368 protein-coding genes, 4 tRNA genes and 49 pseudogenes (1 of these 421 running past the window's edge) are annotated in these 461,373 nt (G+C 60.5%); 217 read left to right on the forward strand and 204 right to left on the reverse strand.

Annotation, left to right across the window (positions count from 1 at the left end):
• Both istB (B0G80_RS23830) and B0G80_RS23835 read right to left on the reverse strand, forming a co-directional pair.
• Window positions 1–419 carry the 5' portion of an IS21-like element helper ATPase IstB gene (gene istB, locus B0G80_RS23830; RefSeq protein WP_006397378.1) on the reverse strand. It extends 352 nt beyond the left edge of the window, so the window shows 419 of its 771 coding nt (coding positions 1–419); its start codon is at window positions 417–419; the stop codon falls past the left edge of the window.
• Window positions 416–1,252, reverse strand: a pseudogene (locus B0G80_RS23835) (Mu transposase domain-containing protein); the annotation flags it as partial. The pseudogene B0G80_RS23835 and the gene istB (B0G80_RS23830), both read right to left, overlap by 4 nt.
• Here B0G80_RS23835 and B0G80_RS48155 point away from each other — a divergent pair.
• From B0G80_RS48155 to B0G80_RS23855, 4 genes are all read left to right on the forward strand, one after another.
• Entirely contained in the window at window positions 1,144–1,596 is a 453-nt protein-coding gene (locus B0G80_RS48155) for a DUF5372 family protein (RefSeq protein WP_408968159.1), read from the forward strand. The pseudogene B0G80_RS23835 and the gene B0G80_RS48155 overlap by 109 nt on opposite strands.
• 116 nt (window positions 1,597–1,712) lie before the next feature.
• On the forward strand, window positions 1,713–2,249 hold the full coding sequence (locus B0G80_RS23845) for a helix-turn-helix domain-containing protein (RefSeq protein ID WP_258879003.1): 537 nt from the start codon (window positions 1,713–1,715) through the stop codon (window positions 2,247–2,249).
• A gap of 1 nt (window position 2,250) precedes the next feature.
• Window positions 2,251–2,538 (forward strand): hypothetical protein, encoded by a 288-nt coding sequence (locus B0G80_RS23850; protein WP_147309898.1) that lies wholly within the window; start codon window positions 2,251–2,253, stop codon window positions 2,536–2,538.
• Window positions 2,535–4,604 carry a recombinase family protein gene (locus B0G80_RS23855; protein ID WP_116120207.1) on the forward strand — a complete coding sequence of 690 codons (2,070 nt, stop codon included), beginning with the start codon at window positions 2,535–2,537 and terminating at the stop codon, window positions 4,602–4,604. The genes B0G80_RS23850 and B0G80_RS23855 overlap by 4 nt, the downstream gene beginning before the upstream one ends.
• Before the next feature lie 33 nt (window positions 4,605–4,637).
• Here B0G80_RS23855 and istA (B0G80_RS23860) read toward each other — a convergent pair.
• The 7 genes and pseudogenes from istA (B0G80_RS23860) to B0G80_RS23895 form a co-directional block, all read right to left on the reverse strand.
• Window positions 4,638–5,468 (reverse strand): annotated as a pseudogene (gene istA, locus B0G80_RS23860) (IS21 family transposase); the annotation flags it as partial.
• A 146-nt stretch (window positions 5,469–5,614) separates the two neighbouring features.
• Window positions 5,615–6,883: an IS256 family transposase gene (locus B0G80_RS23865; RefSeq protein WP_408968162.1), complete on the reverse strand. Its 1,269-nt coding sequence runs from the start codon at window positions 6,881–6,883 to the stop codon at window positions 5,615–5,617.
• Window positions 6,884–7,619: 736 nt separating this feature from the next.
• Window positions 7,620–7,898: an HU family DNA-binding protein gene (locus tag B0G80_RS23870; RefSeq protein ID WP_116120209.1), complete on the reverse strand. Its 279-nt coding sequence runs from the start codon at window positions 7,896–7,898 to the stop codon at window positions 7,620–7,622.
• 1,536 nt (window positions 7,899–9,434) lie between these two features.
• Window positions 9,435–9,896 carry an addiction module antidote protein gene (locus tag B0G80_RS48160; protein ID WP_116120211.1) on the reverse strand — a complete coding sequence of 154 codons (462 nt, stop codon included), beginning with the start codon at window positions 9,894–9,896 and terminating at the stop codon, window positions 9,435–9,437.
• A 126-nt stretch (window positions 9,897–10,022) separates the two neighbouring features.
• Window positions 10,023–10,793, reverse strand: a complete 771-nt coding sequence (locus B0G80_RS23885; protein ID WP_116120213.1) for an IS6 family transposase — start codon at window positions 10,791–10,793, stop codon at window positions 10,023–10,025.
• Window positions 10,794–11,413: 620 nt separating this feature from the next.
• Window positions 11,414–14,245 carry an ATP-binding protein gene (locus B0G80_RS23890; protein ID WP_116120215.1) on the reverse strand — a complete coding sequence of 944 codons (2,832 nt, stop codon included), beginning with the start codon at window positions 14,243–14,245 and terminating at the stop codon, window positions 11,414–11,416.
• Window positions 14,242–15,375, reverse strand: a complete 1,134-nt coding sequence (locus B0G80_RS23895; RefSeq protein WP_116120217.1) for a substrate-binding domain-containing protein — start codon at window positions 15,373–15,375, stop codon at window positions 14,242–14,244. Before B0G80_RS23895 ends, B0G80_RS23890 begins: the two co-directional genes overlap by 4 nt.
• A 428-nt stretch (window positions 15,376–15,803) precedes the next feature.
• Between B0G80_RS23895 and B0G80_RS23900 the strand changes: the two genes are divergently transcribed.
• The 3 genes and pseudogenes from B0G80_RS23900 to B0G80_RS23910 all read left to right on the forward strand — a co-directional run.
• Window positions 15,804–16,211, forward strand: a complete 408-nt coding sequence (locus B0G80_RS23900) for a DUF2384 domain-containing protein (RefSeq protein ID WP_116120219.1) — start codon at window positions 15,804–15,806, stop codon at window positions 16,209–16,211.
• Entirely contained in the window at window positions 16,208–16,729 is a 522-nt protein-coding gene (locus tag B0G80_RS23905; RefSeq protein ID WP_116120221.1) for an RES domain-containing protein, read from the forward strand. Before B0G80_RS23900 ends, B0G80_RS23905 begins: the two co-directional genes overlap by 4 nt.
• Window positions 16,730–17,187: 458 nt before the next feature.
• A pseudogene (locus tag B0G80_RS23910) lies at window positions 17,188–17,355 on the forward strand (porin); the annotation flags it as partial.
• Between the two features lie 97 nt (window positions 17,356–17,452).
• Here B0G80_RS23910 and B0G80_RS23915 read toward each other — a convergent pair.
• Entirely contained in the window at window positions 17,453–18,769 is a 1,317-nt protein-coding gene (locus B0G80_RS23915; RefSeq protein ID WP_408968166.1) for an MFS transporter, read from the reverse strand.
• A gap of 616 nt (window positions 18,770–19,385) precedes the next feature.
• Window positions 19,386–19,490, reverse strand: a pseudogene (locus tag B0G80_RS23925) (IS6 family transposase); the annotation flags it as partial.
• Here B0G80_RS23925 and B0G80_RS23930 point away from each other — a divergent pair.
• The 5 genes and pseudogenes from B0G80_RS23930 to B0G80_RS23950 all read left to right on the forward strand — a co-directional run.
• A pseudogene (locus B0G80_RS23930) lies at window positions 19,483–20,133 on the forward strand (transposase); the annotation flags it as partial. The pseudogenes B0G80_RS23925 and B0G80_RS23930 overlap by 8 nt on opposite strands.
• Window positions 20,134–20,326: 193 nt before the next feature.
• A pseudogene (locus tag B0G80_RS23935) lies at window positions 20,327–20,611 on the forward strand (IS6 family transposase); the annotation flags it as partial.
• Window positions 20,612–21,275: 664 nt separating this feature from the next.
• Window positions 21,276–22,829, forward strand: a complete 1,554-nt coding sequence (gene ltrA, locus B0G80_RS23940; RefSeq protein WP_258879005.1) for a group II intron reverse transcriptase/maturase — start codon at window positions 21,276–21,278, stop codon at window positions 22,827–22,829.
• 62 nt (window positions 22,830–22,891) lie between these two features.
• Window positions 22,892–23,335, forward strand: a pseudogene (locus B0G80_RS23945) (transposase); the annotation flags it as partial.
• A gap of 81 nt (window positions 23,336–23,416) precedes the next feature.
• Window positions 23,417–24,079 (forward strand): hypothetical protein, encoded by a 663-nt coding sequence (locus B0G80_RS23950; RefSeq protein ID WP_258879006.1) that lies wholly within the window; start codon window positions 23,417–23,419, stop codon window positions 24,077–24,079.
• Between the two features lie 945 nt (window positions 24,080–25,024).
• On the opposite strand, the gene B0G80_RS48165 is transcribed toward B0G80_RS23950, so the two are convergent.
• From B0G80_RS48165 to B0G80_RS23975, 5 genes are read right to left on the reverse strand one after another with little or no spacing between them, the layout of a single operon-like run.
• Window positions 25,025–25,432 carry a DUF3331 domain-containing protein gene (locus B0G80_RS48165; protein ID WP_116120227.1) on the reverse strand — a complete coding sequence of 136 codons (408 nt, stop codon included), beginning with the start codon at window positions 25,430–25,432 and terminating at the stop codon, window positions 25,025–25,027.
• A gap of 16 nt (window positions 25,433–25,448) precedes the next feature.
• The gene (locus B0G80_RS23960) at window positions 25,449–26,258 is read right to left on the reverse strand and encodes a carboxylesterase (protein WP_116120229.1); all 810 of its coding nucleotides are present in this window, start codon (window positions 26,256–26,258) and stop codon (window positions 25,449–25,451) included.
• Window positions 26,255–27,751, reverse strand: coding sequence for an efflux transporter outer membrane subunit (locus tag B0G80_RS23965; RefSeq protein ID WP_116123690.1), 1,497 nt, complete (start codon window positions 27,749–27,751; stop codon window positions 26,255–26,257). Before B0G80_RS23965 ends, B0G80_RS23960 begins: the two co-directional genes overlap by 4 nt.
• Before the next feature lie 46 nt (window positions 27,752–27,797).
• A complete protein-coding gene (locus B0G80_RS23970; RefSeq protein ID WP_116120231.1) occupies window positions 27,798–30,941 on the reverse strand; it encodes an efflux RND transporter permease subunit in 3,144 nt (1,047 codons plus the stop codon).
• A gap of 18 nt (window positions 30,942–30,959) precedes the next feature.
• Window positions 30,960–32,165, reverse strand: coding sequence for an efflux RND transporter periplasmic adaptor subunit (locus tag B0G80_RS23975; RefSeq protein WP_116120233.1), 1,206 nt, complete (start codon window positions 32,163–32,165; stop codon window positions 30,960–30,962).
• Window positions 32,166–32,297: 132 nt separating this feature from the next.
• On the opposite strand from B0G80_RS23975, the gene B0G80_RS23980 reads away from it, so the two are divergent.
• From B0G80_RS23980 to B0G80_RS24000, 4 genes and pseudogenes are all read left to right on the forward strand, one after another.
• Window positions 32,298–33,035, forward strand: a complete 738-nt coding sequence (locus tag B0G80_RS23980; RefSeq protein ID WP_116120235.1) for a response regulator — start codon at window positions 32,298–32,300, stop codon at window positions 33,033–33,035.
• Window positions 33,032–34,123 (forward strand): ATP-binding protein, encoded by a 1,092-nt coding sequence (locus tag B0G80_RS23985; RefSeq protein WP_116120237.1) that lies wholly within the window; start codon window positions 33,032–33,034, stop codon window positions 34,121–34,123. The genes B0G80_RS23980 and B0G80_RS23985 overlap by 4 nt, the downstream gene beginning before the upstream one ends.
• Before the next feature lie 109 nt (window positions 34,124–34,232).
• Window positions 34,233–35,257: pseudogene (locus tag B0G80_RS23990) on the forward strand (IS110 family transposase).
• Between the two features lie 1,475 nt (window positions 35,258–36,732).
• Window positions 36,733–37,308 (forward strand): hypothetical protein, encoded by a 576-nt coding sequence (locus B0G80_RS24000; protein ID WP_116120241.1) that lies wholly within the window; start codon window positions 36,733–36,735, stop codon window positions 37,306–37,308.
• Here B0G80_RS24000 and B0G80_RS46015 read toward each other — a convergent pair.
• Window positions 37,256–37,744, reverse strand: coding sequence for a hypothetical protein (locus B0G80_RS46015; RefSeq protein WP_181920045.1), 489 nt, complete (start codon window positions 37,742–37,744; stop codon window positions 37,256–37,258). The genes B0G80_RS24000 and B0G80_RS46015 overlap by 53 nt on opposite strands.
• Window positions 37,745–38,936: 1,192 nt before the next feature.
• Window positions 38,937–39,311: a cupin domain-containing protein gene (locus B0G80_RS24010; protein ID WP_116120245.1), complete on the reverse strand. Its 375-nt coding sequence runs from the start codon at window positions 39,309–39,311 to the stop codon at window positions 38,937–38,939.
• Window positions 39,312–40,859: 1,548 nt separating this feature from the next.
• Here B0G80_RS24010 and B0G80_RS24015 point away from each other — a divergent pair.
• Complete coding sequence (locus B0G80_RS24015) at window positions 40,860–42,245, forward strand: hypothetical protein (protein WP_116120247.1); 1,386 nt, start codon at window positions 40,860–40,862, stop codon at window positions 42,243–42,245.
• 161 nt (window positions 42,246–42,406) lie between these two features.
• Here B0G80_RS24015 and B0G80_RS24020 read toward each other — a convergent pair.
• The 3 genes and pseudogenes from B0G80_RS24020 to B0G80_RS24025 form a co-directional block, all read right to left on the reverse strand.
• Window positions 42,407–43,364 (reverse strand): annotated as a pseudogene (locus B0G80_RS24020) (sigma-70 family RNA polymerase sigma factor); the annotation flags it as partial.
• 63 nt (window positions 43,365–43,427) lie between these two features.
• The gene (locus tag B0G80_RS48170) at window positions 43,428–43,565 is read right to left on the reverse strand and encodes an RNA polymerase sigma factor region1.1 domain-containing protein (RefSeq protein ID WP_408968172.1); all 138 of its coding nucleotides are present in this window, start codon (window positions 43,563–43,565) and stop codon (window positions 43,428–43,430) included.
• Between the two features lie 716 nt (window positions 43,566–44,281).
• Entirely contained in the window at window positions 44,282–44,641 is a 360-nt protein-coding gene (locus tag B0G80_RS24025) for a hypothetical protein (RefSeq protein WP_147309899.1), read from the reverse strand.
• Window positions 44,642–45,034: 393 nt separating this feature from the next.
• Between B0G80_RS24025 and B0G80_RS45360 the strand changes: the two genes are divergently transcribed.
• A complete protein-coding gene (locus B0G80_RS45360; protein ID WP_147309900.1) occupies window positions 45,035–45,235 on the forward strand; it encodes a hypothetical protein in 201 nt (66 codons plus the stop codon).
• 499 nt (window positions 45,236–45,734) lie between these two features.
• Window positions 45,735–45,878 (forward strand): hypothetical protein, encoded by a 144-nt coding sequence (locus B0G80_RS46020; RefSeq protein ID WP_181920046.1) that lies wholly within the window; start codon window positions 45,735–45,737, stop codon window positions 45,876–45,878.
• Window positions 45,879–47,878: 2,000 nt separating this feature from the next.
• Here the strand turns inward: B0G80_RS46020 and B0G80_RS24030 are convergent.
• Window positions 47,879–48,856, reverse strand: a complete 978-nt coding sequence (locus B0G80_RS24030; RefSeq protein ID WP_116120251.1) for a ParB/RepB/Spo0J family partition protein — start codon at window positions 48,854–48,856, stop codon at window positions 47,879–47,881.
• Window positions 48,853–50,064, reverse strand: coding sequence for a ParA family protein (locus B0G80_RS24035; RefSeq protein WP_181920047.1), 1,212 nt, complete (start codon window positions 50,062–50,064; stop codon window positions 48,853–48,855). Before B0G80_RS24035 ends, B0G80_RS24030 begins: the two co-directional genes overlap by 4 nt.
• Before the next feature lie 1,065 nt (window positions 50,065–51,129).
• Here B0G80_RS24035 and B0G80_RS24040 point away from each other — a divergent pair.
• A complete protein-coding gene (locus tag B0G80_RS24040) occupies window positions 51,130–52,536 on the forward strand; it encodes a replication initiation protein (RefSeq protein WP_116120253.1) in 1,407 nt (468 codons plus the stop codon).
• A gap of 281 nt (window positions 52,537–52,817) precedes the next feature.
• Here B0G80_RS24040 and B0G80_RS24045 read toward each other — a convergent pair.
• From B0G80_RS24045 to B0G80_RS47845, 3 genes and pseudogenes are all read right to left on the reverse strand, one after another.
• Window positions 52,818–54,059: pseudogene (locus tag B0G80_RS24045) on the reverse strand (IS256 family transposase).
• Window positions 54,060–55,042: 983 nt separating this feature from the next.
• Window positions 55,043–55,528, reverse strand: a pseudogene (locus B0G80_RS24055) (ATP-binding protein); the annotation flags it as partial.
• Window positions 55,498–55,680, reverse strand: coding sequence for a hypothetical protein (locus B0G80_RS47845; RefSeq protein ID WP_309568776.1), 183 nt, complete (start codon window positions 55,678–55,680; stop codon window positions 55,498–55,500). The gene B0G80_RS47845 and the pseudogene B0G80_RS24055, both read right to left, overlap by 31 nt.
• A 148-nt stretch (window positions 55,681–55,828) precedes the next feature.
• Here B0G80_RS47845 and B0G80_RS46025 point away from each other — a divergent pair, with 148 nt between their 5' ends.
• Both B0G80_RS46025 and B0G80_RS24060 read left to right on the forward strand, forming a co-directional pair.
• On the forward strand, window positions 55,829–55,996 hold the full coding sequence (locus tag B0G80_RS46025) for a hypothetical protein (protein ID WP_181919892.1): 168 nt from the start codon (window positions 55,829–55,831) through the stop codon (window positions 55,994–55,996).
• On the forward strand, window positions 55,977–58,037 hold the full coding sequence (locus B0G80_RS24060; protein WP_116116778.1) for a recombinase family protein: 2,061 nt from the start codon (window positions 55,977–55,979) through the stop codon (window positions 58,035–58,037). Before B0G80_RS46025 ends, B0G80_RS24060 begins: the two co-directional genes overlap by 20 nt.
• A 16-nt stretch (window positions 58,038–58,053) precedes the next feature.
• On the opposite strand, the gene B0G80_RS24065 is transcribed toward B0G80_RS24060, so the two are convergent.
• The 4 genes from B0G80_RS24065 to B0G80_RS45365 form a co-directional block, all read right to left on the reverse strand.
• Window positions 58,054–58,410, reverse strand: coding sequence for an ATP-binding protein (locus B0G80_RS24065; RefSeq protein ID WP_309568775.1), 357 nt, complete (start codon window positions 58,408–58,410; stop codon window positions 58,054–58,056).
• Window positions 58,407–59,900, reverse strand: coding sequence for an IS21 family transposase (gene istA / locus B0G80_RS24070; RefSeq protein WP_116120046.1), 1,494 nt, complete (start codon window positions 59,898–59,900; stop codon window positions 58,407–58,409). Before istA (B0G80_RS24070) ends, B0G80_RS24065 begins: the two co-directional genes overlap by 4 nt.
• Before the next feature lie 106 nt (window positions 59,901–60,006).
• Window positions 60,007–61,308: a recombinase family protein gene (locus B0G80_RS24075; protein ID WP_116120255.1), complete on the reverse strand. Its 1,302-nt coding sequence runs from the start codon at window positions 61,306–61,308 to the stop codon at window positions 60,007–60,009.
• Window positions 61,286–61,483, reverse strand: coding sequence for a hypothetical protein (locus B0G80_RS45365; protein WP_147309901.1), 198 nt, complete (start codon window positions 61,481–61,483; stop codon window positions 61,286–61,288). Before B0G80_RS45365 ends, B0G80_RS24075 begins: the two co-directional genes overlap by 23 nt.
• 300 nt (window positions 61,484–61,783) lie before the next feature.
• Between B0G80_RS45365 and tnpB (B0G80_RS24080) the strand changes: the two genes are divergently transcribed.
• On the forward strand, window positions 61,784–62,002 hold the full coding sequence (tnpB, locus tag B0G80_RS24080) for an IS66 family insertion sequence element accessory protein TnpB (protein WP_116120257.1): 219 nt from the start codon (window positions 61,784–61,786) through the stop codon (window positions 62,000–62,002).
• 77 nt (window positions 62,003–62,079) lie between these two features.
• The gene (tnpC, locus tag B0G80_RS24085; protein ID WP_408969411.1) at window positions 62,080–63,687 is read left to right on the forward strand and encodes an IS66 family transposase; all 1,608 of its coding nucleotides are present in this window, start codon (window positions 62,080–62,082) and stop codon (window positions 63,685–63,687) included.
• A gap of 7 nt (window positions 63,688–63,694) precedes the next feature.
• Here the strand turns inward: tnpC (B0G80_RS24085) and istB (B0G80_RS24090) are convergent, their stop codons facing one another.
• Window positions 63,695–64,465, reverse strand: coding sequence for an IS21-like element helper ATPase IstB (gene istB / locus B0G80_RS24090; RefSeq protein ID WP_006397378.1), 771 nt, complete (start codon window positions 64,463–64,465; stop codon window positions 63,695–63,697).
• Window positions 64,462–65,298: pseudogene (locus B0G80_RS24095) on the reverse strand (Mu transposase domain-containing protein); the annotation flags it as partial. The pseudogene B0G80_RS24095 and the gene istB (B0G80_RS24090), both read right to left, overlap by 4 nt.
• On the opposite strand from B0G80_RS24095, the gene B0G80_RS48175 reads away from it, so the two are divergent.
• The 4 genes from B0G80_RS48175 to B0G80_RS24115 all read left to right on the forward strand — a co-directional run bounded on the left by B0G80_RS48175 (window position 65,190) and on the right by B0G80_RS24115 (window position 68,650).
• On the forward strand, window positions 65,190–65,642 hold the full coding sequence (locus B0G80_RS48175; protein WP_408968159.1) for a DUF5372 family protein: 453 nt from the start codon (window positions 65,190–65,192) through the stop codon (window positions 65,640–65,642). The pseudogene B0G80_RS24095 and the gene B0G80_RS48175 overlap by 109 nt on opposite strands.
• 116 nt (window positions 65,643–65,758) lie before the next feature.
• Window positions 65,759–66,295: a helix-turn-helix domain-containing protein gene (locus B0G80_RS24105; protein WP_258879003.1), complete on the forward strand. Its 537-nt coding sequence runs from the start codon at window positions 65,759–65,761 to the stop codon at window positions 66,293–66,295.
• Between the two features lies 1 nt (window position 66,296).
• Window positions 66,297–66,584, forward strand: coding sequence for a hypothetical protein (locus tag B0G80_RS24110; protein WP_147309898.1), 288 nt, complete (start codon window positions 66,297–66,299; stop codon window positions 66,582–66,584).
• The gene (locus B0G80_RS24115; protein ID WP_116120207.1) at window positions 66,581–68,650 is read left to right on the forward strand and encodes a recombinase family protein; all 2,070 of its coding nucleotides are present in this window, start codon (window positions 66,581–66,583) and stop codon (window positions 68,648–68,650) included. Before B0G80_RS24110 ends, B0G80_RS24115 begins: the two co-directional genes overlap by 4 nt.
• A 253-nt stretch (window positions 68,651–68,903) precedes the next feature.
• Here B0G80_RS24115 and B0G80_RS24125 read toward each other — a convergent pair whose 3' ends face one another.
• The 10 genes and pseudogenes from B0G80_RS24125 to rfbB form a co-directional block, all read right to left on the reverse strand.
• Window positions 68,904–69,908 carry a tyrosine-type recombinase/integrase gene (locus tag B0G80_RS24125; protein WP_116120259.1) on the reverse strand — a complete coding sequence of 335 codons (1,005 nt, stop codon included), beginning with the start codon at window positions 69,906–69,908 and terminating at the stop codon, window positions 68,904–68,906.
• A complete protein-coding gene (locus tag B0G80_RS24130) occupies window positions 69,905–70,897 on the reverse strand; it encodes a tyrosine-type recombinase/integrase (protein WP_116120260.1) in 993 nt (330 codons plus the stop codon). Before B0G80_RS24130 ends, B0G80_RS24125 begins: the two co-directional genes overlap by 4 nt.
• Window positions 70,894–72,075, reverse strand: coding sequence for a site-specific integrase (locus B0G80_RS24135; RefSeq protein ID WP_258879008.1), 1,182 nt, complete (start codon window positions 72,073–72,075; stop codon window positions 70,894–70,896). The genes B0G80_RS24130 and B0G80_RS24135 overlap by 4 nt, the downstream gene beginning before the upstream one ends.
• Window positions 72,076–72,308: 233 nt before the next feature.
• A pseudogene (locus B0G80_RS24140) lies at window positions 72,309–73,013 on the reverse strand (IS21 family transposase); the annotation flags it as partial.
• Window positions 73,014–73,065: 52 nt separating this feature from the next.
• Window positions 73,066–73,482 (reverse strand): hypothetical protein, encoded by a 417-nt coding sequence (locus B0G80_RS24145; protein WP_116120262.1) that lies wholly within the window; start codon window positions 73,480–73,482, stop codon window positions 73,066–73,068.
• Window positions 73,483–73,878: 396 nt separating this feature from the next.
• Window positions 73,879–74,112 carry a transposase gene (locus B0G80_RS48180; RefSeq protein WP_408969413.1) on the reverse strand — a complete coding sequence of 78 codons (234 nt, stop codon included), beginning with the start codon at window positions 74,110–74,112 and terminating at the stop codon, window positions 73,879–73,881.
• Window positions 74,091–74,463: pseudogene (locus B0G80_RS24155) on the reverse strand (DDE-type integrase/transposase/recombinase). The gene B0G80_RS48180 and the pseudogene B0G80_RS24155 overlap by 22 nt, the downstream one beginning before the upstream one ends.
• A 58-nt stretch (window positions 74,464–74,521) precedes the next feature.
• Window positions 74,522–74,641 (reverse strand): annotated as a pseudogene (locus B0G80_RS24160) (dTDP-4-dehydrorhamnose 3,5-epimerase family protein); the annotation flags it as partial.
• Entirely contained in the window at window positions 74,626–75,519 is an 894-nt protein-coding gene (gene rfbA / locus B0G80_RS24165; RefSeq protein WP_116120266.1) for a glucose-1-phosphate thymidylyltransferase RfbA, read from the reverse strand. The pseudogene B0G80_RS24160 and the gene rfbA, both read right to left, overlap by 16 nt.
• 10 nt (window positions 75,520–75,529) lie before the next feature.
• Complete coding sequence (gene rfbB / locus B0G80_RS24170; RefSeq protein ID WP_116120268.1) at window positions 75,530–76,591, reverse strand: dTDP-glucose 4,6-dehydratase; 1,062 nt, start codon at window positions 76,589–76,591, stop codon at window positions 75,530–75,532.
• A gap of 806 nt (window positions 76,592–77,397) precedes the next feature.
• Here rfbB and B0G80_RS24175 point away from each other — a divergent pair.
• Window positions 77,398–77,787 (forward strand): annotated as a pseudogene (locus tag B0G80_RS24175) (transposase); the annotation flags it as partial.
• On the opposite strand, the gene B0G80_RS46440 reads toward B0G80_RS24175, so the two are convergent.
• From B0G80_RS46440 to tnpA, 8 genes and pseudogenes are all read right to left on the reverse strand, one after another.
• A complete protein-coding gene (locus tag B0G80_RS46440; RefSeq protein WP_258879271.1) occupies window positions 77,729–78,343 on the reverse strand; it encodes a hypothetical protein in 615 nt (204 codons plus the stop codon). The pseudogene B0G80_RS24175 and the gene B0G80_RS46440 sit on opposite strands and share 59 nt — an antisense overlap.
• Window positions 78,344–78,357: 14 nt before the next feature.
• Window positions 78,358–78,534 (reverse strand): annotated as a pseudogene (locus tag B0G80_RS24185) (transposase domain-containing protein); the annotation flags it as partial.
• Between the two features lie 180 nt (window positions 78,535–78,714).
• Window positions 78,715–79,719 carry a tyrosine-type recombinase/integrase gene (locus B0G80_RS24190; RefSeq protein WP_309568779.1) on the reverse strand — a complete coding sequence of 335 codons (1,005 nt, stop codon included), beginning with the start codon at window positions 79,717–79,719 and terminating at the stop codon, window positions 78,715–78,717.
• Window positions 79,716–80,660 carry a tyrosine-type recombinase/integrase gene (locus B0G80_RS24195; protein ID WP_116120274.1) on the reverse strand — a complete coding sequence of 315 codons (945 nt, stop codon included), beginning with the start codon at window positions 80,658–80,660 and terminating at the stop codon, window positions 79,716–79,718. The genes B0G80_RS24190 and B0G80_RS24195 overlap by 4 nt, the downstream gene beginning before the upstream one ends.
• The gene (locus tag B0G80_RS24200; RefSeq protein ID WP_181920048.1) at window positions 80,657–81,916 is read right to left on the reverse strand and encodes a site-specific integrase; all 1,260 of its coding nucleotides are present in this window, start codon (window positions 81,914–81,916) and stop codon (window positions 80,657–80,659) included. The genes B0G80_RS24195 and B0G80_RS24200 overlap by 4 nt, the downstream gene beginning before the upstream one ends.
• Before the next feature lie 215 nt (window positions 81,917–82,131).
• On the reverse strand, window positions 82,132–83,217 hold the full coding sequence (tnpC, locus tag B0G80_RS47115) for an IS66 family transposase (RefSeq protein ID WP_258879009.1): 1,086 nt from the start codon (window positions 83,215–83,217) through the stop codon (window positions 82,132–82,134).
• A gap of 65 nt (window positions 83,218–83,282) precedes the next feature.
• Window positions 83,283–83,561 carry an IS66 family insertion sequence element accessory protein TnpB gene (gene tnpB, locus B0G80_RS24215; protein ID WP_147309902.1) on the reverse strand — a complete coding sequence of 93 codons (279 nt, stop codon included), beginning with the start codon at window positions 83,559–83,561 and terminating at the stop codon, window positions 83,283–83,285.
• Complete coding sequence (tnpA, locus tag B0G80_RS46035) at window positions 83,555–83,887, reverse strand: IS66 family insertion sequence element accessory protein TnpA (RefSeq protein WP_258879216.1); 333 nt, start codon at window positions 83,885–83,887, stop codon at window positions 83,555–83,557. Before tnpA ends, tnpB (B0G80_RS24215) begins: the two co-directional genes overlap by 7 nt.
• A gap of 160 nt (window positions 83,888–84,047) precedes the next feature.
• Between tnpA and B0G80_RS24220 the strand changes: the two are divergent.
• Window positions 84,048–84,664, forward strand: a pseudogene (locus B0G80_RS24220) (IS110 family transposase); the annotation flags it as partial.
• 301 nt (window positions 84,665–84,965) lie between these two features.
• Window positions 84,966–86,130 (forward strand): annotated as a pseudogene (locus tag B0G80_RS24225) (IS4 family transposase); the annotation flags it as partial.
• 43 nt (window positions 86,131–86,173) lie between these two features.
• On the opposite strand, the gene B0G80_RS24235 reads toward B0G80_RS24225, so the two are convergent.
• Window positions 86,174–87,442: an IS256 family transposase gene (locus B0G80_RS24235; protein ID WP_258879010.1), complete on the reverse strand. Its 1,269-nt coding sequence runs from the start codon at window positions 87,440–87,442 to the stop codon at window positions 86,174–86,176.
• 95 nt (window positions 87,443–87,537) lie between these two features.
• Between B0G80_RS24235 and B0G80_RS24240 the strand changes: the two are divergent.
• A pseudogene (locus B0G80_RS24240) lies at window positions 87,538–87,684 on the forward strand (IS4 family transposase); the annotation flags it as partial.
• 284 nt (window positions 87,685–87,968) lie between these two features.
• On the opposite strand, the gene B0G80_RS24245 reads toward B0G80_RS24240, so the two are convergent.
• From B0G80_RS24245 to B0G80_RS24255, 3 genes and pseudogenes are all read right to left on the reverse strand, one after another.
• On the reverse strand, window positions 87,969–88,277 hold the full coding sequence (locus B0G80_RS24245) for a hypothetical protein (RefSeq protein ID WP_116120283.1): 309 nt from the start codon (window positions 88,275–88,277) through the stop codon (window positions 87,969–87,971).
• Between the two features lie 777 nt (window positions 88,278–89,054).
• Window positions 89,055–90,035, reverse strand: a complete 981-nt coding sequence (locus tag B0G80_RS24250) for a GlxA family transcriptional regulator (protein ID WP_116120285.1) — start codon at window positions 90,033–90,035, stop codon at window positions 89,055–89,057.
• Window positions 90,036–90,303: 268 nt separating this feature from the next.
• Window positions 90,304–91,001 (reverse strand): annotated as a pseudogene (locus B0G80_RS24255) (transposase).
• Window positions 91,002–91,783: 782 nt separating this feature from the next.
• Between B0G80_RS24255 and B0G80_RS24260 the strand changes: the two are divergent.
• Window positions 91,784–91,969 (forward strand): hypothetical protein, encoded by a 186-nt coding sequence (locus B0G80_RS24260; protein ID WP_106285662.1) that lies wholly within the window; start codon window positions 91,784–91,786, stop codon window positions 91,967–91,969.
• 154 nt (window positions 91,970–92,123) lie between these two features.
• On the opposite strand, the gene B0G80_RS24265 is transcribed toward B0G80_RS24260, so the two are convergent.
• Both B0G80_RS24265 and B0G80_RS24270 read right to left on the reverse strand, forming a co-directional pair.
• A complete protein-coding gene (locus B0G80_RS24265; RefSeq protein ID WP_106285603.1) occupies window positions 92,124–92,321 on the reverse strand; it encodes a hypothetical protein in 198 nt (65 codons plus the stop codon).
• A gap of 459 nt (window positions 92,322–92,780) precedes the next feature.
• A pseudogene (locus tag B0G80_RS24270) lies at window positions 92,781–93,339 on the reverse strand (integrase core domain-containing protein); the annotation flags it as partial.
• Between the two features lie 2,276 nt (window positions 93,340–95,615).
• Between B0G80_RS24270 and B0G80_RS24280 the strand changes: the two are divergent.
• The 7 genes from B0G80_RS24280 to B0G80_RS24305 all read left to right on the forward strand — a co-directional run bounded on the left by B0G80_RS24280 (window position 95,616) and on the right by B0G80_RS24305 (window position 98,900).
• Window positions 95,616–95,689 (forward strand) — tRNA-Gly (locus B0G80_RS24280).
• Between the two features lie 2 nt (window positions 95,690–95,691).
• Window positions 95,692–95,781, forward strand: a tRNA-Ser gene (locus B0G80_RS24285).
• A gap of 1 nt (window position 95,782) precedes the next feature.
• A tRNA-Ile gene (locus B0G80_RS24290) sits at window positions 95,783–95,861 on the forward strand.
• 4 nt (window positions 95,862–95,865) lie between these two features.
• Window positions 95,866–95,959: transfer RNA gene (locus B0G80_RS24295), tRNA-Leu, on the forward strand.
• A gap of 207 nt (window positions 95,960–96,166) precedes the next feature.
• A complete protein-coding gene (locus tag B0G80_RS24300) occupies window positions 96,167–96,373 on the forward strand; it encodes a pyocin activator PrtN family protein (protein WP_116123694.1) in 207 nt (68 codons plus the stop codon).
• A 1,616-nt stretch (window positions 96,374–97,989) separates the two neighbouring features.
• The gene (locus B0G80_RS45370; RefSeq protein ID WP_147309903.1) at window positions 97,990–98,319 is read left to right on the forward strand and encodes a hypothetical protein; all 330 of its coding nucleotides are present in this window, start codon (window positions 97,990–97,992) and stop codon (window positions 98,317–98,319) included.
• Between the two features lie 308 nt (window positions 98,320–98,627).
• A complete protein-coding gene (locus tag B0G80_RS24305) occupies window positions 98,628–98,900 on the forward strand; it encodes a DUF1488 family protein (protein WP_116120289.1) in 273 nt (90 codons plus the stop codon).
• 79 nt (window positions 98,901–98,979) lie between these two features.
• Here the strand turns inward: B0G80_RS24305 and B0G80_RS24310 are convergent, their stop codons facing one another.
• On the reverse strand, window positions 98,980–100,155 hold the full coding sequence (locus tag B0G80_RS24310) for a tyrosine-type recombinase/integrase (RefSeq protein WP_116120291.1): 1,176 nt from the start codon (window positions 100,153–100,155) through the stop codon (window positions 98,980–98,982).
• Window positions 100,156–100,270: 115 nt separating this feature from the next.
• On the opposite strand from B0G80_RS24310, the gene B0G80_RS24315 reads away from it, so the two are divergent.
• The 10 genes and pseudogenes from B0G80_RS24315 to B0G80_RS45375 all read left to right on the forward strand — a co-directional run.
• Complete coding sequence (locus B0G80_RS24315) at window positions 100,271–101,335, forward strand: DNA-binding protein (protein WP_116120293.1); 1,065 nt, start codon at window positions 100,271–100,273, stop codon at window positions 101,333–101,335.
• 33 nt (window positions 101,336–101,368) lie between these two features.
• Window positions 101,369–101,722, forward strand: a complete 354-nt coding sequence (locus B0G80_RS24320) for a hypothetical protein (RefSeq protein WP_116120295.1) — start codon at window positions 101,369–101,371, stop codon at window positions 101,720–101,722.
• Window positions 101,723–101,795: 73 nt separating this feature from the next.
• On the forward strand, window positions 101,796–102,242 hold the full coding sequence (locus tag B0G80_RS24325) for an SET domain-containing protein (RefSeq protein ID WP_116120297.1): 447 nt from the start codon (window positions 101,796–101,798) through the stop codon (window positions 102,240–102,242).
• A complete protein-coding gene (locus tag B0G80_RS24330; RefSeq protein ID WP_258879011.1) occupies window positions 102,206–103,183 on the forward strand; it encodes a YhcG family protein in 978 nt (325 codons plus the stop codon). Before B0G80_RS24325 ends, B0G80_RS24330 begins: the two co-directional genes overlap by 37 nt.
• A 285-nt stretch (window positions 103,184–103,468) precedes the next feature.
• Window positions 103,469–104,341, forward strand: coding sequence for a hypothetical protein (locus tag B0G80_RS24340; RefSeq protein WP_116120300.1), 873 nt, complete (start codon window positions 103,469–103,471; stop codon window positions 104,339–104,341).
• 15 nt (window positions 104,342–104,356) lie between these two features.
• Window positions 104,357–105,574 (forward strand): hypothetical protein, encoded by a 1,218-nt coding sequence (locus B0G80_RS24345; protein ID WP_116120302.1) that lies wholly within the window; start codon window positions 104,357–104,359, stop codon window positions 105,572–105,574.
• A 188-nt stretch (window positions 105,575–105,762) separates the two neighbouring features.
• On the forward strand, window positions 105,763–106,146 hold the full coding sequence (locus B0G80_RS24350; protein ID WP_116120304.1) for a hypothetical protein: 384 nt from the start codon (window positions 105,763–105,765) through the stop codon (window positions 106,144–106,146).
• A 548-nt stretch (window positions 106,147–106,694) separates the two neighbouring features.
• Window positions 106,695–106,973: an HU family DNA-binding protein gene (locus B0G80_RS24355; RefSeq protein ID WP_116120305.1), complete on the forward strand. Its 279-nt coding sequence runs from the start codon at window positions 106,695–106,697 to the stop codon at window positions 106,971–106,973.
• Between the two features lie 419 nt (window positions 106,974–107,392).
• Window positions 107,393–108,892: a diguanylate cyclase gene (locus B0G80_RS24360; protein ID WP_408969416.1), complete on the forward strand. Its 1,500-nt coding sequence runs from the start codon at window positions 107,393–107,395 to the stop codon at window positions 108,890–108,892.
• 261 nt (window positions 108,893–109,153) lie between these two features.
• A pseudogene (locus B0G80_RS45375) lies at window positions 109,154–109,342 on the forward strand (Na/Pi cotransporter family protein); the annotation flags it as partial.
• 16 nt (window positions 109,343–109,358) lie between these two features.
• On the opposite strand, the gene B0G80_RS24365 reads toward B0G80_RS45375, so the two are convergent.
• Complete coding sequence (locus tag B0G80_RS24365; RefSeq protein ID WP_116120309.1) at window positions 109,359–110,255, reverse strand: oxidoreductase; 897 nt, start codon at window positions 110,253–110,255, stop codon at window positions 109,359–109,361.
• Between the two features lie 106 nt (window positions 110,256–110,361).
• Complete coding sequence (locus tag B0G80_RS47120; RefSeq protein WP_258879013.1) at window positions 110,362–111,201, reverse strand: hypothetical protein; 840 nt, start codon at window positions 111,199–111,201, stop codon at window positions 110,362–110,364.
• A gap of 568 nt (window positions 111,202–111,769) precedes the next feature.
• Between B0G80_RS47120 and B0G80_RS24375 the strand changes: the two genes are divergently transcribed.
• Together B0G80_RS24375 and B0G80_RS24380 are read left to right on the forward strand one after the other, a co-directional pair.
• Window positions 111,770–112,555 (forward strand): hypothetical protein, encoded by a 786-nt coding sequence (locus B0G80_RS24375; RefSeq protein ID WP_116120310.1) that lies wholly within the window; start codon window positions 111,770–111,772, stop codon window positions 112,553–112,555.
• Window positions 112,556–112,558: 3 nt separating this feature from the next.
• Entirely contained in the window at window positions 112,559–113,161 is a 603-nt protein-coding gene (locus B0G80_RS24380) for an RES family NAD+ phosphorylase (protein ID WP_116120312.1), read from the forward strand.
• Between the two features lie 1,240 nt (window positions 113,162–114,401).
• Here the strand turns inward: B0G80_RS24380 and B0G80_RS24385 are convergent.
• Window positions 114,402–114,884, reverse strand: a complete 483-nt coding sequence (locus B0G80_RS24385) for a hypothetical protein (RefSeq protein WP_116120313.1) — start codon at window positions 114,882–114,884, stop codon at window positions 114,402–114,404.
• Window positions 114,885–115,298: 414 nt separating this feature from the next.
• Window positions 115,299–116,216: a LysR family transcriptional regulator gene (locus tag B0G80_RS24390; RefSeq protein WP_116120315.1), complete on the reverse strand. Its 918-nt coding sequence runs from the start codon at window positions 116,214–116,216 to the stop codon at window positions 115,299–115,301.
• 112 nt (window positions 116,217–116,328) lie between these two features.
• Here B0G80_RS24390 and B0G80_RS24395 point away from each other — a divergent pair, with 112 nt between their 5' ends.
• Window positions 116,329–117,342, forward strand: coding sequence for an alcohol dehydrogenase catalytic domain-containing protein (locus B0G80_RS24395; protein ID WP_116120317.1), 1,014 nt, complete (start codon window positions 116,329–116,331; stop codon window positions 117,340–117,342).
• Window positions 117,343–117,911: 569 nt separating this feature from the next.
• Here B0G80_RS24395 and B0G80_RS24400 read toward each other — a convergent pair.
• The 3 genes from B0G80_RS24400 to B0G80_RS24410 form a co-directional block, all read right to left on the reverse strand.
• Window positions 117,912–118,808 carry an NmrA family NAD(P)-binding protein gene (locus tag B0G80_RS24400; RefSeq protein WP_116120319.1) on the reverse strand — a complete coding sequence of 299 codons (897 nt, stop codon included), beginning with the start codon at window positions 118,806–118,808 and terminating at the stop codon, window positions 117,912–117,914.
• Window positions 118,809–118,928: 120 nt separating this feature from the next.
• On the reverse strand, window positions 118,929–119,471 hold the full coding sequence (locus tag B0G80_RS24405) for a carbonic anhydrase (protein ID WP_116120321.1): 543 nt from the start codon (window positions 119,469–119,471) through the stop codon (window positions 118,929–118,931).
• Window positions 119,472–119,559: 88 nt separating this feature from the next.
• Complete coding sequence (locus tag B0G80_RS24410) at window positions 119,560–120,546, reverse strand: nitrilase-related carbon-nitrogen hydrolase (protein ID WP_116120323.1); 987 nt, start codon at window positions 120,544–120,546, stop codon at window positions 119,560–119,562.
• A gap of 219 nt (window positions 120,547–120,765) precedes the next feature.
• Here B0G80_RS24410 and B0G80_RS24415 point away from each other — a divergent pair, with 219 nt between their 5' ends.
• The gene (locus B0G80_RS24415) at window positions 120,766–121,722 is read left to right on the forward strand and encodes a GlxA family transcriptional regulator (RefSeq protein WP_116123696.1); all 957 of its coding nucleotides are present in this window, start codon (window positions 120,766–120,768) and stop codon (window positions 121,720–121,722) included.
• 514 nt (window positions 121,723–122,236) lie between these two features.
• Here B0G80_RS24415 and B0G80_RS24420 read toward each other — a convergent pair.
• Together B0G80_RS24420 and B0G80_RS24425 are read right to left on the reverse strand one after the other, a co-directional pair.
• On the reverse strand, window positions 122,237–123,100 hold the full coding sequence (locus B0G80_RS24420) for a class I SAM-dependent methyltransferase (protein WP_116120325.1): 864 nt from the start codon (window positions 123,098–123,100) through the stop codon (window positions 122,237–122,239).
• A 95-nt stretch (window positions 123,101–123,195) separates the two neighbouring features.
• Window positions 123,196–124,083 carry an NAD(P)/FAD-dependent oxidoreductase gene (locus B0G80_RS24425; protein ID WP_116120327.1) on the reverse strand — a complete coding sequence of 296 codons (888 nt, stop codon included), beginning with the start codon at window positions 124,081–124,083 and terminating at the stop codon, window positions 123,196–123,198.
• A 285-nt stretch (window positions 124,084–124,368) separates the two neighbouring features.
• On the opposite strand from B0G80_RS24425, the gene B0G80_RS24430 reads away from it, so the two are divergent.
• From B0G80_RS24430 to B0G80_RS24445, 4 genes and pseudogenes are all read left to right on the forward strand, one after another.
• Window positions 124,369–125,001, forward strand: a complete 633-nt coding sequence (locus tag B0G80_RS24430) for a TetR/AcrR family transcriptional regulator (protein ID WP_116120329.1) — start codon at window positions 124,369–124,371, stop codon at window positions 124,999–125,001.
• Window positions 124,989–125,110 (forward strand): annotated as a pseudogene (locus tag B0G80_RS24435) (IS5/IS1182 family transposase); the annotation flags it as partial. The gene B0G80_RS24430 and the pseudogene B0G80_RS24435, both read left to right, overlap by 13 nt.
• Before the next feature lie 651 nt (window positions 125,111–125,761).
• The gene (locus B0G80_RS24440) at window positions 125,762–126,637 is read left to right on the forward strand and encodes a site-specific integrase (RefSeq protein ID WP_116120094.1); all 876 of its coding nucleotides are present in this window, start codon (window positions 125,762–125,764) and stop codon (window positions 126,635–126,637) included.
• A 23-nt stretch (window positions 126,638–126,660) separates the two neighbouring features.
• Window positions 126,661–127,830, forward strand: coding sequence for an IS91 family transposase (locus B0G80_RS24445; protein ID WP_116120096.1), 1,170 nt, complete (start codon window positions 126,661–126,663; stop codon window positions 127,828–127,830).
• A gap of 649 nt (window positions 127,831–128,479) precedes the next feature.
• Here the strand turns inward: B0G80_RS24445 and B0G80_RS47125 are convergent.
• Window positions 128,480–129,376: a hypothetical protein gene (locus tag B0G80_RS47125; RefSeq protein ID WP_258879014.1), complete on the reverse strand. Its 897-nt coding sequence runs from the start codon at window positions 129,374–129,376 to the stop codon at window positions 128,480–128,482.
• A gap of 540 nt (window positions 129,377–129,916) precedes the next feature.
• Here B0G80_RS47125 and B0G80_RS24460 point away from each other — a divergent pair.
• A complete protein-coding gene (locus B0G80_RS24460; RefSeq protein ID WP_116120334.1) occupies window positions 129,917–130,195 on the forward strand; it encodes a hypothetical protein in 279 nt (92 codons plus the stop codon).
• Between the two features lie 150 nt (window positions 130,196–130,345).
• Here the strand turns inward: B0G80_RS24460 and dmeF are convergent, their stop codons facing one another.
• Together dmeF and B0G80_RS24470 are read right to left on the reverse strand one after the other, a co-directional pair.
• A complete protein-coding gene (dmeF, locus tag B0G80_RS24465) occupies window positions 130,346–131,593 on the reverse strand; it encodes a CDF family Co(II)/Ni(II) efflux transporter DmeF (protein WP_116120336.1) in 1,248 nt (415 codons plus the stop codon).
• Between the two features lie 6 nt (window positions 131,594–131,599).
• A complete protein-coding gene (locus B0G80_RS24470; protein WP_106314954.1) occupies window positions 131,600–131,875 on the reverse strand; it encodes a metal/formaldehyde-sensitive transcriptional repressor in 276 nt (91 codons plus the stop codon).
• Between the two features lie 207 nt (window positions 131,876–132,082).
• Between B0G80_RS24470 and B0G80_RS24475 the strand changes: the two genes are divergently transcribed.
• The 3 genes from B0G80_RS24475 (at window position 132,083) to B0G80_RS24485 (ending at window position 136,421) form a co-directional block, all read left to right on the forward strand.
• Entirely contained in the window at window positions 132,083–134,473 is a 2,391-nt protein-coding gene (locus tag B0G80_RS24475) for a PIG-L family deacetylase (RefSeq protein WP_116120338.1), read from the forward strand.
• Window positions 134,474–134,703: 230 nt separating this feature from the next.
• Window positions 134,704–135,261 (forward strand): DUF1007 family protein, encoded by a 558-nt coding sequence (locus B0G80_RS24480; protein WP_106314951.1) that lies wholly within the window; start codon window positions 134,704–134,706, stop codon window positions 135,259–135,261.
• Between the two features lie 236 nt (window positions 135,262–135,497).
• Window positions 135,498–136,421, forward strand: coding sequence for a nickel/cobalt transporter (locus tag B0G80_RS24485; RefSeq protein ID WP_220377488.1), 924 nt, complete (start codon window positions 135,498–135,500; stop codon window positions 136,419–136,421).
• 62 nt (window positions 136,422–136,483) lie between these two features.
• Here the strand turns inward: B0G80_RS24485 and B0G80_RS24490 are convergent, their stop codons facing one another.
• The 3 genes from B0G80_RS24490 to zigA all read right to left on the reverse strand — a co-directional run bounded on the left by B0G80_RS24490 (window position 136,484) and on the right by zigA (window position 140,005).
• Window positions 136,484–137,494 carry a GTP-binding protein gene (locus tag B0G80_RS24490; protein ID WP_116120342.1) on the reverse strand — a complete coding sequence of 337 codons (1,011 nt, stop codon included), beginning with the start codon at window positions 137,492–137,494 and terminating at the stop codon, window positions 136,484–136,486.
• A gap of 220 nt (window positions 137,495–137,714) precedes the next feature.
• Window positions 137,715–138,599 (reverse strand): metal ABC transporter solute-binding protein, encoded by an 885-nt coding sequence (locus B0G80_RS24495; RefSeq protein ID WP_106314947.1) that lies wholly within the window; start codon window positions 138,597–138,599, stop codon window positions 137,715–137,717.
• A gap of 167 nt (window positions 138,600–138,766) precedes the next feature.
• On the reverse strand, window positions 138,767–140,005 hold the full coding sequence (zigA, locus tag B0G80_RS24500) for a zinc metallochaperone GTPase ZigA (protein WP_116120343.1): 1,239 nt from the start codon (window positions 140,003–140,005) through the stop codon (window positions 138,767–138,769).
• Window positions 140,006–140,090: 85 nt separating this feature from the next.
• Here zigA and B0G80_RS24505 point away from each other — a divergent pair, with 85 nt between their 5' ends.
• The 5 genes from B0G80_RS24505 to B0G80_RS24525 all read left to right on the forward strand — a co-directional run bounded on the left by B0G80_RS24505 (window position 140,091) and on the right by B0G80_RS24525 (window position 144,903).
• On the forward strand, window positions 140,091–140,549 hold the full coding sequence (locus B0G80_RS24505; RefSeq protein ID WP_258879217.1) for a Fur family transcriptional regulator: 459 nt from the start codon (window positions 140,091–140,093) through the stop codon (window positions 140,547–140,549).
• 195 nt (window positions 140,550–140,744) lie between these two features.
• Window positions 140,745–143,093 carry a TonB-dependent receptor gene (locus tag B0G80_RS24510; protein WP_116120348.1) on the forward strand — a complete coding sequence of 783 codons (2,349 nt, stop codon included), beginning with the start codon at window positions 140,745–140,747 and terminating at the stop codon, window positions 143,091–143,093.
• Between the two features lie 22 nt (window positions 143,094–143,115).
• Complete coding sequence (locus tag B0G80_RS24515) at window positions 143,116–143,760, forward strand: MotA/TolQ/ExbB proton channel family protein (protein WP_116120350.1); 645 nt, start codon at window positions 143,116–143,118, stop codon at window positions 143,758–143,760.
• The gene (locus B0G80_RS24520) at window positions 143,757–144,155 is read left to right on the forward strand and encodes a biopolymer transporter ExbD (RefSeq protein WP_116120352.1); all 399 of its coding nucleotides are present in this window, start codon (window positions 143,757–143,759) and stop codon (window positions 144,153–144,155) included. Before B0G80_RS24515 ends, B0G80_RS24520 begins: the two co-directional genes overlap by 4 nt.
• Window positions 144,136–144,903, forward strand: coding sequence for an energy transducer TonB (locus B0G80_RS24525; protein ID WP_258879015.1), 768 nt, complete (start codon window positions 144,136–144,138; stop codon window positions 144,901–144,903). The genes B0G80_RS24520 and B0G80_RS24525 overlap by 20 nt, the downstream gene beginning before the upstream one ends.
• A gap of 592 nt (window positions 144,904–145,495) precedes the next feature.
• Here the strand turns inward: B0G80_RS24525 and B0G80_RS24530 are convergent.
• From B0G80_RS24530 to B0G80_RS24540, 3 genes and pseudogenes are all read right to left on the reverse strand, one after another.
• Window positions 145,496–145,777, reverse strand: coding sequence for a DUF1488 domain-containing protein (locus B0G80_RS24530; protein WP_258879218.1), 282 nt, complete (start codon window positions 145,775–145,777; stop codon window positions 145,496–145,498).
• 158 nt (window positions 145,778–145,935) lie between these two features.
• Window positions 145,936–147,633 (reverse strand): phage integrase family protein, encoded by a 1,698-nt coding sequence (locus tag B0G80_RS24535; protein WP_408969418.1) that lies wholly within the window; start codon window positions 147,631–147,633, stop codon window positions 145,936–145,938.
• Window positions 147,634–148,071: 438 nt separating this feature from the next.
• Window positions 148,072–148,929 (reverse strand): annotated as a pseudogene (locus tag B0G80_RS24540) (MBL fold metallo-hydrolase).
• Between the two features lie 992 nt (window positions 148,930–149,921).
• Between B0G80_RS24540 and B0G80_RS24550 the strand changes: the two are divergent.
• The 7 genes and pseudogenes from B0G80_RS24550 (at window position 149,922) to B0G80_RS24585 (ending at window position 161,984) form a co-directional block, all read left to right on the forward strand.
• Window positions 149,922–152,264 carry a bifunctional diguanylate cyclase/phosphodiesterase gene (locus B0G80_RS24550; RefSeq protein ID WP_116120358.1) on the forward strand — a complete coding sequence of 781 codons (2,343 nt, stop codon included), beginning with the start codon at window positions 149,922–149,924 and terminating at the stop codon, window positions 152,262–152,264.
• Window positions 152,265–152,623: 359 nt separating this feature from the next.
• Window positions 152,624–152,912: pseudogene (locus B0G80_RS24560) on the forward strand (DDE-type integrase/transposase/recombinase); the annotation flags it as partial.
• 1,063 nt (window positions 152,913–153,975) lie between these two features.
• Window positions 153,976–156,258: an alpha-amylase family glycosyl hydrolase gene (locus B0G80_RS24565; protein WP_220377489.1), complete on the forward strand. Its 2,283-nt coding sequence runs from the start codon at window positions 153,976–153,978 to the stop codon at window positions 156,256–156,258.
• A 236-nt stretch (window positions 156,259–156,494) separates the two neighbouring features.
• Window positions 156,495–159,026, forward strand: a complete 2,532-nt coding sequence (locus B0G80_RS24570; RefSeq protein WP_116120360.1) for a S9 family peptidase — start codon at window positions 156,495–156,497, stop codon at window positions 159,024–159,026.
• A 14-nt stretch (window positions 159,027–159,040) separates the two neighbouring features.
• Window positions 159,041–159,439: a hypothetical protein gene (locus tag B0G80_RS24575; protein WP_147309906.1), complete on the forward strand. Its 399-nt coding sequence runs from the start codon at window positions 159,041–159,043 to the stop codon at window positions 159,437–159,439.
• A 291-nt stretch (window positions 159,440–159,730) separates the two neighbouring features.
• Window positions 159,731–159,958: a hypothetical protein gene (locus B0G80_RS24580; protein WP_116120364.1), complete on the forward strand. Its 228-nt coding sequence runs from the start codon at window positions 159,731–159,733 to the stop codon at window positions 159,956–159,958.
• 1 nt (window position 159,959) lies between these two features.
• A complete protein-coding gene (locus B0G80_RS24585) occupies window positions 159,960–161,984 on the forward strand; it encodes a YcaO-like family protein (RefSeq protein ID WP_181920054.1) in 2,025 nt (674 codons plus the stop codon).
• Between the two features lie 47 nt (window positions 161,985–162,031).
• Here the strand turns inward: B0G80_RS24585 and B0G80_RS24590 are convergent, their stop codons facing one another.
• Window positions 162,032–162,862 carry a hypothetical protein gene (locus B0G80_RS24590; RefSeq protein WP_147309907.1) on the reverse strand — a complete coding sequence of 277 codons (831 nt, stop codon included), beginning with the start codon at window positions 162,860–162,862 and terminating at the stop codon, window positions 162,032–162,034.
• A gap of 695 nt (window positions 162,863–163,557) precedes the next feature.
• Between B0G80_RS24590 and B0G80_RS46040 the strand changes: the two genes are divergently transcribed.
• Complete coding sequence (locus B0G80_RS46040) at window positions 163,558–164,097, forward strand: hypothetical protein (protein WP_181920056.1); 540 nt, start codon at window positions 163,558–163,560, stop codon at window positions 164,095–164,097.
• 259 nt (window positions 164,098–164,356) lie between these two features.
• Here the strand turns inward: B0G80_RS46040 and B0G80_RS48185 are convergent, their stop codons facing one another.
• Window positions 164,357–164,695 carry an integrase core domain-containing protein gene (locus B0G80_RS48185; protein ID WP_181920057.1) on the reverse strand — a complete coding sequence of 113 codons (339 nt, stop codon included), beginning with the start codon at window positions 164,693–164,695 and terminating at the stop codon, window positions 164,357–164,359.
• 125 nt (window positions 164,696–164,820) lie between these two features.
• On the opposite strand from B0G80_RS48185, the gene B0G80_RS24610 reads away from it, so the two are divergent.
• Window positions 164,821–166,197 carry an IS30 family transposase gene (locus B0G80_RS24610; RefSeq protein ID WP_116120371.1) on the forward strand — a complete coding sequence of 459 codons (1,377 nt, stop codon included), beginning with the start codon at window positions 164,821–164,823 and terminating at the stop codon, window positions 166,195–166,197.
• A gap of 194 nt (window positions 166,198–166,391) precedes the next feature.
• Here the strand turns inward: B0G80_RS24610 and B0G80_RS24615 are convergent, their stop codons facing one another.
• Window positions 166,392–166,598: a DUF6494 family protein gene (locus B0G80_RS24615; protein WP_116120373.1), complete on the reverse strand. Its 207-nt coding sequence runs from the start codon at window positions 166,596–166,598 to the stop codon at window positions 166,392–166,394.
• Window positions 166,599–167,930: 1,332 nt separating this feature from the next.
• Window positions 167,931–168,365, reverse strand: a complete 435-nt coding sequence (locus tag B0G80_RS24625) for a phosphate-starvation-inducible protein PsiE (RefSeq protein ID WP_116123699.1) — start codon at window positions 168,363–168,365, stop codon at window positions 167,931–167,933.
• A 266-nt stretch (window positions 168,366–168,631) separates the two neighbouring features.
• Between B0G80_RS24625 and B0G80_RS47140 the strand changes: the two genes are divergently transcribed.
• On the forward strand, window positions 168,632–168,844 hold the full coding sequence (locus tag B0G80_RS47140) for a lytic transglycosylase domain-containing protein (RefSeq protein WP_258879016.1): 213 nt from the start codon (window positions 168,632–168,634) through the stop codon (window positions 168,842–168,844).
• Between the two features lie 21 nt (window positions 168,845–168,865).
• A complete protein-coding gene (locus B0G80_RS47145) occupies window positions 168,866–169,033 on the forward strand; it encodes a hypothetical protein (protein WP_258879017.1) in 168 nt (55 codons plus the stop codon).
• A gap of 121 nt (window positions 169,034–169,154) precedes the next feature.
• Here B0G80_RS47145 and B0G80_RS24635 read toward each other — a convergent pair whose 3' ends face one another.
• The 4 genes from B0G80_RS24635 to B0G80_RS24650 form a co-directional block, all read right to left on the reverse strand.
• The gene (locus B0G80_RS24635; protein WP_116123700.1) at window positions 169,155–170,183 is read right to left on the reverse strand and encodes an alpha/beta hydrolase; all 1,029 of its coding nucleotides are present in this window, start codon (window positions 170,181–170,183) and stop codon (window positions 169,155–169,157) included.
• A 50-nt stretch (window positions 170,184–170,233) separates the two neighbouring features.
• On the reverse strand, window positions 170,234–170,659 hold the full coding sequence (locus B0G80_RS24640) for an organic hydroperoxide resistance protein (RefSeq protein ID WP_116120377.1): 426 nt from the start codon (window positions 170,657–170,659) through the stop codon (window positions 170,234–170,236).
• Window positions 170,660–170,950: 291 nt separating this feature from the next.
• Complete coding sequence (locus B0G80_RS24645; protein ID WP_116120379.1) at window positions 170,951–171,526, reverse strand: TetR/AcrR family transcriptional regulator; 576 nt, start codon at window positions 171,524–171,526, stop codon at window positions 170,951–170,953.
• Window positions 171,527–171,683: 157 nt separating this feature from the next.
• Entirely contained in the window at window positions 171,684–172,904 is a 1,221-nt protein-coding gene (locus B0G80_RS24650) for a cyclopropane-fatty-acyl-phospholipid synthase family protein (protein WP_116120381.1), read from the reverse strand.
• A 472-nt stretch (window positions 172,905–173,376) separates the two neighbouring features.
• On the opposite strand from B0G80_RS24650, the gene B0G80_RS24655 reads away from it, so the two are divergent.
• The gene (locus tag B0G80_RS24655) at window positions 173,377–174,567 is read left to right on the forward strand and encodes a D-alanyl-D-alanine carboxypeptidase family protein (protein ID WP_116120383.1); all 1,191 of its coding nucleotides are present in this window, start codon (window positions 173,377–173,379) and stop codon (window positions 174,565–174,567) included.
• A gap of 102 nt (window positions 174,568–174,669) precedes the next feature.
• Here B0G80_RS24655 and moaD read toward each other — a convergent pair whose 3' ends face one another.
• The 7 genes and pseudogenes from moaD to B0G80_RS24685 form a co-directional block, all read right to left on the reverse strand.
• A complete protein-coding gene (gene moaD, locus B0G80_RS24660; protein WP_116120385.1) occupies window positions 174,670–174,927 on the reverse strand; it encodes a molybdopterin converting factor subunit 1 in 258 nt (85 codons plus the stop codon).
• Window positions 174,924–175,217: a molybdenum cofactor biosynthesis protein MoaE gene (locus B0G80_RS48190; protein ID WP_116120387.1), complete on the reverse strand. Its 294-nt coding sequence runs from the start codon at window positions 175,215–175,217 to the stop codon at window positions 174,924–174,926. The genes moaD and B0G80_RS48190 overlap by 4 nt, the downstream gene beginning before the upstream one ends.
• A gap of 92 nt (window positions 175,218–175,309) precedes the next feature.
• Window positions 175,310–175,603: a hypothetical protein gene (locus tag B0G80_RS24670; protein ID WP_258879018.1), complete on the reverse strand. Its 294-nt coding sequence runs from the start codon at window positions 175,601–175,603 to the stop codon at window positions 175,310–175,312.
• Window positions 175,604–175,622: 19 nt separating this feature from the next.
• Window positions 175,623–175,727, reverse strand: a pseudogene (locus tag B0G80_RS48195) (hypothetical protein); the annotation flags it as partial.
• A gap of 345 nt (window positions 175,728–176,072) precedes the next feature.
• A complete protein-coding gene (locus B0G80_RS24675; protein WP_116120391.1) occupies window positions 176,073–177,059 on the reverse strand; it encodes a cytochrome d ubiquinol oxidase subunit II in 987 nt (328 codons plus the stop codon).
• A gap of 45 nt (window positions 177,060–177,104) precedes the next feature.
• On the reverse strand, window positions 177,105–178,499 hold the full coding sequence (locus B0G80_RS24680; RefSeq protein WP_116123701.1) for a cytochrome ubiquinol oxidase subunit I: 1,395 nt from the start codon (window positions 178,497–178,499) through the stop codon (window positions 177,105–177,107).
• Window positions 178,500–178,557: 58 nt separating this feature from the next.
• Complete coding sequence (locus B0G80_RS24685) at window positions 178,558–180,885, reverse strand: FdhF/YdeP family oxidoreductase (protein ID WP_116120393.1); 2,328 nt, start codon at window positions 180,883–180,885, stop codon at window positions 178,558–178,560.
• A gap of 197 nt (window positions 180,886–181,082) precedes the next feature.
• Between B0G80_RS24685 and B0G80_RS24690 the strand changes: the two genes are divergently transcribed.
• Window positions 181,083–182,507, forward strand: coding sequence for a PLP-dependent aminotransferase family protein (locus B0G80_RS24690; RefSeq protein WP_116120395.1), 1,425 nt, complete (start codon window positions 181,083–181,085; stop codon window positions 182,505–182,507).
• A gap of 196 nt (window positions 182,508–182,703) precedes the next feature.
• On the opposite strand, the gene B0G80_RS24695 is transcribed toward B0G80_RS24690, so the two are convergent.
• The 7 genes from B0G80_RS24695 to B0G80_RS24730 form a co-directional block, all read right to left on the reverse strand.
• Entirely contained in the window at window positions 182,704–183,624 is a 921-nt protein-coding gene (locus B0G80_RS24695) for a bestrophin family protein (RefSeq protein WP_116120397.1), read from the reverse strand.
• Window positions 183,625–183,908: 284 nt separating this feature from the next.
• A complete protein-coding gene (locus B0G80_RS24700; RefSeq protein ID WP_116120398.1) occupies window positions 183,909–184,874 on the reverse strand; it encodes a sterol desaturase family protein in 966 nt (321 codons plus the stop codon).
• Window positions 184,875–184,882: 8 nt separating this feature from the next.
• A complete protein-coding gene (locus B0G80_RS24705) occupies window positions 184,883–185,899 on the reverse strand; it encodes a YncE family protein (RefSeq protein WP_116123702.1) in 1,017 nt (338 codons plus the stop codon).
• 74 nt (window positions 185,900–185,973) lie between these two features.
• Window positions 185,974–186,081: a rubredoxin gene (locus tag B0G80_RS24710; protein WP_116123703.1), complete on the reverse strand. Its 108-nt coding sequence runs from the start codon at window positions 186,079–186,081 to the stop codon at window positions 185,974–185,976.
• A gap of 27 nt (window positions 186,082–186,108) precedes the next feature.
• Entirely contained in the window at window positions 186,109–186,318 is a 210-nt protein-coding gene (locus B0G80_RS24715) for a hypothetical protein (RefSeq protein WP_116120400.1), read from the reverse strand.
• A 729-nt stretch (window positions 186,319–187,047) separates the two neighbouring features.
• Window positions 187,048–187,974, reverse strand: a complete 927-nt coding sequence (locus B0G80_RS24725; RefSeq protein WP_116120402.1) for a LysR family transcriptional regulator — start codon at window positions 187,972–187,974, stop codon at window positions 187,048–187,050.
• Between the two features lie 267 nt (window positions 187,975–188,241).
• Window positions 188,242–190,350 carry an FUSC family protein gene (locus tag B0G80_RS24730; protein WP_116120404.1) on the reverse strand — a complete coding sequence of 703 codons (2,109 nt, stop codon included), beginning with the start codon at window positions 190,348–190,350 and terminating at the stop codon, window positions 188,242–188,244.
• 321 nt (window positions 190,351–190,671) lie between these two features.
• On the opposite strand from B0G80_RS24730, the gene B0G80_RS24735 reads away from it, so the two are divergent.
• Window positions 190,672–191,616, forward strand: coding sequence for a cupin (locus B0G80_RS24735; protein ID WP_116120406.1), 945 nt, complete (start codon window positions 190,672–190,674; stop codon window positions 191,614–191,616).
• A gap of 401 nt (window positions 191,617–192,017) precedes the next feature.
• Here B0G80_RS24735 and B0G80_RS24740 read toward each other — a convergent pair whose 3' ends face one another.
• The 4 genes from B0G80_RS24740 to B0G80_RS24755 form a co-directional block, all read right to left on the reverse strand.
• Complete coding sequence (locus B0G80_RS24740) at window positions 192,018–193,664, reverse strand: penicillin-binding protein 2 (protein WP_258879019.1); 1,647 nt, start codon at window positions 193,662–193,664, stop codon at window positions 192,018–192,020.
• 297 nt (window positions 193,665–193,961) lie between these two features.
• Entirely contained in the window at window positions 193,962–194,771 is an 810-nt protein-coding gene (locus B0G80_RS24745; RefSeq protein WP_166679020.1) for a YoaK family protein, read from the reverse strand.
• Between the two features lie 395 nt (window positions 194,772–195,166).
• Complete coding sequence (locus B0G80_RS24750) at window positions 195,167–195,901, reverse strand: FadR/GntR family transcriptional regulator (RefSeq protein ID WP_116120410.1); 735 nt, start codon at window positions 195,899–195,901, stop codon at window positions 195,167–195,169.
• Window positions 195,902–195,992: 91 nt separating this feature from the next.
• Window positions 195,993–196,406, reverse strand: a complete 414-nt coding sequence (locus B0G80_RS24755) for a helix-turn-helix domain-containing protein (RefSeq protein ID WP_116120412.1) — start codon at window positions 196,404–196,406, stop codon at window positions 195,993–195,995.
• 566 nt (window positions 196,407–196,972) lie between these two features.
• On the opposite strand from B0G80_RS24755, the gene glcD reads away from it, so the two are divergent.
• The 10 genes and pseudogenes from glcD to B0G80_RS24810 all read left to right on the forward strand — a co-directional run bounded on the left by glcD (window position 196,973) and on the right by B0G80_RS24810 (window position 210,413).
• A complete protein-coding gene (gene glcD, locus B0G80_RS24760) occupies window positions 196,973–198,472 on the forward strand; it encodes a glycolate oxidase subunit GlcD (protein ID WP_116120413.1) in 1,500 nt (499 codons plus the stop codon).
• Window positions 198,472–199,536, forward strand: coding sequence for a glycolate oxidase subunit GlcE (gene glcE / locus B0G80_RS24765; protein WP_116120415.1), 1,065 nt, complete (start codon window positions 198,472–198,474; stop codon window positions 199,534–199,536). Before glcD ends, glcE begins: the two co-directional genes overlap by 1 nt.
• 23 nt (window positions 199,537–199,559) lie before the next feature.
• Window positions 199,560–200,786 carry a glycolate oxidase subunit GlcF gene (gene glcF / locus B0G80_RS24770; RefSeq protein WP_116120417.1) on the forward strand — a complete coding sequence of 409 codons (1,227 nt, stop codon included), beginning with the start codon at window positions 199,560–199,562 and terminating at the stop codon, window positions 200,784–200,786.
• A 323-nt stretch (window positions 200,787–201,109) separates the two neighbouring features.
• Window positions 201,110–202,750: an L-lactate permease gene (locus B0G80_RS24775; protein ID WP_116120419.1), complete on the forward strand. Its 1,641-nt coding sequence runs from the start codon at window positions 201,110–201,112 to the stop codon at window positions 202,748–202,750.
• Between the two features lie 576 nt (window positions 202,751–203,326).
• Window positions 203,327–203,471: pseudogene (locus B0G80_RS24780) on the forward strand (2-hydroxy-3-oxopropionate reductase); the annotation flags it as partial.
• A 98-nt stretch (window positions 203,472–203,569) separates the two neighbouring features.
• Window positions 203,570–204,862: a glycerate kinase gene (locus tag B0G80_RS24785; RefSeq protein ID WP_116120421.1), complete on the forward strand. Its 1,293-nt coding sequence runs from the start codon at window positions 203,570–203,572 to the stop codon at window positions 204,860–204,862.
• Between the two features lies 1 nt (window position 204,863).
• Window positions 204,864–206,288: a pyruvate kinase gene (pyk, locus tag B0G80_RS24790; protein WP_116120423.1), complete on the forward strand. Its 1,425-nt coding sequence runs from the start codon at window positions 204,864–204,866 to the stop codon at window positions 206,286–206,288.
• Between the two features lie 132 nt (window positions 206,289–206,420).
• The gene (gene eno, locus B0G80_RS24795) at window positions 206,421–207,704 is read left to right on the forward strand and encodes a phosphopyruvate hydratase (protein WP_116120425.1); all 1,284 of its coding nucleotides are present in this window, start codon (window positions 206,421–206,423) and stop codon (window positions 207,702–207,704) included.
• Window positions 207,705–208,170: 466 nt separating this feature from the next.
• Entirely contained in the window at window positions 208,171–208,848 is a 678-nt protein-coding gene (locus tag B0G80_RS24805) for a heavy metal response regulator transcription factor (RefSeq protein ID WP_116120429.1), read from the forward strand.
• Window positions 208,848–210,413 carry a heavy metal sensor histidine kinase gene (locus B0G80_RS24810; RefSeq protein WP_116120431.1) on the forward strand — a complete coding sequence of 522 codons (1,566 nt, stop codon included), beginning with the start codon at window positions 208,848–208,850 and terminating at the stop codon, window positions 210,411–210,413. Before B0G80_RS24805 ends, B0G80_RS24810 begins: the two co-directional genes overlap by 1 nt.
• On the opposite strand, the gene B0G80_RS24815 is transcribed toward B0G80_RS24810, so the two are convergent.
• The 3 genes from B0G80_RS24815 to B0G80_RS24825 form a co-directional block, all read right to left on the reverse strand.
• Window positions 210,394–211,902: an efflux transporter outer membrane subunit gene (locus B0G80_RS24815; RefSeq protein ID WP_116120432.1), complete on the reverse strand. Its 1,509-nt coding sequence runs from the start codon at window positions 211,900–211,902 to the stop codon at window positions 210,394–210,396. The genes B0G80_RS24810 and B0G80_RS24815 overlap by 20 nt on opposite strands.
• A 27-nt stretch (window positions 211,903–211,929) precedes the next feature.
• Entirely contained in the window at window positions 211,930–213,087 is a 1,158-nt protein-coding gene (locus tag B0G80_RS24820; protein ID WP_408968211.1) for an efflux RND transporter periplasmic adaptor subunit, read from the reverse strand.
• 217 nt (window positions 213,088–213,304) lie between these two features.
• Window positions 213,305–216,538, reverse strand: a complete 3,234-nt coding sequence (locus B0G80_RS24825; RefSeq protein WP_116120436.1) for an efflux RND transporter permease subunit — start codon at window positions 216,536–216,538, stop codon at window positions 213,305–213,307.
• 288 nt (window positions 216,539–216,826) lie between these two features.
• Between B0G80_RS24825 and B0G80_RS24830 the strand changes: the two genes are divergently transcribed.
• A complete protein-coding gene (locus B0G80_RS24830) occupies window positions 216,827–217,117 on the forward strand; it encodes a DUF4148 domain-containing protein (protein ID WP_116120437.1) in 291 nt (96 codons plus the stop codon).
• A gap of 1,133 nt (window positions 217,118–218,250) precedes the next feature.
• Here the strand turns inward: B0G80_RS24830 and B0G80_RS24840 are convergent.
• The 13 genes and pseudogenes from B0G80_RS24840 to B0G80_RS46045 all read right to left on the reverse strand — a co-directional run.
• Window positions 218,251–219,258: pseudogene (locus B0G80_RS24840) on the reverse strand (IS91 family transposase); the annotation flags it as partial.
• A gap of 93 nt (window positions 219,259–219,351) precedes the next feature.
• Window positions 219,352–220,341 carry a tyrosine-type recombinase/integrase gene (locus B0G80_RS24845; RefSeq protein ID WP_116120080.1) on the reverse strand — a complete coding sequence of 330 codons (990 nt, stop codon included), beginning with the start codon at window positions 220,339–220,341 and terminating at the stop codon, window positions 219,352–219,354.
• Window positions 220,338–221,246, reverse strand: coding sequence for a tyrosine-type recombinase/integrase (locus tag B0G80_RS24850; RefSeq protein ID WP_116120079.1), 909 nt, complete (start codon window positions 221,244–221,246; stop codon window positions 220,338–220,340). The genes B0G80_RS24845 and B0G80_RS24850 overlap by 4 nt, the downstream gene beginning before the upstream one ends.
• Window positions 221,243–222,490: a tyrosine-type recombinase/integrase gene (locus B0G80_RS24855; protein WP_220377483.1), complete on the reverse strand. Its 1,248-nt coding sequence runs from the start codon at window positions 222,488–222,490 to the stop codon at window positions 221,243–221,245. Before B0G80_RS24855 ends, B0G80_RS24850 begins: the two co-directional genes overlap by 4 nt.
• Before the next feature lie 170 nt (window positions 222,491–222,660).
• A pseudogene (locus B0G80_RS24860) lies at window positions 222,661–222,840 on the reverse strand (transposase zinc-binding domain-containing protein); the annotation flags it as partial.
• A 15-nt stretch (window positions 222,841–222,855) separates the two neighbouring features.
• Complete coding sequence (locus B0G80_RS24865; protein WP_116120439.1) at window positions 222,856–223,731, reverse strand: site-specific integrase; 876 nt, start codon at window positions 223,729–223,731, stop codon at window positions 222,856–222,858.
• A 372-nt stretch (window positions 223,732–224,103) separates the two neighbouring features.
• Window positions 224,104–225,549 carry an IS1182 family transposase gene (locus B0G80_RS24870; protein ID WP_116120441.1) on the reverse strand — a complete coding sequence of 482 codons (1,446 nt, stop codon included), beginning with the start codon at window positions 225,547–225,549 and terminating at the stop codon, window positions 224,104–224,106.
• Between the two features lie 467 nt (window positions 225,550–226,016).
• On the reverse strand, window positions 226,017–226,967 hold the full coding sequence (locus B0G80_RS24875) for an aldo/keto reductase (RefSeq protein ID WP_116120443.1): 951 nt from the start codon (window positions 226,965–226,967) through the stop codon (window positions 226,017–226,019).
• 52 nt (window positions 226,968–227,019) lie between these two features.
• A complete protein-coding gene (locus B0G80_RS24880; protein ID WP_116120445.1) occupies window positions 227,020–228,075 on the reverse strand; it encodes an alpha/beta hydrolase in 1,056 nt (351 codons plus the stop codon).
• A gap of 22 nt (window positions 228,076–228,097) precedes the next feature.
• Entirely contained in the window at window positions 228,098–228,292 is a 195-nt protein-coding gene (locus B0G80_RS24885; protein ID WP_258879020.1) for a hypothetical protein, read from the reverse strand.
• 874 nt (window positions 228,293–229,166) lie between these two features.
• Window positions 229,167–229,504, reverse strand: a pseudogene (locus B0G80_RS24890) (ATP-grasp fold amidoligase family protein); the annotation flags it as partial.
• A pseudogene (locus B0G80_RS24895) lies at window positions 229,505–230,790 on the reverse strand (IS3 family transposase).
• Between the two features lie 154 nt (window positions 230,791–230,944).
• Window positions 230,945–231,085: a hypothetical protein gene (locus tag B0G80_RS46045; protein WP_164853881.1), complete on the reverse strand. Its 141-nt coding sequence runs from the start codon at window positions 231,083–231,085 to the stop codon at window positions 230,945–230,947.
• Window positions 231,086–232,019: 934 nt separating this feature from the next.
• On the opposite strand from B0G80_RS46045, the gene B0G80_RS24900 reads away from it, so the two are divergent.
• The 4 genes and pseudogenes from B0G80_RS24900 (at window position 232,020) to B0G80_RS24920 (ending at window position 237,362) form a co-directional block, all read left to right on the forward strand.
• A complete protein-coding gene (locus B0G80_RS24900; protein WP_408968216.1) occupies window positions 232,020–233,288 on the forward strand; it encodes an IS256 family transposase in 1,269 nt (422 codons plus the stop codon).
• A 419-nt stretch (window positions 233,289–233,707) separates the two neighbouring features.
• On the forward strand, window positions 233,708–233,935 hold the full coding sequence (locus tag B0G80_RS24905) for a hypothetical protein (RefSeq protein ID WP_116120447.1): 228 nt from the start codon (window positions 233,708–233,710) through the stop codon (window positions 233,933–233,935).
• Window positions 233,936–234,026: 91 nt separating this feature from the next.
• Window positions 234,027–235,490, forward strand: a pseudogene (locus tag B0G80_RS24910) (carbohydrate porin).
• Window positions 235,491–236,231: 741 nt separating this feature from the next.
• Window positions 236,232–237,362 carry a VIT1/CCC1 transporter family protein gene (locus B0G80_RS24920; protein ID WP_116120451.1) on the forward strand — a complete coding sequence of 377 codons (1,131 nt, stop codon included), beginning with the start codon at window positions 236,232–236,234 and terminating at the stop codon, window positions 237,360–237,362.
• A gap of 332 nt (window positions 237,363–237,694) precedes the next feature.
• Here the strand turns inward: B0G80_RS24920 and B0G80_RS47155 are convergent, their stop codons facing one another.
• On the reverse strand, window positions 237,695–238,495 hold the full coding sequence (locus B0G80_RS47155; RefSeq protein WP_309568782.1) for an ATP-binding protein: 801 nt from the start codon (window positions 238,493–238,495) through the stop codon (window positions 237,695–237,697).
• 16 nt (window positions 238,496–238,511) lie between these two features.
• Window positions 238,512–239,516, reverse strand: coding sequence for a GAF domain-containing sensor histidine kinase (locus B0G80_RS47160; protein ID WP_258879022.1), 1,005 nt, complete (start codon window positions 239,514–239,516; stop codon window positions 238,512–238,514).
• A gap of 1,426 nt (window positions 239,517–240,942) precedes the next feature.
• Between B0G80_RS47160 and B0G80_RS46050 the strand changes: the two genes are divergently transcribed.
• The 4 genes and pseudogenes from B0G80_RS46050 (at window position 240,943) to B0G80_RS24960 (ending at window position 244,344) form a co-directional block, all read left to right on the forward strand.
• Window positions 240,943–241,095, forward strand: coding sequence for a hypothetical protein (locus B0G80_RS46050; RefSeq protein ID WP_164862532.1), 153 nt, complete (start codon window positions 240,943–240,945; stop codon window positions 241,093–241,095).
• A gap of 183 nt (window positions 241,096–241,278) precedes the next feature.
• Window positions 241,279–241,964: pseudogene (locus B0G80_RS24945) on the forward strand (aldo/keto reductase).
• Window positions 241,965–243,157: 1,193 nt separating this feature from the next.
• Entirely contained in the window at window positions 243,158–243,547 is a 390-nt protein-coding gene (locus B0G80_RS24955; protein WP_116120457.1) for a PleD family two-component system response regulator, read from the forward strand.
• 212 nt (window positions 243,548–243,759) lie between these two features.
• Window positions 243,760–244,344 carry a transposase gene (locus tag B0G80_RS24960; protein WP_258879023.1) on the forward strand — a complete coding sequence of 195 codons (585 nt, stop codon included), beginning with the start codon at window positions 243,760–243,762 and terminating at the stop codon, window positions 244,342–244,344.
• A 159-nt stretch (window positions 244,345–244,503) separates the two neighbouring features.
• Here the strand turns inward: B0G80_RS24960 and B0G80_RS47175 are convergent.
• Window positions 244,504–244,773 (reverse strand): annotated as a pseudogene (locus tag B0G80_RS47175) (IS110 family transposase); the annotation flags it as partial.
• Between the two features lie 321 nt (window positions 244,774–245,094).
• On the opposite strand from B0G80_RS47175, the gene B0G80_RS24970 reads away from it, so the two are divergent.
• Window positions 245,095–246,507, forward strand: a complete 1,413-nt coding sequence (locus B0G80_RS24970) for a sensor histidine kinase (protein ID WP_181920060.1) — start codon at window positions 245,095–245,097, stop codon at window positions 246,505–246,507.
• Window positions 246,508–246,646: 139 nt separating this feature from the next.
• Here the strand turns inward: B0G80_RS24970 and B0G80_RS47180 are convergent, their stop codons facing one another.
• Window positions 246,647–246,784, reverse strand: coding sequence for a DUF3331 domain-containing protein (locus B0G80_RS47180; RefSeq protein WP_258879024.1), 138 nt, complete (start codon window positions 246,782–246,784; stop codon window positions 246,647–246,649).
• Window positions 246,785–247,598: 814 nt separating this feature from the next.
• On the opposite strand from B0G80_RS47180, the gene B0G80_RS24985 reads away from it, so the two are divergent.
• Complete coding sequence (locus tag B0G80_RS24985; RefSeq protein ID WP_116120462.1) at window positions 247,599–248,270, forward strand: response regulator transcription factor; 672 nt, start codon at window positions 247,599–247,601, stop codon at window positions 248,268–248,270.
• Between the two features lie 59 nt (window positions 248,271–248,329).
• On the opposite strand, the gene B0G80_RS24990 is transcribed toward B0G80_RS24985, so the two are convergent.
• Window positions 248,330–248,770: a response regulator transcription factor gene (locus B0G80_RS24990; protein WP_258879025.1), complete on the reverse strand. Its 441-nt coding sequence runs from the start codon at window positions 248,768–248,770 to the stop codon at window positions 248,330–248,332.
• Window positions 248,771–249,144: 374 nt separating this feature from the next.
• Here B0G80_RS24990 and B0G80_RS24995 point away from each other — a divergent pair.
• Window positions 249,145–250,459: pseudogene (locus B0G80_RS24995) on the forward strand (IS5 family transposase).
• Window positions 250,460–250,835: 376 nt separating this feature from the next.
• A complete protein-coding gene (locus tag B0G80_RS45380; protein ID WP_147309908.1) occupies window positions 250,836–251,351 on the forward strand; it encodes a hypothetical protein in 516 nt (171 codons plus the stop codon).
• Window positions 251,352–251,796: 445 nt separating this feature from the next.
• On the opposite strand, the gene B0G80_RS25005 is transcribed toward B0G80_RS45380, so the two are convergent.
• On the reverse strand, window positions 251,797–252,168 hold the full coding sequence (locus tag B0G80_RS25005) for a hypothetical protein (protein WP_147309909.1): 372 nt from the start codon (window positions 252,166–252,168) through the stop codon (window positions 251,797–251,799).
• A 718-nt stretch (window positions 252,169–252,886) separates the two neighbouring features.
• On the opposite strand from B0G80_RS25005, the gene B0G80_RS25010 reads away from it, so the two are divergent.
• From B0G80_RS25010 to B0G80_RS25050, 9 genes are all read left to right on the forward strand, one after another.
• On the forward strand, window positions 252,887–253,231 hold the full coding sequence (locus B0G80_RS25010) for a hypothetical protein (RefSeq protein ID WP_116120468.1): 345 nt from the start codon (window positions 252,887–252,889) through the stop codon (window positions 253,229–253,231).
• A 477-nt stretch (window positions 253,232–253,708) separates the two neighbouring features.
• Window positions 253,709–255,010: an ATP-binding protein gene (locus B0G80_RS25015; protein WP_116120470.1), complete on the forward strand. Its 1,302-nt coding sequence runs from the start codon at window positions 253,709–253,711 to the stop codon at window positions 255,008–255,010.
• Between the two features lie 192 nt (window positions 255,011–255,202).
• Entirely contained in the window at window positions 255,203–256,270 is a 1,068-nt protein-coding gene (locus B0G80_RS25020) for an efflux RND transporter periplasmic adaptor subunit (protein ID WP_258879026.1), read from the forward strand.
• A gap of 12 nt (window positions 256,271–256,282) precedes the next feature.
• Window positions 256,283–259,357, forward strand: a complete 3,075-nt coding sequence (locus B0G80_RS25025) for an efflux RND transporter permease subunit (RefSeq protein ID WP_116120474.1) — start codon at window positions 256,283–256,285, stop codon at window positions 259,355–259,357.
• Window positions 259,354–262,506 (forward strand): efflux RND transporter permease subunit, encoded by a 3,153-nt coding sequence (locus tag B0G80_RS25030; protein ID WP_116120476.1) that lies wholly within the window; start codon window positions 259,354–259,356, stop codon window positions 262,504–262,506. Before B0G80_RS25025 ends, B0G80_RS25030 begins: the two co-directional genes overlap by 4 nt.
• Window positions 262,503–263,936, forward strand: coding sequence for an efflux transporter outer membrane subunit (locus B0G80_RS25035; protein WP_116119845.1), 1,434 nt, complete (start codon window positions 262,503–262,505; stop codon window positions 263,934–263,936). The genes B0G80_RS25030 and B0G80_RS25035 overlap by 4 nt, the downstream gene beginning before the upstream one ends.
• A gap of 408 nt (window positions 263,937–264,344) precedes the next feature.
• Window positions 264,345–265,145 (forward strand): MipA/OmpV family protein, encoded by an 801-nt coding sequence (locus B0G80_RS25040; RefSeq protein ID WP_181920062.1) that lies wholly within the window; start codon window positions 264,345–264,347, stop codon window positions 265,143–265,145.
• 39 nt (window positions 265,146–265,184) lie between these two features.
• Window positions 265,185–265,739 carry a glycine zipper domain-containing protein gene (locus B0G80_RS25045; RefSeq protein ID WP_258879027.1) on the forward strand — a complete coding sequence of 185 codons (555 nt, stop codon included), beginning with the start codon at window positions 265,185–265,187 and terminating at the stop codon, window positions 265,737–265,739.
• Window positions 265,740–265,857: 118 nt separating this feature from the next.
• The gene (locus B0G80_RS25050; RefSeq protein ID WP_116120486.1) at window positions 265,858–266,109 is read left to right on the forward strand and encodes an EF-hand domain-containing protein; all 252 of its coding nucleotides are present in this window, start codon (window positions 265,858–265,860) and stop codon (window positions 266,107–266,109) included.
• Between the two features lie 762 nt (window positions 266,110–266,871).
• Here B0G80_RS25050 and B0G80_RS25055 read toward each other — a convergent pair.
• Window positions 266,872–267,618 carry a response regulator gene (locus B0G80_RS25055; RefSeq protein WP_116120488.1) on the reverse strand — a complete coding sequence of 249 codons (747 nt, stop codon included), beginning with the start codon at window positions 267,616–267,618 and terminating at the stop codon, window positions 266,872–266,874.
• Between the two features lie 562 nt (window positions 267,619–268,180).
• On the opposite strand from B0G80_RS25055, the gene B0G80_RS25060 reads away from it, so the two are divergent.
• From B0G80_RS25060 to B0G80_RS25075, 4 genes and pseudogenes are all read left to right on the forward strand, one after another.
• The gene (locus B0G80_RS25060; protein WP_116120490.1) at window positions 268,181–268,927 is read left to right on the forward strand and encodes a response regulator; all 747 of its coding nucleotides are present in this window, start codon (window positions 268,181–268,183) and stop codon (window positions 268,925–268,927) included.
• 446 nt (window positions 268,928–269,373) lie between these two features.
• A complete protein-coding gene (locus tag B0G80_RS25065; protein ID WP_116123705.1) occupies window positions 269,374–270,324 on the forward strand; it encodes an oxidoreductase in 951 nt (316 codons plus the stop codon).
• A gap of 96 nt (window positions 270,325–270,420) precedes the next feature.
• Window positions 270,421–270,645 (forward strand): annotated as a pseudogene (locus B0G80_RS25070) (acetamidase); the annotation flags it as partial.
• An 81-nt stretch (window positions 270,646–270,726) separates the two neighbouring features.
• Window positions 270,727–271,028 (forward strand): annotated as a pseudogene (locus B0G80_RS25075) (RidA family protein).
• Between the two features lie 47 nt (window positions 271,029–271,075).
• Here B0G80_RS25075 and B0G80_RS25080 read toward each other — a convergent pair.
• Window positions 271,076–271,840 (reverse strand): DeoR/GlpR family DNA-binding transcription regulator, encoded by a 765-nt coding sequence (locus tag B0G80_RS25080; protein ID WP_116120492.1) that lies wholly within the window; start codon window positions 271,838–271,840, stop codon window positions 271,076–271,078.
• 201 nt (window positions 271,841–272,041) lie between these two features.
• Between B0G80_RS25080 and B0G80_RS25085 the strand changes: the two genes are divergently transcribed.
• The 6 genes from B0G80_RS25085 (at window position 272,042) to B0G80_RS25110 (ending at window position 277,746) form a co-directional block, all read left to right on the forward strand.
• On the forward strand, window positions 272,042–273,382 hold the full coding sequence (locus B0G80_RS25085) for a four-carbon acid sugar kinase family protein (RefSeq protein ID WP_116120494.1): 1,341 nt from the start codon (window positions 272,042–272,044) through the stop codon (window positions 273,380–273,382).
• Window positions 273,379–274,380: a 4-hydroxythreonine-4-phosphate dehydrogenase PdxA gene (pdxA, locus tag B0G80_RS25090; protein ID WP_116120496.1), complete on the forward strand. Its 1,002-nt coding sequence runs from the start codon at window positions 273,379–273,381 to the stop codon at window positions 274,378–274,380. Before B0G80_RS25085 ends, pdxA begins: the two co-directional genes overlap by 4 nt.
• A gap of 21 nt (window positions 274,381–274,401) precedes the next feature.
• Window positions 274,402–274,995: a TetR/AcrR family transcriptional regulator gene (locus B0G80_RS25095; protein ID WP_116123706.1), complete on the forward strand. Its 594-nt coding sequence runs from the start codon at window positions 274,402–274,404 to the stop codon at window positions 274,993–274,995.
• A 109-nt stretch (window positions 274,996–275,104) separates the two neighbouring features.
• A complete protein-coding gene (yqhD, locus tag B0G80_RS25100) occupies window positions 275,105–276,259 on the forward strand; it encodes an alcohol dehydrogenase (RefSeq protein ID WP_116120498.1) in 1,155 nt (384 codons plus the stop codon).
• A 41-nt stretch (window positions 276,260–276,300) separates the two neighbouring features.
• Entirely contained in the window at window positions 276,301–277,206 is a 906-nt protein-coding gene (locus B0G80_RS25105) for an NAD(P)-dependent oxidoreductase (RefSeq protein WP_116120500.1), read from the forward strand.
• Between the two features lie 261 nt (window positions 277,207–277,467).
• The gene (locus B0G80_RS25110; RefSeq protein WP_258879219.1) at window positions 277,468–277,746 is read left to right on the forward strand and encodes an NAD(P)H-dependent oxidoreductase; all 279 of its coding nucleotides are present in this window, start codon (window positions 277,468–277,470) and stop codon (window positions 277,744–277,746) included.
• 665 nt (window positions 277,747–278,411) lie between these two features.
• Here B0G80_RS25110 and B0G80_RS25115 read toward each other — a convergent pair.
• From B0G80_RS25115 to B0G80_RS25135, 5 genes and pseudogenes are all read right to left on the reverse strand, one after another.
• Window positions 278,412–278,870, reverse strand: a pseudogene (locus tag B0G80_RS25115) (mechanosensitive ion channel family protein); the annotation flags it as partial.
• 60 nt (window positions 278,871–278,930) lie between these two features.
• Window positions 278,931–279,317: a nuclear transport factor 2 family protein gene (locus B0G80_RS25120; protein WP_116120504.1), complete on the reverse strand. Its 387-nt coding sequence runs from the start codon at window positions 279,315–279,317 to the stop codon at window positions 278,931–278,933.
• Between the two features lie 76 nt (window positions 279,318–279,393).
• Window positions 279,394–280,740 carry an MFS transporter gene (locus tag B0G80_RS25125; protein ID WP_116120506.1) on the reverse strand — a complete coding sequence of 449 codons (1,347 nt, stop codon included), beginning with the start codon at window positions 280,738–280,740 and terminating at the stop codon, window positions 279,394–279,396.
• 89 nt (window positions 280,741–280,829) lie between these two features.
• Window positions 280,830–282,362 carry a bifunctional 3-(3-hydroxy-phenyl)propionate/3-hydroxycinnamic acid hydroxylase gene (locus B0G80_RS25130; protein WP_116120508.1) on the reverse strand — a complete coding sequence of 511 codons (1,533 nt, stop codon included), beginning with the start codon at window positions 282,360–282,362 and terminating at the stop codon, window positions 280,830–280,832.
• A gap of 56 nt (window positions 282,363–282,418) precedes the next feature.
• Entirely contained in the window at window positions 282,419–283,270 is an 852-nt protein-coding gene (locus tag B0G80_RS25135; protein WP_116120510.1) for a fumarylacetoacetate hydrolase family protein, read from the reverse strand.
• Between the two features lie 147 nt (window positions 283,271–283,417).
• On the opposite strand from B0G80_RS25135, the gene B0G80_RS25140 reads away from it, so the two are divergent.
• On the forward strand, window positions 283,418–283,984 hold the full coding sequence (locus B0G80_RS25140) for a VOC family protein (protein ID WP_116120512.1): 567 nt from the start codon (window positions 283,418–283,420) through the stop codon (window positions 283,982–283,984).
• A gap of 116 nt (window positions 283,985–284,100) precedes the next feature.
• Window positions 284,101–284,913, forward strand: a complete 813-nt coding sequence (locus B0G80_RS25145) for an IclR family transcriptional regulator (protein ID WP_116120514.1) — start codon at window positions 284,101–284,103, stop codon at window positions 284,911–284,913.
• A 347-nt stretch (window positions 284,914–285,260) separates the two neighbouring features.
• Here B0G80_RS25145 and B0G80_RS25150 read toward each other — a convergent pair.
• Both B0G80_RS25150 and B0G80_RS25155 read right to left on the reverse strand, forming a co-directional pair.
• A pseudogene (locus B0G80_RS25150) lies at window positions 285,261–286,282 on the reverse strand (IS30 family transposase).
• A 175-nt stretch (window positions 286,283–286,457) separates the two neighbouring features.
• Window positions 286,458–287,007, reverse strand: a pseudogene (locus B0G80_RS25155) (efflux RND transporter permease subunit); the annotation flags it as partial.
• Between the two features lie 191 nt (window positions 287,008–287,198).
• On the opposite strand from B0G80_RS25155, the gene B0G80_RS25160 reads away from it, so the two are divergent.
• Window positions 287,199–287,402: a hypothetical protein gene (locus tag B0G80_RS25160; RefSeq protein WP_116120516.1), complete on the forward strand. Its 204-nt coding sequence runs from the start codon at window positions 287,199–287,201 to the stop codon at window positions 287,400–287,402.
• On the opposite strand, the gene B0G80_RS25165 is transcribed toward B0G80_RS25160, so the two are convergent.
• On the reverse strand, window positions 287,382–287,837 hold the full coding sequence (locus B0G80_RS25165) for a helix-turn-helix domain-containing protein (protein ID WP_116120518.1): 456 nt from the start codon (window positions 287,835–287,837) through the stop codon (window positions 287,382–287,384). The two genes, B0G80_RS25160 and B0G80_RS25165, sit on opposite strands and share 21 nt — an antisense overlap.
• A 145-nt stretch (window positions 287,838–287,982) precedes the next feature.
• On the opposite strand from B0G80_RS25165, the gene B0G80_RS25170 reads away from it, so the two are divergent.
• The 4 genes from B0G80_RS25170 (at window position 287,983) to B0G80_RS25185 (ending at window position 292,098) form a co-directional block, all read left to right on the forward strand.
• Window positions 287,983–288,981 (forward strand): aldo/keto reductase, encoded by a 999-nt coding sequence (locus B0G80_RS25170; RefSeq protein WP_116120520.1) that lies wholly within the window; start codon window positions 287,983–287,985, stop codon window positions 288,979–288,981.
• A gap of 16 nt (window positions 288,982–288,997) precedes the next feature.
• Complete coding sequence (locus B0G80_RS25175) at window positions 288,998–289,309, forward strand: high-potential iron-sulfur protein (RefSeq protein ID WP_116120522.1); 312 nt, start codon at window positions 288,998–289,000, stop codon at window positions 289,307–289,309.
• Window positions 289,310–289,381: 72 nt separating this feature from the next.
• Window positions 289,382–289,834 carry a (2Fe-2S)-binding protein gene (locus B0G80_RS25180; RefSeq protein WP_116120524.1) on the forward strand — a complete coding sequence of 151 codons (453 nt, stop codon included), beginning with the start codon at window positions 289,382–289,384 and terminating at the stop codon, window positions 289,832–289,834.
• Entirely contained in the window at window positions 289,834–292,098 is a 2,265-nt protein-coding gene (locus B0G80_RS25185; protein WP_116120526.1) for a xanthine dehydrogenase family protein molybdopterin-binding subunit, read from the forward strand. The genes B0G80_RS25180 and B0G80_RS25185 overlap by 1 nt, the downstream gene beginning before the upstream one ends.
• Before the next feature lie 165 nt (window positions 292,099–292,263).
• On the opposite strand, the gene B0G80_RS25190 is transcribed toward B0G80_RS25185, so the two are convergent.
• From B0G80_RS25190 to B0G80_RS25210, 5 genes are all read right to left on the reverse strand, one after another.
• Window positions 292,264–293,430, reverse strand: a complete 1,167-nt coding sequence (locus B0G80_RS25190) for an EAL domain-containing protein (protein ID WP_116120528.1) — start codon at window positions 293,428–293,430, stop codon at window positions 292,264–292,266.
• Between the two features lie 98 nt (window positions 293,431–293,528).
• Window positions 293,529–294,143, reverse strand: coding sequence for an ankyrin repeat domain-containing protein (locus tag B0G80_RS25195; RefSeq protein WP_408968231.1), 615 nt, complete (start codon window positions 294,141–294,143; stop codon window positions 293,529–293,531).
• Between the two features lie 77 nt (window positions 294,144–294,220).
• Entirely contained in the window at window positions 294,221–295,675 is a 1,455-nt protein-coding gene (locus tag B0G80_RS25200) for a catalase (protein ID WP_181920199.1), read from the reverse strand.
• 777 nt (window positions 295,676–296,452) lie between these two features.
• Window positions 296,453–297,952, reverse strand: a complete 1,500-nt coding sequence (locus tag B0G80_RS25205; RefSeq protein ID WP_408969422.1) for an MFS transporter — start codon at window positions 297,950–297,952, stop codon at window positions 296,453–296,455.
• Window positions 297,953–298,149: 197 nt separating this feature from the next.
• Window positions 298,150–299,562 carry an MFS transporter gene (locus B0G80_RS25210; RefSeq protein WP_116120531.1) on the reverse strand — a complete coding sequence of 471 codons (1,413 nt, stop codon included), beginning with the start codon at window positions 299,560–299,562 and terminating at the stop codon, window positions 298,150–298,152.
• Window positions 299,563–300,154: 592 nt separating this feature from the next.
• Between B0G80_RS25210 and B0G80_RS25215 the strand changes: the two genes are divergently transcribed.
• The 14 genes from B0G80_RS25215 to B0G80_RS25280 all read left to right on the forward strand — a co-directional run bounded on the left by B0G80_RS25215 (window position 300,155) and on the right by B0G80_RS25280 (window position 313,774).
• Entirely contained in the window at window positions 300,155–301,027 is an 873-nt protein-coding gene (locus B0G80_RS25215; protein ID WP_116120533.1) for a xanthine dehydrogenase family protein subunit M, read from the forward strand.
• A gap of 7 nt (window positions 301,028–301,034) precedes the next feature.
• The gene (locus B0G80_RS25220) at window positions 301,035–301,523 is read left to right on the forward strand and encodes a (2Fe-2S)-binding protein (RefSeq protein WP_116120535.1); all 489 of its coding nucleotides are present in this window, start codon (window positions 301,035–301,037) and stop codon (window positions 301,521–301,523) included.
• Window positions 301,516–303,870 carry a xanthine dehydrogenase family protein molybdopterin-binding subunit gene (locus B0G80_RS25225; RefSeq protein ID WP_116120537.1) on the forward strand — a complete coding sequence of 785 codons (2,355 nt, stop codon included), beginning with the start codon at window positions 301,516–301,518 and terminating at the stop codon, window positions 303,868–303,870. The genes B0G80_RS25220 and B0G80_RS25225 overlap by 8 nt, the downstream gene beginning before the upstream one ends.
• A 14-nt stretch (window positions 303,871–303,884) precedes the next feature.
• On the forward strand, window positions 303,885–304,766 hold the full coding sequence (locus tag B0G80_RS25230) for an NAD(P)-dependent oxidoreductase (RefSeq protein WP_116120538.1): 882 nt from the start codon (window positions 303,885–303,887) through the stop codon (window positions 304,764–304,766).
• Window positions 304,767–304,775: 9 nt separating this feature from the next.
• Window positions 304,776–305,225 (forward strand): CoxG family protein, encoded by a 450-nt coding sequence (locus tag B0G80_RS25235; protein WP_116120539.1) that lies wholly within the window; start codon window positions 304,776–304,778, stop codon window positions 305,223–305,225.
• A 44-nt stretch (window positions 305,226–305,269) separates the two neighbouring features.
• The gene (locus B0G80_RS25240; protein ID WP_116120541.1) at window positions 305,270–305,581 is read left to right on the forward strand and encodes an NIPSNAP family protein; all 312 of its coding nucleotides are present in this window, start codon (window positions 305,270–305,272) and stop codon (window positions 305,579–305,581) included.
• A 152-nt stretch (window positions 305,582–305,733) separates the two neighbouring features.
• Window positions 305,734–306,588: an SDR family NAD(P)-dependent oxidoreductase gene (locus B0G80_RS25245; protein WP_116120543.1), complete on the forward strand. Its 855-nt coding sequence runs from the start codon at window positions 305,734–305,736 to the stop codon at window positions 306,586–306,588.
• Between the two features lie 37 nt (window positions 306,589–306,625).
• Window positions 306,626–307,576, forward strand: a complete 951-nt coding sequence (locus B0G80_RS25250) for an SMP-30/gluconolactonase/LRE family protein (RefSeq protein ID WP_116120544.1) — start codon at window positions 306,626–306,628, stop codon at window positions 307,574–307,576.
• A 481-nt stretch (window positions 307,577–308,057) separates the two neighbouring features.
• Window positions 308,058–309,191, forward strand: coding sequence for an alpha-D-ribose 1-methylphosphonate 5-triphosphate diphosphatase (locus B0G80_RS25255; RefSeq protein ID WP_116120545.1), 1,134 nt, complete (start codon window positions 308,058–308,060; stop codon window positions 309,189–309,191).
• Window positions 309,192–309,256: 65 nt separating this feature from the next.
• Entirely contained in the window at window positions 309,257–310,156 is a 900-nt protein-coding gene (locus B0G80_RS25260; RefSeq protein ID WP_116120547.1) for a phosphate/phosphite/phosphonate ABC transporter substrate-binding protein, read from the forward strand.
• A 41-nt stretch (window positions 310,157–310,197) separates the two neighbouring features.
• Window positions 310,198–311,013 (forward strand): phosphonate ABC transporter ATP-binding protein, encoded by an 816-nt coding sequence (locus B0G80_RS25265; protein WP_258879028.1) that lies wholly within the window; start codon window positions 310,198–310,200, stop codon window positions 311,011–311,013.
• A complete protein-coding gene (phnE, locus tag B0G80_RS25270) occupies window positions 311,010–311,810 on the forward strand; it encodes a phosphonate ABC transporter, permease protein PhnE (RefSeq protein ID WP_116120551.1) in 801 nt (266 codons plus the stop codon). Before B0G80_RS25265 ends, phnE begins: the two co-directional genes overlap by 4 nt.
• Before the next feature lie 114 nt (window positions 311,811–311,924).
• Window positions 311,925–312,590, forward strand: coding sequence for an acetyltransferase (locus tag B0G80_RS25275; RefSeq protein ID WP_116120553.1), 666 nt, complete (start codon window positions 311,925–311,927; stop codon window positions 312,588–312,590).
• A gap of 167 nt (window positions 312,591–312,757) precedes the next feature.
• Window positions 312,758–313,774, forward strand: a complete 1,017-nt coding sequence (locus B0G80_RS25280) for an aldo/keto reductase (protein WP_116120555.1) — start codon at window positions 312,758–312,760, stop codon at window positions 313,772–313,774.
• Window positions 313,775–314,157: 383 nt separating this feature from the next.
• Here B0G80_RS25280 and B0G80_RS25285 read toward each other — a convergent pair whose 3' ends face one another.
• The 4 genes from B0G80_RS25285 to B0G80_RS25300 all read right to left on the reverse strand — a co-directional run bounded on the left by B0G80_RS25285 (window position 314,158) and on the right by B0G80_RS25300 (window position 321,015).
• Window positions 314,158–315,627 (reverse strand): efflux transporter outer membrane subunit, encoded by a 1,470-nt coding sequence (locus B0G80_RS25285; protein ID WP_116120556.1) that lies wholly within the window; start codon window positions 315,625–315,627, stop codon window positions 314,158–314,160.
• Window positions 315,620–316,807: an efflux RND transporter periplasmic adaptor subunit gene (locus tag B0G80_RS25290; RefSeq protein WP_116120558.1), complete on the reverse strand. Its 1,188-nt coding sequence runs from the start codon at window positions 316,805–316,807 to the stop codon at window positions 315,620–315,622. The genes B0G80_RS25285 and B0G80_RS25290 overlap by 8 nt, the downstream gene beginning before the upstream one ends.
• Entirely contained in the window at window positions 316,797–319,988 is a 3,192-nt protein-coding gene (locus B0G80_RS25295; RefSeq protein WP_116120560.1) for an efflux RND transporter permease subunit, read from the reverse strand. Before B0G80_RS25295 ends, B0G80_RS25290 begins: the two co-directional genes overlap by 11 nt.
• Window positions 319,989–320,694: 706 nt before the next feature.
• Window positions 320,695–321,015 carry a DUF4148 domain-containing protein gene (locus B0G80_RS25300; protein ID WP_116120562.1) on the reverse strand — a complete coding sequence of 107 codons (321 nt, stop codon included), beginning with the start codon at window positions 321,013–321,015 and terminating at the stop codon, window positions 320,695–320,697.
• A gap of 372 nt (window positions 321,016–321,387) precedes the next feature.
• Between B0G80_RS25300 and B0G80_RS25305 the strand changes: the two genes are divergently transcribed.
• Both B0G80_RS25305 and B0G80_RS25310 read left to right on the forward strand, forming a co-directional pair.
• A complete protein-coding gene (locus tag B0G80_RS25305) occupies window positions 321,388–321,696 on the forward strand; it encodes a putative quinol monooxygenase (protein WP_116120563.1) in 309 nt (102 codons plus the stop codon).
• Between the two features lie 278 nt (window positions 321,697–321,974).
• Window positions 321,975–322,667 (forward strand): TetR/AcrR family transcriptional regulator, encoded by a 693-nt coding sequence (locus B0G80_RS25310; protein WP_116120565.1) that lies wholly within the window; start codon window positions 321,975–321,977, stop codon window positions 322,665–322,667.
• 203 nt (window positions 322,668–322,870) lie between these two features.
• On the opposite strand, the gene B0G80_RS47185 is transcribed toward B0G80_RS25310, so the two are convergent.
• Entirely contained in the window at window positions 322,871–323,284 is a 414-nt protein-coding gene (locus B0G80_RS47185; RefSeq protein ID WP_258879272.1) for a hypothetical protein, read from the reverse strand.
• Between B0G80_RS47185 and B0G80_RS25315 the strand changes: the two genes are divergently transcribed.
• The 9 genes and pseudogenes from B0G80_RS25315 to B0G80_RS25355 all read left to right on the forward strand — a co-directional run bounded on the left by B0G80_RS25315 (window position 323,171) and on the right by B0G80_RS25355 (window position 333,930).
• A complete protein-coding gene (locus B0G80_RS25315; RefSeq protein ID WP_258879222.1) occupies window positions 323,171–324,754 on the forward strand; it encodes a methyl-accepting chemotaxis protein in 1,584 nt (527 codons plus the stop codon). The genes B0G80_RS47185 and B0G80_RS25315 overlap by 114 nt on opposite strands.
• 87 nt (window positions 324,755–324,841) lie before the next feature.
• On the forward strand, window positions 324,842–325,849 hold the full coding sequence (ltaE, locus tag B0G80_RS25320) for a low-specificity L-threonine aldolase (protein WP_116120569.1): 1,008 nt from the start codon (window positions 324,842–324,844) through the stop codon (window positions 325,847–325,849).
• Window positions 325,850–325,947: 98 nt separating this feature from the next.
• Window positions 325,948–326,694, forward strand: a complete 747-nt coding sequence (locus B0G80_RS25325) for a GntR family transcriptional regulator (protein ID WP_243856382.1) — start codon at window positions 325,948–325,950, stop codon at window positions 326,692–326,694.
• A gap of 123 nt (window positions 326,695–326,817) precedes the next feature.
• Window positions 326,818–328,426: pseudogene (locus B0G80_RS25330) on the forward strand (gamma-glutamyltransferase family protein).
• Window positions 328,427–328,536: 110 nt separating this feature from the next.
• Window positions 328,537–329,826, forward strand: a complete 1,290-nt coding sequence (oxlT, locus tag B0G80_RS25335) for an oxalate/formate MFS antiporter (RefSeq protein ID WP_116120574.1) — start codon at window positions 328,537–328,539, stop codon at window positions 329,824–329,826.
• A 54-nt stretch (window positions 329,827–329,880) separates the two neighbouring features.
• Entirely contained in the window at window positions 329,881–330,657 is a 777-nt protein-coding gene (locus B0G80_RS25340; protein WP_116120576.1) for an ABC transporter ATP-binding protein, read from the forward strand.
• Window positions 330,654–331,508, forward strand: a complete 855-nt coding sequence (locus tag B0G80_RS25345; RefSeq protein WP_116120578.1) for an ABC transporter permease — start codon at window positions 330,654–330,656, stop codon at window positions 331,506–331,508. The genes B0G80_RS25340 and B0G80_RS25345 overlap by 4 nt, the downstream gene beginning before the upstream one ends.
• 95 nt (window positions 331,509–331,603) lie before the next feature.
• Window positions 331,604–332,578 (forward strand): ABC transporter substrate-binding protein, encoded by a 975-nt coding sequence (locus tag B0G80_RS25350; RefSeq protein ID WP_116120580.1) that lies wholly within the window; start codon window positions 331,604–331,606, stop codon window positions 332,576–332,578.
• A gap of 20 nt (window positions 332,579–332,598) precedes the next feature.
• The gene (locus B0G80_RS25355) at window positions 332,599–333,930 is read left to right on the forward strand and encodes an amidase (protein WP_116120582.1); all 1,332 of its coding nucleotides are present in this window, start codon (window positions 332,599–332,601) and stop codon (window positions 333,928–333,930) included.
• Between the two features lie 171 nt (window positions 333,931–334,101).
• Here B0G80_RS25355 and B0G80_RS25360 read toward each other — a convergent pair whose 3' ends face one another.
• A complete protein-coding gene (locus B0G80_RS25360) occupies window positions 334,102–334,836 on the reverse strand; it encodes an IS6 family transposase (protein WP_116120584.1) in 735 nt (244 codons plus the stop codon).
• 491 nt (window positions 334,837–335,327) lie between these two features.
• On the opposite strand from B0G80_RS25360, the pseudogene B0G80_RS25365 reads away from it, so the two are divergent.
• The 3 genes and pseudogenes from B0G80_RS25365 to B0G80_RS25375 all read left to right on the forward strand — a co-directional run bounded on the left by B0G80_RS25365 (window position 335,328) and on the right by B0G80_RS25375 (window position 338,383).
• A pseudogene (locus tag B0G80_RS25365) lies at window positions 335,328–336,072 on the forward strand (response regulator).
• An 88-nt stretch (window positions 336,073–336,160) separates the two neighbouring features.
• Window positions 336,161–337,114: pseudogene (locus B0G80_RS25370) on the forward strand (IS5 family transposase).
• A gap of 696 nt (window positions 337,115–337,810) precedes the next feature.
• Complete coding sequence (locus B0G80_RS25375; protein ID WP_116120586.1) at window positions 337,811–338,383, forward strand: helix-turn-helix domain-containing protein; 573 nt, start codon at window positions 337,811–337,813, stop codon at window positions 338,381–338,383.
• A gap of 214 nt (window positions 338,384–338,597) precedes the next feature.
• On the opposite strand, the pseudogene B0G80_RS25380 reads toward B0G80_RS25375, so the two are convergent.
• Window positions 338,598–339,333, reverse strand: a pseudogene (locus tag B0G80_RS25380) (IS6 family transposase).
• Between the two features lie 60 nt (window positions 339,334–339,393).
• On the opposite strand from B0G80_RS25380, the pseudogene B0G80_RS47190 reads away from it, so the two are divergent.
• The 9 genes and pseudogenes from B0G80_RS47190 to B0G80_RS25425 all read left to right on the forward strand — a co-directional run.
• Window positions 339,394–339,595: pseudogene (locus tag B0G80_RS47190) on the forward strand (LrgB family protein); the annotation flags it as partial.
• Between the two features lie 802 nt (window positions 339,596–340,397).
• Complete coding sequence (locus B0G80_RS25390; protein WP_116120588.1) at window positions 340,398–341,363, forward strand: ornithine cyclodeaminase family protein; 966 nt, start codon at window positions 340,398–340,400, stop codon at window positions 341,361–341,363.
• 223 nt (window positions 341,364–341,586) lie between these two features.
• Complete coding sequence (locus B0G80_RS25395) at window positions 341,587–342,549, forward strand: LysR family transcriptional regulator (protein WP_116120590.1); 963 nt, start codon at window positions 341,587–341,589, stop codon at window positions 342,547–342,549.
• A 176-nt stretch (window positions 342,550–342,725) separates the two neighbouring features.
• The gene (locus B0G80_RS25400) at window positions 342,726–344,270 is read left to right on the forward strand and encodes an APC family permease (protein ID WP_116120592.1); all 1,545 of its coding nucleotides are present in this window, start codon (window positions 342,726–342,728) and stop codon (window positions 344,268–344,270) included.
• 57 nt (window positions 344,271–344,327) lie between these two features.
• Window positions 344,328–345,092, forward strand: coding sequence for an SDR family NAD(P)-dependent oxidoreductase (locus B0G80_RS25405; protein WP_116120594.1), 765 nt, complete (start codon window positions 344,328–344,330; stop codon window positions 345,090–345,092).
• Window positions 345,093–345,164: 72 nt separating this feature from the next.
• Window positions 345,165–346,595, forward strand: coding sequence for an aldehyde dehydrogenase family protein (locus tag B0G80_RS25410; RefSeq protein ID WP_116120596.1), 1,431 nt, complete (start codon window positions 345,165–345,167; stop codon window positions 346,593–346,595).
• Window positions 346,596–346,757: 162 nt separating this feature from the next.
• Complete coding sequence (locus B0G80_RS25415; RefSeq protein WP_116123709.1) at window positions 346,758–347,843, forward strand: DSD1 family PLP-dependent enzyme; 1,086 nt, start codon at window positions 346,758–346,760, stop codon at window positions 347,841–347,843.
• Window positions 347,844–347,896: 53 nt separating this feature from the next.
• Entirely contained in the window at window positions 347,897–349,075 is a 1,179-nt protein-coding gene (locus B0G80_RS25420; RefSeq protein WP_116120598.1) for a porin, read from the forward strand.
• Between the two features lie 396 nt (window positions 349,076–349,471).
• Window positions 349,472–350,408: pseudogene (locus B0G80_RS25425) on the forward strand (IS1595 family transposase); the annotation flags it as partial.
• A gap of 500 nt (window positions 350,409–350,908) precedes the next feature.
• Here B0G80_RS25425 and B0G80_RS25430 read toward each other — a convergent pair.
• The 7 genes from B0G80_RS25430 to B0G80_RS25460 form a co-directional block, all read right to left on the reverse strand.
• The gene (locus B0G80_RS25430; protein WP_116120600.1) at window positions 350,909–352,138 is read right to left on the reverse strand and encodes a tyrosine-type recombinase/integrase; all 1,230 of its coding nucleotides are present in this window, start codon (window positions 352,136–352,138) and stop codon (window positions 350,909–350,911) included.
• Window positions 352,083–353,171, reverse strand: a complete 1,089-nt coding sequence (locus tag B0G80_RS25435) for a fatty acid desaturase (protein WP_116120602.1) — start codon at window positions 353,169–353,171, stop codon at window positions 352,083–352,085. The genes B0G80_RS25430 and B0G80_RS25435 overlap by 56 nt, the downstream gene beginning before the upstream one ends.
• Before the next feature lie 150 nt (window positions 353,172–353,321).
• A complete protein-coding gene (locus tag B0G80_RS25440; protein ID WP_258879030.1) occupies window positions 353,322–354,098 on the reverse strand; it encodes a CDP-diacylglycerol diphosphatase in 777 nt (258 codons plus the stop codon).
• Between the two features lie 61 nt (window positions 354,099–354,159).
• Window positions 354,160–355,614, reverse strand: a complete 1,455-nt coding sequence (gene iaaH / locus B0G80_RS25445; protein WP_116120605.1) for an indoleacetamide hydrolase — start codon at window positions 355,612–355,614, stop codon at window positions 354,160–354,162.
• Window positions 355,595–356,548: a ferritin-like domain-containing protein gene (locus B0G80_RS25450; protein WP_116120607.1), complete on the reverse strand. Its 954-nt coding sequence runs from the start codon at window positions 356,546–356,548 to the stop codon at window positions 355,595–355,597. Before B0G80_RS25450 ends, iaaH begins: the two co-directional genes overlap by 20 nt.
• A gap of 131 nt (window positions 356,549–356,679) precedes the next feature.
• Complete coding sequence (locus B0G80_RS25455; RefSeq protein WP_106277508.1) at window positions 356,680–356,895, reverse strand: transcriptional regulator; 216 nt, start codon at window positions 356,893–356,895, stop codon at window positions 356,680–356,682.
• A 321-nt stretch (window positions 356,896–357,216) separates the two neighbouring features.
• Window positions 357,217–357,879 carry an NADPH-dependent FMN reductase gene (locus B0G80_RS25460; RefSeq protein WP_116120609.1) on the reverse strand — a complete coding sequence of 221 codons (663 nt, stop codon included), beginning with the start codon at window positions 357,877–357,879 and terminating at the stop codon, window positions 357,217–357,219.
• 460 nt (window positions 357,880–358,339) lie between these two features.
• On the opposite strand from B0G80_RS25460, the gene B0G80_RS25465 reads away from it, so the two are divergent.
• The 3 genes from B0G80_RS25465 to B0G80_RS25480 all read left to right on the forward strand — a co-directional run bounded on the left by B0G80_RS25465 (window position 358,340) and on the right by B0G80_RS25480 (window position 360,301).
• Window positions 358,340–359,017 (forward strand): J domain-containing protein, encoded by a 678-nt coding sequence (locus B0G80_RS25465; RefSeq protein ID WP_116120611.1) that lies wholly within the window; start codon window positions 358,340–358,342, stop codon window positions 359,015–359,017.
• Window positions 359,018–359,354: 337 nt separating this feature from the next.
• The gene (locus B0G80_RS25475; protein ID WP_116120612.1) at window positions 359,355–359,555 is read left to right on the forward strand and encodes a hypothetical protein; all 201 of its coding nucleotides are present in this window, start codon (window positions 359,355–359,357) and stop codon (window positions 359,553–359,555) included.
• A gap of 224 nt (window positions 359,556–359,779) precedes the next feature.
• Window positions 359,780–360,301, forward strand: a complete 522-nt coding sequence (locus B0G80_RS25480; RefSeq protein ID WP_106277516.1) for a low molecular weight phosphatase family protein — start codon at window positions 359,780–359,782, stop codon at window positions 360,299–360,301.
• A gap of 212 nt (window positions 360,302–360,513) precedes the next feature.
• Here the strand turns inward: B0G80_RS25480 and B0G80_RS25485 are convergent, their stop codons facing one another.
• Both B0G80_RS25485 and B0G80_RS46450 read right to left on the reverse strand, forming a co-directional pair.
• Window positions 360,514–360,840, reverse strand: coding sequence for an H-NS family nucleoid-associated regulatory protein (locus B0G80_RS25485; RefSeq protein ID WP_106277518.1), 327 nt, complete (start codon window positions 360,838–360,840; stop codon window positions 360,514–360,516).
• 150 nt (window positions 360,841–360,990) lie between these two features.
• Window positions 360,991–361,176, reverse strand: a complete 186-nt coding sequence (locus tag B0G80_RS46450) for a hypothetical protein (RefSeq protein WP_147309910.1) — start codon at window positions 361,174–361,176, stop codon at window positions 360,991–360,993.
• A gap of 436 nt (window positions 361,177–361,612) precedes the next feature.
• Here B0G80_RS46450 and B0G80_RS25490 point away from each other — a divergent pair, with 436 nt between their 5' ends.
• Window positions 361,613–361,927 (forward strand): hypothetical protein, encoded by a 315-nt coding sequence (locus B0G80_RS25490; protein WP_116120614.1) that lies wholly within the window; start codon window positions 361,613–361,615, stop codon window positions 361,925–361,927.
• A gap of 60 nt (window positions 361,928–361,987) precedes the next feature.
• On the opposite strand, the gene B0G80_RS25495 is transcribed toward B0G80_RS25490, so the two are convergent.
• On the reverse strand, window positions 361,988–362,260 hold the full coding sequence (locus B0G80_RS25495; RefSeq protein WP_116120616.1) for a hypothetical protein: 273 nt from the start codon (window positions 362,258–362,260) through the stop codon (window positions 361,988–361,990).
• A 380-nt stretch (window positions 362,261–362,640) separates the two neighbouring features.
• Between B0G80_RS25495 and B0G80_RS25500 the strand changes: the two genes are divergently transcribed.
• From B0G80_RS25500 to lhpH, 5 genes are all read left to right on the forward strand, one after another.
• Complete coding sequence (locus tag B0G80_RS25500) at window positions 362,641–363,888, forward strand: MFS transporter (protein ID WP_116120618.1); 1,248 nt, start codon at window positions 362,641–362,643, stop codon at window positions 363,886–363,888.
• Window positions 363,889–364,011: 123 nt separating this feature from the next.
• Entirely contained in the window at window positions 364,012–364,326 is a 315-nt protein-coding gene (locus tag B0G80_RS25505) for a lysozyme inhibitor LprI family protein (RefSeq protein WP_258879031.1), read from the forward strand.
• Between the two features lie 191 nt (window positions 364,327–364,517).
• The gene (locus B0G80_RS25510) at window positions 364,518–365,228 is read left to right on the forward strand and encodes a 1-acyl-sn-glycerol-3-phosphate acyltransferase (protein WP_116120622.1); all 711 of its coding nucleotides are present in this window, start codon (window positions 364,518–364,520) and stop codon (window positions 365,226–365,228) included.
• A 125-nt stretch (window positions 365,229–365,353) separates the two neighbouring features.
• Window positions 365,354–366,475: a branched-chain amino acid ABC transporter substrate-binding protein gene (locus tag B0G80_RS25515; protein WP_116120623.1), complete on the forward strand. Its 1,122-nt coding sequence runs from the start codon at window positions 365,354–365,356 to the stop codon at window positions 366,473–366,475.
• A 38-nt stretch (window positions 366,476–366,513) separates the two neighbouring features.
• The gene (gene lhpH, locus B0G80_RS25520; protein ID WP_116120624.1) at window positions 366,514–367,521 is read left to right on the forward strand and encodes a trans-3-hydroxy-L-proline dehydratase; all 1,008 of its coding nucleotides are present in this window, start codon (window positions 366,514–366,516) and stop codon (window positions 367,519–367,521) included.
• Window positions 367,522–367,539: 18 nt separating this feature from the next.
• Here lhpH and B0G80_RS25525 read toward each other — a convergent pair whose 3' ends face one another.
• Together B0G80_RS25525 and B0G80_RS25530 are read right to left on the reverse strand one after the other, a co-directional pair.
• Window positions 367,540–368,238 (reverse strand): SDR family NAD(P)-dependent oxidoreductase, encoded by a 699-nt coding sequence (locus B0G80_RS25525; RefSeq protein WP_116120626.1) that lies wholly within the window; start codon window positions 368,236–368,238, stop codon window positions 367,540–367,542.
• Between the two features lie 116 nt (window positions 368,239–368,354).
• Entirely contained in the window at window positions 368,355–368,564 is a 210-nt protein-coding gene (locus B0G80_RS25530; protein ID WP_106277534.1) for a hypothetical protein, read from the reverse strand.
• A 405-nt stretch (window positions 368,565–368,969) separates the two neighbouring features.
• Between B0G80_RS25530 and B0G80_RS25535 the strand changes: the two genes are divergently transcribed.
• From B0G80_RS25535 to B0G80_RS25550, 4 genes are all read left to right on the forward strand, one after another.
• Window positions 368,970–369,722: an SDR family NAD(P)-dependent oxidoreductase gene (locus B0G80_RS25535; RefSeq protein ID WP_106304300.1), complete on the forward strand. Its 753-nt coding sequence runs from the start codon at window positions 368,970–368,972 to the stop codon at window positions 369,720–369,722.
• A gap of 96 nt (window positions 369,723–369,818) precedes the next feature.
• Complete coding sequence (locus B0G80_RS25540) at window positions 369,819–371,147, forward strand: MFS transporter (protein WP_116120628.1); 1,329 nt, start codon at window positions 369,819–369,821, stop codon at window positions 371,145–371,147.
• Between the two features lie 36 nt (window positions 371,148–371,183).
• Window positions 371,184–372,362 carry an L-rhamnonate dehydratase gene (rhmD, locus tag B0G80_RS25545; RefSeq protein ID WP_116120630.1) on the forward strand — a complete coding sequence of 393 codons (1,179 nt, stop codon included), beginning with the start codon at window positions 371,184–371,186 and terminating at the stop codon, window positions 372,360–372,362.
• 45 nt (window positions 372,363–372,407) lie between these two features.
• Window positions 372,408–373,190 (forward strand): SDR family NAD(P)-dependent oxidoreductase, encoded by a 783-nt coding sequence (locus tag B0G80_RS25550; protein WP_116120631.1) that lies wholly within the window; start codon window positions 372,408–372,410, stop codon window positions 373,188–373,190.
• A 16-nt stretch (window positions 373,191–373,206) separates the two neighbouring features.
• Here B0G80_RS25550 and B0G80_RS25555 read toward each other — a convergent pair whose 3' ends face one another.
• Entirely contained in the window at window positions 373,207–374,208 is a 1,002-nt protein-coding gene (locus B0G80_RS25555) for a LysR family transcriptional regulator (RefSeq protein ID WP_116120633.1), read from the reverse strand.
• Window positions 374,209–374,346: 138 nt separating this feature from the next.
• Between B0G80_RS25555 and rhaM the strand changes: the two genes are divergently transcribed.
• The 6 genes from rhaM (at window position 374,347) to rhaS (ending at window position 380,328) form a co-directional block, all read left to right on the forward strand.
• Window positions 374,347–374,670 carry an L-rhamnose mutarotase gene (gene rhaM / locus B0G80_RS25560; RefSeq protein WP_116120635.1) on the forward strand — a complete coding sequence of 108 codons (324 nt, stop codon included), beginning with the start codon at window positions 374,347–374,349 and terminating at the stop codon, window positions 374,668–374,670.
• 58 nt (window positions 374,671–374,728) lie between these two features.
• A complete protein-coding gene (locus B0G80_RS25565; protein WP_116120637.1) occupies window positions 374,729–375,622 on the forward strand; it encodes an amidohydrolase in 894 nt (297 codons plus the stop codon).
• Window positions 375,623–375,637: 15 nt separating this feature from the next.
• The gene (locus B0G80_RS25570; RefSeq protein ID WP_116120639.1) at window positions 375,638–377,167 is read left to right on the forward strand and encodes a sugar ABC transporter ATP-binding protein; all 1,530 of its coding nucleotides are present in this window, start codon (window positions 375,638–375,640) and stop codon (window positions 377,165–377,167) included.
• Window positions 377,164–378,222 carry an ABC transporter permease gene (locus B0G80_RS25575; RefSeq protein WP_106277550.1) on the forward strand — a complete coding sequence of 353 codons (1,059 nt, stop codon included), beginning with the start codon at window positions 377,164–377,166 and terminating at the stop codon, window positions 378,220–378,222. The genes B0G80_RS25570 and B0G80_RS25575 overlap by 4 nt, the downstream gene beginning before the upstream one ends.
• A complete protein-coding gene (locus B0G80_RS25580) occupies window positions 378,215–379,231 on the forward strand; it encodes an ABC transporter permease (protein ID WP_116120641.1) in 1,017 nt (338 codons plus the stop codon). The genes B0G80_RS25575 and B0G80_RS25580 overlap by 8 nt, the downstream gene beginning before the upstream one ends.
• A gap of 89 nt (window positions 379,232–379,320) precedes the next feature.
• On the forward strand, window positions 379,321–380,328 hold the full coding sequence (gene rhaS, locus B0G80_RS25585) for a rhamnose ABC transporter substrate-binding protein (RefSeq protein ID WP_106277554.1): 1,008 nt from the start codon (window positions 379,321–379,323) through the stop codon (window positions 380,326–380,328).
• 100 nt (window positions 380,329–380,428) lie between these two features.
• On the opposite strand, the gene B0G80_RS47850 is transcribed toward rhaS, so the two are convergent.
• From B0G80_RS47850 to B0G80_RS25615, 6 genes are all read right to left on the reverse strand, one after another.
• The gene (locus tag B0G80_RS47850) at window positions 380,429–380,842 is read right to left on the reverse strand and encodes an STY0301 family protein (protein ID WP_309568784.1); all 414 of its coding nucleotides are present in this window, start codon (window positions 380,840–380,842) and stop codon (window positions 380,429–380,431) included.
• Window positions 380,742–381,122 (reverse strand): BPSL0067 family protein, encoded by a 381-nt coding sequence (locus B0G80_RS25595; protein ID WP_116120644.1) that lies wholly within the window; start codon window positions 381,120–381,122, stop codon window positions 380,742–380,744. The genes B0G80_RS47850 and B0G80_RS25595 overlap by 101 nt, the downstream gene beginning before the upstream one ends.
• A 262-nt stretch (window positions 381,123–381,384) precedes the next feature.
• Window positions 381,385–382,464 carry a porin gene (locus tag B0G80_RS25600; protein ID WP_116120646.1) on the reverse strand — a complete coding sequence of 360 codons (1,080 nt, stop codon included), beginning with the start codon at window positions 382,462–382,464 and terminating at the stop codon, window positions 381,385–381,387.
• A gap of 54 nt (window positions 382,465–382,518) precedes the next feature.
• Window positions 382,519–383,586 (reverse strand): ABC transporter ATP-binding protein, encoded by a 1,068-nt coding sequence (locus tag B0G80_RS25605; RefSeq protein ID WP_116120648.1) that lies wholly within the window; start codon window positions 383,584–383,586, stop codon window positions 382,519–382,521.
• Window positions 383,579–385,348 (reverse strand): iron ABC transporter permease, encoded by a 1,770-nt coding sequence (locus B0G80_RS25610; RefSeq protein WP_116120650.1) that lies wholly within the window; start codon window positions 385,346–385,348, stop codon window positions 383,579–383,581. Before B0G80_RS25610 ends, B0G80_RS25605 begins: the two co-directional genes overlap by 8 nt.
• A gap of 99 nt (window positions 385,349–385,447) precedes the next feature.
• A complete protein-coding gene (locus B0G80_RS25615; protein ID WP_116123710.1) occupies window positions 385,448–386,536 on the reverse strand; it encodes an ABC transporter substrate-binding protein in 1,089 nt (362 codons plus the stop codon).
• 106 nt (window positions 386,537–386,642) lie between these two features.
• Here B0G80_RS25615 and B0G80_RS47195 point away from each other — a divergent pair.
• Window positions 386,643–386,790: pseudogene (locus B0G80_RS47195) on the forward strand (DNA-binding response regulator); the annotation flags it as partial.
• A 153-nt stretch (window positions 386,791–386,943) separates the two neighbouring features.
• Entirely contained in the window at window positions 386,944–387,093 is a 150-nt protein-coding gene (locus B0G80_RS46060) for a hypothetical protein (protein ID WP_181920063.1), read from the forward strand.
• Window positions 387,094–387,156: 63 nt separating this feature from the next.
• Here the strand turns inward: B0G80_RS46060 and B0G80_RS25620 are convergent, their stop codons facing one another.
• From B0G80_RS25620 to B0G80_RS25630, 3 genes are all read right to left on the reverse strand, one after another.
• Window positions 387,157–388,308, reverse strand: a complete 1,152-nt coding sequence (locus B0G80_RS25620; RefSeq protein ID WP_116120652.1) for a CmpA/NrtA family ABC transporter substrate-binding protein — start codon at window positions 388,306–388,308, stop codon at window positions 387,157–387,159.
• A 10-nt stretch (window positions 388,309–388,318) separates the two neighbouring features.
• Entirely contained in the window at window positions 388,319–388,894 is a 576-nt protein-coding gene (locus tag B0G80_RS25625; protein WP_116120654.1) for an ANTAR domain-containing response regulator, read from the reverse strand.
• A 178-nt stretch (window positions 388,895–389,072) separates the two neighbouring features.
• Window positions 389,073–390,317 carry a cyanate transporter gene (locus B0G80_RS25630; protein ID WP_181920064.1) on the reverse strand — a complete coding sequence of 415 codons (1,245 nt, stop codon included), beginning with the start codon at window positions 390,315–390,317 and terminating at the stop codon, window positions 389,073–389,075.
• 393 nt (window positions 390,318–390,710) lie between these two features.
• Here B0G80_RS25630 and B0G80_RS25640 point away from each other — a divergent pair, with 393 nt between their 5' ends.
• The 3 genes from B0G80_RS25640 to B0G80_RS25650 all read left to right on the forward strand — a co-directional run bounded on the left by B0G80_RS25640 (window position 390,711) and on the right by B0G80_RS25650 (window position 393,162).
• On the forward strand, window positions 390,711–391,073 hold the full coding sequence (locus tag B0G80_RS25640; RefSeq protein ID WP_116120657.1) for a translation initiation factor Sui1: 363 nt from the start codon (window positions 390,711–390,713) through the stop codon (window positions 391,071–391,073).
• A 251-nt stretch (window positions 391,074–391,324) separates the two neighbouring features.
• Complete coding sequence (locus B0G80_RS25645) at window positions 391,325–392,344, forward strand: alcohol dehydrogenase (protein ID WP_116120659.1); 1,020 nt, start codon at window positions 391,325–391,327, stop codon at window positions 392,342–392,344.
• A gap of 74 nt (window positions 392,345–392,418) precedes the next feature.
• On the forward strand, window positions 392,419–393,162 hold the full coding sequence (locus B0G80_RS25650; RefSeq protein WP_181920065.1) for a GntR family transcriptional regulator: 744 nt from the start codon (window positions 392,419–392,421) through the stop codon (window positions 393,160–393,162).
• 240 nt (window positions 393,163–393,402) lie between these two features.
• On the opposite strand, the gene infA is transcribed toward B0G80_RS25650, so the two are convergent.
• The 3 genes from infA to B0G80_RS25665 form a co-directional block, all read right to left on the reverse strand.
• Window positions 393,403–393,675: a translation initiation factor IF-1 gene (gene infA, locus B0G80_RS25655; RefSeq protein WP_012427521.1), complete on the reverse strand. Its 273-nt coding sequence runs from the start codon at window positions 393,673–393,675 to the stop codon at window positions 393,403–393,405.
• Window positions 393,676–393,806: 131 nt separating this feature from the next.
• Window positions 393,807–394,088, reverse strand: coding sequence for a hypothetical protein (locus B0G80_RS25660; RefSeq protein ID WP_106277569.1), 282 nt, complete (start codon window positions 394,086–394,088; stop codon window positions 393,807–393,809).
• A gap of 568 nt (window positions 394,089–394,656) precedes the next feature.
• Window positions 394,657–394,875, reverse strand: a complete 219-nt coding sequence (locus tag B0G80_RS25665; RefSeq protein WP_106277571.1) for a hypothetical protein — start codon at window positions 394,873–394,875, stop codon at window positions 394,657–394,659.
• Window positions 394,876–395,067: 192 nt separating this feature from the next.
• Between B0G80_RS25665 and B0G80_RS25670 the strand changes: the two genes are divergently transcribed.
• From B0G80_RS25670 to B0G80_RS25680, 3 genes are read left to right on the forward strand one after another with little or no spacing between them, the layout of a single operon-like run.
• Window positions 395,068–395,712, forward strand: a complete 645-nt coding sequence (locus B0G80_RS25670) for a transcriptional regulator (protein WP_106304227.1) — start codon at window positions 395,068–395,070, stop codon at window positions 395,710–395,712.
• Between the two features lie 56 nt (window positions 395,713–395,768).
• Entirely contained in the window at window positions 395,769–395,963 is a 195-nt protein-coding gene (locus B0G80_RS25675) for a DUF1653 domain-containing protein (RefSeq protein ID WP_116120661.1), read from the forward strand.
• Window positions 395,964–395,988: 25 nt separating this feature from the next.
• Window positions 395,989–396,183 (forward strand): YqaE/Pmp3 family membrane protein, encoded by a 195-nt coding sequence (locus tag B0G80_RS25680; protein ID WP_116120663.1) that lies wholly within the window; start codon window positions 395,989–395,991, stop codon window positions 396,181–396,183.
• A gap of 34 nt (window positions 396,184–396,217) precedes the next feature.
• Here the strand turns inward: B0G80_RS25680 and B0G80_RS25685 are convergent, their stop codons facing one another.
• Both B0G80_RS25685 and B0G80_RS25690 read right to left on the reverse strand, forming a co-directional pair.
• Window positions 396,218–396,529, reverse strand: a complete 312-nt coding sequence (locus B0G80_RS25685) for a 2Fe-2S iron-sulfur cluster-binding protein (protein ID WP_116120665.1) — start codon at window positions 396,527–396,529, stop codon at window positions 396,218–396,220.
• A 70-nt stretch (window positions 396,530–396,599) separates the two neighbouring features.
• A complete protein-coding gene (locus B0G80_RS25690) occupies window positions 396,600–398,591 on the reverse strand; it encodes a sigma-54-dependent Fis family transcriptional regulator (RefSeq protein WP_116120666.1) in 1,992 nt (663 codons plus the stop codon).
• 399 nt (window positions 398,592–398,990) lie between these two features.
• Between B0G80_RS25690 and B0G80_RS25695 the strand changes: the two genes are divergently transcribed.
• Window positions 398,991–399,281 (forward strand): DUF1488 domain-containing protein, encoded by a 291-nt coding sequence (locus B0G80_RS25695; RefSeq protein WP_012427513.1) that lies wholly within the window; start codon window positions 398,991–398,993, stop codon window positions 399,279–399,281.
• A gap of 152 nt (window positions 399,282–399,433) precedes the next feature.
• Here the strand turns inward: B0G80_RS25695 and B0G80_RS25700 are convergent, their stop codons facing one another.
• From B0G80_RS25700 to B0G80_RS25730, 7 genes are all read right to left on the reverse strand, one after another.
• Window positions 399,434–399,964, reverse strand: coding sequence for a cytochrome b (locus B0G80_RS25700; RefSeq protein WP_116120668.1), 531 nt, complete (start codon window positions 399,962–399,964; stop codon window positions 399,434–399,436).
• Window positions 399,965–400,101: 137 nt separating this feature from the next.
• Window positions 400,102–401,403: an NCS2 family permease gene (locus B0G80_RS25705; RefSeq protein WP_106277586.1), complete on the reverse strand. Its 1,302-nt coding sequence runs from the start codon at window positions 401,401–401,403 to the stop codon at window positions 400,102–400,104.
• 155 nt (window positions 401,404–401,558) lie between these two features.
• Window positions 401,559–402,056, reverse strand: a complete 498-nt coding sequence (locus B0G80_RS25710) for a YaiI/YqxD family protein (RefSeq protein WP_116120670.1) — start codon at window positions 402,054–402,056, stop codon at window positions 401,559–401,561.
• Between the two features lie 192 nt (window positions 402,057–402,248).
• A complete protein-coding gene (locus tag B0G80_RS25715) occupies window positions 402,249–402,506 on the reverse strand; it encodes a DUF4148 domain-containing protein (protein ID WP_116120671.1) in 258 nt (85 codons plus the stop codon).
• A gap of 129 nt (window positions 402,507–402,635) precedes the next feature.
• Window positions 402,636–403,409 (reverse strand): slipin family protein, encoded by a 774-nt coding sequence (locus tag B0G80_RS25720; protein ID WP_106277592.1) that lies wholly within the window; start codon window positions 403,407–403,409, stop codon window positions 402,636–402,638.
• The gene (locus tag B0G80_RS25725) at window positions 403,406–404,992 is read right to left on the reverse strand and encodes a nodulation protein NfeD (protein ID WP_116120673.1); all 1,587 of its coding nucleotides are present in this window, start codon (window positions 404,990–404,992) and stop codon (window positions 403,406–403,408) included. The genes B0G80_RS25720 and B0G80_RS25725 overlap by 4 nt, the downstream gene beginning before the upstream one ends.
• 84 nt (window positions 404,993–405,076) lie before the next feature.
• Window positions 405,077–406,114 (reverse strand): AraC family transcriptional regulator, encoded by a 1,038-nt coding sequence (locus tag B0G80_RS25730; protein WP_116120675.1) that lies wholly within the window; start codon window positions 406,112–406,114, stop codon window positions 405,077–405,079.
• Window positions 406,115–406,384: 270 nt separating this feature from the next.
• Between B0G80_RS25730 and B0G80_RS25735 the strand changes: the two genes are divergently transcribed.
• From B0G80_RS25735 to B0G80_RS25770, 8 genes are all read left to right on the forward strand, one after another.
• A complete protein-coding gene (locus tag B0G80_RS25735; RefSeq protein ID WP_116120677.1) occupies window positions 406,385–407,518 on the forward strand; it encodes an acyl-CoA dehydrogenase in 1,134 nt (377 codons plus the stop codon).
• 109 nt (window positions 407,519–407,627) lie between these two features.
• A complete protein-coding gene (locus B0G80_RS25740; RefSeq protein WP_116120679.1) occupies window positions 407,628–409,319 on the forward strand; it encodes an AMP-binding protein in 1,692 nt (563 codons plus the stop codon).
• 54 nt (window positions 409,320–409,373) lie between these two features.
• Window positions 409,374–410,885, forward strand: coding sequence for a CoA-acylating methylmalonate-semialdehyde dehydrogenase (locus B0G80_RS25745; RefSeq protein ID WP_116120681.1), 1,512 nt, complete (start codon window positions 409,374–409,376; stop codon window positions 410,883–410,885).
• A 24-nt stretch (window positions 410,886–410,909) separates the two neighbouring features.
• Window positions 410,910–411,824 (forward strand): 3-hydroxyisobutyrate dehydrogenase, encoded by a 915-nt coding sequence (gene mmsB, locus B0G80_RS25750; RefSeq protein WP_116120682.1) that lies wholly within the window; start codon window positions 410,910–410,912, stop codon window positions 411,822–411,824.
• Window positions 411,821–412,639, forward strand: a complete 819-nt coding sequence (locus B0G80_RS25755) for an enoyl-CoA hydratase (protein WP_116120684.1) — start codon at window positions 411,821–411,823, stop codon at window positions 412,637–412,639. Before mmsB ends, B0G80_RS25755 begins: the two co-directional genes overlap by 4 nt.
• Window positions 412,636–413,784, forward strand: coding sequence for an enoyl-CoA hydratase/isomerase family protein (locus B0G80_RS25760; RefSeq protein ID WP_116120686.1), 1,149 nt, complete (start codon window positions 412,636–412,638; stop codon window positions 413,782–413,784). The genes B0G80_RS25755 and B0G80_RS25760 overlap by 4 nt, the downstream gene beginning before the upstream one ends.
• A gap of 366 nt (window positions 413,785–414,150) precedes the next feature.
• A complete protein-coding gene (locus tag B0G80_RS25765) occupies window positions 414,151–414,393 on the forward strand; it encodes a CsbD family protein (RefSeq protein WP_116120687.1) in 243 nt (80 codons plus the stop codon).
• Between the two features lie 193 nt (window positions 414,394–414,586).
• Window positions 414,587–415,672, forward strand: a complete 1,086-nt coding sequence (locus tag B0G80_RS25770; RefSeq protein WP_116120689.1) for an AI-2E family transporter — start codon at window positions 414,587–414,589, stop codon at window positions 415,670–415,672.
• A 51-nt stretch (window positions 415,673–415,723) separates the two neighbouring features.
• On the opposite strand, the gene B0G80_RS25775 is transcribed toward B0G80_RS25770, so the two are convergent.
• From B0G80_RS25775 to B0G80_RS25785, 3 genes are all read right to left on the reverse strand, one after another.
• Entirely contained in the window at window positions 415,724–416,980 is a 1,257-nt protein-coding gene (locus B0G80_RS25775; protein WP_116123712.1) for an MFS transporter, read from the reverse strand.
• Window positions 416,981–417,090: 110 nt separating this feature from the next.
• Window positions 417,091–417,942, reverse strand: coding sequence for a siderophore-interacting protein (locus tag B0G80_RS25780; protein WP_116120691.1), 852 nt, complete (start codon window positions 417,940–417,942; stop codon window positions 417,091–417,093).
• A 96-nt stretch (window positions 417,943–418,038) separates the two neighbouring features.
• Window positions 418,039–418,866: a PadR family transcriptional regulator gene (locus B0G80_RS25785; protein ID WP_116120692.1), complete on the reverse strand. Its 828-nt coding sequence runs from the start codon at window positions 418,864–418,866 to the stop codon at window positions 418,039–418,041.
• 566 nt (window positions 418,867–419,432) lie between these two features.
• On the opposite strand from B0G80_RS25785, the gene B0G80_RS25790 reads away from it, so the two are divergent.
• Window positions 419,433–420,095: a hypothetical protein gene (locus B0G80_RS25790; protein ID WP_147309911.1), complete on the forward strand. Its 663-nt coding sequence runs from the start codon at window positions 419,433–419,435 to the stop codon at window positions 420,093–420,095.
• Between the two features lie 307 nt (window positions 420,096–420,402).
• Window positions 420,403–420,720 (forward strand): hypothetical protein, encoded by a 318-nt coding sequence (locus B0G80_RS25795; protein ID WP_147309912.1) that lies wholly within the window; start codon window positions 420,403–420,405, stop codon window positions 420,718–420,720.
• 198 nt (window positions 420,721–420,918) lie between these two features.
• On the opposite strand, the gene B0G80_RS25800 is transcribed toward B0G80_RS25795, so the two are convergent.
• Window positions 420,919–421,161 (reverse strand): hypothetical protein, encoded by a 243-nt coding sequence (locus tag B0G80_RS25800; RefSeq protein ID WP_116120697.1) that lies wholly within the window; start codon window positions 421,159–421,161, stop codon window positions 420,919–420,921.
• Window positions 421,162–421,976: 815 nt separating this feature from the next.
• On the opposite strand from B0G80_RS25800, the gene B0G80_RS47855 reads away from it, so the two are divergent.
• Window positions 421,977–422,192, forward strand: a complete 216-nt coding sequence (locus B0G80_RS47855; protein WP_116120701.1) for a BPSL0761 family protein — start codon at window positions 421,977–421,979, stop codon at window positions 422,190–422,192.
• A gap of 261 nt (window positions 422,193–422,453) precedes the next feature.
• On the opposite strand, the gene B0G80_RS25815 is transcribed toward B0G80_RS47855, so the two are convergent.
• Complete coding sequence (locus B0G80_RS25815) at window positions 422,454–423,146, reverse strand: hypothetical protein (RefSeq protein ID WP_147309913.1); 693 nt, start codon at window positions 423,144–423,146, stop codon at window positions 422,454–422,456.
• 277 nt (window positions 423,147–423,423) lie between these two features.
• Here B0G80_RS25815 and B0G80_RS48200 point away from each other — a divergent pair, with 277 nt between their 5' ends.
• From B0G80_RS48200 to B0G80_RS25835, 3 genes are all read left to right on the forward strand, one after another.
• Entirely contained in the window at window positions 423,424–423,969 is a 546-nt protein-coding gene (locus B0G80_RS48200) for a DUF6471 domain-containing protein (RefSeq protein WP_116120705.1), read from the forward strand.
• Between the two features lie 69 nt (window positions 423,970–424,038).
• Window positions 424,039–424,728, forward strand: a complete 690-nt coding sequence (locus B0G80_RS25825; protein WP_116120707.1) for a hypothetical protein — start codon at window positions 424,039–424,041, stop codon at window positions 424,726–424,728.
• 662 nt (window positions 424,729–425,390) lie between these two features.
• Window positions 425,391–425,972, forward strand: coding sequence for a hypothetical protein (locus tag B0G80_RS25835; RefSeq protein WP_116120710.1), 582 nt, complete (start codon window positions 425,391–425,393; stop codon window positions 425,970–425,972).
• A gap of 66 nt (window positions 425,973–426,038) precedes the next feature.
• Here B0G80_RS25835 and B0G80_RS47860 read toward each other — a convergent pair whose 3' ends face one another.
• The 6 genes from B0G80_RS47860 to B0G80_RS25870 form a co-directional block, all read right to left on the reverse strand.
• Window positions 426,039–426,359, reverse strand: a complete 321-nt coding sequence (locus B0G80_RS47860; protein WP_116120713.1) for a cyclic-phosphate processing receiver domain-containing protein — start codon at window positions 426,357–426,359, stop codon at window positions 426,039–426,041.
• A 121-nt stretch (window positions 426,360–426,480) separates the two neighbouring features.
• Window positions 426,481–428,730 (reverse strand): DUF262 domain-containing protein, encoded by a 2,250-nt coding sequence (locus B0G80_RS25845; RefSeq protein WP_116120715.1) that lies wholly within the window; start codon window positions 428,728–428,730, stop codon window positions 426,481–426,483.
• A 422-nt stretch (window positions 428,731–429,152) separates the two neighbouring features.
• Window positions 429,153–430,288, reverse strand: a protein-coding gene (locus B0G80_RS25855) for an IS3 family transposase (protein ID WP_408967691.1) whose coding sequence is annotated in 2 segments (ribosomal slippage) — window positions 429,153–430,024 and window positions 430,024–430,288 — 1,137 coding nt in all. Because the reading frame shifts where the segments join, the coding sequence is not laid out codon by codon here.
• Between the two features lie 24 nt (window positions 430,289–430,312).
• Window positions 430,313–431,743 (reverse strand): DUF262 domain-containing protein, encoded by a 1,431-nt coding sequence (locus B0G80_RS25860; RefSeq protein ID WP_258879032.1) that lies wholly within the window; start codon window positions 431,741–431,743, stop codon window positions 430,313–430,315.
• Between the two features lie 97 nt (window positions 431,744–431,840).
• The gene (locus B0G80_RS25865) at window positions 431,841–433,112 is read right to left on the reverse strand and encodes a three-Cys-motif partner protein TcmP (RefSeq protein WP_116120717.1); all 1,272 of its coding nucleotides are present in this window, start codon (window positions 433,110–433,112) and stop codon (window positions 431,841–431,843) included.
• Between the two features lie 29 nt (window positions 433,113–433,141).
• Complete coding sequence (locus B0G80_RS25870) at window positions 433,142–433,999, reverse strand: DUF5131 family protein (RefSeq protein ID WP_116120719.1); 858 nt, start codon at window positions 433,997–433,999, stop codon at window positions 433,142–433,144.
• A gap of 271 nt (window positions 434,000–434,270) precedes the next feature.
• Between B0G80_RS25870 and tcmP (B0G80_RS47200) the strand changes: the two are divergent.
• Both tcmP (B0G80_RS47200) and tcmP (B0G80_RS47205) read left to right on the forward strand, forming a co-directional pair.
• Window positions 434,271–434,624: pseudogene (tcmP, locus tag B0G80_RS47200) on the forward strand (three-Cys-motif partner protein TcmP); the annotation flags it as partial.
• Between the two features lie 94 nt (window positions 434,625–434,718).
• Window positions 434,719–435,048 (forward strand): three-Cys-motif partner protein TcmP, encoded by a 330-nt coding sequence (tcmP, locus tag B0G80_RS47205; protein WP_258879033.1) that lies wholly within the window; start codon window positions 434,719–434,721, stop codon window positions 435,046–435,048.
• Window positions 435,049–435,329: 281 nt separating this feature from the next.
• Here the strand turns inward: tcmP (B0G80_RS47205) and B0G80_RS25880 are convergent, their stop codons facing one another.
• The gene (locus B0G80_RS25880) at window positions 435,330–435,983 is read right to left on the reverse strand and encodes a DsbA family protein (RefSeq protein ID WP_116120720.1); all 654 of its coding nucleotides are present in this window, start codon (window positions 435,981–435,983) and stop codon (window positions 435,330–435,332) included.
• Window positions 435,984–436,199: 216 nt separating this feature from the next.
• Between B0G80_RS25880 and B0G80_RS25885 the strand changes: the two genes are divergently transcribed.
• The 3 genes from B0G80_RS25885 to B0G80_RS25895 all read left to right on the forward strand — a co-directional run bounded on the left by B0G80_RS25885 (window position 436,200) and on the right by B0G80_RS25895 (window position 440,436).
• Window positions 436,200–436,871: a DsbA family oxidoreductase gene (locus B0G80_RS25885; protein ID WP_116120722.1), complete on the forward strand. Its 672-nt coding sequence runs from the start codon at window positions 436,200–436,202 to the stop codon at window positions 436,869–436,871.
• 620 nt (window positions 436,872–437,491) lie between these two features.
• Complete coding sequence (locus B0G80_RS47865; protein ID WP_309568786.1) at window positions 437,492–439,060, forward strand: methyl-accepting chemotaxis protein; 1,569 nt, start codon at window positions 437,492–437,494, stop codon at window positions 439,058–439,060.
• Window positions 439,061–439,209: 149 nt separating this feature from the next.
• Complete coding sequence (locus tag B0G80_RS25895) at window positions 439,210–440,436, forward strand: porin (protein WP_116120725.1); 1,227 nt, start codon at window positions 439,210–439,212, stop codon at window positions 440,434–440,436.
• Between the two features lie 193 nt (window positions 440,437–440,629).
• Here the strand turns inward: B0G80_RS25895 and B0G80_RS48205 are convergent, their stop codons facing one another.
• From B0G80_RS48205 to B0G80_RS25925, 6 genes are all read right to left on the reverse strand, one after another.
• Window positions 440,630–441,169, reverse strand: a complete 540-nt coding sequence (locus B0G80_RS48205) for an SDR family oxidoreductase (protein WP_408968277.1) — start codon at window positions 441,167–441,169, stop codon at window positions 440,630–440,632.
• Window positions 441,136–442,092 (reverse strand): toll/interleukin-1 receptor domain-containing protein, encoded by a 957-nt coding sequence (locus B0G80_RS25905; RefSeq protein ID WP_116120729.1) that lies wholly within the window; start codon window positions 442,090–442,092, stop codon window positions 441,136–441,138. Before B0G80_RS25905 ends, B0G80_RS48205 begins: the two co-directional genes overlap by 34 nt.
• Window positions 442,093–442,355: 263 nt before the next feature.
• The gene (locus B0G80_RS25910) at window positions 442,356–442,631 is read right to left on the reverse strand and encodes a hypothetical protein (protein WP_116120731.1); all 276 of its coding nucleotides are present in this window, start codon (window positions 442,629–442,631) and stop codon (window positions 442,356–442,358) included.
• 433 nt (window positions 442,632–443,064) lie between these two features.
• Complete coding sequence (locus B0G80_RS25915; RefSeq protein ID WP_116120733.1) at window positions 443,065–443,802, reverse strand: hypothetical protein; 738 nt, start codon at window positions 443,800–443,802, stop codon at window positions 443,065–443,067.
• Window positions 443,799–444,512 (reverse strand): hypothetical protein, encoded by a 714-nt coding sequence (locus tag B0G80_RS25920; protein WP_116120734.1) that lies wholly within the window; start codon window positions 444,510–444,512, stop codon window positions 443,799–443,801. The genes B0G80_RS25915 and B0G80_RS25920 overlap by 4 nt, the downstream gene beginning before the upstream one ends.
• Window positions 444,509–445,342 (reverse strand): endonuclease NucS domain-containing protein, encoded by an 834-nt coding sequence (locus B0G80_RS25925; protein WP_116123713.1) that lies wholly within the window; start codon window positions 445,340–445,342, stop codon window positions 444,509–444,511. The genes B0G80_RS25920 and B0G80_RS25925 overlap by 4 nt, the downstream gene beginning before the upstream one ends.
• Before the next feature lie 309 nt (window positions 445,343–445,651).
• On the opposite strand from B0G80_RS25925, the gene B0G80_RS25930 reads away from it, so the two are divergent.
• The 3 genes from B0G80_RS25930 (at window position 445,652) to B0G80_RS25940 (ending at window position 449,835) form a co-directional block, all read left to right on the forward strand.
• Entirely contained in the window at window positions 445,652–446,227 is a 576-nt protein-coding gene (locus B0G80_RS25930; RefSeq protein WP_116120736.1) for a hypothetical protein, read from the forward strand.
• Between the two features lie 927 nt (window positions 446,228–447,154).
• On the forward strand, window positions 447,155–448,489 hold the full coding sequence (locus tag B0G80_RS25935) for a hypothetical protein (protein WP_220377491.1): 1,335 nt from the start codon (window positions 447,155–447,157) through the stop codon (window positions 448,487–448,489).
• 173 nt (window positions 448,490–448,662) lie between these two features.
• Complete coding sequence (locus B0G80_RS25940; protein WP_116120740.1) at window positions 448,663–449,835, forward strand: reverse transcriptase family protein; 1,173 nt, start codon at window positions 448,663–448,665, stop codon at window positions 449,833–449,835.
• 37 nt (window positions 449,836–449,872) lie between these two features.
• Here the strand turns inward: B0G80_RS25940 and B0G80_RS25945 are convergent, their stop codons facing one another.
• The 7 genes from B0G80_RS25945 to B0G80_RS25980 all read right to left on the reverse strand — a co-directional run bounded on the left by B0G80_RS25945 (window position 449,873) and on the right by B0G80_RS25980 (window position 461,287).
• Window positions 449,873–451,792 (reverse strand): hypothetical protein, encoded by a 1,920-nt coding sequence (locus B0G80_RS25945; RefSeq protein WP_116120742.1) that lies wholly within the window; start codon window positions 451,790–451,792, stop codon window positions 449,873–449,875.
• Between the two features lie 8 nt (window positions 451,793–451,800).
• Window positions 451,801–453,768, reverse strand: coding sequence for a hypothetical protein (locus B0G80_RS25950; RefSeq protein ID WP_116120744.1), 1,968 nt, complete (start codon window positions 453,766–453,768; stop codon window positions 451,801–451,803).
• Window positions 453,765–454,274 (reverse strand): hypothetical protein, encoded by a 510-nt coding sequence (locus B0G80_RS25955; protein WP_220377492.1) that lies wholly within the window; start codon window positions 454,272–454,274, stop codon window positions 453,765–453,767. Before B0G80_RS25955 ends, B0G80_RS25950 begins: the two co-directional genes overlap by 4 nt.
• A gap of 1,008 nt (window positions 454,275–455,282) precedes the next feature.
• Complete coding sequence (locus B0G80_RS25965) at window positions 455,283–457,028, reverse strand: CocE/NonD family hydrolase (RefSeq protein WP_258879034.1); 1,746 nt, start codon at window positions 457,026–457,028, stop codon at window positions 455,283–455,285.
• A 107-nt stretch (window positions 457,029–457,135) separates the two neighbouring features.
• Complete coding sequence (locus B0G80_RS25970; protein ID WP_116120749.1) at window positions 457,136–458,587, reverse strand: MFS transporter; 1,452 nt, start codon at window positions 458,585–458,587, stop codon at window positions 457,136–457,138.
• 173 nt (window positions 458,588–458,760) lie between these two features.
• Entirely contained in the window at window positions 458,761–459,981 is a 1,221-nt protein-coding gene (locus tag B0G80_RS25975) for a porin (RefSeq protein ID WP_309568787.1), read from the reverse strand.
• Between the two features lie 649 nt (window positions 459,982–460,630).
• Entirely contained in the window at window positions 460,631–461,287 is a 657-nt protein-coding gene (locus tag B0G80_RS25980) for a TetR/AcrR family transcriptional regulator (RefSeq protein ID WP_116120751.1), read from the reverse strand.
• Window positions 461,288–461,373: the final 86 nt, after the last annotated feature.

The following is a 461,373-nucleotide window of genomic DNA, read 5'->3' on the forward strand; positions in this document are numbered from 1 at the left end:
AAGTCGTCGGTCTCAAGATACTGCACCTTGTGGCCTTGCAGGACGGCCTGGTAGGCGACGGCCTTCGCAACATGCGATTTGCCGGTGCCTGGTTTACCGATGATCAGCGCGTTGTCGCCGGCGGCGATGAACTTCAGCGTGTGCAGCTGGAAGCAGGCCTGGCGAGGCACTTTGGGATTGAAGGCCCAGTCGAATTCGGCGAGCGTGAGTTTCTCTTCGAGGCCGGAGAGCTTGTAGCGGCGTTCGATGAGCCGGGACTGGCGGCGATCCAGTTCGTCCTGCAGGATCAGTGCGAAGGTTTCAAGGAACGGCTGCTGGGAGCCCTGGGCCTGCAACACGCGCGTTTCGAGTGTGTCGCGCACGCCAGACAGGCGGAGCTGTCCGAGAGCCCGTTCGATTTCCGGTAACGTCATGGTCATGCCTGTGTTTCTCCAGTTGGAGGTTGAGGTTCGGCGCCGTGCTGCGCACCGAGGGTAAAGAGTTCGCCGTACTCGGCGGCAGGACGGATCAGCGGGTGATCCTGCGTAAGAGGTAGCTCTAGCTGCGGTGCCTGATCGAGACGCTCGAGTGCCTGTTCGAACAGCCGTTCGACGATCGCGCGCACCTGTTTGTAGCGGTAGACGTGATGACGCAACGCGTGATCGCAGGCCTGCTCGACGAGCCGGGCGGGATACTTCTTCGCCAGACCCACGATGCCCCACATGGCGCGATGGCCGACGCGACCTTCGCTATCGAACATGTGCTGGCACAGCGCCTTTGTTTGTGGCCCGATGTCGCCGGCGCTCGCGAGCAGGAAGGCGCTCTGGCGGGACGGATTGAACGGGCGTTCGTCTTCGGGCAATTCAAGCGAACCGGCCTGCAGGGCGCGAGGATGGGTGCGCAACAACGCCTGCGTACGGCGATCGCGAATCTCGATGGTGGAATCGTATATGCGCACTGAAACGAGACTGCCGATCGGTGCAGGTCGTGCCGCATAGTTGCTGCGATCGATGTTGACAGTGGTGTCGTCCCAGACGGTACGCACGACCTCCGTGAAGTAGCGAAAGCCGGTGGTCGGCAACGGCCGCAGATGCGGCCTCTCCTCCTGGAACATGGCCTCGACCTGTCGCCGGGTGCTGCCATGGATGCGTTTGGCCGCCCAGTTTGCCTCCCAGTGCATCAGGAATTCGTTCTGGGCTTCGAGCGACTCGAAACGGCGGCCGGCAAGCGCGGTGCCCTGCGTATGTTGAATCGCGTTCTCGACGGTCCCCTTCCCATAGACCGTCAACTGCACGCGATCCGATCAACGACACACAGATTGTCCGCGTCACCCACCCTTTCCATCCCCTGCACGGACAGAAGTTCGTGCTGCTGGAGCGTCGCAGCACCTGGGGTGAAGAGCGCGTGTACTTCCACGATGAAACAGGCAGGCTGAGACGCCTCCCGGCTTCGTGGACGAGCGCCGCGGCGCCCAATGCATTCGAAGTCCTCTCCGCGGGACGATCCGCATTCCGGGTTGAAGACCTACTGCATCTGGTTGGGCTCATCGGTCGACATTGGGAAGCCAATGAGACTACCGGCAGCAAATCTGGCAAACCCAAGGCGTCAAGAAAATAACGCCGTACGTGTAAACTTAAATAAGCCCATATCGTTCGGGGAAAGACAAAGATTGACGCCCGCATTGATACTTTGCAACTTGCAGAAGGCCGCAGGTAAGACGCTATTACGGTTGAATGTCCAACAGTAAGAGATCAAATAAAAACTTGACATCTCTATGTGTGGGGCATAATTTAAATTACATGAAGCGAGCTAAAAAACCCGACGTGAAACTGGCTGCTCTCCTGGAGAGCGGCACTCTGAACCCGCATGCGCAGGATGTCCGCGATCCGGCGTTCATTGCCAGCGACTTCTTCGATTCCCGGGATCTGGTGCAGGTACGTTATGAGATGCTTCGCCGCGTACGTACGGAAGGTCAAACCATAGCCGAGGTAGCAGCACGATTTGGCGTATCGCGCCCGACTTTCTACAAGGCGCAGGCCGACTTTGATCGTGAGGGGTTGGCGGGGCTTCTGCCGGACAAGCGTGGGCCTCGCGGTGCCCATAAGCTCACTGCGGAGGTGCTGCACTTTGTCGAAGAGGCGCGCGCCGCAGAGGGCAGCCTGAGCACGAAGGAGTTGCTCCAACGCATAGCAGCGAAGTTCGGTTTGAATGTGCACCGGCGCACCGTGGAGCGCGCGCTGCGCCGAGAGCCGAAAAAAAAACACCAGTGATTTGCCTGCACTCGTAACGTCAGACCCGGATGCACTGGTCGAGGGCTACGAAGCCTTGCGCATGGATATGGTCGAGAGACGGGGGTGCTGCCTGTCGGGGCGTGGGCGCGCGCTCCTGATGCTGAAGGGCATGGCGGCCTGGATGTCCGGCATGCGTGAGATCGCCTTGTGCATACCGGCTGCGCGCACCACTGCTCACGATACAGGCCCGAGCGCGGGCATCCCGCAGGACCTGATCGACATCCTGACATCGATGGTGCTCGCAAATGCACTGGAGGAGACGGCATGACTGCCAATACACCCGACAAGATACAAGCCAGGCATCTCTCGAGAAACGCCTACCTGTATGTCCGCCAGTCGACCTTGCGGCAGGTGTTCGAAAACACGGAGAGTACCAAGCAGCAGTATGCGCTGCGCGAGCGTGCTGTCTCCCTCGGGTGGAGAATTGACCAGGTATTCGTGATCGACTCCGATCTCGGACAATCCGGCGCGTGCGCAGTCGATCGCGAGGGCTTCCAGCGGCTGGTCACCGAGGTAAGCCTGGGCAAGGCTGGAATCGTGATGGGCCTGGAGGTTTCTCGCCTAGCACGCAACTCGTCGGACTGGCATCGGCTGCTGGAAATCTGTGCGTTGACCGATACCCTCCTGCTCGACGGAGATGGCGTTTATGACCCGGCCCACTTTAACGACCGGCTCGTTCTGGGATTGAAAGGAACGATGAGCGAAGCGGAGTTACATGTTCTGCGGGCAAGGTTACGTGGAGGAATCCTTAACAAGGCTCGACGTGGTGAGCTTGAAATACGTTTGCCCATCGGCTTTGTCTACGATGGCGAAGGACGAGTAATTCTGGATCCCGATCAGCGCATTCAGGAAAGCATCCGCGAGTTCTTTCTCACGTTTCGTCGCACCGCTTCGGCCACGGCTACCGTCAAGGCCTTTCGTGGAGCGGGGCTGAAGTTTCCGAGGCGGATCTATCGGGGTCCACACAAGGGCGACGTCCAGTGGGACGAGCTCGATCACTCGCGTGCGCTGTGGGTCCTTCACCATCCCCGCTACACGGGAGCGTTCTGCTTTGGACGCACACGGACGCGCAAGCTTCCCGACGGCCATCAGATATCGCAGACATTACCCCTGGACGAATGGACCGCCCTCATTCGTGACGCGCACCAAGGTTACATTACGTGGGAACAGTTCGAGCAGCATGTTCAGATCCTGCGCCACAATGCCCAAGCCCATGGCTGTGAGCGGGACCTCGGCGCCCCTCGCGAAGGGCCGGCGCTGCTGCAGGGACTGGCGATATGCGGGCGTTGTGGTGACCGGATGACGATCCGTTACCATATCCACGACACGCAGCGCGTGCCTGACTACATGTGCCAAAGGCGCAGCATCAACGAAGCAGCAGGACGGCCATGCCAGCAAATCAACGGTGGTGAACTTGATCAGATAATCGGCAGGCTTCTGGTGGAAACCGTTACACCCGTGACGCTTCAAGTCGCGCTCGCGGTGCAGAAGGAACTCGAGGATCGATCAGGAGAGTTCGACCGGTTGCGACGGCAGGAGATCGAACGGGCAGGTTATGAAGTCGAGCTGGCCCGTCGTCGTTACATGCGTGTCGACCCCGACAACCGTCTCGTAGCCGATTCGCTGGAAGCCGAGTGGAACCAAGCACTACGAGCGCTTGCTGCTGCCCAGGAACGCTATGAGAAGCAACTCGAGAGCGGAACCGTACAGCTCGATAAAAAGCAGCGCGAGAGCATCATGGCGCTCGCACAGGACTTCCCGCGCCTGTGGAACGATCCCCACACACCCGCGCGTGAGAAAAAACGTATGGCCCGTCTGCTGATCGCCGACGTGACGCTGCTTAAGGACACCGAGATCATCGTACACGTGCGTTTCAAGGGTGGCGCAACCCGTGAACTGCGTCTGCCTTTGCCCAAACCGTCATGGCAGTTGAGACAGACTCCGGCAGCGGTCGTTGCCGAAATCGATCGTTTGCTGGAAGGACACACAGACCGCGAAACAGCAGAACTGCTCAATGCGAGTGGTATGTGCTCCGGCGAAGGCTTGTCGTTCAGCAGGCTGATGGTACGGCGCATCCGGATCGATTACGGGTTGAAGACGCAATATGAGCGCCTGCGGGCGCGCGGACTGTTGAGCACCACGGAGATAGCGAAGTATCTCAAGGTATGCACGGCCACCATTGCCGACTGGCGACGGGCGGGGCTGCTCAAGGCGTACCAATATAACGATAACGGCCAGTACCTCTACGAGCGACCTGGCGTCGACGTTCCCAAGAAGTTTGCGCACAAGACCAAAGCTCGCTGCAAGCCGGCTGCAGACGTAACTTCTCCCTGAAATGACATATGAGGTGCATTATGCCGAGAACTCCTTTCGATTCGGGTCCCGCACACGTGCCGGATCGGCGACGACACCGTAGTGCTCAAGCATCGCCTCGTAGAGCCGGTTGATCCCGGGTTCGTACAGGTCGGGCGTGATGACGCCCTCCCGGAGGTTGTCGAGCACAACGTAGCTGACCGCTCCCCCAAAGTAACGAAAGGCTTCTTCGTGAAGCTGGGCCCAGACCTGCTTGCTGGACTTCCAGACCACGCGCCGGAAACTGCGCCGCGAGTACCGCAGGGTCATCACGAACAACCGCGGGCGTCGGTAGCGGCCGGTCTTCGGATCGCGGGTCAGTGCACCTTCGCCATAATCAACTTGAGCTTCTTCGCCGGGGGCGAACGCGAGACGGTCGAACTGCTCGGGATCAGTGTGGCGCAAGGCGCGCACGAAACGCTTGACGCTCTCGTAGCTCGCGGTGAATGCGAACTGATCGACCAGATCCTGATAGATCGCCTGCGCGTTGCGCCTCAGGCGGACCTGCTGTTCGATCCACTCGCGATGCGGTTCGCTTGCGGAGCGGGCGAAATTGAACGTTGTGGTCTTGCTGGAACCGTCGGTAGCCGGTGGTCGCGGCGGTGGGGGAGTTTGCGTGACGGCCGTTTCAGAGCCGGTGGTCACCATGGGGGAGTTTGCCGAAGCGGACTTCTCCGACTCGAACATCGCCTGATAGCGACGAATCGTCTTGCGGTCGATGCCCGTGAGCCGCTGGATCTGGCGCTGGCTCTTGTTGCGCTCGAGTAATGTGAATACGGTGCTTTGCAGGTGCGGCTTCAAGACGTTCACTCCCTGAACTCCTTCTTGTTCGAAGGAGACGAAGATAGACGTCCTGCAACACCTCTCCCGGCGGCTTTAGTGGCTCAGCCGACGGTCGTCAGGTGGGGGAGTTTGAAGTGACCATACCCGGAGGAATTTGACCGACCGCGGAGGTGTCAGGAATTTTGTGTGCTGAGGTCGGTTAAAAAATCTCAGCTCATGGCGGCGGTGAATCGCTCGCCGAACAGAATGGCGAACTGATTGACAGCTTGCCGCCAGGTGATAGGCGGCATCTTCCAATCCTTTTCGATGTTGCGCAAGGCCAGATACAGCAGTTTGCTGGCGGCTTCGTCGCTGGGGAAGTGGCCGCGATTCTTGACGATTTTGCGCAACTGCATGTGCATGCTCTCGATGGCGTTGGTCGTATAAACGATTCGACGCACCTCGGGGGGATAGGCGAAGAAGGGAATCACCTGTTCCCATTGGCGTTGCCACATGGCCGCGACGGTAGGGAATTTGCGGCCCCATTCGCTTTGCGCAAAGGCGTCGAGCGCCACTGCCGCCGCCTCGGCCGAGGCGGCCTGATAGACCGGCTTGAGCGCAGCCGCCAACGGCTTGCGGTCCTTCCAGCTCGCCAGATTCAGCGAATTGCGGATCAGATGCACGATGCAGGTCTGAATCTGGGCGGCCGGATAGACCGCTTCGATCGCCTCCGGGAAGCCGCGCAAACCGTCAACCACCGCGATCAGGATGTCGTGCAGGCCACGGTTCTTCAGTTCGTTGAAGACCTTCAGCCAGAACTTGGCTCCCTCGGTTTGCTCGATCCACAAACCCAGCACTTCCTTGCGGCCGTCGGCGCGAATGCCCAGCGCGAGATACACCGCCTTGTTCCTGACCGTGCCTTCGTCGCGGATCTTCAGCCGAAGTGCGTCGAAATACACGATCGGATACATCGCCTCAAGCGGGCGTTGCTGCCACTGTTCGACCTCGGCCAGCACTTCATCGGTGACAGTCGAAATCAGATCGGGAGACACCTGCAGGCCATACAGTTCCAGCAAATGGCCCTGGATCTCGCGCACGCTCATGCCGCGCGCGTACATGCTGATGACGTGATCGTCGAAGCCCGGCAGCCGGCGTTGATACTTGCCGACCAGTTGCGGCTCGAACGTTGCCTGCCGGTCACGCGGGACATCCAGATTCAGTTCGCCGTTGGGCGTGATGACCGTCTTGTGGCTCGTGCCGTTGCGGTGGTTGCCGGCCTTGCCTTGCTCAACCTCGTTCTCCAGGTGATGCGTGAGCTCCGCCGCCAGCATGCGCTCAGCCAGTTGCTTCTTCAGTTGCCCGGCCAGGCCCGATTCGCCGAGAACCGACTCCGCATCCTTGTTTTGAATCTGCGCCAGCAGTTGATCGATCAGTTCATCGGGAAACAGCTTCGGCGCCTTCGGGTTCTTGATCTTCTTAGTCACAGTTGCTTCGGTCATAGGACGTTGTTTCCGTTATCGTCTCATGACCTCGGCACACTAAAATTCTGACAGGCTCCCGACCGCCGGGGCCTCCGACGAGAACTGCGGCAGCAGATGTGCGCTACCTGCATCAGAATGCCTGTGTTTGCCTCGTTTTTTTCCATCCTCTTACCGGACGGCAAGCGTTCGCAGTGTAGCGGAAAGTTCCACGAACCCATACCTACGCGTGAACAAGCCAGATTAGCGCCCTCGACAGCCCTTCATCCTTAGGGCGTCAGCACCTCGCTCGGCTGTAAAGTAGCCACCCTCCCGAGCCGGGGCCGCGAAGCCACCGCGTTCATACCTTTTTGGGACCGGCCCTCGACAGAAGACGGAAAGGATTCAGAAATGCTCCGCCGGCGTTCGTGCAGGCTGCCCGACCTGACCGTGCCGAAGAAAGTCCAGCCATGGGCACTACAAGAGTCGATCCTTGCGCGGTGGCCCCGCCCGTCATGGCGCACGCGCATGAGGCGCGAGCGGTAGCGGCAGTAGTGCCGCCGATGGATGGACATAGACGTTCCGCCGGTGTCGTGATCGTCTGTTTTCCTTGGAAGGAATGCCATGTCAGATCAACCGGATAGACGCGGCCGTCGTTGCCGTCGCGGTATGGCATCACCGACGAGACAAGGCGACGCCGACCAGCCCAGACGCCGCAGCCGCAATATTGCTTGAACATGCATAGCCGGCACGGCCGGCGTGACCGGGTTATAGGATCTCAGGCGCGGTTCACCGCGTCCTTAAACGCCTTACCGGCGGTGAACTTGACGGTCTTCGCGGCCGGGATCTGGATCTCAGCGCCGGTCGCCGGGTTGCGGCCAACACGCGCGGCACGCGCGCCTGTCGAAAACGACCCGAAGCCGATCAGCTGCACGGTGTCGCCCTTCGTGACGGTCGCTGTGATGGTGCCAAGCAGCGCGTCGAGCGTTTCAGCGGCCAGCGCCTTGCTGGTGCCGGTTTTGGCGGCGACGGCGTCGACGAGGTCCTGCTTGTTCATGGTGATGTCCTTCAGGTTGGGTTGAATGCCGTCACCCTACCCGATCCGCTGACCGGTGCGCAACCGGCTTCAAAGCGGCGCCCCCGGGCTGGCCTTGATGCGGCCAAGGTTGCGCACCGGTGGCACTGTCGTCAAAGGTCACCTTTTGTGGGGCGGCCCGCTTTCCAGACGGCGCCAGCGATGCCAGTCCGTCCGCCTCGATCGCTGTCCCGTTTTCCGGCTGATGAGGCGAGAAAACAATCACCATCCTTGTCCGCTTGCGCCTCCCCTTCGCGCTCGTCGCGCCTTCAGGCTCCGCAGCTTGCCTAGCGCACCCCTTTAAGGCGGCTCCCCCACGGATGCCCCGGCAATGAAAGGCGAAACGCCGGGGCGTTTCGCGTCGCCTCCAGTTTTGATAACTGCTATTACCAAAACTGCATTTAATGCATCGAGTCTCGGAACTCTTTCGACGGGTCACCGCCGTTAGCGCACCTGTCGCCGGGTGACACGCCTGAGCTGTGCTTAATCGAGCGGACTCCCTCCCTTCTACCTTTCCCCATGGCGCTGTAAAGTAGCCGCGCGACGCTGAGCGTTGCGTCCCGTCGCTTAACCCAGGTGTCAGCGATACCGGCCAAGCCCTCTGACGGCGCTCAATGGTGATAAGCCGTATTGCACCAATAGTTCATGCCGCCCCGCCCTTTCGCCGCCTGTGTCCCGATCCAACAAGCGACCTCCTGAAGACACTCACCTATCGTCACGGCAAGGCCACATGCCGGAGCCCTGGCGTAATGGCTCTGACGCAATCGTCACAGTCCTTACACCCGCATCCAACAAAAGCGTAGCAAGCCAGTAAGCCGCGTCGCGGCGAACCGGGCCTCGGCGGAGCATCATTGACCGCGATACGCGGAAAACTGACGCGAAATGAAGGAATACATTGCCACAATTATGTACCCCTTCACTCCTGCACGACACCGTCAAGCCGCCTCGCGGGGCTGGGCGTGGCATCCCGTGCTCAGCCCGTGTCAGCGATCACGGACAGGCATTTCGCGATATGAAATGGTGATAACTGCCCCGTTATCGCGCCTGCCCGCCGAGCTGCCGGGCACTGGATCCTGACCGTGGCAACAGCAGGCATTACGACTTAGCCGCACCCCCGAACCGGACACTTCTAAAAAGCTACTACAATGTCCGCGAACGACAACTTTAATTATGTCAAATTGAAAGGCTGACAGAAGATCTGCAGCGTGAGAGAAAGCAACTAATGCGCCTCGCAGACGTGCCGGTCGACAGCCGCGGGGTGATCGCAGACACATTCACCTGCCCGGTGACGCTGTGAAAATCCGCGTCAGCGTAAGCCATTCGTCGTTGACCGAAAGCCCAAATAGTCATCTGTCTCGCTCGTCCTTTGTGAACAGCGATCTAATTCCGTTGGCGAAGTCGTTCCGCTTCAGCTCAAGCCGAACGGGTATTCGCGTTCCATGCGTTGTTGAATGTTCCGAATGAAAGAACTTGCGATGCCGATGTCGGCTGATCGTGGCCTGCGTGGACGATTGTGCTTCAGGCGTGGGCGTGCGCGCCGCTGGCTCGGGTTCGGCCCTTGGTCTTCCCGGCCGCAGCATTGGCACGAGCCTTCGTCGCCGCGCGGACGCCATGCTTTGCGACCGGCGCGACCTTCTTCGCCGCGACAGGTTTCGGTGCTGCCTTTGCCTTAACCTTCGCGTCTAAATCTTCATCGGGCTTCGTCAGCGTCAGGTGCAGGCCCATCGCCGCAATCACCTTCATAATCGTCGCGAACTCGGCATTGCCCTTGGTGGAAAGCGCCCGGTACAGCGCCTCACGCGCAATTCCCGACTCGCGCGCGAGTGCTGTCATGCCCCGCGCCTTTGCTACGTCGCCGAGTGCCGCCTGAATCTCGGCCGGATCGCCACCCTCAAATGCTTGCGCAAGGTACAGGCGGTAATCGGCTTCGTCCTTCAGGTACTTCGAAGCGTCGAACTCCATCAACTCGCTTAGTTTCATCTCAATCCTCCAGCTCTTTCGCGATAGCAGTCGCCCGTTTGATGTCCTCGGACTGCGTGGACTTGTCGCCACGGCTTTGTCAACTTGCCGGTAGCAAGACGAAATGGTGGCAGAGGTCATCATTGCTCAGCAAGCATTCGACGGATTCTGGGTGAGGTCGGTGAATTCGTGCCACGCAGCGAATCGAGCCGCGAGGTGTTTTCGATAGAGCGAAGCCCGCAGCAGATGCCGCTTGAGCGCGAAATGCTGCCGTATCGGACCGAAACACGAGAGGAATGCCTGCGTGCGTTTGCAATCGCGAAATCCCCGCATGCGACGCTCGCGTTCGCGGGTCGGTTGGTGGCTGTTCTCCGCTCGGTTGTTCACGCGCGCCGCGGCTTTAACGAACACGTGTTTGACGTTCGCCAATTCGGGAATGTCGGCCTTTGCGGCCGGGTAGCTGCGCAACTGGTCGGTCACGATCTTGCGCGGCACAGGGCATGAGCGAAGTACGCGGTTGAAGAAACGTTTGGCTGCAGCCTTGTCGCGCCGCTTCTGCAACAGGATCTCGAGTTCGGCACCATGCTCATCGACGGCCCGCCACAGCAGGTATGGCTCACCGCGCAGCGTCACGAACATCTCATCGAGATGCCAGGTGCTGCCTGGTTTGCGGCGCGCAACCTTGACGCGATGCGCGAAGCCCACGCCGAACTTGTCGCACCATCGGCGGATCGTCTCGTAGCTCACCACCACGCCGCGTTCGAACAGCAATTCCTCAATATCGCGCAGGCTCAGTTGGAAGCGGAAATACCAACGCACCGCGCAACTGATGACTGCGGCGGGAAAGCGGTGACCGTGGTAGAGCGAGTTCGTCTTTTCATCGCGACATCTTACGCGACCGCCACGGTAACGTGACAACGCCGTGGACGCTGGATGCCGGAACCGAGTGCCCAACGCACGCCACTTCGGCCCTTCTCAAGGTGCCGAGTGCATTGATGCCGTTTGCCTTCAACTATATTCTGAATCCTGCTCATGAAGACGCGGTGCGCATTTAAATCAGCATGGCCGTAGAAGTGCGCCAGGATCCACGCATTCTTCGGCTTTTAACGCGACCGTAACGGCGTTCGGTGCCAGGCGTGACGCACACGCGCCATGATCTCCGGCCGACAACGACGCACGGCTTGTCTCCGGATCGTTTGGTGGTGGATTTACGCAACGCGCAATCTGCCTCCCCCGGAACACGCCTTACGCCGCTCGGGGGTGCAGCCCGCCCAATCAGAGCCGCATCTCCCTGCCAGTAAAATGTGTGCCGTCGATCCGTTTCGGCTCGCCTCAAAAAACTTGCCGCCTCATCGAACGTTCCCTCATGGCCTTTCGCTGACGCGATACAGACTATCGACGCCCGCAATGTGGCTCTCGTAACTCCGAAGGGCTCGGCTGTACTGGATCCGATCTACACGTTTGCCCGGAGCGGCAAACTGACCACCGTTCACCACAACTTCCGTCACGCCCTCCGGACACGCCGTCTGCGGCCCCAGTCATGGGACTTGCCTCCTTTCCAGGTATTGCTCGACGAAGCGGAGGATTGCCTTGGACTGGTAATTCTTTGCTAGCTGGCAAAGGTGGTCGGCGAAAGGACGATAGCGCTCGTCAAGACCGATTACGTGTGTGGCATGTTCCACGATGGCACGCATGTCGCCCAGTCGCGCCAGTTGGTGCAGCGTTTCGATCTCGCCCGGCGGCGGCCCGATCAAGGTCGCCGTGGAAAGATCTGCGGCGTGTATGGCCGTTGAGTCCGCTACGGTGGCTTGAGCCTGCGGAACTTCGCTAGTCCACTCGATACTCAGAAGGGTCGCAATCTTTGACAACAGCGCACTGAACTCAACCGGTTTTGAAAGAAAGGCGTTTGCACCGGCCGCCAGACTTCTCGCCGCATCACTCCCCGAGGCGCCGGCGGAGAGCGCAACGATAGGAAGATCCCGGAACTCCGGTATTTCGCGCAGGCGCCGGGTGGATTCGAGCCCGTCAATCCCGGGCATGACGATATCCATCAGGATTAGCGCCGGCCGCAATGCTTTGGCCTTCTCCAGAGCTTCCTGTCCGTTGCCGGCCTGCACCATGTCGAATCCGAGCTGGCCAAGCATATCGACCGCCACCGCGCGGTTTGCCGCAATGTCATCCACGACAAGGATGGTCTTGCGCGGCCCCTTATAGCCGCTTGCCGTCCACTCGGGCGGGACGACAACTGCCTGAGGCGCCACCACCGGAGCCAACAGTTCAAACGAGAAGACGCTCCCCGCGCCGCGACGGCTCTCCACGTGGATCTCGCCACCCATCAGGCGCACGAGCTGGCGACAGATGGCCAGGCCCAGCCCCGTGCCTCCAACCCGGTGCTGGGCATCGCTCACCTGCTCGAAAGGCCGGAAGATCGTCTCCAGACGCGCTTCGTCTATGCCGATGCCGGTGTCCTGCACTTCAAACCGCAGCCGCATGGGCGGCAGGCAACCGACGCGCAGGCGCACGCTCCCCTCTTCGGTAAATTTGATGGCGTTGGAGAGCAGGTTGAGCAGCACCTGGCGCAGCCGTTTTTCGTCGAGCCGCACGCCCGCCGGCAGATCCGGCGCCATCTCGCAAGTAAAGGCCAAGCCCTTCTCCGTTGCCTTCACCCGAATCGTCTCGGCGATGAAGTAGATGAACCGCTCGAGCAGAATGTCGGAGAGGTTGAGCTCCATCTTGCCGGCCTCGATTTTGGCCATATCCAGGATGTCGTTGATGATCGCAAGCAGGTGTTCGCCGCTGCGCTGGATCACCGTGATCCCGTCGATCTGGCGTTGATCGAGGCTCTTATCGCGCTTAAGAATCTGCGCGTAGCCCAGAATCCCGTTCAAGGGTGTGCGCACCTCGTGGCTCATGTGCGCAAGAAAGTCGCTCTTGGTCCGGTTGGCCGCATCGGCCTGTTCCTTGGCGACGGCCAGTTCAACGGTTCGCTCGCGGATCATATCTTCGAGATGCTCGCGGTAGCGCCGCAGTTCCTGGTCGGCACGCTTCTGCTCCGTGATATCGCGCGAGATACCGAGCAGGAACTGCGGCTCTCCGTGCACGTCGAGGATCGGAATCTTCATCGTGTGCACCGTACGTGGCCCGTAACGGGTGTGAACGGGCTCCTCCGGCACGTCGACCAGGCGTCGAGACTCGAGCACGTCACGATCCTTGAGCGCAAAGAAATCCGCCTCCTGCGCCGGAAACAGGTCGTAGACAGACTTGCCGATGAGTTCCTCACGCCGGGCACCGAGCAATTGCTCTCCCGCCTTGTTAAAACGCACGAAGCGCAGCGTCGCCGCATCCTTGACGAAGATCACGTCGGGGATGTTCTCGATGATGCTGTCCAGAAAGTGCTCGCTTGCTCGTGCAGCCTCTTCGGCACGCTGCCGTTCGACGATTTCGGCCTTCTGGCCCGCGAGCGCGGTCCTCAGTTCGGCGGTGCGCTGCGTGACGCGCACCTCGAGTTCGGCGTTGAGTTTCTTCAGCGCATCCTCGGCCTGCCTGCGCTGCCGCCGATCTTCGAGGAACCGCTCGACGGCGCGCGCCATATCGGCAATCTCATCGCTGCCGTGAACTGGGATGCCAGCTTGGACGCCGCCGACATCACCGTGCCGCAGAAAGTGACTGACCCGGCGCAGGCGCGCCACGACGTGGCGACCGAGGAATGCCCGGGCGATCAGCCAGGCCAGCAGCAGGCTCACCGCCACTTCGCCGCCCACCCACCTGCGCGTGCGCTCCAGATTGTCGGCCAGATACTGGACCGCCTTCCGGTAATCGCGCGTGAAATAATCCGCCTGGTCGCGCGCCGCGGCGGCGAGGGCGTCGGCCTGGCGGCGCAGATCGTCGTCCAGACCGGCCAGCGACGCGCCCGGCCGCGCTGCGGACGCCGACGCCGCTCCCGCACCCAGCGCGGTCTCCCGCACTTGCGCCTCGACGTTGACCGTGTTGCGAAAGCGCTGGCTCGATCGATGCAGCGCCAGCGCGTCGAGACCGACGTCATCGCTCGTGGTCGCGGAGGCGAGCCGGTCCACCAGACGGTCGAACGCTCCCAACTGTTCGATGACATGCCGATGCGTCTCTCGCACAGCGTCAGCCGTTTCGTCACTGGACAACTGCAATGCCAGGCGCTCAATCAGCAGAGTACGCTGCGCCAGGTCCTGCGCATCCTCCTGGCGCGCCAACCGCTCGTCGGCCAACTGGCGGAGCGCGTGGGCCGAACCGGCCAGCGAGTAAATGGTCGTCGCACCGACCGCGACCACTAAAGTCGCCAGGCACGAAACCACCAGCGTGAGTTGGGCTGTGAGCGAAAGGGGGCGTGGAAGTTTCACGGGCGTTGCCAGATGCGGCGATAGATGTCCCGGTAGCCGTTGTCCGGGTCGTAGAGCAGACGATCGCCGCCGTCAGCGGCGATGTTCTCCGCCGTCACGAGATGCACCGGGACCACGTAGCCCGTGACCCGCGCCCCGGCTAACAGCCGGTTCATCTCGTCGACCAACTGCCAGCCGTGCAGATTCAGGGGCTCGGCCACGGTGCCCGTCTGGAAGGTGCCCGTGCGGATGCGCAGAAATGCGGACTCGCTGCCGTCCCCAGCCGACAGCATGGCGACGGCGGCGTTCGGCATACCGGCCTGGGTCAGCACCGGGGCCGCGTAGTCGAAGTAGATGTCGTTGATGGCCAGCGCATACGTCCAGCGCTTGCCATACCGCGCGAGCAAGTCGCGTGTCGTGCCCGGCATCAGTTCCTTGCTGCGCGAGATCGCCGCGTCGCGCACTTCGAGCAGCGTGCAGTCGTGGCATGTGCGCACGACGGCAGCCATTTCATCCGACTTGCCTTGCGCAATCCGGAAATTGGAGTCGGTGAAGATGACGACTCCCGCATGCCCGCCTGACTGCACGATGGCCGCTAGCGCGGTCACGCGCGCGGCCTCGCGTGGGTCCGTCGCCACGTTCATCGCCACGGGCGTGCCAGGCACCGGTCCGGCCTGGACCGCGACGTGCCAGCCGACGATCGGAATGCTCCGCTCGGCAAACGGCCGCAGTCCTGGCAGCAGCGCGCGTGCGTCCCCTCCGACAATGATCAGACCGTCAGGACGACTTGCTAGTGCTTTCGCAAGCGTCTTCATGCGCAGGTCCGGTGTGCCGCCCGCGTCGAAAATCTTGACGCTCCAGCCGATGACCTTGGCCGCCTCCAGCACACCGTCGGTCACGCCGACGATGCCGCCGTTGCGCAAATCCTCGGCGACGATGGCGACACGTTTTCGAAGCTCGGCGCGGGGCCCGGTGCGCGGCCCGTTCCATGGCGCCGCGGGTTGCGCTGCGGCATTGACGACGCGAGTCGCTTCGGCCAAATAGTCCTTCGCGGCGACCGTAGTCATGGGCACGGGGGCAGCCGGCAGACCCTGCGCCGCGGCAACTGACAGCACACACACGCATTCCCACGCCAGAAGCAAGCCCCTCATGCCGTTCCCCCAAGGTCTCATCGGGGTTGATTGACCGCCATTGGCGATGCACCCAAATCCTGCGCACAGGGTGGCCCTGCGGACAAGATAGTACCTCCGATGGCCGCATTGCATCGGTCATGCGCTACCGCCTGGCGAAAGTGGAGCGACGACCGTTCGTCAGATCGATAACGCTACGGGCGAGGGCGGGGGATTTGGTGACGCATCAATCGTCGACGCTTTCCATCGTACGCGCATCTTAACCTACGCGCGGCTCATGCTCATCAGCGTCCTGATGCCTTGACGTTTCTGGTGGAGAAAAGAGCTGTACCTGCGAGCGAGCCTTTGCGCGGCGGAAATCGACACTTTTGCGCGAATCGCGCGTCACATCTGGTCCAGAATTCACGACTCGCGCTAATATTGTGCACATATTGTGCACCGAGATTGAAATGAACCCAGAATTCCCCGTCGTCAGCCCGAAAGCAGGCGCCAGTTTCGAACAGTTTATGGCATCGCTGCGCGACCCGGACAGTCCTGCGCCGGTCGTCTCGGCCCGTCGCTTCGGCGAGGCGCTGCATATCGACCTGCAGACGCTGGCCCAGCAGGCGCACGTGCATCGCAATACGCTCAGTCGTCAACCCGCGTCTGAAAGCGTCCAGCGGTTTCTGCGCGAAGCTCTCCGTGTTATCCGCGCGGCGACGGACATTTGCGGGGACGTGACTCAGGCCCTCTTCTGGTACAGGAACGAACCTTTACCTGTCTCCGACTACAGGACGGCGGAGCAACTGGTTTCCGATGGCCGGACTGACGACCTTCTTCGCTACGTTTCGTCTCTCGAAGCAGGCGCGGCAGGATGATCCTCACCGCCATTTCCGGCATCACGGCCTACCGCATGCACGCGCCAAAGTGGGCAGTCGCACCTACGAGCGGCGCCGACGCGGGCAAGCATGGAGGACGGGCAAATCGCGTCGGACTCGCCGCCCTCTACCTTGCGCTGGATCTCGATACTGCCGTACGGGAAAATCAGCAGGTCTCGCCATTGATGCCACCCGGCACGCTCGTCAGTTACCAGCTGAGCATCGACCCTGTTGTCGATTTCACCGGTGGCTATCAAGGCGACAAATGGGCTGTACTCTGGGAAGACTTCTATTGCGACTGGCGAGGTTGCTGGTTCAATCAGCGCATCGAGCCACCGAGCTGGGTACTCGGTGACGAAGTCGTGGCTGCGGGCGCGAAAGAGATTCTGCTCAGCTCACATCTGTCGCCGCACGGAGCGAACCTGGTGCTCTACGTGGACGAGCTTGGGTCGACAGACCGGCTCGAGGTGTACGACCCGCAGCACGCGCTTCCCCGAAATCAAACGTCGTGGATGTAGAAGGCCGAACCGCAGGCGGACCACTCCCCTGATGGCAAATCAGACCGACCGCGCCGATGGCGTTCCTTCGAAGGCTTGCCGGTCAACTGGGAGGGATGACTGCCCCGATTTATGCCCGACGCCCAGCCCCTGCAACTTCGAATCGACGTTCACCGCGCTTCGACCTGCCAGCGGTGAATCCCCCGCGGGGGGCGAGCGCGTGACTTGATCGCGGATCAACGTCTCTCAGCGGTCCCGTTGCGGACAGCCGTTTCTTCCCAAAACAGTCATTTCCAGCTGCGCGATCGCCGCTACCCATGCAGCGCCACCGACGCAACGAGTTGGCGTCAGATCTTGGATATCATCTCGGGGTGTGTCGATCGGCCACCGCAACGGCACGAGCCGCAAGACGATCATCACGCCCAATGGCGAACTGAATCCGGACACTCCGCGTGACCGTCACGCGACATTCGAGCCATTATGGTGACCCGTACCGCAGTGCACGGCTGACGACGGAAGAAGGCGGCTGGACGAAGGCGAACAACTTCAAGCAGATGATTTACTATGCGGGCAGCGCGACCGGTACGCGTTATAACAATGGCGTGGCGTCGAAGAAACTGTTCAGCAACGGTATTTTTGCCAGCGCAATCGTGGCCATCAAAAAAAAGCGCCGTCTGGCAAGGCCTCACCACTCCGACGCCGGGCGCCGGGAATGACGTCTATCGACTGAGCTACCGGCTACCGTCAAACCACTTTCGCCGAACGTTCCACCGCGCCACCGCGACGATACAGGACAAGCGTCGCAACCAGCCCGCACAACGCGGCGAAGCTCATCCAGTATCCCGGTGCAGCCTTGTCATGCGTGACCTCAATCAGAAATGTCGACACTGCAGGTGTAAATCCGCCGAAGAGCGCTGTCGCAAGACTGTATGCCAGCGAAAACCCTGCCACGCGGACACTGACCGGCATCACTTCAGTCAGCGCGACGACCATTGCCCCATTGTAGATGCCGAAGAAGAATGAGAGCCACTGCAGGACGAGCAGCATCCGGAGGAAGCTCGGCGCTGCCGCCAGCCATGAAAGCGCCGGATAGGTGGTGAAAATGGCAAGTACCGTGATTCCGATCAGAAGCGGCCGGCGTCCAATACGATCCGACAGCGCACCGCCAATCGGCAGCCAGATAAAATTGGAAACGCCAACGCACAGCGTAGCGACGAGACTGTCGGCGGTGCTAAGTTTCAGGACGGCCCGGCCGAACGTCGGCGTGTAGACGGTAATCAGATAGAACGTGGTGGTCGTCATCGCAACCAGCAGCATGCCGGCGAACACGATTTGCCAGTTCGCCATCATCGTCGCGAGGATTTCCTTTGTCTTCGGATGGTGCTGCCTCGCCTTGAACTCCTCGGTTTCCTGTAGCGAACGGCGCAACACGAACAGGAACGGTACGATCGCACAGCCGATAAAGAACGGGATGCGCCAGCCCCACAGACCGATACTCGCCGCGGACATCCAGCTGTTGAGTGCATAGCCGAGCCCCGCTGCAACCACAATCGCGACCTGCTGGCTTGCCGACTGCCAGCTCGTATAAAAGCCCTTGTGGCCCGGCGTCGCCATTTCAGCCAGATAGACCGACACGCCGCCCAGTTCGGCGCCAGCCGAGAAGCCCTGTAGCAGCCGGCCGATCAGCACCAGCGCCGGCGCCAACATGCCGATCGTTGCGTAGCCGGGGACAGCGGCGATGAGTATCGTGCCACTCGCCATGAGCGTTAGCGTCACGATCAGGCCCTTGCGACGGCCGACTTCATCGATGTAGGCGCCAAGCACGATGGCGCCTAACGGCCGCATCAGGAAGCCCGCGCCAAACACGGCGAACGTCAACATCAGCGAGGCGAACTCGCTGCTTGTCGGAAAAAACACCTTCGAAATGTAGGTGGCGTAAAAGCCAAACAGAAAGAAGTCGAACTGTTCGAGGAAGTTACCGCTGGTGACGCGCAAAACGGCGCCGACCTTTGAGCGGGGCGGGCTGGGTGCGTCGGCCGCCATGCCGGTTGAAGGGTTCATGATTACTGTCTCCTTGCGTTTGTCTGTCTTGTGAGCCGGCAGGTCCGGAGCATTTGCCTTGCTGACCCGACGGCACCGCACTTTGCAAACGAACCGCCAACAGCGTCAATCCGGTTCCACCGTGCACCGCTCTTCTGTCGTTTTTCGATCGCCGAATTCAGTAACGCTGCGCCGCGGTAGATGCCGTTGCGCCTGTGGAGCGCCCCATGAACGGTGACCATGCGTTGTCAGCATACTTCCCAACACTAACTTTCGCCATTGCCGCCGCAATCTTCCGCGCAAACTCGTGCGGAAGCGCGTACTGGCGACCGCAGCCGGGGCCGTTTGACGACTGTACGCATGGGGGTAGACACACTATCCGCGCTGCGCGCGCAGTGCTATGTCCTGAATGCTGCGCGCACGATGCTCTTAAGTGCGGACTTCAGTCGTCACGGCACGCATGACGCGTCTTTGACAATTCAGAAAGTTGATAGCGAGCTGCATAAGCAGAATGATCCGTCGGTCGCCAACTTCGTCCGCGACGAGTGCCTCCGTACAGCGGCAGTGATGTTCGCCTCCTTCGGTTGTGTCGCGATAAGGCCGACGAGACGAAAAATCCCACCATGGTGAGGATTCCTTACGCCATCAGCGAATAGAACTGGGCGGCGGCGGTTTGCGCGACTCCGTCGTCCTTCATCTGCCCTTTTCTGATCATGTTCATCACTTCGATGCCTGAAGTAACGAATGTCGGCAACGATCATGGACAACTCAGCAAAATGGCGGTATCCGCGAAGCGCGCGATGGGCAGATCGAAGCTGAAGGTTGTTGCGGACCGCGGTTACTTCAGCGGGCCGGAGATAAGGGCATGCGATCTGAATGGCATCAGCGCGTATGTTCCCAAACCGCTCACGTCGGCATCCCGGAAAAAAGGTCTGTTTACGAAGGCCGACTTTATCTACGTAGCGAAAAGCGACACATATCGATGCCCCGCTGGGGAGCGGGCGATCCATCGATTCACGACTGTCGAGCATGACCTGAATCTGCGAGTCTACTGGCCCAGCGCGTGCCCACGTTGCCACCTCAAGGAACGATGTTCACCGTCTGACTATCGTCGAATTCGGCGATGGGAGCACGAGAATGTGCTTGAAGTGATGCAGCGTCGGCTCGACCGGAAGTCTGACGCCATGACCATCCGCAGAAGTACCATTGAGCATGTCTTCGGCACGCTCAAGCACTGGATGGGCCCCGCACACTTCCTGACCAGGACGCTCAGGCGGGTGAGTACTGAGATGAGCCTTCAGGTGTTGGCTTACAACCTCAAGCGCGTCATGAACATACTCGGCGTTCGGGGAACATTGAAGGCTATGAAGATGGTCGAAAGCTAAGGCCCTGAGGGGCTTTGTTGCGCACGCGATGGTCGATCGGTGCAAGCTGTCTGGGCCGAACGAGATTGACCTGATCGGCAATCGCTCGCATAGCCGCGAAAAACCAGTTTCCACACAAGCTGGACCCACACCGGCCGGTTTTGTCGCATTAACGCAGTCAAGTAAAATCCGTCGAGCGCAACGCACGAGAAGCATGATGGCAAAGACGCAGACGCCGCGCAAGACGCTGCCCGCCGGCATTGGCAACGTACTGAAGCGGCTGCACTACCCGCTGGACGTGATCCTGCTGTGTGTTCGCTGGTACGTGGCGTACTCGCTGAGCCTGTGCAATCTCGAAGAAATGATGGCCGAGCGGGGAATTGAGGTCGATCACTCGAGTGTGCACCGGTGGGGCATCAAGCTCGTCCCTCTGTTCGAAAAGGCATTTCGGCGAATCAAGCACCCGGTCGGCAAGAGCTGGCGCATGGACGAGACTTATAGTACGCCCAGCCAACGTAGCCCGCCCACATGGGGGTGAAGTTGCTTGAGCATGTTTGGAATGCAGGACCCGGTGGAGTTGAAGTCGCAGTACCGGGACATGCCCTTTCTCTGCTGCGAGAGAAAGTGAGCCGAAGCGGCGGTGACTTGCTGACACTAGCAAGGTGACGAAGTCCGTGGGAAACGGAGCTTGCGGCGAAGCGGTTACGCCAAGATGAGCTTCTAGGCTGAGCATGGGACGGTTGAGGGACACGAACCTATTGAAACGCATCTGAGGGTTGAATCGTCACCCCTGCCTACACCGCTTAAGAGGCAGGACGCGGATCGGCGCCGGTCACACGTATGGACTGATGCCGCGAACGCTGGCTGGAGATGTATGCCGGCCAACTGGAACCACGGAGAGCGCGCAGCTAGACCGTGGTGTCTGCGACGACTTGCGGCAAGCAAGGATAAAGACTGCGATAGGCAACCTCGCCCATGCGTTGAGTCCAGCATGTGAACTGGGGAAGGCTTGCATAAATGACAAGGGAGTGTGCCCCCGATGATATGCAGGCTGGCGGAGCCTCTGTAGTAGTCCGAGGCCGGGAAAGCCGGTTACATGGCGAAGGGAGGCAGTTGAAGTGGTTTGCTGGGTTGATTAACTGACCATAGTGAGGTGAAGACCTTTGATAATCAGTGAAATGCAAAGCAAACTGGCGACATGGTCGACGGAGGACAAAGAACGCAAGTTCGATCGACTTCTGAGACTGATTGCCGACAGGATTTGGCTGAGCGAAGCGGCTCGCATTACGCTGGCCTCCAGCGGAGCTCGCACGCCGGGTGTGGACGGTGTCAGCAAGCGCATGATGGAGGAGAATCTCCAGCATGAACTGGCGACGATACGCGACGAACTGTTGGCGGGCTCGTATAGTCCGCTACCGGCGCGCCGCGTGTACATCCCGAAAGCGAACGGCAAGCTCAGGCCACTCGGCATCCCGAGTCTGCGGGATCGAATTGTTCAACGGGCCATGCTGATGGCGATGGAGCCGATCTGGGAGAGTGATTTCCACCCGGCTTCACATGGCTTCAGACCGGCCCGCAGCGTACACCACGCTGTGCGCATGGTGAGACTTCAGTTAACGGCTGGAGATGAGCAGAGTGCTGCGGGACGTTGGGTCATCGAGGGCGACCTCGCCAGCTACTTCGACACCGTTCATCACCGCCTGCTACTGAAGGGGATCCGCAAGCGCATCGCCGATCAGCGCTTTCTTGCCCTGCTCTGGAAGTTCATCAAGGCGGGCTGCGTTGATCATGGTCTATTCCGTGCTGCTAGTGAAGGTGTTCCTCAAGGCGGAGTTATCTCGCCTCTGCTGTCCAACATCATGTTGCATGAGTTTGATGCGTGGATGGAAACGAACTTCCTGAACAAGAAGGTACGCAAGGACCGGTGGGCGTGGAACTTCGCTGTTCTCAAACAGCGGCCCATTGCTGTGCGGGAAAATCGACAGTGGAAACCAGCAGTATCCTACTGTCGTTATGCGGATGACTTTGTGGTGGTCGTAAAAGGAACCCGCGCGCACGCCGAAGCAATACGCGAAGCGTGTCGGGAGTTCCTGGAAGGCAAGCTGAAGCTCACGCTGAATATGGAGAAGACCCATATCACGCATGTGAATGACGGTTTCGTCTTCCTCGGCCATCGAATCATTCGCAAGCGCGGACCACGCGGCAGCATGCGACCGGTGACGACAATTCCGTGGGAGAAGTATCGGGGCTTTGCCGAGCGGCTGATCAAACAGCTGTCAAGCAATTACAGCATGAACCGGATGGATATGGTGGAAAGCCTGAATCGGCAACTGATGGGATGGGCAACCTTCTACCAGTACACCGACTACACGGCGACCCTGTTTAGCAGGTTGGACCGAACCGTCTTCTGGAAGCGAGGATATTGGCTTGCGCACAAGTACCGGCGTGGCTTCCGGTCGCTAATGCGCGATCATATCCGGGCCCCTGAACCGGGGAGGGCCACGACATGGGTGCTGCAAGGCCTGGATAGTCGGGGTCGGTACGGTGAAGTGGCGCTTCGGCGCCTCGTCACCAGCCGCAAGGGGCGATTCACTTGGCGAACCCCCATTGAAAATCCGTACATATTGCGCGATGAGACACGCCGCACCATCGAGTCGCGCTACGCTGATGTTGCCTTTGCTATGAGCGACACCTCAATGGAGAGCCGGATGCGCTGAGAGGTGCAAGTCCGGTTCGGGGAGGAGAAACAGGGAAATAGTTCGACTACGCCCTGTTTCTTACTCCACTCAAGGTCAAAGGCCACTGGAAGTACTTGTATCGGGCCGTCGACACGGAGGGCAACACGGTCGATTTCCTGTTGTGCGCCCATGGTGACAAGGCCGCTGCGCGCCGGCATTTCGAGAAGGCGGTTGCCCAGAATGGTGAACCCGAGACTGTCACCGCGGACAAGAGTGGTGCCAATCTGGCCGCGCTCGAAGCGCTCAACGCAGAACGGCCAACGCCAATCAAGATCCGGCAGAACAAGTACCTGAGCAACGTCATCGAGCGGGACCATCGAGCCGTCAAACGCATTGTCACGCCGATGATGGGTTTCAAGAGTTTCCGGTGCGCGCGCATTATTCGTTCCGGCATCGAGCTGATGCACATGATTCGCAAAGGGCAGATGCAGGACGAGCGCGACATCAAAACTGCAGCCGAGCAATTCTATTCGTTGGCAGTGTAAGTATTCCTACTGATATTACGCTTTGTTCAAGCTGTAATCGTTATCGCGACAAAACCGAACTTCCCTTTCGAATATTACGGCGTGCACTTCCTAACCTTCACGGACGAGGCCGTCTTTCCCTACAAGAAGCCGCTGCGGCACCTTTTGATCGACAGCTCTCTCATCAACAACGAATACCCTACGCGCGAGTATACGCGTTCGATGACCTTCGTCGGCGACTTCTACCAGCACACGTTCGACACGAGCCATGATGGCAACGTCAATGCTACCCTTCATGACGACTACCGCGCCTATAGGGACAAGTTCAAGCAGGCCAAGCGGACGATCGACACCGACAGCGTCAAGAAGAGTCGTCGCTGCAGCAAGAGCGTCTGCGATTTCATCACGCAACGGATCGGCATTGACATTGAGGCGCACGACGATCGATCCAGCGTAGTTCGCTTCGAGGATGACCCGGCGGCGGTCGCGGCCATTTACGAGGATCCCAGTACGGTCAAACTGTTCTACAAGGAGCATCACAAGTACGGCTCTTTTTCTCAAAACTGGGGTGCCTCGAAGGGCATCGACCGATACCAAGATGTATGTGTGGTCCTGAACCCCGGCAACGTAAAAGCTTGGCACGGAGGCGGCTTCCGGAACATCAACGGGCAGACACGCAATAAGCTATACGTCGCATGTTCCCGGGCGAGGGGCAACCTGACATCCATCCCTGAGTCCTTGCTAAAAGCCTACAAGCGGTTCTAAGTCCACACGCGTCGGTAGCTCTGTGACCCCGGATATTTGAATCCGCTGCGTCGGTTGGAGAGCGATTAGCGGTCGGCGTCCCCAATGAATAGGCTTACACTGAAGCAGCCAGTCTAGAAAATTTCGACCGCCTGCTTTTGGCGGCCGGTTGCTGACCTGCGGCTCAAGGATGACACAGCACGAACTAAGCACGTGTGAACGGTAGCATGCGACGGAAGCCAGATTCCGCCCTCCTGTCGAGCTTGTAGATTCCTGCCGGAGGGCGCTAGTTTCCATATGAGACGCTTTTTTAACCACGCATCGTCACCGGGCCCGGTATCCTCAAGCTGCTTCATAAAGATGCGGCGCCCTTCAACAGCTCTGTTGGTGAACGGTCGCTAGCTCCACGTTCATTTACGAGGCCATAGATACGACTCGCACTACATATCAAATGTTGGTCAGTTCTTTTGTGTCAAGTTAAGTATTTTGCGAAGAACACTTGCTGGCGGTCGTTCGTTTGCAAACTTTTGTTCCCGAATTTTTGCGTGCATTTGTTCCCACTTGTCCGAGTAAAGAACGGCCGCCTAGCCTGCGCCGGTCTCCATCTGCATCTGCTTTTGCAGCGTCCGGCAGTCCGACTGGCGGTTGCCAATACGATTGAAGCACTCGAGGCTTGAGCGACATGTAACGTTAGACAGCGCTGGGTCTCATCCAAAGTCCGGCCCGGGCGTCGGCAAAGCTACAAAATTGCTTCAATAGTCCGTTAAAGGAACAACGTCATGCAAAATTTCTTCAAGCAAATTTGTTTTCGCTACGGTCCGAGCCGCTATTTGTCGGTGCTGCAGGAAGAACAAAATCATGCAAGCCAATGCCACCCGATGAGATGACCCCGGGTCGTCACGTATCGCAGCGTCCGTAAGCCCGCCACTATGAGCTCATTGCCGCCAGCGTTGTCCGCTATCGTCGTCAGGGCCTCGCGCAACCACACTCCAGGACCCATCGCAGGATCATCGCATCGGCATTTCGCGGCCGGGGTCCCGCCAGACGCGGCCGGTACACCTCGTCCCCTTTCGCTACCAGCAATCTACTCAGCACGCAGACACCGGCTCTCTCCGCGCGGCATACGCACCAACGCTGATACCCGTAGCGGCACGACGTCGAATCGCTCCATGAAAGGATCGCCGTGGTGCAGGTCGGGCGCTCCAGCAGCCTGATTTTTCGCGTGCTGACAGGCGTGACGTCGTTCGTCAGACTACATGGCTCCGCGCGTGACGTTCTTACCGGGGAACCGGCTAGCGCTATCACCGGATCTTTGCCACTAGCAATCCGGTCGAGCGTGTGCGCCCAGATTCTTAAATCGTCTGCGTCGTTCATATCGAAGCTCCTGCCGCTACGCGGTCGCAAGAAATGCCGTCACCTGGCGGGCGACTTCTTCGTGTTCGTTGTCGATACAGATCATGTGATAGCTGTCGGCGAGTACGGCGAGGCGAACTTTCGGCTTGGTCTGTTCGCGATTGACACGGTGGCGAATGTACTGCGCCGACTTCAGACTGGTCAGCTCATCGTCCACGGCGTGAATGATCAATGTCGAGCACTGCACGCACTCCAGATCTTGCATCGCGCTCACTCGCAACCGGTCGAGTTCCCGGATGGTGCTCAACGGCACCCATGCGTAATGGCGGCTGTTTCCTCTCGAGAATTTCTGCTCCAGCACGGTCCGCAGCCGTTTATTCTTGACGCCATAGGGACTCCGCTCGTTGATCCTCAAGTACCGGGCCAAGAGCGGAATGCGATAGAGCAGATAACGAACGGATCGATACCACGGCAATGACCATCCATCGAGGAATAGAGGCGGCGCGAGCAGGATCAGCCGGTCGCGGCCGTTGCGTCCCAGGCCTCCCAGTTTGGCCGCCTCCAGCGCGAGCAGCGCGCCCATGCACATACCCATCACATGGACGGTCTGGTACCGCTGACGCAGCGCCGCCAGCTTTTGACGCACGGCGTCGAGCCATGCGTCGAGCGATATGTCGCGCAGGTGATGCGGATGACTACCATGACCCGGCAGCATCAGGTCGGCTGTCGGTATGCCCATGGCGGCGATGCGGCTCTCAAGCCGGCCCAGATCGTGTCGCGTGCCGCCCAGTCCGTGGATCAGCAGCACGACTTCCGCGCCACCGGTGTTCTCAGGTTGATCGTTCATGCTCCGCTCCGGGCCGTGCCGTCGGCGGGACGGAGGTCGGTATCCGTCAGTCCGCCGCCCAGCGCCTTGTAGAGCGCCACGGCGTTGCCGAACTCGGCGCGTCGCAACTCCAGCAACGTCTGACGCGCGGCATACAGTTGTCGCTGCGAGTCCAGCAATTCGAGCCGTCCGTCGACACCCGCGCGATAGCGGAGATCGGAAAGATCCGCGCGACGTTCGGCGCTAGCCGCTACGCGCGTCTGGGCGTCGATTTGCCGGCCGTAGGTTTTGCTGCCCGCGAGGCCATCCGCGACCTCTCGGAATGCCACTTGGATTGTGCGTTCGTAGTCGGCGACGGCTCTCGACTTGCGCAGCTCCGCGAGACGCAATTCCGCGCGCAGCCTGCCGCCCTGAAAGAGCGGCACCGTGACCTGCGGCGCGAAGCTCCACGCGCGTTGACCTCCGTCGAACAGGCTGCGCATGGCCGGGCTGATGAAACCCAGGGAAGCGGTGAGCGAGAGGCGCGGAAAGAACGCCGCTCGCGCCGCGCCCATATCTGCGTTGGCGGCCACCAGGTTCTGCTCGGCCTGAAGAATGTCCGGGCGGCGAAACAACAATTCGGACGGCAAACCCGGTGGCAGTTGCGTTACCACAGGTTGCCGTTCCAGCGGCAAAGGCTCGGGAAGATCCGCCGGCAATTCCATGCCCACCAGCAGGCGTAATGCGTTGCGGGCCTGCGCCACGGTGCGCGTACGCGCCTCCAGGTCCGCTTCGGCGCTCGCGACCTGGCCTTCGGCCTGCGCCACATCCACGCCGCTGCTTTGATGCGACTCTCTAAGCCGGCGCGCGAGGTCGAGCGACTGTCGCCAGTCTTCGAACGTGCGTTGCGCCAATTGCTGTTGCTCCTGCGCGAGACGCTGCGCGAAGTACGCGTCGGCCACTGCGCCGACCAGCGAAATTTGCGTTGCCCGGCGCCCCTCTTCGGTTGCCAGATAGCGGGCAAAGGCTGCATCGGATAATGACTTCACGCGACCGAAGAGGTCGATCTCGAATGCACTCAGTCCGACATTGAGACTGACCTGATTCTGCTCGGACGCGGGGATCGCGGGATCGGCATTGGCATTGGCGGCCGTACGTTGCCGCGTGAAGCTGCCGCCTGCCTCGACCGACGGCAAGCGCGCGGCCCGCTGGATGCCGAACTGCGCCTGGGCCGCTTCCACGTTCAGTGCTGCGAGCCGCAGGTCGCGATTGTTGTTCAGCGCCAGTTCGATCAGACGCTGCAGTCGCGGGTCGCCGAACATGGCGCGCCAACCGAGGTCGGCGGCCAGCGGGTGGGCGTCGGGACTCGCGTTATTCGCAGAGTTGTTGGCGGGGTTGCCCGCAGCGTTATTCGCAGGTTTAATCGCCGCCTGATCCGTATAAGCCGTCGGCACCGGCAGCGCCGGCTTGACCAGCGCGGGCGCCAGCGAACAGGCCGACAACGCCAGCACGACGGGAAGAATGAGCAACCGCATGGCATCCACTTTTTTATCGATTGTGAGAATGAGCAAGGTCATGGCTTCAGCCCTTTTGTTCCTGGTTCAACGGCGCACTTTTCCGGCGCCCTGCGCTCCACCGCGTGAAGCGCTCCTGCAAGCCCATCACGAACACAAAGAAGACCGGCACGAAGAAAATCGCCAGCACCGTCGCGGCGACCATGCCGCCGAACACGCCCGTGCCGATCGCGTGCTGTGTCTCGGCGCTGGCGCCCGCCGCGATCATCAACGGCACCACGCCGAGGCCGAACGCGAGTGACGTCATCAAAATCGGGCGCAGCCGCAACCCGGCGGCTTGCACGGCCGACTCCACGAGCCCCTTGCCCTGCTCGCGCAACTGCTTGGCGAACTCGACGATCAGAATCGCGTTCTTGGCGGACAAGCCGATCACGGTGATCATGCCGACCTTGAAAAACACGTCGTTGGGCAAGCCTCTCAGCAATACGGCGGCGACCGCGCCAAGCAATCCCAGCGGCACCACCAGCATCACCGACAGCGGAATCGCCCAGCTCTCGTAGAGCGCGGCCAGCACGAGGAACACGACCACCATCGAGAGCGCCATCAGCATCGGCGCCTGGGCGGCCGACTGTCGCTCCTGCAGCGACTGCCCGGTCCAGGCAACCGCGAAGCCGGGCGGCAATTGCGCGGCCAGCCGCTCCATCTCGGCCATTGCCGCGCCGCTCGACGAACCGGGCGCGGCGCCGCCGGCAATCCGCACGGACGGAAATCCCTGATAGCGCACCAGTTGCAGCGGCGCTCCGCTCCATACGGGGCGAATCACCTCGGACAGCGGCACCATGCCGCCGGTCACGTTGCGCACGTAAAGCTTGAGCAGGTGGTCGATCTGCATACGCGCGGGCGCATCGGCCTGAATGATCACCTGCTGCATACGTCCGGCGTTCGGAAAGTCGTTGACGTAGGTCGATCCCATCGCGGCCGACAGCGTGTCGCTGATGCTGGTGAACGACACGCCCAACGCTTCGGCCTTCTGCCGGTCGATGTCGAGGCGAATGCTGGTGCCGGCCGGCAGCCCGTCGGGATAGACGCCGCTCACCACCTTGCTCTGTGCCGCGAGTTCGAGCAGCTTCACCTCGGCGGCCTTGAGCTTCGCCTCGCCCTGATTGGCGCGGTCCTGCAAACGCATCGTGAAACCCGAACTGGTGCCGAGTTCATCGATCGCCGGCGGCAACAGATTCATCACCGCGCCTTCGGTCACCCCGGCCATGGCCCGCTGGGCAAGCGCCACTTCGTCGCGGCTGGTCGCGCCGTGTCGCTCGTCCCAGTCCTTGAGCACGCTGAAACTCAGCGCGGCGTTCGGTCCCGAGCCTGAAAAACCGTAGCCGAGAATCGAGATGTTGGAGCGGATCGACGGACGCGACGCGACGTGCTGCTCGAGCGCTTTGACCACGTTGAGCGTGCGCTCTGTCGTGGCATCTGCGGGGAGCTGGATCGAGGTCATGAAATAGCCCTGATCCTCCTCGGGCAGAAACGACGACGGCAGACTCCGGAACGCGAATACCAACACCCCGGCAATCGCGACGAACACCAGCATCACCCGTCCCGCGCGGCCGATCAGCCGGCCCACGCGTGTCTCGTACCACTGCGTCGCGTGTTCGAAATGGCGGTTGAACCAGCCGAAGAAGCCGCGCTTTTCATGGTGTGCGGGATCGACCGGCTTGAGCATGGTCGCGCACAGCGCCGGGGTCAGCGTCAGCGCCAGAAACGCCGAGAACAGAATGGACACCGCCATCGACAACGTGAACTGCTGGTAGATCACGCCGACCGAACCGCTCGCGAGCGCCATCGGAATGAACACCGCGGTCAGCACCAGCGTAATGCCGATGATCGCGCCGGTGATTTCCTTCATCGCCTTGATCGTCGCGTCTTTCGGCGACAGGCCCTCTTCGGCCATCAGACGTTCGACGTTTTCCACCACCACGATGGCGTCGTCCACGATGATGCCGATCGCGAGCACCATGCCGAACATGGTCAGCACATTGATCGAGAAACCGAGCGCCGCCATGATCGTGAACGTGCCGAGCAACGCCACCGGCGCGACGATGGCCGGGATCAGCGTGTAGCGCGCGTTCTGCAGGAACAGGTACATCACGAGGAACACCAGCACCATCGCTTCGATCAGCGTATGGATCACCTTCTCGATCGAAATCTTGACGAACGGCGCCGTGTCGAACGGAATCGAATAGCTCATGCCCTGCGGCATGGTCTTGCTCAACTCATCGAGCCGCGTTTTGACGGCGTCCGCGGTCTTGACCGCATTGGCGCCCGGCGCGAGCTGGACGGCGGCGAAGGTAGCGGGTTTGCCGTTCTCGCGATTGGCGAAGCCGTAGGACTGCGCGCCGAGTTCGACCCGCGCGACATCGCTCAGCACGACTTTGGAGCCGTTGGCGTTGGCGCGCAGCACGACCGCGGCGAATTGCTCCGGGGTCGTCAACTGACCTTGCGCGGTCAGCGGAACCATCACCTTCTGGCCGTCCAATGCCGGCGATGCGCCCACACTACCGGGCGCGATCTGGACATTCTGCTGGCCGATCGCCGTGGTCAGGTCGCTCATCGACAGACCGTAGTTGATCAGCTTGGCCGGATCGACCCAGATGCGCATCGCCTCCTCGGAACCGAACAGTTGCACGCGGCCCACGCCGTCGATGCGGCGCAGTTCCTCGATCACGTTGCGCGCAAGATAGTCGCTCAGGGCCAGTTCGTCGAAGCGACCGCTGTCGGAGCGCAGGCCGAGAATCATCAGGAAGCCGGAGGCCGCCGACTCCACGATCAGACCGTTTTGACGGACCACGGCGGGCAGACGCGGCTCGACGGCCTTGAGCCGGTTCTGCACGTCGACTTGCGCCATCGCCGGATTGGTGCCGGGTTTGAAGGTGGCCGTGACCTGCGCGGAACCGGAGGTATCCGCCGAGGACTCGAAGTAAAGCAGGTTCTTGGCGCCGGACAGTTCACGCTCGATCATGCTGAGCACGCCGTCGCTCATGGCTTGCGGCGTGGCTCCGGGGTAGGTTGCGGTAATCGTGACGGTCGGCGGCGCGACCGACGGATATCGTTCGATCGGCAGCTGCGGAATCGCGATCACGCCGAACAGGATGAAAAAAAGCGCCACCACCCATGCGAAGACCGGACGTCGAATGAAGAATTGGGACATGGTTTTACGCTCCGTGACTCAGTGCGCCGAAGCGGAAGCTGCAGCCGAGGCCGCGGTCGCAACAGCCGCAACGGAATCGGGCGAGGTCCAGTCGTGCGCGGTGACGGGCACGCCTTCGGCCAGCCGTTCCATGCCTTCGACCACGATCTTCTGTCCCACCCTGAGGCCACTCTGGATGCGGTAGCGCCGCTCCACCAGTTCGCCGAGTTCGACCGGCGCGAGGTGGGCGTGGCCGTTCGCATCGAGCGTCCAGATTCGCGGCTTGCCTTCCGCGCGCACCACGGCTTGCTGCGGCACCGTCAACGCGTCGGGATAGTTCGCGCGCGGTATGCGCGCCCGCACGAACATGCCCGGCAGCAACTGCCGCTTCGGGTTGTCCACCAGCACGCGCAGCAGTACGTCGCCGGTGCCGGGGTCGACGTTCACGCCTGAAAACAGGATCCGCCCCGTCACGCCATAAGGCTCGCCGTTGTCACGCAGCACGGCGGCCGGCAGGCCGTCGCTCGAACCGAAAACGGACTGGTGCGTGAGCACTGCGTCCCGCAGCGCTTCGAGCGACGCCGCCGGTTGACGCACGTCGACGTAGACCTGATCGATCTGCTGGATGCGCGCCATCGGCGTTCTATCGCCGCTGGCGACCAGCGCACCCTCGGTGACGAGCGCCTGGTCGATGCGCCCCGAGATGGGCGCCTCCACCGTGGCGAATTTCAGATCGAGTTGCCGCCGCGCGAGCGTGGCCCGAGCCTGCGCCACATCGGCCGAGGCCTGGTCGCGTTGCGATACCGCGTCGTCATAAACCTGGCGGCTGATCGCATCCGCTTCGACCAGCGGCTGCAGGCGCTCCGTTTGCACCTTGGCGCGCGCGAACGCCGCCTCGGCCCGTTGCAATGCCGCTGCGGCCGTCTCCTGATCGGTCTCGAACGGTGCGGGATTGATCTGGAACAACGGCTGCCCCACGTGCACCTCGGTGCCCTGCTCGAACAAGCGGCGCTGCACGATCCCGCTCACCTGCGGACGAATCTCGGCGACCCGCACCGCCGCGACGCGACCGGGCAGGTCTTCTGTCAGTTTCAGCGCGGCGGCCGTCACGGTGGTGGCGGCCACCTCGGGCGCAGCCGGGGCGCCGTGTGGTTCGGATTGGCCGCAACCCGCCAATAGCGCGACCGATAAGGTGGCCAACAGCGCACATGCGCTGACAAGGCGGCCTGGTTTGTTCATTTTCATTTGAGTTTTCCATGAGATGCCGGCAGCTCACCGCCAGCAACAACGCACGCCAGTTTGAAATTGGCCGATGGGGTTTACGCTGCGGTAACATGGAGGTTCGATGGAGACGCACCGTGAACGTGAAGTAACCCCATGCCCGATTCGACCCAGCCCTGCGACACCAGTCAGCACACTCACCCCTTGGTCCTTATCGCCGAAGACGAACCCGAGATTGCCGAAATTCTCAACGCCTATCTGACGCGCGGCGGCTTTCGCGGCGTGCATGCGGACAATGGCCGCAAGGCGCTCGAACTGCATCTGTCTCTGAAGCCCGATCTCGTGCTGCTGGATGTACAGATGCCAGAGGTCGACGGCTGGAAAGTCCTGGCCGAACTCCGTCATCGGGGCAATACGCCGGTCATTATGTTGACCGCGCTCGACCAGGACATCGACAAGCTGATGGGTCTGCGTATCGGTGCGGACGACTACGTGGTGAAGCCGTTCAACCCGGCGGAAGTCGTCGCGCGCATTCAGGCGGTCTTGCGCCGCTCGATGCCGGCCTCACGCGACACGGATCAGCGCGTGTTGCGCGCGGCGCCCTTCGAGATCGATCTGGACCAGCACGAAGCCACGCTGCAAGTGGGCGGCCACCGCCATCTGCTGGCGCTGACCTTGACCGAGTTCAAGCTGCTGGCGCAACTGTCGCGCAACCCCAAGCGCGTGTTCAGCCGCGCGGAGCTGATGGCCACCTGCCTGCCTGAAGGCGATACCCTGGAGCGCACGGTGGACAGCCACATCAGCAAGCTGCGCAAGAAGCTGGAGGACCTCGGCGTCAAGGGCATTCCAGTCGGCGTTCGCGGCGTCGGCTACAAGCTTTGCAACGTCGAATGAAGCTCGAGGGATTGAGCCGCCAGATCGCGCTGACCATGGCGGCGATGGCCTTCGGCGTGACGCTGCTGGTGGTCGTGACCGCCTATGCTTTCTACTACCTGATGTTCAGGTACTGGCCTGACGACTACAACCAGCCCGGCTGGATACCGACGGGTCCCGAGTGGATATGGCTGATCTCGACCACAATTGCCAGCCTGGCGTTGTCGCTCGTGGTGGGCGTCAATCTGGCGCGCCGTCTACTGGTGCCACTGAATTCCGTGGCGGACAGCATCCGCCGCGTGGCCCAGGGCGATCTGGGCGTGCGCGCGATTGCGGGCGATCGCTCGCTGCGGGAAGCCGCCCTGCTCGCCGACGACTTCAACGCGCTCGCGGATCAATTGCAGCGCGTCACCGAAGAACAGGTTTTCTGGAACGCCGCGATCGCCCACGAACTGCGCACACCGGTCACTATTCTGCGCGGACGCCTGCAAGGTTTGGCTGACGGCGTATTCGCACCCAATGAATCGCAGTTCCGTAGTTTGCTCACCCAGGTCGAAGGCCTGACGCGATTGATCGAAGATTTGCGCGTAATCAGCCTCGCGGAGAGCGGTCATCTCGATCTTCAGGTTCAGGAGGTCGACCTTGCCGCGGACGTCACAACCGTCGTCGAGGTATTCGGGCCCTCGCTACAGACTGCGGGTCAGCATCCCCACCTCCAGCTGAACCACCGGCGTATGCATTGCGATCCGGTCCGCATCCGGCAAGCACTGCTGGCGCTGCTGGAAAATGCGCGCCGGCATGCGGTGCCCGGCACGATCCGGATTCAGATTTGCATGGAACGGGGCATGTGCTGTTTGCGAGTGGAGGACGAGGGTCCCGGCATTCCCGCCGACATTGCGCCTCACGTGTTCGAAGCCTTTCGCCGCGCGGACAATACGCGCTCCGGCGGCGGCAACGGTCTGGGGCTGGCCGTGGTGGCGGCGATCGCGCAGGCTCACGGCGGTGAGGCGATATGCCGTCCGGCCGAAAGCGGTGGCACGCTTTTCGAATTGCGCTGGCCTGACGAATTGGCGGCAACGCGCCAAGCCAGAGAGTCGCGGACGGCCTAGGATGTGATGCACACCGCTCTCCATTGACCGGTTGGTTTTAATGAGATGGACCCGACGCCTCCCTTCGGGGGGCACTGACGGACGTCAACTTGACGTGTGGAGGTTCATCCTGGAAATCGATATTCTCGGCATCGATCTCGCCAAACAGGTCTTCCAGCTCCACGGAGCCGATCGTCGCGGGCGTGTGCTACATCGAGCGAAGGTTTCGCGCGGCTCGCTGTTCGAATCCGTGCGTACGCTCAAGCCGAGGTTGGTCGTCATGGAAGCCTGCAGCTCGGCTCACCACTGGGCGCGTCGTTTCCAGTCACTGGGAACAGAAGTCCGGCTAATCAGCCCCCAATACGTCGCGCCGTTCGTCAAGACGAACAAGAACGATCGCAACGATGCAGAGGCGATCGTCGAGGCGGCGAGTCGGCCGACCATGCGCTTCGTGCCGGTCAAATCGGTCGAGCAGCAGGACATCCAGGCGGCGCATCGCATGCGTGCCATCCTGCTGCGTCACCGTACCGTGCTGATCACCAGATGCGCGGCCTCCTTGGCGAACGCGGTCTCACGATCTCCCGGTCACCGGAAGAGTTCAAGCGTGCGGTCCCGGAACTGCTGCGCACAAGCGCCGACGAGCTCACCTCATTTTGCCGGACGCTGCTGACCGAACTCCTTGTGCACCTGCGCGCGATTGAAGAACGCATCCACTTCATCGAGATTTCCATCCACTCGTTCATGAAGCAATCGGCGCTCTGCGGGAAGATTGCCCAGATCCCCGGCATCGGCCCGATTACAGCGACGGCCATCGTCGCAGCAGTCGGCGATGCCCGACAGTTCCGCAACGGCCGGCATCTGGCTGCCTGGTTGGGCCTGGTGCCGCGCCAGTATTCTTCCGGCGGCAAGTCGCGCCTATATCACATCAGCCGGCGCGGTGACACCTACCTGCGCACCTTGCTCATTCACCGCGCGCGAGCGGTGCTGCGGTTCGTGAAGACCAAGACCGATGTGCACAGCGTTTGGCTCCAGCAACTCATAGCGCGAAGAGGATATAACTGCACCGCGGTTGCGCTGGCCAATCATAACGCGCGTGTGATCCAAGCATTGGTTAGCAGTGACGCAAGCTACGTTGCACGAGGTATCACTGCATAGCTGACTAACTCCGGATTGACACGCGTTATCCCTGACACTGGTTTGCGAGGCTTCTGCAAAGCGATGACGAAACTGGTTGAACCAGCACCCTGAAACCTGTTTACTGCGACGGCTGTCGTCGAGACGAGCCGAGGTTTTGTTAAGGACGGGGTGCGCGGATCTCATCGGGGCTGCGGGCGTGCTTAGGCAATCGCCCACCGGGCAAGCCGGATACATGTGTGCAGACCGTTTTGACATCGTGAAAAAGAAGCTTGCAAAAGGCGTCGGGTCCATACATGTCGCGGTAAGGGCAAGATGGCGAACGAATGGCAGTACAAGTAGGATTACTTATGCTGCCAGTGAGTAAAACTGCTGGGCGTGAGTGTAGAGATTCATCTCCCGGTCTGAACGCCAACAGTATGTCCAAAGCTCGCTCAACCGCACGAACGCTCTCGTGCGCTTTTTTCTTCCATTTTCTAGGGTCCCTTTGCGCGGTGTTGTCAGCGCCATTGTAGAGAAAATCCCTTATACCCCAACGCTTGAGCTTGGCGGATGCCTCTCACAAGCCTGATTGCCGCTGAGCAGGGCACTCTGCGGCCTACCACCCATCCGTCTCGCCGGGACGCGCTCGCACTGTCTCTCGACACTATGCGACGTCGGCCACAGACAACGGTTGCGAATAGAAGCGTTGCCTATTGCTGTCGGTCATAGCCCACACATCTCAGCCGTGCGACTGACCACCTGTTCAACAGGATTTGTCAAAATATCAGTAAGAAGGAGATTTAACGGAACAGGACAGTGAGACCCGAGGCGCACCACTGACGGAAGTTTGTTGCCCGACCATAGTTGACCTGGTATCCGACCGCGAGGACTGCACGGTGACTCAGCAGGCGTTTGCAGCGGTCGGACGACCTGACGTCTTTTGCAGGCTCAATGTCGCCGGTCGCGCCCGCTTGCCGGAGTAACTTAGTTGCTCGTTCGAGACTCATGCCGAACAGATGGGCGAGCCAACCTCACGGTTCTAAACACTAGACTCCGTGTTGCACTTGAGTTTGAAACCACCTAAATCAAGTGGAATACGCCGACCAAACAAACGCTAACCCTGCCTCGTTCGCCAAAGCCCCGCGTCTTCCCGCCATCGACATGGCTACAGGCTCGTCGCTTAGCAAAACGTACGATTCCGAGGATGCGCTTAATTCCGGTTCAACAGGGAATGACGTGTTGTGTGAGCCTTTACTAGACCCAGTCGGGAGCAGACGCCGGCGTCGTGCCGTTTGCGCTTGTATTCGTCTGGGAGTCAATCTATAAAGGTTTCGTGCACCCGCACCTCTCAGTCCCGAAGTCCCGTCGGCCGTAGCCCGCACTTTAGCCGGCGACCTGCGACAAGAGCGAAGTGAAGAAGCCATGGTCGAGACCCACAGGGAACGTCGAGGAATAGGATATCTGCAGTGTCTCGTTTTCTTGTCGCCCGGATGACCCGGGAAAAGGAGATGGCCATGTTTCGCAAACAAATAGTATTCCTTAGCGTTGCCGCCACTGGCCTGTTTATGAGCGCACAGCCGGCGTATTCGTCCGGTGAATGTTCAGCGTCGACGCTGAACGGCACCTACTCATTCAGCGCGCACGGAGAACTGCTCGGCATTCTGGACACATCTGTATCACCACCGGCGCTTTCTCCGCTCACCACGCCGATTGTTATTGACGGTGTCGCTCTTCAAAAGTTTGATGGCGCCGGAAGCTTTACCCGAACCGATTTCCTTAACACTAATGGCTCCCCCAGAGGTGGGCAGACTGCGTTCAACCCGAACCAGCACGGAACATACGCTGTTAACCCGGACTGCACGGGTACGATGCATATCGTGTACGACAGTGGCGCGATACTCGACCTTCAGATGGTGCTCGCAAACGATGCCCGAACCATAAAAGCCATTATCAGCGCGGAAACGGTTCCCTCGTTCCCTACTTCGTCAGGTAAAACGTGTGACGCGTCTACCGGAGGCTGCTCAATCGGAGTCCAGGTCAGCCTCGATGGGCAAAGGACACATGACCGCGACCGCGACCGCGACCATTGAACCGGTCTCCCAAAGTAAGGTTGAATTTGCGCGTCTTTAGCGAAGCGGGCCGGCAGCGAATGGGCAGCTCGCGTTGACGGGCTGTGTCGAGCGCGCCGCCCGTCAACGGCCGGGCTTTGAGCCACTCTCGAATGCCGATGATGTGCTCATAGAACCAGTCGTCGAACGCATCGAAGCCCTCACGGTCAGCGCCGAGCCGGTGCATGCTCTCGCAAGCCTGCACCAGCATCCAGCACGTCGCATCCTCGAGGTCAGCGACGAAGTCAGGCTCACCGGCGCTGTCGGAGTGCCGCAGCGCGTTGGCGGGGGCCAGCAGCTTGCAGCTTAGTGTGCACCAGGTGGGTCGCGTCGAACTTCCAGTCCACACACGCCCGCTGCCCCATTCGACGCTGAGTTTTTGTGGGTCCTGTCCAATCCGCGGAAGCAGGCTCTGCATGACGGCGTGGCCAACACGGTGGTGATTGATGTTGCAGCCGCAATCAGCAACTTACCGACAAAGAAAAGAGAAGGGTTTCCGCAGGTCAGGTGTGTTCACGCTGCCTGACCTGATGGACACATCGCGCCGGTGATGCGACAAATCGCGTGGCCTGCATTGCGGTAACCAGGCGGCGGCCGTTGGGTCAAAGGGGCCTCGTCGCCGCCACGTTCTTCGTCGGCGCCTTTGCTGGACCGATGCGCTTCGCCACCAAATGGAGACGCCCCCTGAGGGGTGTTTCCGTTTCAGGCTTTCGACTTGTTCTTGGGGCGCTGCTTGGTCATTTGCGGGTTTTTCTCACCCGGCGCCTTTCCGGCGGCCTTCGCCGGCGAGGCTACCTTCTTCTTGCTCGACATCTCAGCTTCAGCCCCGTGAGCTGGCGGGGCCTTTCTGGGCGATGGCATGATGTACTCCTTATGTCTTGTGCCGTTACGGCACTTTCCACAATAGGTGGGGTGGCGGCGAGAATCAAGGGTCGAAACCATGGCCGGGAAAGGTTGTAAGGCGGCGCGCATCGCCGGTATGGCTGCATGCCGTGGTCGTCGACCTGGTCGAGGCGGCGGACGACATCCGCAGCTTTGGTCGGTTTGAGTTCGCCACTATCTTCCGGGTGGCGTGCCTACCCTGCGCGCCTCGCCCGGTCTCCTTCAAAGAGACTATCCGCGGGCTCACGCTTTTTGCTCGCCGGCCGAGCTTCTGACCGGCCCCACACCTCCGTGTAGTGGCCAGCCGCCACAACCGTGTGGGAACAGCACAGAAATAGTCGCTGCCAATTGCTCGCGCAAATGCCTCCTGACCTTTACCTTGCTTTCGGGGGCGGGATTGTATCCATTGAAGGTCGACATTAGATGGATAATTTCGGCGTTCGCATCGCCGCGCGAGACGAGGAGTGCATTGCACTTGAATTCGCCACAGCAGATTCCCTGACTACCCTGGCTCTATCTATTCGCTATCCGCTCTGCTGACGAGCAAACGGCGCTTCAACTTCATGCGGGGCGTTCCGAATGTGTCCGAGGTGGCCCTCGCCCGGTTCAGAGCGGCCCGACCGTGGGATACAGCGCGCATCCACAGCGCGGACCTACACTTGTTGGAACACAACTTAACCGCGACGGCTCGGGCTCGGGCTCGCGCCCCGGCCAAGGGAACCACGACGTCAAACTTCAACCACGGCGAGAAGCGCTGGCACGTCGCCGATGAAACGACTCTGGTGCCCTTTGCCCGTCGTGTCCTCAAGCAGGATGGCGCTTCCCGCCGCGACACGTCGTCGCTCACCGTCACTGGCCTCAAACTCAACTTCCCCGCTGAGGATAAATCCCCACATGCGCATGGGCGAAGGATGAAGGTCGCCGACCCATCCGCTGGGCGCGTGCAAAAATCCGTGGCGGGTCGCTGCCGCGAAATCCGACACGTCAAAGGATTCAGCGAGGGGCGCGAAGTTGCGGGTGACCAGCTGGAGGTTTACCGACCCAAAATGACTTTCGCCAATCGAGTCTGAAAACAGTCGTGAAAATGTCAGCGCAAGCGCCATGGGGCTCTCCTTTTCGCGGCCTATGTTCCAACCGGCGTTCGACGTAACCCGTCAGATTGCAATCTCAGACGCTTGAGTTACACAGCGCCTTGCAAGACGTCGGCCACACAACGTTCGGATTGAGTGTCCCGCCCGCCAGCGCGGGTGTTCATAGCGTTCGGCGGAATATCCAGGTTGTAATCGAGCAACAGGATAGCCCAACGGCGTCAGCCGATGGTCGTGAGTGTCCCCAGACAGCTTCACGGCCGTACAACCGTCACCTGGATAGCGGCTCGAACGAATCTCATAACAGTCCAAGGCCGCCTGATATCCAGGAATCGATGACAAGTGGTTTGCCAAGGTCACGTACGCGCCGGAACGAGGTTCAGAGGAGATTTGTGCGGGTCCCGGGACATCCTGCAATGCACGGCGCTGGTCGTCTGCTGAAGGGGCAACCGACGACCAGCCGTCCTTATCACCGCCTCAAGCTGAAGCCTAATCGCTATCGAACTCGCCTGCTGCACCGTAGGGCTGATCAACCACCTCTCGTATTGACAGGAATGCCGCATAGCAGTGGATCGCACACACGGACCGACTGGGTGGGGGCATTCATTTCATTCAAATGCGAAGTTCCGCGAACAGCGGCGTATGTCACTTCCGTTGGTTCCCGTAACTTTGTTCTGTGTCGCAAGTAATTCTGTTCCCAACCCCCAAGGCGAGTGATCAACAGTGAGCTTTCCGGCGCGTCATGCTCGTCTTCAGAGGTTCAGCGAGCAGCCTTACACTCCACGAGCACGGCTAGCCGAGCGGCTCATGATCGCCGCGGTGTAGCCGCAGGCTCATCGCCAGGAAAGGCCAGCAATTCGGAGCACTGGGCCGCAATAAGCAACTCACGTCGAAGCAGCGACGAGCGTGTTGAAAACGATACAAACTTGCTTGTACTGTGGGCCGAAGGAACAATTTTGCTTGAACTCTTTGCAAGCAATTCTGGTTCTCGATGGTCGTGGCAGCCGCTATTTTGCGGCGAAATGAAAGGTGACGGGATCTCGGCGTCAATCGGCAAGCAGGCAGGCTTCCTGATCGATACTAGCGATACGATTCAACGAGGCGCGTGTGAGCTTCCCTGGCGCTTCGGATGCCGGGGGGTAAATGCGTCACCGATGGTATGAGCGCAAATAATGCCTGGCGATTCGAACCATTCAAGCCTGAAAAACCAGCTCGGCTTTTGCGCGGCTTACTGTGCAAATGACCCATCCCCTGACCGCGGACGGATCAACCTTCGGTGGAAGCCTTTGCGCTGAATGTGAGAGAGCCTACGAATCAACCTTCCATCAGCTCTTTGATATGCGACGGCTTCTTGTGACCGGCGGAAGGCAGACTATGCGATGCCTCACAGGTCGGGCGCAATCAGACTGAGACTGGAAAATCGGGACGTGGGCGCAGTGTCGTGTTGTGGCCCCGCTCCCGCGTATATTTTCGCGACAGACAGTCGTTGACGCGCCGAATGCCAGTATCGCCTCATTTATAATTCAAAAGTCAGCACGCCAATCATCGCAGGAGCCCTACTTTATGAGTCAACCCCGCGGACGATATGCGGGATCTCGGGACAGCGGCCAGCGCCAGCCTCGTCACCCCAAAAAATCTCCGTCCACCCGGCCGAGACAACCGTACGTCAATGCACCTGCCCGGGACCCTGCCCAGACGGCCTCCATTTTCAAGACACGGTCGTTCCAGTTTCTGGTCGATACGGCGGGAGCAGAGAATATCGCTCTGGCACTTGGATCGAACATGGCACGAGTGACCGAACTGATGAAGGGCGAGCGGTTCACCCCCGAGACCGCCTTCCACATGGAAACCACGCTTGGGCTGCCTCACGGATTTTTTGACCAGCCCAATCCTGCGCTTGCGGCCGAAACCATCGCGCGCCTGAAATCACCGCTCGACTTCATTCAAACGGACGACGAACCAGACGCATTGTCGGAAACACCTGAACCGGATTTCGCCCTGAGCGGCGGCCAACAACCCTATCCTGAAAATAGTTTGTCCGAGGAAGCGCAAATGCCGAAGAAAGCAACGGGCGGGTCGCCCAAGGCCGTCAGGAATAGTCGAAGCCGGATGGCCGAACCGTCTGCCCCTCATGCACCAAGAAAAAGCTTGCCCTCGAAACAGCGGATATCGGCTGTAACAACCCAACAGCGACCCTTGGCACTAGACGACAGCGAAGAGCTGGAAAACATTCGACGCACCAACCTCCATGTTCTTACGGGTCGCATTGGATCGAAAGCAAGACTGGGTGTAGTCATGGCGATGAGCGGATCCAACATGGCCCATCGGCTATATGGCAAGAAACGGCTGGACAGTGTCGAAGCAAACCGTTTCACGGAGCGACTTGGTTTGCCCGCTGGCTGGCTGGACACGCCGCGCTCCGAAGCCGAGATCCCGGGGTCGGTGTCGCGTTTGCTCACGCCCGCTTTGCGCGGTCGCGCATCCGTTGAGCAACACGAGACGCTCGCGGCCGGAACGAACGGCGGCGTGGCGGAGAAAGCCGCCGACGCGAAGGCGTACACGCGACGCGCGCGGGCCGGCGTGCGGACAGAGCCGGAAAGTGCCCTACCCGTTTCGACGGATGTCGCCGAAGAAAAACCAACGGCCGTCGTCAGCCAAGAGGATCATGTCAATAATGTTCCTGACGAGCTTGCCGGTCGCACATCTGACGAAGGTGATGGATATCCTCCGGCAGCCGCGCCGGCGACCCCTGAGTTGCTCCCCGCCGCCGCAATCCCGCAGCGCAATCCGGTGCCGCTCTCCTTCGCTTCCGCGACGAGCCTGGACAATCTTCACGGTATCGCACCGATCGCGGAAGCGTTGATCAAGACGCTGGCAGGTAAGGCACGCACGGGTCGACTGGACGAACTGAAGGCGCTGGAGCTTTTGCAGCAGGCAGTCCTGTTGTGAGTCGGTGGCAGCGTGCCACGACCCATTCTGCAATGACGTATGAAGCGCACCGCGGCAGCCCCGGCCCGGTGCGCGCGAAGAATCGCACTGCCCTGATCGGCGGTGGACTGCGGATCCCGTCCTCCAAGACAACGCAACACGCCGACGCCCGGGTCTGTGACTCAATGGTCGAGAAATTGCCGTAGCCTGTCGGCACGACCCGGGGGTATCAGTTTTCGTATCGCCTTGCTTTCGATCTGCCGGATTCGTTCGCGCGTCAGATTGAACTGTTTGCCCAGTTCCTCGAGCGTATAGTCGGACGCGGTATCGATCTCGAAACGCATCCGTAGCACTTCGCCTCACGCGGCGACAATGCATCGAGCGCCTCATCGATTGCGGCGCGCAGCTTCATCTGCACTGCCGCGTCCGCAGGCGATGCCGCCATCGGATCTTCGATCCTATCGCCAAGTGTCGCGTCGCCGTCCTCGCCCACCGGCGTCTCGAGCGACACGGGTTGCCTCGCGACCTTCAACATACTGCGAACCTTCTCTTCCGGCAGTTCCATGCGCTTCGCCAGCGCCGCAGGACGAGCCTCGTGTCCCGTCTGCTGCAAAAATCTCGCGTGAAATCCGGTTGAGCTTCCACCGCACGCACCTGCGCGACCTGTTGCTGCACGTCGGCACACAGCCGATCGATGGTTCGCGCCGTGAAGCGAATAGGCGCCAGTTTTCGCTGAATCGCTTCAATCTGATCGGACGGTTCGCGCACTCGCGCAAATATCGCGAGGCTGTCGCTCGAGAGCTGGCTCAGACGCGCTGCGTTCGCCTTCGCCGGATCGTCCTCTCCGGGCTCGCTGTCTTCATCGCCTTCGTCGTCATCGACGGTGTCGGGGCCAATATCCAGTGCCTCAGCGGAGTCGTCGTTGAGACCATCAACCAGTTCGTCAATGCACGGTTCAACGGCCTAGATCTGCGCCACGCTCGCAAGCATCGCGGAGACAGTCGCCGGGCAGGCCGCAATCCCCTGGATCATCTGGCGAAGACCGCCCTCGATGCGCTTCGCGATCTCAACCTCGCCCGCGCGAGTCAGCAATCCGGTCGCGTCCATTTCGCGCATGTACATCCGCACAGAATCGGTCGTGCGCCCGAATTCAAAATCGACCGTGGAAAGGGCGACTTCCGCTTCCTCTTCGGCCTGGTGGTCCTATACCGCTGCCGGCGCCGCGTCGCCGAGCAGCAGCATCTCCGCGTTGGGCGCCTGCTCGTGGACAGCCACGCCCATGTCATTAAAGCTGCCGACAATGGTTTCGATGGCAGTGGTGTGCGCGAAGTTGTCCGGCATCCTTCGATGCGTCGGCCCGCAACCTTCGGCGCGGATGCGACGGCAAGACCGCTTCGCGATCCAGGATCGAATGCCTCTACGACTGGCAGTGATGCCGCGGACGTGCCGAATGGGTGATCGCCGCACTTCCGTGCCGTCCGCGAGGTAGCAGATCGCCCTTCCTTTTGCTGAAACGGTTTGTGGCGAAGCAGTCGAAGTGGCTGCGTCGCCTGACGGTTAGTTGCGCTTCAACAGCACCGACGCGAAGTGACACTTTTAATTACGCAGTAGAGACAGATTTAATACGTTCTACGTCTGCGCCGAAACAAGCCTGGCCAGACAGCCGGCGGCGATCGCATCGCGGCCCTCGGATGAACCGAAGGTTAGCCTTGTGTACCTTTTAATACGTTTTACGTGCCAAACGATACAAATTGTGTACTCGGGCTCCGTTAGCGCTTTCTCGGGATAAAAAGCCGCACATCAAACGCGTCCGATCTGCGGTACGTTGGATTTCTCGTGAAACAATTTCCTCAAAACGTCATAAAAGTCTTTCCAGGCAAGGATTTAATGCCGCGCCGTATCAAGACCTCATTGTTTCACGGAGCCGCTCTACTGTCTTTGCTGATATCGCATATCTGCCGCCAGATTTCACAAGCCATGCGTTGCCGGCTGTGCGCGTTCGTCATCGCTGAGGCTTAAAGATTCACTTCGGATAACTAAGCTATTGAGCTTTTCTCTCAAGTGCTTAGAAGGAGTGTGGCGACCAGCTTCTCGCGCTCACCAATTTCCTGCGCGACGCGGTCGAGCCTCGGGTCACCACCGCTCTGCTCAGTCACGCGGCCGCTCGCCCGCGGCGGCCACCTGGTCGTGCTGCGGATTTCGTCGAGGCTAAATGCACCCGCGGACCGCACCGGCCAGTTTATCTGCGCAACTCGGTAGGAAACGTACCCATGGATATTCACGCGATCCACACCGCCTTCGCGCTCGGCTGCGCGCTCGCTGACCGCGCAGCCGATAGGAACGAGCGACGCCTCGACCACATCAGGCACCGTCGCACGCTCCTCGCGATTCATCCGGGGCCGTTGCTGGTCTGCCATGCCGTGCCCGTGCTGTCGCTGAGCCGCCCGGAGGCCTGTCCAGTGGAACAGCTGTAGGCGGCCGCCGAGCAGCTGGGGCGGGCTCAGCCCGTCGGACACGACCTAGGCCGGCCGCAAGTCAACTATGACTGGGGGCATCCGCCTCTGTGCGGCCGACCGGCAACTCCAGCATTTCGCCTACGTGTTGCTGTTTCGTGACGGCCGCATTGAACTGGTGGGCACGCCCAGCGTCGCCGAAGGAGGGGTAGCCCGGCGCCCGCGCGCTCGATCCCACCCAGCATGAACGCTCGCTGGTCGAGAGCGTCCTGCCGGCGGTCGCTCGGACTTTTGCCGCGATGGAGATGCCAGCTCCGGCGTATATGTTCGCGACCCTGCCGGATCCGGAATCTGCGCGTGGTTGTCAGACGCGCGGAGAACGGGGGGACCTCTTACCCGGGATTGCCCGGCCATCTTCAGGAAATCGACGCCGCACCGGTCTATGTCGAGGGTTTCGGCGCGGATCCGGTGAGCCCGCTCGCGCCGTTAGTGGAGGTGCCGTGGAACGCGGTCGGGATCGAGCATACACAGACGGATTTTGACCGTCCGCAGCCATAACAGCGCCCAATTCCCACCATGGCCGCACATCTTGCCCGCCCTCCGTGTGTATCGCTCGTGCAGCGCCGCTGCGCCACGCCTGCAGCAAAACCACGGGATGTGCAGTGGATTGCTGACCCGCGCAGACTGGCTCACGCCGACAGATTGCATGCAGACCGTTGTTGCGGTGCAAGCTACACGCAGCAAGTGGCCGTAGCCTCGCGACGACCGGGGTCGACCAGTTAGCACCGGCAGCAGCGGTCACGCCGGTCGCGACCCGACCGGTCGTGAACCGGGCGAGAGTCCGATCCTCCCACTTGGCCTGTCTGACGAGGAAGTCGTGTGCGGCTAGCTCGCGGCCAAGGCGATGGGCCGCGGCCGCCTCGCCGCGACAACCGTTGTCCGTACCGCACCGAAGCGGAGGGCCTGTTTTGGTATGCGCGGCAGACTGGCATGCCAATCTCGAGTTGGGGCTCTGGATGAGTTTTCTGCATACATCGGGTTCCTGCAGGCGTGGGCCGTGGGCGATCCGCAAGCCTGGCGTGCGGCCGGGCCATCCGACTGGCGACCTTTTCTCAGGCCACTCACCGACCGCACGGTCGGCCAGACCCAGAAAATTGCCACGCCGCTGTTCGACTGGCTGCTCGACGTCGGCTGCCTCTAACGGAGTCCAGCCACCGGGCTGCCGACGGTCGGTCGGCGCGCGCCTGAAAAGTAGGCGCGTCCCCTGGGACGGCACGACACGGCACTGCCGCGCGACGCCATTGCCGCTCGCCCAACGGTCGAGGCTGGCGCGAGGCACTTGGCGAATGCGCGCGACGTGTTCGCGGTGGACGTGTTTGAACGGACCGGCCCGCGCACCCTCGCCGTGATGCAGTGCCAGATGGGCCATGTGCATGGAATAGGTGCAGCGGGCCCACCGCCGCGATTTTCCGGACACTCCGCCGTTCAAGTGGCTGCTGCGCATCAAGCGTGGCAAGGGCGGAAGAGCCAGTAGGTTCCGTGTGACGAGATTGCGCTGTCACTGCAGATCTGCCGAATCGCGGTTGGCCTGTCGGCGGTGCCGCTGCCGGCCGAAGACCAGCCGCTGCTGTTGTCAGTGCGACACTCCCGTTGGGGTGAACTCAAGGGCATCCGTAGTCGAACGGCAATCTGGAAACCGGTCATTGGGCCGTGCAGCGAAGCGCTCGACTACGCCCACGGCCGGGGCCTGGATGCCGACCGATTTGAACGCGCGTCCACTCACTGCCTGTGTCACATCTACGCAACAGGGCGCGCAGGCGGTCCGCAACGATCTGGACGCTTTTTGCGGCGCTCGAAGACCTGGGCCACGGTGGTCTGCGGACATCCCCAAATGCTTCGACGACGAGCTACCGAGACGCGCACAGGCGACGCAACTGACCCACGCAGGCGGAATGCGGTAACAGTCAGCGTCCACGGCTGCGGCGTGCCGTCGCACCATCGAGGTCTTTTCGTCGCGACAGTCGGCGCGGCGAACATTGCCGGCACAAAGGGCGGTCACGAAAGCCGATTGCGAGTGCTCCGTCGCAACACACGGCGGAGCTTCGCGGCAGTCCTGAACTGTCATTGACGCGGCGTCCTCGCCGATCACGAGCCGGCGCTCACCGCTTCCGTTGAAGTCCATCACCGGCGCAACTAGCCAGTGCGTCGTAAACCGCGGAGGCCTCCCGCTGCTAGCACTCCGCCTGTTGGGCACCCATCTATCCAGTCCGTGCCAGTTGACTGAAATCGGCGGCATCGAGTGGAAACTGATCGACGTATGGATCTGGGCGAGGTGTGCTTTCAGGCGGCGGCGACGGCGAGAGGAAGTAGGGAGCTCTATCGAGACGCTACTTGAACACGTGGAGATATAGACACGTCGCCATACGGTCATGACTATATTGCAAGAGGAAATACCACGACCTGGAGCAACATCAAGGAGCTGCTCGCACTTACCGCGGAGATCCTCGTCACATTGCTGACCCCTGCGGTCTAGCTCGCCCCGATGTTGGGGTCGCTGTGAGGCGTGGCACCGTCCGCCGAAGGTACAAGAGCACTACACGTCGATGCCGCAGTGGGAGTTCCCGGTGTGCCTCTTCTCGATTCTGAGGCCGGTAGTGAGAGCTGGTTTTGCTTAACTATTTGTCCGTGCGAACGTGAAGAGGAAACGCCTACTTGCCGCAGCGATGAGTGCCTGTCGCGGGCTTTGGGTGTAACACGAAGAGCTTCCGAGGCCCAACGCTTCTTGCGTTCAATTCGATCATGTGCCAGCGCTGACTTGCTGACTCCCGTGCCACGTTTCTCTAGCAGATTCGCGCCTGCCTAGCCGATTCCTTTGGATACATGTCTAGAGTCTAGACATGCTCACCTATCGATCGCGATCATATAGGCTTCAGGAGCCATGAGCGGTTAAGATGCCGGCAACCATTGTCCCGCGGATCTAGACTCTAAATGCGCATCAAGGAGGCCGCAGCCAGTCATTGGTTCAGGCATGACTGCACGGTGCGCGCTAACTGCTGCCCAATATCGTGTCCAGAGTCTGGATGCGCATGCTTTGGGCCGGACGGCGACGCAGCCGGCGGTGCGTCTAGACTCTAGACACATCAGAAATGGCTGGATAAAAAAGCCCGCGCAAGGCGGGCTTGGTCAACGGTGAAGCCTTCCTCAGTTTGCTTTCGGCTGAGCGTGGAACATCTGGCTGATAAGTTCCCGAATCTGAATCTCCTGCGCGTCGGTGAGCACGCCGGCCTTAATCTTCACCGTCATACCGCTGATATCCTTAGTAATGGAGCCAGCGTGTTCCTTGCCAGAGAAAAACTTGTCGATGCTCCTCTCGCTTGCAGAATTCGGCGTCGTGGTTCGACGAGTTGCCAACGCCTTAATAGCCGCTGCCACCTTCCCTTGGTCCATGTCGCCCTTCACAACGAGCGGCCAGAGTTCCATTGCTGCTTTCACACCGTCTTCGCCGTGTTTCTTAATGGCCGCAACAATCGCTTGGGCAGCAGTCCCGCCGAGCAGCCGCGGCTGAATGTCGAGGTCCTTCCTGATAAAGTCCGGCAGATTTTCAAACGAGAGGAACTGGTAGAGCCCGCTGCGGGACATACCCAGTGCCTCGGCCATCCGCTTACGGCCAGGGAACTCCTTCTCCGTCTGCCTCATGGACATGGCGACTTCATAGTCGGACAAGTCGTCACGACTAACATTTTCCACGAGGGCTAGCACAGCCATGTCTTCGTCGGAGCACTCCACGACGACAGCGTTGATAGTCTCGAGTCCCACCATCTTATGTGCGCGCCACCGACGTTCACCCGCGACAATCTGATAGATATCCTCTGCGCGGCGGACCACGATAGGCTGCATAAGCCCGACTTCACGAATGGACTCGGCCAGTTCCGACAGCTTTGCCTCGTTGAACACTCTCCGCGGCTGCCAAGGGTTCGGTACGATGTCGGAGACCGATAGTTGCGACGCGGCGCCGGTGGACTCCAACTCTTGGACACGTAGTTGCGCTACAGCAAGGGCACCCGCGAGGCCGGGGGCCGTCTGCGTCCGGCTGCTACGCTTAACCTCATCCTCCTTGATAGATGAGGTCGTCCGGATGCCGGAAGTCTTGGCCAGCAATTGCTCTCGCATGTTGCTCATTGTACGTTCCTCCATTTTTCTGCATAGATTTCGTCCACCCATCGGCAGTAATCGACAAGGGGCTGTCGCACACGCTGCAACGACTTAGCCGCGCTATGGGTGCTGCTTACGTCGAATACCGTTGAAAATGCCAACGCCCCCGTGCTCATCACTGAACTGGCCGGCACTTCGATCGAATGCAGCCAGCTCTCGTATGCGCTCTGTGCCCATGCGCGCACGATAGGTGCGGACGAGGTGCGCCCATAATCGACCCTCGAAAGCATCAGCGAGATAAAGTCGTATTTCTTGTCCTGTTCATACTTAATAAAACTCTTGGATACGTCTGAAAACAGTCGCCAGAACGACAGCGAGCTGATGAAGTCCAAATTTTCGGGAACCATCGGCATGACCATGGCATCCGCCGCCAGCAGTGCATTCAGGTTGAGGTACGACAGCGAAGGCGACGTGTCCATGAGGATGTAGTCGTAGTGCCTGCGTAGTGGCTCGAGACCTTGCCGAAGCACAGTCCAGAACCGGAAGCCTGGCCTCATCTTCTGCATCGCCGGCAGATGGAACTCCGCACCAATCAATTCAGTGTGAGCCGGAATCACGTCAAGCCCATCCCAGTATGTCGACTGAACCCTTGTTCCCAAGCCACCCTCGACGTCCTGGTCATAGATATACGGTAACACCGTGTCGTCCGGCGTCACATCCTTCTCCGCGTACAAGCCGCAGAGCTCGGAAAGCGAGGCTTGAGGGTCCAAGTCAATGACAAGCACCTTGCGCCCGCGCAACGTCAGTCCTTGTGCGAGACACATAGTTGTGGTTGTCTTTGCCGAGCCGCCCTTCAATTGGGCTGTTATGACGATTTTCCCTTCCGGTTCACGTGTTCCCGTAACGAGTGGAGTCTGATAGATGTCGGAGACTTTCTGGACCCAAAGGCGTGCTTCTTCCAGAGTGAATGTGCGGGTCCGCCCGGTACCGGCAGCGGTACCGGGGGGCAACTCTCCGTCGCTCTTGGTTGCGAGATATTGGACTTGGGAATGAGAGATGTTGCACATCTCAGCAATTTCCCCTGTTTTGAAAACCGGAGCGGCTTTTCGCGGTCGGGGTGCAAGAATAGTGTTACGCAGCTCATCCGTGAAAATTGAGACCTTTTCAGCGAACTGGCTAATCTGCTCAAGAGGAACCGTTCGGTCTACAGCAGGAAGTTGGCTCGTTTTCACCATTCTGAGGTTTATCCATAAATTTCGATGAACCTCAGAATACAGGAAACACATGAAAATTGCTCTATAAACGGCTGTTTTTATGAAGACTTTCTGAGAGACCACGCGTCATTGCGCGTTCCGGTTGACTGGAGTGGGACCGACAAGCGTAGAAGAGGCACTTCCTGCTCTTCCAGGCCCTGCCATTCGTCTGTATTGCGACCGGAAGCGCGCCGTGGTCGGCGCGCCGCGCACCGGTCGGCGTAGGGTCGTTCAAGGTGAGGTCGCTTGTGCTAATTCTGAAAGCGGTATCACCACGCAAAGCGAGGTGGCGTAAGTCGGAGATAAAGGTGAGGTCAATTGTGCTTCGCTAGACGGCTCGAAGGCTGCCGATGTGTTCACAGCACAATGAACCTCACCATGTGCCGTACTTTGTGCAGAGGTAGTGTAGGAGCGGCTTTCTATACAGGCGTCTGCGCACACGCCTGCACAATCAACCTCACCTTCAATCGGCGCTTTGCGGATCAAAAACCCGTTTCTGTTGAACAGAACAGGGGTGGGACCGAAACTGCAGCTCTGCACAATCAACCTCACCCTCAGGAACGCTCGCCAAGTTGTTTCCTGGTAACCGTTGGTTTGTTTTTTTAAAGAACAAAACAATCCAACGAACCAACAGAGGCGCGTGACTTTGTTTATTTTCAACGTCTTAACCTTCGAAAGGTGAGGTCCGTTGTGTCAAAGGTGAGGTCAGATGTGTACAAAGGTGAGTTTCGTTGTGTGGGCAAGGTGAGACCGGTTCCACGTGAAGGTGAGGTCCGATGTGCGGGTTTTGCTGGGCCGTACCAAGGTGAGGTTGGCTGTGCAGAGGGGCCTCGAAGCTAGTTCCAACCGCACCAGATAAAGCCCCGACGAGAAAAATGGGTCCATCGAGGTGAGGTTCATTGTGCTGCGGTGAGGTTCATTGTGCATGGCAAACGAGCGGAGGCCGAAGACAGCCAGTGCGACGGGCTGATGGTGAGGTTGTATGTGTTGACAGCTCACCCACGAGTGCTACATTCCCGAAAGCGAAAATGAAGAGCGAGTGAGAATATGGCGGCGGAGGACAATCCGGAAGTAGGTAAGTCGAAAGTGACACCGCGACAAATGGCGCTCGCGCTGTTCGAGGACATGTTCGACTTGGGTTTGCCGATCAGCGAAGCCAGTCGTGAAATCGGATACCAGCGCAACAACTTCTTCACTCAAGTAGTTAACATGGGGCTGCCCGCGCGGCGATTCCTTGACGCCGCGTATTTCATTGTCGCGCAGGAACAGGAATCAAGAGACCAGTACGACGTTGAGCTGAACTACTTCAAGTGGTTGATGCGCTATGACAGCCGCAATCTCAAGCACTTGCGCACTATCGCGGAAGAAGCTCAGGACGCGAAAATCCAGATTACCGATACACCGATCGATCGGGACCCGAACGAAAACGATCTGTGGGTATCAGTCCAGTTGATGGGCATGGTCGGCTTCCACAGGGGGCGCATTCGATTCGACGTGCACCCTCGCCTAGTCCCACAAATCCGTGACCCAAAAAAATCCCACTGGTTGAGCTTGCGTATATCGACGGCTTTCACACGCAGCCTAGCGCGCGCGATCTATGACCAAGTCCTTCCTAGTGTCCCAAATGGCCGAACGGAATGGGTACCGCTGGAAGACATGCGCAACTGGCCCGGCAAAATGGGAGCGAACGCCGCCATCTTCAAATACTTCAAGCGCGACTGGCTAGAACCCGCCGTGCGTGAAATAAATGAGGTGTCGGACATCGAACTGTCCTATGAGACTAGGACCGAGTCCAGCACGTCGAAGAAAATCGACCGCATAAGGTTCCTGCTGAAGCGCAAGGATACCGCCGACGCTGCGCTGGCCAGCTTGGCTGACGCCAGCCACTTGTACAAAATTCTCAAAGAAGAATTCAACCTGTCTACCAATCAGTTCAGCGAGATTTCCGAGAACCGCGAAGTCTGGACCGATGCACACATCCAGCAGGCCGTCGAATACACGCGATTCAAACTCAATCGTGGACAGATAAAAAGAAGTCCCGCCGGCTACCTGATGCGAGCCCTACGCGATAACTGGAAGATGTCTGAAGCCGAGCGGAAGATGGTCGAGGTTCAGGCGAAGCTACTTACCGAAGAAACTGCCGCGGATGTCATAAAAACCGAAATCCAGAGTTCGGTTGCACGCAGCATCGCTTCGCGCGAAGAAGAAGTCCGAGCACGTATGAACGAGGAGTCGCGTAAGGGCCGCGAACACTTCAACGCGGCGGACGCCAAAACCCGCAAGGAACTGGTCCGCGCATGGGTTGCGTCGCGGGAGGGCAAGCTGATGCTGCGTCGTATGAAGCTCGAGGCCGCGACTGTAGCGGAAGAGGATGTCGTCGCGAATACGGAACTGGTTTGGTACTTGGGGCAATTCGTATTCGGGCGCATGAATTCGTCTCGCGCATCGGCGTGAGTCTCAGCATGAGCACCTGCGTGTTTCTAAGCGGTTCACTGTCGCGAGCTTTTTGAATCACCGGCGGCCTTGGGAATGTCCGCGTCGGATGAACTTTGAGCCACCGCGCCTATCGAGCTTTGAGCCGGGGTGGAGACGGCCTAAAGAAGGACCGGTTGTGGATAAGTGTATGGGTTTGCGGAGTGGTTGTCCTCCTTCGTATGAGGTTGTATTGAGGAGTGGAAGCCGCCTCTGGCTACACGAACCTGTCCGCATTTTTGTGTGCGAGGCGGTTAGCGGAGTTACCCGCGTGCGTTGGTAAAACGCTCACCAAACAGAATAGCGAACTGGTTCATGGCGGAGGACCAGTCGAATGCCGCCCGTACAGACTTCGCCAGCACGTTGCGCAATGCCAGCCACAGTAGCTTGATGGCGGCCTCGTCGTTGGGGAAGTGGCCGCGGGTCTTGTCGATTTCATCCGTGGTGTAGACGACACGGCGTATGTCGGGCGGAAACACGAAGAACGGTGTGACGTTCTCCCAGGCCCGTCGCCACGACTGCACGATGGTCGGATACTTCGCGCCCCATGGCCCTTCGGCAAAGGCCTCCAGGGCCTGCTGCGCGGCCTGTTCGTTCGCGGCGGCATAGACGGACGCAGCGCTGCGGCGACGCCTTTGCGGTCCTTGTAGCTGGCGTATTCCAGGCTGTTGCGGATCAGGTGCACGATGCAGGTCTGCACGGCCGTGCGCGGGTACGCCGTGCCGATCGCCGCGGTCAGCCCCTTCAGGCCGTCGACCACCGCGATCAGGATGTCCTGGCAGCCCGGGTCTTCAGTTCATTGAACACCTTCAGCCAGAACTTCGCACCTTCGGTCTGCTCGATCCACAGGCCGGGCACGTCGCGCTGACCGTCGGCCTGAATGCCCAGCGCCAGATACACCGCCTTATTGCTCACCACACCGTCGCCACGGATCTTCACGCGCAGCGCGTCGAAGAACACCACCGGATACATCGGCTCAAGTGGACGGCTTTGCCAGGCAAGCGTTTCGGCCATCACCTCATCGGTGACCGAACTGATGAAGTCGGGCGAGACCTCGGTGCCATAGCTTTCGGCCAGAGAAACGCCTGGATCTCGCGCACGCTCATGCCGCGTGCGTACATGGCAATGATGCGTTCGTCGAAGCCCGTGAAACGGCGCTCGTGCCAGGGAATCAGGATCGGCTCGAAGCTGCCTTCACGGTCGCGCGGCAGATCGACCCGCACCGGGCCACGCTCGGTGATGAGTGTCTTGCCGCTGGCGCCGTTGCGTTCATTGGTCTGCTCAGCAGGCTTGGGCTGGCCGGGCCGGTAGCCCAGATGCATGTTCATTTCGGCGCCCATCGCGCGTTCGATGAGCGCCTTGTTGAACGCCAGCATCAGGTCCTGAACCTCGGCGGGCGTCATCGGACCCTTCACCAGTTCATCCAGCAGCGCTTCAGGCAGTTCAGGCAGCGGCCCGCGGGCCGCTGCCTGAGACGCGACGGTGCGTTTCTTTTTCATCGGCATATCCATGACCTTGCTCCCTCATGATATGCCCCGCCCACGAAATTACGGATAGGTCCTGATCTCGTCGACGAACCGGCTATGAAGATAAGTGCCTTCATGGACCGGCCGACCGCGTGTGCGTCGAGCTTGGGTCGACCGCCACCTTCAATAGAACACACCACGTAAATCGACGTGGCACAAAAGAATGTCGAGTGCGCAGGGAAGTTTTGGTTGTCCGCCGAATTCCTTCGATAGTCGACCCCAACGCAGAAAAGAGCGGGTGTGCCATTCAGCCCACGGCTGATTCACGTGAGCCGAACGCAAGGTCGTCCGGACTTCAGTCATCGTCGATTAACAGATTCCCGGCGGAAAATGCCCTCGTCGAACTGCGAAGCTTTGTTACGTCCGAGCTTTGCAGACCCTTTGCGCGCGTTGCCGCATTCGCAGAGCATCGAGACGTCGCTAGAGTTCCTTTTTGCAATAATTGACAATATCGATGTAAATCGAAAGTTCATGCCGGGGAATATTTACCGTTTGGCAATAAGACCGTGAGCCGGCTCACGGTCCTAGGCGCCAGAGCGGACCTCCTGAACGAAAACCCTTCGACCTGTTGTGGCTCCGTCGCGTCATTGGATGTCGGCGGCCGTCGATTCAAGAGGTGAAAGGCAGGCTTTTTTGTGAAGCTTTCGACATTAAGGCCGTTAGCCGGCTCCCCCCCAAATCGTAGCCAAGTGATACGTCTATAAAGCGCTCGAAATTCGCGTCTCTTTTGCATGATTTCCTTCCTGCCGACGCTGATTCAATTGAGTCGGCACAAATGGATCGACCGTCATGCGTTTATTCCGCAGTAAAAAACAGATAGCGCTCTCGACAGCGCCAGGTGGATATTCCGAAGAGGACCCAGAGGGAATCATCTTCGATATGGGCGCGCGTAGACAGCGTCAAGCAGCGCGGCCGGTCAGCGACAACTATTTTGGCCGGTCAACGGGTGTAGTTGTCGATGGCTAATTCATAGTTGTCGCGCCTCCATCGTAATTGTCGTCGGGTAGTTGTCGCCGGCGCGCGCTCTGTTTGTCGCTGGCCTTTCGACGGCGATAGCTTTCCACATTCAGTTCGAAGATCGTCGAGTGATGCACGAGCCGGTCGATGGCGGCGACCGTCATGCCGGGGTCAGGGAACACGTCATTCCAGCCCGAGAACGGTTGATTGGCCGTTATCAGAAGACTTTTACGCTCGTACCTCTCGGCAATCAGTTCGAACAGCACGCTGGTCTCGGCCTGGTCCTTGCGCGCGTATGACAGGTCATCAAGGACGATGAGATCGAAGCGGTCGAGCTTGGCCAGCGCAGAAGGCAACTGCAGGCTCTGGCGTGCCGCCTGCAGCTTCTGGACGAGTTCGCTGGTGCGCGTGAACAGCACGCGGTATCCGACGTCGATCAGGGCGTGCCCGATGGCCGAACCTAGATGGCTTTTCCCGACCCCAGGCGAACCTGCAACACACTGCCCATCATCATTGCGACGATGTCGTTGTCCGCTATCCGTTTCACCCGCGCTTCGGCGAGCGCGTTAATGTCATTGGAATGAATCGCTATCGAGGCGAGTCGTACCTGATCATCATGCAACCCGATGGCACTCGCGCTCATCTTCCGCCGTGGATGACCGGCGAAGCAGCAACTCGCATGTCTATCGTTGTGCAGCCGGAATTACCGCACGGGGCGTTGATCGAACTTCAACGCCTGGTCAGCGCCGCTTTATCTTCTTCAGTGTTGTCAACGCACAGGGGATACGGTGATGCGCAAACAGGTGATGGTGCAGCACGATCTGTTCGAGGGGAGCAGCGAGGAAGGACCTCTGCCCGCAGAGGTGTTAGCGGACGTAGTGGCGCAGTTGACACTGTTGATGCAGTCGGTGATCGATGCAATCGAGATGGAGGTGCGCGATGAACAAGATCCGCGCTGAGCATCTCTCGCGCCTCGCCTATGTCTACGTTCGTCAGTCGACGCTGGACCAGGTGCAGCATAATCGTGAGAGCCAGTTACGTCAGTATGGACTCGCCGATCGTGCCCGCGTGCTCGGCTGGCCTGAGGTGACGGTCATCGATGACGACCTGGGCCGCTCGGGCTCGGGTATCCATCGGCCCGGCTTCGAGCGCTTGCTGGCCGCCCTTTGTAGCGGCGCGGTGGGCGCAGTATTCTGTATCGAAGCGTCCCGGCTCGCGCGCAACGGGCGTGACTGGCACACGTTGCTCGAATTCTGTCGGCTCGTCGGAACGATCCTGGTGGATGAAGATGGTGTATATGATCCGCGCGAGCCTAACGACCGCCTGCTGCTGGGCATGAAGGGCACGTTATCCGAGATGGAACTCTCGACGTTTCGTCAACGCTCCCAAGCCGCGCTGGATCAGAAGGCCAAGCGCGGGGAGTTGTTCATGACCGCACCGATTGGCTACATGCGTGTTCCGAACAACCGCATCGAGAAGGATCCGGATCTACGTATTCGTGAAGCGCTCGATCTGGTGTTTCGGAAGTTTCGCGAGTTTGGTAGTGTGAGGCAGGTTTTAATCTGGTTTCGACAGGAGCGCATTGAGCTACCGGCGGCAAGCTATGGCCCGGAGGGCCGTTATATTGTCTGGAAACTACCGGTCTATAACACCCTGTGGCATGTCCTGACGAATCCCACCTACGGCGGGGCATACGCATTCGGCAAGACCAAGACGATTGTGCGCATTGAGAGCGGTCGCAAGCGGCTGTACAGCGGCACCCACGTCAATCGCGAAGAATGGCAGGTCTTGATCGTCGAACACCACGCGGGATACATTAGCTGGGACGAGTACGAGAGCAATCGCAAATTGATCACCGACAACGCCAACATGAAGGGCAACATGGTTCGGGGTGCGGTCAAACGCGGCGGTTTGCTGTTGGCCGGTCTCATCCGCTGCGGCCATTGCGGTCGCAAACTGCACGTCGCGTATTCAGGCACCAAGGGCGACATCGGCCGCTATAGCTGTCAGGGCAGCATGATCAATCATGGCGGCCCACGCTGCATCTCGTTCGGTGCGGTGCGCGTAGACCAACGCGTCGCTGAGGAAGTTCTACACCGACTTGAACCATTGGGCATTCGCGCATCGCTGGACGCCATTGAGCGCAAGCGCCTGAGTGAGGATGAGCGAGTCCGGCACAAGGAACTGGCGCTCGAACAGGCACGTTATGAAGCTGCTCGGGCGCGTCGGCAGTACGATGCGATCGATCCCGATAACCGGCTGGTAGCCTCCGAGCTTGAGCGTCGGTGGAACGACGCGTTGGCAACACAAGCGCAGCGGCAGTGCGAACTGGATGCGCTGCGCGAGCAGCCTGCAGACTCACTCAGCGCCACCGCGCGCGACGAGCTCATGAGATTAGGAACTGACCTGCCCAGGTTGTGGAATCACCCTGCCAGTGCCATCGAGATCAAGAAACGTATCTTGCGCACCGTGCTCAAAGAGATTGTCGTCACCAAGCAGGACCACACCATCCGGGCGCTCCTACACTGGCAAGGGGGCGATCACACCGAGCTCGAATTTGAAACGAACCGGACCGGTCAACATCGCTGGGCCACTGACGTCGAAACGATCGACATCGTTCGAGCCTTGGCGAGAACGCTTGCAGACCAAGGCATCGCTGCTGTCGTTAATCGTTTAGGCAAACGCACGGCGAAAGGGCTTTCATGGACAGCGGCGCGAATTTGTATCTTGCGCAAAGACCATGCGATAGCCGCTTATCGCGAGGGAGAGCGGCAAGAGCGCAATGAGCTGAATGTGACGGAAGTCGCGGCGCTATTAGGCATCAGTACACCGACCGTCTTCCGGCTGATCCGCATCAAGCGATTGCCTGCCACGCAGGCGTGTCTTGGCGCACCGTGGATTTTACGGCGCGTCGATGTCGAAACGTTTATCACAGCAAGAAGTGCCATCGAGGGTCCGCAATCAGCTGACCCGAATCAACTATCCATTGATCTTCAATAACATAGGGAGGTGAGCATTATGTCTCGTGTCCGGGTGGCCCGAACAGAAGGACCGTGGCGCCTTTCTCCAGCCATGACTCGCCAGTGGCCAGCGCCGTGACATGGGCCTTCGACACCATTGGCACGGCGCTGAAGTCGAAGGTGGCGAGCGTCTTGGTCGGGTCCATCTGCGACTCGGTGCGGTGCCGCTCGATGCGTCGTTTGGCGCGCTCAGCCAGCTCGTGCTCAAGCAGTGCGCCAAGCAGTCGCGTGGCCTGCCAGCCTTCCTTATCCGAGCGCTCGGCGAACTCGGGCCACAACCTGCCGATCGTTGGCAAGCGCAGCTCGTTGAGCATCAGGGCCAGGCGGCCACCATCATGTGCGGGCGCGTTCATGCTGCCATCTCCTCGAGCAGTTCGTCATAGACGGCAACGGGCGGCATCTGAACCTCCACCTCAGGACACGAGGCCTCACGGGGTGCGTACTGCTCACGCAGCGCCTTGAGATCGGGCAGCTTGCCGGCTTCCAGCAATACGTCAAGCTGTCCGGCCAGTACGGCCTCCACGCCATGCAGGCCGGCGAGTTCAAGCAGGCCAACCATCGTCTTGCATGCTTCGCGTTGCGACAGGCGGGCGTCGAGTTGTTCCCAGGTCCGGCGGTAGGCCTCGCGCGGGAACAGCGCGTCACGAAACGCGAGCCCCTTGAATGCCTGCGGTTTGCGCTTCAGGGAGCCAATGAAGTGGCGGTAATCAAGCGCGTGACGGTTGTCGTGGGCACGGGAGCCCCGTGCGGTGCTGTGCACCAGCACGCCAGACAGGTAGCAGTCGAGCCGGTCGCCGTAGACGCGCACCTTTAGCCGGTGACCAATCAGGCGCGACGGCGCACTGTACAGGATGCCGCGCACCGTGAACGTGCTGCAGCGGGTCACAGGAGCCTCCTCCTCGACGAAGTCGGTGGTACGGTACTCCGGCAGATCCTGAAGCTGCTGGCGCTCGATACGGAACGCGGCCGCGTTGCGCCGGTTTCGACGCATCACCTGCTCGCGGATGAATTCATCGTAGGCGGCACGATCAGCGAAGTCGCGATGGCCACGAAGCATCAAGGCCTGATCGACCGCATCCTTCAGATACCGGTGCGAGGATTCGACACTCCCGTTCTCATGACCCAGACCGCGATTGTTGCGCGTGCCCTGCATGTCGTAGTGATCGAGCAGCGCCTTGTAACGGGTCGTGAAGTCCTCCTTCTCGCTCAGGTTCTTGAAGGCGGCCGACAGGCTGTCCGTGCGATGCTCGCGCGGGCAACCTCCCGCCTGCCACAGGGCGTTCTGCAATCCGGTTGCGAGGGCCTCGAAACTCTCACCGCCCTCGACCACGCAGGCGTACTCCCAGCGTGAGAACGCCAGCACGAAGTGATACAGCCGGTGCTCGAACGGTGCGCCGCCAATCGTCACGCACAGCTTGCTCATATCGGTGAAGTCCGACAGCCCGCGCACGCCGGGCTGATGCTCCTGGGGGAAGAAGATCTCCTGACTGGGGCCTTCAAGTGCCCGCCATTGATGAATGCGCCGCTCCAGCGTGCGGCGCATGCCGTCGGGATAGCGCTCCGGGTGATCCTCCTGCAGCTTGCGCAGGATCGTGATGCCCATCAGATGGGGGGCGTTACGCAGTAGCGGCATGATCTCGCTGTCCCAAACATCGGCGAACGGGTCGGGACGGGTGCGCCAGGACCGCCGCGGCTTCTGGGATGGCAGAGTCGCGTCACGCTCAATGCGGCGTGCGCTACGCACGCTTATTCCAGCCTTGGCGGCCGCGACTTCCTGCGGATGGTGTTTGCGCTTGTTCATGTAAAGGCGAACCTGTTGGTCGGTAATGCGGGTTCCAGACATGAGCTGATCGCTTCTTCTTTAGGAATCGATCAGCCATCCTATTGCCCCGCCGACGCGGCGCCGCCGGTGGTTCGTCGTCTCCGGCGGCTACGCCGCCTGCGACTCCTCACCACCGGCCAAAACAATCGTCAACGACCGGCCACGATAATTGTCGCCGCCCAAACGCGCGACGCACATCATCGCCTGCGCGCGATGTTTGCTGTGCAGCGCGAACGGCCGCTTCCACTGCATGCTCCGAAACCGCTTCGAGAATTGCGGCCGCCACCGCTTTGTCGATACGTATTCCACCGATTCCGATACAGCGAAATGCTCCGACGTGTGCTTCGTCGCCGCGGCAATAATAGCGATGCGCGTGACCGGCTCTCGTGCCGTAGTTGACTCGCATCATTCGACCGCATCGGCCACATCGAGCCAGGCCAGTCAGCAAGGCCCGCCCGCCACGAGCAGATCGGCGGGAGGCTCGCTTCTTCATGTGTGTGTTCTCGGCAATCATCCTTTGATGCTCCTCGAACTGATCCCACGTGATATACCCAGGGTGATGGTCCCGCAGCAGGACGCTCCAGTCTCTCATCGGTTTGGAGTGGCCTTCAGTCTTGCGAGCCCGTCCGTCGATGACAGCAGTGCGGTGGGTCGTCCTTCCAAACACATACGCCCCAGCATAAACCGGATGCTCCAGTATCTGGACAACCGTGTGATATGCAGGCCGGCTCCATTCGATCCGGATGCCGGCGGGGCCGTGCCGCGTTACGGGCAGCTTGACATCCGATTGTATGGCCCATAGCAGCACCTGACGGGCACTGCCGAGTTCGCGAAACTTACGGAATAGCACCCGGATCGCCTCGGCAACCCGCTCGTCCGCATCCATCTCGATCTGTCCAAGCTCGTTCCAGCAGTAGCCGGGAGGTAGCGCGAAGCGCAACTCCCCACGCCGGGCCTTCGAATCACGGGCGGCAATGCCGCGCTGTCGCAGCAGACTGAGTTCGTACTCCGACATCGTTCCTTTGAGTCCAAGCAGGAGTCGATCGTTGACCAGCCTGGGGTCATAAATACCGTCGTGATCAACCACGACCGTGCCGACCAGTGCGCAAAGATCAATGAGATGGTGCCAATCGCGGCCGTTGCGCGCAAGTCGTGAAGCCTCGAGACAGAACACGGCGCCGACGGATCCTGCGCACACTGACGCGACCAGCTTCTGGAATCCAGGCCGCTCGACACTGCCGGACCCCGAACGTCCAAGATCATCGTCGATGGTTGTTACTGAAGCAAAGCCCATGGCTCGCGCAGATTCGGCGAGCGCGTACTGACGATTCTGGCTCTCCGTGTGCTCCACCACCTGGCTCATGGTTGACTGCCGGACATAAACGACTGCACCGCGGCAGAGATGCTCAGCGGAAATCTTCTGGCTCATCACGATCTCCTGGGTCGTTTGTGTTCACCGGTCTGCCCAGCGCTTCCAGCAGAAGTGCTGCGAGCGCTTCGATCACTTCCTCCCGTCGATTCCCCACGATGGCTGCGTTGAAGGTTGGATCTCGATACAGTTCCAGCGGAAGCTGTACGCCGGGTTCTCTTTGCAGTCGTCTCATCGGAATGGCCCTCCGTTGACAGAGGTTTCGATGATCCTCCTTCGACGGAGTGGCGCTTTCGCTCAGACAGGATGCGACACAGGAAGGCCAGCGCTTCGGCGCTCACTCGCGGTTCGCCGAGCGACATTGCCGAGCATATCGACGCATCGAGCATCCAGGCCGGCAACTCGCGGGAGATCTGTTGCGGCACGTCGAGGTGAACCATCTGATTTCCGCGGCGCCCAGTACGACGGACCAGCCTGTATTCCTGGCCGTAGGCGGGATGCCAGCGGTATGCGATCGTAACGATTTGCGATCGGTATGTTGAATGTCGTGCGGCTTGGCGACCTGCTCAAGGTGCTGTGGTGGAGCGGCGATGGCATGTGCCTGCTGATGAAGCGACTCGAGAAGGGTCGCTTCGTATGGCCTCAAGCCGACAGTGGCGTTATTTGCCTGAGCCCGGCACAACTATCGATGCTGCTCGAAGGCATCGACTGGCGGCACCCGACGAGAACAGCACGACCGACCTCGGCGTTGTAAACGTCGTTGCCTGCGCGTAAACTGCGTGCATGACGCGCGCGAACCTACTTCCCGACGATGTCGAAACGCTGAAGGCCATGCTGCTCAGCCAGGAAGCGGCACTGCGCGAGCGCGACGCACAAGTGCTCAAACTGCAAGAAACGGTCGACTCGCAACAAGCCGCGTTGGCTTCGCGCGCAGCGGAAGTCGAACACCTCAAGCTGCTCATTGCCAAGCTGCGCCGTATGCAGTTCGGTCGCAAGTCGGAGAAGCTGGACCGTCAGATCGAGCAACTCGAACTGCGGCTCGAAGAGCTTGAGACCGACGAAGGCACGGCGCCGGTCGAAATCCCGAAGACGCCGCGCACAGCCGTGGAACAGGCCCCGCGCAAGCCACTGCCCGAACATCTGCCGCGTGAGATCCAAACACACTTGCCCGAATCCGCGGGGAAGTGCACGCAGTGTGGTGGCCTGATGAAGTCGCTGGGCGAAGATGTCGCCGAACAACTTGAGTACGTACCGGCAAGCTTCCGGGTCATCCGTCATGTGCGCCCGAAGTTTGCCTGCGTGTGTTGCGACCACATCTGTCAGGCGCCTGCACCGAGCCGCCCCATCGAACGCGGTCTCGCCGGCCCAGGACTGCTGGCACACGTGCTGATCTCGAAATTCGCAGGCCACATACCGCTTTACCGGCAGTCGGTCATGTACGCGCGAGAAGGCGTCGAGCTTGATCGCTCGCTGCTTGCCAAGTGGGTCGGTCATGCGGCGACGCTGCTGCAGCCGCTTGTTGAAACACTGCGTCGCCACGTCATGTCGGCGACGAAACTGCACGCCGACGACACGCCGGTTCCAGTGCTTGCACCGGGCAACGGCAAGACGAAGACAGGTCGCTTGTGGGTGTACTTGCGCGATGATCGTGCATCGGCTGACATGACGCCGCCGGTGGTGTGGTTCGCCTATACGCCGGATCGCAAGGGCATCCATCCACAGCAGCACCTCGAGTCGTTCAACGGTACGCTGCAAGCCGACGCGTACGGCGGCTATCGGGCCATTTACGAAACCGGGCGCGTCACGGAAGCGGCTTGCTGGGCGCACGCTCGACGACAGTTCTATGAATTACACGCAGCGCGCCCCAATGCGTTGAACACCGAAGCGCTCGAGCGTATCGGCGCGCTCTACAGGATTGAGGAAACAATCAGGGGCAAGCCGCCCGACCAGCGCCGTGCGCATCGCCAGGCACATGCGCGGCCACTACTCGATCAATTCCGCGCGCGGCTCACCACTACACTCGAAACGCTCTCGCGCAAATCGGACACGAGTCGGGCGATCCTCTATGCGCTGAACCGGTGGGAGGCGCTCACACGCTATTGCGATGACGGGCAACTGGAGATCGACAACCTGCCAGTCGAGCGTGCGCTACGCGGAGTGGCCATCGGACGCCGGAATTACCTGTTCGCAGGTGCGGACTCGGGTGGTGAGCGCGCTGCTGCAATTTACGGCCTGATAGGAACGGCCAAACTCAATGGCGTCGATCCTGAAGCATATCTGCGCCACGTGCTCGGGTGCATCGCGGATCACCCGATCAACCAGATCGACGCGCTTCTGCCGTGGAATCTGGATCAGTCCTCGTACTCAATCCCGGACGGTCAGTTGAAACTCCCCCACTTATGGTCGCGCAAATTCCCCCACCCTGTGAAGCAGGACTAAGGGTTATTTAGCTGGTTTTCGATTTCCGTGCAAGCGTTTCAGCGGCTTCCTTGAGGCGGTAGCTGCGGCCATCGAATTCAAGCAGGTGGCAGTGATGCATGAGCCGGTCGAGGATCGTGGTGCTCATCGTGTTGTCGCCCAGGTATGCGCCCCAATCCTGCACAACGCGGTTGGACGTGACGACAACGCTTCGATGCAGTTTGTAGCGTTGATGGATCAGCGTTTGCAGCAGTGCGCCAGCGGCGTCGGGGATCGTACGCGACAGGAACAGGTCATCCAGCACGAGCAGATCGCTCTCGAGGATGGCTCGCAGCCGGGCTTCGCGCTGGGCAGTCGGGCTCAGCGCGTAACGGTTAAAGAAGTCGTCGGTCTCAAGATACTGCACCTTGTGGCCTTGCAGGACGGCCTGGTAGGCGACGGCCTTCGCAACATGCGATTTGCCGGTGCCTGGTTTACCGATGATCAGCGCGTTGTCGCCGGCGGCGATGAACTTCAGCGTGTGCAGCTGGAAGCAGGCCTGGCGAGGCACTTTGGGATTGAAGGCCCAGTCGAATTCGGCGAGCGTGAGTTTCTCTTCGAGGCCGGAGAGCTTGTAGCGGCGTTCGATGAGCCGGGACTGGCGGCGATCCAGTTCGTCCTGCAGGATCAGTGCGAAGGTTTCAAGGAACGGCTGCTGGGAGCCCTGGGCCTGCAACACGCGCGTTTCGAGTGTGTCGCGCACGCCAGACAGGCGGAGCTGTCCGAGAGCCCGTTCGATTTCCGGTAACGTCATGGTCATGCCTGTGTTTCTCCAGTTGGAGGTTGAGGTTCGGCGCCGTGCTGCGCACCGAGGGTAAAGAGTTCGCCGTACTCGGCGGCAGGACGGATCAGCGGGTGATCCTGCGTAAGAGGTAGCTCTAGCTGCGGTGCCTGATCGAGACGCTCGAGTGCCTGTTCGAACAGCCGTTCGACGATCGCGCGCACCTGTTTGTAGCGGTAGACGTGATGACGCAACGCGTGATCGCAGGCCTGCTCGACGAGCCGGGCGGGATACTTCTTCGCCAGACCCACGATGCCCCACATGGCGCGATGGCCGACGCGACCTTCGCTATCGAACATGTGCTGGCACAGCGCCTTTGTTTGTGGCCCGATGTCGCCGGCGCTCGCGAGCAGGAAGGCGCTCTGGCGGGACGGATTGAACGGGCGTTCGTCTTCGGGCAATTCAAGCGAACCGGCCTGCAGGGCGCGAGGATGGGTGCGCAACAACGCCTGCGTACGGCGATCGCGAATCTCGATGGTGGAATCGTATATGCGCACTGAAACGAGACTGCCGATCGGTGCAGGTCGTGCCGCATAGTTGCTGCGATCGATGTTGACAGTGGTGTCGTCCCAGACGGTACGCACGACCTCCGTGAAGTAGCGAAAGCCGGTGGTCGGCAACGGCCGCAGATGCGGCCTCTCCTCCTGGAACATGGCCTCGACCTGTCGCCGGGTGCTGCCATGGATGCGTTTGGCCGCCCAGTTTGCCTCCCAGTGCATCAGGAATTCGTTCTGGGCTTCGAGCGACTCGAAACGGCGGCCGGCAAGCGCGGTGCCCTGCGTATGTTGAATCGCGTTCTCGACGGTCCCCTTCCCATAGACCGTCAACTGCACGCGATCCGATCAACGACACACAGATTGTCCGCGTCACCCACCCTTTCCATCCCCTGCACGGACAGAAGTTCGTGCTGCTGGAGCGTCGCAGCACCTGGGGTGAAGAGCGCGTGTACTTCCACGATGAAACAGGCAGGCTGAGACGCCTCCCGGCTTCGTGGACGAGCGCCGCGGCGCCCAATGCATTCGAAGTCCTCTCCGCGGGACGATCCGCATTCCGGGTTGAAGACCTACTGCATCTGGTTGGGCTCATCGGTCGACATTGGGAAGCCAATGAGACTACCGGCAGCAAATCTGGCAAACCCAAGGCGTCAAGAAAATAACGCCGTACGTGTAAACTTAAATAAGCCCATATCGTTCGGGGAAAGACAAAGATTGACGCCCGCATTGATACTTTGCAACTTGCAGAAGGCCGCAGGTAAGACGCTATTACGGTTGAATGTCCAACAGTAAGAGATCAAATAAAAACTTGACATCTCTATGTGTGGGGCATAATTTAAATTACATGAAGCGAGCTAAAAAACCCGACGTGAAACTGGCTGCTCTCCTGGAGAGCGGCACTCTGAACCCGCATGCGCAGGATGTCCGCGATCCGGCGTTCATTGCCAGCGACTTCTTCGATTCCCGGGATCTGGTGCAGGTACGTTATGAGATGCTTCGCCGCGTACGTACGGAAGGTCAAACCATAGCCGAGGTAGCAGCACGATTTGGCGTATCGCGCCCGACTTTCTACAAGGCGCAGGCCGACTTTGATCGTGAGGGGTTGGCGGGGCTTCTGCCGGACAAGCGTGGGCCTCGCGGTGCCCATAAGCTCACTGCGGAGGTGCTGCACTTTGTCGAAGAGGCGCGCGCCGCAGAGGGCAGCCTGAGCACGAAGGAGTTGCTCCAACGCATAGCAGCGAAGTTCGGTTTGAATGTGCACCGGCGCACCGTGGAGCGCGCGCTGCGCCGAGAGCCGAAAAAAAAACACCAGTGATTTGCCTGCACTCGTAACGTCAGACCCGGATGCACTGGTCGAGGGCTACGAAGCCTTGCGCATGGATATGGTCGAGAGACGGGGGTGCTGCCTGTCGGGGCGTGGGCGCGCGCTCCTGATGCTGAAGGGCATGGCGGCCTGGATGTCCGGCATGCGTGAGATCGCCTTGTGCATACCGGCTGCGCGCACCACTGCTCACGATACAGGCCCGAGCGCGGGCATCCCGCAGGACCTGATCGACATCCTGACATCGATGGTGCTCGCAAATGCACTGGAGGAGACGGCATGACTGCCAATACACCCGACAAGATACAAGCCAGGCATCTCTCGAGAAACGCCTACCTGTATGTCCGCCAGTCGACCTTGCGGCAGGTGTTCGAAAACACGGAGAGTACCAAGCAGCAGTATGCGCTGCGCGAGCGTGCTGTCTCCCTCGGGTGGAGAATTGACCAGGTATTCGTGATCGACTCCGATCTCGGACAATCCGGCGCGTGCGCAGTCGATCGCGAGGGCTTCCAGCGGCTGGTCACCGAGGTAAGCCTGGGCAAGGCTGGAATCGTGATGGGCCTGGAGGTTTCTCGCCTAGCACGCAACTCGTCGGACTGGCATCGGCTGCTGGAAATCTGTGCGTTGACCGATACCCTCCTGCTCGACGGAGATGGCGTTTATGACCCGGCCCACTTTAACGACCGGCTCGTTCTGGGATTGAAAGGAACGATGAGCGAAGCGGAGTTACATGTTCTGCGGGCAAGGTTACGTGGAGGAATCCTTAACAAGGCTCGACGTGGTGAGCTTGAAATACGTTTGCCCATCGGCTTTGTCTACGATGGCGAAGGACGAGTAATTCTGGATCCCGATCAGCGCATTCAGGAAAGCATCCGCGAGTTCTTTCTCACGTTTCGTCGCACCGCTTCGGCCACGGCTACCGTCAAGGCCTTTCGTGGAGCGGGGCTGAAGTTTCCGAGGCGGATCTATCGGGGTCCACACAAGGGCGACGTCCAGTGGGACGAGCTCGATCACTCGCGTGCGCTGTGGGTCCTTCACCATCCCCGCTACACGGGAGCGTTCTGCTTTGGACGCACACGGACGCGCAAGCTTCCCGACGGCCATCAGATATCGCAGACATTACCCCTGGACGAATGGACCGCCCTCATTCGTGACGCGCACCAAGGTTACATTACGTGGGAACAGTTCGAGCAGCATGTTCAGATCCTGCGCCACAATGCCCAAGCCCATGGCTGTGAGCGGGACCTCGGCGCCCCTCGCGAAGGGCCGGCGCTGCTGCAGGGACTGGCGATATGCGGGCGTTGTGGTGACCGGATGACGATCCGTTACCATATCCACGACACGCAGCGCGTGCCTGACTACATGTGCCAAAGGCGCAGCATCAACGAAGCAGCAGGACGGCCATGCCAGCAAATCAACGGTGGTGAACTTGATCAGATAATCGGCAGGCTTCTGGTGGAAACCGTTACACCCGTGACGCTTCAAGTCGCGCTCGCGGTGCAGAAGGAACTCGAGGATCGATCAGGAGAGTTCGACCGGTTGCGACGGCAGGAGATCGAACGGGCAGGTTATGAAGTCGAGCTGGCCCGTCGTCGTTACATGCGTGTCGACCCCGACAACCGTCTCGTAGCCGATTCGCTGGAAGCCGAGTGGAACCAAGCACTACGAGCGCTTGCTGCTGCCCAGGAACGCTATGAGAAGCAACTCGAGAGCGGAACCGTACAGCTCGATAAAAAGCAGCGCGAGAGCATCATGGCGCTCGCACAGGACTTCCCGCGCCTGTGGAACGATCCCCACACACCCGCGCGTGAGAAAAAACGTATGGCCCGTCTGCTGATCGCCGACGTGACGCTGCTTAAGGACACCGAGATCATCGTACACGTGCGTTTCAAGGGTGGCGCAACCCGTGAACTGCGTCTGCCTTTGCCCAAACCGTCATGGCAGTTGAGACAGACTCCGGCAGCGGTCGTTGCCGAAATCGATCGTTTGCTGGAAGGACACACAGACCGCGAAACAGCAGAACTGCTCAATGCGAGTGGTATGTGCTCCGGCGAAGGCTTGTCGTTCAGCAGGCTGATGGTACGGCGCATCCGGATCGATTACGGGTTGAAGACGCAATATGAGCGCCTGCGGGCGCGCGGACTGTTGAGCACCACGGAGATAGCGAAGTATCTCAAGGTATGCACGGCCACCATTGCCGACTGGCGACGGGCGGGGCTGCTCAAGGCGTACCAATATAACGATAACGGCCAGTACCTCTACGAGCGACCTGGCGTCGACGTTCCCAAGAAGTTTGCGCACAAGACCAAAGCTCGCTGCAAGCCGGCTGCAGACGTAACTTCTCCCTGAAATGACATATGAGGTGCATTATGCCGAGAACTCCTTTCGATTCGGGTCCCGCACACGTGCCGGATCGGCGACGACACCGTAGTGCTCAAGCATCGCCTCGTAGAGCCGGTTGATCCCGGGTTCGTACAGGTCGGGCGTGATGACGCCCTCCCGGAGGTTGTCGAGCTTCTGTGCCCGTGGCCGTTATGTGGCGAAATGCGGGGACTCTCCAGTCTCGAGGCGGTGGACTGCGAATGTGTGAACACATAACGGGCTACAGCGAATTGAGCCATTCGAGGAGAGTTTTATCATCCTTCCAGGCGGTGCGAGCGCGGGATGCCGCCGAAACTCCAGAATTCACCTCGCAGGCACGCAATGCTTCGGCCTTGGCCCGTAACGTCAGCTCGGCATAGCGGTTTGTGGTATCGAGACTGACGTGTCCAAGCCAGCCACGAATGACATTGACCTCAACACCGGATTCGAGCAGGTGGACCGCCGCGGTATGCCTAAACAGGTGCGGACTTACGCGTCGAGGCTGCGGGCTTCCTGTGTCCCACGTTGCGCCGTGTCGTCGGACAATCTTGTAGATGCCGAAGCGCGTCAGGGGACGGTTTCGTACCGCGCAGAAGACATAGCCGTTTGGCAATGTGTGCTGCTCCGCAAGCAGTTGTTGAAGTTGCTTCACTGTCTCTTCCCAGAGTGGGCAGACGCGCCACTTGTCGCCTTTGCCGTGCAGGTGGACCTTGGCTGGTGCGACGAAATCGAGATGCTCCATCCGAAGATCGGCGACCTCTTGCACCCGGGCACCGGTGTTGTACAGAAAGAGAAATAGCGTGCGATCGCGAAGTGCGAGACGTCCCTGCTTTGAAAGAGAGCGAAACAGTGCCGTCACTTCCTCGCGCTCGAGGTAATGGGTGTCAGGCAGTGATGTTCGCTTGACAGGGATTGCCGCGATTCGCTGGCAGGCTGCAAGCATCTCCGGAACTCGCAAGGCGAGGTATGAATAAAAGGTATTCAGCGCCGCGCGCCGCTGGTTGCGGGTACGTATGGAGTTGCCGCGCTGCTGTTCCAGGTATTTTAGGAATGCAAGAACCCGGTCGAAGCTCAGGTCCTCGATGGCCAAGGATGCAATCGAACCACCACGTTGTTCGGACACAAAGCACAGGAACAGGCGGATCGTGTCACGATAACTTCGGATCGAACCTTGGCGCAGACCCTTCTGCACCGGGAGATAGTCCGTAAAAAATGACTGTACCAACGAGCCGAGAGATAGTGTCATGATGAGAGAACCTCCCTGAGAGTTGCTACGGCAAACGCCTCGTAACGACGATTGGCCTGCTCAAGGAGTTCTGGTGTCGTCGACAGATACACCGCGGTGGAACTCACATCGACGTGGCCCATGAACGTTGAAAGCGCCAGGAGATTTGCCTGCGGATCAAGGCCGAGGCGGTACCAGCGGGTGAGTACGCCGACAGCGAAGGCATGACGTAGATCGTGAAGATGCGGATACGAAACACTTGGCGCAATATCCAGATGAAGCTTGGGAACGAGGGCGTGAAAGGTCTGGCTGACAGTGCACGGATTGATTGGCCGCCCCCCACGCAGGCTGAACAACGGGGCCTCATCCTGGGCTGCGCGTGTGTCCTCTTTCTGGCGCCGACGCACATGCTCGACAAGCAACGCTTCGAGCTTCGGGCCGAAGGGAAGGAGACGGCTCTTGTAGAACTTCGTTTCTCGGACGACCAGCAGTTGCCGTTCACGGTCGACGTCCTTGATACGCAACCGACAGGCTTCCCCGACGCGCAATCCGAGCCCATACAAGACGGCGAAAAGGGCGAAGTAGGTGCTGCCCCGGTCCATGGTGCCGCCCTTGTCGGGAAGGGTCTTGGCGAGTGCGAGCAACCGCTGGGCCGCTGCCATGTCAAAAATAAACGGCGTCCGCTCATATCTTGATCGACGCGGTGGTGATTGCAACGGCGTCGCGACAAGCTTCCCGCGGTCGATGAGATACGAGAAGAACCTGCCGACTGTACAGCGCAGGTGGTTATAGCTTCTCGCGCGCGGCCGATGACGCGAAAGCAGGAACTCGTCCACCAGGGTCGGCGTCACTTCAGAGATGCGACTAATGCGCTTCTGCAGCAGGTAGGCGTCGAGCAGCGCGAGCGTCTTCTCTTCGACATCGTATCGCCGCCCCAACGAACGCTTGTGGGCGAGGAACTGTTCGAGATCCAGCCGAAGGAAGCTCTTAAAGCGCGTACGGGGTGTCATAGCACATCCTCCCCGTCGCCTTGCGCGACATACCGCAATTGCTCGATCGCAAGCTTGCCGTAGATCTGGGTCGACGAGATGTTGCGGTGGCCGACATAGTCGCCGATGTGCTTGAGCGAGAAATGAGCGTTGAGCAGGCGCTGAACGCAGCTATGACGGAGTACGTGTGAGCCGGCGCGTGGAACGTTGATACTGGCTTTGCGGATGAAGTGGGCAGCTCGAGATACCACTGCCGCATGGCCAATCGGGGCGAGCGGCGCCGCCATGCGCATGAACACCTCACGATCCGTTGTCACCGGGCGGCCGTTCTCGAGGTAGTCGATGATTGCGGCGCCGACCACCGCAGAGAGCGGATAAGTGGTGGTGTTGCCGGCCTTGCGCTCGCGGATTCTAAATCGCTCGTTGCGCCAATCGATATCGTCGAGGGTAAGTGCGGCAACTTCGCAGGCCCGCAACCCATATGTCGAAAGCAGCAACAGCATCGCGTAGTCGCGCTTACCGCAGGGCGAACGTCGATCAACGCTCGCCAAGACCTTCTCGACTTGATCCCAACTGATTGACCGCGGAATTCCTGCGTGTCGGTACGATTGTGGAAACTCGACGAGCGAGCTGAGATCCTTGGAAAGCACTCCTTCACGATACAGGTAGCGCAAAAAGACTCGCAATGTTCCGCAGGCATTGCGAAGAGTCGTCCAGGCAACACGCGGGCCGTACTCGGTGATGAAACCGCTGATCACGGTCGGCGATACGGCTCGTAGACCGATGCCGGTGCGCTCCAGGTAGGCAGCGAACTGGTGAAGATGGAAGCGGTATTGGAGAATAGTACGCGGGCGAAGTCCCTTCTCCTCGACAAGGTACATCAGGAATTGCGGAGCCTGCCGTTCGAACGGGTTATCTGGCTTGTGCGGACGACCAGGGCCGTCATATCCGTCAATCGCCAGATGCAGCATCTGGCAAATGGGATTGCGCACCTCATGGGCAAATCGGCTTCTTCGAGAAGCACTTCGTCCACGCCCATGCCGCCGAATCCAATCTTGCACAAACGGTTCGACATGATCGCTGAGTTGCATGAGCTCATTCGCGCCGTGCGCCTTTGCGTAGTCGCCGAAGCTAAACAGCACTGGAACGCGATGCAGTACGCTACGCGCCGTGTAGTGGTGCTCTGTCAGCCAGTTCACGTATTGCTCGATGTGCGATCCAAGACGTCCGAATGCGATCAACGGTCGCCGGACGAAAGTAGTAATTCTCGAGCATGACAATCTCCCAAGTAAAGTGGGAAGATCAAGATGCCACAGCTACCTCGTTATGTTCCTGTCGAAAGGCAACCAAGCAGCTTCAGGGGGTCGGTTCGAGGGGAAAGGCCACATAACGGCCACGGGCACAGAACATCGATTTTGTTGCCGGCAACAAAATCGAGCACAACGTAGCTGACCGCTCCCCCAAAGTAACGAAAGGCTTCTTCGTGAAGCTGGGCCCAGACCTGCTTGCTGGACTTCCAGACCACGCGCCGGAAACTGCGCCGCGAGTACCGCAGGGTCATCACGAACAACCGCGGGCGTCGGTAGCGGCCGGTCTTCGGATCGCGGGTCAGTGCACCTTCGCCATAATCAACTTGAGCTTCTTCGCCGGGGGCGAACGCGAGACGGTCGAACTGCTCGGGATCAGTGTGGCGCAAGGCGCGCACGAAACGCTTGACGCTCTCGTAGCTCGCGGTGAATGCGAACTGATCGACCAGATCCTGATAGATCGCCTGCGCGTTGCGCCTCAGGCGGACCTGCTGTTCGATCCACTCGCGATGCGGTTCGCTTGCGGAGCGGGCGAAATTGAACGTTGTGGTCTTGCTGGAACCGTCGGTAGCCGGTGGTCGCGGCGGTGGGGGAGTTTGCGTGACGGCCGTTTCAGAGCCGGTGGTCACCATGGGGGAGTTTGCCGAAGCGGACTTCTCCGACTCGAACATCGCCTGATAGCGACGAATCGTCTTGCGGTCGATGCCCGTGAGCCGCTGGATCTGGCGCTGGCTCTTGTTGCGCACGAGTAATGTGAATACGGTGCTTTGCAGGTGCGGCTTCAAGACGTTCACTCCCTGAACTCCTTCTTGTTCGAAGGAGACGAAGATAGACGTCCTGCAACACCTCTCCCGGCGGCTTTAGTGGCTCAGCCGACGGTCGTCAGGTGGGGGAGTTTGAAGTGACCATACCCGGAGGAATTTGACCGACCGCCGGGGACTCAATCGGCGTATCGCCACAGTCCAGCACGATGGAGTGAATGCGGATGTCGCACCACTCCCGGAACATCCCGATGGTCCGGTTGCGCGGCCACAGTGCCGGATCGGTGTACCAGTCCTCAAGCATCTGCTCGAAGAGCGCCTTCCAGCTACGCTGAATCCAGCGCTTGCCAGGCTGGTCCGGGTCGTCGGCCTCGTTCGTCGGGATCAGAAAGGCCGATGGCTCCTCCTGTGCATCCGCGAGTGTGACGGTGGGGTTCGCCGGAACAGGGTCCGCTGCGTTGATCCACGCGACGAACGGCGTCTTTGGGACAATGATGGCGACAACCCGATTGGAAACGAAAAGCGGTTCAAACGGCATGCGGTCGGTCCTCATAGCAGAAGACCGAATGCTAAAGCAAGGTGGCCGTCAGGACACGCTTACGGATCTCGGGATTGCCCACATCTTGTGGGAGGTCACCCGTGCTGGCTAAATAGATATCCGGCACGCCTCGGTGGTTTCGCGGGGCACAAGGAAGGCCCGCCACATGGCTGTGGGTCCAGGCGGGGGATCGTGCTGGTGGCTCAGATAGCCGTCGAGTTTAGCGATCCACGGCACTATTTCACCTGGGATGGCGTTGTCGCCGGCGGTCTTGAGGTCGGGTTGGCGCAGCAGTAAAGCGCTCGCCATTCGTCGGGCTGAAGCGGCACTTCGCACGACACATCCGGATCGGCGCGGCGGAGCAGAGCAGTGTGGCGTACATAATGCGCCAGCTTATCAGCAAATAACGCGGTAGCGCGTATGAAGCTCGAGATTGCCGAAATGGCGCGCGTCGATACAGCATCCGTTTTTAAGTACACGATGCGAGGATTCAATCGTCCAGCGACGCGCATACCGTTCGAGTCGCTCGATTGCGTCGCTCAGCGTGAGCGTGGGCTTTGTCGCGGTAATGCTGAACGAGCGAGCGAGATCGATATACGAAGTACTGCTTATATTGCGAGTTCGTAGAATTGATCAGCATCCGACCGATGGGGTCCGCGACCACACTGGATCTGACCTTTTGCGATCATATGCATCAGCTCAATTCCGGCGAGCAGGATCCGGGCACAGCGAAAAGACTTGAGACCGAGCATCGGTCGCGTCCGTCAATTGATTGCCCTATGGTCCTGCTCGACCAGGTTGTTGAGATATTTGGACCAGCGGATCTTGATGGGCCCTGAACGATCGGCATTGATCGCTCTGTTCAAGACGGCGCAGACTCAAGGGATAAGCTACATACCACCGGACACAAGTCAACATCACGTCGAGCGGATAGTGTAGCCGTTTGAGCACCCGTGCCACGGCCGGATTTAACGCGTTCATCAAGGTTTCTGTCGTTCATCTTGTTCCGCACATCATAGCGGACCGCGTTATTGCGTCGGAGCCCGGGGAACTCCTTCGCATTGAAGCTCTCGAAGAAAAAACCTCTCGCGTCGCCGAACACTTTGGGCTCGATGATCTTGACTTCAGGCAGCGCGGTTGCGGTTACTTGGATGGCCATGCCACTTGGTCCGTAAGAAGGTTTTGTAGATACTTGCCGTAAGCGTTCTTCGCGAGCGGTCTGGCGAGCGCCTGCAGCTGCTCTCCGTCGATCCACTGCTGCCGGTAAGCGATTTCCTCCGGACACGCGACGACCAAACCCTGTCGCTTCTGCAGCGTGGCGATGAAGGTCGCCGCTTCGATCAGCGAGTCATGCGTGCCGGTATCGAGCCACGCGTAACCACGACCCATGATTTCCACTTCGAGCGCGGCGTTGGCGAGATAACGCGAGTTGACGTCGGTGATTTCGAGTTCGCCACGCGACGACGGCTTGATGTCCGCCGCAATGTCGCAGACCTGCCTGTCGTAGAAGTACAGACCCGTGACCGCGTAGTTCGAACGCGGCTTGACCGGCTTCTCTTCGATCGACAGCGCGCGGAACTGCCTGTCGAATTCGACCACGCCATAACGTTCAGGATCGTGCACGTGGTACGCAAAGACCGTGGCGCCTTCCGCTTTCTCGTTGGCGCGCTCGAGCTGCTTCGCGAGATCGTGGCCGTAGAAAATGTTGTCGCCAAGAATCAGCGCTGAGGAATCGTTACCCACGAAATCGCGGCCAATGATGAACGCCTGCGCGAGCCCGTCCGGCGACGGCTGGATCGCGTACTGGATGTTCATGCCCCACTGGCTGCCGTCACCGAGCATCGCCTCGAAGCGCGGCGTGTCCTGCGGCGTGGAGATGATCAGCACGTCGCGAATGCCCGCCACCATCAGCGTGGACAGCGGATAGTAGATCATCGGCTTGTCGTAGACGGGCAGCAGCTGCTTGGAAACCACATGCGTGATCGGATACAGGCGGGTGCCCGAACCGCCCGCGAGAATAATGCCTTTGCGCGCCATTGCCGTGCCTTTACGCGCGCTGCGCGTAGTTGGTCTCAACCCACTTGCGATAGTCGCCGGAGGCGACTTCGTCCGACCACTCCTGATTGTCCAGATACCACTGGACCGTCTTCGCGAGGCCCGTCTCGAACGTCTCCGCAGGCTTCCAGCCGAGTTCGCGTTCGAGCTTGCGGGCGTCGATTGCATAACGGCGGTCGTGGCCCGGACGATCCTTCACATAGCTGATCTGGTTGCGGTACGACGCGCCCGGCTTCGGACGCAACTGATCGAGCAGGTCGCACAGCGTATGGACGACCTCGAGGTTCTTCTTCTCGTTCCAGCCACCGACGTTGTACGTCTCGCCCGGCGCGCCGCGCGCGAGCACTTCGCGGATCGCGCTGCAATGGTCGCCGACATACAGCCAGTCGCGCACGTTCTGACCATCGCCATACACCGGCAGCGGCTTGCCGCCGAGCGCGTTGGCGATCATCAGCGGAATCAGTTTCTCGGGGAACTGGTACGGACCGTAGTTATTCGAGCAGTTCGTGGTGAGCACCGGCAGGCCATACGTATGATGGTAGGCGCGCACCAGATGGTCGGAACCCGCCTTGGTGGCCGAGTAAGGGCTATTCGGCGCGTACGGCGTGGTCTCGGAGAATTGCGCATCGGTCGCGGACAGCGAGCCGAACACTTCGTCGGTCGACACGTGCAGGAAGCGGAACGCGGCCTTGTCGGCCTCGCCGAGCGCGGTCCAGTACTGACGGGCCGCTTCCAGTAACGTGAAGGTACCCACCACGTTCGTTTGCACGAAATCAGCCGGGCCATGAATCGAACGGTCCACGTGGCTCTCGGCGGCGAAATGCAATACGGCACGCGGCTTGTGCTCCGCGAAGAGCGCGTCGAGCGCGGCGCGATCGCAGATATCCGCGCGCACGAAAATGTGCTTCGGATTGTTTTGTTGCGACTTGAGCGTACCCAGATTGCCGGCGTACGTCAGCTTGTCCACGTTCAGTACCGCGTCGTCCGACGCGTTGAGCCAGTCGAGCACGAAATTGGCGCCGATAAAACCGGCGCCGCCCGTTACCAGAATCATGAATTGTCCTTCGGACGTACGGGGCTGAATTCAATTACTTTTCTGAAATGTCTTTGCATGAAATTTTTGGCCATTTTAAATGCCTCAACGAGGTCGGTAATGCTATTTTTGATCTGATCCGTAGCCACCGGACAATGTGCGTACGGAGCGACTCCCACTACCAATGCTACGTGCAGACTGAACCCGACGTATCCATCGCTATTGGCGAGCGTATGTTGAACGACTGCTACGGCATATAAAGGAAGCTCTAGTCGGAAAATTTGTACGGTGGGCTAGTGAGAGTCGCCCCGCATGACTTTGTCGCGAGCCCAATGTGACTGATTTTGAGAATTCCGACTTTCATAATCTTGCTTTGGAATTTGGGTCCTGCAGGTAGGACGAGAGCAAGTAACGAATGTAGAGAGCGCGTGCCTGCTCGACCGGTACGGTGAATGATTGCCGAATATCGAGGGTCGTGGTAAAAAGTGGCAGAAATTGACCAGATATTTGCGGTGTTGGACAAGCGGACTTACATGATCAATTCCTATATCCCACGGACGGCTCCAGCCTAGTCAGCGTGATTCCTTTGCCGTCGTTCGGACATGGAGTGCATGTATGTGGTACACAAGCCACAGAGAGGGAAATGCGTACGACGAGGTTAAAACGCTCGGCTTATACAGATCTCCATGCGTTTATCGTCGAGGACGGAAAGACACGTTTGCTTTCAATGACATAGCGTTGCGCTAGTAAACTTTCAGCGGATAGCGTAATGAGATGGTCACCCCCTCCTCGCAGCGGAGTACGCAGCAGGAAGTTTCTTCGCGGAGGTGTGCCATGGAAGACGTACGCTGGTCGGAATCGATCTGGGTAAGCACGTATTTCACCTTCACGGCCAGAACACGGCCGGAAAGGCGGTGTTTCCCAAGAAGGTAAGCCGCAATCAACTGGTCGAGTTCTTCGCGACGTTGCACGCCTGCACGGTGGTGATGGAAGCCTGCGCGGTCGCCCATCACATGGCGAGCAAACTCACCACCTTCGGGCGCCAGGTCAAGCTCATCTCGCCGGAATTCGTACGGCCCTTCGTCAAGGGTAACAACAACGATTTCGTCGAAGCCGAGCCGATCTCGGAGGCGGCAGCGCGCCCGTCCATGCGCTTCGTCACGCCGAAGACCGAATCCCAGCAAACCTTGTCGGCTTTGCACCGCGTGCGCGAATCCGCCAGCACGATCGAGTGCGCGCGACGTATCCGTCAGCGGAACCCGCGTTGACGGTGTCGCGCGGTAAGATGTCGACGATCTTCCGCAGCAGAGCGTAAGAGACCCGCCAATGGCCTTCCGAATCATTAACAGCGACGGACGCGGTTTTTGCGTTGAGCCGGACGATGATGCCGACCCGCTCGCTCAGATGTTTGTCGGTGAAGCCGACGGTGTCGCCAATGAAGAATTTCTCTCGCTGAGCTCGCGGTGGCGGCGACGGAGGCGCGTGAGTTGGGCCGCTCGCAGTGTCAGGAATAGCCGCCGCGTATCGCACCGACCAACGCTGACGGCTCTGGTTGTCCTGGATCACCGCTTGGGTTTGCCTCAACTCCACCACCGTTCCGTGCGAAGGTGGTGCGAGCGGATCGCCCCCGATATAGCTGACCTCCATTCCCAGATGCAAGCGTTGACGTACCTCGAGAATGCGTCGCGGGTCGTCCAGCATTTTGCCGATGGCGAGATAGAGGCGATACAACTCGGCGCTGGGCGCCTGCCGAAGCGAGTCGAGAATGTCCATGAATGTGTAGGCGTTTAACGGGCGAGCGGCAACAGTTCGTGCACGCGGTTGACAGGATACGACGGCAACTTCTCAAGTGTGTCCTTGAGCCATGCATAAGGCTCGAAGCCGTTCAGGCGAGCCGTACCGAGCAGTGAATACATCGTGGCTGCGGCTCTTGCGCCTCTCGGTGAGCCTGCGAACATCCAGTTCGACGTCTTATAGAAACGATTTCATAACAGGTCCTGTCCTCACTTCATAGTTATGGAAAGTTCTGTCGGGATAGCGGGAGCAGACACTTGTGAAACGATGCCGCGCCCCCGGATTAACGAGGTCGTGGCATCGAGGCAAACATTGATGAGCTTCCGGCACCGGCTATCGACCATACATAACTACAGGCCTTGCAGGAACCGAAGCAGGTCATCCTTCGGCTTGTAACGGAAAGCCTTGCGCGATGGTGCCTGAAGGGCCTGTAATGCCCGGTCCTTCATCTGCAGATCGGCTTCAACGTAACGATGCGTAGTGACGGGGCTTTCGTGACCGAGCCACAATGCGATAACGGTAATGTCGACGCCGGATTGCAGCATATGCATCGCGACCGAATGTCGAATAACGTGCGGAGAAATGCGATGCTTAGCAAGTTCGGGAAACTGCCGTGACGCAGTCTGTACAGCAAGCTTCAGTCGCTCAGTGAAACCGACGCGCGTGAGCGAGTCGCCAGATCGACCGGGAAACAGCGCTTCGTGAAGATCACGCGGATACTGCCGCATCCAATGCCTGAGTTCCTTGGCAGTCTCGGGCCACAGTGGAACCGAGCGTTCCTTGCGACCCTTGCCGTGGATGCGTACCCATGAGGTGGGCCCGAATACCAGATCGGACCCGCGCATTTCCAGAAGTTCGGAAACGCGTGCGCCGGTGTTATACAGGGTTGCCAGCATGATGTGGTCACGCTGGCCCGTCCACGTGGAGGTATTCGGCGCAGCGAGGATGGCTTCGATATGCTGCCTGGAGACAAATCCGACGATGGGCTGCTCAAAGCGCTTCATGGGAATTGCCAGCACAGACTGCGTGATGGCCAATGCCGACGGCTCTTCGAATGAAACGTATTCCATGAACGAGCGGATGGCTGCGAACCTCGCATTGCGGCTTCGAATCGCGTTGTGCCGGTCCTGTTCGAGATGTCGAAGAAACTCGAGGACGAATGGTGCACTGAGGTCCTGGATCGTGATCTCGGCAGGTCGCTTGTGCAAGTGCTTATACGCAAAGGCCAGCAGCAAGCGGAAGCTGTCGCGGTAGGCCATGACGGTGCGAGGACTTACGTGTCGCTGCTCCTGCAGCCGCTGCATAAAGAACTTCTGTACCAGAACGGGAAATGGTTGTACGGTTGGTTGCTTCACGATGTACCTCCCTCAGAGCGCACAAACCGCTGGGCCGCGATCTCCAGAAGCTCGGGTGTAGCTGTTTCGTACCAGTAGGTGTCCGTGACCTTGGCGTGCCCGAGGTACGTCGACAAGGCAAGAATGCTACGATCAACATCCAGTCCGCAGGCATACCAATCCCGCAGCCGATGACAGACGAATGAGTGCCGCAGATCATGCAGCCTCGGGCTAGGGTGATCACCGCGAGCGTGCCATTGCAAGGCAGAACGCAGTACCCTGAAGGCATACTCGACACGCCGTGTCGTGGCGGGGCGACCGTAGTCGAACACGAAGAATGATTCGGTGTCGGCAGCGAGAGGATCGAGGTCTCGCTTCCCGATATAGCGGAGCAAAGCTGCAGCCGTGGTGCGATGGATAGGTACCCAACGCGATTTGCCATACTTGGCATGCCGAATCTGCAGCAGCCGTTGTTCGAGATTAACGTCCGTGCGGGCAAGTCCCGTAGCTTCGGAGATCCTGAGACCTGTTGCCGCCATCAATCCGAAGATCGTTGCGCAGGTAGCCCCGCGTAAGCCGCCCGGTGGATACAGCTGGTCGCAAGCAGCGAGCAGGCCAAGGATCTCGTCATCCGTAAATATGTGTGGGACCAACCGTCGGTGGGCACTTCCAAAAAGTCGGGGGGGCGGAACCTCGGTTGCGGGGTCGAACTGGCGGCAGTAGGCGAAAAAAGGTCGGACTACTTCGATTCTGCGTGCCGCCGTTAACCGGAGTCCGCTAGTGGAACTGCTCGCCCACCGGGCGGCAAGTTTTATGGTTATAGGACCGCGATGACCAAGTGCTTCAGCGAAGTGCGCGAAGCGTCGCAGTTGCTGCTCCTCCACGTTGAGCGCAAAACCGGCTTGCCGGCGAACGGCGAGATACTCATCGATCCAGCGCGAGAACGGCGTATGTGTCCTCATGAGCGTCTACCTGGCCAAGGAAGCGCCACGCGCCGAAGCGAAGGAAGATCAACCTTCGCATAAATGGTAGTTGTGTCGAGGTCACGGTGTCGCAACAGGTCAGCGATTTGCTTGAATGGAGCACCGCTCTGTGCCATCCGGCAGGCTATCGTGTGCCGAAAAACATGCGTGCCGCGCACTCGCTGCTCCAGCCCGCAGCGTTTGGCAGCGTAACGTACCGCGTTTCGTACGATGTCGAGGTCAGCACCGGCGTTCAGCGGTGGTCTATGGCGTACGAAGATCTCGCGCCGTGCGGTCTGCGGACGCCCGTATTGCAGATAAGCTGCGATCGCCTGGCCGGTCAGGCGGGGTAGCGGCACAATGTCGATTCGCTTGCCTTTGCCATGAAGGGTCAGAATTCCTGCGCGCCAATCGATATCGTCCAGACACAGATGCGCGACTTCCGTACGACGCAGGCCCAGGTCCAGAAGACAGCGCGTGATTGCGTAGTCACGCATGCCGGTAGCGTTACTGCGATCGAACGCGCTGAGCAGTCGCCGAACCTCTTCTGGTGACAAAACATCGGGTAGTCCACCGAGGCGCCATAGGGCGACTCGTGGCAATGCTGCGATAAGAGCTGTGACTGGCGTCCCGCTGATCGCCTTGAAACGCAAATAGCTATGAAGCGAACCGCCGACGCTCTTTACCGAGCCAGGGGTGAGCCCGCGTGTGCGACGCATGACAAAGCGGACTACGTCCGCCGGAGCGATCTTCGATATCTCGATTGGCTGTTCGTGGAAGCAATCCGCGAGGAACTCACCAATGTGGCGCCGCCGGACGTGACGCGTGCTCTCGGAAAGTCCACGAACTTCCATCATGTACTGGGTGAAGATTGCCAGTTCGGCATCTATCGAAGCGCACAATATCGGAGCTCGCGTTGCGCGAGCGATGCCGTACATGTCAAGAAAATGCATCAGTGCCGCGTGGACGTCCGCGCTCGTTCTCCGGCACTTCGGCGCGCACTGACAATGAGGCAGATGTCCGTGGATGAAGCGGTCGATCAAAGCATCGCCGACATCGTGAAAGGCAGCATGTTGTTGTACGGCCCAGTGCAGAAAATGCGCGACACAGCGGAAGTAGCATTCCACGGTCGGTACGGCATATCCATGTTCCGTCAAATAGCGAATGTACGCATCAGCATGCGCTTCCAGGCCGGCCTTGGCGAACCATCGCCGGGCAAGAATATGGCCAGATCTAAGGCGTGAGCATTTGGGCATGGCGACTCTCCTCGAAAATTGAAACTGCACGAGGAAAGTAATGCAAATTATGGAAGGTTGTTGCGCTTGCCATGCACGCATCAGGTCCTGAAAACAGATGCCTCGCTGTCACTTCGGCGCTAACCTTCGATAACTACAAAGTAGCGATAGTCCCTCCCGAGAGCAATTGGTCTGATTTGCCGCTCTACGCATTGTTGTCCGGCAGCAGGATACCGCTATCGGTATAGCGAATCAGAGCCTGCCAGTGGCGTAACGCATAGCCGAAGGCTTTCGCGAGCGGCGCCTGAGCCGGCACGTCGGCGGCAATGGGCCCAGCATCCGACCTCGACGATGTTTCCGGTTTCGTAAAGTGCGCCATGCCCGCTGTATGCGTCCGCCTGCAGGCAACCTTTGTACTTCTGCAGGTACCGCAGCGGATGCGAACCGGAGCGCGATTCGGCGAACTCGAACACGACCGCCGGCGGGTGGTCGACCCAGGCACCATTCTCTTCGCGTTGGCCGGCGCCAAGATAGCCCCATAATCGCGTGGTGCGCGTCGCCGTGCGACCCTTCTCGAGTAACGGCAGCGTCGTGTCATCCACGTGCATGCGGGGGGGCTGCAACTGGTGACCCCGTAGCGGTGGCAGCAGCACTCGAGCAGTTCGGCTGCCGCCAGCTTCCATTCGCACAGCGTTGCCCCGGGGCAGGTGCGCACCGCGTCGTGCATAGCGCATCTCCTGCCGGTTCAAAGGCAGGTGATCGACGTAGGTGTTGACCAGGATGTTAGCCAGCAGGCTCGCGCTCGCATTGCTCTTCGGCAGCGGCGAGGGCTGGGCACTTGCGGTCACGATGGTCGACTCACCATCCTTCTTCGCCGCGTACTTGAAACGGATATGCTCAATAACGGTGAGCGTGGACGGCTCATAGTGCAGCGTCTCGCTGCGCTCTTCGCCGATGCGCTTGAGCGTATCGAATGCCGCCTTCTGCTCGTCGCTCAGATCATATTCAACGCGCTTGCGCGGCAGGTCCTTCGGCAGGGCCGGACGTCCCTTGCGGGTGTGGCCTGCGACCGGAACCTCGGCGGGCTCGGGCGGAACGGGTAACACCGTGGTGGCATCGAACAGTTCCGCCTGGCCCGCCAGCCGCTCGGCGCTGCCCCCGAAGCGGGCACGGTTAGCCTGGGCAATCTGGTGCTGCAGCGCTTCCAGCTGCTCCCACAGCACGCATGCCAACCGGTTCTGTTCGAGCGCGAACGCTTGCAGCGCGTCGGGCTCGACCGGCAATTCCGCGACAGTGATAGCGGTGGGCGGCATGGCTATCATGATGCCCAACTCGCGTTACGTTTACAAGATCGGGGAGCGTTGTACCTGCGCAGGCGACAGCGAGTTCAGCTCACGCGCGTCATCGCGACGGCGTGATGCGGCTCGCGTACCGGGATCTCAATGCCTTCGAGCCAGGCGTTGAGTTCGGCGAGCGTGAAGCCGGTGCGACCCCGGTATAGGCATTTGACTTTCGAGCGGTCGCGCCCGACGAACACGAACAGATTGCCCGAGACAGGGTTCTGGGCAAGCAGTGGTTCAACCGGATACGACAGGCCGTCGATGGATTTGCGCATGTCGACCGGCTCACGGCAGATATACGCACGGACGTCGGCTGCGATCAGCACCGGCTACCGCCGAGCTGTCCGAGCACAAAACGCACGATGCGCTCGGCATGAGCACCGGTCAGCTCGATGCGAACACCGGCGAGCGACAACGTCACCCGATCACGCGAACACGACAAAGCGTCCGCCGTCGACGGTGGAGCAGGAGTGGCTGGTGCGGCGTCCGGATGGGAAACGATAAATGCCGCTTCTGGTGTGACCGCAAGCGGGTGCGCCTCTGCACATGGCTCGCTCGAGAGGTTCTTGCGCCACAGGCCGAAGGTACTGACGGCGAGCCCCTGCTCACGACAGAAACGTCGAAGGCCCAGTCCGCTCGTGGTCCGCGCCATGACCATCTCGCGCCAGAATGCTTCGCCTTGCCGGGGGCGTCGTGCGCTCGTCGGTACGGCCTCTCTCGTTGCGTCGTCCATCGCGTTGCTCCGTCGTTACGACGGCATCACCTTCGCACCGCGCTTACGTGCATTCAAGACGGGATGCGCTGAGGGATACCGCGCGACCAATCCGATTCACGGGTTTCAGCTCGAGTTCGGCGGCAGCCTGCCAAAGGGTGAGGCTGCCGTCAAGCGCCTGGCTAGCGTGCTGGCCGAGCATCCGCTCCCGCCGCGCCTGATCGCGGTCCTGGAGCGACTGCACGCGCACATCAAATACCTCAACGAGGAACTTGACGAGATTAGAGAGGAGGTGGCGCGACAACTTGCCAGCGACGATCTCGGCCAGCGCCTACTTACCATTCCCGGCGTCGGTCCGGTCACCGCGAGCGTGCTCACAGCGGAGATGGGCGACGGCAAGCAGTACGGATGCAGCCAGGACTTCGCCGTCTCGCTCGGGCTGGTGCCAGGTCAATACAGCACTGGCGGCAGGTCCAACCTGTCCGGTGTCAGCAAGCGAGGCGACAAATATCTTCGGTGGCTGCTTGTGCAATGTGCGCGGGCCGTCATGCGTCGTCTGGATAGACAGTGCGGCCCAAGGGCCGACTGGGCGCGCTCCATGCTGACCCGACGGCGCCCAAATGTCGTGGCGTGCGCGCTTGGCAACAAGCTGGTGCGAGTCGCATGGGCGCTTGCCGCCCACATACGACCTTCAACGTCAGATCGGCTGTTTTGTAAGCCTGATCGCCTCCCAACTATTACGGAGTTTCACCCAGGTCAACTCATCTGGTTTTGCGACTGCTGATATGTGATGACGTGAACGGCACACCGGCCTGACAGACATCCTGGAGCGTAAGCGAACTCTTAAAGCTGCTCGCGTTTCAGGGTCGTCAGGCGCGATTCTCATCGTGGCGCGAGGAGCGATCCTCACTATGACGCCGGATAGATTTAGGCAAACCAATCACCGATCAACGTCAGGGGTTGCAAAAACGGGTGTGACCATAGATTTACTCTCGCTTCTTGCGTGAACGCCTTGGCCCTGGGCACGACTTGCTGGACGGAAACGGAATTCGCCCTCCTCGATCTTGGCGACGCGCGCCTGAACAAGCGAGCGGGGATAGTGACGGAACGATTGGCGGCTAGGCCGACGGCCGGCGTGCCGCAAGCCTGTCGGGGCTGGGGCGAGACGATAGCGGCGTACCACGTCTTCGATAACGAAGACGTCGAATGGGCCACGATTCTTAAGCCGCACTGGCGGCAGACCCAACAGCGCATGGCAGCATACTCGGTGGTGCTGTGCCTGCAAGACGCCACTGAACTGGATCTCAACGGCAAGAACACAGCAGGCCTTGGACCTCTGTCCTACGAGGCCAAACGCGGCATGTATCTGCCACTGACCTATGCGGTGACACCCGACCGGCTGCCCTTGGGCGTACTCGATGCATGGATGTGGGCGCGCGAACCGAAGGACAAGCAAGGCAAGCGTGGCGCCCTGAAGGAAGGCTTGCGCTGGATCAAGGGGTACGAGCGGATCGCGGAAGCTGCCCCGAGTCTGCCGAACACGCGACTGGTGTACTTGGCCGATCGCGAGGCGGACATGATTGCACTGATGGTGCGCGCGCAGTTGTTGGGCGCGCCGGCGGACTGGCTGATTCGTTCGACCCATGATCGCGCACTGCCTGAGGGAGCGAACCTGTGGAACGCCGCGAGCGAAGGCGAACCGACCGGCGAGATAGCCTTTACGATGGGCTCGCGTCACGGGGTGAAAGCTCGTGAAGTGCGCCAGCATGTTTGGCTGCGGCGTACCGAGTTGCCAGCGGACAAAGGCCAAAAGCGTCGCGGCCACATGTCTGGTGGCACGCGAGTTCGATGCGCCCGCCGGCGTCAAGCCGATCGAATGGCGCTTGCTGACCAGCCGCGAAGCGACGACGTTGCAGCAGCCTCGAACTCATCGACTGGTATCGGGCGCGCTGGGAAATCGAGATTCTGTTCAATGGTTGAAGAACAGTTGCCGTGTCGAGGCTGTGCAGTTGGGCACGATTGAGCGGCTCGAACGCGCTCTGGCGTTGTTCTTGGTAGTGCTTTGGCGTATCGCGTATCTGGTGCGAATGGGCCGCACCTGCCCGGATCTGGACGCCGAATTGTGCTTCGATGTCGACGAGATTCGCGGCGTGTACTTGCTCACTGAGGTCAAGCAGCCGGCCAGGACGTGTCAGAAATCTTGTGGGCTGAGGCCGGTTAGAAATCTCAGTTGATGGCGCTGGTGAACCGCTCGCCGAACAGAATGGCGAACTGATTGACTGCTTGCCGCCAGGTGATAGGTGGCATCTTCCAGTCCTTTTCGATGTTGCGCAAGGCCAGGTATAGCAATTTGCTGGCGGCTTCGTCGCTGGGGAAGTGACCGCGGTTCTTGACGATCTTGCGAAGCTGCATGTGCATGCTTTCGATCGCGTTTGTCGTGTATATGATTCTGCGTACCTCCGGCGGATAGGCGAAGAACGGAATGACCTGTTCCCATTGGCGCTGCCACATCGCGGCGACCGTTGGGAATTTCTTGCCCCATTCGCTTTGCGAGAAGGCTTGCAGCGCCTCCTCAGCGGCTTCGGCGGTGGCGGCCTGATAGATCGGCTTGAGCGCCGCAGCCAACGGCTTACGGTCCTTCCAGCTCGCCAGATTCAGCGAATTGCGGATCAGATGCACGATGCAGGTCTGGATCTGGGCGACCGGGTACACCGCTTCGATCGCCTCGGGGAAGCCGCGCAGGCCGTCGACGACGGCGATCAGAATGTCATGCAAGCCGCGGTTCTTCAGTTCGTTGAAGACCTTCAGCCAGAACTTGGCACCTTCGGTTTGCTCGATCCACAAACCCAGCACTTCCTTGCGCCCGTCGGCCCGAATGCCCAGCGCGAGGTACACCGCCTTGTTCCTGACCGTGCCTTCGTCGCGGATCTTCAGTCGAAGTGCGTCGAAATACACGATCGGATACATCGCCTCGAGCGGGCGTTGCTGCCACTGTTCGACTTCGGCCAGCACCTCGTCGGTGACGGTCGAAATCAGATCGGGCGACACCTGTAGGCCATATAGCTCCAGCAAATGGCCCTGAATCTCACGCACGCTCATGCCGCGCGCGTACATGCTGATGACGTGATCGTCAAAGCCCGGCAGCCGGCGCTGATACCTGCCCACCAACTGCGGCTCGAATGTCGCCTGCCGGTCACGCGGAATGTCCAGATTCAGTTCGCCATTGGGCGTGATGACCGTCTTTGGGCTGGTGCCGTTGCGGTGGTTGCCGGACTTGCCTTGCCCGGTCTCGGCTTCCAGATGGTGGCTCAACTCGGCCGCGAGCATGCGCTCGGCCAGCCGTTTCTTGAGCTGGCCGGCCAGACCTGATTCGCCCAGGACCGACTCAGCATCCTTGCCCTGCACCTGGGCAAGCAATTGGTCGATCAACTCATCGGGAAACAGCTTCGGTGCCTTCGGGGTCCTGTTCTTCTTTGTCACGGTTGCTTCGGTCATAGGACGTTATTTCCGTTATCGTCTCATGACCTCGGCACACAGAAAATCTGACAGGCTCGCCGGCCACGCCCCAGCTCAATGAGGTGCTTCGCTTGATCAAGCAATTGGGTGGTTTCCTCGGCCGCAGAGGCGATGGCGAACCCGGCGCGAAAGCCCTCTGGCTTGGACTCAGAGAGGTTCATGTCGCAGCCAAGAGTTTACGAACATTACGTGGCCGAGGTAACGCCGACACTTCTGTATAAGCCGATGGGCTAAAACAAGGCTTTTTTCGTCGTCTGCGGTGCGTTTTTGACGCATATCTCGCCATCCCAAAGCGCCCCCCAACGATCCTAACAATGGCCCTGGCGAGTGGATATGGGTTGCCGGTGGCTCACCAAAAAATCCTTGCCTGAGCGAAATCGCTCAAATAAGCGTAAAGGTATTTAAGGGCTCGCGTCACGATGGACTGAATTAGATGCCTACGGCCTTTGCGTTTCGTCACGAGGATCCACACACGGACAACATTGGCTTGAGACATGAAGGCAAACTATTCGTAGCCGAGCTTGTGACTTAGAATGGGTGCGAAAAAGAGTGCTAACGCCGAGCCCACAGCCTTTCCCTCGAGCTCCGCGGCCGCAGCTGCGGCCTGCATTCCATACGAGTGCGTCAAGAGATCAAATAGCTGAGGTAGGCAGTAGAGCGCGGCGATCGCAATGCAATAACCTTGTATGATCGACAAACGCCAGCCCTTCTCGAAGGCGACGGCAGCGGCGACGATGCGCAGAATGCTGAACAACACCAGCGCGCCGACAGCTGCCTGTTCGCGGATTAGATACTCTGGGATAAATTCGCCCATAATTTTCTGTACATCGATAGGTTAATCAGCGTGAAATTCAAAGCCGCCGATTCGAACGTTGCTATTGGATGGCGGAGCGCCCGGGACAATCCTTCTTTGGAATTGAGGAGCGAGTTGATTGATTCTGATATTACCGAAACCGTATCCTTGCAATGACAACGCGGCTGAATGGACCACGATAATGGCCGATATAGCCAATATCTACCGCCCGTAATCGATATCCGCCCTTCTTGTAGGGCTCGCGAACGTGTTAGCGGTGTCCGCTTAGCTGCGAAGGCGAATATGAAGGGGCTCGGTTAATCTCGGCAGACTGTCGCGGGCAGTAATTAATGCGGCAATAATTGAGCAGGGAATCTGTGGCGGCCATCTATGTTAGGGGCTGCCGCAGTGCATGCCGGTTTCGTTGAAAATAACGTCAAGCAACAGCGATGCGCATCAACTGTTTGGCGAGGTACTTCGCCAACGGAGTACGGTGTACGTGAAGGGCGACGTTCTCGGTCAACCAGATCTGCGCATAGACGAGTGGCGCGCTGATTTCAGTATGTGGCTAGCTGATATCGTCTTCGTCGGATGAGCGCCAAGTCATAAGCAAATTCGTCGGTCGACAAGTCGGTCAGCGAGCCCAGTGCCGGTGATAGCTACAGGGCTTGAGCCTGCTCGGCGAGCAAACCTATTTCGAATTTCGGTGCTCCGCGCAGCGTAGTGTCGAGTAAGGTATGGCAGTCATGCTCTTGGATCGGGCTCGTGCCGCTGATCCGATGCGTATGCTTGAGACTGCTACAGGGCCACGTGGTTACGCATCCGATAGTCCGTCGGAGTCGTCGCCAGATATTTTCTGAACAGCTTCGACAACTGCGCGCCGCTGCCGATGCCGCAGCGGCGCGCAATCTTGTCGACTGGCAGACGCGACTCAAGGAGCATCCGGCAACTCATATTCAGACGTGCGCGAAGCAGATAGTCGGAAGGCGTCATACCGATCTCGCTCTTGAAGCGGCGCAGGAAGTTGCGTTCGCTCATCGCCGCAACTTGTGCCGCATCGTCGATTAAAATGGGGCGATCGACGTTCGCTTCCAGCCAGCGCGCCGATGCCAGGATTTTCTGGCTGATCTGCGGCGTCACGCCAAGCTTGATTGACGAGCTAACCGGCGCCTTGGCCTGAGGGGCGACCGACTCGGTCACCTGCTGTGCCAAATCGGCGCCGAGATCCTCTTCGACGATCCGTAGCGCCGTCGATACGGCGTCCGGTGCTTGTGTCAGCGACCGCGCCGGATGGCGCCCGTGTGCTTCGTTGCCGTCGTAAAGTAGGGGGCAGTAGCGCCCGGGCAGCCCGGCTGCCTGGAGCAGCAGTTGACCGTCCGCGATTGGATGTACGATCTCGCTGAACGGATGCCTGCGGCGCAGCCAGTTGCTCAACCGTTCGTCGCGGGATGCCTGCTCTACCCCGACGCCGCCGGCGATGTACAACAGGTGCGTGTCGTTCGTGCCTCGGTGCGACTGGACATCGTCGGTCCAGACAAATACCGATGACGAACTTGCGATGCGGCCGCCTGCGGCGGACAGCAGCGAGACGTCGTAACGTGCGCGGCCCGATCGCGCCGCGGCGAGGGAGTTCGCCTTCTGGAAAATTTCGATAATTGCCGCGACTGTAGGCAAGCCGAATCCGTTAAACAGCGCGATGTCGACGCGAGTCAGAGAGCTCGTTCGCGGCGGCGCGGCACTTTGCCGCGAGCTGTGCGGCGGAGTATGTACCAAGTCCATTTTGCTTTTCCCCGGAAATGTGTGGTCTGCAAAGTCTTCTCCCAAGACCCTGTATTTTTCTTATTGCCGCATGCTATACGGTTGATTCTCGCCGCAATATTTCATGGCCGAATTGGCCAACACATTGGCTGTTGACGACACAGGGCGGCCAGATATCGCACAGCCTGCAGGCCGTTTGATTCGGCCTTTGTGAACAGGTAAATTTCCAATGCACTGGCGCACGTCTCGACAAAACCGAGACGGAATGTATAGCGCATATATTTTTCACTTAGAGGTGAGTTAAAAAAGGCAGCTCAGCGCGGCTGAAGATCTTCCAGCAGATCAGCGCGCAGCCTAGCTTGAGGAATACGTCATGAATGTCAACGCGACGTTTGAAACGAATGCGAAGACGACGGAAACCATGAAGCCGCGAGTGAGTTCATTCGACGACCCAACGGCATCTGCCGAAGCCGCTTCCGTGCTCGGTGCGGCGCCTTACGATTATCGGCCTGATGCCGCAATCGCGAAGGCGGCGCGATGCGCAACGGAATCGAAGCGTCGGTTGGCGTAGATGACTTAGGGATTGCGACGCGGCAGCCGCGTGTGCCGAGAACTGGCGCGATGGGATCGATCAGCGGCGGCAATTGCGTAACATCTTTGTGGTTCGCGCCGGTCGGGATCGCTCGGACGATGAGCCGACGAGCACGCATAAGAGATCGAGCTGGCCAGATTCGCGCAACTTGTCCCACACCCCAGCCTGCCGCCAGTCGTGCAGCCGACGCCAGTAGGTCACTTCCGAGCGGATTCCAGCTGGGTCGGTAGATGGTTTTAGTGCATCCCTGTCTTCTGCACAAACAGGATGCCATTGAGCGCTGTGCGGTCCGAGGCTGGGAGGCGCCCCGGATATCGCTTGCGTCGCAGTTTGGCCGGCGAATGTAGCGCTTCGATCAGTGCACGCAGTTCGTCATCAATGATCGGTGCTGGCATTCCTTGGTCCGTTGTTCAGGCGCCCAAGGTTAGCCGATTTACTGAAAAGCAAACAACCCTCAGGGTTATTTTTGAACGGGCCTCCTCGTATTACAGCCGTGTGCGACACGTGTCGCACACGGCTGTAATACGAGGCCATTTGGAGCACGCGACAAGTCAACGACTTGGTCTTCTCCGACAAAAGCTTCCCGATAACCGCCGTAAAGCGACCCGGCACACTGGAAGAGTTAGAATGATGTCCGGTCGTTCAGGAGATGCGCTTGCAGAAGCGTGTACACGTACATCTTCGCCTACCCACACCTTAGTCTGGTGCCTTGTCTGTATTGCAAAGACTCTGCAGCTAGATGCGTCCCGGGATACGGTCGCCTGCGCATTGATTCAATGTGACAACTTGCGAGCCGACTTGACTCTCCCGTTGGCGCGGAACCTGGCGATTACGGGTAGGAGCACAGAGCGTCGTTATGGGCTCACGCTTTCAACCTGTCGATCGCCTTCCGGACTAACCGACGATAGGGAGCCACGCGAACCAACGCATTGTGCCCTTTTGGGCGCGTGCCTTCTGCGATCGTTCATTAGGTGTTCGTGCGTGATTTGCCCGGGTTTGCGAGTAAGAAGTTTCCTGCCTTTTTGCGCACGCGGCGCGCTTGTATGATGTAAAGCGCCTCGTTCAGCTTGTTGTTCGCCCACAGGGGTTGTCTCAGGCAGGGTTGAGGTAGAAAAAATCTTAGCGAACGAATGTGCTTGAGGCTAACAGAGCTTTGCGCACGAACGTTAACAAGTTCATGTACAAACAAGACATTCAGACAATTGTTTCCGCCGCTCGCGAAACGGCCGATTCTATCGTCGGAGCGCGCGAGTGGAAAACGGCCGAAGATGCCAGCGCGATGCACGCTGTGATCTTTTGGGACATGCTTGCCAAGCGATTGCCTGACACGAGCATTGCAGATCTTCTGTCAATGCTCGACTAGCGGGCGCCGTACGTTCAGATGCAGTCGGAGCCTGATTGGACGGGCAAAAACGATGCATCATGATGCGACGCTCAGGTGCTTTAACAGTTCGCGGCACAACCGGCCGCTCGTTCTGCCCGACTTCCGCTAACTTGCGTCTGGGGCTTCACCACGACTAATGGTCGAAAAGACCGACCAGCGAGAAGATCTTGACGACTGATCCTTGCTTTGATTGACGCTCACCTTGTTGCTGAATGAAGACTTGCATTGCGCGCGTCATCTCTTCAGCTGAAAGTTTGCGATAGGCGCAGATGTTGTATGTGACGCCGTTTCGCTGGTTTTTGATGAAATTGTCTACCTTTGGTAGCGGCATGATTTCCTCGCAAACGGCAAGTGATTGTCCGGCGGTAGCGGAATTTTATTTCGTCCACGGCGGTGGACCGCGGCTACAATCGTGGATGGACCGGAGCATGCGCGGGGCTGTCATTTAGCTTCGGGAGCGACGGTATCTGCGGCGTTTCCCGATCCTCGCACGAGTAGTCCCTGACGTGATCCATACCGCGCGATATTGAAGGTGTCCACGAGAAAGAATCTGCCGCCCGAGGGATCGGTAGGCTGAAAGATTGAGGGTGGGCTTGGCTTGAGATAGGCGAGCCGCCAACGACCGAAGCTAAGCTTAGTCGTTCGGAGCTGGCGGCGGACGCATGCGGCGGCTGGGGTCATGCTCTTGACCGAAGGGGACCCGAAAAAGGGCGTAGCCAGACGAGACCGGTCTAAACATACCAGGTCTCCGAAGCTGATTGGAGTCGCCCCTGTAATACCGCACACCACCTCAGACCAAGGTCGATGAATCGGTCCTGCGCCGGAACTCGCATGGCGAGCGGTATCGCAGCGCGCTATGCGGATGCCTTTCGTTGTAATGCTCGAAAGCGACAGCCAGATTGCGAGCGGCCATTGCTGCATCAGGCTTCGGCATCAGGTCAATGTAATTGCGCTTCGTTGTATTCAAGAAGCTTTCAGCCGTCCCCACTGCTCTGTGGGCTGCACACAGGCGTCGTGAGCGGCCTCAGGCCGAGGTCGGAAGCGAACGCGCGCGTCTTCTCTGCGATGTGGCCCGAGACTTCGTTGCTGAGCCATTCAATTTCCGCAGGAGCCTTCAAAACGTCGCTGAAGCGCTGCTCCACAGCTGCGAGCATGACGTCACACACCGCGGCCGCTATGACCAACGGCCGTGCTGCCCAACTCGTGGTCTCGCGGTCACAGCAGTCAAGCGCGAAGGTCACGCGCAGCGGTTGACCATCGTCGCAGCGAAAATTGAAGCCGTCAGAACACTATCGCTGGTTGCTCTTCGGAACAGCCACGTTGCCGTCGTGTCGGCGCTCGATGCGCGGCCACGCATCATCACAGATACTTTCCGATCCCAATCGAATTGAATGCCCACTTGGCGCTTCCATGGAGACGTGACTACGGCGCGCCCGGTGTCTGGGGAGTGCTTTTCGAGAGGCGCACCCGTGCCGACTCTGCATTGGCGAGCCCGACACGGAGTAGCTCGGGATAGCCTTCTCTACGGCAAAGCTCAAGATATGCTTCAATCGTTTCCTCGCTAGCCAAGTAATCGGACGTGACAAGCGGGGTGATGATAGTTTTTGGTATGGCGATCGTGACGAGGTGCGGGCAGCGTCGCGCGTGCGTTGCTAGACGCCGCACTTCTACGGCGTAGAGCAACAGTTCGCCACAATTCTGTGTCACTTTCGCGGTTCAGTCCAACCTGACGTTCAAAGAAGAGCTAACGACATCAACGATGCCCAGTCTCAAACGACTTAAATCCCAGTTCAACGGTGCGCGTCGTCGCCAGCAAACGGCGGGAGCCTCTCAAAATTGAGCGAGCGTTTGCGACGGCGCGCCCATATCGCGTTCGCATCAGCGGCGGTGCCAGCGGCGCTCGGTAGCGCCGCCGGGTGATACCAGCAATCGAAGGCTTGCGTCGGGAACACAAACCCCGCGAGGGACATCGAGATAGTCGAATGCGGATGCTGGACGGGGAGGGGCGCGTCAGCTTTCGGCGCGATCGAAAAAGCAAATTACCACCATGACCAGCGCCACAATCCAGTACCACAGCGGCAAGCGACGACGTGAAACCAGAACTCGACCGTGGATTTCGCTGTTTCCAAGTCTAAACGATGCAATGTCACAGCTTCCGTGTGTCTGGAAAGGGGAGTGTCTCGCCACATCGTGGGCGTCGGATTTTACCAGCCGTAGATTGCGTTCGCGCGCTCGATGTTGATCAAACATATTCTGGTCTTGGGGAGATCGCGCCGGAAGCGTTGATAGCGGCCTGTGGGTGCCTATTGCTGGCCAGGGCGCCCCCGGCTTCTAGCGGAATTCCGATCAATTACATAGTCTATGCAAACACCGTAAATCCGCGCTGCCGCGGGAGAGCGATAGTCTTGGCGTCCACAACCCAAGAAAGCCCGTCTCAAGGTTCCAGCTTTGAAGGTTACGTCTTCGACTCGCGTCACGCTTTCCGCCAATCCTTGGGAGCGACTAGCTAGTTCTATGCGCTCTAGCCAGTCAACACGGTCGCCGTGGGAGCGAAGCCAGAGATGCGTAGATTCCACCACCTGCTCGACTGTCAGCCATCTGCGTCCGACGTGACGCATAAGTAACTGCGACACCACGAGAAAAGTCAGGAGTTCGGCCTGGGCGCCGGTATTGGGATACAGTGACGAAGGCATGAGCAATCAGGAGTGGTAGACGGTTATCTCACGCGGCTCCAAGCGGGAAACTGTAGCCCAAAGGTCGACCGCGAAGCGTGAAGACCATGATAGATCGCAAATGATTTAACGCGACCCGAACGGCGGAACAGACCAAGCTATTGACCGAATGCGCCAATTGATGGCAGCAGGTATTTCCATCGAGAATATCGCGCACTAATCTTTTCCCTGCGATATTCGCTTTTCCGTGTGTCGCGGAGCCAGCTTTTTTGATGTTTCACTGAGCCAATTCGTCGGCCTTATCCGCCACTTTCCTCGCAACAAATATTTATCGATTTATGATCGTTGCCGGCCATCTTGGTGGCGCTCCACTTACACCCCTGAATTTTAACCTGCCCATCGAGCACGGGCAGATCTTTAATCTATTCGGTTGGGTCGTGCTGCCGCTTGACGTGGGAAATCGTGAACGAAATCGTTGACCTCATAAATGAGTACGAGGCGATCCAGAATAAGGAATCGCTGTATGCGCGGGTGTTGATGTCCTTATTGCCGACCGCGAAGTGCGGACACGGCACACCCTCGATAGACAGATCGAAGCGACCACGAGAGATGGGGGCAGCTCGTGCGGCTTAGACATCTCGCGCAAACCGCTCCGATCGAGTACCTCACCAAGCTATACGATAGTGAGTCATCCCAAGTTCCCTGAAGCATAGCTGATGCTCACCGACAGGGTCGTCATGCGTCGCACGAACCTCGCGGAATGGCACCCGGGCGAATTCCGGCTGACGATGAATGAGGCGCTATCTAAATCCTCCTGATCGGACACTGCTCGATCAGGGGTGCGGCACCCCGTTATTCAGCTTTCCTGCGGGCTGCCACGAGACGTGCTCGCTCATATTGCAGCCACGTATACGCTATGATCGTGCCACTTCGCACAATGTGCGGAAGACCGAGCGGGTGTAGCTCAATGGTAGAGCAGAAGCCTTCCAAGCTTACGACGAGGGTTCGATTCCCTTCACCCGCTCCAGTGGAAGTGTGGTCGAGCGGTTTAAGGCAACGGTCTTGAAAACAGGCGAAGGAGTGATCGTTCCGTGATTTCGAATCTCACCGCTTCCGCCAAGGGCCTCTAGCTCATGCTTGGTTAGAGCAGCGGACTCATAATCCGTTGGTGCCGTGTTCGACTCACGGGAGGCCCACCACGATGCCCGGATGGTGAAATTGGTAGGCGACACTGCGGACTTAAAATCCGCCGCGCCTCTATCGGCGCATACCGGTTCGACTCCGGTTCCGGGCACCAATTCAAGAAAGCGTGGCCGTCGTTGGTGATCTGCATACTGTCGCTCGGTATCTTTCGCGAAGACCTGTTGGGGCTCCAAGAATCGCCGCTAGAACGACAGTGATGACGTAATCGGTGCAATCCCAAGGCAGAAAAATTGGGGTTGTTCTCGCTTGCGGCGAGCCGATGCGCGGCCGCACTGAGTCGCCCAACTTCGTGAAGAGTCAAATGAGTACAGTTGACCTATTGATGGGGCAATACGGCAAAAAGGCCGTCGTTCCGATAGACGTTGTATGTCGTGACCACTTCGCGCCGCTGACGGTACCGACACTCGTGCGGAAGATTTTGGCAGGCGAAATTGAGTTACCGCTCATACGCATCGAGCGTTCGAGGAAGAGCGCCAAGGGAGTTCGCATCCAGGATCTGGCGAACTAATATTGATACTAAGGCGGCCGACGGCCCAGATCGCGTTGGAGCAGCGTCGAGGCTGACGCGACACGATGACGCGGTGCCGATGGTCGAATCGAAATCCGCGGGACACCAATCGGCTACGCTCCCGTTTTCGTGTCTAAAGAGGGAAGGCGTGGTAGGGCCAGCAATGGAAATGGCTTTGACCTTAAGGTTCGCCGCAGAGCTGCTGGGTGTGAGCTAGGCGCGGTCTACGCCCACCGGGAAGAGTTGGGCTTTTTTCAGATCGGTTCCGTATGGCGCGTGTGGCCCGACATATTGAAAGCACGACTGGCGGCGAAGCAGGGAGAAAAGCAACGCCAGAGGCAGAAAACGAAGATTCTGCGGTCCGAGGGCTGCACGCCTGTTCTTTCATTGTCACCGGACGCAATCAAAGCCGAAATATAATTTGCAGGGTTGGTGGTGACTCGATTGTCACGTCGATGCCGTAAGGCCGGCGCGGACTGGGCTGTCGAAGACTCGCTTATGGGCGCCTGTCCAACTTCGCCGCACAGCGTGTCACGATCCCTATCGAGTCATGCGGCCAGAATCTAGCGCATGGCGCCAGAGGTCCGCCGCCTTTTTGCGGGTCAGCGATTATCAGCGACTAGGAGAAATGAGGTCGCCCAGTGCTGGTTCTTATGTCTTGAGGCGAGCGAACCGGTTTAATTATCGATAAGTCGGAACCGCCGCTTTGGGGGACAACGATTTCACCAATAGTGGAAACGGCCATGAACGAACCCTATACACCTTGGCATTGCAGAGCGTCGGCGCTCGCGCATTTTATGGGGCGCAATTCTGACGATGACCGGTATCGGGTGGTGGGAGTGGTTCCGGTTCGTATAGGAGGCCGAATTGAAGGTGCCCAGGGAGAGGGTTGTCGCGAAAGTATGCATTATCATAAAGCGTCGATTGCCTTGCGTAGACGCACAGATACCGGCTCCTTGCCTTCCAGCATATTTTTGTGTCCAACTTCATCGCCCATGCCTCTACATATTGAGCGAGCGTCGCACTTTCCTGCGGCACACAATTGGAGGTGTAGTGAGTGACCCCGTGACTGTGAAATTGCTCGATTTGCTGACGCTGGTCCCCATCCAGACTCACAGCCGATCGCAGGGCTGATCCCCTGATGTCTTGGTCCATTGGTCTTAATTTGGCTTTTTTTGGTCTATTCCGACAAGAGCTTGTCTCAGGCAGCAATGCCAGGCCTTCCAGGCACTCCATCACGCTAGAATGCGCTCGCTTTCGGACCGTTTTGGAGATTTCTCAGGTTAGCGCCTCCTCCCAAAAGTCTTTTCAGCCCACCAGCTCGCGTCGGTGGGCTTTTTCTTGTGCGGTTCCGTCAAGTGGTGGAACTATTCGGCCGGGTGCAGCAAAACTGGGATTCGGCTGGTTACACTCTCTAACGGCCATTCGAGGGACCGCATCTCTCAGGGCGAACTCCGTCCCTCGAATTTTCGGCCCGCCGACCTCGTACGGCGGGCCTCTTTTTTGACGGAGAAGTCTTTCTTCTTTTTTTCAAACCCTTCTCCGGTCAGCCACGCTGACACCACCGTTCCAGGGGTTACTTTTTGAGAAACCCCCATTCCTATGTCCTGCCTCGAATGCAACGACGAAGACGGATTGCCGCACGAAATCAGCCGGCCAGTTCGACACTGGCTTGGGAGTTCATCGACGATGGGCTGCACGTTTCCGAGTGCCCGCTCGGCCATCAGACGTTAGTAGATCTTCAACAGCAGCAAATTGAGGCGCCATTCCAGATCGGCGCTTATGCCACCGAGGACGGATATTGTCGGGAGCCGGTTTCGTCCTTTACTGCGAGCTTTGAGCGCTTCTACAAGTTTTTTGTACGCGCTGCCACCGATGACGGCGGCGTCGGGCCGCCCGGAGCAGGACGCGGTCGACCAACTTCTTCGTTATTGAACAACACCTAAGACTAGCGATACGTGCGGAAGACATCCTTCGCACCATTGCAGTCCGGTGGACGAACGGGTCAAGGGCGGCCTCGCTCCTTGTCCGCGGAATCGAGCGAGCGCGGTTCCTGTGAAACGACGAACCTGATCAACTGATTACCGTCGTTCGCCGGCGCGTACCCGTCACACCGCAGACCCGGTTTTCCGTCAGGCCCGCAGCGGGCTACACGGCAGGGCGCCTGCGCGGCACATGTTCGCCGCCTGTTCTGCTACATTCCGGGAAAAGCGACAGCAGGTCAAAAGGTCGCAGCTGGATTTGGGAGCTAATCATGGACGTTATTGAGTTGATGCCAGCCGTGACGGCGGACCGACGCGAAATCTCATTTCGCCTGGCAGGTCAGCGCAGCGAGGTTGCCTGTGCGATCACGCGGGAAGCACTCGAAGCGCAATTCTGGTTACCCGCCGGTGCTGACCAGGTCCGCATGCTCAAGGCTTTCGCTGACGGACAACGTCGCATTGTCGCGGTCGCCGAAAGAAAAATCCGTCTGCATCCGGACGAAGTGGTCAGACTCACGGCCGACGATTTCCTGATCAAACCTTGAGTTGCCGCCGGCTGGGGCAGCAGGGGATAGTGGCGCCGGAGTCGACCTCTGGCCGTCATCGTCCGGGGCGCGTCGAGCGTTACCAGTCAATCCGGTGTTTCTCATCGGTCTCGCGATGCCGGAGATCGTCGTCGACGTGTAGATACTGACTGGTTGTCGTCAGTGAGGCATGGCCGAGGTTATCGCGTACGAGTCGCAGATCCAGCTGCTGGTCTGCCATATGTGACCCTGCACTATGACGCAGCCAGTGTGCCGATGCCTGCTCGAGGCGGTCAGCGCGCTGCGCATGGTCGTCGCCACGCGCGCGCAAGGCTTCGGCTGCACCGCTGAAGACGTCCTTCACAATCCGGTGCAACGCGGCGCGCGTGAGCGGTTTGCGTGACTGGCCGATCGGCAGCACGAGCGGCGTGTCCTCGCCCGTCGAGGGGAGTGCTGGCAACCCGCGGGTTCGCCGGTACGCGCCCAGCTCCGTCATCATTTCCGTGGTGGCGGGCACCAGCCGTTCCTTGCCACCTTTGCCCATCACTTCGAGCCACCAACGATCCTTGCCGTTCTCGTCAGGACGACGAAAGAGGCGACCCATCGTATTCGTGCCCACCTCCGCGATCCGCAGGCCACCCAGATAAAGCAGCGTAAAAAGCCAGCGCACGCGTGCGTGATGCTCACGCTCGCGACCGGTCTCGCTGGGCATGCCCTGGATGAACGTTTTGACTTCGAGCCACAGTTCGGGCGACAGATACCGGACGATGCGTGGCCTGGCCCGGCGTGCGCGCCGGCGCGACAGCGACAGGGGATTGCCGGCCAGATACCCCGCCTGCACCAGCCACGCAAACATGACGTTGAGGATCACCATCGCCTGCCGCTGGCTCGATTCCGACAGGGGGCCATGGAACGGCCGCCAGCGCGGGTCGCTGCGTGGGTGCTTGCGTCCGCCATCCGCGGTCCATCGCGCGGCAGGCTGCGGATCGGCGAGGAAGTGCTGGTAGACAAGGAGGTCCTCGTGCGTGAGCGAGGAGAGCGGTTTCGCCAGCTGCAGGGTGGACCACAGCAGCAGCCGCTCGGCTTCCTTGCGGTAGTTGTCGAACGTCGTCTTCGTATCGACGAAGCGGGCGAGCCACGCGCGGACCGCGTCGAGATCCGTATCAGCGGCGACCTGCATCTGGCCATTCGCGCGGTTCGTGCCGTGCCGCCCATCGAGGTCGGCGGATAGTTCCAGTGCATCGATCGGATGCACGGCGGTCACGGAAGTTTTCATGGTCGAGGACGCCGGCGGATCTGGCTCAGGGTGTCACGCGACGACTATCGCGCAAATCACGAATCTTTCAACATTATAGTACTAATGTCAAAATTACCTCCTGTGTCCGTTAGATATGGAGCGGTTTACGTTATATTATTTATGCAATTCCACGCAAACCGTTCCTAGGTCCGACGCCTTGCCCGATGAAACCCGCCTGGCCGCCGAGATTGACTGCCTGAAGGCCGAATTCCCGAAGACGCGCGAGCTGTACCGCGAGGTCTGCGCGCTGCTGTTCTTCCGTCACGGCATCACGCCGACCGCGAACCGGCTGTATCAGCTCGTAAGGCGCGGCAGCATGAGTACGCCGACGCAGGTGCTTGGCGAGTTCTGGGCGGAGCTTCGGGAAAAGAGCCGCGTGCGCATCGATCATCCTGACCTGCCCGCCGACCTCGGTGCGGCCGCCGGCGAACTGGTCGCGACGCTCTGGACGCGCGCCACGGCCTCGGCACAGGCGGAGCTCGACGCGCTGCGGGCGGAAGTGGAGGGCCAGCGTACCGAGGCGGAGCAACGCATCACCGCGGCCCATGTTGAGCTGGAACGCACCGGGACCGCGCTCGAGCAGCGCACTGCAGCGTTGCTGGCCGCGCAGGTCGAGGTTCGGGAGCTCGACAAGGCGCAGGCTGAAAGTCACGCGCAGCGACAGGCGTTGGAGGCGGAACTTGGGCGTATCAGCGCGGCGCTGGCTGCGCGCGATCACGAACTCGTGGAAGTGAGGGAAGGGTTTTCGCGCGATCTGGAAAAACTGCGTGAAGCGGCCGACCGGGCCGAGGAGCGGCTCAGGGCGTCCGAGAAGCGCGCCCTGCTGGAGATCGACCGCGAGCGGGGTCACGCGGCGAAGCTGCAGAAGGAACTGGACGAAGCCGCGCGTCGCGCGGACCGCAAGGATGCAGATCACCGCCTGTCAGTCGACACCATGCAGTCGCAACTGGGCGACGCGCGTCATCAGACGGGCGTACTGCAGGGGCGGCTCGATGCGGTTCAGGCGGAGAACACGCGCCTGCAGACGGAGCTCATCGCGGCTCGGGACGCGCATCGAGCTCCTGTTCCTTCCACGGTCCGGAGCGCCCCGCGTGCGACCCGCCCGTCCCGCCCTGCGGTCGCGGCCAAACCGGGAACACGTCGCAAAAAAGCGGTATAAACAGCAGATCACTGCATTCGGGAAAGTCGCTGCATGGCTGATATCTATCTGCTCACCGGGCTGACGCTCCCCGTGGGCATCGCGCATGAGTCGCTGCCCGGAGCGGTGAAGGCGTTCATCGCCGACTGCTGGCAGCGCATGAGCCGCACGCAGATGATTGCACGCGCGAAGTCGCGGGGTCTGCGGCTGTCGTTTCGCGCGACAGGGCGGTGCGCGCATGGCGAAACCGGGCTGTTCGAGCTGCGTTTCAGTGATGGGACAGCCGGCTGCCTGATGCTGGCCCACCTGCAGCGGGTGCGGAATAGTCGTGGCCGCAGTCGTCGGCGTGGCCGTACTGCCGTTTCCCGGCCGCCGGCGCGGGACCCCCGTCAGACCAGTCTGTTCTGAAGGTAACGGCGCTGTTGCAGTGCCACGCAGCGCCCGATATGCTCGCTGCCATCAAGGAAGCGGGGGTCAGGAAGTGCGGCGTGTGACAGTCAGGAAATCTTCCATTCATGGGCGGGGCGTTTTCGCGCTGCAGGCTATCGCTGCTGGCGAGCGGATCCTCGAATATCGCGGTGAAGTCACCTCCTGGCGGCGGGCGGCTGCCCGACACAGGCGGTCCGGAGCGCCCGGTCACACGTTTATCTTCGGCCTGGCTGACGGACGCGTGATTGACGGCAGCGTTGACGGCAACAGCGCCCGTTGGCTGAACCACTCCTGTCGCCCGAACTGCGAGGCGATCGAGGACGAGCGGGGGCGGGTTTTTATCGAAACGGTCAGAGATGTCATGCCGGGCGACGAGCTGTTTATCGCCTACGGACTCACGATTGATGAAGCGATGACTCCCGAACTGGTCGCCGACTATGCCTGCCACTGCGGGACAAAGCGGTGTACGGGTTCGATGCTGGCCTCGGCGAGCCGCTGACGGCCCGCTTCGGGCGGGGGTTTGGGGTAGACAACCTGGAATTGATGAGGATGTTCTACCAGACCTACCCGCCAGCCGCGATTTCCGGATCGCCGATTCGGAAATCTAAGCCAACAGGCGATCCAGGAAATTCCGAATCGCCGATTCGGAATTTCGATCTCGCCCAACTCGCGACGACATTCCAGCTGTCCTGGACGCATTACATCCATCTCATGCGGCGAACCCGGTCAATTGAAGAAAGAGCGTTTTACGAAGCTGAAGCGCTTCGCGGCGGCTGCAGCGTGCGACAACTGGATCGGCAGATCAGCAGCCAGTTTCACACCCGTGCGATGCTGTCGAAGAACCGGCCGGCGATGCTGCAGAAGGCGGGTAAGGCGCAACCGGGCGATCTTGTGACCGCAGAGGAGGCAATCAAGGATCCTTATGTCCTTGAGTTCCTGGATCTCAAGGACGAATATTCAGAAAGTCAACTGGAGGAGGCACTGGTCCATCGGCTCGAAGACTTCCTTCTTGAGCTGGGTGGCGATTTTACGTTCGTGGGCCGCCAGCGTCGTCTTCGGATTGGTGAAAGCTGGTTCCGGGTAGATCTTCTGTTCTTTCACCGACGCCTGCGATGCCTTGTGATCGTCGATCTCAAGCTCACCGAGCTCAATCACGCCGACGTGGGTCAGATGCACATGTACTGTAATTACGCGCGCGAGCACTGGACGCTGCCAGGCGAGAACCCGCCCGTCGGGCTGATCCTGTGTGCGCGAACGAATGCCGCGGTGGCGCGTTATGCATTGGAAGGGTTGCCAAACAAGGTGCTCGCGGCTGAATACCATATGGTCCTGCCGGATGAAAAACTCCTTGCCGAAGAACTGGCCAGAACCCGACGTGCATGGGAGGCCCAACATCGGTCGGAAGAGGGCGCTGACGGTTCAGATGGCCAACTGTCGTGACAAAGGCAGCATCACGATTGCCTCACACCCGGTCAGTCATCAACAACCATTCGGCGACGGACTGCTTGTTTCCATGGCAATCTGTGTGCGGAAATACATCTCCGTAGGGGGTCGGCGGGCCGCACAGGATGGGAACCAGAGCATGACACGGCGCGTGTAGTCGCTGACGCGGTCGGTCGGCGCGCAATCATCGACTCAGTCGATGAGCACCGCAGAAAATTGAGAAGCACGGTCAAATGGATTAATCTCGTCAGCCTGACCAGCAAACTGTTCTGAATCCGACGGATGCAACTCGACATTTTCAACGACAGCCGCGACGTGATGCTGCGCAACGATGTCCTGTCCGCGTTGAAGCAGTACGATGCCGCGGGCGCGCGGCGCGCGCTGCAGGCCCTTGCGAACGAGTATCCAGACGACGACGTCTTGGTGTATTTTGGACCGATCGTCAATGCCCTTGAGGGTCGATCGACGGCACCGTGTGGCCGTCACGAAGCCGCCCTGCAAGCTTGCCAGGCGCTGTCTCACGAAGTCCAGCCCGCAGTCGCGCGCGCGTTCCCGGGGCAGAGCGGGGCGACCTGGCTCGCACCGCTCTGGGCAGAACTGGCCGGTCGCGCCGCTGCGCTGCCTTTCCGTGCGGAGCACGCAGATGCGCACGCGGCGCCGCTCTTCCTGCTTGCTGCGAGGTGGGCCGAGGCCTCGGATGCGATATCTCGCATCGCGTCCTGGCGACGGATTCCGGCGCCGCTGTGCTGGATGACGGAAGCACGTTACCGGCTCGATGGCCTGGACGCCGCCTGGCCGTTTCTGGTGGAACTTGCGTGGCTTTCGCCATCCCGGTTTGACCAGCTTTTGAGCCGGCTTGACGACGCGTGCGTCAACAGGTTGCGGCGCGCCTTCGATATGTCGTTTCAAGGCGCTGGCGACCTCGGCGATCTCGCATGGTTTCCGGCGTGGGTACTCACGGACAAGACCGGCCTCGCGCCGCTGTTCAAACGGGCGGAGCCTTCGCGACAGAATGCGCCCGAGCGGGCGGCGAAGGTGATGCTCGGGTTACTCAGCCTGGAGCGTCAGGGCCGGCATCACGAACTGCTGGAAACTCGGCGCGAACTGCAGGCGCTCAACGCGGCCCTGTACGCTGCCTACATGAAGACGCGCTGAGAAGGTCCACAGAGCATGTCACGAACCGCTTCTCACAAATGGGTGTTCGCCGCGCGGTTCCGGCGCGGCGCCTTCGGCTGGAAATCCGCGTTGCCGATCCAGCGTCTGAAGGAGGCCCTGACCGAAATCCGGCAGATCGCCCGTGCCGATCCTGTTCTCGCGGCCGACGGCGCGGTCGCCCTGCTCGAAATGCTTTCGCCGGCGCTCGAGCAGGTAGACAGTTCTTCCGGGGCGATCGGTACCGCCGTGAATCGCGCCATCGATGCGCTGGTGCCCGTCATTGGCGGGGCGGATGTGCCTGCTCCGGTCCGCATGCGCTGGCTGGACCGCCTGTTTGACGCGCTCCAGGAGGACCGGATGCCGTATCTCGAACAACTGGGCGATCGCTGGGGCGACCTGTGCACCTCATCCACCATCGCGTCCTCATGGGCAGACCGGTTGTTGCCGGTGACCGCGCGCGTGATGGGCGCTGAAGGTCTGGGCGAGCATTTCGCGGGTACCGCCGCCTGTCTCAGCGCGCTGAAAGCCGCCCGCCGCGATGAGGAACTACTCGCTCTTGTGAATGACGCGCGCCTGAACTGGTGGGGGTATCGCCAGTACGGGGTAGATGCACTGATCGCATTAAATCGTCCGGCTGAAGCACTGCGTTATGCGGAAGCGTCGAGGGGGCTGAATGCGCCCACTGCCGCCATCGCCCGCAAATGTGAAGCGATCCTTCTGTCGAAGGGCATGATGGACGAGGCATATCGGCGCTATGCGATCGAGGCCAATCAGGCCACCACGCATCTCGCGACGTTCCGTGCCATCGCGAAAAAATATCCGGACAGGAGTTCCGACGGCATTCTCCACGACCTGGTCGCGAGCAGTCCCGGCGCCGAGGGGAAATGGTTCGCCGCCGCGAAGGACGCCGGCCTGCTCGATCTGGCGGCGTCGCTCGCGATGCGCGGCCCCGCCGATCCGAGAACCCTGACGCGGGCCGCACGCGATTTCGCCGGACAGGCACCAGCGTTCGCGATGACCTGTGGTACGGCGGCGCTGCAGTGGATAGACGCCGGGTTTGGCTATGAAATCACCAGCGGCGATGTACTCGATGCCTATTCCTCGCTCTCACTGGCGGCGCTCGCGAGTGGCATGACGCGCGACGAGCTTAACCGGCAGTTGCGCAATCAGTTCGCGGCCAGGCCAGGGCATTCGGTTGTCGCCACGGTGCTGGCGCATCATTGGGTCACATGACGGCGCGGTGCATCCGGTCACCGAGAGGGCGGCTCACGCAAGTCGTGTGGCCGGGCGTGCCGTCGTTAACGGCCGGAGGCCCAGACTGTGGGACGAGCGCCCGTTATGCCGCAAATGACCGACTGAAGCGTAATGCGACCGTTGCCGGCAGTTTCACGACAGACAGAAGTCTGTACAGGACTTGGATCATGGAAGAGTACAACCCCGGTTGCGCACCGGAACCTGAATCATGGCTCGAACTCGACGAACAGGAGCGGATCGCGCTTGTCGAAACGTACCACCGCGGCGCCCGGATCAAGCTTCCCAACGTCACCGCACACGCTGCGCTACACGCGATCGTCGAAAACCAGATTGCCCTTAACCTCGAGCCCGTGGTCCGGGCGATGGATCGCCTCGAGAAAGAAGGGCTTACGCGACATGACGCGGTTCACGCGATCGGCTCGGTCGTCGCAGAGCATCTGTTTGATATTTTGAAGACGGATCAGAACGACGACGCTGCGACTTCGCAGGCGCGTTATGACGCGGCGGTGGAGCGGTTGACCGCAGCAAGCTGGCACAGGGGTGAACACTGATGCCGATACCATCGAAACTTCAGCGGTGGTTTGAAGCGGGGCAGCGCTTCAGGTTGAGCCATGTCCCTTTCCAGGTAGCTCGCGAACTACGGTTGAATCCACGGAATTCGGGTCGCTGACTAACGGGTGTAGATCGTCAACTAAAAAGTCCGCCGGAACGAGAACTATCTTGTCCGGTCGACGGGGTAATTGTCGCGTGGCTCCGTGCGCAGAATGGCCAGTTGCGCGAGCGTATCGATCACCTGCTGCTGGAGGTGGACAAAGGCGGGTAACTCACGGTGTCGATAGTTGGTGGCTGTGGGGCCGGTGGTTGCCTGCCCGGATGCGGCGGTCCTGTCGATTGATGAAGCGCCACGTGAGATGTCACAGGTTCTGGTAGCGGCCGCCGTCCGGTGTTCACAGTCGGGAGAACGTGCAAGTGACGTTAACGTGCGGCCGCCTTTGGAGAATGCATCCGCGCTGGCGCCAACCAAGGCCGGGTGGTGATTGCGCGAAGGCGCACCGATCGGGTAGGGTGAGGGAATTTCGACAACAACGAGGAAGACACGATGAACAAGCAGGAACTGGTGGAGGCGGTCGCCACGAAGACCGGAGATAGCAGAACGGCGACGGGCGACATGATCGACGCGGTGATCGCGGCCATTACGGGCGAGCTGACGAAAGGAAAGACGGTGCAGCTGATCGGCTTCGGTTCGTTTTCGACGGGCGCGCGCGCCGCACGTGTGGGACGTAACCCGGCGACCGGCGCTGAGATCCAGATCCCCGCTGCGAAGACCGTGAAGTTCACTGCGGGCAAGGCATTCAAGGATGCAGTGAACGGCGCCTGATAACGGCGAAGCCGTCGTCATAGGCACGCGGGTGGCCTCCGGTTGAAAAGCTGCGTCGTAAGTGAGAATCGCGGATTCGCCGGAGACCGTTCCCGCTCGCCAGTCAGCGCTACTCTTCCGGATCAGGATACGTCGCGTGGCAACCAGTTCTTATCCGGCAGCCTGATCGTTGAGCATACACGGAGCGTGCTGGACTGCGGCCGCGGCACGAAGTTCGGCCGCAAGCCCACGCTCTCGGCGGCGCAGCCTGACCGTCTCTATCACCTCTCCGACGAGGGCAACACGGGTAAAGGGGATCGCATCGCCGTTCGGCATTCACCGGCTGCCCTGTCCCGTGTGAACTCGTAGCGCTCCGGTTCTAAAAAGTCAACGTACACATGCCGTCAATGCCCACCAATAAAACCCTGTCCGGATGGTTCATGGGACCGCGCGCTGTATTTTATGGCGGTGTCCTCATCGCACTCGTCATGGTTTCGCTGTGCGCAATCTCCCTGTACCAGAGCCGGCAGGACGCGCTGGCGCGGGCACGCGAGACGTCGCGAAACGTCGCGCTCATCGCGGAGCGCGATATCGAGCGCAATTTCGAACTGTACGCGCTGTCACTTCAGGCGGTGGTTGAGGGACTCGTAACTCCGAAGGTGATGGCCCTGCCACCTGATCTGCGAGGACAGCTCCTGTTTGACCGGGCCGCGACCGCAAAAAATCTGGGGTCGATGCTCGTGCTCGACGCTTCGGGCAACGTCATCATAGACGCGGGCAACGACACGCCGCGCACCGGCAACTTCGCCGACCGGGACTACTTCAAGGCCCAGCGCGACAGGCCCAACACCGGCCTCTACATTAGCGCACCGTTTTTCTCGCGCCTTCGCAACGGTTCGCCCAGTATTGCGCTAAGCCGGCGGGTGTCGCACCCGGACGGCACATTTGCCGGCATCGTGCTGATGGCGATCGACCTTGAGTATTTTCATGACCTGTTTGGCGGACTGTCGCTGGGGCCTCACGGAGCCATTTCACTGATTGCTGCCAACGGCCTCATGATCATGCGTCAGCCTTACGATCCGAAGGTCGTCGGGCGCGACATCAGCAGGGCCAGTACCTTCCGGCAGTTCAAAGCCGCGTCGGAAGGCAGCTTTTCTGACACCGCGTCGATCGATGGGGTGCGCCGCCTTTATTATTTCAAGAACTTCCCGCATCTGCCGCTGATTATCATGGTGGCGGAGGCCGAGCCAGATATATACGCCGCCTGGCATCGGCGGGCACTCACGATGGGCTCCCTGATGGGCGCGTTCGCGCTGGGTTTTGTTGCGCTCTCATTTGTACTCGGTACCCAGCTACAGCGACGCCTGCGCGCGGAGTCCGAATTGCAGCTGCTAGCCAGAACCGACAGTCTCACCGGTCTCCACAACCGGCGCACGCTTGGCGAGATCCTGGATCAAGAGTGGCGCCGTGCGCAGCGCATGCGCAGCGTGTTCTCGCTCCTGTTTGTGGATATCGACCGTTTCAAGGCCTACAACGACACTTATGGCCACCAGGCGGGCGACGATGCGCTGGCCGCCGTCGCACGCTGTATCGGCGAGAACATCCGGCGACCGGCGGACACGGCGGCCCGCTATGGCGGTGAAGAGTTCATTGTTGTCCTGCCTGACACATCCGAGAGCGGAGCATCCCTGATTGCCGAGAAGATCCGCGCGGCGATCAGCGAGCTCGCCATCGAACACGCAGGCAGTGAGTACGGACGCGTAACCGCGAGCATCGGGTCCGCGAGCTGGACGCCGAATCAGGATACCGATGTAACGACAGTCATCAAGGCCGCCGATGAGGCGCTTTATAACGCCAAAGCATCGGGTCGGAATAAAGTCGCGAACTGTCACGAGCAAAAGATCACGCCACGGGACCCAGCGCTTCCGGCTCGGGAGTGACATTGCTATCGGCGCTTGCCGATCCACGCGAATTCCCATTGCTGGGCAACATAGACCGCCTCTTCCTCCGTGTCGAACCAGGCAGTTTGATGGCTATCGCGGATGAAACCATTTGAAAGTCGATGCCGCGCTTTGGGTACAGCAACGTGTTATGCCATAGAAAACAAGGTTGAACAGGAGGCTCACCATGGGGTGATAATCCTCGGTACATTCTAGGAATTGTCTCAGTCTTCGGTTAGGCGGCTCTATACGCTAGCAGCGACCATGCGCAGTATCGAGACTAGAGCGCCCCAACTTGATCTGACCGGCAATATGAAGCGTCTGAATTCGCTGCTCTCCTGGTCGGCCTATCCGGTGCTCGGTGCCACCGGGGCGCTGCATCAGGCGCGACTGCGCAAACGATCGCTGAACTCGCTGCATGTCGGGGAATGCGGCCAGGCGAGTCCGTGATCATGTCGATGAGTCGCTATCCGGGTCCTTCGCTCGCCGCTGCCAGCAGTGGCACAACCACATCGCTGATCGGCGTGGGAATACCGCGAAGTCGCCCGCGTCGCTGAACGACTCCGTTCCGGCTATCCCATTCCAGCGGACGGCCTGCCTGCCGGTCTGCAAGGATGGACGTGCCCAGGTCAGCCGGAGCGCGATGGAATCCATCGACGATCTCCTGCGCAACCTCGTCGCCCAGCGTTGCACCCTCGGCGCGTGCGACCTCAACGCATTCTTTCAGATAAGCCAGCGATAGCGTGGTGACGTCGGCGCGGGAAAACATGCCGGCACGACGGCCTGCCAGCACCATCAACCCGGCAAGCGCGTTCTGCAGGAGCTTGCGCCATGCTACGGACGCGAAGTCCGCTGCCACATCGACCGAGCAGCGCGTGTGGTGCAACGCCGCGAGCACGACGTCGGTCGCCGGAGTGTCGGGCAAAGTCAGACGCGCTTTCCCGCGCAGCCACACCGACGCATCGGCCTCGCGCTGAGCGGGGAACCACACAACGGAAGGCAACAGGGGACTGCCCGGCACGTAAGGCGCGACGAGCGCTTTCTGTTCCACGCCGTTTTGCAGCACGCAGACCACGGTCTTCTCGCTGCACAACGCGGACAGCCACGGGGCCGCCGCCTCGACCTGCGTCGACTTCATCGCGAGAAACACCAGATCGACCGGGCTCCCGACGCTGGCAGGATCGGTCTGCACCGGCCCAGGCACGATGATCGAACCGCCGTCGTAGCGCAGTTTCAGCTGTTCGCGCGCGGTGCGGCCGTACAGCGCGGGCGTGCGTCCGGCTTCGTGAAGTGCTGCCGCGATAGTCGTACCGATCGCGCCCGGACCGACGATCGCGACGCTCGGAAATGCTGGATTCGTCATCGTGATGATGTCCTCTTGTATTGAAAAATGCGCGCTGTGGGATGATCTGCAGCGCGAGACGCTTTCGCTGCGCACCTGGCCTCAGGATCCGTTTCCGTAGCCATTCCTATGCGGTGTCGAGTGGACCGACGTTGTCGAAGAAAAGCTCATGCGCGTGAACGGGAGCAGCTGACAGCAGGCCGGTTTTTTTCATGAAGTTCGCGAACGCCATGACTTTGTTCGGCGTCATCGACCATTGGTTTTGCGGTTTGCGAACGATTTCCTCGATCTGGGCAGCCGCCACGCTCGCAGTGTTTTCGGCTTGGATCCAGCGCGTCGCGGCCGCGGCCGGATCGGTGACGATCCGCTCGAGCGACTCCTGCAGCGCCTGGACGAAAGCCGCCGACAGCGTCGGGTTCGCGTCGTGGAAATCACCGCAGGCCCAGACCGCATTGTAGGTATGCGGGCCACCGAGCACCTCGTAGCTGTCAAGCACTTTGCGAATGCGAGGCCGCGCGAGTTCCTCGTAGACGAAAGGCGCCGAACTGAAATGCGCATTGATGTCGGAAGCGCTGTCGAGCAATAGCTTCATCGCCTCCGGATGACCGAGCGACACGGTGTACGGAACCAGCGTGTCCGCGTGTCCATCGCCGAATATCTGCTCGGTGGCCATTGCCAGCACATGGTGAACAACATGACGTACGGGATTTCCTGTATGCTCCGAATCGCCGAATTCCTTCCGATAGACATCCATCACAGGAACATTCCACGTCCCGGTGTTATCGGCCTCGACGAGGACATGGTCCAGACCGCGCTTAACGGCTTCAAGAACCTCGGTATCAAGCTTTCCGTGTCCTGCCTGGACGACAAACCTCGCGATGAGCGTGACCTGCGAGACCAGATTGATCAGGGAGCGGTCAGCCTCGCCATTGCGCAAACGCTCCAGCGCGATGCGCGCGCGCAGCACCAGATCAGAGGCCTCTTTTCGCGGTATGGGGAGTGACAGCGCTTTTGAATGGGCTGCCGCCGATGGCTGAAGGAATGAACGATGTTTTCTTGTTCCGCATGTCCGGGATCGGGCAATTCAGTTCAAAAACATATTTTGGGATGGTTTTCCGGCGATCAAGAGTCACAGGCCGATTTAACGTCACTTATCCAGGTGTTCCCTGAGGGCAGGCGATCTCAACTGGTCCGGCTGGCGGCGACTTTTCTCACGAAAGTGAGAGGCACGGCAGGTGGTCCCCCGCGCCCGCTGCGGGCCGCAAAGCAGCTGACAGCAATGGTCCAGAAAAACGGCGCGGGCAATCGCTCAATACGCAACTAACGGTCAAGTCGGCTCACCAACAGCCACCGCCTGCCGGCGGCAATAGTCGGGGAGCAGAACGACGACTCCAGTAAGTGCTGAAGCGGTTCCCGTCGGCCGCGCGAGCGGACGCAGGCAACAACGGAAAAGGTTCACTTCCTTTACTCCCTTGACAACCTTGACGGTGTTGCCATCTCCGGATTATCCTTGATCGTTCCCATGGAGAGACGTCATGTCTACGGCAACCATACACGCGTCAGAGTTTTCGCGGCTACTCGTGCGTGCTGCGAAGGTACTCGATCGTACCGGCGCGCGTACGCCGGAAGCGATCCGCAAGGTCGTGGCCAGATCAATGCAGGCCGATATCGGTCAGCTTCCCGCCAAAAAGCAGCAGAAGTTCGCGCAGTCGATCGCGCTGTTCGCGCAGGGCTTCGATGATGCGCTGGCGGCCGTCACTGACGCGGCGCCCGGGATCGCGCCGGCTGCGAAGCCAGGAACCGGCCAGCGCCGTCGTGCGCCCGCGCAGCGCGCCCGTTCCGCGGCGGACTCCAGGGCGGGGCGTCGTGCAGGGACGTCCCCGGTCGAAGCAGAAATGTTTGCGGAGGCGATGGCAGCCCGAGCCAAGCTCGCTAAGGAAGGGCGGTTGCTTGAGCCGGCGGAATTCATGCGACGTGCGGGTGTCACCCGGCAGGCAATCAACCAGCGGCTGAAAACGGGTTCTCTGTTCACCGTGGACGGTCCCAACGGGATCAGCTATTACCCGACCTTTTTTGTGGACGAGAGCCTCGACCGGCGCACGGTTGCTCGCGTATCCCGGGCTCTGAAAGGGCTGCCCGGCGCTAGCAAATGGGCGTTCTTCTCGAATCCGCGGCATTCGCTCGGCGGCCTTACCCCGCTGGAGGTGATCGGCGGCAGACAGCCCGGGCGAAGGCAAGGCGGTCGCGCCAGCATTGATCAGGTCGAGCAGGTCAATTTGCCGATGGTGCTGCGCGCCGCAGCGGGCTACGCGGAGGAATAGCCTTTGCCTGCTCGCCCTCTTAAAAGTCCGGCAAGGAATTTCGGCACACTTGAATTGCCCGTCGTCACGGTAAAAGCAGAGCGGCTGTTCCGTATCTCGAGTTACGAGTCTGGCGAGCCGCATTTTGGGAAAACTGCAAGTCACCGGTTCGACGATTCCAGAAGGGAATACGGGACCGGTTACTTTGGTCTGAGTCTGGCAACGGCCGTCGCAGAGTCCCTGCTTCACGACCTCGAGCCAGTTGGGACCCGATATCTGGTGGCGGCCGATGAAGTGAAGCGTCGTTCTATTCATCGATTCGAGGGCAGGGATCTCGCGCTCGCTGATCTGACAGGCCAAAGCATGAACATTCTTGGTGCGCACGCCGGGCTGTTTGGTACCGCGAACTACAGCATTCCCATGCGCTGGTCCCGGGCGATCTATGCGCATCCAGCTGACGTGGACGGAATACTCTACGTATCGCGAATGATGGCGCCCAACCTGGCTGTCGTGCTTTTTGATCGGGGTCGAAGTATCGGGCTCACGCAGCGCACGCCTTCCAGGGCATTGGCGAGTAGCGCGGCTTTCGCGAAGATCCGGAAGGATCTGCGCATTGCTTATTCCTAGGCCATGTTGCCAGCTATCGGGGTGCGAACCAGTGCGTATGCCGCCTCATGAACCCGCGGGTGACGTGGAATGGTTTTCCTTCAGTACTGTCGATTGCCTCGTTCGATATCGTTGCGAGTTAATGGCATTCGGGAATTGAGCCTGTTTCGGCCGTTTGTTTGCCTGAAGGCGACCTGGAACAAAGCGATATGGTGTGACACGTCGCGACGAACAGGCGCGATCGGGGTACTGAGGAGAAGAGCGCGGCCCCTGGCTTCGATATGGCCACGGGGAATGCGTCGACTGTTCGCTCAGCCACGAAGCTCGACAACCGGCGTGGCGTGCTGGCGCGCCTCATTGCGAACCGGAAGCCGGTGTTGCCGTCTTTCTCGTTATCCACTGCGGGATTCCTCGACAGGACCAAACGGTTGGCCGGCGGCGTCGAACGAAAGTTCTCCCTTTCCTGGCGAAGCAGTGACACATTTCCACCGGTCTACCGCTAATGCGGCCGCAATGCTCCTGAACCTGACGGACGCGCTACGCGCGCAACTCGGCCATTGCAGACGTTGGCACGGCTTGGGTTCTACGTCGGGAATGTGGCGGACTGCTGGCGGTGGTGGCATCGCGCGACCCTACGGCAGCTTTCCGCACCAGCGAACTCACGCTGCCGACCCGTTGCTGCCGGTCGCCACGTCGCTACCCGTGCGGCGCATTTGGGAGTGCAGCGGCCATTCACGGAGCGAATTCTCGGCCATTGCGGGCGGTCGTCAATTGAATAACCTGCGGCCGACTGCTGTGCGATCGCAGCGGTGCCAGAAAGCCGTCATCGCCGGCTGCTTGCGACGTGAGCGACGGCAAGCCCGAAGCGTTCCCTCGACGCGTCCCTCTTTCGCGCTTGCCCCGATTTCCCAAGAGTAGCGGCCCCAACAAGCAAATTATTTTGGCCGTCGCTTTCGCGCTTTCCTGCGCAGCGCAATCGCAACGTATTGATCGGATCTCCGCCTTGGATGCCAGATGGAGGCGTCGCTATTCGTCAAAAAGGCTCACTCTCGCCGATCGAGTCAGCGTGGTCCGCGTTGAGGCGGTCGCACACCAGCGCTTGACTGGCAGGGATGACCAGCGTCAACACCTTGCTGCATTAGAGCGACTGCCAAGCCACTAAACAGGCGACCGCCCCTCGACCGATGGGTCGGAGCGGGCGTGACCTTCTCCGAACTGACAGCGGCGGTCGCGAGGCCGCCTATCTCCGTAAGGGTCCGATTTACTCTTTTTCCATCCAGTACTCGCCCTCGCATTTACTCTCATTTAGTCTCTTTGAGACGTCGGTGTTCGTCACAAAGTGAAGGATGCCGCGAATGCCACGCATCTTTCCTGTGCCGCCAGTGAGCATCGTGCTTCCTATGACCGTGCGGACCTCGGGAGACTGGCCCATTGCCGACTGTGAGATGCCGTCAAACCTGCCGAGAATCTTGTCGCCATTTTCCAGGTTGTAGAACCCATAGCCGATGACGGTGCCGTTGCCATCGACAGTGTCCACGGTGCCACGCAGCCATTGCTCCGTGGCGCTCACGCCAGCAAACATCAGCGCGCCCTTGGAAAAGGTGCGATGCAGTTCATACAGCGCGAGCGAATGCCCCGGTATATCTTCAACGTCCAGGAGATGAAGGAGCGTGTATTTTGAATTTTCGTCCGGCACCTCGTAGAATATTTTTTCCCGCTCTTGAGCGGAACTTGTCTGGTTCATGGTCAGCCTCCATTGTGAGTCCGTTCACCTTGCCGATGGCCTCGCCACTAACTTCCAGCGGGCACATGCAAAGTAGCTTAAGTATTGGACACGCCGAGGCATCCGCAAGGGGCATTTGCACATCCTTCCGGCATATCATCGAAATCTGGCGCAACTACGGGAATCAAGAGATTTCAACTATCACACGAGTTCGGTGAATGCAGTTACCCCAAAAGGAATGCTCTTAGCGCCGCTCAGAGCCGTAAACGACCCTCTACCATCGTTCGTCGCGAGTTACGCCAACGGCGGCTTCCAACGTGCATCGGCCGTCGATGTCGCGATCGAGGTCAAGGCAGGGTCGGCCAAAGCCCGCGACCCTCCTGAATCTGCTCGTGTCTTCGATTTCTCTTTGCTCGAACTCTCGACAAGTTTCTGCTACGGATTGAAGTGGCTCACCGGCTCGCTATTAAAAGCATTGACGACAAAATCGACGAAGACACGGGTCTTGGCCGAAATGAGCTTCCGGGACGCGTAGTAAAGCGAAATTTCGCCGGCATCGACGTGCCAGTCCGGAAGCAGCCGAATCAGATCCCCGCGCTTCAAATCGGGCAGTACATCGAATAGCGAAATCAACGTCACTCCCAAGCCGAGACGCGCGGCCTCGCGCATCGCGGCGGGATCATTTACGACGATGGTTTCATTGAGCGCTGCGGGCACCTCGATACCGTTCGCAGTTCGTAGCATCCAGTGGCGGATTCGCCCCGTGCGCGGCGAGCGCATGACGATGCCGTTGTAGGCAGCGAGTCCTGACGGATCGGTCGGCAGCGACCGGCCGGACATAAAGGCCGGCGAGGCCACGACGATGCCATGCACCGGGGCTAGCGGCCGTGATACCAGCCCGGGCGCGAGATTCAAGCCGGCGCCGATTGCGGCGTCGTAGTTCTCGGCGATCAGATCCACTGGCCGGTTTTCAAAGTGCCACTCCGGACGGATTTGCGGGTACTTCGCCAGAAACGGGGGTAACAACGGCAGGATGTGCATGATGCCAAATGTCGGGCTCGTGCTGACTTTCAGGACACCCGCCGGCTCGCTGCTTTGCGCTGCCGCTTCGGCAATGGCGGCCTGGAGTGCGTCGAGATTTCCATCGATCGACATGAGGAACCGTTCGCCTGCTTCTGTTAGCGTGAGTTTGCGGGTCGATCGTTGAAAGAGCCGTATTCCGAGGTTGCGTTCGAGCATCGCCACGTTTCGGCTGACCGCGGCCGCAGTCAATCCCAGCCTGCGTCCAGCTTCCGCAAAACTGCCGCCTTCCGCGGCTCTCACGAATGATTCGAGGTTTGCCAGAGTCTCCATATATCACGCAATTACTAACGTTTGCTTGAAACAAGAACAAGACAATACCCCCTAATCAAGATGCAATAAAGTGCTTAATCTCGCTCCATACCTTCAACCGGGAGTGAAATCAATGAAAGCCATCGTTTTTGCTCGCTTCGGCGAGCCGGAAAAAGTTCTTGAAATGAAGACGCTACCTGACCCAACGCCACCGGGGCTTGGCGAAGTACTGATTCGCGTGACGAAGCGGCAGCTTCATCCCGGCAATCTCATGATGGTTCGAGGCATGTTCAATATCCCGCTGCCAGCAGATGGATTCCTGATCCCTGGAGCTGATGGCGTGGGCATCGTCGAGGCCGTGGGCGAAGGAGTGGATGCTGCCCGCGTGAAGCCGGGTATGCGAGTGATCTTCAATCCGAGCCCGGGCGCATGGGCGGAGCGTCTCAAGGCGCCTGCCGAGCTAGTGACACCCATCCCGGATGATTTGCCCGATGCTATCGCAGCCCAAATGGGCCCAAACGCTGTGATCGCGCTCATGTTGCTGCGGGCAGCTCAGCGCGCAGCGCCGGACGCCGGCCGTGAGATACCGATTCTATTGAATGCTGCCGGGTCTTCGGTAGCGCGCTTCGTAACGATTGCGGCTCAAAGACGTGGCTTGAAAGTCGTGGGCGCGGTTCGGAGCGCAAAGGGCGCGAAGGCCATAGCAGATCGGTTCCCGGATATGTCCGTAATTTCGACAGCCGATCCGGAGTGGTTTGACCACGTCCGCTATGCAGCAGGAGAGCAGCCGCTCCAGGTCGTTATGGATCCGGTGGGCGGGGCGACGGTTAGCGAATTTGTTCCGTTGCTCGGCGACGGCGGAGCCCTGTTGCTTTACGGCGCAATGGCACCGGACCCCATCATCTTCCCGATGAGCGCGGTGCCTCGCGAGATCATGTTCGCAGGCGTGTCGTCTTCGCGCTGGATGCATAACACGTCGGCCGAACAGCGTCGAGAGGACGTAGCGGAGGCGATCGAGATCGGCCGCGGCGCGCCCGAAAAGTTCGAGGTGGAGGCCGACTACGATCTGGCCCAGTTCGCCAATGCAATCGAACACCTAGAGCGTAAAAATCGCCACGGGGCGGTGCTGCTCAGCTCGGATTTATAGCTTTAAGCTGATGGACTGAACCGGGAAAAGAAACAAGGCTGTTGTGTAATCAGCGTGGCCCATTCCGGGGCCAACCCTCCCAATTGCCACCGGACAACGCCCGCGAAGCGGTCCTGTTGCTGGGCGCCGCTTCCGGAAAGTAGCCTGGGGCGCCGTCGAGTTGATTACGATTGCGGGGCTGCCGACGCTCGCGTTCGCCGGATCGCGTGGACACGGTCAGTTGGACGGCCATTTCGACTATTGAACTATCGATGGAACAGCCGTCCTACGGGCCGATACCGCGACGACCACGATTGTGGCCAGAATGTCCGTAATCAAGTGAGGAAGCGGCGTTTGAACGGCAGCGTCTGCGACCCAGCCGACGGCTGTAGATGGCCGACCTCTGCCCGACGCGATCGGCTCAGGTCGCCCCCTTTGCTGCCGCCTACCCTCACAAGTTCTGAACGACTGCTCCCAGTTTTGTATCTGCCGATGGCCGTCTCATCGCTCGACCTGATTTGCACTTGACGTTTAGATCTGAGTGAGCAGTCAGCGCAAGAGGTGTCGCCAATCGCCACATCCGTCGAGGTCTAGCGTTGCGTTGTCGGCTGAAAAATTCGGCGGTTCTCGATGACATAATCGCGCACGGAAATCGGCTTTCGACCGGTGAGCTGTTCGACGATGTCGTTCGCGCCGGCGAATTCGCCCGCCTGGTAACCGCGATACACTGACGTAATGTGCTGGATGAAATGTGCCGATAAGCCGATTTGCTCGAGGCGCGCCTCGAATGAATCCAGGCTTTCCGGCTCGTAGCGCACGGGGCGGCCGAGCGCGTCGCCAACTATTTTGGCCACCTGCTCGTGATTCAGTTCTTCGGCACCGAATAATGGGTATGTCTTGCCCGCATGAGACTCCGGATTTAACAGGATGCATGCAATCACCCGCCCTTGGTCGGCGGCGGCGATCGGCGCGTGGCGACCGTCAGCGGCAGGCACGCGCAGCAAGTCATGATTCGCGATTTGCGAGAGCTGAAACCCGTAGGTCAGCCATTCCATAAACAAAGTCGGCCGCAAGTGCGTGACCGGAATGCCGGCCCAATCGAACACACGCTCGCCATACCAGTGCGCGAGCGAGGCCTGGCTGCGCGCATCCGCGCTCGCGGAAATCTGCGACATGTTGACAATCGAGCGAACGCCTGCGAGCTTTGCGGCGTACGCAAAATAGGCGGTCGCATCGACGAGTTGCGCTTGCATGATCGGGTAGACGAAGTACGCACCGGTCACGTCTCGCAGCGCCGCTTGAACAGCATGACTGTCCAGCAGATCGCCAACAACGACTTCAACGTCTTTTGCCCGCAATGCGGAGGCGCGCTCGTCGTCGCGATGGACCAGGGCTCGCACGCGCGCGCCCTTCGATAGCAGTTCGTCAATCGCGGCACCGCCCGTGGCGCCTGTGGCGCCCGTAACCAGATACAGATCATGCTTCATCTCATACTCCAGGTTGGAGGGAAGAGGCATGCTGAGCTCTTCCCTCGTCGACATATGGGACAGTGGTGGGTATGCAGGAGAGGCTCCGGGATTTGCCGGCTCTTGCATCCAGTAGATTCGTCAACCTGCAGACTCGCGCAAAGGTGCGGCAGGAACGACAGTCTTGATGTGGCCGGTTTTGACGTCGTAGACCAGACCCGACACGATCAGGTTATCTGGGAGCTCCTTGTGCGCCCTGAGTGCTGCGACGTCGAGAGCCACTGCCTCGTACGGCTGCGTGATAGCGAGATCATCGAGCCCGGCGGCATCTACACCAAGATGCTTCGCGAGCAACGCAGGCGCATGCTTGTGGCAGCCGATGATCCCGCAATCGGTATGCTGGAGCAGGACGAGATTGCGCGCGCCGTCGGGGCGTCCCGCTGCTTTAGCGACGACACTCAGCACTGCCAGTGTTTCAAGCAACGCATTGTTGACCCGGCCACCGACGTTACGGATCACGGCCGCTTCGCCCTGCTTCAGGCCCAGCACGTTGGCGGGATCGACGCGAGGATCGACGCAGCCCACGACGACCGTTCCCGTCGATGGCATCATCTTGAGTTCGGGTACGAACGCGGTGTTAGCGAAGTCGGCGTTGCGCTCCAGCATGACGTCGTTGAAGTCCATTTTCTTTACTCCTGCGCGGTTGGGGCAGAATTGCCCGGTTGAATTCCATTTGTCGGTCGCATCGAAATCGCGCGACTCCACGTGTGGCTCACGCGAGTGCTTCCAAAGGCGTGGCTGGCTCTTCACCCGGCGCGCGTAACGCCCGCTCGATCACGTGTGTCTTCGGCGTGCGGTCGATCACTAGCCCGAGCACGTCGGGACGGCTGTAATGACCGCGCGAGTCCATCATGCGTTTGCGCTTGTCAATCTGCCAGAAATCCAGATCCGCAATGATCTCGCCTTCCCCTTCGCGCAGCGGTTCGCCGCCCATGTACTCTCCCTCCGGCGAAACGATTGCAGTGAAACAGCCGCTCGAGATCGGGCCAATCTGGTTTGTGTTGGTATCGTGCAGAATCTGCTGTTGTTGTTCGGGAGTCAGCCACGCGGTCGCGTTGACCACGAAGGCACCGGCCTCCAGTGCGTGCTGACGGATGTTGACGGAGATCTGCTCGGAAAACAGATCTCCCGCGAACGAACCCGGATACATGGCTGAATGGATTTCCTCGCCATCGGCCATCAGCGCATAGCGGGCCAGCGGGTTATAGTGCTCCCAACAGGCAAGCTGGCCTACGCGGCCCACAGCGGTATCGATTGCGCGCAAGCCTGACCCGTCGCCCATTCCCCAGACCATCCGCTCGTGATAAGTCGGTGAGAGCTTGCGGCGGCGCTGCACCAGCGTGCCGTCGGCATCGAACAGAAGTTGGGTGTTGTAGATCGTGCCACCATCGCGCTCATTTACGCCGATCGACACCACCATTGCGGCCTGTCGCGCCGCTTCGCCGATGGCCTGAGTCGTCTGTGACGGAACAGTCACTGCCTGCTCGAGCAGCTTGTAATGCTCGGCGCCCATCGCAAATGGCGATTCGATGAACGAGAAGTACGGGTAGTACGGAACGACAGTCTCGGGGAAAGTCGCGAACTGGACCCCCTCCTTGCCGAGCTCCAGAATCTTCCTGATGACCTTATCGACCGTGCCTTCCCGGCTGTAGAGAATGGGCGCGATCTGAACCGCGGCGGCCCGGATGATTTTGGACATGATGGCGTTCCTTTAGCTGGCTGTGAGGCAGATGAGAGAAGTGCTTGTAACTTAACGCCTCGGGCCATTACGATGTATGTCGTTGTTGCCACCATTCATGACGTCCGTCGCTCAAGCGCGATTCGCTCATTGCCAGGCTCATTGGCCTGCTATTCGGGAATACGACCGGACGGCCGCTCATTCACAGTCACGCTTATGTTGCGGACGGCAGGGATCGATATGCATCGGATCGGCTTCATTGTGCCGCGCAGGTTTCAGATGATGAGCCTTGCGGCCCTGACGGTGTTCGAGATTGCAAACATGCCTCCCGCTGGCCAGTGCTACGACGTCCATGTATTGTCTGAACACGGCGGTCCCGTTGAATCTTCGGGTGGCATGAAATTGGAAACGGAGGCATTTGGCGATCCGACATTCGACACCGTTATCGTGGGTTCGATAACTGAAATGAAGATGCCGTCTTCCGATGCAACCACGATTTCGTTTGTGAAAGACTCGGCCAATGCATCAAGACGGATAGCCTCTATTTGCAGTGGTGCATTCGTTCTTGCCGAGGCCGGGCTTCTGGACGGCCGGCGCGCGACCATGCATTGGGCGCATGCGTCTGAATTCAGAGCACGGTTCCCGAAAGTCGTTGCGGAAGAAGACCGGATCTTCATCAACGACGGTCCAATCTGGACTTCGGCTGGAATGACGGCCGGCATAGACCTTGCGTTGGCGTTGCTCGATAGCGACCTCGGCCCCGATGCCGCGAAAATGGTCGCGAGACTTCTTGTCATGAATCAGCGTCGGCTCGGTGGGCAAAAGCAGCATTCCGCACTGCTCGACATGACGCCGAAGTCCGATAGGATCGAATTGGTTATCGCGCACATCCGCAGGAATCTGCGCAATCCGCTGACTGTCGAGGAGCTTGCGGACGTGGCTAACCTCAGCCCTCGCCAGTTCAGCCGCGCATTTCAGGCCGAAACAGGTCAGTCGCCGGGCAAGGCCGTGGAACAGCTTCGTTTGGAAGCAGCCAGGTTCATGATCGAGCAAGGCCGGCACACGATTAACGTGGTGGCACAGGAAACAGGCTTTATGGATAGGGAGCGCATGCGCCGCGCGTTCGTCCGGACGTTCGGTGTACCCGCCGATGTTCTACGCAGGAATGCTCGGCGGGAGCCGGTCGCCGGCAGTTGAAATCTGTTCACTTACCGTGCGTCCCGAGCGTAAAGCGGGAGGCGAAAAATTAAATCGCGGTCGTTCGCTCGGATGGGTGCTGCGACTGTCGACACGCTGCATCGACAGCCTCATATGCTCGGGAGGCCATTGGCCGACAATGTGGCCGACGCGCCGACGCGAATCCCGCGCAGATGACCGATGTTTGGGCGTAGCCGCCGTTCGAATGACCGCGTGACCACGATGGCGAGCGGCGGAAATTGGCCGAGAGCACCAATTCAATGAAGGTACCGAAGAGCTGTCATTGAAATTTTCAAGGGCAGCTCAGGGGCGGCTTCGGCGAATGAGTACAGTCGGCCACAAACTGCCGGTCACATGCGCCGCCGGAAGGCCGCTCAGGCGTCGGCTCTGCTTCGCAACCGGCCATCTGATTGTCGCAAGGCGAGCGCTCGTTCAGCGGCAGAAGGGACATCAATCTGGCCGGCCAAAGACGCCCTGTTCCACCGAGCGGAGGCATCTCCCCTGTTAATCCCTGTCAGCTTGCCGGACTTCGTGCCATGACGACCCATGCCGCGCCGTTGATCATCACCGACCCCTCGCCGGGGAGGCCCGCGAAGGCGGCACGAACTGCGGCGGAGGCACGGGCGCAGATGTCGTCGGGCTGACCAGCGAGCGCACGCGACAGCGGGCCGACCTCAAGCGTCATCCTTACTGCGTCGTCGATCGCCGCGTCCCGCGTTTCGCCCTCGCCGAATGGGACGGCCGCGTCGAAGGGCGAGATAACGATTTCGGTGAAACCGGCCGCCGTCAGGATGCGCGCCACGTGCTCCCGGTCGCCGAACGAAAACGGGCCGGGCGCTTCGGGATCGGGGAGCGCGCTCGGCGGGACGATGTCCTTGAGCGCGCCCACCGGCAGTCGCATCCAATCGTTCTCGGCCGCACCGCGCCAGCAGACGAAAGCGAGCCGGCCGCCCGGCCGGAGCGCGCGTCGCATATGGGCGAACGCCGCTGTCGGATCGGGGAAAAACATCACGCCGAAACGCGAGAACAGAATGTCGAACGCGCCTTCGGGCAGCTCTGCGCTGCTGGCGTCGGCCACCTGAAACAGGGCCGGCGTATCGTGGCGCGCAAGCGCGCGCGCTCGATCGATCAGCGGTTCGGATATGTCCACGCCCAGCACTTGGCCCCCCGCGCCGACGCGAGCGGCCAGAGCCAGACTCGACGCACCCGCGCCGCAGCCGATGTCCAGCACGCGCTCACCCGTCGCGGGCGCGGCGGCTTCGATCGCGGCGCGCCCGAACACCGCCACCAGAGCGTCGAGCCGGGCCTGGTTGGCGACCCAGCGCTCCCCGCTTTGACCATTCCAATCACCCACCTGATCAGCACTTTGCCGTGCCATGTCATCTCCTTGACTCGACGATCCGCCTTTCGCCGCGTCGATCTACGCCAACCTTTTCGAAGGCGACGACGCAACGAGAGCAGGGATCTGTGCTCTCAAACCACCATCGACTGCTGGGCGAAGATACCCGCCATCGCGCCCTGCGATGAAGCCTGGGTGACCGAGGGCAAGAAGGGCGTGGCGAGGTCGCCAGCGGCGTAGACGCCGGGCATGCTGGTTTGGCGGCGCTCGTCGACTTTGAGGACGATGCCGGTGGGCGTATCGACCGTGGCGAGGCCCAGTGATTCATGCAGGCGTGCGGACGGCTTGTTGCGCGGATGGGCGAACAGGACGTCGACCGCGACATTGCGGCCGGTATCGAGATTGACGGTGGCGATATGGCCGTTGGCGATCTCGATGATCCGGCCATCGACGACAGGTATGTTGCGGCGCGCCAGATCGACCTGGATATCGGGCGCAATGTCATGACCATCGGCGAAGACAGTCAACTTGTCAGTCCAATCGCGGAACAGCCTGGCAGACTGGTGCGAGTGCGGGCTGGACCAGACGAGGCCCCAATGCTGGCCGGCGACTTCAAAGCCGTCGCAATAGGGGCAGGGCACGATGGACGTGCCCCAGCTTTCGGCAAAGCCCGGAACATCAGGCATCTGGTCGGCGACACCATAGCTCAGGATCACGCGGCGCGCCCTCAGGCTTTCGTGATCGTCAGTGACGACGCAGAAATCGTCGATGGCGCCAGACACGCTCTCGGCCCGGGCATTGACGAGGCTGATCGTTGGATAGCGCGTCAACTGCTGCCGCGCCTCGACCAGGATGTCCAGCGGTGGCTTGTGATCGTGGCCGAGCAAGCCATGCGAGTGGCCTGCAAAGCGGTTGCGCGGCCGGCCGGTATCGAGAACCGTGACCTTGCGGCGGGCACGGCCGAGCTGCAGGGCGGCGGCGAGGCCGGCAAAGCTGCCGCCGATGATGATGACGTCATCCATGGTGATGCGCTCCGTGTTGTGATTGGAGGGGTGGGCTGGGCGTGGTGTGCAATATCGTCCAGCGATACGCGCTTGAGACGGTCGGCGAGTAGGGCTTCGGCATTGGCGAGAAAGTTGCTGATGGCTGTATTGATCGGCCCCACAATCCCGCATTCGATATCGCCAGGCGCCCCGGGGAAACCCGGTTTGGGCAACTGGTTGAAACCTATCCTTGGCTTGCACATTTAAGATACTGCGTGGTATCGTAGTGCAGGAATTTGAATACTGTCAAGTACTGGAATTGTTGTGACCGAAAACAGCCAGAGCCGGCGCGGCCGGCCCGCCAACGAGGCGCTTCGCCAGACGATCGTCGACGCCGCCTGCGAACTCTTTGTGGAATTGGGTTTTCAAGCGACGACCATGGACAAGGTCGCGCAGCGGGCGAAGATATCCAAGCTCAGCATCTATCGGCACTTCGAGGACAAGGAGGCGCTGTTCAGCGCGGCCATGGTGGCCCACTGCCATCAATTTGCACCCCAGGCCCTTTCTGAAAGCGTCGACGGTTCAGCCGAAGATCAGCTCATGGCGGTAGGATCAGCCCTGCTTCGCACGCTGTTGAGCCCGGACGTCCGCAGTGTCGAAGCCATGGTTTTGGCCGACAAGACGAATCAAAAGTCGTTAAGCAAGCTCCATTACGAAGCCGGGCCCGCCCATGTCATCGCCCAAATCGAGGCCGTGTTGCGTCAGTTGCACGCGAAAGCGATTCTGAACGTACCCGATGCTCTCCGATCCGCCCGCTTGTTTGCCGCGCTTTTCAAAGGATCCGATCTTCTGCTTGTCGCACGCTTCGATGAGGCGAGAGCAGAGGATGACAACGAAATCGAATCCTATTGCCGGTCGGCCGTCGCCATGTTCATCGCCGCGCACGGTGGCATCTAAAGGTGCGCTATCGCGGCTTGATGAAGAACCCGCAGAGTTGCACACGCTGTTCGCTCTAAGCAATCTGTGGATGCCGCGCGAACGACTGATGCGCGAGGCCGCTGCATGAGCGCAAAAGCCGCCCGCGCGGGCAGGCAATCGGCGCCTTCCTTATGCCGAACGTAGCGCTGCATTCGAGCCAGGTGCCGCACCGCTTCCACCGCATCGGCCCTATGTGGATGGCTCAGTGCGGCAAAACGAGTTCTGAACACCATCCCTAACCTTGCGGGCGCTTCCTTTCGATCTGGTGAACGACAAGCTGATTGCTTATAGAGAAATCAAACTTAAGTTCGAGAGCAATTCGAGGGTCGAGCAAGACGTCATCCTTGCACGGCGTAAGCCGCCTCACCAACTCATGGGTCTAAGCGTCCGCAGAGGCCGATGACTTGCCCCCCACAGGCGACGGCACGGAATGACCGTTCCACTCCGATACCTACCCTTAGAACAGAGACTGCTCGACCGGCTGCAACGGGTCGGGAGTGTGAGTTCACTGATGCAGGAAGCTGCCGCCCGGCCGTTCGATGCCGCCACCGTCGGCAATCCGTCCCACTGCCGACGTAGAACCCGGTCCTCTCCAACGTCGGCAATGGCCGATCGGACTAAACCGCTCGCGCGGTAGGGGGCTGCGGCCCGACTCTGGCGGCGAATGGGAGGCCAGTGGCGCCGGTGGTTATGTTGGTGGTTGAGGCAATCCGCCTCGCCCTCCAGCAGGAGCCCCATCATGACCTCCTCCGATCCGCGCGTCAGCCCGATGCGCCGCCATATGCTTGAGGACTTGCGCATGCGCAAGTTCGCACCCAGGACCCAGGCCGCCTATCTGCGTGCCGTACGTCAGTTCGCCCGATACCTCGGGCGTTCACCCGATACCGCCACCGTCGAGAACCTCCGGGACTACCAGCTGCATCTGGTCGATCACGGCGTGTCTCCGATATCGCTGAACGCCGCGATCAGCGGGCTGAAGTTCTTCTTCGAAGTCACGCTCGGCAAGCCTGAGCTCATGGCGCGCATGCAGCCGGTACGCGTGCCCCGCACGCTCCCGGTTGTGCTCAGCCCCGAGGAGGTGCGGCGGCTCATCGCGGCAGCTGGAAACCTCAAGCATCAGACCGCGCTGTCGGTCGCCTATGGTGCCGGGCTGCGTGCGAGCGAAGTGGTGGCGCTGAAGGTCGGCGACATCGACAGCCAGCGCATGACCCTGCGCATCGAGCAGGGCAAGGGCCGCCGCGACCGCTACGCGATGCTTTCGCCGGTCCTGCTCGAACGTCTGCGCGTCTGGTGGCGCGTGGCCCGTGCCCAGGGCTGCATGCTCGATGGCGGGTGGCTCTTTCCGGGCCTTGATCCGATCGACCCGCTCAGCACGCGGCAACTGACCCGCGCCATCCATGCGGCCGCCGAGGCCGCAAACATCAACAAGCGCGTCTCCATGCATACGCTGAGGCATTCGTTTGCCACGCACCTGCTGGAACAGAAGGAAGATATCCGCGTGATCCAGGTGCTCCTTGGACACAGGCAGATCGAGACCACCACGCTCTATACCCAGGTCGCCACTGATCTCCTGCGCAAGGTGATCAGTCCACTGGACCGCCTGCCCGCCGGCTAGCCCGGCCGCACGCGGAGCCCTCCGTGCTGGAGGTCGCGGATATCTTCCGCGCCTGCGGGCCAGCGTGGCGCCGTACAGTAGCGCTGAGCCTGGGGCAGCTGAAGGTCATGTCGGCCATCGAACAGTGCCGCAGCGCGGCGCTGGGGGGACATGTGCTGCGCTGTTCCGGCTGCGCAAAGGTTGAGATCGCCTATAACTCGTGTCGTAATAGACATTGCACAAAGTGCCAGGCGAGCGCCGCACACCGGTGGCTCGAGGCACGTCAGGCCGACCTGCTGCCTGTGGAGTATTACCACGTCGTCTTCACGCTACCTGCCGCGATCAGTGCGATCGCCTGGTACAACAAGGCGGTGCTCTATGGGCTGCTGTTCGATATCGCCGCCGAGACGCTGCGTACCATCGCGGCAGACCCCAGGCACCTCGGCGCGCAGATCGGCACCACGCTCGTGCTGCACACGTGGGGCTCGGCGCTTACGCATCACCCGCACGTGCATGGCATCGTCCCCGGCGGCGGCCTGTCGCCCGACGGGCAGCGGTGGATCGCCTGCCAGCCCGGCTTCTTCCTGCCGGTGCGCGTCCTGTCACGCCTGTTCCGGCGCCGCTTCCTGGAGGCACTCGAAGCGGCGCACCGGCAGGGCCAACTGCAGTTCTTCGGCGAATATGCCAGCCTCACCGATCCGGCCGTCTTCACCGCATGGCTCGCGCCGCTGCGTGCCTGCGAATGGGTCGTCTATGCCAAGCGTCCCTTTGCGGGACCCGAAGCGGTACTCGCGTATCTCTCACGCTATACGCACCGGGTGGCGATTTCCAACCAGCGTCTGCTCGCCTTCGACGAGCGCGGCGTCACGTTCCGCTGGAAAGACTATCGCGCGAAGGGGCGCACCCGCTACAAGACCATGACCCTCGAGGCCGGCGAGTTCATGCGCCGCTTCATGCTGCATGTCCTGCCTGGCGGCTTCCATCGCATCCGTCACTACGGACTGCTTGCCAACCCGGTGCGCCGCGCCAGACTCGCGAAGGTGCGCGAACTGCTGCACGTTGCCACCGGCGTCGCCACGTCTCCGCGCGAAGCCGTCAGGGAAACACGGCCCGCCTTCATCTGCCGCCACTGCGGCGCGCCGATGATGGTCATCGATATCCTCGCGCGCACCGCACCGATCCGCGCGCCCCCCACGCGCCGGGGCCCGACATGAATACAACGGTTTCCGGACGTGCTACCCGACCGTCGGCTTCGCGGCAACGCGGCCCACGAGCGGACGTTTGCGCCTGTCGCTTCACGCAGTCGCTCCCACGTCCACTTCGCCCTTCCGACTGCGCCACTGCGCCGCTTCGTCAACGCGTCAGTCCCGATCCGCCACCCCGCCTGACTGCGCATCCCGCAACACTGCCTGGCATCCCAGCTCATCAATCGCCATAGCCTCAAAGCTTCCCACCGCATCGCGGCATCCCGCGGTTTCCTCCCTTCAGGTTTATTCAACGCCTGCCCACACGTCCCGTCGTGCACCTCCAGGCCTGTGGACACGGGCAGGCATCGAACAAACCTTAAGAGAAAGCGCGTTCGTCTTTGATAGCCGGATGGCCGGTTACAGGGTGCACGTGACACCTGACGTCCGATCGAAACGCATGTGAGCGGCGGGTTGTGGCCGGTCCTTGCCGGTCGATGGCCAGCGGCGCCCGACCCTCAACGGACCGTGGGGGCAGATGCGATCAAATCGGCAGTTTCGAGGGGCGCGTCTGCCGCAACCTCGAGCGGGCGAGCGCGCCGCTGCGCCAGCGCAAGCCGCGCGCCGGGCGGCCTGCGCAAACCACAGCGGCAAGCGTCGACTTGTCCAGTCCGTCCGCCTAACGGAATCCGTAGGCGAGCACCTTTTTGCCCTCGAAACTGATTTGCACCGCTTCGGAGCACGGGTTCCCACACGTGCCATCGACGGTGGGAGGCGCAGCAGCGAAGGGGACCGTCTCACTGGTCATTTCGCCGATCACCAGTGTCGCATCCGACGAGATAACGATATTCACGACGAGCACCACGCCAGCGGGACTCGCTTTCGTGCCGTAGTTGATCGTCATCGTTCCCGTGCAATCGCTATTTACCTTGTAGGTGCCGAACTGCACGGAATTGAAGGCGCCGCCCATTTTCGGCAAGCCGCCGACATTGCCCGCATCGTTGCGCGTGAAATTGCCGTTACCGTCGAAGACGACGACAGCGACGTCGTTGAGCAGCAGCCTCGACTTCGCGTAGTGAACCGCACCATCCGTGCCGATGATGCCGAGTATTTCGCCTTGGGCGCTAAATCCATACAGGCCTCTCAGCGTTTCATTGGAACAGGTGGGGCCGTTGGCATGCGCCGCACCGCTCAACGACAGAAGGGTGGCCGCAACGGCCGCCGCACAGGTCAAACGCTTGCTTTTCATGTTCATCTCCTTGTCATCGACCGTGGCCGCTTCGCTGGCGTGCGCGTGATGTCGGGGCGCATGCACGGGCACAGAGCGTCGGGCAGAGGCTGGCCAGCGGCGGCGCACCGCGCCGCTCACGTTGACCTGTTTCATGGTGGTCAGAAGCGCGAGCCAGTGCCATCGACAGAACATGAAGAAATCGTTAACCGTGCGTCGACGGTATGCGGAAAAAATGGCGCGCATCGGGCGGGCGGCGCACATCGCCCTGGTGGCCTGCGTCAGCCTGCCCGGCCCGCGCGGGAGGCGCGGGAGGCGCGGTGGAAACGAGGGAAAGCGCGTCGCCACGTGCCAGAGCTGCTCGCTTGACGACAGCACTCATCAGCGACCGTGATGTTTCCGCACGGCCCACGCAAACGATGCGCAAGTTTGTTCGAACATTTGGAATGGACGCGGAATCGGACTTTGGCGCTGATAATGCGAAAGGCTTATCTTGGCCCGACCCACGTCTGAAGCGGTCGGTGTTGATTTGCACGGAATCCTGACCCACGATTACTGCGTAGGGTGGGTCAGGATTCCGTGCAAATCAACATCTCGCGTTCATCGAATCTGCGTTTGCCGTCTGCGTAGACGCCTATTACTCGCAGCGGCAGGAAATCGTCCAGGTTGTCCTGCATGAGGGTGTGCCCACTGATTTGGTTGCGGACACACATGCTGCGCTTTCGGCTTACGAGAAACTACGTGTGCGAGAAATCGCGCTTACACTTGACGCACCGGACGGCGCTCTATGTACGGGTCGCCCTGGAACAGGTACTTTCACGACTGCCCGCAGGCCGGCGATCGCCCGTACCATCCGGCCACGCCGGACCAACTTCGGGGAGCGCCAGCATGGACGATGTAGAACAGTTCAGGGACGACCTCGAAAACAGCGCGGACTGCCCGATGGGCGGCAGCCGCGACGACTTCATTGAAACGCTGGGCGAAGCGGTGTATGCGCGCGTGGGCAGTGACCAGCAGGACCGCATCATTGCCGCCTACACAATGGAGCGTGCCAAGCGTTGTCTGTTCGACAGCGGCAATACATACCAAAGTCGAATGGCAAGCAACGCCCTGAGATGGCCGCGGGACGAAGATCGTCCCGCGCGCGGTGGTGGGGACGGGGGCTGAATGTGATCTGCCCGAGGAGGAGTTTCTCGAGTTCGGTCGCTTTCCGGCCAAAGGGTCGTTCGCTACCGCCCTGGTTCAGACATCCGGACGTCAATTCATCACCGCAAGCGGCCGCGTGGCTTCCTTTGACGGTCTTGGTCAACACCTGTGTCAGGCGGCCGTCTGTAACGGTTGGACCTCGACGGTGACATGAGACAAACCCATGAAGCGCCCAAGCAGCGCATGATAGAAGCGAGAGTCTCGCTGGGTTTCATCTGTTGCCACTGACACCACCGCGCTCATGTGACCGGGGCCCACCCGCCATACATGCAGGTCAACCACCTTGTCGCCGAGGTCCTCGATCGCGTGACGAACATTCTCTGCCATCCGCCGGTCGCAGTTCATGTCTAGCAGGATTGCACCGGTGTCCCGCATCAAGCCGTACGACCAGTTTGCAATCACCAGCGCACCGATGATGCCGGCGAGCGGGTCCATCCAGAGCCAGCCAAATGCGCGTGCCAATACGAGGCCGATGATGGCCAGCACGGAGACCGCCGCATCCGCCATCACATGGATGTACGCGGCCCCGATGTTATGGTCGCGAGTCGCTGCTTCATCCGCGTCGTCGTGGTGTTCATGTTCTTCGAATTCGACTCCGAACTCGCCGTCCGGCATCCGAACGATGGCTGTGAAGGAGTGTGGCTCCGGAATGTCTTCCTTCGATTCCAGATAGTCTCCGCGGTCCGCCAGCGCGAACACTTGTTGTGTCCCATCGGGCTGCACCGTGGTAACGGACACCGCAGTAGCGTCCAGTCGTGAAGTCTGCGTCGCTGGCGTAATGCGGAAAACGGGTGGCACGCCGTCCTCGAAGATGGAAACGGCAAACACGCCGGATGGGGCGAAAATCTTCTGGACTTCCTCCTCATGAGCGTGGTCATCATGACCATGATCGTGATCGCCGCCGTTCAATAGCCACACGCTCGCCAGGTTGACAAACAGGCCGACCGCCGCGATGGGAATTGCCTCACCAAAATGGATGGGTACCGGCGACAGGAAACGCGATGCCGCTTCGTAGCCAATCAGAAGCGCAATCATCGCGAGCACGATGGCACTCGTAAAGCCCGCAAGATCGCCGAGCTTACCTGTACCGAACACGAAGCGGGAGTCGGTGGCGTGTTTGCGCGCATAGCTGTACGCAAGGGCTGCAATGAGCATTGCGCCGGCATGCGTCGACATGTGCAGACCGTCGGCGACAAGCGCCAGCGAACCGAACATACTGCCGCCGACGATCTCAACAAGCATCATAGCGCTGCACAATGCGATCACGGCCCACGTCTTGCGCTCGTTCTTTTCGTGACCAACACCCAGAAAGATGTGGTCATGTCCTGCGCCGAATGCGGCGTCTTTGAAATCAACCATTTCTGACTATTTGAAATAGCTGTGAACAACTTCGATGAGTTGTTCCGTCGCGCTGGCACCATCCTCCTCGCCGTTTTCCGCGTCGATGAGGTGGTTCCTGATGTGGTCTTCCAGCACAACCGCGAGAAGACCGTTCATAGCCCCGCGACAACTCGTGATCCGTTGCAGCACGTCCGCGCAGCCGTGCTCTTCCTCGAGCGCCCGCTCAACGGCTTCGACCTGTCCCTTGATACGGCGGACCCTATTAAGCAGTTTCTGTTTTTCCTGAACCGTGTGACTCATAGTGTTCTCCATATACCCCTTGGGGTATACAATTTCGGGAAGTCTATCATAGGGGGTAGGGGTATCGATCAGTATCGCAGATTTTAGTGCCAGCGGGGTTGCCAGCTATTTATCGGTACGATGCGAATACGACGGGTATCGTGGCACGGCGGCCGGGTGGCCACTCAATCGGATCCATCAACGGATCAGGACAGCGGGAACCAATGCATGCGCTCCAATGACCGTTTTGACCGTCGGCGATTACTCCAGCTTGGCTTTCTCCTTCTTTCCATCGTTGCGTTCTTCATCTTCCCGGCGAACGCTCAGGCTGCAGCCCCCGATTGCAGCGCCGGAACCGCCGTTACTGTCGTCGCACACCTCGACGACGACCTGCTCTTTGTCGAACCAGCAATCAGTGAGCGGTTGCACGCGGGATGGTGCGTTACGGTCGTCCATCTGATCGGTGGGGCGAACGGCGCAAGCTTTGACTACGTGCAGAAACGCGAGGAGGGAACGCGGCTTGCCTATGCCCGTTTGGCGGGCGTCGTCAACGACTGGGACGAGTCGACCATCCGGATTGCCGGCGAGCCGGTATTCGAGCTCCGGCTGAAACAGCAGCCGCGCGTGCGGCTGCTTGAACTACGCCTGCCAGGCGGTGCTGTCCGGGGCGGCCGCGTCCCGCTCGGGCTGCTGTGGGACCAGGGCGCAACGCTTACCACCTATCCGATGGGACACGGCGAGATTGCGCCTGGTCGCTACACGCGCGACTCGCTTTCCGCGACGCTCAGATCGATCCTCGAAGGTGCCACGCGCATCTACACGCTTAATCCTGATACGGACCCCTTCATCGAACACCCGGATCACATATACGCCGCGCGCATTACCCGGCACGTCGCCCAATCCCTTGCTCACGCCGTCCCTATCTCGTATTTCGTCACCTATCCGACGGGAAACTGGCCGGTCAACCTGTCGGGAGAAGATGCGCAACGCAAACGTGATGTGGCCGCGACCTATTTCTCCGTCGACGGTGGGGATGTGGCGCAGGTGTTCGGCGAATACGAGTGGAATGGCGATTGGGTGCAGCGCCAGTACGCGCACGACGACTCGACGGCGCATGTCAGGCCGGATTTCGTCGGCACGCCGTCAGTACTCTTCAACGCCGCATCGAGCCGGTGTCTGGCCTCAGCAGGCAACGGGCGCGAGCCGGTTCTCGCACCATGTAATGGTTCGATGCAGCAGCAATGGACATGGGAACCCAGAACGACCTATCCGGGCAACGAGCACGACGCCGCCCTTGTTTCGGCGGCGACAGGACAATGTGTTGCCGAGCACGACGGCACGCTCGCCGAAGCGAGGTGCGAGCAATGGGAACCGTCACAACGGTGGACGCCATGGGACTTCGGTCTGATCTTCACGCCTTCGCGGCGCTGCCTCGGAGAAGAAGACGGGCGGCTGAACCTTCGTGGCTGCGCATCGCTGACGACGCGATACCGGTGGTCGGCGTTGCGACCAGCGTGGCCCACTGATCTGCGACTCACCGGCGCAATGTATGAGGACGTGACCGGGCAGGGCGCACCCTCCGCCGTGTATGTACAGCGGCGAGCCGACGGCCCGGGCTTCGACGTCTACGTGCAGAAATTGCAGGCCGGAGAGCGGCCTGTACGCTGGTATGCCAATGCTGTCCCGTTCGACAGCCGGGCGATCACTGCAACCTGTGGCGAAGACACCCTGTGCTTCGATAGCGCCCGGTTCGTGCTCGGAGATTTCGACGGCGACGGCCGCGCGGACCTGATGGTTATCACGCCGCGCCTGGGCGGCACTGCGTTCTGGTTGCTGCGAAGCACGGGCCGCGATTTCGAAGCGCCGGCACTGTGGTTTCAGAGTGACCAGCGGATACCCACTGGACGCACGCAGCAGTACATCGCGTTCTCGAACAATGCGCAAATGCGGCGGAGGATACTGCTCGCGATGCAAAAGTCCGACAAAGGCGCCGAATTGTGGGCGGTAGGCGACGACGGGACCGGCCACATTCAACAGGCAAGGGTGCTGGAAGATGATCGGTTCCGGTTCGATCTGCGTCTGCTCGCGGTGCGCGCCCAAGGGACGGATTCGGCATCCTTTCTCGCCGTCCAGCCCGCCAGCGAGGGGGCGCGCATCGCCGTCATCCCGTTCGGCTTTTCCAATGGACACTGGCATGCCGGCAACACGTCGCTTTTGCCGCCGGTATTCCAGCCTGCCACAACGAAGTTCTCTACTGACCACCATCCGGGGGACGCGAACAACGCAATTGTCATGACGGTGCCCCGCTTTTCTGAACCGGGCGGTGTCGACGTATGGGAATCGTCCGACATCGAAGCAGCGCCAGTTCTGCTTGTTTCCCTGCCCGACGAGCCGTGGCAGGACTCGAGTCCCGCCCTGCTTCACAGCGGCAGTCATACGACGCTGGCCTTCTACCGGCGCACAGACGCGATACTCGACAATACGCATTTTTCCGGTGGCCAGGCGACGCTTTTGCAATACGACATCGATCGACGTGAGGGCAATGACCGTCCGGAAGCACAGTTGCAGCTACCCGCCATCTACTCGGAAACGCTGTGGCTCGAGCGGCTCAGTCAATGACGCGTCACAGACAACCCTCGTGCGCGCCATCGATACAGACATGTTGTCAATTGGCACCGCGTGTTCATTCGCGGTTCTGGCGAGGCGATAATGCGGCTGCTCCCGTGCACCGCTTCGCTCCGGGTGGCATCGGCACACGAAAGGCTCTTCAAAGTCTGCAACGCTCCCTGGCGCGACACATGACCCGACCCTTACGATTTCCTGTATCGACGATCAGGCACTGGCTGGCGATGCTTGCCATTCTGAGCGCATCGGCTGCCGTGGCGCACCCCCACGTCTGGATCATGTATAACGCAAAGATCCGCATGCGGGGCGTGACGATTACCGCGATAACGGAGACGTGGCGTTTTACGGAGGGCTTTCCGGTCATGCTGGTCGGGATCGATCATCTGCCGTCAAGCGGCCCGCTGGGGCCGGCGCAAACGGCGATTTTCAAAAAGCAGGCGTTCTCGTCCCTGGGACCAGCCGACTACTTCAGCCATCTGCTCGTTGACGGCGAACCGCAGCATTTCGCGGAGCCTTCGGATTTCAGGGTATCGGTGGAAAACGGACGGATCGAATACACCTTTACACTGCCACTTGTAAAACCGGTTACGGTCGCAGGAAAGCGGGTGCAATTCGGAGTCTGGGACGAATCGTTTTACGTCGACTACGACCCGGGGTCGGATCCTGCCGTTTCGCTCGACAGCGGCGCTGCCTTGACGTGCAGGACCCGGAACTTCGCCGACCAGCATCACCCTGTCTTTTATGGAACTGTCGTTCCCCAGGCCACGGCACTCACATGTTGAAGGCTATCTGTCGGATTTATGCGGCCACTTGCGTCGCGCTGCCAATCCGGGGCGCAATCGCCTCCGTGATTTTCCTCTGCGTCGCTGTGCCGGTTGCGTCCCAGGCCCAAGGCATCGATGTCTTCGGCCAGCCGATTGCAGCGTCAACGGCCGCTGCTGCGTCACCCGTATCACCACAGGGATCCGTAGCGCAAGACACCGATGTCAACCCGGAACGGGACTGGATTCCGGGTCCTGTGCGGCATGCAGTCCTCGCCGCCGTCCGTCTTCAGGGACGCTGGAACGCCCGTATCCAGGATATGACGGTGCGCCTCGGCACAGAGCGTGATCCGGCTTTGTGGATGGTACTGCTCGGACTGTCTTTCGCGTACGGCGTGCTACATGCACTCGGGCCAGGTCATGGCAAGCTTGTGGTCGGCACCTTCCTGGGATCGCGCGGCGCACGTCTTCGCGAGGCAATACTCCTGAGCGGCTGGACCGCCGCTGTGCAGGCTGCCAGCGCGATCGTCGTGGTCATGGGAAGCATTCTGGTAACGCGGGAAGGCGCTCAGGGCATACTCGCGCGCGCTGTTTCGCTTGAACTGGTCAGCTACGTGATGCTTTGCGTCGCCGGAAGCTGGACCGTCTGGTCGATCGCCACGCGGCGCGACTGCTGCTCCGGCGGCCGCAAGGTCGTGCTGGTTCCGCGACGCTCGAGCACCATGAATGACCAGGGCGATCACGACCGCGGTTATCTCGGCCACCGGCTGCCGGTGCACTTGCGCCCCGCACTTCGTCTGCCCGTGCAGGCGAAGGCAACTCGCATCCCGAAGACGAACGGGATGCTATCGCAGATCTGCCTGACCGGGCTGGGCGCGGGCATGCGGCCGTGTGCGGGAGCGATCTTTGTGCTGGTCGTCTCGGTGGGCGCGCACGTGCCGGAGGCAGGCATCTCAGCCACAATGGCCATGGCGCTGGGCGTCACGGTGACCGTCACGCTTGTCGGTCTTGGCGCATCCGGGCTGAACCGGGGCGTTGGGCGCCTAGCACTACGTTATGGCCCGCGCGTCGCGCACATGCAGCGAAGGGCGGCTCTGCTCGGCAGCATCGCTATCGTCGCGTTTGCCGCACTTCAGATCGCTTTGCAGATCGGCGGTGTACTGACGCCGTCCCTGTCGTAGGAGCGGCGGCATCACCAAACATCGCTGGTCACAAGTGCGAATTGATTCCTGCCGCCTTCCGGCTATCTGTTTTTCTGTTCGGTGTTAATGCACGCGTCGAGTCCCTGCCTGAGAAGGTCCTGGGGCAACTGCCGGCCGATAAAGACAATCTTTGTCTCCCGGGTTTCGTCGGATCGCCACGGCTTGCCGACGTCGGCGCCAAAGATCATATGGACGCCCTGAAAGATCATCCGGCACTCCACTCCAGCGAGATTCAACACGCCCTTGTAGCGCAGCATGGCGGCGCCATAGATCTGCACGATCGAGCCAAAGAACTCCTCGAGCCGGTCCGCATCGAGCGGGACTGTCGAGCGGTAAACAAAGGACGACACGTCATCATCATGTTCGTGGGACACGTCTTCAAGGAAATCCGGCTCAATCTCGAGGATTGCATCGAGATCGAAACTGCGGATATCAAGCAGCCTGCTGATATCAGTCCTTCCGAAATCTGAATGCTTGATGGGTGCACGCGCGTTCATCTGGCGAAGACGTGCGGTAATGGCCTCTGCATCGTCGGGCGTGACGAGATCGGCCTTCGACAAAAGGATACGGTCAGCGAAACCAACCTGTTCCTGCGCTTCGTGATGTTCGTCGAGCTGTGCATTACCATGCCTGGCGTCGACGACCGTAACGATCGCGTCGAGCAGGTAGTTCTCCTGCACTGTCTCGTCGACGAAGAATGTCTGGGCAACGGGAGCAGGGTCGGCGAGTCCGGTCGTCTCGATGATCACACGGTCGAAATCAAGCTCGCCTGTGCGACGACGTTCGGCAAGCGATCCCAGGATCCGCACAAGGTCGCCCCGCACCGTGCAGCAGATGCAGCCATTGTTCATCTCAACGATCTGCTCGTGGCCGTCCTGCACGAGCAGTTCATTGTCGATACCCGCTTCACCGAATTCGTTTTCGATCACAGCGACGCGTCCGCCATGATGCTCCGTCAGAACGCGGTTCAGCAGCGTGGTCTTGCCGCTGCCGAGGAACCCGGTAAGGATTGTCGTCGGGATACGGCCATCATTTGAAGCAAGCCTGGTCATGATTGATTCCCTGTCAAATAAGGTTGCTCGGTCCTGCGGGGTATAACGATCAGACCGCCTTCGCGCGTCGTGACGTCCAGCGCGGAGAAGTGCGCGCCCTCGACTGCCGGGCAGCAAACGTGATGACGCTGCACGCCATGCCAGCCGCCACCGTCGTCGACGATGGACGGGAAAGAGCGCGGCCGGGCATCAGGTGAGCGGACCTGTAGCCTTCAACAGGCTAGCGCTTCAGCGCGGCCGATAATGCGTCGAGTTGCGAACCCATCCAGTGCTGGAAATCTTTCCCAGGGGGTAAAGTCTCGGTCACGCTGATGGCTGGTACGTGCGAGTTGCTCGCGAGCTTCAGCATGTGCCGGGTCATTGCACTGCTCGCCTGGCTGTTGTAGATCAGGACGTATACACGGCGAGCGGTCAAATCCGTCTCAAATGACGCAATATCCGCCGCACTCGGCTCTGTATCGTTCATCGTTGCAAGCTGGAAGCGCTCGTTGCGCATGTCCAGACCGATTGCACTGGCCATGTAACCGAAAACCGGCTCCGTCGCTGTCACCGGCACGTGCTCATAGTGCGCTTTAAGGGCAGCGACCTTGTCGTCGACCGGTTTGAGCGAGCTGAGAAAGCGGTCCAGGCGAGCATCGTAGTCACCTTTATGCGCCGGATCGGTGGCTGCCAGATATGCATTCACCGCCTTCGCGACGGCGGGCATCGTCTTCGGGTCGTACCAGAGATGCGGGTTATCACCGGACTTTCGTCCCGTGAGTTGTGCCGCGACAATTGTCGCGCGGTCCGACCTTTTCGAGGCCGCCAGCAGCTTTTCCATCCACGGGTCGTAGTCGGCGCCGTTGTACACAACGAGCGCCGCATTCTGCAGCGCCCGCGCCGTCTTCGGACTGGCTTCAAACAGATGCGGATCCTGGTCTGGATTGCTCAGGATGCTGGTGACCTGCACGTGGTCGCCGCCGAGCTGCCTCACCACGTCACCGTAAAAATTCTCTGCCGCCACGACCGGGACAGGTACCGACGGTGCCGCTGCCATCGTTTGGCCGCAGACGCCGAGTGCAAGTGCAAGCGCGACTGGGTACAGCACCTTAACAAGCCTGTTCATGAATTTCCTTACTCATAGATGTAAACGGATGCCGACTTTTTGGCAGAATCACTTTTCGGCGGCCGACTCGGATCGTTGCCGTCACGTCAGCCGCGCAGTGCGCGCAGCAGGAAAAGATTCTCGACCGATGCAGCAATCACGTTAAGGCTGCGTTAGACGAACCGAGCCTATGCCTCGATTGCATCGCTGTCCGTGCGGTCACTTTCCGTCGCGCCTTGCGTCGGCCAGACAGGAAACGGATCGTCATATTTTTCCCACTCATGCGAACCCGCGCTCATCTCGGCATCCGTCAGAAGACACGCATCGAACGCTGCACGCAGCGCAGCTTCGTCGATGCCGGTGCCGATGACGACCAGTTCCTGCTGGCGGTCGCCAAATGGCGCCGACCAGCGCTCCGAGATCATCGCGCGGCTTTCAGCATCCTCAGGCCAACGGCTTTGACGTACCGCGGCCCACCATCTGCCGGCCAGACCGTGTCGGGAAATCGCTCCGGCCTGAGACCAGGTCCCGACGAGGTCGTTGCGCGATGCGAGCCAGAAATAACCTTTCGAACGTACTACACCCGGCCACTCCATCTTTATCCAGTTCCAGAACCGCGCCGGATGAAAAGGCCTGCGCGCCCGATATGCAAAGCTCGTGATACCGTATTCATCACTTTCGGGGATTCGTTCGCCGCGCATCTCCCTGAGCCATCCGGGTGCCTGCGACGCAGCGTCGAAGTCAAAGCAGCCGGTCCCCATCACGGTTTCAAGCGGTACCTGACCAAACGACGAGATGACGATTTCGGCGCGAGTATTGAGGCCGCGCAGTACGCCCTTCAGTTGCGTCAGCTTCTCCGGCTGGACGAGATCCGCCTTGTTGAGAAGGATCACGTCGGCAAATTCGATCTGCTCGGTAATGAGATCCACGACGGTGCGCCCGTCCTCATCACCCATCGTTTCGCCCCGGTCACGCAGGTGGTCGTGTGAGCTGTAGTCGCGCACAAAGTTGTACGCGTCGACGACGGTGACCATGGTGTCCAGTTGCGCCACGTCGGAGAGGCTAAGGCCGCTCTCATCACGGAACGTGAACGTCTCGGCAACCGGTAGCGGTTCCGATATACCCGTCGACTCAATCAACAGATAGTCGAACCGTCCTTCCGCTGCCAGCCTCCTTATCTCGACCAGCAGGTCTTCCCGCAGGGTGCAGCAGATGCAGCCGTTGCTCATTTCGACCAGCCGCTCCTCGGAGCGCGAGAGCTGCGCGCCACCTTCGCGTATCAGGCGAGCATCGATGTTCACCTCGGACATGTCGTTGACGATGACGGCAACGCGTCTGCCCTCCCGGTTATTGAGCACGTGATTGAGCAGGGTTGTCTTGCCGGCGCCGAGAAATCCCGAAAGGACCGTGACAGGAAGTTTGTTCATAACGGATCGCGCTAGTGGTTTTATAGTTATGTTATAACATTCCACATGTGTGATGTTGATTTTTTTACTTCCAGATATACCGCTAATGCGACATTCGCGACCATCGACAGCCGGCAGGCCCACTCCCGCGAAGCCCTCGCGGTTCACGCCTCTGCGACAGTTGGTGCTGGGGCTTCTGAATGCGCGCGGAGGATCTGCAACAGCCTATGAGCTACTCGAAGATTTACACCGGCAGCGTCCGCATGCCGCGCCACCTACCGTTTATCGCGCATTGCAGTTTCTGATCAGGGAAGGCCTGGTCAGTCATGTCTCGACGACAAGCACCTTCCGGCTGACTGAACAGAACGGCGGCCGCCACGAGATCCTCGCCGTCTGCACCCGCTGCCATTCCGTGCGCGCACTGCATGACGCAACGCTCGAGCAGGTCCTGCTCGGTGCCGCACAGACTGCTCACTTCCGCGTGGACGGACAGCAAACCGAGATCAAGGGCGTCTGCGAGGACTGCGCGGCGCTCGCGACGGATCGTATCGTCGGCAAAAAGTAACGGTATGTTTCAATCTGTTGCGTAATAATATAACATTGCATTCGATGTGCAAATTTATCGCCGCGACACGCATGAGTTGCCATCACGGCAGTACGGCTCGCTCGCCTTTGCCCACGCCTGGAGTTCGTCGCCCGAGCAGCAACTACCTGCTGCGGTGAGGTTTCTGATTCGTATACCTAACAAATACCTGACAAGATGAGACATCGTCACCGCCTCGCCCACGCCGCGCTATTGTCATTCGCGCTTGCCGCCCGCGCTCACGCCGTCCCGGCCGACGCTTCGGTCGGCGGCACCATCGCCGACAGCGAAGGCCAACCCGTCGGTAACGCCACGGTCACTCTTCAGGATTCAGCGGGCGCGTCTGTCGGGGAGGGACACACTAACGCGATCGGGCATTTCACAGTCGGGAACGTCGCGCCTGGAACTTATGCTGTTGTTGTTTCCGCCCCCGGATTTGCCAGCGGAAGCAGCGTTGCCACCACCAGTCCGGGGCAGGAAAGCTCTGTGTCGATTGCACTTTCAAAAAGCGATACGCTCGATGTGCAGGTTAATGCGCAGCGGCTGAACCGGGCTCGCAACGACCTGCTGCCTGAAACGGGCAGCAGCGTCTACCGCTTCAGCCAGAGCGACATCAACAACCTCCCGGCAGGGCAGGACACGCCGCTTAACCAGGTCCTTTTGCAGGCGCCCGGGGTTGCCAGCGACTCCTACGGCCAATTGCACGTGCGCGGCGATCACGCAAACCTGCAGTACCGGATTAACGGTGTCATCATTCCCGAGCCGATCAGCGGGTTTGGGCAGTCACTCGACAGCCGCATCATCGACCAGCTGAATTTTCTGACGGGCGCGCTTCCTGCCCAGTATGGCTATCGCACAGCGGGCATCGTCGATATCAGGACCAAATCGGGCGATACCGGTAATGGCGGTTCCATTGATGTGTTTGGCGGCAGCCATCAGACCATCAAGACGAGCGGTGACGTATTCGGCAGTCAGGGGCCTTTCAGCTACTATTTCAGCGGCTCGCTCGGCGAGAACAATCTGGGTATCGAAAACCCGACGTCGAGCGCCAGTGCGATACACGATCACACGCGTCAGGGCGACGCTTTCGGTTACATGTCGTACATCATCAATCCGCTCACGCGCGTGAGTGTGATGTTCGGTACGACCAGCAATCAGTTTGAAATTCCCAATACGCCAGGCCTGCCCACTGCATTTACGCTGAACGGCAACACGAGCTTCGATTCGAGCCAGCTCAATGAAACCCAGTCAGAACTCAACCAGTTTGCCGTAGTAGCGCTGCAGGGAACCAACGGGGCGGCACTGGACTATCAACTTGCCGTTTTCACCCGCTATTCACGCACCCAGTTCAACCCCGACCCGGTCGGCGACCTGCTGTTTAACGGTGTCGCGGCAAGCGATTTTCACAGCGATCGGGCGAATGGGGTTCAACTGGACACAACCTACCGGCTAAACGAAAAGCACACGATCCGCGCGGGCATCTTTTTCCAGCAGGAACACGCAATCTTTGACAACAGTCTCGCTGTCTTTCCGGTTGACGCCGAGGGCAACCAGTCGTCCGATCAGCCGGTTACCATTCCTGACTCCAGCAGCAAAACCGGCTACCTGTATAGCGCCTATGTGCAGGATGAGTGGAAGCTCACCGACAGGCTCACCATTAACTATGGCTTGCGCTACGACAAGATGGACCAGTACGTCAGCGCGAGCCAGGTGAGCCCGCGCGTCGGGTTGGTGTACGCGCTAACGCCGTCCACCACCGTTCACGCGGGTTACGCGCGCTACTTCACGCCGCCCGCGTTCGAACTCGTAGCCGACTCCGACATCGCGCGGTTTGCGGGGACCACAGCCCAGGTGTCCGGACAGAACGATCCGGTTCAACCCGAGCGCAGCCACTACTTCGACCTGGGCGTCATCCAGCGGCTGACGCCGTCGCTGACCGTCGGGCTTGACGCCTACTACAAGAAGTCGACCAATCTGCTCGACGAAGGCCAGTTTGGCACCGCGCTAATCTTTACCCCCTTCAACTATCAGTACGGCCGGACCTATGGTGTCGAGTTCACGGCCAATTACAAGCAGGATAACGTTTCCGCCTATCTGAATCTCGCGTTCAGCCGCGCACAGGGCAAGAATATCAATTCCGCGCAGTTCAATTTCGGCGCCGACGAACTCGCGTTCATCAGTGACCACTACGTATTTCTCGATCACGATCAACGCGTGACCGCGTCATTTGGCGGCACGTACGAACTCGGCCGTACCACATTCACGTTTGACGGACTGGTTGGAAGTGGCCTGCGCAGCGGCTTTGCCAATACCGATCGTCTGCCGGTTTACGCACAGGTCAACCTTGGCGTGATCCAGCACTTCAACGTCAACAATCCCCTGATTGGCAAATTCGACGCGCGACTGCTTCTCGTGAATGCGTTCAACCGCGTGTACGAGCTGCGCGACGGCTCTGGCATTGGAGTGGGCGCTCCGCAATACGGACCTCACATCGCGCTGTACGCGGGTATTTCCAAAAAGTTTTGACGCCTGACCAAAGGATGCCGGAATGAAAGACTGGATGAATCTTATGGACGCCGTGCAGCTTGGCGGGTGGGTCATCTACCCGCTCAGCCTGCTTGCGATCGTGGCGATCGCGATTGTGGTTGACCGATCATATGTCTTTACGCGTTTCGCCCGCCGGCCCGGCGCAAGTCTGTGCGCCCCGGTTACCGCCGACGCGTCGCCCGGCGCAATCGTTGAGGCATTTGATTCGCTGCCGGCGGAGCATGTTTTCCGACGCCTGAGCGAGCCGCTTGCGCGCCAGCCGTCTGTGCCTGTCTGGTATCGCGAGGCGAAGACCGAAGTGATCGCCTCAGCGATCGAGCGGGATATGAGCAGGGGCTTCTGGGTACTCGAAACGATCGTGACCGCTGCGCCACTGCTAGGGTTGCTGGGTACGATCGTGGGCATGATGCATTCGTTCCAGCTCTTCGGCGCAAGCGGTCTGGTCAATCCGGGCGGCGTCACCGGCGGCGTCGCCCAGTCACTGGTGGCGACAGCGGTTGGCCTGGTCGTCGCATTGTTCTCGCTGTTCGCCTTCAACTACTTTTCCCGGCGCCTCGAGCGGCTGATGGACGAACTCGAAGCGTTCGCAAATGAACGCCTTAGCGGGATCCGCCTCGCTTCCGAAACGGGCGGTAATACGCCGTGAAGTTTCGTCGCTCCCGTGCCGCGAAGCGCGGCCGCATCGAAATCATTCCGATGATCGATGTGATGTTTTTCCTGCTCGCTACGTTTATGCTGACATCGCTCGCCATGCAACGGCTGGACGCCGTGAAGGTCAACCTGCCATCGGGTCATGCGCAACAGATGGCGGTGGAGGGTCCACCCACTTTGACGGTCGACCGCGGCAACGGGATTTTTGTCAACCGCGAACCGGTTCGGCTCGATCAGGTGGAGCCTGCCATAAGGCGCGCACTGCGCCCAGACCATGACGTCATTGTCGCCGCCGATGATGCAGCGGGGCACGGCGTTGTCGTGCGGGCAATGCTGGCGGCCCGACGCGCCGGCGCGGAACATTTTCTCGTTGCAGTTCATCGTGAGTAGACTTTCGCGACTCCGCATCGAGGCGTGTGACAACCGGAAAGTCAGGCTCACGATTGCCGCGGCGCTGGGTGCATTTGCATGGGGAATTTTTCTTGTAGTGCTCGGACGCAGCCTGGATCCGGGACCGGCACGCGAGCGGGTGCTGCAGCAGCCGTTGGAGGTGAGCGTCGTTGACGTACCAGAACCCGGTCCAACGCCGCCCATGGTCAGAACACGCTCATTACAGGCGAGCACTGAGCCGCACACCGTCGCCCCGCCAAAACAACCGTTACTCAAACCAGCACATACCCCCACGCTGCCAGTTCGCACGCCGATGCCTGCTGCGAAGGCACCGCTGACGACGCACGCCCCGGAATCCGCGCCGGTTGCGAAGCCCGAGACCGGTTCGCCGACACAGACGGCGACCGCGGCGCTATCATCGCCGTTGCCTGCCATCGGTGCGCCAGGCACTCAGGAGACATCTGCGGGTTCGCCTACCGGCAACTCGCCCGCGCGGGCAATCGCGCAGCCGCTGCCCCCGGTGCCCGACGAATTGCGGGAGCAGGCCTACCAGACGGTCGCCACAGCCCGCCTCGTCATCCATACGGACGGATCCGTCGCGGTCGAACTTATCAAGCCTACGCAGTACCCGCGTCTCAATCAGATTGTTCTCGAGACCTTGCGAAGCTGGCGTTTTTTTCCCGCAATGCAAGACGGACACCCGGTTGAAACCCGGCAAGACATTCGCGTGCACTTTAACGTGAGTTGATGCACAGCGGCTCTCCGGCAGTAGCGCGAGGCGACCGGCTTCGAGGCCGACCAGGGGTCGGTGTGCGTGCGCAGCAGGCGACTCTGCTATGCGAACGGCCGAACGAGCACGGTGAACGGCCATAGCGAAGTGAATGGACGAACGTCGGCTCCGGCCGACATGCCGTTCTCCCGGATTACCGCCGGGTGCCCGACCGCTCAGCTAGCCGTCCCCTGAAATGCCGCTTCGTCGCCGGCGGAGAGTGGGTTGGCGGGGCGATGTGCCCATTCCGAGACGGGCTCTTCGAGCACGTAATGGTTCGGGCTTTCCCCGTGTCATCGACGGACGCCACCCTGCTGAGCAGGCAGGAGCAGCGCTGGCGCTCTCGCGCATAGCTACAGGACGCAGCGGCTGCCGATTCTCCTTTCCAGCTAAGAAGTGCTAAAGATAGCGCCGCGTTCCCGAGAATCAAAACCGATTCGTTGGTGTACGCAACTAACGGTCAGGCCCTCGCAGCGGCCGGCTTGGCTCCGCCACCACAGCGTTGCCCAAAAAAGGGCCGCCGGCCAGATCATTCATGCTTCGAGAAGCGTGCCCGATTCACCCGCGCTGTTCAGGGGCGCTCGAAGTCATCGGGTGTCAGTTCCAGGCGTACGCACGGATACGTAGGTAGCTTCCGTTCGGCGATCGCGCGGATGCGGCTGTATCCGTTGCGGAAGGTCCCGAGGATCTGGAGGTCGTCGGCCCGGTCTTCGAGCCAGAAGTGGGCCTCCGGCGCTGCGGTCGTGATGACGCATTCGACGAGGGCGTGCCCTCTGGCGAGGCGGAATGACACGCGTTGCCGGTTTGCCAGAATCTGCGGCTCGAGTTCAGGTTTTTTCCATGACGGTTTCAGGGCGTGTCGTTCGCGCGGGTAAAGCGGATGTGTATCGGTCTGGTGACGTTGGCGATCGTCGCCGGCATCAAGGTACAGGCTGCGGGGCATCGTGACGCGCGTAGGCGGGCATAACGGGCGGCTCCTGACAGGCGCGTCCGTGACGCGAGCGGGCACTTTCACCTCCGGTTTGTAAAAGCCTCGCCGATCTGCCGCGCGCGCTTCACTTCGTCGCTGTGCAGGTAAATCGACGTCGTGGAGACGGACGCGTGCCGCAGGTTGTCGCGCACCGTGGTGAGTTCGGCGCCGTGTCCCAGCGCGTGGGTGGCGTGGGTGTGGCGCAACCAGTGAGGGCTCGCGCGGCGCAGCTTCTCCGCGAGCGGTGGGTGATCGGTTTCGATGGCACTGGCGGCAAGGACGAGAAAGCGCTCAAGCACGCTCCACAGGCGCACGCTGCTGATGGCCGCGCTACTGTCCGCGTCCAGGCTGCCGATGACCGGTGTGTCCGGCCGCCAGCGCGCCATAGTAGTCGGCAACTGGCGCCCGGCCAGATAGCGGGTTAGTGCGTCCCACGCGAGCGGCGGCAGCGCCACCCGGGCGACCTTGCCGCCTTTGCCGGTGACGCGCAGCCAGTGCTCGCCGCGTGCGTCGGTCTCGACGTGGCCGAGCGTCGCGCCGACCAGCTCACTCGCGCGCAAACCCGTCGCAAAGCCGAAATCGAGCAGGAACCGCAAGCGCTGCGCGGCCGGAACCGTCCAGCCGTGAGACCATTCCAGCCCCTCGGCCATCGTACGCACCAGCGCCCATTCCCCGTCGGTAAAGGCGCGCGACGCATCGAGCGTCGATGCCGTCCTGCCGCCGCGCACCTTGATGCCGGCAAACGGATTGGCCATCACGTAGCGCTGTTCGACCAGCCAGCGGAACAGGGCGCCGAGAATCGACAGAGCGTGCGCGACCGAGCGCGCCGACAGGGTGCCGTTAAACGGCCGCCAGTCCGGTGACGTGCGCGGGCGCACCGGGCCGATCCAGCGTCCCCGCGGCGCCGGATGGCGCAGGAACGTCCGGTACGCGATCGCGTCTTCGGTCGTGAGCGACGACAGCGCGCGGCCTCGTTCGACGATGGCCCAGAGGATCAGCCGCTCGGCTTCCTTGCGGTAGGTCCGCTGCGTGGCGGGCGACTCGTGCAGGGACAGCCACGTCTGCACGGCCTCGTAGTCGTTGGACGCGTCGAGCGTGCAGGTGGCGGGCGGTGCGCGGAACGTGCCGGCGGAGCCGTCGACCTCGTGCGGCAATTTGAGGGTTTCCCACGGCACGATGTCGCCGCGCTGGCTCGCGACCACCAGCCCACGCGCCCTGTCCGTGAGCGCGGGCCAGGCGGCGAAGAACGCCTCGATCGAACGGGCGCTCGCGGTGCCGAGCCCCGGCACGGCCTTCCACCACTGGCGCCGGCGCGGAATGCGCACGGTGAGATCGGCGAGCGTCGTGATGCCGTACGCGTGCAGTACGCGCACCGCGCGCGGGGAAAACCACTGCGCGACGTCGTCGGCGATCTGCGGTTCCGGCGGGCGCGCGGTGCGCAGCGCATCGATCGCCTGCGCCACGCCCTTCGCGTGCTGCTCACGTCCCGCTACCGGATGAGTGAGGAGTGCGACGAGATCGTCGCGATGGGCCGCGCGGGCAATGTCCAGCAGTTTGCTGCGGATGCGCCCGAGCACGCCGCGCGCCGATTTCCCGTCACCGAGGGCGGAGGGCAGATAACGCGCCACGGCCTGCCGCACGGACACCCCGGCGTACCACGCGCGGAGCACGGCAAGCTCGTCGGCACCGGGAAAACCGGATCCGGAAGATTCAGCGTCAGCAGCGGTCGCGGAGCGCAGGGTGAGGCGCGTTTTCATAGTCCTGAGTTTATCGTAAAAACAGATGCCTTTAGATAAGAAAACTTATCTTTATAGCTTTGTTTCGCGATACGTTTCTTGCAAATGCATCCGTCGCTCACACAAGTAAATCTGTTAATAGGGTTCAACTATTTTTGTTAGCGCTCGCGCCTCTTGCCATCGCGTGCATGCCTTCCATGCGTATGCGCCAGAGGGCTTTCGGCTTGTGCCCCATGATCGCGTCTGGGCGTCCGGCCGCCCATCCCTTTACAACATTAGTTGAAATCACTCAGCGAATAACAAATTTAATTACCGGCGCGACTGCGATGCTTACAAATTTAGTTGAAGGCGGATCTGCGTTCTGGGCCTCATGCAGGGGTATGCAGGCGATGCTGCGGTCGCACAAGGATGATTACAAAATTAGTTGCGTGAGCGGCCACTTCAGTCTTGTCGCATGCGAGCAACCAATGCGAGCAAGCGCGAATTCATTTCCTCGGCCGGCAATTGCGCGAACCAACCGTGACCGGGAAGCAACCATTCGAAGCGATACGTGGCCAGCCTGCTCAGCGAATCGGTGAGCTCCGTCCATCAGTACCAGCACGCGGCCCTGAACGCGACGAGTTCCTTCTTGAGTGGGCTCCAGGCAAGTGAATCACCCGAGAACATCACGCGATCATCAAGCAGATACACGACGCTACCCCGAGTGTGTCCGGGTACAGGGATCGCGCGAACGTTCATCGCAATGTTCATTGCTGACCCGTCGTCGAGCAGATCCGTAGCATATGGGGCAGCCGACGCGTCCTCCCGATGAATCCAGACGCGAGCACCGAATCGACGCGCGTATTTGTCAGCGTCTGCGACGTCGTCACTATGCGACAGCAGAATGTGCGCAATACCACCGGCGCCGTCAAACCATTTCACCAGCTCCGCCGCATAGCGAGGGGAGTCGATCAGCAGATTGCCTTCCGGACGCGATGCAAAATAAGAATGTGCTCCGAACGACGACCGCGCGTTGAATCCACAGCGCCACACGTGCGAGGTGATCTGCTGTGGAAAAATCGCTGCGTTCGGACGAGGCTGTTTTGTTTCACTGCGTACCGATGCCGTAGGACACACAAGCATCGCACGCCAGGCATCAAGTTGCTCTTCTGGCGTCGCCGGCTGCCGAACGAAGACACTCTTGTCGTTTCGTTCAACAATCAGCTCTGGCGCGACGTGACGTGATGCACCGCAATTGATGCACGCAGTATCGATGTACCACTCGCCTGAAACAGAGTCGGTATTACGTATGGGCTTCATTTGGTGCTCCCTGGCCGATGTGCACATCAGCCGGCTCGACGATCGTCCGCGTGTCGCGGTTCCCGGAGGGTTGTTACGACCATTAGGCTACGATGACCCACATAGTCCATGCCTGGTTTTCTGCAGCCCGTGTTGGTGTTCCCCAGCCTGACGCGCGCTCTTTCGGTAGTCAAACTGCACTTACCGCGCCCGATGCCCGAATCCAGCTTTCAGCGCGTCTACGACGAGTTGCACCGCTGTGCGCGTATGTGTCCTACCTGCTTGTGATGGCCGCGCTATTGCTTCCGGAGCCTCGATGCAAAGACCTGTCCGGCGTCACTGCCAGTGCGCACACGGATGTGGAGGAAGCTAACTGCGTTTGCACCCTGACGCGCAAGCTCCGCGGTAATGGGTGTGTCCGGCCCCGTTCAGCAGGCGTGTGCGAAGGTTCGGCGCGCGTGAATTGGCGCCTTCCGGGAGGCAAAGGAAGTTGCTGATGGCAGTGCGGTCAATATTGTGCACCTCATATACAAGAACAATCGATATGAGTTTACTTGGCCCTTTCAGGACGTTCAAGGGCCACTGGAATTTCATTCCTCTGCGCGAGGACCCCACGAGTCGGCCGCTGCTGCTTGTTGTGCGGGGCGAAATGCTGGCGAATACCCTTAAAGCGAATGTCGTCCGCGCTTGCGCGCTCGGAATCGCTCAGGCGGCCTCCCGGACCGCCAGCCTTCGTCCTGTTCCAGTCGTGCCAGCCCGGTCGCTCACCACGAAACCATCGAACAGGCAAGGGGTAAGGATTTTGCCAAATGTGCCGATATAACGCGGAAGGTGTCGCCGAATCACGAAACAGCCGCTCCATTCATCTGCAGGGACGTCGTACTCCGCCTATACCTGCAGTATCGGGCTCGCCAGTCCAAGGTATCATTCCGTCGAACTGGGCAGCGCGTGCTAACGAAGCGCTTGTTTGTCTTCGCACTTAGGCCAGGCTTTCCCGAGCATTTCCGAAGACCATGATTCGAGTCGCAACGTCCTTTCTTACAAAACCGGCCCTGTTCGTTTTCGCTGGGATTGCAATCGCGCTAGCTACGACCGGCGTGACGGTAGTCTCGCTGTACGAAATGAGATCGGACGCGATGACGCAGGCGCGCGATGCCGCACAAAACCTCGTGATCTCCCTGCAGAAGGAGACGGAGCGTAATCTCGACATCTATCAACTCGCCATGCGCGAGGTCGAGACAAGTATCGAGACGCCCAGCATTTACCGTCTTCCCCAAGATGTCCGGCAGCTAGTCGCTTTCAGCACGGCTAGCAATGCAAAGGAACTGGGCGCTTTGTTCGCCACAGATGCAGCAGGCAATCTGATTCTCGACTCCCGTTCCGTTCCGCCGCGGAAGATCAATGTGAGCGAGCGGGATTACTTTCAGGTTCAGCAACAGAAAACAGATGCTGGCTTGTATCTCAGCAAGCCTTTCCTGCCGCGCGCGGGCGATCGGGAACAACCGCAGATCGCGTTGAGCCGGCGACTTGAGGATAAAGAAGGCCGGTTCGCCGGCATTGTCGCCGGTACCCTCCGGCTAGACTATTTCCGCCGGTTGTTCGAAGACTCAATACTCGGTCAGCATGGCACCATTACGCTGCTGCGCACAGACGGGACGGTCCTGATGCGGCAACCGTATCGCAAGGACGATATCGGCAGTTCGCTCGCTGGCGGCCATTCGTTTCCGCCACTCGTGCAATCGGATCACGGAACCTACGTCGACATTGCGGTACTCGACCACGTTGAGCGGCTGTACAGCTTCAGGCGGACCGGCAGCTACCCACTGGTCGTCGTCGTCGGGTTCGCGACTGAGGATATCTATGCAGGATGGCGCAAACGAGCGACTGCCATTAGCATCGTCACTTTAATTCTCGATGTGCTCTTCATCATGTTGTCACTGATGTTCAGCGGACAATTGCGCAAGAGACTGGCAATGGATCGCCGGCTGCAGAGGCTGGCGTGGTTCGATTCGTTAACGGGCTTGCCTAACCGGGCGCAACTCCAGAGAGACGCACTCCGCGTTCTGACGGACGCCGGCCGGGATTCGTCGAGTTTTGCGACGCTGTTTATCGATCTGGACCGTTTCAAGCGCATCAACGACACACAGGGGCATGCCGCCGGCGACGAGGTGTTGAGCGCGATCGCAAGTCGTCTCCGGGATCATGTCCGGGGTGAGGACGTGATCGGCCGCCTCGGCGGAGACGAGTTTCTCGCCATATTGCAAAACTGCGACGCACTCGGGGCCACCCACATAGCCGGACGCATTTTGCAAGCGGTAGATCAGCCTATCGTCATCAACTCGAAGCATGACACTAGCCTCACGATCAGCGCGAGCATCGGCATCTCACTCTATCCGCACGACGGAGAGGACAGCGATACCCTGCTGCGAAACGCGGACATGGCGATGTACCAGGCGAAGAGCGCGGGACGTAACCAGGTGCGTTTCTACGCTCCCGAGTATGAGCGCCAGGCCAGAGAACATCTCGAGCTGGAAATCGCGCTGCAACGTGCCTTGAAAGCAGGTGCACTGAGTGTCGTCTACCAGCCCAAGGTCGATGTGACTGGAGCGCTGCACGGTGCCGAAGCCCTGGTGCGGTGGTCCAACGATAAGCAAGGGTTCATTCCGCCGGATCGCTTCATCGCCATCGCCGAAGAAAGCGGTCTGATCGCAGAGGTGGATGCATGGGTGCTCGGCGAGGCCTGCCGCCAACTTGCCGAGTGGCGGGCAGGTGGCATCGATGTGCCGAACATATCCGTGAATGTCTGCGCCGCCGACTTCAAGCGTCCAGATTACCCCGCCTTTATCGCGCGCACTCTGCAGGCTCATGGCCTGGATCCTGAAGACCTGATCCTCGAAATGACCGAGCGAGTCCTGTTTGACGAGTCGGCCGATGACATTCGCCCGTCGCTCGATGCGATACATGCCCTGGGAATAGCGCTGTCGATAGACGACTTCGGTACGGGCTACTCGTCCCTGAGCTACCTCCACCGGTTCCCCATCAAAGAACTGAAGATTGACAAAAGCTTCGTGCGGGAGATCGGGGTCGACGCAATGGCACAGTCTCTGGCACAGGCTGTACTGAACATTGGCAACGTGCTAAAGCTGACTGTGGTCGCTGAAGGTGTGGAAACGCAATCGCAGCGCGACTTTCTAAGCGACCATGGCTGCCATTTGTATCAAGGATACCTTTTCTCGCCGCCGTTGCCGCCGGAGGATTTTGTGCTCTGGATACAAGCGCATCGGCAGCGAACGTACACACGCGGGCCGACCAGTGCTCACAATTGGATGGAAAGCCGAAGCGCGCAGGTAAGCTGATTCGACGACCGCCGTTATGACGGTTTGGCGGCTATCCTACTGTCATCCGATCCGACCTGCTGACGGTCACGCTGATCCTGATCAGCGGTGCGGATGACTGGACGTCCCTCTCGAGATGCGAGCGTTGGCGCGATACACTCGTCGAGCCGTCGCTGGCGCAGTGCGACGCGTGCGAGCCCGAGCGCGGCGCGCGCATCGTCCGGCGCTACGGCTCTTGTTCATCACGTCATCTTAGCCGACCAGTCCGCGAACGTGACAACGCCAAATACAGTGGTGACTTCACCGATGCCGCCCATCTCGCACAACTGCTGCGTCTTGGACTATTGCCTGAAGGCTACATTTATCCAGCAGAAGAACGCGAGACAGTAACCATCGATAAAAGCGGCTCTAATCTGGCTGCGCTGCACGCGGTGAACGCCGAGCGAGAGACGCCCATCACGATTCGTCAAGTCAAGTACCTGAATAACGTGGTCGAGCAGGACCATCGGACCATCAAACGCATCACCCGACCGATGCTGGGCTTCAAGGATTTCCACTGCGCGCGTCATTCTGAGTGGCGTCGAATTAATGCATATGATCAAGAAAGGGCAGATGAAATGTCGGGGCGAGACTCCGCTGTCTCCCGCACAGCAGTTCTGCTCGCTCCTTTCACAAGCAATCCTCCTCATATCACCGCTGCTTGACCCGTTGACCTTACTGCGACAGAGCCCTATTTTGTGCACTCGTCAGTAAGCGCTCCTCGATGATGCATCTTGCGTCACCAATGAACCTGTTTGGTGCGCTTTTCCCGGCACATTTCTGAATTAACGATCAACAACGCAGTGGTAAGCAGACACATTGCTTGCCTAATTCATCGCGGCTTGGCGCGTATGTAGTGTTGGCTGTGAATCAGTAATAAACGGCTTATCGATTGCGGCCTTATCTGGATAAGACCGACTAACAGATGTCGGATTTGGACGGCATATTTTCATTCGATCCGAATCCAGACACCTAAACTTCAAATCGAAATGTGGAGGAAGGTACTTTGGCCAACGATGGAGCCTATCTACGAGCGGAAAGAAGTCAAAACTGGTTTCCATGACCAACCTGTCAACTGAGGTGGACAAGGCTGTACGTTTGGCCACTGAGAGCTTGAAGATTGATGTCGAAGGGAAAAACGTTCTGTTCAACTGGTAGATTCTGGGTCGCTGGCTGAGGGAAGCCAATCTCAGGAAGGCGGAAGAACTTTCGAACGAAATCGCTTCAAAGTTAAAGGAAAAAGGCATCGTCGCTGAACCCTTGACAGTCATGTTTGAAAACAAGGCCTTCAGTGGCTTCGTCGACAAGGTCGCTGCCGAAGCACCATTCAGAGAGCTTTGATTCGCGTATGAAAGACGGAGAGGGACATGAAGGCAATCGCTGAGGAATATGTGATTGTCGAAAAGATGAAGCGATCAGTTGTTGTACACCGCTTTGCCAGACGCGTAACGTCCACTAAAACGTCGTCTGAATTCGCCCCTGTGTGATGACGTATCACATGGCGGACGCGCAACGCGCAGCATCAGGGCACGCTCGGCGGTGCAGATAAATCGGTCGCTCAGCCAATCGCGGTTCTTTCTATTAGCGCGAGGAACAGATGCCGAGCCGGACCGTAAAATTTGAATATCATCCGGGCCTGTCCACCATCCACTTTGACGCTGTTCGGCTATGCGGAAAGTGGGACGGCGGGGGCTTGCCTTCCGCCGCCTGGTCGTTGCAACCGATGGTTCAGGTAAGCGAACCCGGTGGCCCACCATACTGGAAAGCGGAGGCCACGTTCATTCCCGACGCCACCGGCGCGACTCTGGACTGGGGTGTGCAAACCGATGGCCCCGCCGGAGCCGGCGTCTGGGGCATCGCCGCCGAGGTCGACGACGTGGCGTCGACCGACCGCACATTGTCATTCACGCTTCAAGACAACACAGGTCCGCAGCGGTATTTCCTGACCTGGTGCGGGCTGCTTGGCACGAACCGTGTCTCGTCCGACACGGGGTTGACCGATGCGGCTCGCTTCAGCGTCTGGGCGCCGAATGCGCAGAGCGTGTCGCTGATTCTGGCCGACCCTTCGACGGGCTACGTGGCGGACGACGGAACCGGTATCGTGCAGACCATCGCGATGACGAAGGGCAGCGATGGCATCTGGAGCACCCATGCGCCAGCGACGCAGCGGCGCAATTCGCTCCGCGCGATGCTCGGGCAGACGTACATGTTCAAGGTCGTCAAAGATGACGGCTCAAGCGCGTACCGAACGGACCTTTGGTCGCTCATGCAAATCGGGGCGGGGGACTTCGATCCGAAAGGCAGTCGTTATGCCGGGCCACCCGAGCAACTCGACGGGCCGCAGAGCTGCTCGGTGGTATGCGATCCATCCGTCGTGGTGCTCGCGGGCGTGCCTGAGGTTCCCGCCTCCGGGTTCTGGTCCGGCGAATTCGTCCCGGGCCGGCCGATGCCCGCCAGCATCGACGATCTCGTGATCTACGAACTGCATGTCGGCGCACTTGGATTCGGTCGCGCCGGTCCGGGTACGCTGGACGATGCTACGGACTTTCTGAATCACCTCGATACCCTAGGCGTCAACGCGGTCGAATTGCTGCCGATCGCCGAGTTCGAGACCGCTGCGAATTGGGGCTATGGAACATCGCACTTCTTCGCGATCGATCAGGCGGCCGGCGGAACGGACCGTCTGAAGGCCTTCGTGAAGGCGTGTCACCGTCGTGGCATCGCCGTGATTCTCGACGTGTGCTACAACCACTTCACACCGGACGCGGAACGCGCGCAATGGGCCTACGACTCGAACGATCCCACGAGGAACATCTACTACTGGTACGAAGGGCAGCCCGGCGATTATGCGAAGCCAGACGGTGGCTACATCGACAATCTATCGAGCGGCTGGGCGCCGCGTTTCGATCAGGAAGCGGTGCGCCAGCTCTTCATTTCCAGCGCAGCCTTCCTGGTCAGCGTGTGTCATGTAGACGGCTTTCGGCTCGATCAGACCAGCAGCATTCATCAATATCCCGTGGTGCATGCTACTCAGCGGCGCGCCGATCGCGCTGCGGCCTTCGGCGTGAAGTTTCTCCGGCAGTGGACGCGCACGATGCGACTGGTCGCGCCGCGCCTCTTCCTGTGCGCCGAGGACTACTCCGGCTGGAGTGCGATGACCGAACCCAGCCTTACTGGCACCGGCATGGGTTTCGATGCGACCTGGTATGCCGACTTCCATCACAATCTGGTGGAGTTCAACGGAGGCGGTTATGCCGAGCTGCTAAAGGAAGCTGGCTATGGGGACGACCGGCTTCTGCAGATGGACCGCTTCGCCGACACGCTGCGCGCCAGCGGAACGCTCAAGATCGTGTATCACGAATCGCATGATGATGTCGGCAACCGCGAGGGGTCGGCACGCACGATCGTTACCGCAGTCAACCACGCGCCGCTGATCGGAGAGACGCGCAAGTGGGCGGAGGCGCGGGTGCGCTACGCAACGGCGATGTCGCTGCTGTCCGCCGCCACGCCGATGTTTTTCATGGGGGAAGAGGTCGGCGCGGCGAAGCCGTATCGCTACAACGACTTCCTCGACAACCGCGAAGACATCCGGGGACTCGCCGCCGGCGACGGAGCGAAGTTATTCGCCTTCTATCGGCAGATCGTCAACTTTAGCGTTAGCCGCGATGCGATCCGCTCGCGCAACATCTTCGTTTCCGTGGTCGATGATGCCAGTCGCGTGCTCGCGTTTTATCGCTGGAACGATGATGAAGCGTATCTCGTGGTCGGCTCGCTGAACAACCGGCCGTTCGTGCCGGGGTATGTGCTGCATGACGATCGCCTGGTCAACTTCGTGTGGCGCGAGGTGTTCAACAGCGACTCGCTAGACTTTGGAGGATGGAACGTCGGCAACGCCGGGGCCGCGTTACAGGCAGACAACGGCGCGCTGCGCGTGACGATCCCGGCGTGCGGGGTGATCGTCTTTCGCAGAAGCTGACTCGATGAGGCCGGCGAGCGGGTTTGCCCAATGAGACCGGTCACCGCCGCTTCATCGGCCGAACTATCTTGGGACGCCGCAGATAGAGGACCCGCTTAAAAAAAGCGCAGCTTTTCACGTTTTGTTATTGCGGTTTCGACGGTGCACGCTTTTGCGCCTTCTCAGGCGGCGTGCAGATTCACGCGAATCACGACACGAACAGCGCGGGGAGAGCTTCCGTGCATTGGAGATCTGCAATGGCCGAAGTCCCGACAAAAAGACTGGAACTCGAAGACAATCGTTTTCTCTCTCCGCCAGTTGTCCAGCAGACACTGTACCAATGCGCGGTGGCGGTGTGCGTCATTGGGTACGACGTCGATGCAAGCCTCGATGTGGAGGTCAACGGTACCGTCGTGGTGAGTGGCGCGCCGGGCGGATTCCCGCAGCCGCAGGGTGCAGTGATCAAATTGCCACAGCCTCTTGTGGCAGGCAATGTCGTGCGGGCGCGGCAAACTTCGGGTGGCGTCACGAGTGGCTGGTCATCGGCATTGACCGCGCGCGATCATACCGTGGACTTTCCCGATGGGCTGCCACGTCCGGAGATCAATCCCGCGCCTGTCTACCGATGCGGCGCGCGTACAGGCGTGAGCAATCTATTGGCTGGCTGCGATGTGTGGGTCACGGCAGATGGCGCGCAAGTCGGCAAAGTCAGCGGAGCCGCGCCCCACCAGGGAATCGACGTGACGCCCGACTACGGGTTGCCGTCAAGCGTGCGCGCGTGGGCGTCATTGTGCAACGACCCCAGCCCGCCTTCGGCGGCATTCAATATCCAGGAGCCGCCTGACCCGCTGCCTGCACCTGCAATCGATCCCGCCTATGAGGGTACGCGACAGATTCGCGTGACGAACCTCGTCAACGGCGCGCGCTTTGAGATCTCGCGCAATGGCACGTCGCTTGGCGTGTGGCGCACGTGGGGATACGCCAGCCTCGTCAATCTCGGCGCTCCGTTGAGTACCGGCGACACGTTGACCGTGATTCAGCGCATGTGCGCGGGCAAGCCCGCGAGCCCGCCCGGTGGCGTGACGGTGCGGCCGTGTTCGGCACTGTCAGCGCCACAGGTCTGGCCCGTGCAGGGAGGCGACACGTTTGTCGTTGTGACGCAGATGGCCAGCGGGGCCACCATCAAGGTCTATGTCAACCATGTGAAGGCGGGGGAGAGCGGCGGACCCATCGTCGTGTTGAAAAAGCCGTTGCAGCACGGCGATGTCGTCGATGTAGTGCAAACGCTTGGCCAGTGCGTCAGCCAGTTTGCGCAGGAACTGTTCGCGCAATGTGTGGCACCTCCCGCAGGTGCTGATCCGGCCGGGCTCGACCTCTTTCCGGTTGGATGGCAGGAATATGACGGCGGTACGGTGTCAGTCAGTGGCAACACCCTGCATGTGCGGGGCAGCGTGTATTTTCCCGCCGAGGATGACGGCATGCAGCAGCCGTTCAACGTGCGCCGCCGCAAGGGCGGTGCGTCGCCCATCGTATTTCTGGCTCACGGCAATCACTCGCCCGCGGACCCGAGCTATCGCGGCTATGACTATTTCCAGCAGACGCTCGCGCAAATGGGCATCGTGGCCGTGTCCGTCGACTGCAATGAGCTTAACGGAAACACGTCCGGCCCCAACAACATTCTCGATCGCGCTGATCTGATCAATGCGTCGATCCAGTACTTCACTCATCTGAATGGAAGCGATCCAGCTTTTAAGCACACACTCGACTTTTCGAGGACGGGCTTGATGGGGCATTCACGTGGCGGAGAAGCGGTGATCGTCGCGCCAGGACGCGCCACGAAACCGGCGGGTACGACGATAGTCTGCGTGCTGTCGCTCGCTCCGACTGACTGGGGTGCGACGAGCGGGCCGCCAACCGGGTTTGAGTTTCTGACGTTGCTGCCCGCGGCCGACGGCGATGTCACCAGCAACGACGGAGCGAAATACTACGACCGCTGTCGGCCGCCGAAGTACAAGTCGCAGTTGTACGTCGACAAGGCCTGTCACAATTACTTTAACCGGCAATGGCTGCAAAACGACAACGGAGGCACGCTGCCGACCATGTCGCGGGCCGACCACGAACGCACACTGCTGTCCTACGGCTGCGCTTTCTTTCGCGATGTGCTGGCGGGGCAGGCGACGGTCGGTTTTCTCGTCGGTACTGAAGTCCCGCCGGCGGGGCCCACATCAAATGTTCATCTGGCATTCAAATGGGCTAAGGCTACGACTGTCGACGACCATCAGGATGGCAACGGCATCGGGCTGAACTCGATGGGGCAACCCACGTCGCAATCGGGACTGGTCGCCGACGAGTACGACTTCAGCCAGACAGGATCACATCAGTTCAACGGATCTTTCTACGGCGACACGATTGGCATGGTGGCCGTGCCACGCAAGAAAGGCGCGACTTTCCGCTCGCAGCTCAAGGGCAAAGGCCCGGGCGGGAACAATGAAATCTGGATTCGCGTTGCGGATGTGTTCGGTGGGCAGTTTCCGGGCGCGGCAACCGGTTTTCAGCTCGGCATAGAACAGGTCGGGGGCACAGTCACATGGGTCGATTCGGACGATGTCGGTGGCATGCCGCTGCCATTCGATCGTGGCACACAGACGAAGAGTATACTGTCTACGCTGCGATTTCCTTTGCGCTGCTTCGGATTGGCAAAACGCGGTAGTGAGGTGCGAGCGATCGTGTTGCGCTTCAATCGTGCGGTACCCCGCGCGCTGGCATTTGACGACCTGCAGATAGTATGAACGTGGAGATAAGAATGGCAACCGGTAACGACGGCGCTTCCCGTGAAAAGCTCCAGCATGAATCTCCCTTCAAAATGCCATCTCTTGAGGCGGCGGTGGCTCGTCGTGTGCGCAGCGACAAGACTCGCCGATTTGTTCTGGACGGCAAGGAAGAGTGGGTCCACGAATGGATCGAAATCGATGCCGAGCTGAATGAGGATTTCCCAATTGCAGGCGTCGGGCCTGTGCTATGGGTCGGCAAGACGCCGCTAATCGAGAGCGAGCGCCTGGCTGGGGGACGCTATCGCTTCTTTGCGCCCCCGGATACGAGGATAAAAGAGGACGGGAAGCTGGGGCTGGGCCGCGCGGGAACGGCGGTCCCCCATATCGAGCAGCGTAGTCGCATACGGCTTGCGTGGGAGAAGGCCGAATAGCGGGCGATATTGTAGAAGCGATGACTCGACCCACTGCGTAGGCCGAGGCCTTATTTAAAAACGAACCACTCGCGACGTTTACGTTTATAGAGCGCCGCTGCTCTCGTTAGAAATTGCACAGCTACGATCGACGCGACAACCCGGCATTTGCACTCAGTTTCTCCGGCCGCTTGCTGCGCCCCATCGGGTCTTGATGAATTAGGACTGAGTGCTGCGAGGCTCACTGGCCGGGTCATAGAAATTGTTCATGACCGTATTCGCGGCTGGTTCTATTTACAAGGAGAGCCTGCAATGCCTAAAGACTTCGAAATCGAAAAGCTCGTTGACTCGTTGGCGACGATCAGCAGCATCATTTTCCATCGGCTGCACTGCATGGAATGTAACCAATGCGAGCCTTGCGGCCCAGCCTTCATGAAGGCGCTGAACACCCTGCGCGAAGCGGGCAACGTTCAGCACACGATGGGTGCGGCTGCGCCGGACGTGGGTCGAGATGCCGGAACCAGTGCCAAAGGCGAGTAACTTGAACCTGGCACCGGCGCTTCGCGTGGTGGCTACGTGCGGCGGCGTATTCGTTTCCACATCGAGAGGTTGTTTTCGACTCAAGGGGGCGTCGGCAACCTCGCTGGTTTCAGTGATCTTGCCCGCGCTCTACTCAGGAGACCAAAGACGTTTGCCGGACAGTGTTTGCGGGCTGGAGACACAACTGCTTGACGCGGGCATTATCGAGAGTTCAGGGAGGGCAAGGACAACGTTCAAAGAATTTGCCGGAATTGCGCGCGTGTCCATCAGCAGACAAACGAACCTTGCCCGGCAAGTCACAGCGCTGCTCGCGACCGCAGGCATTGAAATTGGCACACAGGTCCGGAATGGCGATTTCGTCGTTTCGGACCTGTCCGATCTCGATGACGACGAGTCGCATTGCATTGCCAAAGATTTGCATCGACGCGGCTGCCCTTCGATCTCCATCTGGAGAAGAGGCGCGGAGACATTCCTGGGGCCAGTCACGGCACCGGGATGGTCCGCTTGTTGGCATTGCGCGCGCGAAAGACTGGCCGACTCGTTGATCGATGACATTGGCGGGGTTGCCGACGATCCGGCGATCGCAAGGGCCGTCGCCGACAATGTCATCCTCGCCATTCGCTACCCGGATGTCGCGGGTTATGGGTGTCTGGTCGCAAAACACGAGTCGACCACCCTGCATGCCATTTTGCCGATGCCTTGGTGCGCGACGTGCGGCGGCAAGATGGCGTTGCAGCGATGGGCACCGATTAACCACTCCATGCTGGTCCCCGAAGCGTTCCGGGCGCTTGCCGACCGGCGCGCCGGCGTGGTCCGGCAACTGTTCGTTTTTTCGGGGGACGGCAGCGACACGCCCGCCTTGCCTATTTGCGCTAGCGCTTTGATGGCTCAGCCTGCGCGCCGTCGAGTTGAAAAAGAATCCATCCTTCAGGGAGAGGGAAAGGGATCAACGCAAGAGGAGGCGTTGCTGGGCGCGATCGGCGAGGGCGTCGAGCGCTATGCGGCATCGCTCTGGAATCACGCTAATTTGACGAAGGGCTCTTTTAACGAACTTGGCGATCGAGCATTTGATCCCGCATGGCTAGTGCTGTACGACCGTGAGCAGTACGCCCGGTCCAACTTTGCCTTCCAGCCGGCCGATTCCAACTCGCCGATGCTATGGGCGACGGGTCATTGGCTGGATACGGGCGCTAAAGTGCTGGTTCCGGCGCAAGCGACTTACATCAACTTCGCTGGAGACGAACCGCCCATCGGCCAGACCACAAGTAACGGACTCGCAGCCGGGATTTCATTTAACGACGCGGCCTTGCGTGCGGTTTATGAGTTGATCGAGCGGGACGCCTTCATCCTGCACTGGTTGGCCGGGATGAAGGGGCAACGTGTTGATCCTGCTGACTGCGATGACGTCAGTCGTAATGCGCTTGACGACGTTCGGAGGCTCGGCGCGCACATGGAGTTGTACCTCCTCGATTGCGATACCGGCTATCCCACAGTGGTCTGCCTTGGCTTGGGGCACGGCGTTTCTTGGCCGGGCGCCACGATCGGACTGGGAACGCATGCCGACATCGATATCGCGTTGCGCAAGGCCGTACTTGAACACGGGCACTACGGCGCGTACATGCGCAGGTTGACACGCGAAGGACGGCACCAACACGTCCGTACGCCCGAAGACGTGGTGGGCAGTCTGGACCACGGGCTGTACTACTGTCACGTCGATAACGCCACGGGTTTGGACTCTCTGCGCCACGCTCAAGTCAGGGTAACCCTGGCGAACTTACGCAAGAGGTATCGTGAAGAGTCGAACCTGACGGCCTGCGTTGCTCGATTGTCGGCCTGCGGAATTCGAACCGCGGCAGTTGACGTCACGACACCGGATCTGGCCTTAGCGGGGATCTGCGTCGTGCGTGCATTTGGAACCTACATGCAGCCGATTCACTTCGGATTTGGCTACGAGCGGCGGAATAACCCGAGGCTAGAGGCTCTGTTGAAAGGCCCGATCCAGACGATCCCGCATCCGATTGCGTGAACGCGCCACTGGAACGGAAGGGCTTGCAGAAGTGTCTCCGTTGCGTCTCATTTGACGGGTCCAAACGGACTCGCTAGCGAATTGGTTGTTGGAGCGGCGACAAAGCCCGCGTCGTTGGCTTTTTCCGGCACGACTGCAATCTCCGAGATCCATACGAACGGCGGTCCTTGTTTGGGATCGCTTGAATTGCTAAGCAAAGTTCGTTGCCCGGTTTGCGGGTCGATTCGGAAGAGCAGGGTGGGGTCGGCGGCTGTGCTCGCGGGATTGCCTGCGCCGACAATGATTCTTCCCGCCCGCGCTTCCAGGGCAATACCGGAGAGGCGCGACCCCAGCGGTGCTTGCGCGGCATTGTCGAAATCACTGAGGACAGCACGGTTCCCGGTGTTGGGATCAATTCGCAGAAGTCGATTTTTGGGGACGGGCGAGATTGCCGACCCGTGCGAATCGACCAGGATCTGGCCAGAGGTCTCGACGGCAATGCCGGTTGAAGGTACCGAGCCGGTGGCACCCTGTGCCGGGTTGGTGAAATCGCTGAGCAGCGATCGTTGGCCCGTATTTGAATCGATCCGGTACACGTCCCCAACGTCCCGGCCAGCGCCGACGGGGACGAACCACGTGACGCTTGCGACGATCGTCCCGGTTTTCTCCAGCGCGAGATCGGTAAAGTACGCGACACAGCAATTGAACACGTCGCCCTGAGCGGGGTTCGTGAGATCGCTGACCACAATGCGGGTGCCCGTCCGTGTATCTATGCGAGCGATCGACCTCGGAGCGCCGCCGAATTGTGGTTGCGCCCAATTTGTCATGAGACGCCCGGACGCATCGACCGCCGAGCCAAAGACGTCTCCACGAAATACCCCGGCAGTGAAATCGCTCACCAAGTCCGGTTACCGGTGCGCGGATCAACCGCGTAAACGCCGGTAGTGGCAGCGGTGACGAATATCTGTCTCCGTCCTATTGCAACGCCCGCGAGAAACGATCTGTCCACAGGCCCTTCTGACGGATCTAGAAAGTCACTGATGACGGTGCGTACGCCCGTCTTGGGATCGACAACAAACAGCTTGCCTGCGCGGGCGTCAACCACCAGGATATCGCCTCCACGGATCGTGGCTGCCTGGGCAAGGTTGCCCGCTAGCAGAATGACGCAGAGTGCCCCGAGCCAGGCGTGAAGAAAGCGCCGGCAAGAAACGCGACATGCTTTTTTTTGATCTGACCTGGCCATGCAATGGCTTGGAACTGTGGTCCACTTTGTCGCGTTTGCCATCGCTATTCTCCCTTTTGAAGCAGGGCGCGTGAAAGCCTGGATCGAACAACGGGTCCGGTCTTCGGTTTTAGTCGCGTCGAAATCGTGCGTTGATTCAGTTTAGGCGATCAATGTTTTTCCACACACCTTTGACCAGTTGTTGCCTCATGAAAAAATCCGCCGACTGAAGTGATGGGCGCCGACCAAGCTGTTGCCGGTCAGCCAAAGCGGTCCAAAGCTGGCGATTTTCGTCCCGACCCAGGCACGCGTGTTGCGACCGTCACCACTACGGCGGCGAAGTAGCCGCACTGCGATTGGGAGGACACAATCATGAGACAAACCGTTTTAGGCGTGTTCGATAGCTACTCCGACGCACGCTCGGCGCAGCGGACCTTGGGCGGAGCTGGCGTGGCGCAAGCCGATATTTCTACCTACTCGATGTCAGTTGACGCACCCGCCGAAAAGGGCCACGTGTCTATGCACCGGCCAATGGCGATTTGCGCCGTCACGACCCGGTATTCGATCAACTCGAGCAATTGTTCGCGCGGCTCGCAGCAAGTCGACACGATGACTCACGAGGGGCCGGTTGCGAGCACGACGCGTTCGTCGGACATCACGAAAAGTCCTGCCGTACAGCGCGACGCGTCGCAGGTACCGGCAGCGCCGGGATCATTGGTAAACGATGAATCCACGGCGGGAGGAACCGTCACGCGGACCACTGCCTTTTCTTCCACCGAACCAAAAATGGCCGCTGGAATGCAGCAGGTGATGACGCATACGGAGGGGCTCCAACCGACTGAAGCCGTGGGCAACCGCCAGCAGCTATCTGACGTTTCCGACGCAAGGCTCACGCGGGCTCTGTCAAGTTGAAGGCCGTAGACCATCTGAGTGGCTCAAACATAGTTATCCTTATCAGATAACTTTCCCGACTGCTGAAGAGACGGTCCAGGCCTGCCATGTGGCAAGGCGATCTTTGAGTATGGCGCGATGAGATACCGCGTTCATCTGATGTATGGGCAACGCGAAGTGCTGCCGGATCACGCCCTGAGGCAGTCCGTCAAGGTTTTTGAGGGGGAAGTTGTTGCTCTCTGAGGTTGACCCGGTTCGACGGATAGATTTGCAGTTGAGTTCAATGCGGTGTGGCACCTCCCGATAAGGTCGAATCGCGGGTTGTCCACGGCCGGGCGGCGGGTCGCCTGTCACGACCACGACGCTGCCCGGCGGTGGGCAACCCGCGCGGCGATAAGCTTTGACCTTGCGCATGCAGGTTTTCGAACTCGAGCGGCGAACAGTAGCCGATGCTGCTATGCAGGCGGCGTATGTTGTACCAGCTCTCCAGAAACGAGAAGAGGCGCCGCCGTGCCTGTTCGTGGGTCGCGAAGTGTTCGCGACAGAGCAGTTCGGCTTCGAGTGTGCCGAAGAACGACTCGCACATCGCGTTGTCATAAGCATCGCCGGCCGTGCCCATCGATGGCTGTACGCCTGCTTCGCGGCAGCGCCGTCCGAAGGCAATGGACGTGTATTGGGCGGATTCAACCGGTCGTCGCAACACCTTTAATCGAGGAGGTGTTTATGGGACGACCAGCCGGGTGGATGCAGAAGTTGACAGGGCGAGGAGCGATGCGCTCGCCAGGTGCGCCGTCGCATCGGCGTGAGATCGAGCGGCGATTCTGGAAGCAAATCGCAACAGGCATTACAAGTGAGAAGGCTGCAGAGGCGGTTGGCGTGTCGCAGGCAGTAGGCTCCCGCTGGTTCCGCCATAATGGTGGCATGCCACTTTCCATGTCGAGCCCAATATCAGGACGGTACTTGTCGCTCGCGGAGCGAGAAGAGATTGGACTACTTTCTTTCCAGGGTATCGGGGTCCGCGAGATTGCTCGCCGTATCGGACGCAGCCCATCAACGGTCTCCCGGGAACTGACACGCAATGCTGCAACTCGTAGCGGCCGGCTTGAGTATCGAGCTTCGGTTGCGCAGTGGAAGTCGGAGTTGGTTGCCAAACGACCCAAACCTTCGAAACTGGTGACTAACCCACTGCTGCGCCACTACGTGCAAGACCGTCTGGAGGGTAAGGTTCGCGCCGCTGATGGCCGCGCGATTTCTGGGCCCCGGCAGGCGCCGTTTAAAGGGAGAAACAAACCGCATCGCGGTGACCGTAAATGGGTCAATGGCTGGTCGCCCGAACAGATTTCCAACCGGTTGCAGATCGACTTCCCGGGTGACGAGTCCATGCGCATCTCTCACGAAGCCATTTACCAGGCTCTCTATATCCAGAGCCGAGGTGCTCTCAAGCGCGAGCTGGTCAGCTGTCTGCGCACGGGGCGGGCGTTGCGTGTGCCGAGGGCCAGGGCACAAGCCAAGGCATGGGCGCACGTTAGCGAGGATGTAATGATCTCCGGCCGCCCGGCGGAGGCAGAAGATCGTGCTGTGCCGGGGCATTGGGAAGGTGACCTGATCATCGGCCTGAACCGGTCTGCGATCGGAACGCTGGTCGAGCGATCAAGCCGATTCACCATGCTTGTCCACCTGCCTCGCGAGGAAGGCTATGGGCTGATTCCCAGGACAAAGAATGGCCCTGCACTGGCTGGCTACGGAGCTATCACGATGGCCAACGCACTCAAGAAGACCGTTACTGACATGCCTGCCCAACTGTGGCGGTCATTGACCTGGGATCGTGGCAAAGAACTATCCGATCACGCCCGCTTCACGGTCGAGTCCGGGGTGAAGGTCTTCTTCGCTGACCCGCACAGTCCTTGGCAGCGCGGAACAAACGAGAACACGAACGGCCTTTTGCGGCAATACTTTCCAAAGGGCACAGACCTATCCCGGTGGAGCGCTGGAGAGATTCAGGCCGTTGCCAATACGTTGAACGCCAGGCCTCGGAAAACGCTCAACTGGCAGACGCCTGCTGAGGCTCTGGACGAGTACCTAAAATCTGTTCAACAATCTAGTGTTGCATCGACCGGTTGAATCCGCCGGGTAAAGCCGACGTTCGAATGCCCGAACGAGAGCATGGTCGAAGGGGCAGTAGATGGCCCGGTGCCTGCCTTTAGCGACAGCGCTCCGTCGCGGTTGACGTCGCCGAAGGCACATTGGTTGAAAAACCGTCGCGAACCGTTGCCGATAGTCGTCGCGGCTGCCGTGCAGAAAACGTCATCCCGCACTTACTGGAGCGTGATTTCGCCATCAAACTCCACTTTCAGCTTGAGCCCTGCAACTTCCAGCGTTACTTTTGCGGGAAACGATTCCGTACCTGCGATGGTGCCGTCAGCAAGGGCCTTGGCTACCGCGTGCTCGATCTCGCGCTGCGAATTGACGCCAACCATTTTTAAGAACTTGCGTATGCTGAGGTTGAAGACTTCTTCATTCATTGACAGCTCCCATTTTCCGATGAAGGAGAGATTCCCGACAGTGAAGTCAAGCCCAGCCGGCGGGCATCGACATGCTATCGAGAGCAACTGCCCCCGATGACGATGGCGACGATCTTGTCGCCGCCGAGGGTGGGTGAGTTCGACTTCCGCATTCACTGCTCCATCGGCGAGGGACGTGATCTTGCCGCCACGTTACGCGACTGCTACGCGGCCTGAGCTAGTTCAAAAGGTGAGCGCGGCAGGGATTCGCCATCCACGAATGCAGTGGCACTGCGCGCGGCAAGCGCGAAAGCGCATTGACTCGCGAACTCTCCGAGATTCCCGAGTGAAGTAGCTTCACCGCCTTCCGCTAAGATTGATGCACACGCTACAACGGCTTTGCCATGCTTCGTGACGCAGGGCTGAATTACTGCGCCGTGGTGATATAGAACCATGGCAACTCCTCTCATTGATGTTCGCGGAATCGGCGATGGCAGTTTAATGCCCATCTTGGTCAATGGAAAAATGTTACCTTTCCTCGCAGGACGCATAAATAATACATAAAGGCCAATTGGTTTGGCGGGAAGTAATTTTTAGCCCGTTTGCCAAAGGGGTTCTGATGGCCAGCCGATTACCACGTGCCCCGCTAACCCTTCCCTACGTGGGATGGTTCCGCGTCGCGGCATGCCGGAGCCTTTGGCCCGAAGTGAACGTCATACGCCACATCAGCTCTCATTTGGCAACGTCAAGAAGTCACGGGTTACGCATGCAACGCCTTGGCACGCAACACGTCATCATGATCCAGGGTCGACGCGCCCGGAACGTACCCTCGGGATTTGTTCGATCAAATCGTTCAACGCGATGATAGACAGTTACACCTGCAAGGAACTCAGCCGGTTGACACCACAGATGGGAGGTAACGAAGGGGGGCAATGAGTGAATCGTTGATGGGAACTTTGATCGGTTCGTTGGTGCTAGTAATTGCGGCGATTTCCATGGTAAGCCACTATCGTCGCGAACATCGTCGCGCTCAGTCCCGACTTCAGCCGATCGCGTAACCATCCCAAAGTCGAAATTCATAAGCGTTCTTTGAAAACTGCGCGTCCAAAATAAAATGCCAGTCGCACAACGACGGACTGGCTTTCTTCGCGCTCAAGTATCGGGCGTACTTCGCCCGCTCGATCCATATAACCGCGACGCCACTCCCGCGTCAGTCCCTCGCGCAGAGTAAGCGCAAAGTGGCCGTCTCTCCGGCACCCTTCACACCGCGACGCACCCGCGGGCGCGGACATGCATACCTCGGTGAAAACGACGCGGAGTTGTCCCGCGACTACCGACATCTCCAGTGCCCGCTTAACCCGCCTCCTCGTCAGGCCGTTCGTTGGTATCGCTTGGATACTTGCACTCTCCATAACGAATCAACAGCACACCTAGAGCTATCAGCAAGATGGCGCCGGCCGAGGCGACAAGATGCAGCTCCGTATTCGCGCCAGCGCGCAGGATCACGTCGCGCGCGATCGAGACCATCGCTATGTAGAGCGGAAAACGCACCGGCAATTGCCCCGCCTTCAGGTATTGCCCGACCATGGCGAACACTTCGAGGTATAGAAACATGAGCAGCAGATCGGTCAGTGTAACGTCGCCGGAGTCCGCCATGTTCCAGATTAGGTGCCCCATCGCCAGGGCGGTCCCGATGCCGATGACCAGCAAGCCGACCAGTTCGGCCATCTCTATCACTTGCTCGAGCCGCCTCTTGATGCTGTGGTGCAGAGCGCCTTCATACTTCATGCACATTGCTCCTCGTGGGGTTGGAATGGTATTGGCACGTAGCGGCTCGTCGGCACCAGTGCACCGAGTGCTTGCCACGCCTGCAGCGGACGCAGTGTGACCGCGCAGGGCGTGCCGTTGAGAAAGAGGGATAGTGACCAGTGCCGATGGACGCAGCACAGATTGCGGGCTTCACGCGGATCAAACGGGCAGCGCCCATTTGCAGCTGTCTCCCGCTCTTTGGGAAACGACACCCGAGGCGCCGCTATGTAACGTAGCATATTGGCGTGGCGCACAGCTGCGTCACAGAGTCGCCACAGGTTTGGCATGTATCGGGATTCGACCGTCAGACGATCAGCGCGGCTGGTGCGAAAGGCCTCATGCAGGTTCTGCCGACCGCCCATCCGCAGGTGGTCGCGCTGAACAAGGACTTGTCCGACCCCGCCGAGAACGTGCGCATCGGCTCTTCGATCCTTCGTGGTTATCTCGACGCGCCGTAAGGCGATCTGAATCTGGCATTAATGCGCTACAGCGGCGGCAGCAAGGGCTACGCGCGTCGCGTCGCGCTCAGTATGCGGCAGTTTGCGATCGGTCTGCGCAGGGGGGGGAGTCCCTTTCCCGCGCTGCTCGACCTGCATTTACACGATTTCCAGGCGCGGCGCCGGATTGTCTCCCAAGGCGTCGAATGATCTGACGCATGCGTAACGCGGCTTCGTTGTTCGCAGGCCGTGGGCCGTAGCCTGTGGGTTGTCGTGCCAACCGCTGCGCAGTGGCACTTCGCTACCGCACCGCGATCGGGGTTATGTGCAATTACTGCAATCGCGTCTTCAACTCATTCGCGAGCTGGCGAATCGCGGCTTTTGTCTCCGCATCTTCGGCGAGCGCGTTCAGCAAACCGAAGTCGTGGATGGTGCCGTCATAACGGATCGTCGCGGCTTCGTTACCCGCTGCGTCGAGCTTGCGGCCGTAGGCTTCACCCTCGTCGCGCAGCACGTCGAACTGCGCGACCTGAATCAGCGCTGGCGGCAGGCCCTTCAACTGATCCACCGAGGCACGCAACGGCGACGCGTAGATCTCGTTACGCTGGGCCTGATCCGTCGTGTAGGCATCCCAGAACCATTTCATCATGGGGCGCGTCAGGAAGTGGCCCTCCGCATAGGCGTTGTAGGATCCATCGTCGAAATTGTTATCCGTCACCGGCCACATCAAGCCCTGGAAGCGGATCGCGGGACCTTGCCTGTTCTTCGCCATCAGGCTGACGACCGCGGCCATGTTGCCGCCGACGCTGTTGCCAACCACCGCAAGGCGGCTACCATCCACGCCGATTTCGCTGCCATGGGCAGCAACCCACTTCGTGGCGGCATAGGCCTGATTGATCGCGACCGGGTAATGCGCCTCCGGCGACGGCGTGTAATTCACAAACACTGCCACCGCGCCGGATTGCACGACGAGGTCGCGCACCAGACGCTCGTGCGTCTGGAAGTCGCCGAGAATCCAGCCGCCGCCGTGGAAGAACATGAACACCGGCAGGGTGCCCGTCGCTCCTTTAGGGCGGACGATCGTCAACGGCACGGTGATGCCGTCCTGTTCGATGGTCTTGCTGGATACGTCGATTCCGGACAGATCGACCTTCACGCCGTTTTGTGCGTTGACCAGCACCTCACGCGCCTTCGCTGGCGACAGTGTGTTGAGGGCTGGCCCCGTGCCGCTGTTCAGCGCCTGGAGGAACTGGCTCGTCACGTGGTCGGGCGTAGCGGGCGCCGCGGAGTTCGCCGCGACTGCAAAAGTAGTGCTGGCAGCAAGGGTGACTGCAACCAGCAAGGGCTTGAATGATTTCATGGCGGATGTTTTCTTCAGATCGGGTTGGAGGATGGCCGTGACGAATTGGATCAAACGAGGGTGAGCGTGACGTCCATGTTGCCGCGCGTAGCGTTGGAGTACGGGCAGACGATATGAGCCTTGTCGACCAGGGCCCGCGCCGCTTCGCGCTCCATGCCGGGCAGCGCGATCTTCAGTTCGACCTCGATGCCGAAGCCGTCCGGGAGGACGCCGATGCCGACGCTGCCGTCAATCGAGACATCTGCGGGGATGGCGATCTTGTCGCGGGCCGCGACGAACTTCATCGCGCCGAGAAAGCACGCGCTGTAGCCGGCGGCGAACAGCTGTTCGGGATTGGCGCCTTCACCGCCTGCCCCGCCCAGTTCCCTGGGGGTAGTGAGCCTGAAGTCGAGCTTGCCTTCGGGGACGACGGCACGGCCGTCGCGACCGCCTGTCGCGTGGGCGTGAGCGCGATAGAGGACTTTTTCGAGTGACATGGTGATGTTCCAATACAAAGGTGTGGTTGAGGAAATAGTCGACTGTGCTGTTACGCATGTCCGCCGTCGGTCAATGCGCAGGCGTGACCACGCCCGGCAGTACAAAGACCGCCAATCAGTTTCGTGTTCATGGTCATTGATTCACCCACGTAAATCTACCGATAGATAGACGAAGTGGCGAAGAGAGATATGATGTCCTCGCTTTCCGTCTGACCAAGTCTATCTACCCAAAGATAGATAGACGGCCAATTAAAGAAGTGAATCACTACCTCACCTTACAGCTTTACTGCACTACCGCTTTACCGCACTTACTTTCAAGGTAGCCTCGATATCTTCGAGCCGGGCCTTCGTCTTAAACAACCGGCTTGCCAGTACACTGCCCTGATAAGCTGCGAAGAGGGCGCGCGCGGCATTTTCCGGTTTGCCGTTGACCGTCAGCGTACGCTCCTGCGCACCTTGCACGAGCACTTTCGCCAGCCAGCTTTCGTTGGCCTTGAAAAAAGCCTGTATCGCATTCCGGATGTTGTCCGGCAGCGATTCGATGTCGGCCGCGAGCATGCCGCACAGACAAATCTGATTGCCGTCCCCCAAGGTCCTACCAAACAACTTCGTGTACTTGCTGAGCTTCTCATCGGCCGGCAATGCGGCGTCGATTGCCTTGACGGTATTGATTACTTCGCTGCTGTACTCATTGACCGCTTCAAGTACCAAATCGTCCTTCGACGGGAAGTAGTAGTGGATACTCGACGTCTTCACGCCGACCAGTTCCGACAGATCGCGGTAGCTAAAGCCGTTGTAACCGCGGAGCATAATCAGTGTGATTGCGTGGTCGAGGATCTGCTCGCGTACTGTCGATGTCGTGTCCATAGACTTAACTTTATCTACTGATAGGTAGTTAGTCAAGGGGGATTTTCCAACTGTGTCGTTTTCAGAGCTCGATGGGTCGGAAAGGCCGCGTGCCCGCGCCGTCGTTCTCGTGCACAGTGACATCGCACGGCCGCGTGTATCGACGCGGGGCAATGCGCTAGCGCGGCAGCGTCTGCTCGTACATGTATCGGCGCGACCACGGCAGCGTCGTCGCGCTGCGCCCCGCCTTGCGGCAGACGATCTGGTAGATCGACACGTCGTCGTGCTCAAACGCGTAGGCGCAACCCGCCAGATAGACGCGCCAGATGCGGAACTTCACTTCATCGACGAGCTTTCTGGCCTGCTCGGCTTGCGCCTCGAAGTTCCCGCTCCAGGTGTTGAGCGTGCGGGCATAGTGTCGCCTCAGGTTCTCGATGTCGACCGCCTCCAGTCCGCCGCTCTGCAGCGCGTCGAGTGCGACACTGATGTTCGGTAGTTCGCCGTCCGGGAACACGTAGCGGTCGATGAACTCGCTGCCGCCGAGGCCGGTCTCGCGACTGCCCGCGCCGGTGGACGTGATCCCATGGTTCATCGCGATGCCGTCGTCGGTAAGCAACGCGCGGATCCGAGAGAAATAGTCAGGCAGATTCCGGCAGCCGACATGCTCGAACATGCCGACACTCGTGATGCGGTCGAACTGGCCCTCGACGTCGCGATAGTCCTGCAGGCGGATGTCGATGCGGTCCTCGAGTCCGGCTGCTTTCACGCGCGCAGCGGCGAGATCGAACTGGCTCTGCGAAAGCGTGATACCTACACACCGCGCGCCGAACTTCTGGGTCGCACGCAGCACGAGCGCGCCCCAGCCGCAGCCGATGTCGAGCAGGCGCTGTCCGGGCTGCAACTGGATCTTGGCGAGGATGTGGTCGATCTTCTTGAGTTGGGCGGCGGCGAGGTCTTCGTCGCCGTTCTCGAAGTACGCGCACGAGTAGACCATGTTTTCGTCGAGCCACAGTTGGTAGAACTCGTTCGAGACATCGTAGTGATATTGGATTGCCCGCTTGTCGGACCGCCTCGTGTGAGTCATGGCGCGCACCGCGCGCACAGCAGAGAGGGTGTTCGTCACGGTGCTACGGGCGAGGGCGTAGCCGATGTCGATGATGTCCGTGAGTTTGCCTTCGATATCGATCTTGCCGTTCACATATGCCTCGCCGAGATTGTCGAGACTCGGATCGAGGAGCAACGGCAACGCGGATGCGCTTCTGACGTTCAGTGTGACATGAGGCTCGGCGAACGTGCCAAAATCGAAGTGCTCACCATTCCACAACACAAGGCGCGCTGGAAGGTTTGACGTCGACCGTACTTCCTCCGACCAGCGGGCCAGTTTTTTTTCAAAAAGCATCGAGGTTCTCCTTTTTCCGTTGTAGCGATTTCAACCTGGCCGTCGATCGGGCACCGAGCGCGAATAGGCGAGCCGCGGGTGCCGCATGCGAGCCGGGCGCGTCCTGTTCACGCGGCGCGAGAAGTCTGGACATTCGGCGCCCCGATCCGCTGTCCATCCGATCAACGGAGACCAAAGGAGCAGAAGCCGGCCCGTGTAGTCTAGGGCGCGTGGATTGGGGACCGCTATACCGGTTGCGCAAAGCAGATTTTCGAAGATGGTGAGTTGCCGCGAGGTGGCGTCTGTGCGTCAGGGCGGTGCCCAGCGCGCAAAACAGTATTCTGGAAACGGGACTTCCGGGGCGCACGGGCTGCCCTTTACCGTACTTATCGCGCAAACGGCCGGATGAAGACGGATGCGCACCGCTCGGTTGCGTGCGCGCGTTGCTACTGCCTTACCACTTTCCAGCAACACTGAACGTCACAAGGAGCGTATGACTCTGTGCAAGCCCCTTCGTAAGAGATATGTCTTCCTCGCGTCGCTTTTCTCGATCGCGCTGCTTTCGAGTCGCGTATCGGCCCAGACCGCACCGCCCGCGGTCAACGCGCGCGCCTGGGTCTTAATGGACTCGTCGAGCAATCAGATCCTCGCCTCGCAGAACGCCGAGGCGCGCATGGAGCCAGCGTCGCTCACGAAAATCATGACGGCGTATCTGGTCTTTCAGGCGCTGCAGGACAATAAAATCCGCATGGACGAAACGGTGTTGCCCAGCGATGCCGTCCGCTCGGTCGGCAAGGACGAATCGAGGATGTTCATCGAGGCGAACAAGCCGGTGTCCGTGCACGACCTGCTCTACGGGTTGATTGTAGAGTCCGGCAACGATGCCGCGATTGCACTGGCGGAAGTCGTGGGCGGCACGCAATCGCATTTCGTCGACATGATGAATGCCGAGGCCCAGGCGATAGGGATGAGCCACACGCACTTTGCGGACGTCAACGGCATGCCTGAACCGAATCACTACACGACGGCAGGCGATCTGGCGATTCTCGCGATGCGTCTGATTCACGATTTCCCACAGGACTATCCAATCTTTTCGGTCAGGACGTTCAGCTACGACAACATCCGGCAGCTAAACCGTAATCGCCTGCTCTGGCTCGATCCGACTGTTGACGGCCTCAAGACCGGACATACCGACGCCGCCGGGTATTGCCTGATCGCCAGCGCTCTGCGGCCCGTACGCGGCGCCCCCGGCATAACGCGGCGTGTTATCAGTGTCGTGATGGGCGACCCGACGGGATCCGACCGTGTGCGCGACAGCCTGAGAATGCTCGACTTCGGCTACGGTGCGTTCGAGGAAGTCGCGTTCTACAAGGCCGGTCAGGCGGTCGAGACGTCCCGCCTCTACGAGGGCACGGCATTGAGCGTCAGGGTGGGCGTGGCGAATGACCTGATGCTGACCGTGCCCGCCGGACAGGATCGCGGCGTCAAGCCGAAGGTCTCAATCATGTCACCGCTCGTCGCGCCGCTCGCCGCAGACCAGAAGGTGGGGAAGGTCGAGCTCGTCTCAACAGACGGCCGGGTTCTCGCACAGGCGCCTCTTGTCGCGCTCGACGCAGTACCGCAGGCCGGACTCCTTGCGCGAGCGTGGGACTTTATGCTGCTGCACCTCGATCGGCCCGGCTGACGGGATCGGGGGCCCGGCTCGAGGCGTCCTCCGCCAGCATGCCGGGCGACGGCGTCCGTGCGCGGATGCGCGCCGGGGTGCGCCCTGCGTTGGCCGTCCCGGTCAGCCGCCGGTGACAGGTGGGAAAAACGCGACTTCGCTGTCCTGGCGCATGACGAACGTGCCAGCCACCAACTCCTGGTTGACCGCTGTGCGCACCGGGAGGCCCTCGCTCAGAGCGTCGGCCATCCGCGCGTTGCGCGAGGCGAGTCTCGCCCGTAGGGCGTCCACCGTCAGATGCGGCGCGTCGATATCGACGGTTTCGTGCTCGATGCCAATTTGTTCGCGAATGCTCGCGAAATACTTGATGATGAGTTTCATCCTTGCATTCCTGTTGCGTGGGCGGTGGGGCAAGGCGAAGTCAGCCCCTTCGCATCATGGCCTGCTCGTCGCGCGTTTTGGTTTCGACCCACTCGGCAGAGCCGTCGCGGCGGACCTCTTTCCTCCAGAGCGGCGTATGCATTCCGAAAGTCCATCGCGAACTGGCACACCTTGAACGCGACCGCACGATGCGGCACGGCCACGATCGCGACGGCATGGCGGAGCGCGACGCGGCTGATCCGGTGGACGACCTTCACCGCATCGCACCTCGACGTGGCTGAGACCTGCATCGCGAAGGGCGCGGGAGCGTGTCGAGAACGGGCGTCATGGCCAATCTACGCTGGTGTACGGCCGCGTCGGCGATGTGGGGCGGCGATTGCGTTCACGATCTCTTCGAGAGTCCGTAGCTGGTGACAAGGGTAGGGCATCGTGCTTCACTGCACTGGCCTCCAAAGCCGGACGATGCCCGCGAATGAGCGCGCGAGGCGGCCGGCTTGCCGGGCTTCATGCGCACGCCGCGCAGAACGAAGGGAGCTCCGAGCGACGTCAACGCGCCGCCCGTCGTCACGATCAGGTCGGACTGCGCAAGCAATGCGCGCAGGGTCGCGTGGATCGGACGTCCGTCGTCGCCCGCAATCAGGATGCCCCCGCGCAACGTCGCGAAGACATCGAGCATGTCGATGCCCCTGTTCGGCCGCGACGCCGATATGCGCCGGCTCGATGCGTAATCCGGCCGATAGCAGCGGTTGTCCCGCGCGCACTTCTTCGCCGCGCCGGCGAATGGGCGCGCCAGCTAGCACCGGCGCGTCTCATGTTGCGGTTTCATCGGCCTCGCGGGCATGCTCCTGCATCGCAACTTGTCGGCCGCGAGCGGCACCAGGTGACCCGTGAAGACGCGTGTGGCAGCGCTGGACGTCGTCGAAGCTGTGAGTGTCAGGCATCGCTTGAGTGGTCGATGGAGGGAGCGCGAGTCTCCTCGCGGCCGTGGTCCGAGGTGCGCTGGTGGCTTCGTCGAGCGCTTCTGCGGGCACTGGCGCGCCGAAGGGTCGCTTGCCGGTGACGCTTCGCACGCGGCGACACTAAGAAAAATGCCGTGCGCACGGTGTCCCGCGCGCAAGGCGTTGTTGACGTAGCGCGGTGGCCGCCTAGTGCTTGACCGGCACCAACTTGCCGCGGAACAGATGGTATTGGTAAAGATTGTAGCCGACCATGATCGGGAAGACGGTGCCGATGCCGAAGAGCATGAAAGTGAGCGTCGCGCTATCCGAGGCGGCGGCGGCAACGGTCATCTGGCCCGGCACGATGTACGGGAACAGGCTGATGGCGAGCCCCGCGAACGAGATCACGAAGAGCAGCGTCGCCCCCACGAACGGGCCGTGTTCGCCACGCATGTGGATCGCGTAAAGCACATACAGGAACGCCAGCGCAGCGAGCACCGCAAGCGCGATCAGTAGATGGAAGACGCCCTGTTCCTGCCAGCGCGTCACGCCGACCGGGCTCAGCTTCAGCGTCGCGAACGAAACCACGAGGGCGGCGGCCACGGTCGTGAAGACGGAAACGATGGCGTAGCGGCGCGCCGAGCTCTCGAGTCCGCCCGTGGTCTTCTTCACGAGCCAGGTCGCGCCGAGCAGGCAATAACCGGATACGACGCCGATCGCCGTGACTGCGACGAAGCCGAGGCTCGAGGCGCCCGGCACGAAGCCGGTAAGAATCTTGCCGAGCACGATGCCTTGCGAGACCGCGGCGAACAGGCTGCCGATGCCGAAAACGCGGTCCCACACGATCTTGCTCGAGTGGGCCGAGTGACGGAACTCGATGGCCGCGCCACGCATGATGAAGCTCGCGATCAGCACCATCACGGGGACGTAGAGATCAGAGAGGATCATCGCATAGGCTGCTGGAAAGGCGCCAAAGAGGGCGCCGCCGAGCACGACGAGCCAGGTTTCGTTGGCGTCCCAGACGTGGCCGATGGACTGGACCATGAGGTCGCGGTCGCTCTCGCGGCGCTGCAGCAGCGTGAGCACGCCCACGCCGAGGTCAAAGCCGTCCGTGACGACGTAGAGCACGAGCATCAGGCCGATGAGCCCGAACCATGCGTGATTCAACAGGTCCTGGGTTGATGCGGGGGTCATGATGATTTCCTGTAAGGTCAAAGCGAACTGGGGAGTCGGCGCAGATCAATACTCAACGGCGTGCGCGACGGCCTGGCGTGCGGGCTCGGCCGGCGGCATCAGGTCGAGATCGGGACCTTGACGCAGCCAGCGCCGGGCGAACACGAAGAACGACACGATCAGGATGACGAACAACGCGCAGAACATGATCATGCTGCCCAAAACGGTGCCGGCGGGAATGGCGGAGGCGGCGTGCTCGGTGCGCAGCAGACCGTAGACGAGCCACGGCTGGCGGCCCACCTCGCGCACGATCCACCCGCTTTCGACGGCAATGTACGGCAGTGGGATCGCCAGCACCCAGGCGAGCAGCAGCTTGCGCTGTGCAAGCAGCTTGTCGAGGTGGCGGCCCGACTTGCGCAATGCGTAGAGGGTCCAGAATGCGAGCACCATCAACAGGAAACCGATCCCGACCATGACGCGAAACGCGTAGTAAAGCAGCGGGATCATCGGCGGCTGATTCTGGACGGGAATGTCTTTCAGGCCCGTGACCTGACCGTGCAGGCTGTGCGTGCCGAGAACGCTCAGCAGGCCGGGCACTTCAAGCGACCAGTCGTTGCGTTGTTTGGCGGTATCCGGCCATGCAAGGAGCGACCAGCTCGCACCGGTACCGGGTGCGTTCGTTTCCCAGTGGCCCTCGATCGCGGCGCCCTTGGCTGGCTGCGTTTTGAAGACGTCGACGCCGCTCGAATCGCCGAGCCAGATCTGCACGGGCGCGACGAATACCAGCAGCAGGAGCGCGAGCTTGAACGAGCGGGCAAAGAACGCCGGATTGCGACGCTTGAACAGGTAGTACGCCGAGATGCCGGCGATCACGACGAGGCCCGTTTCGAGTGCGGCGACCCACATGTGCGACGCGCCCCAAGGCATGTCCGGGCTGAAGATCGCCTTGAGGTAGTCGGTGACGACGAGCTTGCCGTCCACCACGGTTACGCCGCTCGGCGTTTGCAGCCACGAGTTCGCGACCATGATCCAGAAAGCGGAAAGGGACGAGCCGAACGCGACCATCGCGGTGGCGAACAGGTGCACGCCCTTGGGCACGCGACCCCATCCGAGCATCATGATGCCGATGAAGCCCGCCTCCAGCATGAACGCCAGGGCCCCCTCGAAGCCGAGGATATTGCCGAAGAACTGGCCTGTGTATTGGGAAAACGGTCCCCAGTTCGTGCCGAACTCGAATTCCAGGGGAATGCCGCTCACGACGCCGACGGCGAAGTTCAGCAGCAGCAGCTTGCTCCAGAACCGCGCGTGGCGGTACCAGACGACGTCGCTCGTCTTGACCCAAAGGATTTCGACGACGAGCAGAAAGGCGGACAGGCTGATCGTGAGGATCGGCCAGAGTATGTGGAAGATCGCGGTCAAGGCGAACTGACCGCGGGCCAGATTCAGGGCTTCGATAGACATGGTGATCACCAGGTGATTAGAGAACAGAAACGCGCGCGACTCGACCCGACAGTGGGAATCAGAACGCAGGCAGCAGGGGCGGCTCGGACGAACGGTGCAGCAACACCGGAATCGACTTCGAGGTCGGGGTGTTGCAGACGTCGCCCACGCTCGACAGCGGGACGAGCGGATTCGTCTCCGGGTAGTACGCCCCGATGCAGCCGCGCGGAATGTCGTATTCGACGAGGCGGAAGTGGTCCGCACGGCGTTCGATGCCGTCGTCCCAGACCGTGGTCATGTCGACCCAGTCGCCGTTCTTCAAACCGAGCATGCCTATGTCGGTCGGATTGATGAAAACGACGCGTCGCTGGCCGAAGACGCCGCGATAGCGATCGTCGAGCGCGTAGACCGTCGTGTTGTACTGGTCGTGGGAGCGCGTGGTCATCAGCGTCATCAGGCGTTCGCCGTGAATCGCCTTTGCACGGGCGATCGGCGTGTCCTGCTGCACGGCGTGCACGACGAAGTTCGCCTTGCCGGTCGAGGTCTTCCAGTCGCGCTCGCGCGCGGCCACGCGCAGATGGAAGCCGCCCGGGTGCTGGATGCGCTCGTTGCACCGGTCAAAGCCCTCGATGGCCTGCTCGATGGCGTCGCGGATCTTCGCGTAGTCGCGGACGTACGCGAGCCAGTCCACCTTCTCGTCGCCGAGCGTGGCGTGCGCGATGTTCGCGACGATTGCCGTTTCGGACATCAGGTTCGGCGAGGCGGGCTTGTTCATGCCATACGATATGTGCACCATGCTCATCGAGTCTTCGACCGTGACCCCCTGAGCGATGCCGTTCTGCACATCTATCTCGGTGCGGCCGAGCGTGGGCAGGATCAGCGCATTGGCACCGTGCACAAGATGGCTGCGGTTGAGCTTGGTCGTGATGTGGACCGTGAGGTCGCAGGAACGCAGGCCGTCGAAGGTGCGACGGGTGTCCGGGGTCGCCATGGCGAAGTTGCCGCCCAGCCCCATGAACACCTTCACTTTGCCTTCGATCATGTGCTCGACCGTCTCGACGACGTCGAGACCATGCTCGCGCGGTGGATCGAAGTCGAACACCTTGCCCAGCCGGTCAAGGAAGGCCTGCGTGGGCTTGTCCTCGATGCCCACGGTCCGGTTGCCCTGCACGTTCGAGTGGCCGCGCACGGGACACAGGCCGGCGCCCTCGCGGCCGATATTGCCGCGCATCATCAGCAGGTTTGAGAGCATGTGCACGGTCTGCACCGAATGCTTGTGCTGCGTAATGCCCATGCCCCAGGTGGCGATCACGCGCTTGCCGTTGGCATAGATGCGCGCGAGACCTTCGACGTCTTCGCGGGCGACGCCGGACTGCGCTTCGAGAAGCGGCCAGCTCTCGCTGCGCAGGTCGTCGGCGAACGCGCTGAAGCCGAGAGTGTGCTGGTTGATGAAGTCGAGATCGAGCACGCGTTCCGTGCTGTTTTCAATCGCCTTGTCGTCGAGCTCGATGAGATGCTTGGCCACGCCCTTGATGAGCGCGAAGTCTCCGCCCAGTTTCGGCTGGATGAACGTCGAGGCGATCTTCGTACTGCTGAAGGTCAGCATTTCGACCGGGTGCTGCGGGCTCGCGAAGCGTTCGAGACCGCGTTCGCGCAACGGATTCACCGATACAATTGTGGCGCCGCGGCGCGACGCTTCACGCAGTTCGCCCAGCATGCGCGGATGGTTCGTGGCCGGGTTTTGCCCGAAGACGATAATGGTGTCCGCCAGTTCGAAGTCGTCGAGCGTGACCGTGCCCTTGCCTACGCCCACCGTCGTCGGCAGGCCGCGGCTGGTTGCTTCGTGGCACATATTCGAGCAGTCGGGGAAGTTGTTCGTGCCGTACATGCGCACGAACAGCTGATAGAGGAACGCGGCCTCGTTGCTCGCGCGTCCCGACGTGTAGAACGCGGCTTCGTCCGGCGAATCCAGCTGGTTGAGATGCCTTGCAATGAGCGCGAAGGCGTCGTCCCAGGCTATGGGCCGGTAGCGGTCCGTGCGGGCGTCGTACACCATCGGGTCGGTGAGCCGGCCATGCTGCTCGAGTTCGTAATCGGTCTGCTTCATGAGCGATTCGACCGTGTTCGCCTCGAAAGTCGCCGGTGTGACGCGCTTGGTCGTGGCTTCGGCCGCGACGGCCTTCACGCCGTTCTCGCAGAATTCGAATGTCGACGCGTGCTGGCGATCGGGCCATGCGCAGCCGGGGCAATCGAAGCCGTCCGGCTGGTTCTGCTTGAACAGGGTACGATAGTTGCTGCCGGCAACGCGCTCCTTGATCAGATTGATGGCGACATACTTCAGTGCGCCCCAGCCGGCGGCGGGGTGGTGATACGCCTCGATTTTGCCTTTTTGCTTTGCCTTGTCCATGCCCTTGGCTCCGTTGACTTCGCGCGGGCCCCGGTCTTTTTTCGACAGAGCCGCATACTGCGATTGATTGGCGTAAGCGTAAAAGCAAAGGCCGCGTTCACGAGTGCACAGAATCCCCCGACTTGCTCGAGTACAGTTCGTCGAGTGGCAGCACAGTCGAAGCGCTGTGCTGCGTGCGGCGTTCAGGGGGAAGGACTGTGAACCTTTATGAAAGGCTCGCCGACGACATCGAAAATCTGATTCGTAAAGGCGTGTATCGGCCCGGCGACCGGGTGCCATCCGTTCGACAGGCGAGCCAGCAGCACCGCATCAGCATCACGACGGTGATTCGCGCGTATCTGCTGCTGGAAAGCCGGGGAATGCTGGAAAGCCGCCCCCAGTCAGGCTACTTTGTGAGCCTGCGCGCGCAAGAAGGCGACCGCTCCGCGCACGGGTTGTGTCCGACACGACCGATTGCAGTGTCTGCTTCCGTCGACGTGAGCCGGCTCGTGCTCTCGACGCTGCGCTCGATCAGTGTCGACCGCGCCGTGCCGCTCGGCTCGCCCTATCCCGATCCCGAGCTCTTTCCGTTCGAGAAGCTCAATCGCTATGCGTGGGCGGTCGGCCGCAACAAGGCGCTGTGGGGAGTGACGAATGGCTTGCCGCCCGGCAGCCCTGACCTCCTGCGGCAAATTGCCCGGCGCTACCTCGAGAACGGCATGACCGTCGATCCGAACGAGATCATCGTGACGGTAGGCGCAACGGAGGCCATCAATCTGTGCCTGCAGGCCGTCGCCAAGGCGGGCGACGTCATTGCGGTCGAATCACCGACCTTCTACGCGATGCTCCACGCCATCGAGCGTTCGGGCATGAAGGCGATCGAGGTGGCGACGCACCCGGAGTACGGCATCGACATCGACGAGCTCGCGCGGATCATCGACTCGCAGCCGATTGCCGCCTGCATGGTGATGCCGAACTTCCAGAATCCCCTCGGTTTTCAGATGCCGGACGAGCGCAAGCGCGCGCTCGTGGAACTGCTTGCCGGCGCGGACGTTCCGATCATTGAAAACGGCGTCTGCAACGAGCTGTACTTCGGCAAATCGCATCCGAGCACGCTGAAGTCGTTTGACAAAAAAGGAACGGTGCTGCACTGCGCGTCATTTTCGAAGAGTCTCACGGCGGCTTACCGCATCGGCTGGGCGCTGCCCGGCCGCTATCGCGATCAGGTAGAGAAGCTGAAATTCCTGAACACGCTGACTACCCCGGTCATTCCACAACTGGCGATTGCGGAATATCTCGAGCGCGACGGCTATGAGCATCACTTGCGGCGCGTGCGCAGGAACTACGCGCAGCAGGCCAGTCTGATGAGAGCGATGGTCACGCGCTTCTTTCCTGCCGGCACGCGCATATCGAGCCCGGCGGGAGGCTACGTGCTGTGGGTCGAGCTACCTTCGAAGGTCGACTCGATGATGCTCTACAAGCTTTTGCTCGAAAAGCGCATCACGATCGGCCCCGGCTACATGTTCTCGGTATCGGACAGCTACCGGAATTTCATCCGCCTCAACTACAGCAGCCCGTGGTCGACCGAAATCGAGCAGGCTGTCATTACGGTCGGCAAGCTGGCGACGGCGTGCGCGCGCTGAAGCAGGCTGCCAGGCACGCTAAGGTCTCTGAAAGCGGCGAGTCTCGTCGGCTTTATCATCGCACCGGAGAAAAGGGGAGCGGGTTCGCCACACCGACCGGGCGGACATGCCCAATCGTTCGAAGCACACCACGGCGCGTGGCACGCTGGTTTCGCCATCAAAGGGCTAGACATGAGATGTTCTCCGGATCTGGACGTTAGCTAAGCTCGTAGCACGGGCCGGGCTGGATCGCGGGCGGCACTTCCTCGTCGGTCAGTTCGAGCACGGCGCGTTCGATGTTGCGCGTCATGGCATCGAGTGCCAGGCTGTTCGGCGCGAGGCCGAAGGGGTCCGCGATTTCGCTCGCGATGGCTTCCAGCGCGAGCAAGGTGTAGGACACGAATACGCAGATGAGCGGCGTCGCAAAGCCAATTGAGTCGATGAGACCGAAGGGGAGCAGGGCACAGTAGGCGTAGACGGTTCGATGGAGCAGAACGCCGTAGGCGAAGGGAATCGGGGTTGCGTGGATCCGCTCGCATCCGCCGACGGCCGCGCCGAGTTCGTCGAGCGGCCTGTCGAGCATCCAGAGGTGCATGTCGGCCAGCACGCCCGCGCGATTGAGCGCGGCGAGACGCTTACGCGCTTCGTCGAGCAGCAGCATCGGCGTGAAGAGGCGGCCGCGAAGCTCCGCGGCCTGTGCGGTGCCGAGCAGCTTCGCAAGGTCGGCCGACGGGTCCGAGTGACGGAGTTGATGCTTGAGCGCATAGGCGAATGCGATCAAGAGGCGAACGAAAGCGGCGTTGTCGAACAGGGCGCTGTCGCCGGGCAGGTAGCGGCGGACCTGCGAGGTGAGCGTACGCGCGGCGATGAGCACGTTGCCCCAAAGGCGGCGTGCTTCCCAATAGCGCTCATAGCTGGCGCTGTTGCGAAACGCTAGAAAGATCGTCAACGCGACGCCGCACAGCGTGAAGGGCGTCGTATTCAACGGAACCTTTTCGCCGAAGATCCGGCCGTGCGTGCACATGGCCAGCACGCTCACGAGTGTCATCAGCGCCAGTTGGGGAAGGATTGCCTTAAGGACAGATCCGTGCCACACAAAGAGCATGCGAAACCAGTTGGGCGCCGGGCGGACGATCATGACGGAGATAACGTGTGGGCAGTCAAAAGGGGCGTTCACTCTCTGTGAGAGCGTGAGTCACGGTGCAGGACGCGTTTGCCTGCTGCTCGCGGGTGCATAGCAGGAGATTAAATGCGATCGGCTGCAGGCTTGAGATACATTTTGGCGGCTTCGTCAGGGGTACAGTTCCGATAGTTGTATGTGCCTCCAGAGGCATCCTGGCAATCGTCAGCGGTTCTTCAGCCTGGCGCTATTGGTATCGTTTTTTCCATGGCAACACCTTATACGAGTGAAGGTGTTGCATTTCAACTTTGAGAACGCGCAGCCTTTGCCGCTTGTCGCCATTCTTCAAGGAAAAACTGGAAGCCGCCCAGTTGCTGCGCGAGGTAGCCGCCCGTGGCCATCGATTCCGGTGCGCGACGATCTCCGGTAGGTGGGTACTCGTCAGAAAAATTGGCTGTACGAAACACGATGTCCCAGATCGGAAACACAGCGCCGTAATTGCAGGAGTTTCGCCCCGCCGCCCGCAGGCCGTGATGCAGCCTGTGAAAGCGCGGCGAGACGATCAACCGGTCGCCGAGCCAGCCGAACGAAAGCTTGATATTCGCATGGCTCAGGCTTTCGATGAAGCGCATGATCAGGAACAGCAGCGGAAATTGCAGCGGGGGAATGCCGATCGCTAAACCAACGGCGCCGAACCACACGCCGGCGACCAGTTCATCGAGCACATGGTTGCGGTCATCCGACCAGAAACTCATCTGCCGCTGCGCATGGTGCAATGCATGAAGTGCGTAAGCGCTGCGCGATGAATGGGACAGGCGGTGACGCCAATAGTCGGTACAGTCGAGTATCAACGCATACGCAATGAAGGTGATGACCGGATGCCCGAGAAGCGGCGGTATAAGCGTCTCGAGCGTCGGCGGTATGTAGCCGTGCGCGATCACAAAACCGTACACCCATACCTGTACCTGGTAAAACAGCAGGAAACTAAAGACAGGCAATACGCCGACCCGGTTGAAAATCGTATAGAACGCGTCGATCAGCACGGCTTTCCGGTTTTCCCAGCGCTCGATCGGAAAGAACACTTCGAGCGGCCAGCACACAGCGTACGTGACGATCACCGCGAACAGGCCGTAGACGCCGACAAGCGCCCAGTCGAACGACAACTCCTCCCACTCCATCCAGCCGAAGTGATACAGCACCGGCAGAATGAGATGCGTGTCGATTTCACCAGCCAGCATACTGAACCACCTGTCGAGAAATACAAGCATGATGCGCCCTACAAGTTTTCAGCTGTAACGAAACCAGGCCGGCTCATTTGAGTGCTGAGAAAGATGCCGTGCGGCGAGCGCCCCACGTCGATGGTTTCGTAGTTGCCACTGGCCGGATCGAGCACGGCGACCTGTTCACGGAAACGCAGCGTGACCCATAGTTTGCCGTCGGGTGCAACGCTGATGTCGTCTGGCCCCCCAGCGTGAAGCGGATACGTGCGAAGCAGCTCAAGCGTGGCGGCGTCGAGCGCCGCCAGCGAGCCTCCGACACGGTTCGTGACGTAAAGCGTCCTGCGGTCCGGCGTGAGGAAGACATTGTGTGGACCGACACCGGTTTTGACCCGCCGCAACACGTCACCCGTTACTGGGTCGACTTCCGCCACATGGTCGCTGCCCATCACGCAGACCAGCACCTTGCCGTTGTGCCAAAGCACGCCAGCGGGCGTTGAGCCGAGTTCCGACTTCCAGCGGATCGTCATGTTCGTCAGGTCGAACGACACGAGCGTGCCAGACTCCTGCATCGAATTGAAGCTCCACCGCGAGTCCGGCGAGAAGCCCAGATGGCTTGGCATCTCGCCGGGCGAGAAGCGCTTGACCAGCGTCAGGTCATCGGACCGGTACACGTCGACGTAGTTGATCCGCAGTGCGTTGATGACGAGGTAACGTTGATCGGGTGTAAAGCCGAGCTGATAGGGGTCGGCAATGACCTTGTGGCCAAGCGACGTGCCGTTGCGCGGGTCGACTATGAACAGCGCATTGCCGCTGGCGTCGGCGATATAGAGCTTGCTTCTGTCCGGTGAAAGGGCCCAGTGGCTGGGCTCACGCATTGTCGGCAAGGTTCGGACGACTCTGTGCGACGCCATGTCGATGACCGAGACGCTTGCTTCGCCGGAGTTCATCACAATCGCGATAGAGGGGGAGGCCGCATTGGCGAGGCTCGAACGAAGGGCCAGAAATGGCGACAGGCCGAGGCCCAGCGGAACGGCGAGGCCACCGCCAAGCAGCGCGCGACGTGAAAGCTTCATGGAATCGGCCATTTCGGAATTAGATTGCGCAATGATGCTCAAAGCTCAACGAGTACAAAGTCTTCCTTTCCGACTCACAGGGGACAACGCCAATCTCCGGGAATGTCTGCGAGCCGCCTGCAAGGCGCTATTCCGTGTTCGGGCGAACCCGCCGCTTCGTCGTATATCCAAACGCAGACGATGCATAAAGAGGCGACAACGGAGCCGCTTCAGTTCTTTCTTCCGAAGCAAGCCTCCGCGGCTTCAGTCGGCGACAGGCCGGCGTGGTAGTAACCCTGGAGACGCTTTATGACCTTCTCATCGGGCTGATACGCCGGCCGTACAAAATTCGCCGCGATGGCCTTGTCGTACCAAGCGCAGGTCCATACCTGTAACTCTCGAAGGTGTTCGACAGTTAGATGTTCAGATTCATCGAGCATTCTTAACTCCTCTCACTCCAGACTTGCTCGGCGTTGGATGGCCCGCAGATTCCTGGACCGCAGTGCACTGCGGGGAAACGCTCATCGCCGGACGCGTGGCCTCAGGTGGGAACACGTGCCACGTACCGTCCTCGTGGCGGAAGAAAAATATTGCAAGCGAAGCGGCCGGTCGCGAGGCCTCGACACACGCATAACGTCCGCGGCTCGGGGGCGTGCGATTGCTGAATCGGGTTAAACGAACCGGACTCGCCGGAGTCGGTCCGAACCATTTTTCGATCAACGAACGCAACGAATACTCGGTCGTATCCATCAGCCTCCCCCTCAAACTTGTTTCCGGCAATCCTGCCGGGCTCAGTCGAATTCGCCATCGAGCAGCTCGCGCCATGGAATACTCGGTCATTTCGTACCACCGGACACCATTGCACGCACGTAACTCGCCCGGTCTCGGGGAGCGGGCGAAACAGCGGTGCTGCGTACTCACTTGCAGACTAGCTGCCGCAAGCATGGTGCGGAAGGACCTAATCGGGAATTCTGCTTTGCGCAGAGGGGCATGCGGCAGTAGTGGCGCATGCGCATCTGGCGATGCGTGCGCCGGGCATCGGGAGTCGCGTTTGTCCGGGCCTCACTGTGCTTGCCCTGGATCGTTGGAGTGTCGCGGCGGTCATGCTGCTCGCGGAGATTGACCTGGGGGCGGAGCCTGTCAACCCGCATGGGTCACCGCCGGGCCGTTCAGCTTTCCCAGTAGCCTTCCTGACCGAATATCGCTGCGTAGAAGTCGAGAAACGCCCGTACCTTTGATGACACAGTCTTTTTGGGGGGATAAACGCCCCATACCGCAGGCGCCGCGCGCGTAGGTTGCGCTTCCCACTCAGGAAGGATCTGCACCAGCTTGCCTTTCCGGAAAGCGGGGCCGATGGCCCAGGTGGGTAGCAGGGCTATGCCGCGGCCGGCAATGGCGAGATCCAGTACCGCTTCGGTATCGTTGACACGCAAGCGGCTCTGGAGTCGTACAGATACTTCTTGAGGAACCGTGCGATGCGTGCGGTTGACGAAATACCATGTGTCGTCTGTCGACAGGGGCATGCGTAGCGTCGTGTGGCTTGCAAGTTCCTCCGGAGACGCTGGGGTGCCGTGCTGTGCCAGATAGGCCGGGCTCGAACATACAATCCTTCGATGTACTGCCAGTTGCCGCGCCATCAACTGCGAATCCGGCAGAACACCAATTCTGATGGCGAGATCGATGCCCGAATCAATGATGTTCAGGACGTCGTCGGTGACGACCGCATCGATATCGATTTTGGGGTAGCGATCCATGAAATCCGGCAGATGGCGTATCACATGTCTGCGCCCAAATGATGTCGGCATCGTAACGCGCAGGAGCCCGCGCGGGGACGTATTGAGTGATGCTGTGATTTCGCGTGCTTCGTCCAGGCTCTTGATGACGATGAGCGCGTGTTCCCTGAAGACCCGTCCCCCTTCGGTGGTCACCAGGCCTCGCGTCGATCGATTGAAAAGCGCGATTCCCAGATCCCGTTCCAGTTCGTTGATATAGCGCGAAACGGTAGACGTCTTAATCCCAACTTTATCTGCCGCCTTGCTGAAACTTCCGAGCTCCGCCGCATGAAGAAAAGCGCGTATTGCAGAGAAGTAGTCCATGGTCCGCTTCCGGGATAGCTAGTCGAGGTTGTTGCCCAATGCCTGCCGCACTCTCGAGCCATGCATGCAGCTCGGGCAATCGCCTGGGGGGCTGAATATTCTACTGTACCGGGCGTGAGCTGATGGTACGAATGGCAACGCGCTCTGAACACATGGACGCGGGTTGCCTGTTTTGAGCTCCACGCAAGGTTTAAGTCGCGAGCTGCAACGGGAATGACAGGGCCTGGCACCCTTGTCGGAGAAGCAACCGAAGGACTGATGTATCCGCTAGGTTGCCGGCTCGCCTTCGCGCTCTTTCACGACGATGGTGCGCCGCAGCGTCCACAGTTCCATTAACTGGCGCAGCAATTCATACTCGATGGGACGCAGCCGAATGTCACGTGGAATACCTGGTGGCGCGTCGGTGCTCGTGTGTGCCTGTGCGTGGATCTTGTCGATAGCGGTGCAGACAACATCGCGGAACGGCGCACTTCCTCCCGCCGGAATTGGCGAGTCCCGGACAACGGCTGCCGTTCCCAAAATCCGCCGCAGCAGCGAGAGCGTCGCAACGGTCTTGCGTCGCTGAGGCGTGCGGCTTGGCCAACTGCGCCGATAAATCTCCTCGGCGTGCGTGCTTGCGAGGCCCGCGGCGCGCCGTAGCGACTCGATCTCACCGTCGCATCGATGCGAAATTCCTGCCGCAGCGGCCAGATACGCGAGGTTGGTTTCGACCGCGCGCTCAACGGCGTCGCCGAGACTTTCGCCACCTTTCGCTGACCAGACGATCCAGGTAGCTAGCACTGCGGCCAGACAGCCGAGCAGGTTGTTTCCGAGTCGGTCGAGTGCGTACATGAACTCGTTCGCCGGCTTGGCGAAATCGGCGACCAGCACGAACGACGGGGTAAGGAACACGACATACAAGCTATAGCTGACGCGCCGTAGTCCCATCGTAAGGCACACCAGCGGGAAGACGACCAACGAGATCGCGAGTGGGCTGTGAATAATTAGCCCGATTACCGCGGCGAGCGCGGCGCCAGCCGCACTTCCGGCCGCGCGTTCCAGGCTTCTGGACAGCGTCGTGCCGCTAGCGGGTTGCAGCACGAACAGTGTCGCCATGGTTGCCCAATAACCAAACGGAATGTGAAAGCTTCGCACGACGACGAACGCGGACGTCGTCGCCAGGCAAAGCCGCGCTGCGTGGCGCAGGCCGGGCGAACCAGGCCGCAGGTTCGCCCGCAGCGTTTTGAGCGCGTTGCGAGTGGTGCCGAGCGTCGCGCGCCACCAGTCCTGTTCCGTTGCTGCGGGCGGATAGCGTTGCGCGTTGACTGACAAAAGGCGGATGGAGAGCGAATGATCCATGGCCTGTTCGAGTCGCCGGGCGATTGTTGGCAGGCGCGCGCGCAGTTCATATGGGAACGGCGAAAGCGGCTTTTCAAGGATCAACGCGATGCGGGCAAGCACTTCTGCGAGCATGCCGAGACAGCGTGCGAGCCGTACCGCGCGGTCTCGCCCAAGGCGGCACGGAGCGTTTCCGGGAATCAACGCATTGTCGGCCGCCGTTGAGACGACGATCAGGGTGACGAGGATCTGGTCGGCGTCGTCGAGGGCGAGTTGCAGATCGCCGAACAGCTGGCGTCCTTCTACGCGCGACTGGGGCAAACTGATCAGCGCTTTGCGTGCGGCTTCCAGCGACTGCCGGACCATTGCACGAAATTCGGTCGCGTGCCGCGTCCAATCGGCGCGCGTGGCGGCGGGATCAGTGGCCAGCGAGGCAATATCGCGTGCCGAATCGGACAGACGCTGATACACGAGCCGGACGGCATAACGGCTTGGTCCGAACGGGTGAATGCGCCAGATGCTAAAGCTGAGGACGGTCGCCACGAGGCAACCGCTCAGGTAGATGCCGAGTAGCGGTGCACCGCCGCCGATGCTGTGCATCGGACTATCCACCATGACGATGCAGGTGGTCGCCGTCACGAGCGCGAGCTGGTAGGCGGCGGGCGACCAGATGGAGGCAAGCCCGGCGCAGAACGAGACGGCTAGCACCGCGGCGCAGGCCGCGAATGCGCCCGCGCCTGAGGCAAGCGCTGTCAGGCCGCCACACACGGTGGAGAGCACGGCGAATCCCATCATCGACGCGAAGCGGCGGCGCGACGAACCAGCCGCATCGGCGAGGCACGTCCAGAACGCGCCGATCGCGGCCCAGGAGAACAGAGGGTTATGCAAAATCTGTCCGACGAGCAGCATCGCGGTCGACGCGCTAGCTGCCCGGAGGCCCTCGGACAGGCTCGCTTCCTCGATGGCGAAAGAAACCATCCACGCGGGGCGCTGACGCGCGAGGTTGCGAAAGAAGGCCTGCTTTCGATGCGGCAGGCGACGAAAGATGGAAAAGATCACGCGACGCTCCTCTTCAACTGATGGCGACGCGCATACGTCGTGGCAAATACAAGGCGAGCGTTCCAGATGCCGCGGGTGTCAGGCCTAACGGATGACAACGGCTATGTGTTCTCGGCCAACCGATGCGCGTTTATCGCGAGGTTTCAATTTTGCGGGAATAGCAGGGCCGAAGTTATCCCCTTTTTGCAAAGGTGATTCTTGGTGCGCGCGATTCTAGCCACGAAAATTTGCTCCTATAGTGACATCAACTTGTTGCGCAACGCCCTATCTCACGCGCATAAGTGTGCCGTTCTTCACTAGTCCACTTTCTGGAGGTATTCCATGCTGGACAAAACCCTGGCTTCATTTCTTGACCTCAATGACGAAGTGACGCAAGACGCTCAATACTTCGAATACACTTCGTCGGCCAATCCGATCGGCGCGAAGCTGATTTCGCGAGTTCCGTATCGTTCTTTCCTGACTTCGCTTTACGACAGTGGTCCGACGCGTGTAGTGCCGCTTGACCTGTCTGCTGAACTGCGTTGCGACGGCCCCGCTACCGGTCCTGGGCTGATCGCCAGCTTCGTGCGTATCCTCGCTGGCGAGAAGGTTTCATTGAACCCGAACGCGACTTCGCAGGTTTTTTACGTTCTGGAAGGCTCGGGCGCCGTAGCGCATCCACAGACTTCATTCCAGTTCGCCAAGGGTGATTTTTTTGCGCTTCCCGGTGGCGCGGAAGCGGTGCTGACGGCCGACTCGACCGCGCGGCTCTACTACGTCAACGATGCGCCGTTGCTCGCCTATCTGGGCGTGGACGTCGGGCAAGCGCGCTTTTCGCCGACGCTTTACCCCGCACTCCGCGCGGAAGAGGAACTGCTGAAGGTCGCTGGAGCACCGGGCGCTGGTCAGCGCAGTCGCGTCAGCATTCTGCTTGGCAACGCGAAATTTCCGCAGACTCGCACGGTGACCCACACCATGTGGGCAATGTTTGGCGTTATTGCGCCGAACACGACGCAAAAGCCACACCGCCACCAGTCGATCGCGCTCGACTTCATTTCGGAGTGCAAGCCCGGTTGCTATACGCTTGTCGGAACCGAACTGGATGAGCAGGGCAACATCGTCAACCCGGAGCGCGTCGAATGGGAACCAGGCATGGCTTTCGTCACGCCGCCGGGCTACTGGCACGCACACTTCAATGAGTCGGGGGCAAACGGCTACGTGATCCCAATCCAGGACGCGGGTCTTCAGACGTATCTGCGTTCGCTGGATATCCAGTTCGCACACTGATTGCGCGCCGGGTGCTTTGCTCCGCGTTGCGTGTCTGCGTCTTGACGGAACATGGCGGTCAGAGTTTCGTTGCAACTGACGCAGCGCACGCGGTCTCTGGATTCGAGGTGTCACGGCACGCAATGTGCCGTTCGCAGCACTTGGTCACCGCAAGGCATCCGCAACAACCGACGGCAAGAGGGGGCTAACCAGCCCAAAGTTTGGCGGAGACCAAAAGTCTCCGCCTTTTTGCGGTACCCGCGTGTCGTCGAACAATCGCAAGGCCGTGCCTATGCTGTGAAGCCAACCCCTCGTAATTCAAGATTCCAGAGATGAACTGCGCCATATGGTCTGACCGTAAGACTCTCCGGCAACCGCCAGCTAGACACCATTGTCGCGCCCGAGCTGTTTCTCACGCCGTGCTAATTCGACAACGGCTCTGGATGCGCCGCTTCGGTTACGGGCTCGTCCGGTTGTACGTTGAGCACGCGCATCGCTGCCTGCGCAATCTCGGCGAATACAGGTCCTGAGACGTCACCGCCGTAGTGCTTCGCGCCTTTTGGCTTGTCGACCGAAACAGCAATCACGAGCCTCGGGTTTCTGATCGGAATAACCCCCACGAACGATGCGCGGTAGGCGTTCCTCTGATATCCGTGGCGGGTGGCGGTATAGGCCGTTCCTGTCTTTCCCCCGACACTGTATCCAGGGACTTCGGCCTGAGGAGCAGTACCGCCTTTCGCCACCACACTCTCCAGTATTACCCTGACTTCATCCGTTGTGTGCTCGGTGAAAATCCGCGTACCTTTGACGGACGCTTCGTCCGTTTTGTACAGCGAGAGCGGCACGAGCCTGCCGTTGTTTGCGAAGACCGTGTAGGCGTGTGCGAGCTGGATTAGCGATACGGACACGCCGTATCCGTAGGACATCGTCGCCTGCTCGATGCGATGCCACTTTCGCCACGGTCTCACGATGCCGACACCAGCGCCGGGGAAACTGAGGTCTGGGGCGTGCCCGAATCCGAGGGCAGTGTACATCTTCCACATTTCCTCGGGCTTCATCGTTAGGGCTATCTTTGTTGCGCCGATATTGCTTGACTTCTGTATAACCCCAGCAACAGTTAAAGTGCCGAAATTTGCATCGTCCGTGATGGTGGCTCCGTCCAAGGAAAACGTTCGGTTCGTCTCCACGAGCGAATCAGGCGAAACCCGGCGCAGGTCGAGAGCGAGTGAGACCGTAAACGGTTTCATTATCGAACCAGGTTCGAATACATCGGTCACCACACGGTTACGCAACGCAGGCCCTCGTAGCAAGGAACGATCGTTCGGGTCGTAGCTCGGATAATTTGCGAGAGCCAGAATCTCGCCGGTATGGCCATCGACGACAACTGCGGAGCCGGCCTGCGCGTTGCTATTGATGACGGCTGAGCGCAGCGCGTTGAAGGCGCTGTACTGGATACTGCCGTTCAGGGCAAGCTGGACGTCGACGCCGGGACGTGCAGCATTCACGTTCCCCAGATCTTCGACGACGTGTCCCACTCGATCGCGAATGACCAGCTTGGTGCCGTCCACGGCCCCAAGCTTCGCGTCCTGGGCAAGCTCTACGCCGTCTTCGCCTGCACCCGTGATGCCGGTAAAGCCGACCAGTTGTGCGGTGACTTCCTCTTCAGGGTATAGACGCTTGTACTCCGTAGTCTGGTAGATTCCCGGGATCCCCAGAGACTTGATTTTGTCAGCCTCGCCAAGCGGCACCTGATGCTTCAGGTAGACGAATGTTTTGTCCCTGTCGAATTGTTCGGTGATCTGCTGCGCCGGCATGTCGAGTAGCCGCGACAGCATCGCAAGTTTGCCGGGTTCAAGGTCTTCGGGAATTTCCTTAGGGTCGACCCAGATGGACTTCACGAGAACATTTGTAGCCAGCACCATCCCGTTCGTGTCTATTATCTTTCCGCGCTCAGCAGGAACGTCGATGATGTGTTCAACTCGCGAGGCGCCTTCCTTTTCATAGAACTTGCGGTCGATGACCTGAATCCAGAAGGCACGGGCCGCGCAGGACGCAAACGCAATCGACATGAATATCATCACTAGCGTCGACCGTCCGCGGGAAACGTTTGCCTTTACGAGTGGTGTTTGATTGAAAGTGACGTTTCGCGGCATCTAATAACTAGTGAGTGTGATTTCCGAAACGATCGACGATCCGCCGACACATCGGGAATTTCTTTGCTTGTGCTGTCGAAAGACGGGTTCGGCAAAGAAGCGAGCGGGTGTGAGGAGTCAGAAGAATAGAAAGTCCGGAACCTACGGGGTTGGACGCGACAATACGTTGCTCGAATTGGGCATGTGGTTAGCGCTGCCACAGGCAGTGCGAAACTACGCTGATACCTGCGGGCTGCGCGAAACGATGAGCGGCGGGATCGAGAGAAAAACGATCCCGAGCGCGGATATAAGTAGGTTCATTTTCCCGGCCACGCTATAGGAGGTCACACCTGCGACGCCACCCACGCAAAACGCTGCCATCGTCAGCACTTTGGCTTTCAGTTCGTGGAAGTGCTCAGCCCGATCAGGCAGCTTATTCCTCTGAAGTGCATGAGCGAAGATAAGGCCGAGTTTCACTCCGATATCGGTCGATGTGCCCGAAAAATGAGTGGTGCGCACCCGGAAATTGGAAACCACGGCGGCGGTCGCGTTCTGGCAACCCATGAGAAAACTCAATCCGAAAACGAGCACCAGGCCGCTTGCGGTGTGAACCTTCACGTCTATAACTGCGAGAACCACAAGCGAGACGGCTTCCGCCATGAAGATGATCGCGCACGCGTGCGCCCGGTTACCTGCACCGCGAAACTCGAGAAGAAGCGCAGAAAGCATCGCTCCCACAATGAAGAGCACGATGATCACGAGGAGTGAGAGCCCCGAACGCGGGTCCCCTGTGGCGATCCTGTCTGCCAATGACGTCACATTGCCAGTCATGTTGCCTGAGAAAATACCCGCGACGCAAAAGCCCGTCGCATTGAGAAAGCCGGCGACCGCCGCGAGCGACCAGGCCAAACGCAGTTCGTGACGTGACGACAGGACGGTCTGGTCTAGAGGCATTTGCTGGAGATCCCTGTTTCTGGCGTGGTGACGCATCGAACCGCGATGCTCGAACGAGACCAGGTGTTTTCCGCCTTGGTTTGTGTTCATGCGCATCAAGCATGACAGCGGACACGCAAAGGATACCGATGTGACTCACGTCACAAGAAGCTCTCTGCCGGGAAATCAGATTTGCGGGAAAGGGCCCACCTCGACGGCCCGACTGTAGAAGTGCATGCAGGTCATTAGGCCATCAAACATGGCGGCGTGGGTTTTGTGACATGGCGCTTGGGGAGGCAGAACACGTTGCGGCTTCCATGCCCGTCGCCAGCGTCGTGTGTGATAGGGGAACTGCTGCAGTCGCATGTGGTTGGGAGGATCTCGACTGGACAGCATTGGTACACTCGCCGAATTTGGCGCCGGTACTTAAGCTTTAGCATCCTTGCGCATACTTCAGCGGATGCTTTTCGGCGGTCCTCGGGCCAGTGAGTCGGAAAACGCTCTTCCTAGCGGGAAGCATTTTCCCGGATAAAGCCAAGATGGGTGACTAGCGCGTTGCGTGCGGCAATTGGGTCGTGACGCTCAATAGCGTCGTAGATATGCCGATGCTGTTCCATCAGATGCGACAAGTCTGCGTCTCTTTTCTCGAATGTTGAGTAGGTTTCTTCAATCGATTTCTGTACGAGGTTGTACAGACCGTGCATCACATGAACGAGGACGATGTTATGAGTAGCCTCGGCAATTCGCAAATGGAAAGCGGCATCAAGCAGCGGCAGCGATGTTTGCCCAGCGTGCACGGCGTATGGGTCCGGCTTGGTAAACGCCGATTCGAGGGCGTTCAAGGCATCTTTGACCTGCCGGATATCGGATTTCGTCGCGCGTGTGGCTGCCAACTCGACTGTCACGGCTTCCAGTCCTTCACGCATTTCCAGAATATCTCCTGCCGCCTTGCGGTGGCGCGCTATCAAGTGCGCCAGCGGGTCCGCGATGAGGGGCGAACTGGAGTTTGCGACGACATATCCGCCTCCCGTCCTGGATTGAATCAGTTTGCTACCTTCCAGTCGGAGCAATGCTTCTCGTAACGACGGGCGCGACACGTTCAAACGTTGCGCCAGGTCGCGCTCCGATGGCAGCGATTCTCCAGCTCGCAGTGTGCCGTCGACAATCAGTTGTTCGAGCTGATCGCAGACGGCGTCGGACAACCGGAATCGGGGTGGTGGGGTGATTGGGGAAAAAGACATCTGCGCCGGCTCCTTCGCGTCTCTAAATTTTTAGGTTCAACTTCCCGCCTGATACATGCAGGAAGTTCTGGTCGTGAATGCGATCAACGCTTCAACTTTCGCTTGGTTTCGTCGGACAACTGAACGTTGCTCTCGCTGCTACAAATGCCGACTCCCGGGCCGCAATCCAGCGACAAACCGGGACGATTTCACCGAGCAAATCGCGGCCGAGCTTGGTTGCTTCATATTCGACGCGTGGAGGAATCTGCGCGAATACAGTGCGCGTGACCAGTCCTTCCTTCTCTAACATTCGTAAGGTTTGGGACAACATCTTCTGGCTTATACCGTCGACTTGCTCGAGAACCCTCGAGAATCGTAGTGGTTGGTCGGTTTCGGCGACTACCTGAAGTACTTTCAGTGGCCATTTCGCGGTAACGCGTTCAAGGACATCGCGCGCAAACGTGTCCCGCTCCAAAGTAGTGCCGGTATACGAGGTCTTCGGATGCCGGTTCGGTTCAGTAACCATAAGGGTAGTATGGTCCGTTAAGGAGATTCGATCATTCCGGGAACTGTAAAGGCAGTGTGGTCGTTCGTCAATGCTCCGGGCGCGGGACCCAATCGATCCGTCGGGGGCCGCTACGGGCGATCGACGGGCGGGGGACTTGGGTGGGGCGGTGGGACATCAAGCATTAGGTCTTAACGTCGGCCTTCGAGTCATCTCGAATTTGGTGGTCAAGTTCCTGGTGGTTTCCACGTAGTCATCCGTTGCGGCGGCCACCTGACTCGCAAATTCGCCGTCTAGGGCGCCGGTTCCATTTCTGGCGAGACGTCCCGTTTTAGGGTTTCCACCCGTTTCCACGGTCGGTGCACACGACTACGATTCGTCTGGTCGAGTGGTCGACCAGTCGGCCAAGCGACCAAAACAGAACGATAGGGTCGGAGCTCTGCGTGCGCTATGCGAGGGCTGCGATGTGAAGGAGACGAAATGTCACAGAAATTCCACCATCCGCTCGTCAGGCCCATTGAGCCTCCCGTCCACGCTCCGAGTACTTGCGCCACCTGGTGTCAAGCAATGACGGCGGGGTATGGCCAATGAGCTACCTCTACGACGAAGTGATCGACGGTGTTCTTCCGTCGCACGACAAGGACACGCTTGTAAGGGAGATCAGGACCCTCCTGCCGGACATGGAATTGCTGAATTCCAAGGAAGGCATGCGGCCCTTTGAATGCGACGGGCTTTCAGCGTATCGATGCGCGCCAATGCTTGTTGCTCTGCCCGACAAGATTGATCAGGTTGAGCACTTGTTGAAGTACGCTGCCCGGCGCCGGATACCGATAGTTGCCCGGGGAGCAGGCACGGGACTTTCGGGAGGTGCGATGCCTCTTGAGAAGGGGATATTGCTCGTGATGGCGCGCTTCAACAAGATCATCGAATTGGACGTAGATGCTTGTACGGCGCGGGTGCAGCCGGGCGTCCGCAATCTCGCAATTTCACAAGCAGCGGCGCCGTACGGCCTTTACTACGCCCCTGACCCGTCATCCCAGATCGCATGTTCGATTGGCGGCAATGTGGCCGAGAACGCTGGCGGCGTGCACTGTCTCAAATACGGTCTGACCGTTCACAACATACTGAAAGTGGAGATTTTGACCATCGAGGGTGAGCGGCTGACGTTGGGTTCTGAGGCCCTGGATAGCGCTGGATTTGATCTGCTGGCGCTCTTTACTGGCTCGGAAGGGATGCTCGGAATCGTGACTGAGGTTACGGTCAAGCTGCTTCCGAAGCCGCAAAGCGCGAAGGTGTTGCTCGCCAGTTTTGACGATGTCGAACGCGCCGGTGCCGCAGTGGCAAAGATTATCGGCGATGGAATCATTCCCGGGGGGCTTGAAATGATGGACAACCTCGCCATCCGGGCTGCCGAGGACTTTATCCGTGCTGGCTACCCGGTCGAGGCTGAGGCAATCCTTCTATGCGAACTTGACGGATCTGACTCGGACGTGCGGGAAGACGTGGAGCGCGTCGACGCGATATTGCGTATGGCGGGTGCGACGGATGTACGTGTCGCGAAGGACGAAGCGGAGCGCCAAAAATTCTGGGCGGGACGAAAGAATGCGTTCCCCGCTGTCGGTCGAATTTCTCCGGATTATTACTGCATGGATGGCACGATTCCACGCCGGCAGTTGCCTCGGGTTCTAAAAGGAATTGCTGACTTGTCCATCGAATATGGGTTGCGCGTTGCCAACGTATTTCACGCGGGCGACGGCAATATGCATCCGCTCATTCTTTTTGACGCAAACGTCCCGGGCGAGATGGATAGAGCTGAAGCGATCGGTGCGCGAATCCTTGAACTGTGCGTAGAAGTGGGCGGCAGCATTACGGGTGAGCACGGCGTAGGTCGCGAGAAGATCAATCAGATGTGCGCGCAATTCAACAGCGACGAATTGCTCGTATTCCACGCGGTGAAAGCGGCGTTTGACCCGAACGGTTTGCTGAACCCTGGCAAAAACATACCCACGCTGCACCGCTGTGCCGAGTTTGGATCAATGCACGTGCATCACGGGCAACTTCCTTTCCCTGAACTGGAGCGCTTCTGATGCGCCGCGATATGGACCCCGATAACAGCGCGCAACTCATTGAGCAAGTGATGCAGGCCATCCGCACGCGGACGCCACTTCGGATTCGCGGCGGTGACAGCAAATTGGCGTTGGGACGTGTAGTCGATGCAGCACCTCTGGACACACGCAAGCACAGAGGCATCGTCAGCTACGATCCGACCGAACTGGTGATTACCGCCCGGGCTGGCACTCCTCTCGCTGAACTAAATGCCGTGCTGGATGCTGCCGGTCAAATGCTTCCGTGCGAGCCGCCAGCGTTCGGGGGGGCTGCGACGGTTGGTGGGATGGTGGCGACTGGTTTGTCTGGTCCGCGCCGTCCATGGGCCGGGTCGGTGCGTGATTTCGTCTTGGGCTGCCGCGCGATCACTGGCAACGGTAAGCATATGCGTTTTGGTGGTGAAGTGATGAAGAACGTCGCGGGCTATGACGTTTCGCGCTTGCTCACAGGAAGCTACGGCTGCCTCGGGTTGATCACGGAAGTGTCTCTGAAAGTCCTGCCGAAGCCCCGCGCGACAGCTCACCTGGAACTTGAGACTGACGTCGCGGATGCACTTTTGAGGCTTGCCGAGTGGCGACGTTCGGGGCTACCCGTCGCCGGCGCGTGCTACTCCTCCAACATGCTTCACCTTCGTCTCGAAGGGGGCAATGGCTCCGTTCGTGCAGCACGCGAGCTCATTGGTGGTGAGGAGGCTGACGGCACCTTCTGGACGGCGTTGCGCGAATTTCGTCTTCCGTTCTTTGACGGGCGGGATTCGTTGTGGAGGATCTCGCTGCCTCCGACCGCTCCCGTTATCGATTTGCCGGGCGACGCCTTGCTGGATTGGGGGGGCGCTCAACGCTGGCTCAACACTTCAGCGCCAGCAGATGAACTGCGTCGCATCGCCCAACGCCATGGTGGATATGCGACTGCATTCCGTTCGCATGAGACAAACGAGCCGTTTCACCCGCTAACTGCGCCCTTGCTGCGGTACCACCGTCAGTTGAAGCAGCAGCTAGATCCCCACGGCATCATTAATCCGGGCCGCATGTACGCGGAAATCTGAACGACTTTCAGGCGAGTAATCCGATGCAAACGAATCTCAGCGAAGAAGCAAAGAAGCTCGAGCGCGCAGATGAAGCGGCGGGCATTCTCCGCTCTTGCGTACATTGCGGGTTCTGCAACGCAACATGTCCGACCTATCAGTTGCTTGGTAATGAACTCGACGGTCCGCGCGGGCGCATATATTTGATCAAACAGGTACTCGAGGGGGAACCTGTCACTGCGGAAACGCAGCTTCATCTCGACCGATGCCTTAGTTGCCGCAACTGCGAAACCACGTGTCCGTCGGGAGTGCAGTACCACAAGCTTCTTGATATCGGCCGTGCGGAGGTCGAGCGTCGCGTTGCGCGGCCAACAACCGATAGGTTGCTTCGCGCTGCTTTGCGCCATGTAGTACCTCGCTCAAGAGTGTTTGCTACTGCGCTCAAGGCGGGTCGGGCACTGCATCCGCTGTTGCCAGCTTCAGTGAAGCAGAAAATTCCGGCTCGCCATGTCGCAGCGAAACGTCGGCCACCAACTCAGCATCAGCGTCGTATGTTGATGCTCGAAGGCTGCGTCCAACCCTCGCTGTCGCCGAACACGAACTCAGCGGCTGCACGCGTGCTGGACAGACTTGGTATTAGCGTTTCCCCTGCTAAGGAGGCTGGTTGCTGTGGCGCAACCGATTATCACTTCGGGGCTCACGCAACTGGGCTTGAGCGTGCAAAACGGAATATCGATGCATGGTGGCCCGCAATCGAAGCGGGCGCAGAAGCAATTGTAATATCGGCGAGTGGATGCGGTGCCTTCGTCAAAGAGTATGGCGAATTGCTGCAGCGCGATCCAGCGTACGCTCACAAGGCGGAACGCGTCAGCGCGCTGGCCCGTGATCTTGCTGAAATTCTTGCGGCAGAGCCGTTGAACGAGTTAAGAGGTGGGGCTACCCAGCGCGTCGCGTTTCACTGCCCGTGTACCTTGCAGCACGCGCAGAAGCTGGGGGGAGCCGTTGAACGTATTCTTCAGCAGCTGGGCTTCGATCTCACAGCAGTCCCAGACGCTCACCTGTGCTGTGGCTCGGCTGGTACATATTCGATTACCCAGCCCGTATTGGCAGCAAAGCTTCGCGAGAACAAGCTTAACGCACTCGAGAGCGGTAAGCCGGATACGATCGTCACCGCCAACATCGGTTGCCAGACGCATCTGAACGGTGCAAGCCGGACTCCGGTTCGTCACTGGATCGAACTCGTGGAGGAGTCGCTTTCGGAACGCGCGTGAGGACGCATCGGATGCTACGTTTGAGCCGCAATCGCAATTTGCGTCGCAGTCTCAAAGGTGGGCGGTGACGCTCTTCAAGAAATTAAAATCTCGTTTAGGAGCACACCGGTGAGCCTGTGGCCAAGTGTGTTCCGGCGCAAATTGTCCAGCCGATTTGAATTCCGACCTTCGAGCTACCTCGATCCGCGGCTTGGAAGTTGGTGTCGATCGGGGCGGAGCCCTTGTGCGGCGTCCCATGTACCTTAGGCGACGGCATTTTTCTGCCGTCGAACCGGTTCACATAAATCAAAAGCTATCCGAAATAATCGGGTACAGGAGGCAGAATGAATCCAGCAATTCCGTTATCAGCAGGGGCGGTTTATACGCAGCCGCTTACCCCTGTGAGCAACTCACTGCTACTTTCGTTCGTGGTAGCTGCGATACCGATTGTCGTTGCACTTGTAATGCTTGGCATTCTGCGTCGCCCTGCGTGGCAGGCTTCCCTCGCAGGCCTGATCACTGGACTAGCTATCGCCATAGCAATTTGGGGCATGCCTGCCGGTCTTGCTTTCAACTCGGTTGCTGCCGGAATGGCTCTCGCGCTGCTCCCGGTTATGTGGATCGTGTTCACCGCTCTACTGCTTTACAACATTGCGGTTAAGTCCGGGCGTTTTGACCAGTTTCGTCAGTGGATGCTAGATCACTTACCTGACGACAGACGCCTTGTCCTGCTTGTTGTCGCCTTTTCGTTCGGCTGTTTGCTTGAGGGTATTTCAGGATTCGGTACTCCAGTTGCAATTACCAGCGCGCTGCTCGTCGGACTCGGCTTCCCAACGCTTGAGGCACTTACTTACGCCCTGATTTTCAATACGGCTCCGGTGGCTTTTGGTGCGCTTGGGGTACCAATCACAGTGCTTGGCGCGGTGACGTCGCTCCCGTCGGACACGCTCGCTGCCATGGTCGGTCGACAACTGCCGTTCTTCGCATTCCTCCTGCCGTTCTATGTCGTTGCAATGTATGGGGGAATCCGGTCAATCGGAAAGTTGTGGCCGGCCCTTGTCGTATCGGGTGGAAGTTTTGCTTTCACGCAGTTCATAACCTCCAATTATTTGGGCTATCAACTCACCGACGTGCTCGCCTCGCTAACCTCGTTAATCGTGACGATAGCGTTTCTCAAAGTTTGGAAGCCAGAGCCAGACCCAGCGTTTGCAGTGGTCCGGTCTGCGGACATCGCGACCGGTAGCAAGCGCATAGGCTACGGTGGTTGGATGCCTTGGATCGTGGTCTCTGTAGTGGTCATCGTTTGGGTTCATGCGCAGATCGCTACAATTGGCGACCTCAAAGTTCAGTGGCCGGGCTTGCACAACGCCGTCTTTGTCACGCTTTATAACAAGCCTTACGCGGCGGTCTGGGATTTCCAGCCGATGGGGACCGGGACAGCAATTCTTCTGGCGGCAATTATCACGACCCTTTGGACTCGAACTGGTGTGGGTGACTTCTTCGGTTGCGTAGTCAAAACGTGGCGACAGACGCGGATTGCCATAGCAACCGTAATGATGATTGTAGGGCTGGCGTATCTGCTCAACTATTCGGGGATGAGCTACACGTTAGGCTTGGGCGTGGCGTCGACGGGAGCATTTTTTCCCTTGGTATCAGCGTCGCTCGGCTGGATAGCGGTGTTTCTCTCCGGAAGCGATACGTCGGGCAACGCGCTGTTTGGCAACTTGCAGGTCGTGGCGGCCCGACAATTGGGGCTTGACCCAGTCTTGATGGCGGCAACCAATTCGTCCGGCGGGGTGATGGGGAAGATGATTTCGCCGCAAAACATCGCGACTGGCGTTTCAACGACGGAATTGAAGGGGAAGGAAGGCATCGTTTTCGCACGGACCTTCTGGCATAGCGTATTTCTGACGTTCCTTCTTGGACTGCTCGTGATTCTGCAACAGCACGTGCTGTCGTGGATGATCCCGACTTTGCATCATTAACCTGGTATCGCCCCGGATAGTTGGCTTTCCGCCCGCCGGAGGAGTGGCTGGTGTGCGATGTGACTGGCCTGCGATCGGTACTGAACGGCATTGCATACTTCGGGTATGCCGTTCTCTTCCTTTGCATCCGCATATCAAAGCCGAAGGTTGGGCGATTGCCAGGCCGGACGTCCGACCGCTCGTCGCCACCTATTCGATCTAGCCCGGCCCAGGCCACCGAGTCGTCAGCAATCGTTGACAGCCGCTCCGAAACGTTTAAGCACCATCGGTTCGTTGGGGCGGCGTCCTCCTCGAATGGGATTTTGAGGTCGCAATCGCCGTGTTTTGAGCATAGCTGAGCAATGTTGACGAGGACATCAGCTGCTTGAGACCGGACTGAATTTTTCACTAACCGTCGATCGATTCAATACATTTGATACCGACTTATGTGATTTTTTTTGACCTTATGCAAACTAAGACGTACTAATAAAGTATCAATGACGTGTAGTTCGTCCAAGAGATAATTGAAGGATATGACATGCAAGGATGAGAGCGGTTGACGCAGCTGTTGTGGTGTTAGGGAAAGAAGGGATCGATGCACGCAAGCTGGGCATCGCGCTGCCGAACACGGCAAGCGCGCAGCAACTGTTTAGCGTGTTCGCAGCGCACTGCGGCAAAGCATGGGATCGCTCGGCGATGGTGCGCGCTTGAAATCATGGCGAATTTCCACGTCTCGCAAACGCTGCCAATGCCCATCATGTTCTGTATTGTTTGCGACGATTCGATGTTCACGCATGAGCATCGACCGATCGTCCTACGCCAAATGAGCCACATACTGTAATGAAGAACGAGCCACGCGAGTTGCTTAACAACATGTTTTCGGCTGCTGTGGATGCTGCTCAGCCGTCGCGATGCATAGCGCCGTTTCTGCCCCCTCCGCCAAGGGGCAGGACGATTGTGATCGGCGCGGGAAAGGCATCGGCTTCGATGGCCAGTGCGCTCGAGAAGATCTGGCCTGGTGAACTGACGGGCATGGTGGTGACGCGATATGGGTATGCTGTCCAATGCGACCGGATCGAGATAGTCGAAGCAGCGCATCCAGTTCCCGATATTAATGGCTTGCGCGGAACCCAGACCATGCTCGACCTGGTAAGCGGGCTGACCCAAGACGATCTCGTAATTTGCCTTATGTCTGGAGGTGCGTCATCGCTGCTGTCTTTGCCGCTTGATCCATTAACCTTGGAAGAAAAGAAGAATATCAACCGTGCGTTGCTTACTTCGGGCGCAGCGATTAGCGAAATCAACTGCGTTCGTCGCCACCTCTCGGCTGTGAAGGGAGGGCGTCTTGCTGCCGCATGTCATCCGGCGCAACTATTGACGCTGTTGATCTCGGATGTGCCCGGTGACTCGGCGGTCGATATCGCATCTGGCCCAACTGTTGCTGACCCGTCGACCTGCGCGGACGCGTTGAACATTATCCGACGGTACGGCATTGCGATGCCACTGGCCGCCATGCAAATCCTGGAGAGCGGGGCGGGAGAATCGATAAAGCCAGGTAACCCCTCTTTGGCGAGTTCTGACTATCGGATAATCACCGCTCCACAGATTGCGCTTGAGGCTGCGGCGGAGGTTGCGAAGGCAGCAGGAATTCCTTGCCACATATTGAGCGACCGGATAGAAGGTGAGGCACGAGACGTCGGGAAGGTCATGGCGGGAATTGCTCTCCAGGTCGCCCGACGTAATCAGCCCTTTAAGGCGCCCTGTATTTTGCTCTCCGGCGGCGAGACCACCGTCTCGGTGAAGGGCGACGGGCGTGGAGGACGAAATGTCGAATTCCTCTTGTCGCTAGCCATTGCCCTGGAGGGCGAAGATGGGGTGCATGCAATCGCCTGTGATACCGATGGTGTTGACGGTCGGGACGAGATAGCAGGGGCCTTTATCTCACCCAATACGTTAGACCGTGCCTGGAAGAGTCGGATGAACCCACAGGCGAGTCTTGATAACAACGACGGCCACACCTTTTTCGGAGGGCTTGGGGACTCCGTCATTTGTGGGCCGACGCTGACGAATGTGAATGACTTTCGCGCTGTTCTAGTACTTCCGAAAAGCGCTGACCATCAGCAGGAGAATTGAAATGAAGCGGTCTCGCAATGCAAAAATCGTCGCGACTCTTGGTCCGGCTAGCTCAGAAAGTGGAATGATCCAACGGCTATTCGATGCTGGCGTTGACGTATTCAGGCTGAATTTCAGCCACGGGAGCCACGAAGACCACTTGCAACGGCTTTCCGCCATCAGAAACCTCGAAAAGGAATCCGGTCGGCCGATCGGTGTCCTCCTGGATCTGCAGGGACCGAAGCTCCGGCTCGGAACGTTTCAGGCCGGAGCGGTCGAGCTTTCGGTTGGTCAAAAATTTCGGCTCGACCTGGATCCGACAGCGGGCGATAGTGAACGCGCGCCTTTGCCGCACCCTGAAATTTTTGCAGCAATCGAAGCAGGCTCAGAGTTGTTGCTCGATGACGGCAAGGTGAAGCTGCGTGTAGAAGCGAAAGGTAGTGACTTTGCCGAAACCTCCGTCATCGTCGCAGGTCGGATAACGGACAGGAAGGGTGTCAACGTTCCAGGCGTGATGCTGCCTATATCGCCGCTTACCCGCAAGGATCGTGAGGACCTTTCGTTCGGGCTCGAGAACGGGGTCGACTGGGTTGCACTCTCATTCGTGCAGCGCCCGGAAGATATTGATGAAGCCCGTGCCATCATCGGCGATCGGGCGTGGATCATGGCGAAGCTTGAGAAGCCGCTTGCGATTGAGCATCTCGACGAAATCATTGAGCGTTGCGATGGGATTATGGTGGCACGGGGAGATCTTGGGGTCGAACTGCCTGCGGAACAGATCCCAGAATTGCAACGGCGAATCGTCCGGCGCTGTCGGGAAGCTGGAAAACCCGTCATCGTCGCAACGCAGATGCTCGAATCGATGACAAATTCGCCGATTCCAACGCGAGCGGAAACCTCGGACGTGGCGGGCGCTATTTACATAGGTGCGGACGCTGTCATGCTTTCCGCGGAATCGGCTAGTGGAAGATTTCCGTTGGACGCGGTATCTGTCATGAATCGGATCATTGAACGGGTCGAGCGCGATCCCGAGTATCGAACCGGAATCGATGCGTCACATACCAAGGCGCAGTCAACAACGGCAGACGCAATTTGTTGCGCCTTGCGGCAAGTCGTTCGGATACTCGAGCCCGCAGTCACCGTGACGTACACATCGTCGGGATCCACGAGCCTTCGCGCGGCTAGAGAACGGGTATCCACAGCGATTATAGCGATGACACCTTCGGTGGTTATCGCTCGCAGACTCGCCCTTGTCTGGGGTGTCCACGCGGTGCCGTTTAGAAACGCACACGACGTCGGCGAGATGATCGAACTCGCTTGCGAAGCGGCCGCGAGCGAAGGCTTTGCGCTTCAAGGTGATTCGGTGGTGATTGCCGCGGGATTGCCATTTGGGGAATCAGGGACTACCAATCTCCTGCAAATAGCCAAACTCGGTGCAATGGTGTGAGCATCAAGTTGGGTAACGGCACTCTTGGGTAACGGGACTATTTTGGGTCGCACTGTTAAAAGTAATGTAATCAGCCGTTACCCTCGGCAGTTTCAGCTAAGCATCCGCAGCGGTCACTTTTTTGAAGGAACCATGGGCACCATCGTAGATATCATCGGTCGAGAGATTCTCGATTCGCGAGGCAACCCCACCGTCGAATGCGACGTGCTGCTCGAGTCGGGCACGATGGGCCGCGCCGCGGTGCCGTCGGGCGCGTCCACGGGTTCGCGCGAAGCGATCGAACTGCGCGACGGCGAGGCCGTCCGTTACGGCGGCAAGGGCGTGCTGAAGGCCGTCGAGCACATCAACAATGAAATCTCCGAAGCGATCATGGGCCTCGACGCTTCCGAGCAGGCTTTCCTCGACAAGACCCTGCTGGAACTCGACGGCACCGACAACAAGTCGCGCCTCGGCGCGAACGCGATGCTGGCCGGGTCGATGGCCGTTGCGAAGGCTGCCGCTGAAGAAGCCGGCCTGCCGCTGTACCGCTACTTCGGCGGCTCGGGCGCCATGCAACTGCCGGTGCCGATGATGAACATCGTCAACGGCGGCGCGCACGCCAACAATAGCCTGGACATCCAGGAATTCATGATCGTGCCGGTCAGCCAGCCGACCTTCCGCGAAGCACTGCGCTGCGGCGCCGAAGTGTTCCACCCGCTGAAGAAGATCCTGTCGGATCGCGACATGAGCACGGCGGTGGGCGACGAAGGCGGCTTCGCGCCGAACTTCGGCAGCAACGACGAATGCCTGTCGACCATCCTGCAAGCCATCGAGAAAGCAGGCTACCGCGCTGGTGAAGACGTGCTGCTCGCGCTCGACTGCGCAGCCAGCGAGTTCTACCACGACGGCAAATACCAGCTGGCCGGCGAAGGCCTGCAACTGTCGTCGACAGAATTCGCGGACTATCTGGCGAACCTCGCCGACAAGTTCCCGATCGTGTCGATCGAAGACGGCATGCACGAAAGCGACTGGGCAGGCTGGAAGACGCTGACCGACAAGCTCGGCGAGAAGGTGCAGCTGGTGGGCGACGACCTGTTCGTCACCAACACGCGCATCCTCAAGGAAGGCATCGACAAGGGCATCGCCAACTCGATCCTGATCAAGATCAACCAGATCGGCACGCTGACGGAAACTTTCGCGGCCATCGAAATGGCCAAGCGCGCCGGCTACACGGCCGTGATCTCGCACCGTTCGGGCGAAACCGAAGATTCGACGATCGCGGACATCGCGGTCGGCCTGAATGCCGGGCAGATCAAGACGGGTTCGCTGTCGCGTTCGGACCGCATCTCGAAGTACAACCAGTTGCTGCGCATCGAGGAAGACCTCGGTGATATCGCCAGCTACCCAGGCAAGTCGGCGTTCTACAACTTGAGATAGTTGTGGCGTCTCCTCAACAATTTGGCGCTTCTCATCCGATGGGCGTTGTCCAGCGGTCGCTCGGTGGCGCAGATCGCGCGAGCCCAAGAAGTGAACGCCAATCAGGTCTTCGACTGCCGCAGACAATACCAGGGCCGCCTGAATTCGACCGGCGCAGGACTGATGCCCCAATCACAGCGACGCCGGCACCAAAAAAGCCGGCGTTTTGCCGACGTCCGCTGACGATCAGGCAAATAGTCGCCAAGCCGTTTGATAAGTTGATATCCGGCCGCCGGTAAGGTGACCCTGTGCACATCTGCCGGCCAGCACACTGCGGCTCACCATGTTCAACGGGACAGCGGCCAGCGGCGCCCGGTCTTCGCCCCTTGGTGGCCGGTGGCCATGCGGACGCACATTACCGGGACGTAATCACCGGCCGGAGCGCTTGCCGGTATGATTTCATTGTCAACGCAAAGCGGAGCAACAGATGCGAATCCTGGTAATCGAGGACGAACTGAAAACAGCGGCGTATCTGAAGAAAGGTCTGGAGGAATCCGGCTACGCGGTCGATGTAGCCAACGACGGCCCGCAAGGGCTGATCCTCGCGCAGGAAGAAGAGTACGACGTGATCGTGCTCGACGTGATGCTGCCCGGCATGGACGGCTGGACCATCGTCAAGACCTTGCGCAGCACGCGAACCACACCGGTGCTGTTCCTCACCGCGCGCGACGACGTCGACGACCGGGTGCGCGGCCTCGAGCTCGGCGCAGACGATTACCTCGTCAAGCCCTTCGCCTTCGTCGAGCTGCTGGCCCGTGTGCGCACGCTGGCGCGCCGGGGGCCGCCGCGCGAAAGCGAACTGATCAGGGTGGGCGATCTGGAAATGGACGTGAACCGCCGTCGCGTGAAACGCGGTGGCACGCGTATCGATCTCACGCCGCGCGAGTTCTCGCTGCTGCAACTGCTCGCGCGCCGCCAGGGCGAAGTGCTGAGCCGCACGCAGATTGCGTCGTATGTGTGGGACATGAACTTCGACAGCGACACCAATGTCGTCGAAGTCGCGATCCGCCGCTTGCGCACCAAGATCGACGATAACTTTCCCGTCAAGCTGATTCATACGGTGCGCGGCGTTGGCTACGTGCTCGAACTGAAGGACGCCGCCTGATGCGCGGCCGATCGCTCGCCGCGACGCTCGCGCTTGCCTTCGGTGTCACTACGCTCGCGGTGTTCGTGCTCGTCGGGAGTTTTCTGTACCTCGCGCTGGAGAAGCAGATCAAGGCGCAGGACGATCTGGACATTGTGCTTGCCGCGCGCCATGCACGGCGGCTCGTTGAAGAACTCGATACGTCGGAAGGGATTCGCGAGCACGGCGACCGGTTGAGCAGCATCGTGCTGGGCAATGAAGCGATGTCGATGGAGGTATTCGGTCCCGATGGGCACATGGCGATCGAGCACAACGCCGGAGAGACGTTTGCGGCGCAGGGCGGCGCGGCGAGCAGCGCTGCCTCGGCGGCCCCAAATGCGCCTGATGCTTCCGCTGCACCCAATGGAACGAGCGAAGCAGGCACGGCAAGCGATCTCCATGATCCAGGCGAGACCGCCGAAGCCGGCGGCGTCAAGACGATCGCCGCGCTGCCGCCGCTCACGCGCATTCCCGCTACGGCGCGCATCACCGACGTGGATATCGGCAACTGGACTGGCCGCAACGGCGCACCGATTCGCGGCATCCTCACGGACGCGCGGCTGCACAACGGCGACACGGCGACCGTGCTGATCGCGCGCAACATGAGCGACCGCTGGCGGCTGCTCGACCGCTATCGCGACAAGCTCAACCTGGCAGGCGCCGCCGGCGTGATTCTGGCGATGCTGCTGAGCTATCTGCTGATTCGTGCCGCGTTGCGGCCGCTACGCGATATCGCGGCGAGTGCGGGCCTCGTCACGGTCAATCGCCTGAATACGCGGATCACGGTGGCGCGCGTGCCGAGCGAACTTGAAGCACTGGTGAACGCGCTCAATGCCATGCTCGGACGGGTCGAACACGGCTTTCAACGTCTGTCGCGTTTCACCGCCGACCTTGCGCACGATATGCGTACACCGATTAGCAACATGCGCGGCGCTGCGGAAGTTGCGCTCGCTCGCCCTCGCTCTTCTGACGAATATGAATCCTTGCTCGCCTCGAATCTGGAAGAGTGCGACCGGCTCTCGCGAATGATCGAAAACGTGCTCTTCCTTGCACGCGCTGAGCATCCGCAGTTCGTCAAACACATGCGCAAATTCGATGCCGGTCACGAACTGACGCGGATTGCCGAATACTTCGAGGGCATCGCCGACGATGCGAATGTCAGGGTGCAGGTCACCGGCGCGGCAACGTTGACGGCGGATCTTGAACTGTTTCGCCGCGCCGTCAGCAATCTGTTGGCCAATGCGATCCGCTATACGCCGACCGGCGGCGAGATCGCGCTCGACGTTCGCGCATCGGCCGATGCGGTGCGCGTAACCGTGTCGAACGAGGGGCAGCCGATCGGCGCCCAGCATCTCGAGCGGATTTTCGACCGTTTCTATCGCGTCGATCCGTCACGCAGTTCCTTGCCTTCGTCCGGTATGTCGCAAGGGTCGACGGGGCTCGGGCTTGCCATTGTCCGCACGATCATGGAGTTGCACGGCGGCACGGTGCATGCGGAGAGCGATGCGCAGAGCACGCGATTCGTTCTTACGTTCCGGCGGGTTTAGGGGTTGGCGCAGTCGGAGCTGTGGCGGCTGCTACATCCGACATCGCTGCGGTGTCACTCTGCCCGTGCCACGTCCCACCCAGCGCCTTCAACAGCAGCACACTTGACTCCAACTGCCGTGCCGCAATCTGATCCGCGGTGCGCTCGTTCGTTAGTGCGATCGTCTGTGCCGTCACCACGTCGAGATAACTGACGGCTCCCGCATTGAAGCGGTTTGTCGTGAGTCGCAATGAAAGATCGGCGGCCGTAGTCGCGCGCTGCTGGCTGGTCGCTTCGTCGGAGAGCGAATGCAAGGCGGACAGATTGTCTTCGACCTGCTGGAAGGCCACCAACACCGACTGCCGGTAATCCGCGACCGCGCCGTCGTACTGCGCCGTCGCGCCATGCAGGCTGGCCGTGCGCTTGCCGCCGTCGAACAGCGTGCCGACCAGTTGCGGGCCGAGCGACCAGAACAAACTCGGCGCACTGAGCCACGGCGCGAAGAAGGTGCTCTCCAGCCCCGCGCTCGCCGACAGCACCAGATCGGGGAAGAAAGCTGCGTGCGCCACGCCGATCTGTGCATTCGCCGACGCCACGCGCCGTTCGGCGGCGGCAATGTCGGGGCGCCGCTCGAGCAGTTGCGACGGCACGCCTACGGGAATCGCCGGCGGCGTCGCAGCCGAGCCGTTCGGCGGCAGCGTGAATGTCGAAGCCGGTTCGCCGATCAACGTGGCAATCGCATGCTGCATCTGCGCGCGCGTCACGTCGATATCGGTGTCCTGGGTGCACGTCGCTTCGAGTTGGGTGGTGGCCTGAGCGACCGCGGAGGCATCGATCGCGCCGTCCTTCAGTTGCTGCTGCAGGAGCTTCAAGGCGGCGGCGTAGGCGGTCACGCTGTCGTCGAGCAGCTTCTTTTGCGTGTCGAGCGAGCGCAAGGCGAAATAGTCAACAGCAAGATCGGCGCTCATCGACAGGCGCACGGCTTCGAGGTCCGCTTCGCTAGCCTGGGCATCGGCCTTCGCGCCAGTCACGCTATCGCGCACCCGGCCGAACAGATCCGGCTCCCAGCTCGCCGAGACGCCGGCCGAATAGTCAGGCACGGTCTTGCCCGCGAGCGATTTGCCTTCGACGTTCTGCGAGGTCCGGAAGCGATCCTGTGCGGCACCGGCGGTGATGGTCGGGAAAAAACCCGCACGTTGATAGTCCACCATCGAACGGGCTTGCTGCACCTGCGCAACCGCCTTGCGCACGGTCTGATTCGAGACGTCGACGCGCGCTTCGAGTTGATTCAGCACCGGATCGTTGAAGATCGTCCACCACGGGCCACGGGGCGCTGTGTCAGCAGGCGCGGCCTGTGCCCAGCCGGGCGCCGCGCCCGCATATTGCGTTGGGATCTCGGCGGTCGGGCGCTGGTAAGGCGGCAGTGTCGAGCAGGCGCTCAGCAGCGCGCCGATCAGCGTGGCCACAATCGAACGGCGCAGCAACGGGCGTGAAAGAGAGATTGAATACATTCGACTCATCCTTTCGATCATTCGCGCTCAGCCGTGCGCGGCCGGCGCGACCTGCACGGCCTGCCCGGTACTCAGCGAATCGCCGGGGTTATCGATCACGCGGTCGGTCGCCGCGAGGCCCGTGGTGATTTCCACATGCGTGCCGAAATCGCGGCCGATGTGCACCGTCTTGAGCGCCGCACGACCATTGCCGTCGACCACGGCGACGGTCACGCCGTCGGGGCGAAAGAGCAGGGCACTGACTGGCAGGTTGAGCGCCGGTGTGGTCGACTGCAACTGCAGATGCACCTGCACGTAAGCGCCTGGCATCAACGCACCATCCTTGTTGTCGACGTCGACCTCCACGCGCAACGTGCGGCTCGACGGATCGATCGAACCGGTTGTGCGCGCGACTTTTGCGGCAATGCGCCGCCCGGGATATTGCTGTGCGCTCAGATACACGCCGGTGTCGGGCGTCACGTAGGGCGCGTCGTTCTGCGGCACGTCGACGAATACGCGCAGCACGCCGGTCTGCTGGATATGAAACAGCTCGCCCGACATACCCGCCGTGCCGGGCGTGCCGCCCGCCGTCACCAGTGCGCCGACATCGACATGGCGCGCGGTGATCGTGCCGTCGAACGGTGCGGTGATCTTCTCGTACGACACCAGCTCGGCGAGATGCGCGACATTGGCCTGCGCCGATGCCAGCATCGCGCGACGCGCTTCCATGTCGCTGACTTTCGTATCCGCATCCTGTTGCGCGACCGATTGGGTTTTCAGCATCTCCTGCCAGCGTTGCGCTGTCGTTTTCGCGAAGTCGAAGTTGGCCTGGGCGGTGGCTTCGTCGGCGCGGGCCTGGCGCAGTTGGGCGTCCAGATCGGGCGCGTCGATCGTAGCGAGCGTCTGACCGCTTTTCACCTGGGCGCCGATGTCGGTGTTCCAGTGCGCCAGATACCCGCTCGTGCGCGCATAGATCGATGCTTCGGCGAACGGTGTCACCGCGCCAGGCAGCAGTAATTCGTTGACGGCCGGTGCGGGGCGCGGCGTGACCACGGACACGCTGAGCACGCTTTGCACTTGCGTCTGTTGTGTCAGCGCGGCGCTTGCGTATAGACGCGGCACGATGCCCACGATCAGTAACGCTGCGGCGAGGCCAGCCAATGCGAACGGCCACACGCGGCGACGCGCCTTCGGGCTTGTGGTCATGTCGGCTGAGCGTTCGGTTCCGGCGGCGGTGGGGTGCGAGTATTCGTTGCCGCTCGCGCGCTGAGCGGACGGAGCCGCTTGAACGGTCTCAGTGGCATGCGCGGTATCGGTGGCTCGAGCAGCTTCTGCGGCTCGATCAACCTCAACAGCCGGTTCAGACCTGTCGCCGAGGTCCGGCGGAAGTGATGGATTGTTCATGAGCTAGTTCTCGTCGGAGTCAAAGTGTGCGGGCGGAAACGCGGGATTCTTCCGCGGCGGTGCGAGCGGCGCGTCGTTTATCGAGCCACGCATGCACCATCCCGTAGACGACCGGAACAAACAGCAAGGTGGACATCGTGCCAAGCGCAAGGCCGCCGATCACCGCGCGGCCAAGCGGCGCGTTCTGTTCGCCACCGTCGCCGAGGCCGAGCGCCATCGGCAGCATGCCGATAAGCATGGCGAGCGCGGTCATCAGCACCGGACGGAAACGGCTGAAGCCTGCCTCGAGCGCGGCCTGCAGCGGCGGCTTGCCACCGTGATGGAATTCGCGCGCGGTGTTGATCACGAGGATGCTGTTAGCCGTGGCAATGCCGATACACAGAATGGTGCCGGTCAGTGCCGGCACGCTCACGGTCGTGCCTGTGCTGAACAGCATCCACGCGATGCCCGCGAGCGAACCCGGCAAGCCGCTGATGATGATGAACGGATCGAGCCACGACTGAAAATTGACGACCATCAGCAGATAGACGAGGGCGATCGCGAACACGAGACCGCTTGCGAGGCCACTGAACGAGTCGTGCATCGCCTGCACCTGGCCGCGCACCACAATCGAGGCGCCCGGCGGTAATTGCGGCCGGATCTGATCGACGAGGCGGTTCACATCTGTCGCCACACCGCCGAGATCACGACCTTGCGCGGATGCAAAAATATCGAGCACCGGCTGCACGTTGTAGTGCGAGACGACGGCTTGCTGGGTGGCGCGTGTCAGCGTGCTCATTGCGCCGAGCAGGTTCTGCGGAGCGGGCCCGTTGCCGCTTACCGCAGCGGATGCCGCCACCGTGCCACCCTTCTGCGCGACTGGAATATTGGCCAGCGCCTGCAGTGAGTTGATGTCGTACTGCGGCATCATCGCCATCAGCGGATAGCTGACACCGTTGTGCGGATCGAGCCAGAAATTCGGCGTGGTCTGCGAGCTGCCTGAGAGGGCGATCAGCAGGTTCTGCGACACGTCACGTTGCAACAGGCCGGCCTGAATTGCTCGCGTACGGTCGACATTCACGTTGATCGCGGGTTCGTCGCCCGGTTGCTGGATGCGTGCATCGACGAGGCCGCGTACACCGCGCAGTTGAGCAAGCAAACGGTTCGCCACGACGCGATTGGCGTCGAGCTTGTTGCCGACGATCTGGATATCGATTGGCGCAGGCAAGCCAAAGTTGAGAATCTGACTGACGATATCGGCGGGCAGGAAGGCGAACGTAACGCCGGGGAAATCCTTGAAGAGCATGGTGCGCAGCGTCGCCACATAGGCAGCGGTGGGCTTGTGTCCGGCTGCGAGTGTGATCATCACGTCGGCGTCTTCGGGGCCGATCGGGTCGGAGGAATCGTAGGTCAGGTTGATACCGCTCACCGGCACGCCGATGTTGTCGAGCATGGCCGCGAGTTCCGGCTTCGGGATCACGCTGCGCATACGGGCCTCGACTTCATCGGTGATGCGCGCGGTGTCTTCGATACGCGTGCCAGTTGGCGCACGCAGGTGCAGGCGGATTTCCCCTGTATCGACAGCGGGGAAGAAATCGCGGCCGGAGAATGGCACCAGGACGAGCGAGCCGATACACAGCAGCAGAAAGATCGCAATGAAACGGCGCGGGCTAGCGATAGCCGACGCAAGCACGCCGCGATAGCGTTCGCGCAACATCTCGAAGCGATGTTCGAAGGCTGCCTGGAAGCGGATCAGGCGCGCAATCGGTCCGTTGCCCGTGACAGGCGCGTTACTGCGCGCACGCATCAGATACATCGCGAGGGTCGGCACCAGCGTACGCGAGAAGAAATACGATGCGATCATCGCGAACACCACCGCCTCGGCGAGCGGCACGAACAGATAGCGCGCCACGCCGGAGAGTAGAAACATCGGCACGAACACGATGCAGATGGATAGTGTCGAGACGAACGTCGGCACCGCGATTTCGCCCGAGCCGTTCAGAATCGCGTCGTGCAGCGGCTCGCCGTTCTCCAGATGGTGCGTAATGTTCTCGATCGCGACGGTGGCGTCGTCGACCAGAATACCCACCGCTAGAGCGAGCCCGCCAAGCGTCATGATGTTGATGGTCTGGCCGAGCGCGGAAAGTGCGATCAGTGAGGTGAGCACCGCGAGCGGAATCGACACTGCGATGATCAATGTGGCGCGCCAGCTACCGAGAAACAGCAGGATCATCACCGCGGTCAAGGCCGCGGCGATCACGGCCTCGCGCGCTACACCCACTACGGCAGACTTCACGAACACCGATTGATCGGACAGCGCGGTGATATGCAGCGCGCTCGGCAAACCCGCCGCGATATGCGGCAGCATCGCCTTGACCTCCTGGATGATGGTCAAGGTGGACGTGCTGCCGGATTTTTCGATGGTGAGGAGCGCCGCGCGTTTGCCGTCGCTGCGCACGATGTTGGTTTGCGGCGCATAGCCGTCGCGCACATGGGCAACGTCGCGCACATATACCACGCCGCCGGCTACCGTCTTGATCGGCAGGTCGTTCAGCGCGGCCACCGTGTCAGTGCTGCCATTCATCTGCACGTTGTATTCCTTCGTGCCGATTTTGGCGGTGCCGCCCGGAAGAATCAGGTTCTCTGCGTTGACGGCGTTGACCACGTCGAGTGGTGACAGGCCTTTTGCCTGCAGCGCGTGCGGATCGATATCGACCATGATCTGCCGCACCTTGCCGCCGAACGGCAGCGGCACCGACGCGCCTTGCACCGTCGCCAGTTGCGTGCGGATCTGGCTGTTGCCGATATCATAGAGCTGCTGTTCGGACAGCGTGTCGCTGGAGAGCCCGAGTTGCAGGATTGGCACCGTCGACGCGTTGTACGTGATGATGTTCGGCGGCAACGTGCCGGGCGGCAGTACACGCAGGATCGAAGCCGAATTGGAGGCCGCCTCGGCAATCGCGCGATTGATGTCAGCGCCCGGGTGAAAAAAGATTTTCACTACCGAGACGCCGTTCAGCGATTGCGACTCGATATGCTCGATATCGTCGACGTCGGAGGTCAGCGCGCGCTCGTAGTTCGACGTGATGCGGTTGGCCATGTCCTGTGCGGAAAAGCCGTTATACGTCCAGACGATGCTGACCACCGGGATGTCGATGTTCGGAAAGATATCGGTGGGTGTACGCAGTATCGCGAGCGGGCCGACGATAAAAATCAACACCGCAAGAACCACGAATGTATATGGGCGGCGCAGCGCGAGCTTGACGATCCACATGACGGTTTCCTGAAAAGAGGCAGAGGGAAGCGCACGGTTTGTTTCAACGCCTGGCGGCGCGGGACGCGGCTTCTTCGTGAGTCAGGAGTGTGTGGGGGTGGAGCTTACCGGCGGTGGTCGGATAGATTACCGTTCTGTTATCTGGAGTTTGGTTTTCTGCTCTGATTCAGGCGCGGTGCGTAGATAACAAAACGGTAATCCGAAGGTCAGTGCTCCGACAGCTGAAATGACAAGAATGGGAAGCGTGGTTCAGGCCACTCATTTCTTGCACATATTCGGAGAGACATCATGAAACGTTTTACCGCTTTGGCTGTTGCTGTTGCCGCGCTTGGTTTGTCGATTGGGTCGACTGCTTTTGCTCAGTCTAATTCGCCGGGGTTGACGCGGGCTGAAGTGCTGGCCCAGTTGCAGCAGGCCCAGGCTGAAGGACTCGTGCCGGCGCCTAAGGATGACTATCCGCCTGGTGAGGCGACGATTGCCCGGAATCGGGAAATTTATGCTATTCAGCATCCGGGGGAAGCAGCGGCTGTGAAGACGGCCGGAGCGGGTGGTGTGGGTGCTGCTGCGGCTTCCAATTGAGGCTGGGTTTGCTCGCCTGCGGAGTTGACTCTTCCTTGTTGTTCGCCTGCTGCTTTGGTCTTTCCTTGATTTCTTATTGGTTTATTAGCGTTGCCCCTGTGCGGGGCAACGCTCTCGACTTAAGCCTCACAGCATGAAGCGAGTTTGTACGCGAGCTGGAAGTGGGGCTTAGCTTTTCTGGGTGGCCTTGGATAGGAGCGCGAGGCTGGATCCGGCGTCGAGTCCGGTGGATCATTTCCAGCACACCGGCGAGGCCGTCCAGACAGCGCTGGATGCACCGAGGATGGGCTTGAGTGCGGCCAGTGCGCACATCCGGTTAGTACCTGAATCGGTGGTTGGTGTCGCGTGATCTGGGCGATGCCGATATCGCCGCAACGATGGAGTACTATCGCACTATCGAAGGTCGAGTGAGCTCGTTGTTTGAATGATGAGCTGCACCGGTGGAATCAAACCCTAGCTAGGCTTGAAACCAGTCACAAGACTATCCTCGACTTTAAGAGGTGATAGGTGTCCGGAGATTCAGAGGGTTGTTCCACCTCGTTCATCCCCCGATTCGTTTGCACTTGACATAAAAGAAATTGCCACCGGTTTTATGTAGGAATACTTAGCATTGATGCGGATGTTTTCTAAACCTGCGTCCCATCCGAACCATACGAGTCAGCACGTGGGGAGACGCCGCGGAGTTGCCCGGGGTGTAGCGGTGATAACTCGCGTTATCACGGCAAAGTCTTGGGGTGCTCGCTGCATGCGGAAGAGGGAAGGGCGGCGGTCGGCAAATCTTGAGGTTTGTTCGACGTCTGCCCATTTCCGTGGGCTGGTGGGGCTTGCGCCGGCATGTGCGGGCAGGCGTTGAATAAACCTGAAGGGAGGAAACCGCGGAGTGCACCGATGCAGTGGAAGCGTCGATGACTATGGCGATTGATGGGTCAGGAGGGACTGCGGTATTGCAGGACATGCGGCCGGGCGTGATGCCGGCTGGGCGGTGAGGCCACGGCGAAGCGATGCAATCGCGCCATTGTGATGGTGAAGCGGTCGTGCGAGGCCCTGCGCACGGAGACCGGCGCAAGCGTCCGCTCGTGGGCCGCGTTGCCGCAGAGCCGACAGTGTGGTTGTTCGTCCTGGAACAGTTGCGCTCACGTCTCGCCCCCGAGCGTGGGTGGTGCGCGAATCGGTGCGGTGCGCGCAAGGATATCGATGACGATCATCGGCGCGCCGCAGTGCCGGCAGACGAAGGCTGGTCGCGTTTCGATGACGGGGTCTTCGGGTGATGCGTTGGCCTGTGCCGTGACGTGCAGCAGTTCACGCACCTTCGCGAGATTGGCGCGGCGTACCGGATTCGCCAGCAGTCCATAGTGGCGGAGGCGATGGAAGCCCACGGGAAGCACATGCAGCAGGAAGCGGCGCATGAACTCGCCAGCCTCCAGCGTCATGCTCTTGTAGCGGGTGCGCCCCTTCTCACGATAGTCCTTCCAGCGGAAGGTCACGCCGCGTTCATCGAACGCGAGCAGGCGCTGGCTGGAGATGGCCACACGGTGTGTATAGCGTGAGAGATACGCGAGTACCGCTTCGGGTCCCGCAAAGGGACGCTTGGCATACACGACCCATTCGCAGGTGCGCAGCGGCGCAAGCCACCGGGCAAAGACCGCCGGGTCGGCGAGTCCGGCATACTCCCCAAAGAACTGCAACCGGTCACACCGGTGTGCCTGCTCAAGTGCCTCGAGGAAGCGCCTGCGGAACAGGCGTGAGAGCACGCGCACCGGCAGGAAGAAGCCAGGCCGGCAGGCAATCCACCGCTCACCATCGGGCGACAGGCCACCACCGGGGACGATACCGTGTACGTGCGGATGATGCGTGAGCGCCGAGCCCCAGGTGTGCAGCACCAATGTGGCGCCAATCTGCGCGCCAAGATGTCTGGGATCCGCGGCGATGGTACGCAGCGTATCGGCAGCAATGTCGAACAGCAGTCCGTAGATAACCGCCTTGTTGTACCAGGCGATTGCGCCAATCGGCGCGGGTAGCGTGAAGACGACGTGGTAATACCCGACCGGCAGCAGGTCGGCCTGACGTGCCTCGAGCCAGCGGCGTGCGGCACTCCCCTGACACCTGGGGCAATGGCGGTTGCGGCAGGTAATGGAGTTCACTCCATTACGTGCCTTATGGGAAGTGTTTTGCTATGGGGAGAAGGCACCCCCTGAGCGAGCACGGAGTGAACTCCGCGCCCGTTCAGCTCTCCATTAAAGCTTGGCCCTGAGCATGGCGATTACCTTATCGGACGGCCGGAACGAACCCCTGCGCAAATGCGGTGGGACGATCGCGTTGAGGGCTTCGAGCTTCTCAGTTGGATCAGCGCGAGTGTAGATTTCAGTGGTCGCCAGATCGCTGTGCCCGAGCCACAGGGAAACCTTTCGGATGTCCTGAGTGCTTCGCAGTACTATCATTGCACAGGTGTGCCTCAAGACGTGCGGTGATACCTGCTTCTTCGACAGCGAGGGGCACTTATGACTAGCCGTCGCAGTGTGGCATTTAAGGACATACGCGAAACCCCAACGGCTCATCGCTTCGCCCCGTGCATTAACGAACAATTCCGGTACTGCGACACTTCCCCGTATCACCATCCAGGCACGCAACGCGTTAGCGGTCGTTTTCCACAGGGGCAAGGCGCGCTCCCGCCGGCCCTTGCCGTGAACACGGATGCTCAACGACGGGAGGACAACATCGGCGGTATGCAATCCCGTCAGCTCCGATACACGCAGGCCGCCGCAGATGGCCAGATGCAGCATCGCCCGGTCCCGAATACCCTCGCGCGTTGACGGATCTGGCGCATCGAGCAGAGCCCGAACCTCATCCTCGAGCAGATATGGCACCAGACGGGAATCGGTTTTCTTATAGGGAATGCCCAGGATTCGTCGCGCTTGCTCAAGAATCGCGGGCTCGCGATACTCAAGGAAGTGGAAGAATGACCTGATTGCAGCCAGCCGGACATTACGCGTCTCAGGCGAATTGTGGCGCGCATCTTCGAGATATTCCAGGAAGTCGCTGATCAGCCTCGCATCGAGCTGCTCCAGTGCTAGCGACGAGGGCGTCACCTTGAGTCGCCTGGCGGCGAACTCGAACAGAAGCTGGAAGGTGCAAGCATAGGAGTCGCAGGTGTGTTGGCTGGCGCCTCTCTCATGGGCAAGGTTTTGACGAAGGAATGCAACAATGTGCGGCGCGATCGGCATCATTTCTGTTCTCCGGTGAGAAACCCCTCTGCGGCGACAGCAATGTCGCGCAGGAGCGCGGGCGTGGCCTCGAGATACCAATAGGTGGCGTTGATGTTGACGTGTCCCATGTAGGTCGCAAGGGCCAACATGTGCCGCCCGACCCGGTCTCGGCCTTCCGGGCTTGCCTCCAGTGCCCTGACGGCGAACGTGTGTCTGAGCTCATGCAAGCGGGGACGGTGGCCGTTGTGGGTGGTGCCGATGCCGGCAAACTTCAGCAGCTTCTGGAACATCCAGTAAGTAACCGTGTATCTGAGCGCGTGACCGTCGTCATCAACGAACACATGGTCGTCACCCGGGCAGGCTCGTCGCCGCAGTGCTAAATACCTCTGCAAACCCGCCACCGCTGTCTCGTGCAGTGGAACTAGACGGGTCTTCTGGAATTTGCTCTTTCGAATCAGCAGTCCTTCGGAAGTCATGTCGGCAAGGCGCAGGTTCAGGGCCTCCGAGATCCGCATGCCCGTGGCTAGCAGCAGGGCAATTAATGTCGCATACGTTTGTGGTTGCAACGTGCCCCGAGGGCCCGATTGCAAGGCTGTGTTTATCAAGCGCTCAATGTCAGCGCAGGTGTAGATGAACGGAACGCGACGCGTCTTTCGGTAACCAAAGTGGCGGGCGGGTGGTAGTTCATGGTTTTGATCCTCCATACGCATGTACCGGGCGAACCGACACACGGTCTTTAGCCTTGCGTCACGCTGGGCCACCGACGCAGCCTCGCCGGCCCAGTCGATTGCTGTCTGCGTGCAAACGTGCATTTCACCGCGTTTGACAGCAAAGCACGCGAAACTGCGCAACAGGTAGTCTGCGTTCAGCAGTTTGAATCCGGCGGCACGCCGCGCGGCAAGATAGGACTCCACGGCCGGCATCATTTCGCCACCTCCGGCCATGGCCGAGCGATTTGGCTGAGCAGCGCTACGTCGACCTTGGCGTAATACGCCGTGGTATCAATGCCGCGATGCCTCAGGATCAGGCCAACCTGGTCGAGGGGAAGCCCGTGGCGCAACATCTCAGTCGCCGCCGTGTGGCGCAGCAGATGTGCACCTTTGGCGGGCGAACTCACCCCGGCCCGTTTTAGTGCGCGCTTCACTATCGAAGATATGCCGTCGCTTGAGATATGCGGCTTGACGGGTGCGATGTTTCTAACAAAGACATGGTCGCTGCCGGCAACCCGAGGTCGCGATTCGAGATACCGCAGAAGTGCCTCGCCAGCATCCTGCGGCAGCGGAAGGCGAACTTCATAGCGCCCCTTTCCCAAGACACGTAGCGTCCCGGAGTCCCACTCCATACCGCTCAAGCGAAGGTTCGCCAGGTCACCTGCGCGAACCCCAAGTCGCACAAGCAGGAGGACGATCGCACGATCGCGAAGACGCCTGCGTGAATCGTCATCGCATGCGGCGATCAGGCGGTCAACTTCGTCAGCGCTCAGACACCTTGGCAGTGACGCCAGGCGCCAATGCGCCAGCGACGGAACCGCCTGATCGAGACCCGGCCGACACAGATCGTGAACCCCGAGGTAGCGTAAGAAGGCTCGCGCGCTAGTGACCCGCTTTTCAGCGGTACCAGCACCACAACTGCAGGCACTGTTCAGCAGGAACGTACGTATCTGCTTCGGATCCCACTGGCTGGCGTCATCGCCAAGCACTTTCAGCATCACTGCGGCATCACGACAGTAGAGCCGAATGGTTGGATCCTTCGCACCCCGGTGCTTTTGCAACCATCGCCGGAAACCACCTACGATTGCCGGTTCCCGAATCTCTGCAATCGAAGGCTTGTCGTCCGGGCAGACGCCGATCTCGATCAGGTATTCGCGAAAGCGTTTGGCGCCGAAATAGACGTGGTGGCCGGTCCTGCCACCTTTTACTTCCGGGCAAGTGCAAGTTGGCAGATGACGAAAGAAGGTTTCCGGGGTTTGTGGACCAGTATCGGCCAGGGTACCGCCGTGTGCCAGCATGAAGCGACCAAGATGGTCGGCAGCTCGCAGGTAACGTATGGCACTGGCCGCGGAATATCCGTCTCGTTCAAGCGCGTCAGCAAAGTCGTCAATGAAGACTCCGCTGGGTCCCGAGCGCAGGCGTTTCAAGGTTTTGGGTGCTACCAGGTAGGTGTCCAGCATCACATCCTCCTATGAGGGTTGCCTGGGAAGGCCCAACCACCATAGCAAAGGAGGACCGCGATTTTATGGGGTGTTAAATGGCGACCGGCCAGATACAAAACCAGATACGCCCGGTAGGTTTCGCGCCGAACCTGATCTGCAACTCCCCGTTAGACAGAACTTCCCATAAGGCAGGAGTTGTACGCGATCTCGGTGCGCGCGCAGCCGGAACAGCGCAACACGTGTCCCCCCAGCGCCGCAGTGCGGCACTGTTCGATGGCCGACATCACCTTCAGCTGCCCCAGGCTCAGCGACACCGTGCGTCGCCATACCGGTCCGTGGGCGCGGAAGATGTCCGCGACCTCCAGCATTGGTACTGCGTCGCGTTACTCGGAGGGCAGACGCTCCAGTGGACTGATGACTTCGCGCAGCAGGTCGGTGGCCACCTGCACGTAAAGCGCAGTGGTCTCAATCTGCTTGTGGCCCAGCAGTACCTGGATCACGCGGATGTCGACCTTCTGTTCGAGCAGATGCGTCGCGAAACTGTGGCGCAGGGTGTGCGGGGTGACCCGCCTGTCGATCTGCGCGGCTTCGGCGGCGGCGTGAACGGCGCGATTCAGCTGTCGCGTGCTGAGCGGGTCGACGGGATCCATCCCGGGAAACAGCCACCCGCCGTCGAGCATGCTGCCCTGGGCACGGGCGACGCGCCACCAGAGCCGCAGGCGTTCGAGCAGGACCGGCGAGAGCATCGCGTAGCGGTCCTTACGGCCCTTGCCCTGCTCGATGCGCAGGGTCATGCGCTGGCTGTCAACGTCGCTGACCTTCAGCGCCACCACCTCGCTCGCGCGCAATCCGGCGCCATAGGCGACCGACAGCGCGGTCTGGTGCTTCAGGTTGCCGGCGGCTGCGATCAGCCGCCGCACCTCGTCGGGGCTGAGTACGACCGGGAGCTTGCGCGGCACACGAACCGGATGCATCCGGGCCATCAGTTCAGGCTGGCCGAGCGTCACGTCGAAGAAGAACTTCAGCGCGCTGATTGCGGCGTTGAGCGAGACCGGCGAGGTACCGTGATCAACCAGATATAGCTGGTAATTCCGGAGGTCCTCGACAGTCGCAGTATCGGGTGAACGCTCGAGAAACCTGGCAAACTGGCGTACGGCGCGCAGATACCCGGACTGGGTCTTGGGCGCGAACTTGCGCATGCGCATGTCATCAACCATGCGCCGGCGTAGCGGGCTGACGCCCGGATCGGAAGAGGTCATGATGGGGCTCCTGCTGGAGGACGAGGCGGATTGCCTCAGTCACCAACATAAGCACTGGCGCCACAGACCTTTCATTCGCCGCCAGAGGCCGGACAGTGCCCCATACCGCGCGAGCGGTTTAGTCCCTTCGGCCGAAGCCGTCATTCGAGCATCGGCATCTGTCAGGCTGGTACCTGCCGCTTTCCCGACATTCGCGGGTGGGCGGACGCGAATGACAGGTCTGGCGAGTGCCGAATGCGTACTCTCGACCCAGCTTGTGTGGAAACTGGTTTTTCGCGGCTATGCGAGCGATTGCCGATCAGGTCAATCTCGTTCGGCCCGGACAGCTTGCACCGATCGACAGTCGCGTGCGCAACAAAGCCCCTCAGGGCTTTAGCTTTCGACCATCTTCATAGCCTTCAATGTTCCCTGAACGCCGAGTATGTTCATGACCCGTTTGAGGTTGTAAGCCAACACCTGAAGGCTCATCTCCGTACTCACCCGCCTGAGCGTCCTGGTCAGGAAGTGTGCGGGGCCCATCCAGTGCTTGAGCGTGCCGAAGACGTGCTCAACGGTACTTCTGCGGATGGTCATGGCGTCAGGTTTGCGGTCGAGCCGACGCTGCATCACTTCAAGCGCATTCTCGTGCTCCCATCGCCGAATTCGACGATAGTCAGACGGTGAACATCGTTCCTTGAGGTGGCAACGTGGGCACGCGCTGGGCCAGTAGACTCGCAGATTCAGGTCATGCTCGACAGTCGTGAATCGATGGATCGCCCGCTCGCCAGCAGGGCATCGATACGTGTCGCTTTTCGCTACGTAGATAAAGTCGGCCTTCGTAAACAGACCTTTTTTCCGGGATGCCGATGTGAGCGGTTTGGGAACATACGCGCTGATGCCATTCAGATCGCATGCCCTTATCTCCGGCCCGCTGAAGTAACCGCGGTCCGCAACAACCTTCAGCTTCCATCTGCCCATCGCGCGCTTCGCGGATACCGCCATTTTGCTGAGTTGTCCATGATCGTTGCCGACATTCGTTACTTCGTGTTCAACGATCAGATGATGTTTCGTATCAACTGCTGCCTGGACGTTGTAGCCCACTATGCCAGAGCCTCTTCCACTCGTTGCCATCGAGCGTGCGTCCGGATCCGTCAGCGACAACTGCTTGTCCGGCTGCTCTTCCAGTCGCTTGCCGATCTGCTTGAGCTCACGCATCTGCTGGCGCAGCACGGCAATCTTCTCGTAGAGCCTGACCGTCTTTACATCGAACCCGGTAGGACTGGTGCGGTCTGCACTTTCAATCAGATCGAGATATCGCTGCACGCTTTCCTCGATCTGCCTCTGACGCTTGTCGATCTTGCTTGCCGTGTAGTTCCTGTCGCGGGTGTTTGATGCCTTGAACTTGCTGCCGTCGATAGCCACCATGTCACTGGATAGCAGCTTGAGCCCGCGACACAGTTCGACGAAACGCCGGCATACGTTGCGGATCGCCACGCCGCTGTCACGGCGGAAGTCCGCGATCGTCTTGAAGTCCGGAGCGAGCCGTCCTGTCAGCCACATCAGTTCAACATTGCGTCGGCATTCGCGCTCGAGTCTCCGGCTCGACGGTATCCGGTTCAGATAGCCGTAGATGTATATCTTCAGCATCACGCCAGGATGGTAAGACGGCCGGCCGGTGAGCGCCGGTGTAGTACCGTTGAAACCGAGCTCTGCGAGATCAAGTTCGTCGACGAAGGCATCGATTACTCTCACCGGATTGTCCTGCCCGACGTAGTCATCGACACATTCGGGAAGTAGTGCGACCTGCCTGCGGTCATCGCCTTCAACGAATCGCTTCATGAGTCACCCGGTCTCAGCGCGTTGATTCAGTTTAGGCGATCAATGCGTTTTCACACAGGCTGGACCCATTCCGGACATAGAAGCCGGCATCCCCTCTACGGCAGCTTTCGGGGTGCAACAGTCGTTCGGCCATCTGGCTGACAGCGGGCAGAAACATATGCACCTGTCCCGCGAGCGCCGAGGGCGTGCTTCTGCTAGTCGGAGTTGCGACCTCGCGTCTGAGTCGCGTGCATGTCCCGCCCGCGCTTTCGGTCTGGATTCCGCCGCAGGCTATGCCTTATGCGGACTGGCACTTTCCACTCGCCGTCGGTATATCGGTAGCACGCTGTTGACGGCCAGCTTTCTGTCTTTCCACAAACTCGCCGGAACTCAACTGCGAATGCCGGGATAGCTGGCCTGGGATCTCGCATAAAGTGCCTGTTATCCAGTCAGTTCGCGCGAGCCCCCAGCCATCGGACACTACCCGGTTATTGCGCCGGTGCGCTGGCTTCGTCGAGCAGCTTCATGTCTTCGGAAGAAAGCTGCAAGTGAGTTGCTGCAGCCAACCCTTCCAGTTGCTCCACCGACGTCGCACTGGCAATCGGCGCCGTCACGCTCGGCCGCGCGATGATCCAGGCGAGCGCCACCGTTGCAGGTGTCGTGTCGTTGCGCTTCGCGACTTCAACAAGAGCATCGACGATCCGCAACCCGCGGTCGTTGAAATACTTGTCCACGAGCGCGCTGCGCGCACCCTTCGCCGCGTCGGCCTTCGAACGGTATTTTCCGCTCAGGAAACCGCTCGCCAGGCTGAAGAAAGTAACCACCGCCAATTCGTGGGTCTGCACGACCGGCTCGAGATCGGTTTCGTAGCCGTTACGATCGTAAAGGTTGTACTCCGGCTGAAGAACCTGATACGCCGGCAACCCCGATTCCTTTGATACCTTCAGTGCTGCCTCGAGCCGCTCGCCGCTGAAGTTCGACGCTCCGATCACGCGCACTTTGCCCGCCTCGATCAGCCTCTGATATGCGCCGAGCGTCTCTTCGAACGGCGTCTTGTCGTCGTCGATGTGGGAGAAATAGACGTCGATGTAGTCGGTCTGCAACCGGCGCAGCGACTCGTTGGCGGCTGCCTCGATGTTGGCCGCTGACAGCCCCGGCCGCTTCTTCCACATGCCGACCTTGCTCGCGAGCACGATCTTGTCCCGCTTGCCGCTTTGCCTGAACCACTTGCCGATGATGGTTTCGGACTCGCCGCCCTGATTGCCCTCGGCCCAGTGCGAGTAGCTGTCGGCGGTATCAACGAAGTTCAAGCCAAGGTCGACGAAGGCGTCGAGGATGGAAAACGACGTTGGCTCATCGGCCGTCCAGCCGAAGACGTTGCCGCCAAAGACGAGGGGTGCGATTCGAAGGTTCGACGTTCCAATGGTGTATTGCTGCATTTTTTCTCTACTCCGAGACGGGGGTTGGAAACACAATTGTAAAGAAGCCGCATCAATGGCCGAGATGCCTGTCGAAAAACGCGGTGATTTCTCCGAACGCCTCCTTGGTCTCCGGCACACGGTCATCGAATTGGTATTGAGCGTGCGACATGCCGTCGAACACCTCGAGTTGCGCATCGACACCCGCTTCCCGAAGCTTCCGGTGTACACGGACCGTGTTGCTCAGCAGCAGGTCCCGTGTCCCGGTGGTCAGGATCGCCATCGGAAAGCCATGCATATCTCCGTAGACAGGTGACAGCAGCGGGTCCTTCAGATCATGACCGTGCGCATAGACAACCGCCGCGGCATCGCAGAATCCATCGCGCGAAACCAGGACGTTGTCCACCTTTTCGTTCGTGTAGAACGAATCCCCAGTCTTCGTGAGGTCCGACATGGGCGTACCGGGCGCTATCGCACCAGGCATTCGCAGCCCTTCCTGCTTCGCGCGCAGCATCAGTTCGAGTACCAGAGCACCGCCGGCCGAGGTCCCGAGAACGCCCACGTCGTTCGGATCGTTCGTCCGTAGTACCGCCTTGTACACCGTCTCGACGTCGTCGAGCGCTGCGGGAAAGTAACCTTCGGGCGGCATCCGGTAGTCAACCGAAATCACTTTGTAATGCCCAAGGCCCGCCATGATGACGGCCTCGCTCGTACCCGACTCGCCAGGGTACAGTTCGTAGCAGCCGCCATGAATGTGAATGAGCACCTTGTCGCGGTGTTCGGGCGGAATGACGGCGGGCGTCACGACGTACACTCTCACGCCGTTCATCGTCGAGGGCTGCACTGTAACGCCGAGGCGTTCACGCATGGCCGGAAGCGTTTGCATGGCCTTGGCAGCCTGCGCGTTGGCAGCGGCCCTCCATTGCTCGCCCGTAGTCCATAGGACATTCCAGGAGGGGTTCATTGGCGCCGCGATGAGCTTTTGCAATTCAGGGCTGACATCGGTCGGCACTGGCAGGGTCTTCGCGGGGACCTGCCGGGGTGCAAGCGGGCCGTCGTCGGCAAGCGCAATGCCGGAAACACTGACGAACGCAGCGCACGCGAGCACAAGCAAGCCGGTGAACTTCATTGGATGACTCCTGTTTGCTCGCCTAAACCGCAAGTTCATACACTTGGCGGCTGAGTTCGGGCGTGACGTCACCGTGTTCCCCCAATGCGGTCATGCCGTGCTCCTGCAGTTTCGCGATCAGCGTCTCGATTGAGTCGCCGCCTATGTCGTAGTCCCGCAGTCGCGTTGGGACCGTCATCCGCTCGAAGAACCCGCGCGTGGCGGCGATCGCCGTCACGCGGCACTTCAGCGTCAAGCGCGTCAATCTGGCCTTGGCCGAAAATGATCCTGGTCGGATTGTTGAAGGTGAAGTTCTGCACGAGCTTCCTTTTTGGCTGCAACGAAGTGACCGGTCGTCTTAATCGAAAGTCAAAGAACCGGACCGGGCACAGCATAGACCAGTAACGCGGACCACCCGTTAGGGTACGGGTTTAAAAGTTATATCGAACATCAAGCGCACGCAGGCCTTCAGAGGCTCAACGGAGTCTTCCAGCTTCATTCGCGGCGAGCAGCCCTGGCGCCGAAGTGATGTGCAACATTGCTTTGCTGCTTTGATGGACAGGGGTGATGTGTCGCACGAGACGGGTTCAGCGCAGACATTTCACGACCATTGACTGGCCACCCAGCCCCCTACTCAGTGACCAGGCATCCAGACGCGACGCGGCCCCCTAACTACAATCACCGGACGACGTGGCATGACGACGACCGCCATGGGAGGTCGGGGCGCTGGCGCAACCGTCACAACCGGTACGACTGCCGGTGGCACGGCTGCTGCATAACCATTTTGCACGACCACAGAGAGGGCACGAGGTGTATCGCGCGACGAGAAGAGAATGTACAGAGATCGCGACCTCAAATCTGTTGGAAAGGTGTGTCAAAAAATGTCACTTTGGCACCGGCGCGGAAATGACGATGCTTGATTGCTCGTGTAGCACTACGACACGTATGCACCCAGTTGAGACAGATCCGGTGCAAATAAGGCGATCATTTCGGTCATCGTTACGGGCTGACCGATAAGAGGGCCACCAATGAGCAAGCGCCAGAACCTGAAGGAGTGGTTTGGGCCGTCGCTTTGACGGTGACGTGATCATCCTCTACGTTCGCTGGTATCTATCAGCACCGAATCTGTCCGAGATGACGAGAATGTAGATGACCAGCCGGCCTGATTTGGCACCAAAGCACTGCAGCTTATAGTCGGGGGAACGTTGCCGCTCTCATCGAGCAGCAGTTGCTCGAAGAAGATACGCGGCTTGATGGGGCGATAGTGCTTTTCCCGACCGATTGTCGAGGAAGTCGAGGGACAACCAATGGTTCGCGAGATTCCGCAATTCCTCGAATGAGGTTCCCGTCTTGTTTCTGACCACTTTGACATAACTGCTGCCGTCATCGCCTTCATCACGAACGAGTTCAGCAACGGATCGAATACCTCTTTCGTGAAGGTCTCGGGTGATCATGCCTCGTTTCCACGGACAGCAAGTCTTGCAGCGATCAACTTGGCCTCATAGTCGACTGGAGTGGATAAGTCGATAGAGGTGTGCAGGCGTTGTCGATTGTAATAGCCCTCGATCCAGTCGACGATATCCAGACGGGCCTGAGCGCGCGTTTCGTAGCGAACCTGATAGATTCTTTCAACCTTAGGGGTGTTGAAGAAGCTTTCCATCGGCGCGTTATTCCACGCGTTAGCGCGGCGGCTCATCGAAACGTTCAACTTGAAATCGCCGACCAGTTTCCGGTACGCCCGGCTTCCATATTGGGCGGATTCAACCGGTCGTCGCAACACCTTTAATCGAGGAGGTGTTTATGGGACGACCGGTTGAATCCGCCTTGACTTCCGCGATCGGAATGTAGCAGCAGGCCCGGCGCCGGCTTGCGCTGCCAGCACGCGCTGCGCAATGCTTGGCAGACAAGTCCCGGGTTGATGCGCTCGGACATCGACCAGCCTACGATGCGCCGGCTTGAAAGGTCCAGGATGGCAGCCAAGCATAACCAGCCTTCGCCGGTTCTAATGAACGTGATGTCGCCGACCCAAGCCTGATCGGGCTGCCAGCCGTCGAAGCGACGATCAAGCAGATTGGGTGCCACCGGTAAGCAATGCGTCGAATCCGTCGTCACCCGATACGGGCGTTTATAGACCGGACGCAGTCCTAGGCGTGGCAGGCTACGGCGTTCGCGTTCGGCGCTCGCCGGCTGGCCTTGAGTTTTCAATTGCCGCACGATACGAGGACGGCCGTAGCTGCCGTGACTGGCACGATGAAGCGCCGCCACCTCCCGATCGAGCGCGGCGTTGGCTTGCGCCCGCTGACTCGGCTCACGGTTACGCCACTGACAATATCCGCTGCGCGACACCCTCAGGATGTGACATAGCCGAGTAACACTGTGCTGGTCGCGGTGCTCGTCGATCCATGTGTACTTCCCGCGACCCCTTCACGAAGTACGCCGTCGCTTTTCGAAGTATCTCGATATCAAGTTTTGCACTAGCGAGCTCTTTTCGGAGTCGGCTGTTCTCCGCCTCCAATTCGTTGACCGGGCGGGTCGATCGTGTGTTCTTCACTTCGCGGCCGTCGTCTTCGCCAATGTCCTTGGAACTGCGGCTACGTCGGCTCCAGTTGCCCAAGGTGGACCAGGCACGCCAAGCCTAGGGGCGGCTTCATGCTGTCCCACTGATTCCGCCAGCCTAATGGCCTCGACCTTGAACTCGTCCGTGTATTGCCGTTTTGGCACTAGCTTCTCTGACATTCAACCCTCCGTACAAACAGGAAATTAACAAAATTTCTGCTGTACGTGAAATCGAGGCAGGGTCAAAAGGAAAATGCGCATCTCCGGCATACGCGAGGACGTGCGTCGAGACGTCACGACGTCGCTGGCGTATGGCGGAAAGTCGGGCGGTAAATTACGAAACGAGATTCTTGAGGCGCTGCCAGAAGGCGGCGAACGTGTGTCGTTTGCGCTCGTGCAGCGCGAGCATGGCGTCGTAGTGAACCCGTGCTTCGTTAACGTGCGGCAGTTGTGAGACGAGGAGGCCGAAGTTCATGGTATTTCTCCGAGCGTTTGGCTTAACGCGTTTTGCGGAAAGCCAGCAGACAGGGAGGCCGGGCGTGCCATACGTGCGGCGACAGGCGTCTACTCGCTTTCCCCAGGTAAAGGTAAGGGTGAGTGGGGTATGGGGTAACTGTCACTGTCCGGCATGGCGGGCTCCTTTATTGGCGTATACGGCGCATATGGCATATGCAATGCACGTCGGTTACGGGCGTGTCTATCCACGCGTCTGTTCGCGCCGATGAACCGGAAAGGCGCGAACGGACGCGACCGCGAGTTGATGCTCGCATCGCTGCCACGCGAACGCACACAAGCGCGGCGTCTACATTGCGCCAATCAAGGTGCACTGAGAAAAGGACTGCGGCGCGCACCGTCTGCCTGCTGGCAGGACGGCGGCTGGGAGAAGAGAGCGCGGACGTCCTGCCGGTCAGGCAGCGAAACTTTTCGAAGGTCGACTACTGCAGGTGTCCAAGGCATTCGCCCCATTTGTGAAGACGGGCGAATTTTAGGCACTCCCGTAATCCGAAGTCAACATGATTCGCTAAGCAGAGCCAATATTCGTCGTGAGTTCGACAGACGGCGACCGATGGTTGGTCCGTACCGTGTGAAGTCTTTCAAAATGACAGGGATTGAAGAAGTTTGAAAGGACACTATCGCAATGCGAATGTGAAGCAGAATCGTCGGTCACTGATGCTGCGTGAAGATTCGGAGTGCAACATATTTAGAGAATTTTTACTTGCGGTTCTGTGTGCAGCCCCAATACAATCCGCCCGTCTTAATACTAGGAGTCCCTCGTGGACGCATGCTCCAGTAGAGGAAGTCCGATGCCGGCTTGTGTCGGCGAAGCAACCGCGAGATAGCCGCCGCAGGAGAGCCTGTCAGAATTTTAGTGTGCCGAGGTCATGAGACGATAACGGAAACAACGTCCTATGACCGAAGCAACTGTGACTAAGAAGATCAAGAACCCGAAGGCGCCGAAGCTGTTTCCCGATGAACTGATCGATCAACTGCTGGCGCAGATTCAAAACAAGGATGCGGAGTCGGTTCTCGGCGAATCGGGCCTGGCCGGGCAACTGAAGAAGCAACTGGCTGAGCGCATGCTGGCGGCGGAGCTCACGCATCACCTGGAGAACGAGGTTGAGCAAGGCAAGGCCGGCAACCACCGCAACGGCACGAGCCACAAGACGGTCATCACGCCCAACGGCGAACTGAATCTGGATATCCCGCGTGACCGGCAGGCAACGTTCGAGCCGCAACTGGTCGGCAAGTATCAACGCCGGCTGCCGGGCTTCGACGATCACGTCATCAGCATGTACGCGCGCGGCATGAGCGTGCGCGAGATCCAGGGCCATTTGCTGGAACTGTATGGCCTGCAGGTGTCTCCCGATCTGATTTCGACTGTCACCGATGAAGTGCTGGCCGAGGTCGAACAGTGGCAGCAACGCCCGCTTGAGGCGATGTATCCGATCGTGTATTTCGACGCACTTCGGCTGAAGATCCGCGACGAAGGCACGGTCAGGAACAAGGCGGTGTATCTCGCGCTGGGCATTCGCGCCGACGGCCGCAAGGAAGTGCTGGGTTTGTGGATCGAGCAAACCGAGGGAGCCAAGTTCTGGCTGAAGGTCTTCAACGAACTGAAGAACCGTGGCCTGCACGACATCCTGATCGCGGTGGTTGACGGTTTGCGCGGCTTCCCGGAGGCGATCGAAGCGGTCTATCCGGCCGCCCAGATTCAGACCTGCATCGTGCATCTGATCCGCAATTCGCTGAATCTGGCGAGCTGGAAGGACCGCAAGCCGTTGGCGGCTGCGCTCAAGCCGGTCTATCAGGCCGCCTCGGCCGAGGCGGCGGCAGTGGCGCTCGACGCCTTTGCGCAAAGCGAATGGGGCCGCAAATTCCCTACCGTCGCGGCCATGTGGCAACGCCAATGGGAACAGGTGATTCCCTTCTTCGCCTATCCCCCCGAGGTGCGTCGAATCGTTTATACGACCAACGCCATCGAGAGCATGCACATGCAGTTGCGCAAAATCGTCAAGAATCGCGGCCACTTCCCCAGCGACGAAGCCGCCAGCAAACTGCTGTATCTGGCCTTGCGCAACATCGAAAAGGATTGGAAGATGCCGCCTATCACCTGGCGGCAAGCTGTCAATCAGTTCGCCATTCTGTTCGGCGAGCGATTCACCGCCGCCATGAGCTGAGATTTTTTAACCGACCTCAGCACACAAAATTCCTGACACCTCCCCGCAGGAATGGTCCTTCACCGCTAACTCGCTCTGGTCGGGTTAGCGCGCTTCATCGCTGACTGGCTTTCTGCAGGTCTGTCAGCGGGACGCTCCCTTTGTCTGGCCGCCTGTCGCAAGTGCGCTTGCGAGATGCAGTCACGTCTTCACACGTCGCCCGGCTTTGTCAGGCTGGACCGGAGTGGGCTTATGTTCGTCAAATCATTTGTCACGCCTTTCGACAGGGCACTGCATGTGCTGCGCCTCGTGCCACTCGCTTCCCGGCTGCTGTCGGCGCGCAGCCGCCTGAACTGGGTCGGCCCGTTTGCCGCGTGTGTGGGTCCCGCCACATTTTGTCGTCGTGCCATCCGCGGAGCGCGCGACTGCCGTACAGGTCCATGCACGCCGCAGCCTCGCCGGCGCTCGCGTGTGCGCCGCGCCGGGCGGGCGGGATGGCCGCTCACGCGGCGCTTCGGATGGCTTATGCGGGCAGCCCACTGACGCCGACCGGCTACGCCATTCTGGCGCTGACGGTCGCCGCCGTCGCGCTGGTTGCCATGCTCTCCACGTCGTCGGTCGGCAACGAACTGGGCCGCGCGATGTGGCTTAGCTGGTGGTTTTCCTGAGGCGGACCGCGAGCGAGGTCCCGCTACATTGCGCATGTCATGTCCATCAACGGGCAGATTTTTCTGCCAGATAACCCTGCCTTGATTCGTCATGAAGAAAAACCTCCAGACCAACCTGTTGCTCTCCGGTGCGCCGGTCAGCCTGACCTTTCTGCTGTCGCTCGGCGTCGCGCCGTCCGCTTTCGCCCAGGCGAGCGCGGAGGCCGCGCCGGCCGAAGCTCCTGCGCAGGCTGAAGCCCCTGCGGCGCAGCCTGCCCCCCTGACGGAAGGGATAACGCGGCGAATTCAGAGCCGACACCGCCAGCGCCGACCGGCTTCTGGGACCGTTCGAGCCTGCTCAGCGACATGGGCGGTCTGCGGCCGTGGCTCGGAAACCACCGGGTCACCTTCAACCTGTCGGAAACGAGTGAATACCCGAACAACCTGTCAGGCGGAACGAAGCGCGGCGGCGCTTACGACGGCCTGACCTAGTTTGGCCTGGTCGTCGATACGGATAAAGCCTTCGGCCTGCCGGGCGGCATCTTCAACGTGCCGGGCCTGCAGATTCACGGCACCAATCTGACCCAGCGGAATCTGCAGACCCTGCAAACCGCGAGCGGCATCGAGGCCAATGCCACGACGACACTTTGGGAACTGTGGTACCAGCAGTCCCTCCTCGCGGGGAAAGAGGATGTGAAAGTTGGGCAGCAGAGCCTCGACCAGGAATTCATGACAAGCCAGTATGGGGCCAAGTTCATGAACGCGACGTTCGGCTGGCCGGTGCTGCCGTCCACCGACATGCCGGCGGGCGGCCCCGCCTATCCGCTGTCGTCACTCGGCGTACGCGTGCGTGCCACCCCCGCGGATTCGTGGACTGTGCTGGCCGGCGTATTTGATGACAATCCGGCGGCCTTCGGCGCGGGCGACCCGCAGCAACTGAATGCCGACGGCACGAATTTCAACCTACGCGAGAGTGCGCTGTTCATCGGCAGGTGCAGTACGCTGTCAACCAGCCGCCGGCTAACCCGTCGGACCCGAGACCCAGAGGTCTGCCAGGCAGCTACAAGCTGGGCTGCTGGTACAACACCGGGAAATTTGCCGACCAGCAGTTCGGTAACACCGGCCTGTCGCTCGCGAGTCCGGCCACTACCGGCGATCCACGCAGTCACCGGGGCGACTACAGCTTCTACGCGGTGGCCGACCAGATGGTCTGGCGTACGGGCGCTGACAGCCCGCGATCCGTGGGTGTGTTCGCCAGAATCATGTGCGCGCCGCGTGACCGTAATCTGGTCGACCTCGGGGTGAACGTCGGTGTGACACTTAAGACGCCATTCAAGGGGCGTGACAATGACGTCGCTGGGCTGGCGCTCGACTACGCGAAGATTGGCTCACATGCGCAGAACCTCGCGGGCGACACGGCTTCGCTTACGACGCCGGGGTATCCGTCGCGCAGTGCGGAGACCGTCATCGAGGCAACCTATAAGTACCAAACCACGCCGTGGTGGCAGAAGCAGGCGGACTTCCAGTACGCATTTGCGCCATTCCGAGTCCGGATGACCCGTCGCAACGTGTCTGAAACGTAGCAGTGGTGGGCTTGCGTACCAATATCGTTTTCTGACGAACTGGTCAGTCACATGCACATGCCGGTTCCTGGAACGCCGGAAGCCGTCAGAGCCATCGGCCGGCTCTTGCATCTGAGGCGTCGGGCGAGAATGCCCCTGTGAGGCGCCGCCAGTCTCCTGGGGTCGTTTGTGCCTCTTCGGCTGTAGCGCAGGTAATGCGCCGTCCGAGGTCCGCCGTCGCTCGGCGCTGTCGACCCCACAATGCCTACGGCCTCGAATCGACCCAGATTAGTCCCCAGACCGTTGCGTAGCTTATCGCCTGCTCGTCGTCGTAAAAGAAATCCAGTGAGTCGAAGGTCCGGGGCGGACGCCCCGGTTGTTCAATAACGAGGTCTGCCGAATGCAAGCCATTGCGGGTCGGCCTGGTACTTGCACGCAGACGACACCCTCGATGCGAGGTGAGTCTCGTAGCTGCAAAATTCGGCTGGATTTGCATTGTCGTTTGTGGAAGGAAAGTTCGCGCTGTCTCTCAGCGACGCGATTGTCCCTGCCATGCGTTAAGTTTCGATGACGCGGCTTCCTAATCGCCGTCGCGCGTGCCGATTCCCTTCAATCGGCGCAACGCCGTGGGGAGCCGAATCGGCATGAGAACCGTTGGCGTTCTCGCTTAACGTGAGGATTAGGGACTTCCCGGACTGCCGTGCAAAAAAGGGTTACGCTGCGCGACGGGACAGACGAAGGGCAAGGACATCACGATGGCATCGAAACACGAAGTGCAACGATATCGGGCGAATCTGTCCGACGAACTCCATAGCGCTGCGTTGTATGAAACGCTCGCAAAGGTTGAGCGTGATGACACGCGTAAGGAAATCTATAGTGACCTGGCCAAATCAGAACGCGAGCATGCGCAGGTTTGGGCCGACAAACTGAACGCCAATGGCATCCGGCATCGCGGAGCAGCCCCCGCTGTGAAAACACGCCTGATGAAGACGCTAGTGCGGATTTTCGGTCCGGGTTTTGTCTTGCCGACACTGGCCGCCGCCGAGCACGCCGACCGTAACAAGTACCGGGGTCAACCGGATGCGGGGCGCATGTCGGCCGACGAGCACCACCATGCGGCGGTCGTCCAGGCACTCGCCGGAGGCGCTGGCGACCCCGAAATCTCGCAAGGCGCGCGCATCGCTGCGGCAGAGTCGTGGCACAAGGGAGTATCGTCAGGCAATGACCTGCGCGCCGCAGTGTTGGGGGCGAATGACGGACTGGTTTCCAATTTCTGCCTGATTATGGGCGTGGCGGGTGCGGGAACCGGAAACAAGGCCATCCTGCTGACAGGGCTGGCGGGATTGGTAGCCGGGGCATGTTCGATGGCGCTTGGTGAATGGCTGTCGGTGACCAACGCACGCGAACTGGCTAGCACGCAGATTGCGAAGGAGGCTGACGAACTGGAGACGTCACCCGAAGCTGAAGAGCACGAGCTCGCGCTCATTTACCGCGCCAAAGGCCTCGATGCGGCCGAAGCGAAGCGCGTGGCATCGCAAATGATGCGGGACAAGGACAAGGCGCTCGATACCCTGACGCGTGAGGAACTCGGACTGGACCCGGCGGAGCTGGGCGGCAACCCGTGGTCGGCGGCGGGTGTGTCTTTCTGCCTTTTCTCCGTCGGCGCCATCTTTCCGACAATGCCGTTCCTGTGGTCCCACGGCTTCAGTGCAATCGTTCAGTGCATCGTCCTGAGCGCTTTAGCTTTGGCCTCCATCGGCATCTTCACATCGCTTTTTAACGGGCGTAGCGCACTGTTTTCGTCATTCCGGCAGGTCATCATTGGTCTTCTGGCGGCGGGATTCACCTTCGGCATCGGCCACGCGCTTGGCGTGTCCATCTCATGAACCCCTGGCGCGCTGCGCCGCTGTGATTGATGCGGTCAGGGTCATCGAGATGGAACGTACAACGCAAATTGAAGGCTACCGGAATCGACAGGGAGACGCGCCTGGTTGGTTGCTTGCAGAACGCGGCTTAAGGCACGGCTGCCGGTCCTGCTGGTGAAGCGTTCGCGCATCCGGGCTCTAGGCGAGGTGCACACCCTGCTCGACAGCCGCCCCGAACTGATGTGGATTGGTCCACATCGGTACACGCGTTCGATAGAAAGACGATGACTGAGCACCGGCGTCATCAGGTCATCAACGACAGGTCTCGCGGGATGGCTAAGCTGCAGCGTGAATCACCGCGCCGATTGTCCGATAGCGAGTCCGCGAACGGGTATTCCGAGGACGCGAGTTAGAGAGCGCTTTGCTTTGCCGTTGGGGATTCCTGCGATGACCGCTGCAGGTGGTGGCGCAACGCGCCCGTGGAGTGCTACCCGATATCGCCCAGTCCGCCATCTGACTTGCCTGACAGTATGTGCTCGAGTTTGTCCAGAGAAAGTGGCTTCGACGGGTGGTAGTCGGAACCGGCGGCAAGGGCCCGGGACTTGTCCGATTCGGCTGCGTAGCCGGTCAGCGCCACCAGCATGACGTCGTTGAAGCCAGGGTCCAGCCGGACGGCGGGCGACCTCAAAGCCGTCCATCACCGGCATCCCGACATCAATGAGCGCGACGGTGAGGTGGTGCTCTGACATCAGCCTGATTGCGTCGGCTCCGTTATCCGACGTAGCGACTTCATAACCTTCCACTTCTAACAGAACCCCTAATGCCTCCAGGGCGTCGCGATTGTCGTCGACGACCAGCAGTCGCGCCCGTTTTGTCTTGAAACTTGCCTTCGCCTGGTGAGTGATATGCGTGTCGGCGATGGACCTCAGTATCGGCAACCTGAGGCGTACCGTCGTTCCACAGCCGGGACCGTTGCTGTGCAGCGAGATTTCTCCGCCGTGAAGCTCCACCATGCGTTTCGCGACGGCTAGTCCAATTCCGAGGCCACCCTCCGCCCGCGCTGACTCGCTAGCAGCTTGCGCAAATAAATCGAATATTCGTTCCTGAGCAACGGATTCAAGGCCAATGCCATTGTCCTGAAGCTCCACAAGCACTGAGCCGGACAGGCCGTCATGTGAGCCGCCAGCCTCGACGCTTACGTTCAGCCGGATTGTCGCCGCCTACGGCTGTGTACTTTGCGACGTTCGAAAGCAGATTGCCGAGGACCTGACTTAGCCGGACATGGTCAGCGCGAACGGGGACTTGGTCGTCGAGGCCGATAATCATTAACTTGTGCTTGCGCGCCTCAATGCGATGCCTGATTGCCGACAGCGCATCGAACGTAATGTCGTTGAGCGATGTGTCGCTGAGCTTGATAGCAAGCTTTCCGTGCTGTAGGCGGGCGGCATCCAGAAGGTCGTCCACGAGCGTGCGCAGATATCGCATCTGCCTCTGTGCAATATCTAGCACACCGGCCGCTCGCTGATTATCGGCGCAGAGGCGTCTTGCTGCGCCAATTGCACTGTCTATCGGCGCCATCGGGTTTCGCAGTTCGTGGCCAAGCATGGCGATGAACTCGTTTTGCCTGCGCTCGCTCTCCTCGCTGAAGTCGCGCGCGTCAACTATCTTCAGCGAAGAGCCCGCGAAGACGGCAAGATTCGATAGCAGCCGGGCGTCTTCAAAGTCAAATCTGCAATCGTCCCGGTGGGACATGACCCATATCGCACCGAGGTCTCTCCCGGCTACATTGATTGGGACAACAACACCCTCCAAGACGCATATACCGGGGAATGACAGAGAGGGAAATTGCGCCTGTGGCTCCGCAAACAGCTGCGCGGCGCCCGCCTCCAGTGTGATTCCGCAGGGACGCTCGTTCCCGGAGGTTGTCTTACCCTGCAGGCCGGCACAGCGTCCTGATACGGCAAGCCAGCGGAAGACCCGCTTCCCCTGCTGGTGCTCAATGAGGCTGATGCCCGCGCTGCCTGCACAGCACAGCGACATGGCGGTATCGGCAATCGACTGGAGAAGTGTTGCCCGCGAGCCGGCTTGGGCCCACGCGAGAGGCGCCTGGTTTTCGGCTGCGTAATCTGGCGCCCGAGCACGTCGTCGGGCAAGCTCGCCAGTGTGACCGGGCATCTGTTATCCAGGAATGAGGGAGACGGGAGACTGGCACGAGGCTGGGCTGCGCGCACAGATTTAACGGTTCCAGTACGCCTGTCTCTCGCTGCAGCGGCACATAGAACAGTACGGGATGGAGCCCGCGAAGTCAACGACGGGGGCTCTTCCGTGGCCCCGGCGACAGGTGCTTCGCAGGGCGTTGTCACGTTCGCGCGCTGGTCAGCTAAGATGACGTGATGAAGAAGACGAAATCGCACTACCATGGCCATCGATTACCGGCGTCAGTCATCAGCCACGCGGTTTGGTGATATTTCCGCGTTCAACTCAGCCTTCGCGCGAGCTAGCGAGAGGAAAGCCTCGTGGATATGAGCGTAGCGTTCTGCCAATAGTAGAAAATATCCATGCGGTGCCTGCGTACTGAACCTGGTTCATTGCATTGCTACGCCGCCAAACGATGCTCATAGTACGGCCTCTGTCCCTGTCATCAAGTATCGCAGCGCCGCCAAATCCGATGCATCCGGATTGAGACAAGCAAATGCGGTTCGCCAGGCGCGGACCAGCGCGACCACAAGCGAGCTACCAGCATATCGTGTGAAGGGTTCGGCTTAAATTCCAGTACAACATTCTCGTCCTTCTCACCCGGCGCAAGCTCGCGGTCTTCCATCCTGGCTCGACTAACGTTCTCATAAAACTCGTTGACCATAAGAACGCCGTGAGAGTATCCGACCATCAACCGCCTTGCTACAAATGCGATGACACTGAAGCGTTCCGGCAGGCCGAGCCGGACGCACAACCCGACGCGGAGACTTGACGTTCGCTCGCGTCGTGGAGCGATTGTGGTTCGCAAGCCTGCGAGAACACTCATCAAGCTTGCCAAGTCCGTTCGATTCTGTCGGTCGCGATGCGTTTGCTCCCAATAGCGCCGCTTGTGGCCCTGCTTTGCAGGGACCGCTCGGCATCGGCCAGGCGGATGCATGCTTGTTCAGGTCTGCTCGGTGCGTGGCTCGCAAGCGAGATTAGACCGAAGATCATAAATTGGGCGGTGGTCGCGTCATTCGTGGTGACGGCCGTATGGATTCTCATCACGAACAAGCTCAGCGACGCTGATGCGGTCTCCACGACGCATTCAATTGGCGTCCTTGGGACCACGGTGCTGGCGTTCTCCGTTCTGGAAATAGGCGACAAGACACGGATCGTTACTCGGCGAACCGTATCCTACCGGCGATTTTACGAGATATACGCGGGTATAAGTTCTCGATGCCAAGCACTATCAACGCGATACGTTGGAAGAATGGATTTTCCAACCCACCGCGCGTACCGTTACTTCATGTCGAACCCGTTCCCGCTGCGCGCTCCCGACGCAGGGTTAGCACATCTGCTCAGCCGCAGGAGAACAACATCTTCAATTCGACTATGTACCGGCACGGGGGCACAGGAAATCGCCATGTTCATCTATTCGATACGCTATCGCGATGTTTGCGGCCGCTGGTCAGTTGCCTTCGTACAGGCCGCTTCACAGTCCGACGCTGAGGCGATTGCAACCCGCCGTTATGGCGCTTTCCATTCCGCCAGCCGAGCCGGCTCACAGCAAGCATGACTAAGGCAGCGCAGATGCTGGACTTGAATCAGCTTGGGGGAGCATCAATGGAAGCTTTGAAGACAGAGAGAATTGAACTTCCACGCGTCGGATTTGGCACATTCCGCATGCCACGTGATGGCTGCCCCGCCGGTAGTCGAGAGTGCGCTCGAGCTTGGATATAGACACATCGACACTGCCAAGATGTATCAGAACGAGGAAGCCGTAGGCGCCGCGATTGCCGCCTCGGATCTCGCACGCAAGCAGCTACATCTGACGACCAAGGTATGGCACGAGAACCTCGAGCCGGAGTCGCTCCACCGCGCACTGGACGCCAGCCTCGGCAAGCTCGGTGTCGACTTCGTTGACCTGTATATGGTGCATTGGCCGTCGCGTGACATGGACCTCGGCGCCGTCATGGAGACAATGCAAGGCTTTCTGCAGAAGGGCACAGTTCGCTCAATCGGTGTGTGCAATTTCAACGTGACGATGCTGCGAAAAGCTGTCGAGGAAATCGGCGCACCCATCGCCCGCCACCAGATTGAATACCACCGTTCCTCGACCAATCGAAAATGCTGGGCTACCTGCGCGAGAAAGGCATTCCAATCGTCGCCTATGCCCCATTTGGACAACGCAGGGCCGCGAGCGACCCTGTATTACAAGGAATCGAGCTCAAGCATGGCGTGACCGCTGCCCAGGTTGCACTCGCGTGGCTTCTGGAACAGAACGGGCTGGCCGTTATTTCCAAGGCTCAACGCCTCGAAAGCCAGAAATCCAATCTTTACACGCTGGCGGTGAAACTCGACGATGATGACCGGCAAACTATTGCGGCGTTGGCAAAGAACCACCGTTTCGTCACTCCGACGTTCGCGCCGCAATCGGATGCATAAGCGTTGTCTTCCCGTCGCAGAGTCCGTCCGCTAGTCATTGCCGCAGCGCTAGCGCGCAATCGACGTTGATTCATCGACATTTATCTCATCGCAACCTACGGAGCAGTCCATGTACTTGCTAGCCGCCTTCATAGTCAACCTCGCCCACGTCACGGCCTCTCATCGCTCCATGTCGAGCGCACCGATGGCATCCATTTTTCCGAGAATAGGGTGGGTAACCTGTGCTCGGTACTCGCACGACCGCATTGCCAATATATGAGTGCAGCGGCTGCAATCGCATACCTGGTTATTGCTTCAGTTCGTTTTGGTTCTCGTAAAGTTCACCTCCTCGCACCCGACCTCAATGCGCTCGCGTTTGCCGCTCAAACCCCTCAGATTGTCGACCGCGCGCTTAAACCGTCCGTTGCCCTGGATTGGATTGAACAGTGTGGGCTATGCGAGGAGTCGGCAAGTGTGCGCATCGATTCGAGTATGAGGCGACGCAATGATGTCCCAACACCTAACATTTGCAATAGGGCTTGGCGCCATTCGCACCTACCCTTCCTGGGGCAGCTATGGCCCGCGTCGATGTCGGACCAGATATCGGGGTTCCCGCGACTGTGTATTGGCCACCGCCGCCCGCCTTGTGATTCTCGAAGCTGGGGGATGTCAATGAAAGCCGGAGAATACGCATCTAGCACGCTTACCTGCATTTGCATCTTGGGAGGCGCGTGGAACGGGCTGGGGATTCATGGATTCGAGGGCGTATATGACGACTACCGCGGGCTTCGAGCGTTTGACGACTTCGTCGATGCCTTCAGGTGGGTCGTGGACACGTATCCATATATTTGCTATGACTCTTTCCGCGATATGGTGGTGACTGTCACGGACGATTCTGGTTACGGCAGTGATGACCCCGATTGCGCATTGCTGACGATGCGGATGCCGGACCCTGAGACGCTTCGCGTCTGTTACGACGAGCACAGGGTCCGAATGGAGCGCCCGGCCGATTAGCGCCGCTTTACAGTGTCGCGGCGGTCAATTCGTGTGTCGGACTTCGAAATTGGTACGTTCGGAAGTCGAAGGCGAAGTGGCTTGACGTCCCTGGGCAATTCCGGCGAGCAACGAAGCAGGCGACTCAACCGCGCTGCGCTGTTCCCCACTGGAGCTCGCGCAGTCGTTCCACACCTCAATGGCCAACGGAGAGCCGACGCATGTTTTCAATATTGTTGGTCGATGATGAGCCGGATATCAGGTCCGCCTGGCAACTGATACTTGAACTCGAAGGCTTCCACGTGCTTTGCGCGGAGAACGGTAAGCGGGCGCTTGAACGCCTCGAACATCATTTACCCACCCTCGTTATCACGGACTGGACGATGCCACGGATGAACGGGGGTGAGCTGTGCCGCGAGATAAGGGGTCAACGCCGGCTGGCAGGTCTGCCGATTATTATTCATAGTTCTATCGAACAACCTGCGGCAGGCGAAATCAGCTGGTCTGTTTTTCTCCGAAAGCCCTGCCAGGTGGACGTCTTTGTGGATACGGCACGTCGGTTGTGTGTGGACCAGCTCCAGTCCTGCCGCTCGCGCCTGCATACCGTTTGAGGGCCGGTGAAGAATCGGTCGTTGACCGCTCGGCTCAGTACCGCGTTACACCTGTGGCACAGCGGGTTGACGTGCCTCGACGGACCGTCGCCGTCGCGGCTTGGGCCCTGCGAAGGGCGCTGATAATCATATAGCCGGCCCCCTCCGTTCGACTCGAACGGCTGGCGTAGAGTCGGAGGTGCGAACACCGACGTGACGCACAGGAGGCCGGCATGAACAAGTTTAGTGGAATCGACCTGCACTCGAACAACAGTGTGGTCGTGGTCAGCGATGAAACGGACCGGGTTGTCTACCAGAGGCGGTTACCGAACGATGCGCTCCAGATTCGGGCCGCTCTGGCACCGTACCGGCCCGAACTGGTCGGGGTGGTCATCGAAGCCACGTTCAACCGGTACTGGCTGGTGGATGAGTTAATGGAGGATGGCTATCAGGTCCATCTCGCGAACCCAGCGGCAATCAGGCAGTACGAGGGCCTGAAATACGGCGGTGACTTCACCGATGCAGCCCATCTGGCGCAACTGCTGCGTCTGGGGCTATTGCCAGAAGGCTACATTTATCCAGCAGAAGAGCGGCCAGTACGGGACCTCTCGCGCAAACGAATGCAATTGGTGCGCTGCCGGACCGCACAGATACTCTCAATCGAAAACCTGCTTTCTCGACAGACAGGTCAGCGGATGACCGGAGAAGTGATCAAGCATCTGAGCGACGAGCAGGTAAATGCGCTCGGTTTTGCGCCTGATGTGACGCTCGCCAAATCCATTCTTCGAGCGTTTGAACTTGTGCACACAGTTGTTTGAGTCCAGGTCTTACCTGTTTGCCAGTGCAACGTTACCTTGCGCAACCTTGACTGTGGAGTCGAGAATGAGAACGGCGTGGTACGGTGATGGGTCAAGTCACCGTGGCAGGCGGTGGCTAGCTACCGCTGTATGAGCGACCGTGAGCCAAGCAAGCCCATTAAAGTCCGCACGTCCAATGTAGTTCGCGCCATGCTGGAGCAGAAACGACTGCAGTCGGCATCGTGCCTGTTTAAGGCCTTCCCATGACGATGATCAACCGCGGGCCAGATCGCGAAACGCTTCGTCTTCCACCGTTTGCACATGCACGGGCGGACAGATCGCCGGCTCGCGGGAACGCACCAGCCTGATGGCGGCGCGCCGGTCTGTCTTGACAGGCTCGTCGGGCTTGCGCGGGATGAGCGATGGTGCGCACTCCATACAGTCGAAGCCCTTGTCGAGACTGCTGACTGATTAATTAGGCGCCTCGTTACAAGCTGCCATTACTGGCATACGCAACGTTCTCCGCGCTGTCGGCGACCGTAGTTTTGCGGCGCACAGCGATCAGCGCAGACCCCGGGGAGCGGGCGACCGTGACCTATCCGGTCACATGTCGCGCGATCTATACTGTCGCGACAAGACAGATTCGTTCGTGCGCCTTCCTGAACCGTCGATTGAGCGCTGAACCAACGCGGCTTTTACGTCCGTCGGTGTTTCGCGTCCATCTGAGACCAGACGAAAATGAATGTCCGTCGTTTTCCTAATGGATGGCCGATGATCGCAATGTTGATACTGGCGTTCCTGATCTTCTTCGCCGATACCATCACGGTCCTCGACATCGCAGTTGCCACGTTGTATGTGCTTGTTGTGCTGCTGTCGGCGAGATTCGGATCGACGCGCACAGTCATGCTGGTGGGCATAGGCTGCATCGCGCTCGCGGTGATCAGTTGGGGGCTCACCCGCCCTGCCGGCTCCATCCTGGAGGGCATTGTAAATGAGGTGATTAGCAATCTCACGATTGCACTGGTGACTGTTCTCACCATGCGTCGGCTTCGCACAGAACAGCGGCACCGATATCAGGCCAGCCTGCTCGAACTGACGCGCGATGCTTTCTTTACGTGGGACATGAGCGGGAAGGTCCTGTACTGGAACCGTGGCGCCGAAGCACTGTACGGCTTCGACCGGGCAGCGGCCATAGGCAAGGTCGTGCACACATTGCTAAACACGCAATTCGTCGTACCGCTCGAGCAGATCGTTGACCGGCTTCATCAGCACGATAGCTGGGAAGGTCAGTTCGCCAGGCTTCGCGCCGACGGCGCCCCGTGCATCGTGAGTTGCCGTCTCACTTTGCAGCGGGATGCGGCCGGGCGCGCTTCCATGGTCCTCGAGACCAACAACGACATCACCGAGCGCGTACGGCTCGAGGACGCGCTGGAGCAGGCGCGGTCCGACCTGGTTCGAATGAATCGGGTGCTGGTCCTGGGCGAGATGACGGCGTCGATCGCGCACGAGATGAAGCAGCCGATCGCGGCGATGATGACGAGCGCGACGGCTGCGCTGAATTGGCTCGATCACGAGCCGCCGGCGACGCGGAAAGCTGCTCAGGCGATCGCCCGCATCGTCCATGATGGCAACCACGCGGTCGAGGTTATCGCTCGCGTGCGTTCGCTTGTTAAGAAGGCGCCGACGCGTGCTGAACGCTGGGACATGAACGAGGCGGTGGACGAAGTGATTGCACTGACCCGCTCCGACGTCACACGCAACGGCATTCAGTTAGTGCGCGAACTCAAGCAAGGCTCGCTCTCAATCAGCGGCGACCGCGTTCAGGTGCAGCAGGTGCTGATCAACATGGTCGTGAATGCCATCGAGGCAATGCATGGCGTCGTCGACAACCACCGCATACTGACGGTTACGACCGGAGTTGACGCGCACGGCTATGCCTTCATAGAGGTCCGCGACACGGGCGTCGGAATGAACGAAGCAGACCTCCCACACGTGTTCGAGTCGTTTTATACGACGAAAGCGGAGGGAATGGGCATGGGGCTTGCAATCTGCAGGTCGATTGCGGAGGCCCACGGCGGACGCATCGACGCTGAGCAAAACCAGCCTCGCGGAGCGGTATTCCGGTTGACCGTGCCAGTCGAACGATGTGAATCTTCTGGTGCTGCTCCGGCGCATCTAGCTTGACCCTGACGCGGATAAGGGTTTCCCCCAAACACTTCGACGGCCGAATTATCGCACGCAAAGCTGCGGACGCGCTCTCCACGCCGCGCCGCCCAAATTGCAGCAGGCATCGTTCGCTGCGGCTGAAAACGATGTGCGCCGTTCAGAGAGTCGCCGCGTCGAGCACCACGCAGGCCGGGATCATCGCTTCCGCATTGATGGGCGTTGGGCGTGAGGTCGGCTTGTAGACGGCGTCGCCGGGATTGATCGCTTGCCCGCTCATCGCGCGGAAGCCCGGCATGCGCGCGCCACGCGCCAGGCCTGGTCGCCGAAACGGCCGCACGTCGCATCGCGCCAGGCAATCGTGGCCGTCGACAACGTCGGCCGGTCGATCAGCGTCACTGCGGCGGTCAAGCATCCATCGGCACAGTGTGCCTTCTGACGGCGCCGCTCGGCCCCTTCCACAGCGGCCAACAGGCGCGAAGGCGTGTCCAGCAGACAGTTGGTCTGCGCCCCGGATCCATCACGTTTGCGTTTGCCAGCACGTCGAAACTCCTTGCGAAAGCGATCGGGTTAGCATTGCTTCTGGACTCTGAAGGCGGCGAAGGGCAGCGCGCGCCGATCTCTTCCCGCGACGGGCATGCTGGCGAGTTATCCACCATTCACAGTCTGCGTCTCGTCAGGCCGTAACTGCGGGTGGCCGCGGCGTTCGTGATGCCAAGCATGCATCGGCCAGGCGCGAAGAATGTTCTGCATCGTCTGCTGCGCGCCGTTGCGCACGCCGGCTGGGCCGTGCTGACCGCGCCGGGCCGCGCCTGTCCGCGGCATAGAGATATGGTGCTGAAGCACTCTTGGGATGCAACGACATATTCCTCTCCATATGTTGCAAGCCAGTCCGGTTCTTATGCTCAACCATTCGTGCGACCCTTCCAGACGTCGATTCCAGCATACGGATCCCCGCGAGCGGCTGCAAAGCTGCGTTTGGACATTGACCTCATACCTTGGGCTACGCCGTGTCATACTTCTCAGCGTCTCATTGCTTAGATCGGCCGCGACGCGTCCCCATCCGGCAAGCGAAATGTCTGAGCCTTCGGGCGCTCTTCGAGGAGCTTGTTATGGCTACCGATAGGCATGCGCCGTCGTCCACGAGCGGAATCCCCGGCTCCACAGTTTTCGTTGTGGACGACGAAGAGTCCATGCGTCTGGCGTTGCGAGACTTGCTGGAATCAGTGGGCTATTGCGTCGAGACGTTCGGTTCCGTCCGCGAATTCCTGGATTTTCGCAAACCCGGGAGTCCTAGCTGTCTCATCCTCGATGTCCGGCTGAAAGGTGAAAGCGGGCTGGCCTTCCAGCAGGCAATGGCGCGCGAGGGATTACATATGCCGGTGCTTTTTATGACCGGTCACGGGGACATGGAAATGTCGGTGCGTGCAATGAAAGCTGGCGCGTTCCATTTTTTCCCGAAGCCTTTCCGCGACCAGGATATGCTCGACGCGATCTCCGAGGCAATATCCAAAGACGCACAACGCCTCGAGAAGGAACTCAGCCTGAATGTCCTTCGCGCGGCCTATAAGTCGCTCACGCCGCGCGAGTGTGACATCCTGGCGCTAGTCGTCAGCGGAATGCTGAACAAGCACATTGCCGTCCAGCTCAACGTAAGCGAAATCACCGTCAAGATCCATCGCGGTCAGGTGATGAGGAAGATGGGCGCGCACTCCCTCGCGGACCTTGTGTTCAAGGCGGCCGCACTCGACATTGGACCCCGGCAGGGACGTCCGCGCCCCTGAGCGCTATCTCGAGACCGTGACAGAGGAGTTCGACACGGCTCCGGCCTTGCGCTCGCTATTCAGATCCGGATATTTGCGAGTTCCCTCTTCAAGGCTACCGCGTCCACCGGTTTGTCGAGGAGCGCGACAGCCGGGCTCGCCTGCACCTGCAAACGCAACCCGTCGCTGGGGAACGCGCTCACGAAGATTGTCGGCGGCGCCGCGCCCAGCACGACAAGACGGTCGAGCAACTCCAGGCCTGACATCCCGGGCATGCGGATGTCGGAAATCAGAACTCCATTTTCGGTGCGCAGATGAGAGGTGCGAGCCGCCAGGTAGTCGGCCGCCAGCGAAAAAACCTGCGTCGAATAGCCAATCGACTGCACAAGGCTTTCGATTGCGAGGCGCGACGATTCATCGTCGTCGATGATCCAGACCGTCCCACTGACGGGAGTCGGCAGTGGTTGGCTGGATGGATTTCTTGGGGGCATGAGTTGGCTGTCTAAGCTTAGCCTGTCCAAACTAGACCATCGAGCATCGACTGTCCATTATACCGGCGTATGTTGCGCTATCCCTTCCGGAATGAATAGCCCGAAGCTCGGCACGACATTGCGGCTTGGCGTGCGCAATCCTCAAAACGCCGCTTCTGTCCGTTCGAGGTTGTCGCCGCACTATGCCGGGCGGCCCGCATTGTTCTCAATCCCAAAACGCCACCGTTGCTGATCAACAAGCAGTCGTATCGTGGAAATGCCATCGGGCCGCATGACGCTACCTTGTTCGTCTTGAATAACCCGGAGAGCCTTGTTCGGTGAGGATTTGAGTCCAAATGGTGTTGTCGGAATTGCAGGGACCTGGCATATTGATGCGTGAATCCCGCAATTCTGGCGAGGTGCGGATGGGTCCGAAGACGCCTGTAACTGAGCGAGATTTTTTCCGGCAACCGCTGCGCGAGCAGATCAACCTGAAGCACCGCTAGTGCGACTGGCCGATCTGATCAACTGGGATCGGTTGGCTGTGTCGATGAGCGAGAGCTTCGTGTCGCACAAGGGGCGACCGGCAACGTCGCCGCACCTGATTGCCGGGCTGCTGTATTTGCAGCACGCGTTCGACCTGTCCGACGAAGAGGTGGTCTGGCAATGGGTAGAGAACCGGTACTGGCGGGTGTTCACTGGCGAGACCTATTTGCAGACCGAGCCCCCGATTGATCCGTCGAGCCTGACGCGCTGGCGCGCACGACTGGGCGATTGAGGAACTGCTGGCGGAAACGATTGAGGCAGCCAAACGTGCCGGCGTGATCAAGGCTTCGAGCGTGAAGCGCGTGATCGTTGACACCACGGTCATGCAGAAAGCGATCGCGCATCCGACCGATTCCCGGTTGCTGGAGCGATGCCGTGAGCATTCTGGCGAAGGCAGCGGCGCGGCACGGACTGAAGCTCAGGCAGAACTACAACCGCGAGGCACCACGGCTGGCGTTGCAGATTGGCCGCTACGCGCACGCGAAGCGGTTCAAACGGATGAGAAAGGCACTGCGTACGCTGCGCTCCCGGGTCGGCCGCGTCATGCGCGACGTGGAACGGCAAGCCGCTCAGGTGGGCGACAGCGGCCATGAGGCGCTGCTGGAACTAATTGCGCGCACGAAGCGCATCTTGTCGCAAAAACCAAAGGACAAGAACAAGCTGTATGCGCTGCACGCGCCCGAAGTCGAATGTCTGGCCAAGGACAAGGCACGCACCCCTTACGAGTTCGGCGTAAAAGTGTCGATCACGACGACACACAAGGAAGGGCTGGTGGTCGGCATGCGCTCGATGCCGGTCAATCCGTACGACGGGCATACGCTGGCTGAAGCGCTGGAACAGACCGCGATCCTGAGCGACGCGAAGCCCGAGGTGGCAGTCGTGGATCGTGGTTACAAGGGCGTTGCCATCGACGGCGTGAAGATCTACCACCCGGGTTTGCGGCGCGGCATCACACGCGGACTACGTGCGATGATCAGGCGGCGAAGCGCCATCGAACCAGCCATCGGCCACATGAAGGCCGATGGAAAACTCGATCAGAACTGGCTAAAAGGCGCCTTGGGCGATGCGATGCACGCGGTGCTGTGCGGCGCAGGTCACAACCTGCGAATGATCGTCAGGAAACTGAGGCTTTTTTACGCCCTCGTTCTCATCGCTTTGCTCAACCGTACCGTTGCCACTATCTCAACAGTGTAACTTGAGCTGCCGACAAAACGAATTGTTCAGGGTCGACTACCTTGCTTCGGTAGCGACCGGGAAAGAAACCTGCACCTGCGGCACCTCTCCTCCAGCCCGACGGTATCCAGGGCGATACCGGCGTATATCTGCGGCAAACAACGGTTGGCAGAAGTCCAAACGCTCGCAGAATGGATTCGATACCGATCTTCGTCCTATCTTGGCAACCATAGGTGGTGCGGCTTGAAGCGTGACTACTTCGAAGTTATGACAGGTCCCCTGTCGCGACTATCGGAACCAATGCGTTGCAACCTGTTCACGCGTCTACAGCAAGTAATTCGTAAATTGGTTGCAAAGACGCATTTTCGTCTCAACCTGCCCGTGCGAAGGTTGAACCATGATCAGCAAACATACAGGTCATCGCTTTGTTCCGCATACGGACCCGAACGCGAGCGGCTGCCGCGCGCCGCCAGGGCCCGCGGTCATTATTTCAGCGCTCGTCGTCTGCTGGTGGACACTGATCGAGACAGCTTTGGACTTCGCAATGACAGACAGCGGCACCGCGCTCGCCGTGATCATAGGCACACGGTTGATCGTGATTGTGTCTGGGCTCGCGGTCGTGCTCGAAGCACGAATCGCACGTCCCTTTGTCTGCTTTCTCTGCGCGATGAGCATACTGGCGGTTGCACCGACCATTGCCCTCCAGTTCAACGACTCGCTGCTCCAACCGGCGGTGTCTTTCATCGACTGCGCAACCAAAGCGCTCTTTCTCACCTGCACCTTTGTCTCCGCAGAGAGAAGCCATCGCCGCGGCCGCCACACCGGGAAGGACGCGTCCCCATTACCCGTGATGTCGCCGCGCATTACAAGCGCAGACAACACTTTTCGCCAGACTTCAAGCCAAGGTGACTGACATTGACAACTTCTTGCACCACTGGATCTACATCGGCGCAAACGCATACGACGAATATACGTTTGTCCCTTGGCTTAACCGGAATGTTTACCGGAGAACGGTTGACCTCTGTCGAGTCTGCATCCAGTAACCGCTTATCGGTCTCCGCCGGGCTGCCTGATCTCACCAGCTGCACGTGGTTCAGAGATCGTCGTGCCGGAGGAATCGCTTGTACCCAAAATGCGGACGGATCTTGGGTGAGGTCAGTGTAGCGATGTCATGCCTTAAAGCGCGCGGCGAGCTCCTGTGCGTCACGTTGGTGTTCGCACCCCGACTTTGCGCCAGCCGTTCGCGTCGAACGGAGGGAGGCCGGCTAGATGGTTACCAGAACCCCATTCTCAGCTAAACCGCGTCCGCCTTCAAATCCGTGCCTCACCTCGAACACCACTTTCGACCTTAACTCAGTTTAATTTGCCACCGGGCTCATCGCAAAAGGCGGCCGCACAGTCAGCGCGGCTTGCAGTTTCGCGATGCTCTGCGGAGGCAGTGAAAATGCGATCCAGCCAAAGCCAGCGTGCCGAAGCATCAGAACGGTGGAACCCTCCAATAAAGGGCTCTTATCGACATGCCAGGACGGGTCGACTTCGAGCGTGTAAGTCACGGATTCCACTGGTGCTGGCGGTGGCGCTGGTAGCATTTGAGCGCGGAGGTGACTGAGATACCTGATCAGCTCTTCTATCTCGTTGGCGCCAAGCAGAGCCGCGCTGTTTCCGATGACGACTCGGAGCGCGTCCAGTCCGCCTTCCTGCAGTGGTTCAATCAATAGAGGCTCGTACATAATGATCCCCTTATATACGGGAAGCTGGTTGGCGACGGGAAGCCCTGCGGCTCAAGCGCAAGTCGACTTCGCTTTTTCTCGACACGCTTCCTGTACATTCGTCGCCCGAATCGACCGGGGCGGCATAGGCAATCCCGGGGAAGGAGGCCAAGTTTGGATAAGGGCGGTGCGAGTAAGCGTCGGGATGTGGCGATTCGATGGGGAAATCTAAACGAATTGGACGACACCAGGTGTTAGCAAAGCATGTCAAACGATGTCATCCGTATTTGGCTTAGCACGATGTGCGAGCCGGTTAGAACGCGACAGCTGTACGCACTCCCACGATGGCTTCGTCGCCTATGCGTTGCGATGGGTTTCGGGGTTCGGGATGCCCCCTGACGGAGGGAACACCTGCTCGAAGAAATCTGTATAACCTGCGACAGGTTGCATCCAGGGAGTCCTGCTCAGTCTGGCTGATGCGTGGCCAGATCAGGAGGTCGCCGTCTGGTTTCTATCAGCTCGGCGATGGCCTGTTGTTCGAGCGGTTTCTTGAGCGTCGCAGTGTCTTTGGCGTAAGTTGCTGGCAAGGGATTTGGTGCAATAAGGCGATCATTCCCGCGCCGGTGCCAAAATGACATTTTTTGACACACCTTTCCAACAGATTTGAGGTCGCGATCTCTGTACATTCTCTTCTCGGCGCGCGATACACCTCGTGTCCTCTCTGTAAAGGAAGATGCTCATGAAAACTCGAACGTTTGCCATGCTGGCGGGCGGGGCTCTGCTCACATCCATGACCGCTTCGGCATTCGCCGGCGTGGTCGTCGGTGTCGGCGTGCCGGCTCCCGTCGCGGTCGTTCCTGCGGTACCTGTCTATGCGCCGCCGACCGTGGTCGTGCAAAACGGTTACGCAGCAGCCGTGCCCGCAGCAGTCGCCCCGGTTGTGACGGTTGCGCCAGCGCCTCCACCTTCCACGGCGGTCTTCGTCATGCCACGTCGTCCTGTGATTGTAGTTAGGGGGCCGCGTCGCGTCTGGATGCCTGGTCACTGGGTAGGTGGGGTCTGGGTGGCCGGTCACTGGTTGTGAAATGTCTGCACCGTACCTGTCTCGTGCGACACATCACCCCCGTCCGTCAAAGCAGCAAAGCAATGTTGCACATCACTTCGGCGCCAGGGCTGCTCGTCCGGGTCTGCGGGTTGCCGACTTTGTGCTGCTGGTCGTCTTGAGTGCACTTGCGCTCGGAGGGTACATCAGCCTGAATGGACGTGCACCGAAACGATTATCCCCCGCCGTGATACCTTCACGATCGTTCAATAGCTTGGCATCACAGTGAACAGGGCCGTATGCGGCACTGATGGACCTGGCGCGGCGCGCGCGACGCTATGGCAATTCGTCCGCCAACTTTTTGGGCGCGCTGTAGGGCATGACCGCGCAAGTGGATAAGTGTCTTTCCCAGGCAACGATGCAGAGGACCGGCCGCGGTCCCGGGACCGGTCAATCGAATGCCAAAGGCACCTGACTGTTTTATGTATAACCTGCGTAGCAGGTCATCGAGAGAGCGAGATGAAAGGAAGCGGCAAGTCGGTATGGCGGGGTTCCCTTTTCGCGCGCAACGTATTGCTGCTGATTGTACTGATGCTGACAAGCCAGATCCTGGTCTTTGGCGTCTATCTGAACTTTATCCAGAAGCCGAGAGTTGACGACGGGGCAGCGCTCGTGGCATCGCAGATCCGGATCTTGGACCGGCTGTTGTCAGTCCTGCCGGAGGAGGAGCGAAACCGGCAACTGCTCGAAATGAATCGAGCGCCCCAGGGTGAACTGCCGCCGCCACAGGCTCACGACGGGTTGCCTCCCGACTACATGGCGCACCGCTTCTTCGGTCGACTGGCATCGGAACTTGCCCCGGACGAACAGCTTCGCTGGGAGCGCGACGGGCACCGGATCTGGGTGCGTCTACATGTGCAGGACGTGCGGTACTGGGTGGCGCTGCGTGGAACGTCGGCCATGAGCAGTACGCTGCCTTGGGCGCTGATCGGCCTGTTGTTAAGTGCGGCTATCCTTCCTGCTCTTGGGGCCTATCTGATCCACCGGCCGGTCGAACAGGCGCTGCGCCGGCTGGCGCGCGCTGCCGGCACCATCGAGCGTGGCGTCTGGCCCGAGGCGGTTCCCGTGAGCGGCCCGCGCGAGCTGGCAACAGTGGAGGAGGCGTTCAACCGGATGGCGTCGACGCTCGAAGATCTCGAAGCGACGCGCGCCGAAATGCTTGCGGGCATATCGCATGATATCCGCACGCCGCTGACCAAGCTGCGCATGGCCATCTTCGCACCCGAGTCATTCGAGGCACCGGCCGCCAGCGCGGAACGCTTTGTCGAGGAGATCGACGCGATCGTCCAGCAGTTTATCGATTTCGCCCGTGGGTGGGATAGCGAACCGGCGACGCACGGCGATCTGAACGCGCTGATCGAACAGCTCGCTGCCGACTATGCAGGTCTCGGTCGCACCTTCGAACTGTCGCTCGCGGAATTGCCACCTGTTGCGTTCCGACCGGTTGGCATGCAGCGCCTTCTGATGAACCTGATGCAGAACGCGGTCGTGCACGGTCAGGTCGGACTCGCAGTCAGGACTGCCATCGACGCGCGAACTCTCTCGATTGCGGTTGAGGATCGGGGACCGGGTGTGCCTCAAGCGCTTCTGTCGTTGATAAAGCAACCATTCAGGCGCGGCTCTGAGGCGGATCGAAAGGGCGGAAGCGGCCTCGGTCTCGCGATAGCGGAGCACATCGCACAGCAGCATGGCGGCACGCTCGATCTCTTCCAGAATGCACCGTCCGGACTCAAGGTCGTGGTGCAAATTCCCATTCCTTAACGGGCGCTTGTCAGCGCGATGACTGCACCGTCGTCGTGTCGTAAAGACTACGATTCAATGTGATCCTCGAGCCCCGCCCAAAGGTCCGGCAGGGCAGCGTGAGCATTTGATGAGATGGCCATTTTTTCAGGTCGTATGATGAAGAACCTTACAAGATACTTTGCAATACTAAGTATATTCATGGCCGGCGTCGTGGCTACTAGGTGGTTCCACCAGGCTCACGGTCACCGTCAGACGGCTGTCGCGCCAGATCCGATCCCTGTGAGCGCGGTTGCGGCTTCGGTTACCGATGTTCCTGTCTACATCGATTCGCTCGGCACCGTGACACCGACGCGTACCGTCACGGTCATCACGCAGGTCAACGGGATACTGCGTTCCGTCGATTTCAGCGAGGGGCAGACGGTCAGGAAAGGACAGGTGATTGCACGCATCGATTCGCGGGCGCTCGACGCGCAGTTGCTGCAGGCACAGGGTACGCTGCGCCATGACCAGGCTGTACTCGCAAACGCGAAACTGGACCTGCAACGTTATCAGCAGCTGATCAAAGCGGGTTCGATTACACAGCAGACGCTCGATACGCAAGTTGCTAGCGTCCAGGAGGACGAAGGTACCGTGCTGGCAGACACGGGCAACGTGAACAATCTGCAGGTTCAGGTCGGCTATTGCACCATCACGTCTCCGGTGGACGGCGTGGTGGGTCTGCGCCTGGTCGACCCCGGCAACTACGTGAGCAGCACCAGCACGACCGGTATCGCGGTCATCACGCAGATGCAGCCGGCGACCGTGATCTACTCGGTGCCGGAAGACGACGTGGGACAGATCCGGCGGGCGATGTCGCACGGGGAGGTTCAGGTGCTGGCCTACGACCGTGACGGCAAATCGTTGCTGGCGAAGGGCTCGCTGCTTGCGGTCGACAACCTCGTCAATACGAGCGCCGGCACGATCAACGTCAAGGCCGTATTCCCCGATTCCGGCAGCGCGCTGTTCCCAAACGAATTCGTGAATGTCCGGATGCAGGTCGACACGCTGCGCCGGATTCCGGTCGTGCCGACTACGGCAATCCAGCATGGCGCGAACGGCAATTTCGTTTTCGTGATCGGCGGCGCAGGCGCAGTGGTATTGCGCAACGTGAAGACCGGGCCGGTAAAAGGCGACGACACGGCGATTCTCGATGGCGGTGTGAAGGCAGGAGAGCGGGTCGCGACCGACGGTGCAGACAGGCTTGATACCGGCTCGCTCGTGAAAGTCGTGGCGCACTGAGCGGAGCTGACGATGAACGCTTCACGAATCTTTATCGAGCGGCCCATTGCGACCGCGCTGTTGACGATCGCGTTGTTTCTGGCCGGGGTGCTGGGATACATCCTGCTGCCTGTTTCGGCGCTACCGGAAATCGACTATCCGACGATCCAGGTCTACACGCAGTATCCCGGCGCAAGCCCGGATGTGGTCAGTTCGTCGATCACCTCGCCGCTCGAAAGACAGCTCGGCCAGATGTCGGGGCTGAAGGCGATGAACTCGACGAGCTCGAACGGCACGTCGGTGATCACGTTGCAGTTCGATCTGTCGTTTTCGCTCGACGTCGCCGAGCAGGAAGTGCAGGCCGCGATCAATGCGTCATCGAGCTTTCTGCCGGCTAATCTGCCGTATCCGCCTGTCTACAGCAAGGTCAACCCTGCCGACGCCCCGGTGCTCACGCTGTCGCTGACATCCGGCGTGCTGCCGCTGACAAAGATCGAGGACCTGGCCGATACCCGGCTTGCGCAGAAGATCTCGCAAATTTCAGGCGTGGGCCTGGTCACGATCAGCGGCGGTCAGCGGCCGGCCGTGCGGGTGCAGACCGATACCGGCGCGCTCAACGCACTCGGCATGTCGATCGACGACGTGCGTACCGCGCTTGGCAGTGCCAACGTCGACCTGGCGAAGGGCAGTCTCGACGGAAAGTACCAGTCGTACTCGATCGGCGCGAACGACCAGCTGCAATCGGCGGCAGACTATCGCGACCTGATCATCGCGTACCGGCAAGGCGCACCGGTTCGGCTGGCGCAGATCGCCAAATCCATCGACAGCGCCGAGAATTTGCAACAGGCGGCGTGGACCAACAGCACGCCGTCTATCGTGCTGAACATCCAGCGGCAGCCGGGCGCCAACGTGATCGATGTGGTCGATAGCGTGCAGAAGCTGTTGCCGCAACTGCGGGCGAGCTTGCCCGCATCGGTGAAGGTCGCCGTGCTGACGGATCGCACAAAGACGATCCGCGCGTCGGTTGCCGACGTCGAAACGGAGTTGGCAATCGCCGTGGCGCTCGTCGTGATGGTGATATTCGTATTCCTGCGCAATGTGCCCGCTACCGTGATTCCCGCAGTCACCGTGCCGCTTTCGCTGGCGGGCACACTCGCGCTCGCGTACGGGCTCGGGTTTTCGCTGAATAACCTCACGTTGATGTCGCTGACCGTCGCGACAGGCTTTGTCGTCGACGACGCGATCGTAATGATCGAGAACATTACGCGCTACATCGAGGCCGGGGAAACGCCCCTGAGGGCCGCGATCAAGGGTGCGAAGGAGATCGGCTTTACGATCATCTCGTTGTCCGTGTCGCTGATTGCGGTCATGATCCCGTTGCTGTTCATGGGCGACGTGGTCGGGCGCCTGTTCCGTGAGTTCGCGCTGACGCTGTCGGCGGCGATCGTCCTGTCGGCGTCGGTGTCGCTGACGCTTACGCCGATGATGTGCTCGCGCATGTTAAAAGCACGGCCACACTCGCATCGGGTCGATTTCTTCGATCGGCTCAACAGCGGGTACATACGCGGTCTCGACTGGGTGTTGTCGCATCGGCGCCTGACGATCGCATCGGTGGTGTTGACGGCCACGCTGACGTTCGTGGCACTGATGCTGATGCCGAAGGGCTTCTTTCCCGAGCAGGACACAGGTCTGATCGAAGGTGTCGTGCAGGCCGCACCGACCATTTCGTTCCAGCGCATGATCGGCCAACAGCAGCAGGTCGTCGACCGGATCGCACGCGATCCGGCAGTCGCAAGTCTCTCGTCGTTTGTCGGCATCGACCAGACGAGACCGACGATCAATCAGGGCACGCTCTTGATCAATCTGAAGGACAAGGGCGAGCGAGCGCGCATCGACGAGGTGATCCGCCGCCTGACCGGTGACACCGCGGACCTCGCGGGCGTGCGCCTGTTTCTGCATCCGGTGCAGGATCTGACGCTCGACGACACCGTCTCGACGACGAGCTACCGTCTCGGCGTACAGTCGACTGATCCGGCGCTGCTTACTCGCTGGACTGGCGAGTTGGTTGGCGCGTTGCGCCGCGATCCGGCGTTTGCCGACGTGCAGAGCGAGGCGATGCAGTCAGGCAATCAGGTGCAACTCACGTTCGACCGCGATACCGCGTCGCGCCTTGGCATCACGCCGCAGGCGATCGACGACGTGCTGTACGACGCGTTTGGTCAGCGCCAGGTGTCGACGATCTACACGCAGCTGAACCAGTATCACGTGGTACTGGTCGCGAGAAACAACGCCGACGACCTTGCGCATCTGCTTTCAGGACTCTATGTCGATACGTCGTCGGGCAGCCTCGCGCCGCTCGCGTCGATGGCGACGATGAAGGTCATGCCCGCGCCGCTGAGGATTGATCGCAAGGGCCAGTTCCCGTATGCGGACGTGTCATTCAATCTCGCTCCCGGATACAGCCTCGGCACTGCGATTGCCCGTCTTGAGAGGGTCAAGGAGCAGATAGGGTTGCCGCAGTCCGTCCAGGTGTCGCTGGAAGGATCGGCCGCGACCTTTCAGTCGTCGCTGGCGAGCGAAGGGTATCTGGTCGCCGCTGCCGTGATCGTGGTCTATTTGATGCTCGGCATCCTGTACGAGAGCTTCATTCATCCCGTCACGATCCTGTCCACGCTCCCCTCGGCGGCGCTTGGCGCGCTGCTGGCGCTGCTGATGGCCGGGACGCAGTTCGACATCATGGGCCTGATCGGTATCGTGCTGCTGATCGGCATCGTGATGAAGAACGCGATCATGATGATCGACTTCGCGCTGGAAGGGCAACGCAACCACGGCCTGTCCGCACACGATGCGATCCGGCGTGCGGCTGAACAGCGCTTCCGTCCCATTCTGATGACGACGATGGCGTCGCTGTTCGGCGCACTGCCGCTCGCGTTCGGCTCCGGCATGGGCTCCGAGTTGAGGCATCCACTCGGCATCGCGATTATCGGCGGCCTGTGCGTCAGCCAGTTGCTGACCTTGTTCTCGACGCCGGTGATCTATCTGGCAATGCATCGTCTGGAAAGACGCTTTGTTGCGGACGAGCCGATCGCAACGGAGTATGTGCAATGAACCTGTCTGGCCCATTCGTCAGGCGGCCCATCGCGACGACGTTGCTGGCGGTCGCCCTTGCGCTGTTCGGTATCCTGGCATTCAGGCTGCTGCCGGTCGCGCCACTGCCTGAAATCGACTTTCCTACGATCCTGGTGCAGGGGCAACTGCCCGGCGCCGATCCGACGACCGTGGCCACCTCGGTCACGACGCCGCTCGAGCGGCAGTTCGGCCATATTGCGGGCCTGGCCCAGATGACGTCGGTCAGCTCGCGCGGACAAACGCAGATCACGTTGCAGTTCGACCTGAGCCGGAATATCGACGGCGCGGCACGCGACGTGCAGGCCGCGATCAACGCGGCGAAAACCAACCTGTCGCCGAACATGGACGGCAGCCCGACGTATCGCAAGGTCAATCCCGCGGATTCGCCCATCCTCGTGATCAGTCTGACCTCCGACACGGCCACGCCAGCGCAGCTTTACGACGCGGCGTCGACGGTGCTGCAACAGAAGCTGATGCAGACAACCGGCGTGGGCAACGTGGTGGTGGGCGGCGCTTCGCTGCCGGCGGTGCGGGTTGAACTGAATCCAGAGCGGGTGAGCCACTACGGCATCAGTCTGGAGCAGATCCGCAGCACGATCGGGAATGCGAATGTCGATTTGCCCAAGGGATCGATGTCCGCGAGCGGACAGAACTATTCGATCGGCGCGAACGACATGCTGTATTCGCCGGCCGACTACGGACGGCTGATCGTCAGGCAGAACAACGGCAACATCGTGCGTGTGTCGGACCTCGGCTATGTACGTCAGGATGTCGAGCAGTTGGAGAACTACGGCCTGTCGAACGGCAAGCCGGCCGTGTTGCTGGTCCTCTATAAGGAACCGGGCGCGAACGTGATCGACGCCGTCGACAACGTGAAGGCCGAACTGCCGGCGCTCGAAGCGGCGATCCCGTCGACCATCAAGCTGGCGATTTCGGTTGACCGTACGAAGACGATCCGTGGCTCGCTGCTCGACGTCGAAATCACCCTGCTTGTATCCATCGTGCTCGTAACGGCCGTGACGTTCGCGTTCTTCCGCAGCTGGCGCGCGACGCTCATTCCGGCGATCGTCGTACCGCTGTCGCTGCTGGGTACGTTCGGGGTCATGTATTTCCTTGGCTACAGCTTGAACAACCTCTCGCTGATGGCCTTGACCATTTCGACCGGTTTCGTGGTCGACGACGCAATCGTTGTCGTCGAAAACATCATGCGGCATCTGGCGCGCGGCAAGAAGCCCATCGAGGCGGCACTCGCAGGGGCGCAGGAAGTGGGCTTCACGGTGTTTTCGATCAGCGTTTCGCTGATCGCGGTATTCGTCCCGCTGCTGTTCATGGGTGGCCTGATGGGCCGGCTGCTGCGTGAATTCTCGGTGTCGCTTTCCGTCGCGATCGTGATGTCGATGCTGATTTCGCTCACCGTCACGCCGATGCTGGCGAGCATTTTCCTGCGCGGAGGACAGCAAGCCGGGAACGGCGACGACCATCACGAGAGCGGATTTTCTCGCCTGTACGGCACGTCGTTGCGCTGGGTCATGCGGCATCCGCTATTGATGGGTGGCGTGACGGTGCTGGTGTTCGTGCTGAACCTCTGGCTGTTCGCCGTGGTTCCGAAAGGCTTCTTCCCGGAGGAAGACACGGGGCTGCTGCTTGGCACGCTGCAGGCGTCGCAAAGCATCTCCTGGCACGAGATGCAGCATCAGTTCCAGATGGTCAACAAGGCGGTGCAGGAGAATCCGAACGTCGCGTTCGTGGGTGGCTTCGTGGGGGGAGCGAACGCGCTCAACAACGCACTGCTGTTCGTCACGCTCAAGCCCCTGGGTGAGCGTCGCGCGACGGCTGATCAGGTGATCGCTCAGGTGCGCCGACGGCTTGCCGATATGCCGGGGACACAGCTCTATCTGCAGTCGTTGCAGGACCTCGCGGCCGGTGGCCGACAGAGTGCCGCGCAGTACCAGTACACTCTTACCGCGGACGACCAGGCGACACTCGATCAATGGGTGCCGAAGTTAGTCGCGCAGATGCACAAGATGCCGGCGCTGGCCGACATCAACACCGACCAGCAGGACAAGAGCATGCAGGTCGGCATCGACGTCGACCGCGACTCCGCCGCGCGAATGGGCGTGAAATTCAAAGATATCGACGAGGCGCTTTATGACGCGTTCGGCGAACGGCAGGTCTCGGCCATCTACGAGAGCGCGAATCAATATCACGTCGTGATGGAGGTGGCACCCGAGTACTGGACAAGTCCATCGGTACTGAAGGACATCCATGTTCCGGCGAGCCCGGCGCTCGCCACGAGCGGCGCGTCAACGACCGCCGCCGCGGGGGCAACCGGGGCAAGCGCCGCTACGCCGTCGGCCGCGGCCCAGGCGAACGGTTCTGCGCTGGTGCCGCTCGCCGCGATGGCCCGGTTCTCGACCGGCCCCAGCGCCATTTCGATCAATCACCAGGCTACGTTCCCCGCCATTACCGTATCGTTCAACCTGCGCCCCGGCGCATCGATCGGACCCGTGACGCAGCAGATCAGTCAGGCCGTCGCTGCGCTCAGAATGCCGGCGAGTATCTCCGGCGCGTTCGCCGGCACGGCAGCGGCGTTTCGTGAGTCGATGGCGAGCGAGCCGCTGCTGATCCTCGCCGCGCTGTTGTCGGTGTACGTCGTGCTCGGCATGCTGTACGAGAACCTGGTTCATCCTTTGACGATTCTCTCGACGCTGCCTTCCGCGGGCGTCGGCGCTTTGATCGCGCTGCTGCTCACTCACACGGAGCTGTCGATCATCGCGTTGATCGGCGTGCTGATGCTGATCGGCATCGTGAAGAAGAATGCGATCATGATGATCGACTTCGCGATTGCCGAAGGGCGTCGGCATGCACTGCCGCCGGAGGAGGCGATCGTGCGCGCGGGCCTGATCCGTTTCCGTCCGATCATGATGACGACGGTCGCCGCAATTTTCGGCGCGCTGCCGCTCGTGCTGGGCTCGGGCTATGGGTCCGAATTCCGCAAGCCGCTTGGCATCTCGATTATCGGCGGTCTGGTGCTCAGCCAGGTCATCACGCTCTATACCACCCCTGTCATCTATCTCTGGCTCGATCGGGCGTCGCAGCGGTTGCGGCGCCGAAGGAAACACGCATGAAATCGCCCATCGGATACCTGTCGGCCGTGTCGGTCGGCATGCGCTGCTGCGCCTGTGCGCTCGGCGCGACGCTTTGGCTTTCGGGCTGCGCGGTCGGCCCGGACTATCACCAGCCGGCCGTAGCGATTCCAACGCAGTTCAAGGAAGCGGGCACACAGTGGCGACTTGCGGCGCCCAGCCCGCAGGCATCGCTCTCAAGCCGGTGGTGGGACGCCTACGACGATCCCGAGCTGTCCCGGCTCGTCGACGCAGCGCTGCAGTCGAATCAGTCGATTGCAGGCGCGGCGGCCGCCTATCGGCTCGCGCAGGCCACCGTCGCTGCAGACCGGGCGAGCCTGTTTCCGACGCTCGGTGTCGACGCGTCGGCCTCGCACAGTTCAAGCACAACGAACCAATACGCGAAGGCCGAGGCGAGTTGGGAAGTCGATCTGTGGGGCGGTGTGCGCCGGCAGATCGAGTCGGGCAAGGCAAACGCGCAGGGCGCGGATGCGACGCTTGCCGGCGAGCGATTGTCGATTGCCGCGACGCTGGCGACCGACTATTTCGACATCCGCCAGCTTGATATCGACATCGACCTGTTGCGGCAGCAGGAGGCGGTCAACGGGCGCATTCTCGCGATCACGCGCGCAGCGCTGGCACAGGGGACTGCGTCGCAAGTCGATCTGCTGTATGCGCAGGACACGCAGGAGGCGGTTGTCGCGAACCTGCAAATTTCACAGACCTCGCGCGAGCAGGACGAGCACGCAATCGCGGCGCTCACGGGTGTGCCGCCGGCTTCGTTGTCGATTGCACCGCGGCTCGACTATGTGTTTCGCGAGCCCGAGGTGCCATCCGTGCTGCCGTCTGCGTTGCTGGAAAGACGGCCTGACGTGGTCAGCGCGGAACGCACCGCTGCTGCTGCGAACGCGCTCATCGGGGTAGAGAAGGCCGCATTCTTTCCGGACCTCGATCTATCGGCACAGGGTCTCGTGCAACACAACACCTTCGCGACGCTGTTCTCATTGCCGACCCGGATGTGGTCGCTCGGTCCCTCACTTGCCGCCACGCTGTTTGACGGTGGTGCCCGCGTGGCGGCCGTGCACAAGGCGCAGGCGACCTATGACGAAGACGTCGCATCTTATCGCGAAGCCGTGCTCACGGCGTTCCAGAACGTGGAAGACAGCCTATCGTCATTGAACCATCTGCGCCAGCAGGAGCACGCGTTTGCCGACATTTACCAGCGCAACCGGCAGTTGCTGGAGAGTGTCGCCGCGCAACTGACGGCCGGAACCGCGAGCGAGCAGTCCGATTTGAATCAGCAAGTGACGCTACTGACGGCCAGACAGAACCTGAACGACACGCAGGGGGCACTGGCGAAAAGCGACGTTGGGCTGGTGAAGAACCTCGGCGGCGGCTGGACGTCGTCGAAGAGCCAGGCCCCGATCCCATGATGACGGGCGCGCCGTTGTAACGTCGTCTGCTGATCTGCGCGCTCCAGAGTCCAGTCGCGCCCACGATCGTTTTTCAAAGTCCACGTCTCGACCTGCGTGCAAAGGCCCTGTCACGTCCACTTGTGCGGTATCGCTTCCCCGCGACGTGACTTGACATGACATGCAACACATTTCTAACAACATGTAGCGCACAGGTTCTCTACATTGGCGGCTGTGTCATGCGGGGTTCGCCGGTGGAGCGGATCCATCACATGGAGAGTGTGCAGTGAAATTTCAAATCGTTCCCGTGTCTGCTGCCAGTGCGGCAATTTCTATGGCTGTCGGCACGGCGCCTGCGGGGTCCCTGGCGATTGATACAAGCGTGGGCGTTGCGGTTCGCCCGACAACCATCGATGGATGGGCTTGAACATGCATGACCATCGCTCTGTCGCCGCCGTTTTTAAGCGAGGCCGCGCACGACGGTGGCTGGGCGCGCTCGCTGTCACCGCCAGCGCGTACCTGCCAAACTCACCGGCGTTGGCGCAGTCGTCGCCGGGCAACAGCGTGGGCATCAACGTGACCGCATTGCCCGACTATGAAGGCAGTAAGTCCTATCGTGTGCTGCCGTTGCCCACGCTGTCGCTGTCGAAGGGGGCAATCTTCGTGCAGGGGTTTATCGGCGGCATTGCCTACCCGTTGTGGCCCAGTGTTGCGGTGGGCCTGCTGATCGGTGTTCAGCCGGGCCGCAACCAGGACGATGCGGCGGTGCTCAACGGTACCGGAGATATCCCAACGTCCTTCGACTTCGGTGCGTTCGCTCGCTGGCACTATGGTCCAGCGAGCGCCGGTCTCCGCTTCCTTCAGTCCGCGCATGCCGGCTATGGCAATCGTGTCACGCTGAGCGCGTCCTATGCGCTGGTCCAGAAGCCCGTTGACCGGGTGTCCGTGTCCGCCGACGCCGTGTGGTCGAACGGACCTTCGCAGCAGACGTGGTTCGGTATCGACAGCGAGCAGGCTGCGTCCAGCACGGCCGGCCTCTCGGCGTATCACCCCTCAGCTGGCTTTTCGCGAGTCGACCTCAGGATCGACTGGGATCATCGGCTGAACCAGCAGTGGTCACTGCAAAGCGCTTTCGGCGTCGGTTCCTTGCTCGGCGATGCGGCGAACAGTCCGATCGTTGAACGACGCGCGGCTGTATTTGGATCGGTGGGCGCTGCTTACCACTTCTAAGCGCTTACTTCGCGCTGCATCATCGTGAGAGGATTATCAATGAACCAGAATCTGACATCGACTCGTACCGCGCCGCTGCTTGTCTGCCTCGCTGTTGGGTTGGGCATGGCGGGGTGTGCGGTTACGCCGCCGGGTGCTCCTACCGTCATGGCGGTCCCAGCGAACGGCAAGACCCTCAACCAGTTCCAGCAGGACGACTATGGTTGCCGCACGTACGCGACGCAGGTCGTGAATCCGGCGGCGGCCTCGCATCAGGCGGCAACCTCCGGACTTGCTGCTACCGCCGTGGGCACGGCTGGAGGCGCTGCGGCCGGGGCTCTGATCGGCGCCGGGGCGGGCAACGCCGGTGCCGGCGCCGCAATCGGTGCGGGTGCCGGACTGCTGCTCGGCAGCATGACGGGCTCCGCGCAGCACAATCAGACCGAAGCGTCGTTGCAGCAGCAATACGACAACGCGTACGCGCAATGCATCACGGCGAAGGGAGACACGATCGAAACATCTCGTCCGGCAGCGGTTGTCGTGCCTGTACGCCCCATGCCGCCCCGCGCCCTAATCTATGGCGCCCCGCCACCTTACTACTACGCACCGTACTGATTTCGCTCATGTGGTCGTGGCATGGCTTGGTCTGGAATTCTGCCGGCTGAAAATCCGGGTCGAGCTTCGTCCCCTAGCTATTCCGTGCACGTCATTCATTTTCTTAAAGGAATCTTTGATGAAACGTTTATTCATTCTTCTGGCTGCGATGTTCGCTGTGTCGTCTGCGTTCGCGCAGAACAGCATGCAGCAGATGCTGGAAGCGCGCTTTACTGCCGCGAACGCAACTCATGACGGCAAGCTCACGAAAGAACAGGCGCAGGCAGGTATGCCGCGCGTCGCAGCCCATTTCGATGAAATCGATACTACGCATCAAGGGTATGTGACGCTTGAGCAGATCGAGCAGTTTGTTGCACAGCATCAGCGGTAAGCGCTTGTAAGGCAAGCTTCAATACCCGCGGCTGGTCTAACTGTGTATATGTCGCAGCGCGTCGCCTCGTCAGGTCGAAAGATGGGCTGCTGCGCGCTCCGGCAACCCCGACGCTAGCAACCCGCCATGCGCAAGCCGATAGCTGGAACTTCTGCGCGCCTGGCGCACTGAAATCAATCCCCGCCTGGTCGTCGCACCCAGCTGTAACGCCTGAACGCATCCCTACTGCCAGTCGCTGAGTCTCAATTGAAAGGAGTTTAAATAATGCTTAATGCGCGTATTCTTCGTCGTTTTGTGCTTCCTGCCGGTTTTTGCATGAGTGCCGCGGTGCTTAGCGGCTGTGTAGTCGTTCCGGTGGGTCGTCCAGTAATGGCCCGGCCACTGGTTGTAGTCCCTCGACCGCCACTGGTCGTCGCTCCCGGGTACTATTGACCTGAGTCTATTCGTGTCCGCCCCATGGGCGGGCGGGACGCATAGCGGCCGTTTTGCATCCTGTCCGAAGCTCGACGCAGGGACGATGCGCGACTGCGTCCAGTTCGCGGATAGCGACCAGGATATAACGGCCGCTCAAAAATCGCGTATATCTGCACGGGTCAGTTAGCCGGCGCTCGACGTATTTCAATTATCCTTGCCGTGGCGTTCGCGCAGCTCGCCACGTGCCCACTGTTACCACATAGCACTTTTGCGACTGGTCGCGCTCGAAAAGCAATCGGCGCATATTCCGCGAAAGGCGCATCAGCAGCAGGAGGGCAACCAGAGACCTCAGTTATGCGAATGGTGCGCCGCTGTGCCGGCAGCATGCTCTTCGAGGTCCGGCACGAAGACGTATCCGCAGCCGCGGACGGTCTGGATGAATCGTGGTGTCGACGGGTCAGTTTCCACGAGGCGGCGCAGACGCCAGACCTGAACGTCGATGTTGCGATCGGGGGTCTCGGACTCCGGGCCATGAAGTGACTTGAGAAGACGCTCGCGGCTGAGTGTGCACATAGGAAAATTAACGAAAATCTGCAGCAGCGCGAACTCACTGGAAGATAGCGTAAGAGACGTCTCTCCCCTGTTCAGCGTGCGCGACTGAAAGTCCAGCGTGAGCGCGCCGAATGCGTAAGGCTGCCTTCGTGGGGGAACGGCCGCATCGGGAACGGCGGCCAGGCGCCGCAGCACCGACTGAATCCGTGCTACCAGCTCACGCGGGTTAAACGGTTTGCCGAGATAGTCATCGGCGCCCAATTCAAGGCCAGCGACGCGGTCCTCTTCGCTGGCGCGGGCGGTGAGCATCAGGACGGGAATGTCGTCGCCTGATGCGCGTAACCTGCGCAGTGCCGTCAAACCGTCGACGCCCGGCATCATAAGATCGAGCACTATCAGGTCCGGGCGGACGTGTTTGAGCCGGTATTCGAGCGAACGCGCGCCATGCAGCACTGACACGTCGAAACCCCACCCCAGCAGGTAGCGGCGAGTCGCATCACACAATTCGGCGTCGTCGTCGATTAGAAGAATCTGAGCTGACATAGGAAGAGAATAACGCTCACAAACGAGTGATGACCGGGCCGCGACTAACCGCAATGCGAGCGCACCGCAGAAGCTGCAGCAGACGATCGATCGAAGAAATGTAGGCGAATTTCATAACGCCAGGTGTTAGCAAATCGTGTCAGGAAATGTCATCGACGGGCTCGTTCCGCTACCCAGAGCGGTGCCGCGCCTATTTTTCTGGCCGCGCGCAAGGGTGCAAGCGTCTCATGGCTGACGAGGAGCGACAGATGTAATATGTGCAGCCAGGATGGCATGCCCGGTACGTACGAATGGCGCCGGGGGGTCGTGGGCTTTCGCCAGTCAGCGTTGTGGCCAGCACAAACGATGACATCTTTTGACATACCTTTCCAACACATCCAGTGCGGAGATTCTTGTATATTTCGTTACAACCGCAGGCGGGCAGGCCGGCGCAGCCCACTTCGGCGAGATTGTCGCCGCCCACCGTGGTACGCGACGCTGTAGCAGAGCTAAGCGGTTCGCCGCGTAGCATCGGAACCAGGAACTAAAAGACAGGCTTTATTAGAGGTGTCTGCTTAATCATATGTCAGATGATTTGCCAACCGGTCGCATCATCGTGCTTGACGATGATGTTGAAATCCGCAATATGCTGCAACGCTTTCTGACGGCACAAGGTTTCTCGGTGCGCGCGGTGAAGACAGGCATTGAGTTGGACGTATTGATCGAGCGCTACCCGTTCGACCTGTTGATTCTCGATATCATGATGCCAGACGAAGACGGACTGTCCATCTGCCGTCGCTTGCGCGCTCGGAGAGAGACAATCCCCATCCTCATGCTAACAGCGCGTGGCGATCCCGCGGACAAGGTCGTAGGTTTGGAGATCGGCGCCGACGACTATCTCGCCAAACCGTTTCTGCCGAGCGAGCTGATAGCGCGGGTTCGGGCGATGTTACGTCGGCAGCAGTTTCAGGTGCGCCTGCAAAACGTGCGGGGCGAGATGCTGCTTGCAGGCGAGTCGCAATGCTTGCGGTTCGGCGCCTTCAGGCTGGACGTTCGGCGTAGAGAATTGATGTCGGACGAAGCGGGCATTGTCGAGTTCGGCGCAGCTGAAATGCGTCTCCTGTGTGCGCTTGCGGAGACGCCCAACCGTCCCGTAAGCCGCGCAAATCTGATAGAACGCGCGCGCGGGTCGCAATATGAGGCGAGCGCTCGCAGCGTTGACGTGCAAATTCTTCGCTTACGACAGGTGATTGAGACAGAGGCAACCTCGCCACGACATATCCGCACTGTGTGGGGCCTCGGCTACATGCTCGTTGCAACTCCAACCTAAAGCGTCACCTGTTGGACGCTTGAAAGTGACATTTGAAGCCGCTTCCTCGGACTGAACCCGTCAACCTCTCATAAGCGTTTTTACCCTCCATGCCTTCGACTTTTGAAAACAGCTACTCTGCCGTCGAAATGGGAGGCAAATCCGCGCGTTACGGCACAGGTTGGGACGCGACTTCAAGTGATGCTCCGAAATGACTGAAATGTCATCCAGGATCCATGTCGTGTTCACGATCGAATTCCGATAACGACAACAGGCATCATCCATATTGCCGAGACTTACTGGGTGAGCAAACAGCAATCGATGCAATACTCGAAAGAGCAATTTATGTCGGTGCGAGTCTCATATTGGGCCGGCTCGCGGCATGATTGTCACCGGATATGTTTTCGGATCACCACCGTGGTAGTCTCGACCTCGCGTATTCAATCTTCACGCCGCCCCGGACCAACATGCACACACGGTGGACCACCGACGACATTGCACCGCAGACCGGCAAGCGAGTGCTCATCACGGGAGCGAATAGCGGAATCGGCTATCACGCCGCATCGGCGCTGGTGCGCAAAGGGGCACAGGTCATCCTGGCGTGCCGCGATAAGCGCCGCGCAGAAAAAGCTCTCGCCCGTCTGAAAGCCGATGTTCCCGGAGCACGCGCAGAACTGGCGATTCTCGATCTCGCTTCCGTCGCGTCCATCCGCTCGTTCGCGCACAAGGAAATCGCGGAACGACGTCGCATTGATATTCTGGTGAGCAATGCCGGCGTCATGGCGCCGCCGAAACGTCTCGAGACCGCCGATGGCTTCGAGCTGCAGTTCGGCACCAATATGCTTGGCCACTACACACTCACGGCGCTGCTCATGCCCGCTCTCGAACTTGCCGCGGCTGAATCGCCTGAGCGGCCACGCATTGTGACGATAGCTTCCATCGCGCACAAGCAGGGGAGAATAGATTTCGACGATCTGCAGTCCGAGAAGCATTATTCGCCGATGCAGTCGTATCGCCAGTCGAAGCTTGCGAATTTGATGTTTGCTTTCGAGCTCGACCGTCGACTGCGCGCGACGAATTCCCGTGTCATGTCTGTGGCCGCCCATCCGGGGGTCGCGAATACCAATCTGTTTCGTTCCGGCGAGCGATCCGCGCTGTCACGTGCTGCTCGCAGCCTCGCTGGCCGCGTTATCGGCATCGCGCTGAACAGTGAATCCGCCGGCGCGCTGCCGACGCTTTACGCGACGACGTCGCCCCACGTCGATGGCGGCGGCTATTACGGGCCACAAGGTTTCCTCGAGGCACGCGGGCGCAGGATCGGCGAAGCGAGTGTCGCGAGGCAGGCCACGGATGAATTGACCGCCCAGCGTTTGTGGCAGGTATGCGAATCTCTCACGCAGATTCGCTTTCGTCTGTAGTCCGGGCGGACCGCGTGAGTTGGAACCACTATGCCGCCGGATTTTTTGCGAATCGGGCTAATTGAACGGCAGGTTGCAACACGATGCGAATACTCATTCGGCACGCACGCGCAGAGCAAAGTCTATGAAAAGTCGACGCTGGATCTCGCGATGCGTGACGCGTTCATCAAGACAAGCCGCTTTCTGACCACGACCAAGGGTCTTACCGAAGACGAAGCAATCTCGTTGATTTCGGTTGCAGTCGACTTTGATGTGACACAGGTCGTCGACGGCAACCGGGGTGTGCACGCGATTATCCGCAAGCCCTTGTTCGCGGAATGATCATCTTGCCGTGCATGTGCGATCGGTCTGCCGAAGCGGTGCGCGCACGATGTTTTCCTTACTTCCACGGAGTTGTCGCAGATGGATGTATCTACAAAATTCTGGATGGTCCAGGGCGGCCCGACTCCGGTAGGCCCCTTCTCCCATGCAACCAAGCACGACGGCTGGGCGTTTCTCACAGGCCAGATGCCAACGTTGCCGGAGGATGACAACGCACCGCTTCTCGAAGGCGTGGCCGCGCAGACGACGCGAGTGATGGACAATCTATCTATGCAGCTTATTTTCCGACTGGCAGATTGCCGGCGCGGACTTGCATCGGCGTAACCGGATTGGCGCGTGACGCGCTCGTCGAAATTGACTTCATTGCTCGCAGGCCGAGTTGATCAGCGACCCGGTGCAGCCGTTATGCCAGGCAGTCAACGTACTCGTGCTACCGCGCCGTCTCGACGATCACCTCGCCGTGCAACAGGAATGACGCCATCTCGGGTGCGTCGCGACGGGCATCGGTCACGAGCGTCCACTCGCGTTCGAGCGGTGTCCAGTGTTGCTGGCTTGCGCGGTCCAGCTTGTGCGAGGTGACAAGTACAAAGAGTTGAGCAGCCTGCCTGATGACGCATTCCTTCAGGTAGGCCTGCTCCGCCGACGCCTCGCAGAGGCCTCGGTCAGCCACCACGCCGTCCGCGCCGAGAAATGCCTTGTCGACGGACAGGCGGCTCAAGGCAAGCTGCGCAAGCGGCCCGAGTGTGCTCATGCTGGAGGGACGCAGATCGCCGCCGATCAGGATGACGGGCACTTCGCTCGCAGCGAGCGTGTTGACGGCCAACAAATTGTTGGTCACAACGCGAACCTCGCGGCGGCCGGCGAGCAAACGTGCCATTGCCGCGGCGGTGGTGCCGCCGTCGAGAAAGATGGTGTCGCCATCCTGCACATGGCTCACGGCCACGCGCGCGATTGCCTCCTTTTGCTCGCGAAAACTCTCGCGGCGACTATCGAGCGATTCCTCGGGTTCGTGAATACCGAGCGAAGCGGCCGCGCCCCCGTAGGTGCGCACAATGCGCCGTTCGTCGGCGAGCGCGCGCAGGTCGCGACGGACCGTCGCCTCGGACATGCCGAAGTGCTCGCACAACGCGCTGACATCGGTCATGCCGGAGAGGACGGCCTGCAGCATTGCCTCGCGGCGGTTCGTAACTTTCATGGTGATGGTTTGCCTGGATGGTGCGCCGTGCAAAGGCGTCGAATCGCGTAAGTGTAATCAAACCGGCCGGCGGGGCAATGGGGCGGGGCAGGCAGGCGCGCGCCGCGCAGATGTGCCCGTCCGCGCCGGCGGCCTGCTGCGTCAAATTGACTAAATTGATTGAATCGATCAAGCGAGCGGCTCGACCATCGGAGCGACACGTTGAGCGTGACTAAACTTCTGATCGTCGCCGACGACCTGTCGGGCGCCGCGGATTGCGCGATTGCCTTCGCCGCTGCGGGTCTGCGCACGGCGGTGAGCCTCACGGCGGCGCAGGCGATGCCTCACGCCGAAGTGATCGCGGTGGATACCGACACGCGCCGCATGTCGCCCGCTGACGCGGCACGTCGCACGAGTGCGGCGTGGCAGGTGTACGGCGCGTCGGCTTGCCGGTTGTACAAAAAAATCGATTCCACCTTGCGCGGCAACTGGGCCGCCGAAGTCGCCGGCTTGCAGCCGCTCGCGGGGCTCGCCATTGTCGCGCCGGCGTACCCGGCAACCGGGCGTACCGTGTGTGACGGGCGGGTCTTCGTGCGCGGCGTTCCGCTCGAAGAGACTGAAACCTGGCAGCTCGAACACGCTGGGCGTTCTGCCGATCTCACGACGATGCTGGAGTGCGCGGGCCTCGCCACGGCACTGCTGACGGTCGCGGCGCTGCGCGGCGATCGGCAGGCATTGCGCGAGACGCTTGGCGCGGTGATGCGCCGCGGCACGCAGGCGCTAGTCGTCGATGCGCAAGCCGATGCGGACCTCAGGGCGCTCGCCGAGGCCACGGCGTCGCTGGACGGCGCGTTCTTCTGGGTCGGCTCTGGCGGACTGGCTCGCGAGTTGGCTTTGGTGAGCGACCAGTCCACGCCCGCGCCGGACGAAAACGCGGCGCCGTTGCAGATAGACAGGCAGGACGGCGCGGTGCTGATTCTGGTCGGCAGCCTCTCGGCGGTCTCGGAGCGGCAATGCGCGATGCTACGCGAGCGCGCGGGCATCGCCGAGTTCGTGGTGCCGCCCGCCGTGCTGCGAGACGCCGAGCGGCATCCGCAATGGCCGGCCTGGCAGGCCCGGGTGGCCGCGCACCTTGGCGAACGTACCGATCTGCTGCTGCGAATCGGGCGCGACGAGGCGTTCGATCCCGCCGAGGGTGCGCATCTGTCGAAGATGCTGGCGGCGCTCGTTGCGCCATCGTTTGCGCATCTCAGCGGACTGATCGCCACCGGTGGCGAAACCGCGCGAGCGATGCTGAGCACGGTCGACATCGCCAGTTTGCAATTGCTGTCGGAGATCGAGCCGGGCGTCGCGGTAGCGCGTGCGCATGGCCGCGAGCACCTCGCGATTGTCACCAAGGCCGGCGCATTCGGCAGCGAGCATGCGCTGTACGGCGCATACCTTCATCTGAGGAGCGTGACCTACTCCGCGCGCAGCGGGCCGGAACTCAGTAACCCGGCCGGCACCTCCACACCCTCAACGGCTTGCAAAACGAGCCCACGAAATTCAGCCAAAACATTATGAGCAACTACCTTCCTGTCATCGGCATCACGATGGGGGACGCAGCCGGCGTGGGTCCGGAGATCGTGGTCAAGAGCCTGACGCACGAGTCGGTCTATCAGCAGTGCCGCCCGCTCGTCATCGGCGACGCGGCACGCCTCGAGCGCGCGAATGAGATTCTCGGCGGCAGCGCCACGGTGCGTCGTATCGAGAAGGCGTCGGATGCCCGCTATGAGCGGGGGAGCATCGAGTGTATCGACCTCGCACTGATTCCCGCCGACCTGCCGTTTGGCAAGCTGTCGGCACTCGCGGGCGACGCCGCGTACCGCTACATTGCGCGCGCGGTCGAACTGGCAAAAGCCGGCGAGATCGACGCGATCTGTACGGCGCCCTTGAACAAGGAAGCGCTGCACGCGGGCGGTCACAAGTATCCCGGACACACCGAGATGCTCGCGCATCTCACCGGCATCGACGAAGTTTCGATGATGCTCGTCGCGCCTAAATTGCGCGTGATTCACGTGACCACGCACATTGGCATCATCGACGCGATTCGCAAGATCGAGCCGGGCCTCGTGCAGCGCACGATCGAACGCGGTCATGCGACGCTCATGAAAGCCGGCATCGCCAATCCGCGTATCGCCGTGTGCGGCATCAATCCGCATGCGGGCGAAAACGGCCTGTTCGGTTATGGCGAGGAAGAAGAAAAGATTGTTCCCGCGGTGCAGCGTCTTCGCGAGCGAGGCTGGGACATTGAAGGTCCGTTGCCTGCCGATACGCTTTTCTTCCGCGCCGGACGCGGCGATTTCGACCTGGTGGTCGCGATGTACCACGATCAGGGCCACGGTCCGGTCAAGGTTCTCGGGCTGGAGGCGGGCGTCAATGTGACGGTCGGTCTGGACGTGATCCGCACCTCGGTCGATCACGGCACGGCGTTCGACATCGCCGGCAAGGGCATTGCCGATGAGCGCAGTCTCCTCGAAGCCTTGCGTCAGGCCGCCGAGCTCGCCACGCGACGAGCCTGAGGCGCGACGATGGGAGCGCCTGTGCCCAGAACCGCGGACTTTCACCAGAAGCTGCTGGAGGCCGGCGTCGCGCTGTTTGCCGAAACCGGTTATCACGGCACCGGCGTGAAGGACATCGTTGCGCGCGCGGGCGTGCCGAAGGGTTCTTTCTACAACTACTTCGACAGCAAGGAAGCGTTTGGCGCGGCGATCCTGCGTCACTACGCGGACGAGCAGGCGGCAGAGTGGCAGCAGTATTCGATCGAAGCGGATGCGCCTGATCCGCTGCTCGCGCTACGCGGCATCTACGAGCGCATCGCGGCCGACTACGAGGCTTGCGACGATCGTTGCGGATGCCTGTTAGGCAATTTTGCCGGCGAGATCGCGCAGTCGAGCGATCTGTGCCGTCGTGCGGCGCGCCAGACGGTTGACGAATGGCGCATGCGTTGTGCCGGGTACCTGCGCCGAGGACAGGAGTTCGGTTCGGTGCGCCGCGATCTTCCGGCTGAAGCAATGGCAGACCTCTTCTGGAACATGTGGGAAGGCAGCCTGTTGCGGATGAAGCTGGAGGACTCGATCGAACCATTGAACGCCTGTATACATTCGATGTTCGATCTGTTTTTCAAGTCCCGGTAGCAACAGTAAGGGACGTCGGCACGCCGGGCGGCGCGCAGTCGCTCTGCGGTGCGGGGTTTGTCCGCAGTTGAGACGACCGGTCATATCAATGCAGGAAAGCAAGGTCCCCATGCAAAACTTCATCTTTCACAACCCCACTCGCATTCTGTTCGGCGAAGGCCAGATCGCCGCACTCGACACCGAGGTCCCGGCCGACGCGCGCGTGCTGATTACGTGTGGCGGCGGCAGCATCAAGAGCAATGGCGTGCTCACGCAGGTGCAGGCAGCGCTGGGCGAGCGTGCCTATTTCGTGTTCGGCGGCATCGAGCCGAATCCCACCTACGAAACCTTGATGCAGGCGGTCGAGTTCGCACGTGAGCGCGACCTCGACTTTCTGCTCGCAGTCGGCGGCGGCTCGGTGATCGACGGCACCAAGTTCATCGCGGCCGCACTGAAGTTCGACGGCGAGCCGTGGGACATCCTCGCGAAACAGGTCGAAGCGCGCGACGCGATGCCGTTCGGCACTGTGTTGACGTTGCCGGCCACGGGTTCCGAAATGAACAACGGCGGCGTGATCAGCCATCGCGCGAAAGGGGACAAGCTGCCGTTTCGCAGCGAAGCCACCTATCCGCGGTTTTCCGTGCTCGATCCCGTCACGACCTACTCGCTGCCGCCGCGGCAGATCGCCAACGGCGTCGTCGACGCATTCGTTCATGTCGTCGAGCAGTACCTGACCTATCCGGTCGATGCGAAAGTGCAGGACCGCTTCGCCGAAGGGCTGTTGATCGCGCTGACCGAAGTGGGCCCGCAGGCGCTTGCCGAGCCGCACAACTATGCGGTGCGCGCCAACCTCATGTGGACCGCGACGCTCGCGCTCAACGGCCTGATCGGCGCAGGCGTGCCGCAGGACTGGGCGACTCACATGCTCGGCCACGAAATCACCGCGCTGCACGGGCTCGATCATGCGCAGACGCTCGCGATCGTGCTGCCGGCCATGCTGAGCGTGCGGCGGCAACAGAAGCACGCCAAGCTGCTGCAATACGCGGAGCGCGTCTGGAATATTACCGAGGGCAGCGAGGACGAGCGCATCAGCGCGGCGATCACGGCAACCCGAGTGTTCTTCGAGCGCATGTCGCTCGGGGCCCGGTTGCGTGACTGTCAGATTGGCGGCAGTTCCATCGGCGCGCTGATCAACAAGCTCGAAGAGCACGGGATGACGGCGTTGGGCGAGCACGGCGACGTGACGCTCGAAGTCAGCCGCCAGGTCTATCAACTTGCAGTCTGAGCGATCCCGTGTCCGCTTGACTGTTCTCCTGGATTATCACTATGAAGATTGGATTCGTAGGTCTTGGCTCGATGGGCGCCGCAATTGCGATGAACCTGGTCGAGTCGGGGCATGAGGTGCATGTTTTTAACCGCACGGCCGCGCGGGCGGAGCCCTTGTGCGCCGCCGGCGCACGTGTCGCCACAAGCCCGGCGCACGCCGCGGACTCGGCCGACGTCGTGTTCACGATGGTCGCCGACGATGCCGCGCATGCAGCCGTCACGTTCGGCGAAGCCGGCATTGCTGGCGCGCTGCGGCCGGGTGCAATGCATATCTCGATGAGCACGATTAGCGTCGCGGCCGCGCAGGATCACGCGAAGCGCTACCGCGAAGCGGGGCTCGCGTTCGTGTCCGCGCCGGTGTTTGGCCGGCCCGACGCCGCGGCGGCGCGCAAGCTCTTCATCATGGCGGCGGGCGAGGACGCGCATCTCGCCGTCGCGGTCCCGCTTCTCGAGCAACTCGGACAGTCGGTCGGCATCGTCGGCACGGATCCTTCGCAGGCGAACCTCGTGAAGCTGATCGGCAATTTCATGCTGTCCGCGATCATCGAGACGTTGGGCGAGGCCTGTGCGGTGGCCGGCAAGGCGGGCATCGACCCGATGCGCCTCGTCGAATTGCTGACGAGCGCGAACTTCAACGCGCCGCCGTACAAGATTTACGGCCCGTTGATCGCGTCTCAGCAATTCCAGCCACCGGGCTTTTTGTTGCCGCTCGGCCAGAAGGACAACCGTCTGATGCTGGCGGCCGCCGAGGCGCTGGGTGTGCCGATGCCGCTGGCGAGCCTCGTGCGCGACCGCTTCCTGACCTTGCGTTCGCAAGGGATTGGCGCCGCGCACGACTGGTCGGCCGTAGCGTTGTGTGCGTTGTCCGATGCGGGCATGAGCAAGCCGGTTCACTTCTCAATCTAGCCGCCCCGCGGCTGGGTCGACGGTCTTCACGCTGAGCCACGCTATGGCGAGCGCTGCCGCGGCCAGCCGCGGCAGCAGTAAGCCGTTCAACGGCTGCCATCCGAATTCGACTCTCCATCCTCAAGCAAGACAGCCCCTGATTTCCCCTTTCCCCAGATTATCTCCGGGACTACTCAACGGACATTCGTAAAGCGATAGGCAACCGCATCCGATACAGGAATCCAGATTAGTTTTGAGGCGCAATAACGTGTCAATCCGTTGTTGTATGGCTTCATTCATCTGCCGGAAACCTGCGCCTATTCCGCGGCAGTAGGTTCTCGCCCGCAAGAAATTACCCGGCTGTGGGATGCGGTAAGAAGCTGTGACGGGATGATCATAGGTACTCCAGAGTATAACCATGGCATGTCGGATGTTATGAAGAACGCGCTGGACTGGCTTTCGCGGCCTTATCGGAATAGTCCGATCAAGGGCAGGGCAGTCCTGACATTCACGGCTTCTTCCGCATTCACGGGCGGGGTCCGCGCAAGCTCAGCTGAATGAAACCATTAGCGCGGTCGAGGCTATTCGTGTTGCCTTTCCTCAAATCGCTGTGGCTTTATCGCACACCAAAATGAGCAACGGAGTCTTCAATGACAAAAAAACGATTGAATTCATGCTTGAAGGAGTCGGCAGCCTCATGGATCTGATTGAAAAAAATTTAGTCACGGCTCGAAAACGTTATTTTTTACCGGCGTAACTTGGCTCGTTTGTTACGTCGGTATTCCGATAAAGCAAAAATCCACGGAAGCTTAGCTGTGAAGGTTGATCATCAGGAAGCCCTTGGTTCGAGTATTTGCAGTTACTGCCGCTCTTTTGCTTCCCGTTGCTTCGTTTGCGCAGACGAGTTCTGCGATCGCCCCCGCCGAAATCCGTGCGGAACTGGTCCAAATCGAGAACCCTGGTGATGGGCAGTCGCGCTGTGAGAAATCGCACTGCCCGGAAGATAGTCAGGCTGCTGAAGTGAAGGCGGCGGTGATGAGCGGGTTGTCGCAGTCGGGGCAACCGCGCGACATTCGAATATCGCCATTACTCGCCGCCGATCTACATCCGCCAATAGGCGGGCGAAAACGCGCAGTCCGCCGGGCAAGCGTGAAGAGACATTCGCCGAACGTACCCTGGTCGCGCCTGGTTTCTTAACCTCCGGCTCAATCCTGCTCCGGTGAACGCTAGACCAATGAGGTGGTTGTGGTAGAGACGGTGCGAATCTGATCACGCAGATTCCCTACCATAACGGTTTGCGATCTCGATAGCGGGATATTCGCCGCACATAATCGCTTGAGGATTTCGAACAGCAGATCGCTCTTGATATCCCCCGCGATCCGGGGGCTGCGGACATAGCCGGTGACGCTCAGCGTAATGCCGTCGGGCGTCAGTTGACTGAACATGACGGATGGCGCCGGATGGTCGAGAATCGACGGGTGCGCCTGATAGGCACCCAGCAGAAGATCGCGAACCTGTTCGGGGTCGGTGTCCAGTGGACAACTGAGCGTGAGCGTCGTCACACCTTGGGTACGGTCTCCCATCGTCACGTTACGCAGGTTCTGCGAGATCAGATGAGAGTTGGGGACGATGACCGTCGAGCGGTCAGCCAGTTGTATTTCGGTCGCGCGCCACCGAATATGTCGAGAACGGTGGTCAAGAGATCAGTCGGCGTCGTGCCAAAGCCGCGGGTTAGCAACGCAATGTCAATCGGGCAAGCGCCCGGAATGGAGATGCAGCAGTTTCCAGCCGACCTCGCGTTTGACCCATATTTCCGTTACAACCGCGCGAATGTTGAGCTCCGATCCATCGGTCCTGCGCGCCAGGGTTTGCTCGAGATGACCTGTCGTGATCACCATGTCTGGCAGGAGCCTGTACGCGAGCGGTTGCGGACGCACGATTTGACGCACCTTGATCTTCTCGGTAAGGAAAGACAGATACTCCGACTTGCCATGAACGTAGCCAGTTGAATGGACGAACGTCAGGTCGTCGTCGAGTAGTGACGCCAGTTTGGGCAGGTCCTCCGCCACCGTGGCGTCGCAGCGCTGTTGTTCCAACGCCTCGACGGCGGCCTGAATGGGCGCATCTTTCATCGTCAATCTCCCGGGCAAACGGCATGGATACTTCTTGTCAGGGACGGTGCCGGGCCGCGTCGTGAGTCGATTCGGCTCAACGCAATAGTTCACCGCTCAGTCCATCTGTCTTCGACGGCGACCCGGCCCCAGACCTTCCCGTCGGCAACCCATAACTGGCAAGCAGCGCAACCGTGCACGCGCCGATGACATACCAGGCTGGCGCTGCCAGGGAGCCGGTTACGCGAATCAGCATGGTCGCCAGCAACGGCGCAAAGCCGCTGAATGCGACGACCGATATGTTATAAGCCAGCGCGATTCCGCTGAATCTGACCTGGACAGGGAATTGGTCGGCGAGCACCGACGCCCATGTCCCGCTTGCCAGTGAAAAAACCAGGCCGGCAAGCACAAACAGCAACACCGGATTGACGGTATGACTCGCCAGCGCTTCATAGAACGGGTAACTCAACGCGATCAACAGTGCCGCCGACGCTCGAAGCAGGTACCGGCGCGGGATCTTGTCGCCAAGCCAGCCCGCGGCCAGGAGACCGAAGGAACTGACAATCAGATAAGCGTTTTGGGCAATTGCCGCGGTCCGCGGCGCATAGTGGAGTTGCTGGACGAGGTAAGCGGGCATATGGCCATAAAGTACGCCATTGATGCCAGCCATCACGGCGATCGACAATGCGCCCGTCGCGACCGCCTTGCCATGACGTCGCAAGGTCTCGCGAAACGGCTGTTTGACGACAGCGCCATGCATTTCCTTGAACTCGGGCGATTCGTCAAGATTGCGACGCATCAGGTAGGAAGCGATCCCGCAAACGCCGCCGAAAAGAAACGCGATCCGCCAGCCATACGCAGCCGCGTCCGTGGCGGACAGGTAGGTCTGGATGCCCAGGTTGACGAACGTGGCGAGCAACACGCCCACGTTCACCGCGCAGATGATAATGCCGGCAGCGAGCCCCGCCCGATGCGGCGCGGCTTCCACTGCATAGGTAATCGCACCGGGCATTTCTCCGCCGACGCAAAATCCCTGAAGCATGCGCAGCAGGATCAGGAGGAGCGATGCGGTCATGCCCCAGCTCTGATAATTGGGCAGCAGACCGAGACAGATCGTAGCGGTCGTGACCACAATGATCGAGCCGAGGAACACCGGACGCCGTCCATACCGGTCGCCCCAGCTACTGAGCACAATTCCGCCGAGCGGTCGGATCACGTACCCGATTGCGAGCACGGAGAAAGTAGCCAGCATGCTGATCAACGACGACGCGCTCGGGAAAAACTGGGCCGCGATGTTATGGGCAAAAAAACCGTAGACGATGAAATCGTAAAACTCCAGCGAGCCGCCAAGGCTTGCGATGAGAATCATTTTCCACTGCGACCGGGACAAGCCGGATGATTGCCGACGGTCGGCGCCGCCGACCGGATTGCGGGATATTCCCATGACTCCTCCAACTGATTGTCGGCTTCTTTGTCCGATGATTTACTGGCGTTGAGCGCGAGACGTCTCGCGTGGCAACGGATTTTGCAGGCTCACACGGCCACAGCACCTTCGGTTTGCAAGCCGGGTACGGCGTGCTGCAGAAGGTGTTGCAACGATTCACCGTCCTGCGCGACGCCGTACACATACCGGTCGGGGCGGACAAGCACCGCTGCCGCGTTGATCGACTCCAGCCACTCGCCAACGGCCGCCCCGTCGCTGGCCACAATTTCGACGCCCGCTTGCGCAGCGCTATAAACGACGTCGCGGCGTTCACGGAGCAGCTCCGGTCGCGCAACCAGCGCAAACCGATAGCCGACCACGTCGTCCACCAGTCGTCCGTCCGGCAGGCGGGGTTGCGGTGCAATATGCCCGGCCACGCCCGATGGCTCATCGATCCACGCGCCCGGACCGAGCCGGGGTTGTGGGGTCACAAAATTGCGAATCGCTGCACTCATCTCTTCATCACGGACATCGGCCAGTTCTGGCCTCGTCGTTTGAATGACGGAGCCGAGTTGTACCGCCGTTTCGATAAATAAGCGCACATGCGGCGAGCGTTCGGATTCGTAGCTGTCGAGCAGGGTATCGAGCGCCTCTCCATGAATGACGGCACCAAGCTTCCATGCAAGATTCGAGGCGTCGCGAATGCCGGCTCCCATGCCTTGGCCCATAAAGGGTGGCGTTTGATGTGCGGCATCGCCTGCAAGAAACAGTCGGCCACGGCGCCAACCGTTCGCCACCACCGAGTGAAATGTATAGATGGCAGAACGTTCGAGGTGCGCGTCGGCGGGCGAAATCCAGCGAGCGAGTTTGTCCCACAGCCATTCGGGGGACGTGAGTTGCGTCACATCATCACCGGGCATCACCATGATTTCCCAGCGGCGACGATTTCCGGGACCACGCGTGTAAGTGGTCGGACGCGCCGGGTCGCAATATTGGACCGAGTAGTCGCCAAGATCGGGCCGCGGCGTGTCGAGCAATACGTCGACCACGACCCAGCGTTCATGCGATTTCAGGTCGGTCAGTTCGGTGCCCATGAAGCGTCGCGCAATCGAGCGCGCGCCGTCGCAGCCGACTACATATCGCGCGGTGGTATGTCCAAGTTTGCCGCAGCTCGTATCCTCGAAGCGCAACTGGATGCCATCGTCCGCCTGGTCAAGCGCGAACACCTCGTGGCGCACCCGAACGTCAACGCTCGATTGCCGCGCGAGGCGCTCGCGTAACGCGTTCTCGAGATCTGGCTGATGGAACTTGTAACTCGCGCTCCATCCCTGCGGTCCGATACAGGTCGGTCGTTGCCAGTCGATCAGCAACTTGCCTTCCCCGTTCACGAATTTCATGCCGGGACCCACGAACAGCCTGGGTAGCAGCTTCTCGGTTAAACCGAGGGTCTGGAACACACGCATGCATTCACCGTCGAAATGCACCGCGCGAGGAAGCGCGAAAATGTCCTTGTCTCTCTCCAGCACCAGCACCCGCAAGCCTTTGATTGCCAGTAGGTTCGCTAACGTCGCTCCGGTGGGCCCGAGGCCGATAACGGCCACGTCGTAGTCGCACGCGTGCGTCGAAATAGTTTTCTCTAACATGTCTTGTTCCGCCTGATAAGACGCCGGGCGCACACGAACGCGCCCGGCTACGACTCTTACGCTTCGTCCGCGATCGGATTGGACAGAACGCCGATCCGGTCAACCTCCACTTCCGCCACGTCGCCGGCCCTCATGAACAGCGGCGGACTGCGCTTCGCGCCGACGCCGCCAGGCGTGCCGGTCACGATCACATCTCCCGGAGAGAGCGGGGTGAACGTCGACAGGTAGGCAATCTGTTTGGCAATGCCGTGGATCAGCATCTGCGTCGTCGCGCGTTGCACTTCCTGCCCATTCAGGCGGGTGATGAGCGTCATCACCGCATTGGGTTCGATCTCGTCGCTCGTCACCATCCACGGTCCGAACGCGCCGGTGCGATAGAAATTTTTGCCCGGGCCCCACTGGCCCGTATGAAGCTGCCAGTCGCGCACGGAACCGTCGTTGTAGCAGGCGTAGCCAGCGATGTGATTCCACGCGTCGGCCTCGGCGATGCGTCGTCCACCGCGCCCGATGATGACGGCAATCTCACCCTCATAGTCGAACTTCTGCGACTCAGGCGGACGCAGCATCGGCTGACCGTGGCCAACCTGCGAAGCCGGCACCCGCATGAAGATGACCGGATGTTCGGTGGTTTCGCGGTTGGTTTCCTTGACATGGTCCGCGTAGTTGAGTCCCACGCAAAAGATTTGTTCGGGGTTCGGAATCACAGGCAGTAGCGTGACTTCCGACAGCGGGTAGTCGCCCTGCGTGCTATCGGCGGCTTGGGCAGCCTCGCCGAAGGCGTCCGCGGCAATCAGTGCCTTCAGATCGGGATAGCGGCCGCCAAGACGCTTGCCAAGGTCGAACACGGTTTCATCGAGAACGATGCCGAACGATGGGCCGAGGTGGGTGGAGAAGCTGGCGAGTTTCATTGATACTCCAGATAGATAAAAAGTCGATAGGATCAACGCCTCGATTCGTAAAAAAACCGTGCATTTATCTTATAGTGAGAATAGACTAAATTTAACAAAGGCCACAACGTGTTTTTTGTTAGGGTTTATCACTACTTGGAGACAAGCATGAACGGTATGAAGAAAGAGAGGGCGGGGCTGTCCCTCAGTCACATGGGCTTCTATGTGAGCGACATGGCGCGGGTGGAGGACTTTTATACGCGGGTGATGGAATTCACCGTGACGGATCGGGGTTCACTGAAGACGCCGCACGGCGCTGTGCAGTTGGTATTCTTGAGCCGCGATCCCGCGGTGCATCACCAGATCGTGCTCGCGAGCGGCCGCCCCGAGCACCTGGCGTTCAACCCGATCAACCAGATTTCGTTCACAGCCGACAGCCTTGCCACCCTGAGGCGGTTTCATCAGCAGTTCGTTGCGGAAGGCCTGCAGGAAATCAACCCCGTCACCCACGGCAATTCGGTTTCGATCTATGCGCGCGATCCCGAGGGCAACCGCCTCGAGCTCTACATCGACACGCCCTGGTACGTCGACCAGCCGATGCGTGTGCCGGTGGATTTCGGCTTGCCCGATGCTGAACTGATGACTGCTGTCGAACACCACGCAAGAACGCTATCGGGATTCAGGCCGCGAAGTGTCTGGCAAGCCGAAATGGCCGAGCGCATGGGGCTTGCGTAAGCGTGGCGCTGCCTGGCTCGCGTGCGACTGTTTGCGCGCGGCGGTCGTCGAACGCGTCAATGGCGATCTTGCCAGTGGATATAATCGGTTCACACATGAGGAGGCGCAGCGCAGAGATGTCGAGCATTACGAGACTCTTATCCATACTCGAGCTGTTTTCGGAGGCGAAGCCGTTCCTGTCCGTCGAAGACGTTGCCGCCGAACTCGATTGCTCGATTCCAACGGCTTACCGCTATGTGCGCGAGCTCCTGGACGCTGGCTTGCTCATCCGGTTTGCAGGAGGAGACTATGGTCTCGGCCCTCGCATCATCAAGCTTGACTACCACCTGCGCATGTCGGATCCGCTGCTTGCGGTCGGGCAGCCGATCATGCGTGAGTTGAGCGAACGCTCCGGCTTCGATGTGGTGATGTCGCGCTGGTACGGTAACGAACTCGTGGACACGCATCGGGAGACTCACGGCGCGGCGCTTGACCTCCGTTACGGCCGGGGTCGTCCTCGTCCCCTGTTTCTCGGTGCCGCTCCAAAAGCGATCTTGTCCACCTTTCCGAAGGCCAAGCTCGCAGTCCTGTTCGATGAGTATGCCGACGAGATCGCGCAAAGCGGCCTTGGGGCGACACTCGACGAGTTTCGCGCGTCGCTGCTCAAAATCCGGCGTGCCGGTTTTTATCTGTCGAGGGGCGAACTGGAAAGCAGCGTTTCCGCACTGGCGTCCCCGCTATTTACGGACGACTCCGGTGAAGCAGTCGGTTCGCTTGCGGTGATCGTGCCGACCCAGCGACTCGAATTTGCCAATCTGGACCGTCTTGTCGAATCGATCCAGGAGGCAGCGGCGCGAATCTCGCAGCGTACGCGTGCGTTGATTGAAAGTCGGGGGGCCGGAGCCATCACGCCGTCGCATACCGTTGCGAGAGCCAAGCGGTCCGCATGATGGCCGTCACGTGAACATCATTCGATCGCGCTCGCGCATTTGAACCTCGGTGGGTTCGGGGGAAGCTTGTCACGCTTGGCTGCGTTGATTGTGTTGTCCTCGAGGGCGTCGGAACGGAAGCGAACGTCGGACGGAGCGTTGATAGCAGCGGGCACTGCGCGCATGGGTACTGTCAGATTTCTTTTGCTTTGTCATCCTATCTAATGATGGTCGGGAGCCATTCTCACGCCCCACGCGAAACTAACCTTTGAGGACCTAAGCGTGTGAGGGCGTACTCTTACGAGCGCCGCCGGCGCACCCTATCGGACCGCTCTGGGCGGTTTCAAGGGTGAAGCGCAACAGCGGGATTAATGTTTAGAGCCTTGAGGTTGAGTTGCTGAAGCAAGGGTCGCGGCGAAGACCTCGAATGGCGAATTGAAGGCGTGAGTCGCGCGGGGCCGGCTATTCAGGCTGTCGGCAATGGCGTCGAGTTCGTCCTCACTGTAGACCGAAAGGTCGGTGCCTTTGGGAAGATACTGTCGCAGCAGCCCGTTGGTGTTTTCGCAAGTGCCCCTTTGCCATGGACTGTGCGGGTCGCAGAAGTACACCTTCACGCCGGTCGCGGTGGTGAGCTCTTTATGGCGCGACATTTCTTTGCCCTGGTCGTAGGTGAAGCTCTGCCGCAATGGCTCGGCAATCCAATTGAGTTTGGCGGAGAACCCCCCAGCGCCGAAGCTGCGGTGGCGTCTTCCATCTTTGCGAGCAGCACCAGGCGGCTGGTCCGTTTAACCAGAACGCCTACCGAGGACCGGTTGCCGGCGCCCTTGATGAAGTCACCTTCCCAGTGTCCAGGCAGCAGCCGGTCCTCGATTTCGGGCGGCCGCACATGAATACTGACCATGTCTGGAATCTGTCCGCGCCGGTCTGTGCCCCGTGTACGCGGCATGCGCGTGCTGTGGCCATGGCGCAGGCAGGCAATGAGCTGGCGGCGCAGTTCGCCGCGCGGCTGGGCGTAAATGGCCGTGTAGATGGTTTCGTGCGAAACCTGCTGGGTCGGGTCAGTCGGATACATACGCTTGAGTGTGCCCGATATCTGCTGGGGTGACCATTTCCACTCGAGCAAAGTGAGAACGATACGCCAGCAGACGCTTTGCAGGCAAAGCTTCGTAGGGCGACGACCCGCGCTGCGGCGTGCGGCGCTGAGCGCTTCAGCCGGCACCGATGCGTAACCTGCGGGAGAGGTGTTTCGCGTCAGTTCACGGCTAACGGTGGCCGGCGAGCGCCCGAGTATCCGGGCCATGGCCCGGATACTCGAACCCTGCATATGCAGGCTTGCAATGATGAGGCGCTCTTCCGGTTGAAGTTGCTGGTACTGAGTTCTTTCGTGCATCGCAACACCTTATACGAAACGGTGTTGCACTTCAGATTTGAGACAGCCCTCTGATATCTCGCGCTGATAGGCACGGCCACCAATCGCTCGACCCCGCCATGCCGGTGGACCATCCCATTTCTGCGCAATGTCCGACTCGGCAAGCCTTTGCAAGACATCGAACTGTGCAGTGCATGACGGCAACGGCCGCCGAACGGCAGCGGCACCGACGCGCCTTGCACCGTCGCCAGCTGCATGCGGATCGCGCTGTTGCGGAGGTCGTAGAGTTGCTGTTCGGAGAGCGTGTCGCTGGAGGGGCCGAGTTGCAGGATCGGCACCGTCGAGGCGTTATAGGTAATGATGTTGGGCGGCAGCGTGCCGGGCGGCAGCACGTGCAAGATCGATGCGGAGTTCGACGCTGCCTCGGCGATCGCACGATTGATGTCCACGCCCGGATGGGAAAAGATCTTTACCACCGAGACGCCGTTCAGCGATTGCGACTCGATACGCTCGATGTCGTCGACGTCCGAGCTCAGCGCGCGTTCGTAATTCGACGTGATGCGATTGGCCATGTTCTGGGCGGAAAAGCCGTTGTAGGTCCAGACGATGCTGACCCCCGGGATATTGATGTTCGGGAAGATATCGGTCGGCGTGCGCAGTATCGCAAGCGGGCCGACGATAAGGATCAGCACGGCGAGGACCACGAAGGTATAGGGGCGGCGCAGCGCGAGCCGGACGATCCACATGACGGGTTCCTGAAATGAGGCCATGAAGGCACGGCGTTCCTGCGCTGTCAGAGCGCGTGACGCGAGCTTCTCGACTCAGGAGTGTGATGGTGGAGCCCTTACGGGCCGCGGTCGGCTAGTTTACCGTTCCGTTATCTGGGCGTCGATTCGAGCTTGCGGTGACGTGAGGACTCACGCGCGATCTATCGATCGTGCCCGGCCTCGCGTCCATCGGGACGGTGCAGGAAGACACCGGCGACCCGACCACCCATGGCAAGCGCGCTGCCAACGCGCCGCGCTTCCAGGCGAATGCGTTCGTCGTTTGCCGCGTTCCGGGCGTCCCTGATGTGGCACGTCTTACCAAGCTCGCGGCCAACCTGACAGTGCGCGTTCGGCTATTCCAGGCGCGTTTCTGAGCCGGACTCCGCGTCCCGGTCCGAAGGCGCGCGATCGGTACGCTTTTCGCCGAGATCGAACTGCTGTCGCGCCGATTCCATTTCCGTCATATGCGCTTCCACCCAGTCCCAGATCCCACAGATCTTGTCGAGCAGACTGCGTCCTAGCGGTGTCAATTGATAGTCGACACGAGGCGGTATCACGGGATGCACATAGCGCGTGACGAGGCCGTCGCGCTCGAGTTGTCGCAAGGTCTTCGTGAGCATCTTCTGACTGACGCTTCCCACCTCATCGCGTAGCCGCGAGAAACGCATCTCGCCATGTGTGCCCAATGCGTCGATCACAAGAATCGTCCACTTGTCGGCGATCTGCTCGATGACGTTGCGCGCGAGGTCATCGGTTTTCTTCTGTGCGTTCTCGGCGGCGTGAGGGCCGTCGTAGCAATTTGTTTCCATGGGGAAAGTATGGAACCTTCAGGTGCCTTCTTGTGATCGCCGGATGCGGCTGAAATAATCTACTCGCCTGCCCGTCCTTTGGGCGCGTCGCATTTTCTCGGACCGCATTCGACATGGATGCGGCGCTTTAACCAGAGAGCATCGCATGACTATTGAAACAATTGAAGTTGAGGGTTTATCGACGCCTGTATCGCGTATCGGCCTGGGCACGTGGGCGATCGGCGGATGGATGTGGGGCGGCACTGATGAGAAGGACTCGATTGCGGTGATCCGCCGGGCGCTCGACAGCGGCGTGAATCTTATCGACACGGCGCCGGCGTATGGCTTCGGCGCATCGGAGGAAATCCTCGGCAAAGCGCTGGCCGATGGATATCGCCACAAGGCAGTCATCGCGACTAAAGTCGCTCTCGAATGGCAGGACGGCAAGGTATTTCGCAATGCTTCGCCGGAGCGCATTCGTCACGAAGTAGAGGATACACTTCGCCGCTTGCGGACAGATTACATCGATCTATACCAGGTTCACTGGCCCGATCCGCTCGTGCCGATCGAAGAGACGGCCGCGGTGCTGAACGACCTACGCAAGGAAGGCAAGGTTCGCGCGCTCGGCGTCAGCAATTTCTCCGGGGTGCAAATGGACGCGTTCCGCCGCGTGGCGCCGCTGTCCACCACGCAGCCGCCTTACAACCTGTTTGAACGCGACATCGACCGCGATGTGCTGCCTTATGTGAAACAGCATGGGCTGGTTGCACTTGCCTATGGCGCACTGTGCCGGGGATTGCTGGCAGGCCGCATCGGCGCCGAGACGCGTTTCGAGGGCGACGATCTGCGTCAACATGACCCGAAGTTCCGTGCGCCGCGTCGTCAGCAATATGTCGACGCGGTGAAAGCACTGGACGTCTTCGCGCGCGATAACTTCGACAAGTCGGTGCTTGCGCTTGCCGTGCGCTGGGTGCTGGACCGCGGCCCGACGATCGCGCTGTGGGGCGCACGCCGTCCGTCGCAACTGGATGGACTCGAAGCCGCCTTCGGCTGGCACCTCGACGACAAGGCCTTCGCGCAAATCGACGCCATCGTCTCGCAATTCGTCAAGGACCCGGTGGGCCCGGAGTTTATGGCGCCGCCGCAACGTGTTCTGGTGTCGTGAAAGGAGTGTATTGAACATGCGAACCAATCGACGAACTTTCATTGTGCATATCGTTGGCGCCGCGGCGCTGGCAATAACCGGCGGCACGGCGTGGGCCGCGCCCACGCAGCTTCAGGAAAGCGATCCGGCCGCGCAGGCGCTCGGCTACCGGACCGACGCATCGCGCGTCGATCACGCGAAATATCCGCGCTTCAGCGCCACCCAGCGCTGCTCGAATTGCCAGTTCTATCAGGGCAAGCCAGCCGACACGAGCGCGCTTTGCGCGCTGTTCGGTGCGAAGCAGGTGAGCGGCGCGGGATGGTGCAACGCCTATCAGGCGAGAGCCTGATAGGCGTTGGGCGGGTAAAGCAATACGGCGCATGACGACTTCGTGCCGTTCGCGTCGACTACGAGGAATCAGTTGATGGAACTCATTGTGAACGGCGTTCATCACAACGTCGATGCGGATGCGAATATGCCGTTACTGTGGGCAGTCCGTGATCTGCTCGGGCTGCACGGTACCAAGTTCGGTTGCGGGGTCGGTGCGTGCGGCGCATGCACGGTTCATCTGGACGGTGTCGCTGTGCGTTCGTGTGTGACCGCACTGGCGGATGTTCAGGGCAAGCCCGTAACGACCATCGAGGGACTCGGCCAAGGCGGCGATCACCCGGTGCAGCGCGCGTGGAAAGCCGCCAATGTGCCGCAGTGCGGTTACTGCCAGCCGGGGCAGATCATGCAGGCCGCGTCGCTGCTCAAACAGACGCCGAAGCCGAGTGACGAGCAGATCGTCGAAGCGATGTCCGGCAATGTTTGCCGCTGTGGCACCTATCAACGCATCAAGGCCGCTATTAAGGCCGCAGCGTCGGAGGCGTGATGGGAGAAATCGTCAATCTAAGCCGGCGCGGGGTATTGAAAGGAACCTTGGCGGGCGGGGTTGTGCTGGGCTTGCAGATCGGCGGCGCGGGTACCGCGTTCGCGGCGAGCGTGCTGTCATCCGCGAACGGCGCTAAAGGGGCTTTCGCACCGAACGTGTATGTCTCGGTCGCACCGTCCGGCGAGATCATTCTGGTCGTGCATCGTTCGGAGATGGGGACCGGTATCCGTACCAGTCTCGCGATGATTCTTGCCGATGAGCTCGACGCCGACTGGAACGCCGTCAAGATCGTGCAGGCGCAAGGCGATGCGAAGTATGGCGACCAGAATACCGATGGCTCGCGCAGCATCCGCCAGTTCTTCCAGCCGTTGCGTGAAGCAGGCGGCACGGCGCGGCAGATGCTCGTGGCGGCGGCCGCCGTGCAATGGCACGTGGCGCCGGCGACCTGCCGCACCGAGCCGGGTCATGTCGTGCATGCGGCGAGCGGGCGGCGCGTGGCCTACGGCGCGCTAGCAGCGGCGGCGGCGCGTCAGCCGGTGCCGGGCCGTGACACGCTGCATCTGAAAGACGAGGGTACGTGGCGCTATATCGGCAAGTCGCTGCCGATCGTCGACCTCGACGACATCGTCCACGGCCGGGCGACGTACGGCATCGATGTCGTGTTGCCCAGAATGACCTATGCGTCGATCGAACGTTCGGCGGTCTATGGCGCGACGCTCAAGAGCGTCGATTCGACCGAAACGATGAAAGTGCCCGGCGTGCTGCATGTGGTGCGTATTCCCGCCGCCCCGCTGCCTGCCGGTTTCCAGCCGCTGGGCGGCATCGCGGTGGTGGCGACGAGCACCTGGGCAGCGATGCAAGGGCGGCGGAAATTGAGGCTCGACTGGGACCTTGGGCCGAATGCATCCTATGACAGTCAGGCTTATCGCAAGGCGCTCGAGGACACAGCGCGCCAGCCCGGCAAAATCGTTCGCAACAACGGCGACACAGCGGCTGCGCTTCAGAGCGCCGCACACCATGTCTCGGCGGACTACTACGTGCCGCACCTGGCGCACGCGGCGATGGAGCCGCTCGCCGCCACCGCGTCCTACGCGAACGGCGTGGTTGAAGTATGGACCGCGACGCAGAATCCACAGCAGGCTCGCACGACCGTGGCACAGGTGCTCGGCGTGCAGGAGCCGGCCGTGACGATCAATGTCACGTTACTGGGCGGCGGCTTCGGCCGCAAGTCCAAGCCTGACTATGTGGCCGAGGCGGCGTTCCTGTCACGCGAGGTTGGCGCGCCCGTGAAGCTCACATGGACTCGCGAGGACGATGTGCGCAACGACTATTTCCATGCGGTGTGCGCGCAGCACATGGAAGGCGGGCTCGATGCGCAAGGCAAGACGGTCGCGTGGTTGCACCGCACGGTGTTCCCGTCGATCAGTTCGACATTCAAGGCTGATGTCCACTACGGGGCGGCGGGTGAACTGGGGCAGGGCGTGACCGACATGCCCTACGACATTGCCAACGTGCGGTGCGAGAACGGCGCCGCCTCTGCACACACGCGCATCGGCTGGTATCGATCGGTGTACAACATTCCCCACGGCTTCGCATTAGGGTCGTTCGTCGATGAACTTGCCGCGGCGGCGCGGCAGGACCCGGTGCAGCACCTGCTCACGCTGCTCGGCACTCCGCGGCATGTCGATCTGCATGCACTAGGGGTCGATTATCCGAACCATGGCGCTTCGATCGACGAGTATCCGATCGACACCGCCCGCTATGCGGCAGTGGTTCGCGCGGTCGCCGTGCGCTCCGGGTGGTCGACCGCATTGCCGGCGCGGCATGGCCGCGGGATTGCGGTACATCGCAGCTTCCTGAGTTACGTGGCGGCGGTCGCGCATGTGCAGGTGGCCGACGACGGTTCAGTGCGTGTGACACGCGTCGACCTGGCCGTCGACTGCGGGCGCATCGTCAATCCCGATCGGGTTATTGCGCAGTTCGAGGGTGCGGTGGTGATGGCGCTCGGCAACACGTTATACAGCGAACTCTCTTTCCGCAACGGTGCGTCGGAGCAATCGAACTTCACGGACTACCAGGTTGCCCGTATCGATTCCGTTCCCGAGACACACGTGTATATCGTACCGAGCGATGCGCCGCCGGGCGGTGTCGGCGAGCCGGGCGTGCCACCGACTTCAGCGGCTATCTGCAACGCGATCTTCAATGCGACCGGCCAGCGGATTCGTGCGCTGCCGGTGGATACGTCGCTGCTGAAACGGACGTAGCGGCGAAACGCAACGGAGTTCGAGCGGCTGCCTACCGTGAGAATGAAATCAGCGCTAAACGACAGAGCTGTCGCGTCAACTGAACGCTGTGCGCGGGCGGCGGTGCTCAGTGCACTTCGGTGCGCGCAAGCTCTTTCGAAATCGTTCTGCGAACCCGCCGTTAGGTCACCTGCCGCCGGGCACTGACCCAACGGCCACCGGCTTGCCGTAAAGCCACCCTTGCGCAAGTTCGATGCCGCAGTTCTGCAATGCGTCGTGCTGGGCTGCCGTTTCGACACCTTCAGCAAGCACCTTGCAGCCGAGCTTACAGAGCTGTTCAGCCGACGCGCGAATAGCGGCTGCAAAGGGCGCACCCTTATCGGCATTGCGGATCACTGTAATGCACAGTTTGACGATTTCTGGCTTCAACAGGCGGACGGTATCGAGGTCTGCGAACCCGCAGCCCGTGTCGTCCAGGGCCAAGCCAATGCCGATGGTACGCAGGCGTTCGACCGCGTCTCGCAAACCCTCGGCTTCGTTGAGCGGCAAGTGCTCGGTGAGTTCGAACATGACTTCCTGCCGGCCTGCTAACAGCAGCTTTTCCGCAGCAAGGGTCAAGGCATCCGGGCCCAGATTGATGGTCAAAAACTTCCCGGGCGGCAGCTTGCCTTTGGTGCGCTCAAGAGCCAATTCGGCACACAATAGTTCCATCTGCACGGCACAGCCGGCGGCATGGGCTGCGTCGAAGAGCAAGTCCGGGCGCTCAAATGGCGTGCGTTGCGGACCTCTGGAAAGGGTTTCAAAACCCATCACTGCACCGTCTTTAATGCGCACTATCGGCTGCAACACGGTCTGTATGGAGCGTTCGCGCAGAATTGCTTTCACTCTGGTCGATGAGTTGTCCCGGTCCTTATGTTGATGTTTTGGTTGGGACCTCGATCGATCCTTCGTCCATTGAACCCAACCTGTTTTTTCATTTCCTGAGACTGCTTCGGAAGGCACAACGAACACCGACAGATCGTAGTTGATCCGGCCGCCTGTTCCGCCGCCAAAAATAGCAAGTAGCCGCTCGCGAATCAGATGACGCCCGGCCTTTTCTATGGCCTGCGCCGCTTCGCTGGCATCGCGCGGCAAGTCTCCCGACAGCACACGGAAACACGCAGAGCAATGTCCGTCGACATCAGAACGATATCGGTCAATTACCTCATGTTGAGCCAGCAACCGCTTTAGCAAAGCCGTTGCTTCCTCGCCGAACTGAGTGAGGGCCTGTTGGGTCGATTCCGCGCCGAATATGTGGGTCAGACGCGTGATATCCGCGATCCTGACGCTGACTACGGCGGTGATTTCCGTCATTGAAGGCAACCCCGTTGTATTCCTTCTTACGCTGTTCGAAAAATGGTTCTGCCAAACTCGCTCGTGACCTTCCGGAAACCTGATCGCATCCCTCCACGTTACTGTGTAGCGCCGACCTGGCGCAGCGCATCGGCTGCGGCGGTATTGTGTTGCGAGATGGCCATTTGCAGCGCGGTACCTCCGCGTGCGTCGACATGATTGACGTTCGCTCCGTGCGCCACCAGCACCGCAAGCATATCGAGCCGGCCGAACAGCGCAGCAAACGATAGCGCCGTTTCCCCTGCGTTGTTGGTTTGATCGATAGGGCAGCGCGTCCCGAGCAATATCTGCGCAATGTTCGTTTCGCCCTTGAACAGTGTGCCCATCAACGCCGTATTGCCGTGCTTGTCGGCGGCGCATGCGTTGGCGTGTGCGGCAAGAAGCGCCTTTAGCGTGTCCGGGTGATTGTCGTAGGCGCTAAGAATGAGCGCCGTATATCCTTCAGGCGTTGCGGTTTCGACCGGATAGTGCGCGTCGATCAGCAATTGAACGATATCGGTGCGCCCTTCGCGCGCTGCGGCGAACCAGTCATCGGTGTATCCGCGCGTGTCAACCGTGCTGGAATACGTTCCTGGCCGATAAACGTGCTCCGCACAACTCGCAGTCAACAGTGCGGCTATCGCTGCCACGGCTGCGTTTCGAACTACTCGCCGCGCAGTAGAAAAACCTCGCATGACGTTCTCCGTCGGAAATCGTATTCAGGCAACGCACGGGCCTGCTTGCGCAGGCCCGTGCGCCTTGCTTACCGGCTTCAGTTATCGCTAAGGTGCGACGCCATATCCTGCACGCGTGAGAGATCCGCGTGTGTGGCGCGCGCGAGGCGGGTACCGTAATCGGAGTCAGCCTTGTAGAAGTACGACAGCATCGTGTACTTGTTCGCGTCGTTTGTTACACGGCCCAGATCGCCCGACAATGCCGTGACCAGATCCGTCTTGTTGGCTTCAGACAGCGCCCGGTAATACTCGCCAGCCTGACGGAAGTCGAGCGTCTTGTGGATCGCCATTTGCTGCGTCGTTCCGCTGAGCGGCGTCTGCACGGACTTGTACCTGGCCTGCTGCGAGATCTCCGCGATGCTGGATGGCTCGTAGTTCACCTCAGCCTTGCGGTCGCCGGAATTCATCAAGCCATCCTGATTATTGTTATACACAGGCACGGCAGGACGGTTGATCGGCAGGTCGTTGTAGTTGGGTCCCAGGCGATACATCTGCGTGTCGGCGTACGCGAACAGACGACCCTGCAGCATCCGGTCCTCGGAAGGCTCGATTCCCGGCACGAGGCGGGACGGCGCGAATGCCGATTCTTCGGTGGACTGGAAGTAGTTATCCGGAACCCGGTTGAGCGTCATCGTCCCGACCTTCTGCTCAGGGATCGACGACGGCCACACCTTCGTGTCGTCAAGCGGATCGAAGTCGAACTTGTTCAGATCCTTCGGCGATAGGATCTGGATGTACAGATCCCATTGCGGATACGAATGCGCTTTGACCGAGTTGTACAGGTCGTCGGTCATCAGATTCCAGTCGGCGCCGATCGAATGAGCAATATCCTGCGGGCGGATTCCCTCAATGCCCTGACGGCTCTTCCAATGGAACTTCACGTAGTGAACTTCGCCTTTGGCATTGACGAACTTGAACGCGTGCACGCCGAAGCCATCCATGTGACGGTATGAGTCAGGCATTCCCTCGTCGGTGTAGAGGTGCGTCAGCATGTTGGTCGCTTCCGGCGTATGGGCGAAGAAGTCGAAGGCCAGATTCGGATCCTGCACGCCCGTCACGGCGGACGGCTTGTTCGCATGCACGAAGTCTGGGAACTTGATCGCGTCCCGGATGAAGAAGAGCGGCCAGTTGATGCCGACGACGTCCCAGTTGCCTTGCTGCGTATAGAACTTCACCGCGAAGCCGCGCGGGTCGCGCGCCTGCTCAGGCGATCCGCGATAGCCCATGACGGTCGAGAAGCGCACGAAGACGGGAGTCTTCGTGCCGGGCGTGAACACTCTGGCGGTGGTCAACGCGCTGATATCAGCGGTAGGCACGAACTCGCCAAAGATACCCGTGCCGCGTGCATGGACGACGCGCTCCGGGATGCGCTCCCGGTCGAAGCGCTGCAGTTTCTCGATCAGATGCGAGTCTTGCAGCAGTACCGGACCTTCAGGACCGGCGGTCTGGGAGTTCTGATTGTCGCCGATCGGCGAGCCACTATCCTGCGTCATGTCTTCTGCGTACACCGGTTGTGCAGCGGCGATTGCCGAGGCGATGGAGAGAATGCTTGTAGCGATTTGTGTCTTGAGTAATTTCACGTTGCGATCCCAATTCAGGAGGAAACCGAGCACATCCTATGATCGAACTTTTGATATAACCAATCTATTTTCCCTATGTCGGCAATAGGAGGTGCATTTCTTTCAGGGACTAAATGAAGTTGATAAAAATGAAAGAAATCGCGAAATAAAATTCTGTGGTATAGCTCAATGTGTTTCGCAAGGACTACTGTAAGCGGCATGACAAAGAGCGCGTTGCGGGCTCTCCAGGAAGGAGGGCTGAGTAAATTCTGAACGCTGCTGCTGCTTCGAAAACAGTCCATAAATAGCGTGCTAGAGTGCGGCGCAAGGTTGCGCAAGGCGAGACCGGCTCATCGCGCTCGCCCGCAAAGCATGCGTCGTAACGTCAAAAATAGAAAAACTGTCTTGTTGAAATTCATGGTCGAGTCGAATGCCATAATTAGTAAGGCATCTTAAGTTATTTATATCTGATTGGTCGAAATTCCCCTTGCCGGTTTTTACCAATTGTTATTGAGATTGGAAAATCTATTGACTGAATTGATATGAATGGCAATTCATCGTTGTCGTATTCAAAGTGAATGCGCTGTCAAAGAGTCTGGATATCGGTTCGGTAATGCGCCGGTCCGTATTCGGTCACCTCTCTCATCCCTATCATCAAAGTGCGACGCCGATGTGGTTCCGGAACGTCGGCTCGATGCCGCCGCGCGCGTCTCACCGGTCGGTGATTCCTTCGCCTCCTGAAAGCGCTGGGTTGGCACGGTCCGGGCTCGCGGCAGATGGTGTGCGGCCAAGGAATCCAAGCACCATGATCGCGGAGGCGAGCGTGATGGCCGCCAGCATATGGAGCAGTACCCGGAACGCGCCGTCGTACGCATGCACGAGTAGAGGCTGCCCGAGTGCGGGCAGAAGCGCCGCGGCATGTGTCAGATCACCGGTGGCCACGCGCTGGGCGGCTTCGGTGACGGCATGAGCTGGTGCGCCAGGAGATCCCGCGAGTGCGTCGGATAGTCGCAAGCGTGTGAGCACTGCCAATATCGCGCTAGCCACCGCGAGGGTCATGCCTTCGCCCGCCACGCGCGTCGTACTGAATATGCCCGTCGCCATACCGGCGCGTTCCTTTGGAACAACGCTGACCGACAAGCCGTCCATCAGTCCCCAGGGCAGCCCCGCACCCACACCGATCACAAACAGCGGAATCGCAATGACAGCGGCTGACGCATCAGGCCCGATACCACTGAACCAGAGCATGCCGATGGCCGCGATGACGAGACCGATCGCTGAAATGACACCGGCCGACATCCAGCGTGTGAGATGCGCAGCGCTGAGCGGTACGATCAGCATCGGCGCCGAAAGCGAAACCATCATCAAGCCCGCGCCGGTCGCAGTATGTCCTTCGATGCCGATGAATCGCGTCGGCAAGACTAGCAGCAACGTGACATAGCAGAATGCGGTCGCAAGCGGGAGTACCTGCACACCGACGAAGCGCGGATAGCGAAACAACGACAGATCGAGCATAGGCCGGGTAACACGACCTTCGATCCAGACGAAGGCGATCGCCATGACCGCGGCACCCACGAACAGTGCAACGATGAGAGGACTACTCCAGCCGCTCTCCGGCCCCTGCAGCAGGCCGAAGGTGAACAATGTAAGCGCCGCAGTAAAGCTGATGGCGCCAGGCCAATCAAGACCATTGGCGTGCGGATCATAGGATTCCCTCAGCTTTGGGACGCCGAGCGCGAAGCCCGTCAAGCCGATTGCTGCATCTGCCAGGAAGAACGATCGCCAGCCGAATGTTTGCGTAAGGAACCCGGCGAGAAGCGGACCCAACGCCAGGCCCACGCCAAAGGTCGTGCCGAGCAAGCTGAACGCGCGAGCGCGTCCATGCCCGTCGAACTCTTGTGCGAGCGCTGCTGATGATCCGGCCAGCACCAACGCGGCCGAAATGCCCTGCAGCGCGCGCAGGAAGTCGACCCACGCAAGGCTCGGCGCGGCGGAAATTCCGAGTGATGTGGCTGCAAAGAGCACTACCCCGACGGCGAACACACGCTTTCGTCCGAGCAGATCCGCGAGCGCACCCGCGACCATCAGACTGCTGCCGAAGCTCAGCATGAATGCGTTCAGGATCCAGTTGATTGCCACCGGACTACCGCCCAGCGCGGTGCCGATAGTCGGCGCGGACACCGCTGCACCGCCGAAATTCAGTGGCAGCACAAGCACCGCGATACAAACGCCCGAGAGGATCAGCGCCTGTTGCGAAGCGCTGCGAGGGTCTTCGCTGCCCCCTCCTGGCGCCGCATGGGGCGACGCGGCTTGTGAAGTCGTCAACGGCGTACCCGGATTATTCTGCACGTACTCTCTCTGTTTAATTTGGACCGGTAGCCACCAATGCGCTCGATACAATTTCCGCACTACTGCGATGCGGCCCGCGTATGGCCGCTAACCTCGCAACCGGCATCGGGTTCGATACCGATAAAGTAGAGCACGGAGATCAGCACCAACACGGCGACAAGCAAAAACGCGACCCGGAAGTCAGCGAGCGAAAGCTGCGCGTGGCCGCCATGTATCAGGACTGCAGCATGCAGCGCGATCGCACCGAATGCGATGCCTAGACCGATGGTCATCTGCTGGACCATGCTGAAAAACGTGCTCGCCGAACTCATCCGCGCCGGCGGCACGTCCGCGAATGCGAGCGTGTTGATGCTGGTGAACTGCATCGATCGGCATAGCCCACCGATCAGCAGCACCAGCATGATCAGCGTGCGTGGCGTGTCCGGTGAGAGTAGGGCGCACAGGGCGATGCTTGCGGCAGTGAGCAGCCCATTCACGATCATTACCTTGCGAAAACCAAAGCACTTGAGAACGGGCGTGGTGACGGTCTTCATGGCCAGATTGCCGGCCGCGTAAGCGAGCACGAGCAAACCGGCGGCGAACGCGTTCAGCCCGAAACCGAGTTGGAAGAACAGCGGCAACAGGAAGGGCAAAACGCTGACCGAGACGACATACAACGAACCTCCTTCGAGGGTCACGCGAAAGGTCGGGATTCGCCACGGCGCAAGATCGATCAGCGGATGTTCGGCACGCCGGAAATGCCGTACCGCGAAGGCCGCGGCGACCACGCCACCCGTCAGGGCGGCGACCGTGATGTGCCAGTCGCCATACGGTTGCCCAACGAGCTCCATGCCATACATGAGGCAGGTTAGCGCGACTCCGCTGAGCACGAATCCGGGCACATCGAACGGCCGGCGACTGGATTCACGGTAGTTCGGAATGAAGGTCGCGGTCAGCACCAGACCCAGCAGACCGATCGGTACGTTCAGCAAAAAGATCCACCGCCAACTGAAATAGGTCGATATAAAGCCGCCCAACGCTGGACCCAGCACCGGTGCGGCCAACCCGGGCCAGGTAATGTAGGCGATCGAGCGCATCAGGTGACGCTTCTCAGTGCCGCGCAGCACCGCGAGCCGGCCTACCGGCACCATCATTGCACCGCCGAGTCCCTGCAGGATCCGCGCGACTGTGAATTCGACGAGACCGTTGCTGAGTCCGCAAAGTATCGAGGCGCCCGTGAACACGACGATGGCGCTACCGAACACAGAGCGTTGCCCAAAGCGATCCGCCACCCAGCCGCTGATGGGGATGAAAACCGCGAGCGCGAGCAGATAGGCGGTCATGCCGATACTCAACCTCACGGGCGTGACGCCGAACGTAGCGGCCATGTGGGGCAGCGCTGTCGCAATCACCGTAGCGTCCAGGTTCTCCATGAAATAGGCACTGGCGACGATCAACGCGATGATGACCGATTGACGGCTTGACAAAGACATGAGCGGAGAACCGATACGGGTTGAGTGGCAGACTCGCAAACGCTCTGGCGCGGGTATTTGCCGACGCCGGCAGTCACAGATGAAGCTAGCTTCGCGATGGCACTGAGATAGTGCATGGCTAGACCGGGAGCATGGCGACACCGGTTCATGCTTGCGGACGATGTACTCTATCAAATCATAAGTCGTCATGTGAAGATGTAATTGAAAACCCCGTTAAACGAGGGAGGGGCATGAAGGCAGGCATGGCGCGGATCAAACGGCCCGTAAGAAACGCCATATCGTGATTTACCTTACAAACAGACAGATACGCCAGCTTGTATGCTGGATCGACGTCGAGCCTGTTCATTGAAAATTAGTCGTCAATTGACGATTTAATTTATCGGCGATATCCTCGTTGCCAATGCGATGGCTGAAGCAGTAGCTGTCCCACGGGGTGAACAGCGCCGCGCATGCGGCTGGAGCGAATCATGAGCAGCGTCTACCGAATTGGGAATGGCCGACATCGATTGCCTCGGTTATCGGCGGGCGGGGGCTGTCGCGAGTTGCCGGTCTTCGCCCGGAATTGCGGCCTGAGTCCGCGGGCGCGAGGCATATGAAACCCACTGCGTTTTCGTATTTCCGGCCGCGCACGCTCGACGACGCGCTGTCGCTTCTTGCTCTTCACGGTTTTGACGCCAAGCTGATCGCCGGAGGACAAAGCCTCGCGCCGATGATGAATATGCGCTTCGCCCAACCGGCGCACCTGGTCGATCTGAATGCGCTGCCTCAACTCAAGGGCGTCACGCTTGAACCCGATACGCTAGCGGTCGGCGCAATGACGCGCCATCACGAGCTGGCCACCAGCAACACAGTACGCGCTGCTTGCCCGCTACTGGCTGAAGCGGCGGCGACGATCGGACATTACGCCATCCGACAGCGCGGGACACTCGGCGGCAGTCTCGCGCATGCGGACCCCGCGGCGCAATTACCGCTCATTGCGAGCACGCTAGGCGCACGCGTCGAGATTGTCGGGCCGGCCGGCAGCCGGCAGGTGTCGGCGGCACAGTTTCTGATCGCGGTGATGACCACCGATCTGGCGGTTGACGAAATCATTCGCACGGTGCGCTTTCCGACGACGTTGTCCGGCGAGCGGCATGCCTTCGAAGCATTTAGCCGACGGCACGGCGATTTCGCGATCGCGGCTTGCGCTGTCACCGCTGTGCTTGCGGGCGGCAGGTTCGCCTCGTTGCGGATCGGCGTAGGCGGTGTCGCAGATGTGCCACTGGTGTTTGACGACCTCGCTGCGGGATTCGTCGGCGAAACGGCCGATGCGCCGAGCGTCGGCAGGATTGCCGAGACAGTCGCAAACGCCGTCGAGGTGCACGATCAGCCAGGCATTAACGCCGCGTATCGGCGCGATCTCGTCAAGGTGCTCATCGCTCGAGCATTGCAGCGGATAACCGCTGGCGTTACGCAACCCGATTAGGCCGTTCATGGAAAAGACAGCAATTTATCTGAGTGTGAACGGTGCGCGCCATGATGTGCATTGCGAGCCTCGCAAGCTATTGTCCGATGTGCTGCGCGAAGATTGCCGGCTGACGGGCACGCATGTCGGATGCGAGCACGGTGTGTGCGGCGCATGCACCGTGTTGATCGATGGCCGTCCGGCACGCTCATGTCTGGCTTACGCCGTGCAGATGGATGAAGCGCAGATCACGACCATCGAGGCGGTAGCGCAAGACGGTCGTCTGTCGCCGCTCCAGCGCGCGCTGCATGAGTGCCATGGTCTGCAGTGCGGTTTCTGCACGCCCGGCATCGTCATGACATTTGAGGCATACCTGCGCGAGAACCCGTGGCCATCCGAGGCTGAGGTGCGCGAGGTGCTGTCGGGCAATCTGTGCCGCTGTACCGGATATCAGAACATCGTGCGGGCGATCCTGCTCGCGGCCGAGCGGATGCGCGCGGAGACGGTCGATGTCTGAGCAGACGTTTCGTTACCTCAACAGAGCGACGCCTCGCACCGAAGACTATCGGCTGCTGACCGGCTGTGGCCGGTATCTCGATGACATCGAGATACCCGGTGCCCTTCTCGTGTGCTTCGTTCGCTCGCCGCACGCGCATGCGCGGATCGTCTCCATCGATATTCATGGCGCCGCCGCAATGCCCGGCGTTGTAACCGTCATCACGGGCCTGGAGCTCGCGCAGTGGACTACGCCGTTCCGTGTCGCACCACCCGTCGAAGGACTGAAGCCCGTCGAATTTGCGACGATGCCCGTGGACACAGTGCGTTTTCAGGGCGATCTGGTGGCTTGCGTCGTCGCGACGGACCGGTACCTCGCTGAAGACGCTGCCGAGCAGGTGCTCGTCGAGTTCGAACCGCTGCCCGCGGTGACAGACATGTGGCAGGCGCTAGAGACCAACGCGGCGCAAGTCGACCCGGCCGTGCCAGGCAACCTGGTCTCGCACCAGACCTACGTGCATGGCGACCCTGAACGCGCCAACCGCCGGGCTTTCCGGATAGTCGAAGCGACCTTCCAGCAGCAGCGCCAGACCCATGTGCCGATCGAAACCCGCGGCTGTGCAGCGGTCTGGGACGTTGGACGGCACCACCTGACGTTCCATATTGGAACGCAGGTGCCACATCCTTTGCGCACTCAACTGGCGCAGCGCCTCAAGCTCGACGAGTCTCAGGTGACCGTGATTTCGCCCGATGTCGGTGGAGCGTTCGGACAGAAAATCGCCTTGTACCGCGAAGAGTTGACGGTTGCTGCGCTGGCTCGCCATTTGAAACGGCCCGTGCGCTGGCGTGAGGATCGCCTCGAGAACCTGACGGCCGCCGCCAATTCACGTGAGGACTTCTGCCGCACCCGCTCGGCGGTCGATGAGCGCGGCACGCTGCTCGCTCTCGAACTCGAACTCCGCGAAGACTTTGGCGCCTACTGCTTCTTTCCTGCCAACTATCTGGCGCGCGTCGTTGCCATGATCCTGAGCGGACCGTACCGGCTGCAGGACTACGCGTTCGATGTGAAGGTCGTGCTCAGTCACAAGTGCGGCAATGCACCGATGCGCGCGCCGATGTCCATCACCAGCTGGGTGATGGACGGAACGCTGGATGCAATCGCGCGGGAACTGGCACTTGACCCGGTCGAGGTACGCCGGCGCAACCTGTTGAGTCCGGCAGAGCTGCCGTACCTCACTGCTACCGGCGAACGTCTGGACGACATCACGCCGACCCAGACGTTCGAGGCCTTGCTGTCGGTGCTCGACTACGCGGGGTTTCGCGAGCGCCAGCAGGCAGCGCGCGCAGTTGGCCGTTACCTGGGGCTTGGCCTATGCAACGTGGTGGAACCGACCACGTACGGCTCGCGCTTCTATAAGGCCGCGGGGATTCCCGGTTCGGGGCACGAGGCAAGCTGGATCCGTATCGAACCAGGCGGGGTGGTGAACGCGTCGGTCGGTCTCGGGCCCAGCGGCCAGGGCTACGAAAGCGCGATGGCCAACGCGGTGGCGGAGGGCCTGGGCGTGCCGCCGTCGAGCGTGCGCATTCATATGGGCCACACTGATATCGCACCATACGGTATGGGCAGTCGTGGCGCCCGCAGCGGCACGGCGGGGGGAGGCGCGCTTTACCTGTGCGCACTCGACGCACGCCGCAAGGTGCTCGCGATCGCCGCCGGTTGCCTTGGTTTGCCGGACGAGCAGTCGCTACGCCTGATCGACGCGAGAATCGAGCGTCGTCGCGCGCACAAGTGGATCGACACAGGTTTGACGCTCGCCGACGTGGCGCGGCGTGCATATCTGGATCCAACTGCGTTGCCGCAAAGTTTGACGCCGGGCCTTGAATTTCACCTGACTTACGACCCTCCGGCCATGACCTATTCGAATGCGGCTCATGGATGCGAGATCGAGGTGGACGTCTTGACCGGCTCAATCCGTATCGCGCGTTACGTCGTCGCCGAAGACTGCGGCACGCTGCTCAATCCGACCGTGGTGGAAGGGCAGCAGCATGGCGCCGTGGCGATGGGACTGTCGGGGGCGCTGTTCGAGCAGATGCGTTACGACGACTCAGGACAGAACGTGACCGGCTCACTCGCCGACTACCTGATTGCTACTTCAACTGAATTGCCCAACTTCGAGATCATCCCGCTGCATACGCCTGGCAAGTCGACGGCGGCCGGCATTAAGGGGATGGCCGAAGGCGGGGTGATGGGAGCGATCGGCGCATTGACCAACGCGGTCAATGATGCGCTTGCGCCATTTGGCGTCGTTGCCGACCGTCATCCACTCACTCCCATGCTATTGCGCGACTTGCTGCGCGACAAACTCTGAACGGACCAACAATCATGAATCAATCTACAGGCAAACCCGCGATTGGCTTTATCGGCCTTGGCATCATGGGTTTCTCGATGGCCTCGCGGCTCGCCGCCGCCGGCTATCCGCTGCATGTCTATAACCGTACGCGTGCGAAGGCTGAGCCGCTCATCGAGGCCGGCGCGACCTGGCAAGCGACCCCGCGGGCGCTCGCCGAAGTATCGGACGTCGTGTTCACGATTGTCGGCACACCCGCGGACGTCCGCACACTATATCTGGACGACGACGGTCTGATCGCGCATGCGCGGCGCGATGCGGTGCTGGTCGACATGACGACGTCGAGTCCAAAACTGGCCGAAGAGTTGGCCGTGCACGCCGCTGAGCGCGGGGTGCACATGCTGGATGCGCCGGTATCGGGTGGCGACATGGGTGCCCGCGAAGGGCGCCTGTCGATCATGGTCGGCGGCGCAAGCGCTGTGCTCGCACGCGTGGAACCGATGTTGCGGTGCCTCGGTACCAACATCGTCCTGCAAGGCGGCCCCGGTGCGGGTCAGCACACGAAGCTGTGCAATCAGATCGTCATTGCATCGACAATGGTGGGCGTGTGCGAAGGGCTCGCCTATGCGCACAGCGCCGGGCTGGACGCCGACACCGTATTGAGCGCGATTGGCGGAGGCGCGGCGGGTGGATTCCAGCTGAACAACCTGGGGCCGCGCATTGCTAAGGGCGATTTTGCACCCGGTTTCTTCATCGAGCATTTCATCAAGGACATGCGGATTGCGCACGAGGAAGCGCGGAGCATGGGACGTGAATTGCCGGGTCTGGAACTGGTGCGCGTCATGTACCAGGAGTTGGCCGAGCGGGGCTGCGCGCGCAACGGCACGCAGGCGCTGTTCAAACTCTACGAGCGCTGAGCGGCGGCGATGAAGCTGACAGATCAAACCATCCTGCCCGTGCCCCCTGAAGCCGCATGGCGTGCATTGAACGATCCCGTCGTACTCGAAGCATGCCTGCCTGGCTGCAAAGCGCTGAACAGGCTCGACGACCTGCATTTCGAATCGACCGTGCAGATTCGCGTCGGCCCGATCGCGGCGACCTTCAAAAGCAACGTCGAATTGTCGGATCTCGATCCGCCCACGGCCTATACGATTGCCGGTATGGGCAGTGCAGGTGCGCTGGGCTTTGCCAAAGTCACTGCGCGCCTGAAACTTGAAGCGCAAGGCAATACGACCGTGCTGGTGTACGACGCTGACGTCGAGATAGGCGGGAAGCTGATGAGCGTGGGGTCGCGCCTGATTCAGTCCGCCGCGAGCAAGAATCTCGACGAGTTCTTCAGCGCGCTAAAGGCGCACGTCGAAAACCACGCGGTCTGACGGCGGTGTGCTGCGAGAGAGTACCGATCGAAACAGAGGGCATCATGTTGGTAGAAATGCGTACATATCAGATTGCGGCGGGAAAGACAGGCGAGTTCCTGGGCATCTACGAGCGCGAAGGGCTCGGCATCATCAGTCAGTACGCCCGGCTCGAGGGGTGCTGGACGAAGGACTCAGGCACGTTGAACTCGATCGTATTCTGCTGGGGCTACGAGGACTATGCGCATCGGGCAGCGCAGCGCGCGAAACTCGCAGCAGATCCACGCTGGCAAGCTTTCACGCCGCGCATTCTGCCGTATCTCGTCCATCAGGAATCGGTGTTCCTGTCGCCGGTGCCGTTTTGCCCGATGGACTGAAGTGAGTGATGAATTTTCCGGCCGCGTTTGGCCACGGGTGCCGCGTACTGGATGAATTTCGTGAAGGCCTTCGGCGTTGCGCGGCGTGGGTGGTGCGCGTGCAGACGTAAGGCAGTCGGGCTGACTTCATAACGTATCAGAAAGGACTATTGATGACACACTTTACTTTCACTCCCGGAGCCGTCGCCGTCGTGACAGGCGGCGCTGCCGGCATTGGACTCGCTGCGGCGAAGCGGTTCGCGCAGCTCGGGCTTCGCGTGTGCATTGCGGATCTGGGTGAGGACCGCCTTGCGCATGCGACGCAGGCGATTGCCAGCGTGGCTGCTGAAGGCGCGAAGGATGTACTGGCCGTCGAGACGGACGTCAGCCGCCTCGAAGACTTGGTCCGCCTCGAAGCAGCGGTTCGGGATCGCTTCGGCGGCACGGATATCCTCATGAACAATGCGGGGATTCAACCGGGTAGCGTCATGTTCGGAGCGGCCGCTAACTGGGAGCGGGTGCTCGACGTCAACCTATGGGGTGTCATTCGTGGCACTCAGACCTTCGTGCCCGCGATGATCGCGCGCGGACGCCCGGGCCTCGTCATTAACACCGGTTCGAAGCAGGGCATCACGACGCCGCCCGGCGACCCGGCTTATAACGTCTCCAAGGCCGGCCTGAAGGCGTTTACCGAAGCACTGCAGCATGAGTTGCGCAATACGCCGGGCTGCCGGATCAGCGCGCATTTGCTGATCCCTGGCTTTGTGTTTACGGAGCTTGCCGCTCAAGGTCGTACCGAGAAACCGGCCGCTGCCTGGACGCCCGAGCAGGCTGTCGATTTCATGATCGAGCGACTGGATGCCGGCGATTTCTACATTCTGTGCCCCGACAACGATGTGCGTCGCTCCCTCGACGAGCGACGCATCCTTTGGGCTGCGGGAGACATTGTAGAGAATCGCCCGGCGCTATCGCGTTGGCATCCGGACTACGAGCAGGCGTTCACAGCGTATATCCAGAAGAACGACTGACTTGCCCGCCCCGCAAATCGTAACTGGAAGATAGGAGATGGCAGAGATTCCAAGGTGGCGACCGAGCGAAACCTATCCCGATCCGTCGGTGGAGGTCCTCGATCCGCGCTTTCTGAAATACCGCATTACCAATGCCGCCGTGGAGCGCCTTGCGACTGGAATGCGCTTTGGTGAAGGGCCGGTGTGGTTCGGCGACGGCCGCTGCCTTCTATGGAGCGATATTCCGAACAACCGCATCATGCGATGGGATGAAGAAACCGGTGCGGTTGCGGTGTTTCGCAGGCCGTCCGGTTTCGCCAACGGCAACACGCGTGACCGCCAGGGGCGGTTGATCACCTGCGAGCATGGCAACCGCCGGGTGACGCGCACCGAGTACAACGGCACCCTGACCATTCTCATGGACCGTTTCGACGGCAAGCGGCTCAACTCTCCCAATGACGTCGTCGTCAAGAGCGACGACAGCATCTGGTTCACTGACCCGACCTTTGGAATTCTGAGTGACTACGGGGGTGTCAGGGGGGAGGCCGAACTGCCAACCCAGGTCTACCGCCTGGAGCCGCGCTCCGGCGAAGCAGAGATCGTCGCTGGCGACATCGCCAATCCGAACGGCCTTTGTTTTTCGCCGGATGAAAGCCGCCTCTACATTGTCGAGTCCGGATCCACGCCAAGACGCATCCGGGCGTACGACGTCGAGGATGGCCGACGCCTCGTCAACGGCCGCATCTTTGTCGACGGCGGCGAGCACGGCGCGCCGGATGGCTTCCGCTGCGACACCGACGGCAACCTGTGGGCCGGCTGGGGTACAGGACCGACGTTGAACGGCGTGATGGTGTTCGCACCGGACGGCGAGGCCATCGGCCGCATCGCGCTGCCTGAACGCTGTGCGAACCTGTGCTTTGGCGGCGCTGCGCACAACCGCCTGTTCATGGCCGCCGGCCAGTCGCTCTACGCGCTTTACGTGGATGCCAAGGCGGCCGTCCCAACATGAGTCAGTGTTGAGGCAGCCAGCTTCAGCGCGGCGACTGCCTTCGATGCTAATCGACGACGAATGGCATCCGCTTGCGATGCCCGTGACCACCTCGTCAATCAAGAATCTGTTCGATCTTCCGCCCTATTACAACGTCTACTCCGCGCTCGATTGAAACGCGCGGTGCTTGTTGTCGGTCGCTGTCATGGTCTTGTCATTCCGGTCAGGTGAAATGAATTCGCAGTCGTGCATGGTAGAGCGCGGGCCGTGATGAACCCATTACGGTCGTGCTCGCGGAATCGGCCGATTGGATCTTTCCCTAAACATCTAGACGTTTAGACGAAAACACCGCTGGCAAGCGCTTTCTGGGCCGGCAGGAAACGCCCATGAAGCACGAGCGCCGAGTTCGCGAACGCAACAGCACGACTCATCGCTTCGAATCACGACCAAAGCTGCGTGGTACAGCAGCACGCTAAAGCCGACACACATACGGAGCATGTCGATGCTGATCAGGAACGCTCGCGTCGTCACGCGAGACGAGGAATTTACGGGAACCTTGCGGATTGAAAATGGCGTCATTGTTGACCTTGAACGGGGCACGACGTCGGCGGCCGAAGCCGAAGACTGGGACGGTGACTATCTGTTGCCAGGCTTGGTCGAACTACACACAGACAATCTCGAGAAGCATCTGGCGCCGCGGCCGGGCGTGAGATGGAATATCGACGCGGCGTTTGTGATTCATGACGCACAGGTGGCCGCGGCGGGCATCACAACCGTATTCGATTCGCTCAGGATCGGCGCGCGCTCGGACGTCGACATGCACAGCCGGGATCTTCAGACGCAGTGCGTGCAGGCACTCGCGCGTCTGTCCGCGTGCAAGTTGCTGCGTGCCGAGCATTTCCTCCACCTGCGCTGCGAAATCGCCGCGCCCGACGTCGTGAATGTATTCGATTCAATGTGCACGCATCCATTGCTGCGGCTCGCTTCGGTGATGGATCACACGCCGGGCCAGCGCCAATGGCACGATAGGGATCAATGGCGTCGCTGGCAGGAACGTCACGGCAAATTGACCGACGAACACTTCGCCGCAGTGATTGCCAAGCTTTCGGACGGACAGGAACGTTTCGCCGACCGGCACCGTCGCGAGATCGTTGCGCGCTGCATGGAGCTCGGCGTGCCGGTGGCGAGCCACGACGACACCGTAATCGAGCACGTTGAACAGGCAGCGGCCGAAGGCATCGTCCTGGCGGAATTCCCAACCACCCGCATCGCCGCGCAAGCCGCGCGCGCCCACGGCATCGCAACGATTATGGGCGCGCCCAACGTCGTAAGAGGCGGATCGCACTCGGGCAACGTCTCGGCAATCGAACTTGCGGAAGCCGGACTGCTCGACATCCTGTCCTCGGACTACGTGCCCTCGAGCCTGTTGACCGCCGCCTTCGAACTGGTCGGCAAGGCCGGCTGGACGGTGCCGCGCGCGATGGCAACGGTATCCGCGGAACCCGCGCGCGCAGTGGGGTTGGACGACCGCGGCGCCATCGCCCCCGGTTTGCGTGCCGATTTTGTGCGCGTGCGAATGCACGATGCGCTGCCTGTCCCCCGCGCGACGTATCGGGCAGGCGAGCGCGTCGTCTGATGGACGGAACAAACCAATCCGTTGTTGAATCGCCTGGCATGTACAAAACATAAATTGAGGAATATATGAAGGTATCCAAAATTTTATCTGCCGCGGCTCTGGCCGTGAGTTTTGTCTCTGTTACGGCACACGCAGCTGGTACGTGTCCGAACGATGGCGTGGTTCGCTTTGGTGTCGAACCATACGAATCGGCCCAGCGCATGCTGCCGGTTTATACGGATCTCGCCAAGATGATCGGCGACAAGCTCGGCTGCACGGTGCAACTTTACGTCGCAACCAGCTATAACGCCGAGATCGAGGCAATGCGCAATAACAAGCTCGAATTCGGCGAATTCGGTCCCCTCGGCTACGTGCTCGCGCACCAGGTCGCGCACGCTGAAGCCGTCGCCACGTTCGCCGGCGAGCAGGGCAAGCCGGCCACTTACTACGCCTCCATCGTCACGTGGCCCGGCTCGGGCATCAAGACGCTGGGCGATACCAAGGGTCGCTCGTTCGCTTACGCTGATCCGGCTTCGACGTCCGGCCATCTGTTTCCCGCCTTCGGTCTGAGCAAGAACGGCATCGATCCGGACAAGGGCGTAAAAGCGGTCTACGCGGGCAGCCATACGGCGTCGTTCGAGGCGCTGCGCAACCACAAGGTCGAAGCGGGGGAGCTGAACAGCGAAGAAATCGCCAGCGCCAAGCTACACAAGGAATTCGATCCTGCGGCTTACGTGACGCTGTGGAAATCGGAACCGATTCCGCTCGACCCGCTGGCCGTGCGCGGAGACTTGCCGGCGGATTTCAAGGCCCGTCTGGCAAGTGTGCTGAGTTCGCTCGATCTAAGCCAATTACCGGAAGCCGATCAGAAGTTCCTGGCGTCGAACCAAAACCCGGAACTGAAGACGGTGCCGCAAACGGATGCTGCTTATAACCAGATCCGCGATCTGGTTTCGACTCTTCACATCGACCTGGCAAAACTGTGAGCACTCTGTCCAGCACCTCGGGTGGCGTCCCGATAGATTCGGTGAGCCGGCTTTCAGCCGGCGTGTCGAGCCTACCCGGAACAGCACTCCATACGACGCGTGAGCCCGGCGTAAAGCTGGCTGTCCGTGATCTGACGATGCGTTACGCCGATGGCCATACTGCGCTGCGCGACATGAATGTGTCGGTCCACGCCGGTGAATTGGTCGTGGTGCTGGGCAGCAATGGCAGTGGCAAGTCGACCTTCATGAAGTGCGTGGTCGGGCTGAATCGACCGACCGCCGGGTCGGTCGAGGTGGCTGGGCGCGATCTCGCCGCACTGTCCGGCAAAGCTTTGCGTGAGGCGCGTCTGCCGCTTGCGTTGATCTCGCAGAACGCCAATCTCGTGAAGCGGCGCAGCGTGCTGGCGAACGTCTGCTGCGGCGCGCTCGGCCGACACCGGACGCTGGCAACCGCGCTTGGTCGGGTGCCTCGCGAGGAGGTTGAACCGGCACTGTCCTATCTGAACGAGGTCGGCCTGCTGCATCTGGCGCGCCAGCGCGCCGGCACGCTTTCGGGCGGACAGGCGCAGCGCGTGGCGGTGGCCCGTGCGCTGGCCCAACGTCCTCACGTCTTGCTCGCCGACGAGCCGGTCGCCAGTCTGGACCCCGAAGCGGCTGACGAAGTCATGCGGCTGCTGCGCCGCCTCGCCGACAACGACGGTCTCGCGGTGGTGTGCGTACTGCACCAGCCTGAGTTGGCGACGCGATATGCCGACAGACTGGTCGGACTGCGCGGCGGCCTGCTTGAATTCGATCGGACGGCGTCGGCCGTCTCCCGTCAACAGATCGCGAGCCTTTATTTGGCCGAGGTGTCATGAGCAAGGTACTTGAAATGCGCGCATCGACGGGCTCGTCGGGCGGCCGGACCATCTGGTCGGTGTGTGCCGTCGTCGTGCTACTTGCGCTGTTTGTGCAGGCGTGGATCGTCGTCCAGGCCCGTCCGCAGGATCTGGTGACCGGTGCCCACGGTATGGCCGACATTATTTCGCGCGCCGTGCCGCCGGCGTTCGATCAGTTCGTTCCGAATTTGTGGCCGGTTCTCGAAACGATTGACCTGGCGATTTTCGGCACGGTGTTCGGGGTGCTGCTCGCCTTTCCGCTGTCGATTCTGGCGGCCGCGAATGTCACACCGGCGCTGCCCCTGTACTACGCCGCGCGCGCGCTGATCGGCGTCACCCGGGCAGTGCCCGATCTCGTTTGGGCACTGTTGTTCGTCACGGCGGTCGGGCTGGGGCCGTTTCCGGGCGCACTTGCGCTTGCGGTCCATTCGGTCGGTATGCTTGGGCGGCTGTTCGCGGAAGTAATCGAAGACATGGATATGGGCCCCGTCGAAGCGTTGACGCTGACCGGTGCAGGGCGCCTGCAGGTGTTAAGCCATGCTGTCGTGCCGGGCGTGTTGCCCTCGCTGCTCGGCATTGGGCTTTTCCGCTTCGACGAAAACCTGCGCTCGTCGCTCGTGCTCGGCTTCGTCGGAGCAGGCGGAATCGGCTTCCAGTTGCTGACTGCGATGAACCTGTTCCAGTACCAGACGGTGTCGTTCCTGTTGATCGCCACCTTCGTCCTGGTCGCCTGTGCCGAACGCGCTTCCGCTTACCTGCGCAGCCGTGTCACCTGAACCCGGGCCGATCACCTGCGTCGCCGTCGCTCTTCATGCCCTGGCGCGATCGTCACGGGAAGTGCGCAGCCGGCGGCCCAGGGCTCTCCTTATCATTGAAGCACGAGAATTGATATGTTGATCAATCATGGCGTCGGGGTCGATCCGTGGGCGCTCGGTTGCGTTCTGTCGGAGCATCCGGAAATCCATCCAACGGCGGTAGTTCGCGCTAGCGACTTTGGCCGTTACACCTATCTCGGTCCGCGCAGCCAGGTCGCCGAATCCGTCATCGGCGACTACGGCTATGCGATGGGTGACAATCAGATCGCCCACGCACTCATTGGCAAGTTCGCCAATATCGCCACCGGCGTACGCATCAACCCGCCCAATCATCCTTCGTGGCGTGCGACCCACCATCACTTTACCTATCGATCGCGATCCTACGGATTGTCTCTCGACGACGACGCTGAAATCTTGCAGTGGCGGGCGCAGGAGTCGGTCGAGGTGGGTCACGACGTGTGGCTCGGCCACGATGCCATCATCATGCCCGGCGTGACGATCGGCACTGGCGCCGCGGTCGGCTCGGGAGCCGTTGTGACCAAGGACGTTCCGCCGTTCGCCATCGCCGTCGGGGTGCCGGCGCGGGTGCTGCGTTTTCGCGTCGACGCGCGCACCTCGGAGCGCATGCAGCAGATCGCCTGGTGGGACTGGAGCGCCGAGCGCATTGACGCGGCATTGGCCGATTTTCGTGGGCTCACGGCGGTCGAGTTCGTGGAGAAGTACGACGGTAAAGGTGAATGAATGGCCAAGCGGCCGTTTCTCCGCGACGGCGGAGCGTTGCACGCGTTGCCCAGACGAAGGTGCCAACTATCCTCGCTTCAATCACCTGGTCTCGACGTGCTCGTCTCTATGGACGTGTCACGTGGAATTCCCAGGTTAGATCCTTCAAATTAACGGAACAGTCTCATATGGAATTTCGCCAACTTGGCCGCTGCGGCCTCAAGGTTTCGACGCTGACGCTTGGGACGATGCTGTTCGGCGATCCGACCGACGAAGCAACCGCGGCACGCATCGTAGACCAGGCGCATGAACAAGGCGTCAACTCGATCGATACCGCCGACATCTACGCAGGCGGTGAATCAGAGCGTGTCGTCGGGCGTTGCATCGCCGCCCGGCGCGATCGTTGGGTGCTGGCGACCAAATTTGCCAGTCCATTCGGCGACGGCGACGTCAATGCGCGCGGCGCGTCGCGCAAACACATGGTGCGAGCCGTTGAGGCTAGCCTCAAACGCCTGAACACGGACTATATCGATCTGCTTTACCTCCACGCTGAAGATCACAATACGCCGGTCGATGAAACGGTGCGCGCGCTAAATGATCTGATTCAGGCCGGCAAATTGCGTTACTACGGCCTATCGAATCATCGAGCGTGGAAGATCGCCGAATTCAGTCATACCGCCCAGGGACTGGGTCTCGCTGCCCCGGTAGCCAGTCAGCCGCTCTACAACCTCGCGAATCGGCAGGCCGAGGCCGAACAGCTGACAGCCGCGCACCGTTACGGCCTCGGCGTGATTTCGTACAGCCCACTCGCGCGCGGCGTGCTGACCGGCAAATACGAATTGGGTGTGACGCCCGCGGCCGATACGCGTGCAGGGCGCGGCGACCGCCGCTTGCAGCAGGCCGAATGGCGGCCCGAATCGCTGGAGCTGGCACGGCGCGTTCGCGAGCATGCAGAGGCGCGCGGACTGAGTGCGGGACAATTCGCACTCGCGTGGGTGCTCAACAGCAGCTATATCAGTTCAACCATCGCCGGACCGCGCACCATGGCGCAATGGGACGATTATCTGCCAGCCTTGAGCTATCGCCTGAGCGCCGAAGACGAAAACTTCGTCGACTCGCTCGTCACTACGGGCCACCCTTCGACGCCCGGGTTCAATGATCCCAAGCATCTTTTCTTTGGGCGGATTCCCCGGCACGGTTCGTAAGCGGAACGTCTACGAATGCGCCTGCGGTGCTCGTTGCGTTCGATCGCCGGACCGGCGCAACGCGGTTCGACACGTAAGGTGCTTGCCCATTGCCGGTTGATCGTTATGATGTGGGCCAACGCGGTTGCAGATTGTTTCTGCATGCAATTGCGGGGTAGCGCATCGCGGCAACACGTTAGCGTGGTGTTTGAACCGTTGGGGCGGCGGGGAAAAGACCCCGCCCGAAGCGGACGGGGTTAAGCGATGCGTGGAGTGCACTATCAAGCGATAGATGCAGAGCTATATTAAGGACGCCGGCGCAATAGATAAAGGACCGGACACGCAAAAGAGAATTTCTAGAAGAAGCGGACTGGCAACCTCCCCGTTGCGCCGTGTACAGGCCTTCAATTTGCGCCGTGTGCCATCGTTGTCGCAACGAGTGCCGGCGTGGCAGCCACTTGGGCGAGTTCATCGCTCGACCATCCGCCGCCCAGCGCATGCAGCAGTTGCACGTTGGCACTTAGCTGGCGTGTCTGGATATCGAGCACGCTGCGTTGTGCTTCGAGTGCGACGGTCTGCGCCTGCACGACATCGAGGTAACTTACAGTGCCTTGGCGATATTGGCGCAACGCCAGATCGACCGAGTACTGCGCGGCATTCGCGGCATCCTTTTGCTCGCCAAGCGCAGTGCCAAGATACGACAGCAGCGCAAGGTTGTCTTCGACCTGCTGGAATGCCGACAGAACCACGCTGCGGTAGCGGTCCCCAGCTTCCTCGGTTGCCGCCTTCGCGGCGTCGAGTTGTGCGCGACGATAACCGCCGTCGAAGACGTATTGCACAAGCTGCGGGCCAATCGCCCAGAAAAGATTGGGCGCGCTAACCAGTCCAGCATAGGCGGCGCTTTGCACACCACCCTGCAAGCTCAGCGTGATGTCCGGGAAATAGGCCGCGCGCGCGACGCCAATCTTTGCGTTAGCCTCGGCCACCCTGCGTTCCGCTGCGGCGACGTCGGGGCGACGTTGCAGCAGCGTCGAGGGCAGGCCGGTTGGAATCGCCGGCAACGCGATGGCGGCAGTCTGCTGCGGCAGGCTAAATTCGGACGCGGAAGTGCCGACCAACACGGCAATCGCGTGTTCGATGAGCGCTCGTTGCGCGAGATTCTGCGACAACTGGGACTTCGCTGACGACAATTGCGTTTGAGCACGCGAAACGTCGAGGCCCGCAACGATGCCGCTGCCGTGCAGCGTCTGCGTGAGTTGCAGCGCTTTCGCATAGGCCATGACCGTCTCGTTCAGCAGCTCGGTCTGCTGGTCGAGGCCGCGCAAACTGATGTAATTGTCTGCGAGTGCCACTTGCAGGGCTAGCTTCACCGAAGCCAGATCGGCTTTGGTCGCCTGAGCCTCGTCCTTGCCCGCCACCACGGAGTCGCGCACGCGGCCCCACAGGTCGAGGTCGTAATTGACTTCGGCACCGAGCGTGACGGAGTTGTAGTCGTTCGGGCCGCCCACGCGCAACGGCCGGTTGTCGGACTGGCGAACGCGCTGCGGCGCGGCGCTTGCGCTGATGGTCGGATACAGTCCCGACGTGACCTGCGCGACGAAAGCCTGCGCTTGCGCATAGTGCGCGTACGCGGCGCGCAGATCGGTGTTGTTTGCCAGCAGATGCGCTTCGAGAACGTCGAGTTGCGCGTCGCCATATATTTTCCACCAGCCGTTACGGTCTATCCGGTCGGCAGGCTGAGCGGCGGTCCAGGGAACAACGGCTTTGTATTGCGCCGCTATTGGCGCGGAAGGCACCTGATATTGCGGCGCGAGCGAGCAGGCGGAGAGCGCCAGAGCGCCCGTTAAAAGCGCGACACGTCCAGACTTAACCATGTGCGGCCGCCTTCCTGTCAGTGGCCGGCGCAATCTGCACGCCGTCGCCGTCGGCGAGTCCATCGGGCGGCGTATCGATCACGCGATCGCTGGCGGCGAGTCCCGAGCCGATCTCCACCGAGTCGCCCAGATCGCGGTCGATCTTCACCTGCTTGAACAGTACGTGACCGTTCGCACCGAGCGTGGCGACCACGACGCCGCGGCTATCGAACACGAGCGCGCTAGCTGGGACCCGAAGTGAATCGGCGGACGCGGGCAACGTGAATTTCAGGCTGGCGAAACCGCCCGGCAGCAGCTTGCCATTGGCATTGTCGACCAGCAACTGTACCAGCGTCGTACCCGAACTCGAATTGACGGAGTCTGCCGCTGCTATCACGCGCGCGGTGAACTGCTGGTCGGCGTACTCGGGAACGGTCAGGGTCGCGGTCGTGCCATCGTGGATCGCCGGAGCGTAGTTCTGCGGTACCTGAACATACACACGCAACTGCTTGACCTCGGAGACCGCGAACAGCTCCTGGCCGACGCCACCGCTACCGGCGTTCACCAGCGCACCGACATCGGTGTCGCGCGCGGTCACCACGCCGTCAAACGGCGCGACGATCCGCGCGAAGGCCTTCGTAGCGACGAGGCGATCGACGTTGGCCTTCGCGGCCGCGACGATCGCCTCCTTCGCGGTGTAATCAGCAGCGCGTTGGTCGACGTCCTGCTGGGCGACGGAATCGGTGCCTCGAAGCGCCTCCCAGCGCTTCGCCGTCGTACCCGCTACGACGGCATTCGCCTGCGCGCTCTGCAGATCGGCGCGTGCCTGAAGGAGCTGCTGGTCAAGCTCGGGTGTTTCGATTTCGGCGAGCACCTGACCCGCCTTGACCGGCGCGCCGATATCGACGTTCCCTGATTTCAGGTAGCCGCTGACCTGCGCGAAAATCGGCGCCCGCGTAAACGCTTCGAGCCGGCCGGGCAGTTGCAGTGAAGGTCCGATGGGATCGCGCATCGGCTGGATCAGATTGACTGTCGGTACGGCCTGAGCCTCCGTCCAGGTTTTCAGCTTGCGGGCGTCGACGGCTCGTAGCGCGACACCGCCAACGACGACGCCTAAGGCGACCAGCAGGCCGATCACGCCCGCAACCCGAAGCGGACGGCGCGATGGCGTATTAGTGGGAAAAGTGGATTCAGACGACATGGGCAGGACCTCCCGGGACGGATGCTGGGGTCGCCGCGCGCTCGGGGCGCGCGTGAACAATACAGAAGATGACGGGGACCAGGAACAGCGAAGCCGTGGTGGCAAATATCAGACCGCCGATCACGGCGCGGCCGAGCGGCGCATTTTGCTCACCGCCTTCGCCGAGGGCGAGCGCCATCGGCGCCATGCCGATGATCATGGATAGCGCGGTCATGAGCACCGGGCGAAAGCGCGTAAAGCCCGCTTCGAGCGCCGCCTTGAACGGATCGCCATGGACGGCAAGACGTTCGCGGCAGAAGCTGACGACCAGAATCGAATTGGCAGTCGCCACCCCCATGCACATGATCGCGCCAGTGAGTGCGGGTACGGAGAGCGTCGTGTGAGTCGCGAACAGCATCCAGACGATACCTGCCAACGCTGCCGGCAATGCGGTCACGATCACGAACGGATCGGCCCATGACTGGAAATTGACGACGATCAGCAGATAGATCAGCACGACCGCGCCAAGCAGGCCGAACAACATGCCGGCAAAGGCGCTGTTCATCGTCTGCACTTGCCCCAGCAGCGCGATGCTCGAGCCCTTGGGCAAGGTGCCGGCGTTCTGGTGTACGATGCGCTGGATATCGGCCGACACCGCACCGAGGTCGCGGTCCTGGGTGGTCGCGAAGATCTCGACCATGGGCTGGATGTTGTATTGGCTGACGACTTCGTTGCTGGTGGTGCGGTCGACCGTTGCCAGACCGCCGAGGATCTGGGCGGTTCCTCCGCCACTGGCGGTGATCGGCAGATTTTGCAATGCTGCCAGCGAATCGAGACTGTATTGCGGCGTTTGCATCACGATCGGATACGACACGCCGTTCGCGTTGTTCAGCCAGTACGTGGGCGCAACCTGGCTCGAACCCGCGAGGTTCACCACCATGCTGTTCGTCACGTCGCGCTCGGTGATGCCGAGCAACTGTGCGCGTGTGCGGTCGACATCGACGTTGAAGGTGGGGTTGCCGTGCGACTGCGCGATCCGTGCATCGACCACGCCGGGCACGTCACGGACCGCGCGCAGCAGACGATCTGCGTACGCATAGTCGGCGTTCAGGTTGTTGCCGCGGATCTGCAGGTCGATCGGCGCCGGCGAGCCGAAGTTAAGGATTTGACCGATGATGTCCGCCGGTGGAAAAGAGAACGTGACTCCTGGGAATTCCCGCGGCAATCTTTCACGCATGACGCGGACATACTCGTCGGTCGGACGATGTCCTTCGTTCAGCGCAATCTGGATGTCGCCGTCCTGCGAACCGACCGTCCCGGTGTTGTTGTACGCGGTATTGATGCCGCTGACCGGCAGACCCATATTGTCGACCACCGTGCCGAGATCGGACGGCGAGATGATCTGCCGGATGGCGCCTTCGACATTCGCGAATATCTGCGCGGTCTTTTCGACGCGAACCCCGACTGGTGCGCGCACATGCATCAGGATCTGCCCGGCATCGACCGCCGGAAAGAAGTCGCGGCCGAGCAAGGGCGCGAGGGCGAACGAGAGCGCGACGAAGCCGAGGAAGCAACTGACGAATGGACGCCGATGGTTCAGGGCGAGTTCGAGTAACCCGCGATACACGCCACGCACCTTTTCGAAGCGTGCTTCGAAGCCGCGCTGGAAGCGTCCGAGCGGACCCGGACGCTGCGCCTCATCGGCATGCTCACCCTGCGCATGCGGTTTCAGCAGGTATTTGGCCATTGTCGGCACGAGGGTTCTTGAGAGGATGAACGACGAGATCATCGCGAAGATGACGGCCTCCGCCATCGGCACGAACAGGAAGCGCGCCACGCCGTTCAGGAAGAACATCGGCACGAACACGATGCAGATGCACAGAAGAGAAACAAACGCGGGTGTGACGATCTGCGCGGCGCCATCGAGGATGGCGGTCTCCACTTCCTTGCCGTGCTCGAGGTGCCAGTTGATGTTCTCGATCGTCACAGTCGCATCGTCGACAAGAATCCCCACCGCTAATGCGAGACCACCGAGCGTCATGATGTTCAAGGTTTCGCCGAGTGCGGAGAGCGTGGCTATCGAGCCAAGGATGGCCAGTGGGATCGAGGTTGCGATGATGATCGTCGAACGCCAACTGCCGAGGAACAGCAGGATCATCAGGCTGGTGAGCACGGCCGCGATCACGCCTTCACGTGCCACACCGGTGATGGCTGCGCGCACGAAGATCGACTGGTCGCCGATCGGTTCGACATTCAGGTTATCGGGCCACGACGCTTTCCCGTTGGCGATTTGCTGCTTGATGCCGGCGATGATCCCGAGCGTCGAAACCGAGCCGTTCTTGAGTACCGACATCAGCACCGAGCGCCGGCCGTTCACATGGACGATATTGGTTTGCGGTGGGCTGCCATCGCGAACATTCGCAATGTCACGAATAGCGACCGTCGTGCCATTGGCCGCCTTGACCGGTAGATCACCCAAGGCCTTGATTTCCGAGGGCGCATTGTTGAGTTGCAGCGTGTATTCGTAGTCGCCGATCTTTTCCGTGCCGACCGGCGTGATCAGGTTCTGACCCGCCAGGGCATTGGCGACGTCCTGCGCGGATAAGCCGCGCGCCTGCAGTGCCGCAGGATCAATGTCAATCTGCACCTGGCGCGTCTTGCCGCCGAAAGGGTAGGGAACCGACGCACCGGCGACAGTCGTGAGAACGGGACGCACCGCATTCAGACCGAGGTCGCCCAGCTTCTGTTCGGACAGCCCCTTGCCGGATAGCGCCAACTGGATGATCGGTACGGTCGACGCGTTGTAATTGAGGATCAGCGGCGGCGTAGTGCCCGCGGGCAACTGCCGCAACTGAGTTTGCGCGACCGCGGTCACTTGCGCGTTCGCCGTGCTGATATCCACGCCCGGCTGAAAGAAGATCTTGATGATCCCAAAGCCGGCGACCGATTCCGCCTCGATGTGTTCGACATCGTTCACGGTGGTCGTCAACGTGCGTTCGAACGGCGACGTGATTCGGCCGACCATCTGGTCCGGCGGCAGCCCCGTGTATTGCCACACCACGCTGATCACGGGGATTCGGATATCGGGGAAAATGTCGGTGGGCGTCTTCATCGCTGACAGTGGCCCGATGACAAGGATGAAGATCGCAAGGACGACGAAAGTGTAGGGTCGTCGGAGCGCGATACGAACTAGACCGAGCATGAGAATTCCAGGGCTTTGGGCAAACGTAAGAGCATCGTGGAGACATCTGGCGCAGGAAGATATTCGCAACGCGGATGATTGCTTTGTGACCTATGTCAGGTGTTCCCAAACGAAACCAAAGTGCGAATGTACACAACGGTCTGGATTCCTGCAGACGGAGAAACAACATTCCGGAGACGTTTGAACGCCAGGCGAGTCAATTTCTTCCTGTCTGCGCATATCGGGAAAACCTTGTCCATGCTGGATGGAATGATGCTCGGCAAAATTCAGGCGGAGGCGAACCAGCGTAATTTCAAGCGAAGACTAAAGCGTCAGAGATTTTTATTACCAATTGTTTGAGAGGCCATCGAGGGTTCTCGTGCCTCCTTTCAGACGGCATTCAAAGGGTTGACTCCATTCTAAGACGAGGTCTTCGCGTTATTACCGTATCGTTCAGGATGATTGTCACTTACCGCCCGTGAAGATCGCCTTAAGGGGAGAGTCAAGCGACAATGCGCGAATGACATGCGCATGAAGGTGTGAAGAGGAATGCTGACAGCGTGCCTTCAAAGCGTTAAGCCGCGGCAACGCGGGGTTCAAATCGGGCTTCGCTAAGCCCGTGCCAAAACTGACGAGCGCGGTGCGTGTAACGACCGCTGGCAGCTGTTGCACAAGCCACGCGATGCGGCCCGGGATCCGGGTCAGGGTTCAGTGTCAATCGACACCATCAGTGACCAAAGTAGATTGAGTGAGCACCTGCGGTCGTCGACGGCCCGCCCGACTGCGAGGAGCCGTTCATTGACACTCCGCCGACTGCTGCGCTGCTCGGCCTCGTGGCAACCTGCGCGTGAATACGTGCCTCCGCAGCCTGAACGTCGGTGGGATAGTGCAAATCCTTGAGGCCCGGGCGATACCCGGCCTGTTCCACCTGCACCAGGTCCGCGCGCACTTCGGCGCGCGTCAGCGCGGCTGTGGAGTCCTGTGCAAAAGAGACTGCGGGGACGACGAGTGCGTTGGCAACCAACGCTGCATAGATCAGAGTCTTCACGATGAATTACCTTTCAAGTTAATTGTGGTCAGCTTCAGGCACGATGAATGAAGTCTCGGGTCTCACGGCGCCATCGCCGCGAGGGTGAGTAACCTGTATTGTCCGCAGATGGGGTGACGCGAGGCTGACCTCTGCACTACGCCGCAGTCATGTTCAAATAGGCAAAAGCGTGGTGCGCTTCGCGATGTATCGAACTTCAACGAAAACAGTCAGCGTCGATGGTGCGGGAACCCCGTGCGACGGATTGAATCGCTGACGAGCCACGTCGGAAATGCGGTCTGAACCTGGTGAGCCTTATCGGCAGACGTACGCAAACGCGGCTATGATTTCACGCGGCGATCGGCGCCGAATTAGGAAAGGAGAAGTACCCATATGATCCATGTCGTTGCCACAATCACTGCCCAGCCCGGTCAACGGGATGCCGTGCTTGCACTTTTCAACAAGAACCGTCCGGCGGTGTTGGCCGAAGAAGGGTGCATCAGCTACGAGGCAGTCATCGACGTCCCTGAGTTCGGGACGATTCAGACACCGCTCGGCAAGGACACGTTCGCTGTCATCGAGCGCTGGGAAAGCGCGGAAGCGTTGAGGGCGCATGGGACCTCCGCGCATATGGCCGAATATGGACACAATACGCGCCCGTTGCTCGTGAGCCGCGTCATCAACGTGCTTCAGGCTTGCTAAAGGGAGCGTTCCTGGCGGCCCGCCATTGGCTGGGCAGGCCAGTGCGGGCGTCGCCACGCCGACTTCCATCACGATGCGTGGCGACGCGGACATGGACGAACGAACGGTTCCAGCTTAATTGGCAGCAGCAAGGACGAGGCTGACTTCGCCATGGCTGAGATAATGCGGGCGTCACGCCGGACAGCGCCGGACTGCCGCCCACGCCCGGGGTGTATACTTTATCAAAACGTAAATCGTCATGTGACGATAACAGCTATAATTCGAGAGCGTAGGGAGCTATGAAGACCAAAGGGACTATCGAGAAGCCGAGCCGTGGAACCGGCGCCGACCGCGAGGGGCTCAAGCGGCCGATGAAAAAAGCGCCGCAGCGTTTGCCGCGCGCCGAGCGTCAGGCGCGTGTGCTGGAGAAGGCCGCGGAGTATTTCGCGGAGCATGGTCTCGGCGCGCAGACTCGCGCCATCGCGGAAGCCTGCGGCGTATCGCAACGCTTGCTTTATAGCCTGTTCCCGAGCAAGGCTGCTTTGATTGATGAAGTCTACAAGCGGGAAGTCGTCGGAATCTTCGACGCAATCTGGTTTGTTCAATTGCAAGACCGAAGTGTGCCGATTGAAAGCCGACTCAACCGCTTTTATTGCGAGTACTATGACACGCTCCTGACGCGCCGCTGGCTGAGGCTCTTTCTTTACTCGTCGCTCGAGGGCCTGCACACGGCGCCGGCCTATACGAACGCGATCGTCAGTCATGCGCTCGAGATCATCGTTACCGAGACCGCGCATGAACTGGGTCTAGGCATGCCCGTCGACCCGGCTCAACTGGGGGAAGTGGGCTGGCTGTTACATGGCGCCGTGTCTCATCTGGCGATTCGCCGCCGCATCTATTCAAACGAAAACAGCACGCCCGCCGAAGCGGTGATTGCGATGCACGTGCGCGCCTTCCTGACGAGCCTGCCGAGCCTGCTGCCTGCGCTATAAACGCATTGCGAGTCGGCGCCGGGTGGCTCGCCGGTGTTATCGCTGCGATCGTCCAAGTCGTCTTCAGCACAACTCGTCAGCTGACGATATAATCCTGATAAATTGGGCTGCGTTGTCACGCAGGCGCCTTGGCGGCTGCTCATTGTGCCCGCGCTGTCTCCCGTTCGGGCTGCGCCGCCGTCCGCACATAAGCAGTGCCTGGCTTACGCATGGTGGCTGCGCCATAACTGTTCGCAATCGTCGCCATGAGGCAAAACAATTTCACGAGCGGCCTGCGCCTCGGCACAATACCGCGGCGCATCGTGGTGGCGTTTCAGGCGATATGTCTGGCCGCGAGTCATTGCACGCTGTCTGCGGGGGCCGTCTTCGAAACAGCCGAAGACACGCGCAGCAAATAATGCATCTCTCACGAAACAGGTGAACTCATGAGGACTACGGCGGGTTTGCGTGTCCACACCCAGTTGGTCGCCGGCTTCGGCATCGTCCTCTTCGCCCTCGTTGCGCTGACGGTCACCGCCATCACACGCGTCGAGTCCGTGCGGCAACGACTCGATCAGATCATCGACGTGAACGGCGTCAAAGAACGGTACGCCATCAACTTTCGCGGTAGCGTCCATGACCGGTCAATCGCCGTGCGCGATGTCACTCTCGTATCGCATGATGAGCTGCCGGCCGTCGTCGCGCATATCCAGCAACTCGCGGCGGATTATGACGAGGCGGCAAAGCCGCTTGCCGCCGTCTACGCGCAGCGCACCGACATCACCGCAGCCGAGCGCGCCATCTATTCGCGCGTGATCGAGGCGGGCAATAAGGCCACGCCGTTTATCGACGAGGTGATTGCACGGCAAACCGCCGGCGACACTGAAGGGGCACGCACCGTGCTGCTCCAGAAAACGCGTCCCGCGCTGGTCGAGTGGCTCGCGGCAATCAACCAGTTGATCGACTTTCAGGAAGCGCTGAACCGGCAGGGCGGCGCCGAGGCACGCAAGATAAGCGTCGATTTCCGCTTGATGATGCTCGCGCTGACCGGGCTTGCGTGCGTGATCGGACTTGGCGTTGCGGTGCTTGTCGTGCGCAACGTAGACCGGTCGCTCGGCGCCGAGCCGCGTGAGCTGATCGCGTTCGCCGACGCGATCCGGCGCGGCGATCTTTCCCAGCGCGCCGAGTTGCGCACCGGCGATACGGGTAGCGTAATGGCGACTGTCGTGCGGATGAGAGAAGCGCTCGCGGACATCGTGGGACAGGTGCGCGATGGCGCCGATGCGGTCGCCGAGATGAGTCACGCGATTGCCGCCGGCAATGCCGATCTTGGCGCGCGCACCGAGCTCCAGGCCAGCGCGCTCGAGCAGGCCACCGGCGCGCTCAAGGAATTCGATGCGAGCGTGGCCACCAACGCTGCGAATGCGGGACACGCGGACGAGCTTGCCAGGCACGCCTCGGATACGGCTGGGGAAGGCGGCATGGCGGTCGGCCGGGTGGTCGAGACGATGCATGGGATACGGGCGTCGTCGGCGCGCATCGCGGAGATCATCTCGGTCATCGACGGGATCGCGTTCCAGACCAACATCCTCGCGCTGAATGCGGCGGTCGAGGCCGCGCGTGCCGGTAGCCAGGGACGCGGTTTTGCAGTGGTGGCCGGCGAGGTCAGAGTCCTCGCGCAACGTAGCGCAGAAGCGGCGAAGGAGGTCAGGCAACTGATCGTGGCGAGCGACGCTCGCGTGAAAGACGGCGTTACCCAGGTCGATGACGCGGGCTCGACCATCACCGCGGTCGTGGGTTCGTCGGCGCGCGTCACGGGCATCATGAGCGAAATCCATGACGCGTGTCAGCAGCAAACGCTTCAGATCGGCGAGGTCCGCGAGATGATCGCAAGCCTGGAGCACGGCACGCAACAGAACGTCACGCTCGTCCAGCAATCGGGCGCCGCCGTGGACGCCTTGAACCGGCAAGCACGAAACCTCCTGAGAGCGGTCAATCTTTTCTCCGTTCGATCCGAACGCGGTTCGGAACTGAAATCGCCGAACCCGCAGCAGCGCGATGCAACTGCGCGCAACCCGGCGCTTTCGCTCACCAGCAGCTCCTTGTGAGTGCATGGTGGCATAGCCCGATTTTCCATTCAATCCAGGTCGTCCGCGCTGCAGGCGCGACGCGGCCGGCACTCTGAGGAGCAGCACATGATCGATTTGCGCAGCGATACCGTGACCCGTCCGGACAAGCCGATGCTCGCCGCGATGACAACCGCCGAACTGGGCGACGATGTCTGGGGCGACGATCCGACTGTCCTGCGTCTGCAGGCCGTGGTCGCCGAACGCGCCGGCAAGGAAGCCGGCCTGTTCTTTCCGACTGGAACGCAATGCAATCTTGCGGCCTTGATGGCGCATTGCGCGCGTGGCGACGAATACATTGTCGGCCAACTGGCGCACACCTATAAATTCGAAGGCGGCGGCGCGGCGGTGCTCGGCAGCATTCAGCCGCAGCCGCTGGAAAATGCCGCTGACGGCACGTTGCCGCTCGATAAGGTTGCGGCCGCCATCAAGCCGATCGACGATCATTTCGCGCGCACGCGTCTGTTCGCGCTAGAGAACACGATTGGAGGCAAAGTGCTGCCCGCAGACTATGTTGCGCGTGCGGTCGAATTCGTTCGTCAGCGCGGGCTGGCGACGCACTTGGACGGGGCACGCGTCTTTAACGCCGCGGTGGCTTCGGGCCAATCGCTGGCGTCGCTGTGCGCGCCCTTCGATTCGGTGTCGATCTGCTTCTCCAAAGGACTGGGGGCGCCGGTCGGCTCGGTGCTGGTCGGCAGTCAGGCGCTGATCGACACCGCGCATCGCTGGCGCAAAGTGCTGGGCGGCGGCATGCGGCAATCGGGCGTGCTGGCGGCGGCATGTCTGTACGCGCTGGAGCACAACGTCGAGCGGCTTGCGGACGACCACGCCAACGCCCAACTTCTTGCCGACGGCCTCGCGCAGATCGATCAGGTGACGGTGCAGTCACACGCGACGAACATGGTGTTCGCGCAGTTTCCGCAAGAACAGTGCGCCCCGCTCGAAGCGTGGCTCAAGGAACGCGGCATTCTCACTCAGATGCTGTATGCGTCGCGCTTTGCGACACATAAGGACGTCTCGCGCGCGGACGTCGATACGTTTCTGTCGGCTGTAAAGGCGTATTTCGCTCGCGGCTGATGTCCGCGCGATGTCGGTTTTTTCATTGCCTGTTGACATGGTGCGTTCGGGTCGGACAATAATCTCAGCCCCGACCCTCGCCAACTCAGGTTCCAAGCGTGAACGACATCACCGGCATTCCCCCCTCGCGGGCTGATCATGTGTATATCAGCGTTCGCGAAGATATCTTCGATATGCGCCTGCTGCCCGGCGACCGAGTGACGGAAGGCAGCATCGCCGAGCGCTTCGGCGTGTCCCGCACACCTGCGCGCGAGGCCTTGCAGCGCCTGCAAAGTGACGGCCTGATGCGCGGCTATGTGCGCGGCGGCTGGGAAGTCGTGCCGGTCGATTTCAAGCGCTTCGAAGACCTGTACGAAATGCGCAAGCTGATTGAAACCTTCGCGGTCTCGAAGCTTGCGAGTGCCGAAGGAGAACTCTCCGAAGGCGTCGCACAGATGCTCGGTCAGCTCGAACAAATCTGGAAGATCCGGCGTGCTCATCGTCGGCGTGACGGCCGCGAGATGGTCGCGCTCGACGAGGCATTTCATCACGCCCTCGTGCAGGCCGCCGATAACGCCGAGCTGACCAATGCGATGCAGCGCGTGACCGATCGCATCCGGGTCGTGCGGCGGCTCGATCTCGTGTACGGCGACTGCATCGACGAAACCTACGACGAACATGTGGCGATCCTCGATGCAATCCGTTGTCGCGAAACGGATCGTAGTGTTGCGTTGATCGCGCGCCATATCGAGGGTAGCCGCGTTGCGGTGCGCACCTTGACGGGCGAGCGCCTGCAACGTGCACGCACTGCAATGGGGCCGAACGCGGTCCCCTATGCACCACCCAGGCTGCGGGGCACCAAGTAGCGACATCGCCGCGCGTACCGAGCCGTGCGAAACCTTATCTGGCGCGCATGGGCGGGCGACTCGCGTGCTGGCATGCTTCTCGCATTAATGGCGGGTATGTATACAAGCAAAATCCCCGTCCATATGTCATCTAGTTTTCTGAATCCGACGCGCGGCGCGCGTGGCATGGCCGTCGCGCCGAATGCGCTCGCGGCGCAGAGCGCGTTGGCCATCATGCGGGACGGCGGCAACGCCGTCGAAGCCATGATTGCCGCTGCCGCGACTATCGCAGCCGTCTATCCGCACATGAACAGCATTGGCGGCGACGGCTTCTGGCTAATCTCTCGCCCCGGCGCGGAGCCGGTGGGCATTGAGGCGTGCGGCGCGGCCGCATTGGCCGCCACAATCGACGCGTACCGCTCGCGCGGACACGCGACGATTCCGACGCGCGGCCCGCTGGCCGCGAACACCGTCGCGGGCACCGTGTCCGGCTGGCAACTCGCGCACCGCTGGTCGAGGGACGTGCTCGGCGGCAAGCTGCCCGTCAAGCGTCTTCTCGAAGACGCCATTCACTACGCGAAGTCCGGCGTGCCCGTCACGCGCAGCCAGGCGCAATGCGTCGACAGCCGGCGCGCCGAACTGAGCCCGATCGCCGGTTTCGCGGCTACGTTTCTGCATGACGGCCGTGCGCCTGCAGCGGGCGAGCGCTTTGTCGCACCGCGTCTCGGCGCGACTCTGGAGCGCCTCGCCGAAGCAGGTCTCGACGACTTCTATCGCGGGGATCTCAAGCAGCATCGCGAGCGATCTTCAGTCCGTCGGCTCGCTACTTGCGCTTGCCGATCTCGAACGGCACGAGGCGCGCTTGCGCAAGCCGCTCGCACTGCGACATTCGCTCGGCACGATCTACAACATGCCGCCGCCGACACAGGGTCTCGTGTCGCTGCTGATTCTCGGCATTCTCGACCGCGTGCTGACGAAAGACATGGATCCGCTCGGGCCTGAGTTCGTCCACGCCTGCGTCGAGGCAACCAAGCTTGCTTTCGCGATTCGCGACGCGCACGTCACCGATCCCGATCACATGAAGGTTGATCCCGCCACGCTGCTCGAACCGGCCGCACTCGACGCGATGGCCGCGCGCGTCTCGCCGACGCGAGCCGCGCCTTGGCCGGCCGGTCGCGGACCGGGCGACACCGTATGGCTAGGCGTGACGGATAGCGAGGGCGTGGCGGTCAGCTTCATCCAGAGCATTTATCACGAGTTCGGCAGCGGCATCGTCCTGCCGGGCTCCGGCATCAACTGGCAGAACCGCGGCTGCAGTTTCTCGCTCGACGGGCACGCGCTCAATCCGCTGATGCCGCGGCGCAGGCCATTTCACACACTCAATCCGGCGCTGGCGCGCTTTACCGATGGCCGCACGATGGTGTACGGCAACATGGGCGGAGACGGACAGCCCCAATCGCAAAGCGCCGTGTTTTCCCGCATCGCGAATTTCGGCTGGAACCCGCAGGCGGCGATCGATGCGCCTCGCTGGCTGCTCGGCCGCACATGGGGCCAATCGACCGACACGCTCAAGCTCGAACCACGCTTCGCCGCGCACACGGCAGCAACGCTCAGTGCGTTCGGGCACGAGGTCGAGATGATGGCACCTTACGACGAAGCGATGGGGCACGCCGGCGCAATCGTCCGGCATCCTGATGGATTAATCGAAGCGGGCTACGATCCGCGCAGTGACGGGGCCGCTGCGGGCTGGTAGACACCGCGCGCTTTTTCTCAAACGACTTGCAGTTCCGGGCGCTCAGGCCCGGCGGACGGCGCACGTCTCGCGCATGCCGGCTGGCATGCGCTCAGGAAACGGAGAACACCATGAACACACGCTTGCAACCGACGGCGCCGCGTATCGAGAATGCCTCGACGTCCGCCACGCATAACCGCTGGATTCAACTTGGGCTGGGTCTCGTCTGCATGATGGCGATCTCGAGTCCGCAATACGTCTGGACGTTGATGACCAAACCGCTCGCCGCGAAACTGGGCATCGCGTTGCCTGAACTGCAGGTGACGTTCTCGTTGCTGATCATTCTGCAGACGTTCTTCTCGCCGTTTCAGGGCAAGCTGATCGATCGCTTCGGTCCGCGCACGCTGATTTCGTTCGGCACGGTGATGTCCGGCCTGAGCTGGGTGTTCGCATCGCAGGTCCAGAGTGCGCCGATGCTCTATCTGACCTATGGCGCGATCGGCGGCCTTGGCACGGGCATCGTATATGTCGGTGTTGTCGGGCTAATGGTGCGCTGGTTCCCGGCGCAGCGAGGCTTCGCGGCGGGTGCTGTCGCCGCCGGCTATGGCATGGGCGCGATCGTCACGACGTTTCCGATCGCAGCGTCGTTGCAGGCACGCGGTGTAGAGGCCACGCTGTGGATGTTCGGCATCGCGTTCGCGGTGGTGGGGCTGTTGGCATCGCAGGGCCTGCGTGTGCCGCCCGCGCATGATGCCGCCGGCGGCAATGTGAATGACGTCGGTTCGGCGGTGGCCAATCTGCGCCCGTCACAAACGCTCAGGACGCCGATTTTCTGGCTGATGTTCGCCATGATGACGATGATGTCGACATCCGGTCTGATGGTCACGTCGCAAATGGCCACCTTCGCCGCCGATTTCGGCGTGACCAAAGTGCTCGTGTTCGGCATGGCCGCGCTTCCGCTTGCGCTGACGATCGACCGCTTCACAAACGGGCTCACGCGTCCGCTGTTCGGCTGGGTGTCCGACAAACTCGGCCGCGAAAACACGATGTTCTTCGCGTTCGCCCTGGAAGGCATCGCGATGGCGCTGTGGCTGTTCACGCGCGATAACGCGGTGCTGTTCGTGTTGCTCTCGGGCGTGGTGTTCTTTGGCTGGGGCGAAATCTTCTCGCTGTTCCCGGCGACGCTGACCGACACGTTCGGCACGCGGCATGCCACGGAAAACTATGGCTGGCTCTACATTTCGCAAGGCATCGGCTCGATTTTGGGCGGCCCGCTCGCGGCGCTGATGCATCAGCGCGCGGGTAGCTGGTTGCCGGTGTTCGGCGCAGCGATCACGCTCGACATTGTCACCGCGCTGCTCGCGATTGCGGTACTCAAGCCGATGCGCCGCCGTTTCCTTGCGGTTGCGCAACGTTTTTGAGGGAGCCATTCGCTGGCCCCTCCTTGCTTGACTGTTTGCCATTGAGGAACACCTATGTCCGTTCAACTGGCTTTACGCAATATCCGCAAATCGTTTTCGAACAAGATGCGCTCGGTCGATGTGCTAGGTGGACTCACCTTCGATATTCACGAGCGAGATTTCGTCAGCATCATCGGGCCTTCGGGCTGCGGCAAGACAACTGTCTTCAATATCGTTGCGGGGCTGCTCGAGTCCGATAGCGGCGAGATCGTGTATCGCGGGCAGCCCATTGAAAGCCTGCGCGGCAGGGTTGGCTACATGATGCAGCGGGACCTGCTGCTGCCGTGGCGCACCGTCCTGCAGAATGTGCTGATCGGGCCGGAACTGAAGAAGATGCCGGCGGCGCAAGCACGCGAGATGGCGATGGAGTACCTCAACACATACGGTCTCGCGGGTTTCGAAAATGCGTACCCGCGCATGCTGTCGGGCGGCATGCGTCAGCGCGTGGCGTTGATTCGCACGCTCATCAACGACCCCGACATCATCCTGCTCGACGAGCCGTTCTCGGCACTCGACTATCAGACACGGCTCTATCTTGAAGGTGTGCTGATGGAAGCCGTGGAAACCTTCAACAAGACAGTGGTGCTCGTGACGCACGACATCGACGAAGCCGTAGCGTTGTCGAAACGCGTGGTCGTGCTCGGCGGCCGGCCTTCGCAGGTGAAGAAGATCTACGACATCGACATCGCCGCCCGCACGCCGATCGGCGCGCGCAGCGATCCGAACTTCGCGGGTTACTTCCACGCGTTGTGCGGCGAACTCGATATCCAGACCGAGGTGAGGGCAGCATGACGCAATCCGTTTCGATCGATAAATCGGTGCCGCAACAGCGTGCAGCGAAAGCGCGATCACGGCTCGCGCTGGATAGCGGCTGGGGCCGGGCGCTTTTGCAACTCGTGGCCGTCATTGCGTTCTTTGCGGTATGGGAGGGTGCGGCGCGCGCAGGCTGGGTGTCGAATTTTCTGGTCGGCTCGCCGTCGAAAATCTTCGCAGCGCTGGTGCGCGACATGCAGTCCGGTCAACTCTTCATCGATACCGGCTACACGCTTTTCGAAGCAATTCTCGGCTTCGTGTTCGGCACCGCGGTGGGCTCGGTATGCGGACTCGCGCTCTGGTACTCGCCGTTCGTCGCGCGGCTGACCGAACCGTTCATCGTCGCGATCAACAGCGTGCCGAAGATCGCGTTCGCACCGATCGTGATCCTGTGGTTCGGCACCGGCCTCGTATCGAAGGTCGCGCTCGCGATTTCGCTGACGGCCATCGTCGCGCTGATTGCGGCCTATGAAGCGGCGAAAGACGCCGATCCGGATCTGCAGGCGCTGCTCGTCACGCTCGGCGCCCAGAAGAACGACGTGTTCATGAAGGTGGTGGTGCCGTTCACGCTTCCGTATGTGATCTCGACGTTCCGCATCAACGTCGGATTCGGTCTCGTCGGCGCGGTCGTGGGCGAGTTTATCTCGTCGGAGAAGGGGCTCGGGCACATGATTTTCACCGCGTCGAGCCTGTACGACCTCAACACGGTGTGGGCGGGACTTTTCGTGCTGATGGCGATCGGCTTCGTTCTCTACTTCCTGATCGACACGATCGAACGCAAGCTGCTGCCGTGGCGGCAGGCGTCGAATGCCAGCTCGCTGAAGGTCTGAAGGTCTGAAGGTCTGAAGGTCTGAAGGTCTGAAGGTCTGAAGGTCTGAAGGTATTTCGTATTGTCAAATCTCTTCATTTAATACAGGACGATGGCATGAACGCAAGAAAAGCACTCGCGGCACTGACGACTGCCTTCGCACTCGCTGCCGCATCGGTTTCGATGCCGGCGCTCGCCGCCGACAAGAAAGTCACCATCTCGCAGGCCTTCCAGTCGATGCTCTATCTGCCGCTCTATGTTGCGATCGACGGTGGCTTCTTCGCCAGAGAAGGACTCGACGTCAACAAGCAGACGGCGGGCAGTCCGAGCGCGGCGCTATCGGCGGTGCTCTCGGGAAGCGCCGAATTCTCGCTGCATGGCCCAGAGTGGACGGCTGTCGCAGCCGAGAAGGGCGCGGACGTCGACGTGATTGCGAACGTGGTCAATGGTGCGGCCGTGTGGATTGCCGTTGCGCCCGGTGTGAAATTTAACAGCATCAAGGACGTCAAGGATCAGGTTGTGGTGTCGGGGCAGATGCCGACCACCAGCACGTCACTGTTCTTCAAGCTGTTGAAGGAGAACGGCATGTCGCAAAGCGACGTCAAGTTGATGCAGGTCCCGCTTGGCTCTGAAATCGGGCCGCTGGTGGCCGCACAGGCGAAGATCGCGGTAATGTATGAGCCGGGCCTCGACCAGGCGGTCGCGAAGGGTATGAAAGTCGTGCTCGGCTTTCCGCAGCACTATGGCGAGTACGCATTTTCGTCGATCACGGCCAAACGGAGCGTCGACCCCGATGCCGCCGCGCGTTTCGTAAAGGGCCTGCAGGGGGCGCTGTCGTATATGCAAAGCAATCCTGCTGAAACGGCTGCTATCGCGCGCAAGGAGTTTCCGACGCTCGACCCCGTCGTGGTCGATGCGGCCGTCAAGCGCATGCTAACCGAGGGCGTGTATCCGAAGAGTGTCGACATTACGCCCCAGGCGCTTAAGGTTGCGATGGATACACAGATTGCCCTCGGTAACCTGAAAGCGCAGCCGAAGTACGATGCCTTCATCGTCCACACCTACATTCAGCCGGCGCTCGCCGCCAAATGAACCGGGAATCCAACACTTCCATGACCACGTTCTACGAATCTTCGACCGTGCAGGAAATCCGCGCTGCCGTCGCGTCAGGCGAGGTCGGCGTCGAGCATTACGTTTCCCGCGCGTTCGACGTGGCGAGAGATTCGCAATCCGGATTGCGTGCCTTCTGTTATTTGCCGGATACACCGTCCTTCAACCGTGCGGATCGAGCTGCGCCGCTCGCGGGTGTGCCTGTCGCGGTGAAGGACGTCATCGACACCGCCGACATGCCCACCGAGTTCAACTCGGCCGCGTACAAGGGGCGACGCCCCGAGCACGATGCGTGGGTCGTGGCGCGTCTGCGCGCGGCCGGCGCGTCGATTCTCGGCAAGACTGTGACTACGGAATTCGCATGGCACAATCCTGGGCCGACCGTCAATCCGTGGAACAGCGCGTACACGCCGGGCGGATCGTCGAGCGGATCGGCGGCGGCCGTTGCCGCCGGCATCGTACCGCTTGCGTTCGGCACGCAGACCCAGGGCTCCGTCATCCGGCCCGCGGCGTATTGCGGGATCGTCGGCTTCATGCCCACGTACGGTGCGATTGCGCGCACAGGCGTATTGCCGCTCGCGTGGTCGCTCGACCACGTTGGGCTGTTTGCGAGGCGGGTGGCGGACATCGCGTACACGCTGAAGTTCGTGTCCGGTACGGACGCGCGCGACCCGCATGTTTCGCATATCGCGTTAAAAGCGGATCGGCCTGGGGGGCGGCGGATCGGTGTGTTGAGACGGCAGGTGGGCGGCGCTGTTGAGCCCGCGCAGCAGGCGGCGCTCGACCGGCTTGCGGCCCGCCTGGCACGTGACGGGGCTGAGATCGTCACGGTCGATCTTCCGGCTGAGTTGTTCGAGACGCCGGCCTACGCGCTGCAACTGATGTCGGTGGAAGCGGCGGTCACGCACGGCGATCTGGTCGATCGCACGCCGGAACTCGTCAGTCCTTCGATGCGGGGTCTTATCGAAGAAGGGCGCGCGCTGCACGCTACGATTTATGCGGGGATCAAGGCATTGCAGGTTCCGATGGCGCTGCGCTTTAACGCATGGCTGGCGCTGACGATGGGGCTCGATGCGCTGCTCGTTGCGCCCGCAACGGGCGAGCCGCCGCGTGGACTTGAATTCACCGGCGATGCCTCGTTCTGCGCGCCGTGGACGTATCTAGGTGTACCAGCCGTGACTGTTCCGGTGGGGTTCGGGCCCGCTGGCCTGCCGCTTGGTGCGCAACTTGTGGGCGCCGCGCACGGCGATGCGCAGTTGCTAGCGCTCGCGGAGTGGATCGAGGCGCGCGCGGGGTGGACGGCGGCGGTGGCGGAGCGAGCCGTCGAGATTTAGCGCGGGGAAACGTTGACCTTGTTGTGACGCAACACGGGTTAACTGAACCGCTCCTAGCCTTGCCGATTTGTTTACATACAAATCAGAAACATAGCGGACAGGTAGATGCCTGAAGACCGCTTTGTCAACTTGCCGGTAGCGAGACGAAATGGTGACAGAGGTCATCATTGCTCAGCAAGCATTCGACGGATTCTGGGTGAGGTCGGTGAATTCGTGCCACGCAGCGAATCGAGCCGCGAGGTGTTCGCGATAGAGCGAAGCACGCAGCAGATGCCGCTTGAGCGCGAAATGCTGCCGTATCGGACCGAAACACGAGAGGAATGCCTGCGTGCGTTTGCCGTCGCGAAATCCCCGCATGCGATGCTCGCGTTCGCGGGTAGGTTGGTGGCTGTTCTCCGCTCGGTTGTTCACGCGCGCCGCGGCTTTAACGAACACGTGTTTGACGTTCGCCAATTCGGGAATGTCGGCCTTTGCGGCCGGGTAGCTGCGCAACTGGTCGGTCACAATCTTGCGCGGCGCAGGGCATGAGCGAAGTACGCGGTTGAAGAAACGTTTGGCTGCAGCCTTGTCACGCCGCTTCTGCAACAGGATCTCGAGTTCGGCACCATGCTCATCGACGGCCCGCCACAGCAGGTATGGCTCACCGCGCAGCGTCACGAACATCTCATCGAGATGCCAGGTGCTGCCTGGTTTGCGGCGCGCAACCTTGACGCGATGCGCGAAGTCCGCGCCAAATTTGTCGCACCAGCCGCGAATAGTTTCGTAGCTGACGACAACATCACGCTCGAACAGCAGTTCCTCGGTGTCGCGCAGGCTCAGTTGGAACCGCAAGTACCAGCGCACGGCGCAACTGATGACGACCGCCGGAAAGCTATGACCGTGATATAGCGATTTCGTCTTGTTCATCACGGCATCTTACTCGAGCGCGTCGCCAACATGACAGTTCCGCGCTGGGCGGTAGTGGGCTTCCGCCAGTCAGTGTTGTGGCCAGCACAAACGGTGACATCTTTTGACATATATTTCCAACACATCCACTGCGGAGATTCTTGTATATTCCGTTCGTCGAACCATACGGACCTTCTTGCGGCATGCAGATGCACGAAGGCGTTAGGCGTGAGCGAGTTGCAAGTCCGTTTTCTTGCTAAATGATGCCGGTACGGAACTGTATGACGCACTGGAACTCTCTGGCGTGCAACGTGTCTCCGCAGACATCAAGCGGATTGGTAAGTAGCGCAGGCGCAACCGCAGGCGGGCAGACCGCCCGGCGCAGCCCACTTCGGCGAGATTGTCGCCGCCCACCGTGGTACGCGACGCTTAGCAAAGCTAAGCGGTTCGCCGCGTAGCATCGGAACCAGGAACTAAAAGACAGGCTTTATTAGAGGTGTCTGCTTAATCATATGTCAGATGATTTGCCAACCGGTCGCATCATCGTGCTTGACGAAGATGTTGAAATCCGCAATATGCTGCAACGCTTTCTGACGGCACAAGGTTTCTCGGTGCGCGCGCTGAAGACAGGCATTGAGTTGGACGTATTGATCGAGCGCTACCCGTTCGACCTGTTGATTCTCGATATCATGATGCCAGACGAAGACGGACTGTCCATCTGCCGTCGCTTGCGCGCTCGGAGAGAGACAATCCCCATCCTCATGCTAACAGCGCGTGGCGATCCCGCGGACAAGGTCGTAGGTTTGGAGATCGGCGCCGACGACTATCTCGCCAAACCGTTTCTGCCGAGCGAGCTGATAGCGCGGGTTCGGGCGATGTTACGTCGGCAGCAGTTTCAGGTGCGCCTGCAAAACGTGCGGGGCGAGATGCTGCTTGCAGGCGAGTCGCAATGCTTGCGGTTCGGCGCCTTCAGGCTGGACGTTCGGCGTAGAGAATTGATGTCGGACGAAGCGGGCATCGTCGAGTTCGGCGCAGCTGAAATGCGTCTCCTGTGTGCGCTTGCGGAGACGCCCAACCGTCCTGTCAGCCGCGCAAATCTGATAGAGCGCGCGCGGGTCGCAATATGAGGCCAGCGCCCGCAGCGTTGACGTGCAAGTTCTTCGCTTACGACAGGTGATTGAGACAGAGGCAGCCTCGCCGCGACATATCCGCACAGTGTGGGGCCTTGGCTACATGCTCGTTGCAACCCCAAACTAAAGCGTTAAGGAAGGTCTGCAAAAGTCCTGGCATTGAGGTTCGGGTGAACTATCCTGGGATGAGGGAAGTTAGTTGAGGAGAAGCCTTGATGTCCCAGCTTGGTCTTGGTCTGGATCTCTTAACGAAACGTACGCGCAAGCGGGAATTTCTCGATGAAATGCGGCGTGTGGTGCCGTGGTCGAGGCTGATTGCGCTGATCGAGCCGCACTATCCGACGGGTAAAACCGGACGGCCGCCGTTCCCGATTGCGACGATGCTGCAGATTCATTTCATGCAACAGTAGTTCGGTCTTTCGGACCCTGCGATGGAAGAAGCGCTATATGACGTTCCGCTGTATCGGGACTTCGCGGGGCTGGACGGCGGCATGGCGCGCTTGCCGGACGAGAGCACGATTTTGCGTTTCCGTCACTTGCTCGAGACGCGCGGACTGGCTGCGCAAATGCTGGCGCTGGTTAATGAGATCCTGGTGGAGAAAGGCCTGATGCTCAAGACCCGGTCGGTGGTCGATGCCACGTTGATACCGGCGCCCAGTTCGACGAAGAACGACTCGGGCAAGCGGGACCCGGAGATGCGTCCGACGCAGAAAGGCGGTAACTGGTACCTTGGAATGAAAGCGCACATCGGCGTGGATGCGAAGTCCGGCCTGGTTCACACGGTGATCGGTACGGCGGCCAACGTGCATGACATCACCGAAGCCGAAGCCTTGTTGCACGGGAAAGAAACGGATGTGTACGCTGACGCCGGATATCAGGGTATCGAGAAGCGCTGCGAGACTGACGCAGTTCGCAGGCATATCGCGATGAGAGCCGGCAAGCACAGACAACTGGATCTGGGTGACCGACTGGACAGGATAGACGACGAGATCGAACGCCTGAAGGCAGGCATCCGTGCCAAGGTCGAACACCCGTTCCGCGTCCTCAAGCGTCAGTTTGGTTACACGAAGACCCGGTATAGGGGATGAATGAAAAACACCGCCCAGATCACAACGTTATTTGCTCTGGGCAATTTGTGGATGGCGCGCTGCGCTTTGCGGAAAGCCTGAATACCAGAACGTTGAGGCCGAAAATCTCAGCAAGCCTGGCTTGGCGTGGTGCACGAGTTGGGCAATCAAAGCCCTAACATGCTCTCAATGTTGACACCACGCTGAAACCGAACGGGAGGCACTTCGAAAATGAGTTGTGCAGATCTTCCTTAACTGTTGGACGCTCAAGTGTGACATTCAAGCCGCTTCCTCTGCTTTCCGTGTACACCGCGAGCAAGGCCTCAGACACAGCGTTCACCGGTCTGTCGTGCTGCAACTTCCGTAATCTCAGTGCGCGAGTGAGCCTGGTGACATAGGGCGAGGCGCCAAAGACGCGCTTCGTGAAAATGCACAGCCCCGGATGCGACGTGGCTTCCCCGAGGCGCCTGCCAGTCAGCTTTCCCTTGTTCCAGGGGACCCGGGTGTGTGGGGGGAGTTCACCCGGTTTTGTGGACATCTATCGTTTCGCATAGGAGGTGCCCACTATGGCGAAGCATCGCACGTGTAGCCAGCGGAAGCTGGGGCCCAAATGGTTGAACTGGCCTACGCGGGTCGCAGGCCCGAGCAGCTGGAGAAAGAGTTCGACGCGACGGCCGTAGAACGCAATCAGGTTATCACTTTGCGACATTAAAACTTGATGTGTCGCGTGCGGTATGGCTTGCGCCCGCGTAGCCATCGAACGGAACCCATCAACCTCTGATAAGCGTTTTTCCCGCTATGCCTTCCACTTCTGAAAACAGCAACGCCGACGTTGAAATGGGCGGCAAAATCCGCGCGTTACGGCACAGGTTGGGACGTACTCTCGAACAAACAGCGAAGGCGGCCGGCATTTCAAAGCCGTTCCTGTCGCAGGTGGAGCGAAGTAGGGCGAGTCCTTCGCTCGGGTCGCTTGCTCGCATCGCTGGCGCGCTAGGCGTCAAGGTGCAGTACTTCGTCGACACGCCGAGCGAAGAGCGCTCGGTGCGTCGCAAAAAGGACCTTTGGTTCTTTTCCTTCGGAGATTCAGCCACGCTGTTTGCCCGCATGACGAACCTCTCAGCCGGGCGGAAGCTAGAAGCGATTCTCGTGCGTATGCCGGTGGGGCATGAAGAGTCTGAAGTCCGGACGCATGCCGGTGAGGAATTTCTTTACGTGATGGCAGGCGAAGTGTCGCTGACGCTGGAGGACAAGATATTTGTCCTGCAGGCGGGAGACAGCACGCATTACGCATCGACCGTGCCGCATAAATGGAGGAATGCCGGCGCGAGCGAAGCGGTTGTTGTCTGGGTAGGCACTCCGAGCTTACTTTGAAGCCAGAAGCTCCAACGGTGTTGATCGTGATGTAGCGGGCCTGACACTCGCGGCGAGGGCCACAGGGGCAGAGTCAGGGGACGCTAACTCTTTGACCTGACGGAGGCCGATATAAAGCTCAGTCGAGTAGACGGCACTCGAACAACGGTGTGGTCATGGTGGCTTTGTCAACTTGCCGGTAGCGAGACGAAATGGTGGCAGAGGTCATCATTGCTCAGCAAGCATTCGACGGATTCTGGGTGAGGTCGGTGAATTCGTGCCACGCAGCGAATCGAGCCGCGAGGTGTTTGCGATAGAGCGAAGCACGCAGCAGATGCCGCTTGAGCGCGAAATGCTGCCGTATCGGACCGAAACACGAGAGGAATGCCTGCGTGCGTTTGCCGTCGCGAAATCCCCGCATGCGACGCTCGCGTTCGCGGGTAGGTTGGTGGCTGTTCTCCGCTCGGTTGTTCACGCGCGCCGCGGCTTTAACGAACACGTGTTTGACGTTCGCCAATTCGGGAATGTCGGCCTTTGCGGCCGGGTAGCTGCGCAACTGGTCGGTCACGATCTTGCGCGGCACAGGGCATGAGCGAAGTACGCGGTTGAAGAAACGTTTGGCTGCAGCCTTGTCGCGCCGCTTCTGCAACAGGATCTCGAGTTCGGCACCATGCTCATCGACGGCCCGCCACAGCAGGTATGGCTCACCGCGCAGCGTCACGAACATCTCATCGAGATGCCAGGTGCTGCCTGGTTTGCGGCGCGCAACCTTGACGCGATGCGCGAAGCCCACGCCGAACTTGTCGCACCATCGTGCGGATCGTCTCGTAGCTCACCACCACGCCGCGTTCGAACAGCAATTCCTCAATATCGCGCAGGCTCAGTTGAAAGCGGAAATACTGACGCACCGCGGAACTGATGACTGCGGCGGGAAAGCGGTGACCTTGATAGAGCGAGTTCGTCTTTTTCATCGCGTCATCTTACGCGACCGCCACGGTAACGTGACAACGCCCACTGCCCTGCTCAGATAGACAGGCGCGCCATACAGTACAAATTTCGACGGAGCGAGATTCGTTCACCTCCTGTTGGGTCCGGCCATTGGTGCGCTTGCCGTCCCGCTCCCCCCGACAGACGCCGAAGCCTCGCGGCGCCCTCGTGCCGCTTCTCGCTGGCCTCGAGGCAGGGTTGGTCACGGCTGTTGTTTCAGCGGTGGCGATTGCTATGATGCTGGGCCTGCGGCGAGGACCGTTGCTTCCATCGCGCTTCAAGCTGCCTCACCGAGGGCGACGCCCGAACATTGGCAATGGCCGAAAAGCAATGCTGCAAAATTGCGAATTGAATGGCGGGTTCCTGGCGCGGAGCAGACGCCTGAATGTCTGAACGGCATTGCGAGCGAATGACTCGTCGTGGCCGATAGCGCCAGTTCGATCAACGTTCTATAGAGCGGCCGCTGAAAACTTCAACGACCGCATACCGGCGGTTGCCGTGAATGCGTATTCTCGGCCAGGAGGCGTCATTCGCCCGCGGCGTCGCTCGGACATTCAGACGTCGTTTCCACCCTGGAAGCGGCCATTCAATTCGCGATGGCGTACGTTGCTTGATCGGCCAAAGCTGTCATCCCCCGTTTAACCGGTTGCGCCCGCCGCGAGCGTCCGCTTCCGCGTTTCGTGAACGAGCTCTCTCGACGATGCCAGTCACCAGATTTTCGTACGAGGACATTCGATTTATCCTCTCGGCCATCAGAAACTTGCGAGCTCACGTTGAACCGACGCGGACCGATTCGCGTAACCCCGCGATAACATCGGAATCGGTTGGCGTCCCGTCCTCGGGCACACCATGTTTGCGCCCACATACTGTTGTGCGCTCCGTACGAAAGCCAAGCAGTTACGCGAGATCGCCAAACGGCTCGGCGTATCGCGAAACACGGGTACTCGAGTTCATCCGCAACCGTCTTTGCATGGGTCCAGACCGGATTGGCATTGGTCCACCGGATTTTTTGTCGCTATGTTAGGGGGTTTAATCGTGCGGGGCTTTCATGCTGATCATTCCGGAGCAACTAGCGTCCCAACTCGTGTCCGTGGAAGACGCGATCGCAGCCGTCGGCGAGGTGTTTGCCGCGAGCTACGCTGGCAATGCGCAATCGTATCCTGTCGTGCGCGAACAGACGGGCCATGCCAACGCCGTGTTCGGCGTGAAGGCCGGCTTCGATGCGTCGCTACCGGTACTTGGCCTCAAGGCTGGTGGCTACTGGCCGGGTAATGTAAAAAGGGGGCTGGGCAATCACCAATCTTCGGTACTTCTTTTTGACGCGGACACCGGCCGTGCGATCGCCCTGGTAGGGGCGAACTATCTCACTGGCATTCGCACCGGAGCGGCCAGCGCACTCGCGACGCGTAGCCTCGCGTCCGCGGACTCGTCGATTCTCGGCATCGTTGGCGCCGGCGTCCAGTCGATCCATCAATATCGGGCGACGCGCGCTGTGCGTCCGATCGCGCACGTGTTGGCGTGGGACCCGAACCCGGACAACCTGCGCAGGTTGCGCAACCTGGTCGAAGCGGACGGCCTGCGATTCGATGCCTTGTCGCTCGAACGCGTCGCGCGTGACGCCGACGTGCTGATCACAGTGACGCCGTCGAGCGTGCCGCTTATCCGTCGTGAGTGGATTCGCCCGGGTGTCCACATCAACGCAATGGGAGCGGATACGACGGGCAAACAGGAACTGGAGGTGGAACTCGTGGTGGCAGCCAGCGTCATCGTCGACGACATCCAGCAGGCGGTCTCGATCGGCGAGTGCCAGCATGCGTACGCCTGCGGCTTGCTCAAAGCGGAAAAACTGAACCTCACGCTCGGCGGGGTGGTGAGCGGCACCCAGCAGCGTAGCGCAACCGACGACATCACGATTTTTGACGGAACCGGCATTGCGCTACAGGATCTGGCCGTCGCCGCGCTCGCCTATCGGCGTGCGCTCGAGGCAGGGCTAGGGTTTGCATGCGACTTTTGAGCGCCCCGTCGCGGCGCTGAGGCCCGCGTTTGTGCCCGTTTGCGGTGCGTCGGCTTCGTTCGATGCCGACGAAGGCGCGCGTATGCACCGCGATGGACCGCCAGCGTTTGAGATCTGACGCATTTCACCCGGCACAGTAATTGCTCGCTCTTGTACCTGCCTTCGGCGATCACGGCTTCATCGGCGCAGGCATTTCTTCGAACGGAGCGGTTGATTTCTGTCCATGGAACTGAAGTGGCTTGAAGATTTCCTGACGCTGGCGGCCACGCGTAATTTCTCGCGCACCGCCGAGCTGCGTTTCATGACGCAGCCGGCGTTCAGCCGGCGCGTCAAGATGCTGGAAGAGTGGGTCGGCGTCACGTTGCTCGATCGCAACGCGCAGCCGATTGCGCTGACCCCTGCCGGTGAGCGGTTCCGTGATATAGCCGAGGAGGTGGCCCGGCAGCTCTACCAAGGGCGCGACGAGTTGCGGGCGGCAGCGGAGGGGCTCGCCAGTACGGTCAAGTTTGTCGCGACACACAGCCTTTCGCTGACATTTTTCCCACACTGGATCAGCGCTTCTGAAAAGGCGGGGGAAGTGCTGAAGTTCCGGCTCGATACCGGTCATGCGAACGCGTGTGTGCAGATGATGCTGCAGGGCACGAGCCACTTCATGCTGTGCCACACGCATCCTTCAGTCGATATTGGCCTCGACCCGAAACAGTTTCTGGTCAATCGCGTTGGCTTCGACCGCTTGCTGCCGTTGTCGCGGCGCGGCGCCGACAGTGGGCCGCTCGATTCGCTGGACGGCGCGTCGCCGCATCGCTGCCGGTACCTGGCGTACGCCGAAACGTCCGCCATCGGTCGCGCTGTCGAAAACCTGTTGCGTACTTCGCCCGCAGCCGATCGGCTCGAGCGCGTCTTCGTCTCGCCGCTCGCCGGCGTGTTGAACTCGATGGTGCGCGATGGGCGCGGGCTTGCGTGGCTGCCGCAGAGTCAGGTCGGTCGCGAACTCGAATCCGGCGAACTGGTGCGCGCGGGCTCTTCCGAATGGGACCTCGACGTCGATATCACGCTGTTCCGTCCGCGCGCTCGCTTGCCCAGCAGCGCCGAAGCATTCTGGGAAGCTCTGACGGCCACTTCCGCCATGTATGAGGTTCAGCCGGCAGTGCTGCCTGAGTCGCTGGAAGCGCGGGCCGCTATTTAAATCACCGCAACCGGCATGTCCGGTCGGGCGGTCTCCGTTCGTCCCCTTCCGAATAAGTCACACGCATGCGCCATCGCGCCATGCTAACTCAGCATCGCGTGATCGAATTTCGGCATTGGATTGCAGTTTTGTGACCACCTACGATGCGCTCAAGTTGACCTGACTGGAGCGATTCGATGAATACGAAAGACGTGAACGCGAGTGCAGAGGGCGATGGCCTCAAGCGCAACGCCTTGGGATTGATTAGTGCGATGGGCATGTCCCTCGCGTTTATCTCGCCGACCATCGGCGTGATGTTCATATCGGCGTTGATCGGAGGCAAGGCCGGCGTGTCTTCGCCATTCGTGTTCGTGCTGGGGACCGCGGGCATTGCGTTAATGGCGTTGACGATCGCGGAATTCGCCAAGCGTGTCACGTCGGCGGGCGGCTTCTACAAGTTCATTACGCTTGGGCTGGGGCCCGAAGCTGGTTTTGCAGCCGGGATGCTGATGCTATTCGCGTACGCGCTGCAAAGCCCGATCAACACCAACCTTTTCGGCGGCTTTCTCAGCAACGCACTGCGGAATGACTTCGGCATCACGGTGCCGTGGTGGGCGTTGATGATCGGCGTCGTGGTCCTGGTCGGTATTCTCGCGTGGTATTCGGTCCATGCGTCGATGCAATTCGACGTCGCACTGTTGATTGCCGAAGTCGTGATAGTGGGCGGCCTGTTGATTGTCATCGTGGTCAAGGGCGGCGATGCGGGTCAAGTGCCGGAAAGCTTCTCGCCGATGCACGCTGATCAGGGGTTCGGCGGTATCGGGCAGGCATTCGTCTTTATCGTCATGGCATTTTTCGGCTTCGAATCGTGCCTGACTGTGGCGGAGGAATGTCGTAATCCGCGTCGCAATCTGCCAATCGCGCTGATTGGATCCGTGGTGCTCGCTGGCTTGTGGTTCACGTTCGCGATGTATTCGATCGTGGTCGGCTACGGCTCTGCGCACATGGACAAGCTTGCCAATTCTCAGGAGCCGATCCACGATCTCGCCGTGCGCTACCTTGGGCATATGTACGGCAATCTTGTCGATCTCGCGGCCGTCTCTGCAATCGTCGCTGTCGTGCTTGCCATCCACACCGCCAATTTCCGCGTGTTGTATTCGCTGGGCCGCGATGGGCTGCTTCACAAGGCGCTCGGCCGTACTCATCCGAAGCACAAGACGCCTCACGTTGCGATTATCGTGTACTCGATCCTAACCCTCGTGGTGGGTATTGGCGCAGGGTTCTGGTGGGACCCTATGTCTGCGTTCGGCAATCTCGGCTATCTGTCGTCGCTCGGCATGCTGCCCATCCTGATCCTCACCAACGTCGCATTGCCTGTCTTCATGTGGAAGCGCTATCGCGAGGAATTTTCGCTGGTGCTGCATGTCGCGTTCCCCGTCATCTCTAACGTCATTTTCCTGGCGGCGATCTGGCTGAACATTCATCCGTGGCCTTCCGCGCCGCTGACTGTCTTCCCGTGGGTTGTCGTGGCAGTGATCGTCCTCGCTGCGCTGTGGGGCCGGCAACTCAAGCGTCGCCAATCACCGGCGTTCTATCGCCTGGGCGCAGTGCTCTTCATTGAAGGCGATGCGATTCCGGAAATGGTCGATGTCGAAATCGAATCGCTCGACGGATTGCCGGGCAGATCGGCAACAACAGGTGGCACTGACAAGGCACTTGGCTACGGCAACGAAGCGGCCTGAAATCTTCTTCGCCACGCAGACGTCTCTTCGTGGCTTGTACCAACCAACGTGAGAATTATGATGGGCAGACTGAATGGCAAGAGTGCGCTGATTACCGGCGGCGCGTCGGGCATAGGCAAGGCGATTGCACAATTGTTCGCGCAGGAAGGCGCACATGTCGTGATCACCGACATCAACACAGCGGCGCTCGCCGCAGCGGTAGACGAACTGACGCAATACGGCAAGGTGTCCGGTTGCGCAGGCGACGTGCGTTCGATGACGGATGCCGGCCGCATGGTAGAGCACGCTGTCGAAGAACATGGCGGCCTCGACATTCTCGTGTGTAACGCGGGCATTACCAGTGTGATGCCGATCGAGCAACTATCCGAGGACGAGTGGGACGCGGTCCTGACCACCAACGTCAAGGGCATGTTCACGATGGTCAAGCATGCGGTGCCGAAGATGATCGAGCGCGGCGGCGGCAAAATCGTGACACTCGGCTCGGAGATGGGCATCGTCGCAGTCCCTGAGTCACCGGCATACAACGCCAGCAAGGGCGCGGTAATGATGTTCACAAAATCGATCGCGCTCGACCTGATCCACCACAACATTCGCGTCAACGCGCTGTGTCCTGGCATTACGCGCACACCGCTGCTGCAGGCGGAAGTCGACAACAGCCTCGACCCGGCGAAGACCGCCGCGGCTCAGGCGTCGTGGGCGCCGATCATGCGCGTGGCCGACGCGCGCGAAATCGCCTACGGCGCACTTTTTCTGGCTAGCGACGAAAGCTCGTTCGCGGTCGGTACCGACCTCGTGCTCGACGGCGGTTTTACCGCGCGCTAAGCATCCAATGCATTCCTGCAACGTTTGGTCGCTGATGCGGCGGCCGGCTTGCGCCCCTACAGGAGCTACGCAATGAATCAGACAGCCGCCTTCATCGACGCAGAGTCGATCGAGACACACAATACGGTTGCGGTGCTGGACCCCTCCAGCGGCAGGGAGATCGCCCGGACAGCGGATTGCGGTCCCGATGAGATCGATCGCGCTGTGCGCGCGGCGCGGCGCGCGTCGCTGCAATGGCGCAAGGTTGCGGTTGCCGAGCGTGCGCGCATCCTGCGGCGCATCGCCGAACTGATCAAACGCGACGAGGCGGATCTCGCGCATCTCGAAGCGTTGCAAACCGGCAAGCCATTGAAGCAGGCGCGACGCGACGCGGAACTCACGGCCCGGTATTTCGACTTCTACGCCAGTGCGGTGGAAACACACTACGGCTCATCAATCCCGCTGAATGCGGACGTGATGATCTTCACGGAATGGGTGCCGCACGGCGTCACGGCGCACGTGATCCCGTGGAATTACCCGATGCAGATCTTCGCACGCACGATTGCGCCGGCGCTCGCGATGGGCAATTGCTGCGTGTTGAAGCCCGCCGAAGAGGCGCCGTTGACCGCCGTGCGTCTCGCGGCGCTCGCATTCGAAGCAGGTCTGCCCGCCGGCGCTCTCAACGTCGTGACCGGGTATGGTGAGACCGCGGGCGCGGCACTGACGGGGCATGGCGATATCGACCACATCTCATTCACTGGCTCGGTCGAAGTGGGTCGCATCATCGCTCACGCGGCGGCCAACCGCGTGATCCCGGCGACGATGGAGCTGGGTGGCAAGTCGCCGAATATCGTGTTCGCCGATGCGGACCTGGAACGCACGGTGCCGGGTGTGATCAACGCGATCCTTCAAAATGCAGGTCAGACGTGCTCGGCCGGTTCGCGGCTGCTGGTCCATGAGAGCCTGCACGACGCGTTGGTGGCGCGCATTGCGCAGGCCTTCGCCAACGTGGAGATCGGGCCCGCACTGAGCGACCCGGCACTGGGTCCGCTGATTTCGAAGATCCAGCGCGGACGCGTCATGTCGTTCGTCGAACGGGCTCGCAGTCACGGCGCAAAAATCGTTGTCGGCGGCGATGCGCTCAATGGCGGTGCACTCGGTGACGGCTTTTTCTTCCAGCCGACGCTGATCGACGACGTCGATCCGTTCAGCGCGATCGGTCAGGAAGAAGTATTCGGGCCGGTGCTGGCCGTCACGCCGTTCCGCGATATTGATGAAGCGGTGCGCCTCGCGAATGGTACCGACTACGGTCTTGTCGCCGGCGTATGGACGCGCGACATTGGCACTGCGCATCGGATGATCCGGGAAGTGCTGGCTGGCCAGGTATTCGTCAATACGTACGGTGCGTCCGGCGGCGTCGAGTTGCCGTTCGGCGGCTTCAAGCGCTCGGGCTACGGCCGCGAAAAAGGCGCGGAGGGGCTGCGCAGCTTCGCACAGGTCAAGACCGGCGTTGTCGCGCTGTGAGAGCGTTCACTTCTTTCTAAATTCCAATTCATGACCAGCATCATGCCAGCACCGCGCTTGCGCGGTGAGCCGAACATCGTCGGCGATTCGCAAGACCTTCCTGCTTCTACCCGATCAATCGAACATTTGGCCACGCCCGCGCTGCTGCTCGACGAAAGCCGGATGGCCCGCAATATCGCCCGTCTGCGGGGAGGGCTCGTGGAGCTAGGTGTCAATCTGCGTCCGCACCTGAAAACGGCGAAGTCGCTCGAAGTTGCGCACCGCGTCATGGATGGCCCAACCGGCCCCGCGACGGTATCGACGTTGCGTGAGGCCGAGCAATTCGCGGAGGGCGGCGTACGGGACATCCTATATGCCGTCGGTATCGCGCCGGGCAAGCTCCAGCGCGTGACCACATTGCGTCGACGCGGGGTCGATTTGTCTGTGGTGGTCGACAGCCTGGATGCCGCCCACGCGGTCGCGAAGCAGTCACGCATCAGTCGCGATCCCATTCCCACGCTGATCGAGATCGACTCGGACGGTCATCGAGCTGGCGTAAGCCGCGAGGCGGCTGGGCAACTGGTGGCTATCGGTCGTGTGTTGCATGAGGGCGGCGCACTATTGCGCGGCGTGATGACCCACGCGGGCGAATCATACGCATGTGACACCGTCGAAGCGATCAGCGCGATGGCCGAGCGCGAACGTGCGGAAGCGGTTGCGTGTGCGGCCGTGTTGCGGGATGCGGGTCTCCCCGCACCGGTGGTGAGCGTGGGGTCGACGCCGACGGCTCACTTCGCGCGCGATCTGAGCGGTGTGACGGAAGTGCGTGCCGGAGTGTTCGTGTTCTTCGATCTCGTGATGGCGGGGCTGAACGTGTGCACTGTCGATGACATCGCGCTCAGCGTCCTCGCGACGGTGATCGGTCATCAGCCCGACAAAGGCTGGATTCTGGTCGATGCTGGCTGGATGGCGATGTCGCGCGATCGCGGCACGGCGTCGCAGAAGCTCGATCAGGGCTACGGCGTCGTCTGCGATGTCGATGGCGTGCCGTACCCGGACCTGATCATGGCCCAGGCGAATCAGGAGCAGGGCATTCTCGCGTTGCGCAGCGGGAGCGCCGCGCAGTTGCCGATGCTGCCGATTGGCTCACTGGTGCGCATTCTGCCCAATCACGCGTGCCCGACCGCCGCCCAGCACGATCACTACACGGTCATACAGACTGGATCGCGCGAGATTCTCGATCAATGGTCGAGATTCCGGGGATGGTGAAGACGCAGTCGCATTTAGCAATTGCAGTTTCAATTCAACGGGGAAAGGATTAGATGAAGACAAAAGTCCTGGCAGCGCTAGCGTGCGGTGCGCTGGCCAGTGCCGCACAGGCGCAAAGCAGCGTGACGCTATACGGCGCGCTTGATACCGCCATCGGCTACGTGAGCAATCAGCCGAAAACGAATGGCGACTCGGGCAGCGCGTTCCAGATGATAAACGGAACGCTGAGTGCCAACTCTTGGGGCTTGAAGGGCACAGAAGATCTGGGCGGCGGACTCTCGGCGGTCTTTAGGCTCGAAAACGGATTCGTTCTCAGCAACGGTGCGCTGAACAACAATGGGCGGGAATTCGGCCGTATCGCGACCGTCGGCCTGGCGAGCGTTCCACTCGGCACCGTCACGCTCGGCCGGCAATTCGATCCACTCGCTGACCTTGTCGAACCGCTGACCGAGGACGCGATCTTCGGTTCGGCGTTCGCGACCCCGGGCGATCTCGACAACTACGACGAAAGTCTCGGCGTCAATAGTGCAGCGAAGTATGTGAGCCCGAGTTATGCGGGATTCCAGTGGGAAGGGATGTACGCGCTCGGCGGGGTCGCGGGCAGTGTGTCGAGCGGTCAGACTTATGCGCTTGCTGCTGCGTATGGGAACGGTCCGGTGAATTTTGCCGCCGGGTACTTTCACGCGAACTTCGCAAACGATTTCGTGTTGACCAGCAGCGGCGTGTCGCTTGCTCCGGGCGTCACCGCACCGACGACCGACAACCCCTATTTTTCGAGTATCAATCGCGGACTGTTTTCGGCGAAGTCCTTGAGCATGATTCGCGCGGCCGCGAGTTATCAACTCGGTTTGTTCCAGTTCGGCGCGGCGTACAGCAATGTCGCATACGGCGAAGGATCGCTGTCGGCCAATACCCACTTTAATAACGCTACGCTCTATGTAAACTACAAACCAGTTCCCGCAACGACACTGGGCGTCGGTTACAACTTCACCAAGGGCGACGGTGGTGCGCAAACCGACGCGACCTACAATCAGTTGAGCTTGGGTGCCGACTACGCCTTCACCAAACGTACTGACCTGTATGCGCTCGCCGCATACCAGAAGGCATCAGGTCGAACGGCCGATGGCGCAGGGGGCAGTATCGCGGCTACGGCATCGATCGGCTCCTATGGCATCGATTCAGCCAAGAATTCGGAGACCATGGTGCTGCTCGGCGTGCGGCATCAGTTCTAAAACGCAGCGCTGGCGGGCGAACGTACTGTCAACCTGGTGACCTGCGGCCGAACGGCAGACTCGGCGTGCGAGGATGCACGAACTGACGGGACGATCCGCCCCTGCGTCGGCATGCAAGTTGCCTCCTCCCACGCCTCGAAAGCCTGCTATCCGCATCTCGTTGTTGTTGCGCGCTTGTGTTGTAGCGGCAATGCATGAACAGGTTGGCCACCTGATCGTGCACAGAAGCGAATGGTTGCCGCCGACGCGCCGTCTTGATCGCCGCCCCGACGCAGTGAAGCTGCGAGGACGCCCCATCGAACATGTTCTCGGAACGCTGAATAGCATCGAAGTGGACATTGGGATAAGGCCGCTTTGGCGGCGTCCATTTAACCGGAGCCGTCACATACTACCGACATGGAGATCCCAATCGCAGGCATTGACTACCCTCGTTCCTTCGGCGAGTTCCAGGCGTGGTTTCAGTCCGACGCTGCCTGCCTGGACTAACTGGAGTGGCTGCGCTGGCCGTTCGGGTTTATCTGTCCGGAATGCGGCCACGCTGGCGGATGGCGGTTGAAAGACGGGAGGTTCATGTGTGCAGACTGCGGCAACCGAACATCGGTGACGGCAGGCAACATTTTCGACCGAACCCGAACGCCATTTACAGTTTGGTTTTGCAGCTTGCTGGAACTTCGCCTGCGGCAGAGACGGAATCTTGGCCCTGAGTTTGAAGCGGGCCCTGCAGATCGGCTCGTACCAGACGGCTGCTGCATCGGCTGCGATCCGCATTGATACGTCCCGATCGGGAACTGCTGCGCGGTCGGGTAGAGGTGGATGAAACATACATCGGCGGTGTCGAGCCGGGATTGACCGGAGGGCGCGCCCACGGCAAGAAGATACTGACGTGTATTGCAGTCGAAGTTCTTCAGCCCAAGGGGTTTGGCCGCTGCCGTATAGCGCCCGTCGCGGACGCCTCGGCAGAGTCACTGCAGGCTTTCGTGTCGGCAAACGTCTAGCCAGGAGCAACGGTGATCACCGACGCCCGGCAGAGCTACCGAGGATTGAAGGAGAAAGGCTACATCCATGAGCGTCGCAGTTAGCGGACCGCCAGCGCGCGTGGAGAAGACCCGGGGGCGCTGCTGCCGGGCGTGCATCGAATCGCGTCCTTGGCAAAGCGCTGGCTGCTCGGAACACACCAGGGGCGGTGGACGCCGCTCACTCGCCCAGTTACCTCAATGAATTCGTGTTCCGCTTCAACCGCCGACATTCATGTAGCCGAGGACTGTTGTTTTACAGGGTATTGGAACTCGCCGTCGCCCATGATCCCGGGCGCTACCAGGACTTGGTACGCAAGAAAAGCCCCAAGACCATGGGGACCCACGCCTCCGAGGAAACCCGGCATCCTCCCAGTCTTGAGCGCCCTCGACAGAACCGGCCGTGGAGACAACATGACTTCGGTTAAATGGACACGCCAAAGGCCGCTATTGGAAAACCCTGAACGGCACGTATGGCCGAACTCTGATCTTCTAGTGCGACTAAACGACCGACCGTTGTAACTTGAAAGCTGTCCAATATGTTGCACTGGGACGACCGACCGCAGTGGGTCGACAAGACTCATTCGCCAATAACGAATGCTGACATTCACCGGTACCGGGTCGCGAATGTCGGCTATCGTCACTCCCGACCAGACGGAGAAGCCGTATACGCAAGGGTCCCCGCGAGCGATTGACGATCGAGTGGGTATTGTGGATGGGTCTGCCACACCGCATGTTGGCTCTTCGTTTGCAATCACGGGCGTTTCCTGGTTCCTCAAGATTTTGGATCTGAGTGGGGAAGCGCCGTCGTGCCAAAAGATCAGTCCCTCAGACTTTCCAGATAGTCCCCCCAATCTTGCATCATTTTTTGTCGCTCTGACAGGAACTCGGCCTTGTTATACGCACGACTAACACGATTTTTCTCGACGTGCGCCAACTGACGTTCAATCGCGAGAGGAACAAATCCCCGTTCGTGTGCCCATGTGCTGAATGTACCTCGTGCGCCGTGTGCTCTGAAAAGACGTTCGTTATTGAATCCAGCGCGAACCAACGCTGCATTGATCGTAGTAGCTGCCATGGGTCGTGATTTGTCTCTGGCGTTTGGGAAAAGGTAATCGCCCGAGGTCTTGGGCCGGGTAATTTCTTTTACTTTTCCTAAAACTTCAATTGCCTGTGTGCTGAGTGGCACGACATGCGGACGCGCCATCTTCATGCGTTCGCCGGGGAGGGCCCATATAGCTGTTTCGAGGTCGAACTCCCGCCACGTCGCACCTCGCAACTCGACGGTGCGCACGGAGGTGAGCAATAGCAGGCGCATTGCTAAACGCGTAAGAGGAGTTCCCGTGACCCAAAACGCCGCCAGCACGTGCTTGAGCTCATCAGCCTCCAGCGCTCGATTGTGTCGGGTAGGCGGGAGCGTTACAACATCCGATGGCTTGAGTGCTGCGACAGGATTCGAGTCTACGCGTCCGCTGATAATCGCTCGTCTGAATACAGCGTCAAGGTGCTGGCGCAAACGTATTGCGATGTGAGGAGCGCCCTCGGCCTTGCGTTCATCGCCTGAAATAGTTTTGCGCTTTGCAATCGATTGGATCAGGTCATACAGGTGCGCCACCGTGACGTCGCGAATTGGCATCGCACCCAGCTGCGAGTCCTTCACGTAGCGTGCAAGGAAGCGCGTGGCTTGACCGTGATAGTAGGCGGTCCAGTTTGCTCGGTTGTCGTTCAGCCATTCCTCACACACCGGCCAGAGCGTGTTTTTGTAATGAGCAACGTTCTGCTGTTGAAGATGCTTTTCGTGTGCCTTCGGATGGACGCCGGACGCGACGAGGTTGGCTGCAGCGTTGCGAAGTTGACGAGCGTCCGCTATAGAGAGATCGGGAAACCGGCCGAGGGTGTAACTGCAATCCTTGCCATCCAGCCGGTAGTCAAATTTCCACACCTTCGAACCTGAGACCGACACCCGTAGATACATGGAATCGCGGTCGCGAATTTTATAGGGCTTGTCTTGCGGTTTGGCGTTCAACAACAGCGGGTAGGTCAGCCTCATGGAATTCTCCTCGAAGGACAACTACCATGAATTTTACCCGCAATTTACCCGCAAAACTGTCGGAAGTGGACGGATTATCTAAGACCATGCCGGATATGACCCCGTAAACTGGTTGGGCGACCCGAGTGAACGAATAACGCTTCAACCATTCGCTGTAACCCTTTACCAGAAAGCCTCCCGAGCGCTCTATATATTGCTGGCGGGATGTCTCATAGACCTCCCGAAGCACAAACCACGGCACATGCGGCAAGTCGTGATGCACCAGATGATAGTTATTGTTCAGAAACAGCAGGCGCCAGAACCACGCCGCTTCGTTAATAACACTGCGATGATCATGCGCTTGCGCCTCGCGATGTTCCTGAAACGAACGGATCGAACTCAACGACAGCGCTCCATAGCCCGCGCCCACAAAAAAGACCCACGCCGGGATCCCGCACGCATGTTGCAGCCACGCTGCGAGCGCAGCAACGGCGGCGAAGTGCGCGAGCCACAGTGGAATATCGTGCCAATCGCCGCTTTTGATCTTGCGCAGCGCGTCCACGCCGGTCGCCGCAATGGAGAACGCCGGCCCGACCAGCAGACGGCCGACAAACGTATTGCGGAAAGTCAGCAACGCGCGAATGGACCAACCGGTGTGCCGCCAAACGAGCGCGCTGACGAAATAGCTTTCAGGGTCGCGCTCGGAATGCGTCAGATGTGGATCGTCGTGATGCCGAAGATGTGAATCGCGATAGATGCCATACGGAAACCACACGGCAAGCGGCGCAAAACCGAGCAGGGCATTGACGAACGGCGAACGCGTAGGGTGCCCATGCAGCAGTTCGTGTTGCAACGACATGTACCACGTGCCGAGCACGGCGAGCAGAAGCGTCGTGAGCGGCAGTCCGAGCACGCGCGCATGTGTCGCCACGCCGAACCATCCCCCATAGATCGTGATGATCAGTGCCCAGGTCGGCCATTGCGTGCGCCATGTCCAACTTGTCGCCAGACGGGCGACGGTGTTGCGTTGCGTGTCGTCGAGATAAATCGCCATGAACAGGATCGGCCGGAATGCAGGTTCAGACCGATCCTACGGACCCTCGCGCATTGCCAGAACCAATTTGTTCAGCAATGCATCTGTGAAAACGTGAAAAGGCGGCCGGCCCTAAGCGCGGGGCGCCTTCCGGGCTTGCTGGTCAGACGCTCAGCGCGCGTCCGCCACGCGGCAGGCGTGATCCTGGAGGCCTTCGGCCGAGCCGCTGCCGTTGTCCACGTCGATCCCGCTGTTGAGGATCAGCCAGCCGTCCTTGTCAGCGGACGGTCCCGCGCCGGTCACTAGAATTGTTTGCCCGGCCATCGCCGCCGCGCCCTGGTTGTCTCTCGCGACGATGCGAAACGGGTTGTCGGCCCCTTCAAGCGAGGTCACGCGCATGATGCGGTAGCGATCGCCGTCGAGCGTTTCCCAGCGCCATTGATCCGGTGAATCTTTGGCGTGACGCGCGAGCGCTTCGCTGATATCGGCGCGCATGCAATCGATATGAATATGCAACTGGTTCTGCGTGCGGCGATATTGTGAATTGATTTCAAGGCCGAGCTGATTGTCGGGCAGCGAGCGCTTGACCGATTTCTCGACGTAGGTCCGCGCGTCCCACGCGTCGGCCCAGTAATCCTGCGCATGCGGCGCAAGCACGAGCGGGCTTTCGATACCGGTAATGCGGTCGGTCGGAATCAACAGGTGCTGCGAGCGTCCGACGATATCCTTCAGGATAGCGTAGCGTTTGTTCAGATCGACAAACGTGCATTGACCGGGCGTGCCGTTGGCCTGCTGGGACGGCACGCAGCGCAGATCGACGATTTTCCACAGCGCATTCGAGTCGACCGCGGCGAGGCGCGCGCATGCGCTGGCGGCCAAGGCGAGGGTCAACGCCGCGGCGATTCGCGCGCCGTGGCGCAAGAGGGCCCGCCGCGGGAGAGCGGGCATTTGAGTTTTCATCGGTGTACTAGTTGAGTTTTTTGGAGGTGTTGTGAAGGTGATTTCGGTATCAAAGCACCGGCGCCGGCAATGCGCCAAGCAACTGTTCGAACGCAATGCCGATCGCAAGAAGACGCCGGTCCTCGCCGAGCGGGCCGTCCAGTTCGAGTCCGACCGGCAGGCCGCTCGCGGTCATGCCCGCGGGCAGTGAAAGTCCCGGTATGCCCGAGGTGCTGGCCGGATCGGTGTTGCGCAGGAAAGCGTCCATGGTGTCGATGGCCGCCGAGCCGTCGATCGATACGACCGACGAACCGTTCACTTCGTCGATCGGCACGGCGGCGAGACGCGTGGTCGGGAACAGCAGCGCGTCGAGGCGCTCGTCGGCGAAGGTCGCGGCCATGTACTGCTGCAAGCGCGGCCGCCAATGATTCAGCGCGTCCTTGTAGCGGTCGCCGAGCACATCGCCGAGCACGGCGTCGTAGATCGCGCGCACGTCCGGGCTGGCAATACGGGCCGCCAGTTCGACGACGGTTTTGACGGGCGCGTCGTTGGCGACGAGCCAGGCGAGCACGTCGTCACGCGGCTCATGGATCGCAATCGGGCCGCCCACCATGGCGTTCAGATCATCCAGTTCGCTCATGGCCACCGGCACGAACACCACGCCCGCCGCTTCGAGCTGCTGCAACGCGGCCCGTGCGACGTCCTCCACCTGCCGTTCGAGTCCTTGCCAGAGCGGCGCGGGCAGGCCGATGCGCAAGCCGTTCAACGCGACATCCGGCAACGCGCGGGCGCCGGTGATCACGCCGTCGAGCAGCGCAATATCGGCGACGCTGCGCGCCATCGGACCGACCGTGTCGCGCGTATGGCTGACCGGCACGACGGCGTCCGGGTCGTGATAGCGCCGTTCGGCGCCGCCGTTGCCGACCGATGGACGAAACCCCGCCGTGCCCGTCAACGCGGCGGGAATGCGCGTTGAGCCGCCGGTGTCGGTGCCGAGACCCGCGGGTACGATGCGCGCGGCGATCGCCGCCGCGGTGCCGCCCGACGAGCCGCCCGGAATCAACGAGGGATCGTAGGGATTGCGCACCGGGCCCGCATGCGTGGCGAGGTTCGTGCTCGTGATGCCGAACGCCAGTTCATGCATATTCGCCTTGCCGAGCACGATCGCGCCGGCGTCGACGAGGCGCTGCACCGAGGGCGCGTTGGTCTTCGGTATGAAGCCCTCGAGCGCCGGCGTGCCCGCCGAGGTCTGCATGCCCGCCGTGTTGATGTTGTCCTTCACGACCACGGGCAAACCCGCGAGCGGCAAGCGGGCCTTCTCGGCGGCGGGCAAGGCGTCGATGCGCCGCGCGGCGGCGAGCGCGCCGTCGAGGTCGAGCGTGGTGAGCGCATTGAGGCTCGAAAGCGCCGCCGCGCGCGCGAGCAAGGTGGCCACGTAGTCGGCGGCCTTCAGACGGCCGGACTGGATCGCGGCGACCGCTTCGGTGGCGGTCAACGCGAGTTGTTCATCGACGGTCCATGTCATGGCCGGCGTCTCCTTGTTTTGATGAGGTGTCCCGGCGCGCGGGTTTCATGAAGCGCAGGACCAAGCGGGCCAGCGTGGGCACCAGCCTGGGCCGCAGCAATCTCGCATCGTAACCGCTCATGCGCCGGTCGTTTTCCGCGAGGCAGAGCGCGAACAGGTCGGGCGCATTCATGGCCTCGCCGATCACACCGCTGCTCGCGGGCAGAAAATTCGAATCGTGCGCCATGCCTTTCGCGTCGATGCCTCGCGCGATCGCGAGGCGCTGCCAGATGAGCACCACCCAGATCGCGGCCACGCGCAGCGAATGCCACGGTCTGCGCCACAGCGGCATGGTGCGTCGATACCACGCGACCCAGTTGATGAAAAACAGAATGTGGCGCGCTTCCTCCTGAATGACCGGTTCGAAAGTCTCGACCAGCGCGGCGGGAAAAAAGCCCGACTCATGCGCCGAGCGGAATAGCCCGAACGCAAAGAAACTGTCGATGCACTCGCTATAGCCCGTGCGCATCCATTCCCATTCGGCGTCGCGTGGCGGCGGATAGTCGGGCTCGGGCGCGATCTCGATGCCATAGGCGGCGATCAGTCTGGACAGCACGTGCTTGTGACGCGCTTCTTCGTCGCCGTCCATGGTGATGGCTTCGCGCACCAGGGGATCGCGCAATTGCGCGGCGTAGGTATGGACGGCGATCGACGCGCGGCCTTCGGTCTGCACCGCGATGTCCCAGATAGGCAGCGAACAGAGCCGCTCGAGTGCATCGGGCGACAAGGGCGGCCAATCGAGCACGGCCGGTTTATAAGGGTTGTGGGTTTCAAGCAGCATGCGGCAAAACATCTGCTTGTGCGCCTCGGAACCGATCTTCACGCGGGCGGGGTCGCGGAATGTCCAGTGGCGCAGGGTACGGTCTTCGGCAACATCTGTCAGTGTGTCGGACATGGCAGGCGTACAGAGGGCGAACTCGATGTGTCGCCCATTCTGGCACAACCGTTCAAAATCCGATGCCTGGCGGCGCAGGCTGGCTGGCGCCGCCCCCAACGTACATGAGGTCGGAGACGCGATCGGTGACGTTACTGATGGTTATCGATCCACATGCGTCCCCAGCGAAATGCGTAAGCCAATGCGTGCTCTTCGTCGAAGAAATAATCGAGCGCGTCGAATGAATAATGCTGCTCGTGATTGGCGGAAGTTTTCTCGATGGTCAGATTGGCGGCGAACAGGCCGTTCGGTAATTGTTGTGCGGCCGGTGCAACTTCATAACCCTTGTAGCGAATATGTGCGTTCATGATTTTTTGCAGTCGTTATGCCCCGCTTGCGTCGAAAAGGCCGGCACTTCGGACGCAACCCCTAAGGTCACGCGGCCGGTAAATCAGCGGGCAGGATCAAGCCTAGGCCGCGCTGCGCAGCGGGTGAACCAATCTTTTGTCGTAAGCAAATCTGAAGGGAAGTGTGCAGAAGCCCCGATCGGATCATATTCGCTGTGTTCGAACACACTATCCGGCGTAGCGGGAAACGGGTCTGTTATGTGCCGCACGTTCGCGCGAACGACCGCGCCGTGGGCCGCCCAGGCGGGTCCACGGCGTTGCGAGTCGGTAGTGGAAGGGGATTTAAACCGCGTGCAGCAGGCGCGCGGGTTGTGCTTCCTTGAGGGCGTTGCCGGCCGGCGGCGCCGCGGCCGCCGTGCGGTGCGCGTTGAACGCCAGCGCGAATTGCGCAGCCTGCTGGCCGACGGTGGCGAGCTGATCGACCACCTTCGCGTCCGAGCAGGTGTCGACGGTATCGAAGCGCGTCTCCAGCGTATTGATGCCGGCGCCGAACGGCGTGGGCCAGCCGCGCAACGCGTGGACGATCGAGCGCAACGACGTCAGCACCGAGCCCGCGGCCTGCCAGCCATATGCCGTGACGATACAGCCCACCGCGCGGCCATCCAGATACGGGCGCTCGTCGGCGCGCAGCTCCTCCAGCGTGTCGAGCGCGTTCTTGACCAGACCGGACACGCCGCCGTGATAGCCGGGCGTGGCGATGACGAGCGCGTCTGCATGGCGCACGGCCTCGATCAGTTCGAGTTGTTCGTCCGTGCGGTGAGCCTGTTCCGGCGCGTAGTGGGGCAGGCTATGCAGGAAGGTGCCGCCGAACAGGCGGGTGTTCGCGCCGGCTTCCTGCGCGCCGCGCAACGCGAAGCCGAGCGCGCGCTCGGTCGACGAAGCGGCGCGTGTCGTGCCGCCAATGCCGATAACGAGCGGCCGGCGATGATGATCGAAACTGGTCAACGAAATGCTCCTTCGGTAGCGGCTCACGGCGCGCCGGCACGGGCTGCGCGCGGCGGACCGGGGCGAACCGGACTTTGAAGCGTTATCTTAATCAGCGCCGGGTGCCGCACGAAGTGACTTTATGTTCTAACGATATAACCGCGCGGCGTTTGCCGCAGCGGCGGCGCGCCCGCCTTCGGCGTAGCGGAGCCTATGCCGCATGCGCTGCAATGCACTTGAAGCCGCGCCGGATAAGCATATGCCGAAGCATTGTTAGGGGGCGCGATGACTCACGGCTATGATCGAATCGTCTCCTCCATGACACCTCCTTGACATGGGACTCGGCCCCGCCACGCAAATGGCGGGGCCTTTTTTTATCCGCACTCCGGGCGTTTTGCGGCCTGGCCACTTCACGATAAAGCCGTTTTCTGCATGTTACGATCGTCCGCAAAGCCAAAAACACGGCGAGGTCGAGCAAGCAATGGCAACTCTTTATGACACCCTCGGCGTGCCCACGCACGCCACCGACGAAGAAATCAAGCGGGCTTACCGCAAGGCCGCGATGAAGTGGCATCCCGACCGCAACAGCGGCGCCGAAGACGTTGCGCGCGCCACCTTCCAGGAAATCAAGGACGCGTACGCGATCCTCTCCGACGCCGCGCAGCGCAAGGTGTACGACGCGGTCTACGCCGAGCAGATGCGTAGCTGGGAAGCGCAGCACGCGCGCCAGCGGAAGTCGCAAGCCGAGCGCGAAGCGGCGTCGCGGGCCGCTGATGAAGCCGCGTACGCGGAGATGGTCTCGCTCGCCATGCGTTTCGCCGACGAAGGCCACAACCGCGATGTGCTGTTCGGTGTGCTGCTCGGGCGTCGATGCGAGGCACGGCGAGCCGCGCAGATCGCGGACAGCGTGTCGGCGTTGCAGGCCGCGCGGCGCGAACCGGCGAAGGCCGAAGCCGAGCCGGTCGCGGCGGATGCGTCCGAGAGTGCCGATAGTTCGGTCGCGACCGAGGCCGCTGCAGCGAAAGATGACGCGGCCGCACAGGCTTCGCCAGGTCACCGCGCGCATCAGGACAAGCGCGAGGAACCCGTCGGCGATACGCATCCAGCCGGTGCCCTGAGCGGGCTCTGGTTCCAGTTTCTCAACGGCTTGCGGCTCTGACGCATCACGCCGGTTGTCCGGCGATCCGTGCGAGTTCGGCGGCGAGTGCGGCGACGAGTTCGTCGATATAGGCATCGTTCAGTCCGCGGATACTTCGGCGCACAACCGCAGCCGTGTGACGAATGGCGCCCTGGCCGGAAGACCATAGAGGTAGACCGAATTGATATAGAGAGCAGGCTTTAGCGTTCGAATCCGCACTTCTAAAATCAAAGACAACGTCCGCAGCCTGGGTCGCCGGCGTCGCCCGAACGCCGCCTCGAGAGCGACGCCTGCTCATTGCCACGCGGTCCTGCTTCGTTTGACTTCCACGCAGTCAATTCCGGGAGGCACGACAGCCATGTTCACTTTCATCGTAGTCGTTGCGGTGGCGGCGTTTATTCCCTACGTCGTGGCACCCAGCATCGCCAATGGCGTCAAGGCGATCAGCACACCGCCCGCGGCCATGAGGTTCGATACTTCGCCCGCCGCGGCAACTGACGGAAGCGACGCGGCCAACCGCATCGTGTCCGGCCGACACGAGAGCGACGCTTCGGTGTGACTGCCCGATCCCGGTTTGCTCCTGTCGAAGGCTGAATGAAAGCTTGACGCTTGCGCTGGTACACTTCGGCGCACGCGCGATGCGCGGTGCCCGTAAGTCGGCAAATCCTGGTACAAATTCTCGTGGCGCAACAAATTTGAACATCGTAGTGTCACGAGGGCGCAAGACTGAGCCGGCAGAATTGCACGCAGAATCAAACAAAAAGACACGGGTACGGGGTAAGCGTGATCAGAAAATATAGGGTGCTGTTTCTCTGTCGCGAGAATTCAGCACGCAGCATCATTGCCGAAGCTTTGTTGCGGGAACTGGCGGGACACCGGTTCGACGCGTTCAGCGCGGGTCCGGAACCGGCCGCGCGGGTACATCCGTGCGCGGTCGCGCAATTGCGGCCGGGCATCTCGGACCTCGGTATTCTCAGTCCGAAAAGCTGGCTGGAATTCACCGGTGAATGGGCGCCGCGCATGGATCTCGTCGTCGCGCTGGACGAATCCGTCGACGCACACCACGCGCCCGCGTTTCCTGGCGAGCCTGCCACGTGCACCTGGACCTTGGCCGATCCGCTCGCCGACGGCATTGCCGAATCCGAGCGTGCGCGCCTGTTCGAGAAGGTGTTCTGGCAAATCGTGCGGCAGATGAGCGCGTTTATCGAACTGCCGCAATACGCGGCGCCGGCCGGCGCTGTTGCAACGGCCACCATTCCCGCGTTGAGCGCGTCGACGCAGCGCGTCACGACATGCGACGCGTGAACCGAGGCGCAGGCGCTGCCTCAGTCTGACTCAGCACGCGGCAAAAAGCCGGCAAAAGTCATTGCGCGGTTTTCGTGGGACTTACGCGACAACGCGTCACATGTGTGCATGGCACAGGTACATGCGTGCTTGCGAACGCGCCGAACCGGCGGTCTCCCACGGAGGAATTGCGGGGTGATTTCTTTACGCTAGCGGCTGAATGATACGGTGGTCTATCGATTGTTCGAACGCGCGAGCGGGCTTCCGGCGAACGGGTCGTTCTGCCAGTCCACGCGTTTTTTCGGCTGCGGAGCAGGCGCCGGCGCGGCCGACAATTCAAAGTGGTCGATGGATTGACCTGCGCTGATTGCCTGTTTGAGCCATTGAGGCATTTCGCCCTGGCCGTCCCAGCTATCTCCAGTTGCGCTACGGTAGCGTCCCGGCTTTTGCGCGGCCGGCTCGGATGCCAGCACTGCAGCCAGGTCTTCTGGTTTGATGCCAAACTCTTCCATGCGATGGCGGAGATACGCAATCATGCTATCTCGCTTCCTTTCGTCCATAAGATATTCGTCCTTCTAAAACGTCCGGCGTTCTGTCAATTACAGATTGCAAGGCAAATCCGCGAATGCATCGATCCATATAAATGGGGACGGCCCGCGGTGTGGTTAAGATTGAAGGAAATCCTAAAGGCAGCGTTTAGAAAACGCCGCTCAAAAATAGCGCGGTGCAGCATATGGCTGACCTGGCCGCCAATCAAATTCAAGGGTATCGATCAGTGAATATTCAAGCGCTCCGCCGTGCGGCAAGGAAGGCAGCGTATGACTCACGCCAGGCCTCATGCTCACAAGGGAAAAAACGGTATTGACGATGCACTGATTGCGGCAGGCCGGTTTCATCTCCACGCTCCGTCTCTCGCCGGTACTTCACGCGGGGCCGATTATTGTCGTTATGTCAGCATCATAACGCACTGCGCGACCAAAGCACGTACCGGTTTGGGTGATTTTGTGCAAATCTCTTCTTTCCAACTACTTCGGCTGCGGCAAACGGGCCGGGTGTTCCGCGATTGAATTCCTGAGTGGCCGAGCTATAAAGAAATGAGCGGAGCCAAAATCCGTGCTTCCAGCCTGCGGCCACCGATTCCGGCTAGCCGCCAAAACGCGTCCGACATCGGTTGCAGGTCTGGCAACTCATTACTCGTTTAGTTCGATGACTCGCCGCAGCAGTAGGCATCGGCATCGACTCGTCCGTCGGCCCATTGGGCAGCCTGACTTTTTTCGCGGATCAATTCTTTGGAGGACGAGAACTGCTGCGCCGGATTCAAGGAGTCTGGACATGAAACTACGACTATGGATGGCGCTCGCCAGCGCCGTATTCCTGCTGGTGCCGAAAACAGCGGGCGCGCTGGGCATCGAAGGCCAGCAGGGCGCCGGCGTGTCGGGCCGCGCGCTGATGCAGAACGCGAACGAATCGGCGCAAGCGACAACCGACATGTCGTTCAGCGACTCGGGGCAGGGCATGCCCGGCGCCCAGCCGGTGCAGAATGTCTCGTACGGCGGCGTAGCCGGGGGGCAATCGCAGGCGGGAGGTCCGCAAAATCAGCCCTGCATGTCTTCCGCGCCGCAATGCAGAATCTATTTTGGTCAATGACCGGTCGGTCTTTGGGAATGCGGTGCGTATTGACGAGCACCGTATTCCCGTCAGCTGCCGTTATGCGAGCGCCATCGTGTTTAGCGGATGACCGGCGCGCTCGCTGAAGCGGCCCATCATCGCGTTGAAGGTTTCTCCTTGCACCGCGGCGTCCTCGGTGAATCCGCGCAATTCGTCCAGCAGTGCGCGCCACGACGCATGCCAGCGCGTTTCCTTGATGCACGCCCCCAACGAGTCCGCGATACGCAGCACGCCGTTGTCCGGATAGAAGGTGACGGTGAGCGGCATGCCGTCGATCACGCAAGTGGCGGTGCAAGGGCGGGTGGTAAGCATGGCGTCGTCCTCTTTATGTGAGATGAGCGAGTGTTAAAAACGCTGACATGCGCTTCAGCAAACGCTGTGCCCAGGTGACGCTCGCGCTTCGCAGCGCCTGCCGCGTGATGGTCGCGCAGGGAGCCGAGCGTGAAATCCGCGCGAATAACCCCACGCCCAACCGCGATTTTTCGGAGCGGTCAGCGAGCGAGTTAATACGATGTTATGGTGTGGTCTATTCGGGTTTTCACCCGCTGATTCTCCAGACTGCAATCGCGTCACTTCCGGCAAGCAGGCCCATATGGCCTGCTTTTTCAATCGTGCCGGGCGCTTTGCGAATGGATTAGCGCGGTGCGGCCGCTCCAATCTCACCCGTTGTTAATAGACTCGCAAACAATACTATGTTGATCGAAGACAATCTGCCGGCGAGCACGGCCTCGCTGGACGATGGCGCATCGTCGTCCCTGCGTTCATGGCTGGCTGTCATGGCTGTCGCCATCGGCGCTTTCGCTTTCGTGACGACGGAGTTCCTGCCGGTCGGACTGCTGCCGCGCGTCGCCGCGGATCTGGGCGTGTTGCCCGGCACCGCCGGCCTGATGGTCACGGTCCCCGGCGTCATCGCGGCCATTTCAGCGCCGGGTCTGATGCTGGTGGCGGGGCGCATGGATCGCCGGCGAGTGTTTCTTTTGCTGACGGCTCTGCTGCTGGCGTCGAATCTGATCTCTGCTTTTGCGCCGAATTTTCTCTGCATGCTGTTCGGGCGCGCGCTGCTCGGCGCCGCGCTGGGCGGATTCTGGACGCTGGCCACGGCGGCCTCGGGGCGGCTCGTGAAGCCCAAGGATTCGGCGCGCGCCATGGCCACGATTCTCACCGGCGTGACGTGCGCAACGGTGATCGGCGTGCCGCTCGGCACGTTCATCGCGAGCTTCGCATCATGGCGCGTGTCGTTCATGGCGACCGGCGTGCTGGTCGCGGTGGCGCTGGTCGCGCAGTTTTTCTTTGTGCCGTCCCTGCCGTCGACCGCCGCGCTGCGTCTGCGCGATCTGGTGGCGCTGCTGCGCCGGCCGCATCCACGCCGCAGCATGCTGATGGTGGCGCTCGCTTTCGGCGCGCATTTTTCGTCGTACACGTACATCACGCCTTTCCTGCTGCATAACGCGAATCTGGACATGTCGACCATCACGTGGCTGCTGCTCGGCTTCGGCATTATCGGGTTCTTCTCGAACTTCGCGGTTTCGTCGACGGTGACGCGCAATCTGAAAGTGTCGGTCGGCGCGATGGTTTCGCTGTTGATGTTCGCCCTGGTGTTGCTGCCGCTACTCCAGCATTCGACGATCGGCGTCGTCGCACTGGTGCTTGCGTGGGGCGTTTCCTTCGGCGCGTTGCCGCTGTGTTTCAGCATCTGGATTCAACGCGCCACACCGGATTCGCCCGAAGCCGGCTCCGCGTTGTTCGTGAGCATCATTCAGGTGGCGATTGCGTTGGGGTCGCTGGTGGGCGGCGTGGTGGTCGACCATGTGGGAATTTCCGCCGACTTTCTGCTCGGTAGCGGCCTCGCGTTGCTGGGGCTTGCCGCGCTGGCGAGCTTCGGCCGCGGCGAACAGAAGGTCGCCGATAAAGCGGTGGCTTGCCCGGCGTGTACGGAATAACTGCCGGGTATCGGTTTAGTTGTTCAGACCGTGCTCACGGCAGTTCAACCACAACGCAGAAGCGTGATGAATCGACAACGCAATCAAGTTATCAAACGTCACTTGCGGTGGGCGCTGTTCGCAATGGCCGCACTCGCTTCCGCTTCCGCATTCGCGGCCAGCTTCGACTGCGGCCGGGCGCGATTGCCGGATGAAAAGACCATCTGCGCGTCACGGCAACTGAGTGAGATGGACGTCGAAATGGCCGTGCGTTACCAGATGCTGACGGGCCTGGTTGCGATGGGCGCGCGGGGCAACATGCAGGACGAGCAGCAGGCGTGGCTGGAGTCCAGAAAAGCCTGCGGCGCTAATCAATCGTGCTTGCTCAACGCGTACCGCCGGCGCATCGGAACGCTCAAGGACGAGTACGCCAACCTCGCGAGTCGCGGACCGTTCTGAGTGCGCTGCGTGTGTTCCAGAAACGGATACGGAACAAAGAGCCGCGAAGGCAAGCCGAATTCGATCCTTCAGTGAGCAGCGGAAACGCCAGGCGCGCCTCTTCCGCCCGCGACCGAACGTATCGCTCACGTCGCCGTCTCAACGCGTTACCATGAAAATCTTCCGCTGCTTATCCCCCGATTCAGGTCCCGATGCGCTCAACTTTCACCAAATGGCTTTTTATCGTCTACCTCCTCGGTAGCGGCACGCTGTATTCGATCATCATCCTGCTGCTGTTTCCCTTCGTCGGACGGGCCGGCCGGTACTGGCTGGCCAGGCAATGGTGTCGCGCACTGGTCTTCGTCATGCGTTGGCTACCCGGCGTTTCATGTTCGATAGACGGGCTCGACAACCTGCCCGACGGTCCGGCGATCATCCTCTCGCGTCATGAATCGACGTGGGAAACGCTCGCGTTTCTCGCGATTTTTCCGCGCCGCGTCAGTTTCGTGTTCAAGGAAGAGCTTCTGCGCATCCCCTTCTTCGGCTGGGTGTTGCGTGGCCTCGACATGGTCAGCCTGAACCGCGGCTCCGCTCGACAGGCTCACCAAGCCGTGACGAAGGAGAGCGCGGAGCGGCTGGCCAAGGGCGATGTCGTCGTCATTTTCCCGGAAGGCACCCGGGTCGCGCACGATGCGCCGTTGCGGATGACGTCCGGCGGCGTTCGGCTGGCGTGCGCGACCGGCGTGCCGGCCGTTCCCGTGGTCCTGAACGCGGGCAAGGTCTGGCCGACAAAAGGCTGGCCGGAGGGCCGCGGGCATATCCGCGTGGTGGTCGGGCCGCCGCTGTCTCCGCAGGACATGACACAGCAGGAACTGAGTCACGCGGTCCACGAGTGGATGAAAAACGAACTGCTGCGGCTTTGACGATGGTCGAGCCCGCATGCGGCACGGCGGATCGTTTGCGGTGCCCTAGCCTGGCGTACCGCTCGATTGAACTGGAACCCATTTGAGCATATGGTGATTGCTCCCTAGTCCAATCGGAGTCCTGTATGCGATGTCTTGCAATGACTGCGGCCGCATTGATGGCCGCTGGTTTCACCCTGTCCGCGAGTGCCCAGGTGGTCGTCACCATCGGTCATTCGGCGCCGCTCACCGGTCCGCAGGCGCCGAACGGCAAGGACAACGAGAACGGCGCACGGCTCGCCATCGACGAACTGAACAAGTCGGGCGTCACCGTCGCGGGTCAGAAGGTCACCTTTAAACTGGACTCGCAAGACGACCAGGCGGACCCGAAAATCGGCGTGCAAGTCGCGCAGAAACTGGTCGACAGCGGCGTGCTCGCCGTGGTCGGACCGTATAACTCGGGCGTGGCGATTCCGGCATCGCGCGTCTACAACACCGGCAATGTACCGATGCTGCCGGTCGCGTCGAACCCGGCGCTGACGAAGCAGGGCTTCAAGAACATTTTCCGGATCGGCGCGAGCGATGAACAACTGGGCGGCACGATGGGGCAGTTCGCCGCCAAGACGTTGAAGGCCAAAACGGCCGCTGTCATCGACGACCGCACGGCGTACGGTCAGGGCGTCGCCGAGCAGTTCGTGAAGGTTGCCAAAGCGAACGGCATCCAGATTATCCAGCAGGAGTTCACCAACTCGTCGGCAACGGATTTCCTCGGCATTCTGACGACCATCAAGGCCAAAAATCCCGACGTGATTTTCTTCGGCGGCTACGCGGCGCAGGGCGCGCCGATGGCTAAACAGATGCGCCAGCGCGGACTCCGGGCAAAGCTGCTCGGCGGCGACGGCATCTGCTCGGCCGACATGGGCAAGGTGGCGGGCGATGCGGCCTCGATTGTCTATTGCGCACAGGGCGGCATTGCGCTGGAGAAAACCGCGGCCGGCCGCGAGTTCCTGCAGAAGTACAAGGCGGCCTACAACATCGATACGCAGGTCTACGCCGTGAGCTATTACGACGGCGTCAAGTTGCTGGCCGACGCGATGGTGAAGGCGGGCACGACCACGGACAAGGCCAAGCTGACTGCCCAGCTCGCGAAGGAAAACTATAAGGGCGTAGCAGGCACCTATTCGTTCGACGAGTACGGCGACCTGAAGGGCGCGCCGACCACCGTGTACGTCATCAAGAACGGCTTGCCGACGCCTTACGGTCAGTAACGGCCGACGGCTTGACCCATCCACTTCACGACGCAGACATGAAAATTTCACGCACCATCCAGACCGTTGAAGTTCACACGGGCGGCGAGGCATTTCGCATTGTCACCAGCGGTCTGCCGCGTTTGCCTGGCGACACGATCGTCAAGCGGCGCGCATGGCTGAAGGAAAACGCCGACGATATCCGCCGGGCCTTGATGTTCGAACCGCGCGGGCATGCCGATATGTACGGCGGGTATCTGACGGAACCGGTCAGCCCCAATGCCGACTTCGGCATCATCTTCCTTCACAACGAAGGGTATAGCGACCATTGCGGCCACGGTGTCATCGCGCTCTCGACGGCGGCGGTCGAACTGGGTTGGGTTCAGCGTGAGATACCCGAAACGCGCATCGGCATCGACGCGCCGTGCGGGTTCATCGAAGCATTCGTGAAGTGGGATGGCGAGCACGCCGGCAACGTTCGATTCGTCAACGTGCCGTCGTTTATCTGGAAGCAGGACGTGACCGTCGAGACGCCGTCGTTCGGCTCGGTGACGGGCGATATCGCGTTCGGCGGCGCGTTCTACTTTTACACCGACGGCGAGCCGCATGGTCTCGCGGTGCGGGAGTCGTCGGTGGAAGAACTCATCCGCTTCGGCGCTGAGGTCAAGCAGGCGGCCAATAAGGCGTTTCCTGTCGAGCATCCCTACATTCCCGAGATCAACCACATCTACGGCACCATCATCGCGAATGCGCCGCGGCATGAGGGGTCGACGCAAGCCAACTGCTGCGTCTTCGCCGATCGTGAGGTGGACCGTTCGCCGACCGGCTCCGGAACGGGAGGCCGCGTCGCGCAGCTTTATTTGCGTGGGAAACTGGGCAAGGACGACACCCTGGTGAACGAGTCCATTATCGGCACCGTGTTCAAAGGGCGCGTCTTGAGCGAAACAACGGTGGGTGATTTCAAGGCCGTCATTCCGGAAGTCGAAGGCAATGCTTTTGTCTGCGGCTTTGCGACCTGGATAATCGACGAGCGGGATCCGCTCACCTACGGTTTTCTCGTTCGGTAAGCCGGACGAGCGCGGCGCCTAGAACCGCTCGACCCACGGGCGGAGTTCGACTTCCCACGTCCACGCGCTGCGATGCTGACGATGAATGTGAAGGTACTCCCTGGCAATCGCGTCGGGGTCCAGCCATTTGTCGTCGGCGTCGCCGTCTTCCGAACCTTTTGCACCGCTGGCAATGCCGCCGTCGATCACGAAATGCGCGACGTGAATATTCTTCGGCGCAAGCTCGCGCGCCATGCATTGGGCCATGCCTCGTAGCGCGAATTTGCCCATGGCGAACGGTGTCGAGCCGGGCAGTCCTTTCACGCTGGCCGTTGCGCCAGTCAGCAGGACGGTGCCGTGGCCGCGCGCCAACATGCGCACCGCCGCGGCCTGGGCGACGAGAAAGCCGCCGAGGGCGGTGATCTTGAAGGCGTCTTCGAGCTTCTGTGGCTCGATGGCTTCGAGTGGCGCGCGATAGCGGCCGCTCGCGTTATAGACCACGAGATCGGGAGCGCCGAATGCTTTCTCCACGCGCTCGAAGAGGGCAGTGACCTGATCGGGCTGACTGGCGTCGCAAGCCACGGGCAGGGCGCCCGTCTCGTCGACCAGCTCCGTCAGCTTGCCGGTGTCGCGGGCGGCGAGCGCGACCTGCATGCCCTCCGCCGCGAACAGGCGCGCGAGCGAGGCGCTCAAGCCCTTGCCCGCGCCGACAATCAATGCAGTCTCAGTTCGACTCATGGTTCCTCCGGAATCAACAGGGAAGCGTCGCGGCGTGGGTGTGCCGCGTCATGCCTTGCTGATTGTAGGCGCTCGCCGTGAATTGCACTGACGTTGAGGATGGCCGTGCCGATGGCTCAATGAGCCGTTTCGATGACGCTCCAGATCCGTTCGTGGGAGTCGCCCGTGAATTGTCTGGCGATCACGGCCCGGCATTTGTCGCAGCGATAGTGCTCCAGCACGAGCGTGCCATTGCACTCCGCGACACCGATTAGCGTGAGGTTTTCCTGCCGTTGCACATCGACTGGCAAGCCGTCGATATCGGAGCATCCATCGCAGACTTCCATGGCGCCTCCTGACGTTCGCATCCATCGTTCAGATGAGGAGCCCGCATGGGGCGGGCGATGACTGATGCACCCGCAGCAGAGAAGCCGGGTTAAACCAGTATCGAACGCGATCGAGCGGTTGTGCAAGCGCAAAAAAAATAAAGTAAAAGGGGTTGAATGGGGCGTCTTTGTAGCGTTTGAGCGCAAATGCGCTGCACCAGCATGGCATTGCAGACGACACATTCGCGGTCTCTTTCGATCCAGTTTTGTTATCACCTCCTCCAATACTCGAATTGTTAGCGCATCGCACCGCTCGTATATTGGCTGAACCGTCAGCGCAAGCGCACCAGCGGCATTGACACCACAACCAGCCAGCACACAACAACACAATGGCGAGCCGCTCAGGCGAGCCACAGGAGCACAGCGATGAATCGAATCGATCTGGAGGGGCGCGTAGTCGCCATTACCGGCGGCGCGCGCGGCATCGGCTACGCGGTGGCGCAGCGGGCGCTGAACTCGGGCGCGTCCGTCGCGCTATGGGACGTGGACGCCGAACGCCTCGCACGCAGCCAGCGTGAGCTTAGCGAACTGGGCAAAGTCACGGCGGTCTCCGTCGAACTCACGCAGGAAGCCGCCGTCGCGCAGGCCGTGGCGCAAACCGTCGCCGATCATGGCGCGATCGATGTGCTGATCAATTGCGCCGGCATCACCGGCGGCAACGGCACCACGTGGGAGCTGGAACCCGACGTCTGGCGCCGCGTGATCGACGTCAACCTGATCGGCCCGTACCTCACCTGCCGTGCGGTCGTGCCGCAAATGCTCAAGCAGGGCTATGGCCGGATCGTCAATATCGCGTCGGTGGCCGGCAAGGAAGGCAACCCGAACGCCTCGCATTACAGCGCCTCCAAGGCAGGCCTTATCGGCCTGACCAAATCGCTCGGCAAAGAACTGGCAACGAAGAACATTCTCGTCAATGCCGTCACGCCCGCCGCGGCCAAAACCGAAATCTTCGACTCGATGTCGCAGCAGCACATCGACTACATGCTCTCGAAGATTCCGATGAACCGCTTTCTGATGCCCGAAGAAGCGGCGTCGCTGATTCTGTGGCTCTCGTCCGAGGACTGTGCGTTCAGCACCGGTTCGGTATTCGATCTGTCCGGCGGGCGCGCAACGTACTGAGGCGCCGAGGCGTGATGCGCGCCTGAACTCGGCAACGGTACACACGATAAGAAAACGCAGCGCCGCGGATCGCGCGCGCTCTGCGAAGGAGACGACATGAAAACACATGCGCCCGTTTCACTCGAGGCGATCAACAGCAAGGTCATGCGACGGCTGCTGCCTTTTCTGCTGCTGATGTACGTGCTGGCGTTTCTCGATCGCGCCAATATCGGTTTCGCGCAAAAGGCCTTGCAGCACGATACGGGTCTGTCGAATGCGGCGTTTGCGTTCGGCGCGGGCGTGTTCTTCGTCGGCTATGCATTGTTCGAAGTCCCGAGCAATCTGCTGCTGCATCGGGTCGGCGCGCGTGCGTGGATGTGCCGGATCATGGTGACATGGGGGCTCGTATCGGCGGCCATGTGCCTCGCGCATACGCCCACGGCGTTCTATACGCTGCGGTTTCTGCTCGGCGTCGCCGAGGCCGGTTTCTTTCCGGGCGTGATCTATTACCTCACGCACTGGTTTCCGCAATCGGCCCGGGGGCGCGCGGTGGGCGTGTTTTATTTCGGTGCGCCGCTGGCGTTTATTTTCGGCAGCCCGTTGTCGGGCTCGCTGCTCGAATTGCACGGCGCACTTGGCCTGACCGGCTGGCAATGGCTCTTTCTGGTGGAAGGCGTGCTGGCTTCGGTGGTGGGCGTGTGGGCCTTCTGGTATCTCGACAATCGTCCCGAAGACGCGCGCTGGCTCGATCCGCAAGAGCGCGCAAGCTTGCGCGCGGCGCTCGACGACGATGCGCTGCTCGCGTCCGCGCACGGTCCGCATCGCATTCTCGCCGCGCTGGTGGATCGTCGCGTGTTGCTGCTGTCGGCGATCTATCTGCTGATCCAGATGAGCGTGTACGGCGTGATTTTCTATCTGCCGCAACAGGTGGCGGCGTTCCTCGGCACGACGGTCGGTTTGCGGGTGGGGCTTGTCGCCGCGTTGCCGTGGCTGTGCGCGCTGGCCGTGACCTGGTATGTGCCGCGGCGCGCGGATCGCACGGGTGAGCACCGGCGTTGGGCGGTGGTGTTGCTGATCGTCGCCGGGCTCGGCATCGGCGTGTCGGGACTGGTGCATAGCCCGCTGTTCGGCCTGCTCGCGCTGTGTTGCGCGGCGAGCGGTTTCATCGCGGCGCAGCCGCTCTTCTGGACCTTTCCCACGCGTTACCTCACAGGCGCGGCCGCGGCGGGCGGCATCGCCTTGATCAATTCGCTCGGCGGACTCGGCGGCTTCATCGCGCCGAGCTTGCGCACCGCGGCGGAACGCGCGTTTTCGTCGACGTCGGCGGGACTGGTCGTGCTGGGCGTGTCGAGTCTGCTGGCCGCGCTGCTGATCGGCACGCTGTTGCGCCGCGATCCGGCGCAGCCGCACACCACTTTCGAAACCTTACTGCATCGCGCCCGCTAGGCGCGCGCTCGACGCACTCATAACGGAGCCCCATTCATGGCCATGCCTACCATCCGGCACGTGCGTGCCTTCATTGTCCGCGGCGGCGGCGCGGATTATCACGACCAACCCGGCGGACACTGGATCGACGATCACATTTCCACGCCGATGGCGCGTTATCCGGAGTATCGCCAGAGCCGCCAGTCGTTCGGTATCAACGTGCTGGGCACGCTGGTGGTAGAGATCGAAGCGAGCGACGGCACCGTCGGTTTCGCGGTGACCACGGGCGGCGAGATCGGCGCGTTTATCGTCGAGAAACATCTCGCGCGTTTTCTCGAAGGCCAACTCGTGACCGACATCGAGAAGATGTGGGATCAGATGTACTTCTCCACGTTGTACTACGGCCGCAAAGGCGTGGTGCTGAATACGATCTCGGGCGTCGATCTCGCGTTGTGGGATCTGCTCGCGAAGGTGCGCAAGGAGCCGGTGTATCAGCTATTGGGAGGTCCGGTGCGTGACGAGTTGGTGTTCTATGCAACCGGCGCGCGGCCCGATCTCGCGAAGGAGATGGGCTTCATCGGCGGCAAGCTGCCGTTGCAGCATGGTCCGGCCGAAGGCGAAGCGGGCCTCAAGCAGAATCTGGAGAAACTCGCGGACATGCGCAGCCGCGTCGGCGACGACTTCTGGCTGATGTACGACTGCTGGATGAGCCTCGATGTGCCGTATGCCACACGGCTCGCGCAGGCGGCGCACGAATACGGTCTGAAATGGATCGAAGAATGTCTGCCGCCCGACGACTACTGGGGTTACGCCGAACTGCGCCGCAACGTGCCACGCGGCATGATGGTGTCGACCGGCGAACACGAAGCGACGCGCTGGGGCTTTCGCATGCTGCTGGAAATGCAATGCTGCGATCTGATTCAGCCGGATGTCGGCTGGTGCGGCGGCATTACCGAATTGATCAAGATCTCCGCGCTCGCCGACGCGCACAGTGTGATGGTGGTGCCGCACGGTTCATCGGTGTATAGCTATCACTTCGTGGTCACGCGGCATAACTCCCCGTTCGCCGAATTTCTGATGATGGCGCCGAAGGCCGACGAGGTCGTGCCGATGTTCACACCGCTGCTGCTCGACGAACCGGTGCCGGTGAATGGGCGCATGAAGGTACCGGACACACCGGGATTCGGCGTGCGGCTGAATCCGGAATGCGCGTTGGTGCGGCCTTATCCGCGGTGATTGCGCGTAACCCGTCGCAAGGTGGAAGCATAAAAGGAGAATGACGTGCTGCTCAAGGACAAGGCCGTGATCGTCACCGGCGGCTCGCGTGGCATTGGCCGCGCAATTGCGGTTGCGTGCGCACGCGAAGGCGCGGACGTGGCGATCAACTACTGGGGCGATAACGACGCATCGTATGGACGCCGTTCCGCCGTCGCGGAAGTGGTCGGCGAAATCGAGGCGCTGGGGCGGCGCGTGATTGCGATCGAGGGCAACGTCGCCGCGCGCGAAACCGGCCAGCAACTGGTGCGTCATACGGTCGAAGCGTTCGGCAAGGTCGACGTACTGGCCAGCAACGCCGGCATCTGTCCGTTCCACGCGTTTCTCGACATGCCGCCGGAGGTGCTGGAGTCCACGGTGGCAGTCAATCTCAACGGCGCGTTCTACGTCACGCAAGCCGCCGCGCAACAGATGAAGCTGCAGGGCGCCGGCGGCGCGATCGTGGCGACGAGTTCGATCAGCGCGCTGGTGGGTGGCGGCATGCAAACGCATTACACGCCGACCAAGGCAGGCGTGCATTCGCTGATGCAATCCTGCGCGGTGGCTTTGGGACCGTTCGGCATTCGCTGCAACTCGGTGATGCCGGGCACCATCGCAACCGACCTGAATGCGCAAGACCTCGCCGACGAAGCCAAAAGAGCCTACTTCGAAAAGCGCATTCCGCTCGGCAGACTGGGCCGCCCGGAAGATGTCGCCGATTGCGTGACGTTCCTCGCTTCCGACCGCGCACGCTATGTGACGGGCGCGGCGTTGCTGGTGGACGGCGGTCTCTTCGTCAACCTGCAGTAACGCGCCGATGCCGATCTCAGTTCACGGGAGCCGAAGACACGATCACGGAGCCGGCAGCGGCCGCCGTGATGTCATCGGGCTTGAGCTTGCGCGAGAAACCGCGCAACAGGTCGATGAAGCGCAACGCCGGTTCGGCGAGCGGTTCTTCCTTGCGTGTGAGAATGCCGAAACCGGAGAGCGATTTGCCGATTTCGAGCGGCAATGCGACGAGCAATTTGCCGCGCAAATGATCGCGCACCACCGACTCGGGCAGCATCGCCACCGCATCGTAATTCTCGAGCAATTGCAGCGTGGCGAAGATCGACGCGCATTCGGTCAGGTTCACCGGCGTGGCGAGTCCCGCACGCGCAAGTTCCTCTTCGAACAGCACGCGCGCCGGACTGGTGACGGGCTGCGCCACCCACGGCCAGTCGATCAGTTCACGCAAGCTGAGGCGCGCGCGCTGCGCGAGCGGATGCACCGCGCGCACGACCAGCAACAAGGTCTCGCGCGCGAGCGGTTCGAAACTGAAATCGTTGTGTTGCAGGGGACTTGTCAGCCGCCCAAGCGCCAGATCGACTTCGCGGCGATGCAGCAATTGCACCACCTGGTCGCTGGTTTCGCCGAGAATGCGCACGTTCAGCAGCGGACTTTCCGTTTTCAGCGCGGCGACCGCCATGGCCAGCAGATCGGGCGCGGCGCCCATGATCGCGCCGACCGTCAGTTGCCCATGACCGCCGCGGCGCTTCACGTCGAGGTCTTCGGCGAAACGGGTCAGCTCGGCCAGCGCGCGCCGCGCGTAAGCGAGCGTGACGACGCCGAGCGGCGTGGGCGTCATGCCGCGCGCGTTGCGTTCGAACAGCAGAAAGCCGAACGCTTCTTCGATATCGCCGAGCATGCGGCTCGCGCTCGGCTGGGCCACGTTGACGGCCTCGGCGGCCTGATGGAGATTGCGCGCGTCGTCGAGCGCGACGAGCAGCGCGAGGTGCTTGAACTTGAGCCGATTGACGAGTGCGACGGTTGCTGAGGGTTGGCTCATGGGGCGGTGCGATTCGGTTTGTGGATCGCCCAATCCCAACTTCGGATTGAGATGCTATCGACGCAGGAATTATAGTCGTATCAGACGCTTCCACGTTTCGCTGGAAAAGCGCCCGGATACGACGGGAGACAGGCCGCAATGGAGACAATCGCTTTCCGGATGGTGCTCAACCCCGGCATGCGCGAGGAATACGAACGACGTCATGCGCAAATCTGGCCTGAACTGGTTGACGCATTGCACGACGCCGGCGTGCGCGACTACAGGATTTTCTTCGATCCGGACTCGAATCACCTGTTCGCCATTCTGACGCGAAACAGTCATCACACCATGGACGAACTGCCGCAACTCGACGTGATGCGCAAATGGTGGGATTACATGGCCGACATCATGCACACGGCCCCGGATCACACGCCGCTGCAGCAGCCGCTCGAACCGGTCTTCCATTTGAACTCGCTGAGCTGATCCGAGCCGACCGGATCTCAAGCCTCGAAAACGATTTTGACCGGACGGAGGATGTCGCATGCAGGTGGTCGATTCGCATATTCATTTGTGGGATCTGAAAACGCATCGCTATCCGTGGCTGGAAAACCCGGGCGTGTCGTTCGTGGGCGACGCGCGCGATCTGAAGCACGACTACCTGCTCGACGACCTATTAGGCGATGCGGGCGACATCGACGTGCTGAAGCTCGTGCACGTCGAAGCGAATCACGATCCCGCCGATCCGGTCGAAGAGACCCGCTGGTTGCAGTCCATTGCCGATCGCAAGGCATCGCGCGGCATGCCGAACGCGATCGTCGCCGCGGTGGATCTGTCCGCGCCGAATGCGTCGGCGGTGCTGGAAGCGCATGCGTCGTTCGCCAACACGCGTGGCATCCGCCAGATTCTGAACGTGCATGAAAACAAGCTGTTCGATTACGTCGGCCGTCATTTCATGCGCGAGCCGCAATGGCGCGAGCACTTCGCGCTGCTGCGCCGCTACGGCATGTCGTTCGATCTGCAACTGTATCCGTCGCAGATGGAAGAGGCGGCAGCGCTGGCGCGCGCGCATGGCGACACGCAGTTCGTCATCAATCACGCGGGCATGTTCGTCGACCGCAGCAGCGTGGCCGGTTATCGCGCCTGGCGCGAAGGCATGCACTTGCTGGCGGACTGCCCGAATGTCGCCGTGAAGATTAGCGGACTCGCCATGTTCGATCACCAGTGGACGGTTGAAAGCCTGCGGCCATACGTACTCGAAACGATCGACACGTTCGGTGTCGGGCGCGCAATGTTCGCCTCGAACTTTCCAGTCGACCGGCTGTTCGGCTCTTACGCGGATCTGTGGCATGCGTATGCATCGATCGTGGAGGGCGCGAGCGTCGCCGAAAAAGAAGCATTGTTTTGCCGCAACGCGGAGCGTTGCTACCGCATTTAAAGAAGGAGACACGCAGTGCAGCAACCCACATCCGCTGTGCCGAGGCTCGAATTGCGGCATGCGAGTAAATCGTTCGGGCGGGTTCGCGCGCTATCCGACGGCGATCTCGCGCTCTGGCCGGGCGAGGTGCATGCCTTGCTCGGCGAGAACGGCGCGGGCAAGTCGACGGTCGTGAAGATTCTGGCGGGCGTGCATCAGCCGGACACCGGCGAACTGCTGGTGGACGGCGAAGCGCGCCGCTTCGCGACGCCCGCCGAGGCACGCGACGCCGGGCTCGCGGTCATCTATCAGGAACCGACGCTGTTCTTCGACCTGTCGATCGCGGAGAACATTTTCATGGGACGGCAGCCGGTCGATCGCATTGGCCGGATTCGTTACGACGCGATGCGCCGCGAAGTGGACGGATTGCTGGCGTCGCTCGGTGTCGATCTGCGCGCCGATCAACCAGTGCGCGGTTTGTCGATTGCCGATCAGCAGGTGATCGAAATCGCCAAGGCGTTGTCGCTGAACGCCAACGTGCTGATCATGGACGAACCGACCGCCGCGCTATCGCTGCCGGAAGTAGAGCGGCTCTTCGCCATCGTGCGCAAGCTGCGCGAGCGTGACGTGGCGATCCTTTTCATTACTCACCGTCTCGACGAAGTATTCGCGCTGACACAACGCGTCACGATCATGCGCGACGGCGCCAAAGTTTTCGACGGTTTGACTGCCGAGCTCGACACGGAAGCGATCGTGGCCAAAATGGTCGGGCGCGATCTGGAGACGTTCTATCCCAAGGCCGACCGGCCACCCGGCGAGATAAGGCTGTCGGTGCGCGGCCTCACGCGCATCGGTGTGTTCAAAGACATTTCCTTCGACGTCCGCGCAGGCGAAATCGTCGCGCTCGCCGGACTGGTCGGCGCGGGGCGCAGCGAAGTCGCGCGGGCGATCTTCGGCATCGATCCGCTCGACTCGGGCGAAATCCGGATTGCCGGCGAGCGTCTCACCGCCGGACGGCCCGCGGCCGCCGTGCACGCCGGACTCGCACTCGTGCCGGAGGATCGCCGGCAGCAAGGACTCGCGCTGGAATTGAGCATCGCGCGCAATGCGTCGATGACAGTGCTCGGCCGGCTCGTCAAACACGGGCTCATCTCCACGCGCAGCGAGACGCAGCTCGCCAATCAATGGGGCACGCGCCTGCGTCTGAAGGCGGGCGATCCCAATGCGCCGGTCGGCACGCTGTCGGGCGGCAATCAGCAGAAGGTCGTGCTCGGCAAATGGCTGGCCACCGGACCCAAAGTGCTGATCATCGACGAACCCACGCGCGGCATCGACGTCGGCGCCAAGGCCGAGGTGTACAGCGCGCTCGCTGAACTGGTGCGCGACGGCATGGCGGTGCTGATGATCTCGAGCGAATTGCCGGAAGTGCTCGGCATGGCCGACCGCGTGCTGGTGATGCACGAGGGGCGTATCAGCGCGGATATAGCGCGCGCCGACGCCGACGAGGAACGGATCATGGGCGCGGCACTCGGTCAACCCATTCCACCGCTGGGGCACGCCGCATGATGCGCCATTCTTCCACTCATCCCGCGCCGGTCCAGGCGCCGGTGCCGAAGCGCGCCGCGAGTTCGCCGGGCGGCTTTGCGGCGAGCATCGCGAAGAGCCGCGAGACGACGCTCTTCGTCGTGCTGGTTCTGCTGATCGTCGGCACGGGGCTCGCGAAGCCGCAGTTCCTGAATCTGCAGAATCTGCGCGACGTGCTGCTGAATGTGTCGATTATCAGCTTGCTGACGGCCGGCATGACTGTCGTGATCCTGATGCGCCACATCGATCTGTCGGTCGGCTCGACAGTGGGCGTCAGCGCGTATGCGGTCGGCAGTCTGTATGTCGCGTTTCCGCATATGCCGGTGATTGTCGCGTTGGCGGCGGGGCTCGCAATCGGTCTCGTGGCGGGCACCATCAACGCGCTGCTCGTCGCGGTCGGGCGCGTGCCATCGCTCGTCGCAACGCTGTCCACGCTATACATTTTTCGCGGCGCGGACTACGCGTGGGTGCACGGCGGACAGATCAACGCAACCAGTTTGCCCGACGCGTTTTCCCGTCTTGCCACCGGCACCTTGCTCGGCATCCCGACGCTTGCGCTGATCGCGGTCGTCGTGCTGATCGGTCTCGCCATCTATCTGAAGCAGTTTCGCGGCGGCCGCGAACACTACGCGATCGGCTCGAATCCGGAGGCGGCACGTCTCGCCGGCGTGAACGTCGAACGGCGCGTGATGGCGGGCTTCCTGCTGTCCGGTGCGATTGCCGGTTTCGCTGGCGCGTTGTGGCTGGCCCGCTTCGGCACCGTGGATGCGAGCACCGCGAAGGGCATCGAGTTGCAGGTGGTGGCCGCCGCCGTGGTGGGCAGCGTGGCGATCACCGGCGGCGTCGGCACGATACTCGGCGCGACGCTCGGCGCGCTCGTGCTCGGGGTGATCAGCATCGCGTTGGTGGTGCTGCACGTGTCGCCGTTCTGGGAGCAGGCCATCGAAGGCGCGCTGATCGTCGCCGCGATTACCGCCGATACCTTGCTGGCCCGCTCCGTCGCCAAACGCATGATGAGGAAACGCGATCATGGCTAAACCCGATTCCGCGCTGCTCACGCGCAAACGCGAAACGCCGCTGCAATGGGACGTGCTGCTGGTGATCGTGCTGATTCTCTCGCTCGTGCTAGGGCGCTTGCTGTCGCCGGTGTTCCTGACCGGCGCGAATCTGAGCAACGTGCTGGCCGATCTGACCGAGATCGCCTTGATGGCGCTACCGATGACGCTGATCATCGTCGCCGCCGAAATCGATCTGTCGGTGGCGTCGGTGCTCGGCGCATCGAGCGCGTTGATGGGCGTGCTGTGGCATATGGGCTTGCCGATGCCGCTCGTGATCGTGCTGGTGCTGGTTGCCGGCGCGTTGGCGGGCTTGCTGAACGGCCTCGTGATCGTCAAGCTCAATCTGCCTTCGCTCGCGGTCACGATCGGCACGCTGGCGCTGTTTCGCGGCCTCGCCTACGTGTTGCTCGGCGACCAGGCGGTGGCGGATTTTCCGCCCGCTTATACGGCGTTCGGCATGGACACGATGGGCGGAAGTTTTATTCCGTTGCCGTTTGTCATCGTGATCGTCGGCGCGATTGTGTTCACGGTGCTGCTGCAATCCACCGCATTCGGCCGCAGTCTTTACGCGATCGGCGCGAACCCAACCGCGGCGGCGTTCTCCGGCATCGAAGTGGCCAGGATCCGCTTGCGTCTGTTCGTGCTGTCCGGCGCGATGAGCGCGCTAGCGGGCATCGTCTATACGCTGCGCTTTACCAGTGCGCGCGGCGACAACGGCGAAGGGTTCGAGTTGTCGGTGATCGCGGCGGTGCTGTTCGGCGGCGTGAGTATTTTCGGCGGACGCGGTTCGATGATCGGCGTGCTGTTGTCGCTGCTGATCATCGGCGTGCTGAAAAATGCGCTCACGCTCGACGACGTATCCAGCGAAACGCTCACCATCGTCACCGGCGTGCTGCTGCTGGCATCGGTACTGATACCGAATCTGGTGGCCCGCTGGCGAGCGGCGCGCGACCGGCGTTTTATCGCCAGATCCGCTTCTTCCCTGTAACGCCCTTAGCAATGCCTGTGTCTGAAAAGAGAAAGTCCAACAACCGATAACCCGGACAACACCACGTCCAACAAGGCAGGAGACACTTCATGTTCAAACCTCTACGTCACACCGGCAGCGCGGCGCTGTGCGTCGCGTTGCTCGCGATCAGTTGCGCCGCGTCCGCCGCGGACCTGAAAAGCGGGCTGAAAATCGCATTCGTGCCCAAGCAGATCAACAACCCCTACGAGGTGATCGCCGACGATGGCGGCATGGCCGCGATCAAGGAATTCAAGGGCGTGGGCAAGGCGGTGGGGCCGTCGGACGCGGGCGCTTCGTCGCAGGTTCAATACATCAACACGCTGATTACGCAGCGGCAGGACGCGATCGTGATTGCCGCCAACGACGCCAACGCGGTGGTGCCCTATCTGAAGAAGGCGATGTCGCAAGGCATCAAGGTGGTGACCTTCGACTCGGACACGGCACCGGAGGGCCGTCAACTGTTCGTCAATCAGGCGAACGCGGAAGGCATCGGCCGTGGCCAGGTTCAACTGGTCGCGAAGCTGATGGGCGGCGAGGGCGAGTTCGCGGTGCTGTCGGCCACGCCCAACGCAACCAATCAGAACACCTGGATCAAGTGGATGCAGGAGGAACTGAAAAAGCCCGAGTATTCGAAGATCAAACTGGTAAAGATCGCCTACGGTAACGACGACGATCAGAAGTCGTTCACGGAGACGCAGGGCCTGTTGCAGGCGTATCCGAATCTGAAGGCGATCGTCGCGCCGACCACGGTGGGGATTGCGGCTGCCGCGCGTTATATTTCGACTTCGTCGAGCAAAGGCAAGGTGGCGGTGACCGGCCTCGGCACGCCGAACCAGATGCGTGCATTCGTGAAAAACGGCACCGTGAAGGCGTTCCAGTTGTGGGATCCGGGTCAACTCGGCTATCTGGCTGCGTATGCCGCGGCAGCGCTGGCGTCGGGCACGATCAGCGGCAAGGAAGGCGAGTCGTTCGAGGCCGGCAAGCTCGGCAAACGCACCATCGGGCCGCAAGGCGAAATCATTCTCGGACCGCCGACCACGTTCGATTCGAGCAATATCGATAACTTCAATTTCTGAGCGGCGATGCTTTGCCGCGCGGAGGTCGCACGGCTGACGTGATCGAAGGCACGACGCACGAGGCGCGCGGCCGATGCATGGCTCACGCGTCTCGTGCTTCTTATTTGCAACGCGCCCTGAATGGCGTCATGCCTGCTGCACACACACTCACGTTTTTCGCGTGAAGGGTAATGGTTTTTGCGGTGCCTTTGTATTTGCAGACGAGATAGGGGTCGATCTGGTCGATGTCCCATCGATCCACACGGCCAGCGCGTACGGGTGCAAGAGTCGCCATCTGGTCCGGCGGACCATCGTACAAAGCCGCGTTGTTCAGGGCATGCCGCACGCCAGAATCGAGCACGCTAACCGGACAAGCGACCGGCGCTGCCAACGCGGTGCCGCTTGCCCATGCATAGAGGAGCACACAAAGCGCTTTACTCGACCACATAGAATTGATCCCCGTCGTTTGCTTTAACTCCGTGTCCGTTCCTAAAGCGGATGGTTCGCTCGTGGACGGGCTGCGCCGTATGCCCATTCCATTGATCCAGAACCTGGATGCCGGCTGCGTTGCGGCCGAGATAAATGGCTGCATGGCTGCGCCCGTCAGTGTGGTTTCCGTACCTGCCGTTAGGGTCGAATGTCGCGATAACCGTTCCTGGACTAATCAGATTCGCGGTTCTTGCTTTCTCTCCCTGATGCCACGACGAGGAAGGTGGAACGGAAACGACAGCGTGCACGAATGCCACACATTGCCCGTTGCCGACAAGGTGTCCTTTTAGAGAATTTGCTTCGGTCATGTTTGCCAGGTAAGACATCCCTTAACCTTTATCAATCATGTGGTTTGGATATGAGTCCACACCTCCCTGTGTGGACCCACGTTCACGGCGGGTGCGGTGAACGGATCAAACGTAGCATTGCGTTAGCCGTAACTGATTGGGGAAAATTCCGCTTTGCAGGTGGCAGAAGTCGGAAACCTAGCGTCAGGCGCGTTGCGTCATTAACGGAACTGACAGCTTGCCGACCATGCACGGAGCGCGCGGGACATTAACGCAGTTCAAATTTTGGCAAGCTAAAGCATCAGAAACGCTGCTGAATACCCGCGGTGACACCTGCCTGCGTATCCGCCGTGCCGGTCAGATCGCGCGACACACTCACTAGGTTGCCGTGCTTCGCCATCGCATAGCCGCCCGCCAGATACAGCGACGTGCGTTTCGACAGGGCGTACTGTGCGCGCAACGAGAACAGCGTCGGATCGGCATCGCTCGCGTCCTTGATGTTCTGGTGATAGATCGCGGCGGTCAGCGTGAGCATCGGCGTTGCCTCGTACTGGCCGCCGATCCAGTACATGTCGCTCCGTAGCGCCGGCGCGGCGGTATGGAACGCACGCCGGTAGCTTCGATAGCCGGCCATCGCCTTGACCTGGCCGAAGTCATAGCTGACACCTGCGTGCATGCCCTGAATGTAGTCAGTGGTGTCCGCCGGCGTGACGCTGCCGCTTGCGCCGTTCTGCCGGTCGAAAGTGACGACCGCGGCGAACGGCCCGTTTTCGTAGCCGAGACCGAGATCATATTTGGCACTCGTCTTCATGCTGCCGGGCACGTTGCCGAACCCATACATTGCACCGAACTTGAAGCCGGAAAACGTGCCGTCGTAACGCACTGCGTTGGACGAACGCACGAATATGAGGTCTCGGCGGCCGCCCGTCGCGGTCGACGAGATAACCCACGAATAGTTTGGCGCGTAGCCCATCGGGTCGAACGGCAGGACGTAGTCGAACGTGGTGGTGAAATTGCGGCCGAGCGTGACTTGCCCGAAACGGTTTTTCAGACCGATGAACGCGCGGCGGGCGAAAATCGCACCGGGGCCATCATCGAACTGACCGTTCATGGTGTTGATGCCGCTCTCCAGCTGAAACAGCGCCTTCAGTCCGCCGCCGAGTTCCTCGACGCCGCGCAAACCCCAGCGCGAAGTGTTCCTCGCGCCCGGCACGAGACGCACGGCGTTGCCGCCGGGGCTGGCATGGTTCACGTATTCGATGCCCGCGTCGACGATACCGTAAAGGGTCACGCTCGACTGCGCCTGTGCGCCCCCGGCGGCAAAGCCGGCGAATCCGGCGCAGGTCACGCTGAAAGTCGCTTTCTTCATGTTCAAGTTCATCACCCGTCTCCTTCGGTTGGTTCTTTTTTGCTTCGGTCCGGTTGCGGCGCGCGCTCAACTCGCCTGTGCGAACGCCCAGCAGTCGTTGGCGGGGAATTCGATCCAGTGCCGGCCCGCCGCGCGCGGCACGTGGCCGAAGGCGCGCAGCCGCAAGCCGCCGCAATGGAACAGGTATTCCCAGCGGTCGCCGAGATACATCGACGTGACGAGTTCGGCTTCGAGCCGGTTCGCACCGGGACCGTCGGCGACCTGCACGCGTTCGAGGCGAATCACGGCATGCGCATGCTGTCCGGCGGTCAGCGCTTCGCGCGCTTGCGCCTGCAGTTCCCAGCCGTCGCCGGTAAGCGTCACGCGGTCGCCGTCAACCGCGGCCACGCATGCCTCGATGCGGTTGTTGCTGCCCATGAATTCGGCGGTGTAAAGCGAGCGGGGCGCGCCGTACAGTTCGGCGGGCGTGCCTTCCTGTTCGATGCGGCCGTTGCGCAGCAGGAGGATGCGATCGGACATGGCCATCGCTTCGGTCTGGTCGTGCGTCACGCACAACGCCGAAAGGCCCAATGACACGATCAGTTCACGCAACCACGCGCGCGCTTCTTCGCGCAGCTTGGCGTCGAGATTGGAGAGCGGTTCGTCGAGCAGAATCACCGGCGGGTTGTAGACGAGCGCCCGCGCAACCGCCACGCGCTGTTGCTGACCGCCGGAGAGCTGATAGGGATAACGCGCGGCAAGGTGGCCAAGGCCGAGCTGGTCGAGCGCCGCTTGCACGCGCCTTTTCTGTTCGGCGCCGACGACGCGCCGCAGCTTCAATCCATAGCCGACGTTCTCGGCCACCGTGCGATGCGGCCACAGCGCGTACGACTGGAACACGAGTCCGAGCGAGCGCTGCTCGACCGGCAGATCGACACGCGTGGCGTCGTCGAAAAACGCCTTGCCGTCCAGTTCGATGCGACCCGCCGACGGTTGTTCGAGTCCGGCCACCGCGCGCAGCAGCGTGGTCTTGCCGCTGCCCGACGCGCCCAGCAGGCAGACCACTTCGCCGGGATTCAGCTCGAACGACACGCCGTTGAGAATCGGGTTGTCGCCGTAGCTGAGAAAGAGATTGTCGACCTTGAGCTTATCCATGCAATTTCACTCCGAAGCGCAGCGCGACGCCGAGCCCGGCGCCGACCATCGCGATGTTGATGACAGAAAGCGCCGCAACCTGATCGACCGCACCGGTCGCCCACAGCGACACCAGCAGCGCGCCGATCACTTCGGTACCGGGCGAAAGCAGATAGACCGCGGTCGAATACTCACGCTCGAAGATCATGAAAATCAGTAGCCACGCCGCGAGCAAACCGAAGCGCACGAGCGGCAGCGTCACATCGAGACTCACGCGTGCACGCGTGCCGCCGGCGCTGCGTCCCGCTTCTTCGAGTTCGGGGCCGACCTGCAACAGCGCGCTCTGAATCAGACGCATGCCGTACGCGAGCCACACGACCGTGTACGCGATCCAGATGCTCCACATGGAGTTCTTCAGTTCCTTCAGGCCGGGCACGAAGAGAAAGATCCACAGGAAGGCGAGACCGGCGAGCAGCCCCGGCACCGCGCGCGGCAACAGCACGAGGTAATCGAGCAGACGCGTGGCCCAGTCGTTGCGGCGATGGCCGGCAAATGCCACCAGCGAGTAGAAGCCCACCGCCAGCGCACCGCCGATCACGCCGATGCCGAGCGTGTTCAGAATCGCGCGCACCAGGGTGTCCTGCTCGAACAGTTCGGCGAAGTTGGCGAGCGTGAGAACGTCGCCGAGATGCACGCCTTGTCCCCAGTTGGTGACGAACGCGCGCAACGTGATGCCGGAGATCGGCACGAACACCGTCAGCAGCAGCCACAGCGCGACGATCGCGAGTGCGATCCAGCGCCATGCGCCGAGCGGCAGTACAGTCTGACGTCCCGCTTTGCCCTTGACCGTGACGAATCGATTCGCGCTCTTCAGCAGCCGGCGTTGCAGCAGCACGAGCGGGAACGTGATCGCGACGATGCACATCGCCACCGCGGCCATCAGGTGATACGAGGGAATGCCGAGTTTGTTGGTGAGCTTGTAGAGATACGTGGCCAGCACGAGGTGCCCTTCGGGATCGCCGAGCACGAGCGGCAGGCCGAACACTTCGAAGCCGAGGAAGAACACCAGCACGCCGGCGAACAGCAGCGCGGGCAGCGTCATCGGCAGGCTGACGTCGAGCGCGACGCGAAACGGCCGCGCGCCGGCGACACGCGCCGCTTCCTCGACGTCCGAGCCGAGATTACGCAGCGCCGCCGACGAATACAGGTACACGTGCGGCACATGCGTGAGGCCGACGATCACCGTGATCGCGAACACCGAGTAGACGGTCCACGGCGCTTCGGCTGTGCCGAACAGCTCCATCCACCAGACCGAGTAAAAGCCGACCGGGCCGGCCGCGACCACATAGCCGAACGCGAGCACCATCGGCGAGACGAACACCGGAGTGAGCAGCAGCGGTTCGAGCCAGCGACGGCCGGGCAGGTCGGTGCGCACCATCAGGAACGCGAGAATGCCGCCGAGCGGAATCGAGATGAACAGCATTCCGGCTGCGATGACAAACGAGTTTTTCAGTGCGGACCAGAAGTCCGGGTCGCTGAAAATGAATTCGAAACCGCTGAGGCCGAAGGCGCGCTTCGCGTCGAAGAACGGTGCGTTCAGCACGCTCTGCAACAGGATGAAGCCGAGCGGCAGCGCCACCGCCACGGTTAGAACCGCGATGACGAGCCAGCGCAGCAGCCCCATGAACGGCTGAAGTGCGCCGGGCGGTATCGCGCCGTTGGAGCGGCCGTTTGCCGCGTGCGGTAGCGCGGCGCGGTGTCCGGTTGCGCTGGTGGAAGGCATGAGGGTCCCCCTGCGGCACGCTGGCCGCATATCGACAGGTCTGGAAAGAAGGGCCGCCGCGCGTGTCAGCGCGGCCGCCTGGGCGTCAAACGCGAACGGCTAGCGCCTGATGGACTGTTGCCACTGCTTGAGGAATTCGAGGCGCTTCGACTGATCGAGATAGACCAGCAGTTCCGCGCCGATAGGGACTGGTTTAAGCGAGTTGCCGAGTTGCTTCGTGAGGGCCGCCATCGACGTTTCGCCTTCCACGTCGGCGCGAATCGAGAACAGACCCGCCTGATTCGCCAACAGCGTCTGGCCGCGTCGCGAGAGCAGATAGTCGACCCACAGCTTCGCTGCGTTCGGGCTTTGCGCTTTCTTCGAAATCGTCACGAGCCGGCTCGCCACCAGCGTGTAGTCTTTCGGGTAGACATAACCGATAGATGGATCTTTCTTCGCCTTGATGACCGCGTACGAGCCGAGAATGTTGTAGCCGATCAGGTTCTCGCCCGAGGAGATGCGCTCCATCATCGCGCCCGTGCTCGATTGCAGCTTCGGGCCGGTGGCGCCCATGGCCTTGACCAGATCCCACGTGACCTGCGGGTTGACGCGTACGTCCTGGGTCAGATAGTTGAAGCCGACGCCGGACTTTTCGATGTCGTAAGTGGTGACGCGGCCTTTGAACCTGTCGGGTTTGGCTTGCAGCAGTTTGATCAGATCGGCGCGCGTTTGCGGCACCTCGCCAGCCGGCATGAGGCGTTTGTTGTAGACGATCGCGAGCGGCTCGTACGTGGTGCCGTACGCCTGCTTCTGGTACTGCGCCCACTGCGGCAACTGCTTCGCTTCGGGGGATTCGTAGGTGGTCATCAGGCCGTCGTTAACGAGCTTGATCTGCAGGTCCATGGCCGAGCTCCACAGCACATCGGCGCTCACGCTGCTGGCCGCGTTTTCGCTGATGTAGCGGTTGTACAGCTCGGTGGTGTTCATGTCGTTATATTCGACTTTGACGCCGTAGAGGCTTTCAAAATCCTTGATGAGTGGACGTACCAGCGCGGTGTCCGTGACCGAATAGACGATCAGCTTGCCTTCCTTTTTCGCGCCGTCGACCGTGGCCTGGTAGTCAGTGGGATAACCGGGTGGAATGGCCGCCCACGCTGAATTCGTTGCGAATGCGACAGCGACAGCCAAGGCCTTGAAGTTGATTTGCACGTCGTCCTCCAGATATCTCGATGTTGGTTTTGTGTAGGCGAATGAATACAGTCCGATCCTGTCCCGCCTGGTCACCGACGCGCTGACCAGCGACATTGACAGTCGACTACCCGTGCTGATACTGAGCGCGCACGGCTCGGTGGGAGAGCGCGCGCATGGTCTCGATCTGAGCGCCGACGACTGTTTTCGCCACACCATTCTCTCTCACGGAAATGGATGCGCGCGCACGTGTGCTACTACGTCGCAGCCGTGGCGATATCGATGTCGAGAAGGATAGGGTGCCTAACGATCGCAGGCGAAGGGGCATTGAAGGCAGCTGAATCGCGCTGTGCAGCAGGCGGGGCGCATCGCGGCCGTTGCTCTTGCGGTCGCGGCTCGATGCGGACAACGGCTATTGACTCAAGCGTGTGGCGCTGCTGCTGCATAAGGTCGCACGCGGCGTGACGCTCCACCGCTTGCGGGTGATGCGCTCGCCTGGTATCAATCCCGGTTTCGAGCAGGACGTGCGGGGCGACGTGACAGGCCGGATCGATCTGCTGGCGAAAGGGGGCGGTTAGCTGAGCGATTACGCCATGCGGCGTCATTCAGCCGCTTGACTACTCGATCACTCGGTCAACCACTCAGCGGCGAATCGGAAAGCGCTGTGCATAAGCAGTGGGTGACGTACCTTCGCGCCACGTTTCGCCGTCGATCAAGAACTGAGAGGCGCCTTTTTCCGGCACGGCCACATTCACGGCGACGGCCGCCTCGCGATACAACTGCGTCTGGTTGATCCGCGCGGCAATGTCCGCATAATCCGCACGCGCGTCGATCATGCCCCATCGTTCGAATTGCGTGAGAAACCACGCACCTTCGAATGCATGCGGGTAGTTGACCGCGCCATTGTCGAAGAAGCGTATGGGCAAACCGCCCGGCGATGAAGCGGCAATCTGGTCGCCCAAACGTGCCGCGATCAACGCTTCATCAATGCCGACATACTCGGGCCGCGCAAGCCAGCGTGCGATTTCCTCGCGGTGTCCCGGGCCGTCGAGCCAGCGGCACGCTTCGAGCATGGTCTGCACGAGAGCGCGCGCGGCATTCGGATTCGCGCTGACAAAATCGCGGCGGCACGCCAGCACTTTGTCTGGATGATCCGGCCACACGTCGCTCGTATAAACCATCGTTCTGCCGACACCTTGCGCTTCTGCCTGCGCGTTCCACGGCTCGCCGACACAGAGGCCGTCGAGTTTGTCTTCGGCGAGCGCCGCGACCATTTGCGGCGGCGGAATCGCCACGCTCTCGATCTCGCGCAACGGATCCACGCCTTGCGACGCGAGCCAGTAGTACAGCCACATCGCGTGCGTGCCGGTCGGGAAGGTTTGCGCGAAGACGGGTTTGCGGCCGAGCGTGGCGAGCGCCCTAGGTAGCGTGCCGTGTTCGGCGAGCGCATCGGCGAGACGGTTCGACAGTGTGATGGCCTGGCCATTGCGGTTGAGCACCATCAGCACCGCCATCTCGGTTTGCGGTCCGCCGAGGCCCAGCTGCACGCCGTAGACGAGTCCGTAGAGCGCATGGGCCGCATCCAGATCGCCCGACAACAGTTTGTCGCGCACGGCGGCCCACGACGGTTGGCGCGACAACTCCAGCGTCAGGCCGTGTGCATGGCCGAATTCGAGCAGCTTGGCGGCGACGAGCGGGGCGGCGTCCGAAAGCGCCACGAAACCGAGCCGCAAATGAGTCTTCTCGAGCTGTCCCGATGCGGACGTGGTGGCGAGTGAAGTAGGAGAGTTCATGGACGGCGCTTCATTTGAGCGAGTCAGCCGCCGCGACAATGGCGCGCGCGATCTCGGCGAGTTTGACGCCCTGGTTCATCGCGCGTTTGCGCAGGTTGGCGTAGGCGGCGTGTTCGGTGATTTTCTGCTGATCCATCAGGATGCGTTTGGCGCGATCGATCAGCTTGCGCTCGGCCAGTTCGTTCTCGACTTGCGCGAGACGCTCGCGCAACTGCGATTCCTGGGCAAAACGCGCGAGCGCGACTTCAAGGATCGGCGCGAGACGCTCGGTCGCGAGACCTTCGACGAGATAGGCCGTGACGCCCGCGCCGACGGCGTCGCGAATCAATTGCTGGTTGGCGTCGTGGCTGAACATCAGCACCGGACGCGGCGCGGTGGCGTTCATCACGGCAAGCTGTTCGAGCGTGTCGCGCGACGGCGATTCGGTATCGATGATGATGACGTCCGGCCGGTCGCTCTGCACCACGCGATGCAGCGCTTGCGGCGTCGCGGTGCCCGCCAGCATCTCGTAGCCGAGGCGGGCAAGGGCGTCGCGAAGGTCGCCGATGGGCTTATCGGTGTCGGTTACGAGGAGAACGCGCAGCATGGAGTGGGGTTTTATCGACGGCTAGCCTTGTATAAAGCAACGGCTATGCCAACCAATACGCGCGAAGGTGAAACGAAAGCAGGCACGGACTTAGCGGCCGCCTAGACCGCCGCGGCTGCACCTGCGTGGGGCGCGTCCGGCCGACGCACCGAAGCGGCGCATGGCGGCGCCGCTCATTTCATTGGCGCCACGCGCTGTAACTGCGGGGCGAGAACAGAAAACCGACGGCGATCATTGCGACGACGCAGCCGGCCAGCATGATCCACGCGCCGCCGAAGCTCCCGCTCCAACCTCGCACGAGGCCGGCCACGACCGGCGCGGTAGCCGCCACGATGAAGCCGACGCCCTGCGTGAACGCGACCAGCTTGCCGGCCACACGATGGTCGGCCGAATGATCCATGGCGGTCACGAGCGTCAGCGAAAAAGTCCCGCCGAGTCCCGCGCCTGCCACGCCGACCCATAGCAAGGGTGCGGCGTCGGGCCAGACGATCAAGCCAAGCAAACCGGCCAGTTGCGCGGTTAGGCCCAGCGTGAGCCACGGTCGGCGATCGCGGAACGACGCCGCGGCGAGCGGCAGCAACAGGGCCGCGGCGGCCTGGAACACCGTCATGCCTGCCAGCAGCGAACCGCTTGCCGCGACGCTCACGCCGCGTTGCTGGTAAAACGCCGGCAGCCACGCGACCAGACTCGTATAGCCGCCGTTGACGATGCCGAAGTAGAGGCCGAGCGTCCACGCGCGCCGCGTGCGCCATAGCGAAAGCGGGACGGCATGCGTGGGCGCAGCGTGGGCGGCGGCGCCGTTCGACGGGGACTGCCGGTTCAATGCCCACCAGCACAGCAGCGCGGCGCAAGCCGGAAGCGCCCACACCGCGAGCCCCGCATGCCATGACTGCGCCGCGCGACTCACCCACGGACTCAAACTTGCGCCCAAGCCGCCGCCGCCCATGATGGACGCGGAGAACACGCCCATCGCGAGCGGCACGCGCGCATGAAAGCGCTGCTTCATCACGGCGGGCAGTAGCGCCTGAATCGCCGCGACGCCCACGCCCGCGAGCAACGCCGTGGCGAGCAGCGCCGCGCCGGTCGACGCGGTCCACCGCGCCGCGCAAGCCAGCGCGATGGCCAGCAAGCCGAGCGCGACACCGCGCGTTTCGCCGATCGTGCGGGACAACGCGCCCGCACCGAACGCGCCGATGCCCATCGCGACGACCGGCAGGCTGGTCAGCAACGACGCGCCGTAGAAGCTGAGGCCGGTTGCGGCGCGGATCGTCGTCATTAAAGGGCTGATGGAGGTGAGCAGCGGACGCAGATTGATGCCGATCACGACGATCGCCGCGAGCCAAACGACGTCCTGCCACCTTAGTGCCGCGGTGGCGTGGTGAGCGGGAGCGTGGGTTGGGGCGGCGCTGGAGGGCGGAGTCACTATGGTCCTGGTGGAGAGGGATGGGCGGCGTGAAAAAACCGTGCGAGGCGCTGTTTTGGTCAACCATAATATCAAAAAATGGTTAACCATTTTCGTGATGCCCGGTATAACGCGAGACGCTTTTGCGGACGCTCGCCGCTCTGCCTTCTACCCGGATAGCAACTGCAAATACCCCGCGATGAACGGGGCGGCCTCGCCCACGAGCGCTGCAAACGCCTCGTCCGGCAGACGTTCGGCATGGTGCACGACACGCTGAGTGCGTCAGCGCCTCGATGGACGTTACGCACACGAAGGCCGCAAGCACGAGGCCGACTAAAGCATTCGTGTTGTCTTGGCTGGCGACTTTCCATGGGCAGGATATGCTGTCGGTTGTCAGCAAAATCACGATGCACGATGAAAACCAGTTCGAAAGGCGGCCTTGTCTATTCCACCGAAAACGGCCGCATGTGTCCCGAATGCAGCCGGGCGCTCGCGCAATGTGTCTGCAAGACGATCGCCAGGACACGAGCGGCGGGTGACGGCATGGTGCGAGTGTCTCGCGAGACCAAGGGCCGAGGCGGGAAAAGCGTGACGCTCGTGAAGGGGCTCGCGCTCGATCCTCTCGCCTTGGCCTCGCTAGGCAAGCAGTTACGCACGGCCTGCGGTTCTGGCGGTACGGTCAAGGATGGCGTGATCGAAGTGCAGGGCGATCATTGCGAACGGGTGATCGAGGCGCTAAAGAAGGCCGGCCATCAGGCGAAGCGGGCTGGGGGTTGAGCTCAACGCTTGAACGTCCCCCTGCAAAGCGGCTTTCTCCAGCGCCAATCACGTCTTGTTCGCCCACCCCTATCCCGATTGCGAGACCCGTGCGAAACAGACTCGACGCCGCGCGCGAGATCGGCGAGGCCAGGTCGCGTCGCTGAAAATTCGGCGTAAGCTGAGCGCTTGACCGGAGGGTGACGTCGAAGACAAATCTGCGAACCGGGCTCGGTCAACTCGCGTTCGTCTCTTGCGTGAGGAGGAAAGCGATGCGGACGATGAAGGCAGTGCAGGTGGCAAAGGCTGGCGGACCCCTGGAACTCGTCGAACGGGACGTGCCGGAACCGGGTGCCGGCCAGGTACTCATCAAGATCCAGGCCTGCGGTATCTGCCACAGTGACGTATTGACTAAAGAAGGGCAGTGGCCGGGCCTTGAATATCCGCGGGTGCCTGGGCACGAGATTGCGGGCGTCATCGATACGGTCGGCGCGGGCGTTGAAGGATGGACGGCGGGACAGCGAGTCGGCGTCGGCTGGCACGGCGGACATTGCGGACGGTGCGAGCATTGCCGTCGAGGCGATTTCGTTCTGTGTCAGCGCGCACTCGTGCCTGGCATCAGCTACGACGGCGGCTATGCCGAGTTCATGGTGGCCCCGGTCGAAGCGCTGGCGCGCATTCCGGATGATCTTTCCGATGTGGATGCCGCACCGCTTCTGTGTGCCGGCATCACGACATTCAACGCGCTGCGCAACAGCGGCGCGCGCGCCGGGGATGTAGTCGCCGTGCTGGGCATTGGCGGACTCGGTCACCTCGGCGTGCAGTTCGCGCGAAAAATGGGATTTGTCACGGTGGCCGTCGCGCGCGGGCAGGACAAGGCAAGCCTCGCGAAAGAGCTGGGCGCTCACCACTACATCGACAGCACGAAGGCGGACGTCGCACAAGCGCTGCAGGCGTTGGGCGGCGCTCGCGTCATTCTTGCGACCGTCACAAGCGGCAAGGCAATGAGCGCCGTGGTGGGCGGGTTGGGATTGAACGGCAAGCTGATCATGGTCGGGCTCTCGGAGGAGCCGGTGGAGGTGCCGATCGCGCAGTTCGTCATGGGGCGCAATTCGGTGCAAGGCTGGCCGTCGGGCACCTCAGCGGATTCTCAGGACACGCTCGCCTTCAGCGCGCTATCGGGTATCAAGCCGATGATCGAAGAATTCCCGCTAACCAAAGCCGCCGACGCCTACGACCGGATGATGAGCGGTGCGGCACGGTTCAGGGTTGTGCTCAACACGGGTCAATAAAAGCGCGACTGACGGCCGGAGCCGCTGCCGCTAGAATGCCTGCCGATATCGCTCCGTTTCCGACTACTGAATTCATGGCTCCCCGTCCCCGTCCTGCGTCGCCTGCCGACACCGAAACGCCCATTCAAGCCGCACGCGACGACGATGCGATCAGCGTCGAAGAGCGCATTTATGCGTCCATCACCGCGGCGTTGTTGCAAGGGCGCCTGCGGCCGGGCGCGCAACTCGTCGAACGCGATCTCGCCGCCGCGTTCGGCTGCACGCGCGGCGCGCTGCGCAAGGTGCTGGCGCGGCTCGGCTTCGAGGGCAAGCTCGTGCTGGAGGCGAATCGCGGGGCGTTCGTGCCGTCGCCGTCGGAAGACGACATTCGCCAGGTGTATCGCGCGCGGCAGATCGTCGAGGCGGGCATCGTCGCCGCTTTGTGCGGGGCGTTGAGCGCGCCGCACAAGCGGCGCCTGCGCGCGCACGTGCGCAGCGAGGAGAAGGCAATGAGAGCGGGCGCGGTCGAAGAATCCGTGCGCCTTGCCGGCCAGTTTCATGTGCTGCTGACGGAGCTCGCCGGCGGCACGGAATTGCTCGGGCTGGTCGGGCAACTGGTCGCCAAGACCGAGCTGTACAAAGCGCTCTTCGACCCGTCAAAGGGCTCGACCTGCTCCGCGGATGAACACACGCAAATCATCGACGCACTCGACGCGGGCGACCTCGACGTTGCCCTGTCGTCGATGCGCGAGCATCTGGCGGAACTGGAAGAGCGGGTGATCGAGCAGGTGCGCAAAAGCGCCGCCGGAGAAGATCTCGGGGCGGTGTTCGGGCTTTAAGCGTGCGTATGGAGGAGGCGAGACGGCTGCGAAGCGCCTACTGGCAGTGGAAAGCGCCAGTGCTTGAGAAATCCGGGCAAAACCCGGCTGCGACAAAGCGATGCCGCAGCGCGCCGCTCAGGCTCGAGTGAATGGATCAGCGAGTCAAGCCGGAGAAGGCGCGCGAATGGCTTCGCGTACAACTCAATCGCAATGGATCACGCCAGGACCGTGCGGGGCGCGGTCAGCGTGCCGCCAGCCTTAACGGCGACGGAATTGCGTGTTGCGAGCACCGCCGCCACCGGTGGCGCGCTCGTCTTTGTGACGGAAATTGATCCGGCCTTTGGTCAGATCGTAGACCGACAGTTCCAGCGTCACGCGGTCGCCCGCGAGAATACGGATGTGGTTCTTGCGCATGCGTCCGGACGCGTAAGCGCCTACCACGACGCCGTTGTCGAGCGTCACGCGGTAACGGCTGTCCGGAAGTACTTCGTCGACGATACCGTCAAGTTCAAGCAGTTCTTCTTTCGCCATGCATAACTCCTGGTCGATGGGATAAGGGGTGTTGGTCGCCCACGCCGGGCAGCACAACATCAGATGGGGGCAAAAGCGGGCTTTTCGAGCCCGCCGTACTGCGGTATCGGCCTATGTGCCGATAGTACCGCTCAAAGATCGGCGACGGACTGGCCGTCTACACGGCCGTCGATCAATTGTTCGGCGTGGGCCATGCACGCAATGCGCGCCTTGCCCGTGCCGTCGAACGGAAACAGGTACTGCAGACGGAACACACGCCCGTCGGCCGCCGCATTGGCGCCCACGCGGCAGATGCGCACCGACGCGTCGTAGCCGGCGTCCGGATTGCGGCTCGCCTGACCGTCCGCCGGGCGGCGCGGATAGACGAGCGGGTGAATTTCATAACCCTTGTACGTCTTGACAACTGAATTCATGAAGCACGTGTCCTGTAATACGTGGCTGGCGTGTCACGCGTGTTACGCGCGGCACGACAGGCCGGGCAGCGCTGCACCTTGGGGCGCGCCGCCATGGAAAAAGGTTGGCACAGGCCCGATGGCAAGGGCTTGAGCGCGACCGCGCAAAAATCGCGGGTTCGATGGAGAAGAAACACGCTGATGTCGCGCAGACACCGGGCGCGTAAAGCTGAACACTCAGCTGCACGACTCGCGACGGCGAATGCTTGCGACGCATTGCCGGAGTGACGGGATCGCCGGCGGGCGGCGGTCGAACAGTCGGGGGTGGTGCGCAGACGCCGGTTCGGGACTATCCGGAGTTGCCTGATGTTGCCTGCTAATGCGAATGCGGGGCACAGCTATTCCAATATGATGCACTAAATGGGGCTAATTGGATAGCAAAAAGTTCCAGGCAGGGGCAAACCGCCCGGCGGGCGGGGCTTCGAGGGCGGCCCAGTGGTCGCGGCCGGCATGCCGGGGCATGAGCGGCACGCCGGGTGAAGGTTGCGCCGTCATGGCGCGGGCACGGGACGATCAACAGACTCGTGCGTCAACGGGAAGTTTCGGCGACACGTTTCTGCAGCTCGCGCGACGCCGCCAGCGGAATGCGGGCGTCGTCCCAGCCGGCCAGCCATTCGACTTCCTTCGACGTGAAGATCTGTCCATGATTGCGCAGCGTGTACTGCAGCGAATCGATAATGTGATTGCGGATGATTTCCGGCGTGCCTTCGTCATCCAGCACGGCGCGAAACGCTTCAAGCGTGGCCATCAGTTGCTCCGTGAAATAGATGGGTCTTTTATCGCACGAAAAAAAATCGCTCGCCAAGCGGACAAAATTCGCCGCGTGACGAAGCGCATCGGCGTTCGTTTTTTTGCGGGCGTGCCGGCGCCATGGTCGCCGGGCTCGGGCCGGGTGGCTACAATGGCGAGTTGCCGCATCCTTCGAACATTGCGACTGCCCATGCGCAACCCAAACGTGTCTCCCGTGAAAGACCTGCTGCTCGAGCGCTACGCTCCCATCGCCGACGGCATCGCGGCGCTTTTCTACCCGTGTGCCGAAGTGGTGATTCACGACCTGCGCGACCAGACTATCGCCTATCTCGTGAACAACCTGTCGAAGCTCGAAGTCGGCGGACCGTCGGTGCTGGACGAAGTCCATTACGCAGCGCGCGGCCAGACCATCGGCCCGTACGAAAAGCTCAACTGGGACGGCCGGCGCATGCGCTGCGTGAGCAACATCCTGTTCGACGACGACGGCAAGCCGGCCGGTATGCTGTGCATCAACTTCAATATCGCGGTGTTCGAAGATGTGCGCTCCACGCTCGATCTGTTCATCAAAGGCGGCAATCTGACGGACGCGCCCGCGGAGGAACTGTTCCGCGACGACTGGCAGGACCGCATCAACACGTATCTGCACACGTGGCTGCGCGAGCGGCAGATCGGCATCAATGCGCTCACGCGCGAGCACAAGCGGGAAATCGTCGAGGCGCTGCATGCACAAGGCGCGTTTCGCGGCCGCAGTTCTGCGAACTATGTGGCCGCCGTGCTGACGATGGGGCGCGCCACAGTCTACAAGATTCTCAAGCAGATGAAAGAGAGCGGCTGACGGTTCGGCCGTTGCCGTGCTTAACGGTCGAGATGGGTCGATTCAGGGAGAACAGAATGGTGCGGTACCGGCATTACAAAGGCGGGATTTACGAACTGGTTTGCGAGGCTACGCTCGAGTCGGACCCGAAGGTCACGATGATCGTCTACAAAGCGAGCAATGGTACGATCTGGACGCGTCCGGCTTCGGTATTTTTCGAAATGATCGAAGTGGACGGCGCCATGGCGCCGCGCTTCGCGCCGATCGACTAGTCAGTATCAACAACGGGAAATTCGCATGCGCCTATTGCTTGCCATCATTCTGCCGTGGTTCCAGTTCTTTACGATCGGCCGCCCGTTTGCGGGCGTCATCTGCCTGATCCTCCAAATCACGTTGATCGGCTGGATTCCGGCCGCGATCTGGTCGGTGTATGCGTTGAGCCAGTACAACACCGACAGGAAAATTGAGCGGGCGATGGGGAATGGGCGGTAAGACCTGGGTGCGCGGTGCGGATATGCGCCGCGTTTTACTTGAGCGGCGGTAGTTCGGCCGCGTCTGGTACTTCGATCACCACATCGGATTCCGCGATCGCTACGCACGGCAGAATATAGCCTTCCTGTTTTTCTTCCCGACTGAGCCCTGGCCATTCGATCGTGTAGCGCACGCGTCCGGCCGTCATTTTGCACAAACACGTCCGGCACGTCCCATTCCGGCACGAGCGCGGCAAACGCAGATTCGCAAAACCGGCGGCTTCGAGAATCGTCAGCGAATCGGGTGCTTCGAAGCTGCAGCCGAGCGGCTCGACGCGGACAAGGGGCGGGCGGGTGGAGTCGGACATCGTGTGAGTCTGTGACGGAGTGCGCCACACTTTACACGTTGCCGCTGCAATCGCCTTTCCAGCCGCGTCTTCAATGAGTCGAACCGTTGCGCCGCAAATACCGGTACACCGTATTGCGCGCGAGGCCCAACTCGCGCGCCGCCGCCGACACGTTGCCGTCGAGCCGTTCGAGCGTTTGCGCAATCAGCGTGGCCTGCCATGCCTCCATCTTGCTGGTCGCCGGCTGCCCTTGCGTTTGCGCGGCCGCGCGGACCTCATCGCGGAACTCGGAATCCGCACGCGCCGTCGGCGAGTCCGCGCGTGGCTCAGCCACGGTGTCGATGCAATCCTGCAAGAAGTCCTCGGGCAAATCATCGAGTTCGATCTGTTCCGCGCCTTCGGCCATGATGCTCGCCGTGCGCAACACGTTGGCCAGTTGCCGCAGATTGCCCGGCCAGCGGCATTGCGCGAATCGTTCGAGTACTTCGGCGGACACGCGCCGTGGCAAGCGTTCGCCGTCGGGCTGCAACTCCAGCATGCGCGCGACGAGCGCGCGAAGATCGGTGCGTTCGCGCAGCGCCGGCAAGGTCAGCACGAGCCCATTGATCCGGTAATACAGGTCTTCGCGGAACGTGCCCGCTTCGATCATCTCCCGCAGGTTGCGGTGCGTTGCGCAGACAATGCGCAAATCCACCGGAATCGCCCGCGTCCCGCCGAGCGGCACGACGTTGCGCTCCTGCAGCACGCGCATGAGGCGCACTTGCTGGGCGAGCGGCATGTCGCCGATCTCGTCGAGGAACAGCGTGCCGCCGTCGGCCTGCACGATCTTGCCGACGCTGCCGCGTTTCTTCGCGCCGGTGAACGCGCCGTCTTCGTAGCCGAACAACTCCGCCTCGATCAGCGTGTCCGGCAACGACGCGCAATTCAGTGCGACAAAGGGCGCGGCCCGGCGCGGTGAATCGTGATGGATGGCGCGCGCGAGCCATTCCTTGCCGGTGCCGGTCTTGCCGAGCACGAGAATCGGAATATCGCGTCCGCGCAGTTTGGCGACGCGCCGCAGAATCGCGGCGACTTGCGCGTCGCCGGTGTCGAGCGTTTCGAGCGTGGCCAGCGGCGCGGGATCGATGCAGCGGGGCGCATGACGCGCGTCGCTGGACAACGGCGCACGTGATGTGCCGGCGAAACTCTCCGAGGGCGCGACATAGCGCGTCAGCGTATATTCGCCGCGCGCGACCACGCGCACGCCGCTTGGCAGCGTCAACAGTATGTTCTCACCAGGCGCACGCGCGATCTGCTGCAACAGCCTCGAGAGGGCCACGCCGAATAGCGCATCGAACGGTTGCCGTTGCAGTTCGGCGAGCGGCTGCCCAAACTGAAACAGCGCACTGCGATTGGCCGACAGAAACGTGCCGTCCGGCGCGAACGCCGCGAGCCCTTCGAACAGCGTGCCGATGAATTCCGCGCGCGCGTGAAAGTGCACGCGGATCGCGTCGACGAATTGATTGGAGAACAGATGATTTTCGATCATCTGCGCCGACATCCTCACGAGCGCGAGCGTGTGCTTGTGAAAACCGCGCGTGTCGCCGCTCACGTCGAGCGCGCCGATCGTGCGCCCGAACGGATCGGCGATCGGCGCGCACGAACAGGTGAGAATCCGGTTGGCGTGCAGAAAATGTTCGCCCGCATGCACGACGGTTGGCTGTCCGTCGACGAGCGCGGTGCCGATCGCATTGGTGCCGCGATCCGCTTCGGCCCACGACACGCCCGGACACAGCGCGACGCGATTGGCTTTCTCGACGAAGTCGCTGTCGCCGAGACTGTGCAGGATCACGCCGTGATTATCGGTGAGCAGCACCATGCTTTGCGTATCGACGATCTGCGCGTGCAGCGTTTCCATGACGGGAAGCGCATGCGTAAACAGCGATTGATTGCGCTCGACGAGCTCACGCAGCGCCGGCCGCGGCAGCGGATGAAAGTCCGGTATCTCCGACGCGCGCAGGCCGATTTCGAGCGAGCGGGCGTGAGCTTGCGCGAGGACATCGGGCCGGCCGATAGCGGGCGGCGTGGCGGAACGTTGGGTCAAGGCATGTCTCCGGTGAAACGGATGCGGCGGGTACGTTGCCCTCGCTCTATGCCGCAGCGCAACATGCGCGCTCGCGGCCGAACACCGATATTACAGGACGAAACGCGCCGCGCGCGGCAGCGAAAAAACGGAAACGCTAGGGGCGCCATGCCTCAAAAAAACGCGCACGGCACCAAAATCAGGCAAACGGAAAGGAAAACTTGCGCCGTGGCCGAACTCGTCTAAAGTGAATCAAATCACCTCCGCAGGTCGCGAACTATTCCGCGCCGCAATCAGGTGACGAGCCCGCGTCGTCAGCATTGGACAAGGAGGTTGGCGCTAGCGACGCGATCAGACGCAACCGGCGTGCGCACTACCAGGCTACACCACGCGCAGCACCTACCTTCCAGGTGAACACCCATGCAGATCCTATTCCCCAATGAAACTCCTGAATATTCAGGTCGCGAACTCACCTTGGCGTTCCCGGCGATGGTCGATGGGCAGAGGGTGGAATGCATGATCACGGCGGAGGCACTGGAAGACCACTACGGCGCCGCATCGCCGCGTCTGGAGGACATGGTCGGCGCTTTCGACACGCATCGCGCCCGGATCGAAGCGGCCACGCGGCGTCTGATCTCGGAAACGCGAGCGCAATGTCTCGTGCTGAGAAGCGGCTACGTGCGCTTCTATGAAGCCAACTGGCGCAATTGACTGAGGGCGTTTCCGACCTCCGGTCGGCCGACGCCGCGAGCAGAACAGCCGCGCAAGAAGCAGAAGTCCAGGAAACTCACGCGCGGCATCGAACTTTCAAACCGTCCGCGGCTAGCCATGCCGCTCGTGTGCGAATGTGAGCGCGCTCGCGCTCAAATCATCCGCCGCAGCGTCCGATCCTTGAGCACCACGTGATGCGCGATTGCCGCCAGCGCGTGCAAGCCGATCACCCAATAAAACGCATTGCCGAGCCACTCGTGCGCCGTCTTGAGCAACGGACGCGCGACAGGATCCGCGCCGACCAGCGTGTAGTCGATGTTGACCCACGCCAGCGTGACCGGATGTCCGCCGGTGTTGATCATCAGAATACCGAGCAGCGGCTGCGCGAAGATGAAAATGTACAGAGCGAGATGCGCGGCCCGCGCCAGAAACGCCAGCAGCCGGTTGCTGTCCACTTCGGCGGGCGCGCCGGCCCACAGTCGCCATACGAGACGCAAACAGGCCAGCCCGAGCACCAGCGTGCCGCACCAGAAATGCACGCTGCTCCAGAGCGCGCGGCTGTCGCTACCCTTGGGCCCGCGAATCTCGATCGCGAGGTAAGCCAGCGCGATCAGCAGAAACATCGCCCAGTGGAAGAAAATAGCGGGCGCCGTATAGCGGTCCGAGGTGCGGCTGTAAGACATGTAGGGAACTCCCGTGTCCAGGTCGATCGTTTTTATGAATCACCGGATGATAAACGGTGCCCGGCCGGAATGGGCACCGTCAATAAAACCGTCGTTGATCCAGACCCGGGTTTGGCCGACGAGCGTCCGCGCCGTGCCTACTCGCTGCCGAGATAGAAATACCGGAACAGGAAAATCGCCGCGATGATCCATACCACCAGCTTCACTTTGCGCGCCTGGCCGGTCAACAGTTTCAGGCCCGCATACGAAATGAAGCCGAACGCGACGCCATTGGCGATCGAATAGGTGAAGGGCATCAGCAGGGCGGTGAGCGCGGCCGGCACGACTTCGGTGGCGTCGTCCCACGGCAGGTCGAGCATTTCGCGCAGCATCAGGCACGACACGTACAGCAGCGCCGGCGCGGTCGCATAACCGGGCACCACGCCCGCCAGCGGCGCAAAAAACAGCGCCGCGAGGAACAGTACGGCCACGGTGATGGCCGTCACGCCCGTGCGCCCGCCGGCTTGCACACCCGACGCGCTTTCGATGTACGCCGTGGTCGACGAAGTGCCCAGCATCGAGCCGGCCAGAATGGCGGTGCTGTCGGCGAGCAGCGCGCGGTTCAGCCGATGCATCTTGCCTTCCACCAGCAGCCCGGCGCGATTGGCCACGCCCATCAGCGTGCCGGTCGCATCGAACAGTTCGACGAGGAAGAACACGAGGATCACGTTCAGCACGCCGCCCGACAGCGCGCCGCGAATGTCGAGCTGGAACAGCGTCGGCGAGATGGACGGCGGCGCGGAGACGATGCCGTGAAACTGATTGCCGCCGAAGAAGAAGCTCAGCACCGTCACGCCGACGATGCCGATCAGGATCGAGCCGCGTACTCGCAAATGGTCCAGCGTGACGATCGCGAAGAAGCCGATCACCGCGAGAATCACGTGCGGATTGTGCAGGTCGCCGAGCGTCACGAGCGTGGCGGGATTACCCACCACCACGCCGGCCGACTTCAGCGAAATGATCGCGAGAAAGAGGCCGATACCGCCGGTGATGGCAATGCGTATCGAATGCGGAATGCCGTTGACGATCACTTCACGCACGCGGAATAGCGTGACGATCAGGAACAGGCAGCCGGAAATGAACACCGCGCCGAGCGCGGCCTGCCAGGTGAACCCCATGCCTTTCACGACGGTGTACGCGAAGTACGCGTTCAGGCCCATGCCCGGCGCGAGCGCGATCGGATAGTTCGCATAGAGACCCATGATCAGCGAAGCGAGCGCGGCCACGATGCAGGTCGCGACGAACACCGCGTCCTTCGGCATGCCGGCGTCGCCGAGAATCGCCGGGTTGACGAAGATGATGTAGGCCATCGTCAGGAAGGTGGTCAGTCCGGCGAGCACTTCGGTGCGCAGGTTGGTGCCGGCGGCTTCGAAGCCGAAGTAGCGTTGTATGGAGTCCATGAGGCGGGTCTCTCGTCGTTCAGAAAGCGTTTGTTGTGATTGGGGCGGCGAAGGCGCCGTGTCGCCGGAGTGACGGGCGCTATGGCTACGGCCGGATTGTAGTCAGGATCGGCGGCGGCGTGCCGCATTGTGTGACCTGGCGGCCCTGTAAAGGCTCATTCGACGGGTGGTTCGTCGGCAGATTGTGGCGCCGATGCATCAGGCTGCGGCCGTTGGCGTGAGAGCCAGCGGTCCAGTTCGCCCGCGAAGCTTTTGCTGTCGCGCTGACTGAAGGCCGAAGGCCCGCCGGTATCGACACCGCTGCTGCGCAACTGGTCGAGCATCGAGCGCATGCGCAGCCGTTCTTCGATCGTGCCGGGCGTGTACCAGTTGCCGCGCGGATCGAGCGCCTGCGCGTTTTTGGCCAGCACGGCGGCGGCGAGCGGAATGTCGGCGGTAATCACGAGATCGCCCGCGGCGACGCGTTCGGCGATGAGGTCGTCGGCGGCGTCGAAGCCGGCTGGCACCTGGATCGCGCGGATCAGCGGCGAAGGCGGCACGCGCAGAAACGAATTGGCGACCAGCGTCAGCGACGTGTTGGTGCGGCGCGCGGCACGGTACAGCATGTCCTTGATCACGACGGGGCAGGCGTCGGCATCAACCCAGATTGACATGGTTCGGATTCCGGCAGCGGGTTGTCGAAGGGGCGAGATGATACCTTGCCAGCGCACGGGGTGGCGCGGCAAGCTAATTGACGATGTTGCGGAAAAGGGTAAGGCGGTGAAAGCCGGAAAGGCATGCGGCCCGAACCACGCCCGCGACCGTTGCAGTCGCAGGCAGCGCCGCACGCCGCGCGGTGGCTCGCGTTACTGCGTCATCGTCCCGCCCGATTCCTGCGCCCGGCGTGCCGCGACGATGCGGCCCGCGCGCTGCGCATTGCACGGATAGTCGATCCAGTCGAGCGGATCGTAGCCGGCGGCACGCCATTCGGTCAGATCGGCCTTCACCTGGGCGCGCGTTTTCGGCGCCGACGGATCGTAAGGCCGCGCCGACTGCGCAAACGCGGTACTCATACTCACGGCGGCCAACAGCGCGCCGAATCCAGCTAGAGAAACAATTTTCATGACGAGCTCCTCTGGAGCGGTTAAAAACGACCCCGGCATTTTAGTTTTGGTATGCATTTCAAGTAAGGCGATTGAAGGCAATGCACCATTTCGCCCAGTGAATCAAACCGGGCTCAATGATTCTGTGGTTCACGGCGCCGACGGCTTGCTGAAACGGTCCAGGACAGCGCTCAGCAGGTCGATCGGCAGCGGGAAGACGATCGTCGAGTTCTTGTCCGCGGCGATCGTCGTGAGGGTTTGCAGGTAGCGCAACTGCATCGCCTGGGGTTGGCGCGACAGCGTCTGCGCTGCTTCCAGCAAATGCTGCGAGGCCTGCAATTCGCCTTCCGCGTGAATCACCTTGGCGCGCCGCTCGCGTTCGGCTTCGGCCTGGCGGGCAATCGCGCGGATCATCGTTTCGTTGATATCCACGTGCTTGATTTCCACGATCGACACCTTGATGCCCCACGCGTCGGTCTGGGCGTCGAGCACTTTCTGGATATCGGCATTGAGCTGCTCGCGGTCCGCCAGCAATTCGTCGAGTTCGTGTTTGCCGAGCACCGCACGCAAGGTCGTCTGCGATAACTGGCTGGTCGCCTCGAAGTAACGCGCCACCTGGATCACCGCTTTCTCCGGATCCACCACGCGGAAATACACCACGGCGTTGACCTTCACCGAGACGTTGTCGCGCGTGATCACGTCTTGCGGCGGCACGTCGAACACGACGGTGCGCAGATCCATGCGCACGGCCTGCTGCACGATGGGAATGATCAGCACGAGGCCCGGCCCCTTGACCTTCCAGAAACGCCCGAGCATGAACACGACGCCGCGTTCGTACTCCCGAAAAATCCGTATCGATGAGGCAACCAGCGCGGCCGCCAGCAGAATCAGAATGCTGCTAAAGCCGAATGTGAAACCGATCATGAGCTTTCTCCTGGTTGTCGTGCTTCCGCGGGCACCACGGTCAGCGTCAGGCCGCGCCGCGCGGTGACGCGCACCGCATGGCCCGCCGCGACCGGGGCCGTGCCGGACACCCGCCAGCGTTCCCCATGCACTTGTGCCCAACCGCCGAGCGCGCCGTCCGCCGTGAGGTCCGCCGGCGACAGGCCGCCGTCGAGCACCACGCCGAGGCTGCCGATCATGGCTTCCGAACCCGTCACCACCGGGCGGCGCCGCGCGCGCAGCGCGAGTTGCGACACGCCCAGCACGAACACCACGCTGAACACGGTGACGGCGGCGATCATCGGCAGCGGGATGCCGTAGCCGGGCACGTCGGTGTCGATCAGCATCAGCGCACCGATCACGAACGCGACCACGCCGCCGAAGCCGAGCGAACCGAAGGTCGGCAGGAACGCCTCGCCGATCAGGAAAGCGATGCCGAGAAAGATCAGGCCGAGGCCGACGTAGTTGATGGGCATCATTTGCATGGCGAAGAGGCCGAGCAGCAGGCTGATCGCGCCGACCACGCCGGGCAGTACGAAGCCCGGATTGGCGAATTCGAAGAACAGGCCGTACATGCCGATCATCAGCAGGATCAACGCGACGTTGGGATCGGTGATCACGGCGAGGAAGTGGCTGCGCCAGTCGACTTCGAGCGTCACGATCGGCGCGCTGGCCGTGTTGAGTTTGACGTTGCCCGCGCTGGTGACGAGCATGCGGCCGTCGAGCTGGCGCAGCAGGTCGGGCACGTCGCGCGCATTCAGATCGACGACGTGTTGCGCGAGCGCGTCCGCCGCCGACAGGCTGACGGCTTCGCGAACCGCGCGCTCGGCCCAGTCGGCGTTGCGCCCGCGCATCTGCGCGAGGCCGCGGATATAGGCGGCGGCGTCGTGGACCTGCTTGCGCATTTCGGTCGATTGGGTGTCGAGCGGCAGGGCACTGGCAGAGCCGGTAGGCGCGGATGCCGCGGGTTTCGCCGGGTTGCCGACGCCGCTATCGCCAGCGTTACCACTGCCCGGATTACCGCCGACACCCGGTAAGCCCGGCGTTCCGCCACCGCCGGGCGGCTCCGCGCCGCCGATGCCCATCTGGATCGGCGTCGCCGCGCCGAGATTCGTGCCCGGCGCCATCGCCGCGATGTGGCTTGCGTAGACGATATACGTGCCGGCGCTCGCGGCGCGCGCGCCGCTCGGCGCGATGAAGGTGGCGACCGGCACCGGCGAGCCGAGAATCGCCTTGATGATCTGCCGCATCGACGTATCGAGCCCGCCCGGCGTATCCAGTTGCAGCACGGCGAGTTGCGCGCGATCGTCGATCGCGCGCTGCAGGCTGCGCACGATGAAGTCGGCGCTCGCCGGACTGATCGCGCCGTTCACCGGAATCACGATGACGCTGTTAGGGGCGACGGCGGCGCGCGGCGTCACATTCGATTCGCACGACGCGAACCCAAACGCCAAAAGCACGCCGAGCACGGTCATGCCGCGCATCAACCGGCCCACCATATCGCCACGGATAAGCGACGTGCGCGAGCCGGACTGCCGGAACGGGAGACGTGGATACGTGCTCATCGCTGACGGCTGCCGCGCCCTGCCGACATGTATCGGCCGGCGCGGGCCGATACCCCAAAAGAAGGCTGGCCTGCTCCTTACAGCTTAGTCCGATTCCGCCTTGCGCGTGAAATCCGCGCGCGCCGGCCGGTAGTCGGTCGGCCGCATGCCGGTCCACTTGCGAAACGCGCGATGAAACGCGCTCGGTTCGGCAAACCCGACGGAGGTCGCGATGTCGGCGATGGTGCGATCGGTGTCCTGCAGTTCACCGATTGCTATGTCGCGCCGCAGGTCGTCCTTGATCGACTGATACGTATAGCCTTCCTGCTTCAAACGGCGGCGCATGGTGGCCTCGGCGACGTGCAGACGTTCGGCCATCTGATCGGCGGCGGGCCAGCCGGCCATCGGCAAGGCGCGCAGCATCTTGCGCACGCGCGCCGCGAGCGAGCCGGGATTGCGGTACTTGACGATGAAGCTGCCGGGCGCGTCGCGCAGAAAGGGCTTGACCGATTTGGTCGTCTGGATCACCGGCAACTCGAGAAAGGCCGGCGCGAGATCGACGTACGACTCGGCCTGTTCGAAGCTCATGTGATCGCAGAACATCAGCCGGTACTCGTGCGCGGCGGACGGTTCGGCGCAGCGAAAGCGCGCCTCGAGCAGCGGAATGCGGCGCCCGACCAGCCAGCACAACAGCCCGTACACGACGATGAAGTAGGTCGCATAAGCGAACATGGCCGGCGGCGGCGCGCCGGCGTTTTCAACGAAGCACAGGCGCACGCGCTGCGCGTCGGTTTCGATCTGCACGTCCAGGTCGTCCAGTACCAGCCGCATGAAGCCGACCGCGCGCACCAGCGCCTGCCCGCCGTTGCGCGCGGTGAGCGCCGTCTGCGTCATGGCGATGAAGCTGCCGCTTTTCATGCGATGCGAGTCCTGACCGAAGAACTCGTCGTCCAGCGCGCGGGCAATCGCGGCCCACAGTGCGCCGTATTGCGCCGACGACACGCGGCTTTTCGGCGACGCCAGCATTGGCGCGGCGATGCCGGCGGCTTCGGCAAGCGGCAGCGCGTCGAGGCCGCGAGAGCGCGCCAGCGCGAGCGCTTCCTCGACCATGCTGACGGAAATCGTGCCTTTATCGTTTTTCATGCATATCCGGTTTGACGGCGAAGCTGGCAAAAGCGCTCAACATTTTCCTTATGGCGATTCGCCAAGTGCCTGAAATCATGGGCGTATGTGGATTGATATCGTACCAGCATGGCAAATGCGCTCAGTCAGATTGATCGGGCTGAGCATCGAACCTGCCCGTCGGCTTGCCTACACTGGGCCTCAGGCGATCGCGCTCCGCTTGGCCTCACAGACACGAACGTGAGGCGGCGAACCCGCCGCGATCAAACGCACAGCACAGGACCGAGCGCCATGGACAGCTTCTACACCGACGAACAACGGATGATCCGCGACGCGGCTCGCGACTTCGCCACCGAACAGCTCGCACCGCACGCCGGCCAATGGGATCGCGACGCGCAACTGCCCGCCGAGGTCGTCAGGCAGATGGGCGAACTCGGCTTTCTCGGCATGATCGTGCCGGCCGAATGGGGCGGCTCCTACACGGACTACGTGGCCTATGCGCTTGCGCTCGAAGAGATCGCCGCGGGCTGCGCCGCCTGCGCCACGGTGATGAGCGTGCATAACTCGGTCGGCTGCGGGCCGATCCTCAACTTCGGCACCGACGCGCAAAAAGACCGCTACTTGCAGGATCTCGCGACCGGTCGCCGGATCGGCGCGTTCTGCCTGACCGAACCGCAGGCCGGTTCCGAGGCGAACAATCTGCGCAGCCGCGCCGTGCTGCGCGACGGCAAGTGGATTCTCAACGGCAGCAAGCAGTTCGTGACCAACGGCTCGCGCGCCGACCTCGCGATCGTGTTCGCTGTGACCGATCCCGACCGTGGCAAGCGCGGTCTGTCGGCCTTCATCGTGCCGACCGATACGCCGGGCTTCAACGTCGGCAAGCCGGAGCACAAGCTCGGCATTCGCGCTTCGGACACCTGTCCGATTTCGCTCGACGACTGCGCCGTGCCGCAAGCCAATCTGCTCGGCGAACCAGGCGAGGGCCTGCGCATCGCGCTGTCGAATCTCGAAGGCGGGCGCATCGGCATTGCCGCGCAGGCGATCGGGATCGCGCGCGCCGCGTTCGACGCCGCGCGTCTCTATGCGAACGAGCGCATCCAGTTCGGCAAGGCGTTGAAGGAGCATCAGACCATCGCCAACATGCTCGCCGACATGGCCACGCGTTTGAATGCAGCGCGCCTGCTGGTGCATCACGCGGCGCGGCTGCGCACGGCGGGCAAGCCGTGTTTGTCGGAGGCTTCGCAGGCCAAGCTGTTCGCGTCGGAACTGGCCGAGGAAATCTGCTCGAACGCGATCCAGATTCACGGCGGCTATGGTTATCTGGCGGACTACGCCGTGGAGCGCCATTATCGCGATGCGCGCATTACGCAGATTTACGAAGGGACCAGCGAGGTGCAACGCATGCTGATCGCGCGGCATGTGTAAATGCAAACGAAGCGGCATTTGAGCGCAAAATAGCCTGGCCGCCGGATAGAAAGCAGTGCAGCAGCGGGACAAAAAAGCAAAGCGGATAGACCGCCAACTGGAGACGACAATGACTGCAGCGAAGGCCTTTTTCGACGCGCGTGATCTGTTATTGCGCCATCGAACCAACTACGACCGTGCATACCGCGAATTCGCGTGGCCGGCATTAGGCGAGTTCAACTGGGCGCTCGACTACTTCGACGTGATCGCGCGCGATAACGACAACCCAGCGCTATGGATCGTCGACGATCCCGCCACCGACGGCCTGCGCCTGTCCTACGCGCAGATGTCCGAGCGCTCGGCGCGCATGGCGAATTTCCTGCGCGGCTTGGGCGTGGGCCGCGGCGACCGCCTGCTGCTGATGCTGCCGAACCGCGTCGAACTGTGGGACGTGATGCTCGCGGCCATGAAGCTCGGCGCGATCGTACTGCCGGCCACCACCCAGCTTTCCGCCGACGACGTGCGCGATCGCGTGCAGATCGGCGGCGCGAATTTCGCGGTGGTCGATAGCGCGGAGCTGGGCAAATTCGATGCGCTCGAAGCGCCGCTCACGCGCCTCTCGGTGGGCACGCCGCGCGACGGCTGGATCGACCTGGCCGCGACCTATGACGCATCGCCGCAATTCACGCCCGAAGGCGTCACGCTGGCCACCGACCCAATGCTGCTGTATTTCACTTCGGGCACGACCTCGAAGCCCAAGCTGGTCGAACATACGCATCAGAGCTATCCGGTCGGCCATCTGTCGACGATGTACTGGATCGGCCTGCAACCGAACGACATCCATTGGAATATCAGCTCGCCGGGCTGGGCCAAGCACGCGTGGAGCTGCTTCTTCGCGCCGTGGAATGCGCAGGCCTGCGTGTTCGTTTTCAACTTCCCACGCTTCGTGCCGAAAGACACGTTGAACGCGCTGGTGCGTTTCAACATCACCACGCTGTGCGCGCCGCCCACTGTCTGGCGCATGCTGGTGCAGGAGCATCTGAGCGACTATCCGGTCAAGCTGCGCGAGATTGTCGGCGCCGGCGAGCCGTTGAATCCCGAGGTCATCGAGCGCGTGAAGCACGCGTGGGACATTACGATCCGCGACGGCTACGGCCAGACCGAGACGACCTGCCAGATTGGCAATTCGCCGGGCCAGCCGGTCGTCGCGGGTTCGATGGGACGTCCGCTGCCGGGCTACACCATCGAGCTCATCGATGCCGACGACCAGCCCGTCACCGAAGGCGAAATTGCGCTGCCGCTTGCGCAACGGCCGCTCGGTCTGATGACCGGCTACGCGAACAACGCCAACGCCACCGCGCAAGCCATGCGCAACGGCTTCTATCGCACGTCCGACGTCGCGCTGCGCCGTGACGACGGCTACTACGTCTACGTCGGCCGCGCCGACGACGTTTTCAAATCGTCCGATTACCGCCTCAGTCCGTTCGAACTCGAAAGCGTGCTGATCGAGCACGAGGCGATCGGCGAGGCCGCCGTGGTGCCGAGCGCCGACGCGCTGCGTCTGTCGGTGCCCAAAGCATTCGTCACCGTGCGTCAGGGCTATGAAGCCGGCCCCGAACTCGCGCGCGCCGTGTTCGCGTTCTCGCGCGAAAAGCTCGCACCGTACAAGCGGATTCGCCGCCTGCAGTTCAGCGAACTGCCCAAGACCATCTCCGGCAAGATTCGCCGCGTCGAATTGCGACGCCGCGAAATGGAGCGCGAGGCCGAACCCGCGCGTTTGCCCGATGAGTATTGGGAGGAAGATTTCCCCGATCTGCGTTGATATTTATCCAATCACTGTCCGGCCGCCTCGCGGCCATTGCAGAGGAGTTCCAGCATGAGCGCAAATGCAGCCGTTGCCACCGTCAAGTTGCTGATCAACGGCGAGTTCGTCGAATCGAAGACCGCCGAATGGCGCGACATCGTCAATCCCGCCACGCAAGAAGTGCTGGCGCGCGTACCGTTCGCCACCGCCGATGAAGTGAACGAAGCCATCCGTTGCGCCCACGCCGCGTTCAAGACCTGGAAGGACACGCCGATCGGCGCGCGCATGCGCATCATGCTGAAGTACCAGGCGCTGATTCGCGAGCATTCGCCGCGTATCGCGAAGACCTTGAGCGCGGAACAGGGCAAGACCATTCCCGATGCCGAAGGCGATATCTTCCGCGGCCTCGAAGTGGTCGAACATGCATGCTCGATCGGCACCTTGCAGCAGGGCGAGTTCGCGGAGAACGTCGCCGGCGGCGTCGATACGTACACGCTGCGCCAGCCGATCGGCGTATGCGCCGGCATCACGCCGTTCAACTTCCCGGCGATGATCCCGCTGTGGATGTTCCCGATGGCGATCGTGTGCGGCAATACGTTCGTGCTGAAGCCTTCCGAGCAAGACCCGCTTTCGACCATGCAACTGGTCGAACTCGCGCTCGAAGCGGGCGTGCCGAAGGGTGTGCTGAATGTCGTGCACGGCGGCAAGGAGGTGGTCGACGCGCTCTGCACGCACGAACTCGTGAAGGCCATTTCGTTCGTCGGCTCGACGGCGGTCGGTACGCATGTGTACCGCCTCGGCAGCGAGCACGGCAAGCGCGTGCAATCGATGATGGGCGCGAAAAACCACGCCGTCGTGCTGCCCGATGCGAACCGCGAGCAGACGTTGAATGCGCTGGCTGGTGCGGGTTTCGGCGCAGCGGGGCAGCGCTGCATGGCGACCTCGGTGGTCGTGCTGGTGGGCGCCGCGCAGCAATGGTTGCCGGACCTGGTCGCCAAGGCCAGGACGCTGAAGGTCAATGCGGGCAACGAACCGAACACGGACATTGGCCCGGTGGTTTCGCGCGCGGCGAAGCAGCGCATTCTCGGACTGATCGAGACGGGCGTGAAAGAAGGCGCGACACTCGCGCTCGACGGCCGCGACGTTAAAGTGCCCGGCTACGAGCAAGGCAACTTCATCGGCCCGACGGTCTTTACCGACGTCACCACCGAGATGGAAATCTATCGCCAGGAGATTTTCGGTCCGGTGCTGGTGGTGCTGAACGCTGCGACGCTCGATGACGCAATCGCGCTGGTCAACCGTAATCCGTTCGGCAACGGCGTCGGGCTCTTCACGCAGAGCGGCGCGGCGGCGCGCAAATTCCAGAGCGAGATCGATATCGGCCAGGTCGGCATCAACATTCCGATTCCCGTGCCGGTGCCGTCCTTCAGCTTCACCGGCTCGCGCGGCTCGAAGCTCGGCGACCTCGGCCCCTATGGCAAACAGGTCGTGCAGTTCTACACGCAGACCAAGACCGTCACCGCCCGCTGGTTCGACGACGACACCGTCAACGACGGCGTCAACACGACCATCAGCCTGCGCTAAGTTCAAGGGTCCACGGGAGACATCATGAAAATAGGCTTTATCGGACTCGGCAACATGGGTGCGCCGATGGCGCACAACCTGCTCAAGGCGGGCCACGCGGTCAACGTATTCGACCTCAACGCGCAAGCCGTGCAGGCGCTCGTCGACGCGGGCGCGAAAGCGGCCGGTTCGCCGAAAGCCGCGGTAAGGGACGTGGAATGCGTGATCACCATGCTACCCGCCGCCGCGCATGTGCGCAGCGTGCTGAGCGCGGACGACGGCATCTTCGCCGGTATCGCGAAGGGCGTGACGATCATCGATTCGAGCACGATCGATCCCGCGAGCGTCAAGGCGTTCGCCGAACTCGCGCAGCAGAACGGCAACACCTTCGTCGATGCGCCGGTTTCAGGCGGCACCGGCGGCGCGGCGGCGGGCACGCTGACCTTCATGGTCGGCGGCAGCGCGAGCGCGTATGAGCAGGTCAAGCCGGTGCTTTCGGCGATGGGCAAGAACATCGTGCATTGCGGCGACACCGGCACGGGCCAGGTCGCGAAGATCTGCAACAACCTCGTGCTCGGCATCACGATGGCGGGCGTCGCCGAAGCCATGTCGCTCGGCGAAGCGCTCGGTATCGACGCGAAAGTGCTGGGCGGCATCATCAATACGTCGACGGGACGGTGCTGGAGTTCGGACACCTACAACCCGATGCCCGGCGTGATCGAGACGGCGCCGTCCACGCGCGGTTACACGGGCGGCTTCGGCACGGATCTCATGCTCAAAGACCTCGGCCTCGCCACCGACGCCGCGAAAACCGCGCGTCAACCGGTCTATCTCGGCGCGCTGGCGCAGCAGCTTTACCAGACGATGAGCACGAAAGGCGCGGGACGTCTCGACTTTTCCGCGGTCATCAAGCTGTATCGTCAGGACGGCCAGGGCGGCAAGGACGGAGGCGCGGCATGATCGAACTCGACTACGCGCATGACGGCGCCGTTGCGCAACTCACGCTCAAGCGGCCGCCGGCCAACGCGTTTACGCCCGAAGGCTTGCTGCAATTGCAGCAGACCATCGAGCGCCTGAACGGCGAGGCGCGCGTGCGCGCCATCGTGATCACCGGCGACGGCGCGAAGTTCTTCAGCGCGGGCGCCGACCTGAACACCTTCGCCGATGGCAACCGCGAAGTCGCGCGCACGGCGGCGGCGCGCTTCGGCGCGGCATTCGAAACCTTGCAGAACGCGCGGCCCGTGGTGATCGCGGCGATCAACGGTTATGCAATGGGCGGCGGGCTCGAATGCGCGCTGGCCTGTGATATCCGCATTGCGGAACAGCATGCGTTGCTGGCGTTGCCCGAGACCGCGGTCGGTTTGCTGCCCTGCGGTTGTGGCACGCAGACGCTGCCGTGGCTGGTCGGCGAAGGCTGGGCCAAGCGGATGATTCTGACCGGCGAGCGCGTCGATGCGGCGACGGCGTTGCGCATCGGTCTGGTCGAAGAAGTGGTGGAGAAGGGCGCGGCGCGCGAGGCGGCGCTGGCCATGGCGGCGCGTGTCGCCAACTTGAGCCCGCAGGCGGTCGGCTTCAGCAAGACGCTGATTCATCAGGGCCGCAACGGCGTGCCGCGCGCGGCCGCGCTGGCGCTGGAGCGCGAGCGTTTCGTCGATCTGTTCGATGGCGCCGATCAGCGCGAAGGCGTCAATGCATTCCTCGAAAAGCGCACGCCGCGCTGGCAGGTAACGCAGGCTGCGCAGGCCGACGCTTCGAAACCGGAGACGCGTCAATGAGCGCCTTGCAAAGCGTCGCGCACGATACGAGCTTCGAAGCGGAGCGCGAGATTCTGTTTCGCGTGGTGAACCGCGTGGCGATCATCACGCTCAACCGGCCGGCCGCGCTCAATGCGCTCTCGCACGCGATGGTGCGCGAACTCGCCGTCCTGGTCGAACATTGCCGCACCGATGAGGGCATCGTCGCGCTCGTGCTGAAAGGCGCCGGCGCCAAGGGCTTCTGCGCCGGCGGCGATGTCCGCGAAGTGCAGCGGCTCGCGAAGAACGGTGACAGCCGCTGGCTCGCATTTTTCGTCGACGAATACCGGCTCGACTATGCGCTGCACACGTTTCCAAAGCCGCTGGTCGCGTTGCTCGACGGCATTGCGATGGGCGGCGGCATGGGGCTCGGCCAGGGGGCGCGGTTGCGCATCGTGACCGAGCGCAGCAAGATCGCGATGCCGGAGACGCGCATCGGCTTTCTGCCGGACGTCGGCGCGACGCGTTTTCTGAGCGTGATGCCGGCGGAACTCGAGTTGTATGTCGGGCTGACCGGCGCGACCTTGTCCGGCGCTGACGCGTTGCGCCTGCAACTGGCGGACCTGTGCGTGCCGGCTGAATGGCTCGCCAGTTTCGAGGAGCGCCTGCAACGCATGCCGCTCGAAGGCGATCTGATGGCCGCCTTGCGCGGCGTCTTCGAGCCGCCGTGCAATATCATTCCGCACGCGCCGCTGGCGGCGTTTACACAACTGATCTTGCGGCATTTCGATCGGCGTTCGAGCATCGACCGGATGGTCGCGACGGTGCGGCACGATTTGCTGCGTGAGCCGCCGCGCGAGGTGAAGCAGTGGTTGCAGTCCACCTACGACGCGCTGACCGGTCATTCCCCCACCATGCTCTACGTCACGCGTGAGGCGCTTTTGCGCGGCCGGCAGATGACCTTGGCGGAGTGCTTCCGTATGGAACTGGGCATTGTCAAACGCGTGATCGAGGAGGGTGACTTCTGCGAAGGCGTGCGAGCCCAGTTGATCGACAAGGATCGCAAAACCCGCTGGGCGCCCGCCACGCTGGCCGAGGTGCGGCCGGAGCGCGTCAGGCATTTTCTTGCTTCGCCGTGGAAGAGCGACGCGCATCCGCTGGCCGCTTTGGGCGCGGAGCAGGGCTGAAGTGGCATTGCGCTAAAACGGGACGAGCGCTGCGTCCGCTCCCCGTACGCAAGCCGCAACCGGGCGCCATGCCGCCCGCCGACGACAACGTCCTGCGCTCGCAGACGGAACGGCATGCATTGCCGTAGATCATTTCTATCCCATACCCGGCGGCGCGCCGCGCCGTAAAAACCTTGCAGCCTCGAAGCCTCGAGTCGGCCTGTTTGCTGTATTCGCGCGGCTTTTATAGCGAGCGAACGGCGGCCGGGAACGAACCATGCTGGTGAACGGGATCGCGTGAAGCGGTAACAGCATTGACGGAGAGCAGGATCGAGCGCCGGCTCCCGTCGGCAATGGCTCGTTGACCCGTTCAAAAGGAGAATATCGATGAATTCAAATCAGTTCGAAGGTACGGTGAAGGATGCTGCGGGCAAGGTGCAGGACGCTGTCGGCGGCCTGACCGGAGATGCGGAACTGCAGGCCGAAGGCAAGGTCCGGCAGTTCGCCGGCAAGGCACAGGCGAAATACGGCGAGAGTGTCGACCAGGTCGCCGAAACGACGCGCAACAATCCCATCGGTGCGCTGCTGATCGCGGTCGGCGTCGGCTTCCTGCTCGGTAAGCTGATCTGATTATGTCGCGCGTCGGCGCCCGGTGCGTTTGTTGAGCGCCCCGGGCGTCGGCGCGATATTTCTGCCTGCGTTTTACGCTGCTTTCATTGCACGGGCGCCATGGCTGACCAAGGCGCCCTGTGTCCGCGATGCCTGTCCGATGTTCCCGGCGCGTTCGAGGCGCCGGATCACATCGTCTATTCGAGGAAGGTTCATGCTGGGATTCGATGTTCGCACGGCTAGACAGGTCTGGACCGCGCTGCTAATCGCGTTGCTGTTTTTCTGCATTTATATGGCGTCGTCCACCGTGCTGGTGGTGGTGTTCGCGGTCTTCTTCAGCTATCTGATCTATCCGATGGTGGATCTCGTCGAGCGCATCCGGCCGCGTCGTATGCCGCGGGTGGCGTCGATCGCGCTGGTGTTCGTGGTGGTGGTCGCGTTGATCGCGGTGGTCGGATCGATCTTCGGCGTGCAGTTGCAGGACGAAGCGACGCATCTGCTCGCGCAACTGCCTCAGCTGATGAAGTCCGATGTGCCCAACCGCATTCCGTTGCCGCATTTTCTGGAACCGCTGCGCGAGCGGATCGTCGATTTCGTGCGCGGCCAGATCGAGACGGGTTCCGACAAAGCCGTGCCGATGGCGCGCAGCGTCGGCCTCGGCGTGATGCACGCGGCCAGCAATCTGATCTATCTCGTGCTGATACCGATTCTGAGCTTCCTGTTGATCAAGGAAGGTCCGCAGATGCGCGAGGACTTTCTCAATCTGCTGAACGACCGGCATCGCACGCTGTGGGCCGAGATCGTGAGGGATCTGAACGTGCTGTTATCGAAGTACGTGCGCGCGTTGCTGTTTCTGTCGCTGGCGACGCTGATCTGCTATGGCGTGGCGTTCTCGCTGCTCGGCGTGCCTTATGCGTTTCTGCTGGCGGTGAGCGCCGGTTTGCTGGAGTTCGTGCCGTTTGCCGGGCCGCTCGCCGCGGTGGCCATCACGTTGATCGTGGCCGTGTTCAGCGGCTATCCGCATCTGCTCTGGCTGGTGATTTTTATCGCGCTGTACCGGCTGTTTCAGGACTACGTGCTCAATCCGTATCTGATGAGCGAAGGCGTGGAGGTCAGTCCGTTTCTCGTCATCGTCGGCTTGCTTGCCGGCGATCAGTTGGGCGGCGTGGCGGGGATTTTCCTGGCCGTGCCGGTGATTGCCATGCTGAAAATCATCATTGGGCGGGCGCGCGTGTTCTATGCAGCTTCACACGATGAAGGCGAAGCCGCGCGCCGCGCATTGACCGGCAAAACCGACTGACGCATGAGTCCGCGCGACGCCGTGCAAGACAGCGCCGCGCGAGACATGCGGTCAACTTTCGCCGATTGCTTCACCGCGCATCACGCCCGGCGCGGGCGCATCGGCTTGCGCGCCACGCACGCGGGAAACCCACAGCACACCGGCCAGCGCGACCGCCACCGAGGCCCAGCCGACAGTGCCGTACCCCACGATCTGCCCGCTCGGCGAGCTGCTGAGCATCAGGCCGCCGATCCACGCGCCGCATCCCGTACCCAATGCCTGAAGCGCGCTGTTCGCGCTGAGAAAAGCGCCGCGCCGAGCCGGCTCGGGCACCGTGGTCAACAGCGCTTGCATCGGCACCATGCGGCCGGACATCAGCACCATGAAAACCGGGAAGAACATCACGAGGGCGTAGAACGGCAGATTCGGCAGATGCGTGACGAACAGCACCGGCACAAACGCGAGCACCGCCGCGATCCGGAACACGCGCCGCGTGCCGTACTTGTCAGCGAGCTTGCCCACGCGACGCGAGGTGAAGAACGTCGCCGCGCCGCCTGCCATATAAAGCCATGACAATTGCTCGGGCGCCACGCCGTGGTTGGCGACCAGCACCGGTGAGATGAACGGAATCACCAGCATGTGCGCGACCATCATCATGAAGGTCAGCGCAAACGCATTCAGATGCCTCGGGTTGCTCAGGAGCCGCCACAAATCCGGCAGCACCTCCGCGAGCGGCGGCTGACGGCGGCTCAAGTGCTCCGCCAGTGACGGAACGAGTTGCTGTCCCGCCGTCCACACGAGCAGCGACAGCGCCACCAGCAGAAAGAACGGCGTGGCCCAGCCGAAGTGCGCGCCCAGCAGCACACCGGCCGGCACGCCCGCGATCGCCGCGAGCGAAAACGCGGTCATGATCGTGCCGGTGGCGGCGCCGCGGCGCTGAACCGGAATCACGTCGCCGACGATCGCCATGATCACCGAGCCCAACACGCCGCCCGTGATGCCGGCGAATGCGCGTGCGGCGAGCAGCAGCGGAAAACTGCTCGCCAGCGCGCACGCCAGATTCGATAGCGCGAACAGCGCATACATGGTCAGCAGCAAACGGCGCCGGTCGAAGCGGTCGATATAGGTCGCCGCGAACAGTCCCGACAGTCCCGAGCACCATGAATACGCCGACACGGCCGTCGCGAATGCGGCCGGCGTGATGGCGAATGCGTGCATGATCTGCGGGCCGAGCGGCATCATCACCATGAAGTCCATGATGATGGTGAACTGCGTCAGCGCGAGCAGCCACAGCAGGCGGCGCTCGTGCTTTGCGCTTATTGAGTACATCGATCGATTCCTTGTTGTTGTTTTTTGAAAAGCAAAGTGCTCGCGCGATTCGCGCCGCCGCGTGATCGCACGCGCCTCGAGGCGCATGCGATCACGCGAACGGCCGACGCTCAATCGTCGAGCGTTTCGTGCACCGCTTCGGCGCCCTGTTTCCAGTAGCTCGCCGCGCGAATGCGTGATTTGTCGACGCCGCGTTCCGTGCACAGGTGATAGCGCACCGCGCGCATGGTCGCGGATTCGCCGGCTGCCCACACGTAGCCTTCGCCGTCCTCGGGCAGATAGGTGTCGCGCACCGCCTGCAGCAGGGCCTCGCCGCGCATGCCCGCTTCGCTGCGGTAGCGCCAGATGAGATGCAACTCGGCTTGCGTCGTGAATTCGATCCGCGCCGACGGATCGGCCACTTCGATCACCGCCGCGACGCGCGTGCCGGGCCGCAGCTCTTCGAGGCGCCGGGCGATGGCGGGCAACGCGGTATCGTCGCCGATCAGCAGATGCCAGTCGAAACCCTTAGGTATCACGAGCGAACCGCGCGGACCGCCGATACCCAGATACTGGCCCACCTTGGCTTGCGCCGCCCACGTCGCCGCAGGGCCCGCCTCGTGCATCGCGAACTCGATATCGAGTTCGCGCGCCTCGCGATCGAAGCGGCGCGGCGTGAAATCGCGCGCGACCGGACGCGGCTGGCCGGCGGGAAACACCGGACCGTCGGGGCCCGCTTCCGGCAGCACCGGTTTGTCCGCGCCGGGTTCGGGGAAGAACACCTTGATGTGGTCATCGAACGACGCGGAGACGAAGTCGTGCAGATCGTTGCCCGTGAATGTGACGCGGATCAGATGCGGGGTCAGCGCGCGCACCTGCTTGACTTGCAGCAGACGGAATTTCAGCGGATGGCGCACGCGATGCACGGCGAGGTCGGCTCGGCTGTCGGTCTGGTTCGCGGCTTGATGGTTTTTAGTCAGCATAAGAGTGCTTCTCCTGTTCGTTCGATGGGCGAGCGTTCACGCGCGCAAGCGGAGTTGCTGGCGTGCATGAGCGCGGCCGGCAACGGGCGGTAGGGGTCAGGCGGCCGGCTCGGCGTTGTCGCCGTTTTCGCTGCGGTCCGGTTTGATTTCGCTTTCGATTTCTTTGACCGCGCGAAGCAGAATTTCAGCGATGCGGCGCTGTTCCGCCGCCGGCGCGTTGTCACGGCGAAGCAACGCATGCTTTAGCGCGCGGCGCGCTTCGTTCAGCTCGGGCAGCCAGCCGCCTTCGCTGATGTCGGCCGGCTCTTCGCCGGCAAACGCGCGGCGCACCGAATCCATCTTGCGGGCAATGTGGTTCAGCTTGGCCAGCATCAGTTCGACGCGGTCGCGGTTGGCGGCCAGATATTCGCGACCGGTTTCCGACAGCTCGTAGCGTTTGCGGTTGCCTTCGAGCTGCACGGTCACGTAGCCAAGTTCTTCCAGATACGTGAGCGCCGGGTAGACCATGCCGGGGCTCGGGCTGTAAAAACCGTTCGAACGCGTTTCGAGCGCCTTGATCAGCTCGTAGCCGTGGCTCGGCTGCGAGCCGATCATCGACAGAAGCAGCAGTTGCAGGTCGTCGGAACTGAATTTGCGGCCGCGCGGAAAGCCGTCGCCGTCGCCCCCGAAGCCGCCCGGGCCGCCGCCGAAGCGCCCGCCACGGCCGCCGCCGCGATGCTCGTGATGTCGGCCGATGGCGTGCCACAGGGTGTGCAGCGATAAGCGGTCGAAGCCGTCACCGCGTGCTTCGCCGCTGCGTTCGCCGCGGTAGTCGTGGCGGTGCCCGAAGACCTGCCAGACCGCATGGAGCGCGCCGCGTTCGTGGCCGGTGGGGGAACGGTCGTCGGCCATGGGCGGACGGGAAAAACGGTGATGATGACGCATGGTGGTGCTCCCGTTTGTGTCTTAAGATGTGTCGTAAGATATATATCTTAAGATAGTTTGTCAAACTTCTTTTTGCGGCTATCGGGAGACAACAAAGTCTGCGGGAAGCGGGAAAGGGCCGTTCAGAGACAACAAAGTGTGCGGGAACGCCAATTTTCGTTGTGCGATGCACAATTTTTTGGGGTTGATCAGCCTTCGGTGCGGCCTGCGGCGATGCACGCAGCCAATAGACAAAGCGTGTTGTGACCGCAAAGTGAGAACTTGCTCTCGCATCGCGGCTTTTTGCCGATCGGGAGACAACTCAGTCGGAAGTATCCGAACGGGGATTGCGGCGCTTTGCAATGGATCGCGCACTGAAGCGCGCGAGTTAGGCGGAGATTTCAGGGCGATATGAAAGCTTCTACGAGAAGGATGGTTTTCAAACCTTTCATCAAGGCTCTTTGGAGCTATACGAATTAGCAGTCAGTCGTCGAAGCGGCGTGTCCTCGAGACGGACCCCTCGGCAGCGATTTGCAATGGAGGCGCGGAGCACGTGCCAGAGTCAATCAAACACGATAGGTAACACAATGAATGGCATCGAAGTATTCGACATGAATCCCACTTTCATCGCGATTGGACGGTTGGAGCCTCTCCAATCTTTCGAGTCCAGGCCTAACCAGGCTATCGGTCTGCCCGGCAATATGCCAGTGATGATGTGCCCGGTTGCAGCTTCCGATGCGGATTGCTTCGCAACGAAAGAGGGGCGCGTAAACTTTGGATTCGGAGCTATCCAGCTGCGACAAGGCTTGGTGCAGAGCATCCGTGTACAAGTGAACGATGTGCAGGTCTATTGGCTCACTGATATGACGGACCCAGAAGTGTGGGCTGCGTTGGATAAGTGGCGAAAGGCGAAGCAAGCTCTTGTTCAGTTCAATGTTCGAGGCGAGCCGGGCGAGTTGGGGCACTCGGTTTTTCTCAAGCCGGGAGTGCCGCAAGGCGCTTACCGTAACGAACAATTCCGAAATGCGCCAGCTCCCTCAGTAAGGAATATGTGGGCCGGTATGTCAGCGTTGGCTCAGAGCGGCATTCTTGAGCAACAAGCAGAATCCGATATTGAAGGAATCACCTTGCGGCGGGTCTTCGTGAATATATTAGTTACGAAGCGCTTCGAGCCTTGCGTCGACTTTAGACAGATGGTCGAGAAGCCGGCGCATGTCCAGCCTCTTTTCCGACATGGAATCGTCTACTGAGGACATTTCGTAACTTTCTCAATGCGCGACCGGTGGTCGCGCATTTTCTTATTGCGATTCGTTTCCGCGGCGAGCTTAGCTTTTTGACGTCTACGTTCAGTTTTCAATCTAGCGGTGCGGATATTCCATGTCTATTGTAGCGACGGCGGTTCGCTCCCGATGGGCAGCCACCCTATGCTTGCTCACTTCTCGACGCGGGGAAGGCGCTCAGGGTGAGTCAGCTAGCAGCGCTCTTCTGGGCGACCCAGGCGCGCTATATCGAGAGTTGTGGCAACCGCCGTTGCTTTTTAGCCCAGTTGGAGTTCCAATGAACACAGCCGTCCCTCTTTTAACAACATCTTCGATGAGCCAAACAAGTCGCACCACGTTTGCGCGGGATACCGCAAACTTTCTTCGAGCGGCTATAGTTGCAGAGCGCCTCAATGCCTTCATTGCAGAGCGCGAGAGACGGTTCAGCCGCCGAGGTGGTGCCGACGATGTCAAAGCGTTTGTCGACACGCTCGCGCGGAACGAAGGACCAGAGAGTGCATGCGAGTTACTAGACCTGGTTGCCAAATACGCGGACTACGACATCGTCAATTTTGAAATCTACAAAGAACTGTCCGCGCCATTGAACTCCATGTAGGCACGTATTAGGCCGAAGGCCGGTTGGCCAACACATCGCAACGCGAAATCCGGGCCGCTTCGCAAGCGCCGAGGCTTTATCCCTTGTTCTCCACGCCGTTGATCCGACCGTAGACGCAGCCGACAATGGCTTTTGTTCCTCAAGTGGTTGTGTCGCAACTCCACTTCGGCATATTGATGTCAGGCTGTCCATTTCGCATCAGTAACCACCTCTGTCAAATGCTTTCGTGTTCTCCGAAGAGATACTGAAAGTCTTTCGGAGAGCATTCGCAATGGTGGAAGCATTGGGGTGCTCGATACCAAAGACGACGCCGCAACAATCGCTGTGGCCGCTCATTCGATGTGAGTCGCGCGTGCGGGTCTGCGCCAGCGAGAACAAAGCTGAGCGGAATCCCTGTTTGCAGGTGAAGCACTCGTACTCATCTTTGTCGAACTGGTCCATGGTTCCTCCGAGAGAGCCGTTCGTGCAATGAGACTAGCAGGAACAACTGCGTTGGCAAGAACTCGTCGCTGGGCTAGATCTGATGCGGAATTCGGGGCCTTGAAAAATTTCCGGGCATTGCCTAAGTTAGAAAACTGAAGCCGGTGCAATGCCGGTGTGTAGCACCAGAAACAAGCCTTTACACGCCGCGTTGACCGCCCCGCTAGGTCGGGCCCCTATTTTATGAGAGGGTACGTTAGGGGCGGGCGATGAATCAGAACTGGCGGAAGCGGAAGTTGGCGATAAGGGTTATCACCCGGAGTGGGCCCTTCGTGCCGCAGCTGTTCAAGTGGCCGAAGCGCCATACAGAAGCCATCTCCAACATTCCTGAACGTCGTCAGAACGTCGACCAGATACGCCGGCGATTGAGCTTGCTCCAATCCGCCGGAACCACAATGACCAACTGGTGATGCGTCCGTGCGAGCGAACTGCGCGCGTTGGTCCTCACGCATCCTCTCCTTTGTAATTCTTTCACGTGCAGGAGACCGCGATGCCTATCTGGAAACCACGTCCCGCATCCGAGTTGCCGAGGATACCGCTGTCTCGCTGGCGGATTTTTGAGACCGGGGAGGGTAGCCGGCACTTTGTCGGTGTCGATATGTTTGACTCGTCGGGGCGCGTCAGTTCTCCGATAGTTGCGTTCGACCCAGTCGCTCGGGAGGGCACGACCCATACCGGTCGGATTTACGAGTTGATAGGCCCTAATGGCTCGTCGCTTTCCGTCGACTATGTATGGTCGCGGTGGTGTGAGATGTACGAGGTCTCGTCATACACCGATGTCACCGAACGCTTTCTGGACGGAGGTGGTGAAGACGACGCCACGTGAGCGCGCGAAATCGATACGGGACACGCGAGAGCTTTTGCAGATACCCGTGCGGGCCGACATCAGGACAGTGCGCGGGCTGATTCAGGCGGTAGAACAGGGACTGCTCAGACACCATCCGCTAGATCCGGACCTTGACGTGTCTGCCGCAGCACTCCCAGAAGTCTGAGCGGCGACCGATAACTGGGTAGCCGCTCAGTCAAGTCGCAGGAGAGCCTCGCGTACACCCCTAGTGCGGTGACAACGGCGCGACTCAGCGTAACGGAGAAGAAGATGACTAGACTGCAGGCCGGCATAGTACGGCGACCAGCCACGCACTTTGACGTCAAAGAAGATGCTTTGATCACGTAACTTGCGTGGTATTGCCCGGACATTTGGGCGGACTCGCTCTTCGCGCAACGGTCGCATTGCTCTCAGTCCCACTGATCGTCTATGACGAGCTGGAACGTCGGTTGTAGTCAGTTCGCCACGATTCGAGCCGTGCGTTAATCTCGTCGGCGGACTTCGCCGACTGATAGTCGGCATCGTTCAAAAGCTCCGCCAGCGAATGTATGCAGTTGGATATTGCAGGCATCGCCGTGATGGGCTTTTCCAAGAAGACTGACGCGGGCTTATGAAACCGGCAGCCGGCAAGTGTGCAGGCGGCAACCAGTCGCTGATCGTCCGTGACCAAGAAGTCTGGAGGGGCTGCTCCAAATGCTAGTCTGAGAATCTGCTCCGCCTGCCAGCCTTTTTCGCCGGGTGCATAAAGCGCGATGGAAATGCACTTCGATCGCGGCACTTCGATTATCACTAGCGTTTCGAAATCGGCATTGCCAAAGTATTTCCCTTTCCACTGCGTCACGAACCATGCACGTGTCGCGTCGCTTAGCGAGACTGAATCCCAGCGACCCTCTTCGACGTTTGCCATTACGTACTCCCAGCAAGAAATCCTGGCGTTATCAACAATCGCGACGCCGTACAAGTAGGGAAAACGACGTTTCACATTAAATGCCAAGATCCGCAACAAATTCATATAATTTGGACTACGAAAGAACTTGCGTACGATGCAACGTTGAGCAACACCTGTCAATTCTTTGCTGTAGGCGTCTCGTCGGATCAAAGCTGAACTTTGCTCAGTCATCGGCGAAATTCGTATCTGTCCGTTGCCGGTGCACGTGTCCGCTGCATAGGCAGATCGATCAATAGGGGCGAAGCCAACATTCAGCTCACTCCGTTACATGAAGCATTCGCCGTCGCGTTAGTACCCAAAAGGACAGAAAGACGACAACAGGCCAATCGGAGTCGGTTCGCCTTCACCACTTAGACAGGCAGGCGACAACTCAGCAGTGCCATTACGGAGCGTGAAGATATTCACGTCAATCATAGGTTGTTCCAATCATTAGAGCAAGGAATGCGAAGTGGAGGGCAACGATAAGGAATGGGCGGCGTTGGCCTCGCGAGCAATTCGGGGCCTACTGGTCCGTAAGGGGGTGAGCGTGCCACGCTTGGCGTCGGAATTTGCCCGGCACGGCGCGTCCGAATCCGCTCGTGCGCTGGAAGGCAGAATGCACCGAGGAACGTTCCGTTTCGGGTTTTTCCTTCAGGTCGTGGCGACTATACACGCGGATTATCCTCCGCACTGGCGTCAGGCTATGACATCCGCAGGGAATTGGGATGCACGCGCATCGCATCTGTTTCAGGCCGAACTCGCGGCGCGCCCTTGGTTGAACTGGGTAGAAATCGGGCGACGCCTAGCTTCGATCAGCGAGAACTGGGATCCCGACGCGCTTTCCGCGGCCGTTTCCGCCGGTGATTTCGCTGCCACCCTTTTTCTGCAGTGCTCCGTTGTCTGCTCGTTTCAAGGAATCGAGTTGTTCGTGGACCAATCCGATCTCTGTGAGGCCGCCCGTAAAGGTGCCGCTAGCTTGGTAGAAATCCCTCGCCCGAAGTCAGATCGAGCTTGATCTACACAAAGGATGTCCTATAGTTGTATCAATTCGTGAAAATTTTCACGCAGAAAGTGTGCATGAAGAATGAAGAAAATGAATGTGTCACGCTCTGTACCCGGGTCAGATGACGACCCCCCGTTCGACGACACCCCGGTGTCGCGCTTACTCCGTACCGCCGCTGTGGCGGCAATCCTGTTCGATTTGTCATCGGCACAGGCGGTTCTCGAGCTCCCCGATGAAGAGTTAGGACGGTTGTTCAAACGGAAGCTCGCACAAGTCATCGGTTTATCGACCGCGCTGAACTTGGACACAAATTCGAACCACGAGCACAACGAACGTCCACGCGAGGATCTCCACCGGGTCCCGCATCGCCGGGTGTCACCGCGTAAGTCGCTCGTCTCCGCAGGCAGGTTGCTCCCATCAGCAATCGTCTGTGAAGCCTTCGGTATCTCGGAGCAAAGGCTCGCCAAAAACGTGACCGGGGGTCAAATTTTCAGCGTCGACGTTGGAGGTAATCAATTCTATCCGGCGTTCTTCCTTGCAAAAGAGCTTGATCGCAGGCAATTAGCGAAGGTCACGCGACGGCTGGACGGTCTGACTGGCTGGGCCAAGTGGAAATTTTTCACGAAGCCGAAGGCGTCGCTTGCCAAGCTAACGCCGCTTCAAGCACTTTTGCATGGCGAAGCGAAGGAGGTTTTGCAGGCAGCCGATGCTTTTGTGGAGCGCGCGAGGGGGCTTGCGAAGGGCAAGATAATAGATACACGAAATTCGTGAGACATGAGAGGGATTTGGACCTTCGCTCTGAATAATCCGCATCTGCTGTGTGCCAGCGGTTGGCGTCATACTCAGCTTGATCGTGATACGCATTAAGAGGCGATACGTTGAGGAAGGGGTTTTCTTCGGATGCTCCGCCGCTCGGTCGAGCGACAGCCGTGTCACAAAGTCGATAGGAGAAGAGGCAATGCCTTCGGAAAACGAAATCGATCTCTCTATTGCTCTCAGAAAAATTTCACGAACTCGGCATGGAAAACGGCACCAGGTCGGTCAGCTTCTTAAGCGCACAGACGGAATGCAAGCGCAGATAGATTTGCTGAGCAAGGAACTGGAGCTCTGTCGTGCGAGACTTCGCAAGGACCATTGAATCGATGTAGTGCTTACTGCACGACCTAGGCACTGGTCGGCATCCTATCCGGCTTCCGGGCAAATGACGCTTGAGGCGCGGCCATTCCTCATTCGGCCGCGCGATTGCATTCGGGTAGAGGTTCGTCCGCTAAGCTAAGGTGGAATCGGTGTGGATGACGCAACTGCGTCTCCTACTTTGATACCAGATGACCAAGCAATGGTTCGCGGGCTGATTGCTTCTCGACATGCGTTTCCTTGTACGCAACTGCTTCAGCTACACTCCGCCGTGGACCAACTCGATGGAGAGGACACCTATGGCAGACGTTAGCGCGGCGGTCATCGGATTTGCCGGTGTGCTTGCCGGCGGATACTTCAATAATTTCTTTGCTGAAGACTACAAACGCTTTCGGGATAGCCAAGCGCTCGCGGGCGCCCTTGCCGGGGAACTGAAATCGCACGGCGAGGCGATTCCGCTTTTAAAGAACATGCTCAGCGCTCTTCATGGACGGGCAAAAACGGGCGCCGAACTGTCGTTACGTGAAATGCCCGAGCCGGGAAGTCCAATTTTCGAAGCGAATGCAGAAAGCATCGGAAAGCTCGGTCCTGAACTGGCAAACAGTGTCGCCTACGTCTATGAGCAAATCCGGGCATTTCGAGTTGTAATGTCCATGCTAGCCAGGCACCACAAGGAAGAGACTCCCGAATGGCGAACTGCGCTTATCGAGAGCGGGTACGACCGGATTAGAAGCGCAGAGGAGAAGGGTGCTCCACTCATCGAAATGCTAACGACCCACGCGGCCCAGTCGTACTGGCAGCGTCCGGTTACGCGGAAGCAAGTCGGATATGGAACTATTGGCTTACTCGCGTTTCTCGTTATTTTGAAGATACTTTTTTGACGGCGGTCTCGGGGGGGGCGGGTAATTTGTGTCGTCTTATCTTGTCCGAAGTCTGCGCCGATTGTCCTAATCGCTAGCGTCAAGTCGGACAACAAGATATTGCGTGAGCAGGGCGCGAATATTCTCTCTACCTACCGGGTCCGCGCTGTGAACGTTGAAATGAAAGTGTTGAGGAATGTACGCACCTGCCGCATCCAGATCCAGTTCGATGAGTCGTTTGACGACGGGCATAGCCGTATCATCACCTCCCAAATCATGATCGAACGAAATCTCGGCCGGGCAACCGTTCGCCTCGATAAGCGCGATCGCCGTGGCTGAATCCCGAGCGACAACCCAGTCGGGTGACGCTGGGTCTCTTATGTCGTCAATGAAGAGCCGATATGTCATCGAGTACGGCAACCAGGTCGTCAGTCAATGACATAGAGCATATCGCACATTGGCAGATCGACCTGCCTTTCGCGAAGCGCGTCGTCCGAAGTGGTGACCAACAATCGCAAACGACCGCACCTTAGAGCCCAGCATCGATCAGCGCTCGCATCAGATCCGCGCCAAGTCCGATTCGATCCTGCGTATCGAGTTGGTCGCCGCCTACGTTGACGACCTTGGGGACTCTCAACAGGAGGTCCGAGCCAATCGCAAGGTCGGTGCACACGCGGGCGAACGCCTCTGCCTTTACCGGATCAGCTGGAGCTCGAAGCTGCAGCCCGTCCGGAACGCACTGAATTTCTGTTCCGCTCGCCTTCAGACGCATCCGTCGAGGCTCCGTTTCGTACCCCGTGAACCACGGTTCTTCGACTGCCCTTGGGGTGCCGCTCGCGTGCTGGATCGCCGAGAGGTAGGGGTCCCGGTACCAGCTATTCATCTGATTCTTGTCCAGCATGCAGACGCTGTATCCAAGAGCGCCATTAAGGCCGACGTAGATCCCAGAGTTCCCCATCCGCATCACCTGGTACTTTACAAAGTACCAGCGCCAATCAAGCCCTTTGGCGTCGTCCGTCTTGGTAAGCCACGCCAACGTATGGGACTCGAGCGCAGATCGGCCATCACCCTCGTATTCGGCAACGGCGTCCAGAAGGCGACCTAGGACCTTGCGCGTCTCGGACAGATGTGCGCGAGTCGCGCCGGTGAGCAGCTCCCTCCATTGGGAAGAATTGGTGCTCGAGCCGAACTGGAAGAACCGTTTGCTGCGCGACCGCGAGTAGTCACCTGCGGCCAGCAACGCGGCAGTGAGAAGGGGGAAATTCTCGGTGGCGAAAATCTTGTGAAACGCCTTGGCCCGTCGTTCGAAGACGGCTTCGTCCAGCTCGAAAGCGGCCAGACACCCTCGCAAGAGCGGGTGGTCCTCAAGGTGAAAGAGGTGTTGTGTGAGCGAGGGAGCGCTCTCGAGCAGCGCCGCTTTAATTCGCTCATCACCCACCTGTGCCTGGTTGAAGGCCGAGACGTCGTCGAGCTTGCCATCGACGATAAGGGTCCGAACGTCGGCAAGAAGGATCGGCATGTTGTCAGCTCGAAGCTCGTTGCTCGATGCTTCGATGAGATTGCGCAGCACACGTAGCCGTCGCGCGAAATCGGTCGTGCCTTCCAGGCGATGGAGCACTACTGCGTAGAGAAATAGTATACGCGGCCAGCTAAACCGCATCTGCCCGAGGCAGCAAGCTGAGAAGAGGTTCGACGTCGCAGAGCTCGGCAAGCCGAAAAGAACGACCTTTCGGGTATCGTCGAAATCGACGGTCGATGGGGTTGTCGAAAACGCCTCAGAGAACACTTTGTTGATGTCCGCATCGACCCAAGTGTCAAAGCATCGGATCAGGAAGTCCGCATGTATCTTGGCTTTTGCGTTACCTATGCCGTAGATGCTCTCCGCGAGTGTTATGAGGTTGCCGGATGCAAGTCGTCCGTCATGCCATGCACATACGTCGGTGACAAACTGGAAGTAGCGCATGAACAGGTCATCGACAATGTCACCGCTTTCGTCGCGGTATGGCCATAGCAAATCTGCCCATGAGCCATCGACCTTTCGTGCAAATTCATCGACGCGATCCGGGCATGAACCCTCAAGAATCTGCTCGAACGTCGCCTTGAAATTCTCAAACGTCGTCAGCGGCTTCCCGCGCGAGTTCATTTTGATGTAAAGGTCTTCACTCAAACCCATTTGCTCGATCGGCAGCAGATGAAACGATATCGCTGGCGTGTCCACATTCACGAGCCGGTTCCACGCGCTGACGCAGTCGACAGAGACGAAGCGCTGGTGGATCGCTTCGAGCATCACCAACATTGACTGAATCGTCGGATCGTACTGCCACGTGTGCAGGAACCAGCACTGGTCCTCGAGCCATGTACGCACCTTCACATCGGTGGGTGGTTTCGACTTAACCAGACATTCGCAGAAGCGCCGGGCGCTTGGACGCGTGGCATACGCGAACTGCTTCCAACCTTGCTCCTGCTCAAGCCGATCCGCGCGCCATGCGAGGTACCAGTGCAGCAAGAAAAGTGTCGTCAGGCGTTGTTGACCGTCGAGAGGACGGAGCGTTCCGTCTACTACGTCGCCGTACACGAAATCGAGATTGACGGCGTTCCCGGTCTTCAAGGCATCCTGCAAGACATCCAGAAAATTCGCACAGATCCGCGCAACTCCGTCGCCGTCCCGCCCCTGCGCGTAGTCGCGCTGGATGATGGGGATTTCAATGCGTTGCACTACCGGTGTGTCTACCGCTCGTCGTGCGAAAAGACCGTTGTAGGACGTAATATAGCTTTTCATGACAGAGGGATTTCGGGCTTCAGGTAAGCGCCGACGCCGCCGGCGGAAGAAAGAAGGGCGCTCAGGTAGGCTTCTCGGTCCCGCGTACCCCAGAAGTGGACCTGCTGAGCATCAGCGTCTGTGTAGTATTTGAGGAACACCTGGCGTGTACAGATAGGGATATATGCCCCTTTCCGGTCTAGCTCCAGGATGCGCCTACGCTTGACCTCAAACACCGCGTTGTTAAGTGCGCTGTTGTGTCCGCTCGCGAGGAGCGCAAGGTTCGATAGCGAATGTACAGAATGAGAGGACGGTGCGGCTGAGCCGTTCGCTAGTGTGAAGGCTGCTGTCACGTCTCTTGCGAGGTCTTGAAACACTTGCCAGAGGTGGCGCCGCTTGTTCGGACAGGGTCCCGAGATTTTTAAGTGGAATTGTTGGGGCAATCAAGCTGCCGATTTTATCGCTGGCAGCGTGGCGAAGTATGCTTCATCCGGCGTCTGATCGGCCAGCCTCGAATGAGGCCGATTCTGGTTATACCAGTTCAGGTAATTGCCGATTGAGCGACGCGCGTGGCCTACCGAGTCGTACGCTTTCAAATAAACCTCTTCATATTTGACGCTGCGCCACACCCGTTCGACGAACACGTTGTCACGCCAGGCGCCTTTTCCGTCCATCGACAGGAGAACCTTCCGGCCGAGAACCGCGTCGGTGAATTCGGTTGCGGTGAACTGGCTTCCTTGATCCGTGTTGACGATCTCAGGCGGCCCGTATTTCGCAAACGCTTCCTCCAGCGCCTCGACAGCATGGCAGCTCTCTAGTGTGATCGCCACCCGGTGCGCCAACACCCGGCGGCTCGCCCAGTCCACGACGGCCGTCAGATAGACGAAGCCCCGCGCCATCGGGATATAGCTCGTATCGAGCGCCCAGACCTGATTGGCCCGATCGATTTTCCGGTTGCGCAGCAGGTACGGCCAGATCCTGTGGGCTGCATGCTTGCGGCTCGTGTTTGGCTTGCGATACAACGCCTCGACGCCCATGCGCTTCATCAAGGTGCCAACGTGCCTGCGTCCGACTGTGATACTTTCGCGACGCAGTAGACGTGCCAACATTCGCGCCCCGGCAAATGGATGGTCGAGGTGAAGCTCGTCAATCCGGCGCATCAATTTCAGATCCGCTTCGCTGACCTCACGCGGCTGATAATAGGCACTCGAGCGGCTTATGCCTAACAGCCGGGCCTGCTGCGTCACCGGCAGGGCGTGATCACGATCGATCATCGCTTTACGCCCAGCAGTCCCGCCTTGCTGAGCGCGCTTTCTAAAAAATCATTCTCCAACGTCAACTGTCCGATCTTCGCGTGCAACACCCTCACGTCGATTGGCGGTGCAGCTGGGGGCGCGTTGCCCGCGTCGAACACATCGGCAACCCGCTCCTGCAACTGCTTCTTCCAGTCCGTGATCTGGTTCGGATGGACATCAAATTGCTGGGCCAACTCTGCCAGCGTCTTGTCGCCCTTGAGCGCCGCTAGTGCCACCTTTGCCTTGAATGCCGGTGAGTGTGTCCGTCGGTTTCGTTTCGTCATCTTCTGGTTCCTTGTCGCCGGCCATTATGACCGACTCACGCCCCAGCTTTTCCACTCAATGAACTGTCCGAATTTCCGGAGCCACCTCTGCCTGTCGATCTGGTCACCGGCATCTTCGATTCTACGAAGGAGGTTGTCGCGGCTGTCCTTTTCGATTGACGGAAGATCCAGAAGTGCTTCGCGATGTAGTCGCAACCACTCCTTCCACTGTTCAGCCTTGGTAAGTAATTCGGCGTTCTGGGCGTGAATGTGCTCAAGTGACCACGCGCCGCTGCGATGAATACGGAATGGATACCGCTCGGATGAGTCAATTTGACGGCGGACCGTCTCGACGTTCATCAATAGTAGGACGCGCGCGCACTTGTCCTTGTGAATGTCGCTTTCATAGCCAAGGGAGGCCACTTCCGACGGTGTAAGGTCTAGGGTGTTGGAAATTCGGCTGTCGAGGATGGCTCCGAAGTCGCTCTTCGTCTTACTGTCGGCAAGCGCGACGATATCGCTAAAACGTTCTCCAACGGCCACGAGGTAGCCGATCTTATGATAGTTGTCACGGTTTTCGTACCAGCCGACCACTGTTGCATGTAACTCGACGACCCGGTTCCAGACGTCACCCGGTCCGCCGTGCTCCATCACTTGTCGCAATACGTCAAAGGTGTGAAAGCGGGGCCGTGCCCGACCACTCGGTCCTCCAGCGATCGTATCTAGTAATAGATTAATCCTCGTGGGGTTCTCCGCAGAAGCTTCGTCCGCGACAAACGCCCAGATGTCGGGGTGCTGGAGATCGCGCTCGATACTGTCCCACTGCGCGGCGATTTCGTGGCTTCTGTCGGTCCTGCCGACTTCGCTCCGACTGCTGGAAAGCAGAAGCGCTTTGAGCAGCTCCGCGTCCGTAAGCGGAATCTTCCCGACGTTCAGACGTGTGAACAGCGTGGTTGAGTCCTGGTCCTTCGGAGCCTCATACCAGATTACGCGAACACTCTCGAACAAGTAGCCGTAGAACTTGTTGGCGACATACTGTCGACGTGGGCCTTGAGCGTCGAACCAGGCGCGGATGCACCCGTAGGCGCGATGAAGATGGAAGTAATCGATGTTGCTATTAGCGCGATCAGCGTCCAGTTTTTGAAGGTAATCCTCGCTTCCTGACCTTGTATCGTATTTGATGGAGTAGGGCGTGCCCGCGTTCTGCAGCCCTTCGCGCTGCATGAACGCGAAGATGAGAAATAGGGTAGTAAGTCGCTGCTGGCCGTCAATCAGTTCCCATGTGGACTCGCTATCACGCTTGACGACCACCGGCTGTAGGCTATAAGGCTCGCCCTTGCTTTCCCATATGTCGTTGAGAAGACGCTCGACCTCAAGGGTGCCCCAACGATACCCACGCTGATACCTTGCGACGCGGAATGATCCCGCAATGTCGCCTACTAGGCGGAGTTCCAAGAGTGCGCTGTCTGCCGACATGTTTTTAGACCTTGAGGATGCGAAAGTCGAAATGAAATAACAAAACTCGGCGTCGCCGACCCGATTGGAGGCGACGAGGAACCGAAAAACGGAACTCTTAGCGGCTGGTCGAGAGGAAGAGCTTGATCTGCTTTGGGCCGTCCACGATGTCGGTGTCAGCCATATATCGCGCCCGGTATCTTGGTTTCCCATCTACCGAGTGCATCGTTGCTTCGCCTTCCGCAACGAGAGTAGCAAGAGCGGTCTTATACATCGCGGCGGTCGCTGGAGAACCGTTGCAGGTTTCGGCGAAAACCTGTGAGAACGGCTTGGGCGAGGCCTGTGTAAAGATGCGCTTTGCAAGTTGAACGACCAGTTCCTTATCGGACTTGTCACGTGCCACGTCGTCAAACCGAAACCCTCCGTCGAAGTCCTGGAGGAAACCCATGGTTTGCGGAGCGAGCATATCGAGGCCGGCACCGCCGTAGTGCACGAAGTGGTTGCTGTGTTCCCAGTGAACCTGCTTCATGACGTCCTGCGCACGGTGATGCGGCGAAAGATGTACGAGCCAGTATTCGCCATGACCAGCTCCTGTACCGCGAATGAAGAAGGGGGTGAAGAAGCCAGCTCCGCAGCCGACGACCAGCGCTTCGTAAAGCGCAGCCTGGATGAACCTTCGCCAGTCCGCCTCGTTGTTTTTTATTTCCTCGATCGACCGGCCCCCTAGGCGCTTGAGGATGTCGATCTGCAGAGTAGCCGAGATTTTCTGGGCAAGCTCGTCGTTTGTGTAGGTTGCGAACGATGACACATGAAAGGTCAGGACGACCTCTGCATCGCGTGCGTGGGCGAAAATCTTCCGGATGAGCGAGGCAGGGACTTCCGCATACCCGTATTGGTCGAGAAAGAAGAGCGCAGTCCCGGAGCGAGGGGTGTGCTTGGCAATGCGAGCGAGAACCTCTTCGGTCGCAGCACCAAACTCGGCATTTACGATGTGGATAGTGCTACCGACGGCATCGTCGTAGCCCTCTTGACGCAGAACGTCGCGCAGATGCTTGAGCGCTTTCTTGTCTTTGTCGACGAACACGAATTGGACATCGAAGAAAACGGGTTTCGGCCGCTCCTGATTAATCTTGAACGATGCTTCCTCGACTGCCTTCAGCATACGTAACGGCGAACCCAAGACGAGCTCGCCCGTTTCTTTGAGCTGATATTGTCCGCCGCCGCAAAAACCGTCAACCAACGTGATGCGGATGCCCTCGCGTCCGCGTGCATTGAGCAGGCGTTGCTGAAAATAGCGGATCAGGTAGTCAACCAGTACCTGGTGCTTCGTCAGGCTGTGCGGCTCGAGCTCGGCGGGGCCGTTGCTCCAATCGTAGTGACGTTTCGCCAAGGTGAGCTTTTTCGGGAAGGGTTGACGAGTTAAACGGCAGTGCGAGGAAATTGATCCCAGTGCTTGCCGGCCAAAACTCTTCCGGCCTTGCTTTTTCCGATCGCTGCGACGGAGACTTCGGTGCCGTCCTGCCGAAACACTTGAATCGGCGTGTTTTTCTTAAGCGAGTCGCCCACTTGATCAACGGGAGCCCAGTGTCCCCATTGCTTAAAGTGGAAAGGTACTCTGGCGCGGACGCACTGCCGCTGCAGCGAAGCCGGCCACGCTGGGTCCATCGGTCTCGAATGTGGCCCTGACTCGCCGCCGGCGATTACCCAGTCCACGCGATTACCTTTCTCGTTTCGGGCAAGATATGGTAAGAGGTCCACGGCCGACAGGAGAGGCTCGCACGAAAGGAACCGCACCGAGGGCGAGGAGAATTCAAGCAAATGCTTGATCCTCTTGTTTGCCGTCGCTTGGTCCTCGACCGTTGTACCAAGCCAGACATTCTTCGGGAAGTCGTAACCTTTGGGCAACTGTTTGCGGACGAGGTGGATTCGCTTCGTGAGAAGTAGCCAGTCAAGGTTAGGCGTCTCGGCAATCAGGTCGAGCAACCGTCGCCGCGCCTCGATGACATCAGGCCGGTTTTCGAAGACGTCAGCCATCGAAGCACAAAATACGCGCCTACGAACCTTGTCTTTGGCCGCGGCTTTATCCCATTTGAGGGGCTCTTTCCAATGGGTGTCACTGAAAAAACGCCTAGGGGTGTGGGGACCCCACAATCCCTCGCCGAGGCGTTTGGCCCAAGTCTCGGCGTAGCAATGGTCGCAGGCCGCCGAAACCTTGACGCAACCCCACCAAGGGTTGAAGGTGTGATGCGTCCATTCGATGCGCGAGTCTTTTCCCATTGCCTGCGGGTCAGTGAACTGATGCCGTATTGTACTCCGGCGGACTCGATACGCGAGAATGGCTGGAGAGGGGAAGACCGACGATCAACTCCCGAAAGCACAAATCGCGCTTACACTGTGCATCAGTCGTCTTGCTCCGCTGAAAGCTCCGTCACCCAGAGCAGCAAAGACGCCGTGGGGTTTCTCGCTGCGCACAATAAACAGATCGTGAGAGGGCACCTTGGAAGCTGAGGAGAAGGTTGTGCCGGACCCAATCGATGGGCTGCCGGCCATGGTCGTGGGACGTTGGGTAACAGGAGAAAAACATCGGATTATCAAGCGATATATTGATGCATCGTGGGCGGCGAGACAGAAGTTCACTAGCCAGCGCACCTACATCGATCTTTTCGCCGGCACCGGCCGGGTCAAGATCAAGCATACGCAAACGTTTCAAGACGGAGGACCGCTCGCCGCCTGGAGCATCGCCCAGCAGAGACGCGGCGTGTTTTCGGATTTCTTCATTGCGGACGCTAACTCCGATTTTTTGATAGCTTGTGACACTCGTCTGCGCGGACGTGGCGCTCCGTTAAAGTCCAAGGTTGGCCGAGGTGACAAGACAGTAGATTGGGTCTTGCCGCAACTGAACAAAAGGGGCTTCCATCTCGCGCTGCTCGATCCGTTCAACGCCGGACATCTTCATTTTTCGATAGATAATCGAGAAGCTTGCTACGATGCCCACGATGGACATTGTGGTTCATCTGAGCACCGGCGACATCCAGCGAAATATCGCCTCGGGTCTCGAAACTGCGCACTCACCGCTCGACAACTTTGCTCCCGGCTGGCGGAATATCGTACAGAGACAGAGTTCAAAGCATGCAATGCGCGATGCCTTCATTGGATATTGGAAGAATCTGGTGAGCCGCACCGGTATGCATGTTTGCGACGTCATGTACCCGGTCCGGAACAGTAAGGAATCGACCATGTATTGGCTATGCCTTATAGCGAGGCATCCGCTTGCGGACAAACTTTGGCGTGAGGCTTGCCAGTTCGAAACGCGAAGTCTGTTCTGAGGTGCGCTATTCATACTCCGTTCCGGGGCTCTGGGGCATCGGGTGTCCGTCTGGCGCGCCTCTGGGGCAGCACCGGCCTGTTCCTTAATGGTCGCAGAAACATTGGCGAACGTTAGCAGCGGCCTTCCTGTGGTGCCGCTTCTCAGCGACAGCAGGCAATAGTCGTTCATCCAGATCAAGTACCCGATGGTAACGGCTTGATATTCCCGATTCTTTGGTGAAGCCGCTAGGTTACGCACAGGCGCCCGGTCATACAATTTTTTGGTCGAACGCTCAGCGAGTCATGCGCGTTGTGAGTCGAGCATTTCCTGAATCTCCTTCTTAAACAACGCCGGCCTTGCGAAGTAGCGGCCGAGAGGCATGTTATGCAGCTCGCCGTTGAGTTCGAGGGCAAACGCCGGAAAGCCACGCATGTTGAGGGCCTTCAGCATGTCGTTGCCGCGCGCAATGTGCTCGGCTACATCGTTGGTGAGGATGGTTTCGAGCCGGCTCAAGAATGCGCCGCGTTCATAGCCAAGTTCCACCGCGATGTCTCCGATAACTGCTCGGTCGGCGATGGCACGACCATCCTGGTAGTAGGCAAACTGCAGTTTCTTTAGCATCGCGATGCCCCGTCCATCAATCTCATCGGCGGCGAGCATGGCCGCGATAGGCGGCGACGAGTCCAGTAGCACGTCCTGATGCTCCTGCACACCATGCACATACGCGTCACCAAATTCTTGCTTGCTCAACGCGCGAATCCGCGACTCATGCGGGCGGACGAATTCGACCCATTCGGGCGACATCATCTGGACCTTGTCGCCCGAAAGCAATCCAACTCCATGTGGCTGGATCTTCAGATCGGGTATTTCCTGGGCAAGGCTGACCATTGGCGCCGCACCGTAACACCAGCCGCAGAACGGATCGTAAATGTAATGAAGAACGGGGGATTCCATTTTGTTTCTCCTGGTTGGCCTTGTGTAGGCCCATGTCCGGAGAATAGGGCGCGGCCTCGCGCTAGATAAGCTGTCCATCACGCAATGTGCCTTTGCGGGAGCCGCAAGGCAGTCGTGACGCTTTGCGCCCGAGGCAACGCAGTATTGCAGCGGGTGGCCGTTCATTCGCTTCGGAATTGGGACTAATCTGATTTCGTCAAAAACGAAGGAGCGGACATGAAATCCCTCGATATCGAAATCACCTACGACTTTATTTGCCCGTGGTGCTGGATCGGACACAGCAACCTGAAGAATGCGCTGAAGGACGCCGCGCCAGGTTTGACCGCGAAGCTGTCATATGCGCCTTACGAGCTCAACCCGAGCATGCCTAGGGCCGGAGCGTCGCGGAAGGAGTACCGAACCGCGAAATTCGGTAGCTGGGCGCGGTCACAAGCGATGGACGCGGACGTGACGTCAGCCGGAAGGAAACTGGGGCTGGATTTTAACTACGACCGAATCGACGTGACTCCAAACACCCGTCTGGCTCACAGACTGCTGGCATACGCTCAACGGGTAGGCGATGAGAAGAAGACTGAGGCGTTGTTTGAGGCCATCTTTTCCGCTTACTTCTCGCGCGGCGAAAACATCGGAACGCTTGAAGTGCTTGTCCAGTTAGCTGTAGCGGCCGGATTTGAGGTCCAGGACGTACGCGACTTCTTGGGCAGCGCTCAAGGCGAAGCAGAAGTCGTTGCCAAGGAGCTTGAGGCCCAGTCACTGGGCGTGAGCGCCGTACCGTCGGTGCGCGTCGGCGACAGTCGGATCGGTGGAGCGCAGCCTTCGGCGATTTTCGCGGCCGCCTTGCGTGCCGCGTTGGACGTAAGCTCAACGAAGGTTGGCCCGACTGCTTAGATCGAAAACAAGTCCCGGACTTGCCAATGCCTTTGCTTTGGATGATACAAAGGGAGCTGGGATGGATTGGTGGCACAGCACGTCGACAAAACGTTGTATCACAAAAGGATTCAGTCAGTGGTGTAGATCAGGCTACGTCCATCAACTGTGGCATAAACGACACGTCGGTCCAAGACCGCTAGTGCAACACTTTTTGCGCTCGGTAGCTGAGGCCTGCCGCTCCCAAAGCGATGCTGCCAATGGCAGGAGGGCTGCTCGGAGCACGGCTACAGGTAGATGTGTTCGTCTCGAAAGCCGTCGCCGGCAATCCGACATCTCGCCGGCGAAATCAAAATTCGTCGGCATGTCATTCACCCATCTTGACAGCAGGTCGTCCCGCATCTAAATTATCGATAGCTAAATAAAGCGTAGAGATAGTAAAGTTTGCACGGATGGCGCCGGTCACAGTTGCCAAGTCAGAATCCGTGTCGCCTGTCGGGGGGCGGCGCAGGTGCAAATCTGATCAGTTACAAAAAATTAGCTAGACGTCGAGCATCTTTGGTCCGCAGATTCGCTCTGCATGTCGCAAGCGAAAAATTCGGCTTTTTTAGCACTTCAATTAAGTATTACTAAAATATAAAGTGTTTTCGAATCTTTCAATAAAGACGCGGACTAGCGTCTCTATGCTCCTGTTGTCGGTCCTTCTTCTCGCGGTCGGTGCCTTGGGAATCCTTGGAATGACGGCGAGTGACGAGGTGGGTCGGGATGACTTTGAAGTCCAGCTGCCTGGGGCAGTTGCAATTGGTTCTACGCAGATATTCATGCTTCGACAGCGAGTGGCACTTGATCGAGCTGCCTTGGCGAAGGACGGGGAGTCCGAGCGGAAGCTACTCGACCTTGCGGGCGATATGAGCAGGCGAGCGGACCAGGCTTGGAATCTTTACTATGCGTTGCCAAAGTCGGGCGACGAAGGGCGTGCTAGTGCAGACGTTGCGCAACGTCTGGCAAGGGTCCAGCAGGTGTATCGAGATCTGGCGGTCGTCCTTCTGACTTCGGATCAAGGGCGGCTCATAGAACTGTCGAATGATGGCTTTTCGGCGTATGTCGCGTTTCAGAAAAGCTGTGATGACCTGAACGAAACTAGGAAGCGAATCGGGCAAGCGAAATTCGCGGACGCTGAGTCGACGTTTGGTCTATTCCGTACGCTCAGTGTAGTGGCGCTTCTCTTCGGTCTTGCTACGGCGGCCATTACCTATCTGAGCATTCGTGCTTCGGTGGGTGCGCCTCTCCAGGCAGCACTTGAGCAATGCAAAGCAATTGCCCATGGAGATCTGCGCCGAGAAAGTATGCCCGGCGCGGGGGACGAAATAGGATCGCTCGTGAACGCCTTGGCTGATATGCGTCGCGGTTTGGTCGAGACCGTAACGCTCGTGAGAAACGGTAGCGGAGCCATTGCCACCGCCGCGCAACAGATCGCGTCAGGAAACGTAAGTCTTTCGGCACGAACGGAGGAGCAGGCGGCATCGCTGGAGGAGACAACCGCTGGCATGGGTGAGCTTACGGGTACCGTTCACTCAAACGCTGAGAATGTTCAAAAGGCCAATCAGCTCGCGACCGAGGCGATGCATTCAGCGGAGCGTGGTCACCTCACTGTGCTGAGGGTCACTGAGACGATGAAAGAAATCAGTGCGCGGTCGGTGCAAATGGCCGACATCATCGCAATGATCGATGGGATTGCCTTTCAGACGAACATCTTGGCCTTAAACGCGGCGGTTGAAGCCGCTCGAGCAGGTGAGCAAGGTCGAGGCTTCGCCGTCGTTGCAGGGGAGGTCCGATCGCTGGCTCAGCGTTCGGCGAGCGCGGCAAAAGATGTAAAGGAGCTCATTCAGGCTTCGGTCGAGCTTGTCGAAACGGGCGCGTCGCTCGTGTCAGAAGCTGGTCGTAACATGACGACGATTTCATCCGACGTTCAGCGTGTCACCAGCATTGTCGCAGAGATTTCCGATGCGACTACGGCGCAATCCGGCGGCATCCAGGAAATAACGGATGCGATGTCTGAAATGGATTCTGTAACGCAGCAGAATGCTGCGCTCGTCGAGCAAGTTGCTGCCGCAGCTCAGTCACTCGAAGACCAGACGCAGAATCTGTTGCTATCCGTCGAATCATTTCAGCTTCCGCTAGTCGGTAACGTTGCGCCTTTCGTTGCCTAACGCGTATTCGACTACCACGGTAATTTCGTTTATGGCACCGCAAGTTATCGAATGATCATTAAATAAAGTTATGCATGGCGCTGTCTTGTGGCAATCAAGGCAGCGGTCACCTGTAGCAATGGCCTGTCAGTCAAAGAGGAGATCTCGTAATGAAGAAGTTTGGAATGTCTGTAGCACTGGCTACGTTGACCATCGGCGCGGCGAACGCGCAAAGCAGCGTAACGCTGTATGGAGTCATCGACCCAGACATCGTGTTTGTAAATAACGCACAGACTGGGCGTTCCGGAGGCCAACTGACTGGCAAGCAGCAATATTCCATGATGGACGCAACGACGTCTGCATACTTCGGCAGTCGCTTTGGGCTGCGCGGCGCGGAAGACTTGGGCGGCGGAATGTCTGCGATATTCGCGTTGGAGAACGGATTTAACGCAGCTAACGGTACATTGGGGCAGGGCGGGTTGCTCTTCGGGCGACAAGCTTTCGTCGGTCTCTCATCGGCCTCGCTTGGCCGCGCCACGTTCGGGCGTCAATATTCCTCGCTGTGGGACTTTGTCTCGCCGCTCGCAATCATCACCCAATGGGCCGGCTACATTGGATCCCACCCTGACGATCTGGACAACATCGGCGGTACGAATCGGCAAAATAGCTCGGTCAAGTATGCGACGCCGGTCTGGAATGGCGTATCTGCCAACGCGATGTACTCGATGGGCGGAGTCTCGGGTAATTTCGCGCAGAACCAAGTCTGGTCTGTCGGCGTAGGCTATACCGGTGGCCCGGTCCGACTTGGTGTCGCTTTTGTGAATGCGTTCGATCCGAACATCTCGATGTTCGGATCGACAGCAACTGCCGGCGGTGTAACGACAAACAACCTCGGCTCGCTAGGGTCGGCCACCACCGCGCAACGAAACCCGATTATCGCTGGCTATGCGTCTGCTCATCGGCAGCAGATTTTTGGTGCGGGTGGATCGTACGCATTTAGCCGCGCAACGCTTGGAGTCGTTTACACGAATACCCGCTTCGTCGGATTGGGAGGCAGTTCAGGACCGAATCCGTTCGGGTACACCGGCAGCTCGACGATTACCAACATAGAAGCGAACGCCAGTTACCAGGTTACGCCGTCTGTGACGTTGGGCGCAGCATACACTTTCACAAAGGACGACGGGCCGAACAACCAGGGAGCTCGCTACCAGCAGGTCACTGCAGGCATTCACTATCTGCTGTCAAAACGAACGGATGTCTACATGGTTGGGGCCTATCAGCATGCGTCGGGCACGAATTCATTGGGACAGGCAGCTGTTGCCTCTGTCGCAGGTTTGACGCCTTCAGCACGCAGTCAGCAGGTGGTCGATACCATTGGCATCGCACACCGTTTTTAGCATGTGAAACAGGCCGGCGGTGTACTTGCGACGAGAAAGCGGTGTACACCGGTTAGCGCGAACGCTCGGGTTTCTGCTTTCACAGGAATATGGCGCATGTTTGCAACCGATTCCGCCGCGCGCGGCTCGAGACTCACAAGTGTTTGGGGCCACCAAAACGGAACACGCTTTGCTTCTTGCGCCACTCAAAGTCTTACGCCGGCGTCTGGGCGATTTCCGAACCTATCAGATAGCTGGCCGAATCGGACGCTACAAAAGCAACGGCCTCCGCGACTTCCTTCGGTTCGGCCATGGGGCCCATTGGCGCCAAGGTCGCGTAGTGCGCGTTTGTCTCGGGTGAGTTGCTCGCCAACATCGGTGTCTGAATCAAGCCTGGATACACGGAGTTCACGCAAATTCCGATTGGCGCGAGTTCCACGGCTGCGCAGCCTGACATGCCGCGCACACCCGATTTCGTCCCGGCGTAGGCGAACTGACCTTGAGAGGACGCGCCTCTGAGATTGACGATATGTTTACGATCGACCCTTGCCTTGCGGTCCTCATTGGCTCGACAACGGCGCGCATTCCGAAAAACACCTAGCCGACGAATCAGCCTACCAGTGTCACGACGAAGGGAGCCGAACAGGCCAGATTCCCGAGCGCGCCTGATCGGGAACCGCCGCGCTCGCGTTCCACAACTGTTTTGTCGAGCTGTGTTGGTCAGGATCCCAGAGGGGACACGAACCTTTGCCACAGATATTCGGCCGCTTGATCTGCAGAAAGCTGCTTCAAGTCGAACTTCCGGTCGGAGTTGAAGCTCGCCACGAGGCTTTGAAAATGAAGACCGCCCGTTGAGGACAAAGAAAGGATTTCATTGCAGCTGTCGCCTGACATGTACCGGCCTTCCGAATAACAGATGTTGTCTGCCGAATGCATGCCGCCCATCCAGATACGGCAGAAACACTTGCTCTTCCCGTCGAGGAACAGCTCGGCTCGAAAATCGAGAGCAGTCGCTGGCTCGAATGTCGCTTCTAAACGTGGTTCCTGCTGCGCGACGGACTGGAGATTCGCTTCAAAAGCCGCTTTGATGGTTTCAAAACCTGCTTTCGCAAAACGGCGTTTATCTGCATCTGTAGGATTCAGCTTCAACGCCGGCATAAGGCTTGTCGGCAATACGGAAGCCGGATTTACATTCTGAATGGCCGTGCCAGAGCCGGGAAAGTCTTTGTGTTCAACGTGAGCCGCCGCGCCAGGAAAGGGCGGCCGCACCGAAGGCTTAGCCCGTTTTTGATCGATTCCCGTAAGCACTGTTTTTCGCGCTGAGTTTTCGTCGAGATCAACAATTCGGATCTGGACGATTGACGCAAGGAGGCCCGTCGGCTTGCAGCTGCGGACCATGACAGGGACGAGCTTCGCGCTTTGTCCTTGAGGGTCCTGCCCAAAGGCGCTGGCCCATTCCGGTGACGCGAATTGCGATTGCAGATAGTCGGGCGACAAGACCATCAAGGTGCGTTCAGCCTTGGTCGCTGCATGCTGCATTTCGAGGACGAAATTTTTCCCGGGCCGAAAATCCCACGCCTGAATGATGACGCTGAATCCTTCCTCTTCCAGCACGTAGCTAATCCATTCAGCCCATGCTGTATCCGCGTGCGTGTAACTGATAAAAAAATCCGTCATGGCCCCTCGAAAATAGTCTCAGTTCGGTCGGTGCTTCGGCGACCCAATCTCGTTCATCGGTTGATGGCAGATCTCGATAATACATATGTCTGCGACTCACCCCGGAACTCTCGCACAAAACCGAGCGGCCGCACACGCTCTATCGATTGTTGAAAAAGGAACTCGCGGCAGAGATCGATTTGGGTCGTACCGTTGTCGGACTGGTATGCGTCGTCCGGAAACCTAGCCTCACGAGTGCGTCAACGCTGTAGGGCAAATTTGGGTTAGGGTGCATCACCGACTTTCAGACGCATCTCCTCATACGCCTTCACGCGAGGTTGCTCGGCCGACACGTTTCTCGGGGGGCGAAAATCGGTTCTGACCGTCGCAGAAAATCCAGTTTCGTTTGGCGTGCTGGCTTGCTTCAGTGCCGCGTCATATTCTCGTCGTAGTGCCAACCGGACAGCCTGAAGGACTCCCGGGTCGCGCTTCGCCAGTAGAGACACGACCGTTTCCAGCACTTCAAGTCGGGCCTTGATCATTTCACCTTCCTCATTCATAAAAACTCCGTAACTATGTGAGATGAATCGGTGGGTGCGACGTTTGTAAGCATCACTTGCGGCTACTGAAGTTTTTGAGTAAGTCTGCGTGCACGTCGCGTAGGGGTCGGGGTCGGAAACTGTTCAAAGGGTTTCTCGACGGGCAACTTTCCAGCGGCCGGCCTATCAAGCCGTCGAGGCGCAGTCGCCAGTTTCGCGACCTTTTTCAATTTCGGCACTAGGCCGAGGGGCGATTCCTTTGTCGTCCATTTTCCTGCGATGTCTCCAAGCACCTCATCGGCTAACCAAGAGAGCACCCGTGCGACCCTGGTAGGCCGTTTCAACAGCAGCGCTTGCTCTTGGCGACTGCGATGATCCACGACGCGATTCGCGCGTGACAGTCGTTGATCACGAACAAGCTGTTCAAGCCAATGTGGGAGCGCTGACAGACATATCAGACTCGTGACTTGCGATTCTGTATCAACCGTTCCATTTCTGCGTGAATCTGCTCGTCTTTCCGTTCGATACTGTTGAGGCGGATGTACTCGACGTCCTCCCAAAACCCGACGATGGCCGTGGCGAACCGTTCCAGCAACTCGCGGGGCAGGACCGCATGTTCGAATGATGGTAGGGGCGGAGGTCTGACCTTCGGATGGTTGTCGAGCCAAGGGAAGAGCGCCGACGACCAGGCAGGCCATAGCTCTGGGTTGGTGCGGTACAGCGCCACGGCGGACCGTCCGTCCCCGTGACGGCAGGCGTTGCCGACGCGTTGCAGTAGATCGAGGTCTGGGTAACAAGGGAACGCGGTCAGGGGAATGCCCCGCAGCTCGTGCAACAGCGCGCTCAGTTCGGGCAGCGTACCTTTGCGCGTAGTCAGGAGCTTAGGTTGATTTTCCGATCCGGGCGGAATGCAGGCGCTCAACCAGTTGCGGAGCTGGCGTTCCCACAGCGACTGGATCGAAAGGCAAAACGCCTGGATCGTCGCCTGCAACAGAGCCTCACCGTCTGCCACGGCGAACATCCAGCCGCCCTCTTGGGTGGTCGCCCATCGTTCGATGTCAGCGTCGATCGCTGCCAAGGCGGGCTTCACAACATCGTTCAGGAAGGCACGGACCCGCGGCCGGTGCAGGACAGCCTGGACGTCCTGATACTGCAGGCGCGAATCCCACCGATGAGTATCGATCGTCGTCATAGGCGTTTGCGCAGGCGGAGTGTTCGAAGGCATCGGCTCCACCAGGTTGCGTCGGGATAGGGCTCGGGCAGATCGCGGAAGCGGGCGGTCCCGCGCGACGCCGGATGGTTCAGGAAATAGCTCAATCCGATGTTGCCGGGGCGAGGATCCGTCTCTTCGAAGATCCGATCAAAGTCCGCGTGCTCCACTGGGTCACGGCGATGTTTGGGCCATTTCGCGAACGCGTGGACGATGACGGCGGAATGCGGCTCGATCCCTCTGCGGCGTTCCGCCCGTGGGGTCTGGACTTCCTGATAGTAGGTCGGCTGGTGGTACGCGCCGCCTTTGAGCGCAAGATAGAACAGGTGGCGCCAATGCTCCTCGTGATCGTCCGCGATTCGACGGTGGACCTTCACGCCGACTTGGCGTTTCAGCGCCTTGTAGGTTTCCAGGTTGCGCGCCGCGGTCAGCCAGTTCAATCGGTCCGCCGGAACAGTTTCCGTCTGGGCGCCGTCAATGGTCAGGGCATTGTACGCGCGCTCAAGCGCCCACACGGCCTGGTCGAGCAGCGCCGCGCTTTTCTGGTAGCGCAAGGGGCGGGTTATCGCAAAGACCGAGATGAGCACGGTCACCACCGACACGGCACCGGTCAGCAGCCGTAGCTCTCCCTCGTTCAGGCAGCCGACGAACGACACTACCGCCGTCCAAGCGTGCGACAACCATGCGATCACGCCGAACCTCCTGGTGCCAGCCCCTTCAACGTGACCGGTACAAGCTCGACGGACAGGCGGTACTCCATAAGCTGGACCCTAGGTGCGACCTTGCCCGCGTATCTGAGCTTGTCGGAGATCGAGTTAGCCACGATCACCCCGGACACGGATTTGCCCATGGCCACGTGATGCTCGAACCATCCCATGTAACGCTGCACCTGGCCGAGTGCGGCATCCGGGCCCCGGCCCAGCTTCAGCTCGAACACTACGAAGTTCTTGGCCATGTCCAGGAAGACGAGGTCTGCGGGGCCGCAATCCGTCTGGTACTCCACGCCGTCCCGTCCGTTGGCGTCGACGAACAGGGTGAGGGGGCCGTGCGTCGTGGTGCTGGGCGGGTTGCGCGCCAGGTAATCGCGCAGGTGGCTTTCGAGCGCGAACGCACCGCCCCCAAAGCCGTCGTCGACCGGCTCGACGGCATCAATGTCCACCTGGGTGCTGATGTCATCGGTGGCGTCTCCGTCGCGTCGCACCGCGAGACCGTCTGAGGTCTCGACGATTGACCATAGGCCGTGCTTCACTGGGTCGTACCATGTGACCTTCCCGCGGCCGGTAGCGAACAAAAAATCGTAACGGCTGTTTGCGAGACGGGGCTTCTTGTTCTCCGGGTAGCCCACCCGGCCCACTCGATTGACAGTACAGATGGCGATTTGGCAGGCGATGGTCGCTTCGTTAAGGTCTGGATACGCGTTCAACAAGAGCTGTTTGATCTCCCCATTGCTGGTCTCACGACCTAGGGGCGCGACAGCATCTCGAATAAGTTGCCAGATTGGCGGTCGGCTAATGGTGCTCATGGCGTGGGTCCCTCGTCTTGGTATCGTGACCGGGTAGGTCGCCCGGGTAGGACGCAATTGAACCATGACGCGACGAGCCCGCACCAGAAGAAAGTAGTTGCTCTCCGCTCGGGCGACGACTGCGATGTTTCGCTCATTCATGAATCGGGCATTATTCGGTCGGTATCTAACCGGTCGGCGAATGCCACTCCGACCATCTCTGCGGAAACCGTTGCGCAGTCTCCTGGTTCTTTCCGTTGTGCTAGTGTGCTTCTGCATCCGTCCAATTGTTCTTAGACGCTCTACAAACATCAACTTTACAAAGAAAACATGCCGGGAAACCCAGAGCGGGCTGCGGTTGCACGAGTAGCTCAGGGGCTTGCTGCAGGCTACTACTCGTTCTTGGTGGCGCATCTGGTCGCCGTCAACCCAACGTCCATCAATTCGCTGCCGCCGGCAACGGCCACCGGCCAGAATCCAATCGGTAAGATTCAACGGAAGGATGGCACCTTTCATACGCTGGACCTTCGGCATTACCTCGATCTTTTCCGCGAAGACCATGACCTACAGCGCTATTTCCTCCGAACGTGGGCCATGGGCGCGTTATTGATGCTAGGCGACGAGCTTGTACAGCACGACTATTTCGATCACGCGCCCGTACTGGAGTTGGTCTATCACCTGCGTAATAGTGTCGCGCATGGCAACAGATTTAATCTCACAGAGAGTGGAAAGAAACGTCTGAGTAAGTATCCGGCACACAATGGGAGCGCAGCAGTGCGGAGCCCAGAAGGGACACTTTTCAAAATTACCGCCGCATTAAATGGGCAGCCTGTTCTCTTTGATTTCATCGGGCCAGCCGACATTATTGACTTGCTGCAATCAGTCGAGAGGCATCTCTTGTTGTAGCTCGAATTCGTTCCGGCCATAGGTGTCAGTCACCGAATGCCGCAGTGTCCGCGAACAATCATCTATGTCCGATGCAAGAGCAGTGTACTTCGCGACAGAGATTATTCTTGATTCCGATGTCGAAGCGAAATCCGCTTCTCATGCCGTACTTTGCCCGGCCACGGCGTCGATGCGGGTCTGACTTATGGTTGATAGACCACATTTTCACTGTACTATATTTCCAAAAATTCTTAAGAAAAAACCCTCTTTGTTTGCCGCCACAGTTTCAAGCGCCGCCGACGGATGTTGTGTTCCTTGCGTCCAAGCACCAGTCCACCATCGAAATCCATGTTATACGTATGTTGTCACCCGTCGCCGAGCACGAGCCGACCGACGGATAAGGCCGCCTCTTCCAACTGAAGAGCTTCGGTGAGTGACCGCTAGCGTGGACGGGAAGACCGGTGGCGCGCTAGGGAAATTGGACTACCACGGGGCAGGGTTGAGACAGTCCAACACGGTGGCGAAGACAGAGCCGTGATCCGCACGTCTATCGGAGCCGATTAGTCTTTAATCGGCGGAAGGGGCCTACGCGATTGCTGTCGTGGGGCCTCCGGCATTTCCTTTCTATGTTTCTGTGAGCATATGCTTCTACCCTCAAAAAATATATCCTCCCTTGAGGATATGCTTAGGTTGGAGAGAAGGCGCTCGTGTGGATTTTTCCGTTGCCCCCGGGTATGCGTATCGCTGCGCGGCCGCTGACCAGGGGCCGAGGTGCAGGCTCGGCGCGGAGTTCTGGAGCGTTTGTTTACAGCAGGGTTATCAAACGCGACTAGCTACCGCCGCGACGTTTCAATAGGTGCAGAGCGCCCGGATTCCGAATCGAACTCTTAAAGCTGAAACGTTCGTCGTCGATCAACAATTTGCGGCTGCCTGCAGCGCAAGTTTCTAATGTACTATCCAAGCCGATCTCTGCTCGGACGAACAGTCGAGGAACGGATGCCAACTGAAATGTCGGTGCTAGATTCGCAGGCCGCGAAGATATGGCTGCGGCAGTTCGCCTTACGTGACCAGAAACTTGCCGCCGATTTGCTCGGAGTCTTTCGCTTCGTGTCCCGTGACGAATTCGCCTCAGGGCTGACTGATCAAGTGATGCATCAGGCGCAATTTATTGACGGTCCGATCGCACTTTATGCAGAGCGTGAGCTAGGTCATCGCCTCGGAGTTCCGCATCGCCTATTTAAGGAATCGACTGGGAAGGTCAAACGCGCGTACGGCGTAGGCCCGCAGCCGGTCAAGTCCACCAAGGCATACCAGCCAGAAGTTGGCAGCGAAGGCATCGTGGCGCAGCTCATAACAGACCTCTCCCGACGATTTCCAAAAAAGTTTCTCAACCACCCCGGGCCCGATTTGATTCGGAAGACTCGCGCGCGTGCATTTTGGGTGCTTACCGACTTCGTGGGGTCGGGAAAGCGTAGCTACGACTATCTTTCCGCAGCCTGGAAGGTTCGCTCGGTTCGAAGCTGGAAGTCTGGCAGGTTCCTCAGCTTCGGAGTGATCGCCTATGCGATGACACAGTCGGGCCAATCGCGTATCGATCGCCATCGATGCAAGCCGTTCACTTCATGCGTGCTGCCTTGCCCTACGATCTTCGACGCCTTTAGCCGCTCCGCTGTCGACGCGTATGTGAGTCTCTGTGACCGGTATGATCCAGTCCGCCCCAAAGCTGGCACTTTCAAAGATGAGGGTTTTCTTGGGTATGGCGGCGTAGGGGCGCTGATTGCCTTTGCGCACGGGGCGCCAAACAACTGCCCTCGTATCTTCCACAAGACGTCGCGGCGGGTCAACGGATGGATTCCTCTGTTCCCCTCGAGAGTGACTGCTGGGTTGCCATCCACCGGATTTGGCCGAAGCCTCCGTTCTGAAACCATCTCGGCTCGCTTGGATGCTTTGGGGAACAACGCTCTCGCAAGGTCTCCAGCGGCACGGAACGCTCCTGTCGAAGTCAAGAAGCGCTACCTTGTACTTGCCGCGCTGTCTCGCGGGCAGAGGGGGAATGCCGTACTTGCCATCAAAACAGGCCTGTCAACGGTTGAAGTTGACCAGGTATGCCAAGAGCTGGAGGCCTTCGGTTGGGTTGGCAGGCGTCGCGTACTCACGGACACAGGTCTGGGTGAGTTGCGACATTTGCGCCGCACAGTTGTGCAAAGGCGACAGCGCGTCGGCGCCAGTGCAGAAGTTGGAAAACGCCCTTATTATCCTACCTCGTTGAGGGCGCCGGTTTAGCTATCTAGTTGACGCCGCGGCTTCGTGCCACGGGACCATACTTCGGTACCGGACTCAGACTACTGCAGTTCTATGGAATAGCATCCGCTTGCGGCTAAGGTCACCCGTCACTAGCTCGTGGCGAGGGCTTCGGCCAGCGACGGGCGATCTCACCCCCTCAGGGGTCAAAGTAGATGGGAAATTGGCGTCCTCAACACTACCGGACAATCGGATCAGAGAAAGGCGTACCTCGCGACGTCCTTGATGCCGCTGTCCAGACTGGCAAGGCAATCGTGCGCACGGATGCGCAGCTTGAGCCGGTTTTCACCTTGCGACACCTAGCTTATCTTACCGACTGCGACTACGGCTTGCTGCGTGCGATCGTTGGTCGATCTATCCAGAATCCCTACCGCGTCTTTCGAGTTCACAAGCGACCTGGTCCTGATGGTCAGAAGAGGTATCGGACGATTTGCGCGCCTGATCCACAACTGCTGACGGTTCAACGATGGTTATCGACTAACGTTTTGAACCATGCATCATCATCGATTCACGCTGCAAGCACGGCATTCGCACCAGGATGTACGCTTTTAAACGCAGCCGAACCTCACTGCGGAGCTAGATGGCTTATCAAGGTTGACGTCCAAAACTTCTTTGAGTCGATCTCTGAGATTGCTGCTTACCGAGCTTTCAGAGGGCTAGGATATCAACCGCTCGTGGCGTTCGAGTTCGCGCGGTTGTGTACGCGCCTAGGGCGCAAGACGTCACGACGTTCACATGCGCAATGGAGGCGTGCTCCTTGGCGGCGGTACAAAATTGCTGCATACAATCACGATCAATACAGGATTGGACATTTACCGCAAGGCGCCCCTACGAGTCCGATGCTCGCAAACATCGCAATGCATGGAGCGGACGAAGCTCTGCATGCCCTCGCCAGGTCGTCTGGGCTGACATACACGCGATATGCTGATGATCTAACGTTCTCGACAACGGCTCTGGATTTCAATCGTGAACTTGCGTCTATCGTCGTGCGCAGTGTTTACCGTATCTTGGGCGAATACGGATTCTCTCCCAATGTAGCCAAGACTCAAATAATTCCGCCTCGGGCGCGAAAGATTGTGTTAGGCCTGTTGGTCGATGAACCAAATCCCCGACTGCCTCGTGAGTTTAGGGAGAAGATGCGAATGCATCTTTACTACATCAAGAAAGACGGCGTCGGCCCCGCTCGCCATGCTGCTAATCGAGGGTTCACGGCAGTCGCAAGCCTTCGAAATGTCTTGTACGGTCTGGCTGCGTTTGCCACACAAATCGAGCCGCAATATGGTTTAAGTATTCGTAAGGAGCTTGATGCGGTTGCTTGGCCGACTTAGTGTGACCTGCTGAAACTGCCCAACCGCAGCAGCCAGATCAACGAAGGCTATGCGGATGTTTTCTTTGTCCTTGAACGCGCATGACCACTACATCGTAAGACGTCACCTGACCCGGTGGCGTTCGGCTTTGCAATGAGATCTGTTCCTTCAGATGGGGCTGGCTTCCGCCGCGATCCCACAAATCAAGCACGAGAAGGAAACCGAACGTGACGTTTGTCGTCTGGTAAGCCGCGGTTTGAAGACCGTAGGATCGCAGTAGGGCATCGTGATCCATCTCGGACATCGTGCGTTTCACTTCGGTGACGGTGCTCACACCCAATGCAGAAAAGTATACGTCGGCGCGCCCAGCTCCTTGATCGCGAACTTCCATATTCACGTGGTCCCGGAGGCCAGACATTCTTAAAAACCGGAAATAATCCCGCTGAATAATGTTCTCAAGCGGCAGGTCATCCGGTCGCCGGATAAAAAGATACGCTCCTTCCGGATCGCTGGCTGTACCGGTCTCATGTCGGTGGCACAGGAAGTAAGCAGAAAGGATAAGGACTGCCGTGAAGAGAGCCCGTGCAGGACGCAGTGTAGAGAATTCAGCGTTTCGCTCCATTTGGGAGAGAATGCCCATGACCATTTGCTCGACCACTGGATTCTCGTCAAGCGACAGATCGAGCAAGGTTGAATGAAGCAACGCTCCGAGACTTTTCCTGGCTTCTAAGGGAACCTGGCCGGCATCAAAAATGGCTTGGAGTGTCCGGCCTTCACTCCTGCCCAGGAAAGGGCGGTGCAAAACACTGCTCTCTCGCGCTTGCTCCACCGCATGCCGCATAGCCTCTGCATCTGGCAGAAGGGAGGAGTGCTCGTTTTCCTCGATCCACTGGTCGAGCTCATCCAGATGCCTTCTGTGTGCAAGCAACGAGGCAGTCAATCGCGGACGAATGACCAGATCAAGCCCTGTATCGCCACCTTTGAGCAGGATGGAGCGACTCGCTTGATAGACGGCGAGCAGTTCGTCTTCGATGGCCAAAGCGGCATTCAGCCACACTTTCTTGTTGAGCTGAATCTCAAGGGTGCCGAGTTTTGACGCCAGCAACGTCCAGTGCAATCGCTCACGCGACTGCGCGCCCAGCCAGGATGGTTGAGGATCGTCTTCGGCTCCGAGGTAAGCGCAATACGTCCAGGCAGCATCGACCAAGCCAGCGATGTCCGTGGTGGAAGTTGCAGTGAAACCCTCCCGCTGTACCTTTACAAGGATGCCAACACAGCGAACATAGAGTTCCGCGTCGACACGATTTTCACTGGACTCGGAGGCGATGCTGAACCAACGCGATGCCGCTTCGAACGATTCCGCAGCCGACTCTTGCGTGATGGCGTCGAAGCCCTTTGTCAATGCGTCGAAGCCTAACTCCATTGCGGCCTCGTCCTTGGACTCAGACATTTCCAGAAGTTCGATAAGCTTGTCTCGGAATTCCTGTTCCGGAGAGTGTGCCAAAACCACGCCAAGTATTTTAGCGACGTGCCGAAGGAAATGAGGGTCGTCGCTGACGTCCACGTCTGTAAGAAGCCCCTTCAGTTGATGCAGCAGCCCTCTCTGACGCTGCGCAAGAAGTAGAGCGCCATGAAGAGCTTGCGCTCGTACGCCGTATCTCAACCCTCTATCGTCAATCAGTTCCACGAACGCCTTCCACATGCGTCGCCGCAGTGTTTCGCTGGGATCCCGTTTCGAGACAATTTCGACAATCTCCGCCAAAGCGGCGGGGTCCCGCGTTGCCGAGACGAGTTCCACCGCTGAATCGTCTGCAAGTGCCTCCCCAGCTTGCGAATAGAACCAGGAAAAGAGCGTGGCGGCATGAGGGCCATGCGACTCCTGTCGCACCAATTTAAGGAGGGTGTCGCGGTCCATACCCAGCGAGTGGATACGGTTCATTTGCCGACTGGCGGCGTGCAACGAGTCTGCGTCGGTCATGATCTGCCCTAGAACAGCGACGCTTCGCCTCGAGCATGTCGCCGATGGGATAGGGGCACAACGTCGTCCAATTCTAGTCGATAGATGGTGCCGATAAACACTTGGACACCCCCCATCTCGTGCGCCACTCGCGACACGTTAGCCAGCATCTCATGGAAGTCGGCGTCGATGACTTCCTCCGCTCCTGGCGAGTCAAGGAGCAGAAGCCCTGGATGCCTTCCCAAGCCCCGCGCCCGAGCGACCTCCACGGCGGCAAGGGCAGCAGCGATCTTGACTCGCAACCGCTCTCCCTTTGTCAGCTTTGAGAAGCTGGTGTCTGCTCCTCCCTGGATCAGCTTGAGGTGCCCTTGGCTGTTCAAAGTGGCTTGGGTCAAATTTCTGACACCGAATATGGTCGATAGGCGCTTAACGGCGTCGCCCACGTCGCGGAGAATTTCCGTTTGCAGCCCATCTATTACGGCCCGGGTCTTTTTCTCTGCTGCGTCGAGAACGACTTTGTCCTGCAAATCCAGAGGACTTGGAGTGTCCGAGGAGTCACCAAGCAGCGATTTCAGTTCTCGGGCAGTGGCGTCGAGCTCGGCAAAGCGAAGTTCGACGTCATCGCTCTTTTCGCTCAGCGTGATTTGGGCAGCATCCAGTTCTGAAACGAGCGCGTCGCGCGTCGTATCGAGTTCCTTCAGATGGTCGCGTGCCGCAGCGACGTCGGTGGCGACGAGCGTGAGGGCGCTCCCGATGTCCTTTAAATCCTGTTCCGCTTCCTGCAAGCGAGCATCCTGGTGTTCACCCTCCGTAAAGGGGAGTGCAGATTTGCAAAGGAGGCAATGCTCATCGTTCGAGGGCGCAAGATGCACGTGAAAATCTGCTTCGCACGCTGGGCAGCGCTCCGGGCGAAGGTTTCGGAAAACGTAACAGGCATCCCGCTCGTCCTTGAGTTCCTGCACGAGTCGCGCCTGGGCCAGTTTTTCGGTGCGGATTCGATCGTGATGCTCGAGCAACCGCTGTAATGTTTGACGAGCGACGCTCACCTCGGCAAGATTTTCGGCAAGCTGTGCATCGAGCGAGGACGTGCGTCGACGGAGATCTGCTCGCTCCGCTGCCGACGACGATTTGCCAGTGATGGAGGCTAGATCCTCTTCGATCCTCTGCAGACTGGCACGGACGCCAGCAAGTGGGTCATTCGCAGGTCGTGCTGCTGGCGCCAAGATCTTCTTTGCGGCGGTAATCGCTGTAAGGGTGGAGACCCAAGGCATTCCGATAAAAAGCTGCAGAAGCCGGAGCGGAAGCCCGTCTATAAGCAATTCCCCGAAAAGCGCCTTGCTTTCGGCGTTGCCGCCGACGGAGAGTGCGCCGGCAACGGCTGGCCAGCTATGCTCGTAAGGCGTGCCGGCTTCATTAACTGCATGTAACTTCGCGAAGCCGAGCTCTTCCATGAAAAGCGCTTCCACGTGACCTTTTAGCCCAGCGAGGAGGCCATCGTAAAGGACCGTCCATTCATTGTCCGACCGCCTGGACAGCCTTGCCGTCCCGCTCGAGCTCTGGTTCGCGCTTTCCTTTTCAACGGAGATCTGGTATTCGATTTGATCGACGCGCAAATCGACAACTATCGTGGACAGCCAACGCCATACGTCCGGCTTGATATCGTTGGGAAATTCACCTTGCAGTGCAGCCTTCAAGATGTTCAGGACGGAGGATTTGCCGCGACTATTGACGTCCGACATTACCGCCCAGAGGCCAGTCCCCAAGTCCTGCCAGTCGAAGTGGAATGGACTGCGCCCGGTGACTTCCTCCTTCACGCCCGAAAATGAAATGGAGGTAAACGCAACCTTCCGGGCGCGTGGCGCCGTCGCCTGTGCCCTGATACCGTGCCGTCGCAGGGTGTCCTCCACGGCCGATCTGTCCGTTTGCGAAGCACTGGCGATGTCGTCCAGCCACTCGTTCTCGCTGGCCAACTTCGCGGTTGGTCCATGTGTGCTCATGCTAGTTTCCTCTTCAGCCCATCCAGTCTTGCTTTTACCTTATCGGCAATGCTCGGTATGACGAAGCCCTGCGGCGTGTTGCTGTATTCCTCGTGTTCGTACTGCCAGCCCTTCAGCTTGGAGCCGCTCTTGGCGGTAGCCACTTTCATCGCCAAGCGAACCCGGTCCCTGTACCACTGGAGGTCGGGGACTTCATCCATCGCCGTATCGAGAAATGAAAAAGCCTTCGGATAAAGGTGGTAGTCGTACCGCCGGTTTTCTCCGTCCTTCACCAGTTTCATGGGGCGTACCAGCCCAAAGGCATGGAGGGTGGAGAGCGCGGTTTCAATCTTCTGGTAAGCACCGAAGTGCCAGCGCACCATGCTGATGACCCGTACTGAAGGTTCCTCATTGGCGAAGATACAGTCCACCACGTCAAGCAAGCTCGTATCGTGGTCGGCCTCGTAGAGATCCAGCAGCGCATCGGCAAGATAATCGGGATAGCGGACCAGGAAGTCGATTGCCATTAACCGTTTCTCACTTTGGAAAAGATGCGTAGCCTCATCCTCAGTTGGCTTTTCTAAAGCGTGGCTCCCCCCAGCCAAGATGAATAACAAACGCAGAGTGTCCCTGTGTCGGGTACCGCGCTCGGGCGACGCGGGATGCATATGATCAACCGCGGTTGCGTTGGACATCATTGCCGCCTTATTCAAAGCTTGGATTCTCGGGGTTAATCTACGAAGGATAACGGAACCAGCCGAGAATTTCTTAAGTCGTTGCCCGGTTCAGAGCGATCAATGGCAACCCAGCAACGCTGTAATACGTGGTAAATACTCATGCACGCGGCCGGCCGGTTCTGTCGTTGTGTATCCTGTCGCGGTATGCCAAAAGGTTGAATTCTACCGTGCGGGCGGGCCGTTCTTTGGCTGACAACGTCGAGGCAAGCCGCAGTCATGTGAATTTGGCGTGTGCCTTGCACTAGCCTCCCACATGTCCGCGCTGAGAGACGCCTTGCCACGCCGGTGAGGTCAAGCACGGTTATGGTGCCCGCAAGCGCACTGGTCTTGGACCGACCGGTGATCTCGTTAGTGAGGGCGGGCATCGCTACTCTTAATGCTCGCGGGACCGTAATACCGGCGAGCAAGCCGAACTCTTCGACACCTAGCGTGAGCGCTGCCCGCTCTCCCAATGAAGAATAGACAGGATCGCGTTCTCCATCGATAGCTTACTTGGCCGGGTCGCAGTCGGCAGCCTGGCAGCTTGACCGAGCTTGCACAGCACAATGGTTGCGATTGAGTATGTCGTCAAACTCGATTCCGGTCGTTTGGATCACGGACGGCAAGGTTGCGCCGCCGCAGCAGCCTGAGATGGTACTCCCGAGTAGTGCCTTTGAGTCCAAGTAGAGGGCGATCGCTGTTCCGGCGTAGGGCATGAGCGGTTGCGCCGCCGTCATGCCATTGGTGAATCCTAGGCGAACTCCAGCCGAGAGGATACTTGTTTCCCACAGGTTCCGCGCATCCTCTCGGATCTTCAGATCATCGCGACTTTGGCAATGTCGGAATCAGCAAAAACGGCTTTTGAGTCTTGCTGGCGTGAAGAGTGGTTGTTCCTGCAAATGTACCCGATGGTCGATCCTGTTCATCGTTATGAATGAAAGGTCCGCATCCGCGCATCGGGAACTTCATGTTCGACAGTCGTGCGACATCCAGGTTATGTTCATAGTCACGCCCGCGAACCGAGAGGCCCAGCCGGTAGCCTGCCGGGATTGCAATCGACGTCGGCCAAATCTCCACATCAACCTCGACTGGCAAGCCAGGAACCAGCGGCTCATGGGTATCGTGCGTGTGATACGGCCGGTACGGCTCACTGAGCGCGGGGTCCGTCTTGCGGTGCGACACGCGCAGCCAGCCCTGTGCAAGCGGCGCGTTCGGATCCAGTGCACCACGAAACAGAACCTCCTTCCCATCCGGTGCGAAAACGCGCGTGACGAGGAAGAGATCGGCGTCATCCGTAGACGATGAGACAAAGAGCTTGGCGGCCAGCGGACCCGCGATCTCTAGCGGCTCAGAGAGTGGGGCGGTCAGGAAGTCAATACCATCGCCCATTGCGTCGAACGAACTCGTGACGTCGGCATCGCCTGCAGTACCCGATAGCTGATTGTTGACAAGGTCGAGGTAGAGGCGAGTCCAAACGGTATTCGAAAGCGGCCAGGCCGAATCCGTGCGATCTTCAAACTTGCCGTGAACGTCTCGAAGCCGATACTGCACGCGCGGACGCGAGGTCCATCCGTTGGATTCGCCCTTCAGGTAGTAGTTGAGGAAGTCCTTCTGGAGTTGTACACCATAGTCAGTGTAAAACTCGGCCCAGTGCTCGCCGTCATGAAGTTCAAGCCACTTGTCTTCCGAAGCGCTACGCACAAAGCCCTCGATGTTCCCTCTCAGATGCAGGCCATGTCCCCCCCAGTTGCCTGCGGACAGCAACGGAACCTTGATCTTCGAAAAATCCGGCGATCTCTCACGATAGCTGACGCCGTCCAGCGGATTTCCGACGATACTCTTCCAGTCGCTGACACGGCGCTTGGCAAGCTCTTCATCGCTGAGCGTCTCATCGCCGCAAACGAGAGCTCCCGTGAGCCGACTGCGTGGCCCCTTTTCACCGCGTCCATGCTGGACCGTCTGAACTTGCATTTCAGCCCAGTCCCGCGGGAAGGTTGACCGGATTCCTCCGTGATAAGTCAGGTCACGATAACGATCGGAATACCCTTCCCAGATGCAGATTGCAGCGAGACTCGGAGGCTGCAGTGCAGCGACGCGCCACTGGTTCGCGGCGAAATACGATACGCCGTTCAGACCGATCTTGCCGGTACACCATTCCTGTTTGGCCGCCCACTCGATGCAGTCGTAGAGATCCTGCGTCTCGCGCGGCGAAGCGCAGTCAATGACACCTTCGGATCGGCCCGCGCCGCGGGAGTCAACGCGCACACATACGTAGCCGTCCGGCACCCACTTTTCCGGATCGACCACCTCCCAGTTCTGGTACTGGTTCGAGGACCCCTGGACCGCGTCCGGAAACCGATCTTCGAGGATCTTCCACGCAGTAGAGTAACCGTCCTGGAACGACAGGCCTTTTCCGTACGGGCCGTAGCTGAGAATTGCAGGGTACCGTCCAGGACCGGCAGGGCGGAAAATGTCAGCTCTAAGCACTACGCCGTCGTCCATCGTAATGGGCACATCCCACTCGATGACCATCTGATCTGGTTGAAGTTTGTTTGATTCTGTCATTTGGTGCTCCATGGAGGATGTCCATCCCGTCAGAAAGATGGACAATGAAAGTGAAAGTGCCTGGTGATTCAGGATCGGTGCCCGATGGATCTGCGCAGACCGAGTGTTCACGACATCTGTTTGTCTATTCCATCGACACGCGTGGGGACGGTGTTTCGCGGATACTTCAAGCGAACCCATTTAATGACGATTGCTGCACACGAAACCAGAACAGGTAAGCTCATCAGCATCGCAACCTGTGTCAAAGTCCATCCGCGACTGAGCAAATAGGCGCCCACAAAGCCGCTCAGAATTCCGCCCAGACGACCGCATGCGCTCATCCAGCTGGTTCCAGTCGCTCTGACGTCAGTGGGATAAGTCAAAGCCGCCAGTGCGAAAATTCCGGATCCAGACCCGCCGATAAAAAAGCCGGTGGCAGCGATCAAAATGCCTAGAAACACTGCATCATGAACTGCGGAACCAAGAGAGAAAAACGCGATTGCGCCAAAAAGGAAGGCACCAGCGAGAGCTAGATGCGGGTTCCAGCGATCCATGAGCCAACCGAGTGAAAGCACTCCTATCACGCCGGCAGTCTGGAAGATGCCCAGAATCACGGCGCCGTGCTGGGGAGAGAAGCCCGCATCGGACAAGAGCATCGGCAACCACCCTAACAGGATGTAACCGGAAAGAGATACGCAGAAGAATGCAAGCCACAACATAACGCTTGATAAGCCGAACAGCTTCGACGATGCCGTGGTACGTGGAATCGGTGCACTGACGCGTGCCGCCGTTTCTCGGGCGATGGTTTCCGCATACGGCAATTCATTATCTGCGACGCGTTGCAGGAGTCGTTCAATCTTGGCGGGCGACCGTCTCCGGCTAACCATGAAGTGAATGGACTCGGGCAGGGCGAGTATCAGTACCGGTACGAGCAGGAGGGATAGAGCGCCGCATACATAGAAGACGCTCGGCCATCCCCAGTGCTTCATCAGCATGGCGGCCGCAAAGCCGCCTGCCGCCGAACCTAGGGTGAAGCCGCACAAAACGGACGTGACAGTCGCGGAGCGGTTTCGAGCCGGCGCATATTCGGCCGCCAGGGTGGAGGCGTTCGAGATTGTCGCCCCCAATCCCAGCCCAGTGACTAGCCGAAAGGCAGCGAGCCAAGTCACGTCCGGTGCCAGCGGAGAGACGAGCGTGAGAACACCAAACCATGCCACGCCGACGATAAGGACCACCTTCCGGCCATACCGGTCCGCCAGTGGACCGCTTAACAGAGCACCGATCGCGACACCCATCAGCGCAGCGCTGACCAGGGGGGCGAGGTCACGGCGGGACACATGCCAGTGATTGGCAATGGAAGGAGCTACGAAGCCAATCAACGTCGTATCGAAACCGTCAAGTACGACAATCAAGAAGCAGAGAATGGCAACTTTTGCGTGAAACCATCCGAATTTCTGTGAATCAATCAGCTGGTGAAGCCCGCCTGCGCGGGCCGTTGGCGAAATTTCCATCGTCTCCTCCATTGTCAGCACTTCGTCGTGACGAAGAGTCGTGTTCGGCTCGCAGGTGGACAACAACATGCCGACCTGCGATTCTATTTAACTTATCAGTCGATAATCTACCAGTGGAAACGCCAGGTCGTATTAACTCGGTAACGCCTCATGCTTTGTCGTTCCTTAAGTGACGACCTGCGATCGTCGTCTGGCTCGTCGGGGCGTTATGCGGGGCGAAGAATGAATTCTCGCCGACCGCTTCAGAACCACTTTCGCAGGCCCGCACCGATGGCCAGCTGGTTGTGGCCAATCGTTGCGGGATTGGTAAGCGGACTGCTGTTTATGCCGCCTCCAAGAATGCCTTGCGATTTGTTGTTTGCATATCCAACGTCTGCATAGAGGGTCGAACTCTTCGACAGGAAGTAGTTCATCCCCACCTTGTAGATATCCCCGCCTGCACTGCTATTACGCAGATCCTGCACGTGCATCCAGTCGCCCGATAACGCGAACGCGGGCGTGACGTACCAGCTCTCGGAGACGTAGTACCAGTTCTGGTTGGCGCCGGTCGTGGGGTTGCGGAATTTGGTGTAGTTGAGGCCCGTCCTCGTTGAGCCAATTACGTAGGTCGCGCCAACTGTAAAGGCCTGTAGCCACGTGTTGTCGGTCAAGCCCGTCGGGTCCTTTGCGCTGAAATAGCCCGAGACCAGTCCGAGTGTTCCGTTGGTCCAGTTGAGGTTTGCCGACCACGTCGATTTATTCTGTACATCACCTGCTGTCCCGCCGAACGAATACAGGGCGCTCCCACTGAACCCATAGGTATTCGCTGGGAGGCTCACTTTGACTGCATTGTTCACCCATAAGTACATCAGGCCGCCGTTCACGGCACTGTTGACGCCCGCGGCTGCTCCAGCAAGCCCCAGCTTCGGGTTCAAATTCGAGGAGTTCTGTAGCATCGCCGACGACAACGATGCAAAGTTAGAGAATCCGGTTGCATCGGCAGTCATCATTGCATCGTAGAGTGGGGACCAAACTCGACCAAACAGAACGGTTCCGACTGGGCTTACCACCCCGACGTTTGCGCTTCGATCAAACAATGAGTTTGTATCGTTGGGAAAGGGGAGTGCGAAGTTGCCTGAACCGGTCGCTGCATTGAAGCCACTCTCAAGTCTGAAAGTGATTTTCGTCCCGGCCCCGATATCCTCGACGCCGTACATGCCCCATCGGCTCGTGAATTCATTGCCCGATACCAACGAAACCGCACTAGCTGCCTTACCAGTCGCCGGGTCCGCACCCGCAGAGGTTCGATAGTTGATCCCGGTATCAACCTGTCCGTATAGCGTGATGCTTGACTGTGTATGCCCCGTTAGCGGCACCATTGCAGCTAGGCCAGTTAGAAGCTGGACGGCCAAAAGGCGTCTTGATGGACGTCGCAGCCGCATCCTTGCGTTACGGTTTCGGTCGATGGTAGTGCAACGGTACATTCCTGTCTCCTATTAAATAAGGTGTACTACTTATTTGTTTTGAAAATCGTGTAGCAGTTGATGAGGTCAATGTCGGGATGCGCTCACCGACAGCAGCTCGATATTTGCTCGACGGAAGTGGGCCGGTTGGGACCCCAAATCCGAAAAATGCGACGCCACCTCGACGCATTGGCTACGACTTTTTGCTACAAAGTATCGGCAACTGAAGCCGTTCGAGTCACGAACCCTCTTTCTAGCTCTGGCTTAGAGACGGCAATAGTCTCGCCGGAAGGGGCCGACAAAAGCCAACGAGCTAGCCGGCTGTCATAGTTGACCGTTCTTTAGTGATCGTTCGATCAATATAAATGTGCGAGAACGTGAACGCAAGTTGCGTTTTCTTAGGTCTAACCCTACCTAGACGTGGGAATTCTTTACGGAGTTCGTTCGAATGAAGGCAAAGACTACTGCCCCCAAGATCGCAAGGGTCCGGATGCCACTCGCTATGCGCGTGAGAAAGAGGGTCTATCCGGGTGATGGATGAGCGCACAAAGCCTTGACAGCGTCACCCGTGTAACAGGCATCGAGCAGCATATCGTGCTACATCGCTGTCGTGCGGTCGGACCAGTTATACGCACGGATCAGCCGCGCGCCGGACGGGTGGGGCTGATGTTTAAATCGCGGCTTCTAAATATGCAACGGCGGCGGCCGAAGCCTCGGTGGCAAGGGTTTTCCAAGGCATTGAAACGAGTGCGCCGTCGTTACCGCTTGCTTTCCCAACGATCGCCGAAGCGATGATCTGAAAAGAAAAGGTAGCTATCAATTCGGTACGAGCAGTCTTCAGTGGCGGCAGAACCGAGGTTAGGACCGCGCGATACTGCAGGTAAATATGCCGACGGCCGAGAGAACCTATTTGACTCAGCGCAGGGTCCTTGACCCGGCGATCGAACAACACCTTGTGCAGTGCTTCATCACGACAAAAGCTCTTCACCAATACATCTACCAGGGCGGCAACGAGGCGCCGAATGTCAGTGAACTGCTCCTCTTGCAAACGTTGGATGACGGCCTGCTCAATCCGGTCGGTCACTTCCTGCTTGATGACGGCCAGAATGTCTTCCTTGGCGCGAAATCGACGATAGATGTTGCCCACTGGCAGACCTGCCTTCTCCGCGACGGCAGCGATCGAGAATCCGTCGATACCTTCGGTCCGCAGAAGCAGCTCGGCGGCGGAAATAATCTTCGCGAGCGCCTCGCGGCTTCGTCGCTGAAGCGGCCGCAGGACGTGCGGAGAGTCTTCGAGGCTGAGGATATCGGGGGGTGTGGCTTGCATTGTCGAAGGCTGGCGGTTTTTTGTCGGGATCGGGAATTGCCGCGGCGCGTGGGGAAGGTACGAAGCTTAGTATAACGCAGGCGTTG

Source organism: Paraburkholderia sp. BL6669N2 (genome assembly GCF_003387275.1).
Taxonomy (GTDB): domain Bacteria; phylum Pseudomonadota; class Gammaproteobacteria; order Burkholderiales; family Burkholderiaceae; genus Paraburkholderia.

What these genes read in the sequence shown, in the direction of transcription:
- B0G80_RS23845 (WP_258879003.1), top strand. Translation starts at nt 1,713, where the DNA reads ATGTCCAACAGTAAGAGATCAAATAAAAACTTGACATCTCTATGTGTG.
- B0G80_RS23855 (WP_116120207.1), top strand. Translation starts at nt 2,535, where the DNA reads ATGACTGCCAATACACCCGACAAGATACAAGCCAGGCATCTCTCGAGA.
- B0G80_RS23865 (WP_408968162.1), bottom strand. Translation starts at nt 6,883, where the DNA reads ATGACCGAAGCAACTGTGACTAAGAAGATCAAGAACCCGAAGGCGCCG.
- B0G80_RS23870 (WP_116120209.1), bottom strand. Translation starts at nt 7,898, where the DNA reads ATGAACAAGCAGGACCTCGTCGACGCCGTCGCCGCCAAAACCGGCACC.
- B0G80_RS48160 (WP_116120211.1), bottom strand. Translation starts at nt 9,896, where the DNA reads ATGAAACTAAGCGAGTTGATGGAGTTCGACGCTTCGAAGTACCTGAAG.
- B0G80_RS23895 (WP_116120217.1), bottom strand. Translation starts at nt 15,375, where the DNA reads ATGAGGGGCTTGCTTCTGGCGTGGGAATGCGTGTGTGTGCTGTCAGTT.
- B0G80_RS23900 (WP_116120219.1), top strand. Translation starts at nt 15,804, where the DNA reads ATGAACCCAGAATTCCCCGTCGTCAGCCCGAAAGCAGGCGCCAGTTTC.
- B0G80_RS23905 (WP_116120221.1), top strand. Translation starts at nt 16,208, where the DNA reads ATGATCCTCACCGCCATTTCCGGCATCACGGCCTACCGCATGCACGCG.
- B0G80_RS23915 (WP_408968166.1), bottom strand. Translation starts at nt 18,769, where the DNA reads ATGAACCCTTCAACCGGCATGGCGGCCGACGCACCCAGCCCGCCCCGC.
- B0G80_RS48165 (WP_116120227.1), bottom strand. Translation starts at nt 25,432, where the DNA reads ATGAACGACGCAGACGATTTAAGAATCTGGGCGCACACGCTCGACCGG.
- B0G80_RS23960 (WP_116120229.1), bottom strand. Translation starts at nt 26,258, where the DNA reads ATGAACGATCAACCTGAGAACACCGGTGGCGCGGAAGTCGTGCTGCTG.
- B0G80_RS23965 (WP_116123690.1), bottom strand. Translation starts at nt 27,751, where the DNA reads ATGCGGTTGCTCATTCTTCCCGTCGTGCTGGCGTTGTCGGCCTGTTCG.
- B0G80_RS23970 (WP_116120231.1), bottom strand. Translation starts at nt 30,941, where the DNA reads ATGTCCCAATTCTTCATTCGACGTCCGGTCTTCGCATGGGTGGTGGCG.
- B0G80_RS23975 (WP_116120233.1), bottom strand. Translation starts at nt 32,165, where the DNA reads ATGAAAATGAACAAACCAGGCCGCCTTGTCAGCGCATGTGCGCTGTTG.
- B0G80_RS23980 (WP_116120235.1), top strand. Translation starts at nt 32,298, where the DNA reads ATGCCCGATTCGACCCAGCCCTGCGACACCAGTCAGCACACTCACCCC.
- B0G80_RS23985 (WP_116120237.1), top strand. Translation starts at nt 33,032, where the DNA reads ATGAAGCTCGAGGGATTGAGCCGCCAGATCGCGCTGACCATGGCGGCG.
- B0G80_RS24000 (WP_116120241.1), top strand. Translation starts at nt 36,733, where the DNA reads ATGTTTCGCAAACAAATAGTATTCCTTAGCGTTGCCGCCACTGGCCTG.
- B0G80_RS46015 (WP_181920045.1), bottom strand. Translation starts at nt 37,744, where the DNA reads ATGCAGAGCCTGCTTCCGCGGATTGGACAGGACCCACAAAAACTCAGC.
- B0G80_RS24010 (WP_116120245.1), bottom strand. Translation starts at nt 39,311, where the DNA reads ATGGCGCTTGCGCTGACATTTTCACGACTGTTTTCAGACTCGATTGGC.
- B0G80_RS24015 (WP_116120247.1), top strand. Translation starts at nt 40,860, where the DNA reads ATGAGTCAACCCCGCGGACGATATGCGGGATCTCGGGACAGCGGCCAG.
- B0G80_RS48170 (WP_408968172.1), bottom strand. Translation starts at nt 43,565, where the DNA reads ATGCCGGACAACTTCGCGCACACCACTGCCATCGAAACCATTGTCGGC.
- B0G80_RS24025 (WP_147309899.1), bottom strand. Translation starts at nt 44,641, where the DNA reads ATGGCAGACCAGCAACGGCCCCGGATGAATCGCGAGGAGCGTGCGACG.
- B0G80_RS24030 (WP_116120251.1), bottom strand. Translation starts at nt 48,856, where the DNA reads ATGAGCAACATGCGAGAGCAATTGCTGGCCAAGACTTCCGGCATCCGG.
- B0G80_RS24035 (WP_181920047.1), bottom strand. Translation starts at nt 50,064, where the DNA reads ATGGTGAAAACGAGCCAACTTCCTGCTGTAGACCGAACGGTTCCTCTT.
- B0G80_RS24040 (WP_116120253.1), top strand. Translation starts at nt 51,130, where the DNA reads ATGGCGGCGGAGGACAATCCGGAAGTAGGTAAGTCGAAAGTGACACCG.
- B0G80_RS47845 (WP_309568776.1), bottom strand. Translation starts at nt 55,680, where the DNA reads ATGAGCGCGAGTGCCATCGGGTTGCATGATGATCAGGTACGACTCGCC.
- B0G80_RS46025 (WP_181919892.1), top strand. Translation starts at nt 55,829, where the DNA reads ATGCGCAAACAGGTGATGGTGCAGCACGATCTGTTCGAGGGGAGCAGC.
- B0G80_RS24060 (WP_116116778.1), top strand. Translation starts at nt 55,977, where the DNA reads ATGAACAAGATCCGCGCTGAGCATCTCTCGCGCCTCGCCTATGTCTAC.
- B0G80_RS24065 (WP_309568775.1), bottom strand. Translation starts at nt 58,410, where the DNA reads ATGAACGCGCCCGCACATGATGGTGGCCGCCTGGCCCTGATGCTCAAC.
- istA (WP_116120046.1), bottom strand. Translation starts at nt 59,900, where the DNA reads ATGTCTGGAACCCGCATTACCGACCAACAGGTTCGCCTTTACATGAAC.
- B0G80_RS24075 (WP_116120255.1), bottom strand. Translation starts at nt 61,308, where the DNA reads ATGAGCCAGAAGATTTCCGCTGAGCATCTCTGCCGCGGTGCAGTCGTT.
- B0G80_RS45365 (WP_147309901.1), bottom strand. Translation starts at nt 61,483, where the DNA reads ATGAGACGACTGCAAAGAGAACCCGGCGTACAGCTTCCGCTGGAACTG.
- tnpB (WP_116120257.1), top strand. Translation starts at nt 61,784, where the DNA reads ATGTTGAATGTCGTGCGGCTTGGCGACCTGCTCAAGGTGCTGTGGTGG.
- tnpC (WP_408969411.1), top strand. Translation starts at nt 62,080, where the DNA reads ATGCTGCTCAGCCAGGAAGCGGCACTGCGCGAGCGCGACGCACAAGTG.
- istB (WP_006397378.1), bottom strand. Translation starts at nt 64,465, where the DNA reads ATGACCATGACGTTACCGGAAATCGAACGGGCTCTCGGACAGCTCCGC.
- B0G80_RS24105 (WP_258879003.1), top strand. Translation starts at nt 65,759, where the DNA reads ATGTCCAACAGTAAGAGATCAAATAAAAACTTGACATCTCTATGTGTG.
- B0G80_RS24115 (WP_116120207.1), top strand. Translation starts at nt 66,581, where the DNA reads ATGACTGCCAATACACCCGACAAGATACAAGCCAGGCATCTCTCGAGA.
- B0G80_RS24125 (WP_116120259.1), bottom strand. Translation starts at nt 69,908, where the DNA reads ATGACACTATCTCTCGGCTCGTTGGTACAGTCATTTTTTACGGACTAT.
- B0G80_RS24130 (WP_116120260.1), bottom strand. Translation starts at nt 70,897, where the DNA reads ATGACACCCCGTACGCGCTTTAAGAGCTTCCTTCGGCTGGATCTCGAA.
- B0G80_RS24145 (WP_116120262.1), bottom strand. Translation starts at nt 73,482, where the DNA reads ATGCCGTTTGAACCGCTTTTCGTTTCCAATCGGGTTGTCGCCATCATT.
- rfbA (WP_116120266.1), bottom strand. Translation starts at nt 75,519, where the DNA reads ATGGCGCGCAAAGGCATTATTCTCGCGGGCGGTTCGGGCACCCGCCTG.
- rfbB (WP_116120268.1), bottom strand. Translation starts at nt 76,591, where the DNA reads ATGATTCTGGTAACGGGCGGCGCCGGTTTTATCGGCGCCAATTTCGTG.
- B0G80_RS46440 (WP_258879271.1), bottom strand. Translation starts at nt 78,343, where the DNA reads ATGGACATTCTCGACTCGCTTCGGCAGGCGCCCAGCGCCGAGTTGTAT.
- B0G80_RS24195 (WP_116120274.1), bottom strand. Translation starts at nt 80,660, where the DNA reads ATGAGGACACATACGCCGTTCTCGCGCTGGATCGATGAGTATCTCGCC.
- B0G80_RS24200 (WP_181920048.1), bottom strand. Translation starts at nt 81,916, where the DNA reads ATGCCCAAATGCTCACGCCTTAGATCTGGCCATATTCTTGCCCGGCGA.
- tnpC (WP_258879009.1), bottom strand. Translation starts at nt 83,217, where the DNA reads ATGATAGCCATGCCGCCCACCGCTATCACTGTCGCGGAATTGCCGGTC.
- tnpA (WP_258879216.1), bottom strand. Translation starts at nt 83,887, where the DNA reads ATGGCGCGGACCACGAGCGGACTGGGCCTTCGACGTTTCTGTCGTGAG.
- B0G80_RS24235 (WP_258879010.1), bottom strand. Translation starts at nt 87,442, where the DNA reads ATGACCGAAGCAACCGTGACAAAGAAGAACAGGACCCCGAAGGCACCG.
- B0G80_RS24245 (WP_116120283.1), bottom strand. Translation starts at nt 88,277, where the DNA reads ATGGGCGAATTTATCCCAGAGTATCTAATCCGCGAACAGGCAGCTGTC.
- B0G80_RS24250 (WP_116120285.1), bottom strand. Translation starts at nt 90,035, where the DNA reads ATGGACTTGGTACATACTCCGCCGCACAGCTCGCGGCAAAGTGCCGCG.
- B0G80_RS24260 (WP_106285662.1), top strand. Translation starts at nt 91,784, where the DNA reads ATGTACAAACAAGACATTCAGACAATTGTTTCCGCCGCTCGCGAAACG.
- B0G80_RS24265 (WP_106285603.1), bottom strand. Translation starts at nt 92,321, where the DNA reads ATGCCGCTACCAAAGGTAGACAATTTCATCAAAAACCAGCGAAACGGC.
- B0G80_RS24300 (WP_116123694.1), top strand. Translation starts at nt 96,167, where the DNA reads ATGAGTACAGTTGACCTATTGATGGGGCAATACGGCAAAAAGGCCGTC.
- B0G80_RS45370 (WP_147309903.1), top strand. Translation starts at nt 97,990, where the DNA reads ATGCAACGACGAAGACGGATTGCCGCACGAAATCAGCCGGCCAGTTCG.
- B0G80_RS24305 (WP_116120289.1), top strand. Translation starts at nt 98,628, where the DNA reads ATGGACGTTATTGAGTTGATGCCAGCCGTGACGGCGGACCGACGCGAA.
- B0G80_RS24310 (WP_116120291.1), bottom strand. Translation starts at nt 100,155, where the DNA reads ATGAAAACTTCCGTGACCGCCGTGCATCCGATCGATGCACTGGAACTA.
- B0G80_RS24315 (WP_116120293.1), top strand. Translation starts at nt 100,271, where the DNA reads ATGGAGCGGTTTACGTTATATTATTTATGCAATTCCACGCAAACCGTT.
- B0G80_RS24320 (WP_116120295.1), top strand. Translation starts at nt 101,369, where the DNA reads ATGGCTGATATCTATCTGCTCACCGGGCTGACGCTCCCCGTGGGCATC.
- B0G80_RS24340 (WP_116120300.1), top strand. Translation starts at nt 103,469, where the DNA reads ATGCAACTCGACATTTTCAACGACAGCCGCGACGTGATGCTGCGCAAC.
- B0G80_RS24345 (WP_116120302.1), top strand. Translation starts at nt 104,357, where the DNA reads ATGTCACGAACCGCTTCTCACAAATGGGTGTTCGCCGCGCGGTTCCGG.
- B0G80_RS24350 (WP_116120304.1), top strand. Translation starts at nt 105,763, where the DNA reads ATGGAAGAGTACAACCCCGGTTGCGCACCGGAACCTGAATCATGGCTC.
- B0G80_RS24355 (WP_116120305.1), top strand. Translation starts at nt 106,695, where the DNA reads ATGAACAAGCAGGAACTGGTGGAGGCGGTCGCCACGAAGACCGGAGAT.
- B0G80_RS24360 (WP_408969416.1), top strand. Translation starts at nt 107,393, where the DNA reads ATGGGACCGCGCGCTGTATTTTATGGCGGTGTCCTCATCGCACTCGTC.
- B0G80_RS24365 (WP_116120309.1), bottom strand. Translation starts at nt 110,255, where the DNA reads ATGACGAATCCAGCATTTCCGAGCGTCGCGATCGTCGGTCCGGGCGCG.
- B0G80_RS24375 (WP_116120310.1), top strand. Translation starts at nt 111,770, where the DNA reads ATGTCTACGGCAACCATACACGCGTCAGAGTTTTCGCGGCTACTCGTG.
- B0G80_RS24385 (WP_116120313.1), bottom strand. Translation starts at nt 114,884, where the DNA reads ATGAACCAGACAAGTTCCGCTCAAGAGCGGGAAAAAATATTCTACGAG.
- B0G80_RS24390 (WP_116120315.1), bottom strand. Translation starts at nt 116,216, where the DNA reads ATGGAGACTCTGGCAAACCTCGAATCATTCGTGAGAGCCGCGGAAGGC.
- B0G80_RS24395 (WP_116120317.1), top strand. Translation starts at nt 116,329, where the DNA reads ATGAAAGCCATCGTTTTTGCTCGCTTCGGCGAGCCGGAAAAAGTTCTT.
- B0G80_RS24400 (WP_116120319.1), bottom strand. Translation starts at nt 118,808, where the DNA reads ATGAAGCATGATCTGTATCTGGTTACGGGCGCCACAGGCGCCACGGGC.
- B0G80_RS24405 (WP_116120321.1), bottom strand. Translation starts at nt 119,471, where the DNA reads ATGGACTTCAACGACGTCATGCTGGAGCGCAACGCCGACTTCGCTAAC.
- B0G80_RS24410 (WP_116120323.1), bottom strand. Translation starts at nt 120,546, where the DNA reads ATGTCCAAAATCATCCGGGCCGCCGCGGTTCAGATCGCGCCCATTCTC.
- B0G80_RS24415 (WP_116123696.1), top strand. Translation starts at nt 120,766, where the DNA reads ATGCATCGGATCGGCTTCATTGTGCCGCGCAGGTTTCAGATGATGAGC.
- B0G80_RS24420 (WP_116120325.1), bottom strand. Translation starts at nt 123,100, where the DNA reads ATGGCACGGCAAAGTGCTGATCAGGTGGGTGATTGGAATGGTCAAAGC.
- B0G80_RS24425 (WP_116120327.1), bottom strand. Translation starts at nt 124,083, where the DNA reads ATGGATGACGTCATCATCATCGGCGGCAGCTTTGCCGGCCTCGCCGCC.
- B0G80_RS24440 (WP_116120094.1), top strand. Translation starts at nt 125,762, where the DNA reads ATGACCTCCTCCGATCCGCGCGTCAGCCCGATGCGCCGCCATATGCTT.
- B0G80_RS24460 (WP_116120334.1), top strand. Translation starts at nt 129,917, where the DNA reads ATGGACGATGTAGAACAGTTCAGGGACGACCTCGAAAACAGCGCGGAC.
- dmeF (WP_116120336.1), bottom strand. Translation starts at nt 131,593, where the DNA reads ATGGTTGATTTCAAAGACGCCGCATTCGGCGCAGGACATGACCACATC.
- B0G80_RS24470 (WP_106314954.1), bottom strand. Translation starts at nt 131,875, where the DNA reads ATGAGTCACACGGTTCAGGAAAAACAGAAACTGCTTAATAGGGTCCGC.
- B0G80_RS24475 (WP_116120338.1), top strand. Translation starts at nt 132,083, where the DNA reads ATGCGCTCCAATGACCGTTTTGACCGTCGGCGATTACTCCAGCTTGGC.
- B0G80_RS24480 (WP_106314951.1), top strand. Translation starts at nt 134,704, where the DNA reads ATGCTTGCCATTCTGAGCGCATCGGCTGCCGTGGCGCACCCCCACGTC.
- B0G80_RS24490 (WP_116120342.1), bottom strand. Translation starts at nt 137,494, where the DNA reads ATGACCAGGCTTGCTTCAAATGATGGCCGTATCCCGACGACAATCCTT.
- B0G80_RS24495 (WP_106314947.1), bottom strand. Translation starts at nt 138,599, where the DNA reads ATGAACAGGCTTGTTAAGGTGCTGTACCCAGTCGCGCTTGCACTTGCA.
- zigA (WP_116120343.1), bottom strand. Translation starts at nt 140,005, where the DNA reads ATGAACAAACTTCCTGTCACGGTCCTTTCGGGATTTCTCGGCGCCGGC.
- B0G80_RS24505 (WP_258879217.1), top strand. Translation starts at nt 140,091, where the DNA reads ATGCGACATTCGCGACCATCGACAGCCGGCAGGCCCACTCCCGCGAAG.
- B0G80_RS24510 (WP_116120348.1), top strand. Translation starts at nt 140,745, where the DNA reads ATGAGACATCGTCACCGCCTCGCCCACGCCGCGCTATTGTCATTCGCG.
- B0G80_RS24515 (WP_116120350.1), top strand. Translation starts at nt 143,116, where the DNA reads ATGAAAGACTGGATGAATCTTATGGACGCCGTGCAGCTTGGCGGGTGG.
- B0G80_RS24550 (WP_116120358.1), top strand. Translation starts at nt 149,922, where the DNA reads ATGATTCGAGTCGCAACGTCCTTTCTTACAAAACCGGCCCTGTTCGTT.
- B0G80_RS24570 (WP_116120360.1), top strand. Translation starts at nt 156,495, where the DNA reads ATGGCCGAAGTCCCGACAAAAAGACTGGAACTCGAAGACAATCGTTTT.
- B0G80_RS24575 (WP_147309906.1), top strand. Translation starts at nt 159,041, where the DNA reads ATGGCAACCGGTAACGACGGCGCTTCCCGTGAAAAGCTCCAGCATGAA.
- B0G80_RS24580 (WP_116120364.1), top strand. Translation starts at nt 159,731, where the DNA reads ATGCCTAAAGACTTCGAAATCGAAAAGCTCGTTGACTCGTTGGCGACG.
- B0G80_RS46040 (WP_181920056.1), top strand. Translation starts at nt 163,558, where the DNA reads ATGAGACAAACCGTTTTAGGCGTGTTCGATAGCTACTCCGACGCACGC.
- B0G80_RS48185 (WP_181920057.1), bottom strand. Translation starts at nt 164,695, where the DNA reads ATGGGCACGGCCGGCGATGCTTATGACAACGCGATGTGCGAGTCGTTC.
- B0G80_RS24610 (WP_116120371.1), top strand. Translation starts at nt 164,821, where the DNA reads ATGCAGAAGTTGACAGGGCGAGGAGCGATGCGCTCGCCAGGTGCGCCG.
- B0G80_RS24615 (WP_116120373.1), bottom strand. Translation starts at nt 166,598, where the DNA reads ATGAATGAAGAAGTCTTCAACCTCAGCATACGCAAGTTCTTAAAAATG.
- B0G80_RS24625 (WP_116123699.1), bottom strand. Translation starts at nt 168,365, where the DNA reads ATGAAGTATGAAGGCGCTCTGCACCACAGCATCAAGAGGCGGCTCGAG.
- B0G80_RS47145 (WP_258879017.1), top strand. Translation starts at nt 168,866, where the DNA reads ATGCGCTACAGCGGCGGCAGCAAGGGCTACGCGCGTCGCGTCGCGCTC.
- B0G80_RS24635 (WP_116123700.1), bottom strand. Translation starts at nt 170,183, where the DNA reads ATGAAATCATTCAAGCCCTTGCTGGTTGCAGTCACCCTTGCTGCCAGC.
- B0G80_RS24640 (WP_116120377.1), bottom strand. Translation starts at nt 170,659, where the DNA reads ATGTCACTCGAAAAAGTCCTCTATCGCGCTCACGCCCACGCGACAGGC.
- B0G80_RS24645 (WP_116120379.1), bottom strand. Translation starts at nt 171,526, where the DNA reads ATGGACACGACATCGACAGTACGCGAGCAGATCCTCGACCACGCAATC.
- B0G80_RS24650 (WP_116120381.1), bottom strand. Translation starts at nt 172,904, where the DNA reads ATGCTTTTTGAAAAAAAACTGGCCCGCTGGTCGGAGGAAGTACGGTCG.
- B0G80_RS24655 (WP_116120383.1), top strand. Translation starts at nt 173,377, where the DNA reads ATGACTCTGTGCAAGCCCCTTCGTAAGAGATATGTCTTCCTCGCGTCG.
- moaD (WP_116120385.1), bottom strand. Translation starts at nt 174,927, where the DNA reads ATGAAACTCATCATCAAGTATTTCGCGAGCATTCGCGAACAAATTGGC.
- B0G80_RS48190 (WP_116120387.1), bottom strand. Translation starts at nt 175,217, where the DNA reads ATGCAGGTCTCAGCCACGTCGAGGTGCGATGCGGTGAAGGTCGTCCAC.
- B0G80_RS24670 (WP_258879018.1), bottom strand. Translation starts at nt 175,603, where the DNA reads ATGCTCGATGTCTTCGCGACGTTGCGCGGGGGCATCCTGATTGCGGGC.
- B0G80_RS24675 (WP_116120391.1), bottom strand. Translation starts at nt 177,059, where the DNA reads ATGACCCCCGCATCAACCCAGGACCTGTTGAATCACGCATGGTTCGGG.
- B0G80_RS24680 (WP_116123701.1), bottom strand. Translation starts at nt 178,499, where the DNA reads ATGTCTATCGAAGCCCTGAATCTGGCCCGCGGTCAGTTCGCCTTGACC.
- B0G80_RS24685 (WP_116120393.1), bottom strand. Translation starts at nt 180,885, where the DNA reads ATGGACAAGGCAAAGCAAAAAGGCAAAATCGAGGCGTATCACCACCCC.
- B0G80_RS24695 (WP_116120397.1), bottom strand. Translation starts at nt 183,624, where the DNA reads ATGATCGTCCGCCCGGCGCCCAACTGGTTTCGCATGCTCTTTGTGTGG.
- B0G80_RS24700 (WP_116120398.1), bottom strand. Translation starts at nt 184,874, where the DNA reads ATGCTTGTATTTCTCGACAGGTGGTTCAGTATGCTGGCTGGTGAAATC.
- B0G80_RS24705 (WP_116123702.1), bottom strand. Translation starts at nt 185,899, where the DNA reads ATGAAGCTTTCACGTCGCGCGCTGCTTGGCGGTGGCCTCGCCGTTCCG.
- B0G80_RS24715 (WP_116120400.1), bottom strand. Translation starts at nt 186,318, where the DNA reads ATGCTCGATGAATCTGAACATCTAACTGTCGAACACCTTCGAGAGTTA.
- B0G80_RS24725 (WP_116120402.1), bottom strand. Translation starts at nt 187,974, where the DNA reads ATGGACTACTTCTCTGCAATACGCGCTTTTCTTCATGCGGCGGAGCTC.
- B0G80_RS24735 (WP_116120406.1), top strand. Translation starts at nt 190,672, where the DNA reads ATGCTGGACAAAACCCTGGCTTCATTTCTTGACCTCAATGACGAAGTG.
- B0G80_RS24740 (WP_258879019.1), bottom strand. Translation starts at nt 193,664, where the DNA reads ATGTCGATTGCGTTTGCGTCCTGCGCGGCCCGTGCCTTCTGGATTCAG.
- B0G80_RS24745 (WP_166679020.1), bottom strand. Translation starts at nt 194,771, where the DNA reads ATGAACACAAACCAAGGCGGAAAACACCTGGTCTCGTTCGAGCATCGC.
- B0G80_RS24750 (WP_116120410.1), bottom strand. Translation starts at nt 195,901, where the DNA reads ATGTCTTTTTCCCCAATCACCCCACCACCCCGATTCCGGTTGTCCGAC.
- B0G80_RS24755 (WP_116120412.1), bottom strand. Translation starts at nt 196,406, where the DNA reads ATGGTTACTGAACCGAACCGGCATCCGAAGACCTCGTATACCGGCACT.
- glcD (WP_116120413.1), top strand. Translation starts at nt 196,973, where the DNA reads ATGAGCTACCTCTACGACGAAGTGATCGACGGTGTTCTTCCGTCGCAC.
- glcE (WP_116120415.1), top strand. Translation starts at nt 198,472, where the DNA reads ATGCGCCGCGATATGGACCCCGATAACAGCGCGCAACTCATTGAGCAA.
- glcF (WP_116120417.1), top strand. Translation starts at nt 199,560, where the DNA reads ATGCAAACGAATCTCAGCGAAGAAGCAAAGAAGCTCGAGCGCGCAGAT.
- B0G80_RS24775 (WP_116120419.1), top strand. Translation starts at nt 201,110, where the DNA reads ATGAATCCAGCAATTCCGTTATCAGCAGGGGCGGTTTATACGCAGCCG.
- B0G80_RS24785 (WP_116120421.1), top strand. Translation starts at nt 203,570, where the DNA reads ATGAAGAACGAGCCACGCGAGTTGCTTAACAACATGTTTTCGGCTGCT.
- pyk (WP_116120423.1), top strand. Translation starts at nt 204,864, where the DNA reads ATGAAGCGGTCTCGCAATGCAAAAATCGTCGCGACTCTTGGTCCGGCT.
- eno (WP_116120425.1), top strand. Translation starts at nt 206,421, where the DNA reads ATGGGCACCATCGTAGATATCATCGGTCGAGAGATTCTCGATTCGCGA.
- B0G80_RS24805 (WP_116120429.1), top strand. Translation starts at nt 208,171, where the DNA reads ATGCGAATCCTGGTAATCGAGGACGAACTGAAAACAGCGGCGTATCTG.
- B0G80_RS24810 (WP_116120431.1), top strand. Translation starts at nt 208,848, where the DNA reads ATGCGCGGCCGATCGCTCGCCGCGACGCTCGCGCTTGCCTTCGGTGTC.
- B0G80_RS24815 (WP_116120432.1), bottom strand. Translation starts at nt 211,902, where the DNA reads ATGTATTCAATCTCTCTTTCACGCCCGTTGCTGCGCCGTTCGATTGTG.
- B0G80_RS24820 (WP_408968211.1), bottom strand. Translation starts at nt 213,087, where the DNA reads ATGACCACAAGCCCGAAGGCGCGTCGCCGCGTGTGGCCGTTCGCATTG.
- B0G80_RS24825 (WP_116120436.1), bottom strand. Translation starts at nt 216,538, where the DNA reads ATGTGGATCGTCAAGCTCGCGCTGCGCCGCCCATATACATTCGTGGTT.
- B0G80_RS24830 (WP_116120437.1), top strand. Translation starts at nt 216,827, where the DNA reads ATGAAACGTTTTACCGCTTTGGCTGTTGCTGTTGCCGCGCTTGGTTTG.
- B0G80_RS24845 (WP_116120080.1), bottom strand. Translation starts at nt 220,341, where the DNA reads ATGATGCCGATCGCGCCGCACATTGTTGCATTCCTTCGTCAAAACCTT.
- B0G80_RS24850 (WP_116120079.1), bottom strand. Translation starts at nt 221,246, where the DNA reads ATGATGCCGGCCGTGGAGTCCTATCTTGCCGCGCGGCGTGCCGCCGGA.
- B0G80_RS24855 (WP_220377483.1), bottom strand. Translation starts at nt 222,490, where the DNA reads ATGCTGGACACCTACCTGGTAGCACCCAAAACCTTGAAACGCCTGCGC.
- B0G80_RS24865 (WP_116120439.1), bottom strand. Translation starts at nt 223,731, where the DNA reads ATGACCTCTTCCGATCCGGGCGTCAGCCCGCTACGCCGGCGCATGGTT.
- B0G80_RS24870 (WP_116120441.1), bottom strand. Translation starts at nt 225,549, where the DNA reads ATGAAGCGATTCGTTGAAGGCGATGACCGCAGGCAGGTCGCACTACTT.
- B0G80_RS24875 (WP_116120443.1), bottom strand. Translation starts at nt 226,967, where the DNA reads ATGCAGCAATACACCATTGGAACGTCGAACCTTCGAATCGCACCCCTC.
- B0G80_RS24880 (WP_116120445.1), bottom strand. Translation starts at nt 228,075, where the DNA reads ATGAAGTTCACCGGCTTGCTTGTGCTCGCGTGCGCTGCGTTCGTCAGT.
- B0G80_RS46045 (WP_164853881.1), bottom strand. Translation starts at nt 231,085, where the DNA reads ATGAACTTCGGCCTCCTCGTCTCACAACTGCCGCACGTTAACGAAGCA.
- B0G80_RS24900 (WP_408968216.1), top strand. Translation starts at nt 232,020, where the DNA reads ATGACCGAAGCAACTGTGACTAAGAAGATCAAGAACCCGAAGGCGCCG.
- B0G80_RS24905 (WP_116120447.1), top strand. Translation starts at nt 233,708, where the DNA reads ATGCACGCCGCAGCCTCGCCGGCGCTCGCGTGTGCGCCGCGCCGGGCG.
- B0G80_RS24920 (WP_116120451.1), top strand. Translation starts at nt 236,232, where the DNA reads ATGGCATCGAAACACGAAGTGCAACGATATCGGGCGAATCTGTCCGAC.
- B0G80_RS47160 (WP_258879022.1), bottom strand. Translation starts at nt 239,516, where the DNA reads ATGCCCGGTCACACTGGCGAGCTTGCCCGACGACGTGCTCGGGCGCCA.
- B0G80_RS46050 (WP_164862532.1), top strand. Translation starts at nt 240,943, where the DNA reads ATGTTCATCTATTCGATACGCTATCGCGATGTTTGCGGCCGCTGGTCA.
- B0G80_RS24955 (WP_116120457.1), top strand. Translation starts at nt 243,158, where the DNA reads ATGTTTTCAATATTGTTGGTCGATGATGAGCCGGATATCAGGTCCGCC.
- B0G80_RS24960 (WP_258879023.1), top strand. Translation starts at nt 243,760, where the DNA reads ATGAACAAGTTTAGTGGAATCGACCTGCACTCGAACAACAGTGTGGTC.
- B0G80_RS24970 (WP_181920060.1), top strand. Translation starts at nt 245,095, where the DNA reads ATGATCGCAATGTTGATACTGGCGTTCCTGATCTTCTTCGCCGATACC.
- B0G80_RS47180 (WP_258879024.1), bottom strand. Translation starts at nt 246,784, where the DNA reads ATGCCGGGCTTCCGCGCGATGAGCGGGCAAGCGATCAATCCCGGCGAC.
- B0G80_RS24985 (WP_116120462.1), top strand. Translation starts at nt 247,599, where the DNA reads ATGGCTACCGATAGGCATGCGCCGTCGTCCACGAGCGGAATCCCCGGC.
- B0G80_RS45380 (WP_147309908.1), top strand. Translation starts at nt 250,836, where the DNA reads ATGATCAGCAAACATACAGGTCATCGCTTTGTTCCGCATACGGACCCG.
- B0G80_RS25005 (WP_147309909.1), bottom strand. Translation starts at nt 252,168, where the DNA reads ATGTACGAGCCTCTATTGATTGAACCACTGCAGGAAGGCGGACTGGAC.
- B0G80_RS25010 (WP_116120468.1), top strand. Translation starts at nt 252,887, where the DNA reads ATGAAAACTCGAACGTTTGCCATGCTGGCGGGCGGGGCTCTGCTCACA.
- B0G80_RS25015 (WP_116120470.1), top strand. Translation starts at nt 253,709, where the DNA reads ATGAAAGGAAGCGGCAAGTCGGTATGGCGGGGTTCCCTTTTCGCGCGC.
- B0G80_RS25025 (WP_116120474.1), top strand. Translation starts at nt 256,283, where the DNA reads ATGAACGCTTCACGAATCTTTATCGAGCGGCCCATTGCGACCGCGCTG.
- B0G80_RS25030 (WP_116120476.1), top strand. Translation starts at nt 259,354, where the DNA reads ATGAACCTGTCTGGCCCATTCGTCAGGCGGCCCATCGCGACGACGTTG.
- B0G80_RS25035 (WP_116119845.1), top strand. Translation starts at nt 262,503, where the DNA reads ATGAAATCGCCCATCGGATACCTGTCGGCCGTGTCGGTCGGCATGCGC.
- B0G80_RS25040 (WP_181920062.1), top strand. Translation starts at nt 264,345, where the DNA reads ATGCATGACCATCGCTCTGTCGCCGCCGTTTTTAAGCGAGGCCGCGCA.
- B0G80_RS25045 (WP_258879027.1), top strand. Translation starts at nt 265,185, where the DNA reads ATGAACCAGAATCTGACATCGACTCGTACCGCGCCGCTGCTTGTCTGC.
- B0G80_RS25050 (WP_116120486.1), top strand. Translation starts at nt 265,858, where the DNA reads ATGAAACGTTTATTCATTCTTCTGGCTGCGATGTTCGCTGTGTCGTCT.
- B0G80_RS25055 (WP_116120488.1), bottom strand. Translation starts at nt 267,618, where the DNA reads ATGTCAGCTCAGATTCTTCTAATCGACGACGACGCCGAATTGTGTGAT.
- B0G80_RS25060 (WP_116120490.1), top strand. Translation starts at nt 268,181, where the DNA reads ATGTCAGATGATTTGCCAACCGGTCGCATCATCGTGCTTGACGATGAT.
- B0G80_RS25065 (WP_116123705.1), top strand. Translation starts at nt 269,374, where the DNA reads ATGCACACACGGTGGACCACCGACGACATTGCACCGCAGACCGGCAAG.
- B0G80_RS25080 (WP_116120492.1), bottom strand. Translation starts at nt 271,840, where the DNA reads ATGAAAGTTACGAACCGCCGCGAGGCAATGCTGCAGGCCGTCCTCTCC.
- pdxA (WP_116120496.1), top strand. Translation starts at nt 273,379, where the DNA reads ATGAGCAACTACCTTCCTGTCATCGGCATCACGATGGGGGACGCAGCC.
- yqhD (WP_116120498.1), top strand. Translation starts at nt 275,105, where the DNA reads ATGCAAAACTTCATCTTTCACAACCCCACTCGCATTCTGTTCGGCGAA.
- B0G80_RS25105 (WP_116120500.1), top strand. Translation starts at nt 276,301, where the DNA reads ATGAAGATTGGATTCGTAGGTCTTGGCTCGATGGGCGCCGCAATTGCG.
- B0G80_RS25120 (WP_116120504.1), bottom strand. Translation starts at nt 279,317, where the DNA reads ATGAAAGATGCGCCCATTCAGGCCGCCGTCGAGGCGTTGGAACAACAG.
- B0G80_RS25125 (WP_116120506.1), bottom strand. Translation starts at nt 280,740, where the DNA reads ATGGGAATATCCCGCAATCCGGTCGGCGGCGCCGACCGTCGGCAATCA.
- B0G80_RS25130 (WP_116120508.1), bottom strand. Translation starts at nt 282,362, where the DNA reads ATGTTAGAGAAAACTATTTCGACGCACGCGTGCGACTACGACGTGGCC.
- B0G80_RS25135 (WP_116120510.1), bottom strand. Translation starts at nt 283,270, where the DNA reads ATGAAACTCGCCAGCTTCTCCACCCACCTCGGCCCATCGTTCGGCATC.
- B0G80_RS25140 (WP_116120512.1), top strand. Translation starts at nt 283,418, where the DNA reads ATGAACGGTATGAAGAAAGAGAGGGCGGGGCTGTCCCTCAGTCACATG.
- B0G80_RS25145 (WP_116120514.1), top strand. Translation starts at nt 284,101, where the DNA reads ATGTCGAGCATTACGAGACTCTTATCCATACTCGAGCTGTTTTCGGAG.
- B0G80_RS25165 (WP_116120518.1), bottom strand. Translation starts at nt 287,837, where the DNA reads ATGGAAACAAATTGCTACGACGGCCCTCACGCCGCCGAGAACGCACAG.
- B0G80_RS25170 (WP_116120520.1), top strand. Translation starts at nt 287,983, where the DNA reads ATGACTATTGAAACAATTGAAGTTGAGGGTTTATCGACGCCTGTATCG.
- B0G80_RS25175 (WP_116120522.1), top strand. Translation starts at nt 288,998, where the DNA reads ATGCGAACCAATCGACGAACTTTCATTGTGCATATCGTTGGCGCCGCG.
- B0G80_RS25185 (WP_116120526.1), top strand. Translation starts at nt 289,834, where the DNA reads ATGGGAGAAATCGTCAATCTAAGCCGGCGCGGGGTATTGAAAGGAACC.
- B0G80_RS25190 (WP_116120528.1), bottom strand. Translation starts at nt 293,430, where the DNA reads ATGACGGAAATCACCGCCGTAGTCAGCGTCAGGATCGCGGATATCACG.
- B0G80_RS25195 (WP_408968231.1), bottom strand. Translation starts at nt 294,143, where the DNA reads ATGCGAGGTTTTTCTACTGCGCGGCGAGTAGTTCGAAACGCAGCCGTG.
- B0G80_RS25200 (WP_181920199.1), bottom strand. Translation starts at nt 295,675, where the DNA reads ATGACGCAGGATAGTGGCTCGCCGATCGGCGACAATCAGAACTCCCAG.
- B0G80_RS25210 (WP_116120531.1), bottom strand. Translation starts at nt 299,562, where the DNA reads ATGTCTTTGTCAAGCCGTCAATCGGTCATCATCGCGTTGATCGTCGCC.
- B0G80_RS25215 (WP_116120533.1), top strand. Translation starts at nt 300,155, where the DNA reads ATGAAACCCACTGCGTTTTCGTATTTCCGGCCGCGCACGCTCGACGAC.
- B0G80_RS25220 (WP_116120535.1), top strand. Translation starts at nt 301,035, where the DNA reads ATGGAAAAGACAGCAATTTATCTGAGTGTGAACGGTGCGCGCCATGAT.
- B0G80_RS25225 (WP_116120537.1), top strand. Translation starts at nt 301,516, where the DNA reads ATGTCTGAGCAGACGTTTCGTTACCTCAACAGAGCGACGCCTCGCACC.
- B0G80_RS25230 (WP_116120538.1), top strand. Translation starts at nt 303,885, where the DNA reads ATGAATCAATCTACAGGCAAACCCGCGATTGGCTTTATCGGCCTTGGC.
- B0G80_RS25235 (WP_116120539.1), top strand. Translation starts at nt 304,776, where the DNA reads ATGAAGCTGACAGATCAAACCATCCTGCCCGTGCCCCCTGAAGCCGCA.
- B0G80_RS25240 (WP_116120541.1), top strand. Translation starts at nt 305,270, where the DNA reads ATGTTGGTAGAAATGCGTACATATCAGATTGCGGCGGGAAAGACAGGC.
- B0G80_RS25245 (WP_116120543.1), top strand. Translation starts at nt 305,734, where the DNA reads ATGACACACTTTACTTTCACTCCCGGAGCCGTCGCCGTCGTGACAGGC.
- B0G80_RS25250 (WP_116120544.1), top strand. Translation starts at nt 306,626, where the DNA reads ATGGCAGAGATTCCAAGGTGGCGACCGAGCGAAACCTATCCCGATCCG.
- B0G80_RS25255 (WP_116120545.1), top strand. Translation starts at nt 308,058, where the DNA reads ATGCTGATCAGGAACGCTCGCGTCGTCACGCGAGACGAGGAATTTACG.
- B0G80_RS25260 (WP_116120547.1), top strand. Translation starts at nt 309,257, where the DNA reads ATGAAGGTATCCAAAATTTTATCTGCCGCGGCTCTGGCCGTGAGTTTT.
- phnE (WP_116120551.1), top strand. Translation starts at nt 311,010, where the DNA reads ATGAGCAAGGTACTTGAAATGCGCGCATCGACGGGCTCGTCGGGCGGC.
- B0G80_RS25275 (WP_116120553.1), top strand. Translation starts at nt 311,925, where the DNA reads ATGTTGATCAATCATGGCGTCGGGGTCGATCCGTGGGCGCTCGGTTGC.
- B0G80_RS25280 (WP_116120555.1), top strand. Translation starts at nt 312,758, where the DNA reads ATGGAATTTCGCCAACTTGGCCGCTGCGGCCTCAAGGTTTCGACGCTG.
- B0G80_RS25285 (WP_116120556.1), bottom strand. Translation starts at nt 315,627, where the DNA reads ATGGTTAAGTCTGGACGTGTCGCGCTTTTAACGGGCGCTCTGGCGCTC.
- B0G80_RS25290 (WP_116120558.1), bottom strand. Translation starts at nt 316,807, where the DNA reads ATGTCGTCTGAATCCACTTTTCCCACTAATACGCCATCGCGCCGTCCG.
- B0G80_RS25295 (WP_116120560.1), bottom strand. Translation starts at nt 319,988, where the DNA reads ATGCTCGGTCTAGTTCGTATCGCGCTCCGACGACCCTACACTTTCGTC.
- B0G80_RS25305 (WP_116120563.1), top strand. Translation starts at nt 321,388, where the DNA reads ATGATCCATGTCGTTGCCACAATCACTGCCCAGCCCGGTCAACGGGAT.
- B0G80_RS25310 (WP_116120565.1), top strand. Translation starts at nt 321,975, where the DNA reads ATGAAGACCAAAGGGACTATCGAGAAGCCGAGCCGTGGAACCGGCGCC.
- B0G80_RS47185 (WP_258879272.1), bottom strand. Translation starts at nt 323,284, where the DNA reads ATGGACGCTACCGCGAAAGTTGATGGCGTACCGTTCTTTGACGCCGTT.
- ltaE (WP_116120569.1), top strand. Translation starts at nt 324,842, where the DNA reads ATGATCGATTTGCGCAGCGATACCGTGACCCGTCCGGACAAGCCGATG.
- oxlT (WP_116120574.1), top strand. Translation starts at nt 328,537, where the DNA reads ATGAACACACGCTTGCAACCGACGGCGCCGCGTATCGAGAATGCCTCG.
- B0G80_RS25340 (WP_116120576.1), top strand. Translation starts at nt 329,881, where the DNA reads ATGTCCGTTCAACTGGCTTTACGCAATATCCGCAAATCGTTTTCGAAC.
- B0G80_RS25345 (WP_116120578.1), top strand. Translation starts at nt 330,654, where the DNA reads ATGACGCAATCCGTTTCGATCGATAAATCGGTGCCGCAACAGCGTGCA.
- B0G80_RS25350 (WP_116120580.1), top strand. Translation starts at nt 331,604, where the DNA reads ATGAACGCAAGAAAAGCACTCGCGGCACTGACGACTGCCTTCGCACTC.
- B0G80_RS25355 (WP_116120582.1), top strand. Translation starts at nt 332,599, where the DNA reads ATGACCACGTTCTACGAATCTTCGACCGTGCAGGAAATCCGCGCTGCC.
- B0G80_RS25360 (WP_116120584.1), bottom strand. Translation starts at nt 334,836, where the DNA reads ATGAACAAGACGAAATCGCTATATCACGGTCATAGCTTTCCGGCGGTC.
- B0G80_RS25375 (WP_116120586.1), top strand. Translation starts at nt 337,811, where the DNA reads ATGCCTTCCACTTCTGAAAACAGCAACGCCGACGTTGAAATGGGCGGC.
- B0G80_RS25390 (WP_116120588.1), top strand. Translation starts at nt 340,398, where the DNA reads ATGCTGATCATTCCGGAGCAACTAGCGTCCCAACTCGTGTCCGTGGAA.
- B0G80_RS25395 (WP_116120590.1), top strand. Translation starts at nt 341,587, where the DNA reads ATGGAACTGAAGTGGCTTGAAGATTTCCTGACGCTGGCGGCCACGCGT.
- B0G80_RS25400 (WP_116120592.1), top strand. Translation starts at nt 342,726, where the DNA reads ATGAATACGAAAGACGTGAACGCGAGTGCAGAGGGCGATGGCCTCAAG.
- B0G80_RS25405 (WP_116120594.1), top strand. Translation starts at nt 344,328, where the DNA reads ATGATGGGCAGACTGAATGGCAAGAGTGCGCTGATTACCGGCGGCGCG.
- B0G80_RS25410 (WP_116120596.1), top strand. Translation starts at nt 345,165, where the DNA reads ATGAATCAGACAGCCGCCTTCATCGACGCAGAGTCGATCGAGACACAC.
- B0G80_RS25415 (WP_116123709.1), top strand. Translation starts at nt 346,758, where the DNA reads ATGGCCCGCAATATCGCCCGTCTGCGGGGAGGGCTCGTGGAGCTAGGT.
- B0G80_RS25420 (WP_116120598.1), top strand. Translation starts at nt 347,897, where the DNA reads ATGAAGACAAAAGTCCTGGCAGCGCTAGCGTGCGGTGCGCTGGCCAGT.
- B0G80_RS25430 (WP_116120600.1), bottom strand. Translation starts at nt 352,138, where the DNA reads ATGAGGCTGACCTACCCGCTGTTGTTGAACGCCAAACCGCAAGACAAG.
- B0G80_RS25435 (WP_116120602.1), bottom strand. Translation starts at nt 353,171, where the DNA reads ATGGCGATTTATCTCGACGACACGCAACGCAACACCGTCGCCCGTCTG.
- B0G80_RS25440 (WP_258879030.1), bottom strand. Translation starts at nt 354,098, where the DNA reads ATGCCCGCTCTCCCGCGGCGGGCCCTCTTGCGCCACGGCGCGCGAATC.
- iaaH (WP_116120605.1), bottom strand. Translation starts at nt 355,614, where the DNA reads ATGACATGGACCGTCGATGAACAACTCGCGTTGACCGCCACCGAAGCG.
- B0G80_RS25450 (WP_116120607.1), bottom strand. Translation starts at nt 356,548, where the DNA reads ATGTCCGACACACTGACAGATGTTGCCGAAGACCGTACCCTGCGCCAC.
- B0G80_RS25455 (WP_106277508.1), bottom strand. Translation starts at nt 356,895, where the DNA reads ATGAACGCACATATTCGCTACAAGGGTTATGAAGTTGCACCGGCCGCA.
- B0G80_RS25465 (WP_116120611.1), top strand. Translation starts at nt 358,340, where the DNA reads ATGGCAACTCTTTATGACACCCTCGGCGTGCCCACGCACGCCACCGAC.
- B0G80_RS25475 (WP_116120612.1), top strand. Translation starts at nt 359,355, where the DNA reads ATGTTCACTTTCATCGTAGTCGTTGCGGTGGCGGCGTTTATTCCCTAC.
- B0G80_RS25485 (WP_106277518.1), bottom strand. Translation starts at nt 360,840, where the DNA reads ATGGACGAAAGGAAGCGAGATAGCATGATTGCGTATCTCCGCCATCGC.
- B0G80_RS46450 (WP_147309910.1), bottom strand. Translation starts at nt 361,176, where the DNA reads ATGAAACCGGCCTGCCGCAATCAGTGCATCGTCAATACCGTTTTTTCC.
- B0G80_RS25490 (WP_116120614.1), top strand. Translation starts at nt 361,613, where the DNA reads ATGAAACTACGACTATGGATGGCGCTCGCCAGCGCCGTATTCCTGCTG.
- B0G80_RS25495 (WP_116120616.1), bottom strand. Translation starts at nt 362,260, where the DNA reads ATGCTTACCACCCGCCCTTGCACCGCCACTTGCGTGATCGACGGCATG.
- B0G80_RS25500 (WP_116120618.1), top strand. Translation starts at nt 362,641, where the DNA reads ATGTTGATCGAAGACAATCTGCCGGCGAGCACGGCCTCGCTGGACGAT.
- B0G80_RS25505 (WP_258879031.1), top strand. Translation starts at nt 364,012, where the DNA reads ATGGCCGCACTCGCTTCCGCTTCCGCATTCGCGGCCAGCTTCGACTGC.
- B0G80_RS25510 (WP_116120622.1), top strand. Translation starts at nt 364,518, where the DNA reads ATGCGCTCAACTTTCACCAAATGGCTTTTTATCGTCTACCTCCTCGGT.
- B0G80_RS25515 (WP_116120623.1), top strand. Translation starts at nt 365,354, where the DNA reads ATGCGATGTCTTGCAATGACTGCGGCCGCATTGATGGCCGCTGGTTTC.
- lhpH (WP_116120624.1), top strand. Translation starts at nt 366,514, where the DNA reads ATGAAAATTTCACGCACCATCCAGACCGTTGAAGTTCACACGGGCGGC.
- B0G80_RS25525 (WP_116120626.1), bottom strand. Translation starts at nt 368,238, where the DNA reads ATGAGTCGAACTGAGACTGCATTGATTGTCGGCGCGGGCAAGGGCTTG.
- B0G80_RS25530 (WP_106277534.1), bottom strand. Translation starts at nt 368,564, where the DNA reads ATGGAAGTCTGCGATGGATGCTCCGATATCGACGGCTTGCCAGTCGAT.
- B0G80_RS25535 (WP_106304300.1), top strand. Translation starts at nt 368,970, where the DNA reads ATGAATCGAATCGATCTGGAGGGGCGCGTAGTCGCCATTACCGGCGGC.
- B0G80_RS25540 (WP_116120628.1), top strand. Translation starts at nt 369,819, where the DNA reads ATGAAAACACATGCGCCCGTTTCACTCGAGGCGATCAACAGCAAGGTC.
- rhmD (WP_116120630.1), top strand. Translation starts at nt 371,184, where the DNA reads ATGGCCATGCCTACCATCCGGCACGTGCGTGCCTTCATTGTCCGCGGC.
- B0G80_RS25555 (WP_116120633.1), bottom strand. Translation starts at nt 374,208, where the DNA reads ATGAGCCAACCCTCAGCAACCGTCGCACTCGTCAATCGGCTCAAGTTC.
- rhaM (WP_116120635.1), top strand. Translation starts at nt 374,347, where the DNA reads ATGGAGACAATCGCTTTCCGGATGGTGCTCAACCCCGGCATGCGCGAG.
- B0G80_RS25565 (WP_116120637.1), top strand. Translation starts at nt 374,729, where the DNA reads ATGCAGGTGGTCGATTCGCATATTCATTTGTGGGATCTGAAAACGCAT.
- B0G80_RS25575 (WP_106277550.1), top strand. Translation starts at nt 377,164, where the DNA reads ATGATGCGCCATTCTTCCACTCATCCCGCGCCGGTCCAGGCGCCGGTG.
- B0G80_RS25580 (WP_116120641.1), top strand. Translation starts at nt 378,215, where the DNA reads ATGGCTAAACCCGATTCCGCGCTGCTCACGCGCAAACGCGAAACGCCG.
- rhaS (WP_106277554.1), top strand. Translation starts at nt 379,321, where the DNA reads ATGTTCAAACCTCTACGTCACACCGGCAGCGCGGCGCTGTGCGTCGCG.
- B0G80_RS47850 (WP_309568784.1), bottom strand. Translation starts at nt 380,842, where the DNA reads ATGGGCATACGGCGCAGCCCGTCCACGAGCGAACCATCCGCTTTAGGA.
- B0G80_RS25595 (WP_116120644.1), bottom strand. Translation starts at nt 381,122, where the DNA reads ATGTCTTACCTGGCAAACATGACCGAAGCAAATTCTCTAAAAGGACAC.
- B0G80_RS25600 (WP_116120646.1), bottom strand. Translation starts at nt 382,464, where the DNA reads ATGAACTTGAACATGAAGAAAGCGACTTTCAGCGTGACCTGCGCCGGA.
- B0G80_RS25605 (WP_116120648.1), bottom strand. Translation starts at nt 383,586, where the DNA reads ATGGATAAGCTCAAGGTCGACAATCTCTTTCTCAGCTACGGCGACAAC.
- B0G80_RS25610 (WP_116120650.1), bottom strand. Translation starts at nt 385,348, where the DNA reads ATGCCTTCCACCAGCGCAACCGGACACCGCGCCGCGCTACCGCACGCG.
- B0G80_RS25620 (WP_116120652.1), bottom strand. Translation starts at nt 388,308, where the DNA reads ATGAACTCTCCTACTTCACTCGCCACCACGTCCGCATCGGGACAGCTC.
- B0G80_RS25625 (WP_116120654.1), bottom strand. Translation starts at nt 388,894, where the DNA reads ATGCTGCGCGTTCTCCTCGTAACCGACACCGATAAGCCCATCGGCGAC.
- B0G80_RS25640 (WP_116120657.1), top strand. Translation starts at nt 390,711, where the DNA reads ATGAAAACCAGTTCGAAAGGCGGCCTTGTCTATTCCACCGAAAACGGC.
- B0G80_RS25645 (WP_116120659.1), top strand. Translation starts at nt 391,325, where the DNA reads ATGCGGACGATGAAGGCAGTGCAGGTGGCAAAGGCTGGCGGACCCCTG.
- B0G80_RS25650 (WP_181920065.1), top strand. Translation starts at nt 392,419, where the DNA reads ATGGCTCCCCGTCCCCGTCCTGCGTCGCCTGCCGACACCGAAACGCCC.
- infA (WP_012427521.1), bottom strand. Translation starts at nt 393,675, where the DNA reads ATGGCGAAAGAAGAACTGCTTGAACTTGACGGTATCGTCGACGAAGTA.
- B0G80_RS25660 (WP_106277569.1), bottom strand. Translation starts at nt 394,088, where the DNA reads ATGAATTCAGTTGTCAAGACGTACAAGGGTTATGAAATTCACCCGCTC.
- B0G80_RS25665 (WP_106277571.1), bottom strand. Translation starts at nt 394,875, where the DNA reads ATGGCCACGCTTGAAGCGTTTCGCGCCGTGCTGGATGACGAAGGCACG.
- B0G80_RS25670 (WP_106304227.1), top strand. Translation starts at nt 395,068, where the DNA reads ATGCGCAACCCAAACGTGTCTCCCGTGAAAGACCTGCTGCTCGAGCGC.
- B0G80_RS25675 (WP_116120661.1), top strand. Translation starts at nt 395,769, where the DNA reads ATGGTGCGGTACCGGCATTACAAAGGCGGGATTTACGAACTGGTTTGC.
- B0G80_RS25680 (WP_116120663.1), top strand. Translation starts at nt 395,989, where the DNA reads ATGCGCCTATTGCTTGCCATCATTCTGCCGTGGTTCCAGTTCTTTACG.
- B0G80_RS25685 (WP_116120665.1), bottom strand. Translation starts at nt 396,529, where the DNA reads ATGTCCGACTCCACCCGCCCGCCCCTTGTCCGCGTCGAGCCGCTCGGC.
- B0G80_RS25695 (WP_012427513.1), top strand. Translation starts at nt 398,991, where the DNA reads ATGCAGATCCTATTCCCCAATGAAACTCCTGAATATTCAGGTCGCGAA.
- B0G80_RS25700 (WP_116120668.1), bottom strand. Translation starts at nt 399,964, where the DNA reads ATGTCTTACAGCCGCACCTCGGACCGCTATACGGCGCCCGCTATTTTC.
- B0G80_RS25705 (WP_106277586.1), bottom strand. Translation starts at nt 401,403, where the DNA reads ATGGACTCCATACAACGCTACTTCGGCTTCGAAGCCGCCGGCACCAAC.
- B0G80_RS25710 (WP_116120670.1), bottom strand. Translation starts at nt 402,056, where the DNA reads ATGTCAATCTGGGTTGATGCCGACGCCTGCCCCGTCGTGATCAAGGAC.
- B0G80_RS25715 (WP_116120671.1), bottom strand. Translation starts at nt 402,506, where the DNA reads ATGAAAATTGTTTCTCTAGCTGGATTCGGCGCGCTGTTGGCCGCCGTG.
- B0G80_RS25720 (WP_106277592.1), bottom strand. Translation starts at nt 403,409, where the DNA reads ATGATCGGTTTCACATTCGGCTTTAGCAGCATTCTGATTCTGCTGGCG.
- B0G80_RS25725 (WP_116120673.1), bottom strand. Translation starts at nt 404,992, where the DNA reads ATGAGCACGTATCCACGTCTCCCGTTCCGGCAGTCCGGCTCGCGCACG.
- B0G80_RS25730 (WP_116120675.1), bottom strand. Translation starts at nt 406,114, where the DNA reads ATGAAAAACGATAAAGGCACGATTTCCGTCAGCATGGTCGAGGAAGCG.
- B0G80_RS25735 (WP_116120677.1), top strand. Translation starts at nt 406,385, where the DNA reads ATGGACAGCTTCTACACCGACGAACAACGGATGATCCGCGACGCGGCT.
- B0G80_RS25740 (WP_116120679.1), top strand. Translation starts at nt 407,628, where the DNA reads ATGACTGCAGCGAAGGCCTTTTTCGACGCGCGTGATCTGTTATTGCGC.
- B0G80_RS25745 (WP_116120681.1), top strand. Translation starts at nt 409,374, where the DNA reads ATGAGCGCAAATGCAGCCGTTGCCACCGTCAAGTTGCTGATCAACGGC.
- mmsB (WP_116120682.1), top strand. Translation starts at nt 410,910, where the DNA reads ATGAAAATAGGCTTTATCGGACTCGGCAACATGGGTGCGCCGATGGCG.
- B0G80_RS25755 (WP_116120684.1), top strand. Translation starts at nt 411,821, where the DNA reads ATGATCGAACTCGACTACGCGCATGACGGCGCCGTTGCGCAACTCACG.
- B0G80_RS25760 (WP_116120686.1), top strand. Translation starts at nt 412,636, where the DNA reads ATGAGCGCCTTGCAAAGCGTCGCGCACGATACGAGCTTCGAAGCGGAG.
- B0G80_RS25765 (WP_116120687.1), top strand. Translation starts at nt 414,151, where the DNA reads ATGAATTCAAATCAGTTCGAAGGTACGGTGAAGGATGCTGCGGGCAAG.
- B0G80_RS25770 (WP_116120689.1), top strand. Translation starts at nt 414,587, where the DNA reads ATGCTGGGATTCGATGTTCGCACGGCTAGACAGGTCTGGACCGCGCTG.
- B0G80_RS25775 (WP_116123712.1), bottom strand. Translation starts at nt 416,980, where the DNA reads ATGTACTCAATAAGCGCAAAGCACGAGCGCCGCCTGCTGTGGCTGCTC.
- B0G80_RS25780 (WP_116120691.1), bottom strand. Translation starts at nt 417,942, where the DNA reads ATGCTGACTAAAAACCATCAAGCCGCGAACCAGACCGACAGCCGAGCC.
- B0G80_RS25785 (WP_116120692.1), bottom strand. Translation starts at nt 418,866, where the DNA reads ATGCGTCATCATCACCGTTTTTCCCGTCCGCCCATGGCCGACGACCGT.
- B0G80_RS25790 (WP_147309911.1), top strand. Translation starts at nt 419,433, where the DNA reads ATGAATGGCATCGAAGTATTCGACATGAATCCCACTTTCATCGCGATT.
- B0G80_RS25795 (WP_147309912.1), top strand. Translation starts at nt 420,403, where the DNA reads ATGAACACAGCCGTCCCTCTTTTAACAACATCTTCGATGAGCCAAACA.
- B0G80_RS25800 (WP_116120697.1), bottom strand. Translation starts at nt 421,161, where the DNA reads ATGGACCAGTTCGACAAAGATGAGTACGAGTGCTTCACCTGCAAACAG.
- B0G80_RS47855 (WP_116120701.1), top strand. Translation starts at nt 421,977, where the DNA reads ATGTCACCGAACGCTTTCTGGACGGAGGTGGTGAAGACGACGCCACGT.
- B0G80_RS25815 (WP_147309913.1), bottom strand. Translation starts at nt 423,146, where the DNA reads ATGACTGAGCAAAGTTCAGCTTTGATCCGACGAGACGCCTACAGCAAA.
- B0G80_RS25825 (WP_116120707.1), top strand. Translation starts at nt 424,039, where the DNA reads ATGAAGAAAATGAATGTGTCACGCTCTGTACCCGGGTCAGATGACGAC.
- B0G80_RS25835 (WP_116120710.1), top strand. Translation starts at nt 425,391, where the DNA reads ATGGCAGACGTTAGCGCGGCGGTCATCGGATTTGCCGGTGTGCTTGCC.
- B0G80_RS47860 (WP_116120713.1), bottom strand. Translation starts at nt 426,359, where the DNA reads ATGACATATCGGCTCTTCATTGACGACATAAGAGACCCAGCGTCACCC.
- B0G80_RS25845 (WP_116120715.1), bottom strand. Translation starts at nt 428,730, where the DNA reads ATGAAAAGCTATATTACGTCCTACAACGGTCTTTTCGCACGACGAGCG.
- B0G80_RS25860 (WP_258879032.1), bottom strand. Translation starts at nt 431,743, where the DNA reads ATGTCGGCAGACAGCGCACTCTTGGAACTCCGCCTAGTAGGCGACATT.
- B0G80_RS25870 (WP_116120719.1), bottom strand. Translation starts at nt 433,999, where the DNA reads ATGGGAAAAGACTCGCGCATCGAATGGACGCATCACACCTTCAACCCT.
- tcmP (WP_258879033.1), top strand. Translation starts at nt 434,719, where the DNA reads ATGGACATTGTGGTTCATCTGAGCACCGGCGACATCCAGCGAAATATC.
- B0G80_RS25880 (WP_116120720.1), bottom strand. Translation starts at nt 435,983, where the DNA reads ATGGAATCCCCCGTTCTTCATTACATTTACGATCCGTTCTGCGGCTGG.
- B0G80_RS25885 (WP_116120722.1), top strand. Translation starts at nt 436,200, where the DNA reads ATGAAATCCCTCGATATCGAAATCACCTACGACTTTATTTGCCCGTGG.
- B0G80_RS25895 (WP_116120725.1), top strand. Translation starts at nt 439,210, where the DNA reads ATGAAGAAGTTTGGAATGTCTGTAGCACTGGCTACGTTGACCATCGGC.
- B0G80_RS25905 (WP_116120729.1), bottom strand. Translation starts at nt 442,092, where the DNA reads ATGACGGATTTTTTTATCAGTTACACGCACGCGGATACAGCATGGGCT.
- B0G80_RS25910 (WP_116120731.1), bottom strand. Translation starts at nt 442,631, where the DNA reads ATGAATGAGGAAGGTGAAATGATCAAGGCCCGACTTGAAGTGCTGGAA.
- B0G80_RS25915 (WP_116120733.1), bottom strand. Translation starts at nt 443,802, where the DNA reads ATGACGACGATCGATACTCATCGGTGGGATTCGCGCCTGCAGTATCAG.
- B0G80_RS25925 (WP_116123713.1), bottom strand. Translation starts at nt 445,342, where the DNA reads ATGAGCACCATTAGCCGACCGCCAATCTGGCAACTTATTCGAGATGCT.
- B0G80_RS25930 (WP_116120736.1), top strand. Translation starts at nt 445,652, where the DNA reads ATGCCGGGAAACCCAGAGCGGGCTGCGGTTGCACGAGTAGCTCAGGGG.
- B0G80_RS25935 (WP_220377491.1), top strand. Translation starts at nt 447,155, where the DNA reads ATGTACTATCCAAGCCGATCTCTGCTCGGACGAACAGTCGAGGAACGG.
- B0G80_RS25940 (WP_116120740.1), top strand. Translation starts at nt 448,663, where the DNA reads ATGGGAAATTGGCGTCCTCAACACTACCGGACAATCGGATCAGAGAAA.
- B0G80_RS25945 (WP_116120742.1), bottom strand. Translation starts at nt 451,792, where the DNA reads ATGACCGACGCAGACTCGTTGCACGCCGCCAGTCGGCAAATGAACCGT.
- B0G80_RS25950 (WP_116120744.1), bottom strand. Translation starts at nt 453,768, where the DNA reads ATGAGCACACATGGACCAACCGCGAAGTTGGCCAGCGAGAACGAGTGG.
- B0G80_RS25955 (WP_220377492.1), bottom strand. Translation starts at nt 454,274, where the DNA reads ATGGCAATCGACTTCCTGGTCCGCTATCCCGATTATCTTGCCGATGCG.
- B0G80_RS25965 (WP_258879034.1), bottom strand. Translation starts at nt 457,028, where the DNA reads ATGACAGAATCAAACAAACTTCAACCAGATCAGATGGTCATCGAGTGG.
- B0G80_RS25970 (WP_116120749.1), bottom strand. Translation starts at nt 458,587, where the DNA reads ATGTTGTTGTCCACCTGCGAGCCGAACACGACTCTTCGTCACGACGAA.
- B0G80_RS25975 (WP_309568787.1), bottom strand. Translation starts at nt 459,981, where the DNA reads ATGTACCGTTGCACTACCATCGACCGAAACCGTAACGCAAGGATGCGG.
- B0G80_RS25980 (WP_116120751.1), bottom strand. Translation starts at nt 461,287, where the DNA reads ATGCAAGCCACACCCCCCGATATCCTCAGCCTCGAAGACTCTCCGCAC.